The following is a 461,373-nucleotide window of genomic DNA, read 5'->3' on the forward strand; positions in this document are numbered from 1 at the left end:
TCGTCGTCCACCGGCCCCCCAAGACCAGTGCCGAAGACGACGCGACCACCGCTCACCGCGTCCAGCGTCGCGACCTGCCGGGCCAACTGTTCCGGTCGCCGCCGCGCCACCGGGGTGACCAGGGGGCCGAGTCGGATCCGCGAGGTCGCCAGTGCCGCCGCGGTCAGCAGCATCCACGGGTCGCCGAACGGGGTGCCGCGGCGTTCCGCCTTGTAGTGCACGACGTGGTCCCAGATGAACAGGCCGTCCCAGCCCGCTTCCTCGGCGGCGCTCGCTACCCGCGCCACCGCCCTGGCATCCGCGAAATCGCCGAAGTTGGGGATGTTGATCGAGAAGCGCATCCCGGCATGCTGCGCCCGCCCGGCCGGCCGGGCAACCCGGTTACCGCCGCCAGGCCGCCGAGTACCGCTCCTCGCGCAGCCGGTCCCGGTCCGCCGTCCGCGCGCGCCGGGCCTGGGCGGCGGATCCGTGCGGGTGCCCGTAGCGGGTCATCCGGTACTCGGTGCTCTCGATGGCGTACGACAGCATGAAGTACACGCCCACCACCAGGCCGAGCCCGCCGCACGCCAGCGCCAGCCCGACCGGCGCGTCCATGCCGAGCAGCAGCCCCAGGGTGATCAGCGTCGTCAGCGGCACCATCCGCAGCAGGGTGCGCACGCCGAACCACGCCAGCCACGACGGGCGCGCCGCGTCGACGAGCACCCAGTCGCGGTAGCGCGCCGGCAGTCGCCCGCCCAGCAGGTACCAGGCTCGTCTGGCCAGGTTCGGTGTGGTCACGGTTGCTCTCCCGCCGCCTCGATCACGCGTGTCAGCGAACTGTGCAGCTGGACCAGGGCGTCGACCTCGATGCCGAGCCGGGCCACGACCGCGGCCGGGATCGCCAGCGCCTGCTCGCGCAGCGCCTGACCGGTCGGGGTGAGCCGGACCGCCAGTTGGCGCTCGTCGGTCACCGCCCGGTCGCGGCGCAGGTAGCCGATCGCCTCCAGCCGCTTGAGCAGCGGCGACAGGGTGCCCGGGTCCAGCGCGAGCATCCCGCTGAGCTCCTTGACCGACAACGGGGTGCGGCCCCACAGCGCCAGCATCACCAGGTACTGCGGGTGCGTCAGGCCCATCGGCTCGAGCAGCGGCCGGTACAGGCCGATGACGCTGCGCGAGGCGATGGCCAGCGCGAAGCAGACCTGCCGCTCCAGGGCCAGCGGGTCCGCGTCGTCGTTGCTTGGTGTACTAATCATTAGGGCACCATGTTAACCGACCGGCCCCACCCCTGGCTACTGAGAGGCCGCGCACACGACGAACGGGGCGGTCCACAGTGGACCGCCCCGTTCGGTGGAGCTACTGGGTCAGAGCTTGCCGAGCACGGCGTCGACCTGGTCGAGCACGCGCAGCGCGTCGCCGTAGTCGAGGATGTTGTACTCGCCGTCGAACACCTTGCCCGCCTTGACCGCGGTGATGGAGGTGAACAGCGGGTCGGCCTTGAGCTTGGCGCCCGCGCCCGGCGCGGTGACCGGCGGACCGAGGTCGTCGAAGAGCAGCACGGTGGCGCCGTTGAGCTGGTTGAGCTGCTCGATGGAGTACTGCGCCACGTTGCCGTCGGCGACCTTGGTGGTGGCCTCGTCGAAGGCGATGCCCAGGTCGGCCAGCGCGGTGGACGGGCCGCCGACCTTGTCGTAGAGGTACCAGCCGGAGCCGTCGTAGGTGCCCAGCGTGGCCCACTTGCCCGCGGCGATCTTGTCCTTGTGCTTGTCCTTGATCTCGGTGACCCGCGCCTGGTACTTCTTCTCCAGCTCGTCCACCGCGCCGGACTTGCCCACGGCCTCGGCGACCGCCTTGACCTGCGGCTTCCAGCCCGGGGTGTCACCGGCGGCCGGGATCAGCACGGTCGGGTAGCGGTCCTTGAGCTTCTCGTACTCGGGCTCCTGGTAGTCCGCGGCCAGGATCAGGTCCGGGTCGAGCTCGGCGATCTTGTCGAAGTTCAGCTCGCCGGTGTCGGTGCCGATGATGGTCAGCTGCTTGAACGGCTCGCCGTCCTTGGCCGCGGTCAGGTCGATCGCGCCAGCCAGGTTCGCCTTGAGGTCGAGCAGGATGTACGGGATCTGGAAGTCGATCGCGACGATCTTCTTCGGGTCGCCGGGCACCTCGACCGGGCCCTTGGGGGTCTGCACGGTGCGCTTGGCGGGCGCCGCGGCGGCGGAGCTGGACTGCCCCCCCGAACCTGTCGTCTGCTCGGTGGTCCCGCCGCACGCGGACAGTGCGAGCAGGACCGCCGCACCCAGGGCGATCAGGCGCGAATGGGCTTTCGCTCTCATGTGACTACTCCAAGTGAACTGTTTCCTCGCCCGAACGGGCGGCCATGACGCGGAGATTAGGTGAGGCTATCCTATGTTGACAACGCGTCTGCTGTCACAAGAGGGAGTTCGGCCAGATGACCGCTTACCGCGCGACGGTGCGGAACACCGCGGCGATCACCCCGCTCATGCGCCGGGTGACCCTCGGCGGCGAGGCGCTGCGCGACTACGAGGGCAGTGGCCTGCCCGACGAGTCGTGCCGGATCGCCTTCGGTGCCGACCTCACCCGAAATTACACGATTCGACGGCGAGATCCGCTCCGTTGTGAGATCGACATCGACTTCGTCCTGCACGAAGGCGGCGTCGCGGCGACCTGGGCGGCCACTGTCGAGCCGGGCGCCGAGATCACCATCAGCGGCGCGCCCGCGGGCAAGTACGCCCCGGCCGACGACGTCCCGTGGCGGCTGCTCGTCGGTGACGCCACCGCGCTGCCCGCCATCGGCCGAGCGGTCGAGGAGCTACCGGCAGGCGCCGTCGCCCGCGTGATCGCCATCGTCGACAACCCGGACGAGCGGCAGACCTTCGACACCAGCGGTGACGTGACTATCGAATGGGTGTACGCCCATTCGGATGAGGCTGGCGACGCGCTGCGCTCCGCCGTCCGCGACCGCGACCTGCCCGACGGACCGGGCTACACCTGGGTCGCGGGCGAGGCCGCTGCCACCCGCGACGTCCGCCGCCACCTGCGCCACACCCTCGGCTTGCCCGCGTCCCGCTACGACACCATCGGCTACTGGCGCTTCGACGCCGAGGCGTGGGAACAGCGCTACCGCCAGGTCTCCGCCGTCATCGACCCGAGATTGGCCGCCGCCGACGAGATCGCCGACGACGAGCAGTATTTCGACGCCGTGGATGAAATCTACATCGAGGTGGGACTTTGAGCCGCTTGCACGCCGAGGAGTTGACCCTCGCCTACGACAACCGGGTGGTCGCGAGCGAGTTGGGCGTCTCCATTCCGGATGATTCCTTCACCGTCATCGTTGGCCCTAACGCGTGCGGTAAGTCGACCCTCCTGAAAGCGTTCGCGCGCGTTCTGAAGCCGAGCAAAGGCGCGGTCTATCTCGACGGTGAGGTCATCGCCTCCTACCGGTCCAAGGAGGTAGCCCGCAGGCTGGGACTCTTGCCCCAGACCTCCATAGCGCCAAGCGGGATCACCGTGGGGGACTTGGTCGCCCGCGGCCGGTACCCCCACCAAGGCCTCTTGCGCCAGTGGTCGGTCGACGACGAGGCGGTGGTCACCGAGGTCATGGAGCGCACGGGCGTCGCCGACCTCTCCGGCCGCATGGTCGACGAGCTCTCCGGTGGGCAGCGCCAACGCGTCTGGCTCGCCATGGTGCTCGCGCAGCGCACGTCGCTGCTGCTGCTCGACGAGCCGACCACGTTCCTGGACATCGCCCACCAGGTCGAGGTGCTCGACCTGTGCGCTGAGCTGCACGAGCGCGACGGCTACACCCTGGTCGCGGTGCTGCACGACCTGAACCAGGCCTGCCGCTACGCCACCCACATGATCGCGCTGAGCCCCGGTGGCGTCGTCGCCGCGCAGGGCCACCCCACCGAGATCGTCACCGCCGAGTTGGTCGGCGAGGTGTTCGGGCTGCGCTGCCGCGTGGTCGACGACCCGGAGACCGGCACCCCCATGGTCGTCCCGCTGGCCAGGGCCAGGCAGCGGGTGTCCACCTAGGACCGGGTGGCGCGGTTCGGCGCGCGACGGTGGCCACACCGGCTTGACCGACCACTGCCGGAAAAAGGTAAGTTAGGCTAACCTAAATGACGCGGGTGATCACATCACCTGATGATCGTCCGCGTGGTCCGCGTCATCGCCGCCGCAAGGGGTCCGCCATGGCACACCGCGCCTCCGCCGTCCCGGCACCGTTACCCCGGGGGGCTTCCTGATGTCCGACAACGCAGCGCGGCGCGACGCGGTGGCGGGTGACGGGAAGACCCCGGCACGGTTCGCGGGCAAGATCGCCCTGGTCACCGGCGCGGGCCAGGGCATCGGGGCCGCCGTGGCCGCCGCGCTGGCCGCCGAGGGCGCCGCCGTCGCCGCCGTCGACCTGGACCGGGTCCGCGTCGAGGCCGTGGCCGCCGAACACCGCACGCGGGGCGCCGAGGTCCGGGCCTACCCCGCCGACGTCTCCCACGGCGACGCCGTCGACCGGGTGGTCGAGCGGGTCGAGAACGACCTCGGACCGATCGACGTCCTGGTCAACGTGGCGGGCGTGCTGCGGGCGGGCACCGTCCTCAAGTCCACCGACGACGACTGGCTCAGCACCTTCGCGGTCAACTCCGACGGGGTGTTCTTCGTCTCCCGCGCGGTCGCCCGCCGGATGGTCCCCCGCGCCGCGGGCGTGATCGTCACCGTCGGCTCCAACGCCGCGGGCGTGCCCAGGATGGAGATGGCCGCCTACGCCGCCTCCAAGGCCGCCGCCACCATGTTCACCCGCTGCCTCGGCCTGGAACTGGCCGCGCACGGCATCCGCTGCAACGTGGTCTCGCCCGGCTCCACCGACACCGCCATGCAGCGCGCGCTGTGGACCGGCGACGGCGCCCGCCGGGTGATCGAGGGTTCCCCGGAGAGCTTCCGGGTCGGCATCCCGCTCGGCCGGATAGCCGAGTCGGCCGACGTCGCCGACGCGGTGCTCTTCCTCGCCTCGGACCAGGCCAGGCACATCACCATGCAGAACCTCTACGTCGATGGCGGCGCGACCCTGGTCGGCTGACAAGTCCACTCCGGACACCGGAGCTGGCGATGAACGAGTGGACACCGATCAGAACGGAGCAGTCTGTGCCTGTCCTGGGAACCCTCCCCGTCGAGGCCCGACCCGAGGACCTGCCCGCCGCCTACCGGCCGGGCGCGTTCCTGTTCACCTCACCGGCGGGCGTCCTGCTCGCCGAGGGCGAGCGCGCCGTGCTGGGCTCCCCGGTCGAGGCGCTCGGCGCGCTCGGCGCCGACGAGACCGTCGTCGGCGCGATCCCGTTCGACCCGGCCACACCGAGCAGGCTGGTGATCCCCGAGGTGGTGCGCCGGTCCGGCCCGCTGCCCGCGACCCCGCGCCCCGCGCCCCGGGTCGCCGCGCGCTGGCTGGCCCAGCACACCGACGCCGACGCCTACCGCACCGGCGTGCGGCGCGCCCTCGAGCTGATGGCGTCCGGCGCGCTGAGCAAGGTGGTGCTCGCCCGCAGGCTCGACCTGGTGGCCGCCGAACCGGTCGACGTGCTCGACCTGGTCCGCGCGCTGGCCGCCCGCGACCCGCGCGGGCACACCTTCGCCGCCGACCTCGGCGACCGCACGCTGCTGGGCACCAGCCCGGAACTGCTGGTGCGCCGCAAGGGCAGGCTCGTCGCGTCCAACCCGCTCGCCGGGTCGCGGCCGCGCTCGGAGGACCCGGTGCTCGACGGCCGCAACGCCACCGAGCTGCTCGCCTCGGCCAAGGACCGCCGCGAGCACGCGGTCGTCGTCACCGCCGTCGCCGACGCCCTCGCCCCGTACTGCAAGCAGCTGACCGTCCCCAGCGAGCCGGAACTGCTGCCCACCCGGTCCATGTGGCACCTGTCCACCCAGGTCGCGGGCGTGCTGGCCGACCCGGACACCCCCGTGCTCGAGCTGGCGACCGCGCTGCACCCGACGCCCGCCGTCTGCGGCACCCCCACCGCGGCCGCCCGCCGGGTGATCGGCGAGCTCGAACCGTTCGACCGGGGCTTCTACACCGGCGTCGTCGGCTGGTCGGACGCGCGCGGCGACGGCGAGTGGATCGTCACCATCCGCTGCGGCGAGGTGCGCGGCGCGACCCTGCGGCTGTTCGCGGGCGCGGGCCTGGTGCCCGGGTCCGACCCGGAGGCCGAGCTGGCCGAGACCGGCGCGAAGCTGCGCACCCTGCTCGGCGCGCTCGGCGTGGAGGAGTCGGCGTGAGCGACTGGGTCCGCTACCCGGAGGAACTGGCCGCGAGGTACCGCGAACGCGGGTACTGGACGGGGGAGACCTTCGGCGCATTCCTGGCCGACCGCGCCGAGAGGTTCGCCGACCAGGTCGCGGTCATCGACGACCGGCAGCGCTGGACGTATCGGGAACTCGACGAGCGCGCGACCCGCATGGCGCACGGGTTCGTGGCGCGCGGGATCGAGCCGGGTGACCGGGTCGTGGTGCAGCTGCCGAACGTGGTCGAGTTCTTCTCCGTCGTGTTCGGACTGTTCCGAGCGGGTGCCGTGCCGGTGTTCGCGTTGCCACCGCACCGGTTCGCCGAGGTCTCGTACTTCTGCTCGCACACCGACGCTGTGGCCTACGTCATCGCCGACCGGTTCGGCGGGTTCGACTACCGGACGTTGGCCGACCAGGTCGGTGTGCGCCAGGTGTTCGTGCTCGGCGACCCGGGACAGCACACCGCACTCGCCGACGTCCCAGTCGACCCGGCGGGCGAACTGCCCATTGTGGACGCTGGGGAACTGGCTTTCCTGCAGCTGTCCGGCGGCAGCACCGGAGTCCCGAAGCTGATCCCGCGCACGCACGACGACTACCTCTACAGCGTCAGGGAAAGCGCCGACATCTGCGGCCTCGGACCGTCGTCGGTCTACCTGGTCGCGCTGCCGGTCGCGCACAACTTCCCGATGAGCTCGCCGGGCGTGCTCGGGGCGCTGCACGCCGGATCGCGGATCGTGCTGGCGTCGGCGCCGAGCCCGGACGTGGCGTTCGGCCTGATCGAGCGGGAACGGGTGACGATCACCGGGGTGGTGCCGCCGGTCGCGCTGCTGTGGCTGACCGCCGCCGCGACCCGGCCCGAGGACCTGTCCAGCCTGCAGGTCCTGCAGGTCGGCGGCGCGAAGTTCGCCGAGGAGGCCGCGCGCCGGGTCCGCCCGGAGCTGGGTTGCGGCCTGCAGCAGGTGTTCGGCATGGCCGAGGGCCTGGTCAACTACACCCGCTTCGACGACCCGGCCGACCTGGTGGCGATCTCCCAGGGGCGGCCGATCTCCCCGGACGACGAGCTGCTCGTGGTCGACGAGGACGACGTGCCGGTCGAGCCGGGCCAGGTGGGCCAGCTGCTCACCCGCGGGCCGTACACGATCCGCGGCTACTACCGGGCCGAGGCGCACAACCGGGTCGCGTTCACCGACGGCTACTACCGCACCGGCGACCTGGTGCGCGTGCTGCCCTCCGGGCACGTGGTCGTCGAGGGCCGGGCGAAGGACCAGATCAACCGCGGTGGCGAGAAGGTCGCCGCGGAGGAGGTGGAGAACCACTTGATCGCGCACCCCGCCGTGCACGACGCGGCCGTCGTCGCCGTGCCCGACTCGTTCCTCGGTGAGCGGACCTGCGCGTTCGTGGTGACCACCGCCGAGGTGACCGGCCCGCAGCTGCGCGCGTTCCTGCGCGAGCGCGGCCTGGCCGGGTACAAGATCCCCGACCGGGTCGAGTTCGTCGCGGAGTTCCCGCACACCGGCGTCGGCAAGACCAGCCGCCGCGACCTGCGGGCCCTGCTCGCCGCGCGGGGGGTGTGAGCCGTGGGACTGCCCGCCATCGCGCCGTACCCGATGCCGACCGAGCCGGAGCTGCCGAAGAACCGGGTCGAGTGGACCCCGGACCCCGACCGCGCCGTGCTGCTCGTGCACGACATGCAGAACCACTTCCTGCGCGCGTTCCCCAGCGGGTCGCAGCCGATGCTCGACCTGGTGGCGAACCTGCGCGAGCTGCGCGAGGTGTGCAGGCGGCTGGGGGTGCCGGTCGTGTTCTCCGCGCAGCCGGGCGGCCAGACCGCCGAGCAGCGCGGCCTGCAGCTCGACATGTGGGGCCGCGGCATCGGCCAGGACCCCGCCGACGCCCAGATCGTCACCGACCTGCGCCCCGGCGGCAGCGACCGGCTGATGACCAAGTGGCGCTACAACGCCTTCCACCGCACCGAGCTGGAAACCCTCATGGGCGACCGCGACCAGCTCATCATCACCGGCGTCTACGCCCACATCGGCTGCCTGATGACCGCGACCGACGCCTTCATGCGCGACATCCAGCCCTTCCTGGTCGCCGACGCCGTCGCCGACTTCTCCGCCGAGGACCACGCGATGGCCCTGCGCTACGCCGCCACCCGCTGCGCCACCACCCTCACCACCGCCCGGCTGATCACCCACCTCACCCAGGACAGGCCATGACCCCCGACGACATCCGCACCCAGGTGGCCGCCCTCCTGGAAGTCCCCCCCACCACCCTCGCCGACCACGACAACCTCCTCGACCACGGCCTCGACTCCATCCGCGTCATGTCCCTCATCGAGACCTGGCGCGCCACCGGCACCGACCTCACCTTCGCCGACTTGGCCGAAACCCCCACCATCGCCGCCTGGTCCACCCTGACCTGCTAACACCGGAAGGGTGTCGGCTGCAGGCGTGCGGGCTCCGGTGCGGTGCCGATCACGTGCCGTTGGCGCGGCGGTCGCGCACCGCCGCCTCCACCCGATCCGCGGCCAAAGCCGAGTCCTCGTGCTCCCACACCCGGATGACGGTCCAACCCTGACTGGTCAGCCGCTCGTCGGTGTCAGCGTCCCTGGCTCTGTTGCCCGCGATCTTGGTCGACCAGAACTCGCTGTTCTTCGACGCGGGACGGTGGTGATCAGGGCACCCGTGCCAATAGCAGCCATCGAGAAAGACCGCGATGCGCTGCGCTGTGAACACGATGTCCGCGGTTCGCCGAACCTCGGGCAGCGGGCGGAAGTTGACGCGGTAGCGCAAGCCGCGGGCGTGGATCGCGGACCTCAACGCCAGTTCCGGACCTGTGTCCCGACCTCGATTCGCGCGCATGACTTTCCGCACAGCCTCCGAGCTCGCCCACGATCCCTCGGGTAACTCCGAGCCGTCGCCTTCGTGCCGCTCTGGATCCACGCCGCCCCGTTCTGTGAGCACTCGCCACGGTGAAGCCAGACCGTCCGCGCTCGACCCATCGTCCGACGCGTCTACGTCGCTGAACTTGGACTTCTCAGGGTAAGAGAAGAGATCCGCTCGGCAGGTCAGGCGGTCCGCAGTCCAGGTACCCGCGCGGCGTTGAGCGCTCCGCCGACCGAGTCGGCGATCGCCCGGCCCAACCGAACCGGTACGGCGTTGCCCAGCTGACGCATTTGCTCACCTCGGGGGCCCGCCAGCGTCCACTGGTCGGGGAAGGTCATCACCCGGGCCACCTCGCGCACCGTCATGTACCGGATCGAGCCGTCGTCCCGGCGCAGCACGGTCTCGCCGCCAGGAACACCGTGGACACCCGCCTTGACTGTCTTCGCGGGGCGGTCGAGGTCGTTGGGGGTGTGCCCCGGGTACTCGCGCGCGCCCGGCCATCCGAAGTGGTGCAACCACTCGGGGTGTTCGATCTTGTCGCCCAAGGGGGCGGGGAGAGCGGGGACGCCGGATTCCGCGTCGCCCAAGAGGGCGTCACGCAGCGTTCGCCAAGGCTTCCGACCGTCCGACATCGGCATCGTGGCCGGAACGAGATCCGCTCGCGGTGACCGTCCCGCCCGATCCCAATAGCTCCCGTCCGCTTGCGAGTGCCAGAGCGCGACCTCGGAATGGGTCGGGTCCGGGAAAGTCCAATCGGCCAAGCCGAGGTCCTTGCGGAAGGCGACGACGACCACTCGCCATCTCGTCTGCGGGACGCCGTAGTCCGCCGCGTTCAGCAGCGCCATTCGCACGTCGTACCGCTCAGTCGGATCCGAGCCCTCAGAACCCAGTGCCTTGATCAAGCGCCGGTCGTGGTCGGACCACTCCTCGCCCTCGACGCGGCGCTCGAACGGCGTCTCGAGTTCTCGCAGGATGTAGTCGTAATAAGGCCGGAAGGACGGGCGGAGCAGGCCTTTGACGTTCTCGGCGATGATCGCTCTCGGTCGCGTCTCGCGCACGACCCGGAACAACTCAGGCCACAGATTGCGGTGGTCGTCGTAGCCCTTGTGAGCGCCCCCGAGGCTCCACGGCTGGCAGGGGACCCCGCCCGCGATGACGTCGACCGCGCCTTCCCACCGGGTGAAGTCGACGTTTCGGACATCGCCCTGGACCAGGGGCCACCTTGAGCGAACGTCCTTCGGGTCTGGCGCGCCCTCCACGTAGTCGACCGCGTGGTTGGCGCGTAGCGTCTCGCAGGCCCTGCGGTCCAGTTCGACGGCCAGGAGGTGCCGGAAGCCCGCGTCGTGCATGGCACAGGCGAGGCCGCCTCCACCAGTGAACAACTCGATGCTCGTTCCCACCTCGACCTGGGTCTTCCGTCGACCGGTCGCCGTTCGCTTCGCCACGCGTGGACAGTACCGCGGCGGTTCTCGAACGTCCGTTCGCCCAGCTGCTCTTGGCGTGTCGATAGACTGTGATCTCCACCGGGGAGACGGAGGTCTACGGAGATGTCAGCGAGTGGCGAGTTCCGCCTCAGCATCACCCAGGCTCTCGCCGACCAGCTCGCGTCGGGGCTGGCGGACTTGAGCCCGGACCCGTTGGATCCCACGCACATCGCCAATGTCGCCGCGAAACCAGGCGTCTACCAGCTCTACGAGAACGACGTCCTCGTCTACGTGGGTAAGGCCGAGGCCGCCGAGTCGCTGCCCAAGCGGCTCCGACAACACCACGACAAGCTTTCGGGCAGGCGCAACGTCGGATCAATGACGTTCACCTGCCTGTACGTCCACGAGGACATGCACGCTGTCTCGCCCGAGCGCCTTCTGATCAAGAAGTACGGGGCCGCCGGGTTCGCCTCGTGGAACTACGCGGGCTTCGGCAGCAAGGATCCCGGCAAGGAACGCGACACCACGAAGATCGATGACGGCCACTTCGACGCGACCCACCCGATCAATCTCGATTTCGTCTGCGCGGGGATTCGAGCGCGTTCATACCTGCTCAGTGATCTGCTGGTCACGGTCAAGGCAGCGCTTCCGTTCCTCTTCAGGTACCAGAAGGCGCCTTTTCACGACGACGTGATCGTGGCGGTTCCGAACGACGCGCCGAAGGCGGACGACCTCCTCGCCATCATGGGGGCCTGTGTCGCCGAGGCGGACGCGCGGTGGCGGATCATCGCGCTCCCCGGCTACGTGATCATGTATCCGAGGGAGGCGCCGTCACACGCCCTGAAGACATACCCCGAGTCGGCGGCGGTGACACCCGCTGCCCCGCCTAGCGCCGGTGACTTGTTCAGCGAGGATGACTACACGCTGTGATGTCTTTGGCCGAGAGAGGCACCATGTGGCCGTCAAAGCCGACTCGCGCTGAACCGCTACTCGATCGGGTGGCATGTCAAGCGGTAGCGGGTGGGTGCGGCCGGGGGCGGCAGTGTCCTGAGTGGACCACTGGTCGTTCGCTCAGGAGGTAGAGATGCGTGCGTTGTTGCTGGCTGTCGGGATGCTGGTGCTGACCCCCGTGGTGGCCGCGGCTGATGTCGTCGAGGGGGAGGTGGCGGTGCGGTCGGTGTCGACCGGGCAGTGCCTGACCCGGCCGCTGGAGGAGGGGGTGGTGTACGGGGACGCGTGTGCGCCGCTGGACCGGCAGGCGTGGCAGTTGACGGTGCACGACGACTCGAGTGTGGCGATCACCGCGGCGGGGACCGACCTGTGCCTGGCGCACGTCGACCTGGACGTCATCTCCACGCCGTGCGACGACCTCGCCGAGCTCCAGGTGTGGCGGCTGATCGAGCAGGACGGCTCGTTCCACATCCAGGCCACCAAGGACGACGCGGGGCTCGACTGGTGCCTCTGGCACGCCGACGACAGCCAGTACGTCGGCCTGCAGCCCTGCGCGGGCACGGTCGAGGGCGAGCGCTGGCAGTTCCCGCCCTTCCAGAACTGATCAAGGGGCCGATGCCCGGCTCCGCCAGTGGAGCCGGGCCGCGGAACCCTAGGGGGCGAACGGTTTCCGGACCAGCAGGTGCGCCTGCTGGAAACGCTCGTCGGCGTACGGCTCGCGCACCAACCGGGCTACCTCAGTGAAACCCGCCTGCCGCAACAGGTTCGCGAGCCCGTCGGGTGACCAGCGGTACGCGGGCGTCACCTTGTGGTCGAACACCTGCGGCGCCGGGTCGTCCCCGGCGAAGAAACCGAGCAGCAGGTGCCCGCCTGGCGTCAAGACCCGCTCGAACTCGCTGAGAACAGCGGGCAACCGAGCAGGCGGGACATGGATGACCGAGTAGAGCGCGAGAATGCCGCCGAGTGATCCGTCGGCGAGATCCAGCGCGGTCATGGAGCCTTCGTCGAACCGCAGATCCGGGTGGGCCTGTCGAGCCAGGGCGATCATCGCGGGGGACAGGTCGACGCCGAAGGTGGTCGGGCCGAGCGCGTGCAGGTGTGCCGTGACGTGGCCGGGACCGCACCCGAGATCGGCGACCGGCCCGTCCTGCACCAGCTCGGCGAACGCGGCCAGCAGCGCGCGCTCCAGCGGCCTTGTCTTGAGCGCGTCGCTGAAGAGTTCGGCGTAGAGCGGCGCGACGGCGTCGTAGGCGGCCCCGACTGGTTCGATCACGCCGAAACCCTAGCCCGTGCCGCGAGGAGTAGCCACTGCCCTTGAGTCCACAACGGACTCAAGGGCAGTGGTTCCCGATCACACGGCCGAGAAGTGGGAGGCGTCACCCGTGCGGACGACGCTCGAGGTGCCGTCGATGCTCACCGGGACGTCGCCCGCGAGGGTGATGCGGTGCAGGCGGCGGGGGGCGTCGTCGTAGTCGGCGATGGCGTAGTGCTGGGTGGCGCGGTTGTCCCAGATGGCGACGTCGCCGTCCTGCCAGTGCCAGCGGACGGTGTTCTCCAGGCGGGTGACGCGGGCCTGCAGCAGCTGCAACAGCGCCTGCGACTCGACCGAGGTGACCCCGATGAGGCGCTTGACGAAGTGGCCGAGCAGCAGCGAGCGCTCACCCGTCTCCGGGTGTAGGCGGACAACCGGGTGCTCGGTCTCGTACAGGTCCGACTGGAACTCCGAGCGGTACTGCTCGGTCTTGACGTCCACGCCGCCGATGCGCAGCTCGTCGATGTTGGCCGCGTAGTCGTAGGCGTTGGTGTGCACCGCCCACAGGCCGTCGACGAGTGCCTTGAGCGAGAGCGGGAGCGACTCGTACGCCGCGACCGTGTTGGCCCACACCGTGTTCCCGCCGTACGGCGGCAGGTGCACCGCGCGCAGGATGCTCACCGACGGGATCCGGTCGACGAACGTCACGTCGGTGTGCCAGCTGTTGGCCTTGCCGTACTCCGAGTCGATCGGCAGCACGTTCGGGTTCACCACTCCGCGCACGGTGGGGTGCGCCAGCGTCACCTCGCCGAGCAGCGAGCCGAACGCCAGCTGCCCGTCGTCGTCGAGGTGGTCCTGGCCGCGGAAGAAGATGACCTTGTTGGCCAGCAGCGCGGCGCGGATGGCGGCGACCGAGGCCTCGGACAGGTCACCGCCCAACCGCACGCCGTCGATGCGCGCGCCGATGTTCGAACCGAGCTTGACGACCGACACCTCGGTCTCCACGGACTGGCTCACGGTGGGGTTCCTTTCGCTGGCGGGTGCCGCGACCGCGGCGAGAGGCGGGGTGGGCCCGCGACTCGAACCTACGAACGCGACCGGCGGGCCAACAAGCTTCCGCGAAGCACTGAAATTAAGTGGCGCCCCCGGTTCCATATCCCGGACGCCGTTGACATCCCCTGTGGACGAACGGATTCTTCCCCTGTGCGCCGCTGTTGTCGTTGACCCCGCCCGCCGATCGCCCGGCACCGCCGACCGGGCTGTTCGTCTCCACGTGAGTTCTTTACCCGCTCGAACAAAAGCGGGTCACCCACCGTGCGCTCCCGTTCACGATCCCCGTCCGGAGGAACCCGCCCGTGCCCGACATCCCGCGCCGACCGAGCGTGCGCGCGACCAACGCCGCCGCGGTGCTGGCCGTGATCCGCCGCGAGGGCCCGCTCTCCCGCGCCGCCATCGGCGAGCACACCGGGTTGAGCATGCCCACGGTCAGCAGGCAGGTCGGGTGCTCATCGAACTCGGTCTGCTGCGCGAGTTCCCCGAACTGGTCCCGGTCGGTGCGATCGGCCGCCCCCGGGTGCCGATCCACCTCGACGACACCACCTTCGCCGCCTGCGGGGTGCACATCGGGGTGAGCACCACCACTTACGGCCTGGCCGACCTGCGCGGCACCCTGCTCGACTCCGAGGAGATCCCCACCCCGCAGGGCAGCGCCGAGGACGCGCTCGCGCACATCGCGGGCAAGGTCCGCGCGTTCCTGCGCCGTTGGCCGCGCCGCCGCGTGGTCGGCATCGGCCTCGCCAGCGGCGGCCTGGTCGACGTCGAACGCGGTCACCTCGACCACGACCGCCTCGGCTGGCACCGGGTGCCCGCCGCCGACCTGCTGCGCCGCGCCACCGGCTACCCCGTGCACCTCGACGGCCACGTCGCCGCGATGGCCAACGCCGAACTGCTCTTCGGCTGGGGACCGCGGGTGTCGAGCCTGCTGTACTTCTACGCCCGCGAGGTCGTCGGCATCGCGCTGTCGGTGGACGGCGTGCTGCACCGCGGCCCCGGTGGTGGCGGCAGCATCGCGCACCTGCCCATCGGCGGCGACACCCGATGTCCGTGCGGCGCCACCGGCTGCCTGGAGGCCACCGTGGCCGACCGCACCGTGGCCGACCGCGCGGTCGCCGCCGGGATCGCCGCCGAACCCGACATCCGGCTGGTGCGGGCCGCCGCGACCGCCGGTGACGCCACCGCCAACGCCCTGCTCGCCGACCGCGCCACCGCCCTCGGCCGGGCCGTCGGCCTGCTGCGCGACGCGCTCAACCCCGACCGGGTGGTGCTCGGCGGCCAGGCCATCACCGACCCGGCGGAGCGGCTGCCCGACCTGCTGCGCGCCTTCGCCACCACCACGACCCTGCCGGGGACCGACATCGTCTCGGTCACCCGGTTCGGCCCCACCCTGCAGGCCACCGCCGCGTGCACCGGCCTGCTCAACCGCCTGTTCGACCACCCGCTCGACCTGCTCGACCAGGCACCCAGGACCGACCACCCGGCCAAGCGCAGCACCGACCCCGTCGGCGCCTGACCGGGACCGCCCCCGCGACCACCACAGCGTCACAGCCACAGCGCGACCACCACAGCGCGACCACCCACCACAAGGCAACCCCCAGAGAGGCCCCCGCTCCGATGAACGCTCCGTCCAGACGCCAGACGCTCAAGGCCATCGCGGCCGCCGCGCTGTTGCTCGCCGCGACCGCCTGCCAGTCGGCGGTGGACGCGCAGACCAGCTCGGCCGGTGCCTCCGCCGCGCCCAAGCCCGGCGGCGTCGCCGAGGTCGGCGTCGCGCTCGACCTCGTGCCCGCCAACCTGTTCACCAACAGCAACGTGTCCATCACCACCGTCGTCGGGTTGGTCTACGACACGCTCGTCCGCTACGACCTCAAGTCGCTGGAGCCCCAGCCCCGGGTCGCCACCGAGTGGAAGCAGTCCGACGGCGGCAAGACCGTCACCTTCAAGCTGCGCAAGGACGTCAAGTACCACACCGGCCGCACGCTCACCTCGGCCGACGTGAAGTTCTCGCTGGCCAACTACGCCGACCCCAAGTGGAACGGCCAGCTGCTCAGCACCGCCAAGACCATCACCGCCGTGGAGACCCCGGCCGCCGACGAGGTCGTGCTGCGCCTGGAGCACCCGGTCAGCAACCTGTTCGACCTGCTCGACACCGTGCCGCTGGTCGACTCCGAGACCGCCGCCGACATCGCCACCGGCAAGAAGCTCGTCGGCACCGGCGCCTTCAAGTTCGACTCGTGGCGCCCCAACACCGACATCACCTTCAGCAAGAACCCCGACTACTGGGGCGGCGCGCCCTACCTCGACGGCGTGCACGTGCGGGTCATCCCGGACGCCCAGTCGCTGGCCGCCGCCGTCAAGTCCGGTCAGGTCCACCTCGCCCGCGGCGTCGGCTACCGCGACGCCGAGTCCCTCGCCTCGACCCCGGGCGTGCAGGTCACCTCGCTGGAGGGCGCCGAACTCCAGGCCTACGTCGGGCTGAACGTCACCGCGCCCGGGCTCGACGACCCGAAGGTCCGCCAGGCCATCGCCTACGCGTTGGACAAGGAGCGGATCATCAAGGAGGTCTTCCGGGACAAGGGCTACCCGACGTCGCTGCCGTGGCCGCGCACCAGCCCGGCGTACGACAAGGAGCTCGACGGCCGCTACCAGCGCGACCTCGCCAAGGCCAAGCAGCTGATCGCCGAGTCGGGCAAGCAGGTGCCGGAGATCCCGCTGTCCTACGTCGGCAACGACGGCGTCTACACCGCCATCGCGCAGATCATCCAGAACAACCTCGCCGAGATCGGCGTGAAGGTCGCGCTGACCCCGGTCGACTCGACGCAGTTCATTAAGCAGCTCATCGGCGCCCAGTTCCCCGGCCTGTGGACCACCAGCCACTCGTGGGCGCAGTTCTCGCCCGCGACGCTGACCGTCAGCGCCTACCCGTTCAACGCCCGCCGCAACGCCTCCAAGTTCAGCTCCCCGAGCTACACCGCGGCCGCCGAGAACGCCTGGAAGCTGCCGTCGGCCACCGGCGCCGAGGCCACCGCGGCCTACAAGGAGCTGTCCACCCAGCTGCTCGACGGCGCGTTCCTGGCCGAGATCGGCGTGGTGTTCGAGCTCGCCGCCACCCGCGACACCCTGCACGGCCTGGACTGGTCGCGGCGCCGTGAGCTGGACTTCAGCGCGGTGTTCCTGGCATGACCCGGTACCTGCTGCGCCGCGCGCCGTCGGCGCTGATCGTGCTCTGGCTCGCCTCGGTGCTGATCTTCCTGGTCATCCGGGCGATCCCCGGCGACGCGGCCGCGGCGATGGCAGGGCCGGACGCCTCCGAGGAGGCCATCGCGGCCATCCGGCACGACCTCGGGCTCGACCTGCCGGTGTTCACCCAGTACCTGCACTGGCTCGGTGGCCTGCTCAGCGGTGACCTTGGCCGGTCGTACCTGATCGGCGGCGACATCGCGGGCCTGGTCGGCGAGGGTTTCGCGAACACACTGACCCTCACCCTGGCGGCGCTGGTGATCGCGGTCCTGGTGGCGCTGCTGCTCGGCCCGATCTGGGCGGCGACCACCAACCGCTGGGTCGACCGGGTGCTCACCGGCTTCCACACCGCCGCGGTAGCGCTACCGCCGTTCGTCACCGGCGTAGTGCTCATCATCGTCTTCGGTGTGTTCTTCCGGTTGCTGCCTACAGGCGGCGTTCCACCTAAGGGCATGTTCGACCGGCTCGACATCACGGCGCAGTACCTCGTGCTGCCTGCCGTGTGTCTAGCGCTACCGGTGGCAGGTGTGCTTACCGGGTTCCTCGCCGAGACACTGCGGGGGGAGTTGCGTCAGGACTACGTGACCACGGTCCGCGCGGCGGGGGTGAAGCGGCGCGAGATCGTCGTCCGGCACGCGATGCGCGGGGCGCTGCCGGTGGCCATCACCACGCTCGGGCTCCAGACGGGCGCGCTGCTCGGCGGTGCGGTCCTGGTGGAGTCGATCTTCTCCTGGCCCGGCCTCGGGCTGCTCGTGGAGCAGGGCATCACCCGCCGCGACTACCCGGTCGTGCAGGTGCTGCTGATGCTCTCGGTCACCGTGTTCGTGCTGGTCCAGCTGCTGACCGACGTCATACACGCCTACCTGGACCCGCGCGTCCGGTTGGGAGCGCAGACATGACCGCCACCCTGGAGGCACCGGAGCCGGTGGAGGTCGCCGTGCCGGACCGACCGCGCCATTTCCTGCGCGGCAAGGGCCTGGTCGGGCTGGTGCTGGTCGGCCTGGTGATCGTCACCGGGCTGCTCGGGCCGCTGCTGGTGTCGTGGGACCCGTACGAGCAGATCCCCGGCGCGAACCTGCTCGGCCCGTCCGGCACGCACCTGCTGGGCACCGACGACCTCAACCGCGACATCCTGGCCCGGCTGGTCACCGGCATCCGGGTCGACCTGCTGATCGCGTTCACCGCCGTGCCCGTCGGCGCACTGGTCGGCTGCGCGGTCGGGGCGCTGGCCACGGTGAACTCCGTGCTGGACGTGGCCGTGCAGCGGCTGTTCGACGTGCTGCTGGCGTTCCCGCAGCTGATCCTGGCGATCGGCCTGGCCGCGGTGATCGGGCCCGGCACCACCTCGGTGGTGATCGTGATCGTCTGCGTGGAGATCCCGGTGTTCGGCCGGTTGCTGCGGGCGGCGGTGCTGCGGGTGCGCGAGGCGCAGTTCGTCACCGCGTCCGAGGTGATCGGCGCGGGCAAGGCCCACGTCCTGCGCCACCACGTGCTGCCGAACTCGCTGGAGCCGATCCTGGTCCAGCTGGCGCTGTCGCTCTCGGTGGCGGTGTTCATCGAGGGCGCGATGAGCGTGCTCGGCATCGGCGTCAGCCCGCCGCACCCGTCCATCGGGTCCGTGCTGACCACTTCCCTGCGCTACCTCGACCTCAACCCGCTGTTCGCCATCGGCCCCCTGGCGGTGACAGCGGTGCTCGTGCTGGGCTTCCAGCTGATCGCCCAGGCCGCGAACGCCGCGCGCGGCGCCTGACCCGGAGGACTCGACCATGACCGATCCGACCGCGACCGACCCGACCCCGCCCGCTCTCCCACCGCACGCCCGCGGGTACGACGGATTCACCGGCCAGGTCGGCCGGGTCTTTGCCGAGTCGCGCCCCGGGTGGCCCGCGGAGAAGCGCGCCATGGGCCCCAACATCGTCGTCGTGCTCGTCGACGACCTGGGGTACGCCGACATCGGCCCGTTCGGGGGCGAGATCGCGACTCCGGCGCTGGACGCACTCGCCGCCGGTGGCCTGCGGTTGACCAATTACCACACGACACCGCTGTGCTCGCCCTCGCGCGCGGCGCTGCTGACCGGGCTCAACCCGCACCGCGCGGGCTTCGCGTTCCCGGCCAACTCCGACCCCGGCTACCCGGCGTACTCCTTCCAGCTGCCCGACAACGCGCCGTCGCTGGCCGAGTCGCTGCGCGGCGCCGGGTACGCGACCTTCGCCGTCGGCAAGTGGCACCTGACCCGCGACGCGGCCAGCCACGACGCCGCCGACCGGTCGTCGTGGCCGCTGCAGCGCGGGTTCGACCGGTACTTCGGCAGCCTGGAGGGCCTGACCAACCTGCACCACCCGCACCGGCTGGTCTGGGACAACAGCCCGTATGACGGTGATTTCCCCGAGGGCTACTACCTCACCGACGACCTGACCGACCGCGCCACCCGCATGATCGACACGCTGCGGGCCAGCGACCCGGACAAGCCGTTCTTCCTCTACTTCGCCCACCACGCGATGCACGGACCGCTGGGCGCCAAGGACTCCGACCTCCAGCGCTACCGGGGCCGCTACGCCGAGGGCTGGGACGCCATCCGGGAGAAGCGGTTCGCCAAGCAGCTCGCCGAGGGTCTGTTCCCGGCGGGCACCGCGCTCCCGCCGCGCAACAGCGAGCCGGGCAAGGACGTGCCGCCGTGGGACGAGCTGACGGTCGAGCAGCAGGAGCTGTTCGCCCGGTACATGGAGGTCTACGCGGCGTCGCTGGACAACGTGGACCAGAGCGTCGGGCGGATCGTGGAAACCCTGCGCAAGCACGGGGAACTGGACAACACGATCATCGTCTTCACCTCCGACAACGGCGCGACCGCCGAGGGCGGGCCCGCCGGGACGCGCAGCTACTTCAGCCAGTTCGTGCACGTGCCCGGCGTGCCGTCCACTTGGGAGCGTGACGTCGAGCGCGAGCTCGACCTGCTCGGCGGTCCGCAGACCACGATCCACTACCCGCGCGGCTGGGCGCAGGCGTCGAACACCCCGTTCCGGCTCTACAAGTTCGACACCTACGCCGGTGGGGTGCGCACGCCGTTCATCGTGCACTGGCCCGCCGGGCTGGAAGCAGGCCTGCGGCACCAGTACGTGTACGTGACCGACGTGACGCCGACGCTGCTGGAGCTGGCCGGGGTGCCCCGGTTGGCGGATCGGCACGGCGTGGCGTCGGCCGAGGAGGACGGCGTCAGCGCGGTCCCGGTCCTGCGCGACCCGGCGGTGGAGAGTCCACACACGACCCAGTACACCGAGACCGGCGGCAACCGCGGGTACTACGCGGATGGGTGGAAGATCGTCACCCGGCACATCCCGGGCAAGCCGTTCGACGACAGCGAGTGGGAGCTCTACCACGTCGCCACGGACCCGACCGAGACGACGAACGTCGCGGCCGAGCACCCGGAGAAGCTGGCTGAGTTGGCGGCGGCGTGGGAGCACGCGGCGTGGAACAACGCTGTGTTCCCGCTCAACGACTACACCCCGGCCAACGACCTGCGCCGCCCGGCCGATGAGCGCTTGGAGCGGCCCGTCACGCTGTACCCGGGTACGCCGTTGCTGGAGCGGTACCGGTCGGCGCAGCTGGTGCAGTTCCGGGACTTCGTCGTCGAGGCCACTGTGGACGGTGTACCGGGCGAGGGGGTGCTGTTCTCCCACGGTGACCAGGGCGGCGGGTACGTCGTCTACCTCGAGGGCGGCGCGGCGCACCTGACCTACAACGCCTACGGCGCCGTGCACCGCTCGGGCCCCGTGCCGCTCGACGGTGGACCGATCCGGTTGTCGGCCACCGCGTTGCCGGACTTCCAGTGGTCGTTCGTGCTGGCCACCGACTCGGGTTCCGCCGAGGTGGGCCCGGTCGCGCAGCTGATCGGTCTCGCGCCGTTCACCGGCATCAGTGTCGGCGCGGACCGGGGCGGCCCCGTCGACTGGGACCTGCACACCCGCGCGGGCACGTTCCCGTACACCGGGACCCTGCGCCACGTCCGGTACGAACCGGGCGCGCAGGCCGACTACGACCCCAAGCTGATCGCGCGACTCTGGGCGGAGGCCGAGCGTGTCTACGACTGAGGTGTTGGCAGTGGCGGGGTTGCGGGTCTCCTTCGGCGCTGTGGAGGCCGTTCGCGGGGTCGACCTCACCATCGCCGAAGGGGAGATCCTCGCGCTGGTGGGGGAGTCCGGCTCGGGCAAGTCGGTAACGGCGCGGGCGGTGCTCGGTTTGCTGCCGGGCACCGCGTCGGTGAGCGGCAGCGCGCGGCTGGGGGAGCAGGAGCTGGTCGGCGCGTCCGACGAGACCTTGCGGCAGGTGCGCGGGCAGCGGATCGCCATGGTGTTCCAGGAACCCGCGACCGCGCTGAACCCGGTGCACACCGTCGGCTGGCAGATCGCGGCGGTGCTGCGCGCGCACCAACCGCTGTCGAAGGCACAGGCGCTGGGGGAGGCCGTCCGACTGCTGGACCTGGTCGGCATCCCCGACCCGGGCGAGCGGGTGCGCCACTACCCGCACCAGCTCTCCGGCGGCCAGAAGCAACGCGTGGTCATCGCGCTCGCGCTGGCCAACAACCCGCGGCTGATCATCGCCGACGAACCGACGACCGCGCTCGACGTCACGGTCCAGGCGGAGATCCTGGACCTGCTGCGCGACCTGCGGGACCGGCTCGGGACCGCGATCCTGCTCATCACGCACAACATGGGCGTGGTCGCCGACCTCGCCGACCGGGTGGCGGTCATGCACCGGGGTGAGCTCGTCGAACAGGCCCCGGTGGAAGACCTGTTCGCTCGCCCGTCCCGCGCGTACACCCGTGAACTCCTCGCCGCCGTGCCGCGCTTGGGCCACCGGGAGCCCGCGGCGGTGGCGGTGGACGACGTGGCGCTGAGCCTGGACCAGGTCGTGGTGCGGTACAAGGACTTCCTGGCGGTGGACCACGTCGACCTGCGGGTCGGCCAGGGTGAGGTCGTCGGGCTGGTGGGGGAGTCGGGGTCGGGCAAGTCGACCATCGGCAAGGTCGCCGCCGGTCTGCTGCGCCCCGAGTCCGGCACCGTCTCGGTCCTCGGTGGTGCCCCTGCCGCGGCGCGCCGCCAGATCGGCTTCGTCTTCCAGGACCCGGGGGGCTCACTCAACCCGCGTATGTCCATTGAGGACTGTGTCGGCGAACCCCTGCGCGTTCACAAGGTGGCCCGCGGCGCCGACTACCGAGCCCGCGTCGCCGCCCTCCTGGACTCGGTCCGCCTCCCTGCGTCCTACGCCCGCCGCCGCCCCCGCGAACTCTCCGGCGGCCAACGCCAACGCGTCGGCATCGCCCGCGCCCTGGCCCTGCGCCCTACCCTCCTGATCGCCGACGAACCCACCAGCGCCCTGGACGTCTCCGTCCAAGCCGCCATCCTGGACCTGGTCACCGACCTCCAACAGACCCACGGCTTCGCCTGTCTCTTCATCAGCCACGACCTGGCCGTCGTCGACTCCTTGGCCCACCGCGTCACCGTCCTCCACCGCGGCAAAGTCATCGAGGAAGGCCCTCACCACCAAGTCCTCCGCACCCCCACGGCCGACTACACCCGCCGCCTCGTCAACGCCGTCCCCATCCCAGACCCAGTCGAACAACGCACCCGCCGCACCAGAGAAGCCACCCCCGTCGGCTGAGCCTCAGGTCTAGTGGTCGGTGCGGCGTGCGCGCAGGTTGGCGATGGTCTCGCGGGTGACGATGGACTCCGGGTGGTCGGGGCCGAGGACGCGGAGTTGGTCGTCGGCCAGGTCGGTGAGTGCTTCAATCGCGCCTGCCACGTCCCCGGCGTCTCCGCGCGATCGGGCGAGTTCGTGGCGGGTGGTGAGGGTGTCGGGGTGATCGGGGCCCAGCGCGCGGAGTTGGTCGGTGAGCAGCTCGGTGAACGCCAGGATCGCCGCTGCGGTGTCGCCCGCGATGCCGACGTACTTCGCGAGGTTGTTGCGGGTGATGAGGGTGTGGGGGTGGTCGGCGCCGATGACGCGGGTTTGGTCGCGGACGAGGTCGGTGAGCGCTCGGATCGCTCCGGCCGCATCACCGGACTTTCCCCGCCACGCGGCGACGTTGTTGCGGGCGATCAGGGTGTCCGGGTGGTCAGGGCCCAGCACCCGCAGCCGGTCGGCGAGCAGGTCGGTGGACAGCTCAGCCGCCCCCTCGGCGTCGCCTGCCCGGCCCGTCGCGCGGCCGAGGTTGTCGCGGGTGGTCAAGGTGTTCGGGTGGTCGGCGCCGAACACCCGGGTGACGCTGGTCAGCAGTGCGGTGAGGATCCGCGCCGCAGCCTCGTGCTGCCCCGCCTCGACGTGCCAGTGCGCTGCGTTGTTGATCAGCGCCATGGTGTCGGGGTGGTCGGCACCGAGGTGGTGGGCCGCCGCGGCGTGTAGTTCCTCGTGCCGGGTGATCGCCGCGTGGACCTGCCCGGATTCGCCCAGGCTGCCTGCCGCCACGAACAGCACATTGTGGCACCCGTCCCGCCACAGGAGCGGTCCGCCGCGCTCGGAGACGGCCGCGGCGTTGGCCCGCAACACCGCCCCGAGCCGGACATCCCGCTCCACCGATGGCCAACTCGCCACCAGCGCGTCGGCCGCCACGGTGACGAGCACCTCGAGCCACTCGGCGGGGAGCTGTTCCCGAGTCGCCTGCTGCACCAAGGCGTGCGCCCGCACCACCGGACCCGAATCGCCTGCACGAGTGGACACCAGGCTCAACCGCCGCAGGCACCCTAGGGCCCGCGCCGCGGTGTTCTCGTCCACCGAGTGGTTGCTGCCCTTCGACAAGAACTCGCACACGGGTCCGCTTGTCAGCACGGACAAGGGAATCCCGTTGGGGTCCAGCAGCGAGACGATCCCCAGCAACGGCCGCGCCATGCCCACGGGGTCGAGCCGGTCCGCGGCCTCGATGGAGATCGACCACGTCGTCGCCACGGTGTCGACGTACCCGTCGGCGCCCGTCCACCCGTGCGGGAACAGCTCCGCGAGGACCGTGCGCTGGTCGTGCCACTTCGCCAGGTAGTCGTGGCAGGTCATGCCGGGGACCATCGTGATGTGCGCGGCGGCCTGGCCCAACGCCAGCGGCAGGTGGCCGAGCACCGCCGCGAGTTCGCCCGCGCCGTCGACGTCATCGAGCGCGCCGCGCAGGTACGCCAGTGACTCGTCCTCGGTGAACACGTCGACCGGCACCACCACGCGTGTCGCCGACCGCAGTACCCAGGGCTCGTCGCGGCGGGTGGTCACGACCAGCCGCCCGGCCCCGCTGGTGCTCGGCCAGAGCCCGGCCAGCTCCGCCGGGTCGTCCACGTCGTCGAACACCACCAGCCACCGGGTGCCGGTCGTCGCGCACCAGTCCAGGAAGTGCTGTGCGCCCTGGTCCGCGTCGTCGACCACGGCGCCGGTGACGACCGCACCCAATTCCGCCAACGCGCCGATCACGGTCGCGCGGTTCGTGGCCGTCACCCAGCCGACCAGCGCCAGTTCGCCGGACTCCCAAGCCCAGGTGGCGTGGTCCGCCGCGGCCTGGGTCTTGCCGACCCCGCCCATGCCCGACAGCACGACCCCGCCGGGGGCCAGCGAGTCCAGCTCCGGGATCGATCGCCGCTGGAAGCCCGCGACCAGTTCGGGCACCGCGGCCGACCGGTGCGGCAGGTGTCTGGACCTCACCCGCCCATCTTGGCCTAGGCGCCGAGGTTGTAGTGCTGGGTGACCTGGGTGGAGGTGAAGGCGTAGGGGTAGAAGGAGACGAAGGCCATGTAGTCCCAGAAGTGGGCCAGGTCCTGGTCGGAGCCGAAGCCGTTGGTGAAGCCGTTGGTGTTCTCGTAGCCGATGCGGAAGTACGCGGTCAGCGCGGACGGGTGGCCGCTGGCGTTGGAGGCCCGGAGGGCGCCGTCGACGTAGAGGAACAGGCCGGTGGAGGCGTTGTGGACGCCGACGACGTGGTGCCAGGCGCCGTCGTTGAGGGAGTACGAGGTGGTCAGCTCGTAGTTGGACGAGCCCTTCACCAGGAACGCGACCCGGCCGGTGCTGGTGATGGTGAGCAGGTTGGTCTTGTTGGTCGACGCGCCGGTCTGGGTGCCGCCGAAGCCGCAGATGACGCCCTGGCTGTTGACGGTGCGGAACCAGGCCTCCTGGGTGGTGCTCGACCCGGGGGCGATGGCGATGGTGCCGGGGGTGGACACCCAGTGCGTCTGGTCCAGGCGCGCGTACCAGTCCACCGGGCGCGCGCACGGGTACGGGTTGGCGGCGTTGGAGTTGCGGCCGCCCTGGTAGGTGCCGTCCGCGCCGGTGGAGGACGCGTCGTAGGCGATGACGCCGCCGCTGCCCTCGTTGAGCGGGTAGTGGCGGGTGGCGCCGTCGGCGAGCGGCACCTGAGTGCAGTCCAGGACCGCCGAGGTGACCCGGTTGGTGGTGTTGACCACGCGGGCCAGGAAGGCGCTGACGGTGGAGCTGGTGCCGAGCCAGGTGACCAGGACGAGCACCCCGGCCAACGCCGCCAGCCGCCGCTTGGTCATCGCTCCGTCCTTCTGCCCAGCACCACCGATACCGCCAACGGGACGCAACACAGCGCCAGGCACACTGTCCACCACAAAACGGACATGTGCGCGTCGACGGTGAACGGCACCTGCCCGTCGGCGTTGGCCGCGGCGCTCACCAGCTCGCCGACCTGACCGGCGTGCAGGTCGGCGAACACCCCGTCCGGGTCCTGCACGCGGATCGGCAGCAACCCGGTGGCCACGACCGTCGCCGTGGTCAGCCCCGCCTCGCCGATCGTGGTCAGCACCGCGGCGTTGACCAGCGGGCGCAGCACGAGGATCGCCGCGCACACCACCACGGAGTAGCCGACCAGCCGGGTCGACATCCGCCAGCGCGGGGTCGACCAGCGGGTCAGCAGCCACACCAGCCCGGCGCCGGGCAGCAGGACCGGCAGCGACTTGACCAGGTACGCCACGCCCCACAGCCGGGCCACCACCTTGCCGACCAGGTGGTCGGCGGCCACCGGGCGCGGGTCCTCGGCGCCGTTGATGTCGCCCTTGGTGAACACCACCCCGTCGGTGATCCGCGAGACCCGGTGGGTGTGGGTGACCCCGCCCTCGACCGGGTCGAACGAGATGATGTCGCCGACCCGGACCTCGTCGAGCGTGGTCGGCCGGGTGAGCACGAGCGTGCCGACCGGGGCCGCCTGCCCCATCGACGGCGAGTCGACCGACAGCCACCGCCCACCGGTGGCCCGCCAGCTCAGCACGAGCACCAGACCCAGGACCAGCACCGCGCCCACCGCCGCGAGCAGCCGCACCACGGCGCGCGACGGAGCGGCCCGGTGCTTGGCACCGCGCCGCTCTCGTCGCCGCTGCTGGTCGGTCATCGCATTACGAGCTGAACGTCCAGGTCAGCTGCTGAGAGGCGGTGAGGCCCATGTAGCTGTTGCCCAGGCCCGAGGGCAAGCTGACGACGAAGGTGTACGCCTGCGAGCCCGCGGGTGCGAGCGCGGTCAGCGACAGCGGCGTGGTGAACGCGGCGAGGGTGCCGTTGTAGGAGGTGGGGCCGGTCGCGGTGGCGGCGGCGTAGATCTTCAGCGTCACCTGCGCGCAGAAGTCCGACGCCGGCGTGATGCCGCTGACCGAGCCGGACTGGCTGCACGTGGCCGGGGTGAGGGTGAAGGTCGCGGGGGTGATGCTGCCCTGGTTGGACAGGGTCACCGTCTTGGTCGCGGAGCCACCGGGCATCAGCGTGTTGCCGGTGTACTTGTTGATGGTCGCGCAGTTCACCGAGTTGGTCGCCGAGCTGCTGCTGGTGCAGGTGTTGGTGCCGTCGGTCTCCTGCATGACCAGCGAGCCGGTGGACACGGTGTCGGTGGTGTTGGTGATCGCGGCGGTGAACGCGGACAGCGTCCCGGTCAGCGACAGCGCCAGCAGCACGGTGCCGATGAGGCCACCCAGGATCACGATGAGAGCGGACCTGCGGTCACGCGTGCGCGACCGCTGACGCGCGGCGGGCACGTTCTCCGGGGACGTGGTCATGGCCAACCTCTTCTCGGTCCGGCATGGGTGGTGCCGGTAGGGCGGGGACGCGGTTCCTGCTCGTGTGCACCACACAGTCCATCGCGGACTATGGGCTGGTTCTTAGGAGTGACACGAACGAGTGTGCCCAGCGTGACGCAGCGGGTGGATCGACCGGGTGACTGTGGACAGTCCAACTCGGACGCTGCGTGTCATTGAGGGGCACCGCGACCCCGCCGCCGGACCGATACGGGCCGAGAACAACGGGCGAACTACACGCTCTGTGGCAAAAATGCCGACCTGAGCGGCTTTAGTAGCTAGAAAGGGTGAATCTGAGGGAGTGGATCGCGGAACACCGGTCCGAGTGGTCCAAGCCACACGTTCCGGGCGCCTTTTCGTGACGTGGTGTCAGCTAATCAGGCGGATCCGAGCGGCTCGGTTGCCCCGGGGGAGCGGACCGGGTGCGCAGACTACCGCTTCGCGGCAGGCAGCGGGTCCCCGGTTTCCAGCAGGGTCTTGAGGCTGGAGACGATCTCCGGCCAGCCCTGGCTGACCCCGGCCACCAGGTCGCTGCCCGGCTCGAACCCGTCGTGGGTGACCCGCAGCCGCACCCGGCCCTCGAGCGGCTCGATGTCGAAGGTGACCTTGGACCGGCGCTGCCCGGCCAGCACCGCGATCTCCGCCGGGTCGAACCCGTGCGAGTCGCGCCACTCGTCGCTGAGCGTGTGCCAGGTGTAGGACAGCCGCCGCGGCGGGTCGGCCAGCAGCACGACCTGCTCCGGGTCGGTGATGCTGACCCCGTTCTCCTTCCAGGTCATCGGCGCGCCGGTCACCCACTCGGTGGTGAACTCCACGCCCCAGTACCTGCTGGTGAACGCGGGCTCGGTCAGCGCCTGCCAGAGCCGCTCCGGCGTGGTGTCGATGTAGGTGGTGTAGACGAACTCGGTGGGTCCCTCGGGGGCGGTCATCGGGTGCTCCAGTGCTTGTCTCAGGTCGGCGAGCGCGCGCACGCGCCCCCGGTCGTACTGCCTTATCCAGCGGTCGGCGATGGCGTTGACCGGCTCGGCGTTGAGGTGGTGCAGCTTCTCCCGGCCGCGCCACGCGGTGCTGACCAGGTTGGCCGCCTCCAGCACGGCCAGGTGCTTGCTCACCGCCTGCCTGCTCATCGCCAGCCCCGCGCAGAGTTCGCGCAGGGTCAGCCCGTCGTGCTCGTTGAGCCGGTCGAGCAGGTCGCGGCGGCTGGGGTCGGCCAGCGCGCGGAAGACCTGGTCGCTGTGGTCCACGCCCACCCCTCCAGACAGGCAACCCTGTGGTTGCCCGTTCAGCATAGGCAGCCGCGCGGTTGCCTGTAAACCCCGCCCGGGTGGCCGCCGGACCCGGCCGGGTGGTCTCGCCCGCGCGCCGTTCACGCCGGTCGGCGGCTGCGGTAGGCCGGGTGGGGGGCGCGGCAGCCCGATGGCGCCCACGTCGACGGAAAGGACCGACATGACGCAGGTCGACAGCCGCCCGTCCGCTGTGCGCGGCGACGTGTTCAGCGAGGACCTCGTGCTCCCGGACCCGGAGGCGTGGAACTCGCTGCCGCCGGGGCCACCCACCGCCGAGCAGCTCAAGCTCCGGCGCACGGGCCTGACCGACACCGAGCGGGCCGCGGTGCTCGACCAGTTGGCCGCGCACCTGGAGTACAAGCGCGACCACCTGCTCGGCTATCAGGTCAACGCGGACATGGGCGGCTACGCCGAGGACCTCGGCCGGTTCCTGCGCACCCACATCAACAACATCGGCGACCCGTTCGCCGACGGTGGCCTCAAGGTCAACTCCAAGGTCGTCGAGCAGGCCGTGCTCGCCTACTTCGCCGAGCTGTGGCACGGCAAGCCGTACGCGCCCACCGACCGCGAGTCCTGCTGGGGTTACGTGCTGAGCATGGGCTCCACCGAAGGCAATATGTACGCGCTGTGGAACGCCCGCGACTACCTCGCCGGTCGCAGGCTGCTGGGGGAGGAGGGGCCCGAGAGCACCTCCCTCACCTACGCCGACCCGCACGACGCGACGCCGGACAACCCGGCGTACCAGCCGGTGGTGTTCTACTCCGAGGACACCCACTACTCGTTCAGCAAGGCCGTGCGGGTGCTGAACCTGCCGACCTTCGGGGAGATGGGCCGCGGGCGGTACCCGACGGAGTGCCCGATCAACGGCGGCGTCTGGCCGGACGACGTGCCCTCCGCGCTACCGAGCGGCACCGACCGCGACGAGCGGTACTCGACCTTCGGCCCCGGGTCGATCGACGTCGACGCGCTGGTCGCGGTGGTCGACTTCTTCGCGGGCAAGGGCCATCCGATCATCGTCAACCTCAACTTCGGCAGCACCTTCAAGGGCGCCCACGACCCGGTCCGCGAGGTCGCCGACCGCCTGCTCCCGGTGTTCCACCGGCACGGGCTGATCGATCGTGAGATCCACTATGGACAGGGCCGCAGAAGCGACCGCAGGCGCGGGTTCTGGATCCACATCGACGGCGCACTCGGCGCCGGGTACGTGCCGTTCCTGGCCAGGGCGGAGAAGGAACCCAAGTACGGCTACACCCCGCAGGTCCCGGTGCCGGAGTTCGACTTCGGGGTCCGGTCCCGGTTCGCGCCGCACGACGCGGAGCCGGTCGAGCTGGACATGGTGGCCTCCATCGTGGTCAGCGGGCACAAGTGGCTCGGCGCGCCGTGGCCGTGCGGCATCCTGATGACCAAGGTCAAGTACCAGATGCAGCCACCGAGCACACCCGACTACATCGGCTCGCTGGACACGACGTTCGCCGGGTCGCGCAACGGGTTCTCGCCGATCGTGCTGTGGGACCACCTCGCGCGGACCTCCGAGGGCAAGCAGGTCTCGCTGGCGGTGCACTCCCAGCGGATGGCCGCCTACCTCGTCGAGCAGCTGCACAAGGTGGAGGCCTACCGGCGGCTGAAGTTCGCCGAGGACAGCCTGTTCGTCGACCGCACGCCACTGGCGATCACCGTGCGGTTCCGGCGGCCCAGCGCTCGGCTGGTGGCCAAGTGGTCGCTGTCGACGGTGAGCCAGCGGATGCGACCGGGCGACGACAGCGGTATCCGGCACCTGGCGCACGTCTTCCTGATGGCGTCGACCACCCAGGAGAAGGTGGACGCGTTCGTGGCCGACCTCTACGCCTACGACGCCTTCGACGCGATCGACACCGACACCGAGCTGCACCGCGCCACAGCCGCGCTGGCCGACACACCCTTCGCGGACCGGGGTTTCGCGTAACCGGTCCACAGTGGCCCGGCCTGGAGTCCAGACCGGGCCACTGTCCTGTGTGGTCGGTGGTTGGGGCCGTTGGGCCACCGACCGTCGTTCAGCAGGCTGTGCTCAGCCGACCTTCACTCAGCCGACTTTGACGACGACGTCGTCGATGTAGTAGGTGCGGGTCGACGGCCACGCCGCCGAGATGCCCACGGCGACGTTCAACTCGGGCTGCGACACCGTGTTCACCGTCGTGGTGAAGGTGTACTTCGCCCACGTGTTAGCGGTGTGGGTGATGCCCTGGTACTGCCACCCCGCGCTCGGCGAACCGGAGTCGCTGTGCGGGTTGACGGTGCTCGCGTACGCCGACGCGTTCCACGCGTTCGCCGCTCCACCCGAGGAGGAGCGCACGTAGAAGCTGATCTCGACCGGCAGCGCCGCCGACTGCTGCGGGTTCAGGTAGGTCCACTGGATCCACGGCTTGCCCGCGGAGTTGAACGACCGGATCCGGTACCGCGCCGACTTGGTCCCGCTGCGCGCCACGGTGGAGTTGCGGTCCACCCAGTAGCCGGAGGTTCCGCCGTCGTCGTGCTGCACGTCGCCGTCGGTGCCGTCGAAGTTGTAGGTGTAGGTGACCGCGGTGGTGCGGCTCGGGCTGGCGGCGGCATCGCCCGCGAACAGCGCCGCGCCCGCGGTGACGACCGCCGCCGCGATGGCGGTGAGTTTCCTGGACAACATCGTTTCCCCCAGGTCAGCCGATGGTGACGGACACGTCGTCGAAGTGCAGGTAGTCCCTTGTGGTCTCGAAGTTCGCGTGCAGCGCGATGGCCACGTTCACCTTGTTGCCCGAGGCCACGGTGTTGACCGTCGTCGACTTCGTGTACTGGTGCCAGCCGCCGTAGTAGTGCTCCGGCGTGATGTCCCAGGTGCCCAGGTTGTCCCACGGCGGGTTCGACGCGGTGGCACCGAGGTCGTGGTCGACGCCCTTGATCGACGCCGTCGTCAGCCAGTAGCCCGAACCAGGGCCACCCGCGGCGGGCGACCACGCCCAGTAGGTCACCGCCACCGGCACGGCGGTGCCCGTCGGCGCGGTGAACTCCTTCTCGATCCAGATGGTCCCGTTGTCCCAGGTGCCGTCCAGTTGGTAGTTCAGCGACTGGCTACCGCCGTGCGCCTGCGCGGTGGTGTGGTCGATCCACCAGCCCCTGGTGTTGCCACCGTCTTCCGGTGACCAGCCTTCCCAGTCGCCGCCTTCGAAGCCTGCGGTGTAGGTCGTCGAGGTGACCCCGGCCGGTGCTGCGGCGGGGGCGGTCGGCGTGGCGAGCGCGGGCGCGGCGATGCCGACCCCGGCCACGAGGCCGACACCGACGACGAGCGCGGCGAGCCTGCCTTTCGGAGACACAGCTGTCCTCCTGGTGGTGTGGGCTTGCGATTCGTGCGAAGAGTCCGCGCGAAGACCACCGGCATTCGCGGGAATAGCCGCGAGTGCCGGTGGTGCGCGGGTTTCGGTGGTCGATCTCCCCAGAGTCCTTCCGAAACCCAAGCTAGCAGCCCACGTGAACGCCAGTCAGCGCCGATTGGGTGTATCCCAATAAATGGTAAAGGCCATGCGACCCCTTGCCGTCACCCGCGACACCGGCGCCCGAGTATTCCTCAATGGACTGTTTGCCGGTCGACGCCGCCGCTGGGAACGATTCCGGATCAGGTGCGGACCGCGGTCCTGCTGGACTGGTCGGTGCCCCACTCGACCGGGCCGCGGCGGGTGGTGACCAGCACCCTGGCGAGCAGCGTCACAGCGACGAACACCGCCACGTCCACCACGTAGGCCTGGCGGGTGCGCACCAGCGCGACCATCGTCGCCATCCCGGTGCCCGCCGCGCTGCTCTGCTGGATGTGGGTGTTGCCGCGGTGCACCCGCTGGCGCCTGCGCACCAGGCTGCGCAGGTCCTTGGGCGCCCGCACGGTCACCACCGCGCCCGCCACCACGGTCCGGTTGCGCACCGAGTTCGACACGTGGCCGTCGTCGCTGATCAGGTCCGGCGGCAGCGGGAACAGCCGCTCGTGCGCGTCGCGGTCGAGCACGTAGACACCGCGCCCGGCGGCCGAGCGGTGCACCGACGGGAGCCGCTGCCAGACCGCGTAGTAGCGGCGCACCGCCCACGACGCGCCGGTCAGGTCCAGCCGCGCCGACGGCATCGCGGCCGCGACCCCCGGCTCGCGGGCGGCCGCGGCGAGTGCGTCCAGGTCAGCGCCGCGCAATTCGATATCGGCGTCCAGATAGGCTCGCGGGAAATCGACACAGAGCGCGTCGCCCGCATTGAGCGCGGCCGCTTTCCCGGGTTCCGGGACCTCGAGGACCAGCGGTGCGCTGGGATGGGCACGGGCCAGTTCGGCGGTTCGATCGGCACAGCCGTTCGCGACCACGACGACGCGGTTCACCTCGACCGACTCGGCGAGCCGGTCCAGGCACGCGGTGATGCCGAACTCCTCGTTGTGCGCGGGCACAACGACATCCATGAGAAATCCCCCTACGCCATCCCCCGATGATCACCAAGACACCTACGGAGTCGCGGCGAACAGGTTGCCGTTACTGGGTTCGCTCGCTCGTCGAGGCGATCGCCGACCACCTCCGGCGGAAGGCGTTGGGCCGTTCGGGGAAAAGGGCCACCAGACATTTCGGTCATCGAAGTACGAACGGCGCCGCGCCGTTCACCGAATGTGCAGGCAGCGGTGGTCGCACTACTCTCGTCGTGGTGGCGCGCGTCAGACGCGGCTACCCAGGGTTCGCCGCTCGTTCGCTTTCCCGGGCCGGAACTGTTCTAGTGTGACGTTGCCGACTTCCGCGCCAACCGGTCTATTCCGGACAGTAGGAACCGGGTTCGGACGCGGTACGGTCAGTCGGTTTCCTCGCGCGCGGACAACCGCCTGCGGGCGAACAGCGCGACCCCGGCGGCCAAGAGCAGCCCGCAGGCGACGTACCAGCGGTTGCGGGTCACCCAGGAGTCCGCCGCGGCGGCCACCACCCGCGCCGAGTGCGACGCGCACACCAGCGGCGGGCCGTCCTGCACCGTGCTCGCGCACGCGATGGTCGCCACCCTGGCCTTGTCGTCGCCGACCACCGTCATGGTCGAGCGGAACACCGCCTCGCCGCCGCCCGCGAGGTCGACCGACCACTGCACGGCCGTGGCGCCCGCGGTGCCGCTCGGGTCGGCGGTGTCGAAGCGCAGCCCGGTCGGCACGCTCTGGGTGAGGGCGAGGCCGTCGACCGCCGCGCCGCCCAGGTTGCGCAGCACGACGGTGTAGGTGAGCCGCTCGCCGGTGATCGCCGCCGCGGTGTTGTCCACCGAGATGCTCAGCCGCGGTTGCCCCTCGGCGGGGGCGGGGAGCGCGGCCAGCAGGACGGCGGACAGTACTGCGGTCGCGATCACGGCGGCTCCTCGGCTGGGATTCCCCACGCGGGCCTGCGGCATTGCCGCGGCAATTCCCACGCGGTGCGGACCCACCCTACGGAGCAGCGGGGAAATCGCCCTTTCCTGCCACCCGATCGTGTGGCGAACTGCCGGTGGGAATGCGTTCCTTGACGGCTACCCCTTGCTGGGGTTATACATGGGGGTATGCCCAAGGTGAATGTCTACCTGTCGGATGACCTAGCCGAGGCGGTCCGCGACTCCGGCGTGCCGCTCTCGGCGATCTGCCAGCGCGCCCTGGAGGAATCGGTCCGCCGGGTCACCGCCATCCGCGCCACGGTCCTCGGCGACGTCGACACCGACCCCACCGCCTCGCTCACCCACTTCACCGACCGCGCCAAGGCCGTCGTCCGCCTCGCCGTCGACCGCGCCCGCACCGACGGCGTCCCCGAGGTCGGCGCCGAACACCTCCTGCACGGCCTGCTGGCCGAGGGCGCCAACCTCGCCGTCCACGTCCTGCGCGCCACCGGCGTCGACCCCGCGGCCATCCACCCCCCACTGTCCACAGGCGACACCCCAGCCACCCGCTTCGCCCCCTCCGCCGCCGCGGCCCTCGAACTGGCCGTCACCGAAGCCCTGACCCACGGCCACAACTACGTCGGCTGCGAACACCTGCTCCTCGGCATCCTCGCCGACCAGGAAACCCCCGCCGCCCACTCCCTCACCACCCACGGCGCCACCCTCAAGCAAACCCGCACCGCAGTCCTCGCAGCCCTCGCCGGCTACGTCCACCTCCGCGCCAACACCCCAGACCCCACCCCAGCCCTGACAACAGCATTGCGCGCCGAACTGGCCCCCCTCCTGGACCGCCTATCCCGCCTCGAACACCACGCAGGCCTGGCCTGACCCCTCGCCTCGGTGCCCTTCTTTGCCCCAGCCCCCGTCCCTGAGGCCCCGCGCTGCGGCCAGGCTCCGCCTCATCCCCAACAACAGTGGCCTCGGCTTCTCGTCAGTCCCCACCCCGCCAGCCAGGCCTCCGGTACTCCCCACCACGCGGAACCCTGCCACCCGCGGCGCCTCACTCTTTTTCGCGCCTACACCGCCACCAGCGCCCCGCCGTGAGTCCCCACCACCGCAAGCCGCCGCCGCGCCATCCGACCGCCTCGGTGACGCCGCCCCCAGCGCGCCGCCGCGCGCCCCCCAGCGCGCCACCGTGCACCCCCATCGTCACACCTTCGAGCGAACCCCCTTGACGCCCCCGGGGGCCCACCCCAAGCCTGGCCCGGCCCCCACCCACTCCGGGGGGGGGGGCGTCCCTGGGCCAGTCTACCGGGACCCCCTGACAGTGGATCTTGAACCGACCCACGCAGAGATCGACATGTGGATAACTTCTGTCACCCAGAAGAGGGATTTTCGGGCGGCCCCGGCGGCGAACTGCCAGGTCAGAGCTCCGCAGCGGGCCCGCAAGACCCCCATCGCCTCGAGCGCGGGCACGGCCAGGGGGCGCAGGCGATGAGGCCCCAGGTCACCCCGACAGCGGGGCGATCACCGTCAAGTCCAAGCCTGTCGCCCGGGCCAAGAAGCCGCCAGCGCGAGGCGGCCCCAGCGGTGCCCCCGACCACGGCATCCGATCCCCGGAAGTCAACAGCCGAACCGTTCCCACCTGGGCCAGGTCCGGTGTCAGAGCGCGCACCGCCGCCAAAGCCGCCGCCAAGTGCACCCCGTCGTAGCAAGCCTCCGCGTAGGCGTCCAGCACCGGCGCCGTTCCCCCGAACAACGCCCGGTGTCGCTCAGCCAGCGACATCCGCCGGTCGTCGCCCTGTCCCGCGAACGACCGCATCGCCGCGTACAGCTCGCCCGTGTCGTCACCCCCGGCCGCGAGCAGGCCGTTTTCCTCCAGCGAGCCCGACAGTCGCACCACGCGGGAAGCCAGTGGCGACGCGGCGAACACCCGGTTGAACTGCGCCAGGTCCCGCCCCACCAGGCTCAGCAAGATCGCGTCCGCGCGCAGCCGACCCAGGCCCGTGACGATGGCCTCCGCGTCGATGCCGGTCCCGGGGAAGGGCACCAGGCGCTCGGCCACGACCTCCGCCCCCAGGGCGCGCACGATCCGACCCGCTGCCTGGTGGACCGCCCGTGGCCAGATGTAGTCACTCCCCACCAGGGCCCAGCGGCGCGCACCGCGCCGGGTGACCAGCCAGCGGACAGCCGGGGCCAATTGCTGTGTCGGACTGTCACCCAGCAGCACGACCCCAGCGCGACGACGGCCGCCCTCGTGCGGGGGCGTGAAGATGTACGGCACCCGCCCGCCCAGTGCGATCTCCAGCGCCCGGTGCACGTCGCTCGTGTGGAATCCGACATAAGCGTCGACAAGCCCGGCCAGCGCGATCGCGTCGGCGGCGACCACCGCCGGCGCCTGCCCCGCGTCGAGCAGCACCAACTGCACCGGCCGCCCCACGACCCCGCCCGCGGTGTTCAGCTCGGTGGCCGCCAGCGTCGAGGCCATCAGGCCCGACGGACCGGTCAGCCCGAGCGCCCCGGAGAGCGGCAGCAGCAGGCCCAGGCGCAGCACCGCGGGGTCCGGTCCGGTCAGCGCGACCTCCACCCGGTCCCGCACGACCGCGCGCACGACCGAGGTGGAGTCCATGACCGGACAGTATGCTCGCCGGGAGGTCTCCCGGCGAAGGGCACGTCATGGCTGGTCAGCGCGGCACGCAGGTGCCCGACCTGGTCGATCTGCTGACCAGGGCGCAGCGGGCGCTCGCCCGTGACCTGGGCACCGCCCTGGAGGAGGAGTCGACGACCGTCGACCAGTGGCGGGTGCTGCGCGCGCTCGCCGCCGATCCGGACGGGCGGTCGATGGGGGAGTTGGCGGTCACCGTCGAGATCCCGCACCCGACGCTCACCCGCCTGGTCGACGCCCTGGTCGACTCGGCTTTCCTCTACCGCACCCAGTCTCCGGAAGATCGTCGCCGGGTGTCGGTGCACATCTCTGAACTGGGTCGTACGAAGCTCGACCGGCTGGAGGCGCTGGCCGCGGCCCATGAGCGCGGGCTCGTCGAGCGGCTCAGCGCGGACACCGTGGCGGGACTCTCGGCGCTGCTCCGGGACCTCAAACTCTAGGCGTCCACAAAGGACGCATCGGGTCAGATGTCGGTGCGCTGCAACGGGTCGTCACTGGTGGCCGGGGCGAGCGCGGTCGGCTCCAGCCGCTGCATACCCACGGCGCCGAGCATCAGCACGAACGGCATGGCGAGCGCGATCCACATCGGATGGTCCCCTCGATTGGCGGTCGTTGTCGTTCCCCGGTCAAATACCCCCGGGGTGCGCGGCCTACACCGGACGGGTGGCGATGTGGCCCCGCTCACCCGGTTGGCCGACCCGCTGATCGACCGCGCGCCGGGCCGCCGCGCCGTGTCCCACCAGCTCGGAGCGGGAAACGCCACCCCGTCGGAAACCAGTCCCGGCTGAACTATTTTCAAATGGAAGCAACGGCTCTACGCTTCGCCCACCGCGGCCGGTTGGCCGGGGCGTGCTCGGGCTAGGAGGAGCGATGGGCGAGGACGGTGGGCTCGGCCAGTACGGCTACACCCAGGAGCTGCGGCGGACGCTGGGCTTCAAGGACCTGCTGGTCTACGGCTTGATCTTCATGGTGCCGATCGCGCCGTTCGGCATCTTCGGCAGCGTGTTCGCAGGCTCCGGCGGCATGATCGCGCTGGCCTACGCCATCGGCATGCTGGCGATGCTGTTCACCGCCAACTCCTACGCCCAGATGGCCAAGGCGTTCCCGATGGCGGGCTCGGTCTACACCTACGCCGGGCGCGGCATCGCCTCCCCGGTCGGGTTCCTCTCCGGCTGGATGATCCTGCTCGACTACGTGCTGGTGCCCAGCCTGCTCTACCTGATCGCGGGCATCGCGATGAACTCGCTGCTGCCCGCCATCCCGGTGTGGCTGTGGCTGGTGGCGTTCGTCCTGCTCAACACCGCGGTCAACTTCCTGGGCATCGAGATGACCGCCAAGGTCAACCGGGTCATGCTGGTCGCCCAGTTGCTCATCCTGGCCGTCTTCATCGTCATCGGGGTCGTCGCGCTGACGCAGGGCAAGGGCCGCGGCTTCAGCTTCGCGCCGTTGTTCGACAGCGCCACCTTCTCCTGGACGCTGGTGTTCGGCGCGGTCTCCATCGCGGTGCTCAGCTTCCTGGGCTTCGACGGCATCTCCACCCTCGCCGAGGAGAACCGCGACTCGGCCAGGGCGATCGGCCGGTCGATGATCGCCGCGCTGCTGGTCACCGGCGTGCTGTTCATCGTCCAGACCTGGGTCGCCGCGCTGCTGGTGCCCGACCCCGCCGGGCTGATCGCCAACGGCGACGCCGCCGGGACCTCGTTCTACGACGCCGCCCGGGTCGCCGGTGGGGGGTGGCTGGCGGTGCTCACCGCGGCCGCGACCGCCGTGTCCTGGGGCTTCGCGAACTCGCTGGTCGCCCAGGCCGCCACGTCCCGCCTGCTCTACGCCATGGCCCGCGACCGGCAGCTGCCGAAGTTCCTGGCCAAGGTCCACCCGACCCGCAAGGTCCCGGTCAACGCGACCCTGCTCGTCGCGGGTGTCTCGCTGGCGCTCGGCCTCTACATGCAGACCCGCGACGACGGCATCACCCTGCTCAGCTCCCTGGTGAACTTCGGCGCGATGACCGCGTTCCTGGTGCTGCACGTGTCCGTCGTCGTGCACTACGTCATCCGCTCGGGCAGCCGCGACTGGTGGAAGCACCTCATCGCGCCGCTCATCGGGTTCGGCATCCTGGCCTACGTCGTGATCAACGCCAAGGTCGCCGCCCAGGCGCTCGGCTTCGTCTGGCTGGGCATCGGCGCGGTGATCCTGGTCGGGCTGCTGGCCACCGGGCGGCGCCCCGCGCTGGCGGGCATCGGCGGGGAGGACAAGTGAGGGTCCAGCGACTGGAGTCCGAACCCGCGTACGCCTTCGGCAACCGGGAACCGGCGCTGACCGTGCCGCCCGGGACGGTCGTCGAATTGTCCACTGAGGACTGTTTCGGCGGCGCGGTGCGCGGGGTGGACGACCTGCCCAGCCAGGTGTGCCAGTTCCCGTACCTCAACCCGGTCACCGGTCCGATCGCGGTCGAGGGCGCCGAACCTGGGGACACCGTCGCGGTGCACTTCGTCGACATCCGGCCCCGCCGCGACTGGGCGGTCTCCACGACGTTCCCGCACTTCGGCGCGCTGACCGCCACGCACACGACCGCGATGCTGCACGACGCGCTGCCGGAACGGGTGTGGCGCTACGACGTGGACGTGGACAAGTGGGTGTGCCGCTTCCACGCCAGGAACAGCGATTTCAGCATCGAACTGCCGCTGGACCCCATGCACGGCACCGTCGGCGTCGCCCCCGCCGCGCACGAGGTGATCATGAGCATCACCCCCGGCGCGCACGGCGGGAACATGGACACCCCGGAGATGCGCGCGGGCACCACGGCGTACTTCGGCGTCAACGTCCCCGGCGCGCTGATCTCCCTCGGCGACGGCCACTGCCGCCAGGGCGAGGGCGAGGTCTGCGGCACGGCGGTGGAGGCGGCGATGTCGACGGTGGTCGTCGTCGACCTGATCAAGGGCGCGGCGTGCCCGTGGCCCCGGCTCGAGGACGACCGCTACCTGATGTCGACCGGGACGGCGCGCCCGCTGGAGGACGCGTTCCGGATCAGCCAGCACGACCTGGTCGGCTGGACCGGGCAGCTGCTCGGGCTCGACCCGCTCGACTCCTACCAGCTGATCAGCCAGACCGGCCTGGCCCCGGCGGGCAACGTCGTGGACACGAACTACACGATGCTGGCCAAGGTCGGCAAGGACGTCGTCGGCGTCCCGGCCTACGACGGTGTGCACGACCGGCTCCGCGCGACCGCGACGCGGTACCTCGCCGAGCGCTAGTGCCACCTGGCGGGCGGGTGTGCGTGGTGTCCGACGCAGGGTGGCACCACGCACACCCGCCGTTCAGTCCACAGGTCGTCCGGTTCGCGGCTGGTTGATCCACAGCCGTTCAATCCAAGATCCTTTCGTCCACAATCGACTGTCCACACCCGTCTAGTCCACAGCGGAGCAGTCCACCGCGGAGACATTGGCGCGCACCCGGCCAAGCAAGGTCACCAGGGTCGCGGCCTCGGCGCTGGACAACCCGAGCCGCCCCTCGAACCCGCTGACCACGTCGCTGAGCCGCACGAACAGGTCTTCCCCGCGCTGGGTGAGCGCCACCTCGTGCACCCGCCGGTTGCCCGGTGCCCGCCGCCGGGTCAGCAGCCCGCCGTCCTCCATGCTGTTGAGGTGGTGGGTGAGCGTCGCGCTCTGGATCCCCACGGCCGCCGCCAACTCCCGCTGGTTGCCCACCGATCGGGTCTTCACGGTCAGCAGCACCTGCCACACCGGGACGCTGCCGCCCTCCGCCGCCATGGCGTCCTCCATCGCGCGCCCCACCACCTTCGCGGTCTGCGACAAGAACAACCCCAGCGGCCCCTGGACGACCTCGCGCATTGCCAGAGGCTACACCCGCGTCCCAGCCCTGACCTGCGACAACGACGAGGTCAACACGAAAGCGGGTACCCGCGACCGTCCACTTGGCACCGGTCAGGGCTGGGTCAGCGGCAACCACACCCGGAACCGCGTGTCGCCCGGCTCGGACTCCACCCGGATGTCACCGTGGTGCTTGGCCACCACGATCCGCCAGGAGATGTCCAACCCGAGCCCGGTGCCCTCGCCGACCGGTTTGGTGGTGAAGAACGGCTCGAACACCCGGCTGACGACCTCCGGTGGAATCCCGGACCCGGTATCCGCTATCTCCACCAGCAACCGGCCCTCGCTGTGCGAGGTGCGCAGCGTCAACACCCCCGACCCGTTCATCGCGGCCAGGGCGTTGTCGATCAGGTTCGTCCACACCTGGTTCAGCTCGGCCGCATAACCGGGCAACAAGGGCACCGAGCGGTCGTACTCCTTGTGGACCTGGACGCCGGTTCCGAACTTGCCACCCAGCATCACCAGGGTGGCGTCCAACAGGTCGTGGACGTCGACGACCTGGAACGGCGCGCGGTCGAGTTGGGAGTACTGCTTGGCGGCGCCGACGAGGGTGGAGACCCGGGTGGTGGAGTCCTCGATCTCGTTGATCAGGGCCTCGGTCTCGACCGTGTAGGCGAGCCAGCGGACGGCGGCCTCGGTGGCGGTGACCGGGCAGGTGCCCACGGCGGTGGCCAGCCAGGTGACGTCGAGACCGCCCGCGACCAGCACCGGGGCCAGGTCCCAGCCGCCCGCGATGCCGTGGTCGGTGAGCCAATCGGCCAGTTCGTCCTCGCGGTCGCTGGCCTCCATGGGCGAGAGCCGGGGCGCCTTGGCGACCCGCTCTACGGCCTCCTCCTGCAACCGGACCAGGGCGGGCAGCGTGGCGGGGTCGAGGGTGCCGGAGGCGAGGAGGGACAGCTTGTGGCGCATGCCCGCGACCCGCTCGCGCAGCGCGGCGGTGGCCCGGACGGCGGCGGCCGCGGGGTTGTTCAGCTCGTGGGTCAGGCCCGCGGTCAGCGAGCCGAGCGCCAGCAGCCGCTCCCGCTGGCTGACCACCGCCTGGGTCGCCTGCATCCCCCAGAACAGGCCCTCCAGCAGGTGCACGCCCATCGGGAACCAGGACCGCACCGCCGGGCCGAACTCGGCGGCGGGCAGCTGCAGCATCCGCACGTCGGTGACCGCCACGACCGTCATCAGGTAGACGCGCCGCGAGGTCACGTCGTCCTGCAGGTACGCCTGCGTCGCGCCGAAGTACGAGCCCCGGTGGTCGGTGCGGCTGATCTCCGCGCGCTCGCCGCCGATGGTCCGCAGCAGCGACACCGTCCCGTCCAGCAGCACGAAGAAGCAGGTCGCGGGGTCGCCCTCGGCCAGCACCTCGGTGCCCGCGGCGCTGGTCTCGACGACGCCGTGCTCGGCCAGCCACGCCAGCTGCTCGTCGTCGAGGCTCTCGAACAGGAACAGGCCGCGGATCTCGTCGGGGGTCATGCCTTCTCCAGGTACCGGTGCACCAGCGAGACCGCCATCGCGCCCTCGCCGACCGCCGAGGCGACCCGCTTCACCGACTCCGCCCGCACGTCACCGGCCACGAACACCCCCGGCAGGCTCGTCTCCAGGTGGTACGGGTCGCGCGCGAGGTCCCAGCCGGGCGGTCGGGCGCCGTCGGTCACCAGGTCCGGGCCCGCCAGCACGAACCCGTTGCGGTCGCGGGACAGGGTGCCCTCCAGCCAGTCCGTGCGCGGCGCCGCGCCGATGAACGCGAACAGCCACGACGCGGCCACCGTCGTCGACTCGCCGGTGCGGTTGTCGCGCAGCGTCAGCGTCTCCAGGTGGTCGCCACCGGTCCCGGCGACGACCTCGGTGCAGGTCAGCACCTCGATGCACGGTACCTCGGCGATCTGGTCGATGAGGTAGCGCGACATCGACCGGTCCAGCGACTCGCCGCGCACCACCAGCACCACGCGCTTGGCGTGCCGCGCGAAGTACATCGCCGCCTGGCCCGCGGAGTTCGCGCCGCCGACGATGTAGACGTCCGCGCCGGAGCACGCCGGTCCCTCGGTGGTCGCCGCGCCGTAGAACACGCCCCGACCGGACAGGTCGTCGAGGCCGGGCGCGGTCAGCATCCGGTACGACACGCCGGTCGCGAGGATCACCGTGTGCGCGGCCAGCTCCGTGCCGTCGTCGAACCGCACCACCCTGGCCGCGCCGCGCGGTTCCAGCGCCACGACCTGCCGCGTGGTCAGCACCTCCACCGCGAACTTCGCCGCCTGCCTGCGCGCCCGCTCCGTCAGCTGCTCCCCGGACACCCCGTCGGGGAAACCCAGGTAGTTCTCGATCCGGCTGCTCGTCCCGGCCTGCCCGCCGGTGGCCATCCGCTCCACCAGCACCGTGCGCAGCCCCTCGGACCCGCCGTAGACCGCCGCGCCGAGCCCGGCCGGGCCGCCGCCGACCACGATCAGGTCGTAGAAGTCGGTCGTCGGCACCGTGCTCAGGCCGACCGTGGCGGCCAACTCCGCGTCGGTCGGTTCGACCAGCGCCGTGCCGTCCTCGGTCACCACCACCGGCAACCGGGTCCCGTCCTGCCCGGCCGCGCTGAGCAGCCGCTCGCTCTCCGCGTCGTCGCCGAGCGCGTACCAGCTGAACGGCACCGAGTTGCGGGCGAGGAAGTCGCGCACCTCGTACGAACGGCTCGACCAGCGGTGCCCCACCACCCGCACCTGCCGCGCGGGCTGGCGACCCGCCACCGACCAGGCCGCGAGCAGGTCGTCGAGCACCGGGAACAGCTTCTCCCGCGGCGGGTCCCACGGCTTGAGCAGGTAGTGGTCCAGGTCGACCACGTTGATCGCCCGGATCGCGGCGTCGGTGTCGGCGTACGCGGTCAGCAGCACCCGCCTGGCCAGCGGGAACACCACCATGGCCTGCTCGAGGAACTCGATACCGGACATCCCGGGCATCCGGTAGTCGGCGACCAGCGCCGCGACCTCCTCGCCGCGCAGCTTGATCTCCCGGACCGCCTCCAGCGCCTGCTCCCCGGACTCCGCCCGCACGATCCGGTACGCCGCGCCGTACTGGGCGCGCAGGTCGCGCGCGATCGCCCGGGACACCCCCGGGTCGTCGTCGACGGTGATGATCGAGGCGCGCGCTGCCCGCCCGGCCGCATCAGCAGTGGTCATGGCGCCAGTCAAGCACCCGGTCCGAGCCGCGCGGTAGCCACGACCCGTGCGGCATTCACGTTCGGCGGGGTGGGGAAATCACCCCGCCGAACATCGGTTGACGCCCACTGAGCACCGGGTAAAGAATTCCGGGCCGTCGGGGAAATACTCATGTCTCACTACGTCGAATCGCGCGGAACGAGCCATGTGCGGTAACGCACGTCGGACAATGGGCGATGCGACGCGGGGAGACCGCGAGTTGTGGGGGGTGGCGTGAGCGACCGCCGCGAACGGGTGTTGTCGAATCCACGGTTGTTGCGTGCGATCGGGCACGAGTTGCGCACCGCGCGCGAGGACCGCGGGTGGACGAGGGCGCAGTTGGTCGCTCGGCTCGACCTCGAGGTCCACTCGCAAACGATTGCCACGTACGAGTTGGGCATCCGACAGTGCACAGTGGCCAGATTCATCTCGATCTGCGAGGCATTGGGCATTCCGGCGCCCGAGGTCTTGGCCACCGCGCTGCGCCAGGCCGAGGTCCAACCGCACCTGCTGGTCTGCTCGGTCGACCTGCGCGCGCTGGCCGCCGACCGGACACCGGAGCTGCAACCGGTGCGCCGCTGGGCCCGGCACCGGCTCGCCACCGACGCGGGTGATGACGGCGTGGTCCACCTGGAACCGAAGGCGGTCGCCGAACTGGCCGTCTTCTGTGGACTGACCCATGTGGAGCTGTTCGACCGGCTGACCGGGTTGGCGGCCGGGGAAACCGACTAGTGGTAGTCCCACCACGCGAGCGCTGGTGGGGCGAAGACGACGGTGAGGGTGAACGCGACGAACACGGTCGCGACGAGCTTCTTGACCACGGGGTGTTGTTCCTCAGGAGACAGCGGTATGCGGCGGCGGTGAGCCGCGCGACGCGCTAGTTCAAGATCATTGCAAGCACCATGGTGGGGCACTCGATGCGGTGAAGTCAACCCCCACGGGCCGCGAAAAACCCTGCGTTGTGCCGATGGCCAGCCGGTTGCCCTGCCCGCACCGGGGGTGATCAGGTGCGGGGGAGCTTGGCCAGGACCTCGTGCTGGTGGGTCGAGTCGCCCATCAGGGCGTAGAGCGCGGCGGCGTCACGCCAGGCCGCGTGCGCCTGCGGTGACCTGCCCTGGCCCGCCAGCACGTCGCCGAGCAGGTCGAGGGCCTTGGCGTGTTCGGGCAGGTGGTGCACCCGGTCGGCGAGCGCCACGGCGCGCCTGGTCAGCGCCTCGGCGGTGGCGAGCGCGCCCCTGGCGTGCTCCACCTCGGCCAGCGCGGCGAGCGTCGTCACGACGATCACCGCGTCCCGCGCCGCCTCCGCCGTGCGCAGCGCCGCCTCCCCGTACGCCGCCGCCTCCGGGAACCGGCCGCGGGCGCGCCAGACCGCGCAGATCCCGGCCAGCACGCTCGCCCTGGCCGACTCGTCGCCGCCCGCCACCGCGAGCCGCTCGGCCTCGCGCAACGCCGTCAACGCCTCGTTGTGCCTGCCCGCCGACAGCAGCGCGTCGCCCAGCGCGTGCAGGGTCCACCGCTTGCCCTGCTCGTCCTGCCCGCGCTCGGCGAAGACCAGGCTCTCCTCCAGCAGCCGCACGGCCCGCTCGGTGTCACCGAGTTGCGCGGCCAGTTTGCCCAGCTGGTACCGGATCACACCCTGCCCGCGCGCGGTTCCCGTCGCGTCGGCGAACGCCAGCGCTCCGAGCAGGCTGCGTTCCGCGTCGGCGAACCGGCCGAGCGTGAGGTAGGTGAGCCCGAGGTCGGCCAGCGAGGAGGCCTCCGCCTCGGGCTCGCCGTCCGCCCGCGCCGAGTCGACCGCGATCTCCCTGGCGATCCGGCAGTCCTCGTGGTGGCCGCTGCGCCGCAGGTACCGGCTCACGGCGTGCGGCAACCGCCAGGCGTAGGCGTGGTGGCCCGCTCGCGCGGCGAACACCGTGGTGGCCATGAGGTTCACGTGCTCGGCCGCGAACCAGCCGCGCGCGGACTCGGCGTCGGGGAACCGGTGCGGCACCACCAGCGGCTCCGGCGGGAGGGGCGGGCCGCTTGAGTGACCGGGGTAGAGGACGTCATGGGCGGCGATCGCGGAACCCAGGTAGTAGGCCAGGATCCGCCTCTCAGTGGCATCGCGGTGGTCGCGAGTGTCCTCGTTGTGCGTGAGGTGGTGGGCGCACTCGCGGATGAGGTCGTGGAACCGGAAGCGGCCGGGCGCGGTGCCCCGGTCCACCAGGTTCGCATCGACCAAAGTGGACAGTGCGCCGGTGGTCTCCGCCTCGGTCCTGCCCCAGCAGGCCCGCGCGGCGGCGGCGGTGAACTCGCTGCCGGGGTGCAGGCCCAAGGCCCGGAACAGGCCGCGCGCCTGGGGCGGTAGTGCGCGGTAGGACCAGGTGAACAGCGTCTGCGGCGAGGTGTCGCTGTCAGCGTCGATGCCCAGTTCCAGCAGCAGGCGGCGGGGCGACAGCCCGCTCTGGCGGCGGCGCAGCCGGTACTCGGCGATGTTGCGGCCGACCACCGCGATCGCCAGCGGCAGGCCCCCGCACAGTCGGATCACCTCGGCGCGCAGGTCGGGGTGGGCCTCGGCGCCACCGAGGCGGACGTCGAGCAGGGCGCCGGACTCCGCGGGCGCGAGCGGTCCGATGTGGACGAATCGGGTGGTCGGCCCCGCGCCCAGCTCCGCGAGCGAGTGCCTGCTGGTCACCACCACGAGGCATTCGGTCAGCAGCGGTAGCACGGCGTTCACCTGTGCGGCGCTGTGCGCGTTGTCCAGCAGGACTAGGGGGTGCCGGGTCGCGAGCACGCGGCTCAGTGCCGCCGCGCGGACCACGGGTGTCGCGGAGCTGTTGGGCTCCTCGCCCAGTCCGGCCAGTAGTTCGTCGACGATGGCGGCGGGGGAGGCGGCCGGGTGGGCGTGGTGGCCCGCGAGGTCGACGAACAGGTGACCGCCCGGGAACAGGCCGCGGACCCGCCGTCCCCAGTGGACCGCCAGCGCCGTCTTCCCCACGCCCGGCATGCCCTCCAGCACGACCACCCCGCGCGGCGGGGTCCCGTCGTCGGCCAAGGCCGCCGCGTCCAGCAGCGCCAGTTCCCCGCCGCGACCGACGAACTCGGTCGTGTCGCGGCGCGACCGCTTCGGCGGGTGGGGGAGCGCGTGCACCAGCGACTCGTGGTGGCGCAGCAGGTGATCAGCGGTTTCGAGGTCGCCGTCGGCGTCCAGGGATCGGCGCACGGCCAAGTAGTACTCGTTCGCCTCTTCGGGCCGGTGCAACGCGTGCAGGACCGTCAGCCGCAGTTTGTGCAGCGCGAGGCTGTCGTGGTACTCGACCTGCACGACCTCCAGCAGCGCCAACGCCTCGTCGGCTCGACCGAGTTCGACCAGGGCGGTGAGGTGGGTGCTGTGCGCCGGGATCAGTTCGGCGCGCTCGAACCGCGCCCGCCAGGCCAGCGCGTCCGGCGACCGCAGGTCGGCCAGCGGCTTGCCCCGGCTCAGCCGCAACGCCGACTCGGCGTGCCGGGCGGCGCGCGCGGGGTCGCCGCGCCCGCTGTGCAGGCGCGCGGCGGCGGACAGTTCGCGGAACTGCACGAGGTCGATGGCGGACGGCTCGGTGTCGAGGTGGTAGCTGCCCCGGTCGCCGCGCAGGCTCGCCCGCACCGGCAACCGCTTGAGCAGCCCGCGGATCCGGGTCGCGTAGACGTCGAGGGTGGCGGTGGTGTTGCCCGGCTTGCGCTCGTCGTCGCCCCACACCCAGCGCACCAGGGCCGCCGTCGACACCGTCGCGCCGGGCGCCACCAGCAACGCGGCGAGCATCGCCCGGGGTTTCGCCGGTGCCCACCGCGCGGCGAGCGCGCCGTCGATCCGCAGTGCCGTGGAACCGAGGACCCCGAACGCCGCCTCCACCAGCCCACCCCCCGCCCTGGATTTCCCCGGATCCGGCAGCCGCCCGCGCGGGGCGATTGTGCGTTGGCTCGGGAATCGAGTGTAGTGAGCGGTGAACCTGTTCCGCAGCACCATTCCGGGCAGCGTCAGCCGCATGGTGCAACGATTCTGCGAAAAGCGCGCCGCGCTGCCGACATTCGGTCTACCCCGTTGGTTCGGTGCTGTCCGGCTTTTGGCATCCAGCTGTCGGGAAAACGTGAGAAATCGCGCTTGGGCCGGTCAACGCTCGGTTTGCCGGAACCGCTCTCGGTTGTGGCGCCCGGCGAACCGGTCATTCCGGCGCGCCGGACCCCGGCCTGCCGTGAACGGCGCCGGTCGCGGGCGGGGGTGGGTGGCGGGTGTGATCGGCGGATCATTGCCGTGGAGCAAGGATTTTGCTTAGCATAGCTAAGTGACACGGACACCGGACGCGGCGCGGGTGGGGCGGGGGTTCGCCCCCGGACCGCGCTACAAGTGGATCGCGCTGTCGAACACGACGCTGGGCATGCTGATCGCCACGATCAACTCCTCGATCGTGCTGATCGCGCTGCCGGAGGTGTTCGCCGGGATCGGCATCGACCCGCTCGACCCGGCCAACACCGGCTACCTGCTGTGGATGATCATGGGGTTCCTGGTGGTCACCGCGGTGCTGGTGGTCGGCTTCGGCCGACTCGGCGACATGTTCGGCCGGGCCAGGATGTACACCCTGGGCTTCGCGATCTTCACCGTCTCGTCGGTGCTGCTCGCCCTCACCTGGTTCACCGGCGACGCCGCCGCGCTGTGGCTGATCGGCTGGCGGGTCGTGCAGGGCGTCGGCGGGGCGTTCCTGATGGCCAACTCCCCGGCGATCCTCACCGACGCGTTCCCCGCCCACCAGCGCGGCATGGCCCTGGGCATCAACGGGGTGGCCGCCATCTCGGGGTCGTTCCTCGGGCTGGTGGTCGGCGGGGTGCTCGCGCCGGTCGACTGGAACCTGGTGTTCCTGGTGTCGGTGCCGTTCGGGCTGGTCGGGACCGCGTGGGCTTACCTCAAGCTGCACGACACGGGGGTGCGCGGGCACGCGCCGATGGACTGGTGGGCAACCTGACCTTCGCCGTCGGCCTGGTCGCGGTGCTGGTCGGCATCACCTACGGCATCCAGCCCTACGGCGACTCGCAGACCGGGTGGGGGAGCCCGTTCGTGCTCGTCTGCCTGCTCGGCGGGGTGGCGGTGCTGATCGTGTTCGTGCTGGTCGAGCGCCGGGTCGCCAGCCCGCTGTTCGACCTGTCGCTGTTCGGGTCGCGGTCGTTCACCTGGGGCAACGTCGCCAACTTCGCGGCCTCGCTCGGGCGCGGCGGGCTGCAGTTCGTCCTGATCGTGTGGTTGCAGGGCATCTGGCTGCCGCAGCACGGCTACAGCTACGAGCAGACGCCGCTGTGGGCCGGGATCTACATGGTCCCGATGACCGTGGGGTTCCTGCTCTCGGCGCCCGCGTCCGGGATCCTGTCCGACCGGGTGGGCAGCCGGTTGCTCGCGACCGTCGGGATGCTGCTCACGGCGTTGTCGTTCGCGCTGCTGATAGCGCTACCGGTCGACTTCCCGTACCCGGCGTTCGCGGCGGTCCTGGTGCTCAACGGCATCGGGATGGGCATGTTCTCCTCGCCCAACCGGGCCGAGGTCATGAACAGCCTGCCCGCGCGCACCAGGGGCTCCGGCTCGGGGATGATGACCACGTTCCAGAACACCGCGATGGTCCTGTCCATCGGCTTCTTCTTCAGCCTGATCATCATCGGCTTCGCGGGCAGCCTCCCCGACGCGCTGCGCACCGGCCTGCAGGCCCACGGCGTCCCGGCCGCCGCCGCGAACCAGATCGCCGGACTCCCGGCCGTCGCCGTCCTCTTCGCGGCCTTCCTCGGCTACAACCCCATCCGCGAGCTCCTCGGCGACCAGCTCGTCACCCTCCCGCCGGACCAGGCCGCCTACCTGACCGGCCGCGGTTTCTTCCCCAGCCTGATCTCCGGGCCCTTCGCCACCGGCCTCACCATCGCCTTCACCAGCGCCATCGTGTTGTGCCTGGTCGGCGCGTTCGCGTCGTGGATGTGCGGGCCGGTGACCCGCACCGAACTGGTCGGCGCGGAACTCGCCGCGGTCGCGGGGTCCCGGGTCTCCTAGTCCACTGTGGAGCATGTGGGTGTCGCGTGGACCGATGCGCCTGGGCCGCCTCGCTCGCGGGGTCGTTGGTGTGACGGTCGAGCGGTTGACAGGGGGTTGGTCAAGGTTCGACGCCTATCGGGTGGTGTTCGGGGGCGCGTATACCGAGAGCGATATGTCTCGCTGATCACGGTTAGCGCAACCACTGATAGGAGGAGAACGTGGCCCGAACCCCGATCGTTGTGCTCGCCCTTGCCCTCGCGGCAGGCGGTGCGATGTTCGGCCCTGCGTGGGTCTCGTCCGAACCCCAGGCGACAGCGGCGCAGTTAGCGCCGGCGTCAGGTGCGATGAAGGTAGGTGAAGAGACAGTTCTCGGTGCCACCGTCGCTTACGCGGGTACCGAGCGGCAGGAGATCAAGCAGCCGGGGGCGACCTACATCAAGGTCCACTTCGGTTCGCTGCGGCTCGCGGGTGGTGACTTCGTGACCGTCGCCGACCCGACCGGTCGCGAGGTCCACACCTACCACGGTGACCCCACCGCGGGCGCCGCGCGCGCGGGTGACAGCGACTTCACCCGGCACGGCCGCAAGGGCTTCGCCGCGATGTCGATCGACGGTGACACCGCGGTCGTGACCCTGCACAAGGCTTCGGTGCGCTCCGCCCAGGCGACCGCTGGCCTTGGCTTCACCGTTGACCGCTACTGGCGCGGTTACTCACCTGCGGAAGTCAGGTCTAACAACCCCACCTTCTTCAGCGTCTGCGGCACCGATGCCAGGCGTGACACCGTTTGCTACAAGAGCAGCCACCCCACCGAGTACGCGAAGTCGAACGCAGTGGCCAGGTTGCTCATCAGCGGTGGTGGGCTCTGCACCGCGTGGCGCGTAGGTAGCACTAACCGCGTGCTGACCAACAACCACTGCATCTCGACCCAGTCCGCGGTGTCGTCCTCGGAGGTCCAGTTCGCTTACGACTGCGCCACCTGCGGGGGCAACAACCCCGGCGCGGGCACCAAGGTCAGCGGCGCGACCTTCTACAAGACCAGCCCCGGTGGGTCCAGCAGGCTCGACTACACGCTGTTCTCGGTGAACAACTTCGCCGCGATCCAGCAGTACGGCACGCTCTACCTGGACGTGCGCAACCCGGTCGCGGGTGAGCGGATCTACATCCCCGGTCACGGCGACGGCAAGCCCAAGCGGCTCTCTATCTACGACAACACCCAGGGCGGTCCGCTGTGCACCGTCCGCAGCGCCGCGTCCGACTCGTACAACATGAGCTACAGCTGCGACACCTCCGGCGGTAACTCCGGTTCCCCGGTGCTGGCCGCCAACCACAAGGTCATCGCGCTGCACCACCTCGGTGGCTGCCCCGGCAACCAGGGTGCCCGGATCAACCTGATCTACAACGAGATCAAGGACCTGATCGTCAACACCCCCTAACGCCAACCGCCGCCCCTGAAGACCTGACCGGTGTCGACGCCACGGCACCGGTCAGGTCTGTCTTGCGGGTTAGTCAGGCAGGTTTGTGCGCACCAGATCGGTCAGCTCCCGCACAGCGCCAACTGTCGGCCAGTGCTCGGTAAGCCTCGTGTGCACTAGCCGCATCTCCGCCCGCACTCGTGCCGAGCCGTGAGGACCTGCCGGTGGGTCTAAGAGCGTGGTGAGCACCGATGCTGCCTCGTCTGGATGGCCCGCGTGTGTGTGTGAACTCGCCAACCGGGTCGCGACCACCGCGCGGTCGTGTTCGTTCGTGGTCGGTACTTCTGCCAACGACCGCGTTGTGTGGTCGACCGCCGTGCTCGCCAACCCGGAGTGGTCGCCGCGCGCGGCCAGGTCGCGGTAGCAGGTGCCCATGGCCAAGGCCAGCACCGACGGCGCCGCCCACGGTTCGGTGACCGGGTCGGCCGCTGCCATCAACGCGGCGGCCTCGTCGAGCCGCTCCTCGCAGCACCGCCGGTCACCGGCCAACGCGTGCCCGCGCGCCTCCGCCAGGCACGCCCACGCCCGCACACCGGGGCTGGTCCCGTCGACCCGCCGCGCCCGCTCGGCCAGCGCGATCGCGCCCGCCGCGTTGCCCACCGACCAGTGCACGGAACTCTGCCTGGCCAGCAGCCTGCTCATCAGGTCGCGGTCGTCGGCCTGCGTCGCCCAGGTCAGGCCGCAGGTGTACCAGAACTGGGCGGTCGGGTAGTCCGCACCGTCGAACCGCGCCCAGCCCGCCAGTTGCGCGAACCTGGCCGCCAGCCTGGTTAAACCGGGCGCCGATGACACTGCCTGCCACTGCACGACCGTGCGTGTGTAGTGCTCTAACGGCACAACGAGGTCGCGGCCGCCGAGCTGCGAACCGGTCACGTGATAGGCCGCTAAGAGCGCCTCCATGGCCTCTGGCGCTGTCGGGCTCGACGGCGTCGATGGGGCTACCGCCTCCGGCTGACGCGCGCCGGGCGCCTCTTGTCGTTCCCGCTCCACCAGCGGCCAGAGCGCCGCCAGCTCACCGCCGGTGTCGAGCACCCGGTCGGCGCGGTCCGGCAGGTCCGGTGGTGGCCACCGGTCACCGCTCTCGACCTTGCTCAGGTGGGAGTCCCCGTAACCGAGCCGAGCCCCGAGCTCGCTCTGGGACAACCCGCGCGCGCGTCTCCAGTGGCGCAACCGCCACCCGAAATAGGCACGCAAAGACCCGGCGGGCTGCAGTCGCCGCGACATGCCCCGTCCTCCTCGCTCCGTACGCCCGCCCGGGGGTCCGCCCAGCATGGTCGGTGCCCCCGGCGCCGGACAAGGTCCGCCCACCGCGGCGCGGACACTGCCAATTACCGGATTTGTCGGGAACCGCGCGCCCGCCCGCGCCGTTGGGACGGCATGGGCTGGTTGTGGGCGATGAGCCTGCCCGGGGTCGTCGTGCTGCTCGTGGTGCTGGCCACGCTGGAGCGCTTCGGGCTCTGGGCGCACGAACGGAGCTGGCTGCCGTGGCGCCGCGAGCGCACGGGCACGCCCGTGTCCGCCGCCGGGTTCGACGAACTCGGCGCCGCGTTCTCCGGTTCCAAGCGCGACGAGGTCGAGTACCGCAAGACCGAGCTCATGCTGCGCGAGGACTCGGAGGACGGCGCGCCACCCCACACGACCGTCGACCTTGACGGCTTCGGCGTGCGGGTAGTGCTACCTCCGAAGGGTTAGCCGGTCGCGGGCTTCTCGAAGTGCTGGTAGTCGATCGGTGTGGTCCAGTACCCACCCCAGTCCCAGCCCCGCCGCTCGAAGGCGCGCAAGGTGGCGTCACCGGCGTGGATCAGGCCGGGGTCGGTGCGGGTCCGGTCGACGTAAGGGGCGCCGTTGGGCGGGTACACGGCCCCGGACCCGGAGATGTAGGGGTTGAGAACCGGGTTGATGTCGATCGCCCTGCCGTAAGAGTGATTCGACCACTCCGTACCCCCGGTGATGGGACGACAGTTGAACGCCGACGTGTTGTTCGCAGCCATGGACAGGTCATCATCGGCGTCGTATTTCTCTACCGTCACCATCCGCTCTATGGGATACCGAGCACGGTAAAGCTCCCCAAACACCCACACAACCTCCCCCGCCACCTCTTTAGCGACGACCAACTCCCCCCGATGCACCCGCCCATCGAGCCCGACGACGGTAAGAGTGACCAACCGCAACCCTTCCGGCCCAACCGGACACCCCGGCCGCCAGCTCTTACCCAACCGCTTCTCACTCACCGGTCTAACCACCGCAACAAACGGCGGCAAATGCCCCCCACTCGCGGTAACCCCACCCGCCTGAGCCGCACCAGCCTGCCCACCCCCACCAGCAACAGCCGTAGCGACCAGTACCGCCGTCAGCAGAACGCGCATCGCTTCCCACCTCCGGCATCGAGTCTAGACGGCAGCACAATGTCCTTAGTGGACGTATCCGGGTACGATGGCCTCTTGTCGCGCACCGAAGGTCCTGGTCACGGGGGGGACCTCGGACGGCGGTGGCGTGTTGCTGCCTGCCGTAGCGTGGGTGGTGTCGTCAGCATTTGTGCTGTCGTCCACCGTGACAGGAGAAGCCGATCATGAGCTCCCCCCTTCCCGTACTGGTCGCGGTCGATGGATCCCAATCCGCCCTGGCCGCGGCGCGCTGGGCAGCCGCGGAAGCCGCCCGGCGCGGCACCTGGCTGACCGTCGTCTCCGTCTACCCGTGGCCGTTGACCGGTTACCCCGAAGCTCTCGTCACCCAGCACGACCTGCGCGATGGTCTGCGCGCCCAGACACTCGCGAACCTGGATGAGGCCACCGTTGCCGCTACCGAGACCGTGCCGGGACTAGAGGTGCGGGTGAACGCGCTAGAAGGTGACGTCGTCGGGTCCCTGCGCTCCGCCAGTGAAGACGCGGCGCTCTTGGTCTTGGGCTCGCGCGGTCTAGGAGGCTTCTCTGGCTTCTTGCTCGGGTCGACGGCGGTAGCGCTAGTGGCTCACGGTCATTGCCCCACGGTCGTAGTGCGAGGCGAGGACACCGGGCCGCACGGCCAGATCCTGGTAGGTATCGACGGTGGAGACACCGACGACGCGTCACTGGGATTCGCCTTCGAACGCGCGAGCACTACGGGCGAAACCGTTATCGTAGTGCACGCGTGGGGGAGTGGCATCACGGACGCGGTCGGGTTCGCGGCACTCGACTGGACGCTGGTGGCCGAGGCTGCTGACGCCTTGGTCGCCGAGCGGGTGGCGCCGTGGCGGGCCAAGTTCCCGGATGTGGCGGTGACCGAGGTCGTCGTGCGGGAGCGGCCCGCCCGGGCCCTGCTCGACCGAGCCGTCGATGCCGATCTGGTCGTGGTCGGGTCGCGGGGTCGAGGCGGGTTCGCGGGCTTGGTGCTCGGGTCGACCAGCCAGGTGCTCGTGCGGCACTCGCCCAGCCCGGTGGTCGTCGTCCGCGCTTGATGCTTGACGGGTGGTGCGGTGTGCCCGGCCGGGATGACCTGGCCGGGCACACCTGTGTCTACCAGTCGATGACGTCGGAGAGGGGTCTGCGGGGGGTTCTGGGGACGGGGGTGTTGCCTGGGGCGGGTTCGCCGATGCGGAGGACTAGTTGGGGGGCTAGTTCGCCGCCTAGGATTTGGCGTTGGAGGAGGCCTCGCGTGCGGCGGACTTCGATCGGTTGGCTTATGGGGCAGGACGCGAGTCGTAGCGAGGTAGCGGTAAGAGTCACCGCTGAAGTTGCCTCGCCGGTTCGCAGCCAGGACAACCGGTCATCTGACGTGGTTCCCAGCACTAGAAGCGTTCCAGCGCCACCGTCGGGCGAAGCCTGGGCCAGTCGGGGGACGGTGAAGCGCCGCGTGATGAGGTCGCCGTACCGTGTCTCGGTAGGACTGTTAGCGGCTGGAACGCCGTCAGGAGAAGCGAACCTGCCCGTCCACAGCGCCAACTCACGCAGGTAGGCGCTATCGGCCTGTTGTGTCGCATTGGCTTCTGCGACGTAAGCGGCAAGATCCGACGACCGCAGTGCCTTAACCCTGACTTCCTCACCGCTAGCGGCAGCCAACTGCGCAAGGTAGGCCTCACTGACCTCCTGCGGCGCATACGCTCGACGGTCACTTCGACGCTGAGTGATCGCGGCCGCGAGGACGAGGTCAGCCTGACCCGGCACAGTTGGCTCTACCTCAACGGCCGCTAAGTACTCGGGCGTGGCCGAGTCGGGAAGCCGGTGAACACGCGCGGCCCACCCGAACCCGGCCAGCGCGACGACCAGGTGGTGCAACGCGGCGCCGCAGCTGATGACCAGGTCACGGCCGTCGGGGTCGGTCGCGGGCAGCCTGCGGTCCGGGTCGGCGAACAGGTGGACCGACGAGCGGCCGACCCGCCACCGCCACGGCTGCGTGTTGTGCACCGACGGCGCGCAGCACGCCATCCGCACCGCCGTCAGCACGGTGTCCCGGTCGGGTGAGCCCGCCCGCACCACTGTCATCGCGTCCCGTCCTCATCCTCGGCAGGACCCCAGCGTCGAACACGGCGGGGTGCGCGCCACAGAGCGGGAGGTCCTGACCCGGGAGGGACCTACGGATGGGCTGGCCAGGTCAGAGCGGGTTCCCGTTCCACTTCCACTCGGTGAGCCGCGGCCTGCCCGGCAGGTCGATCCGGCCGGTGCACCACTGCAGCGCCCGCCACCCGTGCACGTCCTCGGGCGCGTAGCGGAACAGCCGCGCCAGCACCCGGTCGCACAGGTCGTCCGGCGGGGTCCAGTCCAGCCCGAGGCCCTCGGCGATGTCGGAGCCGTGCACGATGGTCTCCACGACGCCCATCCCGGCGAACCCCTCGGGGTCCGACTCGCCGTACGTGTGGTGCGCCAACGCCGTCGGGTTCGCGGTCGTCACGATCGAGGACAAGAAGGTCCCGCACGCCTCCAGGACCTGCATCAGCCCGGCCGTGCCCGCCGCCCGTTCAGCGAAGATGATGTTGGCGGGCCCACCTTCGCGCCTGGGCGCCCAGTCGAAGGCGACCGCGGTGGTCGGTGGGACCCGCGTGGCCAGTTGACCGGCGTAATAGAAGAGGCAGTCCGCGATGTGCTCGGCGGTCTCCCAGCAGGTCCACTCCAAGGAGCCTGCCTGGCTGTCCCACCGCTCCGCGGGCACGTCACCGAAGACCGAGATGGCGAACTGGACAGCGTCATCGACGTCGCTCGGGGTAAGCGGGCCAGGGTGTGTGTTGGGCATCGCCGCAGACTAACCACGGTCACGCTCAGGAGTCGTCTGATTTTGCCCCGCCGGCAACTGGGATGGTGAATCAGCGCGATCCGGACAACCCGGGTCGCCGCGCGTTCCGTCCTGTGGACATGCGCACTCGACTGCTGACACCGACGCTGGTGGCCCTGCTCGCCCTCGCGGGATGCGCCCAGGGCGGGACTACCCCGGCCAACCAGGCCCCGCCCGCCCCCAACGGGCCCACCCCGGCGGGCAAGACGTTCACCGCGACGTCCGCGACGGACAAGGGCACCCCGCACGCGCTGGTCACCGGCTCCACCGTCACCCTCGGTTTCCCCGAGGCCGACCGGCTGACCGCGAACGCGGGCTGCAACACCATCGGCGGCACGGTCTCCTTCTCCGGCGGCACCCTGCAGCCCGGCGAGCTCAGCCTCACCGAGATGGCCTGCGACGCGCCGCTGCACGACCAGGACAAGTGGCTGGCCGGGTTCCTGGAGGCCAAACCCACCTGGCGCCTCGACGGCGACAAGCTGACCCTGACCTCGGCCGAGACGGAACTGGTGCTGACCGTGCCCAAGAACGCCGACCTCGCGGGCCCCAAGTGGACCGTCGACTCCCTGCTCACCGGCGAGTCCGCCGCCTCGACCCCGGCCACCGCCACGGCCTCCCTCACCTTCACCGCCGACACCGTCGCCATCGAAACCGGCTGCAACTCCGGCAGCGCCCCGTACACCGTCGAAGGCACCACCCTCAAGTTCGAACCCCCCATCCTCACCAAGATGGCCTGCACCCCCGAAACCACCGAACTCGAGTCCGCCATCGTCGCCGCCCTCACCCAATCCACCACCTTCACCATCGAAGCCCAATCCCTCACCCTGACCGCCGGTGAGAAGGGCCTCCGCCTCCACGCCACCCAGTAGCCACCCCCGAACGCGCGCCAGATGCCCACCCGCGTCTGGCGCGCGTTCGCGTGTTCCGCCACCGACAGGCCCGCCGTACGGTCGAAGGGGCACTGATCATCGGCTGACAGGTGCGAACGCGATGGCACAGCGGTGGGAAGCGGACCGCACGGCGGGGTTCGGCAGGCGGCTGGGCAAGTCGGCGGCCGAGCTCGGCCTCTCGGACAACAACCCGTCCTGCCCGGACGTGTGGGAGCTGGACAACGGTGACGTCGTGGTGATCGGGCGCGACCTCACCGACGACTACGCGACGCGGCTGCCCGAGGGGGTCAGCGTCGGCGCGGACGAGCGGTTGGTCGTCATCCCGCGCGCCACCATCCTGGCCGCGAAGGACGACTTGGTCTGATCTGTCCCCGCCGCCGTGGCCCACGCGGTCCCGGCGGCACCCCCGCCCGGTGCGGGATCTCACAGGTGCCGTTCCGGCTGGTGGTCGGGGTGGTGGTCGATGGACCGGTGGGATTGGGTGGGGTGGCGATGGGGGAGACATGACGGTGGCGGTGGGGGTTCGGCCGGTGGCGGCGGGGTGGTTGCCGTTGTTGTCGGCGCCCGTGGCCATGGCGAACAACGCGCCGGGGTTGGTGTTGGGGGAGATGGGGGGTGCGCTGGGGACGGCGCCCGCGACGACGGCGTGGGTGGTGACGGCGTTCGGGCTGGGGTTGGCGGTGGGGACGCCGGTGGCCGGGCACCTGATCCGGGGGCGTGGGGCCAGGGCCGCGTTGCTGGTCAGCGCCGGGTTCATGCTGGTGGGGACGTTGCTGCTGGTGGCGGCGCCGTCGTTCGGGCTGGTGGTGGCCGGACGGGTGGTCCAGGCCGTCGGGGGCAGCGGGATGATGGTGGTCGCGATCAACGCGGCGGGGACGGCGGCTCGGGCCGGGCTGGTGACGGCGGGCGCGGGGGTCGGGGGCGCGCTAGGCCCGATCGTCGGACTGGCGGTGACCTCGGCGACGTCCTGGCACGTGGCACTGGCGCTGGGCGCGGTCACGCTGGGGACGGTCCCGTTCCTGGTGTCACGGCTGCCTGACGCCGCACCGGGGGCCACGCGGTTCGACTTCGTCGGGGCCGGGCTGTTCCTCGGGCTGGTTCTCGCGCTGGTCCTGAGTACCCGGTTCGACGCCGCTGTGGTGGTCGCCGTGGCCACGGTCGTGCCGCTGGTGCTGTGGGTCCGCGCCCGACCCGAGGGGTTCGTCCCGGTCGCCCTCGTGCGGTCAAGGCCCTACCTGGTGGCCTGCGGGCTCATCCTTGCCCTGGCCACGGGCTACTTCTTCCTGCTCTACCGGGTGCCCGCCCTGCTGCGCGCCGCCGGGTGGGACGCGGGGCACATCGGGCTCGCCCAGTTGGTGCTTCTGCTCGCCGGATCCGCGCTGTCGCTGGTGTTCGCGTCCAACTTCGACCGCTTCGGCCGCCGCGTCGTCGTCGTGGGCATGGTCGCGCTCGGCGCCGTCGCCCAACTCCTCGGACTCCTGGTCGGCGTCAACCCGCTGCTCCCCGTCCTCGGCCTCGGCATCGCGGTCCTCGCCATGGTGTCCGCCCAAGCCGTCCTCATGATCACCGGCACCGAACACCTCACCCACGCCCACCGCCCCGTGGCCGTAGGCCTCTACTCCCTCTTCTTCCAACTCGGCGGCGCCTTCGGCCCGATGTTCGCCGCCCTGCTGACCTAGCCGCTCGGTCAACCCGACGGGGCGGTGAGGTCAGCAGGGCGCGAATGGCTGATCGAGTCAGTCGGATGGGTGAGGTGGGCGGGGTGGCTAGCTGGGCTGGATCGGGATCGGGCTCATCACCGATCGGAGGAGGAGGGCTTCGGCGAGGGTCATGTGTTCGAGTTCGGACTGGCTGACGCTCTCGTCGGCGCCGTGGGCGTGGGTGGTGGGTTCCTCGCAGCCCCACAGGACGATGTCCGACTCCGGGTTGGCGGCCTGGAGCGCGTTGACCAGGGGGATCGACCCGCCCTGACCGGCCCTGGCCACCGACGTCGCGTGGTACGCCTCCAGCAGCGCGCGCTCGATGTCGTCGCTGTGCTCGCCGGGGACCGAGACGAACCCCGAGCCCGACGCGATCCGCTTGACCACCGGCTTCAGGCCCCACGGCGCCGCCCCCATGATGTGCGCCTCCAGGGCCGCGTACGCCTCCCCGGCGTCCTGGTTCGGGGCCAGGCGCAGGCTCACCCTGGCCTTGGCCTTCGGGCACAGCACGTTCGTCGAGCCGCTGACCAGGGGCAGCCCGCTCAGCCCGACGACGTTGACCGACGGTTTGCCGTAGAGCAGCTTGGCGATGGTGCCGGACCCGATCAGGCTGGTCGTGGGCAGTACCCCGGCGTCGCGGCGGTAGGTCGCCTCGGTGACCGTCGGCCAGGCGTGGTCGAACTGGGTGAGGCCCGCGATGGCCACGTCGCCGGTCTTGCGGTCCTGCAGCGTGGCCAGGATCTGCACCAGCGCCATGAACGCGTCCGGCACCGGGCCGCCGAACATGCCGCTGTGCGCCTTGCCCGCCAGCGTCTCGACGGTGACCTCGGCGGCCACGATCCCGCGCAGCGTCTCGGTCAGCGTCGGCGCGCCGCGTTCGACGTTGCCCGCGTCCGCGACGATGACCAGGTCGGCGTGGAACCGGGGGTCGTCGGGGTGCTCGGCGAGGTAGGACTCCAGCACGCTGCTGCCCGCCTCCTCCTCGCCCTCGATGACCAGCTTGATGTTGAGCGGCAGCTGGCCCCGGTCACCGAGCAGCGCCTTGATCGCGCCGAGGTGCATCATCACGCCGGACTTGTCGTCGGCCGCGCCGCGCCCGTAGAGGCGCATGTCGTGGTTCTCGTCCATCTTCTCGGTCGGCTCGAACGGCTTGGTCGTCCACTTGGACGCGTCGGCGGGCTGCACGTCGTAGTGCGCGTAGAGCAGCACCGTGGCGACCGCGGTGTGCGCGACCTCGTCGGCGACCACCATCGGCGCGGACGTCTTCCCGCCGTGGGTGATCGTCTCCACCTTGGCCGTGCGCAGGCCCGCGGCGCGGAACAGCTCGGCGACCACCTCGGCGGTGTCGGCCAGCGGCGGGGCGGGGGTGGTCGCGACCGAGCGGTGCCGCACCAGGTCGCCGAGCGTGCTCCACAGCTCGGGCACCAGCTGGTGCACCCGGTCCCGGACCTGCTGCTCGGGCAGCACCATCGTCATGGGGGAGTTGGGGCGCATCGTCAGGCTCCTCTCGCCGTGGCGGCGTCGGCGGGCCCGGGTGTCCGCGGTGTCCGCGGGTGGTCCGCACTCCTCACCACAACACGCCCGCGCGCGGTGGGATACCGGTGTGACCTGATCAGGCGACACGCGAACCTCTCACTCGAACGAGTGGTCCGATTTGGTCAGTTGACCTCGGTGGGGGTCGATGAGGTGTCCGTTGCAGCTGGACCCAACGCGGGGTTGGCCGGGGTCGGTGCGCTGGTGCGCGCCCGCTCGACGGCCGCCGCGGCAGGACTCGACGAAGGGCGCCAAGGACATGACCGAGACCACCACCGCTGATCCCGCTGTCGCGGGCCGAGGAGGCGTGCGAGGGGTGTTCGCCAACCGCTCGCTCAGCACCAAGATCCTCTCTGTGGTCGTCTTCTCGACGCTGGTCACCATCGCCGTCGGGCTCGTCGGCGTCTTCGCGCTGAACTCCGCCGCGGACGCCACCAAGCGCATCGACAACAACGTCGCCGCGCTCAACGACCTGAACACGCTCAACGCGGCCGGGTCGGGCGGCACCCTGTACATGCTGCTGGCCACCGCGGTCGGCGACCCGGCCGAGGCGCAGAAGATCCTCGCCGAGGCCAACGCCAAGATCGACGTGTCGTTCGCCGCGTACAAGAGCTACCAGGAGCGCGGCACCTTCGACCAGGGGCTCATCGACGAGTGGAACGCCGCCAGCGCCGCGTTCGGCAAGGTCCTCGGCGAGAAGGTCATGCCCGCCGCGATGAGCGGTGACGCCAAGACCGGCGTCGACGCGTTCAACACCGAGGCCCTGCCGCTGCTGGTCAAGTTCAACGAGGTCTCCGCCCGGATGCTCGAGTCCGAGCGCAAGCGCACCCTGACCGAGATCGAGTCGGTCAGCGCCGAGCGCGACACCAGCATCACCCTCGCGGTCGTGCTGCTCAGCGCGGGCCTGGTCATCTCCTTCGGCGTCGGCGTGCTGATCACCCGCTCGATCACCAAGCCGATGCGCGGCCTGTCCGCCGCCCTCGAGGCCGTCGCCGACGGCGACCTCACCCAGCGCGTCGAGGTCCGCTCCAAGGACGAGGTCGGCCGGATGGCCGCCGCGCTCAACAAGGCCACCGACGGCACCCGCGCCATCGTCGGCACCATCTCCCGCGGTGTCGGCTCGCTCAAGGCCTCCACCCAGCAGATGGCCGACATGTCCAGCCAGGTCACCGCGTCCGCCGAGGAGACCTCCGCGCAGGCCGGTGTCGTCACCGCCGCCGCGGACCAGGTCGCGCTGAACGTGCAGACCGTGGCCACCGGCGCGGACGAGATGTCGGCGTCGATCAAGGAGATCGCGCAGTCGGCCAACGAGGCCGCCGGTGTCGCCGGTCAGGCCGTGTCCGTCGCCGCCGCCACCAACGGGACCGTCGCGAAGCTCGGCGAGTCGTCGATGGAGATCGGCAACGTCGTCAAGGTCATCACCTCGATCGCCGAGCAGACCAACCTGCTCGCGCTCAACGCCACCATCGAGGCCGCCCGGGCCGGTGACGCGGGCAAGGGCTTCGCCGTCGTCGCCAACGAGGTCAAGGACCTGGCCCAGGAGACCGCCAAGGCCACTGAGGACATCTCGCGCCGAGTCGAGATGATCCAGGCCGACACGGCGAACGCGGTGAACGCCATCGACGAGATCTCCGAGATCATCGGCCGGATCAACGACTTCCAGCTGACCATCGCCTCGGCGGTGGAGGAGCAGACCGCCACCACCACCGAGATGAACCGCAACGTCGGCGAGGCGTCCGCCGGTGTCTCCGAGATCGCCGCCAACATCGGCGGCGTCGCCGAGAGCGCCGGGAACACCACCGGCACGGTCACCAAGACCACCGAGGTCCTCGACGACCTCTCCCGCCTCTCAGCCGAACTCCAGAGCCAGGTCAGCCGTTTCCACCTCTAACCCGCGCCACTCTTGTTGCCCCGCGCGGCCGGACTCCCTCATCGGGAGCTCCGGCCGCGCGGTCGTTTCTGTCCACAGTGGAGCTATTGCCCAACGGCCTTGCCGCGCCTGCCTAGCGCTCGCGTCGTGAAGCCGCTCTGCGCTCACGGGCTTGCTTGAGCCCAGCCCCACTCCCCTCGCGTGCCCGAGGAGTCCCTCGCCCAACTGACCCCGCTTCGCGCCCCCACGCCCCCGATTCCGCTCTACCAAGCCCACTTCGCGCCACCGGCCAGCCGGTTCCCCTTCGCCCCCCGCATCCCTCGCCTTGCTGCGCGGCCTCGCCTTCACACGACCTAGATCGCCTCGCCCCCCGGGCTGCCGCGTTCGCTTCATCCCTTGCGCGACCGAGACCGCTTTGCCTCTCAGCGCTGCCGCGCTCGCTTACTCCCGCACCGCCGCGCCTGCTTCGCGCCCGCGCCAACGAGATCGCTTCGCGCCCCCCGCTCCACCGAGCCGCCTCGCGCCCGCGCGCGCAGGCAACCCCCTGCCCGGCCCCCACCCTCTCCGGGGGGCGTCCCTGGGCCAGTCTACCGGGACCCCCCGACAGTGGATCTTGAACAAGCCCCCGCAGAGATCCACATGTGGATAACTTCTGTCACCCATAAGACGGAAAATTGAGCCACCCCCAACCAAAGATCCCCAGCTCAACGCACAACCCCACCCCAAGAACAGCCGGCCGCCAGCAACTCGCCCCGCAGGTGATCAGGAAGGTTGACCAGGCAGCGGCATGGGTTGGCGGGCGGCGCCGGGGGAGGTGCCGAAGGTGCGTTTGAAGGCTCGGCAGAAGGCGGCTTCGGAGGTGTAGCCGTAGCGGCGGGCTATGGCGTGGAGGGGGGCTGGAGAGGTGGCCAGGTGGAGGCGGGCTAGGCCTAGGCGCCAGGTGGCGAGGTAGTGCATGGGGGGTTCGCCGACGAGGGTGGTGAAGCGGGCGGAGAAGGTGGAGCGGGACATGCCTGCGGTGGTGGCGAGGGTGGCTACGGTCCAGGGGTGTTCGGGGGCGCGGTGGATGGCGAGCAGGGCGCGGCCGATGTGGGGGTCGCGGAGGGCGGCGAGCCAGCCGAGGCGGGCCTCGGGGGCGGTGTCGAGCCAGGCGCGGATGGACTGGATGACCAGGACGTCGGCCAGGCGGGTCAGCACGGTCTCGCCGCCGGGGCGCGGGGTGGCGGCCTCGCGGGTGATGAGGTTGAGCGTGCTGTGCACCCAGTCGTCGTCGAGTGAGCGCAGGTACAGCACCGTGGGGAGTTGCGCGAGCAGCCGCTGGGCCGCGACGTGGTCGAAGCGCATCACCGCGTACGTGACCTGGCTCGGCGCGCCACCCCCGCCGTAGGTCATCGTCTCGAGCAGGTCGCTGACCCTGGTCACCTCCAGGTCGAACAGCGGCTCGACCGCCGCGTCCGGCGCGCTGCGCAACCGGTGCGCCGACCCGTGCGGCAGCAGCGTCAGGCTGCCCTGCGGGAGCCGCACCTGCTCGCCGTCGGCCACCTCCAGCCACGCCTCGCCGGACGTCACGACCTGCAAGATCATGTACTCCGGCAGGTCCGGCACGTCGACCCCCCACGGCGCGGTCAGCTCGGCGCGGCAGTAGAGCGTGCCGGTGAGGCGCAGCAGGTGCAGCACCTCGCCGAGCAGGTCGGTGCTCTCGGGGAGGTCGCGGGTCGGGCTGCTCGGCATGTGACCAGTATGCCGGTCGTCCACCCGTTCTGGACGATCGGCACAGAAGCGCGGACGCATCGTCATTGAACGTCCAGCGAGACGCCCCAAGACTGGACGCTACCTACAACAGCGAGGAGCGTTCGATGTCCATTCTCGTCATCGGGTCCACCGGCAAGACCGGGGTCCGCGTGCTGCGCGGCCTGGAGCGCCGGGGCGTCGCGGCCACCGGTGTCGCCCGCGGCACCACCCCGCGGTTCGACTGGACCGAGCCCGACACCTGGGCCCCAGCGCTCGCGGGTGCCAGCGCCGTCTACATCACCTACGCCCCCGACCTGGCCGCCAAGAGCGCCCCCGCCGCGATCGAGCGGTTGACCGAACTCGCGACCGCCGCGGGCGTCGAGCGGCTGGTGCTGCTGTCCGGCCGGGGCGAGCACAACGCGGGCGTGTGCGAGGAGATCGTCCGGGCATCCACAGTGGACACGACGATCGTGCGGGCCAGTTGGTTCGCGCAGAACTTCAGCGAGGGCGCGCTGCGCGACTCCGTGCTCGACGGCGTGTTCGCGCTCCCCGCCGGTGACCTCGCCGAGCCGCTGGTCGACGTCGACGACATCGCCGACGTCGTGGTCGCCGCGCTCACCGAGGACGGGCACGCGGGCAAGGTCTACGAGGTCACCGGCCCCCGCCTGCTGACCTTCGCCGAGGCCGCCGCCGAGATCAGCGCCGCCTCCGGCCGCGAGGTCCGGTACCTGCCGGTGACCCTGGAGCAGTTCAACACCGCGCTCGTCGAGGCGGTCGGACCGGAGTACGCGGAGATCGTCACCGCCCTGTGCGCCGAGGTGTTCGACGGCCGCAACGCCTCGGTCACCCACGGCGTCCGCGAGGCCCTCGGCCGCGAGCCGCGCGACTTCAGCGAGTTCTGCGCCGCCGCCTTCAGGAGCCAGCCGTGACCAAGGAGCCAGTCGTGACCAAGCGGCCAGCCGCGTCCAACGGGCCTGCCGTGACCAAGCCGGTCGTGAACAAGGTCATCCTCGCCATCGCCGGTCTCGTCGCCGTCGTCATCGGTGGTGCCCTGCTGTTCGTCCCCGTCGGGTTCCACGAGCTCAGCGGCCTTGCCGCCGCCACCGATCCCGGCAACGTCAGCGAGGTCAGGGCAGGCGGTGCCGCCGTCCTGATCGCGGGCGCGGTCATCATGCGCGGCGCTTTCAAGCCCACCCTGACCAGGTTCGCTGCCCTAGTGGGGACCGGCTTCTTCCTCGCCTACGGGGTGGGGCGGTTGATCGGCATCGTCGCGGACGGCCTGCCGCCAAGCGGGATCGTGACGGCCATGGTCAGCGAGCTCGTCCTCGGCATCGCCTGCGCCTCGGTGGTGGCGCGCACCCGTGACCGGGCCCCGGTGTGACCGGGGGTCAGTCCAGCGGTTGGTCCACAAAGGACCGGTGGGCGGCCGCGGCGATGGGCCGGGCGGTGAGGCCCAGCTTGGTGTAGAGCGTGCGGGCCGCGTCGTTCCACGAGTCGACCATGAGCGCGGCCCGGCCGGTCCTGGCGACCAGCGTGTCCACCACCAGCCCGCACACCGCCGCGGCGTGCCCGCGACCGCGCGCGGCCGGGGCGGTGACCACCCCGGCGAGGAACCCGACCTCCGGCGCGGACCAGGCGTCGGCGGCGGCCGCGACGAGGGCGCCGTGCTCGTCGCGCACCCCGGCCCAGCGCCGGATCCCGGTGCCGCCCGGTCGCGCGTACGACCCGGGGTACTCGGTGTCGAGCAGCGCCCGCACCTCGGGGACGGCGTCGGCGCCGAGCCAGCTCGCGCCGCCGCGGAACCCGGTGCGGTCGCTGGTGTCCATCCACCAGAACCGGTCGAGCAGCTCGATCTCCGGGAACGCCGCCACCACCTCGGTGACCGCGTCCGCGTCGCCGAGCGGCCGGTACTCCGGGCCGACCTCGGCCAGCGCGTGCCGCACCAGCCCGAGCAGCCGCCCGCCGGTGCCGTGCACCGCGAGCCGGTGCCGCCGGGACAGGTCCGGGCAGGCCACGACCACCGCGTCGCCGTCGCGCCAGGCGCGTACCCCCGGCCGCATCCCCTGGGCGCTCCACAGCACCAGGGGATCGGCGGGCAGGTCGGAGACAGCGGTCAGCCGCGTGGGTGGCACAGGTACATCATGGCCGCATCAGGGGTCCAGGTAGCGCGAGGCGGGGATGGGCTTGCGGCCGGGCACGGTGCCGAACCACTTCTCGTAGGCCGCGGCGAGGCTGCCGTCCGCGCGCATCCGGTCCAGGACGCCGTTGACGAACCGCACCAGGTCTTGGTCCTCGTCGCTGAAGGCGATGCCCGCCTCACCCGTGCTGGGGGCGCGGTAGTCGAGCAGGACGGTCGTGGGGTCCTGCAGCCGGAAGCCCTCCAGGATCAGCACGTCGGTGTAGATCGCGTCGACGAGCCCGCGCTGCAGCAGCATCAGGCACTCGCTGGTGTCGTTCACCGACACCGGGACGACCTCGGACTTGCCAGCCGCGCGCTGCCGGTCCCGGAACTCGATCATCTCGTCGCTGTTGGTGGTCGCGGTGCCGGAGCAGATCTTGCGGCCGCCGAGGTCGTCGGGCGAGTTGACGCCGTGGTGGTCCCCGGTGCGCACCATGAGACCGGTGGTGGTGGTCAGGTACGGCGCGGAGTAGCGCAACCCGTAGGTGTCGACCCGCCCGCACGTGATGCTGACATCGGCGATGACCATGTCGAGGTTGGGGAGTTCCCCGAGTTCCGGGCGCTGCTTGCGCGCCTCCCGGTTCTTGGCCGTGTCCACGGCGAACAGGCGGCTCCCGGTCGGCATCGTCACCAGGCGCAGGCGGGAGTCGTCCGGCTGGAGGGGTTCGCCGAAGAGCTCCCGGGCGATCCGGCGGACGATGTCGACCTCGAAGCCGACGAGTTCACCGGTGGCGAGGTCGCGGCGGCTGAACAGCGGGGCGGTCTGGCTCACCCCCACCACGAAGCGCTTGTCCTCGTTGCGGATCCGGTTCAGCGTCGGGGTCCGCACCTGCTCGAGACCGGCCGGGCTCAGGCTGCGCCCGGGATCGGGGCAGGCCCGCACCGGCGGCGAGTGCACCGCGGGCTCGGTGTAGCCCTCCGGCCAGATCACCGGCGCGGACCGGTTCGGTCGCGGCGCGGGCTCCACGGCTCCACACCCCGCGGCGACCAGCACCGCGGTCAGGGCCAGCAGGACAGCGCGAACGGGGGCGGGGGTGCGCATCAGTAGTACTCCCGGATCCGCGGCCACAGCCCCCAGCCGAGCGAGAGCAGGGCCAGGGTGGCGCACACCACGAACACCGCGTCGATGTTCGTCAGCGCGCCCCTCGCCGTGGCCGTGCTGGTGGCCGCGTGGGTGCTGTGCCAGGTGATGGCGTCGGTGAGGACCTCGTCGAACTGCTGGGCGTGCGCGGCCTGGTCGGTGCCGATGACCAGACCGGACATCTGCTGGTAGGTCAGCGGCGCGCCGCCCGGCTCGATCAGCGGCCGCACCGCCGCCCGCCAGGACAGCAGCGCGGTGGCCGCCCGGTCGATCCGCTGCCGGTCACCGCCGCCGCTGCCCGCCGCGCTGACCTGCTCGTCGAGCGCGGCGAGGCCGTCGCGCAGGCTGGCGACGTCGCCGACCTTCGGGAACACCAGGATCCGCACCTCGTCCCCGTCGGCCTCCCTGGCCAGGTTGCGGGCCTTGGCCAACGGCGCGACGACGGTGTCGAACTCGCGCACGCTGGCGCCGGCGTGCCCGGCGGCCACGGTGACCGAGATCCCCACGGTGACCAGCGAGGCGAGCACCAGCGCGGTCGAGAGCACCAGCCCCCGGTTGAACCTGCGCCGCGTCCGGCGGGCCAGGTACCGCTGTGCCAGCACGAAGAGGACCAGGGTCGCCGCGCCGACCGCGAACACCTCCCACGGTGGTCGCCCGGCCGCTGACTGCGCCTCGGTCAACGCGGCCGCTTGCTCGCGGTGCAGCTCACCGGCCAGCCGCAGCAGGTCGCCGCGCACGAGGTGCGAGGCCTGCGCGAGGTAGGACGTGCCGACGGGCTGGCTGACGGCGCTGTGCCGCCACCCGGACTCGACCAGCCGCGAGTACTCCGGCAGCCGGTCCGCCAGGTCGCGCACCCGGTCGGCCGACGGGCCCGCGGGGGTGAGGGAGGCCGCCACCCGCAGCGCGTCCGCCGCGTCGAACAGGTCCTCCCGGAAGCGCTTGCGCTCGGCGCTGACCCGGTGCGGCTCGACCACCACGGCGTTGAGCGAGGTCGCGTCCGCGTCGGCCAGCGCCCGGTAGACGTCGAGCGCCGCGCCGGTGAGCGTGTTGCCCCGGTGCACCGCGTCGTCGAGCAGCGCCTCGCGGTCGCGCACCGCCGACTGCCCGAGGAACCCCAGCAGCACGAGCGCGGCCGCGAGCACGGCGGTCACCGCGACCAGGCGCTGCTCGGTCCGCTCGAACCGCCCGGCGACCCCTGCCAGCACCGACGTCCAACCCCGGGCGGACACCCGGGATCGCGCACTGTCGATCATCACTAGCTGTCGTCGGGCGGGCTCGGGGCGTTACGCCTCAGCGGATCGGGTCCGGTGCGACCGCACCGGGGATGGCCGCGAGCAACTCCTTGGTGTACTGCGCCGTCGGGGCGGTGAGCACCGCGTCCGCCGGGCCGTACTCGACGACCGAACCACCGCGCATGACCGCGATGTGGTCGGCGATCTCCCGCACCACGGCCAAGTCGTGCGTGATGAACAGGTACGTCAGCCCCAACTCCTCCTGCAGCCGCACGAGCAGGCGCAGGATCTGGGCCTGCACCGAGACGTCGAGCGCGGAGACCGGTTCGTCGCACACCAGCAGGTCCGGGTGCAGCGCCAGCGCCCTGGCGATCGCCGCGCGCTGCCGTTGCCCGCCGGAGAGCTCCGCGGGCTTGCGGGCCAGCATCCCCGACGGGAGGGCGACCTGGTCGAGCAGTTCGGCGGCCCGGGCGCGGCGGTCGGCGGGGGAGCCGACCCCGAAGGCGCGCAACGGCTCGGTGACGATCTCCTCGATGGTGAACCGGGGGTTGAGCGAGGCGTACGGGTTCTGGTAGACGAGCTGGAAGCGCCGCCGCAACAGCCGTAGATCTTCCCGGCCGAGCGCGGTGATGTCGTTGCCGTCGAAGGTCACCGTGCCCTCGGTCGGCGCCTCCAGGCCGACCACTACCCGGGCCGTCGTCGTCTTGCCGGAGCCGGACTCGCCCACCAGGGCCAGGGTGCGGCCGCGGGTGAGGGTGAACGACACGTCGTCGACAACCTTGGTCTTGCCGTCGAACGACTTCGCGACACCGGTCACCGCCAGCAGCACGTCCGAGCCTGCATCCCGTCGGGGCCGCAGGGGTTCCCTGGCCAGGCTCGGCGCGGCCGCCAGCAGTTCACGGGTGTACGGGTGGCTCGCCGCGGTGAGGATCTCCCTGGTCGACCCGGTCTCCACGACCTCGCCCTGGGACATCACCACGACACGCGCCGCGCGGTCGGCCGCCACCCCGAGGTCGTGGGTGATCAGCAGCACCGCGGTGCCGGACTCGACGGCCAACCCCTCCAGGTGGTCCAGGATCTCGCGCTGCACCGTGACGTCCAGCGCGCTGGTCGGCTCGTCGGCGATGATCAGCCGCGGCCTGCCCGCCAGCGCGATCGCGATCAGCACCCGTTGCCGCAGCCCGCCGGACAGCTCGTGCGGGTACTGCCGCGCCCGGCGCTCCGGTTCCGGGATGCCCGCCGACCGCAGCAACCGGATCGCCTCGGCCGCCGCCGCTCGCCTGGGCGCCAACCGGTGCACCAGCAGGACCTCGGCGACCTGCTCCCCGACCCGCCGCACCGGGTCCAGCGACACCGTCGGGTCCTGCGGCACCAGCGCGATGTCGGTGCCGCGCAGCCCCTGCCACTGCTTGTCCGAGAGCCCGGTCAGCTCCCGCCCGGCGAAGGTGATCGACCCAGACTCGACCCGCCCGCCGCGCGGCAGCAACCCGATCGCGGCGTGCGCGGTGGTGGACTTGCCCGACCCGGACTCGCCGACGACGGCCACGATCTCGCCCGGCGCGACCGTCAGGTCCGCCTTGCGCACGGCGGGCACCACCCCGGACCGGGTGTGGTAGGACACCACCAGGTCGCGGATCTCCAGCAGCGCGCTCACACCAGCCTCCGTTCACCGTCGAGCGCCCGGGACACCCGGTTCGTGGCCAGCACCACGGCCGCGACCGTCAACCCCGGGAACGTCGTCATCCACCACGCGGTGGCCAGGAACCCGCGCCCACCGGCCACCAGCGACCCCCACTCCGGCGTCGGCGGCGTCGCGCCGTAGCCCAGGAAGCTCAACGCGGACACCTCCAGCACCGCGGTGCCGAAGGTCAGCGTCGCCAGCACCAGCACCGGTCCGAGCGAGTTGGGCAGGATGTGCCTGGCCAGCACCCCGGTCCAGCGCACCCCCGCCGCCCGCGCGGCCTCCACGAAAACGCCTGTGCGCACCCGCAGCACCTCGGCGCGCATGAGCCGCGCGAACGTCGCCAGGTTCGCCACCCCGACGGCGATCGCGACGTTGGTGGTGCCGAAGCCCAGCGCGGTCACCAGCGCCAGCGACAGCAGGATCGACGGCACCGACTGCAGCACGTCGACCACCCGCATCACCAGCGAGTCGACCCACCCGCCGCGACTGCCCGCCAGCAGGCCCAGCGCGGCGCCCGCGATCAGCGACACCAGCACCGACAGGACCGTTGCCCGCAGGGACAAGGCGGCGCCGTGCACGACCCGGGCGAACACGTCCCGCCCGGTCTCGTCGGTGCCGAAGAGGTGTGCCGCCGAGGGGCCCTGCAACCGCTCGGCGGGCACACCGGCAATGGGGTCGTGCGCGGTGAACAACTCCGGGACCACCGCCCACAACAGCACGAGCAGGATCACCGCTACCGACAGCACAAGTCCGGGTCGGCGCAGGTAGAACCCGGCCTCCCGCCTGGCCGCGCTCGGGGTGGCGACACTAGACACCGGACACCGCCTTGCCTCTGGACTGGGCCTTCGCCGTGACCCGACCGGCGAGCCGGGGGTCGAGCACCGGGTAGAGCAGGTCGACGGCGAGGTTGAGCACCACGAAGAACAGCGCGGCCAGCACGATCACCGCCTGCACCACCGGGATGTCCTGCGCGCTGACCGCCGACGCGGTGACCCGCCCGATGCCGTCGCGGGAGAACACCGACTCGGTGATCACCGAACCCGCCAGCAGGTTCCCCGCGAGCACCCCGACCAGGGTCAGCGCGGGCAGCGCGGCGTTGCGCAGCACGTGTCCGAAGTGGACCCGCGCTCGGCTCGCGCCCTTGGCCAGCACCACCTCGACGTACGGTTCGTCGAGCTGGGTGCGCAGGCTCTTGGCCAGCACCTGGCCGATGATGGCCCCCGTCGGCAGCGCCAGCGTCACCGCGGGCAGCACCAGCGCGGAGAACCCGTCCGACCCCAGCGCGGGTACCCAGCCGAGGTTGAACGAGAAGATCTGGATCAGCACCAGCCCCACCCAGAACGTCGGCAGCGAGTTGCCCAGCGGCGGCAACGACGCCAGGAACTGGCTGAGCCACCGCGACCGCGTGTACGTGCCCAGGATCGCGATCGCACCGCCGAAGACGACCGCGAACAGCAGACCGAGCCCGGTGATCGACAGCGTGGAGGGCAACGCGTTGAGCACCAGCGTGGTCGCGTCCTCGCCGCTCGCGATGGACCGGCCGAAGTCGCCCTGGACGGCGGCGAGCAGGCGCTTGCCGTACTGCACCACGACCGGGTCGTCCAGACCGAGGGCGGCGTGCTCGCGGGCCACGTCCGCCGCGGTCAGCGTCGAGCCGCCGTCACCCCCGCCGAGCTTGGCGAGCACCGCGTCGCCCGGCAGCAGGTAGAGGATCACGAAGGACAGCGTGAACGCCGCCCACAGCACGACCACCGCCTGCGCCAGGCGGCGCGGTATCCCGTTCGTCATCCGGCGAGCCAGGCGTCGAACAGCCGCATCCGCGAGGACGCCTCGAACGCCACGTCGTGCGTCTTCGGGCCGAGACCCCACACCTGGGTCAGCTCGAACACCGGCACCGCGTACGCCTGCTCGATGATCACCCGCTGCGCCTGCTCCACGGCGGGCTTGCGGGTGGCGTCGTCCACTGTGGCCGCTTGCGCGTCCAGCGTGGCGTCGAGCGGGTTGCCCGCGGCGAGCTTGCTGCGGTTGCCCGCCTTGGTGGAGAACAACTGCCGCAGGATGTCCGCGTCGGCCCGGGTCGTGTTGTACCAGATGAAGTCGTAGTCCCCGGCCAGCGTCAGCTGCGTGGTCTCCGCAGTGGTCCGCTGCTCGATCCGCAGGTCGAACCCGATCTTGCGCAACTGCTGCTGCACCAGCTCCAGCACGCTCTGGTTCTGGTTGAACACCAGCGAGAACACGATCTTCGCGGTCAGCCGCTGCCCGTCCTTGACCCGGATGCCGTCCGGACCGGGCGCCCAGCCCTGCTCGTCGAGCAGCTTCTTGGCGCCGTCGGGGTCGTAGGCGAGTTCCTTGGACAGGTCCAGGTGCAGCGGGGTGGCCGAGCCGAGGATGCTCGACGCGGGCTTGTAGTTCTTGGTCAGCACGGTGTCGGTGACCTCCTGGCGGTTGACGCCCTTGAGCACCGCCTGGCGCACCTTCACGTCGCTGAGCACGCCGCGGGTGACGTTCGCGTGCAGGTTGAACACGATGCCCGGGTTGGCCCGCACCGGCTCGGTGAACCCGTTGCCCGCGAACTGCGGCTCGTCGACCGGTTGCACGTCGGTGATCGCGTCGAGCTGACCGGAGGCGAGGCTGCCGGTGCGCACGCCGGGTTCCGGCACGATCCGGAACTCCACCTTGTCCAGGTACGCCTCACCGGTGTGCTTCCACAGCGGCGAGCCCCAGGCGTAGCCCTTGCGCTTGCTGATCACGATCTGCTGGTTGGACTTGAAGCTCTCGAACACGAACGGCCCGGACCCGACCAGACCGTCGCCCTGGCACCGCTGCTCCGGGGTCTTCTGGTAGGCCGACGGCGCCAGCACGCCGAGCGACATCGTCGAGCTGGCCTGCAGGAACTGCGCGCTCGGGGCTGAGAAGTCGAGCCGCACCGTGCTCGGATCGACGACCGTGGCGCTCTTGTACGCCGCGAGGTACCCGTTGCCCAGCTGCGCCTTCGGCCCGATCGCCTTGATGCCGTCGAAACTGGCCTTGACCGCGGCCGCGTCGACGGGGGTGCCGTCGGAGAACGTCGCCCCCTTGCGCAGGGAGAACGTGAAGCTGGTGGAGTCCGCGTTGACCTCCCACTTCTCCGCCAGCCAGGGGGTGATCTTGCCGTTGCCCGGGTCCTGGTCGGTCAGCGAGTCGACCAGCTGGCGGCCCACGTTCAGCGCGGCGTTGGTGCCGACCTGTTGCGGGTCAAGGCAGTCCGGGTTGGACGAGATCCCCAACCGCAGCGTGCCGCCCGCGCGTGGCGGTCCCGCGTCACCACCACCGCTCGCGGCGGGGGCCGTGCCGCAGGCGGCGGCCAGTCCGAGAACCAGGACGAGTCCGGTGGCGGATAAGAGACGTACGGGGTTCCCGAACACGAGTGTGCCTCCAGCGGGGGAAAAGCGGATCAGCACAGCCACGCTAACCGCGATCCCACGCCCGGTCCCACGCACTGAATGGCACTCCCACATCGCGGGCGGCGATGGGAGCCCCTTGACCGCGCACCCGCATGTGTACTCGGCGAAACCGGTTGCCGGAAACAGGTTCGCGGTGGCTCAACCAGTGGTACCCGCGTTCCCACGATGTGATCGACAGGGCCGCTACCTGCGCGTCACCGCGTCCCAGGCGGCCATCGCGGCGTCAACCACCGCCACCAGCTGCGTGGTGGAGGCGTTGTCCCGCGCCCGCACGGACATTCCATAAAGGACTGAAAGGTAGAAGTCGGCCACCGCCTCCGGTGCCGTGGTGAACTCGCCGCGGGCGTGCGCCTCGCTCAACCTGGCCACCAGGTCGGCCCGGTCCCGCGCCCGGATGTCCGTCACCAGCGTGCGCACGGGGTCGTTCGCCGCGCTGATGTTGGTCGCCGCGAGCACCACCATGCAGCCGGGTGGGGTGTCGGGCTCGGCGTAGGCGGCCGCCCGTGCGCGCAGCATCCGCTCCACCGCCTGGCACGCGGTGGGCGCGGCGTAGAAGCCGTCCGCGGTGCCCGTGCCGTTGTAGAGGTCGATGGCCTCCCGGAACAGCCGCTCCTTGCTGCCGAACGCGGTGTAGAGGCTGCGCGTGCCGATGCCCATCGCGGCCGTCAGGTCGGCGATCGACACCGCCTCGTAGCCGCGCTCCCAGAACAGGCGCATGGCTGTGCGCAGGGCCGCGTCGCGGTCGAACTCGCGCGGCCGACCGGGTCCCGGCATCACGCCTCCTCGCGGTTGACAGCGCCGATGCTACTGCGGCAGGCTGATTAAGCAACGTTCGATGCACAATTAGGGAGCACGGCGATGGGGATGGATGACCGGGGACAGCCGCGGGGACAGCTGGCTGGCGCGGTCGCGCTGGTGACCGGTGGCAGCCGGGGGATCGGCGCGGCCATCGCGCGCCACCTCGGCCGGGCGGGCGCCGACGTCGCGATCACCTACAACACCTCGGCAGAACAAGCCGCCAAGGTCGTCGCCGAGGTGTCCGCGCTGGGGGTGCGCTCGGTCGCGGTGCACGCCCCCGCGACCGAGCGCGGCGCGGTCGACGCCGCCGTGCTCGCGGCCGCCGCCGACCTGGGCGGGCTCGACATCCTGGTCAACAACGCGGGCATCGCCCGCTACGGCCCGGTCGCCGAGACCAGCGACGAGGACATCGACGACATCATCGACGTCAACATCCGCGCGGTGTTCACCGGAACGCGCGCCGCGCTCGGGGTGCTGCGCGACGGCGGCCGGGTCATCACCATCGGCAGCAACCTGGCCGACAGGGTCACCAGCCCCGGCCTCGCGCTGTACTCGATGAGCAAGTCGGCGCTGGTCGGGTTCACCAAGGGCCTCGCGCACGACCTCGGGCCCCGGCGGATCACCGCCAACCTGGTGCAGCCCGGGTCGACCGACACCGACATGAACCCGGCCAGCAGCCCGGACGCGGCCGAGCAGTTGGCCACCAGCGTGGTCGGGCACTACGGCACCGCCGACGACATCGCCGCCACCGTGGTCCACCTCGCAGGTCCCGGTGGCGCACACATCACCGGAACCGTGCTGACCATCGACGGCGGTCAGAACACCTGAGCAGCGGCGTTGGGCGCCGTGAGCGCGGCGTCCACGCGGCGTTCACCTGGACTGCATAGCTTTCTGCCCGGATCGGGGACTCGGGAGAAGGAGGGGCTATGCGCAGAACAGTGGCGTACGCGGCCATCGGGGCCACCGTGCTCGCCGCGGGGGTGTTGGCGGGCATGCCCAGCTCGGCGACACCGGACCACGGCCGGGGCTTCGGCCAGGCGACGCTCACCGCGTTCGCCGCCCTACCGGCGGAGACCTTCGTCTCCGCCAGCGACCCGTCCGGCGCCGCGCTGGGCACCACCCCGGTCAACGGCGTCGTCCCGCCGTTCGCCGACCAGCCGGTGCAGGGCTTCAGCGGCATCGTGCGCAACGGTGACGGCACGTTCGAGGTGTTGTCCGACAACGGTTACGGCACCAAGGCCAACAGTGGCGACTTCGTGCTGCGGATCCACCGGATCGCCCCGGACTTCGGCCAGGGCGCGGTCGACGTGCTCGGCGGCGTCAACCTGACCGACCCGAACCGGAAGGTGCCGTTCGCGCTCACCCGGCCCGACCGCGTGCTCACCGGGTCCGACTTCGACGTCGAGTCCATCGTGCGGGCCGCGGACGGCAGCTACTGGATCGGCGACGAGTTCGGCCCGTACCTGCTGCACTTCGACCGCGCGGGCAGGCTGCTCGCCCCGCCGGTCCCGCTGCCCGGTGTGTTCGCCCCCGAGAACCCCGCGGGCACGCCGAACCTGGGCGGCAGCAAGGGGTACGAGGGTCTGGCGATCTCCCCGGACCGCCGCACGCTCTACGCGCTGCTGGAGGGCACCGTCGCCGGTGACGCCGCCGGGACGTTGCGGCTCAACGAGTTCGACCTCGGCTCGGGCGCGTACACCGGCAAGCGGTGGACCTACCAGCTCGACCAGCCCAACCACGCCATCGGCGACCTCACCGCGGTCGACAAGGACCGGTTCCTGGTCATCGAGCGCGACGGCGGCCAGGGCGTGGACGCCAAGGTCAAGAAGGTCTACCTGCTCGACAAGCGCGACCGCGACCGGGACGGCAAGCTCGACAAGGTGCTGGTCGCGGACCTGGTGAACCTGGCCAACCCGCGCCGCGTCGGTGGGTTCGCCGACCCGTTCACCTTCCCGTTCCAGACCATCGAGGACGTCGTGGTCCTGGACGACCGCACGCTGGGTGTGCTGAACGACAACAACTTCCCGTTCTCCTCCGGCCGCACCCCCGGCAAGCCCGACAACAACGAGTTCATCACCATCCGGCTCACCGACCGGCTGCACGCGGACCCGCGCGTCCTGCGCTGACCCGTCACACGAAACGCACGGCCCCCGGCCAGGTACTGCCGGGGGCCGTGCGCCTCGGCCTAGGGCTTCGGGGCCTGGACGACCCGATAGCCCAAAGCGGTGAACATGCCGGTCAGCATCGCGAGCGTGTTCTTCTCCGCCCGCTGCGTCAGACCGGACTTCTGCGCGGCCTCGCTGATGCGCTGCTCCGCCGCGACGTAGAACTCGCGTTGGTCCTGCGGGGCGCTCACCAGCGCGCTGAGCTGGTCGAACAACCCCTTGTCCTGCCGGAACAGGTAGCTGCGCTGGTTGTCCAGGTTCGGCTTGCCCAACTGCGCCTTCGGCAGCCGCACCTGCACCGTCTTGGCCTGCTGGTCGACGGTGAGCGCGTTGTCGGCCAGGTTCCGGAAGTCGACGAACGCGTCGACGCTGCCCGCCGCGACGAACAGCGTGCGCGACCCGGCGATCTCCGCGGGGACGTAGCGGACGTCCTTCTCGATGTCCACCACGACCTGGTAGTCACCGGCCGCGGCGTGGTACTCGCTGAGGTCGCGCACGGCCTGCAGCACGGCGGGTTGGCTGCGGTCGACGGTGTCGGTGCCCGGCGAGAACCAGCCGGACGCCCCGACGCCCACGGCGCCCGCCGCCACCACCAGCACGATAACGGCGACGATCCCGATCCACTTCTTGCGCACCTGCCATCACCCCACTCGGTATCACCCACCAAGTGCCACCGGTGGCCGCCGCTGAACCACCGACCCCGATATTGCTCCGTTCGGGTGATTTGCCGATCCGGTATTTGCCCGATGCCACTCGGCGACCCGCGCGTACCGGGTAAACCGGGGCGGAGCACCGTGCGCGGGCAGTGATCAGTTCCGGTGGGCAACGCCCGTTCGGGGGTTTTGCGGCGATGTTCGCCACCTGGTCGACGGTGCGGCCCTTTCGGCCGAATTGGCACTGTTGTCGCAGGTCAGGGCGGTGGGAATTGCGGCAAATGGTGATATCCGCTGACTTCTCGCCGTTGTTCGGAAGTCGTTGACCCCCGGTGCGCGGCCGTGCCACGATGTGTTTCGGGGGGTGTTCGCACGACCACGCGCGCATCCGTTTCACGCTGTTCCGGCACGGGTCTTCAACTGGGGGATTGATGACTAGTGGGATGTTGGCGCGCGGCTTACCGGCCCTGCGGCGGGCCGAGGACGTCGTCCGCGCCGCCCGCGTGCACGTCGCCGTCCTGTGGCGCGACGGGGTGCTCCCGCTGACGCCCCGCGCCACCGTCGCCCTGCTGGCCGAGGTCGCCGACCGAGGGGTGTCGGTGCAGGTGCTGTGCGCGCGGGACAACGCCTACGCCGCGGCCGAACTCGCCGTCGTCGACCCGGGCAAGCGCGCCATCGAGGTCCAGTACGCGGCCAGGGGCCTGCCGGACGCCATCGTCGTCGACCACCGCATCGCGGTCTTCCCGCCGACCCTCGCCGACGACGCCCCCGCCGCCGTCCTGCGCCACAGCGGCGTCGTCTCCGCCGCCCGCGAACTGTTCACCACCGGCTGGCGCGCGGCGGCCCTGGCCCACCACCGAACCCCACTCGACCCGCTCGCGGGCGCCGAACTCCACCAGGAGATCCTCGCCCTGCTCGGCCAGGGCCACACCGACGACACCGCCGCCCGCAAACTCGGCGTCTCCGTCCGCACCTACCGCCGCCACGTAGCCACCATCATGCGCACCCTTGGCGCCGATTCCCGCTTCCAAGCAGGCGTCCTGGCCCGTGAGCGCGGCCTGGTGTGACCCGGCTCGCCTGACCGGCCACTCTCGACCTGTCCACACGCTGACTTGGTGGAAACTCGGCCCACCCGACCAGCCGCTTCCGAGTTGTCCACAACCCCCGCGACCATCCACAGCCCACCCGCGGCCCTCTTGACAAGCCCCCGATTTCGCTATGCTCGAACGTGGGACCTCAGACCCCGGGAGGGTGGGCCCCACCACGCGAGTTGATCATGGTCGGGAGCGGTCGTGGCGGGCGTGGGTGGGCTGTGGTCGCGGGTGATTTCTCGCTCGGCGCAACCACGGCAGCTGCTCGGATGGGGAGCCTTCGGGGCCTCGGTCGGCGATCCGGGTGGCGCTGTCGCTTGTCGCGTCTGGCCTGAGGCGGCCGCTGCGTGTCCCAGTGAGTCGCCGCGTCTGGTCCGGACAGTCGCCGCGTGCGCCCTTGATCGAGTTCTCGCCCGGTGAGCCGCCACCGGAGGCGTCTCGGTCCGGGCGTCACCGCAGTCGACAGACTCTCCCGGTCACGGCGTCCGCGACCAGGCGTCGCTACTGTCCTCTGTGGAGGGTCAGCGGCGGGGTTGGGGCTTGTACTGCCCGGCCGCCTTGCGTTGGGTGATGCCGGTGCGGTTCCAGGCGTTGATGAGGGTGGCGGTCATGATGACCTTGGCCAGCGTGGGCTCGTCGAAGACGCGGGCGGCCTCGGCGTAGACGTCGTCGGGGACGTGGGTGCCGATGAGGTCGGTGATGGACTCGGTCAGGGCGAGGGCGGCGCGCTCCTGTTCGGTGTAGAGGTCGGTTTCCCGCCAGGCGTCCAAGAGCAGGAGGCGCTGGGGGGTCTCGCCCGCGGCTTGGGCGTCGAGGGTGTGCATGTCGAGGCAGAACGCGCAGCCGTTGAGCTGGGAGGCGCGGGTGAAGATCAGCTGGATGAGCACGGGGTCGAGCCCGGACTCGACAATGGTGCTGTGGAAGGCGTACAGGGCGCGGAAACCGTCGGGCCACGCCTCCGCCAGGTTGACTCGGGTCATGGCCGGAACCTACACCGGCGGCACCGCGAGCGCGGCCCCGTGCGCCGAACGCGGCCCGATCAGGTGGTGATCAGCGTCCGCACAGCGAACACGGTGAACACGACCGCGACGATCCCGTCGGTGATCCGCAGCGCCAGCGGGGTGTGCAGCAGGGTGGACAGCTTGCGCACCAACGTGATCCACACCAGCAGCCACCCCATCACCAAGCCGAGGTACACGACCGCCAACGGCGTCAGCCCCGCGACCGGGTCGGTGCCGCGCGGGATGAACTGCGGTAAGAAGGCCATCATGAACAGGCCGACCTTCGGGTTCGTGCCGGTGCACAGGAACCCTTGCAGGAACGCCCGTCCCGGTGGCGGCGCCGTGAGGTCGCGTTGTGGCGCGGCGGGGGACAGCGCCGAGCGCAGCGCGAACCCGGCCATCACGAGCAGCACGCCCGCCCCCGCCACGCAGAACGCCGTGTACAGCCCGGGTCGGGTGGCCACCAGCGCGGCGAGGCCGAGCGCGCCGACGACCAGGTGCGCCGCGCCCGCCACGACCATGCCGAGCGCGGCGGCCACCGCGGGGCGCTGCCGCCGGTGGGTGAGCAGCAACCGGGTCAGCAGCGCCAGGTCCGGTCCCGGGGTCATGATCACCAGCAGTGCGCTGACCACGAACGTCGTGCTGACCACGGCCCCGCTCAGCCGATCGGCGCGGGCTGGTCGCTGGTGATCACCAGTTCCCGCTCGAGGCCGCGGATAACCTGGTAGTCCGCCGCGACCTGCTCGGCGTCCGGGTGCGACAGGATCGCGAAGCCGAACTCCAGGCTGTCCACCAGGTTCCGCGTCGCCTGCACCGGGCCGCCCTCGGTCAGGTTCTGGATGGAGAAGTGGTGGCTCGGTAGGTCCCGCACCTTGTCCAGCGCCGACACCCCGTGCACCGTGCCGGACGCGGGCGCGATGTGGAAGACGCAGGTCTGGTGCCGCGCCAACCGGTAGGTCTCGGACACCGGCTCACCGACCAGGCTGCGCACCGTGCGGTCGATCTGGCTGTCACCGGTGGCGATCCGGTTGAACCGGGGCTGACCACCGCCGTGCGGGCGCGCGCCGAGCTCGATCAGCAGCGGACCGCCCTCGGTGAGCATGATCTCCACGTGCGCGGCGCCGTAGCGGACCCCGACCGCGTCGAGCACCCGCCGCGCGTAGTCGAGCAGCCCGGGGATCTCCGGGTCGGTCTCCGGCAGCCAGCGCATGGTGTCGTAGACCGCCATGTACGGCCCGTTGTCCACCTTCTGGTAGCGGCACACGTCGACCAGCGCGTGCACCCCGTCCTGGCTGAACGTGTCGATGACGTACTCGGTCCCGGTGACGTACTGCTGCACCAGCAACCGGTCGTCCACCTCGCCGAACTGGTTGACCCGGCCCAGGTTCGCGGTGAACACGTCGGCCCACCCGACGCCGCCCGCCACCTTGACCACGCCGTCGGTCGACGCGCTCTTCGGCGGCTTGACCACCAGGTCCGCCCCGACCAGCCCGGTGTCGACCAGCCACGCGCGGACCTCGTCCACGTCGTCGGTGCAGATCTGCGGGATGGTCGGGATCCCGGCGGCGGCGACAGCGGAGGCCATCGCCCACTTGTCCCGCCGAGCGTCGGCCAACCCCGCCACGTTCGCCCGCGCCGGGGTCACCAGCGGCGCCAACCGCTCCGCCAGCTCCACCCCGGACTCGCACCCGGCGAGCACGCACCGCGGGTCGAGCGCCCGCAGCCGGTCGACGACCTCGCTGAGGTCGCCCCGGTAGACGATCGGGTCTCGGTAGTCCCGCGGCTGGTAGGACGACGCGTAGGCCTCCGGCGGCCGCTCCGCGCTGAGCACCGCGACGACGTCGATCCCGCGCTCGGCCAGCGCCGAGGCGAACAGGGCGCCGGAGGAGTACGGGTCGACGATGACCGCCGGTCCACTCGGCTCAGACACCGGCGGCCTCCGCGTCCGCGACGGTGCTGCCCGCGTCTGTGCTGGTTGCGACGGTGCTGCCTGCGACCGTGCTGTCTGTGATGGTGATGTCCTTGCCCTCGGCCAGGGTCACCACGGCGGCGCAGAACCGGCGGACCATGTCGGCGGCGGGCTCGCTGACCCCCCTGGCCCGGACCGGCGCGTGCACCATGCCCGCCTCCAGCACGTACCGCACCGGCGTGTCGTTCTGCTCCAAGAGTTCCACGTACTTCTCGGCGTCCACCCGCAACGAGTCCTTCTCGCACCCGACCACGTAGGCGGGCGGCAGCGCGTGGAACTTCCCGCCCAGCAACGGCGAGACGTACTGGTCGGCGGCTTGGTCCACCTCGGGGCAGTAGCAGGCCACGAAGTACTCCATCTCGCCGCCGGAGAGCAGCGGCGCGTCCTCGCCGCCGTGCCGCCAGCGGGTGAAGTCGAGCACCGGGCTGATCAGCGCCTGGCCGCGCAGCACGGGGCCGCCGCGGTCGCGGGCCAGCATGGACAGCACCACGGCCATGTTCGCCCCGGAGCTCTCACCCGCCACGACGGCCGCCGCCGGGTCGATGTCCAGCCCGAACGCGGCCGGGTCGGCCAGCACGGCGCTGACCCCGGCGTAGCAGTCCTCCACCGGGCCGGGCGCGGGGTTCTCCGGCGCCATGCCGAAGTCGATCGCGATGGTCACCAGGCCGGTCCGGTCGGCGATCTCGGCGACCAGGCTGTGGTGGCTGTGCAGCGAGCCGATGACGAAACCGCCGCCGCGGACGTAGAACACGACCCCAGGGCCGGAGGTCGTGGCGGGCTCGTAGATGCGCAACCGGACACTGCGACCTTCGTGCTCGGCGGTGACATCGCGCCAGGTCACGGCGTCGCGGACCGGGATCGGCAGCGCCTCGGTCAGCGAGTCGTAGAGCTCGCGCTGCCGCTCGACCGGGTAGGTGTAGTAGTCGGGGGGCAGCGCGGCGTTCACCGTGTCCACGAACTCCTTGATGCCCACTGCGTACGACATGTCCGCGCCTCTCGTGCTGTACCTGGGGTGGAACGGGTGCCTCGGTGGAGCTGTACTGCCTGGTGGGCCGGGTCGGACCGGTGCTCCCACGGTGGAGAACACCGGACCGCCCCGCGGTGTTGCAGTCAGCCGGTCAGCCCGCGCGGCGCGCGCTGCACAGGTCGGGCGAGAGCGGTCGGTGGCTGGTGACCACCTCGGTGTCGGCGGCCACCGCGAACACGGCGGTCACCCGGTTGCCGCTGCGCACGGCCGGGATCCCCTTGCGCAGCAGCCTGGTCATCGAGGTCGGTTGGTCGTGCCACGGGCACAGCAGCCGGTTGCCGCTGGCGTCGATGGTGGCCAAGTGCAGCGGGCCACCCCGGTGCGAGCACCGCGCGGGCGCCACGAACGCGCCCCGGCCGGTGCGCGCGTACACGTAGGGCACGCCGCCGACCTCGGCGCAGTTGCCCACCCCGGAGGCGGCGAAGGTCAGGACAAGCATGCGCGGTAGTCACCCACCGAGTGGATCTCGTACACGCACTCGTCGGACTCGATGATCGCGCCGTGCAGCCGGTTGCGCCAGATCACCGTGCCCTGGCCCGCCTCCAGGATCTGGTGCGAGTCGTAGCCGCTGACGAACTTCATCGTGCCGGACACGATGTGGCACAGCTCGTCGCCGTCGTGCTGGTGGGTGTTGGACAGCTCGCCGTGCGGCTCCACGATGTGCGCGACCGGCGCGGTCACCTCGCCCGCCTCGACCTTGCCCCACACCGGCTCGTGCAGCCGCTTGTTCTCCGGCCCGGCGTCCATCCAGGCCACCTGCGCGGCGAAGTCCTCGTCGGCGATCCGGTTGACCACCTGGAACTCCTCGAAACCGCGCACGATCTCGGGGATCACCGACTCGCCGCAGTGGTCGACGATGGGCAGGATCAGCTTCTCCAGCGCCATCCGGCCGTGGTGGGTGTCGATGTGCACGTGCTCGGTGAAGTAGCGGACGTCGGCCTCGCCGTCGAACACCTCGGTCAGCAGGTCCGCGGCGCGCCGGCACCAGGGCACCAGGGTGGTCTCGGTGTAGTACAGCGCGCCGAGGTAGCGGAAGAAGTGCTCGTGGTTCTTGCCGAGGTAGTGGAAGTAGTTGCTCAGCGCCAGGCTGCTGGTGAGGTAGTACTGCCAGTAGCGGTGCAGGTCCGCGCCGAGCCCGACGGAGGTCAGCGTGTCCTCGAACAGGGTGCTGTGCTTGGTCTCGTGCACGCCGTAGCCGTACTCGTCGATGATGACCTTGAACCACTCCGACTGCACCGGGCCGTAGTAGCCGAGCACGTTGCGGATCATCGGCGAGGCCTCGGACAGGAAGTCCGGCGCCATCTGGATCAGCCAGTTGCGGGCCGCGCGCTTCGGGTCGCTCGACCCGCGGACCGCCTTCTCGCTCGCCGACGGCGAGTCCGGCTGCTCGGCCAGCTTGCCCAGGTACGCGGCCAGGCTCTCCTTGGTCCACGAGCCGCTGACCTCGACCTCGTCGTCGAGGAAGCCGAAGACGTGCCGCTCGAGCGAGGGGCGGATCATCTCGCCGCGGGCCCGGTTGGTGGCGCTGTAGAAGGTGCGGAAGTCCGCGTAGGACTCCTCGGTGAAGCCCTTCTTGGGCAGGAACACCAGGTCGGTCTCGTAGATCGCGGCCAGCAGCCGGTTCGCGGCCAGCGCCGAGTACTCCAGCACCTGGTCGGCGGCGAGCGGCTCGCTGAAGTCCAGGTGCTTGATGATCTGCGGCCGCAGCTGCCGCCGGTACGGGTTGTCGGAATTCTCCCATTCCTCGTTGTCGAGGTAGATCGGGCTGCTCGCGTAGTCCAGCGCCAACTCGCGGAGCCGCTCAGCGGATAACTCGAAGGGGGTGTGGTTCGGGACGAAGTTCACGATATTCCTTCCGCCGCGCGCACGAAGTCGAGTTGCCTGGCGGATAGTCGACCGCCGGTCCAGGAGAAAACAATCCGGAGCCGCGCACCGGCGGCGTGGCCGACCGGTTCGGCGAAAGGCACGAACGCCTGCATCCAGTGCGAGGCGAGGTTGTCCGGGGCGTTGCGCAGCGCGATGCCGCCGCCGAGGCGCAGTTCGAACCACACCGCGAGACCGTGCGCGGTGCCGGGCTCGGTGACCTCGAAGTCGACCACGACCTTCTCGTCGGTCAGCGCGCCGGTGGCGAAGTCGAACCCGGCGATCTCGGTCGAGGCCGAGAGCAGCCGGTGCGGCCAGGTGGGCAGCCGGACCGGGAAGTGGCCGCGGGTGGCCAGCGCGTTGAGCAGCCGCACGTCGAGCCCGGCCGCGGACTGCACGCGGTTGAGGCCGTCGACGGCCTGGCTGTCGAGCAGCGCCCCGTAGAGCACGGCGGACTCGGGCAGCAGGACCCCGCCCGGCTCGAGGAGGTGTTCGCGGGCGTGCCGCACGGTGGGCAGGACACCCTCGCCGACCAGGCCGCAGTCGACGATCTCGGAGACGACCACGTCCGCCCGCCTGGGCAGGTCGACGCCGACGACCAGGTCGGTGGACAGCTTCGGCACCACGGTGATCCGGTCGGACAGGCCGTGCGCGGCGATGATCTGCTCGGCGACGGCGGCCAGCACCGGGTTCACCTCGCAGGTGGTGACCGCGCCCGCGCCCGCCTTGACCGCCATCATCGCCAGCAGACCGGTGCCGGAACCGATGTCGAGCACGTGCGCGCCGCGCGGCACCACCCGCTCCAGCGCGACGGCGAACGCGTCGTTGCGCTCGAGGTCGTTGAGCATCGCGAAGTGCCAGCGCGGCACCGAGCGGATCGCGGCGCCGAGCAGCGCGTCGGTGACCTCGGCGCGGGCGCGCGCCCCGGGGAGCAGGGTGCGCGCGGTGGCGACCGACTCGCCCGCCTGGTCCAGGGCCACCTGGATCGCCGCGGTGGCCAGCGCCTCGTTCACGTCCTGTTCGGACACCGGTCGGCCGGGGGCCCGCTCGGCATTGTCCGGTCTTTTCCCGAGGTCTTCTTCCGCTAATCGGTCAACTGGAGGCGAATTCATCAGACATCCCCCCAATAATTGATTTTACTGCCGGTCTTCCCGGGCAGGTCGGGGGTAGTGAAACAGGTTTCTTGGGGGTCGTCAACGAGGTCCGAACCGAGCAATTGTATTGAATTCACGGATAGGGGTTGTCGGTATTGGGCCGTTCGAGTGGCCCCGGTGTCGCCCACACGGCGCAGCCCGCTCGCCGTGCGTGCCACCCGGTTCGACCATCCGGCGCACCTGCCTGCGACCGGGGACCGCCCCGGGTCCGGCTGATCGACGCGGCGTACGGGGATCGGGTGAATGTGGCCCGCTCGTCGCCGGGTGGTTCCTGGCTGGGGTGACCCCGGTGCGGGTAGGCTGGGTGCCGCACCCCCATTCGAGCGAGGCGCCCTCCCCATGAGCAGTTCGCAGTACGGCCAGTTGGCGATGCCCGGCCTGTCCGAGGAACCCGCGCGCACTCCCGCCCCGCCGGGCACCGAGGTGGTCGCGGCGGCCGGGTTGGACTGGACCGCGCTCGCCGCGGAACTCGACCGCAACGGCTTCGCGCTCACCCCGCCGTTGCTCTCGCCGCAGGAGTGCGCCGAGGTGCGCGACCTGTTCGACGAGCGGGACCGCTTCCGCAGCACCGTTGTCATGGCCCGCCACCAGTTCGGCGAGGGCGTGTACCGCTACTTCGAGCACCCGCTGCCCGACCCGGTCACCCGGCTGCGCGGCGAGTTCTACGGCCCGCTCGCCGAGATCGCCAACACCTGGGCGCGCAGGCTCGGCACCGAGGAGTTCCCGCCGGAGTTGGCCGGGCTGCACGAACTGTGCGCGCGGGCCGGACAACACCGTCCGACTCCGCTGCTGCTGCGCTACGAGGCCGGTGGCTACAACTGCCTGCACCAGGACCTCTACGGCGACGTGGTGTTCCCGCTGCAGCTGGCCGTCATGCTCAGCGAACCGGACGAGGACTTCACCGGCGGCGAGAACGTGTTCGTCGAGCAGCGCCCGCGCGCGCAGTCACGGCCGCTGGTGGCCCGCCCGCGCATCGGCCAGGGCATGATCTTCACCGTCCGCGACCGCCCGGTGCCCTCGGCGACCAGGGGCTGGCGCCGGGTGGTGCTCCGGCACGGGGTCAGCGAGATCCACAGTGGACTCCGCTACACCCTGGGCATCATCTTCCACGACGCCACCTGAGGGCTCAGAACAACCGCAGGTCCCCGCTGTCCGGTGTGGACTCCAGGTCGAGCAACCCGCGCTTGACCTCGAGTCCACCCGCGTAGCCGGTGAGCGCGCCGGAGGACCCGACGACCCGGTGGCAGGGCACGATCACCAGCACCGGATTCCCCGCCAACGCCTTGCCCACCGCCCGCGACGCGGTGATCGGCAACTCGAGCTCGCGCGCCAACCACCCGTAGCTCACCGTCGTGCCGTACCCGACCCGCTCGGTGAGCGCGGTCAGCACCCGGTTGTCGAACTCGGAGACACCAAGCCTGAACGGCACGCTGAACTCCCGCACCTCACCCGCCAAGAACCCCACAACCTCCGCGATGGCCGTGTCAGCGAGGACAACCTCGCTGGCCTCGTCCCGCCCACCCCCGAACCGCTCCCCAAGCCGCTCCGCGGGCATGAACTGACACCCCACCACAGCCCCACCCCGAACCGCGACGGACACCTCCCCGAACTCCGTCACCGCCGACCGCACAGTCACACCCACAGCACGACCACCGGCTTCCGACTCGTCCCAAGATCGAACCGCACCAAGCAGCCCCCGATATACAGCGTACCGGTCATCGGCCACACCCTCGCCGCGCACATTTGGCCCTGTGGACAGGATCCAGCCTTGTGGACAGCTCCTCCCCAGCCCCGCACAGGGTTGTCCACAGCCCGAGCACAAACCTTCCACCCCCACCCCGCCCACCGATAGACTGGTCTCGGGGGCTGCTCCGCCCGATTCGATCTTGAACCGGGCCCGAGCCCGCTCGCCAGCCCGCCTTGACCGCGCTCGCCCCGGTTCCGCATCAGCCGCGCCCGACCTCGCCCAGCCCCCACGCCGGAGTTGTCCCCGGCCACGCCGGAGTTGTCCCCGGCGCGCAAAGGGTTGTCCACAGCCCGAACGCGAATCTTCCAGCCCCACCCCGCCTCTCAGTAGACTGGATTCGGGGGCTGCTCAGCGACGTTCGATCTTGGTCCCCGCCCCGAAAGTAGGGTGCGGTGGTGGGCCGGGGGACGGCCCACCACCGCTGGGGGAGAGGTCAGGACGAGTCGCGGGGACCGGCGTGGGCCTCATCCAGGGGAACATCCGCCCCGGGCGAAGGCGCAACCACAGTGTCCTCTGAGGACACCGGCTGCCGCATGCCGACCACAGCGGCAAGAACGGCGACCACCGTGATGATCGACGAGCCCCACCACACACCAGAAGGCCACACCGTCCACAGCGCCACACCGAGCGCCGGGCCGATCGCGTAGCCGATCTGCATCGGGAATGCCGCCGCGGCGATGTAGCGGCCGCGAAGTCCCGGGGGAGCGACCTGCCCGGGGTAGGCCGAAGCCGTCGGGGTGCCGATGATCTCGCCGAGGGTCCAGACCAGGGTGGCGACCACGAACATCGCGATGGCGGGCCCCGCGATGTACAGGTTCATCCCAACGCCGACCAGGCCCACCCCGAGGGCGACCGCGACCTTGGCGGGCAACCGCTGCACGAACTTGGTGAACGGCAACTCCAGCGCGATCACGACGATGGCGTTGAGCGACAGCAGCGCCGCGTACACCCCCGGCCCGTGCCCGTCCGCGGTGATCTGCAGCGGCAGCACGGCGATGTGCTGGATGTAGACGACCGCGTTGAGGAACAGCGCCAGCATGAACAGCGTGAACCCGCGGTCCGACAGCACGGCCAGGTACGACTTGCGCTGCCCCTCCTCGCCCTCGTCCTTGGCCGACGCCACCGCGTGCGGCAGCCGCAGTGCGAACAGCGCGAACACCACCGAGGTGACAGCGTCCACATAGAACATCAGGTCGTACGAGTACGCGATCAGCAGCGCGCCCAGCAGCGGACCCGCCGTCGTGCCCAGGTTGAACGCCAGTCGGTACACGGCGAACACCATGACGTGTTGCTTCTCCGGCGTCAGTTCCACCAGCATCGCCGACGATGCGGGGCGGTACGCCTGCGCGAGCAAACCGGTGGCTGCCGCGACAACGAGCACCAGCCAGAACGCGGACAGGTGCACCAACACGGCCGTCAACGCACCGGCGCCCGCCATGGACACCACGATCGTCCACCGGTAGCCGAACCGGTCGGCGATCGTGCCGCCGAGCAACACGCCGACGACCGACCCGATGCCGTAGGCGCCGAGCGCGACGCCCGCCTCCGTCTCGCTGAAGCCCTTCTGCGTCAGGTAGAGCACCAGGAAGATCTGCAGGAAGTTGCCCAGCCGGTTGACCAGCATGCCGACCAGCAGCAGCCACACCGGCCGGGAGATCTGCCGGAGGGTCTGCACCACCGAGGGGTGGTCGCTCTGGTTCACGCGCCCACCTCGACGGGGGTCCCGGTCAGCTCCACCAGGTCGCTCGGGTTCGCCAGCGCGGCGGTGACCTCGTCGACGGTGTCGGCCACCGCGATGATCCGGCCGTAGCGCGCGATGTACCCGCGCGGCGGCAGCCGCAGCACGGCGCCGGGGTCGGTCATCGCGATCGCCTCGTGGATGTGCGGGCCGAGGTTGTCCTGGTGCACGGAGATCTCGTCGACCCGGGTGTCGCGCTCGGGGTAGAGGAACGACACCGCGGCGACCTTGCGGTGCTTGACCGCGGTGTCCGGGACCTGGCCCGCGGCGACGTCGGCGGCGGCGAGCGCGATGTCCACACCGGTCGCCAGGTAGCCGAGGTAGGGGATCGAGTCACCGCCGAGCCGGGCGTTGACCTCCAGCAGCCGGGGCCCGCGCGAGCCGAGGCGGAACTCGGTGTGCGTGACGCCGGTGTGGAAGCCGAGCGCCTTGTGCGCGCGCTCCAGCGCCTCCAGCAGCTCGGGGTCCGACAGCAGCGGGTCGGCCGCGTCGACGACGTGCCCGGTCTCCTCGAAGAACGGGTCGAAGCCGACCTGCTTGCGGGCCAGCGCCAGCGGCACGAACCGGCCGTCGTGGAACACCGCGTCCACGCTGATCTCCGGCCCGTCGACGTACTCCTCGACCAGCACGGACATGTCGAACACCGGCACACCCGGGTAGGTGATCGCGGTGGCGGCGGCGTACGCGTCGGCGACCTCGCTGGCGTCACGGGCCAGCTTCACGCCCATGCTCCCGGCCAACCCGCGCGGCTTGACCACGACCGGGTACCCGATCTCCCCGGCGGCGGCCAGCGCCCCGTCCAGGTCGTACACGCCGATCGACACCGGCTGCGGCACGCCCGCGTCGGCCAGCGCCACCCGCGTCGCGTTCTTGTCCCGGCACGCCGCGATCGCCTCGGGCGCGTTGCCGGGCAACCCCAGCGCCGCGCTCACCGACGCGGTGGGCCACACCAGGCCCTCGTCGTAGCAGAACACCCCCGCGACCTCGTTCACGGCGGCGACCTCGCGCGCCGCCGCCACGAGCTTGTCGTGGTCGGTGTTGTCCACCACGGTGTTCCCGACGATGTAGGGCGCCTCCCAGCTCACCTCGGCGGGCTGCAGCAGCCACAGCCGGTACTTGGGGGCGACCGCCCGCAGGATGAACTCCCGGCCGCGGCGCGCGCTGCTGCCGATGAGCAGCAGCAGCGGTCTGCGCACCGCCTCGTTGTCCGACACCATCTCGGGCACTCCTCACCCACAACTCGACAGACCCCAGCTCTCACCCGCAGAACACCGCCGCCCCACCACGCGTTGCAGTCGTCCGCATCCCGGGCGTGTCGATCATGCTCGAACCGCTTCGGCGGCGCCGTTGGCCGAATTCCCACGGCGCTATTCCCGGAACCGCGCAGGTCTATACCACAAATGCCGCGCGCGCATTGTGTGGCGCGATTCACGTGCCGGGTGAAAAGTGTTGTCGCTGGTAGTCGCCTCGTGGTTGATGTCAAGTGGGTCCGGCGACAACGGCGCGCGACGGAGGACTATCGGTCGCGCGGGAAAGGGCACTGGTAGGTTCTGCCGGGGAAAGAACCAACCATCCGATCAGCGGGGACAGCGATGCTGAGCCTGTACCACGAGGCGCGCTCTCCCGTGCACCGCTCGCCCGCCGGGGCGAAGCTCGCGGTGCTGCTGGCCGTGGGGACCGGCCTGTTCTTCGTCCGGTCGATCGCCGCCCTCGGCGCCGTGCTGCTGGTGGTCGCGCTCTGCTACGCGGTGGCCAAGGTGCCCGCCCGGGTGGGGCTGCGCCAGCTCCGGCCGGTGCTACCGGTACTCATCGCGATCGTCATCGCCCAACTGGTACTCACCGGGTGGGTGACGGCGGTGCTGGTGGGTCAGCGGGTGCTGGTCTTGGTGGCGCTGGCGAACCTGGTCACGCTGACCACCAGGACCTCGGCGATGATCGACACCGTCGAGGCCGTGCTGCGCCCGCTGCGGCCGCTGGGCGTGCGGCCGGAGCGGGTCGGGCTGCTGGTCGCGCTGACCATCCGGTTCGTGCCGGTGCTCAAGGAGCAGGCCGACCAGGTGCGGGCCGCGCACCGGGCCAGGGGGCTGCGCGGCACCCGGTTCCTCACCCCGCTGTTGATCAAGACGCTGCGCCTCGCCGACGGCCTCGGCTCGGCCATCGAGGCGCGCGGCGGCCCGGACTGAGGAGGAACCCCTTGCGCAGCAAGGACATCGCGCTGGTGGCGCTGTTCGCCGCGATCATGGTCGTGCTCGGCCTGGTGCCGCTGATCGAACTGCCGCTGGTGCCCGCGCCGTTCACCGCGCAGACCCTGGGCGTCATGCTGGCCGGGTCGATCCTCGGCGCGCGCCGGGGTGGGCTGGCCATCCTGCTGTTCGTGGTGCTGGTGGTCATCGGCCTGCCGGTGCTGCCGGGCGGCCGCGGCGGCATCGGGGTCATCCTGGGCCCGACCGGCGGGTTCGTCCTCGCCTACCCGGTCGGCGCGTTCGTCACCGGGCTGATCACCGAGTGGCTGTGGCGGCGGTACAACCTGGCGGCGGCGCTGCTGGCCAACGCGGTCGGCGGGGCGCTGGTGCTCTACGTGATCGGCGTCCCCTGGATGTCGGTCTCCGCAGGGCTACCGCTGGGCAAGGCCATCACCGGATCGGTGGTCTTCCTCCCGGGTGACCTGGCCAAGGTCATCATCGCCTCGCTCACGGCCGTCACGGTCCGCCGCGCCTACCCCTTGGTCAAGCCCGCGTGATCGAACTGGAGAACGTCCACCACGACTACGGCGACCACAAGGTCCTCGGCGGCATCAGCCTCACCCTCGCCGAACCACGTATCGCCATCGTTGGCGCTAACGGCTCCGGTAAGAGCACGCTCGCGCGGTTGCTCAATGGACTGTTGCTGCCGACCAGCGGCCGCGTGCGCGTCGACGGGCTGGACACGAAGAAGGACGGCAAGGCCATCCGCCGCAAGGTGGGGTTCGTGTTCCAGGACCCGGACATCCAGATCATCATGCCCACGGTCGCCGAGGACCTGGACTTCGGCCTCAAGCGCCACGGCCTGACCCGCGAGCGGCGCGCGGCCAAGGTGACCGCCGCGCTGCTCGAACACGGCCTCGACCAGCACCGCGACCACCCCGCGCACCTGCTCAGCGGCGGTCAGAAGCAGCTGCTGGCGATCGCCGCCGTGCTCATCACCGACCCGACCCACCTGGTGTTCGACGAGCCGACGACCCTGCTCGACCTGCCCAACCGGCACCGCGTCACCCGGCTCATCACCGGCCTGACCCAGCAGGTCGTCCTGGTCACCCACGACCTCGACCTGGCCGCCACCGCCGACCGCGTCATCGTGCTCGACCACGGCACCGTGTTCGCCGACGGCCCGCCCGCCCGCAGCATCGACGCCTACGTCGCGCTGCACACCGCCTAGACGGTCACCGGCTCGGCCTCGCGGGCGCGCGCCAGCTGCGTCACGCCCAGGGCCGCGACGATGCCGCACAGGACCGCGAGGGTCAGCTCGACGGGGGAGGCACCCAGCTCCTCGCCGAGGAACACGATGCCGATGAGGGTGGCGCTGACCGGGTTCACCAGGTTGGTGACCGCCAGCGGCGCGCCGAGACCGTCGCGGTAGGAGCGTTGGGTCAGCACCGTGGCGCTGATGGCGAACGCGGCGATGGCCAGGATGGTGAAGATCGTGACGGGCCACAACAGGAAGCCCGGTCCGCTCGCGCCGAAGTTGACGACCACCGTCTGGCACAGCGCCGAGCACACCGCGAAGGCCAGGCCACCGGCCGCCGCCTCCCACACCGTCGACGCGCCCGCACGACGACCGCGCAGCCCCAGCACCACGACCACGCCGCACGCGACGGCCAGCAGCACGGCCAACTGGCCCGCCGTCAGCGCCGCCGACCGGCCGGAACCCGCGATGATCATGGTGAGACCGGCGAGACCGACCACCGTGCAGGCCATCCCGCTCAGCTCGAGCCCGGTCACCCGCCGCTTCGCCGCCCCGGCCGCGAACGGCACCGCGATGACCAGGGTCAGCACGCCGAGCGGCTGGATCAACGACAGCGGGCCGAACCCGAGGGACACCACGTGCAGCGCCGCGCCCGCCACGTTGAGCGCCTGCGCGACCCACCACACAGGAACCTTCGTCAGCTCGCGCACCGACAGGTGGCCCAGCCGCGCCTGGATCAGCGCGGCGATCGCGTAGATGATCGACACCGCCACGCACAGCAGGACCGTGATCGCCAAGTCACTCACCGCGTGATTCCCCCTCGGTCTCCAACCGAGCGGGCCGAACCCGGCGTCGGCGCGCGCACCCCCAAGAATAGTCCGGGGTCACGGCGACCTGAGTAGTTTTGACCGAAGTCACACGGTGGTGACCGGGGTCACCGCGCTCGGCTGTCGAGCACCCCCGGGCGGCTCCGTCACCAGGTCAGACCACCGAGGAGGACACCATGAGCAAGGTCTTCTGCGATATCTCCACATCACTCGACGGGTACGTCACCGGCCTCAACCAGCGGCTGGACGCCCCGTTCGGGGACGGCCCGGCCAGGGCCGAGCTGCACCGCTGGGCGCTGGAGGCCGCCGAGGAGAACGCGGTCGAGCGCGAGCGGGTCATCGACGCGGGCGCGTTCATCATGGGCCGCAACATGTTCGACCCGCACCGCGGCGCCTGGGATCCGGAGTGGACCGGCTGGTGGGGCGCCGAGCCGCCGTACCACGGTCCGGTCTTCGTGCTCACCCACCACGAGCGCGACGACCTGGTGATGGACGGGGGCACCACGTTCCACTTCGTCACCGGCGGTATCACCGAGGCGCTCGACCGGGCGAAGGCCGCCGCGGGGGACCGCTGGGTGTCCATCGCGGGCGGCGCCTCCACCGCCAACCAGTACCTCGGCGCGGGCCTGGTCGACGAGCTCCGCCTGCACATCGCCCCGTACGTGCTCGGCGCGGGCGAACGCCTGTTCACCGGTGTCCGCCCGTTCGGCCTCACGCCGGTGGAGGTGCGCCACACCGCCGCGACCACCCACGTGCGCTACGTCATCGGCTCCTGATCGGGTCACCGCACGGTCGGGTTGCCCCACGCCAGCTCCGGGGGCTTGCGCGAGAGCCCGGTCCCACCGCCGCCGAACGGGGTGGCGGTGGGGGCGGGCCGGTACATCTCCAGGCGCAGCCTGCGGGTGTCGACCAGGTCGAGCCGGATCGTCACCGGCCTGCCCCACGCGACGGTCTCGATCATCCGGGGCTTGCCGTCGAGGGAGACCTCGATGCGGCCGGTCTGGAACCGCTCGACGGCGTCGTCCACGATCCCCGCGGTGGCGGTCAACTCGCGGTAGGTACCCACGCCGAGGTCGACCTCGATGTAGCTGCGGACCACCGGGGTGCTCACGGGCCGCAGCAGCAGGCTGTTCTCGTAGGGAACGCCCTCGATGCTCGCGGTGCCGATGTTGAAGTCGTCGCTGCTGTCGAGCCAGCGGCTGGCGTCGCTGAGCAGCAACCTGGGCTGCTCGCGCGCCTTGCTCTCCAGCCCGCCCCGCCACGGCGCCCGCTGCGGGGTCGGGTGGTCGGCGGTGCCGGTGATGGCCGATGCCAGGTAGGCGACGCCGCTCTCCGTGATCTCGTCGATTACATAGTGGGTCGTGGAGTACGGGGTCAGGAATGCCGGAATCTCGTCCACGGACCTGCCCGGTAGCACTACTGGCAGCACTCGCGCGTTGCCCGCCCTCAGGTCCTTCGTGAGGTGGTCACGGATGATGGCCGCCTCGAACTGGGCGCCGCGCCCCTCATGCGGCGCGGCGCGGCCCTCGGCCCTGCGCTGGTACTCGGGCGAGGCGATCACCAGGATGAAGTCCGCGTCCCGCAGGTGCTCCATCGCCCACAGCGACCAGTCCTGCCGTGCCCCGTCTGCCCACTGGTCCAAGTGGACGTCCAACCCGATCCTGGACCGCAGGTACGTCGCGAACTCCCGCACCGAGCGCTTGTGCCGCTCGGTGTCGTGTGAATAGGTCACGAACACGCGCGGCGGCGAACTCTCCGACATCGACACTCCTTTGTGACTTTCCCCCGGGCCATTACGACTATCGGCGCGAGACGCATTGTCCGTGACCACGCGGCACCGGTCGACAGTTGTCACCCACTTGTCGTCCGGTTGTCGCGAACCCGGCCGGTGTCCATGTTCTGTCGTCTTTTTGTCAGGTTTTCGCCCCTGTCTCCACCGCGCCGAACGCCTTTACGATCAACCGGCCCGATCGCCTTCCCGAAGGAGCGATGTGTACGAGTACGACGTGTACATCAGCTACGACCGGGAGAGTGAGACAGTCAGCCCCTGGGTGCGCCACCACTTCTACCCGCGGCTCAAGGAACTCCTCAACGACAACCTGCCCAAGAAGGTTCAGGTCTTCTTCGACCAAGAGGTCGGCATCGGGGCGAAGTGGCCGGACGCGTTGTACGAAGCGTTGCGGTGCACCAGGGTCCTGGTCGCGGTGCTCTCCCCGATGTACTTCGAGAGCGAGTGGTGCGTCGCGGAGTGGGACTCCATGGTCCAGCGTGAAGAGGACATGGGTATGCACACCTACGGTCTGATCTACCCGGTGACCTACAGCGACTCGCGGCACTTCCCGGACTGGGCGACCCGACGGCGCCCGCTGGACCTGCGCCCGTGGAACCAACCGCCGATCAACTACCAGGACACCCACGCCTACTTCGATTTCCGCAAGGCGGTTGAGAGGCTCGCGGAGAGCATGGTGGACGCGGTGCTCAAACCACCTGACTGGCAGCCGGACTGGCCCATCCTGCAACCGGTTCCCAGTGCTGTCGCAGGCATGCGGTTGCCGAGGTTGCAGCCATGACCGAGAAGATCGGGAAGGTTTTCACCTTCTACTCCTTCAAGGGAGGCGTGGGCCGCAGCTTCGCGATGTCCAACATCGCTGTCCTGCTGGCCCGGTGGGGGTTTCGCGTGCTAGCCGTCGACTGGGATCTGGAGGCACCCGGTCTGCGGCACTACTTCGACTCGAAGATCCATCATCCGCTGGAGTCTGGAGTCGTCGACCTGGTGGACGACTTCCGCGCTGGATTGCTCGTGGACCGGGCCATCCGGCTGGATGACGGGCTGGACTTCATACCAGCGGGCCGTGACGGTGATGAGTACTACAGCCAGGTCCAAGCCATCGACTGGGCGCGCCTGTACGACGACGGCTTTGGCGAGTACCTCGAGCAATGCCGTCGGCAGTGGACCTCGCAGTACCACTTCGTCCTGCTCGACAGTCGTACCGGCATATCCGATGTCGGCGGCATCTGCACCGCGCACCTTCCGGACCGGTTGGTCCTCCTCTACACCGCCAACGTGCAGAGCATCCGAGGCGCGGTCAACGTCGCCAAGCTGGCCAACGCCGCGCGGGACCGCCTGCCGCTTGACAGGCCAAGGCTCTCGGTCGTCCCCGTGCTGTCCAGGTTCGACACCCGGGACGAGTACGCGCAGGCCGAGCAGTGGCGGGAAACCTGCCTGCGCGAGACCAGGGAGCTGTTCGACAACTGGGTCGACGCCCGGGTGTCCGCCGATGTCATGTCCCGGCACCTGACCATCCCGTACGTCTCCTACTGGGCGCTCGGCGAACAGTTGGCCGTGAACCGGGAGGAAACCCCGACTCCGGACCAGATCAGCTACGCACTGGAGACCATCGCCGCGGTCCTCGCGCACGACCTCGACCGCACGGTGCTGCTCGCGGACAACCGGGACGCCTTCGTCACCGCGATCCGCACCCGCAACCGCGCCTTCGCCCATGCGGTCCGCGTCAGTTCTCCTCGGCAGAGCAAGGATCTCGCCGACGAGTTGGTCGACGCGCTGCGGGCAACGGGGCTATCGGCTGAACGCGCGCTCTCCGGCGACCGCGAGATGCTGGCCAATGCCGCGGACGCCGCTGAACACCTGTGCCTGCTCATCGACGGCGAACCCACGCGGTGGCAGGAAGCGGAGGCCGAGCTGTTCCTGTACCGCACCGCAGGCCAGGACCGGCGGGTGTTCGTCGTGCTCACCGCGAGCACGGACCTAGCGCAGCTCCCCGGGTTCCTGGCCAACCTGCGCTATCAGCGGCTCGGCTCCGCCCATCGCGCCGAGCACGTCGCCAAGGACGTCGTCGACCAGCTGAACAAGGTGTTCCGGGAAGTGGCAGGTGAGGTCGACCTGATCGGCCTGCTCCGCCGGGCAGGTCGGGCCACCATGCGACCGGCGTTGTGGGGTGTGGCCGCGGAACTCGTGCGGGACATCAGCACCGCCGTCAAGGCCGGGGACGACGTGCGAGCCCGTGAACTCGGTGCCGACCTCGCCGTGCTGACCAGGCCCAGGACCCATGGGTACCGCGTTCCCGCGCCCGCCGACACTCGCGACGCGATCGAGTTCGCCGTGCGCGTCTTGCAGACCCGATCCACGAGCACCACCTAGGACGAGAGGACTTCCCATGGCAGATCGTTTGGGGCACAACCAGACCGCGGTGATGTTCACGATGTTGGTGCTGGGGAAGGCGGTCACCAACACCGACCTGAAGGCCTACGGCCTGACCCTCGACGGCGCCGACCGCCGCGCGCTCAACGACCGGGAGCTGGTCGAGACCGACACCCAGCGCAGGCCCTACGTGCACTCGCTCACCAAGGCGGGCCTGGACTGGTGCCGCGAGGAGTTCGCCGCCGGTGAGCCGCCCCGGCCCGCGCCGCGCAGCACGTTCGCCCCGGCCCTGTACGTCATCCTCTCCGGACTCGACCAGTACCTCCGGCGGCAGCGGCTGTCGATCACCGACGTGTTCGGCGTCGAGGTGGACATCACCCCGGAGGAGATCGAGCGCCGCGTCCGCTCGGCCTACGCCAAGCTGGTCGACGCGGGGGACTGGGCCGGGTTGGCCGAGCTGCGGCCGATGCTGGGCGGGGTCGACCGGGCCGCGGTGGACGAGGTGCTCAAGGACCTGAGCAGGCGCCGCGTGATCGACCTGGCCCCGGAGTCCAACCGCAAGGCGCTCACCGCCGCCGACCACGAGGCCGCCGTCAAGGTCGGCGGCGAGGACAACCACCTGATCTCCATCGGGGCGTCATGAACGATCAGGAGGCCGCCCTCGCCACGCTGCGCTTCGACTGGGCGGACACCCCGGACCACGTGTGGGTCGACTCACCGTTCCACGTGGACGGACTGCACCCGGATGTCCAGGTGGCGACCGACACCTGTGCCCGCGACGCGGTGGCCAGCGCGGGACCCAGCCCGGTCGGGCTGGTGCTGCAGGGCATCAAGGGGGTCGGCAAGACCCACCTGCTCGGCATGGCCCGCCGCCAGTTCCACGCCGTGGGCGGGTACTTCTTCCTCAACAACATCTCCACCGGCGACGCCTTCTGGGCGACCGCCGTCCAGGCGCTGCGGCACGGCCTGGAGCGCGTGGACGACTCGGGCGAGACCCAGCTGCGGAGCTTCCTGCGCCGCGTCTGCGCGCACGGCATCATCCCTGACGACACGGCGGCGGTGGTCCTCGCCGGGCGCGGGCTGACCAAGGCGCACTTGGACGCGTTCATCGCGGGGTTGCGTTCGCTCGACCGCGTGGTGGGCAAGGAGTGCGCCGACACCGCGCGGATACTGGTCCTCTACGCCACGGAGTCCGATGCCACCAATGACATCGCCGAGGACTACCTGGAGCTGATCGACCACCGGGACCGGCAGCGGTGGGGCGTGCGGCGGTTGCCCAAGTCGCCGATGGACCTGGTCCGCGACATCACCTGGCTGCTCGCGCTGACCGGGCCGGTGGTCATGTGCGTCGACCAGCTCGACAGCCTCGTCGCCAGGTCGGAGCACAGCACCTACGCCTCGGGCCACGCCGAGGGCCAGCTCGCCGAGGTCGCCGACGGGTTGATGCGGCTGCGGGAGATCACCCGCCGGACGGTGACCGTGTTGGCCTGCCTGCCCAACACGTGGGCGCAGGTCAAGAAGCGGGCGGCGGACACCGTGCCGGACCGCTTCCGGGAACTCCGCACCCTGGGGCGGATCCCGGACGGTGCCACCGGCCACGCGTTGGTGGAGAAGCGACTTGGTGCCGCCTACGCGGCGATGGGTTTCACCCCGCCGTACCCGACCTGGCCGGTGGCGCCGTCGGCGTTCGACCAGGGCTGGGACGACATGACGCCGCGCGAGCTGCTCAAGCGCATCGGCGCGCACATCGACGGCTGCTTGCGCACCGGGCAGATCCGCGAGATGACCTCGTTCAGGAACTACGAGCTCGCCGAGCAGCAGGCCGCGCCCCCCGTGACCCCGGTCGAACGCGTCGAGCGTGTCGAACAGGGTGCGGAACTGGACCAGCTGTTCGAGAAGGCCAGGGCGGAGGCCGACCTGGACGCGTTGTTCGGGCAGGACACCGGGGACAAGCTCATGCCGGACGTGCTCTCCGCCGCGCTGCGGTCGTGGATGGTCGAGGTGGGCAACGACAATCTGGCCTGGGAGTCACCCGGGTTCGCCAAGGAGCTGCACGCCTGGATCAAGTGCACGGTGGACGAAGAGGCCGACCTCGTGGTCCAGTGGGCGTTCCGGGCCATCCCGCACGCGCACTACCTCGCCGCGTTGAGCCGGTTCCGCAAGGCGCGCAAGGCCGTCGTCGGGCTCAGCGACAGCGCCGACCAGAAGCTCATCATCATCCGCAACCGGAAGTGGTCCGCCGGTGTGAAGACCCAGGCCGAGCTTGAGGCGTTCAAGGCGGCTGGCGGGGTGTGGATGGAATTGTCCAATGAGGACGCTCGAACCTACTGGGCGTTGGACAGGCTCATGGCGGACAAGGTCCCGGGGCTGCACCAGTGGTTGGTCGAGCGCCGACCGGCCACCGGGTCGGCGTTCCTGAGCGCGGTGCTGGCCGAGTCGGGGCACCGCAGTGGTGATACGCACCCGCCGCCCGCGGAGCTCGACGGTGTCGGCTTGGGGGTGACCAGTGGCGCGGGGGAGCCGCTGCGGATCGAGTTGGCGGCGTTGCGCAAGCACGCTGTCGTGTTCGCGGGATCGGGATCCGGCAAGACGGTCCTCTTGCGACGGATCATCGAAGAGTGCGCCTTGCAAGGGGTGTCGGCGATCGTGCTGGACCCCAACAACGACCTCGCGCGGCTCGGGGACGCGTGGCCGCAGGCGCCCGAGGCGTGGGGTGAGCACGACGCGGCGCTGGCCGAGCGCTACCTCGCGGGCACCGACGTCGTGGTGTGGACGCCGGGGCGGTCCAACGGCAGGCCGTTGGCGTTCCAGCCGCTGCCGGACTTCGCGGGTGTGCTCGACGACGAGGACGAGTTCACCGCGGCGGTCGAGGTGGCGGTGGCCAGCCTGGCCCCGCAACTGCGGCTGACCGGCACCACGGTCCGGGTCAACAAGGGGCTGGCCGTGCTGCGCCAGGCCGTCATCCACCACGCGCGGTCCGGGTCGCGGAGCCTGCCCGGGTTGATCGCCGTGCTCGGTGACCTGCCGGAGGGGGTCAGCACCCTCAACAGCGGCCGCAAGATCGCGGGCGAGCTGGCCGAGGCGCTCAAGGCGGCGATGGTCAACGACCCGCTGTTCGCCGGGCGCGGCACGGCGGTCGACCCGGGGGACCTGCTCACCCCCCGCCCCGGCAAGCGCGCCAGGGTGTCGGTGATCAGCTTCATCGGGCTGCCCGCCGACGCCCAGCGGCAGAACTTCGTCAACCAACTGCAGATGGAGCTGTTCGCCTGGGCCAAGCGCAACCCGGCCGGTGACCGCCCACTCGGGGCGCTGTTCGTGATGGACGAGGCGCAAACCCTTGCGGCGTCGGGGACGGTGACCGCCAGCACGCGCAGCACCATCGTGCTGGCCTCGCAGGCCCGCAAGTACGGGCTGGGACTGCTCTTCGCCACGCAGGCGCCCAAGGGCCTGCACAACCAGATCGTCGGGAACGCGACCACGCAGTTCTTCGGCAGGCTCAACAGCCCGGCGCAGATCGCGGCGGCCAACGAGATGGCCAGGGCGAAGGGCAGCCAGGTCGCCGACATCTCGCGGCTGGAACGGGCCCAGTTCTACGTCTCCAGCGAGGCGTTCGGGTTCCGCCAGGTCACCACGCCGCTGTGCCTGTCGCACCACCCGGCGAGCCCGCTGCGCCCCGAGGAGGTCATCGAGCGGGCGGCCAGGTCGGCGGAGGAGGACGCCATCGCGTGGCCGCCCGACTCAGCCGAGTTCGAGGGTGGTGATCCCGAAGAGGCCGTTTAGGTCGATGTCGGGGGCGGGTCCGGTGTACATGCGGGCGGCTTCGAAGGTCGGGGTGAACCCGGCTTCTTCCACCAACCGCACCGCGGCCGGGTTCGCGTCCGGGACGTCCACCACCACGGGGTTCCCGGCTGAGAGCGCGCCGAGCAGGGCTGTGGCTGTCCGGGGTGAGTCGGCGTACAGGGGGCCGATTCGCCCCGGACCGCGTGCGTCTCGGCGGACGCCGAACCCGGTGATGATGTTGTCCTGCAAGGCAACCAGTGCGGTTCGGTCGGGCAGCCCGATCCAGGTGGACAGGAACGTGTCCCTCGGCTCGGGGAAGAACCTACGGTCGTAGGCGGCGATCTGTTCAAAGGGGATGGTTCGGGCGTCGACCAATCGCGTGTCGTCCACAGGGGACAGTGAGCCTTCGTAGCGGACGTTGTTCCAGGCGCGGACAAACCCGGACCTGCGGTAGTTGTCCTGCTGGTCGACCACCCCGTCCAGGCCGACCAGTCTGTCGGACAGCCGCCGCATGCCCGCGTGCCACAGCTGGATCCCGTAGCCCTGGCCGCGAACCTCGGGACGCGCGATGTAGAAGCCGATGAACCCGAACCCCGCCCCGTAGCGGATAGCCGACACGCAGGCGACCGGGGTCGAGTCGAGCCTGCCGACCAGGCACCCGCCCGGGTCGACGGGCCCGAACGCGAGCGCGTCGGACCGGCCGGGGTTCCAGCCCTCCTCGTGCGCCCACTCGCCGATCAACCCGACCTCGCCGACACTCGCGGCCCCGATGTCGAACCCCACCCTCGAACCTCCCGCCAGCCCCTCGGCGGCCACCCTGGCACACCCACTCGCCGATGATCCATCCAGATGACCCGACTCCACCCGGCGGTGTCGCGTTTCTGCGTTCCGTGACCGCAGCGGGCACGTTGGGTAGTCGGTGGGGTTGCAGTCGCGTGTGGACGGTCGTGCTTCACCGGCGCCCCCGTGCTGGGCTAGGGTGTTCGGACGGTGAGGAGGGAGTCCGCGTGTGAGCGAGACCGCGCGTGACCAGGCCACGACCGCGGCCGGTGAGGTCACTGGGTCGCTCCAGGGCGAGCCCAGCGTGACCTCGGGTGACACCCCGTCGGACGCGGTGCACGCCTCGGCCCCGGGTGCCGTGGTGCTGGAGCCGCCTGGCGCGACCGGGCCGGTCCTGCGCATCGAGGTCACCGCCCGCCCCGAGGACGTCCAGGTCGTGCGCGCCGCCCTGCGCTCCTGGCTGACCGCCCGCGGCGTCCCCCGCCCCCTGCTCGGCGAGATCGTCCTGGCCGTCGACGAGGCCGTCACCAACTCCGTCGAACACGCCTACCGCGGCCGCCCACCCGGCCCGGTGACCCTGACCGCCACCCCCGAGGCCGCCACCACCCGCATCACCATCACCGACCACGGCACCTGGCGCGAACCCACCACCCCCACCGACCCCCGCCTCCCCATCCGCGGCCGAGGCCTCACCATCCTCCGCGCCATCGCCACCCGGGTCACCATCACCCCAGCGGACCCCGGCACCACCACCACCGCCCACTTCCCGACCACCTGACCCGCCCCTGCACCGCTCTCGCCGAGCAGATCGCCGTCTTGTCGTGCGGGACCCGTGACCAGGGCTATCCAGGTGGAATGGCGCTGCGGGTTCCGCGATCACCCCGCGTGGGCGCCTGTTCACCGAGCGAGAACCCGCCGCCGTGCGGCCCCGTCAACGCCCTCCGACGCCCGCCAGTTCCATGATCAACTCGCGTGGTGGGGCCCGCCCTCCCGGGGTCTGAGGTCCCACGTTCGACGCTACCGAAATCGGCGGGTTGTCAAGAGAGGCGGCGTGGGCCTGTGGATGGCCTGCGGGGTTGGGGATAACCCCGCGAAGCGGGGCGGGGGTCAGGTGTCGGTGGGGGTGTCGAGGGCGGGGAGGGTGAAGCGGACGCGGGTGCCCGCGGAGTGGGTGGTGTCGATCCAGATGGTGCCGCCGTGGAATTCGATGATCTTGCGGCACATGGCGAGGCCGATGCCGGTGCCGGGGTAGCTGTCCTTGGCGTGCAGGCGCTGGAAGATGACGAAGACGCGGTCGGCGAACTGGGGTTCGATGCCGATGCCGTTGTCGGTGACCGAGAAGGTCCAGTTCGGGCCGTCGCGGTCGGCGGTGATGGTGACGGTCGGGGGTTCGGTGCCGCGGAACTTGATGCCGTTGCCGATGAGGTTCTGGAAGACCGAGGTCAGCAGCGGGGCCTCGCCGTGCACCGCGGGCAGGGGGTCGATGGTGACGGTGGCGTCCGCGGCGGTGATGGCCTCGGTGAGGTTGCGGGTGGCCTGCTCGGCCAGGGCGGTGGCGTCGTGGTCGGCGTGCTTGCCGGTGTGCCGCCCCACCCGGCTGAACGCGAGCAGGTCGTTGATCAGCACCTGCATCCGCAGCGCGCCGTCGACCGCGAAGCCGATGTACTGGCCCGCCTTCTCGTCGAGCTGGCCCTTGTACCTGCGCTCCAGCAGCTGGCAGAAGCTGGCGACCTTGCGCAGCGGTTCCTGCAGGTCGTGCGAGGCGACGTAGGCGAACTGCTCCAGCTCCGCGTTCGACCTGGCCAGGTCCCGCCCGGCCGCCTGCGCGCGCTCCAGCTCGGCGACGACCCGGTCGCGCATGGACTCGACGTCGTGGCCGAGGGAGACGACCTCGCGCGGTCCGCTGACCACCACCGGGTGGTCGAAGTCCCCGGCGGCGACCTGCCGGACGTGGTTGGCCAGCCTGCTCAGCGGCCGCACCACCGAGGTCGTCATCAGCCCGACCCCGATCAGCACGACCAGCAGCAGCGCGCCCAGGGTGATCACGCAGGTGGTGGCCAGCCGGGAGGCCGCGGTGTTGAGCGCGGCCCGGCCCGCGGTGCGCTCGTCCTCCAGCTTGGACTGCAGCGTGCTCAGCGCCGAGCGGACCGCGTCGAACTCGGCCTTGCCCGCCTCCACCGCCAGCGGTGGCGCGCCAGCGCGGGTCGCGGCGATCACCGGCTCGGCGTAGACGGTGCGCCAGGCGTCGATGGCCCGGTCCAGCTGCTCGAGGTCCGCGCCCACCCACGGCAGCTCGGCGCTCGAGGCGGCCACGGTGCCGCGGGCCTTGGCCGCGTCCGCCACCCCCGTCTGGTACGGGGTGAGGAACTCCGCACGGCCGCTGAGGGTGTAGCCGCGCACCCCGGTCTCCTGGTTGACCAGCGCGGTGCCCAGCTGCTGCACGCTGACCACGGCCGGGCCGATGGTGTCCAGCAGCCGGGTCCGCGCCCTGGTCAGGTCTGCGATCGCCCACCCGACGCTGATCATGGACCCGAGCAGCAGGAGCACCAGCAGCAGCGACGCGCCCAGCCACCACCGGCGCAACGACCAGCGCGACGCGGACGGACGGGGGACCTGGCCTTGGCTCATCGCGGCGCGCTTTCGCTCCGGTGGGCCGGGCGGACCCCGACGGCGGCCACCTGCCGTCGACACCCCCGCCGTTCCCACGAGGTGGTGGCGGCTGTTCGCTCAACCGTCCGTGTTGGGCGCAGATCCTAACGGGCGGCCGACAGCACAGGACCCCGGCCATCGAGACGGCCGGGGTCCTGGGTGCGGGTCCTAGAGGCCCAGCTGCTGGCGCACCTGCGCGCGCTGCGCGGGCGGCATCTCGGCCAGCCAGTCGTCGCGGCTGCCGACCAGCAGGTCGTACCGGTTGTCGGCGCTCAGCAGCGCGCCGACCCAGTTGCCGCGCTCGGAGTTCCAGAACTTGGTCTCGGTGACCGCCAGCTCCTTGAGGTTCGCGTTCGTCGGCGGCTTGGCCAGCACGTGCGCGACGTCCTTCTGGTAGTGGTCGCCGATGCTGGCCGAGGCGATCTCGCCCACCCACCACTTCAGCGACTTGACCGGCGGCAACGCGACCGTGGCGACGCTGACCGGGTGCTGCGCGGAGATCCGCTCCAGCACCTCGATGGCCTTGCGCCGCTGCCGGTGCGAGTAGGGCTGCTCCTGGACCGGGACCACGGTCGCCGCCGGGCCGGTGCCGTCCCCGCCGCCGAACACCCGCGCGTGCGCGTCGTCGATCTCCTGGTAGTCGGCGACCACCGCGCGCAGCCCGTCCTGCACGTCCGCGTACGCCTTCGCCGTCTTGGTGATCGCCTGGCGCACGTCGTCGCTGGCCAGCGCGATCGCGCTGGCGAAGAACGCCCCGATCGCCCCGTAGGCGTCCCCGCCCACGGTGGCCTGCGCGATCCTCAGAGCCGCGTTCACCTCGCTCGAGATCGTCGCCACCGTGTCGGCGTGCGCGCGCACCTCGCCCAGGTTGATGTCGAACCCGCTCATCCCCGCCCCTGTCGTCGCCGTCCCGCCGATTGTTGCCCACCGCGCCTCGCTGGTTCGTCGAACCCGGAAATCGTGTGCGGAAGCGATCGAGTGCTACTGTCAGGGCAGTCATACAGGGCGATCGCCCTAGTTGGAGGTTCGGGATGACGGCGGCGCGGGGGCACGAGGTCAGGCGGCGGCTGTTGGCGGCGGCGGTCGAGTTGGTGCCCGAGCGGGGGTGGACGGCGGTCAGCACGCGGGTGCTGGCGGACCGCGCCGGGGTCACGCCGAGCGTCGTGCACTACCACTTCAGCTCCATGCAGGCGTTGCTCGCCGAGGCCGTCCTGGGCGCGATGCGTGCTGTCGCGTCCGTTGTGGACGACGTGCTGGCCGCCGCTGAGTCACCTGGGGACGCCGTCGACTCGATGATCGCGGGCTTTTCCGGCACCGACTCGACCTCGGTCCTGTTCGTCGAGGCATACCTGGCCGCGATGCGCGACGAAGGGCTCCGGAAGGACATCAGCGCGATCGTCGACGGGGTCCGGCAGCGGTTCGGTGACTGGCTGGCGGAGCGAGGGGTAGCGGCGCCACACGACACAGCCGCCGCGGTACTGGCCGCACTCGACGGCGTGGTCCTGCACCGCGGACTCGGCGCGGGTCCTTCCGCCACCGCGTTGCGCCGGATGGTGTCGTGATGCGAGTCGTGATCTGCGGCGCGGGCATCGCCGGTCTCGCGCTCGCCAACCGGTTGGCCGCGAACGGAATCACGGTCGTGCTGCTGGAGCGCGCGCCTGGTCCCCGGCCGCAGGGCTACCTGATCGACTTCTTCGGCCCCGGCTACGACGCCATCGCGCAGATGGGCCTCTTGCCCGCCGTTGAACGGGTCGGCTACCGCATCGACGAAGCGTCCCTTGTGGACGAGACAGGCAAGCGGCGCGCCAGGATCAGCTACTCGCGCTTCGCCGAGGCGGTCGACGGCAAGCTGATCAGCGTCCTGCGGCCAGACCTCGAACGCGTGCTCCGCGAGAGCCTGCCCACCTCGGTGGACCTGAGGTTCGCGACGACGGTCACCACCATCGCCAACGAGAGCAACGGAGTCCGGGTCACCCTCGACGACGGCACCGAGTTGGCAGCGGACCTCTTGGTCGGCGCGGACGGCGTCCACTCGGCGGTGCGCGGGCACACCTTCGGCGCCGACGACCGGTTCGTGCGCCACCTCGGCCTGCACACCGCCGCGTTCCAGTACCCCGACCCGCGACCAGGCGCGGACAACCACATCACCCTCACGGACACGGTTGACCGCCAGATCGGGCACTACGCGCTGCGCGACGGCCGCGTGGCGGTCTTCGCCGTTCACCGCGCACCGGACCCCGGCCTTCCCGCCGACCCGCGCGCCAAGATCCTCGGCACCTATGGATCCCTTGCGCCAGAAGTGATCCGCCACTGCCCCGACGACTTCTACTACGACCAAGTCGCCCAGGTCATCATGCCCGCGTGGAGCCGGGGCCGGGTCGTGCTGATCGGCGACGCGGCGCACGCGGTGTCCCTGCTGGCCGGGCAGGGCGCCTCACTGGGCATCGGCGGGGCCTTCGTGCTCGCCGACCGCTTGAGCCGACTGCCGATCGATGCCGCGCTCACCGACTACGAACGCCTGTGGCGGCCGGTGGTGCTGGGCCGCCAACGCGCGGGCCGGGCAGGCGCGCGGTGGTTCCTGCCGAGGTCCCGCTGGGAACTGGTCGTCCGCAGGCAGGCGTTGCGCCTCGCGGACCTCCCCGTGCTCAGCCGGGTCGCGGCCGCCCGGATCACCGGCAAGCCCACCACGCTCATCGCGGACCTGGCTGGCGCGTAAGGGGAAATGCGGCCGGGCCGGCCGAGCGCGGGGGTGTGCGCTCGACCGGCCCGGGGGGACAACGGTGGGTCAGCTCGTGGTGACCGACACCGTGTCGACGAGGAAGTCCGTCTGCAGGTTGCTGTCCTCGGTGCTGTAGAACCGCAACGTGATCGTCTTCCCCTTGTAGGCGGAGAGGTCGACCGTCTGCAACGCGTAGCCGCTGTTGGCGTTGGCGTTGCTGTAGGTCTTGAGGTTGGTCGTGGTGGAGCCGCTGATGGCCTGCACCCGCAGGACGTCGTAGGCGGTGGTGCCCGACTCCGCCGTGGCGATCCGCAGGTAGAACTTCAGCGTCGCGGAGGTCGCCGTGGCCGGGATGGTGATGTTCTGGCTGGCGGTGTCGGTGTTGACCTGGCCGTTGCCGCCGAACCACGCGTAGTAGCTACCCGCCTGGGCCGCGTAGTAGGTCCAGTTGCCGACCGAGCCGCCGGTGACGGTCCAGCCGGTGGTGCCGCTCTCGAAGCCGCCGTTGGTGACGAGGTTGGTGCCCGGGTTCGGGTTGGTCGTCGTCGTGGGCGGGGTCGTCGTGGTCGGCGGGGTCGTGGTGGTGGGCGGCGTGGTCGTGGTCGGCGGCCGGGTGGTCGTCGTGCCACTGCTGCGGTAGTCGATGGTGTGGGTGTAGATCCGGTTCATCGTCGCGGTGGAGATGTCCAGGTTCTTCGTCGGCCGGTCGGTGACCACGTACTCCCGGAAGCTGCTGGAGGTGTTGCCCACCATCAGCCCGAAGGTCCCACCGGGGCCGCTGTCCACATTGCGCCACAGGTCGATCAGCGCGCCCGCGACGCGCAGCTCCACGGTGTCGCCGTCGTTGGGGTTGGTGCGACCCGCGGCCTGGCCCGAGTTGAACCAGTTGGTCTGCATGAGGTCGATCCAGCTGCCGTCGGCCCAGTAGTAGCGGCCGTCACCCATCACGTAGCCCGCGACGGCGTTGGCGAAGCCCTCGGTCCACGCGCAGTTGGTGCCGGTGCGCAGGTGCAGGTAGTGCGGCGACGGGCAGTCGCTGGTGGCCCACCAGCCGCCGTAGAGCATGTCCATCAGCGCGTGGCCGGACTCGTGCAGCACGGTGTGCGCGGAGTCGGGGTCGGCGTCCATGAGCGCGATGTAGCGGTTGGCGACGGCGACCTGGTTCTGGAAGTACGTGCCGTCGGTGCTGCCCGGCTGCCAGTGGATGGTGATCTTGCGGCAGTTGCTGGTCTCGCGGGTGGTCCAGCAGGCGCTGGTGCCGTGGATCGCCCACAGGTCGTTGACCTTGTCGAAGGCGTGCCAGGCGCGCATGTACGTCGAGGTCGGCGTGGTGGTGCCGAACGCGGCGTCGGAGCCGCTGGCGACCGAGCTCTTGGCCGCGGTGGTCACCGAGTAGGTGGAGGTGCCCGCGTTGTTGGTCACCCGCCACAGGTTCGAGTCCGCCCCGAACTCCACCCACACCTGGTACATGGTGGTGACCGGCGCGGTGAAGCAGAGCGAGTAGGTGCCGGTGCCGCTGGTGAACCCGGAGGCGTAGTACGCGCTCGCGGCCGAGGAGGTGGTCTTGCCCGCCACCTGGACCTTGACCGTGCGACCGGCCTTCCAGTTCCCGGACGGGTCGCTGTACTGGAACGCGCCGGTGGCGCAGATCTGCCCGGGCGGGGCCAGGGCGGCCAGGCCCGCGCTCGGCGCGACCCGGGTGATGCCGGTCGTCGTGGTGGCGGCGATGCCCGCCTTCGACGCGCCCTTGGCGTCGGCGACGGTCAGCGTGGTGGAGCCGTGCGCGGCGCGGTCCGCCGCCGGGCTGTCCACACTGGTCACGTCGGCCTGGATGTTGACCGGGCCCGCGGCGAGCGCGGTGACGCCGAAGGTGACCGTGCGGCCCTGCGGCGAGAGCGCGAACTGCTGGTCGGCCACCTGGTCGAGGCCGACCGCGCGCGGCTGGGACAGCCCGCTGGCGCGGGCGTCGAGCCGCAGGGTGTCGGGCAGCTTGACCGCGAGCTTGGCCTTGGCCACGTCCACCTGGGACCCGACCTTGACCGTCACCGTCGCCGACTCGCCGACCGCGGGCAGTCGGTCGACCGACACCTCGGCGGAGACGCAGCTGGCGGGCTTCTCGGAGTGCTCGCCCGCGGTGGACAGCGAACAGGCGGGGCCGGTGGCGGCGGCGGTGGCCGAGTCGGCGGCACCGGCGGAACCGGATACAGCGAATACGGTTCCCGCGACGACGGCGGCGGAAACGGCGACGGAAACAGACAGGGGGATTGTCCCGAGTTTGCGGTGCATACGGGGTGCCTTTCGGACGACTGGAACTGTCGTCACTTCGCAGGGTGACGCCCGATAGGATGACCGCAGTTACGGTAAGGAAGCAATCACGATGATGTAAAACGTGGGATGATCCGGAAATCTGTGAAAACGCCCGGGTGACGACCGGGGTCCAACAGTTAAACTGTGAAGAACCCGTTCACCAGGTCCAGCGGGTGCCGACGATGCCGGGGGAGAGGTTGAACCCCACCTGGCAGCTGGCCCCGGACGGCCCGACGGTCAGCGGCTCGGCGATTTGCTCCGGCCCGTGCAGCGAGGTCCGGCGGAAGCCGTGGCAGCGCGACGGCAGGGTCCCCTCGAACTGCACCTGCTGGCTGTACTCGGCCACCGAGGTGAGGAACTGCCGGTAGTAGAACTCCACGCGGGGGCCGGGTTCCGAGGCCATCTCGTACTCCACGACGGCGTGGTCGCCCGCGCGCAGCGGCTTGTCGAGCAGCAGTTCGGCGACCATCAGCCCGGTCGCTGCGTCCATCCGCGTCTCGCCCCGGCGGCAGAACCGGACGGCGGTCAGCGCGGGGGGCAGGTCGGGGGAGTCCGCCTGGTACTTCACCAGGCACCGCGTCACCCGTCCGCGCTCACCCCTGAGCACCAAGCGTGACCGGACGCCGCGTTCCTCGCCGTCCGCGCCGACGGTGAACACGTCGTGCGCGGAGACCATCGTGTGCTCGCCCTCGTCGGGGTTCTCGAACTCGGCCATCAGCGGCAACTCGGTCTCCCGGCGCAGCCACCTGCCCCGCGGCCGGGGCGGGCCGAGCAGCGTGAGCAGCGAGGTCGCGGGCAGCCCGAGCAGCGCCTCCAGCGCCCGCACGGCGCGCAGCGACTCCTCGCGCTCCGGGCGCCTGCGGTCGCGCCGCCAGTAGCTCAGCGTGGCGACGCTGACGTCGATGCCCTTCTCCGCGAGGTGGTAGCGGACGCGGTCGAGCGTCAGCCCGCGCGCGGTGATGGCCGCGTCGAGCGCTTGCCCGAACGTGCCGGATCGCGACACCCGGCTCAGGTCCCGACCGAACTCCGGTGACCGGATCGATCGCACCACGACTGCCTCCTCGTCCGGCGACCGGCGGGCGACGAGCAGGGGGCGTCGCGGTGCCAGTCGCGCGGGCTACCACTATCTGTCGCCGCGCCCGCCGTGTCCAGCACCGGATACCCACGATTACCACGGTTGTTCGGCCGGTGACCGGACCCGATAGTCCTCTTGGCCGCCGCGGACGTCCCCGCCGGTGGTCCGGTCACCGGGGCCCCGACCGTTCGATTCCCTGCGACAGAAGGACATCGAAGTGAGAGAGCGCAAGTTGTTGCTCGCCGCCGTGCTGGCACTCGCCGCGGTCGCCGTCCCGGTGACCGGCGCGGCGGTCGCCGCCCCCGGCCCGGCCACCGCGGCCACCCCGACCGACCAGCTCGTCGTGGACGGTGGCAGCGCCCAGGTCGTCAACGGCCAGCGGACCACCGTGCGGGAGCACCCGTTCGTCATCGCGGGCATGCGCGCCGGGGGCGGTGGGCCGCAGGGCCAGTCCTGCACCGCCTCCGTCGTGGGCAAGCGCAAGATCATCACCGCCGCGCACTGCATGATCGACGCCGCCGGGGCCAAGCACTACCTCTACGGCGACGACGACCTGAACACCGCCGGTGACGAGAGCTTCCGCACCAAGCTCGCCTCGTACAAGACGCACCCCAAGTACACCGGCAGCGGCGGGTGGCAGACCGGCTACGACGTCGCCGTCGTGACCACCGAGGACGACCTCCCGGTGCCGGAGAGCCAGTGGGTCAAGGTGGCCGGGTCCGGTGACACCGCGCTGACCCAGCCCGGCAAGAGCGGCACCGCCGTCGGCTACGGCAGGACCTCGGCCAACGGCGGCTCCGGCGTGCTCTACAAGACGACGCTGCCGGTCAACGACGCCACCAACTGCCAGGTGTTCAACATCAGGGTCAACCCGGACCTGATGCTGTGCATCGGTTACGACGACGGCCGGACCGGCACCTGCACCGGCGACAGCGGCGGTCCGTTCACCGTGGACGGCGTCATCGTCGGGGTCGTGTCCTGGGGGTCGAGCGGGTGCGACCGGTACAGCGTCATGGCGCGGCTGACCAACGAGATGGGCGACTGGGCCAGGTCCGAGATCGGCGGCGGAACGCCCCCCGGTGACGGCAAGTTCACCGTCGCGGTCAACCCGACCTCGGGCAAGGCCGACCCCGGCAAGTACATCTCGGCGACCGTCGCGACCACGGCCGGTGACCAGCCGGAGCGGGTGGAGTTGTCGGCCGGCGGCCAGCCTTCCGGTGTCTCGGTGAGGTTCCAGCCTGCGGCGATCAACTCCGGCGAGTCGGCCAAGGTCACCTTCGACGTCGCGGCGTCGACCGCGAAGGGCAGCTACCCGATCACGGTGAGTGCCAAGGGAACCTCCGGCACCAAGACCGCGACCTACACGCTGACCGTGGGTGACGGCGGCTCCACCGACGGTCCCAAGCCGACCGCGTCGCCGTCGTCGGCGACGGTGGGCCGGGGCACCAGCGCCAGGGCCACCATCACCGTGGCGGGCGGCACCGGCGCCAGCAGGCTCAGCGCGACCGGCCTGTCCTTCGCCCCGATGTTCTTCCCCACCAGCGTGTCCCCGGGTGGCAGCAGCCAGATGTCGCTGTTCGCCCCGTTCCAACCCGGCACCTACAAGGTCGTCATCACCGCGACCGACACCGCGGGCAGGACCGGCTCGACCGAGTTCGTGCTCACGGTGACCTGAGCCCCGGCAGGGTAACGGGAGGAAAAGGCGGTGCGGCCGGGCGACCCCTGGCCGCACCGCCCATTCCGCATCCGGTTCCGTGGTGGAAAACAACCGTGGAAACAGTAGGTACCAGTGGAATGGGTACGTACCGGGGAAATGGGATTCGATGGCGCCTGGGAATGGGTACCGGAGCCCATTCGGGCTCGGTAAGCTCCGGCGCATGGGCTACCTGGCCGACCGGGGACCGGATTGTGGCTCGGCGGGCGCGCGGGTCTGGGTGCGCCCGGGCGGCACGGCGCTTGTGGCCCGTGACCGCGAACTCGCCGAGGTCACCGAGGCGGCGAAGTGGCCGCCGTCGCTGGTGCTGGTCGAGGGCACCGCCGGGGTCGGCAAGAGCAGGCTGGTCGCCGAACTCGCGCGCCGCCAGGGCGTCGAGCACTGGGTCGGCGCCCGCCGCTGCGACCCGTCGCGCCACCCCGCGCCGTTCGGCGTGCTGGTCGACCTGCTCAGCACCTACCCCCGAACCCTCGGCGCGCTCGGCCCGTCGGCGGGTGCCGTGCGGCCGCACGTGCCGGAATTGGCAGACCGGTTGCCACCGCCCGTACCCGAGCAGGCGCGCCGCGTGGTCGTCGCCGGGTTCCGCGAGGTGATCGGCGCGCTCGGCCGGGTCACGCTGGTGGTCGAGGACGCGCAGTGGGTCGACAAGTGGAGCAGGCGGGTGCTGCGCGCGGTCGTCGACCACCCGCCTGCCGGGCTGACCCTGGTGCTCACCTACCGGCCGGAGCAGGTCGGCCCCGGCGGTCCACTCGGGACGCGACCGGGGCGGATGACCAGGACCAGGGTCGTGGTCGAGCCGCTGGAGCGCGATGGGGTCGGTCGGGTCGCGGCGGAGGTCGTCGGGCCGGTGTCGGACGCGGTGGCGGCTGCGCTGTGGCGGCGGACCGCCGGGTTGCCGTTCGCGGTCGCCGAACTCGTCGGAGCGGTGCGCGACCCGAGGGCGTTGACCCGGGCTGACGACGCCGCCGCGGAACGCGTGCTCGGCGGGCTGCCGGTGCCGTGGTCGGTGCGCGACGAGATGGCCGACCAGGTGCGCGGGCTCTGGGGCGCGGCGGCGGCGTTGATGCGGGCGGCGGCGGTCGTGGCTCCCGCGTCCGCTGCGGTGCTGTCCGCGGTGGCCGGAGTGGACAGTGCGGAGGTCGAGCGGCTCGTCCGGCGCGCGGTGCTGGTCGAGACCGACGCCGGGATCGGGTTCCGGTACCCGTTGGCGCGACAGGCTGTGTACGAGTCGTTACCGGCGAGTGAGCGGCGGCGGCTGCACGAGCGCGCGCTGGCGGTGCTCGGCGAACACCTGCCCGCTGACCAAGTGGCCACGCATGCGCGCGGAGCGGGTGCGCTGCGTGAGTGGGCGCGCCACGGTGTGCGCGCGGCGGAGGAGGCGATGCTGGCCGGGCGCGATGACGTCGCCGTCGGCTGGCTGACCGAGTTGGTCACCGAACCCGCGCTGCCCGCCGCCGACCTGGCGCGCCTGGTGACCATCCTGTGCGGGCACGGGCTGAGCGGGGCCCGGCACCGCGAGCTGATCCCCGTGCTGGAGCGGCTGATCACCGACCAGCGGCTCTCCGACGGCGCCCGCGCCGAGGTCGCGATCGGTCTCGGCCTGCTGCTGATGCGGGCACCGGGTGACCTGCCCCGGGCCGACTTCAAGATCAGGAGCGCCGTGCGCACGCCGGGGGTCGCCGAGGCGTGGAGCCTGCGCGGGGTCGCCATCTTCGGCATGCCCTACCTCGGCAACCGGTCGGTCCAGGAGTGCCGCCGCTGGCAGGGGCTGGTGTTCTCCCGCATCGGGGCCATGGCGCCCGGCCCGGCGCGCACCGCGCTGCTGGCCAGCATGCTCCAGTCCCGGCTGACCCTCGGCGACGCGGACATCGCCGACCTGGAGGACCTGCTCCCCACCCGGGTCGACCCCGACGACCACGAACACCTGCGCCAGCTGGGGCGCGCGCGGTGCAACCTCGCCGACGTGTGCGCCTGGCTCGGCCACTACGACCACGCCAGGGCGCTGCTGGCCAACGGCCTGCGCGGGGTCGAGTCCGCGCCGTACGTGCGCAGCACCGGGCTGGGCACCGAGGTCCGGCTCGACTGGCTGGCGGGCCGGTGGTCCGGTCTCGCCGACCGCGCCGAGGCGATCATCACGGCCAACCCGGGCGCGCTGCCCGTCACGGGGGAGATGCGCCTGGTCCAGGGGTGGCTCGCCATCGCCAAGGGCGACGTCGTCCGGGCGGCGGCGTGCCTGCGCGAGACGGGGGTGGCCGACCCCGAGTCCGCCGTCGCGCCGGTGGTGCTCGCCGCCATGGCCGCGCTGTCCACTGTGGCCATGGACCGCGGTGACGTCCGCGCCGCCTGCACCCAGGTCGACGCCGGTGTCGCGCTCCTGCGCCACCAGCGCGTGTGGGCCTGGTCCGGTGACCTGGTCCCCGCCGCCGTGATCGCCTACACCGCGGCGGACCGGGTCGACGACGCCCGGAGGCTGTTGGACCAGACCGCCGCCGGGATCGCGCCGCTGGACGGCCCGTACCTGCGCGCCGCACTCGCTGCCGGGTACGCGCACCTCGCGGCCGCCACGGCGTCGCCGGAAGCTGTTGCGCCCCTTTACACCTCCGTCGCCGCCCAACACCGCGCCCTGGGACTCCCCTACGCCGCGGCGACCCTCACCGAACGCGCCGCCCTCCTCGGGGCGCCGCACTCCTTCTCGGACCTCGCCCTGGAGTACGAGGACCTCGGCGCCGTCATCGCCGCCGCCCGCTGCCGCCACCACGCCCGACGCGCGGGAACCCCCGTCCCCTCAACCCGAGGCCGCCGCGGCTACGGGCGCGCCCTGTCCCCCCGCGAAACCGAGATCGCCCGCCTCCTCGCCGACGGCCGAACCAACCGCGAGATCGCCGACACCCTCTTCCTCTCCCGCCGCACAGTCGAGGACCACGTCGCCAACATCCTCCGCAAACACGGCGCCCTCACCCGCTCCGCCTACGTCACCCGACACGGCACCTGACCGCGTTCCCAGTCAGCGGGCGCGGGTTCCGGTCCGGTCGGCCTCCCGCCGCACCCGCCGCTCGTGCGGCCCGCTGACCATCCCGAGTGGGGTGTGCTCGCCCGGCACGCCACCGGGTCCGAGCCCTTGGCTGCCCGGGATCGGCGCGGCCGCGTTCCCAGTCGGCGGGCGCGGGTTCCCATCAAGTGGTCTGAAGTCGGACGTTCACAGTTAAAGCGGACGGGCAATCACTGTTATGCGCGGGTGCCGGTCGGCGGATTGACTGGAGGGGCTGGGTGGGGCTGGCTGGTGGTCCCTGCAAGAAGTGAAGGAGCGCCCATGCGGCCCCTGCCCCGCGCCGTGCTGGTTTCCGCGCTTGTCGTCGCTGGTGGTGTCCCCTTGGTCACCAGCGCGGCCTACGCGCGAGAGAACACAGCGGCCAGTGCCCGAGACAGCACTGCGGCGATGCTCGAGGAACGGGTCTACGTCGAGACGACGGTGGACACCGACGGCAACGGGCGGCTCGACCGAGTCGCCATCGACATCTCGCGGCCGACCGGGAGCACCCGGGTCCCGGTCGTGTTCGAACACAGCCCGTACGTCAAGGGCCTGAACACCTCACCGAACTACAACCCCAATGTGGACCGGTTGCCGCAGGAGGGTGTCACCGCCGGGTCCGCCGCCGCGCTCGCCGAGTCCCTGCGGCCCGCGCCGGACCTGCCCGACTGGTACGACGACTACTTCGTGCCGCGCGGTTACGCCGTCGTCATGGGGCACAGCATCGGCACCGGCGACTCCGACGGCTGCCCGACCACCGGCGACCGCAACGAGACCCTCGGCGCCACCGCCGTCATCGACTGGCTCAACGGCCGCACCAAGGGCTACAACGCCTCCGGCACCGAGGTGAAGGCCACCTGGAGCACCGGCAACGTCGGCATGATCGGCATCTCCTACAACGGCACGCTGCCCAACGCCGCCGCCGCGTCCGGGGTGCCGGGGCTCAAGGCCATCGTGCCGATCGCGGCCATCTCGCGCTGGTACGACTACTACCGGGCCAACGGCCTGGTCGTCGCGCCCGGCGGGTACCAGGGCGAGGACGCCGACGTGCTCGCCAAGGCCGTGGTGGGCAACGCCTCGCGCTGCTCGGGCCAGATCGCGGGCATCACGCGCGACCAGGACCGGGTCACCGGCGACTTCACCAACTTCTGGCAGCAGCGCGACTACCTGCGCGACGCCAACAAGGTCACCGCGGGCGTGTTCGTCATGCACGGCCAGACCGACTGGAACGTCAAGGGCTCGCAGTACGCCCAGTGGTGGGACGCGTTGAAGGCCAACAACGTCCCGCGCAAGATCTGGCTGCACCGGGGCGGCCACGGCGCACCGTCGCGTTCGGACTACCAGGCCGCGGTGCTCAAGTGGTTCGACTACCACCTCAAGGGCATCGACAACGGCGTCATGAACGAGCCCAAGGCCGACGTGCAGTTCGCCGACGGCACCTGGCAGCAGTTCGCCGACTGGCCGGACCCCGCCGCCCGCAACGCCGTGTTCCGCCTCGGCGCCACCTCGGCGACCGCGCCCGGCACCCTGTCGCTGACCGGCTCCGGCGGTGACGTCAAGCAAGCGTTTGTCGACAATGGACGGACGAGCACCGCGACCACCCTCGTCGCGAGCCCGGACAGCGCGAACGGCAGCAGGCTCGTCTACCGCAGCGACGCCCTCACCGCCCAGGCCAAGCTCTCCGGCACGCCCAGGGTGACGCTGCGCGCGTCGGTCGAGAACCGCAAGGCCGCGAACCTGACCGCGCTGCTGGTCGACTACGGCGGCTCGTCGCCGGTGATCGTCACCCGCGGCTGGATCGACCCGCAGAACCGCGACGGCATCAGCACCAGCCAGCCGATCACCCAGGGGCAGGAGTACGACCTCACGTTCTCCTTGCAGCCCAAGGACCACGTGTTCGCCTCCGGGCACCGCATCGGCCTGGTCGTGATCTCCACCGACTACGACTACACGCTCCGCCCCACCGCGGGGACCCAGCTCAAGCTGGCCCCGGGGGCGAGCACGCTGACCGTGCCGTTGACCGGGATCTCCCAGCCGGGCAACGACTTCTCCGTCGCCGTGGCGCCCGCGACCGGCACCACCGCGCCCGGCGGGTCGACCACCGCGACCGTCTCCACCGCGACCACCAGCGGCAGCGCGCAATCGCTTGCCCTGTCGGCCACCGGGCTTCCCGCCGGTGCCACGGCCACCTTCGCGCCGACGTCGGTGACCTCCGGTTCGTCGTCGACGCTGACGATCGCGACCTCGGCGAGCACGCCGCCCGGCACGTACCCGGTGACGGTGCAGGCCAAGGGCGCCACCACCAAGACCGCTACCTACTCGCTCGTGGTCAGCGGCCCCGGCGGCGGTTGCAAGGCCAGCACGACGACGGCGGTGGCGATTCCCGACAACACCACGGTGGAGAGCCCGGTCACCATCTCGGGCTGCACGGCGACGCCGTCGGCGACCAGCAAGGTCGACGTCGACATCCAGCACACCTACCAGGGCGACCTCGTCGTCTCGCTGATCGCGCCGGACGGCAGCGCCTATGTGCTGCACAACCGGACCGGTGGGTCAGCCGACAACATCGTGCGCTCGTACACGGTGAACCTCGCCGGTGAGGCGCCGAACGGCACCTGGAAGCTGCAGGTCCGCGACGCGGCCACCAACGACACCGGCACGGTGCGGGGCTGGGGGATCACGCTCGGCTGAGCGGCGGTGGCGCCGGGTCACCCCGGCGCCACCGACCCCGCCCGAAAGCGCACGACGAGGGTTTTCCCTTTCCCAGTAAGGCAATCGCCGCGCCGGTGGTAAAGAGCTGTTCTTGTCGGGGTAACCGTGCATTTGGTACCGTCGAGAACCCGAAATGGCGCGGCATCGCCACCCCTGAACTCCCGCTCCCGCTCACACCGGGGTTGTCGGGCACCCGTTTTCTCCCAAGGAGGAGAGCAGTGAAGTCACCAAGAGCGGCCCTCACCGCCGTCGTGTCGGCGGTGCTGGCGCTGGGCGTCACCGCGGGGATCGCGAACTCCGCGCCCGCGCCCGCCGCGCAGGCCCCCGCGCTCGTGTCGGCCGCGCCGGAGATCCCGGCCGAGAACGTCATGGCGCACCTGAACCAGCTGCAGACCATCGCCACCAACAACGGCGGCAACCGCGCGCACGGCAGGCCCGGGTTCCGCGCGTCGGCCGACTACGTGAAGGGCAAGCTCGACGCGGCCGGGTACACCACCACGCTGCAGCCCTTCACCCACAACGGCGCCACGGGCTGGAACGTCATCGCCGAGTGGCCGTACGGGGACGCGACCAAGGTCGTCATGGCAGGCGCGCACCTCGACAGCGTCACCGCCGGACCTGGCATCAACGACAACGGCTCCGGTACGGCGGCGGTGCTCGAGGTCGCTTTGGCTGTGTCGCGGGAGAATCTCCGGCCGGAGAAGCGGCTGCGCTTCGGTTGGTGGGGCGCGGAGGAGCTCGGCCTGATCGGGTCGAAGTACTACGCGGACAACCTCGCCGCCACCGAGCGCGCCAAGATCACCGCGTACCTGAACTTCGACATGGTCGGCCAGAAGGACGTCACCACCTGGGGCGTCTACAACCACAACGCCACCATCGCCAACCACTTCAAGGAGTACTTCCAGGCCAAGGGCATCCCGACCACGCCCATCAGCTGGAACGGCAGCTCCGACCACTCGTCGTTCACCAAGCACAACATCACCGTCGGCGGCATCGGCTCCGGCACCGACCCGTGCTACCACGCGGCCTGCGACACGATCAGCAACGTCGGCGCCCGCACCATCGGACACAGCACCAACGCGATCGCGCACACCGTGTGGAAGCTCGCGGGCGTCTCGGACACCCCCGCCAACGACTTCGCGGTGTCCCTGTCGCCGACCGCCGGTGAGGCCATGCCGGGCAACACCCTGACGGTCGCGGTCGCCACCAGGACCACCGCGGGTCAGAGCCAGTCGGTCTCGTTGTCCGCCACCGGGTTGCCCACCGGCAGCACCGCCACGTTCACCCCGCAGACGGTCACCTCGGGCCAGTCGTCGTCGCTGTCACTCGCGCTGCCCACCGCCGCCCCGGGCACGTACTCGGTCGTGGTCACCGGCACCGCCCCCAGCGGCACCCGCACCGCCACCTACACCCTCACCGTCCGCAACGACGCCCCCACCGGCTGCCGCTTCATCAACGGCACCGACGTCGCCATCCCGGACAACGCGACGGTCGAAAGCAAGATCACCCTCACCGGCTGCAACACCGGCGCCTCCGCCAACAGCAAGATCGACGTCAACATCCAGCACACCTACCAGGGCGACCTGGTAGTCACCCTCCTAGCCCCCGACGGCACCCCCTACGTCCTCCACAACCGCACCGGCGGCAGCGCCGACAACATCGTCAAGTCCTACCTCCTCGACCTCCGCACCAAATCCCCCAACGGCACCTGGACCCTCCGAGTCCGCGACGCCGCCACCAACGACGTGGGCAAGATCGACACCTGGACCCTCGACCTCCAGAACCCGGTCCGCTAGAGCTCGACCCGTGGGGGCGACCACTGTCGTCGCCCCCACGGGTTGTCCACATGGGGCGGAGTTGTCCACAGGGGGCAGGTTCAACCTCTCTCGTCTTGCGTCCCCCTGGGTAGGCTGTGTATTCGGGGGTCTTTGGGGCGGGTTGATCTTGGCGGCCGTGGTTGGTGGGGTGTTGAGCTGGGAATCTCCGGCTTTCGGTGCCTTCGCTGCGCTGCGGTAGACGTCTCGGCTGCGCCATCGACTTGAGCGCGATTTTCGAGACAAGCTCGATGGGGCGAACTTGTTTTGCGCGGGGCCCCTACGACACCCGTGGCAGGACCGCAAAGCAGGGGCCGAAAAGCATGGCCCTGTCCGCTACCGACGCTACGGGTACCGTCCCCCCACACAAAACGAGTCCACCCCATCGAGCCGACCTGGCACCAGCGACTTGAGGGAGCGATGGCGGGCAACGTCGTCGGCTGGCGTGTGGGGGCCAACGTCGTCGGGCGGGTGCTTAGGGCCAACGTTGTTGGCGGGCGTTGTTGGGGCCAAGCCTTCAAGCCCAGGTTCCGCCCACCGGCCAACGGCTAGATACCCACTCGACGGCCTTGGGCCCTGTTGGTGGGGCGGAGGTCAGCCAGCGGGGTGGCTACAGGGTGTGGGTGAAGCGGACCTTCTCGACGGCGGTGGCGCCTAGGCGGCGGTAGAAGCGGATGGCGCCTTCGTTCCAGGTGGGGGTTTGCCATTGGACTTGGACCATGCCTAGTTGGCGGGCGTGGTGCAGGACGGCGTCCATGAGGAGTTGGCCGATGCCGTGGCCTCGGGCTTGGGGGCGCAGGTAGAGGCAGTCCATGTGCAGGTACTCCCAGCCGTCCCAGGTTGAGATCTCGGGGGAGCAGGTGGCGTAGCCGACGGCGGTGCCGTCGATCTCGGCCAGCAGGCAGCGCAGGCGTGATGACGGGCCGAACAGCAGGGCGTCGAGGCGTTGGGGGAGGCCCGGGCCGGGGGACGGGGCGCGTTCGTACTCGGCGTGTTCGACGATCAGTTGCAGGACGACCGGCAGGTCGGCGCGCTCGGCCGTGCGCACGACGGTCACCGGGGCACCCCAGCCGCCGCCCGGTGCCGCACCGCCCGCTCGTCCACCGCACCACCCCGTTCGCCCGAGAACCGTTCACCCGAGAACCGGTCACCGCTCATGGTCCTCGCCCGTGCGCGCGGGCGCGCGGTCCACTTCCCTGAGAAAGTCCGCAGTCCACTTACCGGCGGTTTCAGCTGTCCCGCATGATCCGGTAGCCCAGCCCGGGGGCGACCCGCATGATCCCGGCCAGCAGCGATGTCGCGCCGACGTGCACCACCGCCCGGTCCCGGCGCACCCCCGCCAGCACCGCCGCGGCCGCCTCAGCGGCACTGATCTTCTTGATCCCGGCCTTGCCGCGCCCCCGGGTCATGTCGGTGTCCACGAGCGGGAACACCGCGTCGACCACCCGCACGTGCGGCGCCCCGGTGCGGCACTGGTAGCCCAGCGCGCGGGTGAACGTGCGGACCGCGGACTTGGTCGCGCAGTACACCGGCGCGGTCGCCTTGGGGGCCAGCGCGAGCCCGGTGGTGACGTTGACGATCGCGGCCGACTCCTGCCCGCGCAGGTGGGGGAGCAGCGCCCCGCACAGGGTGACGACCGCGTCGAGGTTGACCGCGATCTCGGCGCGCACCGTCGCGCGGGTGGCGACCGGGTCGCCGTCGAGGAAGTCGGTGAGCGACTGGATACCGGCGTTGTTGATGACCACCGACAACTCCGGGTGCCACTCGACGAGCCGGTCGGCGAACTCGGCCGTGGCCACCGGGTCGGCGAGGTCGACGACGTGCGGGCGGACCCGGGCGCCGTGCTCGGCGACGAGCGCGTCGAGCCGGGCCTGGTCGCGGCCGACAGCGACGACCGTGGCGCCGAGGTCGACCAACTGCCTGGTCAGCTCCCGGCCGACGCCGCGCGCCCCGCCGGTGACGAGAACCGTTCTGCCAGCGATTTCCATTGTTTTGTGCTCCATTTCGCGTGCGGGAACTGGTCAGGGGGAGAAGGACTGCCGATAGGTGGCCGGGGACATCGCGGTCCGCCGGGTGAAATCGCGGGTGAAATGCGGCTGGTCGGCGTAGCCGCACGCGAACCCGACGGTGCTGAGCGGGTGCCCGCCCGCCAGCAGCAGCGCGGCGGCCGCCTCGGTCCTGGCCGCGCCGACCAACTCCTGGAAGCCGCCCGCCTCGCGCAGCCCGCGCTGCAGGGTCCGCCTGGATGTGCCCACGACCGCCGCGACCTCGTCGAGCGACCACCGCTTGCCCAGGTCGGCCGCTACCAACCGGCGCACCTCGGTGACGGCGTCGGACTGATCAGCCGCCACCACCACCGGCTCGCGCGGCGTGGTGCTCGACCACGTGAACAACCACAGCTCGGAACCGACCACGGGCGGCGCCGCGACGAACTCGTCACCGGTGAACACCACCACCTCGTCCGGTCCAACCGCGACGGTCAGATCGCGGACGCCGATCACCCCGAGCAACGCCACCAGGACGCCCAGTACCACCGCGTCCTCCGCGGGCTCCGGCGGCGTTCCCGGTGGCCCAGCGTGCTTTAAAGCGAGTTGACCGGAGTCGCTGTGCTGCACCACTACGTGGTGACGCGAGTGTGTGAACCGCTCCAGCCTGCGCCAGCGCTCCAGCAGCCCGGCCGGTGTGGACGCCAGCGACAACGCCGCGACGGCTGGATCCGCGGCCATCTCGCGCAGTACGCTGCCCGCCCGCGCCAACGGCAGCAGCCCGTGCGCCGCGGCCACCTCCGACAGGTACCGGCGTTTGGCGGCGAGCGGCAGCAGCGCGCCGGTGGCCCTGGGGGCGGCCGTGGCGATCCCCGCCTCGGCGAGCCCCCGCCGCACCGCACCCACCAACCGCGCGCTGGCGAACTCGTCCACCCGACCTCCCCGGCCCTGCCGCTGTCCACTGCGGTCAGGCTAGGGCCGTGGTCGCCCCGGGGTCTTGAACGATCGCGCCACGTCCCGGTGACCCGATTCTGGCGAACCGCTCACCGCACTCCGTTGAGCCGCACCCGGAGTGAATAGGGTGTTGTTGTTCAAAACTGTCAAACTACGTACCGGTTCTACAATTTATAAGTACCGGGTACGGATTGATCACGCTCCGCCATCGCCCGCACGATTGCCCGGTGTCCCCCCTGCGTGACCCGGAGTCCCACCGGGTCACTGGACTATCCGCGCACCGCTGTCCCAGCGCGGAGAAAGCGATGGTCATGAAGATCCTCAAGTCTGTTCTCGCAGTTGTCGCCACCGCGGCCGCCGTCGCCGCTGTCGCCCCCGCCGCCTCGGCCAAGCCCGCGCCGCCGGTCGACCCGGGCGCCACCGTGCAGATCATCGGTGGCAGCTACTACAACGGCAGCGCGACCTGGGCCGCCCGGCTGTTCTCCAACGGCCAGCAGAGCTGCACCGCGACCCTGATCGCATCCCGCTACATTCTCACCGCCAAGCACTGCGCCAGCGGCACCCTGTCGTTCCGCATCGGCAGCCTCGACCAGAACTCCGGCGGCACGGTCGCCAAGGGCGTGCAGACCACCACGCACTCCGCGGCCGACCTGGCCATCGTCCGGCTCGACCGCTCCGTCGCGGGGCCCTACTCCCCACTGGGCACCACCTCCGACGTCGCGGTCAACCAGTACGTCACGGTCATGGGCTGGGGTGCGACCTGCACCAACCAGGCCGAGATCAACTGCCAGTCCCGCTACCTCAAGCAGGCCACCGTCCGGGTCAACACCGTCAACGGGCGCGACTACGTCGGCGGCGTCGGCATCGGTGCCTACTGGTACAACGGCCTCACCGCGGGCGGCGACTCCGGTGGCCCGATGTGGGGCAACGGCCGCCAGGTCGGCGTCGCGTCGACCAGCAACCGCTCCGACTACACCACCTACACCAACATCACCCGCTACCGCTCGTGGATCCAGTCCATCGCGGGTGTCTGAGGTGGGTTGACCACTGGTCCGAACCGCGGGGCGGGGGCAACGGCGCCCCCGCCCCGCGGTGATGGGAGAGACACATGCCGAGCCACGAACCGCACTCCGTCCTGATCGGCCGCGAGCACGAACTGGGCCTGCTCCAACTGCTGGTGCGCCGCAAGCCCGCGCTCGTCCAGGTCGAGGGGGAGGCGGGCGTCGGCAAGAGCAGGCTGGTCCGCGAACTGGTCGACACCCTCGGGGGCGACGTCCCGTCCGTGCTGATCGGCTACTGCCAGCAGTTGCGCGAACCGTTCGTCCTCGGCGCGGTGCTGGAGGCGTTGCGGCGCGCCAGCGGCAGGCTCGCGCAGTGCGCGGACCTGAACCCGGTGACCTCGGCGCTGCGCACGGCGGTCCCGGAGCTGGCCGACGTGCTGCCCGCCCCGGCGACCGGCACCGCCGACCCGGAGTTCGACCGGCACCTGCTGTTCCGGGCCATCCGCGAGGTGCTCGCCGCGCTCGGGCCGGTGCTGCTGGTCATCGAGGACCTGCACTGGGCGGATGATGGAACCCTCCAGCTGCTCCGGTTCCTGATGGCCGACCCGCCCCCGGAGCTGGCCGTGGTGGTCACCTACCGGCGCGAGGACGTCGCGGGCGGCATGCCGCTGGGCACCGCGTACCGGCCGGGCGCGGGCGTGACCGCGGAACTGGTGCAGCTGCAACCCCTTGGCGTGGCACAGGTCCGGAGGCTGGCCGCCGCGATACTGCGCACTGACAACGTAAGCGCCGCGTTCGCCGCGGAACTGCACGAGCACACCGCTGGGCTGCCGTTCGTGGTCGAAGAGGTGCTGCGCTCGATGAGCGACAAGATGGTCGCCGAGAGCGGCGACAGCACCGTAACCCGCCGGTTGACCGAACAGGGCGAGGTCCCGGTTCTGCTGCGCGAGTCCGTCGCCGAGCGGTTGGCCGCGCTGTCACCGGAAGCGGGCAGGCTTGTGCGCGCGGCCGCTGTGTTCACCATCCCGGCGCCTGTGGAGCTGCTGGGCGAGGTCGCGCGGCTCTCTGGTGACACCCTCAGCGCTGCCGTCGACGAGGCGTTGGCATGCTCGATCCTGCACGACCCTGGCGACGGCACGTGCGCGTTCCGGCACACCCTGGCGCGCCAAGCCGTCTACAGCACCGTCAGCGCGATGGAGCGCCGTGAACTGCACCAGCGGGCTGTGCGGCTGCTCTCCGCGCTCGACCCGCTGCCGCTGGTGCAACTCGCTGAGCACAGCAGGCTGGCCAACCGCAGGGCGGATTGGCTCAACTACGGCGAAGCAGCCGCTGATCAGGCGCTCGCGGTGTCCGACGCGACGACTGCTACGCCGCTGCTGCAACGACTTCTCGCTGAGCCGACACTCACCGGTGCTGACGTCGACCGGCTCGGTGTGAAGCTCGGTGAGGCTTCGCTGCTCGGGCTCTACACGCGTGGATCCGCTGTGCTGCTCAAGCGCTTGCTGGTCGACCCCCGGCTCTCGTCGTCGGCGCGCGGTGAGGTCCGCATGCAGCTCGGTCTGTTGCTGTCACGGCAAAGTGACGCGCTCGCCGAGGGCCGGGCGCAGCTGGAACTGGCTGCCGACGAGCTGGCCGGACGTGCCGAGATGTCCGCCAAGTGCATGAGCGCGCTGGCCCAGCCGTTCACCGGTGACACGCCGCTATCCCTTGTCGCGCCGTGGATGCGCAAGGCGGACGCGTTCATCGACGAGTGCCAGGACCCGGAACTGCGGATATTCCTGATGGCCAACGTGGTCGGCTCCATGGTGGCCATCGGCGATCCCGACATGCACGACCGGCTCGCCACCATGCCGACGCTGGCCAGGACCCTGGGGGAGCAGCGCCAGGTCGCCCGCGCGCACAGCAACCTCGCCGACTCGCTGACCATCATCGGCCGCTTCGACACCGCCCGCGAGTTCCTCCGCTTCGGCACCCGCGCGGCGGAGGAGAGCGGCGCGCTGTACGTGTTGAGCACGGCGCGCAGCACGGCGATCCGGCTCGACTGGTTCACCGGCGCTTGGGACGGGCTCGCCGCTCGGGCCGAGTCGCTGCTGGTCGAGTACCGCGAGTTGATGGCGGTCGCCACGGAGCTGAACCTGGTGCTGGGGCTGCTCGCCTTGGCGCGGGGGGAGTGGGCGGCCGCGGGCGGGTACCTGGCGGACACCGGGGTCCGGACGCCGCAGAACGCGATCGCGCCGATCGCGCTGGGCGGGAGCGCCGGGTTGGTGCGGTTGGCGTTGCGCAACGACGACGCGGTGCTCGCTGTCGTCGAGGCGGACGCGGGGATGGCTCTGCTGCGGCGCAAGGAGGTCTGGGCGTGGGCGGGCGAGTTCGCACCTGCCGCCGTCGACGCTTACCTTGCGGCAGGACGGGTTCACGACGCCCAGGACGTGTTGCACTCGCTCACCCAGGGCATCACCGGGGTCGTGGCACCGATGGCCACCGCGGCCCTGCACACCTGCCGCGGCGCTATTGCCGAGTATCTAGGCAAACCTGCCGCCGAGCACCACGCGGCCGCCGCCCGTGCCTACGACGACCTCGGCGCCCCTTACCTCGCGGCGACCGCCTGGGAACGCACCGAGGCCCACCGCCTGGCCAAGGGCGACACCAACGCCAGCGACGCCCTCAGCCGCTGCGCCGAACGCTACGAGGACCTGGGCGCCACCCACGACGCCGCGCGGTGCCGCCATCTCTTGCGCACCCTCGGCATCGTCACACCTTCCCGCCAGGGCCGCCGCGGCTACGGCAACACGTTGTCCCCCAGAGAACGCGAGGTCGCCCGCCTCTTGGCCGCGGGCCACACCAACAACCAGATCGCCGAGATCCTCTTCCTCTCCCCGCGCACAGTCGAACAACACACGTCGCGAGTCCTCCGAAAGCTGAAGGTCGTCTCCCGCCGCGACATCCGCGCCTCCGACCTGCCCTGACCGGCTTACCGGGCAGGAAGCCCGGTCGCGGCAGGAAGCTCGCCCGGTGCGTACCTCCGGTGCGCACCGGGCAGCCGTGCCCTCAGTTAGCTCGCAAGCACCTGCTCCCGCAGGATGTCCGCGTGTCCACAGTGGTGCGCCAACTCCCGCAGCACCTGCAGGTACACCCAGTGCACCGTCCGAGGCCCACTCCGGTGCCCGGTGACCACCACATCCAACCCAAGCCCGGCAACCTTCGCCCGGGCCGTCACACAAGCCTCCCGAAACCCCGCCACAACACTGGCAACGGTGTCCCCGTCATCCAGCCGAAACGACTCCTCCGGACTCCCCACCAACCCGAGCTCCACCCGGGAAGTCCCACCCACACACTCCTCGAACCACACCCGCTGCATCCACGTCACATGCTTCACCAAGCCCAGCAACGTAGTAGCCGACGACACCAACCTCCGACGAACCTGCTCCTCACTCAACCCCTCAAGCACCCCCACCACCGCATGGCGATACTCCTCAACAAACGCGTCTAGCTGAGCCCGCGCATCACCCAGCGGCACATCAAACGCCCCCATCGCCATCCTCCCCTCCCTTCGTTCCCGTATCCAGTGCAGGCGATCTTAGAACTTGCTGTCTGTCCCAGAGGTTCGTGCTGTTCACAGGGATGACTGTCAATCCCTCGTTCGTCATGGTGCCTGGCGCGGGCTCTCGGTGGGCGCCTGCGCTGTGATCGGTGGACAGGTGCCGCAGTCATGGCCCCGTCCGACAGTTCGAGCGCGGGTCATGGCACGTGGCAGCGCTTCTCGCTGCGGTGTTCCAGACCCATCGGGGATTTGTAACACGTGGTCGTGTCGTGGCGAAGCATGACTGTGATCACTCCACGCCACGTCGCGCGAATCGCACTCGCGTTGGTCGGACTGTTCGTGTTCTGGCGCGTACAGAATGGCGACGACAAGCTCTACGTGTTCTTGTTCTACATAGTGGGACTGTTTGTTGAGGAATTCGCGATGAGCGCATTCCGTGAACCGAAGCAGAAGCCCGGCGCCCAGGCGGGCTCGAACTCCTACCCGTTCGCCGTGGCGGGCGAAGCGTACGCGCCGACCCGTGGAGGTCGACCAGAGCCAAGCGCGAGCGCGTTCGCGGACACCGTGTCCATCTTCGTCGTCATGCTCGTGCTGGCGATCATGGGCGACTGCGCCTTCTTTACCGACTGGCTGGTGCTCGCCGACCCGGGTGACCCCGGAGAAAGCGGGTGGATCACCCTGGTGAAGATCATCCTCAATCTCGCCGGGTTCGGGGTGGCGTTCCTCGGTCCGCTTGTTGCGGCGACCGTCTTCTGGTCCGCGCTGTCGGACGCCTCCTACAAAACCAATCGTGGCCCGCTGCAAACGGATGCTCTTGGATGCCTGGCGGTTCTGCCTTCTCTCGTTGTAGGTGCGCTCGGATACGGCCACTTCTTCCTTGCGTACTGGTTCTACAACTCGATTGGCGCACTGGCTCATACGTGAGGAACGGTCGCTCAAGGCGGTCTTCGGCCTAGCTGGCGCGCGTGGACTAACCGAGACGGCATCCGCTGGGTCCGTTGGTGACCTGGCGCCCTCAATGTCGGAAACCCTTTCCAACGATCTGCGCCCCCATTCCGGAGGCCGTCCCCGCGAATCCCAGCCCCCACCCTGTCCCGGGGGGCGTCCCCAGGCCCAGTCTACAAGGACCCCCTCGCCCGAAGGGGTGACGGCGAAAACCTGTGGACAACTCGGGCCCTTGTGGACAAACCCGAGCTGGGAGAACGGTTTCAAGCGGGGGAAGTTCGCTCGATCGGGAAGCGTTGGAGGGTCGCGAAGAAGCAGCAGTGAGGCCGGAGGAAGGTCGCAAAGGGGCGCGAGGGGAGGCTCCGCGCAGGGGGACGCAGAGGGCGGCGGGCAGGTGGCAAGGGAGAGCGCGCGGGGGCGCAGGGGTGGCTGCGGGAGGAGGGAGGTAGTGCTGGCGCTACCCCCGATCGGCCAGTGAGCGGGATCGTGGTGGGGGGTGTGCGTCGCCAGACTTGTGCCTGGTCAGAGCGATTGGGTGGAGGGCACAGGGATGCAGGCGTTGGCGTTGGAGGGTGTGCGGAAGGTGTACGGCAAGGGGGATGGGGCGGTCGCGGCGCTCGATGGGGTGACGGTCGGCGTCGGGCGCGGGAGTTTCACGGCGGTCATGGGGCCGTCCGGGTCGGGCAAGAGCACGTTCCTGCACTGCGCGGCCGGGTTGGATCGGCCGACGGCGGGCCGGGTGTTGTTGGGGGACACGGATCTGGCGTCGTTGGGGGAGACCGCGCTGACCCGACTGCGGCGGGATCGGATCGGGTTCGTGTTCCAGGCCTACAATCTGCTCCCGTCTCTGACCGTCGGCCAGAACATCACGCTGCCGTCGCGGTTGGCGGGCGTGCGGCCGGACGCCGGGTGGGTGCGGGAGATCGTCGGCCGCGTCGGCATCGCCGATCGCCTGGGGCACCGGCCCGCGCAGTTGTCCGGCGGGCAGCAGCAGCGAGTAGCGATCGCCCGGGCGCTGGTGGGCAAGCCCGAGGTCGTGCTGGCCGACGAGCCGACCGGCGCGCTGGACTCCCGGACCGGCAAGCAGGTGCTCAGCCTGCTCCGCGAACTGGTCGACACCCTCGGCCAGACAGTGCTGATGGTGACCCACGACCCCGTCGCCGCCTCTTACGCCCATCGCGTGGTGTTCCTCGCCGACGGTAAGCACGCCGGATCGCTTGAGCAGCCGACGCCCGCCGCCGTCGCCGAGCGCATGACGCACCTCGGGGAGTGGTGACCATGCTTTCTCTGTCGTGGAACACAATGCGCACCAGGCTCAGCGGGTTCGTCGGAGCCTTCCTCGCGGTCCTCTGCGGTACGGCCATCGTCGCGGCCTGCGGCGTGTTGATCGAGTCGGGCCTGCGCGCCGGGGTCCCACCCCAGCGCTACGCGGCCGCCGCGGTCGTGGTCGGCGGACCCCAGTCCGTGCGACCCGAGGGCGTCGACATCCTGGGCGGCCTCCCCGCCGCCGAGCAACCGACCATCGACGCCGGACTGGCCACCCGGGTCGCGGCCGTACCCGGCGTGCGCGCGGCGATCAACGAGGTCGACTTCCCCGCCACCCTGATCACGGAAAGCGGTCCCACCAAGCCCCAAGCGCGAGCACACAATTGGTCTGCCGCCGCCCTCGCGCCCTTCACGTTGACGGCAGGCGAGGCGCCCAACGGTCCAGACCAGGTAGTCCTAGACGCCGACCTAGCAGCGAAGGCGGGTGCTGCGCCCGGCCACCAGATCCAGATCGAGACCCCGTCCAGCACACGCGAGTACCGGGTCGTCGGCGTGGTGTCGGCCCCCGGCGTGACCAGGCAATCAGCGCTGTACTTCACCGACGACCAGGCGACCGCGCTCTACGGCCGACCCGGCCAGGTACACGCCATCGGCGTCCTGGCCGACGACAGCACCCAGGCCGACGACCTGGCTGAACGGGTCGAGCAGGCCCTCAAGGACGACCACGTCGAGGTGACCACCGGCACCGACCGCAGCACCGTGGAGTTCAGCGACGTCAGCCAGGCCCGCGCCGTGCTCATGGCGATCGCCGGGTCGTTCGGTGGCGTTGCCTTGCTGGTGATGGTCTTCGTCGTGAGCAGCACGTTAGCGCTATCGGTGACCCAACGACGCCGAGAGTTCGCGCTCCTACGAGCCATCGCGGCCACACCAAGACAGATCCGCGCGCTAATCGGCGCCGAGACCCTGTTGGTGTCGGGTGTCGCGGCAGCACTAGGCGGCCTCGGTGGGTTTCTCGTCGCAGGTTGGCTAAGAGACGCGTTCGCCGAGATCGGGATCGTGCCGTCGGACTTCGAGCTGGCTCTAGGACCGATTCCCGTCGTGGCGGCGTTGTTGCTAGGTGTCGGTGCGGCCAGGTTCGCCGCTTACGTTGCCGGGCGCGGACCGTCGAAGATCTCGCCTGTTGAGGCGCTCAGCGAGGCCGTCATCGAACGGCGTGGCCTCGGTCGGGTCCGCACGACGGCCGGGTTCGTGGTCACCGCGGCGGGATTCGGCGTGGCGACCCTCCCGCTGTTCCTGGACACGCCACTCGTCGCCGCGTTCAGCGCGATGGCCGCGCTGGTGATCGTCATCGGCGTCGGCCTGCTCGGCCCGACCCTCGTCGGCGCGGCGATCCGGCTCGTGACCGGTCCGCTCAGCCGGATCGCCCCGGTCGGTGGCTACCTCGCGGCGGCCAACAGCCGGGCCAACACCCGCAGGCTGGCGGCGGCGATCACCCCGGTCATGCTCGCGGTCGGCTTCGCGGTCGCGCAGGTCTTCAGCCAGACCACCCACGCCGACGCGGTGCGGCAGCAGACGTCGGCGGGCACGCTGGCCGACCACGTGATCGTCAGCCAGAGCGGCGGCCTGCCCCCGGCCGTGGCGGACGCGGCGCGCCAGGTCCCCGGTGTCGCGTCGGCGTCGTCGGTGGTGCGCACGCAGGTGTTCACCACGACGACAATGGGTGACAAGGTGGACCTGGAACAGGGCTCCGCGCTCGGGCTGGACGGCGACCAGGTGCGCGGCAACCTCGACCTGGGGACGGTCACCGGCGATCTCGCCGCGTTGACCGGGGACACGGTCGCGTTGAGCGAGAACCAGGCGGACTGGATGGACAAGCAGATCGGCGACCCCGTCCCGCTGCACTTCGGCGACGGCCGGGTCGGGTCACCCCGCCTGGTGGCGACTTACACCCACAACCTGGCGTTCGGTGACTTCGTGTTCCCCGCCGCCCTCGCCCGCGCGCACACCACGGACGCCGTCGACAGTTCGGTGCTGGTGCGGCTGGAGCCGGACGCGGACCCGACCGTGGTGACGGTCGCCCTGCGCGCGCTGAGCCCCACCGTGACCGTCGGTGACCGTGGTGCGCTGAAGGCCGCGGACACGACTGCCCAGGAGCAGGGGTTCTGGGTCAACCTCGTCGCTTTCGGCGTCATCCTCGGCTACATCGTGATCGCGGTCGGCAACACGCTCGTGATGACCACCGCCCAGCGCGGCCGCGAGTTCGCCATGATGCGGATGGTCGGCACCACGCGCAGGCAGGTCCGCCGGATGATGTGGCTCGAGGCAGGCCTGACCGGCGGCATCGCGGCCGTCATCGGCACGCTCATCCCGGCGGTGCCGCTCGTGCTGCTCGGCATCGGCCTCGCGGGCGACCCGATCCCGTCCGGCCCGTTCCCCGCGTACCTGGCCATCGTCGCGGGCGCCGTGCTGCTGGCCCTGGTGGCGACCGTGATCCCCACCCGGCTGGCGCTGCGCGTCGGCCCGGTGACCGCGATCAACCTGCGGGACTGACCCGCGCGCCCCCGTCCGGGTGTCGCCGGACGGGGGCGACCGGGCATGATGGCGGGGTGGAGTCCGTCCGAGTGGACTGCTGGCTGTGGGCGGTCCGGCTGATGAAGACCCGCCCCGACGCCGCAGCGGCGTGCCGGGGTGGTCACGTGCGCGTCAACGACCGCCCCGCCAAAGCCTCCACGGTCCTCGTCCCCGGCGACGAGGTCCGCATCCGCACCGGCGGCACCACCCGCGTCGTCGAGGTCACCAACACGATCCGCAAACGCGTCGGCGCGGCCGTGGCCGCCACCTGCCTCATCGACCGAACCCCCAAACCACCCCCCGAAACCCTCATCCCCGTCGCCCGCCGCGACCGAGGCACCGGCCGCCCCACCAAACGCGAACGCCGAGTCCTGGACCGCTTCCAACAGCAGTAACCCCTTGGCCCGCGCTCCCCGCCAAGATCAACCGAGCTGAGCAGCCCCCGATATACAGCCTATCGACCCGCCAGGTCACGGCTCGACGCTCAACTATGGCCCTGTGGACAACCAGATCCCTTGTGGACAGAGAGCCACGCCCCACCCTGCACGCCCACGCGGGGAAGGACTTTGGCGGGTCCAGAACACAAGCGCCGCCCATTCTGGGAGAGCAGAGCGTCCGGGCCCGCCCGCCCCGCGCCCGCCCAGCCCGCTCACCCGCAAAGGCGCCCCGGCCACCACCAAGCCCGACCGCCTTGCCACCCCACGCTCCACCAACCCCAGCGGCATGGCTATCCCACGCCCCACCAAGCCCCCGCGCCCCAGTCCAGCCCACCACCTGCGACTGGCAAAGACCCAACGACGTTGGCCCTAAAGCACCCGCCAACGTCGTCGGCCACGACACACCCGCCGACGACGTTGCCCGCCATCGCTCCCTCAAGTCGCTGGTGCCAGGCTGGCTCGATGGGGTGGACTTGTTTTGTGTGGGGGAGGACCACCCGTAAGACCCCCGAATACACAGCCTACCGAGGGGGCGCGCCGAGCAGGGAGGCTGAACGTCGAGCCTGTGGACAACTGAGGCCCATGTGGACAACCCCACCCTGCGAAGCCGCTCACGCCTCCCGCTCCCATCACCCCACCACCGACGCGTGTGCCGCTACCACCTTCCACCCCGACTCCCCCCGGATCCACGTCCGCGTATACCTCATCCGAACCGCCAACGCCTGCCCCCCAACGGTTCCCTCCAGCACCCCCAAGAACCACGTCACCCCCGCATCCCCCACAGCAAGCACCTGCAGGTCTTCCTCCTCCACCCGAGTCAACGCAAGATGCCCACCAGCGTGCGCAGCAAGGTCGTCCTGTTTCGTCAGGACCACACCGTCAGGCCCAGTGAAGCGGAGACCGTCGTCGAGGAGAACTTCGAGGGCGGCGGTGTCGGAGGTGAGTTGAGCGGCTTGGAGGCGGCGTTCAGCTGCGCGCAGGCTGTCGGTCATAACACCACTATGGCGGCGGGGGCGGCGGGCGTGGGCCGTGTCCGCTGAGGGCGGATCAGTCCCAGCCGGTTCCGTGGACGGCGTGGGGGTCGATGGCCGCGAGTTCGGCGTCGGTGAGCGGGGCGGTTTGGGCGGCGAGGACGTTCTGCTCCAGTTGGCCCACCGAGCTCGCGCCGATGATGACTGAGCTGACGCGGGTGTCGCGCAGGACCCAGGACAGGGCCAGTTGCGCCAGGGTCTGACCGCGTTCGGCGGCGATGTCCCGCAGTGCCTGGGCGCGCTGGAGGTAGACCGGGGTGATGTTGTCGGCGGAGAGGAAGACGCTGGTGGCGGCGCGGGCGTCGGGTGGGATGGTGCCGTCCAGGTAGCGGTCGGTCAGGAGTCCTTGCGCCAGCGGGGAGAACGCGACCATGCCGGTGCCGGACTCGGTCAGGACGTCGAGCAGGCCCTCCTCGGCCTCGCGCTCGAACATCGAGTACTCCTGTTGGTGGACAAGGAGTGGCACGCCGTGGGGGGCGAGTGCGGCCGCGGCGGCGCGGGTCTGTTCGGGGCTGTAGTTGGAGATCCCCGCGTACAGCGCCTTGCCCTGCTTGACCGCGCTGGCCAGCGCCCCCATCGTCTCGGCGATCGGGGTGTCGGGGTCGGGCCGGTGCGAGTAGAAGACGTCGACGTAGTCGGTGTTCAGCCTGCGCAGGCTGCGGTCCAATGAGGACAGCAGGTACTTGCGCGACCCCAGGTTCCCGTACGGCCCCGGCCAGCTCTCGTAGCCCGCCTTCGTGGAGATGACCAACTCGTCGCGGTACGGGCGGAAGCTGGTGTCCAACACCCGGCCGAACGTCGTCTCCGCCGAACCGAACTCGGGGCGGCCGTAGTTGTTGGCCAGGTCGAAGTGCGTCACACCGAGGTCGAACGCCCGGTGCAGGATCGCCCGCTGCGTGTCGAACGCCCCACCGACCCCGAAGTTGTGCCACAACCCCAACGAGACGGCGGGCAGCAGCAGTCCACTGTGCCCACACCGCCGATAGGTCATCGAGCCATACCTGTCATCCGCGGCCTGGAACACCACGTGGAACTCCCTCCGCCCACGCCTCGGTGACGCGGGCACCCCGGCCCCGCGTCGACCGCCGGATGGCAGCGACCCCGACCAGGCGCGCGAGCATAGCGACGCCCCGCCCCACCCGCGCCCCATTTTCCGATCACCGACGGTAGCGCCGCGGTCGAGCAGGGCCAGGTGGAACGCGGACCGGCCGATGATCGACAGTGGTGGTGTGAGCGAGTCACGGACAGCACCGGTGATCGACAACCTGAGTGAGTGGGAACAGGAGGTGGTCGACGCATCCCTGCGCGGCACGTGGGCCCAACCCGACATCACGATGGGGATCGAAGGCCTCGCGATCACCCAGGACCCCGGCGTGCTGGTCCGCGCGGACCTGATCCGCGAACTGCTCCTCGGCCGCCGTGGGGACGTCGACCCGCGGGGACTGCGCATCCATGGGGTGCGGGTTGTGGGGCGACTGGATCTGGACCACATCTCCGCTGAGGTCGGACTTGCCCTCGTCGACTGCGTCCTCTCGGACGGACTCAGCTGCAACGCCGCACAGTTCGGCTGGCTGAGCCTCGCAGGTAGCAGAGTCGCGGGTCTCCGCGCCCCGGGCTTGCGAACGAAGGGCAATCTCGTACTCGATGGCGCCACCGTGCGCGGCGAGCAGCGCGATGGCGCAGTGTCGCTGCGGGGTGCGGAGATCGGTGGCCAACTCGTGTTGGACCTCGCCACCGTCATCAACCGCACCGGCCCGGCCATCTCCGCTGACGACGTTCGCCTCAGTGGCGGCTTCCTCTTTCGAGACGCCACCGTGCGCGGGGCGGGGAACCTGGGGTCTGTGCGGCTGCACTCCGCGCAGATCGACGCCCCGATCGAGATGCACCGCACCACGATCACCAACGACACGGGACCTGCCCTCTTGGCGGACAACCTGCGCGCGGGTAGCTACGTGCTCCTCGAACGCGCTTTCCTCCGTGGTGGGGGAGCAGCGGGCGCGATACACCTGGTCGGCGCCTCGGTAGGCGGTCGGTTCTCGCTCGACGAGGCAGTTCTGATCAACCGCACCGGCCCATCCCTGGAGGCCGCCGGTATGCGCGTCGACGGGAATCTACTCGCTCGTGCCGCGAGCTTCCTGGGATCGATCGAGCTGTTCGGCGCACACATCACCGGACAGCTCGGACTCGACCGGGCGACGGTCACGAGCAGGTCGAGCATCAGGCCTGCCGTAGAAGCCGAGGGTCTGCGCACAGGCGGCCACGTGCTCCTTCGGGACGCCGAAGTGCACGGTGCGAATCGGAAAGGGACGATTCGACTGCACGGCGCTCACGTCGGTCGTCAGCTCGAACTCGAACGCAGCACAGTCACGTACCGCACCGGCCCTGGGTTGTCGGCGGAAGGGCTGCGCGTGGACGGGCACCTCTTGTTCCGGGATGCCCTGCTGATAGGTGCGGATAGTGAGGCCGTTCGCCTCAACAGCGCCCACGTCGGTGGTCAGGCCACATTCGAGCGAACGGAGGTCGTCAGCACCTCAGGCATCCTCCTCTCGCTCACCGAGATGCAGGTCGCCGGTGCCTTGTTCCTCCCAGCGCGGCTCGTGTGCACGAAGGCCGCGGTGCACCCGGCCAGGAGAGGGTGCCCGGACCAGGATCGCGCACTGCGGCTGAGCGGGCTGACGTCCTCCGTCCTGAGCGCGGTGACCTGGCGGGAGTGGCTGCATCTGGTGCGGTACCACACAAAGAACTACCGGCCGCAGCCGTATCAGCAGCTCGCCGCGGTGGAGCGGAGTGCGGGCCATGACGGCAATGCCCGTCGCGTGCTCATCGCTCAGCAGGACGACCTGCGTCGGCGGACTCCCGAGTCCCTGGGCGGTGTGTTCGCGCGGTGGCGGCACGTGCTGTGGGGGTGGGTTGGGCGCTACGGCTACCGGGCCCACCGGATCGTGACCATCCTGATGGTCGTCCTAGCCCTCGCCGGAACGCTGGGCTACGTAGCCGGGCAGATCTCGACCCGCCCCGACCACCGCGCCGCCGAGCGTGTTGTGCCAGCGACTACTCCGGCTACGACACCCGGGATCCCCTGTTCGACGGCCGAACTCATCGGTCTCGGCATCGACCGCGGGCTTCCGCTCGGCGCGACCGGACTGCGCGCCCGATGCGACCTCGACACCGGCACTCGGTGGGGCCAGGCCTTCACCTACGCGATCTGGGTGCTGCAAGCGTTGCTCTGGGCCCTCGCCACGCTCGCCATCGCCGCGTACACCGGTCTGGTTCGCAAGCTCAGCTAGAAGACTCAGCGGCGTCTGCGTAAGCGTCTGCGGGCAAGGGGTTCGCGGAGGACGGCTCTTCAAGTGGTGCGGGTGGTGATCCCGTCGAGCAGTTCGTCCAAGCCGGACTTGATGCGGGTGGGGCTCATGCCGCGTTGGCGCTGGTAGGTGATCGTGCTGGCGGCCAGCGGGGCCAGGAGTGCGTCGGCGAGGTAGTGCGCGTCGCAGCCGGGTTTGGCTTGGTTCAGCAGGGTTACCAGGTGCGTGTGGTGCACGGCGTAGGCGCCGCCGGTGTAGCGGGCGTGGGTGGAGTTCATCTCGGCGACCACCAGGAGGTCGGGCTGGGCCTCCACGCGGTCGTGCAGGGCGTGCAGGAACGCCTTGATGCGGGCGACCGGGTCCGCGCCGGGGCCCAGCGGGGGCGGGCCGCTGAGGAACGCGGTCTGGAGTTCGCGTTCCCGTTCGTCGAGCAGCGCGTACGCCAGGCCCGCGCGGTCGCCGAAGCGGCGGTACACGGTGCCGATGCCGACACCGGCGCGCTGGGCGACCTCCTCCATCGACAGGCCGTCCACGCCCGCCGTCGCCACGATGTGCGCCGCGGCGTCGAGGATCTTCCTGCGGTTGCGCGCCGCGTCGGCCCGCTCGGTCGGGGGCAGGCCGACCACGGGCAGCCCGACCAGGCCGTTCACCGGCAGTTCTACAGGCTCGCTCGCCACCTCAGGTCCCCTCCCGCACTCGCCTACGACAGCCTTCGACACCGCAGGTTACGCGGCCGGGACCGGGCCTGTGCACCTCCGGCTCGAGATTAACGGAACTTCCTCCACTTACTGTTGCGGATCGACCGCGCCGCGTATAGCCTCGGACTAAGAGGAGGCGGTTCCGCTTACCGGATCCCAGCCCAGTCCCGCGCCCGCACCACCGCGCGCGGCCCCGACCGCCAAGGAGTCACCACCGTGCCCAACATCGGAATCGTCGGCAGTGGCATAGCAGGCCTGCACCTCGGCCTCTACCTGCGCAAGCACGACATCCCGGTCACCATCTACAGCGACAAGACCGCCGCGCAGCTCGCCGAGGGCCGCCTGCTCAACACCGTCGCCCACCACCGCACCACGCTCGACCGCGAGACCGAGCTGGGCGTCGACCACTGGGACCTCGACGAGTACGGCTACTTCTGCAACCACCACTACATCGGCGGCCCGTCGCCCATGTACTTCCGCGGCGACTTCCCGACCCCGTCGCGCGCGCTGGACTACCGGGTCTACCTGCCCCGCCTGGCGCAGGACTTCGAGGAGCGCGGCGGCACGCTCGCGGTGCGGCCGGTGACGCCGAACAACATCGTCGAGCTCTCCGACCAGCACGACCTGATGGTCATCTCCACCGGTCGCGCGGGCCTGGGCGCGATGTTCGGCCGCCGCGCCGACAAGTCGCCCTACGACGCCCCGCAGCGCAACCTCGCCGTCGGGCTCTACCACGGTGTCACCTACAACGACCCCAAGGGCCTGTCGCTGAGCGTGTCCCCCGGGCACGGTGAGCTGCTGGAGATCCCGATGTACTCGCACGAGGGCCACGTCACCGGCCTGCTGTTCGAGGCCATCCCGGGCGCCAGCGACCTCAACGAGCTGCGCGACACCCGCTACGACGAGGACCCCGCCGCGTTCGAGAAGCTGGTGCTGGCCAAGCTGCAGGCGCACTTCCCCGGCGTGTTCGAGCGCGTCGACCCGACCCGGTTCGGCGTCACCAGGCCGCAGGACGTGCTGCAGGGCGGCGTCACCCCGGTCGTGCGCGAGGACTACACCCGGCTGCCCAACGGCAAGTACGCCATCGCCCTCGGCGACGCGCACATGACCGTGGACCCGATGATCGGCCAGGGCGCCAACACCGCGTCGTTCTCCGCGTTCACCGTCGGCGAGGCCATCGTCGAGGACCTCGGCTTCGACGAGCGGTTGTGCCTGCGCATCGCCAACCGCCGCGCCGGGCACCTGATGTCGGCCGCCGACTGGGCGAACTTCATGGTCCGCCGCGAGCCCGCGCCGCACCTGCTGGAGCTGTTCGCGCGGATGAACGAGGACGACCGCGTCTGCCGCGACGTCGTGGACAACTTCAACTTCCCCGAGCGGCAGTGGGACATCATGTCCACCCCCGAGCGCACCCGCGCCTACCTGGCCTCCTTCGCGGCCTGAGGAAAGAGGACGGCGATGACAGCGCGGACGCCCGAGCGCGACCACGACCGGACCGGGTTCGACCCCGGCACGTTCCGCCGCGCCATGGGCCGGTTCACCACCGGCATCACGGTGATCACCACCGAGGTCGACGGCCAGGTGCACGGCATGACCGCCAACGGGTTCCTGTCGGTCTCGCTCGACCCGCCGCTCGTGCTGGTGTCGCTCGACCGCAAGACCAGGATGCAGCCGCTGCTCGCCGAGTCCGGCCGCTACGGCGTGAGCATCCTGGCCGACCACCAGGAGATCCACTCCCGGCACTTCGCCGGGCGGCCGGTCACCGCGCTCGACCCCGAGTTCGAGACGGTGGCGGGTGTCCCGCTGCTGGTCGGGTCGCTGGCGCGGATCGCCTGCCGGGTCGTCGACGTGCACGAGGCCGGTGACCACGTGCTGCACATCGGCGAGGTGGAGCACCTGGACTACCAGGACGGGGACCCGCTGGTGTTCTACACCGGCGGGTACCGGGTCCTGCACACCACCATCACCGAGGACTTCTTCAGCTACTGAGTCGCGCGGACCCCCGGTGCGACGGGGGTCCAGCCGACCGCACCGAGGCGCCGGTCCCCACCGGAGACACCCCCGCCCGAGAAAGGACCAGTAGTGAACACCTCGTCCGTGGCAGGCACACCGGCGCTGCGAGAGGCCGTGGCCGACCTCGACTCCCGGCTCGGCGGCAGCGCCCTGCTGCCCGAGCACCCCGGGTACGCCGAGGCGATCGCCGCGCACAACCAGACCGCCCCGCACCGGGTCGCGGTCGCCGTGCTGGCCGCCGACGCCGATGACGTCCGGGAAGCAGTCGCGTTCGCCGCGGCGCACTCCCTGCCGGTCGCCGTGCAGGCCACCGGGCACGGCCCGTCGACAACCGCCGACGACGGGCTGCTCATCGTCACCCGCGCGCTCGACGGCGTCACCATCGACGCCGCCACGCGCACCGCCCGGGTCGGGGCGGGGGCCCGGTGGGGCAAGGTCGTCGCCGCGGCGGCGAAAGAGGGCCTGGCACCGCCGAACGGGTCGTCGCCGCTCGTCGGTGCCATCGGCTACGCCATCGGCGGAGGCGTCGGACCGTTGGGCAGGGCCAACGGGTACGCCGCCGACCACGTCCGCTCGTTCGACGTGGTCACCGCCGATGGCGTGGCGCTCACCGCGTCCGCCACGTCCGAACCGGACCTGTTCTGGGCGCTGCGCGGCGGCAAGGGCAACTTCGGTGTCATCACCGCGATGGAGATCGGCCTGCTCCAGGTCACCCGCCTCTACGGCGGCGGCCTGTTCTTCGAGGGTGACAACGCCGCCGAGATCCTGCGCACCTACCGGGACTGGACGACCACCACCCCGGAGGAGCTGGCCTCGTCCATCGCCTTCATCCGCTTCCCGGACCTGGACGTCTTCCCGGAACCGCTGCGCGGCAAGTACATCGCGCACATCCGGGTGTTCTACTTCGGATCCGCGGACGACGGTGAGCGGCTGGTCACCCCGCTGCGCGCCATCGGCCCCCGCCTGATCGACACCCTGGCCGACATGCCGTACACCGAGATCGGGACGATCAACAACGACCCGACCGAGCCCGGCCCGTACTACGAGCGCTCGACCTTGCTGCGCTCCCTGGACGACGACGCGCTCGACACGGTGATCGGCCTGATCGGCCCGGAGGCCAACAGCCCCCTGCTGGCCGTCGAGATCCGCCAACTCGGCGGCGCGCTGTCCCGAGAACCAGCCGTCCCCAACGCCGTCAGCTTCCGCGACGCGGCGTTCAGCCTGTTCCTGGCCAGCGTTCCGGCACCGAACGCGGTGGACGAGGCGGTGGACTACCAGACGAAGGTGCTGTCCACAATGGCCCCGTGGTCGACCGGTGGGCCGTACCTGTGCTTCATCGGCAGCCATGAGGCCGATGAAGAGACCGTCCGCGCGGCCTACGAACCGGCTGTGTACCAACGACTCCGTGAGGTCAAGCGGCAGTACGACCCCACGAACCTCTTCCGGGTCAACCACAACATCCCTCCCGCCTAGAGGAGATGTTCACATAGAGGCCCGTGGGCCCCGGCGGGAAGCGACCCCCGCCAGGCCCACGGGCCTTTCCCGACCTCTAGCCCTGTCGCGCTGAGGTAGCCCTACCGCTGGCTGCCCCGCTGCCCCAGCGATGGCGCCGCTACCGCTGGCTGTCACGCAGGCCAGCGACGGTGCTGCTACCGCTGGCCGCTGTGCCTGCCGTGCAGAGGTTCCGCTACCACCGGCCGTTACCCCTGCCTGGCCGCGGCGGCTTCAACCGCTCACGGTCCCCACCGACCACAGATGGCCCCACCACTCACAGTTGGCCCAGTCGCCCACAGTTGGCCTCACCACGCGCGGTAGCCCCCGTCGCTCACAGTTGGCACCACCGCCCGCAGTTAGCACCACCGCAACCGCCCCGCGCGCGCGGTCCCACCCCTGCCCGGCCCCCACCCTCTCCGGGGGGCGTCCCTGGGCCAGTCTACCGGGGCCCACCGACAATGGATCTTGAAAGCGCCCCCGCGGAGATCCACATGTGGACAACTTCTGTCACCCGCAAGCATGAAAATTGGCACCAGGTCTGGAAAGGATCACCTGGTCGCGAGCGTCAGACAGGGTGACGGAACGCCGCTGCCGGGAAAGTAGGGATTGACCCAGCCAACAGACGCGAGGGGCCGTGGGCCCGACGAAGGGGCCCACGGCCTTCCTCACACCCTCGCGCGGACCAAGCCCAGGCGGGAGACGACTTCGCGGGTCGCCTTGGAGCGGTTCAGTGTGTAGAAGTGGAGGCTGGGGACGGACTCGGCGAGCAGGTCCGCGCACAGTTCCGTCGCCAGGTCGATCCCCGCCGCCCGGAAAGATGAGGGGTCGTCCTCCCAGCGCATCAGCCGCGACACCACCCGCGCCGGCGCCGGAACCCCGGCCAGCTCCACCGCCTTGGTGAACGTCCGCACGGTGGTCAGCGGCATCACCCCCGGCACCAGCACGGCATCGCACCCCCGCTCGGCCACCCGGTCGCGCAGCCGGAGGAAGTCCGAAGCGTCGAAGAACAGTTGGGCGATGGCGAAGTCGGCGCCCGCGCGCAGTTTGCGGACCAGGTGCTCGGTGTCGGTCGCCAGGTCGGGGGAGCGGGGGTGGCCGTAAGGGGATGCCGCCACCCCCACGCAGAAGTCGCCCAGTTCGCGGACCAGGCGGACGAGGTCTTCCGCGTACGTGAGCCCGTCCGGGTGGGGGACCCACTCGCCGTTGATGTCACCGGGTGGGTCGCCCCGGATGGCGAGGATGTTGCGCACCCCGACCGAGGCGTACCACCCGATGACGTTGCGCAGCTCCGCCACCGAGTGGTCCACCGCGGTCAGGTGCGCCACGGGGAGCAGGGTGGTCTCGGTGGCCACCCTGCCCGTGGTGCGGATCGTGCGGTCGCGCCGGGTGCCGCCCGCGCCGTAGGTCACCGAGACGTACGCGGGGTCGAGCGGCTCCAGCTCCCGGATCGTGCGCCACAGCAACCGCTCCTCGTCGTCGCTGCGGGGTGGGAAGAACTCGACCGAGAACACCGGGTCGGGTCCGCGCAGCCGCTCCAGCACCGTGGCCACGCCGATCAGGTCCCGACGACCTGGCGCAGCGCGTCGGCGCGGTCGGTGCGCTCCCACGGCAGGTCGACGTCCGTGCGGCCGAAGTGCCCGTAGGCGGCGGTCGCGGCGTAGATCGGCCGCAGCAGGTCCAGGTCCCGGATGATGGCCGCGGGCCGCAGGTCGAACACCTCGCGGATGGCCTGCTGGATCTTCACCGGGTCCAGCGTCTCGGTGCCGAAGGTCTCCAGGAACAACCCGACCGGCGCGGCCTTGCCGATGGCGTAGGCCACCTGCACCTCCGCGCGCGTCGCCAGCCCGGCCGCCACCACGTTCTTGGCCACCCAGCGCAACGCGTACGCCGCCGACCGGTCCACTTTGGACGGGTCCTTGCCGGAGAACGCGCCACCGCCGTGGCGGGCCATGCCGCCGTAGGTGTCGACGATGATCTTGCGGCCGGTCAGGCCCGCGTCACCCATCGGGCCGCCGATGACGAACCGACCGGTCGGGTTGACCAGCAGCCGGGTGTCCGACGCGTCGAGCCCGAGCGCGGCCACCTCCGGCGCCACCACGTGCTCGCGGATGTCCTTGGCCAGCATCCGCTCCAGGTCGACGCCGTCGGCGTGCTGGCTGGAGACGACCACGGTGTCCAACCGCACCGGCTGGTCACCGGCGTACTCCACGGTCACCTGGGTCTTGCCGTCCGGGCGCAGGTACGGCAGCGTGCCGTCCTTACGGACCCCGGTCAGCCGCCGCGAGAGCCGGTGCGCCAACGCGATCGGCAGCGGCATCAGCTCGGGGGTGTCGGTGCACGCGTAGCCGAACATCAGGCCCTGGTCGCCCGCGCCCTGGCGGTCGATCTCGTCCTCAGTGGACTCGACCCTGGATTCGTAAGCGGTGTCGACGCCCTGGGCGATGTCGGGCGACTGCGCGCCGATCGCCACGTTGACCCCGCACGAGTTCCCGTCGAACCCCTTGGCCGAGGAGTCGTAGCCGACGTCGAGCACGACCTTGCGCACGATGGCCGGGATGTCGGCGTAGGCCTGCGTCGTCACCTCCCCGACCACGTGCACCTGCCCGGTGGTCACCAGGGTCTCCACGGCCACCCGCGAGGCCGGGTCCACGCGCAGCAGCGCGTCGAGCACCGAGTCGCTGATCGCGTCGCAGAGCTTGTCCGGGTGCCCCTCGGTCACCGACTCGCTGGAAAACAGCCTCGACGACATGTCGCTCCCTTGCAGAGTTCGAAGGTGTGCCGCCCCCGCTAGCGCTTGTGCGCGATGACGACCCCGTTGGCGCCCACCGCGTCGAAGGCGATGACCTCGGGGTCGGCGAACCCGGCGTCGGTCAGCCAGGTCGCGTACTCGGCGACGGTGTAGTTGCGCCCCTCGGTCTCGATCAGCTTGTTGAGGCTCATCATCGCCGCGGGCAGTGGTCCGGTCTTCTCGTCGTTGACGAGCAGTTCGCACAGCACGACCGCGCCACCGGGCTCCAGCGCCTCGAACGACTTGCGCAGCAGCACCCGGTTGCGGGTCTCGTCCCAGTCGTGCATCACCATGGAGAACAGGTGCAGGTCGTGCCCGCCGGGGAAGGCGGGGTCGGTGAAGAAGTCGCCGTTGATCGTGCCGACCCGGTCGGAGGCGCCCGCGGCCTTGATGTTCTGCTCGGCGATCTCGGCGACGAACGCGAGCTCGTAGACGTTGGCCCGCAGGTTCGGGTACACCTGGGTCAGCACGATGTCGAACGCCGCCGAGCCGCCGCCCACGTCGAGCAGCGCCCGGTACCCGCTCAGGTCGACGTGCTCGCCGAGGGTCCGCGCGGTCTGGGTGGACATGGCGTGCATGGCCTCCCAGAACACCTCCAGCATGCGCGGGTCGGCGCTCTCGAACAGCGACCGCTCCTTGTCGGGGTCCCAGGTGGTCGGCCGGTTGGTGCGCACCGCGGTGGTCAGCTTGTCCCAGCCCGCGTAGAGCCGCTGGTCGAACATGGTGATCAGGCCGCCGAGGTGCCCGGCCTTGCCCGGCACCAGGTACTCCTCGCTCAGCGGGCTGTTGCGGTAGCGGCCCTCGTGCTTCTCCAGCAGGTCGAGCGCCGCGCAGCCGGTCAGCAGGATCTCCGCGGGGCGCTCCTGGATGCCGAACTCCTCGGCCAGCTCCACCGCGGTGACCCCCTTGCCGCCCGAGAGCAGGGTGAACAGGCCGAGCTCGTAGGCTGCGGCGAGGGTCTTGAACTGCCAGAAGCTGGTCGCCAGCGCCATCAGCGGCAGCGGCGAGGGGGATCCGGTCGTGGCCATCGGTGGTCCTTTCCTTGCGGGGCGGGGGTTCAGGCCGGGACGGCGACGATCACGCTGGTCGGCGACGAGGTCGCCCGGATCTCGGTGATCCGCAGGTCGGCCGCCTCGAACAGCGGCAGCAGCTCGGCCTCGGTGCGGATGTGCCCGGTCAGCAGCGCCAGCATCACGATGTCCTCGAACTTGCCGAAGTGCGGCGCGTCGCCCGGCGGCGGGACCTCGTCGATGACGATCAGCGTGCCGTCGGCGGGCAGCACCGCGCGGATGTTGCGCAGCAGCGCCACGGAGTCCTCGTCGTCCCAGTCGTGCAGCGTCCACGACACGATGTAGAGGTCGCCGCCCTCGGGCACCCACTTGAGGAAGTCGCCGCCGACGCAGCTCGCCCGGCCCGCGACACCGGCCTCGCGCAGCACCTCCTCGGCCGCGGGCACGACCCGGGGCAGGTCGTAGACGACCGCCGTCATCTCGGGGTAGCGCTTGAGGATCGACGCGACCAGGTGGCCCTTGCCGCCGCCGACGTCGACCAGGTGCCGCGCGCCGCTGAGGTCGTAGCTGTCCAGTGTGGCGCCGTTGACCAGCTGGGCCATGTTGCCCATGGCCGCGTTGAACACCGACGCCAGCTCACCGTGCGCGGTCAGGTACTCCCACCAGCTGGTGCCGTGCACGTGGTTGAACGCCGGGGTCCCGGTGCGCACGCTGTGCAGCAGCGCGCCGAAGGCCTGCTGGCGCGGCGCCAACCCGACGTAGCGGGCCAGGTCGCGCATCGAGCCGTCGGCGTCGCCGCGCAGCGTGGCCGCCAGCGGGGTGAGGCCGAAGACGTGGTCCTCCACCTCGGTGAACACCTCGACGCTGGCCAGCGCCCGCAGCGCCCGGTACAGGCTGCGCGGGTGGCTGTCGGTCAGCTTCGCCAGCTCGTCGACGTGCTTGGGCTCGCCCTCGCGCAGGTGGTCGGCCACCCCCAGCTCGGCGACGACCACCAGCAGGTGGCTGGTCAGCGAGCCGTAGAGCATCTCGTACATCCGCACGGCAGGGGGCACGTCCTTGGCCATCTCGTCTCCAGGGGTCGGGAGGTCTGGGGCGGTGCGCGGGCTGCCAGGTCAGGGCGGTGGGCGGGCTCGTCGTCGAGCCGGGCGCCACCGCGTCCCGCAGGCGCCTGGCGCTCGGCGCTCGGGCACCTGCTCAGCCATCCTCCCGCCGGTCGCGCCCGGCGCGCATCACGCGATCACGCGACCGGCGCGGCCATCAGGTGGCGACCTCGTCGGGCTCGCGGTCGCGCACGACGACCTTGCGGGTCAGCTCGACCCGGCTGTTGACGCCCAGCTTGCTGAAGCTGTGCCGCAGGTGGCTGTCCACTGTGTGCGGTGAGAGGAACAGCCTGCTGGCCACCTCCCGGTTGGTCAGCCCCTCGGCGACCAACCGCACCACCCGCAGCTCCGACTGGGTCAGGCTCGCCCAACCACCCGCCCGCCCGGCGGGGGTCTCCCGGCGGAACTTGCGCCGGACCCCCATCCGCCGCAACGCCTTCTTGGCCTTGGCGGCGTCCCGGGTGGCCCCGCAGTCGAGCCAGGTGCCCAGCGCCTCCTCCATCAGGTCGACGGCGTCACCCGCTCGGCCCGCCGCGTCCTCGGCGAGCGCGGTGTCGGCCATCGCCGCGGCGCGGGCCAACGGGCGCGGGCTCGACCGGTAGGTGCGGACCGCGGACCGCAACAGCCCGATGTCGTTGTGCAGCACCCCTTTGGCGTGCAGCGCCGCGGCGACCAGCGAGGGCACGTCGCTGTTGCGCTCGGCCAGCAGGCGGGTCGCGGCGACCGCCACCTCCGCGAGGTCCTGCGCACCGGCGCGCCGCGCGATGTGCACCAGCTGCGCGCCGACGCCGGTGTCGTGGGTGAACAGGTGCAGCCGGTCCGGCACCGTCGCCAGCACACCGGTGAGGCCCGCCACCGCCTCGGTCGGGTTGCCCGCCGCGTCCCGCACCAGCGCGCCGGTCCAGACCACTTCTTCCACTGCGGTGCCGATCCCGTCGGCCACGAGCGCCTCGGCCCGGTCCACGTGGGCGCGGGCGGCGTCCAGGTCGTCGCGCAGCAACGCGATCCTGGCCAGCAGCGCCCGCAACGGCACGCCGCGCGCGGGCGTGCTCAGCCGCTCGGTCTGGGCCAGCCCGGCCTCCGCGTGCGTCAGCGCCTCGGTCAACCGGCCCCACGCCAGCATCAGCTCCGCCTGGTGCAGGTGCCACAGCGGCTGCGACCACGCGGTGCCGAGCTGGTCGGCCTCGCGCTGGCCCATGGTGAACGCGGCGTCCGCGTCGGCGAAGCGGTCGACGGCGGTCAGCGTGCGGCCCAACCACAGCTGGGGGTGCTGGTGGCGCACGACCCCGCCGATGCTGTCGGCCAGCGCCACCGCCCGCTCGCCGTGCGCGACGGCCTCGCTGAGCCTGCCCTGGATGCGGGTCGCGACCCCGCGCGCGGCGTTGCCGCACACCCAGGCGGCGTTGACCCCGATCGTCTCCGCGAGCGCGGCGGCGTCCCGGCCGGTCCGCTCGGCCTCGGCCACGTCCGGCGCGTCGAGCAGCGCGTACGCCCGGATCGCCATCAGCTGCGCGCGCACCGGACCGGCCAACTCGGTGCGGGCCAACGCCCGCGCGGTGTAGTCGACCACCGGCGCGGTGTGGCCCGCGACGTACATCGCCTCCGCCAGACCCAGCAGCAGCGTCGCCTCGTCGTCCACGCCGAGGCCTGCGTGCAACGACTTCTCGCCCAGTTCCCTGGCGTGCTCGAAGCGCCCGGCCGACGCGAGCAGCCGCACCGCGTTGGCCACCAACCTGGGCCGGGGCTCGTCGTGCTCGCCCATCAGGTCGAGCATCCGCAGGATCAGGTCCGCCGCGGTGTGCGGCGCGGTCGGCGACAGCTGGCGGACCGCGTTGCCCAGCACGCCGAGGGCCTGCGCGTCGCCGCAACGGCCGCTGCGCACCAGGTGCTCGGCGACCTCGACGCTGGAGCGGCCCTCGCCGTGCACGACCTTGGCGGCCTCCCGGTGCAGCGCGAGCCGGACCGGGCCGGGCAGCGCGGTGTAGAGCGCCTCGCGCACCAGGTCCTGGCGGAAGGCCAACCCGGTCCCGTCGGTGACCAGCACGCCGTCGTCGACCAGTTCGCTGATCAGCGGCATGATGTCGACCGCGGCCTGGCCGAGCAGCCCGGCGACCTCGTGCACGGTGAACGCCCTGCCGAACACGGCACCGGCGTCGAGCAGCCAGCGGGTGCGCTCGGAGAGCCCGCCGAGGCGCCGCTCGACGGCGCTGAGGAACCCGGCGGGCACCTCGTCGCTCTCGACGGTGGCCACCCCGTCGGCGACCCGGGCGGCGCCGGTCTGGTGCAGGGTGCTGAGCAGTTCCCTGAGCAGGAACGGGTTCCCGCCGGTGCGCTCGACCATCGCCAGCACCCGCCGGTCGGGGGTGCCGCCGAGCACGTGCGCGCACAGCCCGGCGACCGCGTCGTGGTCGAGCGGGCCGAGCCGGACCCGGCGAGCGCCGTCGTCGATGAGCCGGTCGATGGTGTCCTGGGTGCGGCCGCGGCTGGGGGAGGGGCGGCGGGCCAGCACCCACAGCACCGGGGCGTCGGCGAGGGCGGGGACCAGGGCGCGCAGGATGTGCGCGGTCACCTCGTCGGCCCAGTGCGCGTCGTCGAGCACGACCAGCAGCGGGCGGGCGTGGGCGCACCGGGTGATCCGCTCGCCGAGCTTGTCGACCAACCGGGCGGGGTTGGCGAGCGGGTCGTCGGTGTCGGCCTCCTCGAGCACGGGCATGCCGTTGGCGCGCAGCAGGGTCCGCAGGGTGCGCAGCGGGGCCGCTCGGTCCAGGTGCGCGGCGCGGCCGAACGCGGTGCTCAGCCGCCCGGCCGCCGCGTCGGCGACGCACCCCACCAGGCGGCTCTTGCCGGTCCCCGCCTGCCCCTCGACCACGTAGCAGCCGCCGGTCCCACCGAGCACCGCCCGCGCTGCCCCGGTCAGCTCGGCAAGCGCCGAATCCCGGCCGACCAGCGGAATTTGGACCATCTCCAGCCCACCCCTCCCCATGACGGATTCCTCGGATGCCCACGCAGCATCTTTCTGGACCGCCGTCGGGACACCGACCACCATTAGGGTGAAAGGGCAACAAACTACCGGTCTGTCTAGTTGATCTTGTACGAGATGTACCCACCTTTCCCGCGGGACAACGGCGGCGGGTGTGGTGGAAAAGGAAGAGCGGGACCGGCTGGGCGCACTGGCCCCACTCTTTCCCATACTGCCACGGATCGGTCTCCGGGGCCGCTCAGCGCAGTGCGCTGGGGTGGGTGGTCCGGTCCACTCAGCCGCGACCGGCGACGAACTGCGCCGCCTTCTCCGCCACCCGCCTGCCCTGGAAGTTGGCCGCCGCCAACTCCTGCTTGGTGGGGTTCTTGTCGACGTGGATGCTGCTGACGCCGTAGGGGTTGCCGCCACCGGCGGAGACCACGTCGTCGGCGTAGCCGGGGGTCACGATGATCGAGCCCCAGTGCATGAACACGTTGTACAGGCTCAGGATCGTCGACTCCTGGCCGCCGTGCACCTCGTCGGAGCTGGTGAAACCGCTGACGATCTTGTCGACGAGCTTGCGCTCGAACCAGATCCCGCCGGTGGTGTCGATGAACTGCTTGAGCTGCGCGGCCACGTTGCCGTAGCGGGTCGGCGAGCCGAACAGGTACGCGTCGGCCCAGAGCAGGTCCTCCAGCGTCGCCTCCGGCACGTCCTCAGTCGCCTTGGCGTGCTCGGCCCAGTCCGGGTTGCTCGCCACCGCCGACGGCGGTGCCAGCTCGGCGACCTTGCGCACGCGCACCTCCGCACCCGCGTCGATCGCCCCCTCCTCGATCGCCTTCGCCAGCTGGTACACGTGCCCGGTGGAGCTGTAGTAGATCACCGCGACCTTGACGCCCATTGTTGCTTCCTTCGTGTGTTGTTGTTTACCGATGTGCCGGGCGCGCCATTGCGCCGAGCGTCGTCGCGTCCGTTATCCGCGAATCTGTCGAAACGAGTCGCATTAACCGGCCTTTGTGGACCGGAAACGCGCTATAGAACTCTGCTACCTGGTCAGTTGGCCGCTCGGTTGAGCAGGTCCACGTACACCTCGGGATCGTCGTGGTCGATCACCGGGAATCCGATTCCCCATTCGCCCTCCCAGTGCAGGCGGACGCCGGGGTTGTGGTGCGCGGTGCCGTCGGGCAGGAACAGCGTCGGGCTGCCCTGCACGGTGTCCCCGGCGCACAGCGGCACCTGGCGCTCGATCTCGGCCCTGGCCCAGCCCTCGACCAGGCCCGCCTTGACGGCCTCGACGTCGACGCCGGTCTCGCCCGCGATCTGCAGCACCACGTGCCGCATGGAGATGTTGCGGCTCTGCCCGAACAGCGCCAGCCGCAGCCCCCGGTCCAACCGCTCGCTGGCCGCCAGCCCCTGCTTCTTGGCGACCTCGACGGCCTCCATCGCCAGCAGGGTGGTCACCGGGTACTCGTGGGTGGCGGCCTGCCACACCTGCCACCCGGCCTCCGGCGCCAGTCCGCCCGCGACCGGGATCTCCGCGTCGAGGATCAGCTTCGGCGTCGCCATGTCGTTGATCAGTTCCAGCGGGAACGCGCGGATGTCGAAGCGCACCCGCTCGGTGAGCCCGAGCCGCTCGCGGGTCGTGTGCAGCCGGTGCGCGGCGATGTGCGCCCACGGGCAGCCGATGTCGGCGTAGAACACGATCGTGCCTGGTGCGACATCGATCCCCTGGTTGCTTCCCACGCCGTTGCTCCTCACCGAGTGCCCCTGGAGGCGCCCTAACCGGAACTGCCTCCACATCCTGTGATCAGGCTATCCGGAGGAGCCTCCAGATGCAACAACCGGAGTTGGTTCCGATTATGGCAGAGCGCTGGCTGCCCACGCGCGAAACCGCCGCCTCCCCGGCTGGTGCGGGGAGACGGCGGCGGTGTAGCTGGGAGAGGGGTGGGCGGTGTCGCCCTTGTGAGCGCGGCTAGTGCGCGGCGGAGTACACGGGGGTCGGGGCGCTGGTGGGCAACCAGGCCAGCGGCACGTGCGAGGTCGTGTACAGGCGCGGCAGGCGCGCGAGGCAGGCCCGGGCGATGGCGTCCGCGTCACCCAGGATCACCGAGTCGACGCCCGGTCGGATCCCGGCGGCGGTCACCCAGTGCACCGTCTCGGTCGGGATGCCGAACGCGAACCGGCTCGGGTGCGCGGCGCCGTCGGCGTCCACCACGTGGTACGGCCGCCGGGTCACCGCCAGTCCACCGGTCTCGTAGGAGTCGATCCGGTAGGGCGCGCACCCGCCTTCGTCGCGCAGCCGGTCGATCAACGGGTCGCGGGTGTGCCGGATGTCGACCTCCGGCAGTCGCGCCTCGATGAGCGTCCGCACGACCTCCGCCGACCCGGGCACCGCGTCGGCCCGCAGCAGGAACCCGTCCGGCCGCGGTTCGACCGCCATGCCGGGACCGAGCACCCGCAGCACGCCCGCCTCGATGAGCGCGATCATCTCCTCCACGCGGCTGGTCGGCGGCCCGATGGACAGGTACGCGTTGAGCGGGGTGTACCAGCGCTGCAGTTCCGTGCGGTACGACTCGCCGGTGATGCCGCTGTGGTCGACGATCAGCCGGATCTCGTTGCGCATGTCCCGCAGCACGTCCAGCGCGGCCTTGACCGGGTCGGTGACGTTGCCGCGCCGGGCGGCCACCACGTCCGCGCGCAGGTGCTCCAGCAGCCACCGCTGGAACCGCGCGGGGTCGCCGAACTCCAGGTCCGCGTACGGCCGGGCGACCAGGTCCCAGTCCCAGCGCGCGCCCGGTTCGATGCCGAAGCGGTCCAGCGCGCTCTCGTCCCCGGCGACGTAGGCGCGCTCGAACTCGTCGACCGCCTGCCCGCGTTGGGCGAGCAACGCCCGGTAGTACGCCAGAGTGACCTCTTTGGACACCAGCGGCCACACGTCCGCGGTGAACTCCACCTCGCGCGCTCGCAGGTCCGCGATCACGGCCGGGGTCACGAACACCGGCTCGTGCCTGCCCGACACGCCCTTCTCGTTCTCGCCGCGCGCGTGGTAGGGCACCCCGCGCCGCGAGCCCGCGACCAGCACCGGCTCCATGCCCGACGGCGTGTACACCAAGCCGTTCTCGCCCCTGGTGAACGTCCCGCCGCGCCCGGAGGTCAGCAGCGCCATGTAGTCGAAGAAGTTCAGCCCCATGCCGCGCAGACCGACCGGCTCACCCGGTGCGATGCCGTCCAGGTCCGTGTCCGCCGGGTTCGACGGCGGCAGGTAGCCCAGCCCGTACTCGGCCGCCAGCGCCGCGAACCGTTCCTCCTGCTCGCCGACGGGCATCTCGACGTGTCCCTGGGCCAACACGACCGCCGACAAATCAGCGAGCACCGTCCCGTCGGCCAGCGTCACGACCTGGGTGCCGTCGGCCGCGTCGGTCACCGACACCGCCGTCGTGGCGTGCGGCACCACCGCGACCCCCGGCGGCGCGGTGACCACCAGCCGCCGCAGCACCCACGCCAGGTAGTGGCCGTAGAACGCGCGCGAGGGGTAGGAATCCGGGCCCAGCGCGGCCGCCTCGCGCCGCACGTGCGCGGGGTAGTCGTCGAAGTCGGCCATCGTGGTGAGGAACCGCGCCCACTCGTGCAGGCTCGGCCCGGGGACCACCGGTCCCGCGCAGCCCACGCTGTCGTCGGTGAACATGGTGACCTGCGAGGCGATCGTGTTCATCAGCAGCAGCGGCGACTGGTCGACCCGCCACACCCGGCCACCCGCGAGCACGTGCGGGTCCACCACGTGCACCTCGACCGGGCGCGCCGCGTTGGCGCACAGCCGCTCCACCACCGAGATCCCGCGCGGCCCCGCGCCGACCACACACACCCGCGGCGCGCCGTGTTCGCCGTTGCTCATGCAGGCCTCCCCGTTCAGGGCGCGACGCGATCCACACAGGACAGTGGGCGCCGCGGCACCGCCTGCGCCCCACTCTAGTGCGATCCCGTGATCGCGCATCCCGTCTTGACTTGATGTTCGCGCACCGGATCCGGCCCCCACCAGCAACATCACGCGTTCCCGGGATTACCCGCCGCCGCGGGCTCGGTAGAAAGGGAGGAGTCCGCTGACGGATAACCCGGTGAGGGTGCGATGACCACGACCGTGCTGAAGTTCGGTGGCACCTCATTGGCGACCACCGAGAAGATCCGCCGGGTGGCGGCGATCGCGCACGGCTCGCACGCGGGCGGCACGGCCACCGTGGTCGTCGTCTCCGCGCGCGGCAAGACGACCGACCAGCTGCTCGCGGCGGCGACCGCGCTCAACACCGCGCCGTCGGCCCGCGAGACCGACCAGCTGCTGGCGACCGGGGAGAACGCCTCCGCGGCCCTGGTGGCGCTCGCCCTGCAGGACCGCGGCGTGCCCGCGGTGTCGCTGACCGGACCGCAGGCGGGCATCCTCGCCACCGGCCCGCACGGCGCCGGGATGATCGCCGCGATCGACCCGCAGCGGATCACCGGGCACCTGGCCAAGGGGCGGGTCGTGGTGATCGCCGGGTTCCAGGGCGAGGGCGAGGACGGCGACATCGTCACCCTCGGCCGGGGCGGGTCGGACACCACCGCGGTCGCGCTCGCCGTCGAACTGGGCGCGCGGGCCTGCGAGATCTACACCGACGTCGACGGTGTCTTCACCGCCGACCCCCGGCTTGTCCCCACCGCGCGCGTGCTGAGCAGCGTCGACCCGCTGGTGATGGCCGAGATGGCCTTCTCCGGCGCGCAGGTCATGCACTCGCGCGCGGTGGAGCTGGCCTCGGTGCACGGGCTGGATGTGCTGGTGCGCAACACCATGACCGGTGCGGGTGGCACGACGATCCTGGGACGGAGCAGCGACATGATCGAGACGAGGGGCTTCATAGCCGCGGTCACCCACGACCGGGCGGTGGCACGGGTGGTGCTGCGCCGCGGGCGGCGGGGGGTGGACCTGGTCACCACCGCGCTCGGCGCCTTCGCCCGCGCCGCGGTCCCGGTCGACATGCTCGCCTGGCACACCGACCGCGGCGAGGTCGACCAGGTCGGCTTCGCGGTGCACCAGAGCCACCTGGTGGCCACCAGGGGCCTGCTGCGGCAGCTGGCCGCCGCGCACGCGTTGGGCACCGGGCTCGACGAGGGCGTCGGCAAGCTGTCGGTGGTGGGCACCGGGCTGCTCAACCGGCCCGAGTTCCTGGCCAGGATGCTGGCCGCGCTGGCCACTATCGACGTGGCGCCGGACTGGTTCGCCACCGCGCAGTCGCGGATCTCGGTGCTGGTGCCCGCGCCCCGGCTCACCGAGGCGGTCATCGCGGTGCACCGCGAGTTCGAGCTCGAAGGCGATCAGCTGCCCGCCGGGTCGATGACCCTGGCCTGATCCCCCCACCCGTCCTGGCCCGTCCGACCCGAGAAAGGGGACCCCGGGTGTCCGCCAACAGATCTTTCGGTTCGCAGGTGCGGTTGCAGCGCCTGTTCCGGCACGCCGTGAACCGGTTGCTCGTCGTGCCGCTCGACCACTCGGTCGCCGACGGCCCGATCGTGGCCAACGGCGACCTGCCCGGCCTGGTCGGCTCGCTGGCCGCCAACGGCGTCGACGCGGTGGTGCTGCACAAGGGCAGCCTGCGCGGTCTCGACCCGAGGGTCTTCACCGGCACCTCGCTCATCGTGCACCTCAGCGCCAGCACCTCGCACGCCCCCGACCCGGACGCCAAGTACCTGGTGTCCACTGTGGAGCAGGCGCTGCGCCTGGGCGCGGACGCGGTGAGCGTGCACGTCAACGTCGGCTCGGCCGACGAGCGCAGGCAGATCGCCGACCTCGGCGCGGTCGCCGACGCGTGCGACCGGTGGAACATCCCGCTGCTGGCGATGATGTACCCGAGGGGACCGCGCATCGGCACCCCGACACCGGAACTGGTGGCGCACGTGGCCACCCTGGCCGCCGACCTGGGCGCCGACGTGGTCAAGTCGGTCTACGCCGGTTCGGTGGCCGCGATGGCCGACGTGGTGCGCGCCTGCCCGATCCCGGTGATCGTCGCCGGTGGTCCGCGCAAGGCGGGCACCGAGGCCGTGAAGTCCTACGTGGACGAGGTGTTGCGGGCCGGGGCGGCCGGGGTCGCCATGGGCCGCAACATCTTCCAGGCCCCCGACCCCGGTGCGCGGGCGGGCGAGATCGCCGCGCTCGTGCACTCGGGCGGCACCGGGCCGTCGCTGGAGTTGGAGCTGGCAGCGAGCCTGCCGAGACGATGACAAGGAGCGAGACCCCCATGAAGCTCTGCTGGCTTGATGTCCGCACCACCGGCCCGTCGCGCGCGGCGATCCTCGAAGAGGCGCTGCACCAGCGGGTCGACGGCGTCGTCGCCGACGACCCCGCGGTGCTCGCCGACCTCCCGCCCACCGTCACCAAGGTCCTGCTGCCCCGCGGCAAGCCGCTGCCCGAGACCCTCGACGGCGTCGACGTGCTCGTCGTCGACCCCGACCGCGACGCCAACGCCGCCGACCTGGCCGCCAGGTACCCGTCGGTCGAGATCGGCCGGTTCGTCGAGATCATCGACGCCGACACCCTGGAGCTGGCCTGCCAGGCCGCGCGCACCGAGCGCTGGTCGGTGCTGCTGTTCCGCGACCCGACCAAGATCCCGCTGGAGATCGTGATCGCCGCGGCCGCCCGCGCCACCGGCAGCATCGTCACCATCGCCGCCGACGTGGAGGAGGCCGAGATCATCTACGGCGTCCTCGAGCTCGGCTCCGACGGCGTGCTGATGGCCCCGGCCAAGGTGGGCGACGCGACCGCGCTCAAGGCCGCCGCCATCGCCACCACCCCCGAGCTGGACCTGGTCGAGCTACGGGTCACCAAGACCACGCACATCGGCATGGGCGAGCGGGCCTGCGTGGACACCTGCACGTACTTCCGCGAGGACGAGGGCATCCTGGTCGGCTCGCACTCCAAGGGCATGATCCTGTGCGTCAGCGAGACCCACCCGCTGCCCTACATGCCCACCCGCCCGTTCCGGGTCAACGCGGGCGCCATCCACTCCTACACGCTCTCGCAGGACGAGCGCACCAACTACCTCAGCGAGCTCAAGGCGGGCAGCAAGGTGCTCGCGGTGGACGTCAAGGGCCAGACCAGGCTGGTCACCGTCGGCCGGGTGAAGATCGAGACCCGCCCGCTGATCTCCATCGACGCCGTCGCCCCCAACGGCACCGAGGTCAACCTCATCCTCCAGGACGACTGGCACGTCCGCGTCCTGGGCCCCGGCGCCGCCGTCCTCAACAGCACCGAACTCCGCCCCGACGACGTCGTCCTCGGCTACCTCCCCTCAGCCGACCGCCACGTCGGCTACCCGATCAACGAGTTCTGCCTGGAGAAGTAGCCCGAGCCACCTGCGCCCGGTCGCCACAGCACCCCTGCGGCGACCGGGCGCAGGTGCTTTCCATCCATCCAACCGGGCCGCTGCCTCCACAGTGGACAGACCCTCCGCGCACGCGGGCACCGCCCGGCACCGCGAAGTCAGCGTCTGCGCACTCGTCGCCCGACGCGCCCACCGCTGCGGCGTCTCCCGCTCGTCAGCGGTCAACACCAACTCGACCTCCGGTCGCCTGCGATCAGGTCAGCGGGCCCAGGTCTTGGCCGATCCTGCCGAGCAGAGCGGCGATGCGCTCCTCGTCCCGGCGGTAGTGGGTCCACTTGCCGACGCGGGTCGAGCGGACCAGTCCCGCGCGCTCGAGGATGGCCATGTAGGCGGAGACGGTGGACTGGGCGAGGCCCGCCCGGGCCTGGATGTGGCTCACGCACACGCCGACCGTGCGGGGGTCGGTGATCTCGGGCTGGACGGGGAAGTGCTTCTCCGGTTCGCGCAGCCATTGCAGAACCTGCCAGCGGACCGGGTTGGTCGCGGCTTTGAGCGCCTCCATGACCTCGGTGTCCGGGTCCGGTTCCGGGCTATTCGCAGCCACGCTCATCGGACGTCGCCGCCTCCTCCCTGGTGCGCATGACCGCGCAGCGCCGCGACAGTCGACACATCGAGGATATACGATCCTCGGGCTCGACAGCCACCCGGAGCCCGGATGCGCCCGACCGGGGGGTCGGTCTTGACATCTCGCTTCGTCATACTGCGATACTACGATGCGTTCTGGTCGGCGGTGTCGCCGTGGCGCACCGCTCGCCCCCTCCTCCACGCAACGGAAGGTAGTCACCATGCCTATCGGGCTCATCGCGTTGGCGCTGGGCGGTTTCGGCATCGGGCTGACGGAGTTCGGGATTGTCGGCCTGCTGCCGGAGATCGCCCGCGAGTTCGCGGTCTCCGAGTCCGCGGCCGGGTACCTCGTCTCTGGCTACGCGCTCAGCGTCGCCCTTGGCGCCCTGCTCCTGACCGCGGCGCTCGCGCGCTTCGAGCGCAAGACCGTCCTGGTCGGACTGATGGTGCTGTTCATCGCGGGCAACCTCGTTTCCGCCCTCGCCCCCACCTACGGGATCCTGCTGGGCGGGCGGATCATCGCCGCGCTCTGCCACGGCGCGTTCTTCAGCGTGGGCGCCGTGGTGGCCTCGGAGATGGTCGCGGCGAACAAGAGGGGCAGCGCGGTCGCGCTCATGTTCGGCGGCCTGACCGCGGCCAACGTGCTCGGCGTCCCGCTTGGCACGTTCCTCGGCCAGCAGCTCGGGTGGCGGTCGACGTTCTGGGCGATCACGGTCATCGGCGTCGTCGCCCTGCTCGGCATCCAGGCGCTCGTCCCCCGGACCGCCGCGGCCGCGGGCGGGAGCCTGCGCGCCGAGCTGGCGGTGTTCCGGCGCGGGCAGGTCTGGTACTCGATCGTGCTCGGCGTGCTGGCGTTCGGCTCCGTCGTCGGCGCCTACACCTACATCGCCTTCACCCTCACCGAGGTGACCGGGTTCGCCGCGACCGCCGTGCCGTGGCTGTTGGTGCTGTTCGGCGTCGGCACGTTCGTCGGGAACTACTTCGGCGGCAAGGCGGCCGACAAGTCCCTTGACCGCTCGCTCATGCTCTTCCTGGCGGTGTTGACCGTCGTGCTGGCGGTCTTCGCGCTCACCGCGCAGAGCAAGGTCGCCACCGTCGTCGCGCTGCTGCTGATGGGCACGATCGGCCTGGCGGCGGCGCCGGGGTTGCAGGTGCGCGGCATGAAGTACGCGCAGGACGCGCCGAGCATGGCCTCCGGCGCGACCATCGCGGCCTTCAACATCGGCAACGCCCTCGGCGCCTGGATCGGCGGACTGACCCTGGCCGCCGGGCTCGGGTTCGTCTCGCCGCTGTGGGTCGGCGCGGCCCTGGCGCTGGTGGGTTTGGCGGTGGCGGCCGCTGCGGGCGCGTCGGCGCGGCGCGCCGAACCCACGGCGGCGGCGCAGGCACCCGTCGGGGTGGCGGCGTCCGAGATCCGCTGAACCAAAAACCGGCAGAAGAGTCCCGCAAGGCTTTCGCCTTGCGGGACTCTTCTGCTGTCCGGGACCGCCTTCTTCGACACGAAGAAGGCGTAAGTGCATTTTGTCACCTTGGCGAGCGCACTTGAAAAAACTTTGCACAACAGCTCGCGAAGATCCATGGGAACGGTTGAAAAACCGTGCCGGGCTGGCCAAGATGGAAGAGCGCGGCCACCGTGACCCCAGGTCCACCGCCCGCGAACCTTATCCCACATCCGTCGTGGACCAATTGCGTGTTCCACGCAACTGCGCTCAGGGAAGTTGCCGAAGATGATGCTATCCAACTTCGACCACGCTGACGCCGCGCTCTATCCCGGCAGATCTCTTCTACCGTTATCTAGAACACAGGAAATCCGCCTCGCTGGATTCTTCCCCGGCCTCGGCAGTCGAGTGGCCTATCGCGGCATCGGCGACAGCCTCCTGCGGGCAGGGGTGCCCGGAGTGACCTCCGTCTACGAGACCGCCGCCGCCACGCTCGGCCTCGCGGGCGGGCCCGCCGCGGTCGCCGCCCTCGCCGAGGACCCGTCGACCGGGAGGCTCGACCGCCAAGCCGCGGTCGGCGTGTCCGTGCTCGTGCACAGCCTGGCCGTGCACGAGCTGCTGCGGGCGGAGGCGGGCAGCGGCTTCGGTTTCGTCGCCTACACCGGCGAGAGCTTCGGGATCCTGACCGCGGCCGTCGCGGCGGGCGCGCTCTCGATCGCCGACGGCGTCCGCGTCGCGCAGGCGTTCACCCCGCTCGCGTTGCTCTGCGCGGGGGACCGCGATGGCGGCCGGGCGCAGGCCGGGTTGCTGCGGCACCTGCCCGCCGGAGTGCTCGAGCGCCCGGTCGTCTCCGAGCCGCACCACGTCCTCGGCCTGCGCAGTCCCACCCGCACGGGGCTCGCCGCGGCGCTGGAGGGGCTGCGCGCACGCTTCTCGACGCTGGACGTGGAGCTGCACAAGCGTTACTCGCCCCGCCAGGCCAACGTCTACGTGCGCGCGGGTGCGCACGCGGACTTCCTCGACTTCGTGCGGGAGGCGGGCTCCGGGGTCGAGGTGGTCGAGCTCAAGGAGCCGACCACGTTCGTCGCGCACTCCGCCCGGATGCTCCCGGCCAGGATCGCGCTGCGGGCGTTCCTGGCGGCCAACGGCATCACCTTCAACGACCCGCTGGTCCCCGTGCTGTCCAACAGCGGCGCGGGCGCCCTGCGCTCGGCCGCGGGGATCAAGGACGCGGTGCTCGCGATGATGGACGTGGTGATGGACTCGCGGGGCACCGCCGAGCTGCTCGCCGCCGTGCGGCCGGACGCGGTCCTGGAGCTGGGGCCCGGCGGCAGGTCCCTCGACCTGCTGCTCGACAACGACAGCGAGGCCGTCGTGGGGCCCGCGCCGATGTCCGCCCCCGACGCCGCCCGGCTCGCCCGCTCGCTCGAGGCCGTCAGCGACGCGCTGCGCCACGGCGAGGACCTGCGCCGCGCCGCGGACCGGGCCGACCTCGTCGAGGCCGACCTCGCCGCCATCCGGCGGGCGGTGCGGGCGACGGCGGACGGCGGGCTCGGCCGCGCGGTGCTGGCCCGCCGCACCACGAGCGCGCACCCGGTCGGGGGGCACTCCACCGCGTTCGCCCGGTACACCGAGGTCCTGCGGCTCACGCTGCGCCACGCGGCCGAGACGAGCGCGGGAGACGGCGAGGTGGTGCTGCGGGCGCGGCTGCGCAAGCGACTGAGCACCACGCTGCCCGCCGAGCCCGCCCGGACGCGGCTCGAGCTCACCACCGCCGCGGCGGACGGACGGCGCAGCACCCGCCACCTCGACACGGCGCTCCCCCAGGTCCAGGTGGTCCATTTCGGCTACACGCCCGGGATCGACGCGCGAACCCGCCGCCGGGAGCTGCGTCAGCTCCTGGAGGCCAAGTCCGGGCAGCACGACCACTACGCGGCGTTGACCACGGCGGAGGCTTCGAGTTCCCAGCTCGCGATAGTCGTCCTGTACCTGATGTTCCGGGACCTGTCCGACCGCATGCCCGAGCTGCTCGCGCACGCCCCGGTCTGCCTGCACGCGGTGGAGCGGGTCGGCGGGCTCGCATCGCTCGCGGCCTCCGGGGCGCTGACGCTGGCGGAGGTGCTGGCCCTGCACCGCGGCGACCTCTCCGCCGACACGGCCGAGCAGCTCGTCGTCGACTCCGCGGTCCCGGTCGTCTCGGCGGGCGGCGTCCCGGTGCGGGCTCGCCGCGACCTCGTGGCGGTGCTGCGGACCCTCCTCGCGGGCGCGGTGCCCGCGCTGCTCAGGCTGAACGGCGACTGCCACGTCCTGGCGCTGGGCGGGGCGCTGCCGCGCGGCCAGGTCGACGCCGACGGGCACGCGGTGGACACGCTCGACGTGCCCGATCACGACGCCCTGCGTGCCCGGCCGGGCACCGCACTGGCCCGGTACCGGCGCGACTGCCTGCTGCGCGTGACGCCGGAGAACACCCTGACGGTGGCGACCGCCCAGGCCAGGCGCATCACGATCGGCACGGTGAACGCCTACGTCGAGGCGGGCGAGGAGATCACCGGCTTCGGCCAGGGCGGCAGCGAGTCGATGACGATCTTCGTGCGGAAGGAGGGGGACGACGAGGTCACCGTGCGCAAGATCCTCAGCGAGTCGCTCACCACCGCGCCGTGGAACCCCGCGGGCACGGGGGTGATGCTGCCGCCGTTCACCAAGGCGTGGAAGCAGGCCGAGTTCCTCACCAGCCTGCCGGACGCGCTGCGCGACTGCTTCCCCCGGGTCCTGCGCGCGCTGCGGCGCACGGTCCACGTGCCGGTCGACGGCGGCGGCCACCGGTCCGACAGGGAGGTCATCTACGAGATGAGCTACGTGGCGGGTGAGGAGGTCAGCGGTTTCGTGCGCCGCCACTCGCCCCCGCCCGCGGTCGTGGCGCGGCTCTACGAGCAGGTCTTCCGGGTCCTGCGCTCGCGCGTGCACCGCACCGGCCGGACGGCGCCGTCGGGGGACACGCTCGAGACCTCCTACTTCCGCAAGATCGAGGACCGGCTGCGGCTGTGCCGCCGCACAGCGCCGCGGACGTTCGGCCCCGCGCTGCTCGACAGCGACCACCTGGTCGTCGACGGTGCGCCCTACCTGAACGCGGGCGAGGTGCTGCGCCGGTTCCGGGAGAACCCCGCGTTCCGGCGGGCGCTGGAACCGCGCTTCCACTCGCTGGTCGTGGGCGACACCAACACGGAGAACATCAAGATCGGCAACACCGCGACGCTGCTGGCCGCCCAGCGGGCCGTCGAGGGCGGCGGATCGGCCGCCGAGGTGGCCGCGGCGCTGCGGGCCGTCACGCCCGAGGCGCTGGACCTGCGCTTCCTCGACCCGCGGGCGATCGGGTTCCGCAGCGAGGGGCGCGATACCCGCGACGACCCGATGTACGACAACAAGCCGTGGCACAACTCGATCGGCCACTACGACGAGATCCACTTCGAGCACTTCACCCTCGCCGCCGACTTCGACGGCCCGCGACCGGAGGTCTCGATCCGGTTCACCCCCGGGAACCCGTACCAGCGCTCCTACCGGGTGCGGGACGTGACCGCGGGGGACGGGGCGGTCGACCCCGCGCGGCCGCGGGGCGTCGAGGACCACTTCGCCGCGGTCATGACCGCCGCGTTCGACCTGGAGGACCCCGAACGCTCCCACGAGCTCGAGGACCCGTACTGGCTGGTGCGGTTCGTGTTCATGATGGGGCAGCACTTCACCGCCATGCCGCCGTTCCACTTCCAGCGCGAGCTCGACGGCACCCTGTGCGACGACCCGCAGAACCAGCGGCGCCCCATCGCGATCTACTGCGAGGGGATCAAGTGGCTCAACTGGAGCCTGCAGATGCTGGAGGGCAGGCGGACGGAGTTCCTTGGCCTGCCGGTGGCGCTGCCCGACGAGCTGCGCCTCAGCGCCGCCCGGCGACTCGCCGCAGAGCGGACGGTGGCATGAGCGGCACGGTGGGCATCACACCGCCGGTGGGCGGACTGGCCGCGCTGGGCACCGAGAGCCGCGTCCTGGCCACCCCGTGGAGCCGCATGGTCCGCGGGATCGGTCTCGGCCAGCACCCGGTGGGCCACGACGCCGCCGCCGCGGACCGGATCAGGCACACCTTCGCCGCGCTGGCCGGGCGCGGCGTCGAGGAGGGCGACCCCTACGGGCGGTTCGCCCGGCTCCTCGTCGAGCTGGCGCTCGACCACGCCCGGGACGGCGCCGTCGAGCCCGCGCGGATGTCCGCCGTGCTGGCCGCGGCGCGCGAGCACCCGAACCCGTACTTCCGGGTGATGGCCGGGTGCGTCGCGGCGGACGCGTTCGGCAAGCTCGGCCTCGGCGGGCAGCTCGCCCGCCTGCCCGGCGCCGACCCCGCCGCGGAGCTGCTGGCCGCCGTCGAGGGCATCGAGGCGGACCGCATCCGCGACGAGAACGCGGGCAGGCACGGCCACTACGAGCGGCTCTCGGCGTCCTCGGCGGTGCTCTTGGCGCTCGGGCAGCTCGGCGCCACCGTCGAGCCCGGCCGCCTGCTCGGGGCGCTGGACCTGCTCGACGGTGTCCCCTCTCCCTTCTTCCGCGGCCGCGGCGGGTCGGTCCTGCTGGCGGCGGCGATGCTGCTGGGGCGGGAGGACCTGCTCACCGAGGGCGGCCGGGACCGGATCGCCGAGACGCTGCGCTACCTCGGCCACACCGGGCCGGGGGTGACCGCACCGGTCTTCCCGCAACCGATGTCGCCCGCGTTCGTCGAGGTGTACCCGCTGCTGACCATGCTCAACGCCGTCTCGATGAGCAGGCGGTCGGGCGACTACCTCCGGCTCGGCGAAGACCGCCTTGCTCAGGCCAGGGCCTTGATGGGGGCGCTGCGCCCGGTCGAGCGCACGCACATGGGCCTGTACTACGTGGTGGCGTTGCACAACCTCGGCGTGCTCGACGAGCAGGTGCCCGACCTCGACCGGTTCGCCGAGGACCTGGTCGGCCAGTGGCGGACCACCCCGCCGGGCGAGAACTACTTCCTCAACGGGATCTCCTACGCCTACCTCATCCAGACCGCCGTGTTCACCGGGCGGCCCGACCTGGTGACCGAGGAGTTCCTGGACCGGTACGTCGACAGCTTCCCCGACCTCGACCGCACCGACGACGACCGGGTCAACCGGCCCTACCCGTTCGCCTACGCCTTCAACGCCCTCGCCGAGATCGGGTGCGACGACCTGCTCTTCCAACCTCGGCGGGCCTACGGCGGCGCCGCGCCGGTCGACTGGGTGGTCTCGCGGCTCTCGCCGGGGGCGCGTGCGGAGCCGCGCCTGTACATGCTGCACCACGCGTTGATCAGCTACGCCCTGCGGATGCGCGAGCCCGCCCCGGAGGCCCCGGTGTTCCGGGACTTCGTCTTCCCGGCGAGCCACTAGCTCCGCCGAGGCACCAACGCACAGAGTCACCATGGGGGATTGACTGTGAAGCGAGTATTGGTCATCGATGACGACGGCCCCGCGGCTGGGGTGGTCGAGTTCCTGCGGGGTTGCGGCTGCGCGGTGGAGTTCGCGGACAGGGGGCCGCAGGCGGCGGAGCGGTCGTCCGACGCCGACGTGGTGCTGCTCGGCGCGGACTCCGCGGCCACCGGGGAACTCGAGGTCTGCCGCGCCATCCGCGCGGTGAGCGGCGTCCCGGTCATCGTCCTGCTCGGCGTCGACGACGAGCGGGACAGGATCACCGCCCTGCGGGCGGGCGCGGACGACTGCGTGCCGCGCACCTGCGGGCCCCGGGAGGTGCTGGCCCGGATCGACGCCGTGCTCCGCCGGTGCCTGCCGTGGGCGCCACCCGGCTCCACGGGCGACGTCCTCGACCTGGGAGCCCTGCACATCCACCTGACCGCCCGCGAGATCTGGCTGTACGACAGGCGGGTGGCGACCACGGCCAAGGAGTTCGACCTGCTCCACGCGCTCGCGTCGCGCCCGGCCCAGGTCCACTCGCGCAAGGAGCTGATGCTGGGCGTCTGGCACTGCGACACCCGGGTCCCCAGCCGGACCCTGGACACGCACGTCAGCAACCTGCGCGTGAAGCTGGGCTCGAGGAACTGGATCGTCAACGTCCGCGGCATCGGGTACCGGCTCGGCGCCGCGCCCGACAGGCAGGTGGTCGCGGACCGGTGAGGTAGACGCCGCTGAGACGGCACTGACCCGGCCCGCCCCCGAGGGCGGTGTCGCTCGCGACCTGGATGCGGGCCGGGTCAGTGCCGTCTATCAGCGCGTGGTTCGGTGGACCATGCGCGGGTGGGGCCTGCCGTCGACCTCGGAGGCCCAGATGGCAAGCCCTGGTAGAACTTCTGGTCTGCGGGCAGCGTCGTCGGCGGGCGGTTGGGGGCCAACGTTGTTGGGATACCCGGGTTTGGCTACTCGGGGTGGGCGATGAGCAGGCTGGTCGGGGCTGAGGTGGGGCGGGTCTCGATGTGCCGGAAACCCGCCGCCGCCAGTAGTTTGGCGAATTCGGCCTCGGTGCGGGAGCGGCCGGTGAGCAGCGTGAGGATCACGATGTCCTCGAACTTGCCGAAGTGCGGCGCGTCGCCCTCCGGTAGCACGTCGTCGATGAGGATGAGTTCGCGGCCGGTGTCGCCCATGGCGGTGCGGACGTTGCGCAGGATGCGGATCGAGTCGTCGTCGTCCCAGTCGTGGATGGTCCAGGACAGCAGGTAGGTGTCGCCGCCCTCGGGGACCGACTTGAAGAAGTCGCCCGAGACGCACTCGGCGCGGTCGAGCACGCCCGCGGCGCCGAGCACCGCCACCGCCTCGGGGATGACCCTGGGCAGGTCGAACACCACCGCGGTCAGGTCCGGGTAGCGGGTGAGCAGGGTGGCGACCAGGTGCCCGTGGCCGCCGCCGACGTCGACCAGCCGCCGCGCGCCGGACAGGTCGTGGGCGGCCAGCGTCGACGAGTTCACCATCCGGGCCATGTTCCCCATGGCCCGGTCGAACAGCGTGCCCAGGTCGCTGCGGTCGCCGAGCAGCGACCACAGGTCGGTCCCGTTGACGTGGTCGAACGCGGGCCGCCCGGTGCGCAGCGTGTGCGCCATCGCCCCGAACGAGAGCTGCCGCTCCGGCCTGCCCAGGTAGCGGGCCAGGTCGCGCATCGAGTCCGGCCCGTCGCCGCGCAGGGTCCTGGCCAGCGGGGTCAGCGCGAACGTGCGCGGCTCGACCTCGCTGAACACCCCGACGCTGGCCAGCGCCCGCAGCGCCCGGTACAGCGACTCGGCGTGGCAGTCCAGCCGGGCGGCGAGGTCGTCGACGTGCGCGGGGGCGGCACCGATGGCGTCGGCCACCCCGATCTCGGCGACCGCGATGAGCACCTGGCTGACCAGCGAGCTGTAGAGCATCTCGTACATGCGCACCGACGGCGGGACGTCGGCCGGGTGGGTGTCGGTCATCTCGTACCTCCGCGTGGGGGTCTCACGGCCGCTCGGACACCGCTGCCCGGTGCGCGCCCGCTCGGTCCTCGGTGGCCCGCTGGTCGGTCAGCGCGGTCGCGAACCGCTCGCGGAGCCTGCGCTTGAGCACCTTGCCGGTCGCGCCGGTGGGGAAGTCCGCGTCGTCGGCGGCCACCACGGCGCCGCGCAGCTGGGGCAGCCCCTGGGCGGCCAGCGCCGCGTTGAGCGTGGCCAGCACGTCCGCGGGCGGCTCGTGGCCGGGGCCCAGCTTGACGGTCGCGAACGGCGCCGAACCGCCCTCGGGAGCGTCGACGGCGACCACGGCGCAGTCGGCCACCTCGGCGCAGCCGACGAGGATCGCCTCCTCCAGCGGCAGGCTGTACACCGGGCCGGTGCGGGTGTGGATCACGTCCGGCACCCGGTCGACGTGGAAGAACCGGCCACGCTCGTCGCGGTAGACCACGTCCCCGGTGAGCCAGAACCCCGACAGCGACGACTGCGCGGTCAGCTCCGAGGCGTTCCAGTACCCGGGGGTCCGGGTCGGGGTCCGCACCCCGAGCCTGCCCACCGCGCCCGGTCCGAGCTTGCGGCCGTCGTCGTCGAGCACCGCGGCCTCGGTGACCACCTTGACCGGCACCCCGACGCAGCGGCCGTAGTCGGTGCTGGACGGGTCGCTCACCTTGCGGAACAGCGCCATGCCCATCTCCGAGGAGCCGAGCCCGTCGACGAACTCCGAGCCCGCCTTGCCGGAGCGGCCGCGCTTGCCCGGCCGGTACCCGTGGCGCACCAGCGCCTTGATGTGCGCCTCGTGCGCGGAGTCGCCGGTGTTGATCCAGGTGTGCACCTGGTCGGCGGCGCCCTTGAGGTCCAGCTGGGCCAGCTCGGCCCAGGTCTGCGGGAAGGCGACCACGAGGGTGGGCCGGACCCGCAGCATCATCTCGCGCACGGCCTCGCCGGAGGTGTCGGCCATGACCACGATCGGCAGGCCCAGCAGCGTCGCGGTCATCAGGTAGCTGATCCCGGCCGAGTGCGACTGCGGCAGCGCCGAGAGCGCCCGGTTGCGGCGCGCGGCGGGGAAGCTCCACAGCCGGTGCCGCTTGCCGAGGAAGAACTGGCGGTGCGCGAACACCGCGGACTTGGGCGGCCCGGTCGTCCCCGAGGTGTGGCACAGCATCACCGGGTCGTCGTCGCCGGGCGGGTAGGGGAACAGCGACGGCAGCGCGCCGCGGTCGGGGGCGTCGGTGGGCAGGTCGTCGGACACGGCGAGGAACCGCGCTGTGTCCGGCAGCGCGCCGGAGGCGGTGAGGGCGTCGAGCCGCTCGCGGTCGGCGACCACCCCGACGGCGCCGATCCGACCGGTGTAGGCGGCGGCGATCGCCGGGTCCATCCGGCCGTTGACCAACGCGGCGATGGCGCCGAGCGAGCTGAGCGCGAGGAAGTGCAGGAACGGGTCGACACCCTCGCCCAGGTACACCGCGACCGGGTTGCCCTTGCGCACGCCGTTGGCGTGGTACCAGGCGGCGTAGGCGTCGCGGATCTCGGTGATCCGGTTGAGGCTCAGCGGTTCCACCGACCGGCCCGCACCGGTGACCCGCTGGGCGAACAGGAACGGCGCGGCCGGGTCCGGGCTCAGCGCCCTGGCCTTGTCGAGGAAGTTGCCCACCCCCAGGTCGCCGTCGGCGAGCAGCCGCAGGCGGGCGGGCAGCGGCAGGGCGGCCGCCGTGGTGATGCCGAGTGCGTCAGTCATCATGGGCTCCCGTCGGGAATGCGCTGGGGTGTTCGGTGTGCGGGCGCGCTCGGGGCGGAACAGATGTGGGAAAGGGAACTGCTGGGGGAAGGGAACTGGGCGCCGCGGTGTGCGCGGCGCCCAGTCCCGGCCTGCTCAGCCCTCGTAGACGGTCAGCTCGTAGCCGTCGGGGTCCTTGAACTGGAACTCGCGGCCGCAGAAGCCGTCGCACGGCGGCTTGGTGATGGTGACCCCCGCCGCCGAGACGACCTCGGCGAGCTTGTCCGGGTCCTCCGCCTTCACCCAGATCACCACGCCCCAGCCCAGCTCGGGCACCGAGTCCAGGTCGATGACCGCCTTGCGCAGCGCCAGCTTGATGGGCGCGGTGTCGAGCACCACGGCGTTGGGTGCGGCGGTCTCGGTGGTGGTGAACCCCACGACGTTGGTGTAGAAGTCGCGGGCGCGGTCGAGGTCGCGGACCTGCAGGGTCAGGAAGTTCGGTCCGATCGCGTTGTTGGGCATTGGTTCTCCCTATCGACAGGCGGCACTGTGCGGCACTGGCCGTTCCAGCATCGCCCGGCCGTCCCGGGCGATCATCACGCGTTCGCGTGATACCACTGGGTCTTTCTGTCTAAAGAGGACTTTCGCTGTCCGGCAGCACCCCGGTTTTGGGCTGCCAGTCCAGGAGTTCCCGCGCCGCGGCACTCGACACCCGGTGCGACACCTCACGCACCGCCTCGGTCGAGGTCCCTGGCGCGGGGGCGCCGTCGTGTTCGGCCAGGCGCCCCAGGTAGTCGGCGACCAGCAGTGGCTCATCGGCGATGTTGAGCACGACGCCACTCACGCGCCGTTCGACGGCCGCAACCACGGCGGTCGCGAAGTCCGCGACGTGCACGAGCGAGGTGTACCGGTCGTCTGGGTGGGCGTGCAGCGTGCCTTCCTTCAGCCGCGCGCGGATCGCGTCCTGCGCCGTACCCGCGCCGACGAACCGCGCGCCTCGCAGAATCGACCACGCGACCCGGTCCCCGCCGATCTCCACCACGGCCTTCTCCATCGCGGCAACCGGTTCCACGATGGAACCCCGCGCCGGATCGGGGTCGAACGGGGCCTGCTCGGTCAACCAGGCATCACCCCCGTCGGCGTAGGCCATGGTGACGCTCATCTGCACCACGGCTGGGACCCCCGCCGCCAGCACGGCATTGAGGACCCGCACCGTGCCATCGCGGCGCAGTTGGGTGTTGCGCTCCCACGCCCCAGGCGCACCGAAGTCCCGAGGAATCGCGGTCGCCGCGTTGACGACCACGTCCACCCCGGCCAGTTCCCCGGTCAACACGTCGGTGACCCCCGGGTCAAGCAGATCGGCATCAACCGCCCGAACCCCACCCGGCAACCGCTCCAACCGATCACCGGGCGCCATCGCCACCACGTCGTGTCCACGCCCCACCAGCAACGGCACCAGCCGCTGCCCCAACACACCCGTCGCACCGATCGCGAAGACCCGCATCCCACTCACCCATCCCACAGCGCAACGACGAGATCCTCCGCCACATCGACAAAACCGTCCGACTGCCCGCCCGCCACCCGATTCGCCAAGGCCCGCATCTCTCTCACCCGTCTCGTAGTGCTGCGGCGAGGTCTGGTGCCACCTCGGCGAAGTCGCGGGGTTGTCGGCCGGTCCAGTCGGCGACCGTTGTGGTCACCTTGGCGGCACCGAGTGTGGGGATCCGCATTCGGCTCATCTGCTCAGCGCCACGGCGGGCGGGATCCGATACTGGCTCGGTGAGGTCGCGTGATCGCCGGTCGGCCCGGTTCGCCGGCGTGGTCGTCCGTGCTGTGTCATCTGCGCGTGCATTGCCTGCGCCATAAGGCAACCGCTCCAACCGATCACCCGGCGCCATCACTACCACGTCGTGCCCACGCCCCACCAACAACGGCACCAGCCGCTGCCCCAACACGCCCGTCGCACCGATCGCGAAGACCCGCATCCCGCTCATCCGTCCCTAAGCGCGGCGGCGAGGTCCGGGGCGACCTCGGCGAAGTCGCGGGGTTGTCGGCCGGTCCAGTCGGCGACGGTGGTGGTCACGTGTTCTGCCTCGCCCGCGCGCAAAGTCTCGTAGAGGCCCAACCGGGCGGCGATGGCCCATTCCGGTACGCCGTTGGCCGCCATGACTCGGCCTGCTTCGTCCGGGGCGATGTCGACGTGGGTGATGTGGCGGCCGACCACTGTGGACACGATGGCGGCGGCGGTGGCGTAGCTGATCGCCCGTGGGCCGGTCAGGTCGAGGGAGCGGTAGTCGGTGCCGTTCTCGGTCAAGGCTACCGCCGCTACTTCCGCGATGTCGCCCGCGTCGATCATGCTGACCTTGGCCGGGCCGACCGGGAGGACGATGGTGTCCCGTGCCTTGATGGTGTGCGCCCACTGCACCGCGTTCTGCATGAAGGCGTTGGGGCGCAACAAGGTGTACCGCAGTCCGGACTCGATGACGGCCTGGTCGCCCTCGCCGTGCTGGCGGTGGATCAGCACCGGGGAAGCAGGATCCGCACCGAACGCCGAGAGGCGCACCACGTGCTCGACCCCAGCCCGCTTTGCCACGTCCACCAAACCCCGGTGCAACGACCCCTGGTCCGGGTGCAACGGTGTCAGCAGGAACAGGTCGGTGATCCCCGTAAGCGCCTCACGCAAGGTCTCCGGGCGCTCCAGGTCAGCCGGGACCGCCTCGACCAGGTCCCCGGCCGGGCGCCTGCCACCCGGCCGGACCAGGGCGCGCACCCGGTGCCCACGACCGGTCAGCCGCGCCACCAGCCGCACTCCGACCGTCCCCGTCGCCCCGGTGACCGCGATGGTCATCTACGCCGCCTCGAGTGCGTCGGCGCCCGCCCGCTCCAGGGTCTCCGGCAGCTGGTCCTTGAGCGCGGTCTCCGCCAGCAGGTCCCCGAGCGCGGGCGCCATCTTGAACAGGTTGTGGCCCGCGATCGCGCTCACCCCCGGCCGGTGCCACGCCCGCAGCGCGTCGCTCCCCTTGGGCAGCTTGGTCATCACGCACACCCGGGCGCCGACCGGTTCCGGGTCCAGGCCGGGCATGGCCTTGGCGACGTACGCGCTCACCCGCCGCACGTGGTCCTCCATCCCGGTCCCGGCGGGCAGCGCGCCACCCGGTCCGAAGGGGACGTCCACGTCGGCGCCGATCAGCCCGACCACGTAGGTCCCGGTCTCGCCGATGGGGGAGCCGTAGACCTTGGCGCCGAACTCCTCGGAGACGTCCACCCAGCACGGCAGCGGCGTGCCGAGCAGGTGCGGCCGGACCCGGAAGTGCGGCCGGGCGTGCAGCGCGCTGACCAGCGGGATGTCCAGACCGGCGCTGGAGGCCAGCCACGGCACCGCCGTGCCCGCGCAGATCACCACGTGCCGGGCCCGGTAGATGGCCTCGGTGGTCTGCACCTCCGCGCCCGCACCGTCCGAGGGCACCGTCACGCTGTGCACGTCGAACGGGATGATCCGGTCCCCGACCCAGCTGACCAGGGCGTCGATGGTCCGCTTCGCCCTGATCGCGCCCGCGCCCGGGTCCACCAGCAGCGGCCGGTCCACCGGGGCCAGCGCGGGGAACACCTCGGCACCGTCACCGCCGGGGACGAACGAGTGCTCGACCCGCTGCGCCACCATGCCGGTGACCCACGAGTCGTCCATGCCGTGGTAGACCGCGCCCTCCGGGCCGATCAGCTCGCGCCCGAGCCGCTCCTCCCAGCGCGCGAAGCCGCGCCTGCCCTCCACGGCCATCGCCACCAGCGCCTCGCTGTCGTGGCGGTGGCGGAAGGTCCTGGTCAGCCCGCCGGACAGGCCCGCACCCGGCGGTCGGCCGTCGAACACGGCCACGTCGGCACCCCGGCGGACCAGGGCCTCCGCCGTGGCCAACCCCAGGATCCCCGCCCCGATCACAGCGATGTCGAGTTCCCGCCGGTGAGTCATTGCCGTCTCCCGCGCCGAAGTTCCCCATGGACGCCTTCGAGCGTCGCGGCACCGGGCACCCTGGATCATCCCGTGTTCGCGTGATCTGCCACGCCATCCCGCGCCCGCCCGGCCACCGGACACTCCACTGTGGATTACCCCGCGCGCTGCGGGACGGGCCACAAGAACCCCTACCGGCCACCCCCGCGCCCCCAGGCGCGCCCACCCGAACCCCGAGGCCCGGCACCCGCGTGAGCCGACGATGTCACCGGGTGGATCTCCGCCGTCAACCAGGTGGTCACCGCGTTGTCCGCGCCGTCGCGGCGCCGTCGTCACGCGGGCCGTGGGGTCGGTCGCGCTTTGTAGCAGAGGTGGTGCCCGGAGCGGGCCGGTTGGGCCAGTCCCGCTCGCGTTTTGTGGAGACCCTACAAAATGACAGGGCCGGCACGCGTGGCTGGGGCAGTGGTGGACCCGCCGGTAACGCAGCAGGGTAGTGCGGAGTGCAGGCGACGCTCCGGAACCCGGACGTCGCCTGCTTCGCGCGGGAACTGGGGAGGACTCAGCCGGTGTTCAGTCGTGTCGCCATCGTCAACCGCGGAGAGGCCGCGATGCGGCTCATCCACGCCGTCCGGGACCTCTCGGCGCAGACCGGGGCGCGGATCGAGACGGTCGCGCTCTACACCGACGCCGACCGCGACGCGACGTTCGTCCGCGCCGCCGACGTCACCTACTCCCTGGGCCCCGCCTCGGCCCGCCCCTACCTCGACCACGCCGTGCTCGAGCGCGCGCTGGTCGAGACCGGCGCCGACGCCGCCTGGGTCGGCTGGGGGTTCGTCGCCGAGGACCCGGCGTTCGCGGAGCTGTGCGAGCGGGTCGGCGTGACCTTCGTCGGCCCCAGCGCCGACGCGATGCGCAAGCTCGGCGACAAGATCGGCGCGAAGCTGATCGCCGAGGAGGTCGGTGTCCCGGTCGCGCCGTGGAGCCGCGGCGAGGTCGCGACCCTGGAGGACGCGCTGGCCGCGGGTGACCGCATCGGCTACCCGCTCATGCTCAAGGCCACGGCGGGCGGCGGTGGGCGCGGTATCCGGATGGTCGCCTCCGCCGACGACCTGACCGACGCCTACGAGCGCACCAGCCAGGAGGCGCTGCGCGCGTTCGGCTCCGGCGTCGTGTTCCTCGAGCGCCTGGTCACCGGCGCGCGGCACGTCGAGGTGCAGGTCATCGCCGACGGCCAGGGCACCGCGTGGGCACTGGGCGTGCGCGACTGCTCGGTGCAGCGGCGCAACCAGAAGATCATCGAGGAGTCCGCCTCGCCAGTGCTCGCCCCCGAGCAGACCGCCGAGCTCAAGGCCTCCGCCGAGCGGCTCGCCGTCGCCGTGGGCTACCGCGGCGCGTGCACCGTCGAGTTCCTCTACCACCCGGGCGACAAGCTGTTCGCCTTCCTCGAGGTCAACACCCGGCTGCAGGTCGAGCACCCGATCACCGAGATCACCACCGGCACCGACCTGGTCAAGCTGCAGCTGCACGTGGCGGGTGGCGGCACGCTGGATGGCCCGCAGCCCGCCGAGAGCGGCCACGCCGTGGAGGCCCGGCTCAACGCCGAGGACCCCGACCGCGACTTCGCCCCCTCCCCGGGGCGCATCGCCCGGCTGGTGCTGCCCGCAGGCCCCGGCATCCGGGTCGACACCGGCGTCAGCGAGGGCGACACCATCCCCGCCGACTTCGACTCGATGATCGCCAAGGTCATCGCGCACGGCCGCGACCGCGCCGAGGCGCTGGCCAGGCTGCGCCGCGCGATGGCCGAGACCACCGTGATCATCGAGGGCGGCGCCACCAACAAGAGCTTCGTGCTCGACCTGCTCGACCAGCCCGAGGTCGTCGACGCGACCTGCGACACCGGCTGGATCGACCGGGTCCGCGCCGAGGGCCGCCTGGTCACCCACCGGCACTCCGCGATCGCCCTGGCCGCCGCCGCCATCGAGGCCTACCAGGACGAGGAGGAGGTCAGCCGCCAGCAGCTGCTCTCCACCGCGCACGGCGGCCGCCCCCAGGTCCGGCACGAGAGCTGCCGCCCGCTCGGCCTCAAGCTGCGCGGCGCCGCCTACCAGGTCGGTGTCGCCCGCGTCGGGCAGAAGCGGTTCCAGGTCACCATCACCCAGGGCACCCAGGAGCACCGCGCCGAGGTCGACGTCGACCGGTTCGACGCGCACAGCGGCCAGGTCGTGGTCAACGGCCGCCGGTTCCGGCTCGTCTCCGCCACCCACGGCCCGACCCACCTGGTCGAGGTGGACGGCGTCACGCACCGCATCAGCCGCGACGAGGGCGGCGTCGTCCGCTCCCCGGCGCCCGCGCTGGTCGTGGCCACGCCGCTCGCGGTCGGCGACGAGGTCGAGGCGGGCGCGCCGATCGTGGTGCTCGAGAGCATGAAGATGGAGACGGTGCTGCGCGCGCCGTTCCGCGCCAGGGTCCGCGAGTGCCCGGTCTCGGTCGGCAGCCAGGTGGAGACCGGCGCGCCGCTCATGCGCCTGGAACCCCTGGTCGACGAGGACACCGACGCCGCAGCCGCCGACACGAGCGCCGACGACGCCGTTGAGCTCGACCTGCCCACCGGCCCCGCCGACCTCTCCGCCGCCGAGCGGGTGGAGCGCGGCCTGCGGGACCTGCGCGCCCTGCTGCTCGGCTTCGACGTCGACCCCGACGAGCGCGGCCGGGTCCTCGGCGACTACCTCGCCGCCCGCGCCGAGCTCGGCAACCGGCCCTCCGCCGGTGAGCTCGACCTGCTGACCGTGTTCGCAGACCTCTCCGAGCTCAGCCGCAACCGGCCGGGCGACGAGCTGGAGGTCGAGCCGGGCAGCCCCGTGCACAGCCCCCGCGAGTACTTCCACAGCTACCTGCAGAGCCTCGACGTGGAGCGCGCGGGCCTGCCCGACGGCTTCCAGGCCAAGCTCAAGCGGGTCCTGGCCCACCACGGCGTCACCGACCTCGACCGCACCCCCCAGCTGGAGGCGGCGGTCTTCCGGATCTTCCTCGCCCAGCAGCGGATGGCCACCGACGTCGCCGTCGTCTCCGAGCTGCTGCGCCGCTGGCTGGCCGGGTCCGCCCCGGTCGAGTCGCTGCGCGAACCGCTCGGCCTCACCCTCGAGCGCCTGGTGGAGGCCACCCAGGTGCGCTTCCCGTCGGTGTCGGACCTGGCCCGCGGCGTGGTGTTCCGCTGGTTCGCCCAGCCGCTGCTGCGCCGCAACCGGGCCAGGGTCTACGCCGCGGTGCGCGCCCAGCTGCGCCACCTCGACGAGTTCCCCGACGCCGCCGACCGCGCCGAGCGGATCCAGGCCATGGTGGTCAGCGCCGAACCGCTGGTCCGGCTCATCGGCCAGCGCATCGGGCACCCCGGCAACGACCACGCGCCGCTGCTGGAGGTGCTGACCCGCCGCTACTACGGCAACGGCGGGCTCTCGGACGTGACCACCCGGGAGTGCTCCGACTGCCGCTTCGTCACCGCCGACCACACCGACGCCGTGGGCGTCACCAGGGTCGTCACCACCGCCGTCGACATCGACGCGCTGCCCGCCGCGATCGCCGCGGTCGGGGTGCTCGCCGCCGACGTCGCCGAGCGCGGCCTGGTCGCCGACCTCTACGTCACCTGGGAGGACCAGCCGGACGCGGACGCGATGGCGGTCCGGCTCGGCGAACTGGTGGCCGAGCGGTCGCTGCCCGCCGGGGTCCGCCGGGTCACCACGACCGTCGCGGGCACCAGCGGCGCGGTGATGCACCACCACTTCACCTTCCGCCCGGACGGCCCCAGCGGGACGGTGCTCACCGAGGACCGGCTCATCCGCGGCCTGCACCCGCAGATCGCGCAGCGGCTGCAGCTGCGCCGCTTCAGCGAGTTCCAGCTGACCAGGTCGCCCTCGGTCGACGAGGAGATCTACCTGTTCAACGCCGTCGCGCACGGCAACCCGGCCGACGAGCGCCTGGTGGCCATGGCCCAGGTCCGCGACCTGACCGCGCTGCGCGAGACCGACGGCAGGCTGGTGGCGCTGCCCGCGGTGGAGGACACCTTCATCGCCTGCCTCGACGCCATCCGCGGCATCCAGGCGCGCCGACCGCAGAACCAGCGGTTCGACACCAACCGGATCGTCATGTACGTGTGGCCGCCGACCGACCTGGTCGCCGAGGAGGTCAACACCCTGGTCCAGCGGATCCTGCCGACCACGGTGGGCGCCGGGCTCGAAGAGGTGCTGTTCCTGGCCCGCAGGCGCAACTCGGCCGGTGAGCTGCACGAGGTCGCGGTGCGGATCACCCTGTCGCCGGGGCAGGAGGCGCGGTTCGAGGTCGGGGAGCCCACGACCGAGCCGGTGCGGCCGCTCGACGACTACGACCAGAAGGTGCTGCGCGCGGCGCGGCGCGGCAACGTCTACCCGTACGAGCTGACCGGCCTGCTGGCAGGCCCGCGCGGCGAGTTCGTCGAGCACGACCTCGACGAGCGCGGCGACCTCGTGCCGGTCGACCGGCCCAGGGGCCGCAACAGCGCGGCGATCGTCGCCGGTGTGGTGAGCACGCCGACCGAGCGCCACCCCGAGGGCATCACCCGCGTCGTGCTGCTCGGCGACCCGACCAAGGCGCTCGGCGCGCTCTCGGAGCCGGAGTGCACCCGGGTGATCGCGGCGCTCGACCTCGCCGAGCGGCTGCGGGTCCCGCTGGAGTGGTTCGCGCTCTCGGCCGGTGCCCGGATCTCGATGGCCTCGGGCACCGAGAACATGGACTGGGTGGCCGCCGCGCTCAAGCGGATCGTCACCTTCACCCAGGACGGCGGCGAGATCAACATCGTGGTCGCGGGCATCACCGTCGGCGCCCAGCCGTACTGGAACGCCGAGGCCACCATGCTGATGCACACCAAGGGCATCCTGGTGATGACCCCGGACTCGGCGATGGTGCTCACCGGCAAGCAGTCGCTGGACTTCTCCGGCGGTGTGTCCGCCGAGGACAACTTCGGCATCGGCGGCTACGACCGGGTGATGGGCCCCAACGGCCAGGCGCAGTACTGGGCGCCGAACCTCTCCGGCGCCCGCGACGTGCTGATGGCGCACTACGACCACACCTACGTCGTGCCGGGTGAGGTCGCGCCGCGCCGCGCGGAGACCAGCGACCCGGTGACCCGCGACGTGTCGGACTTCCCGCACGCGGTCGTCGGCAGCGACTTCGCCACCGTCGGCCAGGTCTTCTCCGCCGAGCACAACCCCGACCGCAAGAAGCCCTTCGACATCCGCACCGTCATGCGCGCGCTGTCCGACCAGGACCACCGGGTGCTGGAGCGCTGGGCGGGCATGGCCGACGCGGACACCTCGGTGGTGCAGGACGTGCACATCGGCGGCTGGCCGGTCTGCCTGGTCGGCATCGAGTCCCGTTCGGTGCCGCGGCGCGGGTTCCCGCCCACCGACGGCCCCGACACCTACACCGCGGGCACGCTGTTCCCGAGGTCGTCGAAGAAGACCGCGCGGGCCATCAACTCCGCGTCCGGCAACCGGCCGCTGGTGGTGCTGGCGAACCTGTCCGGGTTCGACGGTTCCCCGGAGTCGATGCGCAAGCTGCAGTTGGAGTACGGGGCGGAGATCGGCAGGGCCATCGTCAACTTCCAGGGCCCGATCGTGTTCTGCGTGATCTCCCGCTACCACGGCGGCGCGTTCGTCGTGTTCTCCAAGGCGCTCAACCCGAACATGACCGTGCTGGCGCTGGAGGGCTCGTTCGCCTCCGTCCTCGGTGGCGCCCCCGCCGCGGCGGTGGTGTTCTCCGGTGATGTCAACAACCGCACCGCGACCGACCCGAGGGTGACCGACCTGCAGGCCAGGGTCGCGGCGGCCGAGGGCGCCGAGCGGGCCGCGCTCAACATCAGCCTGGCCGAGGTCCGGGCGTCGGTGCGCGCGGAGAAGCTCAGCGAGGTCGCCGCCGAGTTCGACCGGGTGCACAGCATCCAGCGCGCGGTCGAGGTCGGCTCGGTCGACGCCATCATCAGCGTCGCCCAGCTGCGGCCGCGGATCATCGAGGCGATCGAGCACGGCATGAAGCTCTGAGCCCCCGCGTCCCATGTGGCCGGTGAGGTCTGCCCGAAGGGGCGGACCCCGGGCCCTGGGTTCCCGGCCCGCGACGTGGTGTCGTGGAGCGGAGTCCGGGAGGGGCAGTGCGACGACGAAGCGCGGTGTCCACCGCTGGTCCGACCCCGTTACCCGGGGCAGGCCAGCGGGGACCCGGCTTGCTCGCGTTGCAGCGGTCGGCGGGCAACAGCGCGGTGTCGTCCTTGCTCGGGTCACCGCAACCGCATCGGGTCGAGCCGCCGTTGGACGTGCCGGTCGCGATCCCGGACGTGGGCCTGCCCGGGGAGATCGTCGGTGAGGCCGAGCGGCAACGGGTCGTCGTGCACGAGGCGGCCGAGCGCGCGGGGGAGCAGGTGGACCAGTCGGTCCGCGCTCATCAGGACCGGTTGGCCGCTACGGCCGCAGCGCAGGAGGCGACCGCTCAGGGTGCGCTGAGTGCGTTGCGCGCCAACGTGAGCACGCAGGCCGCCGGTCAAGCTGCCGCGATCCAGGCCACGTCGACGGGGACACGTGCCGCTCTCCGCGCTCAGGCTCAAGGGTCGCGTGTGGACTCAATGGCGCGGATCGACGCGATGGGCGAGGAGTCCCGCGCGGCCGGGCAACGTGAAGCCGACCGTGCTTCGCGGGAGACACCGACCGCCGATGCCGCGCGCCCTGCCGCTGTCGCAGGGGATCCGGACATCGCGGCTGGACAAGATCGCATCGGGCAAGCGGTGGCCGGTAAGGCGAGTACCGAACTGGCGCGTTCGAGCGGGGAGGCGGCCGGGCAGGTCCGGGCTGGCGTCACGGCTGCCCAGTCGAGCCTGTACGACCCCGCGAAGGCCAGTGCCGCCGAACAGGTGACCGCCGCGGCGGACCAGACTGACCGGGCGTTGGCTGAGGGAACGGCGACGGCGACCGGTGCGATGCGGGCGACCGGCACCCGCACTGTCGAGTCGGCGACGCTCGGCCATCAGCGGTTCGTCACCGCCCTACGGGCAGGTCGCCAGACTGCTGAAGGTGACCTCACGGCGTGGGCGGCGGAGAGCCGGACCCGGTTGCGTGACACGGCTGTCCAGCTCGGCGCCGGGTTGGTCGACCACGCGCGTTCGCTGGCGGCGATGGTGGCGGCCCGGTCGAAGCCGGTGGGCGACCCGCTCGGCGCGGTCCGGGCGGCAGGCGACCAAGTGGTGGGTGGTATCGAGGACGCGGCGGGCGGGCTGGACGAGGGCGCGGGGCAATTGGCCTCCGGGCACCAGCAAGCCGTTGGGGGAGTGGGGGAGCAGGCGGCCGGGGCGTTTGGCCGGGTCGAGGAGGCGGCTGGGACGGCGTTGCGGCAGGGTGCTGCCGTGTTCGCCGGGCAAGCCGGGCAGACCCGCGACGCAGTGGGTGCTGAACTTGATCGCGTCCCAGCCGTGGCGGCCGATGCCCTTGCGGCGCAGCACCGTTCGAGCGTCGATGGTCTCACTGGGACAGTCGACCGGAGCGTCGCTGCGCAGCAGGGGTGGGTTTCCGACGCGCGATCCCGTGGTGCCTCAGGGGCGACCAGGTTCGCGAGCGAGGCCGACCGGTTGTCCGCGCAGGCCCGCGACGAGCAACCGGTCCAGCGCTGGCTCGCCGAGATCGTCGGCCGGATGCGCAACTGGCTGCGCGAGAAGTGCGGCGATGTCCTGGGCGGCATCCTTTCCGGGCTGATCCTGTCGATCCCCACGATCATCATCGGGGTCGGTCTGCTGCTGGCGGGACCGGTCGGCTGGACTGTCCTAGCCGGACTCCTCGTGGTCGGTGTTGGGCTGGGGATCTACGGGCGTTGGCAGGAGTACAAGGCGGACCACGGTGGCGAGGGGCCGGGGTTCCTGGAGGGGCTTGGCCTGGTGGGACTGGGAATCGCGGACCTCACTGGCATCCCGTACATCGTCGAGGCCTGCGTCGGTCAACGCGCGTTCGCGCCCACCGGCATGAGCGAGTTCGAGCGCTGGGAACGCGGCACCCAGGGCGTGGTCAACCTGGCCCTGCTCATCGCCGGTGGCGCCAAGAAGCTGTTCGCCGAACGTGCCCCGGTCGACCCCGTCCGCGCCCCCGTCGACCCGCACACCGTGCCCATCCCCGGCGAGGGCAACAACGCCCGCTTCGAGGCCGCCCGCCAGGTCATCCTGGACACCCCGCCCGCCGACCGCGCCGCCGCGACCCGCGTCCTGTTCGCCCGCCTCACCGAGATGAGCGGCAACACCTGGAACTTCCGCGCCAACCCCACCCGCGGCGGCGGCGTGCACTTCACCGGCGAGGGCGCGCCCTTCATCTTCGCCGTCGACGCCGCGGGCAACGTCTACCAGGGCAAGATCGGCCCCGGCACCCTCACCATCCACCCCGACGGCACCACCACCGTCGACTACGGCACCCTGCGCCCGCTCAACCCGACCCCGCCACCAACCCCACCGCCCGCTCCCGCGACCAACCCGATACCACCGGTCGCCCCGCACCTGCCACCGCCGTCCCACGAGCCGGAACCGGTGCCGTGACGGCTGCGCGGGGTGCTCGGCCGTGGTCGTGAACACTGCTCCGGACGAGCGACACGCCCACTAGATGTGGGGTGCGCGGCCCGGGTCGGGGCCCATGTATGGTGCCCGTAGCTGGTTCGGCCGATCATCCAGATCGGTCGTCGCAAGAGGGAACCCGGTGCGATTCCGGGACTGCCCCGCAGCGGTGAGTGGGAACGAAAGCCGTCACGAAGCACTGGGCCCGCGGGGCCTGGGAAGCGACGACCGGTAGGTGCTGACAAGCGCGCCCACGAGTCCGAAGACCTGCCAGCACCCCGTGCGCGTCCGCGTGCGGGTGTCCGCGGCCCCGAGGGAGGGCGGGAGGACGTGGCGGTCGCGCGCGCCCGTTCACTCCCCGCTGCCCACGGAGCCGCCCCGTTCGCGAGGAGAGACCTGTGACGGCCACGACCACCATGCGCGTGCGCAAGCGCGATGGGACGTTGGAACCGGTCGACGTCAACGAGATCGTCGGGGCCGTCCGCGCCCAGGCGATCGGGCTGTCGGATGTGGACCCGTTGCGGGTGGCCACCAAGACCATCAGCGGTCTCTACGACGGCGCGACCACCGAGGAGCTGGACAAGCTCTCCATCCAGACCGCCGCCGCGCTGGTGGCCGAGGAGCCGGAGTACTCCAAGCTCGCCGCCGGTCTGCTCGCCGCGTTCATCGGCAAGGAGGTGCGCAGGCAGGGCATCGGCTCGTTCAGCGAGAGCGTCGCCCTCGGCCACGACCAGGGCCTCATCGGTGACAGCACCGCCGCCTTCGTCGCCGCCAACGCCGCCGAGCTCGACGGCGCGATCGACCCCGCCGCGGACCGCCGGTTCGAGTACTTCGGCCTGCGCACCGTCTACGACCGCTACCTGCTGCGCCACCCCGCCCAGCGCACGGTGGTCGAGATGCCCCAGTACTGGCTGCTGCGCGTGGCCTGCGGCCTGTCGACCACCGCCGCCGAGGCCATCGGGTTCTACCGGCTGATGTCGTCGCTGGCCTACCTGCCCAGCTCGCCGACGCTGTTCAACTCCGGCACCCAGCACACCCAGATGTCCTCGTGCTACCTGCTCGACTCCCCGCGCGACGAACTGGAGTCGATCTACGACCGGTACGCCCAGATCGCCAGGCTCTCGAAGTTCGCCGGTGGCATCGGCGTGCAGTGGTCGCGGGTCCGCTCGCGCGGCGCGCTGATCCGCGGCACCAACGGCCACTCCAACGGCATCGTGCCGTGGCTGCGCACCCTGGACGCGTCGGTGTCGGCGGTCAACCAGGGCGGCAGGCGCAAGGGCGCGGCCTGCGTCTACCTCGAGACCTGGCACCCGGACGTCGAGGAGTTCCTTGAGCTGCGCGACAACACCGGCGAGGACGCCAGGCGCACGCACAACCTCAACCTGGCCAACTGGATCCCCGACGAGTTCATGCGCCGGGTCGAGGCCGACGCGGACTGGTCGCTGTTCGACCCCGACGAGCTGCCCGAGCTGGTCGACCTGTGGGGCCCGGCGTTCGACGAGGCCTACCGCGCCGCCGAGCAGGCGGGCCGCGCCGTGCGGACCGTCAACGCCCGCGAGCTCTACGGCAAGATGATCCGGACCCTCGCGCAGACCGGCAACGGCTGGATGACGTTCAAGGACACGGCCAACCGCACCTGCAACCAGACCGCCGAGCCGGGCAACGTGGTGCACCTGTCGAACCTGTGCACCGAGATCCTCGAGGTGACCAGCGACGAGGAGACCGCCGTCTGCAACCTGGGCTCGGTCAACCTGGGCGCGCACGTGGACCCGGTCGACGGGGTGGACTGGGACCGGCTGCGCGCGACCGTGCGCACCGCCGTGGTGTTCCTGGACCGGGTGATCGACATCAACTACTACCCGACCGAGCAGGCGGCGCGCAGCAACCCGCGCTGGCGACCGGTCGGCCTGGGCGTCATGGGCCTGCAGGACGTGTTCTTCAAGCTGCGGCTGCCCTTCGACTCCGCGGCGGCCAAGGAGCTCTCGACCCGCATCGCCGAGGAGATCTACCTGACCGCGCTGGAGTCGTCGGCGTCGCTGGCCGAGGAGTCCGGTGCCCACCCGTCGTTCGCGCAGACCCGCGCCGCCCGCGGTGACCTGCAGCCGGACCTGTGGGGCGTCACCCCGACGCAGACCGAGCGGTGGACTGCGGTGCGCGCCCGGATCGCCGAGCACGGCCTGCGCAACTCGCTGCTGATCGCCGTCGCGCCGACCGCCACCATCGCCTCCATCGCGGGCTGCTTCGAGTGCATCGAGCCGCAGGTGTCGAACACCTTCAAGCGCGAGACCCTCTCCGGCGAGTTCCTGCAGATCAACTCGTACCTGGTGCGCGAGCTCAAGGCCCGCGGCCTGTGGACCGACGAGACCCGGTCGCGGCTCAAGCGTGACGAGGGGTCCGTGCAGGGGCTGGTCGAGCTGCCGCTGGAAGTGCGCGAGCTGTTCCGCACGGCGTGGGAGCTGCCGCAGAAGGCGCTGATCGAACTGGCCGCCGCGCGCGGGCCCTACATCGACCAGAGCCAGTCGCTGAACCTGTTCGTCGCGTCGCCGACCATCGGCAAGCTGTCGTCGATGTACCTCTACGCCTGGAAGTCCGGGCTGAAGACCACGTACTACCTGCGCTCCCGCCCGGCGACGCGCATCCAGCAGGCGACCGTCTCCGCCCCGGTCGAGCCGGTCGAGGCCATCGCCTGCTCCTTGGAGAACCCCGAATCCTGCGAGGCCTGCCAGTGACCACCCTCGAGAACACCGGCCTGTCGAGCACCGCGCGCGGCCACGCCCTGCTCGACCCCGGGATGGACCTCACCCTGCGGCCGATGCGCTACCCGCAGTTCTACGACCGCTTCCGCGACGCCATCAAGAACACCTGGACCGTCGAGGAGGTCGACCTGCACACCGACCTCGCCGACCTGGCCAAGCTCTCGCCCGCCGAGCGGCACCTGGTCAACCGGCTGGTGGCGTTCTTCGCGACCGGCGACACCATCGTGGCCAACAACCTGGTGCTCAACCTCTACGAGCACGTCAACGCCCCGGAGGCCCGGCTCTACCTGTCGCGGCAGCTGTTCGAGGAGGCCGTGCACGTCCAGTTCTACCTGACGCTGCTCGACACCTACCTGCCCGACGAGGACGAGCGCGTCGCCGCCTTCGCCGCCGTGGACAACATCCCGTCGATCCGCGCCAAGGCCGAGTTCTGCTACAAGTGGATCGACTCGATCTCCGGCCTCACCCGCCTGGAGACCAAGTCCGACCGCCGTGGCTTCCTGCTCAACCTCATCTGCTTCGCCGCCTGCATCGAGGGCCTCTTCTTCTACGGCGCCTTCGCCTACGTGTACTTCCTGCGCTCCCGCGGCCTGCTCAACGGCCTGGCGTCGGGCACCAACTGGGTCTTCCGCGACGAGTCCATGCACATGGCCTTCGCCTTCGACGTGGTCGACACGGTGCGCCGCGAGGAACCCGACCTGTTCGACGAAACCCTCTTCACCCAGGTCCGCGAAATGCTCCGCGAGGCCGTCGACGCCGAAACCGCCTTCGCCGAAGACCTCCTCGTCCAGGGCGTCGCGGGCATGTCCATCACCGACATGCGCACCTACCTCGAACACGTCGCCGATCGCCGCCTCCAGGTCCTAGGCCTACCCCCCATCTACGGCTCCGCCAACCCCTTCCCCTTCATGGACCTCCAAGACGTCCAAGAACTCTCCAACTTCTTCGAACGCCGCGTCTCCGCCTACCAGGTAGCCGTCACCGGCACCGTCTCCTTCGACGAGGACTTCTAGCCCTCTTCTCGCTGGACCCCGGCCTACTTTCCCCGGGGTCCAGCCTTCCCTCTTTCGCGTGAACCCCAGTCTCACCCCGATCACGTTCCCCAAGTCGCGTTGTCCACAACCCTTCCGGTTGTCCACAGCCCAACCGCACCCCTGGGTCGCGCCCCCCACCCCCGGTAGACTGGCACTGGGGACGCCCCCCGGAGAGGGTGGGGGCTGGGCTCCGCCGAAGGCGGCCCGCCGCGGCGCAGCCGAGGTCGAGCGGTCGCCGCAGAGCGAAATCGTCTGCCCGTGAACTCAGACCTGCGCAGGCGGTATCGGTCTCGCGCTGGTGGCAGGCTCCACTCTCAGTGGTGGTCTTACTCGAGTTGAAGCAACTCCTGCTGGACGCGATCGGCATCGGCGATGCGGTACAGCGCCTGGTAGAGCGCGAGAGCCAGTTGCCACAATCTCCGCGCGTCGTGATGTCGACCGAGCGTTCGCGAGATCTGAGCCGATCGATCGAGAATGTCGGCTTCGTAGTACTTGAATCCCAGCTCGCGGCAGATGCTGAGCGATTCGCGGTAGTAGTCCAACGCGTCCTCGTGGTGGCCCGCGAGGTGGGAGATGTGCCCCAGGTTGTCCAGCACCCCCGCCGCCACGTGCTCGTTGCCGTGGGATCGCGCCAAGGTGAGGGCGGCTTCGCAGTAGCCGCGCCCTCGGTCGTAGTCGCCCAACCTCGCGTGCTGCTCGCCGACCGCGTTGAGGACGTCGGCTTGCCGCGCGGGCAAGTCCAGGCCCTCGAACAGGTGCATGGCGTTGATGGCGTGGTCGAGGGACCGCCGGTGATCACCCTGCTGCTTCCACGCGAACCCGAGCATGTGATGGGTGTAGGCCTGTTCTTCGCGGTTGTCGGCACGCTCGACCAAGGCGAGTGCCTGTTCCAGGTGGTGTACGCCCTCCCGGTGCTCTCCCAGGTTGGCGTGGGCGCAGCCGAGGCGTCGGTGCGCCACGGCGCGCACGACGTGGTCTGCTGACCTGCCCGCCGAGGCCAGGCCCGCTCGCCACATCCGGACGGAGTCGGGGAAGTGTCCCTGGCGCACCAGGAAGACGTCGAGCGCCCAGGCCAACTGCCACACCACGTCGTGCAGGTCCGTGGTGATCGCGAGTCGTTGGATCGCGATCAGGTTGGCGTGCTCCGCGGTGAACCAGGCCAACGCTGCGGTGGGGTCCGCGGGTGGTGGAGTCGGACCGGTCGTGCCTGCGACCTCGACGTGCGGTCGATCCGGCTCCAGCACGTGGTCGGCAGCCAGCGCCGCGTGCAGGTAGAAATCGATCAGTCGCCGCTTGGCGTCGGCACGGGCGCGTTCTGACAGCACGCCGTGGTTGGCGCGTTCGGTGCAGTAGAGCCGGATCAAGTCGTGCATGCGGAAGCGGTCTGGTGCGTGCTGCCGCACCAGGTGGGCGTTTTCCAACTCCCTCAGCACAGACCTGGTGTTGGAGTTCGACAGCGCGGTGAGGCTGGCGGCGGCTCGCAGGCTGAGATCAGGACCAACTGCGAGCCCCAACAGCGCGAGCACCGCGGCCGCCCCGGGAGAGAGGGCGTGTTCGGAGTACGACAGAACAGATCTGATGTCGGCGGTCAGATCCCCCGAGCCAAGAGCGTCGAGTCGGCTGGTCTGGTCACGCAGTTCGCCTGCCAGGACGGACAACGGGAAACTCGGGTGGGTGCGGACGCGCGCGGCGACGACACTGAGCGCCAGTGGCAATCCCGCGCAGCAGTGCAGCAACTCGGCGGTGGCATCGGGTTCGGCGGTGAGCCGCCCACCGCCGATGTGGTGGGTGAGCAACTCGTGCGCTTCGTGTGCTGGCAACACGTCCAAGTCCAGCGCGGTTCCCCCGTGCGCGGTCAGCACGCCCGTCAGGCGGCGCCTGCTGGTGATCAGCACCGCGCACGAGGGGCTGCCGGGGATCAAGGAGACGAGTTGGGCGGTGTCGGCGGCGTTGTCCAAGACGATCAGCATCCGCCTGCCGACGAGGAGACTGCGGTACAGGCCGACGCGGGCGGCTGGATCAGGCGGGATGTGCGCGGGCTCGACGCCGAGCGCGTCGAGGAACCCGCGCATCGCCACCGCGGTGGGCATCGGCTCACCGCTTGGGTCGAATCCGCGCAGGTCGACGTAGAGCTGCCCGTCGGGGAAGTGGTCGACTCGCCGGTGCGCCCAGTGCACGGCGAGCCAGGACTTCCCCATCCCACCCGCGCCGCCGATCACGGAGATTCTCCCACCGCCATCGAGGACGTGATCGAGCCGAGCGAGTTCCGCTTCGCGACCGACAAAACCACTTGGCGCCGCGGGCAAGTGCCGTGGCACAGGGCGCCCGGCGCGGAGCGGAGCATGTACGTGCAGTTCGCGGGTGATGAAACCGGCCTGCACCACTGTTCCGATTGCCGCAGCGGTGACCTCGTTGTGCACTGGCTGGGAACCGGCTTCGGATTCCGAACTCACTTCGGACATCGCCACCCCCGTGAGAGCAGGAGATCCGAGGGTAGCGACGGTACCGGCTGGCTCATCAGGGAGTCGCCAACCCGTGCCCGATCGGGCACAGAGACACTGACGATCGGGCAGGAACACCCGGTCGGTGCGCGGTGGGTTGTACGGTGTCCGGCCCGACGGCAGGCGCCTCATTCGACTGAGTGGCTCCGGGGCGGAACAAGCACGTGACGAGCTTGTCGCCGGACTTGCCGGGCCGGAGTGCGGACACCGCTGACGTCCTCTGGGCAGGCAGGCCTTGAGGGTCGCCTTCGGCTAGCAGGTGATTCCGGCGGAGGTGAGGGCTGAGCAGGTCGCCGTGGCGGTGTCGTTGGTGGGGCGGGGGTCGGTGGGGGTTCCTGTTGTTCGGGTGGCTGTGGCGGTGAACTGGCCGATGGTGAGCAGGCCGATGGTGGCGCGGATCGTGCGTTGGGTGGCGGTGGCGACCTGGAGTGGGCCGATGGTGCAGGTGATGGTGCGGGCGTTGCTGGTGCAGCCTGGTGGGGGTGCGGCCAGTGCTGTCACGGTGTTGGGCAGCGTCAGGACTACCGTGGCTGAGGTCAGGGGGCTGGGGCCGTTGTTGGTGACACCGATGGTGTAGTCCACGTAGCCGACTGGGGCTGTGGTGGCGGTGAGGGTCACGGCGGCGTCGGCCTTGGGGGCGTCCGTGGCCCAGTCTGTGATGAACATGGACACGCCGGGGCCGCCGGGGGACGCGGCCAGCGGGGTCCGGTTCCGGCCGTCGGAGTCCACTGTGGAGAAAGTGCGGTTCGCGCCGTCGACGAAGGCGATCTTGGTGCCGTCGGGGGACCACTGTGGACTGTAGTCGTTGGGGCCGGTGGTCAGCGCCGTCACCGCGCTGCCGGTTGCCGTGGCGACGCCGATGTTCTGCCGGTTGACCAGCGGGGCCATCTGGGAGAACGCGATCCGGGCGCCGTCCGGGGACCACTCCGGGTTGACCGAGACGGTGAACGCCGGGTTGGTGGTCACCCGGACCGCGTTGCCGCCGTCCACATCGGACACCCACAGGTCCACGCTGCCGATGGTCGCCGATGGCCTGCTGTGCGCGATCCGCCGACCGCTCGGGGACACCGCCAGGTCGAACCCGGTGACGCCGGTCAGCGCGCGCCCGCTGCCGTCGGGGTTCACCGAGACGATCACCTGGTCGTGGTTCGAGTAGTAGATCCGCCCGTCCGGCGACCAGGAGAACACCCGCGAGATGAAGCCGCGCTCGTCCACGCCGTCCGTGCTGACCTGGGTGACCCCGCCGCCGCCCCGGTCCATCGTCCACACCTGCTCCACGCCGGTGCGGTCGCTGGTGAACGCGATCCTCGTGCCGTCCGGCGAGGCCACGGCGGACACGTCGAACGCCGGGTCGGTGGTCAGCCGCGCGCGGTTCGAGCCGTCCGGGTTCACCGAGTAGACGTCGAAGTTCCCGTTGACGAGGTCGTAGTAGTACAGCTTCCCGTTCGTCCCGGGGAACGACGCCGAGGCCGCCGGCGCGAACACCACCGAGCTCACCACCGCCACGACCGCCAGTGCCAAGCGGGAAACCGGACGCGACTGCACAGCGAGCACGCGGGGCATGAGGTTGTCCGTTCCCTAGCCGGTCGACGCGGTCCGTCCACTATGAACGTAGACGCCGCGGCGCCGCGTGCACATCGCCCGATACGGTCCGCCGGAGGGGTGACAGACCCGGGCGGGCTCACGGAGACGGAGCCCGCCCGGGTGGACGCTCGGGGCGGTGGGTGGTGGAGCACGGACCGCCCGGGCGTGGTCAGGCGGCGTGTTTCGCCGTCGGCCGCAGGTGGCGGGGCTTGGGCCCGGACTCGCCCTGGGGCGGTTCGGAGACATCGGTACTGGTCTCGCCCTGTCCATAGAGGACTGGTGTGCCAGGCGTAGGCTGCTTGCGGAAAGCGCGCGCGACGACGAACAGCAACGCGAGACCGACGACGACTGGCAGGTGAGACACGACGCGCTCCGCGGACGCGCTGCCGGTGATCAGGTCGCGCACGGAGAACCCCACCAGGACGGCGACGAACCCGGTCAGCGTCGGCAGCAACCCGGCGGCGCGGTGGGCCTGCCCGGCGGCCACGAGCAGCCCGACGCCGAGGGCGAGGTTCCACGCGGCGCCCTCGTTGAACAGGTGACCGGTCATGCCGTGGTCGCTGTGCCCGCCGCTGGCCCCCGTGAGCAGCTGCGACAGCGCGAGCCCCAGCTGCAGCAGCGCGACGACGGCCAGCGCCGCCCGGGGCCCGATGGCGACCGCGCGCGGGGTGGGGGTGGCCGCCAGCACCGCGTCGACCAGGTCGGGCACCGCCTCGGCTGGTCGCACCCGGATCGACCTGGTCAGGACCTCGGCCCTGGCCCGCCACTCGGCGCAGGCAGGGCACTGCTCGAGGTGCGCGTCGGTCTTGGCGGCAGGCGCGGGCTCGGCCTCACCGTCGAGGCGGGCCGAGAGCGCGGCGCGGCAGGTATCGCAGTCCACGTGGTGAATAGTCGCTCCATATGGCGCACGAGTTCCCGGCGGGGTGTGGTTACCATCCGGGATCATGACCCCCGATGACGAGGTGACCCGCTGGGCGCTGCGCGCGCGCTCGGGCGACCGGGACGCACTGGAGCGGTTCGTGCGGGCCACCCAGCGCGACGTGTGGCGCTTCGTCGCCCACCTCGCCGACGTGGGGGTGGCCGACGACCTCGCCCAGGAGACCTTCGCCAGGGCGTTGACCAGCCTGCGCGGGTTCGCCGGGCGGTCGTCGGCCAAGACCTGGCTGCTGGTCATCGCCCGCCGCGTGGTGGTCGACCAGGTGCGGATGGCCAAGGCCCGACCCCGGCTCGCCGCGGGCGTGGTCTGGGAGCAGGAGGCCGACCGCTTGCGCCCCACGTCCGGCTTCGAGGGCGTCGTCGAGCTGAACCTGCTGCTCGACGCGCTCGACCCGGACCGCAGGGAGGCCCTGGTCCTGACCCAGGTCCTCGGGCTCAGCTACGCCGAGTCCGCCGAGATCGCGGGCTGCCCGGTCGGCACCATCCGCTCCCGCGTCGCCCGAGCCCGCGACGACCTGATCCGCGCCGTCGGCGACGACACCGCCACCGAGGTCGGCTAGAAACTCCCTGGTGACCGGCGGTGCCGGCTGGGTACCGTCCGCGCCCGTGAGGTCCAACGACGCCACCGCCCAAGCCCTGGCCGACGGCACGCGCCCCCTGTCCCACACCTGGCCCGCGACGAAGTCCGACGGCTGGGTGGGCATGGCGATCTCCCGCACCCCGGACCACGTCACGGTCGCCGTCGCCCGCATGACCGGCATCGGCACCCTCTGCGACCTCCACAGCTTCTACCGCGCCGACGACAACTGGTTCCCCGCCGCGGCCTCCGGCGGCACCCTCGTCGACCCAACGATCCCCATCGCCCCTGGCACCGTGGCCTGGTTCTACGGTCACCAGATCTCCATCGGTGAGGACGAGGACCTCCTGGAAGCCCAAGTGGGAATCGCCTCTCCCACCGTCACGGCCGTGGAAATGCGCCACCCCAATGGCGCCACGGAACTCTTCCACCCCAGTCCCACAACCGGCGTCATCGTCGTAGCAGCCTTGGTCCCCGACTTCGGCCCCCTGACGATCCACTCCACCTGACCCCAACTCCAGCCAGCCCCATCGCGCGCGATGACGGTTCGCCCAAGCCATCCCCGACGCCCGACATCGACTCGGAAACCACCTCCGGCACCGTTCCGCAGCTCCTGGGGGCTACCCCCGGCCTTGTCGCGCGACTCCCTGGGGCTACCCCCGGCCTTGTCGTGCAACTTCCAGGGGCCGCCCCCGTCGATCGCAACCGGGCCGCGGCGGCCCGCCTCCGGCGGACCCCAGCCCCCACCCTCTCCGGGGGGCGTCCCCGATGCCAGTCTACCGGGGGTGGGGGGTGCGACCTAGGGGTGTGGTTGGGCTGTGGACAACTTGGGGGGTTGTGGATGAGGCGACCTGGGTGGCGTGACCTGGGTGAGACTTGGGTTCACGCGATTGGGGGACGGAAAAGGTGTCGGGGGCGCGGGTGATGGGTGCCGCAGCCGGAGAAGGGTGAGGCCGAAGATAGCCGGCGGGCGCTGGCGAGCGGCGGCTGGTTTGGATGGATGCGTTGCTGTGGCGGCCGCGCGATGACGTAGAGGTCCGCACTGGAAGCGGCTACTTAGGACTACCGCCGCGAGGCACGCCTTTGCGAGGCTTGAAGGCGCGCGTGGGAGGCGCCGAGGATGACTCGGCGGGCGGTAGGCGCGGGAAAGCGTCTCGGATGGACGTCCGTGGGTGGTGCGGGGAGTCGTCTCCAGGGCAGGCGAGGCGCGGGAGCGTTGCGGTGGCCCTTCTTGGCGGCGAGGGCCGTCGGGAGAGGCATCTCGGCGACCACGGCAACGGGGACCACCCCCGGTCGACCACGAACGCGTCGTGGTGACCACCCCCGGCGTCCGACCCGCGACGTCGCGGGGACCGCCTCCGGCACCCCAGCCCCCACCCTCTCCGGGGGGCGTCCCCAGTGCCAGTCTACCGGGGGTGGGGGGCGCGACCCAGGGGTGCGGTTGGGCTGTGGACAGCTGGAAGGGTTGTGGACAACGCGACCAGGGGAACGTGACCGGCCCGAGACTGGGGTTCACGCAATAGAGGGACGCGGCGTCCAGCGCGGAAGGCAGGTGGGGGCTCTCGCGGGACGCCGTCGAGGCGGGAGGCGTCCTGCGAGAGGGGCAGCGGAAAGCAGCCCGCGAGCGGGTCAGCGGGTGAGTTTTCGGGCGGCTATGCGGGCTGCGCCTGCGAGGACGCCTACGGGGCCGTGGGTTCGGTATTGGGCTACGAGGCGGTCGGCGATTCGGGGGCGGGGGGTCGCGGCGGCGAGTTTGGGGCCGATGGTGGGGGTGGACTGGGGGAGCATGGCGAAGCCGATGGTGACCACGCCGGAGGAGATGGGGGCGCCCGCGCGGGCGGCGAGGGGGAGCCACACGGCTGAGTAGTTCAGGTCGAACTCGACCAGGTTGCCGCCGAGCCAGGTGCATTCGGCGAAGGTCAGCTCCGCGAAGTCGGCGGGGTCGTCCCAGCGCAGGATCTTCGGGACGGGGTCGTGGCCCGCGATGACCCTGGCCTCCATCCAGTCGACGCGCACGAGGGCGGGTTTGCCGGGCAGGGCGAGGGAGATGTGGGTGATGTCGTCGCCGACGAAGCCGAGGCGGGCGAAGGACAGGCCGTTGTGGTTGATCCGGACGCGCCTGCTCGGGCCGTCGTGCCAGGTCCCCTTCTCGTCCAGGAACCGCAGCCGGGTCGCGAACGGCTCGCCCGAGGCCTCGAACACCTCCGGGTCCACCGCGCCCGCCGCCAGCGCCCGCGCCGCCGCGCCCAGCTTCGGGTCCGACGCCGCGAGCAGCGCAGGCCAGAACGAGTCGCGCATGTGCAGGTCGTCGAGGTCGTTGGGGGACAGGTACGGGATGGCGGAGGCCAGGTCGTCGGGGATCAGCCGGGTGACCACCGCGGAGCCGAAGTTGTCGTCGTGCTGCCAGTTGCCCAGCACCGACGCCTCCCGCGCGGTCGGCGTGCGCAGCACCGCGGTGAGGATCGCGGCCAGCCGGGGCGCCGCGCCCGCCGAGAGCAGCGGCCAGTTCTTGTCGGTGGCCACGTAGCGGTACCAGTTGTCCTGGAACGCGTGGATGCCGTCCTGCACGGCGCGGCGCTCGGTGTTCTGCGACGCGGTCCCCGCGACCGGACCCAGCACCGGCTCGCCGTCCTCGGTGAAGTCGATCAGCGACCCGCACAGCGCGTTGATCGACTGCTCCAGGATCTCCGGGCTCCGGCTCACCGCCGCGGTCAGGTCCCTCGGGTGCCCGGCCTGCCCGAGGTAGCCCTCGACCCGCAGCCCCGCCAGCAGCACCGGCGTGCACCGCTCGTTGGTCGCCAGGTACAGCCCCGACGGCTTGATGTCGATGCCCGCCCGGTGCAGCAACTCGGCCAGCCGCAACTGGATCGTGCCGCCCCAGCCGATGTCCACAATGGTCAGCTGGTCGCTGTCGAGCGCGCCGGCCTCGCGCAGCGACCGCAGCAGCCGCTCGCGGGTGGCGGTGACCATGACCGACAACCGGTTGCGCAGGTGCGGGGTCTCGGTGAGCGCCGTGCAGACCGCGGTGATGGTGCCGTCGTTGTCGAACATCGCGTCGAGCGAGTCGACCAGCGCGGGCACGTCGCCGGGGTGCAGGTGCAACGTCTCCAGCAGTTGACGCACGGTGAGCTCGTGGCGCGGCCGTAAGAACTCGCGCACCGCCTCGGGTTCCGTCGCGTCCAATGTGGCCACCGTGACCACGTGCCGCGACAGCCACACCGGCCGCGCCCGCACCGCCCAGCCGCGCGCCTCGGCGGCCTTGTTGATCATGGCGGCGAACAGCTCGCCCTCGCGCATCGGGCACCACACCACCGGCGTGCCCGCCTCGTGCGCCTGGTGCGCCACCCACTCGGCGAACCCGGTCAGCACCGGCCCGATCACCGACGCGCCGTAGCGCCACGCGGTCTCCACTGCGGCGCTCGACTCCGGGACGTGCGACAGCAGCGTGCGCGCCCGCAGCGTGGTCAGGCCGAAGTCGCCGTGCGCGGGGTCGACCAGGTCGCCGAACGGGCCGAACGAGTCCAGCGTCTCGCTCTCGCGCTCGATGACCCGCTCGAACTCGCGGTCCACCCGCTGGTAGTGCAACGTGCGCAGGCCCAGCTCACCGGGCACCTCGTGGTCGGCGACCAGGTTGTCGCCGATGTGCAGCACCTGGCTGGCGGTGCGGCCCAGCTCGGCGAGCACGACGTCCCACAGCCCGCGCGCCTTGTCGGCGCCGTGCTGGTGCGACCGGAAGACCCGCGCGTCCTCGAGCGGCCCGAGCTCCGGGCGGTCGAGCAGCAGCGCCAGGTGCTCCGCGGTGAAGTAGGTGTCTGACACCAGCACCAGGGGGATGTCGTTGGCCTTGGCCGCGTTGATCAGCTCGGCGATGTCCAGGTCCACAACGGTGAACTCGCGCTCGACGCGCACCTCGGCGGCCACCAGCTCCTCGAGGCCGACCGGGTCGACGACCGCGGCGGGCATCGCGGCCCAGATGTCGAAGAGCGAGACCTCCCAGCCCATCGACTCCCGGCGCGCCCTGGCCAGCTGCTCGGCGGCGATGCGCATCCGGCGGAAGGCGGCGTCGCCGATCCAGCCGGGCAGCTGCCCGGTGGCGCGCAGCCGCGCGGCGAGCACGGTGAACAGGTCGGTCGGCCGGGGGACCCGGCGCCACAGCACGGTGTCGAAGATGTCGAGCGAGAGCACCGAGCACGATCGGTCCGCGATCATGCGCACGACGGTGCCGAGTTGCGCGTGCCGCGCGATTCCCGACTCTGCTGAGGTCTTCGCCATGTGCATTCCCCTGGTGAGTCGTCCTTGTGGACGACGCGGGAGCCTAGACCATCGCCGGGCCCGATCGGGGATCCGCCCGGACGGATTTCCACGCGCAACGCTTTGCTTGACGCGAACTGCCGCATATTCGCTACCGTGATCACGGTGGGTAGTCGCGACCCCGGTGTGAGCTACCGAACGTAGTGGCTGCTGACCTGTGCGTGCGTCGTGTCACACAGTGACGACCACACGCCGCGTGACCCGCGATCGCCCCTCCGTCGCGCCCCCATTCCAGACGCGGAAATGGCCCGTTCCAGACCGGGATAACAGGTCTTTTCGCGCGAATGTAATTGTCCGGCATTCGCGCTATCGCGCTGCGCCGAATGAATGCCGGGACGGTCAGGAAGTGGACCGCATGACCAGCAGCGCGATGTCGTCCTGGGTGGCGTCCTGGTCGACCAGCGCCTCCATCACCTGCGCGCACACCGCGTCCGGCTCGTCCGGCTCGACCGCGGCCACCAACCGCGCCAGGTACGGGTCGATCGGCTCCCGGCGGCGCTCGACGAGGCCGTCGGTGTAGAAGGCCAGGACCGCGCCGTCGGGCAGGTCGAGCACGGTGTTGCGCCTGCCCCGCGCCGCCCCGAGACCGAGGCCGACGGGGGTGTCCGGCGGCACGTCGACCAGCGCCGACCCGACACCCGGCACCGCGATGACCGGCGGCGGGTGACCGGCCGAGGACAGCGTGACCCGCCGGGTCACCGGGTCGACCACGGCGTAGGCGACGGTGGCCATGCTCCGCTTCTCGAAGTGCGACACCTTGCGGTGCAGCTTGGTGAGCACCTCGGCCGGGTCGTCGTTCTCCAGCGCGTAGGCCCGCAGCGCGCTGCGCAACCGGCCCATCACGACCGCTGCCGCCAGCCCGTGGCCCGAGACGTCCCCGATCGCCACGCCGACCAGGCCGGTGGGCAGTTCGAACACGTCGTACCAGTCGCCGCCGACGCCGGTGACCGTGCCGGGCACGTAGCGGGCGGCGAAGCGCAGGTCGTCGCGGTCCGGGAACCGGGTGGGCAGCAGGCTGCGCTGCAGCGCCGTCGTCGCCGCCCGCTCCGCGCTGGTCAGCTCCGCCTTGATGGCCAGCGCGACCCGGTCGGCGACCAGCCGCAGCAGGTCGGTGTCGCCCTCGGTGAACGCCCGGTCGCCGGTCGACCCGACGTGCAGCACCCCGACCAGGTCGTCGCGGGCCAGGATCGGCACGCCGAGCAGCGACCGCAGCCCGCGCCGCCACAGCAGCGGGTTGGCCACGGTCGTGCGGTCCACCCGGTCGAGGAGCAGCGGCGCGCGGGTGGCCGCGACCCGACCCGCGAAGCCCGCCCCCAGTTCTATGGTGACCCCGTGCCGGATCTCCTCCTCCAGCCCGACGGTGGCGTGCACGGTCAACCGCTCCGCGGCGCTGTCGTAGAGCAGGATCGTGGCGGTGTCCACGCCGAACGCGTCGCGGACCCTGGCCAGCAGCGCCCGCAGCGACTCCTCCAGCTCCAGCTGCCGCAACCCGACGTCGGTGATCGCTTCGAGCACGCTCACGCGGTCCGTGGAGCCGGGGATCTCTGGCACGACGCGCAGCCTAGCCGGCCGTCCCCGCGCGCACCCGCCCGCGCGACCCGATCACCGGTGATCGGGATCGGCGGGCCGCCGCGGGCCTTCTGCGCCTCGGGCACCCCCCGATCGCCGGTGATCGGGAACGAGCCCGGTGATCCCGCGGGGTGGCGGAGAGCGCGCGCACGATCACATCAGCACTGGTCGCGGCCGGACGCCGGTGGACGCGCCCCCGTAGAGTGGGGTTCGGTCCGGCCACCAGGTGGCACTCTTCGACTGCGTCGCCCGCGGCGCGACGGTTCGACAGTGAGGTGAGGGTGGGCAGCGACTCGGGGCAGGGCTATGAGCACTCGGCGCTGTGCCACTCCAGCGACCGGGAACTGCTCGCCAGCGCCCTCCCGTTCCTCAACGGCGGCGTCGACGCCGGGGACATGGTGGTGGTCGCGCTCAGCCGCGCCCGGATCGACCTCGTGCTCGCCGAGCTGGACCGGCCCGACGCGGTCACCGTGATGTCCATCGAGAGCCACTACTCCCGCCCGGCGTCGGCGATCAAGTCCTACCGCGACCTGTTCGCCGCCTCCCTCGACGGCGCGGGCTCGGTCCGGGTGCTCGGCGAGCTGCCGATCGCCGCGATGGCCGAGGAGTGGGACGCCTGGGCGCGGTACGAGGCGGCGGTCAACCGCGCCTTCGCCGAGTTCCCCGTGCGCACCATGTGCACCTACGACACCCGCGTCCTGTCCCGGGCCGATGTCGACGACGTGCTGAGCACCCACCCGCTGATCGCCAGCCCGACCGGCGCCCACCCCCGCAACCCGGGGTACGTGGACCCGTCGTCGTTCCTCGCCCGCCCGCAACGCGCCGAGCCGGACCCGCTCCAGCACACCCCACCCGCCGTCGAGCTGACCAACCCCTCCCCGTCGGTCGCCCGCCGCGCCGTCGCCGCTGTGAGCACCCTGGCCCCTGGCGAGCTCGAGGACCTCGTCGTGTCCGTCAGCGAGGTCGTCACCAACGCCCACGCCCACGGCATCGCGCCAGTCGAGGTCCGGGTCTGGGCCCAACCCGGCCACACCGTGGTGACCGTCCGCGACTCCGGACCCGGCCCCACCAACCCCTTCGCGGGCCTCATCCCCGAACCCGGCGACTACGGCGGCGGCTACGGCCTCTGGATAGCCCACCAGGTCTGCACCAGCGTCCTGCACACCCGCGACGCCACGGGCTTCACCATCCGCCTCACCATGGGCACCCCAGTCTGATCACCAGGTGACGGGCGGTGCCTCGGTCGCGAGTAGGCGAAGCGCGTTGAGCGGGGTCTTGAGGTTCGGGCTATCTGGCATTGCCGTGGGGTGGGCCGCGCATGGGCTGATCACCAGGTGACCAGGAGGCGGTCGAGGCCGCGGACCATTCGGCCTTGGCGCCAGGGGAGGGTGGTGGGGTCTTCGGCGGCGCGGAGGGTGGGGAAGCGGTGGAGCAGGGCGGTGAGGGCGATGCGGAGTTCGGCTTTGGCGAGTTGGGCCGCGACGCAGTAGTGGGGGCCGTGGCCGAAGGCCAGGTGTGGGTTGGGGCGGCGGGTGAGGTCCAGGTCGTCGGGGCGCTCGAACACCCGCTCGTCGCGGTTGGCGGCGTCGAGGTGGACCATCACCGCGTCACCGGCTCGTACCAGGACGCCGCCCAGTTCCACGTCCTCGGTGGCGATGCGGGTGAACCCGGCCGACGTGACCGTGGGTGTGAGTCGCAGCAGTTCGTCCACCGCCCGGTCGAGCAAGCCCGGGTCGGCGCGCAGGGCCGCGAGTTGGTCGGGGTGGGCCAGCAGGGTGTGCACGAAGTTGCCGATGTGGTTGGACGTCGTCTCCAGGCCCGCGTACAGCAGCGTCACGCCGAGCACGACCAGTTCGTCCTCGCTGAGCCCGCCGTCCTGGTCGCGCGCCACGACCAGGGTGCCGAGCAGGTCGTCGGCCGGTTCCGCGCGGCGCAGCGCGACCAGGTCGGCCAGGTACCGCTTGAGCGCGGCGAACGCCTCGTGGATCGCCGCGGGCGGGAACGCGGTGGTGGCCAGCGCGACGTCGATCCACTCGGCGAACCGGTCGCGGTCGACCAGGGGGACGCCGAGCAGGTGGCAGGTCACCGCCACCGGTAGCGGGATCGCCAACCCCGCCACCAGGTCCGCGGGCGGCCCCTCCGCCTCCACCAGGTCCAGCAGCTCCTCGGTGACGCGGGTCGCGTGGTCGGCCAACCGGTCGAGCTGGCGCGGGCTGAACGCGGCGGACACCAAGCGGCGCAACCGGTTGTGCTCCGGCGGGTCCATGGTGTGCAGCGTCGGGTCCGTCAACCGGCGCGGTGACGTGCGGGGAACGTCGCGGTCCAGCAACGCCGCCCGGCTGAACCGCGGATCGCTCAACACCACGCGCACGTCTTCGTGCCGCACCGCGAGCCAAGCCTCACCGCCGTAGGGCAAGGAGATCCGGCTCAACGGCTCGTCCGCGCGCAGTCGGGCGTACTCGGGTTCCAGTTCCAGCGCGGTCGGCTCGCGGAACGGGTACGGGCGGGCGGGTCGCATGGTGAGTCCCCCAATCTGCCGTCGCTCCAGTAGTCGGCGCGGCGGCGGTCGCGGTTCCGGATGGTCGACACCGGGAACCGCCGACCGCGCGCCGACGACATGTAGTGCTGGGAGGACGGCACGAGGGCGGGAGCGACATGGGTTGGTACGAGGACGACGACGTCTGGGTGGGGTTCGCCGACGTGATGTTCCCGCCGCGGCGCGCGGCGGAGGCGCAACGGCTGGTGGCGACCTCGCCGCTGCTCAAGGTCGCGGGCGGTGACCGGGTGCTCGACCTCGCCTGCGGACCGGCCACGCACGTGGTGCCGTTGGCCGCGCAGGGCGCCGTGGTCACCGGGGTGGACCTGAGCATGTCGATGCTGGCCATGGCGCAAGCGGCGTGCGAACGGGCCGGGGTGACGGCGCGCTTGGTGCGCGCGGACATGCGCGAGTTCGTCGAGCCGGGCGGCTACGACCTGGTGATCAACATGTACACGTCGTTCGGCTACTTCACCGACCCCGGCGACAACCTCGCGGTGCTGCGCAACGCCCACGCCAGCCTGGCCCCCGGTGGGCGGCTGCTGGTCGACGTGCTGGGCAAGGAGGTGCTGGCCGGGTGGGTCGGCCGCCCGCAGGCCGTGGACGTCGACGGGGGCGGCACGGTCTTCATGCGGGACACCATCCTGGCCGACTGGACCAGGTTGCGCACCGACTGGACCTACGTGCGCGGCGACGAGGTGCGGCGCACGTCGATCCACTGCGTGCTCTACAGCGCGGCCGAGTTGCGGGCGCTGTTCGAGGCGGCCGGGTTCACCGACGTCGAGTGCTACGGCGACTTCGACGGGGCGCCCTACGACAACCACGCCCGTCGGCTGATCGTGCGGGGGACCCGTGCCTGAGACACCGGTCCACGAGCACATCACCGACGCGGTCAAGACCCCCGCGCTGGTGCGACTGGCGCCCAACGTGGTGCTGGTCCGGTTCGAGACGCTCAAGGTGTACGCCGCGCTCGGTGCGTTGCGGCACCTGCTCGACACCGGGGTGATCCGGCCCGGTCAGACCGTTGTGGACAGTTCGAGCGGCATCTACGCGCTCGCGTTGGCGATGGCCTGCCACCGGTACGACCTGCGGTGCCGCATCGTCGCGTCTACGACTGTCGACGCCGCTACCCGCGCGCAGCTCGAGATCCTGGGCGCGATCGTCGACCAGATGCCGCCGTCGGACGACCTGCGGCTCGACCAGAACCGCCGCGTCGCCCGCGTCCGGGAGCTGCTGGCCGGGGACCCGGACCTACACTGGATGCGGCAGTACCACGACCCGGTGCACCACCTCGGGTACGCCGAACTCGCGGAACTGTTGCGCCAAGCGCTACCCGGTGCCCGGATGACCGTGGTCGGTAGTGTCGGAACCGGGGCCTCCACCGGCGGCCTGATCCGCTCCCTGCGCAGGCACGACTCCCGCGTGCGGCTGGTCGGCGTCCAGCCCTTCGGCAGCGTGACGTTCGGCAGTGAGCGCTTCACCGACCCGGACGCGATCATCGCCGGGATCGGCAGCGCCATCCCGTTCGACAACGTCCACCACGACCTCTACGACCAGGTCCACTGGCTGGACTTCCAACACGCCATGGCCGCCACCGTCGCCCTGATGCGCGATCATGCCGTGTTCGCGGGCTTGTCCACCGGCGCCGCGCACTTGGTCGCGGCGTGGGAAGCCGCGCGTGCACCTGGGGACACGCACGTGGTCATCGGCGCGGACACGGGCCACCGCTACACGGAACGGGTCTTCACCCGGCACCGCGAGGCCCTCGATCCCGCCGACCTGGCGCCGCTGGTCATCGACGGTCTCGATGACCTGGCACCACCGTGGTCGACGATGGCCTGGGCGCGACGTGGTGCTTGGGTTCCGGTTCAGGGGCGTCGACGGAAGGACGCGGTGCTGTGACGGTCGTGCTGTTGGAGGCGTTGACGTTCGGGTTGGGGCGGTTGGCTGAGGCGGCGCACGAGGCTGGGCACGGGCTCGTGCTGCTGACGGGGGACCGGTCGATCTATCGACATGAACTGTCCGGGGTGGACTCTTCGCGGGGGTGGGTGGTGGATGTCGACACCACGGACGTGCGGGCGTGCGAGGCGGCGTTGCTCAAGGTCCCGGACCTGGCGGGGTTGATCAGCTCGACGGACACCTGGGCGATCCCCGGCGCGGAACTTGCGGCGCTGCTGGGTCTTCCTGGGCCGTCGGTCGATGCCGTGCGGGTGTTGCGGGACAAGGGGTTGGTTCGCGAGCGGCTGCATGAGCGTGGGCTCAGCAGGGGTGGGCTTGTCGCGCATGACGAGTTTCCTCTGGTGCTCAAGGATTCCGCTGGGACCTCGTCGCGCGGGGTGTGGTTGGTCCGGGGGCCGGAGGAGTTGGCCGCTGCCTTGGCGGAGGCGGCGGTGACGCCGTTGAGGGGGCGGCTGGTGGCGGAACCGTACTTCGAGGGGCCGCTCTACAGCGCGGAAACCATCACCTGGGAGGGGCGGACCCGGCTGTTGGGGGTGCTCAGCAGGCAGCTCTCTCCGGAACCGGTGCGCCGTGAGGAGGCCGCCGCGTTTCCGGTTGCCTTCCCTGAAGCCGAACTCGCCGAACTCGCCGACTGGATCGGGCGTGTCCTGGAAGCCGCGGGGCATGACCGGGGTTTCGCCCACACCGAGTTCATCCTCACCGCGGACGGTCCCGAGGTGGTCGAGATCAACCCGCGCATCGGTGGTGCTCTCGTTGGTGAGTCTCTGTGTCGGGCGCTTGGTGTCAACGTATACCGCGACATGGTCGCGATGGCGCTGGGTGAGGAACCCGCTCTTCTCTCCAGCGCACGGCGAGAGGTCCACCGCGCAACCGCTTTCGTCCTGCTCTATCCGTCCACTCCGGGCACTCTCACGGGGTGGTCAGGCTTGGAGCGGTTGCCCGCGCTTCCTGGCTCACCCGAGTGGTATCCCACCGCTGTTCCCGGGCAGGCCGTCGACCACCTCGCCGACCAGCGCTCGTGCACCGGGATCGTCCTCGCCGAGGCGCCCACCGCGGAACTGGCTCTGCACCGCGCCCTCTCCGCGGCGGGCGGCATCACTCCGTTGATCGCTACGAAGACCGGGTGAAGCACGTGCCTCGCTGGTCGGGGAAGAGGTCCGGGGCGAGGCCTGTGGCGAAGTCGCGGATCAGGACGTCGACATCCAAGTAGGTCTTGGCGCGGCACTCCTCGAAGTTCTTGTCCACGCCCGCGATGTACGACTTCTCCTGGAAGGGGCGGAACTGGAGCATCCTGGGTTCGGTGCGCAGCGTGTCCTGCACCATCTTCATCGGGTCGTAGACGACGAAGAAGTCCGCGTCGACCGCGGCCCCGATGGCGGCCTCGTAGTCGTACGGCTTCCCGTTGGGGGCGCCGTTGTCGGCCGCGAACACGTTGTCCACGCCGAGTTGGGTGAACAGGCGGCCGACGAGCGTCTCGGTGCCGTGGCCGTAGACGAACTCGCACCCGCGCTCCGGCGTCACGCACAGGTAGCCGACCCGGTGGTTGTCGATCTTGCCGGAGACCGTGCGCACCACCTCGTCGTACCGGGTCTTGATGGTGGCGAACTCGGAGTTGGCGGCCGCTTCCGCGTTGTAGAAGGCGCCGACCATCTTGATCCACTCGGCGGAGGCGAGCGCGTGCCGCTCCATCCGGTTGGACACGCTGATCCCGGGCAGCCCGGCCGCGCGCGCGGTGGAGATGTCGTCGAAGCCCTGCCCGAACCCGGACATGAAGATCGCCTGGGTCTTGGCGCCGAGCAGCGCCTCCAGATCGAGGTCGGTGTACTCGCCCACCGCCACCGGTTGCCTGGCCGACTTCACCACGCCGTCGTACCAGGGGTCCTTCTTCGCGTTGCCCAGCAGTTGCCCGCTGAGCCCGGTGATCGTGGAGTTCTTGCCGAGCCGGTCCACCATCGCCAGGGCGTTGAACGACGTGACCGCCACGGTCGTCACCGGCACCTGGACGAACAGTGCGCCCTCCAGCTCGCCAGTCGCTCGCGGCTGCGGCGTCCCGCACTGGTACAGCACGTACTTCAGCTTGGTGCCGCTGGTGTTCTCGGTGTCGGACAACGTGATCGTCTTGTACGAGTTGTGGTAGCTGATGTCCCACAGCTCCGACTCGTCCACGGTGCTCTTGTCGGGGAAGTAGTCCCGCCCTTCCGCGTAGTCGGTGACGCAACCCTCCGCGCCTACCGCCGTGCCGGGACCAGTCGCGCCGCACCCGGTGAGGGCTAACGCCAGCGTGGCAACGAGGACGAGTGGCTTCACAGCTCTCCCACGTGGTTCATCGAAGGAACGGCTTGAGATTCGCGCAAGTGGGCGACCAACGCCCCGAAGCCGACGCCCGCGACCCCGTCCACCCACCACCGGCACGGATTGCCCGGCTCGACCCGCACCACCGTCGCGGAGTCCTCGCTCGGCGCCCATCCCGCCCGCCGGACCGCGTGCTCGGCCCACTGCCGCACCCGCCCGGCTGCCTCCACCCGGGCGGTCGCACCGGGCGTCGCGGTGTCGGCGACCACCACCGTGGCCGCCGCGTCGTCGAACGCCATGTTCTCACCGGCGAAGCAGTCGGCGATGGCGCCACCGTAGGCGAGGTCCTCTGGCGCGCTGGCCGTCACCGCGGACCCACCCCCGACGAGCCACACCTGGTCCGCCCGGCGCAGGGCGAAGCCGAGGTCGTGGGTGGACAGGATGATCGCGGCCCCGGTTGTCGCCGTGAGCCGGGCCAGCACCGCCGCCAACTCGATCCGCCTGGCCACGTCCAGGAACGCCGTCGGCTCGTCGAGCACCAGCACCGCGGGCTCCTGCGCCAGCGCCCTGGCCAGCATCACCCGCTGCCGCTCACCGTCGGACAGGTCGCTGAGCATCCGACCCCGCAACCGCCCGACCCCGGCGTCCGCCAGCGCCCGGTCCACAGCGGACTGGTCATCCCCGGTCTTGGTGCCGAGCCACGACCGGTACGGCAACCGCCCCAACGCCACCACGGACTCCACGGTCATCAACCCGACGTCCACCGGCTCGGTCAACATCACCGCCAACCGCCGCGCCCGCTGCCGCGGCGACAACGACGCCAGATCCGCCCCGTCGAGCAGCACCCGCCCGGACAACGGTGCCTGCGCGCCGACCAACGTCCGCAACAGCGTCGACTTGCCCGCACCGTTGGGCCCGACGACGGCGACGAGCTCGCCCGGCCTCGCCACCAGGTCGACGTCGCGGAGCACGGTGGTCGCCGGGTGTCGACGCCGCCGCTGGTAGCCGGCATCGACCCCTCGCGCCTCCAGCACCGGCCGTTCGCTCATCGCCCCCGCCTCCGCGCCCGCCCCGACAGCAGCACCCACAAGATGACCGGCGCGCCGACGAACGCGGTGACCGAGTTGAGCGGCAACGACGTCCTGGTCAGCCCGTTGCCGCCCGCCACGTACTCGGCGACCAGCACGACCACCGCGCCGATCAGCGCGCTCGCGGGCAGCACCAGCCGGTGGTCCGCGCTGCGCAACAACCCCCTGGCCAGGTGCGGCGCGGCGAGCCCGACGAACGCGATCGCGCCGCAGTAGGCCGTGGTGATGCCGGAGAGCACCGCGACGCCGGTCAGCGACAGCAGGTGCACCCGCCGCACGTTGACGCCCAGGCTGGTCGCGTACCGCTCACCGAGCAGCAGCGCGTTCAGCGGCTGCGCGAGGTACACCGAGAGCCCCAGCACCACGGCGCAGGCGATGGCGATGATCTCCAGTTCGTCCCAGGTCACGTTGCGCACCGAGCCGCGCCGGAAGGTGGTGAGCGCCTGCAACCGGTCGGGGTCGGTGTAGTAGATGAGCAGGTCGACGAGCGCGGTCGCCAGGTAGTCGAGCATCACGCCGACCACCAGCACCACGACGGGATCGCCGACCTTCCTGGCGATCCCCAGTGCGATGAGCAGCACCGCCCCCGCCCCCGCGACCGCCGCCCCGGTCACGCCGATCCGGCTGATCACGCCGATCCCCGCCAGCCACCCCGCCCCACCCGCACCCAGGATGACGATCGCCGCCCCCAGCACCGCGCCGGAGCTGACGCCCAGCACGAACGGCTCGGCCAGCGGGTTGCGGAACAGCGTCTGCATCTGGACCCCGCTGACCGCGAGCGCCGCGCCCGCCAACAACCCGGCGAGGACCTTGGGCAACCGGGCGTCCACCACGATCGTCCTGGTGATCTCCGACTCGACGTGCTGCCCGGTCAGCACCCTGATCACCTCGCCGACCGGGATGGCGACCGACCCCTGGGTGATCAGCACGACCACCACGGCCACCACCAGGACGACGAGCAGCACGAACAGCCCCGCCACGTACCCCACGCGCCGCCGCGTCCCCTGTTCCGCGCTGACCGACACGCCGCACCGTCCCCCTCCTGCTCGCGTCCACCCACGAGGAAGTCGGCCGGGCGCGGCGGTTGGTTCCCGGGAGAATCCCTCGCCCGAAGGGAACTCCGGTGACCGGCGGGCCGACTTGTGCCGTGGTTGCCGACGTTCGGGGAGGCATTTCGTGGAGCACTACGGGCCGGAGACCTACGGCGAGCTCAACGCCGACGTGTACGACGAGTGGCACGCCGGGCTCGACCCCACCGACGCCGTGCGGTGCCTGGCCGAGCTGATCGAGCAAGGGCCCGCGGGACCGGTCCTGGAGCTCGCGGTCGGTACGGGCCGGGTCACCATCCCGCTCGCCGCGCACGGTGTCGACCTGCGCGGCATCGATGCGTCGGCGGCCATGGTGGATCGCATGCGTGCGAAGCCGGGCGGCGACCGGATCCCGGTGGCGCTCGGCGACATGGCCGATGTCGACCCGGGCACGGACGACCGGTTCGCCATGGTGTTCGTCGTGTTCAGCACGTTCTTCTTCCTGATGACCCAGGACGACCAAGTCCGCTGCTTCGCCAACGTCGCGGAGCGGCTGCTGCCCGGCGGCCGGTTCGTGCTGGAGTGCCCGGTGCCGGATGTCGCGCGCTACCAGCGCAACCAGAGCGTGGACGTGCACGACGTCGGTCTGGACCACGTCCGGCTCGTCACGGTGCGGCACGACCCGGTCGGGCAGCGGTTCGACGGCCACCACGTGCTGATCGGCACCGGCGGGATCAGGCTGGCACCGGTGTCGATGCGCTACGCCTGGCCTACCGAGCTGGACCTGATGGCCCGGCTGGCCGGTCTGGAACTCCGGCACCGCTGGGGAGGCTGGCACCGCGAACCGTTCCGCGGCGAGGGGATGTACGTCACGGTCTACGAGAAGCCAGCCTGAGCACCAGGAGCGGCAGCACGGCGCACTGGACCGCGACGACCAGCCAGAACGCCGGCTCGACCCCGGCCGCCGCCAACCAGCCGTACACGGCGCCGCCGAGGACGCCGCTGAGGAACGCGCCCAAACCCGCCGCCAACCGCTGCTGCCCGAAGGTGACCGTGGCCGACCGCGTGGATTGGGCCAGCGCCTCCAAGTCGTTCTTGAGGAACAGGACCGCGGTGCCTGCGCTGATCGCGGCGACGCCGACGGCGATGGTCACCACCGTCCCGCCCGCGAAGGCGAGCATTCCGAGCGCCAGGCAGGAGAAGCCGACCGCGAGCGCCACCGGGTAGCCGAGGCGCCCGACCCTGGTGGCGACCAGTGGTTGGACCACCGCAAGTCCGAGCGAGTAGCCCATCATGATCACGCCGTAGCCGGTGGTGGGCAGCCGACCGTCCACGAACACCGACAGGTATTGGTAGAACTGCATGTAGATGTAGTGGGTCACGACTGTCACCGCGAACGGCGTCCTGGCCAGGCCGCGCAACACCCTCCGCACCGGCTCCGAACGCTCGGTGGGCGCTTCGGCGCGCAGGAACGCGTGCCCGACGAGCAACGTTGCGTACAGCACCGAGGTCATGCTGAACAGGCGCGTCGGGTCGTGCAAGAACACGGCACCGACCACCGGACCGACCGCGATCCCGAGGTTGCTCGCCGCGTTGCCCGCGGACACCAGCCTGGGACGTTGCTCAGGGGTCGCCGAATGCGCGAGGTAGCCGCGATATGCGGGGGAGTAGAGCGCGCCAGCACCGCAGCTCAGGAACAAGCCAAGCACTACCGGACCGGTCAGATATGCGACGGCGCCCAACGCGTACAGCACCGTTGCGCCTGTCAGTGCCCGTTTGAGCCCGATCCGCTCCGCCACCGCCGCCGTCACCGGCGCGCTGGCAAATTGCACCAACATGGCCGCGCCGAGCACCACCCCGACCTCGGCCATCCCGACGCCCAGCCGATCCCGCAGCACGACCGCCAGGTACGGGTACACGGCGAACGTGCCCACGTTGACCAGGAACCCGCCGACCAGCAACGACGCTGAGGACCCACTGAACACGCGCATCGACCACACCGGTCGGGCAACGGTGCCACTTAGTTCCCGGGCCGATCGGTTCCCGGGTCAGATCAGACGAACGCCTCGGCCAGGATCATCAGCACCGAGTCGTCGACCGGTCCGCTGACCGCGTAGGTGTAGCCCTTGGCCACCCAGGTGAGCCGGGACCCCTTGCAGTCGATCGCGCCGCCGAACCCCCGGTTAGGGGTGTCGCCCTGGTAGCGCAGTTCGTAGGCCTCGTCGCTGCGGTACCAGAGCCCGGGGTACTGGCCGACGGTCGTCGGCGTCGTGGCGACGCGGCTGTTGGCGGTCGACACCGTGACCTCGGGGCCGTAGCGCTCAACGGTCACCAGGGCGCCCGTCACCCGGTAGGGCGCGCTGAGCATCACCGAGTCGTCGAACATCCGGTAGATCCCGACCGGCGTCCCGAAAGCGGTCGCTGGCAGCACCCACTCGGTGACTTCCGTGGCCCGCGCCATGGGCACGAACTCCGCGCCCGGCATCGCCACGCACCCCTCGGGCTGCACCGCGACCGACAGGCTGCCCGCGGGCATCTGCTTCATTCCGCTCGTGGCGGGACCGGCGGCGAGCGCGGCGGCCGCGACCGTCCCCGCGAGCACCGCCGCCGTCGCCGCCAGGGGCGCCCGCCACGACCGCCGCGGTCGCCGCTCGCTCAACCGGCTCATGATCGCGGTGACCACCGCGTCGCTCGGCGGTCCGCACAGGTCGCGTCCGGCCGCGGTCAGCCGCGTGGCCAGGTCGCCGTTCTCACGCACGCCGCAGCCCCCCGTCGAGGACCGCCAGCGCCGGGGGCGCGCGGTGCGGTGTCTCGCGGTCCTCGGGTTCGTTGAGGGAGTGCGGGACGATCTCCCGCAGCCGCGCCAACGCCCGGGACGTGCGGGACTTGACCGAGCCGCGCGGCCACCCCAGCACCTGGGCGGTCTCGGCCTCAGTCAGGCCGAGCAGGTAGCGGCAGCCCAGCACCTGCCGGTCCTTCTCCGGTAGCCGCAGCAGCGCCGACCACAGTTCCCGGCTGCGCTCGGAGGTCACCGCGACGCCGTGCGGGTCGTGCGCGACGGTGACCTCGTCGACCGACTCCCGCAGCACCGCGACCCTGCTGGTCACCTTGGCGCGCCGGGTCCGCGTCCGGTGCAGGTTGCGGGCCAGGTTCACCACGATCCGCAGGAACCACGGCTTGAACGGGGACCCTGCCCGGAACCCCGCCAACCCGTCGTAGGCCCGCACGAACGCCTCTTGCGCGACGTCCTCGCAGTCCGTCCCGGCCCCGGCCAGCGCCGCCACCCGGCAGGCCACCCCGTGGTAGCGGCGGACCAGCACCTCGAACGCCCCGAGCTCACCGGCGAGCGACCGAGCCACCAGGCTCTCGTCGTCATCCACGGTCCTCGCCCCCCTGGTGATCCCACCCCTACCCGTGGGATACACCGCTGAGCGGGGAACGGTTTCAGACCTCCAGGAACGCGAACACGGCCGCGCGGAACTCGTCGCTGTTCAGGGCGCCGACGTGGTCACCGGGCACGTGCCGCAGCTCGGCACCGGGCACCTGGGCGACGAGGTGGTCGACCCCCTGGGACATGGGGTCCTCCTGGCCCGCGAGGAACAGCGTGGGCACCCGGGGCGCGCGCGCGGCCGGGTCGAACGGCTCCCTGGCCAACCCCTCGACCACGTTGAGCAGCGACGCGGTGTCCTGGCCGGGGCCGGTCACCATGTGCGTGATGATCCCGGTCAGCATGTCCTCCGGCTGCGGGCCCCCGTCGGCGGCCGCCCGCGCCTTGGCCAGGTCGACGGCCGCGAACGGCTCCATCGGGCTGAGACCCCCGAGCACCAACCTCCGCACCGGCACAGCCCCCGTCGCGGCGAGGTCCCAGGCCAGCCTCGCCCCCAGCGAGTACCCGACGAGGTCGACCTCCTCCTGCCCGACCGCCTCAGCGATCCGCGCCAACAGGTGCGTCGTGACCACCTCGTCAGGCGACCCGACGGCAGGCCCACCCGCGTGCCCGGGCAGGTGCACCACCACGGTCTCCCGCCCGGCCGCCGCGAACGCCTCGGCCCACCGCCCCACCGGCCAATCGACATCCCCACTGGTGGCGAACCCGTGCACGAGCACCACAGGCGGCCCAGAAACCTCGACATCGACCCCGGTACGGGTGGTCGGCAACGCCACAACACTGGTCATTCTACGAGCGTAGATAAAAACTTCCCCCACCTCAAGCCGCTCCCCGCCGCCTTGTGGTCAAGCCCGTGCTCGGACCTCTTTTCCGGATCTTCGCTTCCGGACGGTCTAGGTCCACCTTCGCGCACTGCCATATGCGCCCCGACCAGCGAATGTTCTCGTTGCTCCTGCTCCGAGATTCCCTCCGCTGGGCGACAAAAGTTATCCACATGTGGATCTCCGCAGGGCCTGTTTCAAGATCGCGCGTGGGTGGGTCCCGGTAGACTGGCCCAGGGACGCCCCCCGGAGAGGGTGGGGGCCGGGCCAGGCTTGGGGTGGGGCCCCGGGGGTGTCAAGGGGGTTCGCTCGAAGGTGTGACGGGCGGGCTGGCGCGGCGGGAGCGGAGCGGTCGGGAAGGTGATGTCCCGGTGGGTGTTGCGCCGCAGGCGGAAGCGGGGGGCCGCAGGGTGGCATGGCGGTTCTGGATGTCGCTGGTCGGAGCGGGCGAGAGGGCGGCTCCCGGCGGGAGCGCCGCAGGCCGGCGTGGCGGCTGGGTGCCGTAGGTCGGAGCGGGAGAGGCAACTTTTCGGCGGGAGCGCCGCAAGGCGGCATCTCGGCGTGAGTGGAACACGTGAACGCCATCGGGGCGGCCGAAAGTTGTGGGAGCCCGCGGGGAGGCCGCAAGCCGTCAGCAGGCGTGCCTCGGAGTGCGGCCCCATTCCGCCGGAGCGGCCCCGATTGGTCGTCCGATGGGGGCGAGCAGGAGCGGCACGGCTGAGGGGCGCAGGAGGCGATTCAGGCGAGTTGCCGCAGGTGGTGTCTCAACGAGTCACCCGGCGATGCGGTGGACTATGCCGTCGACGTAGGAGCTGTAGCGGGGGACCAGGTCTCCCACGGGGTGCATCAGGCTGGCCACGTTGGCGCCGATGGTGACCGAGATGACCTCGTCCGCCAGTACCTCCACCGCTGCCGCTGGTAGGGCCGAGCCGCACGCGGCGGAGATGCGTCGGATCAGTTCCAGGCGCCAGGCGGTCAGCAGTTCTCGGTACTGGCGGGCGAGTTCCGGGTTGGCCACCGAGTGCTCCCACAGCACCAGCAGGACCCTGGCCGAGGTGATCCGGTGCTCGTCGAGGGGCATCGCCGCCTCGACGAAGCCCCGCAGCGCCTCGACCGGGCCGACCGACGGGTCCAGGGTCGACACCCGTTGCTCGGTCTCCTGCAGCACGCTCTCGAACGTCGCCGCGATGATGCAGTCCTTGCTCGCGAAGTAGTGCTTGAGGGCGCCATTGGCGAAACCGGCCGCGGTGACGATGCTGCGCATCGTGGCTGCCTCGAAGCCGCCTGCGGCGATCAGCCGCTTGGCGACCTCGACGATCTCCCGGCGCCGCTGATCATGGTCGATGACCTTCGGCATGGTGGTGGCCTCTTGTGGGGTGTCACGCGGAGTCGCGCAGGCCGAGCCAGGCGGCGCGGCGTTCGGCTTGGCGTGCCGGGTCGGCGACGGGTGCCGCCAGCAGCAGCCGCCGCGTGTACGGGTGGGACGGTTCGTGGGTGACCTGGTGCGTCGGCCCCGACTCGACGATCTCGCCGTGGTACATCACCGACACCCGGTGGCAGACCCGCCGGACGACGCCGAGGTCGTGCGAGACGAACAGGTACGACACGCCGGTCTCGCGCTGCAGGTCGATGAACAGGTCCAGGATGGTCGCCTGCGTCGTCAGGTCCAGCGCGCTCACCGGCTCGTCGCACACGATCAACCGGGGACGGCGCACCAGCGCCCGCGCGATGGCGATGCGCTGCCGCTGACCGCCGGAGAACTCGCTCGGGTACCGGTGCACCGAGTCCCCGGGCAGCCGCACCCGGTCGAGCATCTCGGCGACGACAGCCCGCGCCTGCGCCCGGGAGGTCCCCGCGACCTCCAACGGCTCGGCCAGCACCTCGCCCACGGTCATCGTCGGGTCCAGGGAGCCGTACGGGTCCTGGAACACGACCTGGATGTCGTTGGCCAGCCTGCGCCGCGCGGCACCACGGGCGTGCGTGATGTCCTCGCCGTCGAAGGTGATCCGGCCGGACTCCACCGGGGTCAGCCCCAGCAGTGCCCTGCCCAGGGTGGACTTCCCGGACCCGCTCTCGCCGACCAGCCCCACGCACTCCCCGGCCCCGACCGAGATCGAGACCCCCTTGAGCGCGCGGAACCGGACCTTGCGGGCCAGCCGGTAGTCGACCACCAGGTCCTGCACATCCAGCAGTGGTGCCGTCATCGCGCGTCGTCCTCTCCACCGGCGACCGCGTGCGCGGGTGCCCAGCCCTGGTCCAGTTCGTCGCGCCCCGCGACGTCGTCGAGCGAGGCGCTGATCAGCTCGGCGGTGTACGGGTGCGCCGGGGCCCGGAAGATCTGCTCCACCAAGCCCGTCTCCACGATCCGGCCGTCCTTCATCACCACGACCCGGTCGCAGATGTCGGCGACCACGCCGAAGTTGTGCGTCACGATCACCAGCGCCATGCCGTACTCCTGCTGCAGCTCCCGCAGCAGCTCGAGCACCTCGGCCTGCACCGTGACGTCCAGCGCGGTCGTCGGCTCGTCGGCGACCAGCACCGACGGCCTGCCCGACACGGCGCCCGCGATCAGCACGCGCTGCGCCATACCGCCGGAGATCTGGTGCGGGTAGGAGCCGAGCACCCGCTCCGGGTCGGTGATGCCCACCCGGACCAGCACTTCCCGCGCCCGGGCCCGTGCGTCTGCCTTGGACAGACCATGAACGTGCCGCAGCGGCTCGACCAGCTGGTGCTCGATGGTGTAGCAGGGGTCCAAGTTGGACAGCGGCTCCTGCGGCACGTACCCGATGGAGCGCCCAAGCAGCGCCGCGCGGTCGGCGGAAGAGAGCTTGCTGACCTCCCGGCCGCTGATCCAGATCCCGTCCGCGACCGCGGTTCCGCCCGAGGGCAGCAGGTCCAGGACGGCGAAGCTGGTCTGCGTCTTGCCCGACCCGGACTCGCCGACGATCCCGAGGACCTCGCCCGGCGCCGCGTCCAGCGACACCCCGGACACCACTTCCTTGATCCCGTTGTTCGTGGCGTACCCGACCCGGAGGTTCTCCACGCGTAGCGCGCAGTCCTCGATCGCGTGCACGTGCGACCCGCTCGTCTCGCGGTCGGGCAGATCGGCGGCCGCGGGAGCCGCCAGTGCCTGGCGAACCCTGGCCCTGGCCCGCCGGTTGGGCTGCTCGGCGCGGATGCTGATCAGGTCGGCCAGCGTCGACCCGATGAACGCCAGCGCCGCGATGGTGACGCCGAGGGCGATCGAGGGCCAGAGCAGGATCTTCGGGTAGGTGAGCATGGTGTTGAAGCCGTCGTTCATCATCTGGCCCCAGCTCGGCGTGGACGCCGAGCCGATGCCGAGGAACTGCAGGCCCGCCTGCATGCCGATCGCGATACCGGCGGTCAGCGCCGTCTGCACCACGATCGGCGCGTACACCGCGCGCATCATGTGCGTGCGCAGGACCCGCGGGTTGGTCACCCCGGCGACGCGGGCGGCGTCGATGTAGGGCTCCTTGCGCACCGCCATCGCCCGCGCCCGGCTGATCCGGTAGTAGCCGGGCGCCATGAACACGCCGAGGGCGACCATCAGGACCGGGAACGACTGGCCGGTGCCCGCCGCGACCACCAGCAGCACGATCATGCCGGGGATCGACTGCAGCGCGTCGCTGATCCACGAGCAGATCCGGTCGGTCGCCCCGCCGAAGTAGCCCGCGCTCACGCCCGCGGGGACACCGAGCAGCAGCCCGGCGACGCAGGTGATCACCGCGCCGTAGAGCGTGGTCCGCGCGCCGTAGAGCAGCCTGCTGAGGATGTCGCGGCCCGCGGAGTCGCCGCCGAGCAGGTGCCCGTTGCCCGGGTCGGCGTGCACGATCTTGAAGGTGACGAAGTTCGGGTCGAACGGCGCCAACCACGGCGCCAGGACCGCCGCGGCGACCACGAGCAGCAGCACGACCAGCGCGACCACGCCGAGCGGGCGGCGCAGGTAGCGGCGCAGCAGCGAGATCCGCCGCACGGGCGCCAGGGTGGTGGGGAACGGGGCTGTGGTCATCGCTCGCGCACCTTCGGGTTGACCCACCCGAGCACGAGGTCGAGCAGGAAGTTGACGAGGACGACGAACACCACGGTCACGGCGGTCAACCCCATCAGCACCGGGATGTCCCCGATCTGCGAGGAGGACTGGGTGAGGCTGCCGATGCCGGGCAGGTTGAACACGATCTCCACGACGATGGCGCCACCGAGCAGGCCGACGAACATCAGTGCCAGCACGGTGAGCGCTGACGGGGACGCGTTGCGCAGCACGTGCGTGGTGACCCGCCGCTTGGAGAGCCCGCGCGCCCGCAGGGTCCGCACGAAGTCCTGGTTGTTGACCTGCAGGAAGCCGTTGCGCAGCTGCTCGCCGACCATGACGATCGCGCCGAGCGCCAGCGACACCGACGGCAGCGTGATCGAGCTGAGCCAGCCGCTGACCGACACCTCGGGGGAGACGTAGCCGATCGCGGGGAACCAGCGCAGCTCGATGGCGAACCAGGTGACCAGCACGAGGCTGACCCAGAAGCCGGGCAGCGCGAAGAGCACCACCGAGGCCAGCTTGAGGCCGCGGTCGAGCAGGCCGCCGGGGCGCAGGCCGCAGGCGATGCCCACCGCGACACCGATGACGGCCGCGAGCAGGGTCGCGAAGACGACGACCGACAGCGTCACCGGCACCCGCAGCGCGAGCTGGTCGCCCACGGGCTGGAAGCTGCGCCACGAGGTGCCGAAGTCACCGGTGGCGGCGTGCGAGATCCAGTCCCAGAACTGGGTCAGCACCGGCCGGTCGTAGCCGATCTTGGCGCGCAGCGCGTCGCGCTGGGCCGCGGTGGCGCTGTTGCCGAGCAGCCCGGGGGTGGGGTCCCCGATGGCCACGAACGCGAGGAAGAAGGTGCCGCTGCACACGACGATGAGCAGCAGGATGCCCGAGAGCAGGCGTTTGGCGATGAAGGAAAGCATAATCTCGGCTCCTCACCGGCAGGTCCGTCCACTCGGGACGGACCTGCCGGAGCACGGGCGCGTCAGCCGCGCTGGATGAACCGCAGGGTCGGGAACATCATGCCGGTGACCGGCTGCACCTTGATGCCCTTGACGCTGAAGTAGGTGTTGTCGGCCTGGTACCACACGCTCCACCAGGCCAGGTCGACCAGCTTGGTGTTGAGCTTCTTGAGCAGCTCGGTCTGCGCGGCACCCTCGTCGGCCTTCTCCACCTCGTCGACCAGGGCCTTGACCTCGGGGAACTTGTCCACCGACGGGTTCGGGTTGTACCACTGCGCGGTGGTGACCTGGTCGCTCAGCGTCGCCATGTCGTTGCCGCTCATGGCGATCACGGCGAGGAACATCGGGTAGGTCGGGGCGTTCTTCTGGTAGTCCGGCATCGCCATGTCGACCCACTCGACCTTGATGCCCAGCTCGCCGAAGGTCTGGTTCGCCGCGGGCTGCCAGGCCTGGAAGATCGGCGACATCGGCATCTTGACGCTGAAGCCGTCGGCGTAGCCCGCCTCGGCCAGCAGCGACTTGGCCTTGGCCATGTCGGTCTTGTACTTGGTGTCCATCGACTTGTCGTAGACGCCGCCGTCGACCGGCCACAGCTGGTTGGTCGCGGTGCCCGCGCCGTTGCCGACCGCCTGCAGGATGCCCGCGGAGTCGAACGCGTAGCTGATGGCCTGGCGCACCTTCTGCTCACCGAGCGCCTTGACCTGCGCGCCGGTGCGGTCGGCGAACTGCACGCCGACCCACGAGGACGGCTTGGAGGCGACGTTCCAGCCGTTCTCCTTGGCCTTGGCCAGGTTCGCCGCGTTGGCGAACTGCATGTTGAGCTGGCCCGACAGCATCGCGTTGAAGCTCGCGGTCTGGTCGGTGATCGGGAACAGCTTCACCGACGGGAACGGGTAGGTCGCGGTGTCCCAGTGGTCCGCCTTCTTGGTGAAGACGTACTGCGACTGCGGCGCGGAGTTGGCCTTGTCGAAGGTGTACGGGCCGGACCCGACCGGGCCGTTGGCCAGCGAGCCCGCCGAGATCGCCGCGGGGGAGGCCATCCAGCTGCGGCCGAGGCCCATGAAGTACAGCAGCGAGTCGTCGCGCTTGGTCAGCTTGATCTCGATGGTGTCCTCGTCCTTGGCGGTGGCGCCGGAGACGTTGAGGTAGGCCTGGCCGGAGCGCACGCCCTTCTTCAGGTGCTCGATGTTGGCCACCGCGGCGGCCGCGTCGAACTTCTGGCCGTCCTCGAAGGTGACGCCCGTGCGCAGGTCGGCGGTGAGGGTCAGCCGGTCGGCCGACCACTCCCACTTGGTGGCCAGCGCGGGCACCGGTTTGCCGCTGTTGTCCAGTGCGACCAGCGGGTCGTAGACGGCGGACATGTACGGGCCGTCGAAGCCGATGTCGGCGACCGCCGGGTCCCAGGACGTGACGTCGAGGAACACACCGGCCTTGAGCTCGGTGATCTCCTGGCCGCCGCCGCTGGTGCCGCCGGTCGACCCTCCTGCGGTGCCACCCGCGTTGCCGGTACAACCGGCGAGCGCGGTCGCCGCCGCGACAGCAATAGCGACCAGTGCCGCTGTCCGTGTCCTCGTCATGGAGCCTTCTCTCGGGTGGGGGGACTAGCTCACGGGGGTCCCGCGCCGCTGCCGCGAAGCCGTCCTCGCCTTGCGAAACATGCGGATCAAGAAGTGAGACCTGGCTCACTGTGGTGCGGGATAGTCTACGGTTGTCGGCAAATAAATCAATGGTCTACCGGCGTTGAAATTCTGTGTCTTCCCTGGCGCCCGCCGGTGGACGACTACCCGGCGGGCGCGATAACTCCTGGTCAGACCGCGTCGGCGACCAGTACCCGGGGGCTGCCGGGCAGCGCGATGACCTCGCGCGCGCGCCAGCCGGTCGCCTCGAGCCAGCCGCGCACGACGGCCTCGGGGTAGACCACTGTTCCGTCGATGACGAAGTACTCGCCCGCGTGCAGCGCGTCGATGGGGCGCTGGCGCGCGTCGTCGTCGAGGAAGAAGTCGAGCAGCAGCAGGGTGGCGCCGTCGCTCGCGGCCGCCCGGGCGTTGGCCAGGATCGTCTGGTTCTGCTCGGCGGTGAACCGGTGGATGACGTGGTTGACCATGACGATGTCGTGGTCACCGCCGGGGGTGGCGGTCTCGGTCGGGGCGGGCTCGACGGTCGCGCGCTCGGCGAAGCCCGCCGCGGCCACCGCGTCGGTCACGGCCTGCTCGAAGTCCGGCGCGAAGACGAACTTGACCGACAGCTCGGCGTTGGCGCGCAGCGCGCCGAGGGCGAACTCGGGGGAGAGGCCACCCAGGTCGAGCATCGAGCGGTACGGGGTGAAGTCGAAGCCGCGGGCCAGCATCGCCGCGTGCAGCGCGTTGTAGCGCATGACGCCCGCCATGAAGGTTCCCCAACGGGCCTCGTCCATCTGCAGCTCGCCGGGCTTGCCGGTGTCGACGGTGGTGTCGAACTGCAGCCAGTGCCCGTAGCTGATGTCGTTGAGGAAGGTCAGGAACGGCGCCAGGTCGGTGTCACCGGCGCCCGCGAGGTAGGCGGCGGAGTCCTCGGCAAGGGAGTAGGCGCCGTCGGTGCGGTCGAGCAGGCCCTTGGCGTTCATGGCGTCGGCCAGGATGCGGACCAGCTGCTCGCTCACGCCGGTGCTCGCGGCGAGGTCGGCCACCGAGCGGGGGCCGTCGGCCAGGGCGGTGAACAGTCCGATCCGCGAGGCGGCGAACAACTGCTTGGCGCCCATGTAGCCGATCGCGATGTCGACGATGCGGTCAGGGGTGGGTCCGGTCATGGACGTCTCCTCGGTGGGGTGGTTGCGACCTCGGTGCGCCGACGGCGAGAGGCGGTTAGTCTATGTACGTAGACTAAAAAGGTAGCCCCGGCAGTCAAGCCCCGGGCGGGGCTGGTGCGGTAACGAGATGTCAAGCTTGGGTAACGTCCGGGTCACGGGCGGAATATCTCCAGGTGGCGACCGACACCCAGTAGTCGGGCCAGCACGCGAACGCCGGGTGTCTTGCCTGGCGAATTTCTGCGCTCGTACATTCACAGCTCGACTTCGAGAGGATTTGATGATGACTTCTGCGCGCACCGTCCTGGTCACCGGGGGAGCGGGCGGCATCGGCCGCGCGATCGCCTCCGCATTCGCCGCGCTCGGCGACGACGTCGTCATCGCCGACGTCGCCGGTGTCGACGAGGCCGCCGCCGACCTCGGCGTGCGCGGCGTCGCCGTCGACATCACCGACGAGGACTCCATCACCGCGGCGCTCGACCAGGTCGGACCGGTGGACGTGCTGGTCAACAACGCGGGTGTGCTCACCGTGCACGGCGCGCTGCTGGAGCTGCCCGCCGCCGACATGCTCAAGATCCTGCAGGTGAACGTGCACGGCACCTTCCTGGTCACCCAGCACGTCGGCCGCCGCATGGTCGCCCGCGGCACCGGCGGCACCGTGGTCAACCTGTCCTCCATCGGCGGCCGCCAGCCCACCCCCGGCATGGGCGGCTATGAGAGCAGCAAGGCCGCCGTCGACGCCCTGACCAGGTGGGCCGCCATCGAACTGGCCCCGCACGGCATCCGCGTCAACGCCGTCGCCCCCGGCCCGGTCCTCACCCCCATGCTCGCCATGGGCCTGCCCGAGGGCTCCCCGGCCCGCGAGGCCTGGACCAACCGCATCCCCCTGCGCCAACTGGCCCCCGTGGACCAGGTAGCCGCCGCCGTCGTCTTCCTCGCCGGCGACTCGGCCACCCACATCACCGGCACCAGTCTCCCCGTGGACGGCGGCCAACTCCTCGTCTAACCCTCCCCGGGGCCGGACCACCCCCGGTCCGGCCCCCGCCCACCTCCCCGCCCCACGCCGACCTCGGGCTTCTCGCACATATCCACATCCCCCTCACCCACCCACAGGCGGCGATCTCACCCGCTCGCCGCCCCCACGCCCCTCGGTAGGCTGTGTATCGGGGGCTGCTCAGCGCGCTTTGATCTTGCGGCCGATATCCCACCCCCGCGACCTGCGCTTCTTCAGCACCCCCAGCCTCGCGACCTGCGCGTCTCCGCGCCCTGTGGCCCCGCAGCCCGCACCCCTCGGGCCGCCAACTCGCCCAGTCGCACGCCTCGCGAGCCACGCGCCTCCCCAAGCTCCAAGCCCCCAGGCCGCGAGCCCCCGAGCCACGCCCGTCCCCGGTCTCACCACCCCACCTGCCCGCCCCGTCACCCGCGCCACCCACCCCCCGCCAAAACCCGCTGTGGCACGGGTCTCGACTTTTTTATCGACAGACGTAGACTAACGCCACCCGGGCGGTCGGTTCGCGGCGTTCGGTACTGGAAGGAGTGCGATGAGCGTCCCCACCTCGACCCGCGCGGCGGTGTTGATCGAGCACGGCAAGCCGCTGCACCTCACCGAGCTGCCGCTGCCAGCCGAGGTGGCCCCCGGGGCGGCGCTGGTGCGCGTCTCGTGCGCCACGCTCTGCGGCACCGACGTGGAGATCTGGTCCGGGAAGATGAGCTTCCCCGGCATGCTGCCCATGGTGCTCGGCCACGAGATGGTCGGCGAGGTCGTCGCCGTCGGGCCCGACACCCGCGACGCGCTCGGCCGCGAGATCGCCGTCGGCGCGCGGATCGGCTGGTCGGAGTCCACCTGCGGCGAGTGTCACGGCTGCGTGGTGCTGCGCGAGCCGGTCGCCTGCTCGAAGCGCGGCTACGGCTTCCTGCAGCGCTCCGACGTCCCCCCGTACGCCACCGCGGGCCTGAGCGAGTACGCCTACGTCGTCCCGCGCGCGGCGAAGCTGCTGCTGCCCGACGCGGTGCCCAGCACCTGGGCCGCGATGGCCGGGTGCGCGGCCAAGACCGTGCTGCGGGCGTTCAGCTACGTCGGTGGACTCACCGGCAAGCGGGTTGTCGTCCAGGGCTCCGGCGCGCTGGGCATCTTCGCCACCGCCGTCGCGCACATCTCCGGCGCGGCCAAGGTCATCACCGTCGGCGCGCCCGAGTCCCGGCTCAGCCTCGCGGGCGAGTTCGGCGCGGACGCGGTCGTCGACATCGCGCTGGGCTCCGACGGCATCGTCGAGCGGGTCCGCGAGCTCACCGGCGGCCACGGCGCCGACTTGGTGCTCGACTTCGCGGGCGCCCCGACCGTGGGCGCCGAGGCGGTGGCGATGGCCGCGCAGCGCGGCCAGGTCGTCATCGTCGGCACCACCGGTCCGGTCTCCGCGCCGCTGCCGCTGGGCACCGTGATGGGCAAGGAGCTCACCATCTCCGGTTCGCTCAACGGCGACATCGCCGACTACCACCGGGCCATCGAGTTCTTCGGCGCCTTCGCCGACCGGTTCCCCTGGGACCGGCTCTTCGGCACCCCGGTCGGCCTCTCGGCCGCGTCCGACCGGATCGCCGCGATGCACCGGCTCGACGAGGTCAAGGCCGTCATCGACCCCCGTCTCCCCTGACCAGTAGGAGTCCCACCGTGTCCTCCCTCCCCCGCCGCCGCGTCGGATCGTCCGATGTGGAGGTTTCCGCGCTCTCGGTCGGTTCCTGGCACACCTACGACCGGATGGACTTCGCCGACGCCGTCGCGATGATCCGCACCGCCGTCGCCGCCGGGGTCAACCTGTTCGACGTCGGCGTGTACGGCTTCCCCGGCATGCCGCCGGTGTTCACCGACGTCATCTGGAGCGCGATCATGCGCGCCTCCGGCATCCCGCGCGAGGAGTACCTCGTCTCGGCCAAGCTGTGGCTCGAAGGTTTCGGCGACGAGGGTTTCCGCCCCCAGCTGGAGAACGCCTTCCTGCGCGGCGGTTTCGACGTCGCGGACCTGGTCATCCTCGGCGACATCCGGCGTGACGACATCGCGCTGGAGGACCTCGTCGAGGACCTCGCCGCGCTCACCAAGGCCGGGCTGATCCGCGCCTGGGGCGTGAACAACTGGTCGGCGACCAACATCCGCCGCCTGCAGGAGATCGCCGCCGAGCGCGGGGTCGCCGGGCCGCAGATCGCCCAGCTGAAGTACAGCATCGGCCGCCGGTCCATTCCGGACGGTGAGCCGTTCGCCGCGCTGTTCGCCGAGGGCTTCAGCATGCAGGCCTCCGACGTGCTGGAGGGCGGTCTGCTCGCCGGTTCGACCACCGGCCGCGAGATCGGCCGCGATCCCGGTGGTGTGCAGGGGAAGATCCGCGAGAACGCCGCCGCGGTGGCCGAGGTCGCCGCCAAGCTGGGCACCAGCGCCGCCCGCCTCGCCGTCGCCTTCACCCTCACCCACCCGGCCAACGTCACCACGCTCTTCGGTGCCACCAAGCAGTCCCAGCTGGCGGACAACCTCGCCGCCGTCGACCTGGTCGAGCAGGTCGGCGCCGAGGAGCTGCGCGCCCTGGTCGAGCCGTTCTGGGTCGACCGCGGCGTCGTCGACCCCGAGGGTCCGTGACCACCCCCACCGCCAGCGAGGAGCCTGTCGTGACCACCACCCCCGTCCCGTTCGACCCCGACATCGAGCCCGCGCTCGCCCAGATCGTGCTCCCGGACGCCCCGCCGTTCACCCCGGAGACCATCCCGGCCATGCGCGCGGGCATGGCGGCCATGTTCCCGCCCGCCGCGGAAGCGGTCGGGGACGCGCCGGTCGACGTCGTCGAGCGGCTCATCCCCGGCCCGGACGGCGCGCCGGACCTGGAGATCACGATCATCTCCCCGCGCGGGCTGACCGCGCCGGTCCCCGGTCTGTACAACATCCACGGCGGCGGCATGATGGTCGGCCACCGCAACATGGACGTCGGCAGGCTCCTCGCGCTCGTGCTGGAACTGGGCGTCGTCGCCGTCAACGTCGAGTACCGGCTCGCGCCGGAGCACCCGCACCCAGCTCCGGTCGAGGACTGCTACGCCGGTCTGGTGTGGATGGTCGACAACGCGGCCGAGCTCAACGTCGACCCCGCCCGGATCGTCGTCATGGGCGGTAGCGCGGGTGGTGGCCTGTCGGCCGGTGTCGCGCTGCTGGCCCGCGACCGGGGCGGCCCCGCGCTCGCCGGTCAGCTGCTGCTGTGCCCGATGATCGACGACACCAACACCACCGTCGCCAGCCAGCAGTACAGCGGTATCGGCACGTGGACCCGTGAGTCCAATTTGGCCGGTTGGCGATCGCTGCTCGGCGACGCTGTCGGCACGGACGACGTTTCCCCCTACGCCGCACCGACTCGCGCCACGGACCTGTCCAACCTGCCGCCCGCGTTCATCGAGGTCGGCAGTGCGGAGCCGTTCCGCGACGAGGACACCCAGTACGCGCTGCGCATCTGGGAGACCGGGGGACAGGCCGAGCTGCACGTGTGGAGCGGCGCGTTCCACGGGTTCGACATGTACGTGCCGGACTGGCCGGTCAGCAAGGTCGCCCTGGAAACCCGGAACTCCTGGTTCCGCCGGGTCCTGGGGCTGGGCGCGTGACCGCCGAGCAGTACCAGCCGGTCCCGTACGACCCCGAGCTGGAGCCGGGTCTCGCGGCGTTCCTGGAGCTGGTCGAGCAGATCCCGCTGCGCGCGGACACGATCCTGGTCAACCGCGACCACTTCGCCACCATCCTGCCGCCGGTCGAGATCATGGTCGGCGACCAGCCGGTGGAGCTGGAGGAGCGCACGGTGCCCGGTCCGGCTGGTGCGCCGGACATCCAGCTGACCATCGTCCGCCCCCGCGGCGGGGTCTCCAACGCGCCCGCGATCTACAGCATCCACGGCGGCGGCATGGTCCTGGGCAACCGGACCTTCGGCATCGACGGCCTGATCGCGGACGTGCTGCTCTTCGGCGCGGTCGGGGTGTCGGTGGAGTACCGCCTGGCACCGGAACACCCGGCCCCGGCAGCGGTTGAGGACTGCTATGCCGGTCTGGTGTGGTTGGCGGAGAACGCGGACGAGCTTGGTGTCGATCCACAGAGGATCGTTGTGACCGGCGCGAGCGCGGGCGGTGGTTTGTCGGCTGGTGTCGCGTTGCTGGCCCGCGACCGGGGCGGTCCGCACATCGCCGGGCAGGGTCTGCTGTGCCCTATGCTGGATGACCGCAACACCAACGTTTCCACCCGCCAGTACGACGGGCGCGGGGCGTGGGACCGCAACAACAACGACACCGCGTGGGACGCCATCCTCGGCGACAAGCGGTTCACCGACGAGGCGTCCCCGTACCAGGTCCCGACCCGGATGAAGGACCTGTCCAACCTGCCCCCCGCGTTCATCGACGTCGGCGCCGCGGAGATCTTCCGCGACGAGGCGACCGACTACGCGCTGCGGATCTGGGCCACCGGGGGACAGGCCGAGCTGCACGTGTGGGCGGGCGGGTACCACGGCTTCTCCGGGTTCTCCCCGGACGCCGAGGTCTCCCGCGCCGCGGTCGCCGCCAGGTTGTCCTGGCTGCGGCGGATCCTGCGGGCGCCGTGAGCCTGCGCCGCGTCGCCGTCGTGCTGGGGCTGCTCGAGATGTTCGGTCCGATCTCCATGGACCTGTACATGCCCGCGCTGCCCCAGCTCGCGACGGAACTCAACACCAGCGAGAGCCTCGCGCAGGCCACCATGTCCGCGTGCATGCTCGGGCTGGCCCTCGGCCAACTCGTGGTCGGCCCGCTCAGCGACCGGTTCGGCAGGCGCCGCCCGCTGCTGGTCGGCGTCGGGCTGTTCGCGCTGCTGTCGCTGGTGTGCGCGGTGACCCCGTCGATCGAACTGCTGCTGGCCGCCCGGTTCTTCCAGGGGCTGTGCGGTTCGGCGGGCATCGTCATCGCGCTCGCCGTCGCCCGCGACCTGACCGAGGGCGTCGACCTGGTGCGATTGCTGGTGATGCTGACCACGGTCGGCGCGCTGGCACCGATCGTCGCCCCTGTCGTGGGCGGGCAGTTGGCGCCGATCATGGGCTGGCGCGGCATCTTCGCCGTGCTGGCCGCGATCGGCGTGGCGCTGTTCGTGCTGGCGTTGACCGCTTTACCGGAGAGTCTCCCGCCGTCGGCACGTCACGCCCGCGGTGGGGGAGAGGGCTTCGGCGTCCTGCTGAAGAACCGACTGTTCCTCAGCTTCCTCGTCGTCGGCGCGTTCGGCGGCACCGCGTTCTTCACCTACCTGGCGTCGATCAGCTTCGTGCTCCAGGACAGCTACTCGCTGTCCCCGCAGCTGTTCAGCCTGTGCTTCGCCGCCAACGCCGTCATGTCCGTCATCGGCGCCCAGATCAACCGCGTCGTGGTCCGCAAGGCAGGCCCAGCCCGGATGTACGCGATCTGCACGATCGCCACCGCCGTCGCCGCCCTCGCCATGCTCCTGACCGTGCTCTTCGACGCGGGCATGATCGCCCTCCTCATCCCCCTGGCCCTCATGATGCTCGTCGGCGGCGGCACCCAGTCCAACGGCACGGCCTTGGCCCTGGCCGACCACCGAGACCGCGCGGGTACCGCAGCGGCCCTCCTCGGCACCGCGGGCTTCGCCATCGGCCCCCTCGTAGCCCCACTGGCGTCCCTCGGCGGAACCACCCCCCTGACCATGAGCCTCACCATGACCATCGCCTACACCGGCGCCGCCCTCCTGGTCTGCCTCACCGTCCTCCCCCGCCTCCGCCGAACCCCCGTCGGAGTCACCATCCCCGAACCCGTCCCCCCAGGCCTCTGACGAAACCTCGGCTGGCCACCACGACCCTCTGCTGGCCGTCACCTCCACAGGTGGCGGCCACTGGGCCTCGCCGAGGTGAAGGTCCCCGCCTTCGGCGTCCCCGCCTTCGGCGCCGCCGCGATCCCGGCCGTCTCCCCACCCCGCTTCGGCACCCGTTTCGGAGGCCGCCCCCGGCGACCCCAACCCCCACCCTCTCCGGGGGGCGTCCCCAGTGCCAGTCTACCGGGGTTGGGTGGGTGACCGGCCGGTAGCGGTTGGCCTGTGGATAACTCCGGCCCTTGTGGATGAGCCGACCTGGGCGGATGGGCGGGCGAGTCCGGAACTTCACCTGGTCGGGCGATGGATCGTGATGTGCGGCGATAGCGCGCGGAGGAAGTCGGGGGCGTCGAAGAGGGCGCCTGCTGAGGCGACGCCGGTGCGACGGAGCCGTCCAGTCAAGATCCGCTCCACCGCCTCGGCAGCGAGGGGAGCCGTGACCGCGTAGATGTCCCGACCGGAAGCGGCAAGCCGACGCGACTCGCCGCCGGAACGCACGATCACGTCGACGAGGAAAGTCTCCGGAGTCCGCGTGGTCGACCCCGCCGCGAGGTCCGCCGCCGCGTCAGTAGTCATGTACGTGCGCACCTCACCCACCTCCACATGGCTGGGAATCGTCACGACGTCCGCCATGGTGAACTCGCCGAGAACAGCGCGTCGACCCAGCGGCTGTGGAAAGTCCCACTCCTCCACAGGCAGCGGCCCCGAGCAATACTCCAAGCGCCCCCCGACGAACCGGACCCGCTTCCCGCCGCGCCGATCCCGGGAGACCGCCCCCGCCGCCAAGGTGCCCGGTGTCGGGTGCCACCCGCTCAAGCCGTATGCGACGTGCACAGAATCCGCGCGCACCCAGTCGCCCATCGCCGCCGTGGCCAACAAGTCGCCGAGGCCTCCGAAGAACGCCATCCCCGGAACCGCAACACCTTCCATCCCTGCGAACCGCGCAAGCGTGTCCACATTGGCCTCGATCTCCGCCGCGATGTCCACATAGGGCACGCTCGCCCGCAATGCTGCCTCCACCACAGGCCCCGCTGTCACCGCGAACGGCCCAGCGCAGTTGATCACCGCGGCCGCCCCCGCCAGCACCCGGTCAAGCCCGGCCGCGTCATCAACCGCCGCTACCCGCACGTCCAGCCCCGGGAAGTCCGACGCCCGACGCCCGGCAGGAATCGGCTCGAACCCCCGCCGCGACAACTCCGCGACCACGAAGCGCCCGGTATGCCCGGAAGCCCCATAAACCACCACCGCGTCGCCCACAGCTTCCCCCTCCTAGATCCACTGTGGACATCCTCCGCTCTCCCCCTCGACCCCACCAGTGTCCGGAACGCCACGATCCGCACAGTTTCGGACACCGCCGACGTACACTCCCGGACATGCCCACTGTCGCGTTGGCCGCCACCGACGGCATGCTCCACTTCGAGTTGGCCCTGGCGCACGAGGTCTTCGGGGCCGACGGCGTGGTCAGCCCCTGGTACGACCTCGCCATCTGCGGCTCCGCCCCGGTCACCCTCGGCCGCTTCCACCTGGTGCCCGACCACGGCCTCGACCACCTCGCGCGCGCCGACACCGTGATCGTCCCCGGGTGGACCGACGTCGACGTGAACCCGCCGGAAGACCTGGTCGACGCCGTGCGCGCGGCCCACGAGGCGGGCGCGAGGGTCGCCTCCCTGTGCACCGGCGCGTTCGTCCTGGCCGCCGCCGGGCTGCTCGACGGGCGCCGCGCGACCACCCACTGGGCGCACACCGAGGAGCTGGCCGCCCGCTACCCCCGCGTCGAGGTCGACCCCGACGTGCTCTACGTCGACAACGGCAGCGTCCTCACCTCCGCGGGCAAGGCCGCCGCGATGGACCTGTGCCTGCACCTCGTCCGCCTCGACCACGGTTCCGCCGTCGCCAACACCCTCGCCCGCCGCCTCGTCGTGCCGCCGCACCGCGCGGGTGGCCAGGCCCAGTTCGTCAGCACGCCCGTGCCCACCACCGACGACCACCCGCTCACCGCGCTGCTCCCGTGGATCACCCGCCGCCTCGACCGCCCGCTGACCGTCGTCGACCTCGCCCGGCAGGCCAACATGAGCACCCGCACCCTCGGTCGCCACTTCCACGCCAGCACTGGCACCACCCCGCTGCAATGGTTGCTCACCCAGCGGATCCGCCGGGCACAGGAAATGCTCGAGACCACCGACGACAGCGTCGACGCGATCGCCGTGGCCACCGGCATGGGCACCGCCGCGACCCTGCGCCGCCACTTCAACCGGACCGTCGGCGTGCCACCGGACACCTACCGCCGCACATTCCGCGCTTGAGCAAGGAAGACCACTGCGCCAGGGCTTCGTCAGTTCCTCTGTGCCATAACGGTTTCTGTTCTACGGAGGATTCGCCCGATCGGACCTGACGCCGATTCTCGGCCAGGTGGCAAGGTTGGCGGCGCTGGGGGGGAGCGCGGGGGAGGGGATTGTTGTGCGACGTCCGAACATCTTGATCGCTGCGGTAGCGCTGGTCCTGGGATTGGTGGCATCGCCGGTGACGGCCCAGGCCCTACCGGCGTGCTCGATCTCCGGGACCCAGGCTGTCCCCGGCGGTTACGCGGTGCACCTGGATTGCCAGAGTGGAGGCTATTTCCGCGGGGTCGGCACAACGCTCAACGACGCGAACTCGGCCGTCTACGCGTTGCAGCAGTACGCCGCGAACACCGGCGTCGTCTGCCGTGCCGACGACCCCGTCGCTGCCACCGGCGGCTACGAGGCCCGGCTCGACTGCCGCAGTTCCGGGTACTACCGGGCCGTGGGCACGTCGGTGACCAGCGCCGCCACCCAGGCCTTCGACTTCCGGACCCTGGCCGCCACCACCGGAATAGTCTGTTCCAGCACCGCACCCACGACCGCTACCGGCGGCTACCTGGCCTACCTCGACTGCGCGAAATCAGGCTTCTACCGCGCCGTCGGGACTTACCTGACCGACGCCGAGACCGAGGTCGTCGCCCTGCTCACCCTGACCCGCCAGACCGGCAAGGTGTGCCGACACTCCTCAACGGACACCGTGACCGGCGGCTACCAGGTCACCCTCGACTGCGCCAAGGCAGGGTTCTTCCGCGGCGTCGGTTCCACGGTCACCGACGCCTCTCGGCAGGCACGCGCCCTGGCTGGTTGACCTGGCCGGTGCGGGAAGACCGCACCGGCCAGGCGGGTCAGCTGAGCGAGCCGCTGCCCGCGTACCGGGCCTGCGAGCCGAGCTCCTCCTCGATGCGGATGAGCTGGTTGTACTTGGCGGTGCGGTCCGAACGCGACAGTGAGCCGGTCTTGATCTGGCCGCAGCCGGTGGCCACGGCCAGGTCGGCGATGGTGGTGTCCTCGGTCTCGCCGGAGCGGTGCGACATCACCACCGAGTAGCCCGCCTTGAACGCGGTGTTCGCGGTCAGCAGCATCTCGGTGAGGGTACCGATTTGGTTGACCTTCACCAGGATCGAGTTCGCGATGCCCGCGTCGATGCCCTCGGACAACAGCGCCGCGTTGGTGCAGAACACATCGTCGCCGACCAGTTGGCAGCGGTCGCCGAGGGCCTGCGTGACCAGCTTCCAGCCCGCGATGTCGTCCTGCGCCATGGGGTCCTCAATGGACACGATGGGGAACCGGCGGACCAGCTCGGCCAGGTACTCCACGTGCTCCTCGACCGAGCGCTTGCGCCCTTCGCCCCGGTAGTCGTACACGCCGTCGACGTAGAACTCCGAGGCGGCCGGGTCCAGCAGCACCGCGACGTCCTCGCCGGGGGTGTAGCCGGACTTCTCGATGGCGGCTACCACGAACTCCAGTGCCTCGTCCGCGGAGTTCAGGTTCGGCGCGAACCCGCCCTCGTCGCCGACGTTGGTGTTGTGCCCGGCCGCGCGCAGCGTCGCGCGCAGCGTGTGGAACACCTCGGAGCCGATCCGCACCGCGTCGGCGAAGCTCTCCGCGCCGACCGGGGCGATCATGAACTCCTGGAAGTCGATCGCGTTGTCGGCGTGCGCACCACCGTTGATGATGTTCATCATCGGCATTGGCAGCAGGTGCGCGTACACCCCGCCGACGTAGCGGTAGAGCGGCTGCCGGTGCGCCGCAGCGGCGGCCTTGGCCACCGCGAGCGAGACCCCCAGGGTCGCGTTGGCGCCCAGCCGCGCCTTGTTCGGCGTGCCGTCCAGCTCGACCATGGTGCTGTCGACCTCCGACTGGGCCCGCGCGTCCGCCCCGAGCAGCGCCTCGGCGATCTCCCCGTTGACCGCCGCGACGGCCTTGCGCACGCCCTTGCCGTGGTAGCGCGCCGGGTCGCCGTCGCGCAGCTCGACCGCCTCGTTCGTGCCGGTCGACGCGCCGGAGGGCACCGCCGCCCGCCCCGACGAACCGTCCGCCAGCTCGACGTCCACCTCGACGGTCGGGTTCCCCCGGCTGTCCAGGACCTGCCGCCCGTGGACGCGCGTGATCGCGGTCATGTCACTCCTCAACGCTGAGACGTGTCTGGTCGGCCCCATCCTGGCAGCCCGCCTCCGGATCGTGGTCGCGCATGTGCTCAGCGCTACACCTGCCGGTACACGCCCTCGGCTCGGGCGTTCTCGTCCCCGTGCCGCAGGTCAATCACGCGGGGTTTCTTGATGGGCGAGAAGTTTCCTTGCGCTGCCTCAATTTTGTCGCGGCTATCATCCTTTTGGGACTATCGCGCTGCGCGATGTGCAACGCAGGGCGGGAAAATCCGGCAGAGTGGGCCATTGGGTCGATTGTGCCCGGAAACGGACTCCTGAACACTTCCCTTGCCCGAGTGGGCACCAGCAATCAGGAGGAAGTCTGTGGGATCGACATCCCGGGCGCTCGGCGGCTTCGTCGCCGTGGTCGCGCTCGTCGTGGGGATGACCTCGGTGGCCTCGGCCGCGCAAGAGCACGAAGCGCGGCCCGGTGCGGTGGACTGGCGGCCGTGCCCCGAGTTGGCCGAGGTCGAGTGCGGCACGGTGCGGGTCCCGGTGGACTGGACCAACCCGCGCGGCGCCAAGGTCGACATCGCGCTCGCGCGGCGCAAGGCGCTCGACCCGGCCAAGCGGGTCGGCAGCCTGGTGATCCACCCCGGTGGGCCAGGTCCCTCGGGCGTCGAGTTCGCCTTCGCCGCGCCGTACTGGTTCAGCCAGGACATCCAGGACCGGTTCGACATCATCGGGTTCGACCCGCGCGGGATCGGCCGCAGCCAGCCGATCGTGTGCTCGTCGGCCCTGCTCGCGGCGCGGCCGTCGACCACACCGACCACCCGGGCCGGTTTCGAGGCGCTCGGGCGCTACAACCGGGAACTGGCGGCGGATTGCCGTGCGCGCAGCGGCCCGGTCTTCGACCACGCCGACTCGCTCGCGGTGGTCGAGGACATCGACGCGATCCGCCGGGCGCTGGGCGAGCGGAAGATCAGCTACTACGGCGTCTCGTACGGCACGCTCGTCGGGCAACAATACGCCGAGCGCTACGGCCGCAACCTGCGCGCCATGGTCAACGACTCCAACCTGGACCACAGCCTGGACGCGCGGACGTTCCTCGAGGGCACCGCGAACGCCAGCGCCGACTCGTTCCGCGAGTTCGAGAAGTGGTGCGCCGCATCGGAGACGTGCGCCCTGCGCGGCCGCGATGTCGGTGCGTTCTACGACGACCTGATCGCCCGCGCGGGCCGCGGCGAGATCACCGAACCGGGTGATCCCACGCGGAAGGTGTCAGCCAGCCAGATTCTGGACTACACGCTGTGGTCCTTCTACGACCCGAGTTGGACCCAGCTCTCCGAGTGGCTGCTCACCCGCGCGCGGACCGCGCCTCAGCGGCTCGTGGCCGACGAGGTCGAACCGAACGCGTTCCTCCCGGCCTTCTGCCAGGACTGGCAGATCCGCCCGCGGTCGCTGCAGGAGTACACGAGCCTGCTGCGCCGAGCCGACGAGCTGTCCCCGCACATGTCCCGCGCGTTCCTCGGCCACCAGGTCCTGCACGGCTGCGTCGGACTGCCTGACGCCGCCAATCCGCAACGACTGCCGCAGTTGGACGACGCCCCGAAGATCCTGATGCTCAACAACCTGCACGACCCGTCCACCGGCTACGACTGGGCGCGGTCGTTGCACCGCAAGACCCGGGGCAAGACCGTCCTGCTGACCTACGAGGGCTGGGGGCACGTCTCCTACATCCGCACCGACTGCGTGCGCCAGGCGGCGGACCGGTACTTGATCACGCTCCGTGCCCCGGCTGACGGAACCCGTTGTGCCGCGGCGGAATCGCCCGAACTCCCGATCCAGCCGACGGCATTGGTGGCCGGTCCGCGTTCGGCTCGCTCAGGCTGGTGATCTGACAGGTGCCCTCTCGGTTCGCGGGAGGGCACCTGCCGGTCAGAAGGCGTACGGGCCGAACCGTCCCCATGCGACGAACGCCGACAGTACGAAGAGGACGGCGGGCACGACGATCCTCGCGGTCTCGTTTCTACGGGCGTGGACGATGATCGCGCCCAGCATCGCCGCCGCCAGTCCGGTCGCCGCGATCGGGACCAGGATCGGCGCGATGTCGAGGAGCGCGGGCAGGATGAGCCCGATCGCGCCGAGCACCTCCAGGGCGCCGATGGTCTTGATCGCGCTACCGCTGAAGTCCGCCGTCCAGCCCATCCTCGGCTCGGCGGCCAACTTCTCCTTCGGCTGAGCGGCCTTCATCCCCCCGGCACCGAGGAACGCGGCGGCGAGCACCCCGGCGACGATCCACAGCACTACGTTCACGGCAGGCTCCTCTTGTCCACATGACTTGCACCGTGAAGTGAACGCTAGCCCCGTTGACTTCACGGTGCAAGTAACACTCGGCTAGGGTGACCGCATGGTCGACCGCCCATCCCCAGAGCCCCGCTGGCTCGACGACGACGAACACCAGACCTGGATGGCCCTGGCCACCCTCATGGTCCGGCTCCCCGCCGCCCTCGACCGCCAACTCCAGCGCGACTCCGGCCTGACCCACTTCGAGTACCAGGTCATGGCAGGCCTGTCCGAGGCCCCGGACCGCACCATGCGCATGAGCGTCCTCGCCTGCTTCGCCGAAGGCCAACTCCCCCGCCTCTCCCAAGTAGCCACCCGCCTGGAAAAACGCGGCTGGCTCACCCGTCGCCCCGACCCCACCGACGGCCGCTACACCCTCGCCACCCTCACCGACGAGGGCATGAAGGCCATCACCACCATTGCCCCAGCCCACGTCAACACCGTCCGCACCCTCGTCTTCGACGCCCTCACCAAGGCCCAAGTCCGCCACCTCCGAGACATCGGCCACCGCATCAACCACGCCATCACCAACACCACCCCCCGCTAACCCACCCCCGGTGGGCCGGGACCAAGCGCGTGCGCGCACCTGACCATCGACGCTGGCCCCACGAGCCCGTCACACCGCCCCGGTCGAGCGCGGACGACCGATAGGGCCTCGCTCCCCCAAGTCCCCACGCCCGGCCAGCCCACCACCTACGACTGGCGAAGACCCAACAACGTTGGCCCAAAAGCACCCGCCATCAACGTTGGCCCCGACACGCCCGCCAGACGACGTTGGCCGCCCCGCGCTCCACCCGAGTCGCTGGTGCCAGGCTGGCTCGATGGGGTGGACTTGTTTTGTGTGGGGGAGGACCACCCGTAGCGTCGTTGCGCGGACAGGGCCATGCTTTTCGGCCCCTGCTTTGCGGTCCTGCCACGGGTGGTCTCGGGGCCCCGCGCAAAACAAGTTCGCCCCATCGAGCTTCGCTCGAAAATCGCGCCTGTTCGATGCCGCAGCCGAGGCGTCTACCGCAGCGCAGCGGAGGCCCCGAAAGCCGGAGATCCCCAGCTCACAGCACCCCCACAAGATCAACCCGCACCAAAGAGCCCCGAATACATAGCCTACCCAGGCGAACGCAAGGCCAGAGAGGCTGAACCCAGACCCTGTGGACAACCCAGCCCCATGTGGACAACCATCCGGCCACCAAGCCCCGGTCTGTGGTTCGTTCGCCCACCGTTAGGGGGATTGCTGCGGTGGGGTTCACGGGGTTGGTGCGGTTGGGGTGCTTAGGTGGGTCCGTGGGTGAGACGGTGGATTCTGGGCGGGCTCGGGGTGCGTTGCGGTCGGCGGCGCGGGTTGGGCTTGATGGGTTGTTGGTGTTGGGGTTCGCCGCGGCGGTGCTGTGGCTGTTGGGGTGGATGTGGTCGGTGATCTGGCCGGTGGTGATCGCGTTGTTGATCACGACGTTGACCTGGCCGGTGGTGCGGTTCCTGCGGTCGCGCGGGTGGTCGGGGGCGGTGGCGGCGTCGGTGGTGACGGTGCTGTTCCTGCTCGTCGCGGCGGGGACGGTGACGTTGATCGTGGTGCCGGTGGCGTCGCAGTCCGGGGAGCTGGTCGACGGGGTGGTGGACGGGATCCAGCAGATGCGGCAGTGGGCGTCCGGGCCGCCGCTCAACATCCGCGACGACCAGGTGACGACCGCGCTCGACGCGGCCGTGGCCAAGCTGCAGGGCAGTGTGGGCAGCATCGTCAACGCCACCGTGACCGGGGTGGGGACCGTGGCCAGCGGGCTGGTGACGGCCGTGCTCGCGGTGTTCCTGATGTTCTACTTCCTCAAGGACGGGCCCCGCTTCCTGCCGTGGCTCTCCGCGCAGCTGCCTGGTCGGCTCGCCACCGACGTCCCCGTGGTCGCGGGCCGCTGCTGGGACACCCTCGGCGCGTTCGTCCGCTCCCAGGCCTTCGTCGGCCTGCTGGACGCGGTGTTCATCGGCCTCGGGCTGTGGATCATGGGGGTGCCGCTCGTGCTCCCGCTGGCGGTGCTGACCTTCGTCGCCGCGTTCGTCCCGATCGTCGGCGCTCTGTTCGCCGGCTTCGTCGCGGTGCTGATCGCCCTGGTGTCCAACGGCCCGACCGACGCGCTGATCGTCCTCGGCATCATCATCGCCGTGCAGCAACTGGAGGGCAACGTCTTCCAACCCATGCTGCAGAGCAAGGGCCTGGGCCTGCACGCCGCCGTCGTCCTCCTCGCCGTCACCCTCGGCGGCAGCCTGGCAGGCGTCGTCGGCAGCCTCCTCGCCGTCCCCGTGGTCGCCATCCTCGCCGTCATAGCCCGCCACATCCGCGACCGCCTTACCATCCAGACCCCAGTCGCCACTGAGGAGTAACTCGCTGGTGTCAGGCGAGGAGCAGTTCGGCGGCTGTGGTCGCGCCGGTGGGGGTGATCATGGTGGCTACCTCGGAGGCGCGGGGGTGGAGGGATGTGGCTTGCGCTAGGGCGGTGGACAGGGAGTCGACCGTGGGTGTGGGGCCGTTGTGGGCTACGCCGATGCCCAAGGTGGTTACGCGGCCTGCCCAGTACGGCTGGTCCGTCTGTTGGGGCACCACCACCTGCGGCACCCCCGCCCTGGTCGCGGTGGTCGTCGTGCCCGCGCCGCCGTGGTGGATGACGGTCGCGACCTGGGGGAACAGGGCCTGCTGGTTGACCTCCCCAACGGCCAGGCAGTCGGGGGCGGTGTCGGTCAGGCGCAGGTCAGCCCAGCCTCGGCCGAGGAGGACGCGGCGTCCCTGGGCGCGGATCGCGTCGATGGCGATGCGGGCCATGTCGCTGGCCAGGGGCATGCTGCCGAAGCCGACGTACACCGGTGGGTCGCCCGCGTCCAGGAACGCCTGCACCTCGGGCGGTAGCGGGCGGTCGTCCGGCGGGATCCACGCGCCGGTCTGGGTGACGGCGAGGTCAGGGATCTCCTGCCACGGGTCCAGCAGCGGGTCCGTCGCCAGCAGCGGATCGCCCGCCAGGGCGTAGTCGCGGACGTTGGCCACCGGCGGCAGGCAGGCGGACGCGCGGTGATTGTTGAGGGCCGCGCCGAACAGGGTGGTCACGGTCTGGGCGTCCTGGTCCCACAGCGCCCGGTTGTCGGTCACCTCCGGCGGCAGCGGCCGACCCCGGTACGCCAGCGGCGGGTGGTGCGGCGACGGCAGCGTGATCGACTGGAACGCGGCGCACCGGTAGCGGATGCCCAGCTTCTCCGCCGCCGATCGCGCGGCCGCCGTGGCCGGGACCGGGCCCGTCGCCACCACCACGTCCCACCCGTCCGCCAAGGCCACGACCGCCTCGTACTGCGCCGCGACCACCTCGCCCGCGCGCCGGGGTAGCTCCTCGGGCGACGGCCGCACCCCGATCGTCAACTCGCGCACCGACCCGCCCACCGGCACCACCGGCACACCGACCCCCGCCAGCCGGTCGACGAACTCCCCGTCCGGCGGCGCGCACACCCGCACCTGGGCGCCCAGCGACCGCAACGCGACCGCGAGCCCCACCATCGGCTCGACGTCCCCACGCGATCCCCACGTCGACAACAGAACACGCACCACGCGACTCCCCGTTTCCCCGGCATCCGGCCTCGGCGGGAGATTCTGCGGTACCGACCGGGTCTTGCCACAAGCCCCCACGTGCGCTATACGTTGGCAGTGGCGGAAAGCGACCTCCGCGCTCAAGGCAGCACGTAGGACTCGTCGGCCAGGTGGATCACGGCCAAGTCGTCCTCGGTGATGCCACGGCCGATGAACCTGGCCAGTGCCGCCAACCCCTTCGCCGTGCGGTGCCGGTAGTCGGCGAAGTCCATGCCCTCGGTGTACGGCGCTGGCTGCACCCTCGGGTCGCCCGCGAACGCCACCGTGCCGCGGGTGGCGACGGTGAACTGGAAGTTGCCGTTGACGTTCCAGTACACACTCCCCGCCACCCCCTTGCGGGACAACGCTTTCACCGTCTCCAGGTCCGCGCCCCGGAACCCGTTCTCCTCCACGGCGATCACCACGTCGTCCACCGCCAGCACCGCCACCTTCTGCGGCAGGTGGTAGTCCATCCGAAAGAAGGACGATGCGTCCGGGGCGAGCGGCACGGGCGCGGCCGGGTCGCCACCGAAGGCGCGGATCACCTCGTCGGCGGAGAGGCCACGGACCAAGGTGACCGTGGCCGCCTCGGACAGCGAACTACGGGTGACCCACCGGTACTCGGCTTCCGGCGCGACCACCTGCGGCGGTTCGGACTCCCCGCGCAGCCGGTGCCCGAGCCGGTCAGTCGCCTTGTGCACCAACGCTTCCGTCGTGGGCGCCTGCCACACCACCAGCTGGTACGACTCGTCCGCACCATCCCGATCAGCACTGTCGTCCCGCGCGGTGGCGTGCACGCGGATGCGGTAATCCCCTGGCCACGGCGGCGTTTCGCAGCGCGGCCGGTGGCGGTCCGACGTGGCGCCGGACAGGACTGCCCCGCCCCGAGGTGCGATCCAGCTGATCTCGACGACCTCGTCCCAGTGGTTCAGCTCGACGGCGTCGGGCGGCTCCGCGAGGACGTTCACCGTCAGCCGCACCTGCCCGTCCGCCATGCCAGTGCGGATCACCACCCCGTCCGGCGCGGCGGTGACGAGTCCGTTGGCGGAGAAGTCGGCCGCTGCGGGGATCGAGCCCTCGGTGAGCCAGAACTGGTTGCCCGTCACGCGTGCCGAGGCACTCGACCACTGCGGGAACAGGTACTCGGCCTGGCGCTTGGCCAACACCGCCGCCGCGTACCCGGGTGGTTTGGGCACACCCGGCAGCACCGTGACCACCGCGCCCAACGCCACCCCGATGATCGCGGACGCCTCGCCCGCCACGGCCGTCCCCAACCCGCGCAACACCGCCGTCGACACGACGATGGCCAACGCGAGGTGCGCGGCCCCGTGCTGCGCCGCGATCTCCTGCTCGCTCCCCGCGGCATCCGGCACCGAAGCCTTGTCCAGCAACGCCTCCATCAGCTCGACGACGAGGTCGGACGCGCCGGGGTGCACCTGCTCGACGAGCGACGCGCCCGTCCGCGCCGCACTCGTCCCACCACCGATCGTCGCGATCCCGAACAACGCCCTACCCGCGTTCACGACATCCGGCAACGCGCTGTCGGACACCCCGGGATCAGGAACCGCGACCAGGGCGGGCACCGCGTTCATCGGGATCCCGGCCAAGGTGCTGATCTCGACCGTGTTGTCTGCCGGAGTGCTGTCTGCTGGGGTGTTACCTGTCGGCGCGGTGTCGACCGCTGTGCTGCCCGTCGACCCGATGCCGTAGGAGGTGGCGGTGATCGGGGGCAGTCCGGCGAGCAGGTCGGCCGGGGTCCCGACCACCAGCCGGTCGACGGTCAACTCCAGTGCCCCCAGCACGCGTTCGGCGAGCAGGTCGCCGACCTCGTCCAACGCCGCCTGCGCTCTCGGTCTCCGCCGCCCGCGCTCCCGAGACGCGCGCCGCTCGTTCTCCCTCCAGGCGAACCTGCCGAGCTGGGCGGCCGGTTCCCCCGGTATCGCCGCGAGCACCCCGGGCAACGCGGCGACGACAAGTGGTTCGAACTCCTTGATCCCCATCACGCCATGCTGCCGGCCCGGGGAATCGCCGGGGAACCGGCCCCCTGGAACAACATCGGGTCCACAAGAGACTCCCTTGTGGACGGTCAGGTGTCGTCGGCCGTGGCGAGCGGGTTGCCCGCGACCTGCCACTCCAGGATGCCGTCCGCGAGCCGGACCGCGCGGCGGCCCGCCGAGTTGAGCAGCCGCACCGCGTCGTGGGAGAAGGCGCAGTAGATGCCCCGGCAGTAGGCGACGACCTCCAGCCCGGCGGGCAGCTCGTCGAGGCGCTCGACCAGTTCGTCCAGCGGGATCGACAGCGCGCCGGGGATGTGACCGGCGGAGAACTCCGTGGCGGGCCGCACGTCCACCACGATGGCCTCGCCCGCGCCGACCCGGCGCAGCAGCTCGTCGCGGCCGATCGCCTCGGTGTCCTCGGGGCCGAGGTAGCGGCGCGCGGCGATGTCCACATCGGCCAGTTGGGCGGCGGCCACCTCCAGCAACCTGCTGTAGAGGGCGGTCACCCCGGCGCTGGCCAGCCGGTAGCGGATCGTGGTGCCGTCCCGGTTCGACGCGACCAGGCCCGCGTGCTTGAGCGTCTGCAGGTGCGCCGAGGTCGTGGTGACGGTCAGCCCGGCCGTGGTGGCCAGGTCGACGACACCGCGCTCGCCCTGGGCCAGCAGGTCGATGAGCTCCAGCCGCTTGCCGTTGCCCAGCGCCTTGCCCACGCGCGCCAGTTCCTCGAACAGGTCCGGCCTCGATTGGTTGTCCCGCAAGGCTTCACTCCAGTTCCCGTGTTCCTTGGAATACTGTAGTCTCCGAGGGTGAGGCCGGCCAAGCACGAGGGGAAATCATGGGATCGGGTGACCGCGAGGTCCGCGATGTGGTACCGCGCGACGCCGCGGTGTCCGATGTGACGATGCGCGATGTGGCGGCACGCGAGGTGACCGTGCGCGACGTGATCGTGCTGGGTGGGGGAGCTGCGGGCCTCAGCGGCGCGCTGCTGCTGGCGCGGGCGGGCTTGGACGTGGCCGTGCTGGACGCTGGTTCACCGCGCAACGCCCCCGCCGCCCACATGCACGGATTCCTGACCAGGGACGGCATGCCGCCCGCGGAACTCGTCGAGCGCGGCCGGGCCGAGGTCGCCGCGTACGGCGGTGCGCTGGTCGACACCGAGGTGGCGGAGGTGCTGCCCGGTTTCGTGGTCCGGTTGGCGGACGGCACGAGCCAGAGCGCGCCGCGGCTGTTGGTGACCACCGGCATGCGCGACGAACTGCCGGAGGTCGCCGGTGTCGCGCAGCGGTGGGGGCGCGATGTCCTGCAATGCCCGTACTGCCACGGCCACGAGGTGCGCGACCAACCGCTGGGCGTGCTGGCGACGGGCCCGGTCTCGACGCACCAGGCGCTGATGGTCCGCCAGTGGTCCGACGACGTCGTCCTGTTCGAGCACACCCACGCGCTCTCCCACGACGAACGCGAACAGTTGGCGGCCGTCGGGGTGCGGGTCATGCCGGGGACGGTGACCGAGCTGGTCGTGCGGGACGACGTGCTGCGCGGTGTCGAGACCGAGGGCGGCAGCACACCGAGGTCGGCGGTGTTCGTCGCACCCCGCTTCGTGCCGAACACCGCGGTGCTGGCCGGGCTCGACTGCCGCGCCACCGAGCAGGGATTCCTCATCGTCGACGAGTCGGGCGCCACCAGTGCGCCCGGTGTCTGGGCGGCGGGCAACGTGGTGAACCCGCGAGCGCAGGTCATCACCGCCGCTGGCGCGGGCGCGGCGGCGGCCATGGCACTGCACCAAGACGTCGTGCTAGCCAGGACCAATGCCGCTGTGTCAGCGAAACGGTTGCACGCCAACGGGTTCACCGCCGAACTGGAGCGGGAAGTCGCCGAGATCGTGCTGGGGGACCGCCGGTACGGCCTGTGAGGCCCGGTCGCGCGGCGGTGCCGGAGTAGGTGGTGGACCGACCATCCTGGGGGTAGCTCAAGTGGGGCACGGTGGCGAGTACGACCAGCCGGGGACTTCCCCCGAGCACTGGGTGGCGCGGTCCCCGTCGGTGACTGTCCCGATCAGTGTATTGCGGCCCTCGGACTCACCGCGGTTAGCGGGCGAGGACAGCGAACACGTGCGTGCGCTCGCCGAGTCCACCGCGGTATTACCCCCGGTCCTGGTGCACCGCGCGACTATGCGGGTGATCGACGGCATGCACCGGCTGCGGGCGGCCGTGCTCTGCGGCGAGGACACCGTCCGGGTGCTGTTCTTCGACGGCGACGAGGCGGAGGCGTTCGTGCTCGGCGTCCGGGCCAACATCGCGCACGGCCTGCCGCTCTCGCTCGCCGACCGCCGGGTCGCCGCCATGCGGATCATCGCCTCGCACCCGCGCTGGTCGGACCGCGCCATCGCGTCGGCGACCGGCCTCGCGGCCAGGACCGTCGCGGTCATCCGCCGGTGCGCGACTGGCGATGCCCCGCAGTCGCGCACCCGGATCGGCCGCGACGGCCGGGTCCGCCCGCTCAACAGCGCCGACGGCCGCCGCCTCGCCTGCCTGATGCTGCGCGAGGACCCGTCCACCTCCCTGCGCCAGGTCGCCACCGCGTCCGGCATCTCCCTGAGCACCGTCCGCGACGTCCGCGACCGCTTGGCGCGGGGTGAGGACCCGGTCCCGCCGCGGCAACGCCAGCAGGAACGGCCCGACACCACCCCCACGGCCCCGGACCGCGACGTCGAGGACCTGCTGTCGCGCCTGCGCCAAGACCCCTCCCTCCGCCTGAGCGAGATGGGCCGCGCCCTCATCCGCCTCCTCAGCCTCCACGCCCTCACCGACCAAGACCGCAAAGCCCTCCTCGACGCCGTCCCACCCCACTGCCGCACCACCGTCGCCGAACTCGCCCACGCCTGCGCCGAGACCTGGCAGGACCTAGCCCTCTGGTTCGCCCAAGACCCCACCGACACACCCCGCCGAACCGACCAACTCGTCCCCTGACGCCAGCCGCCGAGCCCCCTGCGCGTGCCGCTGCGGCCGCGCTGGTGTGGAAGGCCTCGCGAGCCGTAGAAGGGCCCTGGAACGGCGACAGGCCGGTCGGAATGCCTTCTCCGACCGGCCTTGACGCAGCTCGCACAACGCCCTGCTTGACCCCACGCGCTGAATCCCAGCTTCGCGGCTGCGTGCCCTTGGCTGCGTCCAGCACCCCGCCCGCGTCGATCCCGCATGCCCCTTGGGCCTACCGACCCCGGATCGCGCCCGCGCGCGGTCCCTCCCCCGCCCAGCCCCCATCCTCTCCGGGGGGCGTCCCTGGGCCAGTCTACCAGGACCCACCGACAGTTGATCTTGGGAAGGCCCCAGTGAAGATCCAGATGTGGATAACTTCTGTCACCCAGAAGACGGAAAATCTGAGCTGGGCGAAAAGGGCTGAGGGACTCCGGAGAGACTCGTTAGGCCAAGAGGCTGCGATTAGGCCAAGAGGCACCGCGACCGAGAAGGTGGGGGTAGGCCAAGAGGTGCCGCGAGCGGCGAAGCGCGGTTAGGCCAAGAGGTGCCGTAATCGAGCGAGCTGGATTGGCCAAGGGATTGCGTTACTTGAGGTGTCTAGTCCAGGAGGTCGCTGATGGTTTTCGTGACTGTGGCGGGGGACGGGATGGTCGGGTGGTGGGAGAGGGCGCCGGTGTGGATGTCGGTGGTGGTGTGCCATTCGGGGGGTGGGAGGTGGTGGCCGTCGGCTTGGAGTTGGGTGATGTTGCGCTGGACGGCGGGTTTTTCCCACATGGCGGCGCCCATGGAGGGGAAGAAGAGGGTGCCGCGGCGGGCGGAGAGGATGACCGTGGCGAGGCGGTTCGGGGCGGAGCCGGTGGCGGCCGCGGCGAGGATGTGGGCCGTGGCGGGCAGGACGACGCACAGGTCGTGTTCGGCGGCCAGGCGTGAGGGTTTGTCGGTGGGCCAGTCGGTGGGGGACTCGCCGCTGATGACGCGGTCGGCGTGCATGGCGACGGTGTGCGGCGGCAGGAACAGGGTCGCGGTGTGCGTCATCAGGACGGTGATGGTGGCGCCGAGGGTGGCGCGCAGCTCGGTCAGGTACAGCGGCAGGGCGGTCACCGCGATCGAGCCGGTGGCGCCGATCAGGATCCGGGGGGTCATGCCCGGCATCGTGCCCGGAATTCGGAATGCGCTCAACGAGGGCGATTAACGCGCTCACTCGTCTGGCCCAGTTCGAAACGCACGAAATAGCGCGCGCGAACCCGCACGTTGCCCGAGTGCCCGCCGGAGAACCGGAAATTGACCCGATACCCGCGTGCTTGACAGCGATCGCGAACCGCTGGTCTTATGCGGAGCAGGAAATGACGGCCCGTTCAGGGCTGCCGATCGGACCGAGCCATTCCAGTCCGGTCGAGCCGCGATCCACCCCCCGCCCGCTGTGTCCGTTCCGCGCGTTGGTCCCGCGATGCGCGAAGGAGAGGTGCGCCCACGATGGATGACCTGACGACCCCCGACCTGCCCCGCGCCGAGCCCCACCCGCACCAGCGCCACGACCCGTTCCCGCTCACCGACATCCAGTACGCCTACCTGATCGGTCGGCACCGGGGCTTGGAACTCGGTGGTGTGGCGAGCCACTTCTACTTCGAGTTCGACAGCCGGGGCTTGGACCTGCCCCGGCTCACCGACGCGCTCAACGAGGTCGTCGCCCGCCACGACATGCTCCGCGCGGTCGCCGACGCCGACGGGGAACAGCGGGTCCTGGACCAGGTCCCGCCGTACCGCATCGCGAGCACCGACCTGCGCGCCGAGCCGCCCGCCGCCCGGAACGCCGCTGTGGCAGCGATCCGCGCCGAACTCGCCGACCAGGTGCTGCCCGTGGACACGTGGCCGCTGTTCGACATCCGCGCCACCCGCCTCACCGACGGCCAGACGCGTCTGCACGTGAGCATGGACCTCGTGTTCGTCGACGCCCGTGGGTTCTTCCAGCTGATGCGCGAGTGGCGGGAGCACTACGACAACCCCGCCCACGAGCCCGCCCCGCTCGACCTCACCTTCCGCGACTACGTCCTCGCGGAGCAGCAGTTGGCGACCTCGACCGCGGGCCGCTGGGCCGAGAAGTACTGGCTCACCCGCCTCGACGACCTGCCCGCCGCACCGGAACTCCCGCTGGCCACCGCCCCGGAACGCATTGGCAGGCCTACCTTTTCCCGCCGCGAGACCCTGATCACGCGGGAGCGCTGGGCCGCCCTCACCGAGGTCGCCGCGAGCCGTGACCTGACCCCCGCGGCGGTGTTGCTGACCGCCTACTGCGAGGTGCTGCGGACCTGGTCGAAACGCCAGGAGTTCACCGTCGCGCTGAGCAAGCTCGACCGGCACCCGCTGCACCCGGACGTCGACGCGATCATCGGCGACTTCCTCTCGCCCAGCCTGTTCGTCGCCCAACCGGGCCCGACCTTCCACGACCGCGCGGCGGCCACCCAGCGCAGGCTGCGCGACGACGAGGCCAACTCGGCCTTCGGCGGCATCCGCGTGCTGCGGGAACTGACCCGCAAGCAGGGGGACGGCCGGGCCGCGTCGATGCCGGTCGTGTTCTCCGACATGCTCGGCTGCGGCGCCGAGGCGCTGACCGGGTTCGGCGACGTCGTGCACAGCGCGAGCCAGACACCTCAGGTGTGGCTGGAGAACCAGGTCACCGACCAGGACGGCGGCGTCGCCGTCAGCTGGAACTCGGTCGTGGGCCTGTTCGCCAGCGGTGTGCTGGACGCGATGTTCCACGCCTACCGCACCCTGCTCGACCGGCTCGTCGACGACGTCACCGCGTGGGGCGACACCGCCGCGATCATCCCGCTGCCCGCCGCCCAAGCCGACGAACGCGCCCGCGCCAACGCCACCGACGCCGACATCCTCCCGGCCCGGCTGCACGACCTGGTCGCCGCCGCCGCGACCCGCACCCCCGACGCCGTCGCGGTCATCGCGGGCGACGCCGAGGTCACCTACCGCCAGCTCACCGAACCCGCGCACCGCCTCGCCCGCAGGCTGCGCGAGTGCTGCGGCGCCGAGCCCAACACCGTCATCGCCGTGTCCATGCGCCCCGGCCCCGACCTGGTCACCGCCCTGCTCGGGGTGCTGCACTCCGGCGCCGCCTACGTCTCGATCGACCCGGAACTGCCGGAGCAGCGCAGGATCAAGCTGCTCGACCGCTGCCGCGTGCGCGCGGTGGTCACCGAGCCCGATCTGCGCGACGCGCTGACCTGGCCACCGGAGGTCGACCTCGTCACGATCGACGACGACGCCACCCGGCGCTGCTCGGCGGACCCGGTGGACAGCAGGCAGCGGGTCGACGACCTGGCGTACGTCATCTTCACCTCCGGCTCCACCGGCGAGCCCAAGGGGGTGATGATCTCCCACCGCAGCGCGGCGAACACCGTGCAGGACATCAACCGGCGCTTCGGCGTCGGCCGCGACGACCGGGTGCTCGCCCTGGCGCCCACCGGGTTCGACCTCTCGGTCTACGACATCTTCGGCGTCCTCGGCGCAGGCGGTGCCGTCGTCGTCCCCGCCCCGGAGCGGGCCAGCGACCTGACTCACTGGTCCGAGCTGATCGACCGGCACGGGGTGTCCATCTGGAACAGTGTGCCCGCCCCGATGCGGATCTGGGTCGAGTCCCTCGGCGACACCACTCCGCTGGGCAGCAGACTGCGGCTGGCCCTGCTCAGCGGCGACTGGATCCCGACCACGCTGCCCGAGCAGGTCCACCGGCATTTCCCGGAGCTGAACCTGATCAGCCTGGGTGGCGCCACGGAGGGCTCGATCTGGTCGGTGTTCAACCCGATCGGCGTGGTGCCGCCGGAGTGGCCGAGCATCCCGTACGGCAAGCCGCTGGCCAACCAGACGCTGCACGTGCTCGACAAGCGGTTCGAGCCGTGCCCGACCTGGGTGGCCGGAGAGATCCACATCGGCGGCGTCGGCGTCGCGGACGGCTACTGGGCCGACCCGGAGCGCACCGCCGAGCGGTTCGTCGTGCACCCGGTCACCGGCGAGCGGCTCTACCGCACCGGCGACCTCGGCCGGTACCTGCCCGGTGGCGACATCGAGATCCTCGGCCGGGACGACTTCCAGGTCAAGATCAACGGCTACCGGGTCGAGCTCGGCGAGATCGAGGCGGTGCTGAGCAGGCAGCCCGGTGTCCGGCAGGCCCTGGTCGCCGCGCCGACGCACCCGCACAGCAAGCAGCGCCAACTCGCCGCGTACCTGGTGGTCGACGGCTCGGAGAGCACCGACCCGGCCGTGCTGCGGGCCGCGCTCGCCGAGCAGCTGCCCAGCTACATGGTGCCCAACCACTTCGTCAGCATCGCCGCGCTGCCCCTCACGGCGAACGGCAAGATCGATCACGGCGCCCTCCCCGCGCCATGGCAGGACGGCGCCGAACCCGGTGAGCGCGTCGCACCGCGCGACGACGTCGAACGCGACCTGCTGGCGATCTGGTCGCGGCAGCTCGGGCACGACGACTTCGGCGCGCAGGACGGCTTCTTCGACGTCGGCGGCGACTCCCTGCACGCGGTCGGCATCATCGGGCACCTGCGCACCGCGTTCAACATCAGCTCCGCCGCCGAGCAGGAGGTCATCGAGGCGCTGTTCACCAACGCCACCATCGCCGACTTCGCCGCCGTCATCGGGTCGCTGCGGGACTCCGGGTCATGACCGCGCCGCACTGGGAACACGTCATCGTCGGCGCCGGGTCGGCCGGGTCCGTGGTCGCGGCCCGGCTCGCCGCGCGCGGGCACCGGGTCCTGCTCCTGGAGGCGGGTGCCGACCAGCCGCTCGACCTGGACGCGCCGAACCCGTTGCGGGACGGCACGAGGCTCATCCTGGAGGGCTTCAACTGGGACTACCAGGCCAACCTGCGCGGCCGGGCGCGTGCGCTCGCGACCGTGGGTGGGTCGGCCACGGCGAGGTCGAAGGCGCTGTGGGGCCGTTTCCCCTACCGCTTGGGCAAAGTGGTCGGTGGATCGTCCTCTGTGAACGGTGCGGTGGCCATGCGCGCCCTGCCGGGGGACTTCGCCGACTGGGTCGCGATGGGCAACACGGAGTGGTCCTGGGACCGGGTGCTGCCCTTCTACAAGCTCGTCGAGCGCGACACCGACTTCCCCGGCGGCGACCACGGCACGCGCGGCCCGATCCCGATCCGCCGCCCGCGCCGCGACCAGCTGCACGAACTCGACCTCGCGTTCTGGGACGAGTGCCGCCGGATGGGGGTGCCCGACCTGACCGACCTCAACGCCGGGGTGGACGTCGGCGTCGGCGCGGTCCCGGCCAACACCGTCGGCACCGAGCGGGTCGACGCCGCGGCCGGGTACCTCCGGCCGGTGCGGGGCCTGCCGAACCTGGAGATCCGCACCGGTTGCCAGGTCACCAAGCTGCTGCTCGACGGCCAGCGGGTGACCGGCGTCGAGGTGCTGCGCGACGGCGAGCTGAGCACCATCACCGCCAGGAACGTGGTGCTCAGCGCCGGTGCCATCGGTTCGCCCGCGATCCTGCTGCGCTCCGGCATCGGCCCCGCCGACATCTGCGTCGACCTGGGCGTCACCCCGGTCGCGGACCTGCGCGGCGTCGGCGAGAACCTGGTCGACCACCCGTCGGTCGTCATCTGGGCCAGGCCGCGCGACGGCCTGTGCACACCGGGCATCCCGTGGCGGCAGGTCGCGGCCAGGGTGGCCAGCGGGGTCGGCGGCGACGCGGCCGACCTGCAGGTGTGGCTGCTCAACAACGTCGAGACCTCGACCATCCCCGGGTTCGCCAACCGGCTCGGGTGGCCGATGGTGGTCGGCATCTCGGTGATGCTGCTGCGGCCCGAGTCCCGGGGCCGGGTCTGCCTGCCCGACGCGGACCCGCGCACCCAGCCGGTGATCGAACTGGGCTTCGGGTCGGTCGACGACGATGTCGACCGACTCGCCCTCGGGGTCCGGCAAGCCTGGCGGATCCTGCGGTCGAGGCCGTTCGCCGAGCGGCTGACCGAGGTCCAGCTGTGGAACGACGCCATGGTCGCCGACGACACCGTGCTGCGCAGCGCCGTCCGCAACGTGATGAGCCCCGGCTGGCACGCGATCGGCTCGGCCCGGATGGGCCCGGCCGCCGACCCGATGTCGGTGGTCGACCAGCGGTGCCGGGTGCACGGGGTCCGGAACCTGCGGGTGGTCGACGCCTCGGTGTTCCCCACCATGCCCAGCGCCCCGACGAACCTGACCACGATCATGCTGGCGGAGAAGATCGCCAGCGGACTGGGGGAGTGACCGTGCCCAGGCCCCAGCCCGTGCGGCTGTACTGCGTCCCGTACGCGGGAGCGACCTCGTCCATCTACCGGCCCTGGCAGACCGCGCACGGCGCCGCGGTGCGGGTCATCGGCATCGACCCGCCCGGCCGGGGCACCCGCAGCCGCGAGCCCCGGGTCCTGGACTACCGCGAGCTGGTCGACTCGATGGCCAACCACGTCGCCGTCGACCTGGCGCAGTCCTGGGACCAGGTCAGCGACCTGCGCTACGCCACCTTCGGGCACAGCTTCGGCGCGATGCTCAGCCTCGCCGTCGCCGACGCGGTCGCCCGGGCGGTGGGACGGCCACCGGAGCGCGCGATCGTGTCGGCTGCCCTGCCACCCGCGTTGCAACCGCCCGGGGACGAGACGGCCGCGCTCACCGACGACGAACTGCTCGACAAGATCCGCGCCGACGGCGGCACCGCGCCGGAACTGCTGGCGCACAAGGCGATGGCGGGCTACCTGGTGCGGCTGATGCGGGAGGACTACGCGATCCGGCGGCAGTTCCACCGCGACGACGCGCTGCTGGTCGGGTTCCCGATCACCACCCTCGCAGCCCGACAGGACCGCTACGTGACACCGGAGCAGATGCGGCGGTGGGCCGCGCACAGCACTGCCCAGAGCCGCCAGGTCGAGATCGCGGGTGGGCACTTCGCCGCGTTCGCCGACCCGGCCAACACCCTGCTGATCGCCCACCACCAGCTGAACGAGCACCTCGTCCGGCGTTGAGGAGGAACCGCGGTGGAGCACGACGCATACGAGCGGGAGCACGGGGAGTTCCGCGACCTGTGCCGCGCCTTCCTGGCCAGGGAGGCGGTCCCGTACCACGACGAGTGGGAGCGCGACGGCATCGTCAGCCGCGAGGTCTGGCGCAAGGCGGGCAAGGCCGGGCTGCTCGGCCTCGGCGTCCCGGTCGAGCACGGCGGCGCGGGGGAGACCGACTTCCGCTACGTCGCGGTGTTCATCGAGGAGCTGGTCCGGTCCCGGGTCACCGCGCCCGGTTTCGTGGCGCACAACGACATCATCGCGGCCTACCTGTCCACCCGGACCACCCCGGAGCAACGGGACCGGTGGCTGCCGGGGTTGTGCGCGGGCGAGCTGGTCGCCGCGATCGCGATGACCGAGCCGGACGCGGGATCCGACCTCATGGGCATCCGGACCACGGCCGTGCGCGAGGGCGACCACTACGTCCTCAACGGCCAGAAGACCTTCATCACCAACGGCGAGAACGCCGACCTGGTCGTGGTGGCGGCCAAGACGGCGACCGCGCGCGGCGGCCAGGGCATCACCCTGCTGGTCGTCGAGCGGGACACGCCGGGGTTCACCAGGGGCAGGCGGCTGGAGAAGCTGGGCTGGCAGGCCAGCGACACCAGCGAGCTGTACTTCGACGACTGCCGCGTCCCGGCGGCGAACCTGATCGGCAAGGAGAACGCCGGGCAGGGCTACCTGATGGCGGGCATGCCCCGCGAGCGGCTGTGCATCGCCACGGTCGCGGTCGCCACCGCCGAGAAGATGTTCGCCGAGGCGCTGGCCTACGCCAAGACCCGCACCGCGTTCGGCCAGCCCATCGGCAGCTTCCAGCACAACCGGTTCCTGCTCGCCACGCTCGACACCGAGATCACCCTCGCCAGGGTGTTCCTCAACCACTGCGTGACCGAGCTGAACGCGCGGCGGCTGACCGTCACCGACGCGGCCAAGGTGAAGTGGTGGACCACCGAGTTGCAGGTGAAGGTGGCCGACCGCTGTTTGCAGCTCTACGGCGGCAGCGGCTATCTGAAGGAGAGCCCGATCGCCAAGGAATGGGCCAACAGCCGCGTGCAGACCATTTACGGCGGCACCACCGAGATCATGAAGGAAATGATCGGCGTCTCGCTCGGTCTCTGACCGGGCACCGCACCGGAGAGAAAAGGGGAACACCACCATGGCGGACGCGGTTCCGACCCTTTATGAATGGGCCGGTGGCGCCGAGGCGCTGGAACGGCTCACCGAGGCGTTCTACAAGAAGGTCCTCGCCGACGACCTGCTCGCGCCGATGTTCCGGCACATGACCGCCGAGCACCCCAAAGACGTCGCCATCATGCTCGGCGAGGTCTTCGGGGGGCCCAAGCGCTACAGCGACGAGCACGGCGGGTTCCCCCGGCTGCTGTCCAAGCACCGGGGCCGCAACATCCAGCCGGAGCAGCGGGAACGCTGGGTCCAGCTGATCCTGGAGGCCGCCGACGAGGTGGGGCTGCCCTCGGACCGGGGGTTCCGCTCGGCGTTCGTCGCCTACATGGAGTGGGGCTCGCGCGGCGCCATGGCCAACTCGCAGCGCGGCACCAAGCCCCCCGAGCGCGAGTCCCTCAAGATCTGGGGCTGGGGCGAGGCGTCCCCCGGCAACGACTGAGCCCCAGGTCAGCCCGCGTGCGCGCGAGCGGTGACGGCGTCGGCGATGTCGCGCTGCACCAGGTCGATGTTGATCGCGAAGCCCGCCGCTGACCCCATCCCGGCGGCGGTCACGACCTGGGCCCTCGGGTCGATCACGTTGCCCGCGGCGAAGACCCCGGGGACGCTGGTCTGCCCTGCCTTGTCCACGCTCACCCAGCCGTCGGCGCCGACCGCGCACCCGAGGCCGGTCAGCACCGAGTCGTTGGGCACCATCCGCGGCACGACGAACACCGCCGACCGCGCGACCACCGTCCCGTCCGCCAACTCGACCCCGCGCACCGCGTCGTCGACGACCGCCACCGAGGAGATGGCGCCCGCCACCACCTCGATCCCCCTGGCGTGCAGCTGGTCCTGCTCCTGCGGGGACAGCGCAAGCGTGTGCGCGAACAGCACGACGTCCGCCGACCACTGCCGCAGCATCTGCGCGTGGAACACGGCGCCGGGGCTGGTGCCCAGCACGCCGATCGGGCGGTCGCGGACCTCGTAGCCGTGGCAGTACGGGCAGTGCACCACGTCGCGGCCCCACCGCTCCCGCACGCCGGGGACCTCCGGCAGCTCGTCGCGCAGACCGGTCGCCACCACGACGCTCCTGGTGCGCAGCGCGACGCCGGTGTCGAGCACCGCGGTGAACCCGCCGCCGTCGTTCGCGACCACGGTGTCCACCACCGCCGCCACGACCGACGCGCCGTAGCCGAGCACCTCGGTGCGGCCCACCTCCAGGAACGCCGACGGCGCGATGCCGTCCCGGGACAGGAAACCGTGCATGTGCGCGGCCGGGGCGTTGCGCGGCCGACCGCTGTCCACCACGGCGACCCGCCGCCGCGCCCGCGCCAGCAGCAGGGCCGCGTTCAGCCCGGCCGCCCCGGCCCCGATCACCACGGTGTCGTACTCGTGCTCGCTGGTGTTCGTTGTCATCCCAGTGATCACCTCCGGCGCCATGGTGACCCCGATCGTGCGAGATGAGCAACGAAGGTTGCCGTTTCCGGGACATGCTGCTCTCATGGCGGCATGGCCCCGTTCGACGACCCGGCCCCACCCAGCACCGCAGCGCCGAACACAGCAGCGCCGAACACAGCAGCGCTGTCGGCCGCCGCGGCGCACCGGGGCGCGGCGGCGCACACCGACGACATCGCCTTCGCGCTCGCCGGTGTCGGTCCCCGGCTCAAGCGGTTGCGGTCGCAGCGCGGGCTGAGCCTGGCGGCGCTCTCCGAGCTGACCGGGATCTCCAAGAGCACGCTGTCGCGGCTGGAGGTCGGGCAGCGGCGGCCGAGCCTGGAGTTGTTGCTGCCCATCGTGCGGGCCTACCGGATCCCGCTCGACGAGCTGATCGGCGGCCCCGAGGTGGCCGACCCGCGCATCCGGCCGACGCCGCGCCGGGTGGACGGCAGCGTGGTGCTCGCGTTGACCCGCCAGCCGAGCCCGCTGCACACCTTCAAGACCATCATCCCGCCCGAGCGCAACACCCCGGACCTGTGCTCGCACGACGGGTACGAGTGGCTCTACGTCGTCTCCGGGCGGTTGCGGCTGGTGCTCGCCGACCAGGACATCGTGCTGGAGGCGGGCGAGGCGGCCGAGTTCGACACCCGGCTGCCGCACTGGTTCGGCAGCACCGGCGCGGGCGCGGTCGAGGTGCTCAACATCCTCGGGCCCCAGGGCGAGCGCATCCACATGCGGGTGAAACCGGAGAATAGCGCCACCGGCGAATAGCGGAAAGCCGCGCGAGTTCGCGTTGCTGTTTCCGGGACATTCATTGTCCTGCCGGGGGCGGGCTGCCAGTATCTGGGGTACCGCACGGAATGCGCGACAACCCGCTGGGCGCCATTCGCCGCTCGCCATTGCACCGCTTGCCATTCCGCAACCGCACTGTGCGGTTTCCTTCGAACAGGATGGGAACCCCCATGAGTTCCACCGGTGTGCCCAAGAACAGCTATGACGTGATCGTCGTCGGCAACGGGGTGCTCGGCCTCTCGCTCGGGCTGGAACTGGCCAGGCGCGGCCAGGACGTCGCCGTGCTCGGCGAACCGCACCGCCCGTACGCGGGCACCTCGGCGGCCGGGGCCATGCTCGGCTGCTTCGGCGAGGTCACCACCACGCTGGTGGCCAGCGCCGCGGGCCGGACCAAGCTCGAACTCGGCATCCGGGCCACCGAGATGTGGCCGGAGTGGCTCGGCGGCCTCGGCCCCGGTGCCGCCGAGGAGGTCGTGTCCGCCGACGGCACCACGGTCATCCTCAACGCCATCGGGATGGCCGAGATCGACGACACCAACTTCCGCGCCATCCGCGAGGAGCTGACCCGCTACGAGCAGCCCTTCGAGGACGTCGACCCGCTGGACCTCGAGTGGGTCGACGCCGAACCGCTGTCGCGGCCGCTGCGCGCCTTCCACATCCCCGGCGAGCACGCGGTCAACACCGTCGCGCTCGTGCTGCGGTTGCAGGACAACTTCCTCGCCGCGGGCGGCACGCTCATCGCCGCGGAAGCAAGCCGGGTCGACCACACCGGCGAGTCGGTGACCGGCGTGACGCTGACCAACGGCGAGCGGCTCACGGCCGGTGCGGTCACCCTCGCCGCCGGGTCCCGCACCCAGGCGCTGCTCGACGACCTGCCCGTCGGCGAGCGGATGCCGCCGCTGGTCAGCGGCTACGGCGTGTCCGTGCTGATGCGCACCTTCGACGGCACCACCCCGCGCGGGGTCATCCGCACCCCGAACCGGTCCTTCGCCTGCGGCCTGCACCTGGTGCCGCGCGGCGACGGCGAGGTCTACGTCGGTGCCACCAACGTCGTCTCGGTGCGCCCGCGTGAGGTCGCCGACATGCGGGACCTGGTGTTCCTGCTGCAGTGCGCGCACCGGCAGATCCGGATGGGCCTGTGGGAGAGCCCGATCCAGAAGGTCCAGGTCGGCAACCGGCCGATCTCGGTCGACGGGTTCCCGATGCTCGGCGCGGGCGGGATGGCCGGGCTGTGGATCATGACGGGAACCTACCGCGACGGCCTGCACCTCTCGCCGCTGGTGGCAACCGAGATGGCGGCCAGGATCCTGGGCGGGACCACCGCGCACGACTTCGACCTGTTCACCCCGATCCGCAAGCCCATCCAGTCGATGACCCGCGAGCAGATCGTCAGCAACACCTTCGTCGAGCAGTTCGCCATCGGCCCCGAGCAGGACTGGACGCTGCCGGTGGACTGGCACCACTGGATCGGCATGGACCTGCGCCCGGCCATCGAGCGCTGGGTCGCCGAGATCGACCCGGAGATCACCCCGCCCGCGGAGCTGGTCTTCACCTCCCGGTTCGACCCGGACCTGCTCAAGCTGCTGCGCGAGTACTACGCCAGGACCCGCCAGCTCTGGTGACCGACGCGACGGTGCCCTCGTCCAGTTCCCGGGGCGAGGGCACCGTCGCGTGTGGATGGTCAGGGCAGGATCGCGGTCGCCTCGACCTCGATGAGGAACTCGGGCTCGGCGAGGGTGGCCACGCCGATCAGCGTGGTCGGCTTGACCAGGTCGACGCCGAGCCGGTCGGCGGCGCGCTTGACGCCCTCGGTCACCGCGTCCCACTTGGACAGCGACCAGTCCACCGCGTAGACGTTGAGCCGCATCACGTTGTCGAAGGTGCCGCCGACCGAGGCCAGTGCCCTGCCGACGTTGAGGTACGCCTGCTCGGTCTGCGCGGCCAGGTCGCCCGGGCCGACCAGGTCGCCGCTCGGGGTGCGCGCGGTCTGTCCACTGAGGAACGCCAGCCTGCTGCCGGTGCCGACCGACAGCTGGCGCCAGCCGTAGGGCTCGGGCAGGTCCGGCGGGTCGAAGAGTTCGACGGTCACGTGTTTGACCTTTCTCGGCGTGAGGAGGGTGGGAGGGTGGGAGGTTGGGGAGAGGGTGGGAAAGGGTTGGGGTGGCTCAGTTCCGCTCGAACTCGAAGAGGGTGAAGTCCATGCCCATCATCCCGTGTTCGTTGGTGTTGGCCCTGACCGCCGCGGACTGGTCGAAGTCGGCAGCGGGCAGATCGACCGACGCAGTGCGGTACACACCGCCCTGGAAACCGGCGTCGGTGGCCGCGCGCAACATCTTCTCCGGATTGCCCATCACCTCGCTGAAGCCCAGGTAGACCTTGCCGCCGTCGACCAGGTGCGCGCCAGCGTCGCGGAAGAACCGCTGCTGCAGGCCGTAACCGGGGTCCATGACGGCCCGTTCGATGTCCTTGCCGTACTGCCGGTCCTCGGGCGCCTCGATGAACGGGCTGTTCCAGAAGACCACGTCGAAGGTGTCGGTGTCGTTGAGCGCGTCGAACAGGTCGCTGGTCATGGCCGTCACCCGGTCGCTCACCCCGTGCCGCCGCGCGTTGCGCTCGGCGTTGCGCGCCGCGGCCGGGTTGATGTCCACCGCCACGACCCGCGTGGCACCGGCCTGGGCGGCCAGCACGGCGGAAACGCCCGCACCGCACCCCATCTCCAAGAACCGCTGCCCCGCCGCGTAGGGCACCCACGACGCGAACAGCCCCGGGCCGGGGTCGGTGTAGGGTGGGAACACCTCAGGCAGCAGGTCCCACTCCATGCCCAGCAGGGAGAACGTGCTCTGCAGCGGGCTGTCCGGGTCCTCGATCCGCGACAGCGTCCAACTTCCTAGTTCGTAACCGAGCTCGTTGAACATTGCTCGTTCCTCCCTTGTGGGGACCGGTGAGCGGCGGGGGTGGGTGGGGGGAGATAGAGGGCAAGGGGAGTTCGCTTGCGGTAACAGGCAAGAGGTGGCATCAAGAGGGTGAATGCCTTGGTGTGAAACGATTCCTGGCCGCTGGGCGAACTCCGGACTGGATCGTCACACGGGTGCGGTGCGGTGTCAACGATCGTCCCGGGAACGGCAATGCGCACCGCCGGACCCGGCTCGGAGTGGGGTTCCGGGCCGGGTCCGGGTACTGCCGACCGCGCTACGCCTGGCGACGGGTGAGGGTCTGGTCCACGAGGATCGCCGGGATGGTCAGCACCGCGATCCCGGCACCGATCCACGGGATCGCGGTCAGGCTCGCGCCCGCGCTGAGCGCGATGCCCGCCAACACCGGCACCAGGCTGATCCCGAGCTGGAACATCGACACGGCGGTCGACCCGGCGAGGGTGGGCGCGGCGTGGGCGAGGGTGAACACCCGCCCGTAGATCGCCGGGTTCAGCACGAACCCGGCGACGCCCATCAGCGCGACGATGACGATGACGGCCAGGTCGTGCTCGGCCAGCACCGCCAGTGCGACCGAGCACACCGCGATGCCCACCGCGCCGATCAGCAACGCGTGAAACGGCCGCACGTCGGAGATCCGGCCACCGATGGAGATGCCGACGAACGCGCCGATGCCGAACAGCGTCAGCATCGCGGGCACCCACACCGAGTCCAGCTTGGTGACGTCGGTCAGCAGCGGCGCCAGGTAGTTGTAGGAGATCATGTAGGAGGCGGTGCTCAGCAGGGTCGCGACGTACACCGCGACCAGCCGGGTCTGCTTCATCGCCCGCAGTTCCTGGCGCACGCTGGGTTCCGCGGCGGGCTTGGTCGCGGGCACGGCCGCGACGGTCAGCACGGCGCCGATCACGGTCAGCGCGAACACCGCCCAGAACCCGCCGCGCCAGCCGGTGAAGTGCGAGAGCATCGCGCTGGCCGGACCACCGGCGATCATCGCGACGCTGAGCCCGCTGACGACGACACCGGACGCGCGCGCGGTGCGCTCCGGCGGCACCAGGCTGATCGCGGTGACCGCCGCGACCGCCCAGAACCCGGCGTAGGCGATGCCGCAGACGAACCGGGCGACCAGGATCAGCGCGTAGTTGTCGGTCACCAGGCTGACCGCGACCGCGAGCGCGAACACCAGCTGCGTCACCACCAGCGTGGTCCGGCGCGGCCAGCGCAGCGTCAGCACCGCCATCGGCGGCCCGCCGATGACCACCGCGATGGCGAACGCGGTGATCAGCGCGCCCGCCGCGGACAGCGAGATGCCCAGGTCGACGGCGATCGCGGGCAGCACGCCCGCCACCAGGAACTCGGCGCTGCCCATCGCCAGCAGGCTGAACGCGAGCAGGTAGACCCCGAGCGGCAGCCGCTTGCCCGCCACCTCGACGGGGGTCGTCGTGTCAGCGCTCATCGGTGGGCACCTCGGATCGGGGCGGCGGGGACCTCGGCCGGGACCGGGCGCCTGGCGGGGGTGGGGGACTCGTCGGGTGTCCGCGCGGCCACTTCGCTGGCTCGTCTGCGCATTGGCGTTTCCTTGGATCGTCTGCGGTGGTGTGCTCGGGTACCGGTCGACTTCCCCAGCGGGGCAACGGATCCATCGCCCGCGGGGGAGTGGGTCGCGGTGCTCGACCAGCCCGTTGTGCCGGTCGGCCCAGTGTGGGTACGGCGTGTCCGCGGCGACAAGTCTTGTTGCCAAAAGCGGGACGCGACCGGCTATCGCGGTTCGACGGTGCCCGTCGCGGTGCCCGCGTCCACTTCGACCCGTCGCGGGCGCTCACCCGATGGCAGCATGGACCACCAGTGCAGCACCGCTGTTGTCACCGACAGCGTGGTGGTTGTCGTGGCGCACACGGTCGACCCGTCCCGCAGCGCGGCGACGACTGTGCCGCCCGGCGCGGTGGCCGTCGCCAGTCTGGCTCCCGGGAGCCGTTCGAGCAAGGATCGGATGTGCGACTCGGCGCTTTCCCGGTCGGCGAAGGGGAAATCCGCCCAGACCGCCGACGCGCTCTCCACCAACGCGATCTCCGGCGCGGTGTCCGCCACGCTCAGCGAGCCGCCGATCTCGGCGTGGGTGGTGCGCCGCAGGGCGAGGCGCGTGGCTCCGCGCTCGGCCCGCACGGCGGTCACCGTGGTGCGGTAGTGGGTGGGGGCGGAGAGTTCCACGTCACCAACGGGAATCGGCTCGGTGGCCGGTGCCGGGTGCGGGACGGGCAGGTCCACGATCCGGTAGAACAGGCGGTTCATCGCGGCCGCCGCCGTCCCCGGCTGGTGGAAGATCGCGTCGACCACCGAGGCGTCGACCGGATCTGGCGCGGTCTCGGGGAATCCGCTGTCGGGCAGGCGGGGCAGCGCGGCCAACAGCCGGGCGAGCGGCGTGCCCGGCACCACCTCCGGACCGCCGTCGGACGCCAGCAGCACCGGTTTCCCGGCGGCAGCGGCATAGCTGGTCAACGAACCGTGGTCGGAGACCACGAGGTCCGCCGCCACCAACGCCTGGCGCCAGTCCCGGCCGGGCGGGACCAACGCGAGCCCCGCGCCCAGCGCCGCCCGCAACCAGGCGCGGACCTGGAGCCTGCCGTGCCGCTGCCAGATGTTGGGGTGCAGGGTCATGGCGACGCGGTACTCGTCGGCGGGCAGCGTGGTGACCAACCGCCGCGCCAGCCCCGGGTCCGCGCCGAACAGCGAGTGCCTGCCCCAGGTCGAGCACAGCAGCACCATGCGCCTGCCGTCGGCGGCGAAGGCCCGCCGGTACCGGTGGCGGTGCGCCGCGCTCGCGGTGATCCGGTCCAGGCACGGGTCGGCGGCAACCAGGGTGTGGCCTGCCAGGCGCGGGTCGACCGAAGTGAGCGCCGCCGCTTGCCGCTCGTGCGCGACGACCACGGTGTGCGGCACGACGCGCCCGTCCGCGAGCAGACCCGACCCGCTCAGCCCCGAGATCGACTCGGGATCGGTCGCGGACCGCCGGTGGTAGCCCGCGCCGTGCGGCATGAGCACTAGAGGGGCGTCGAGCAGGTGTAGGTCACTGTTGTCGCTTGCCGCTAGAGCCAGGTCGAACCGCTCTTGGCACGCCTGGGACCAGGGGACGATCAGTGCGCCTGAGGCTCGTAGGTGGTCGAGCAGGCCGCCGGAGAAGGCAGAACCACCGTCGACGGTGAAAACCACTTCGACGCGGAGGTCACCTAAGAGCGTGGGGAGCACGTCGTTGAGCCTGCGCAGCGCGGCAGGGGTGCGCACGACTACTAACGCCCGACGCAGTGGCGTGAAAGTGTCCCACGGGCTTGCGCTCGCGGCGGATCTCCGGTCGGCCAGGGTCACGGCGCCCCGGTTGGATCGTCGGCGTTGAGGCTCAGCGGACGCGTTGCCTCGTCCCCGGGTTCCCGCCTGAGCGGCTCGGTGCGTCGACTCGCGGCATGGTGGCCTCCCCAGGTCGGCTGTTCCGGCTGCACGGTAGCAACCCGCCGATCGGGACCAGCCGCGCCGCCGGATCACGTGCAGTACCGTGGCCTTCTCGCCATCGCCACGGGGGGCCGCCGCAATGGGAACAGAGGCAGTGGGAACAGAGGCAGTGGGAACTGAGCAAGTGCGCAACGTGCAGGCCGGGGTGGCCACGCAGGTGGTGCAGGCGCGCGACATCGGCACGGTGACCTTCCTCCCGGCGCAGGCGCCCGCCGCGATCCCCGCTCTCGTGCCCCCTGGCCCGGCCGCGTTCGTCGACCGGGTCGAGCACCTGGCCGCTGTCCGGTCGCTGCTGGGTGCCGAGCCGCGGCCCGGCAGGCCGGTGGTCGTCGCGGTGCGCGGGATGCCGGGCGTGGGCAAGACCGCACTGGTGCGCCAGGTCGCTTCCGTGCTGGCGGGCGAGTTCCCCGATGGCGCGCTGCACGCGTCGTTCGGAGCGGAGGGCGAGTCACCCGCCGAGGCCCTCGGTCGGTTGCTGAAAGCGCTCGGCGTGCCTGACTCGCTCGTGCCCGCCGACTTCCGGCGCCGCCGCGACATGTTCCGGTCCCTGACGGCCAAGGCCCGGCTGATCACCGTGCTCGACGACGTCACCGACGCGGGGCAGGTCGAGGCGCTGCTGCCCAACTCCAGCGCCGGTCTGGTCCTGGTCGCGAGCAACACCACGCTCGAAGACCTGTACGCCGACGGCGCGGTGCCGGTCGTCCTGGAGCCGCTGGCGGTCGCGGACGCGCTCGACCTGTTGCGCGGGGTGTGCGCCGACGGCCGAGTGGACCGTGAGGTCGAGGCGTCGGTGGAGTTGGTGACGCTGTGCGGGTTGCTGCCGCTGGCGGTGCGGGTGGTCGGTGCCCGGCTCGCCGCCCGTCCGCGGTGGACCGTCGAGCGGCTGGTCGACGAGTTGCGCGGCGCCGCGGCCGATCGGGTGTTCGACCGGGTCAACGCCGTGTTCGACGCGGTGCACGCCGACCTGCCGGACGAGGTCCGGTCGGTGTACCGGGCGCTGGGCCTGCTGGTGAGCCAGGACTTCGGGGTCGAGGAGCTGGCCGCCATGGTCGAGTCACCCGTCGCCCAGGTCGCTGATGTGCTGGACCGGTTGCACGCTGCGGCGTTGGTGGAGGAGCGCGCCGATGGCCGCTACGCCATGCACCGGCTGGTCCGGGCGCACGCGCTGCGGGTCGCCGCCGCCGAGACGTCCGATGTGGACCGGGACGGGCTGCTGAGGCGGGCGGTGCAGTGGTGGCTGCTCGGCGCGACCGCCGCCGATGTCGCCGCGACCGGGCGCCAACGCTTGCGCGTGTCCGATCCGGACCGGTTGCTGCACGGCGCGGACCTGGCGATGACTCCCCGGTCCGCGTTGGCGTGGTTCGACCGCGAGCACGGCAACATCGCCGCCGCCATGCGTGTCTGCGCGGACAAGGGTTGGCACGGCTACGTGTGGGAGTTGTTCGAGGCGACCTTCGCCTACTACGACTCCCGTCGGCCGCTGGCGTCCTGGGTGGAGACCGGTCGACTCGCCGTCGTGGCGGCCGAGCTGGACGGGAACACCGCCGCCGAGTCGCGCTGCCGGTGCCTGCTGGCCAAGGCGTACCAAGAACTTGAGCGCTACGACGACGCGGCGGCGGAACTGGCCCGCGCCCGCGACCTCGCCGCCGACGACCGCCTCCGAGCGTCCACTTTCGACTTCACCGGGAACCTGGCCTTGCGCACCGGCCGGTTCGACGACGCGCTGCACTGGTTCAGCACGGCCCGCGACATCAACATCGCGTTGGGCCGCAAGCGGGGGACAGCGATGCAGACGTTGTTCGTCGGCCGCGCGCTTGTCGGTCTTGGGCGCGGGGCGGAGGCGTTGGACACCTTCGCCGAGGCGGCCCGACTCGCGACCGAGGCTGACGCGCCGAGCGTGCTGGCCAAGTGCCTGCTGGCCACCGCCGCGCTCGACCCTGCCTCGGTCCTGGCCATCGCCGAGGCGGAGGAGATCGCCACCCGGCTCGACAACAGCGCGCTCCAAGCGGAGATCCACCTGTTGCGCGCCAACGCCACCAGCGACCCGGCGACCGCCAAGTCCCACCGCCGCGCCGCCGCGGCCGCCTACGAGCGCATGGGCAGCCCCAAGGCCGCGCGCTTGCTGGCCGACCTCGACGGCTGAGGGGAGGTCCCCGCGACGGATCGCGGGGACCTCCGTTCGCTCAGCTGCTGACGAGCAGGTCCCAGCCCGCGACACCGGACCGGCAGGTGAAGCTCTTCCACGCCTTGGGGCTGGCGTTCTTGCCGTTGTTGCCCGCCGCCTGGCACTGCGCCAGCGTCGGGAAGGTGGCGATGTAGGTGCCGGAGAACGTGGCACCGGTGGGCTCACCGATCAGGTCGTACCCGGTGAACCCGGACTGGCACACGTACCCGCCGGAGGTGAAGACACCACCGGACACGGCCTGCGCCCCGGCGCTCGTGCAGTCGCTGAGCGTCGGGAACGTGTAGATGTACGCCGTCGGGGTGTAGGTGGTCGCCGCCGCGGGCGCTGCCAACGCCACCGCCGCCGCGAAACCCGCCACCGCTACGGCCGCGATCCGAGAACCTGCGGACATGTAAGCCCTCCAGTCGTCTGTGTTGCCTCACTGCGACACCGACGTTAACGCTCGTTCATAGACCCAAGTGGACTGTTTGCCGGTCGAGCCCACCACGGACAGTGATTCCGGACCGAGGTGCCTCGAGGTGCGCTGTTCGTTGTCCAGCAACGATCACCACTGGGCGCCGCCCAAACAGTCGACACGCCCCCGTCACACTCCGTGCCCGACTGTGCTTCCCGCCACCGTCGCACCCCCACCACCCGCCTGCACCGTTCGGCGGCACCATCTCGCCCAGCAGCCCACACCGACCGTCCGGTGCACCCGTCGTCCCGACCGGACCGAATCGGACATCCCACACTGGACACATCCCGCCCAGCGCCCAGAAAGCATTGTGCGAACCGGAGAGCCAACCGCCATGCGTGTCCGAAGTGTCCGGGTCCACCCCTGTGGACGCGCCGCACGACGGCACCAGATGTGGACTGTCAGCGCGGTGACAGGTTCCTGTCAGTCCGACTTGCCCATGGCCTTGCGAATCTCGGCCAGGCGTGCACGGCCTGCTTCCTCGCGTTCGGCGAGTTGTTCGTCCAGGGACTTCACACTGGGGCCGGTGCCGCCGAGGCCTGCCAGGTCGGTGGAGCCGGTGGCGGTGGCGGAGCGGGACTCGATGCGGTCGCGGACGTAGTCGAAGGTGGGAACGCCCGCGTCGGTGTAGTCCGGTTCGAGTGGCGGGGTCGGGATGACGGGGAGGGCGGGCTGGACGGCGCGGCCGGGGTCGGGGGTGTCGACGACCTCGGCGTCCACCACGGTCGGGTCGTCCTGCTCTGGCGTGTTCATGGCTGCTCTCTCCGCTCGGCGGGGGATGTCCCCAGCATAGGCGCGAACGCCGACGTGCCCGGGTCCAGTGCGGACCCGGGCACGTCAGGAGCGCTGCCTACACGTCGAAGCGGTCCAGGTCGGTGACCTTGGTCCAGGCGGCGACGAAGTCGGTGACGAACTTGTCACCGGCGTCGGCGCTGGCGTAGACCTCGGCGACCGCGCGCAGCTCGGAGTTCGACCCGAAGAGCAGGTCGACGCGGCTGCCGGTCCACTTCACCTCGCCGGTCGCCCGGTCGCGGCCCTCGAAGGCCTCCGCGTCGCCGGTGGTCGGCTTCCACTCGGTGGCCATGTCGAGCAGGTTGACGAAGAAGTCGTTGGTCAACGTCTCCGGCCGGTCGGTGAGCACACCGGCGGTGGAGCCGCGGTGGTTGGCGCCGAGCACCCGCAGGCCGCCCACCAGCACGGTCAGCTCGGGGGCGCTCAGGGTGAGCAGGTTCGCCCGGTCGACCAGCAGGTACTCGGCGGGCAGCCGGTGGCCCTTGCCCAGGTAGTTGCGGAACCCGTCGGCGGTCGGCTCCAGCGGCGCGAACGACTCGGCGTCGGTCTGCTCCGCCGTGGCGTCGGTGCGGCCCGGGGTGAACGGCACGGTCACGTCGCGACCGGCCGCCTTGGCCGCCTGCTCCACCGCGGCGTTGCCGCCGAGGACGATCAGGTCGGCCAGCGAGACCTTCTTGCCGCCGGTCTGCGCGCCGTTGAAGCGCTCCTGGATGCCCTCCAGGGTGCCCAGCACGCCCGCGAGCGCCTCGGGCTCGTTGACCTCCCAGCCGCGCTGCGGCTCGAGGCGGATCCGGGCACCGTTGGCGCCACCGCGCTTGTCGCTGCCGCGGAAGGTCGACGCCGACGCCCACGCGGTGCGCACGAGCTGGCCGACGGTCAGCCCCGAGTCGAGGATCTCGCGCTTGAGGGCCGCGATGTCCTCGGCGGAGACGACCTCGTGGTCGAGCACCGGCACGCGGTCCTGCCAGATCAGCTCCTCCTGCGGCACCTGCGGGCCGAGGTAGCGCTGGATCGGGCCCATGTCGCGGTGGGTCAGCTTGAACCACGCGCGGGCGAACGCGTCGGCGAACTGGTCCGGGTTCTCCAGGAAGCGCCGCGAGATCGGCTCGTAGATCGGGTCGAACCGCAGCGACAGGTCCGTGGTCAGCATTGTCGGCGGGCGGGTCAGCTCACCGGACTCCGGGTCGGGCACGGTGTTGGCGCCCGCGCCGTCCTTGGGCTGCCACTGGTGCGCGCCGGCGGGGCTCTTGGTGAGCTCCCACTCGTAGCCGAACAGGTTCTCGAAGAAGCTGTTGCTCCACCGGGTCGGCGTCGCGGTCCAGGTGACCTCGAGGCCGCTGGTGATGGCGTCGCGGCCCTTGCCGGAGCCGAAGCTGTTGCGCCAGCCGAAGCCCTGCTCCTCCAGCGCCGCGCCCTCGGGCTCCGCGCCGACGTGCTGGTCGGGGTCGGCCGCGCCGTGCGCCTTGCCGAAGGTGTGCCCACCGGCGATGAGCGCGACGGTCTCCTCGTCGTTCATCGCCATCCGGCCGAAGGTGTCGCGGATGTCGCGCGCGGCGGCCAGCGGGTCCGGGTTGCCGTTGGGGCCCTCCGGGTTGACGTAGATGAGGCCCATCTGCACCGCGGCCAGCGGGTTCTCCAGGTCGCGGTCACCGGAGTAGCGCTCGTCGCCGAGCCAGGTGCGCTCGGGACCCCAGTAGACGTCCTGGTCGGGCTCCCACACGTCGGCGCGGCCACCGGCGAAGCCGAAGGTGGTGAAGCCCATGGTCTCCAGCGCGCGGTTGCCGGTGAAGATCATCAGGTCGGCCCAGGAGACCGTGCGGCCCCACTTCTGCTTGACCGGCCACAGCAGGCGGCGGGCCTTGTCCAGGTTGCCGTTGTCCGGCCAGCTGTTGAGCGGGGCGAAGCGCTGCATGCCCGCGCCCGCGCCGCCGCGGCCGTCCTGGATCCGGTAGGTGCCCGCGCTGTGCCAGGCCATCCGGATCACGAACGGGCCGTAGTGGCCGAAGTCGGCGGGCCACCAGTCCTGGGAGGTGGTGAGGACGGCGTCGACATCGGCCGCGAGCTCGTCGAGGTCGACGGTCTGGAAGGCGGCGGAGTAGTCGAACTCGCCGCCGAACGGGTCGGCCACCGCGGAGTGCTTGCGCAGGATGGCCAGGTTCAGCTGGTTGGGCCACCAGGTGTGGTTGGTGCCGCCCTCGGTCGGGTGGTTGAACCGCCCCGCGGACACCGGGCAGCCACCGGCGCCTTCCTCGTTCATGTCACCAACGCGGGCGTTCGGGCTTTCGGACACGCGATTCCTCTCAGGACGGGAAAGGGTTGATCAACTGCGGTGCGGCGGACGTGCCCGCTGTGGACGTGCCTGTGGTGGCACAGCTGGGGCACAACCCCCGGTAGACGACCTCGGCCTCGTCGATGGTGAAGCCGTGGGCGTCCGAAGCGGTGAGGCAGGGCGCGAACCCGACGGCGCAGTCCACGTCGGCGATGGCGCCGCAGGACCGGCAGACGACGTGGTGGTGGTTGTCCCCGACCCGCGCCTCGTACCGGGCCACCGACCCCGGCGGCTCGATCCGGCGTAACAGCCCGGCCGAGGTCAGCGCCCGCAGCACGTCGTACACGGCCTGGTGCGAGACCCCGCCCAGCTGCCCGCGCACGACCCCGATGATCGAGTCCGTGTCCGCGTGCGGACACCCGTGCACCGCCGCCAGCACCGCCACCCGCGGACTGGTCACCCGCAGCGACGCCGCACGCAGCAACTGCCGGAGCTCGGAGTCCGTGGGCACACCGGCGAGTCTTCCGGGTTTTCTGGAATTAATCAAGTTAACACTGTCCGTCATCGCGGTGCCGCCACCCGTGAGCCGCGCTCAGCTGGGTGGCCGCGTCAGAGGAGACACTCGTGATCCTCGCCTGGGAGCGAGTCAAGACGCGGCGGCACCCGGTGGTGATCGCGGTGCGAACCGTGCTCGATCGCCCGCATGTCGGTGTCGGTGAGCGGCCCGGAGAACGGGTGGACGAAGACCTCTCCGAGGTACCGGCCTTCCCGGCGGGATACGGCTTTCGTTGTGAAACTGGAGAAGTGCGGTTCCGCCATGCGCGCAGGCGCGGACCGACCAGCCGCGATCGCGCCCGAGGCGATGGCCGCCGTGCTGGGGACTGGTCCTGCAACGCCGTGAGCCCCCGGCGAGGGACGTCGCCGGGGGCTCACGGGTCTGGTCAGACCGCGGTCATCACGTTGTCAGGGTCCAGCTGTCGATCTTGCCGGTGTCGTTGACGTAGGCGTCCGCGACACGGAGCTTCCAGGTGCCGTTGCGGGCCTCGCCCGACAGGTTGACCGTGTAGGTCTTGTTGATGTTGTCGGCCGAGCCGCCCGCGCGGTTGTGCAGGACGTAGGTGCTGCCGTCCGGCGCGACCAGGGTGACGACCAGGTCGCCGATGTAGGTGTGGGCGATGTTCACCGCGACGGTCGCGGTGGCCGAGGCGTTGCCCGCGCAGCCGGAGACGGTCACGGAGCTCTCGACGGTGGCGTTGTCGCGGATCGCGACGTCGGTGTCGTTGGTGACGGCCGAGCAGCCGCCGCCGGTCGGGGACACCGTGATGGTGAAGGTGGCCGAGCCCGACTTGGTGGCCGCGTCGGTCGCGGTCACGGTGACGTTCGCGGTGGCCGCGGCGGTCGGGGTGCCGGAGATGCGACCGGTCGAGGACGCGATGGTCAGACCGGCGGGCAGGCCGGTGGCCGACCAGGTGTACGGGGAGGTGCCGCCGGACGCGCTGTTGTCCAGGGTGAACGCCTGGCCGACGGTCGCGGTCTTGTTGCCCGGGTTGGCGACGGTGACGCCGGTCGGGGTGTCGGTGTTGAGGAAGCCGGTGTAGAGCAGCACGTTCGGCGAACCGGTGTTGATGCCGGTCAGCTTGCCGGTGGAGCCGTTGTTCACCAGGGCGTCGCGCACCTGCGCCGAGGTGGCCGAGGTGTTCTTCGCCAGGTACACCGCGGCGGCGCCCGCGACGTGCGGGGAGGCCATCGAGGTGCCGGACATGGTGGCGCTACCGGTGTTGCTGCTGTACGAGGCCGAGACGATGTTGTCGCCCGGCGCCCAGATGTCGAGGCAGGTGCCGTAGTTGCTGTCGCTGCGGCGGGTGTCGGTCTTGGTGCTGTTGCCGACGGTGATCGCCGCGGGCAGTCGCTGCGGGCTGTAGTAGCAGGCGTCGTCGTTGGAGTTGCCCGCCGCCTGGACCCACTGCACACCACTGTCCACAACGGCCTTGACGGCGTTGTCGATGGTCTGGTTGGTGCAGCGCGAGCGGCAGCCGATGCTGTAGTTGACGACAGCGGGCTTGACCGCGTTGGTCTTGACCCAGTTCATCGCCGCGATCAGGTCGTCGTCGGTGGCGCTGCCGGAGCAGTCCAGCACGCGCAGCGCGACGATGGTGGCCTTCTTGGCGACGCCGTAGGAGGTGCCCGCGGCGGTCCCGGCGACGTGCGTGCCGTGGCCGTGGCAGTCCTGCGGGGTGCTGTCGCCGTCGACGAAGTCGTAGCCCTGGGCGATGCGGCCGGTGAAGTCGGTGTGGCTGGCGTTGATGCCGGAGTCCATCACGTACACCCGAGCGCCCTGACCGGGGTTGGTCGGGTAGGTGTAGGCGCTGTTGAGCGGCAGGTCCCGCTGGTCGACGCGGTCATCGCCCCAGTTCGGCGGGTTGGTCTGGGTGTCAACGGCGGCGTACTTGGTGACCTGCTGCACGTAGGACACGTTCGGGTCCTTGGCGACCTTGGCCGCCTCGTCCGCCGACATCGACGCGGCGTACCCGTTGAGCACGGCGTCGTAGGTGTGCCGGACCTGGCCGCCGTACTGGCGGGTCATCGACGCGGCCGACGCGCTGACCGCCTGCGCGCCCTGGCCCTGGTTCTTGAACACCACGATGTAGCGCCCGGCCACCGCGTCCGCCGAGCTCGCGTTCACGATCGACACCTGCTGGGCCTCGGACGCCGACGCACCTGGGGACAGGAAGTACGCGGCGATCCCCGAAGCGGCGGCCGCGACGGCGACCACCTTCAGTGTTGTTTTTCTCATGAGTAGCCGAATTCCTCACTTCGCAGGGTGGTGGGGTCGGCAACGTAGGGAACGGCCGGACCCCGCGCAAACCCTACGAGCACATTCCCGCTGTGAACAAGAACTGGCCTTCCACAGTTAAAACAGTTGGTAAAGCCCCAGGTCAACCGTCGGTTCCGATTCACCTACGGATCTTCCTACCTAGGATTTCGGCGGCCGGTACCTATCGCTACGCAATGGCCCACCCAGTCAATCGTCGGCCGCCTTTCTTGAGTTTCACCCAAAGCCAGCCGATTTGCGACAACTCCCGCCGGGCGTCGTCCCGTTTCCCTGGAGGCGGTGTTCCGGTCGCCCGGGTCGAGAAATCGTCCGCGCCGGAATGGGACCGCGCAGTGGAACCCGGGCGTCTCGAACGGTGTACCGGGTGTGCGGGAACCGGTGGACGCGCGTCACCGCTTCGGTGGAATGACCGGGGGTGGGGGAGTGCGCCACGATGCTGTCTTCTCGGAGGGGGAGTCGAGTGGGGCGCAACGCGGGGTTCGACGAGTTCGTGCTGGTGACGGCGCGGGCGGTGGTGGCCGATCTGGCGCCTGACGAGGCGGTCGTGGTCGATGTCGTGGGGCAGGAGTTCCTGCGCGACCCCGAGCGGCTGCTCTCCCGCGACGGCTCGCGGCCGCCGGTGCTCGGGTCCGGGATCGGCACGGTCGTGACCATGGTGACGCCGGTGGCCCTCGCCGTGGGTGCCTCGGTGTACCAGCACCTGCTGGGCAAGGCGGGGGAGTCCCTGGCCAACGGCACCGTCAAGCTGGTCCGCAAGGTCTTCCGCCGCGACGAGGGCGCCGCCGACGAGGTCCGCCGGGTCGTCGTCGAGCGCGCCAGGGAACTGGGCCGCTCCGCGGACGAGGCCAACCGGATCGCCGACACCGTGATCGCCGAGCTCACCCGTGACGACGACGCCGCCTGAGGCGCGGGTGGCCGGGGCGGGTGTCCCGGCGGGGACGACGTTCCGGTTCCTGACGCTGGTCGGGATCGCGGTGGCGATCACCGCTTACGTGGCCGACCACTTCGCGTCGCTCACGGGCGCGGACCGAGGTCTGGCCAGACTGCGGTGCCAGGTGGTCAGCGGCGTGTACCCGGACGCCTCGGTGCGCATCGAGCCCGACGAGGGCAAGTGGAACTCCTACTACGACTGCCTCTACGCCCTGCGCGGCACCCAGTTGCTCTGGCTCGGCGGCGCCTTGGCGTTGCTCGCGCTGGTGACCTGGCTGTTCTACGTCGCCCAGCCCGCCTGGCGGATCAGGCGCGGACGCCTCGTGCTGCTGCGCGACGTCCCCGCGCTGTGGGCTCGCCTGGAACCGACCCTCACCGAGCTCACCCGCAAGGCCGGGCTGGCCGCGCTGCCCGAGTTCCGGCTCGACCCGGGCAGCACCCGCGCGGGCGGGGTCGCGTTCGGCACGCACCGCCGGTCCGTGGTCTGCCTCGACGTGGGACTGGTGCTGCTGCACGACCGCGACCGGCCCGCGTTCGACGCCGTCGTGCTGCACGAACTCGCCCACCTGCGCCACCGCGACGTGCCGATCACCTACGCCACCATCGCGGTCTGGCGGGCCGTGCTGCTGGTGGCGGTCCTGCCGTTCACCGTCAGCCTGGTGCGCTCGCAAGTCGTGACGCCGGACGTGGACCTGTTGGCGCTGCTGGTGTGGTCCCCGCTGCTGGTCCTGCTCGCCTACGCGGCGCGGGCCTCGGTGCTGCGGGTCCGCGAGCACCACGCCGACGTGCTGGTGGTCGCGTGGACCGGCGCCGACGACCCGTTCCGGACCCTGCCGGACGTGCGGTCGCCCCGCTTCACCACGCACCCGAGTCGCGCGGCCCGGCTCGCCGTCACCCAGGACCCGCGCCTGCTCCTGCGGCCCGGGTTCTGGGCGTTCTTCCTCGGCGGGCTCACGTGGCAGGTGGTCGCCAACACCGCGGGCATGGCGCTGGGCACCCTGTGGCTGCGCTCGGACTCGGCCGGACCGGCCGTGCTGCGGCTGGCGTGGTCGGCCGGGGCGGCGGCGCTGGTGGGCGTCGCGGCGTGGCGGGGCGCGGAGTACGTGCGCCTGGGCGGTGACCGGCGTCGGGTGTTCCTCGCGCCCGGGCTGGGGATCGGCCTCGGGTTGGGGCTGGGCGGGCTGGTCGTGCCGATGGTCGTCCTCGACCCGCTGGGGGTGCAGTTCGCGCCGCTGACCCTCTGGTTGCGCGCCGTCGCCGTGGTCGTGGCGGTGCTGGTGTGTGCGTGGGCCGGGTGGTGCGTGTCGCTGGCCAGGTCGAGGTTCCAGCGGGTCGCGGTGGCCGTCGCCGTGGTGGTCGTCTGCTGGAGCGTGCTGGGGTGGCTGCCCACCGCGTACGGGTATTCCGGGCTGTGGGACTCGATGCTCGCCCCGGCGCTCGAACGGCTCGGCGACATCGCGGGCGGTGGTGTGGACGCGGTGCTGCTCGGGGCCGCGGCACTCCCGCTCTTCGCGGACGTCGACCGGGTGCTGACGACGGTCGCGCTTGGACTGGTGTGGCTCGTGCCCGCGCTCTTGGGCCGTCCACCCCGGGCAGCGTTCACCGTTGGTGCGGCGGGGATGGCGGTGGCGGCCATCGCCGTTCTGGTGATCGGCGGCGCGGATCCGCTGGTGGCGACCGCGTGGCAGTTGGCCGCTGTGGCCGTGGTTCAGCTGGCGGTCGCGTGGGTGGCGCGTCGGTCCGGGGTCGTCGCGGCGGTGGTGGCGGCGTGGCTGACCGGGATAGCGGGCTGCTTGGCGATCTGGGCCGCGCACTGGTCGGCGGGCGAGGTCGACGCCGTCCTGGCGCGGCAGCCGATGCGGGTCCTGCCGTTCACCGCCTTGGTCGCGGCTGCCCTGGTGGCGGTGGTGGGGCGGCGGCGGGTGGCCGCCCGCCCGGTGCGACGGGTGGCGTTGATCCCCGTCGTCGCGCTGACCGCGGCCGTGCTGGTGCCGTTCCCGGTGGCCACCTCTTCGGCGGTGGCTTTGTTGCCGCGACAGCCCACCACCGGGATCGTCGACCCGCGGCGGGCGTTGTTCATCTGGGCGCACGGTGGGGGAATGGCGCTGCTCAGCGACGTCGGACAGGCGCAGTCGCGGGCGCTGTTGGGGATGGCCGAGGACGACCGGGCCGCGCAGGTGGCGCGGTGCGAGGAGCTGCTGGACCGGATCCGGGTGGCCCGCGAGTACCCGGATCCGCCGGAGCCGGTCGCGCGTGGGCACTGGAACTCCGGGATGGACGCGTCGCGGCTCGGTGCCCAGGAGTGCGTGCGGATCTTCTCCGGGCCCGACGGCGACCCCAATCCCGTCTCCACCGCCTTCACCGCCGCCGCCGATGACTTCCTGCCCCTGCTGCGGGCGATCTCGGATGTGGCGACAAGCGTCCCACCCGAGCCGCCCGCGCCGACCACCAGCACGCCGCCACCGCCGCCCCCACCCCCGCCCGCGCCCCCGGTCGACCTGGCGACGATGCTGCTCACCGCCGCGGACTTACCGCGTGGTGCCAAGGAAAAGCCGCCGTCGACCGGTGGGTCCTCTTCGGACATCCGCACCGAACCGTCGGACTGCGGGGTGGACGTCGGCCCGCCTGAACTGACCAAGGCCTCGCGCACGTTCGACATGCCCGACGGGTCGTGGATCTCCACCTCGGTCTACCGCTACACCGACGATGGCGGGGAGGCGATGCGCAGGATCGCCGAGAACTACGCGCACTGCCACCAGTACCGCGTGTTCTCCGGGAACATCAAGCAGAAGGTCACCATCGACATCGTCGGTGGCACACCGTGGGTCGCGGACATCACCTACGACGGCGGTTTCGTGGTGTTCCGCTCGCGCCAGGTGTGGATCGTCAAGGGCGAGTTGCTCGCTTATGTTGGTGTCTCGGGTAAGCGCAAGCCCGATCCGTCGCTTGTGGACTCCTTGGCGGCGACGCTGGCCAGCCGGTTGGTCACCCGCTGAGCACCCCGCGCGACACCCGCTCGGCGATGGCGGCGACCATCTTGCGCGGGCGGCGCGGGGTGAGGTGCGCGTTGGCGGAGTTGAGGAGTCCGGGCACGAGGTAACCCCGGTCGCGGTCCAGCGCGCGCAGGGTCGCGGCCACGACTGCTCGCGCGGTCATGAACTTGCCGCCGATCGCGGCCTTGCGCCCAACCTCGACGGTGTCGAAGAACTGGGTCTCGGTGGGGCCGGGGCATACACAAAGGACAGTGGCGCGGCCTTTGAGCTCGGCGCGCAGGGCGAGGCTGAAGGTGAGCACGAACGCTTTGCCCGCGCCGTAGGTGGCGAAGTACGGGGTCGGCTGCAGGCCCGCGGTGGAGGCGACGTTGATGACCGCGCCCTTGCCGTCGAGGACCTGCGGGATCAGGGCGCGGGTCAGCCCGACGAGGCTGACGACGTTGACCATCAGCTGCTCGCGGTCCCGGCCGTCGGCGATCTCCTCGAAGCGGCCCGCCGAGCCGAAGCCCGCGTTGTTGACCAGGGTGTGCACGGTGACGCCCCTGGCCGCCAGCTCGCGGGTGATCGCCGGGGCGGCGTCGACCGCGCTCAGGTCTTGGGCGATGACCTCGGCCCGCACGCCGTAGGTGCTGTTCAGGCGCTTGGCGAGCTCCTGGAGCCGGTGCTCGCTGCGCGCCACCAGCACGACGTCGTACCCCCGCGCGGCGAACTGCTCGGCGAACTCGACCCCCAGGCCCGCGGACGCTCCAGTGACCAGTGCGGTGCTCATGCTGCTCTCCCTCTGCTCGGCTAACTGCATCACAGTTGTAGCAGATAATGGGCTAACTGCAACAGTGGTGTCGCAGATGTTAGGCTGGCTCGGTGGTCACCCAGGGACGCCCGCTGCGCGCCGACGCCGAACGCAGCGTCCGCGCGATCCTGGAAGCGGCCGAGAAGGTGCTGGCGGCGAACCCGGCCGCGTCCCTGGAGCAGGTCGCGGAGGCCGCGGGCGTCGCCAGGACCACCGTCCACCGGCGCTTCGCCAACCGCCAGGCCCTCGTCGACACCCTGGTCACGACCGTCATGGACCAGCTCGACGCGGTGATCGACGCCGCCAACCCCGACACCGCGCCCCCGCTGGTCGCCCTGCACCAGGTCACCGCCAGCGTCCTGCGCCTGAAACTCGGCTGGCCCTTCGCCATGACCGAGTCCTTCGCCCCCGACTCCCGCTGGTCCGAACGCCAACACCACACCGCCACCCGCTGCGTGACCCTCCTGGCCCGCGCCCAGACCACCGGCCACATCGCCCCCGACGCCGACCTCGACTGGACCTGCAAGGTCTACTACGCCCTCATCGGCGAAGCCGCCCACAACACCACCGAACCCGACCCCGACCTCCTCGCCACCAAGGTCATCACCACCCTCCTGCACGGCGCGGGCCCGAGGTCTTGATCTTCAGCCGGTACGCTGCGCGGCATCGACCTGGGGGGTGCGGTGGCGGAGTCCGCGCGGGAGAAGCACTACAAGGTGGCGTTCGACCTGCCTGACGACGTGGCGGCCTACGCGCTCGCGTCCGTGGAGCGCCTGTGGGTCAGCCGCACGGCCACGCGCTTCCACGTCGAGGTCCACAACACGCCGTTCTTGGCGTGAGAACGGCCGTCCGGTTGGTTCCTCATCGCGTCAACGGCTTGTGCAATGGGAACTCGGCTGGACGGTTCGGGTGAGCGGTGGTCTTGCGGGCCGGGGCCAAGAATGGTTCAACCACGGCGGCCAGAACTGGATGCGGTGTGCCGGTGGCGAACTGGGGAATGGAAGTCGCCGTCGTGTGTAGTGGCTGGTCGTGGACTTGTGCGATCGGCTCACCGGTGGTGCGGCTAGCACGCTGCCGGAACTGGGCAGGAGTGTTTCGCTCAGATTTCCGGCACATGAGCGAAATCGACCGGGAAAGCCCTGGACCGGACTTCCGCGATGTGTTCGGCGACGAACGCGCCCGGGCAGGGGCGGGCCCTGCCCGGGCGTGCTCAGGCGGTGGCGCGGCCCGCGACGGCGGTGACCTCGGGGTGGTGGGGTTCGGCGGCGAGGAGGGTGGCGAGTTTGGCCCTGGTGTCGGACATGCGGTGCGGGACGTGCAGGAACATGCGTATCCGGTCCGGGCCGTCGAGCAGCCAGGACTGGGTGTCGAAGCTCAGCCTGCCCACCTCGGGGTGGTCGACCTCCTTGCTGCTGAGCCGGGCGTCGAGCACCTCGTGGGTGTGCCAGAGCTGGGTGAACTTCTCGCTCTGCGCGCACAGGGTGCGGATGAGGTTGTTGAAGATCGGGTCGTCGTAGTGGCCCGCGGCGCTGACCCGGAACTGGGCGACGGCCATCCTGGCCATCCGGTCGGGGTTGGTGTAGCGCGACCAGATCTCCTCGCGGCAGAAGAAACTGGTCAGCAGGTTGCGGTCCCGGTCGGTCAGGCCGAACACCAACCGCGCGGAGCGGTTGCTGGCCACCAGGTTCCACAGGCTGTCGACCACCAGCGCCGGGCTCGGCAGGCACTCGTCGACGACCTGGCGCAGGTCGAGGTTCGGGCACTCGCCGACGGTCGCCTTCGCCGGGGGCGGGCTGATCCCCAGCAGCTGGTAGAGGTAGCACAACTCGGACCGGTTGAGCCGCAGCGCGTGCCCCACCGCACGCGCGACCGGCTCGGAGACGTTGATGTCGCGACCCTGCTCGAGCCACGTGTACCAGGAGGTGCCGATGCCCGCGAGCACCGCCACCTCCTCGCGGCGCAAACCAGGCGTTCGGCGTCTACCGGAGGATACGGACAAACCGAAATCGGCCGGGGATAATCGAGCCCTGCGCGTCGTCAGGAAATGACCCAACTCCTCGCGCCGCCTACTGGTCCCCCCACTCTTTCCCATGTTCGGAGTTTTGCCACTTTCCCACTCGGGTGTCAAGCGGTACCGCACGAGGTGATCATGCGATTACCGGCCGTGCAACTCACGCGCTGCCACCGGCGGATCGTTGAGCGGCCAACGATTTCGAAAAGCAAAGAAACTCGTCGGTAGCTCTGATTCTGGCGAGAAAACGAAAGCGTGCGCGTGGCGTGGCGAGTTGCCCCAGGCGGCGATGTGCGCAATTGCTGGGGAACGAACGCCGAAACCGGTTCGTGATCGGCGGGTGCGCCGGTCAACCGGGCGGCGGCCGGACGGCGGCGCCGCGCACCGCCCACAGCAGCAGGCAGGCCGCCGCGAGCAGGGCGCCGACCCCGCACACCGCGAGCCAGCCCGCCGCGGCGTAGGCGGCACCGGAGGCGGCCGCGCCGACCGCGCCACCGAGGAAGTAGGTGCCGGTGTAGGCCATGGTGATCCGGCTGCGCGCCTCGGGCCGCAGCTGGTAGACCGCCGACAGGTTCGCCACCTGCACGCCCTGCACCCCGAGGTCGAGCGCGACCACGCCGAGCACCAGCGGCACGATCCAGCGCCCGCCGCCCAGCGCCATCAACCCCCACGAGAGCAGCACCAAGCCCAGCAGCGACCCGGTCACCAGCTCCCCGCGACCGCGGTCGACGAACCGCCCGGTGGCCCGCGCCGCGTACGCGCCCACCGCTCCCAGGAGCCCGAACGCGCCGATGACGCCCGCGCCGTAGTGGTAGGGCTCCCCGGCGAGCAGGAACGCGGTGGTCGCCCAGAACGCGCTGAACCCGGCGAAGGACAGGAACCCGTAGGCGCAGCGCAGCCGCAGCACCGGTTCCTCGCGCACGATCGCCACCACCGAGCGCAGCAGCGCCCCGTAGCCGAGCCGATCGGCGACCCGCACGTCCGGCAGCACCCGCCACAGCACCGCCGCGAGCAGCGCCATCAGCACCGCGGCGGCCGCGTAGACCGCCCGCCACGTCCCGGCCCACTCGGCCACCAGGCCACCGCCGGTGCGGGCGAGCAGCACCCCGACCAGCACCCCGCTCATGACCGTCCCGGTGACCTGGCCGCGCCGCTGGGGTGCCGCGAGCGTCGCGGCGAAGGCGACCATGATGGGTGCGACCACCGCGCACGGCGCCAGCACGGCCGAGACCAGCATCAGCACGGTGATCGACGGCGCTGCCGACGCGGCGGCCTGGATGAGCGCCACCGCCGAGAGCATCGCCACCACCAAGCGCCTGCGGTCGAGGATGTCCGCGAGCGGCACGACCAGGCCGAGGCCGACCGCGTAGCCCGCCGTCGTGACCGTGACCAGCGCCGACGCCGTCGCGCTGCCGACCCCGAACTCGGCGGCGATGGCGGTCAGCAGCGGCTGGGCGTAGTAGACGTTGGCCACCGCGAGCCCCGCCGCGACGGCGAAGAGCCGGACCAGGCCCGCGGACATCCCACCGCCGGGCGTCAACCGCGCCCGACCGGCCACCGGCACTCGACCGGCGGGCACTTCTCCAGGCACATCGCTCCAGCAGGTAGGTCCCCGAACGCCGCGGGCGGCGGCGTGGTCACCCTCGATCGTCGCGCACCGGCCCGGTCGCGGCCAGGCTGTGCCGGACCCTCCCCCCGGTGGTACTGGTACTGGCAGGGCCACCCAGCGCTGAGTCCACTGTGGATGAGCAGCTCATGGGATGATCATGTTGTGCGCCTGCGCTTCCCGATGGCGCAGGTGAGCCGCGCGGTGCACGTGCGCCTGCCGGACTCGTCGACGATCACGATCTCGTAGGTGGCCGTCGCCCTGCCCTCGTGCAGGGCGGTCGCGGTGCCGGTGACCAGGCCGGACGAGACCCAGCGGTGGTGCGTGCAGGACAGGTCGAGCCCGACGGCGCGACCCCCTGGGCCCGCGTGCGCCCAGGCGGCGAGGGAGCCGAGCGTCTCGGCGAAGGCAGCGTTGGCGCCGCCGTGCATGATGCCGACCGGCTGCCGGTTGCCGGTCACCGGCATCGTGCCCACCACCCGCCCCGGCCCGCACTCCACGAGCCGGATGCCCAGCTTGGCGATCAGCTGCTCCGCTTGGTAGCCGGGGTGCGCGGGCACCCCGAACACGGTGTCGACCTCCAGCGCCGCGGAGTCCTCGGACGCGGCGGAGCCCGCGGGTCGGGTGGGCGGGGTGGAGTTGATGTGCGGGGTGGGCGGGGCGGAGTCGATGTGTGGAACGGAGCCATCGGACACAGTGGTCACCGGGGACCTCCAGGGCGTGCGGACCGAACAGGACGAAAGGGGCGACCGGGCCACGGTGGACGGACACACGCGACACACCGCGCACACAACACGGGGCGCCGCAACCGGTTCCGGCGGTTTCGCCGCCGAACTGTTGCCCGTGGACACCCGGACCACCAGGCTGGGTCGACCGGCCGCCGCGCTGCCATCGGTTGTGGCACAGGTCATCCTGGTGCCCGTGGTACCCGGATGGCGGTACCCGTACAAAGCGACGCAGGTTCCGCGCCCGGCGCCGGTGTAGCGTCGATCTCGACAGCGGCCGTGGGTGTTCCGGTTCTGTCCGCAGCACTTCGCTCGCCTGCCAAGTTCCCCCAGCCACGCGGACCACCTCGGTGGCCGCGGACGGGAGTGCCCAGAGATGACCAACCCAGCGCCGCCGCGCCCGACGGTCGACGACTACCTCGGCGACGGCGCCAAGCGCTTCTTCTCGGCGGGCTACCGCCGAGTCGGCTACCACTTCGGACCGGTCGCCACCGACGTCGCCAGCACAAGCGACGCCACGGTGCGCACGCACGTGGGACTGTCCTACCCGACCGACTGGTCGAAGAAGTCCGCGGGCGTCGACCTGCGCCCGCACCTGAGCACCATCGACGCCATCCTCTTCGGCGCCACCCTCGCCGAACTGGCCGTGGTCAGCGCTTTCGGCCTGGACGAGCAAGCGCGCCGCGCCGCGTGGGTGCGCCGGGTGCGCATCCGGGCCGGGCAGAGCCCCGAGGAGGACCTGCGCCGGTTGCCGCTCTCCGCCCAGCTGACCGACACGACCACCGAACCGGGCGGCTTGTCCACGGTATCTACTGTGGACAGTCAGGTCGGATCCATGCGGGTCCGGTGCGAGGTGGTGCACACCGGTGGTGCGGTCACCCCGGGCGCCACTGAGCACGACAGCCCGGACGCACTGCTCGGACCCGCCGCCGACCGCTACTACGGCACCGGTTTCGCCCGTGTCCACCACCACCTGGACGACCTCGCGCTGGACGTCCCCAACACCTCGGCCGAGGCCGTCGTCCGCCTGGAGCCGTCCGACGCCACCGCCGGGATCGAGGGCGCCTACCAGCCCGCGCCGACCATGGTGGAGGCCTTCGCCGCGGGTTTGCAGCTCGCGCAGGTCCTGCTGTACGAAATGGACGGTATGCGCCGCAGCGGCAGCAACACGCTGTGGATGCGCTCCACCACGCTCACCGCCACGCGCCCGGTCGCGGGCACCGGTCCGTTCGCCCTGCGCACCAGCCTGGCCACCACGAACCTCGTCGAGATGAACGGCGGCGTCTGGCGCACCGCGGACATCCACACCGAACTGGCCGGTGTCCGCTTCACCTGCGCCGTCGCCCACGCGCTGCCGCGCGGCATCTGAACCACACCACCGAGAACCCAGGGGAACCCATGAAGCTCGCCATCTCCGGCACCTACTCCTCCGGCAAGACCCTCACCTCCTACGCGCTCTCGCACCTGGTCGACATGCCGCGCACCCGGGCCCGCACCATGCGCGAGCTGCTGCCCTTCGCCGTGCCCGGCAAGACCCTGGAGCAGTGCGACGGCGCCGAGCTGATCCAGCTGATCGTCCGCCGCCACGTCGAGCGCGTCGTGCACGAGAGCCACCTGAGCACTGGTTTCGTCTCCGACGGCTCGTCGCTGCAGGAGTGGCTCTACGGCTCGGTCCGGGTGATCGTCGGCATCAACCCCAACGACTCCGTGCACCTGTCGGACGTGCAGACCGTCGAGCGCACTCCCGAGATGCTGTTCTTCGAACACGTGATGGACCAGCTCGGGGTGGCCATCAAGGAGCACGTCAAGAACACCTACGACGTGTTCGTGCACCTGCCCAACGAGCTGGAGCTGGCCAAGGACGGGCACCGCCCGGTCAACGAGCGCTTCCGCAGGCTCGCCGACGAGGGCATCGCCGCGGCCATCGACGAGCTGGGCATCCCCCGGCACGTCATCGGCGGCACCCTGGTGCAGCGGCTGGAGGGCATCGTCGAGGTGCTCGGCCTGACCCCGGTGACCGACGTGCACACCGCGATCGCCCGCGCCCAGGACGAGTACCGAAAGGTCGACATGACGATCGAGTCCGACCGCGCCTGGGCCGTGGCGTCGGCCTGAGCGGGACGAGCGGGCGGGGGAGGGGCGCAGCGATGGGACGCGCCGCGGTGTTGGCGGGTGTGGGGTCGGCGGTGCCGGACCGGGTCGTCACCAACGACATGTACGCCGCCAGGATGGACACCACCGACGAGTGGATCAGGACGCGGACCGGCATCCGCGAGCGCAGGCACCTCGAGCGCGGCTCGGCGACCAGCGACCTGGCCGCCGAGGCGGGCAGGCGGGCGCTGAAGTCGGCGGGCGTCGGCGCGGTCGACGCGGTCGTGCTGGCCACCACGACCCCGGACCACCCGTGCCCGGCGACCGCGCCGACCGTGGCCGCGGCGCTGGGCCTGGGCACCGTCCCGGCCTACGACGTCGGCGCGGTGTGCTCCGGGTTCCTCTACGCCCTGGCCAGCGGGGCGGGCCTGATCGCGCTGGGCACGGCCGAGCGGGTGCTGGTGATCGGCGCCGAGGCGTTCACCACGATCATCGACCAGTCCGACCGGGGCACCGCGCCGATCTTCGGTGACGGGGCGGGCGCGGTGGTGCTCAGCGCGGGCGACCAGTCGCAACCCGGCGCGCTGCTGGCCTTCGACCTGGGCAGCGACGGCGACCTGGCCGACCTGATCATCATCCCCGGCGGCGGGTCCCGGCAGCGCGCCTCCGGGCTGCCCGCCGCGCCGGGCGACGAGTACATGGCGATGCACGGCCGGGAGGTGTTCCGGCACGCGGTGCTGCGGATGACCGAGTCCTCCCGCACCGTGCTGGCCCGCACCGGCTGGGACGTCGGCTCGCTCGACTGGCTGGTCGGGCACCAGGCCAACGTGCGCATCCTGCGCGCGGTGGCCGACCACCTGGGGCTGGCCCAGGAGCGGGCGTTCGTCAACGTCGACCGCTACGGCAACACCGCCGCCGCGTCGATCCCGCTCGCCCTCGACGACGCGGCGACCACCGGGTTGATCACGCCGGGCGACCGGATCGTGCTCACCGCCTTCGGTGGCGGCGCCACCTGGGGCGCGATCGCCCTGGAGTGGCCGAACCTCGCGGTGGCCTGAGCCCGGCGCGGTCCACATCAGACAACACGAAGCAGGGAGATATCTCGTGAACACCACGATCAACGAGCGCGTCCTGGCACTGGTCGCGGACAAGGCCGAGGTGCCGCCCGCGCGGCTGAGCCTGGACAGCACCCTGGAGGACATCGGGCTGGACTCGCTGCACCTCATGGAGATCGCGCTGTGGGCGCAGAAGGAGTACGGGGTGGTCATCGCCGAGGGCGAGCTGCACCACGAGCAGACCCTGGCCGAGGCCCTCGCGCTGCTCGACGCCCGCACCGGCGCCACCGCGTGACCCACCGGCGGGCCGCGTTCTTCGACGTCGACGGGACGCTGATCACGATCACCAGCATCTTCCGGTTCCTCGCCTTCGACACCGCCGAGCGCGGCCTGCCGGACTCCGTCCACACCGGACACCTGGCCGAGCTGGCGCGGGTCAAGGCGGCGGGGGCGAACCGGGAGACGGCCAACCGGGCGTTCTACCGGGCCTTCGCCGGTCGTCCCGCCGCCGACCTGGCCGCCGCCGGAGAGCGGTGGTTCACCGCCGAGTACGCCAAGGGCGGGCTGTTCGACCCGCGGGTGCTGACCATGCTTCGCGCGCACCGGGCCGCAGGCGACCACGTCGTGCTGCTGTCCGGGTCGTTCCCGCCGTGCCTGACCCCGATCGCCCGGTTCGCCTGCGCGGACGTCGTGCTGTGCACCGAGCCGGAGGTCGTGGCGGGCGAGCTCACCGGCGCGGTCGGGACCCCGATGGTCGGCGCGAACAAGGCCATGGCCGTGCGCGAGTTCGCCGCCGCGCGGGGGATCGACCTGACCGACTGCTTCGCCTACGGCGACGACCACTCCGACCTGCCGGTGCTCGAACTGGCCGGGTGCCCGGTGGCGGTCGGCGACGAGCCGGTGCTGCGCGCGCACGCCGAGCGGGCCGGGTGGCGCCGCATCCCTCCCCTCGCCGGGGAGGACTCCGAGCAACGAGAGGAAGTCCCATGTCCGAGCAGATGACCGTCATGCAGACGGTGGCCGCCGGTGGTCCGGAGGTGCTGGTGCCCGCCACCGTGCCGCGCCCGGTGCCGCTGCCCACCGAGGTGCTGGTGCGGGTGCACGCGGCCGGGGTGAACCCGGTCGACTGGAAGATCCGCGCCGGGGTCTTCCCGCCCGGCGGGTTGGGCGCGCACCCGTTCACCCAGGGCTGGGACGTGGCGGGCGTGGTCGAGTCCGGCCCGCGCGTCACCCGCTTCCAGCCCGGCGACGAGGTGTTCGGCCTGCTGTGGTTCCCCCGCCAGGCGGGCGGCTACGGCGAGTACGTGACCGCACCCGCCCGGCAGTTCGCCCGCAAACCCGCGTCGCTGTCCTTCGCCGAGGCCGCCGCGCTGCCGATGGCCGGGCTGACCGCCTGGCAGACCCTGGTGGATGTCGCGGGGGTCGGGGCGGGCACCCGCGTCCTGGTCACCGCCGCCGCCGGTGGGGTCGGGCACCTGGCCTGCCAGATCGCCAAGCACCGGGGCGCGGTCGTCACCGGAACCGCCAGTGCGCCCAAGCACGAGTTCCTCGCGGGCCTCGGGGTCGACAACGCCGTCGACTACACCAAGGTCGACGTCAGCACCACCGTCCGCGACCAAGACGTCGTCCTCGACCTCCTCGGCGGCGACCACACCCTCGGCCTGCTCGACACCCTCCGCCCGGGCGGTCTCCTGGTGCTCACCATCGGCCAGGTCAGCCCGGAGGTCACCCGCGCCGCCGAGGCGCGCGGCGTCCGGGTGACCCCGTTCCTGGTCGAACCGGACTCCACCGGCCTGGCCGCGGTGGCCGACCTCGTGGACCGGGAAGCCGTGCGGGTGCACGTGGAACACATCCTGCCCCTGGCGGAAGCGGGCAAGGCCCACGAGATCGGCGCGGCCAACCGCACCACCGGCAAGATCGTCCTCGCCGTCACCGGCACCTGACCCGGTGTGAGTCCACTGTGGTCACCGTGGGCGCCGCCCACTCCATGAGTCGGGTGCGATAGGCCCATCGAGCGGGTGTCGTGGGTGTGCGCGGGCACCGCGTCGCCTCGTTGATCGTGTTCGCCGTGATCCCCTCTGTCGCAAGGAGTTCTGCTGTCGTGTCCGCCACCCTCCCCCCGGTCGAGCGCCGTGCCACGGCGACGATCACCCTGATCGCGGTCTGCGTCGCGTGCGGGTTGCTGCCCGCGTCGCTGACCGGGACGTCGATCGCGTTGCCCGACATCGGGTCCGACCTCGGTGCTGACCTGGTCAGCGTGCAGTGGGTCGTCAACGCCTACAACCTCGCGTTCGCGTCGGTGATGCTCGCCGCCGGGGCGTTGGCCGACCTGCTGGGCCGCAAGCGGATGTTCACCATCGGGCTGCTGGCCTTCCTGCTGTGCACCGCGGGCGTCGGCGCGGTGTCCGACATCGTGCTGGTCGACCTGTTGCGCGCCTTGGCCGGTGTCGGCGCGGCCATGGTGCTGACGTCGGCGTCGGCGTTGCTGGCGCAGGCTTTCGACGGTCCGGCCCGGCTCAAGGCGTTCGGGTTGCTCGGGTCGTCGTTCGGCCTGGGGCTGGCGCTCGGGCCGTCGACGTCCGGGATGCTGGTGTCGCTGTGGGGGTGGCGCGCGGTGTTCTTCGCGCACGCCCTCATCGCCGCGGCCGTCCTGTTGGCACTGCCCGCGTTGCGCGAGTCGCGTGACCCGGACGCCACCGGTGTCGACTGGCCGGGCACCACGACCTTCAGCGGCGCCTTGGTCGCGTTGACCCTGGCCCTTGTCGAAGGCCCGCAGCGCGGCTGGGGCGACGCGCTGGTCCTCGCGCTGTTCGCCGGGTTCGTCGTGCTGATCGTCGCGTTCGTGGCGGTCGAGCGCAGGCAGGCTCGGCCGATGTTCGATCTGGGGCTGTTCCGGCAGCCCAGGTTCGTCGCGGTGTGCCTGATGCCGGTGCTGCTGGCCTTCGGGTTCGTCTGCCTGCTGGTGTTCCTGCCGTCGTTCTTCATCGGCATCACCGGCATGGGTGCCAAGCAGGCGGGCCTGACCATGCTCCTGCTGACCGTGCCGGTGCTGGTGTTCCCGGTCGTCGCGGGCACGCTCGCCAAGACCATCCCGGCCAGGGTGCTGCTGGGGGTGAGCCTGCTGCTGGTGGCCGTGGGCGCCGCCTGGCTGACCGTGATCGACCGGGCCGCGGGCGCGGGCACGCTGATCGGGCCGCTGCTGGTGATCGGCACCGGCGTCGGCATCTCCTTCGGCCTGCTCGACGGCGCCGCGATCGGCAGCGTCGACCCGGCGCGCGCGGGCATGGCGGCGGGCATGTTCAACACCATGCGGCTCACCGGTGAGGCCGTTGCCATCGCGGGCATGGGCTCGCTGCTGGTGAGCCTCACCCGGGGCGGTCTCGGCGGCCTGACCGACTACCCCGACGCGGGCGCGGTCGGCGAGGTGGCCAACAAGGTCGCCCAGGGCGAGATCGCGGCGGTCGCAGCCCGGGTGGGGGAGACCCACCGCGCCGCGTTCGTCGACTTCGTCTCCGGCTCCTACACCAGCGCGTTCCACACCGTGCTGTGGATCCTCGCCGCGGTCTGCGCACTGGGCGCGCCGGTGATCGCGGTGATGTTGCGCGACCGCCCCGCTGTGCCCGTCCACGCCTGATCCCCTTCACTGGAGGCGAAACCCATGTCAGAGACATCCCCGGTCCTGGTGGTCGGCGCGGGCCCGGTCGGGCTCACCGCCGCCGCCGAACTCGCCCGCCGCGGCGTGCCGGTGCGGCTGGTCGACCGGGCCGCCGAACCGAGCCCGTTGACCAAGGCGCTGATGGTCTGGCCACGCACCCTGGAGGTGTTCCGGCTGCTCGGCGGGTCCGGGCACCTGGACACCTACGGGCTGCCGGTCCAGGCCTTCCGCTACTACTCCGAGAGCCGCGAGGTCTGCGCGCTCGCCTTCGACGCCGAGACCAAGCCCTCGGTGGTGACCCAGCCGGACGTGGAGGCGTTGCTGCGCAAGGCACTCGCCGACGCGGGCGGGGTGATCGAGTGGGAGACCGCGGTGACCGCCGTGCGCCACGACGGCACCGGGGTCGAGGCCGCCATCGCCGCTCCGGACGGCACCGAGACCGTCGAGCGGTTCTCCTACCTCATCGGCGCGGACGGCGCGAGCAGCCTGGTGCGCAAGCAGATCGGGCTGGAGTTCCACGGCGCCACGTACCCCAACGTGTTCATCCTCGCCGACGTCAGCCTGGACGGCGACCTGCAGCGCGACGCGGTGCACTACTACTGCTCCAGCAAGGGCATCATGGTGCTCATCCCGCTCTACAACGGGCGGTTCCGGGTGTTCACCGCCGGACCGCCGGGGATGAAGCCGGAGGAGCTGACCGAGCAGGTCCTCCAGGACTACGTCGACCTGCGCGGCCCCGGTGGTCTGCGCACCCACGACGTGTCCTGGAAGACGACCTTCAGCATCCACGCCAGGCACACCGAGCGGCTGCGCGTCGGCCGGGTGTTCCTCGCGGGCGACTCCGCGCACGTCCACAGCCCGGCGGGCGGTCAGGGCCTCAACACCGGGGTCACCGACGCGCACAACCTGGCGTGGAAGCTCGCCCTGGTCCACCAGGGCAAGGCCGACCCGGTGCTGCTCGACACCTACGAGGTCGAACGCCGGTCGGTGGCCGCCGCCGTGGTGCGCCAGGCCGACGTGCAGACCAAGGCGTGGATGTTGAAGAAGAAGTGGCAGATCCGGTCCCGGGACGTGGCCGCCGGGCTGGCCGAGAAGCTGGGCCTGTTCGACCGGTACTACTCGCCGTGGCTGGCCGGGTTGACCAACCACTACCCGGAGAACCCGGCGGTGACCGGACCGGTGGCCAAGCGGGCGGGCACCAAGCGCGACCGGCTGCTCAGCGGGTACCTGGCACCGGAGCCGCTGCGGGCCGTGCTGCCGATCGACCGCTACACCCTGGTGGTGCACGGTTCCACGAACACCGCCGACCAGCTCGCCGCCCGCCATCCCGACCTGGTCACCGTGCGCGAGATCAGCGAGGCGGGCGTGGTCGACGACGCCGAGGGCACGCCGGTGACCATCGGTTGGCGCCCACGTCGTCCGATGGCCGCCCTCGTGCGCCCGGACGGGTATGTCGCCGCCGTGGACAAGACACCGGACCTGCCCGCCCTGCGCGCGCACCTCGCTGCGCTCCACGGCTGAGTTTACCGTTACCCGTTAAGGAGAATCGCATTGTCCACTCGCGACACCGAAGCCACGATCACCGAGTTCTTCACCCGCTTCGGCGCCGGTGACCGGCCCGGCATGTTGGAACTGTTCGCCGACGGCGCCGAACTCGCCGTCGCGGGCGCCGACACCGTGCCGTGGACCGGCAGCCGCGTCGAGGCCGCCGCCATCGACGAGTTCCTCCGCATCGCCCTGGAGGACGTCAACACCGAGGTCTTCGACATCGACCGGATCGTGGTGGACGGCGCCGACGGGGTCGTGCTCGGCTCGTTGGCGCACCGGATCACCGCGACCGACAAGGTGTTCGCCAGCGCGTTCGCCCTGCACGTGCGGGTGGTCGACGGGCTTATCACCAGTTACCGGATGTTCGAGGACAGCCACGCCGCGGCGGTCTCCTGGGCCGGGTGAAATCGGCGATAACGGTCACCCGCTGCCCTTTGTGGGCGCGGGTGACCGTTTCGCTGTGGGCGGTCGGCGGTTAGCCGTCGTGGCCGGGTTCGCCACGGTGATCTCGTGGTCCTCCGGCGGCGCGCACGCCGAGGTGATCTACGGCTACGACGCGACCAACGGCACCATCAGCGTCGGCGACCCGTGGGCCAGCTACAACCGGTACTGGACCTCGTCGTACAACAACTACCTGTACAACAACCAGTTCGCCTGGACCGACTCGGTCTCCGGGATCCGGAGGGCCTGACCGCCGATGCCCCGGCCCACCCGGTTCCGACTGTCCACTGTGGCCCTCGTCGTCGCCGCGCTCGCCCTGTCGGCTCCGCAGGCCCACGCGGACCCGGTGCGCCGCGCCGAAGTGGTCCCGCTACCGCGCACGGCCCTCGCCGCCGCGGTAGCCGCGGCCACCACGCCGCAGGCGATCAGCATCGCCAGGACCAACTTCAAGCAGGGCGGTCAGCCGGAGCCCGCGACGATCACCGTCGCGGGCTCCGGCCTCCCGGTCTACACCCTCGCCCCCGACTTCGTCCGCGGCGACCCAGCCGCCGCCCCCGGCCGCTTCGCCTACGTCGCCGTGGTCGCCACCGCCGACGACGGCCGCCAAGCCACCATGGCCGCAGTCGCCCTCACTGCCGTAACCGTGGCCTGGCGCCGCACCCGCTCATCGGTCAGCACAGTGCGGCGCCGTGCCCAGGGCGCCGATGCCGATGGCGAACAGGGCTAGGCGGTTGGTTCCTCTACGGCGTCGTGGAGGGGTGGGGTGCTCCACATGGCCAGGAGGGAGAGGGCCTGCTCGGCGGGACTGGCGGGTTCGGGGGAGAAGGTCACCAGCCGTTGGTCGGATTCGCCGGGGAGGTCGAAGTTCTCGAAGCGGAGGGTGAGTTCGCCGACGACCGGGTGGCGGAAGCGCTTGGTGCCGTGGGTGCGCTGCTTGACGTCCCGGCCCGCCCACAGGGTGCGGAACAGGTCGCTCTTCATGGTCAGTTCGCCGAGCAGGGTGGCCAGGGCCTCGTCGTGGGTGTGGCGGCCCGCGGCCAAGCGGAGGGTGCCCGCGGTGGCCCGGCAGACGTCCTGCCAGTCGACGAAGCGCTCCTGGCTGTTCGGGTCGAGGAAGCCGAAGCGGGCCAGGTTGCGCTGGCGGGGGGACGCGGCGGCGAAGTCGAAGAACAGCTGCCCGGCGAGGTGGTTCCAGGCGAGCACGTCCAGCCGGTGGTTGATCACCAGGGCGGGCACCCGGTCCAGGAACGACAGCAGCTGCGCCAGCTCCGGCCGGGCCCGCTCGGTCCGCGGACCCCGGGTCGCCGCCGGGCGGGGCCGGACCAGCTCGTCGAGGTAGCGGCGCTCCACGTCGTCGAGGGTCAGCGCGCGGGCCAGCGCCTCCAGCACCGACTCCGACGGCCTGCTGGCGCGCCCCTGCTCCAGCCGCACGTAGTACTCGACGCTGATCCCCGCCAGGGACGCGACCTCCTCGCGCCGCAGCCCCGCGACCCGGCGCCTGGCGTGCACGGCGATGCCGACGTCGGCCGGGTCCACTCGGGCGCGCCGGGACTTGAGGAACCGGCCGAGCTCGTTGCGATCGTCCACGCCCCGAGTGTGCCCGAGACCGCCGGTGCGCAGCGTGGTCCTGTCGGTACCAGTAACACCAGGGGCCTGGTTGCCACCCTCAGCGGCGGTCACTGTGGGCCCGGTCAGCTCCTGACCACCTGAAAGGTTCGCGCGATGTGCCACAGCACCGACAGCAGGCCCCCCGCTCTCGACAACCCCGGTGAGGTCGCCGAGGAGGGTCTGCTCGAGCTGACCTCCGCGGACGGCACCGCGTTCTCGGCGTTCCGGTCGATCCCGGCCGAGCCCAACGGGGTCAACATCGTGATCCTGCCCGACATCCGCGGCACCCACCCGTACTACCAGGCGCTGGCCAACCGGTTCGCGCAGGCGGGCTACACCACCGCGGCGATCGACTACTACGGCCGCACCGCGGGCCCGGGCGTGCGCGACGACAAGTTCGAGTGGCAGCCGCTGCTCCCGCAGGTCAAGCCCGAGGAGGTCGCCGCCGACGTGCGCGCCGCGGCCACCTACCTCGAGCAGCACAACACCGGTCCGGTCTTCACCGTCGGGTTCTGCTTCGGCGGCGGCCAGTCGTGGCGCCTGTCCGCCGGTGCCCTCGGCGTCACCGGCGTGATCGGCTTCTACGGCCTGCCCAGGCTGGTCAACGACGTCGTCGACGACATCTCCGCGCCGCTGCTGCTCCTGCTCGCGGGCGAGGACGTGGCGACCTCGCAGGAGGAGTTCCAGGAGTTCGCGGGCAAGCTCGACGCCGCGGGCAAGGACTACGACCTGCACGTCTACGAGGGCGCGCCGCACTCCTTCTTCGACGCCAGCTACGCGGAGTGGCAGGAGGCCTGCGACGACGCGTGGGAGCGCGTGGTCGGGTTCATCCAGAAGCACACCGCGCCCGTCGCGGTCTGATGCCGACCGAGCGCTTCCGCCGCGGCGCCGCCCGGCTGGCCGAGATGGGCGGCGACATCGACGCCATCGTCGCCCCGCTCGCCGACGTCGCCCCGGACCTGGCCCGGTTGGTCGGCGAGTTCGCCTTCGGCGACCTCTACACCCGGCCCGGCCTCGACCTGCCGCACCGGCAGCTGGTGACGATCGCGTCGCTGGTCACCCTGGGCGACACCGAGCGGCAGCTGCGCTTCCACATCACCGCCGCGCTCGCGGTCGGCGTGACCCCGCAGCAGGTGGTGGAGACGATCATCCACCTGCTCGCGTTCGCCGGGAACCCGCGGGTGTTCAACGCGGTGCTGGTGGCCAAGGCCGTCTTCGCCGAGCACGGCCTGCTGCCGCTGCCCGCCGCCGACCAGCCCGGCTGAGGGACCTCCCCCCGACGCCGGTACCGGCGTCCGGTGGGCGAGGTGGGCCGCCCCGAACCCCCACCTCGCCCACCGTCGGGTCGCCGTGCCTAGCGGCGGGTCCGCACGAACACCACCGCGGTGACCTTCGCGATGTCCCGGCCCTTGCGGGGCGGCAGCACCAGCGCGGACTTCCCGGTGCAGTCGGTCGAGTTGTAGAGGACGGCTTGGCGGTCGGTGCGGTTCTCCACCCGGCGGACGGTGGAGCCCAGCGGGTAGCAGGTGTTGTCACGCGGGTCCACGACGCCCGCGCCGCCGTCGTCGTCGTAGAAGGTGAACGTTCCCCGGGCGGCCGCCGCCGGGGTCACGAGCTGGCAGGCCAGCACGCAGGCCATCGCCATGCCGAGCGCGATTCGGGTCGCTGATCTCATGGGTTCCTCTCGTCGGTGCGGATATCAGGGCGGCCTTGGACCCCGGCGGTCTCGACCTCGGTGACAAGCAGGGGCGCGATCAGGGACGGCGCCGACCCGACCGGCTCAGACCCACGGTGTGCGCACGGCGTAGGCGACGGTGGGGTAGATCTCCACAAGCTCCCAGACCGGTGTCTTGCTGAGCCCGCGCAGTGCCGCCACCTGCCTGGCCACCACCCGCAGGCACGTCGACGGCCGCCCCCGGTGGTAGGCCGACAGCAGCGCGTCCGCGATGCCCTTGCCCGCGGTGCGCAGACCGAACAGGTCCGCAACGAGCAGCGGGGGCCGCGTGTCCACCGCCGCGGTCAGCGCCGCGCCGAACTCCTGCGCCGCGTTGTGGTCGGGCAAACCGGTCACCCGCACGACGACCGCACCGGTGTCGAGCGTGGTCGAGCTGATCCGGTAGGCGTTGGGGCTCGGTCGGGGGATGCGGCCACCCGGCTTGGCGCGCTCGTGCACGAGCGGGTCGACGTGGCTGGGCCCGGTGCTGGTGAACTCGGGTCTGGCGACCTCGTCCGCGGTCCGCTCCATGCTCACCTCAGGTCCTGGTCCGGCGCGGGTGGGCGGTGGTCTCCGCCTTGTCGGCCGGAGGCGTGCGGGTCATGGTCATGAGGATGCGGTCGTCGATCGAATTCCTCAGCACGATCGCCGGGGTTTGCCCGCGAATCGCCCTCTTCGGGTGATGTTGGTCGAGACCCCTTGCGCGCGGCCGCGATCATCGAATTCGCCTAGAGCCGAAAGGGAATCGCGTTCCGCGCCGCCCGGGCCAGATCGTCCACTGTGGACAAACAAGCGCCCGTCCTGGTGCCGGGTCGGATCGCGCCAGGTCAGCGGGCGCGCGCGCCGGTCCGACCCCCTTCTGTCGACCCGGCTCACCGGGATCCGAGAAATTTCTTGGAACCCGACCAATCCGCCGCCCACCCCGGCCGCGAATCGCCTATCGAGACCGAAGCCAGTCCCACCGGGACCCGCTCCCACAGTCCTCTAGCGATTCGACCGCTGTCGACATCGCCATGGAGCGACTTCGACATCCCCCACACTGGAGTGCACGCGCCATGCAGAACAAGCTTCGTACCGCCGTCGTCATCACCGGGATCAGCGCCCTCGCGCTGGTGGCCTCCGCCTGCGGGAACAGCGACACCGCGGCAACTGGCTCGAACTCGTCGGCGACGACCACCACCACCGCGGCCCCGATGACCACCACCAAGCCCGCCATGGCCGACCCCGCCGCGGGCCTGGTCGGCGCCGGGTGCGCCGACTACGCCAAGGCCGTGCCCAGCGGCGCGGGCTCCGTCTCGGGCATGGCCGCCGACCCGGTCGCCGTCGCCGCGAGCAACAACCCGCTGCTGACCACCCTGGTCGCCGCCGTCTCCGGCAAGCTCAACCCCAAGGTGAACCTGGTCGACACGCTCAACGGCAGCGAGTTCACCGTCTTCGCCCCGGTCGACGACGCGTTCAAGAAGATCGACGCCGCCACCATCGAGAAGCTCAAGACCGATGACGCGCTGCTGACCAAGATCCTGACCTACCACGTGGTCGCGGGCCAGAAGTCGCCCGACGCCATCGTCGGCTCCCAGACCACCGTGGAGAAGGGCGCCGTCGAGGTCACCGGCTCCGGCAACAACCTCAAGGTCAACGACGCCAACGTCATCTGCGGCGGCGTGAAGACCGCGAACGCCACCGTCTACCTCATCGACTCCGTGCTGATGCCCAAGAGTTGATCCCGACCGGGCTGACGCGCTGTCCCGGCCCCTGGACCGGCTGCGGGACAACGTGAACGCTCTGGGCCGTGCCTGCTGGCTTCCCCGTCGCAGCAGGCACGGCCCGTTTGGCGTTTCGCTGCCCTGGCGCGTGATCGTGGGCGCGGCGGCCCGGCGCGCGCGTCGGGTTCGGCCGCTCCCAGCCGGAGTCGAACACCGTCCACACGTGATCGTCGACCTGGTCCGGTCATGATCGGATCGCGCGGGTCGCCGGTGCGTGGTGGAGTGGGGTGGCCGGGGATCACGCGGGGATCACGCCAGTGGTCCCCAGTGGTACCGGGGCAGGGGAGTTCGGGGTGGGGAGGCGCCGTGGCCCGCGTGCTGGTCGTGGAGGACGACACCGACGTCCGTGATCTCATCGCGCAGTGGTTGCGCGAGGACGGCCACGAGGTGCTGGCCGTCGAGAGCGGGGTGCTGGCGCTGGCCGCCGTCGAGCGCGACGGCCTGCCGCACGCGGTGGTGCTGGACGTGGCCATGCCGGGGATGGACGGGGTCGACCTGCTGCACCGGCTCAGGGAGCTCGACGAGCGGCTGCCCGCCATCTTCCTCAGCGTGCTGTGGTCGGGCGCCGACGTCGAGCGGATGCGCGCGGCGCGGGCGGTCTACGTGGGCAAGCCCTCCAGCGGTGAGCGGCTGCGGGCCGCGGTGCGGGAGCTGCTCGCGGACGGGAACGCGGAGGGGTTGGTCTAGTGCGCATCACCAGGGCTGTGCCGCGGCCGAGGAGACCGGAGCCCGACGAGCCACCGGGCTCGGTGTTGTCCTACCCGCTGGCGCGCACGGCGGCGTTCACCGCGCTCTACGTCGTGGCGACGCTGGCGGGCAGGCTGACCGTGCTCGACCAGATGAGCCTGAGCCTGGTGTGGCCCGCGGCGGGGGTCGCGGTCATGTGGTTCTGCGCGCAGCGCGGCGTCGCCGACCTGCGGGTCGACGTGGTGGCCTTCTCGGCGACCACGGTCGTGGTCAACATGCTCACCAACGCCAGTGCGGGGCAGGCGGTGGTGTTCGTCGTCTCGAACCTGGCCCAGGTGTCGGTGTTCGTCGTGCTGATCTCGCGCTGGCGGCCGCTGCTGTGGTCGCTGCGGCCCGAGGGCGGTCTGCAGGGCCCGCGCGACCTGTGGCGGGTGCTCGCCGCCGCCTACCTGGCCGCGTCCACCGGGGCCGTCGTGGGCACCTCCGGGCTGTGGCTGGCCACGGGGCACTTCTCGCTGATCACCGTCGCGGTGTGGATGGCCCGCAACTTCGCGGGCGTGCTGGTGGTGGGCATGACCGGGTTGTGCGTGGCCCGCACCGTGGCGACCCGCTGGGCGGCCAGGCGCGACCCGGCGACACCCTGCGGCGGCGCCGCGGTCCCGGCCGAGTGCGCCCTGGTGATCCTCTGCTCGGTCGGCGCGTACGCGGTGGGCTTCGGTACCACCCACGGGCTGCCGGTGGCCTCGACGCTGATCGCGCTGACGGTGTGGGCGGCGGTCCGGCTGCCCACCACGTTCGTGGCACTGCACACCCTGTCCGTGGCCGTCGTCGCGGTGGTGTTCACACTGAACGGTGACGGGCCGTTCGCGGCCGTGGAGTCCACCGCGGTGCGTGCGCTCGTCGTGCAGCTGTTCGTGACCGTCGTGGCGGTCATCGGGTTCGCGCTGGCGCTGAGCCGCGACGAGCGCGACACCCTGGTCCACCAGCTCGCCCAGGAGAAGGACGCCGCGGGCCGCCGGGCCGCGCTCAAGCGGGCCATCATCGACTCCATGGCCGACGGCCTGTCCGTGGTGGACGCCGAGGGCCGGATCACGTTGCGCAACCCGGCCGCGCTGCGGCTGCTCGGCGGCCGGATAAGCCCGGACGACACGGTGGTCGACAGCGGCCACTACGGCTTCTTCCACCTCGACGGCACCCCGCTGACCGCCGCCGAGATGCCGCACGTGCGCTTGGCCTCGGGGGAGCAGATCGAGCCGGTCGACGTGCTGGTCCGCAACCCCGGCGTGCCGGACGGGCGGATCATCAACGTCCGCACCACCGCGCTGCCCGACGACCACGGCGGGCACAACGCCGTCGTGCTGTTCCACGACGTCACCGCCGAGCGCCGCCACCGCGACGAGCTCGCCGCGTTCGCCGGGGTGGTCGCGCACGACCTGCTCAACCCGCTGACCGCCGCCGAGGGCTGGACCGACGACGCGGACGAGGCGCTGCAGGACGCGCCGAACAGCCCGATGGTCGACCGCGCCCGCCAGGGCCTGGTCCGGGTCAAGCGCTCCACCGGCCGGATGCGCGGGCTCATCAACGACCTGCTCGCCTACACCACCGCCCGCGACGCGGCCATCGCCCCGACCAGGGTGGAGCTGGCCGACCTGGTCACCGACATCGCCGCCGCCCGCTCCGACAGCGCGGCCGCCGCGGGCCTGCCGGTGCCGGTGTTCACCATCGGCGCGCTGCCCGTGGTGACCGCCGACGCGGTGCTCGTGCGGCAGCTGGTGGACAACATCGTCGGCAACGCGGTCAAGTACACCGCGCCCGGCACCACCGCCCACGTGGCCATCAGCGGCGACCAGCGCGGCGACCTGGTGCAGGTGACGGTGACCGACAACGGCATCGGCATCCCGGCGGGCCAACACGAGATCATCTTCGACAACTTCCACCGCGCGCACCGGCACACCACGCACCAGGGCACCGGCCTCGGCCTGGCCATCTGCAAGCGCATCGTCGAACGGCACGGCGGCACCATCACCGCCACCGACAACCCCGACGGCGGCTCCCGCTTCACCTTCACCCTCCCCGCCGCCTGGTCCCCCGCCGACGCCCGCGACGGCCTGAACCACCCGGTGGCGCACCGCTAGTCCGGTGTGGATGCCCGCTGTGGATGCCCGCTGTGGATGCCCGCTGTGGTAACGCTTGGTGTGGATTTCGTGGGGCAACTGGCAGTGAAGGGCGATCTCGGATCCCCGTGTGGGTGGCGGTGACCCACGCAGTGTCATGAGAGCTCGGTCGTCCCTATCGGACTGATTACCCCGATCCGTTGGTGGGCAAGGATCTCTGCGGGGCTGAACGGTTGCGGGCCGGGTGCGGACCGAGAGCTGTCCGGGTAGTTCCCATGCGGCCGCCGCCGTCGCCGGGCAAGGATGAGTCCATGACCCCGAGCACCGAGGAGCGCACCATGAACACCACCACCGCCACCATGGACACCGCCACCATGACCGCCACCGCCGCGCCGGTCTGGATCGAGGCCCGGGTCGACATGACCGAGGACGACGTGATGGCCACCCTGTTCGACGTCTCCGAGGGCGCCGTCCTGTTCCACACCGGTGACTCCGACAGCCTGACCGGCTTCGGCTGGGCGCACTACGACGGCACCCCGGCGGGCTCGCTCCCGCTGTGGCAGTCCGACATCCTCGCCGCCCTGCTGCGCCGCCACCTCATCGCCATCGCCCCCAGCGACACCACCATCCGCGCCATCCACCTCACCGACAAGGGCGCCGAGCTCTTCTACGGCGTCACGGACATGCCCATCGCCGCCTGACCACCGCTATCCACTGTGGACTCGGCAGCCGGATAGCACGGGTTGGTCGAGTGCCGCTCCCGCCAAGGGAGCACCAGATCGCCGACCCGCGCGCAGCGGGTCCACGTCCCAGCTCCCGCTGACGAGGCCGCGCCCCCAGTGCCGGGGAGCGCCACCCCGCACCCCGCGCCACGTGACTCTCCGTGGCCGCGCGGACCGGTCGGGGAGTTGGCAGGGAGAGTCAAGAATCCGACCCCGCTCCGGCCTAGCGTCCTTCGCACCCGGCTGGAGGGGGAGGATGGTGCTGGACACACCGCACACACTGGAAGTGGTGCGCCGCAGGGGGTTCGCGGCGCGGTGGGGCGTCGGGGCGGTGCTCGTGGCCGCGGTCGGGTGGTTGGCGGTCACGGTCGCGACCAGCCCGAACCTGGACTGGGTGGTCATCGGCGACTACTTCCTGTCGACCCCGATCATGGCCGGTGTCGGCACCACGCTCGTGCTCACCTTCGCCACGCTCGGCATCGGGCTGGTGCTCGGCGCGGTGCTGGCGATGATGAGCCAGTCGCGCAACCCGGTCGCCGGGGTGGCCGCGTCCGGCTACATCTGGTTCTTCCGCGGTGTGCCCCTCGTGGTGCAGATCGTGTTCTGGTTCAACCTGTCCCTGCTGTTCCCCAGCCTCGGGTTCGCCGAGACGAACGCGGTGATCACCCCGTTCCTCGCCGCCATGCTGGGCCTCGGCCTGCACGAGGCCGCCTACCTCGCCGAGATCATCCGCGGCGGTTTCCTCGCGGTGCCCCGGGGTCAGGTCGACGCCGCGCTCACCATCGGCATGACCAGGGCGCGGGCCACCAGGCTGATCGTGCTGCCCCAGTCGATCCGGGTCATCCTGCCCGCCCTGGGCAACCAGTTCGTGCTGATCCTCAAGGGGACCTCGCTGGTCTCGGTGATCGGCGGCGGCGACCTGATGACCAGGGCGCAGCAGGTCTACGGGCAGAACTACCAGGTCATCGCGCTGCTGCTGGTGGCGACCGGGTGGTACCTGGTCCTGGTCACCCTCGCGGGCATCGGCCAGCGCTTCCTCGAGCGATGGGCGGCGGCGTGATGAGCAGCGCGGTATCCGGTGATGGCTCGACCACCAGGGGCGGACTGCGGCTGCGCGGGCTGCGCAAGTCCTTCGGCGGGCTGGAGGTGCTGCGCGGCGTCGACCTGGACGTGGCACCGGGCGAGGTCGTGTGCGTGATCGGCCCGTCCGGCAGCGGCAAGAGCACCCTGCTGCGCTGCGCCAACCACCTCGAGCCGCTCGACGCCGGGTTCGTCCAGGTCGACGACGTGCTCGTGGGCTACGAGCAGCGCGACGGGCGGCTCTACGAGAGCAGCGAGAAGGACATCGCCCGCGCCCGGCTGCGGATGGGCATGGTGTTCCAGCAGTTCAACCTGTTCAGCCACCTGACCGCGCTGCGCAACATCACCCTCGGCCCGGTCCGGGTGCTGCGCCGCGACCCGGCGGAGGTCGAGCGGGAGGCGCGCGACCTGCTGGCCAGGGTCGGACTCGCCGACCACGCCGACAAGCTGCCCGGCCAGCTCTCCGGCGGTCAGCAGCAGCGGGTGGCGATCGCCCGCGCGCTGGCCATGAATCCGTCGGTGCTGCTGTTCGACGAGCCGACCAGCGCGCTGGACCCCGAACTGGTCGGCGAGGTCCTGGCCGTCATGCGCGGGCTGGCCGCGGGCGGCATGACCATGGTGGTGGTCACCCACGAGATCGGCTTCGCCGCCGACGTGGCCGACACCGTGGTGTTCATGGACGACGGCGTGGTGGTCGAGTCCGGCCCCGCCGACCGGGTGCTGCGCTTCCCCGACTCCCCGCGGACGGCGGCCTTCCTCGCCCACGTCCACCGACACCCCGACAAGGAGACCGATCATGCGTAGACGTATGGCCGTCCTAGCCGCCGCCCTGCTCCTCGCCGGGTGCGGTGACCCCGGCGCGGCGAAGCAGCCCGCTGCCCCCGCCGAGTCCGGCTTACCGGGCAAGGACCAGAAGCTGCACGACATGCTCCCGCAGCGGATCAAGGACGCGGGCAAGCTGCACGTCGGTACCACCTTGCCGAACCTGCCTTACCTGCTCACCGACGCGAGCAACAACATCACCGGCGGTATCACCCCGGACGTCGGCAAGGCGGTCGCGGCCAAGCTGGGGCTGGGCTACGAGATCGAGAACATCGCCTGGGAGGCCCTGCTGCCCGGGGTGGCCGCGGGCCGCTTCGACATGGCCGACGACGGCCTGTCCGACACCGAGGAGCGCCAGCGCGTGGGTGTGTTCGTCGACTACATGCAGTCGGCGAGCGTGCTGGTCACCGCGAAGGCGAACGAGGGCAAGTACACCTCCGTCGACGACGCGTGCGGCAAGCGGATCGCCACCATCCGCGGCACCACCGACGTCCAGCACGCCGAGGAGATCTCCCAGGCGTGCGCGGGCAAGGGCAAGCCGGGCGCGGAGGTCCGCCAGTTCCCGACCGCCCAGGACGCCGACCTGGCGCTGCGCTCCGGGCAGGCCGACTTCCAGGTCGCGGTGACCGAGCAGGCCAAGTACGCCATCAGCACCCAGGGCGCGCCGATCGTGATCGTCTCGCAGGACTTCGCGCCCACCTACGTCGGCATGTACCTGCGCAAGGACGACACCCAGCTGGCCGAGGCGCTGCTCGCGGCGCTCAAGGCGCTCAAGTCCGACGGGACGCTGGACCGGATCATCGGCCACTATGGACTGACCGCGCTGCCCGAGCCGGGCATCAACCTGGCGACCAAGGGCGGCTGAGCCCAGGAGGCGCGATGGCCAGGTCGAGCACCCCGCCACTGCCGCTGCACGAGATCGAGGTCCCGGTGCCCAGCGGCCTGTCGCCGTTCGCCATCGGGACCTTCGACGAGATCGGGTCCTTCACCAGGGCGCGGTTCCCGCACCGGCACGACTTCTACGAGGTCCTGTACCTGACCGGCGGCGGCGGTGTGCACGTCGTCGACTTCGAGCCCTACGACATCGAGCCGAACTCGGTGTACGTGCTCGCCCCCGGCCAGGTGCACTTCTGGCAGGACACCGAGCAGATCCGCGGCCGGGTGCTGGTCTTCGCCGAGGAGTTCCTGCTCGCGCACCCCGGCGGGCTGCTGCCCGCGCCGGGCGGCAGCCCGCTGGTGCGGCTGCGCGGCGACCAGGTCGGCCTGGTCGACGGGATACTCGACGACATCGACCGCGAGTACCGGGCCAGGGAACCCGGCTACGCCACCATGCTCCAGGCGCACCTGCACATCCTGCTCGTGCACATCCAGCGGCTGCGGCGCGCGCACCCGAGCGTGCCGGTGTCGTCGTCGCTGGTCTGGCGGTTCACCCGGCTCGTGGCCAAGCACGTGCTCACCGAGCGGTCCGTTGGCGCCTACGCCGAGCGGATCGGGGTCACCGCCGGTCACCTCACCGACCTCGTGCGCGCCGCCCTGGGCACGACCCCGGGTGCGGTGATCCGGGCCGCGCTGGCCCTGGAGGCCAAGCGGCTGCTGGCCCAGACCGACCTGACCGTGGTCCAGATCGCCCACCGGCTCGCCTTCGACGACCCGTCGTACTTCGGGCGGTTCTTCAAGCGCGAGACCGGCGCGAGCCCGGGGGACTTCCGCCGGGACATCCGCGAAAAGTACCAGATCGCCCGAGAGCGCTGACTGTCAGCGCGAGCGCCCGGTTCGTACCTTCGATAGGACAGCGAAGCGAAGGGAACCGTTGACATGGCAGGGAAATTCGAGAAGTACATCGTTCGGAACATGGTCCGCGAGGAGCTGCCGAACGAGGGCGTGCTTGCCTACGGCGAGGTCGAGGGCGGTACCAGCGGCGCGCACGCCCTCATCAGCGGCTGGCAGGTGCCGGGCTGCCAGGTGCACATCGCCTACAGCTGGATCTACGAGGTCCCCACCCCGAACCCGTACGTGCTCGAGCACACCCACGAGTACGACGAGGTCCTGCTGTGGATGGGCTCGAACCCCAAGGACATCAACGACCTCGGCGCCGTCGCGGAGCTCACCATCGAGGGCGAGGTCTACGAGATCTCCACCAGCGCGTCGGTCTACATCCCGGCGGGCGTGCGGCACTGCCCGCTCGGCTACAAGAGCGTCGACCGCCCGTTCCAGTTCATCGCGCTGTCGCTGCACCCGGAGTACAAGTCGTGACGCCCGCGACCCTGCTGCACGACATCCGCGAGTTCATCGACGCCCGGCTCTCCGACCCGGACCTGACCCCGGCCGAGGTCGCCGCCGCCAACCACGTCTCGACCCGGCAGCTCTACCGCCTGTTCGAGAGCGAGGGCACCACGGTCGCCAAGTGGATCCGCGACCGCCGCCTGGAACGCTGCCGCGCCGACCTCCTCGCCCACGACCGGGTCAGCACCATCAGCGCCCGCTGGGGCCTCCCCGACTCCTCCTACTTCAGCCGAGCCTTCCGCGAGCGCTACGGCTGCGCCCCCCGCGACTACCGCCGAACCGGCGTGGCCTGACCCGGCCACGCCACCACCGCAGGCCGCCGAGCACCTGTCATGCAGGGACAGCCCTCGGCGGCCTGCGGCCGTGCCCGCCCGGATTGCCCTGCCTGCGTTGCGCCATCAGGGTGATCGCGGGTGGTGGCCGGAAACGAAGCCTTTGTGGACGGACGGTCACCGTCGGCGACGAGGCGTGGCGGACGGTGCTCCGGGCGAGGGAGGTGCCGTACAGTCCTTGGCGTGAGCCATGCGGCTGGGCGGAGTGACGGGACCACGGCGAGTGGCCCCGGTCACCTCTGTTGGGCGTTCGCCGAAGCGGGGGAGTTCGTCACCGGGGCGAAGCGGTTCCTCGTCGAAGGCGTGGCGCAGGGCAAGCGCGTCTGCGTGACGGCGCCCGGGGACGTGGCGGACCTCGCCCGCCGCTTCGCCGACCTGCCGGACTTCGACAACCTGCGCGACCGGGGCGCGGTGCGGTTCAAGTCGCTCGACGGGCTCTACGGCACCGACGCGGTGGTCGACGCGGCCGAGCAGGTCCGCACCTACGCCGCCGAGACCGAGGAGGCCGTCGCGGCGGGGTTCGCGGGCTTCCGGGTGGCCGCCGAGGTGACCAACCTCGTGCGCACCCCCGCCCAGCTCGACGCCTTCGCCGGGTACGAGCACGCCGTCGACCGCTACATGGCCGCGTACCCCTTCGAGGCCCTGTGCGCCTACAACGTCCCGGTCCTGGGCACCGCAGCCGTCGACAAGCTCGCCAGCATGCACCCGCGCGGCAACGTCGAGGGTGTCCCGTTCCACCTGCACGGCTGGGGCCAGGCGGGCGCGGTGGCGCTGGAGGGCGAACTGGACCTGCGCGCGCACGACCTGTTCCCCTGGGCACTCGACCGCGCCGCGCCGCAGTGGGGACCGGGCGAGGTGGTGCTCGACGCGCGCGAGCTGACCTTCATCGACCACCGGGGGCTGCTGCGGCTGGCCGAGCAGGCCGACCGCCGGGGGATCACCATCGTGCTGCGCACCCGCCGGTTCAGCGCGGCCAGGATGGTCGACATCCTGGGCATCGCGGGGGTGCGGGTGGAGCAGGTGGCATGAGCGGCACCCCCGACCACGTCGCGCTGTGCTACGCCGACGACACCGAACTCCTCGGCTGCGGCGTCCCCTTCCTCACCGACGGCCTCGACCGCGGCGACGCCGTACTGCTCGCCCTCGACCCACCGCGCGCCGAACTCGTGCTGGCCGCCGTCAACCGCCCGGACAAGGTCACCGTCGTCTCGACCAACCTCCAGTACGTCCGCCCCGCGGTCGCCATCAAGTCCTACAGCGAGATGTTCGCCCAACTGATCGATGGCGGCGCCAGCGCGGTCCGCCTCTTGGGCGAGATCCCGGAGTTGGCGCTATCGACGGCGTGGGACGTATGGGCGCGGTACGAGGCGGCTGTCACTTACGCGTACGACCGGTTCCCGCTGTTGAGCATGTGCGCCTACGACACCCGGACGACGCCTGCGTGGGTCTTGGAGGACGTCGCTAAGACCCACTCGCTGGTCGCGCACCCCGGGCAGGGCAACCTGGACAACCCCGGATACGTGCAGCCGCTGTCGTTCCTGGCCACCACCCGCCCGGTCGTGCCGTACCCCATCCAGGCCGGTCCACCAGCCATCGAACTGGTCGACCCGACCCCCGCCGAGGCCCGCACCGCCGTCACCACCCTGGCCGCCGCGTCCCTGCGCCCCGACGACCTGGACGACCTGGTCGTGTCGGTGAGCGAGGTCGTCTCCAACGCCATCAAGTACGGCAAGCCCCCCGTCACCCTGACCCTGTGGCCCGGCCCCCACCACGCCGTCGTCACGATCCACGACAACGGCCCAGGCCCCACCGACCCCTTCGCAGGCCTCATCCCCACCCCCACCCCCACCGGCGGCGGCTACGGCCTCTGGATCGCCCACCAACTCTGCCACCACGTAGCCCTAACCCGAACCCCCACCAGCTACACCACCCGCCTAACCATGGGCGACCCCCACCACCCCTAACCCCCACCCCCGCTCGGCTACCACCCGCGCGACCCCCCACGCCCAGCCCCACCCATCACCTACGACTGGCGAGAACCCAACAACGTCGGTCTCTAACCGCCCGCCGACAACGTTGGCCCCCAAGCACCCGCCGACAACGCTGGCCCCACTCACCCGCCGACGACGTTGCCCACCACCGCTCCACGAAGGCGCTGGTGCCAGGCCGGCTCACGGCCGACAAGATCAACCCGCCCAAAAGTCCCCTGAATACACAGCCTACCCAAGGGAACACAAGCCCAGAGAGGCTGAAGTTCGACCCTGTGGACAACTAGAACCCATGTGGACAACCCACCTCACAGTCCTCAATGGACACCCAACTGCCAACCCCAAACGCGCCGAGGCCGTCCAGCCCCGGCGCGCTCAGGCTCACACCCTCAACCAGACACCGTCAAGAACAGCATCGACCGAAACGCCGCCCCCTGATACGTCCCCTTCGGGAACACCACCGACGCCAGCCCCCGACAAGCGGTGTTCGGGTACAGCAACGCGACCCGAGCCGTGTCGTTCACCGCCGACGTAGCCGTGACCCCATCCCGCGTCGTCACACACAGCCGGTCAGGAATGGCCCCAACCACATACGTCCCACCCGCCGTCGTGTACCGGAACGTAGGCACATCAGCCCGCGCGACGCAGTCAGAGCCGCCTTCCAGAACCCCCAAGGCTCTGTCGTTGCGAACCCACCCTTCACGACCGCATGCCGCCGCGCCGTCGTCGGCAGGTCGGACGTTGGTGACAACGCCGGACTGGGGGTCGTCCTCGGCCGCGGCGGTTCCCGTGCCGCCGATCGCCGCTGTCGTGACCATCGCCGTGATCGTGAGGACGCGCGTGAGATAACCCATGATCTTCCTCCTACGGCTCCATTACCTGTTCGGACCTGAATGGGGTTTCACGACACGCCCAACATCCACCACGGAGAACCCGATCGTGTGGCCAATTCACCAACCTCGTCGCCCTGCGTAGGTCACCGGGTGCGGCGAAACCGCTGAGCCCGGTGATCATCGGGCGATAGCGTGCGGGTTCCGGCACCGAACGGGTTGGAGACGTCGTGGCGCACCGCTACACCGGTGAACACCGGGCCCTGCTGGCCGAGTTGCGGGAGGGCGTCAACCTCGACGTCGCCGCGGACCTGCGGAAGTACCACCTGCTGAACGTCAGCGTCTTCACCGCCAGGGCCAAGGCCCACGGGACGCACGGCTCGTTCAGCCACCTGGCGAAGGCGCACAGCCGGTTGGGCCACTTCGACTTCGACACCGCGGACTACGAGGCGGCGTTCGACAACCTGGACTACGCGGAGGACCTGTACCGCCGGTGCCGGAAGACGGATCGCTTGTCCTGGTACGGGGACTGGAAGTCGCGCACCGCCGAGGCGCGGACCGAGCAGGCCCGGCCCGCGTCGTTCCTGCGCAGGCCGCTGACCGCGATCGCCGACGCGGCGCACGGCGTCGACCACGTGCGCGCGACCCGGCAGGCGGCGGCCCGGCTGGCGCACGCGACCTGGGTGTGGTCGCTGGTCAGGTGGGACGCCGAACTGGTCGCGGAGGCGTTTGGGCGGAGTCGCTTGTGCTGGGCCGTGCCTACGCGGACGCGGGGGAGTGGGCGCAGTTTGAGGACACGGTGCTGTGGCTGACGAGGATGCGCAGACGCGTGCCGTCGAAGCTGCGCGGGGAGGTGGCCCGGTTCGCGAAGCTGCTCGACGACGTCCCGGACGCGGATTCCCTATGATTGTGGGGTGTCCTCTCTGGTGAGACCTCCGTTGTTCGACAGGTTGGCGTCCGCTTCGAGCGTGCTGGTGGCAGGCGCCGGTGGCGGGTTCGACGTGTACGCGGGCCTGCCGCTGGCGTTCGCGTTGCGGGACATGGGCAAGCGGGTGCACCTGGCGAACCTGTCGTTCAGCGCGCTCGACCAGCTCGACCTGGACGACTGGCTGGCACCGGACGTGGCGGCGGTCCGGCCGGGCAGCGCGGGACCCGAGGAGTACTTCCCCGAACGCACCCTGGCCCGGTGGCTGGAAAGCCGCGCCCTCCCGTCCACTGTGTACGCGTTTCCACGCACCGGCGTCCGCCCGCTCCGCGACGCCTACCGGATCCTGGTCGACCACCTCGCCGTCGACGCGATCGTCCTGGTCGACGGCGGCACCGACATCCTGATGCGCGGGGACGAATCCGGTATCGGCACCCCGGAGGAGGACATGACCAGCCTGGCCGCCGTCGCCGCACTGGACACTGTGGACAGACTGGTCACCTGCCTGGGCTTCGGCATCGACTCCTACCACGGCGTCTGCCACGCCCACGTCCTGGAGAACCTGGCCGCCCTGGACCGCGCAGGCGGCTACCTGGGCGCCCTCTCCATCCCTTCCGCCTCCCCAGAAGCCCAGGCCTACGTGGACGCCGTGGCCCACGCCCACTCCCAAACCCCACTACGCCCCAGCATCGTCAACGGCCAAATAGCCGCCGCCCTCCGCGGCACCTTCGGCAACACCCACTTCACCACCCGCACCGCCACCAGCGAACTCTTCATCAACCCCCTAATGACCCTCTACTTCACCGTCGACCTCGTTGCCCTCGCCACCACCGTCACCTACCTGCCTTCCCTCCAGGACACCGAGTCCATGACAGAGATATCCCTAGCCATCGAAGCCCACCGAGCCCAAACCCCCACCCGCCCCCACCGCACATACCCCCACTGAGCGGCGGAACCGGAGCGCTATTCGCAGGCGGTGCCGTCGTTGTTGCGGTCCAGGGCGGGGCGGTAGCCGGGTTCGCCTCGGTGGATGGGGGCGGCGCCTGCTGCTCGTGCTGCGGCGCAGTTGGCGTAGTAGGCGTCGGCTGGGGGTTCGGGGAGTTCTGGTTCGGTTGTGGGTGGTTCGGGGGCGGGCGGGGGAGCGGGGGCCGGTGGTACGACGGTGCGGGTCGCGGGGGCTGGCTTGTCCACCCGGATCACGGCTTGGCCGGGGGTGAGTTGCTCGATGGCGACGACCGTCCAGTTCTCCGGGACCATCACCTGGCGGCCGTCGACCGACTCGTAGACAGCGGTAGTGAAACCGGCCTCCGTCAAGGCTTTCTGCGCTTCCACCGCGTTCTTGCCGACGAGATCAGGCGGCACCGCAACAGGAGCAACCGAGGTGGTCGGCGAAGTAGCGGGAGAAGTGGTCGGGGCGGTTGCCGCGGCTTGGTTGGGGGGACGGGGATTGCCCGCGATCCCCGCCACGACGAACAGGCCCAGCAGGAACGCCCCCACTATCCACAGCCACTTGCGCTTGCGGCTCCGCCACCACGCCAGCATCGCGGCGCCCCCCTCCGAGAAAGATCGACCTACGTCCCGGTGGATCGCGCGGTCACCAGACCCCGTTACCCGACCCGGCCACCAGGGCCACGGGGTTCACACTGGCGGGTGACAAGCACGAACGGCCCGCTGCGCAGGTCAGCGGGCCGTTCGTGGCGCGAGGAGATCTCCCCGCGCGGGGGCGACTACTCAGGAGCGGTAGTCGATGGTGTGGGTGTAGACGAGGTTGCGGGTGGACGTCGTGACGCTGAGGCCGACGGCGGGGCGGACGGTCTTGAACCAGTGGCTGAAGGTGCTGGACTGGTACCGGATCATGCTGGCGAAGGTGGCGGACGGGCCGCCGTCGACCTTGCGCCACAGGTCGATGAGGGAGCCCGCGACGCGGCACTCGACCTGGTCGCCGTTCTCGACGTTGGTGCGGCCCGCGGCGTAGGCGGGGTTGAACCAGGTGGTGGTCATCAGGTCGATGGTGCCGCCGTCGGCCCAGTAGAAGCGGCCGTCGCCCTTGACGTAGCCGGCGATGGCGTTGGCGAAGCCCTCGGTCCAGGCGCAGGAGACGCCGGTGCGGGCGTGCAGGTAGTGCGGGCTGGGGCAGTCGGAGGCGGGCCACCAGCCGTCGTAGAGCTGGTCCATGAAGGCGTGGCCGCTCTCGTGCAGGACCAGGTGCTCGGAGTCCGGGTCGGCGTCGCCGAGCAGGACGTAGCGCTGGGTCTTGGCGACGGAGTTGTTGAACCGGGCGCCCTCAGTGCTGCCCGGCTGCCAGCGCAGCGAGATCTTGGTGCAGTTGCTGCTCTGCCGCGACGTCCAGCAGCCGGTGCTCGACGCGCGGGCGAACCACAGCAGGTTCAGCGTGTCGAACGCGTGCCAGCCGCGCATGTGCTGGGTGGGCGGGGCGATCGAGCCGAACGCGACGGTGGTGCCGTTGGCGACGTTGCTCTTGGCCGCGGTGTAGGTGGTGTACGCCGAGGTGCCCGCCAGGTCGGTGACCTGCCACAGCGTGCCCGCAGTGGAGAAGCTCACCCACAACGACGACACGGTCGTCACCGTCGGGGTGAAGCAGAGCGAGTACTTGCCGTCCTGGTAGCCGGTCAGGCCCGAGGTGAAGGTCTGGGTGGCGCCGTTGGCGGTCGTCTTGCCCTGCAGGTACACGGGGATGTTGCGGCCCGCGAGCCAGGTGCCCGCCTTGTCGGTGAGCGCGAACGACCCGGTGGCGCAGATCTGGGCCGCGGCGGCGGCGGAACTGGCGGCCGGGGTGGCGGCGACCGGGGCCGCCTTGCCGTTGGTCGGGGCCTTCGTCTGACCGCTGCTCACGGCCGGGGCGGACGGGCCGCCGACGCCGGGGCGCGACGCGCCAGCGGTCGCGCCGACGGTGAACTCGGTCGAGGCGTGCGCGGCGTGCTTCTCGTCGGTGCCCGCGACGTCGGCCTGGATCTGCGCGGGTCCGGCGCTGAGCGCGGTGACCCGCAGCGAGACCGAGCGGCCCTTGGTGGTCAGCGCGAGGGTCTGCTCCGCCACCTGCTCCTGGCCGACCGTGCGCGGCGCGGACAGGCCGGTGCCGCCGGTCTCCAGCCGCAGGGTCTTCGGTAACCGGACGGTGAACCGGGCACCGTCGACCTGGGTGTTGGCGTTGAGGGTGACGTTGACCGTCGCCGACTCGCCGACTGCGGGGAGCCGGTCGAGCGACACCGCGGCGGAGACGCAGGCAGGGAGTCGGGTGACCGTCGACTCGCCCGCCGCGGCGCACTGCACGGGCTGGCGTTCGGCGGCGAGGGGCGCGGCGGAGATGGACGGGCTGAGCGTGACGACGAACGTCCCGACCGTCACGGCCGCGACGGCGTAGCGCAGGGTTTTCGATGACATGGGCGCAGAACCTTTCCCGGAGCAGGCACTCCCGGATGCAAGGGGAACCGCACGCGAAGCGCACGGGGGAGATATCCGTCGACCTGGACAACGGGGGACATCCGGTGCGCTCGGCCCTTGTGGGGGAGTGCACCGGGCAACGTCGGTCGGTACGTGCGAGCGGCCGATGCCCAGGTCGAACGGACTTTCCACGTCCTGGTGGAGAATGCGTTCCCAGAACGGATCGAAGGTTATCCAGTGAAAAACTGGCCCGTCAAGGTTCGGTTCACCTGAAGTCGGAATCGTATTAACCGGGGGTCGGAGAACTGATTTCCACTTCGGTTCCAGTGCATTAACCAGGTAGTCCGGCCTTTTTTCCAGGTAGTGCCCCCGCCCGGGTGGGCGCACCCCGCCGACCAGGTGCCGTTGCCCCGACCGGCCGGGTGAGCCACAGTGTTTGCCTACGCAGCTGCGCTGGAGGAGGGGCATGGCACACGCGGTGACCCCCCTGATCGGGCGCGCGGACGAGGTCGCCGCGCTGCTGGAGCTGGTCTCCGCCCGGCCCGCGGTGGTGCGGGTCGAGGGCGACGCGGGGGTCGGCAAGACCCGGCTGGTCGAGGAGGTCCTGGCGCACCCGGCGCTGCGCGGCACCCGGGCCCTGGTCGGCACCTGCCAGTCGCTGCGCGAGCCGCTGCCGCTGGCCCCGCTGGTCGACGCGCTGCTCTCCGACGCCGCCATCCCGTGGACCGACCGGCCGGACCCGCTGCTCGGCGCCGTCGCCCAGCTGCTGCCCGAGCTGGGCACCCGCCTGCCCAACCCCGCCGAGGCGCTCGACGACCCGCGGATGGAGCGCCACCGCCGCTACCGCGCGCTGCGGCACCTGCTGGCCCTGGCCGGACCGGCTGTGCTGGTGCTCGACGACTTCCACTGGACCGACGAGGCCACCGTCGAGTTCCTCCGGTTCCTGGTCGGCCACCTGCCGCCCGACCTGGCCATCGTGCTCAGCCACCGGCCGGGCCCGCGGTCCTGGGGGATCACCCCGCCGCGCTCCGGGGTGAGCACCGGCCTGGTCCGCCTCGAGCCGCTGTCGCTCGACGACACCGCCGCCATGGCGCACGCGGTGGCCCACTCGACCGGACCTGCGCCCGCCGCCGCGCTGCTGAGGCTGACCGGTGGCCTGCCGTTCGCCATCGAGGAGGTCGTCCGGGCCGCGATCGAGCGGGCCGCCCCCGGCGCCGCCCCGTGGGAGAGCCTGACCGGCGACTTCGTGCCCGACGGGTACCTGGAGCTGATCGGCGGCAGGCTCGCCCCACTCGACGCCACCGCCAGGGGCCTGGTCACCGCCGCCGCCGTGCTTGGGGCGCCGACCTCGGCCGCCGAGCTGTGCGCGGTCGCCGAGGTGGACCTCGACGAGGGCGAGGACGCGCTCGACCGGCTGGTCACGGCCAGGTTGCTGCAGCACGCGGACGAGCGCTACCGCTGCACGCACGACCTCGCCGGCCACGCCGTCATCCGCACGGTGACCCCCAGCGCCCTGCGCGCCCTGCACCGCCGGGCCGCCGCCGTCCTGCGCGACGCCCCCGGCGAGCCCCGGCACATGCGCGTCGGCCACCACCTCAGGGCCGCGGGTGACCACGTCGGCTGGCGGGAGAGCGTGGCGGCCGGGGTCGACCGGGCCATCGAGCTGGGCGACACCGGCGCCGCCCTCGCCGCGCTCCAAGACCTGCTCGACGCCACCGACGACCTGGACGAACGCCGCACACTGGCGGTCAAGCTCGGCCGCGTCGCGCTCTACGGCCTGGACTTCGCCGAGACCGAGCAGGTGCTGCGCGGGCTGCTGGCCACCGGCGGGCTGCCCGTCGAGGTGCGCGGCGAGCTGCGCAAGGACCTCGGCCTGCTGCTGCTCAACCAGGCGGGCGACGCGGCGGCCGGGTACCGCGAGCTGGTCGCGGCGGTCGACGAGCTGCGGGGACCGCGCCCCGACCTGGCCGCCCGGGTGATGTCCTGCCTGGCCAGCACCAACGCCTGCCACCAGCACATCGACGTCGGCATGCGCTGGCTCAGCGAGGCCGACGCGCTCGCCGACACGCTGACCGACCCGGTGGCCCGGTTCGCGTTCCTGGTCAACAAGGCCTCCGCGCTGCTGGAGTGCGGCAACCGGGCGGGGTGGCCGCTGGCCAGGCAGATCCTGGCCACACCCGCCGACTTCGAACGCGGCCAGCACCTGGTGCGGGCCTGCTTCAACTTCGCCGAGGCCACCTGCTGGCTCGGGCACTACCGGCGCGCCGAGGACGACATGGCCAGGGGACGCGGCCTGGCCAGGGAGTTCGCCGCCCCGTTCACCGAGGAACACCTCGGTGCCAACGACGTCCTGCTCGACTGGCAGCGCGGCGACTGGCGCGGCCTGCGGGAGCGCGCGGCGGCGGCCGACCACGTCGAGCTGCCTCGCATCACCGCCGGGTACCGGCTCGTGGCCGGGGCGCTGGCGGCTGAGGCCGGGGACAACACCGGCGCGTTGCGGTTGCTGCGGGGACTGGTCACCGGGCCGCCGCCTGCGCCGCCGGTGGCCGCTGCCGCGCACGCCATCATCGCCGAGGTCCGCCACCGTGCGCCGACGCGTGTGGACGCGGCCCAGGACCTGGAGGCCGCGCTGGAGGTCATCCGGGGCACGGGCATGTGGGTGTGGGCCGCGGACGTCACGCCGATCGCCGTCGACCTGCTGTGCCGGATGGACCGTTCCGGGGACGCGGAGGTGTTGCTCAAGCAGCACCGGGAAGGCGTGCGCGACCTGGACTGCCCCGCGGCGGACGCCGCCCTCACCCTCGGCCGCGCCGTGTTGTGGCACCGGCGGGGAGACGTGGACGCCGCGCTTGCCGGGTACGCCGAAGCGGAGACCGCTTTCGCCGCCATGCCCCGCCGCTTCTGGTGGGCCCGCGCCCGCCTGGGACACGGCGAGTGCGCGCTGGCGACCGGCCAGGACGGCGTGCCGCTCATCCGCGAGGCCGAGGCCGTGTTCACCGAACTCGGCGCGACTGTCCGAGTGCGACAGTGCCAAGAGGTCCTCCGCGCCCACCGCGCCTTGCCCAGCCCCAAGCGCGGCCGTCCCGCCTACGGGGACCGGCTCTCGCCGCGGGAACGCGAGGTCGCGGCCCTGGCCGCGGAGGGCCGGAGCAACCGTGAGATCGCCACGACCCTGGCCCTGTCGGTGCGGACGGTGGAGCTGCACGTGGCTGCTGTCCTGCAGAAACTCCGCGTCAGCTCCCGCGTCGAGATCGCCTCCGCGCTGGCCGAGAGCTGACCCGTGTTGGTGGGGCTCAGGTCGAGATGACCACCTTGCCGGGGAAGTCGCGGGTGGACGTCGCTATGTCGGTGATGAGCTGGGGGAGGTCGTCGAGGGTGATGTAGTGGGAAACGAGGCGTTCCAGGGGGAAGGCCTCGGGGTGGGTGGTGTGGAGGCGGAAAGCTTCCTCGTAGTCCGACTTGGCGCAGCCGTAGGCGCCGGAGACGGCGAGGGGTTTGGCCTGGTGGGTCAGGGGTTTGATGAGTTCCTGGCGGCGGATGGTGTCGATGTCGAGGGTGCTGTCGGGGAAGCGGTCCGTGGACCGTGTGCCGCCGTAGAGGTGGAGGGTGCCGTGGGCGGCGGCGATGGCGGCGGCGGTGTGCAGGACGTCCTGGGTGACGATGGTGGGGACCACGATCACGACGTCGAACGTGTCGCGGAAGGACTCGGCGTCCGCTAAGGGGTGGATCTCCTGGGCGGTCAGGATCTCCCGCTGCTGGGCGAAGTCCCGGCGTGGCTCGCCCCGGTTGAACACCACGATGGAGGCGCCGAGGTGACGGGCGTGCAGGGCGAACATCAGCCCCGAGCACCCCGCGCCGATGATCCCGACCCGCTTGCCCGCCAACGAGTCCAGGCCGGTGAGCTCAAGTAGCTTGGCGTTCGCGTGCACGATGCAGGCGAACGGCTCCGGCATCCACGCCGGGTCCGACTCGGGCACCCGGATCACCGCCTGGTCTAACTCTGCCGCCGTGCCGTGCACGAAGACGTACTCGGCGAACCCGGTGGTGCGGTTCGGGGTCACGTTGGGGTTGAAGGTGACCAGCTCACCCTCGCGGAAGCCGGTGTCGGCCCCCGCGAAGGCGACCGGCCCGAGGAACTCGTGGCCGAACAGCGGTCCCCGGTCGGTCGGGATGTCGCGGGATCCGACGACCTCCTTGGCGTCCGCGCGGCAGATCCCCATGAGGTCGGGCTTGATCACGACGGTGCCCGCGCCGAGCGACTCGTGCGGGAACGGCAGGGCCGCGACGGTCACCTCGCCGTTCACCAGGGCGGTCGTCCGGTACGTCGACGGGAACACGACAACTCCTCCTCGCGGCGGGGGTTCAGTCCTCGGTGGAGATCAGTCCTCTGTGGAGCCGACTTTGACTTCCTCGGCCGGGGCGGTCGAGCGGTCCATCCGCCACGACAGCAACGTGAGCAGCAGGCTCACCGCGGCGAGACCGGCGGCGGCGGGCAACACTGAACGCACGCCGAATCCGCGGTCGATCACCGCGCCACCGAGCCACGCGCCGAGGCCGTTGCCCAGGTTGAACGCCGACACGTTGACCGACAAGGCCAACGTCGGGGCGGCGTCGGCGACCGACTGGATGCGGGCCTGCAGCGACGGGATGATGGAGAAACCGACCGCGCCGAACAGGAACAGACCCACGGCGGAGAGCACCGGCACCGTGCTCGTCGCCCAGAACAGCAGCAGCACCACCACGTTCGCGACCAGCACCGTGGTGACCCCGCGCATCACGTGGCCGTCGGCGAGCTTGCCGCCCGCGAAGTTGCCGAGCACCGCGCCGACGCCGAAGACCACCAGCAGCGCCGCGACCGTGCCCGCGCTGAACCCGCTCACGTCCATCAGCAGCGGCACCACGTAGGTCGACGCGGTGAACACGGCGCCCTGCGCGAGCACGGTGATCACCACCGCCAGCTGCAGGTTGCGTTGGGTCAACACCTTCACCTCGCTGCGCAGCGCGCCCTTCTCGGGCCGCTCGGGCCGGGGCAGGGTGGAGGGCACGAACAGCGCGATCAACGCGACGGTCAACCCGGCGATGACCACGATGGCCAGGAACGTCGCGCGCCACCCCAGGTGCTGGCCGACGAAGGTGCCCAGCGGCGCGCCGAGCGCGTTGGCCAGGTTGAAGCCCAGGGCGATCTTCGCCATCGCCGAGCCCTGCTTGTCCGCGGGGGAGAGCATCGCGGCCAGGTTGAACGCGACCGCGACGAACGTGCCGTGGCTGAGCGAGGTGAGGATCCGCGCGGCCATCAGCGTGTCGTAGTCGGGGGCGAACACCGCGGCGACGTTGCCGAGCGCGAACACGCCCATCAGCAGCAGCACCAACGTCTTGCGCGGAAGCCGGGTGGTCAGCAGCGTGACGAACGGCCCGACGATGGTGACCCCGAGGGCGTACCCGGTGACCAGCAGGCCCGCGTCGGGCACGGTCACCGCGAGGTCGGTGGCCACGACCGGCAGCAGGCCGGAGATCACGATCTCCGCCGTGCCGACGCAGAACACGCCGAGCATCAAGGCGAACAGGACTATCGGCATGGGACGCTCCCAGGGGTCGACGAGGTGGTCTTCACGCGGCAGCGCCGCTGGGTGAACGGGTGGCGACGTGCGCCCTGAGCCAGTCGAGGTCGGCCGCGACGCGGGCGAGATCGCCGTCGCGGTGGTCATTCTCCAACACCAGCGCGGTGATGGTGACACCGGCCCGGTCGAGTTCGGCGAGCGCGTCTACGACCGGCGATTCCTCCAGTGCCAGGGGTTTCACGGCATCGGCGTTCTTCACGTGCACCTGGTTGGCGACCAGCGGCCCGGCGGCGTCGATGACCTCAGCGGACGTGAGCCCGAACACCGCGATGTTGCCGGTGTCCACCACAACCCGAAACGACGGCGAGTCGACCCGCCGGACCAGCTCCCGCAGGTCCCCAGGTGTCAGTACATTCTCATTGGCCAGCAACAACTCCCGCCGCCCAGCCTCATCACACGCCCACCGCAACACCTCAACCGTCCGCGCCAACGCTTGCGCCCCATCAATCGCGCTGCGCCGAAAACTGGGCAGGAACACCAACCCCGCCCCGACACTCCCCGCCAGATCCAACGCCCGACTGATCACCCCCCGCACCCGCCGCGCCCCCTCCGTCCCCTCCGGCGCCGTCAACCCGATGTCATTGAGCACATTGACCGACACCGCCAACGGCGCCACCCCCGTATCCCCGAACGCGCTCCGCATCCCCCGCAACCGTCCCGGTTCATCCAACTCCGGCGCCCGCCCCGGTCCTCCAAAGTCCACCTGCAGCCCATCCGCCCCCAACTCGGCGGCGAGCACGACTGCTTCCGGCCCATTCACCGGCAGCCGCCAGTCGACGAGGCCGATCTGTGTGGTGGTCACACTCGGCTCCGGTGGGATTGGGAGATCGGGGTGTGGTCGTGGATGGGGGTCCAGGTGCCGTCCGGGTGGACGACCAGGTTGTCGCCGTTGTGGTCGGCGCCCGCGGTGGTGGCGAGGGTGAGGGCGATCGGGGCGAAGCTCTCCGGGCGCATGTAGTCGGAGTAGTCGAAGTCGGCGGGGCGGCGGCGGCGGATGCCGGGGGAGTCGACCATTCCCGCTGGTAGGACCGACACGATCCGCACGAGGTCCGGGTCTTCCTCCTGGTACACGGAGTCCACAAGGGACGCACCGGCGGCCTTGGTGGCGGCGTAGCCTGAGCGCCCGGGGCCGCCGTTGAAGACCACCTCGGAGGAGACGTTGATGAACAGGCCCGGCTGGGCCGCGCGCAGCGAGGGGAGGGTCGCGGCGAGGGTCAGCCACAGCCCGTGCAGGTTTACCTCGACCTGCGTGCGCCACTGGTCCAGCGGCGTGTCGGAGAAGGTGGCCCGCTTGTCGCCGTAGCTGACCGCCGAGAACGCCACCGCGTCGAGGGGTTCCCGGCCCGCAGCCTCCAGCACCGTCCTCGCCGCCTCGGGGTCCGTCAGGTCGACCGGCGACCACCGCAGCGCACCCGGCTGCGACCGACTCAGGACGTGCACGTCCATCCCCGCCCCCGACCAGGCCCGCGCGATCGCGCCGCCGATGCCGGTGGACCCGCCCACCACCAGACCCCGGCGTCCTGCCAACGCGGTCATCCCACGCCTCCCCGTGTGTCGTCCCCCGGCGCGAAGCGCACGGCGAGTTTGATCAGTCGTCGACCGGACACCACTCGTTCGCGAGAACGCGCGAGGTGCCGCATCGCTTCCGCCGCACCGTCAACATCAACCAGATGGGTGATGAGTTCCCGGTACCGGCCCGGGTGTTCCACGAGTTCGGCCGCCGCCGCGACCAGGTGGTCGTTGCCCACACCCCGATGTCCGTGCAGGGTGACGGCGGCACCGACACTGGTCCGGACCACGAACCGCAGCGCGGGATCCGGTACCCCAGCGCAGTTCGCGGCCCGGATCGCCGTGAGGTTCGCGCCGGGCAGCAGCGGACTCGTGGCCCCAGGCGGCAATCCGCCGAGCAGGTCGACAGCCACATGCCCCCGAAGCGCGCCCAACGCGATGTCCAGACATTTGAGCGTCGCGTCCCGAGGCGTCGCAAGCAACACCGCGACCCGCTCGTCGGCCGGGAGTTCAGCCAGCAGCCGGGCCCCCGCCGCGTCGTTGAGCACGCTGTGAACCCGCGGTACCGGATGGTCCTTACTCCACTCCAGCCCCGGCGCGGTGTGGTGCAGGTGGACGATCCGAGTGCTGGCACCCACCAACGTCGGTATCGCCCGCACCGCCAGATGCCCGACGACACCGTCCCCGAACACCACCACCGTGTGCGGCTGGTGCTCCGCCAACAAACCAAGCGCGTACCGCACCACCGCGAGCGGCTCCAGCAGCGCGGCATCCACCGTGCCGTTGGCCGCGGGCAGCGGCAACACCAACCCATCCCGCACCGCCGCCGCCGCGATCAGGACGCGCCCCTGTAACAGTCCGTCCACATTGTGCCCAAGCAAAAACGAAGAATCCCCAGGATGCGTCGGGTTGACACACACGAGCGTCCCCGGCTTCAAGTGCCCCGGCACCCCGCTCCCCACCGCGACAACCCGCGCAACCCCCTCATGCCCGATGACAGGACTGGGATCGGACCGCAGCCCGCGCAACATCTGGATGTCCGTCCCACACAACCCGGCAAACACAGGAGCCAACAGAACCTCCTGCCCCCCAGGCTCCACTGTCGCCCGCTCCTGCACCACAACCGTCCCGCCTGTCCGAACCACCGCCCGGTGCGACCCACTCACGCGCCCACCCCCGCCAACGCTGCTATGCCTGCGCCCACCAGACAGTCGGCTTCTCCGGCGAGGCTGACGACGATGCGGTCCGCGATCCAGTCGGGGGTGTACTTACTGGTCAAGTACAAGCCCTCGTCGGCCAGCCTGGTGAGTAGGGCGGTGCGGTAGTGCTCGCCGAGGGCGTGGGCTACTCCGCCGGTGAGGATGATGCGGTCGAGGTCGGGGTCTAGGCACAGCGCGGTCCGTAGGACGTCGGCGACGGGGGCGGCCACGGTAGCGAGTAGTTCCACCGCCAGGCTGTCCCCGGAGTGCACGGCAGCCGCGAATGTCTCCTCCCACGGTCTCACCGAGCGACCAAGCGCGGACGCAGCCCAAGAGGCCGGACGTCGTTCGCGCATGACCCGGGCCACGCGGGCGATCCCCGGCCCGGACGAGTACGCCGACACGTGGCCCAACTGACCGCAGTCGCACGGCAAGGAGACAGCCTCGCCCGCGACCGAAGCCGTGGCGGGGAGGTGGCCGATCTCACCTTGCAACCCGCTGCCGTCCAACGGGATCCGCCGAGAGCGCCGGTCGATCGTGCGGGCCGCGATCCCGGTGCTGATGGTCGCGAGCAACACCTTGCGGTCCCGCGCGCACAGCGGAGACGACGCCACGTGCAGCAGCGCCGCCGTCACGTCGTTCACCACGTGCCAGTCCACATCGGACCGGACGGCGCGCAGCGAACCCAGCAGGTCGAACGGGTCCTCGTGCGGCCCCCACAACGGTGCGGACGCGTACACCGTGCCGTCGCGCTGGTCCATCGCCGCGCCGAAGGACACGCCCGCGACACCAGTCGCGGGCACGGCGTCGCAGATGACCTCGACCAGCCGCCGGCGCAGTTGCGGCACGGTGAGGTCCGGGTGGGTGCGGAAGGTGGGGGAGGTCAGGCCGCGCCGGTCGCGCAGCCCGCCCTCCGGGGTCCAGCTCGCCCACCGCACGTGGGTCCCGCCCACGTCGATCACGGTGGCCTGGGCGGTCATGACACGGGAGCCCGCTCGCCCTGGGTCTCGGCGACGAACTCCAGCGCCGCCGCCAGATCGTCGGGGGTGAGGTCGTTGACGAACACCGCGGCGCCGATGCCGTTGGTCAGCGGGACCCGCTGCAGGCCGTCGCGGTGCTTGATCGCGTCCCCGAGGGCGCCGTCGAGCAGGTCGGCGGTGAACACCGGGTGCGACGTGGGCAGACCGGCGTCGCGCATCAACCTGATCGCCCGCTCGGCGTCCTTTGTGGACAGCAGGCCCCGGTTGCGGGCCAACGCGACGCAGATGGCCATGTCGACGGCCACCGCCTCGCCGTGCAGCAGCGGCGGGTCGGCGCGCAGCTCAAGCGACGGGCTGAACGTGTGGCCGTAGTCGACGGCCCGCTCCAGGTCGTCCTCCCACAGGTTGGGCTCCAGCTCGTCGAGCATCCCGGAGATGGCCCGGAACAGCACCTCGCCGGTCGCCGAACCGTGCCGCGCCAACACCTCCGCGGTGATGTCCGCGACGGTGGACTCCAGCAGCTCGAACAGGGCGACGTCCTTGATCAGCGCCATCTTGATGATCTCGGCGAGCCCGTTGACCACGTGCCGGTGCGGCAGTGTGCGCAGGAACTCCGGGTCGATCAGCGCCGACTCCGGCGCGCAGTAGGTGCCGAGCCGGTTCTTGTGGTGGCCGTGGTTGACCCCGGTCTTCACCCCGATCCCGGCGTCGATCTGACCGACCAGCGTGGTCGGCACCCGGACGTAGGGCACGCCCCGGCGGTAGATGCTCGCGGCGAGACCGGCCACGTCGAGCACCACGCCACCGCCGATGGCGACGACCTTCTCGGTGCGGCGCAGGATCCCCATCCGGTTCATCGCCCCGGTCACCGCGACCGCTGCTTCGAGCGACTTGGCGGCCTCGTCGCCCGGTACCGGCTCCCAGTGCGCCTCGACCCGCCACGCGTCGAAGTACTCGCGCAGCCGCTCGCCGTAGAGGTCGTGCACCGTGGAGTCGATGACGACCAGGCAGCGGGTACGTCGACGACCGTCGGCGCCAACGGCCTTGGCGAGCGCGGAGTTGTTGAGGGACAACAGGTTCCTGGTGACGCTGACCTCGTAGTCGACCAGCCGGGTGGCCTGCACCCGCCAGTGCATCCCCGGCGGCTTCGGCAGGTCTAAGACGGTGCTGAGGCGAACGGGAACCATGGTCACTGAGGTGGTGCTGGACATGCGACATCCCCCCGTGGAAGTTGTGGTGACCGGGTCGCGGGGGCGAACCGCACACCCGTCCTGGGCGACCCATTGCCAGGATGGCTTCGCCCGCGCTCCCCGTGCTACCGCCATTTCGGTGACGCGACCGGAAGAAAGCTACACCACGTGCCTTCCGGGCCTCGCAGCGAATGCGATTCGTGCTCGTTGCGCGCTGATTATCATGGCGAGGTCAACTATATACGATCCGAATTGTGACCTGGTTAACTCCCGCCAAGTGGACGCCCCGGCGACGATGCCTGCCGTGTGGGCCCACTCACGCGGGGGAAACTGTGCCGTACTGGCTGGATCTCCGCAGGATCGTCCGCGTGACTCGGTGGACCATGTCTCGATCCCCGAGGGAAGTAGTTGGTGGTCGGCGCAGGAACAATCGCCGGTGGCTGGGTATTCCGGGATGCCCCTTGTGTGCGAAGAATCGACGAGATGGGCTGGCGGCGAATGCCGTGCGCCCCGCACTATCAATGGTGTGGCCATCCTGGCGAATCATTCCACAGCGTGAGATCCCGCAATCGCGTGACGCCCGGGACCGCTGTCACCAGAGGCGGAACCGCGGACCTTTGATGGCGGAGTCGCCGGGGTTCGGGATCGCGGGCGGCTTCGGTTCCGGCACCGCTGGCGAAGCCACGGCCTGACTGGCGAGAGCCCTCTCCAGCGCCTCGTCGAGCCGGTGCGCCAGCGCTGGCTCCGCCAGGTCCTTGGTGACGAGGTCGCGCGCGCACTGGCAGTGGCTCAGCTGGTCGTCCGCAACACAGGCCAGCACCCCGACGACCCGCAACGTCTGGGCGATGGCCCGCAAGGGGATCGGCTCGACGAGCGCGCGGGTCATCGCCTCGGCGATCGTCTCGGCCACCAAGCGAGGTGCGCCGACGACAGTCGCGACCCACCGGATGCCCTTCTTGACGGCGGTCGGGATCGGCGCGAGCCCGTTGGCGATCGCGCTCAACGTGGCGCACCGGTCAGCGGGCCACAGAGTGCTCCGCGCCAGCTCTCCGGCTTCCCGCACGACACCCTTGGCCACCGCGGTCGCCATGTCGTCAGCCAGCAGGTCGACCACGAACTTGGCCGCGATGCCCCGCCGGTCGTCGCGGTCCTCCGGCAGGTCCCGGTCAGCGGTCACCGGATCGGCGGCGGCACTGGTCATGGCCGCAGCAGCGGGATCGGTCGCGCTGTCGGGATCGGCAGTGCCGCTGGGAACGGCAGTGCCGCTGGAGACAGCTGTGCTGTTGGGAGCGGTGGCCGCACAGGGAGCGGCCGCGGTGGTCGCACTCGCCTTGGCCGCCCAGAGCGTGCCGAACGAGAGGTCCAGACAATCACCGCACCCGGTCCCGCCCAGCCGCCGCGCGTCACAGGTGTTGTCCGGCCTGGTGTTCAGCTGCACCACCGACGAACAACCGGCGCACGCGAACAGATCCACCTCGGTCCGCTCGTCCGCCGCCGCCTCGGCTTGCGCCCGCGCCCGCCGCTCGTCCTCGACGGCCTGGAGTTCCCCGTGCAGCGCGAGAACCGCCCGCTGCCGCCGCTCGCTTTCGTCCCGCAGCTCCTCAAGCTGTCGCCGCAGCTCAGCGACCTCCCACCGCGCCGCCGCCAGCCCCTCATCCCGCCGCGCGAGCTCCTTGCGCTGCCGCTCCCTCAGCTCGTCGATCACCCGCTGAGCGGTAGCCGACTCCTGCCGCACCGCCTCGTCGACGGCGGCCGTCACCCGACGTCGGAACGGTGCCAGGTCGAGCAGCAGTGCCCACAACATCCCCACACGGTAGCGACCCCACCTCCCGCGCATGGCGGAATCGCGAAGCCGCACCTCAACGGTGCCGCCAGTCGCCCGACTGACGGCACCGTTGAGGGCCGGACGGCCGTATCCCTCCACCCGAGTGCGATGGGTGGGTGTGACCGTCACACCTGCGAACTCGTGTCGCCCGGAAGCCCGATGACCGTCTACTTCGGAGTGGAGATCACGCTCACGCTGTCCACCCGCAGCCGTGCGCCCTGGCCCCACAGCCGGTTCGACGGGAGGCTCTGGTTGTCGCGGAAGGTCTGCGGGGTCGGCTGGCCCTTGAGCGTGTCGAAGTACTTGCCCGGCGCGTCGGAGATCCGGACCAGGCCCGGGCTGCCCTGCGCCGATCCGGCGAGGAAGGTGAACATGCCGAGCCCGCACGCCATCTGCCTGGGGTAAACGCGTTCCTCGCGGCCGCCGAGGTCCATCAGCAGGTGCTTGCGGTCGAGCACCCGGTGCCCGATCTTGTCGACCCGCAGCGCCGTGCGGCCGTCCACCCGCCACTGGACCGCGCCCGCGGCGTTGTCCAGGACGGTCTCCAGGACGTGCACCTGGTCCGGGCGCCGCGACGCCACCGGTACGGCGTAGGTGAACGCCGCGTGGTCCTTGCCCGCGACCGGCAGCCGCTCGTAGATGGCGAAGATCGTGGTGTTGGTGATCACGAAGTCGGTGACGACCTGGGTCTCGGTGTCGATGGTCGCGGTGGAGGTCGCGGCCAGCCGCAGGTCGCCCTCGGGGTTGGTCACGGCCGCGCCGAAGGGGTGCTCGCGGGTGCCGAAGGTGCGCCCGGAGATCTTGTGGCGGCAGGTCAACTGCTGCCCGGGTTTCGCGTCGAACCCGGGGAACCCGCTGCTCGCGGTGTGGTTGACGGTCGCGATCCACTTCAGCTGGTCGAGGTCACCGCCGCCGCCCTGGCTCTCGGGCGCGGTGGTGAAGCGGAACGCGGGATCACCCGTCCTCGGGTTGGTCCCGGTCGGCACGACGGTGAGGACCCCGTTCGCGGTGGTCGGCTTCGCGTCCCCCTGCGGGAACCCCTCGGACGACCAGGAAGTCCACTTCTCGCTGCTGAACCCGTTGTCGAAGTCGTCCCACACGATGTGGAAGCCCCCACTCGCGCTCGCGGGGGACGGCACGGACACCGCCACCGCCGCGACGAGCACCGCCGAGGCCAGCCGCGCGGCCGATCGGGTCTTCACCAGGTAACCACCTCTCGGGAGCTTACCGGAACCGATTCCGGTAAGCCCACCATAGCGCGGCGACCCCGGCCGGGGGCAAGGCTTTCGCCGGGGGAGGCCGGTCAGTCGCCGGTGAACAGGTGGTCGAGCCCGCCTCGGCGGCGACCGCGCGCAAGGTCACCGCCTGCAACCCCTGCCCGGCGGCGATGGTGCAGATGCACTACACAAATCTGGGACGACCGATGATCGGCACATTCGGCACCGAGAAGGCGCGGGAGGGCTTCCTCGCCGCGTACGCGGACATCCAGCCCCGGCCGAGGAGGTGGACGTCGAGACGCGCTACGGCACGACCCGGGTCCGGCGCAGCGGGGTCGGTCGCGGCACGCCGGTGGTGCTGCTCCCCGGCTTCATGGGCACGTCGCTGACCTGGTACCCGCACGTCGCGGACCTCTCCGAGCGGCACGAGGTCTACGCCGTCGACACCCTCGGTGAACCCGGGCTCTCGGTCCAGACCCGCTGGCTGCTTCCCCCGGCTTTGCTCCGCCTGACCACCACCGGCGACCCGACCATCCGCCCACTCCTGTTCGGCGGCCTCAAGTTCAAGGCCCACCTGGCACCCCAACACACGCGGAGGTTGTGCCCGGCGCGAACCACGTGCTGAACCTGCAGAATCCCGGGCTCATCACCACCCGGATGCTGGAACTGTCCACACCGGACTAGAGCGCGTCAGGTGGGTCGCCGCTCGGGGCAGTCGGAGTCGGTCCAGGTCGCGGTGAGGTCCTGGCTGGTGATGATGAGTCTGCCGGAGAGGAAGGAGAACTCGTGGGTGCAGCCGTGGGGGTGGGGGAGGATCTCGTCGAGCATCAGGGAGTTGAGGGCCGCGAGATCAGGATCGGCGGGAGTGATGTCGACGACGCCGGTGTACTGGACGGTGAGGTCGTCCTCGTGCTTCCAGCAGTTGTGCCGGAAGTCGAGCCGAACCCAGGAATCGCCACGCTCCACGGCCCGCAGCGTGAGGTCCTTGACGCAACGACCCCCGTGAAAGTCATAGCGATCCGGGTCCATGGCGAACGCGCGAGCCCCGGGCGGCAGGGCGTCAGCGAAGGTGGGCAGCAGCCTGGCGTACTCGGTTGGATCGAGGTACCTACCGCCGTCCACCGCCTCCACCTTGACGTACCGCACCCTGTCTCTCCTTCTCTCGCCTACCGCATCGTCGCACGTCAGCGTTGTGCGGGGCCACCCGATTCGGCCCGAGGTTCGTCCGCCTGAGTGGCTGCGCGATTACCACTATGAGTTCGGCCTGCCGCAAGCACGCTAGCCCCGCGGTCCGGTAGGTCTTGCTCGACCTGCCGGACCACGATCGGCCGCTGCTGTTACCCCGTCCAGCAGCAGCCGCAGCCCGTACTCGAACATGACGTCCAAGTCCTGTTCGAACTCCTGGGTCACCACGTGCGCCATCGTCGGGTACCGCCCGTCGCTGACGATGCCCAGGAACGCCGCCTCTTGCGTGTCCATCCACTCATCACTGGTAAGTCCGGTGTCTTGACGTTCCCGTGCTTCTGCTTGGACGGACAGTGCCAGACCACGGATGTGGCTGAACAGGTTCAAGTGGACATACATCATGTCGTCCATACCCAGACCCAGATCGCGCAACGCGGTCAGCACCCACTCCGAGTAGAACAGCAAGTGCGGCGCGGCTCTCGGTCGGGTCATGGACATCACCTCCGCAACCCAGGGCCGCCGTCGGCAGATGGTCCACAGCAGACGGCACGAGAACTCCAAGCGGCTGCGCCAGTGGGCGGGCGGCTGGGCGCGTAGCACTACCTCGGCGGCTGCCGCGTCGGCCATGAGCAGCGTCAGGTCCTCCTTGCTGCCCACGTGGCGGTACAACGACATCGTGGCCACACCGAGGTCAGTCGCCACCCGGCGCATCGACACCGCGGACATCCCCTCGGCGTCCGCGATCGCCATCGCCGCACGCACGACCCGGTCACGGTCAAGCTCCCGGCGACGGGGAGTGGACGGCTGTCGGGTGGCCCGCACGATCGTCCCGCTGCCCGGCTTGGTGTCGACCAGCCCCGCATCCCGCAGCGTCGCGATCACCTTGGTCGCGGTCGCCATCGCGACGCCCCACCTGGCGCAGATCTGCCGGGTCGACGGGATCCGGTCGCCTTGGCGCAACCGGCCGCTCAAGATCCATCCCCGGATCTCCGCGGCGATCGTCCGGTAGGGCGCTTCAGTGTCCACGGGCTGAACTGTACTAGTGCGCTCGATGGCAAGTGCTGCTTATGTCAAACCGTACTAGGACATGCGTACGCTGTACTCAAAGGTTGGCTACGGTCCCTGGCATGCGCACTGTTCTCATCTCCGGCGCTGGTATCGCCGGGCTGTCCCTGGCCTACTGGCTGCGCCACCACGGCTTCCACCCCGTCCTGGTCGAACGTGCCCCCGCGCCGCGCTCCGGCGGCCAGGCGATCGACGTCCGCGGCGCCGCCCGTGACGTCGTGGCGCGGATGGGCATCCTGGACGCCGTCAAGGCCCACCACACCGGCACGCACGGAATCGCTTGGCTCAACGAGAAAGGGAAGCGCGTCGGGACCATGACGCCGGACGACTTCGGCGACTCAGGCGGGATCATCGCCGAGATCGAGGTCCTGCGCGGCGACCTCCTGCTGATCCTGGCCGATGCCGTCGGAGACGTGGAAGTCCTCTACGGCACCGTGATCACTGATATCGCCGAGGGATCGGATGGCGTCAAGGTCACCTTCGACAACGCGCCTCCACGCACCGTTGACATCGTGGTCGGCGCCGATGGCCTGCGATCCGGTGTGCGTTCCTTGATGTTCGGACAGGACAAGGACTTCGTCCGGGACCTCGGCTACTACCTGTCGTACTTCCCAGCCCGCACCGATCTCGACCTCAATGGCTGGGAGTTGATGTACAACCTGCCTGCGGGCAATGGCGTCGGTGGGCGTGTCGCACTGTTGTACCCGGTGGGGAGCGCGGGGGAGTTGCGGGCGTTGCTGGGATTCGTCTCGCCAGATCTTGGCCATGACCGGCGGGGTGTGCAGGCTCAGAAGGACCTGCTGGCAAACGTTTTCGCTGGCGCTGGGTGGCAGCTGCCCGAGCTTATCGACCAGATGCGACGCGCCGACGACCTCTACTTCGCGAGGGTCGGCCAGGTCCGCCTCGACGAGTGGTACCGCGGTCGCACGGTCCTGCTCGGTGACTCCGCGTTCGGCGGCTCGCTCGGGATGGGCACCAGCATGGCCATCGTCGGCGCCTACGTCCTCGCAGGCGAGTTGGCTGCGGCCTGCGGTGATCATCAGGCCGCGTTTCCCCGTTACCACCAGGAGATGCGTGACTACGTGGCGGTGAACTCCAAGCGCCCGCCAGGTGCTTTCGCCCCGCGCACCCGCCGTGGGATCTGGATGCGCAACCAGTTCATGCGCGCGCTCCCTCATCTCCCCGGCGGCGGCAAGATGATGGGCGGCATCCAGAAGGCGGCGAACTCGATCACGCTGAAGGAGTACCCACCCGCTACCTAGGCGTCAGCACGCAGAACTCGTTGCCGTCCGGATCGGCCATGGCTACCCGGTCACCGGTGGTGTCGAGTCGTTTCGCCCCAAGGAAAACGAGGCGGTCAATCTCCGCCTCTAGATCACCGTCGGCGGGTGGGGCGAGATCGAAGTGCAGCCGGTTCTTCCCGGTCTTGGCCAGCACGGGCGGGCCACCCCAGGTGAGCTTGGGGCCGCCGTGCGGGGAGCGGATCGCGGTCTCTTCTTCCTGGTCCCACACCAGCGGCCAGTCCAATGCCTTGGCCCAGAAGTAGCCGACCGCCTGCGTGCCATCGCCCGCGAGGGCACCGATGAGGCCGCACTCGGCGAGGAACCGGTTGCCCGGCTCGATGACGCAGAACTCATTGCCCTCGGGATCCGCGAGCACGACGTGCCCCTCTTCCGGCCGCTGCCCGATGTCAATGTGCTGGGCCCCGAGCTCAACGGCCCGCTCCACCCGCGACCGCTGATCCTCGAGCGAGGTGCTGGTCAGATCGAAATGCACCTGGTTCGGCCCCACCTTCGGCGCCTCCGCGGGGATGAACCGAATCTGGAAACCCGTGTCATCATGGGGAATCAGCGTGACATCATCCGCCTGCTCCCAACCGAGGAAGTCCGCCCAGAAGCGAGCGAGCCGCACCGGATCGTTGGCGCCAAAACACAGCGCAAGCAGCCGTACGGTCCTGGCCGTCCGAGTATCCACCACGGTCACAGTAGGAACCCGACGCCCTTGGCGCAACCGATTAACGCACCTGCCTGGCGGCAGCGCAGACCTCAGACCACCGCGACAACGCCGAATCGACAAGCGCCACTTCCATCGTGCCGCATCGGACGAGGTCGCCGGTTCGCGTGTATTGATGGGAGTGGTGCTTTGACGCCGGACAGTCGCCTTGGGGGTAAAGGGATGGTCATGGAGTTGAGGAAGACCGACGTCATCGTGGTGGGCAGCGGGCCGACCGGACTGATGTTGGCGAACGAACTCGCGCTGGCCGGGGTCGGCGTGGTGGTGCTGGACCGGTTGGCTGAACGCAGCGGGCAGTCGAAGGCCCTGAACCTGCAGCCCCGCACGGCCGAGGTGTTCGACCTGCGCGGACTGCTGGAACCCGTGCGGCGGTACGCGCTGGGGAACTGGGGGAGCGGGCACTTCGGTGGACGGCCGTTGACCTACGAGGGTTGGGAGACCCGCCACCCCTACCAGGTGCACATCCCGCAGGCCGGGGTCGAGCGAGCGCTTGAGGAACGGCTTGCGGAGCAAGGAGTCCAGGTGTCGCGCGGCCACGAACTGGTCGGGTTCACGCAGGACGACGCAGGTGTTCGGGCCACTGTGCGAACCGCTGCGGGGGAGTTGCAGATCGAGGCGGAGTACCTGGTCGGCTGCGACGGCGGCCGCAGCACCGTCCGCAAGCAGCTCGGCGTCGCCTTTCCCGGTACGGACGCCAGCCTGTTCGCTTTCGTGGCCGACGTATTCCTCGCGAACAGACCGGCGACCATCCCGACGCGTCTACGGTCGGTGCATGACGCCATCGGCAGGCGCAGCGACAAGGGGTCGGGCGGCCTGATCCCCATGGGTGAGCCAGACCTCTTCCGCTTGATCTACACATCTGCGGCGCGCCCGGATCGGGCGGTGCCGGTGTCGGTTGACGAGATCACCTCGGCGCTGCACGCGTTGTACGGCAACGAGGTCGAGGTCGGCGAGGTCCGCTGGGCCTCTCGTTTCACCAACGCCACCCGTCAAGCCGCCCAGTACCGCGTCGACCGCGTCCTCCTGGCGGGCGACGCCGCACACATCCACTTCCCGGCGGGCGGCCAAGGCCTCAACCTCGGCGTTCAGGACGCGATGAACCTCGGCTGGAAACTCGCCGCCCAAGTCCAGGGCCGCGCCCCCGAGGGCCTTCTCGACACCTACCACACCGAACGCCACCCCGTAGGCGCCCGAGTCCTGGACAACACCCGAGCGCAAACTCTCCCACCTCAACCATCCCCGGAAACCGTCGCCATGCACCGCCTGATCACCGAACTGGCGAAACTCCCCGAAGCCAACCGCTACCTAGCCGGAATGGTGTCCGGTCTGGACATCCACTACCCATTCCCCGGCCCACCCCACCCCCTCCTCGGCCGCCGCCTCCCCGATATCGAACTGACCCCGGGCAAGTGGTCCAGCACCCTGTTCCACCCCGCCAAAGCCGTCCTCCTCACCACCAGTCCCGACCACCTGAAAACCGCCGCCCCCTGGTCCCCCCAGGTCAACGCGACCCTCGTCCCCACCCTCCCAACCCCCGCCACCCTCACCCGCCCCGACGGCCACATCTGCTGGACACCCCCACCCAACGACCCCACCCCAGACTCCCTCCTAACCGCCCTGCACACCTGGTTCGGCACCCCGCCCTCCCGCCCCTGACCAGCACCAACCCCGCTCATCCACCCCCCTGAGAACCCCACAACCCCCCATGCGCTAGTCTTCCCCAGCACCCGCCAAGAGCGGATGCGGCCGGGCTGTGGCGCAGTTTGGTAGCGCACTTGACTGGGGGTCAAGGGGTCGCAGGTTCGAATCCTGTCAGCCCGACGGTCGAGGCTACGTTGACCCAGGTCAGCGCCAGTCTCAGAGAGACAGAGCGATCAAACGCCCTGTGCCATGCAGAGTATGTGCAGCATGGCACAGGGCGTTTGACGTTCCTCATGCCGCCAGGGCGAGCGCGGACCGACGCCGCTCATCGAGCACGTCGGCGACCTCGTCCAGGCGGTCCGGCCACAGGTGCCCGTAGATGTTGACCGTCATGGCAGCGTCCCTGTGACCCAGCATGAGCTGGACCACCTTGACGTCCGCCCCAGCTGCGATCGCCAGTGACGCGGCGGTGTGACGGAGCTTGTGCGGTGTCAGCCCCTTGACCGCCAGATCTGCCGCCGTGACGGCGGCGTTGAACTCCCGCACCCGCCAGTTGTTCGCCCGGAGCGACTGGCCGCGCTTGGTGAGGAATAGCAGCTCGTCGCCGGGCCGCTCGCCGATGAGTTCCGCCAGGATCGGAACGAGAAAGGCAGGGAATCCGACTGTTCGCGACTTGCCGGTTTTCGTCGGCCCTTCCTTCTGCACGCCACCAACCTCGTAGAACGTGCACACGACCCTGATGCGCCGTCGCGCGAGGTCGATCCTGCTGATGCGCAGAGAGGCTGCCTCGCCCCACCGCAAGCCGGTGTACGCCAGCAGCAGTATCAACGCCCGGTTCACCGCCGCCGAGGCCGTTGGCTGGTTGTACTTGGTCCGCAGGTTGCCCGCTGAGTCCGCCAGCTTCTCCACCTGTGCGTACGAGAGGTAGATGTGCTCCGCGTCCGGTAGCACAGGGGCCTTCACACCGCGTGCCGGGTTGCTCGGGAGGCGCTTGGGAACGCACCACTTGAGAACCATGCTCAACACCCGCAGTGCATGCCGAGCCTGTGATGGTCCCAGCCCACTCCCTCCCTCGCTGGAACTCTTCAACAGCTTGGCGACCCACACCGAGATGTCCTCTGTATCGATCGCGTTGACCGGCAGGTCGCCCCACCGGGGGATCACGTGGTTGTCGAGGAGTCCTCGGTATTTCCACCACGTGGACTCCCTCAGATCGTGGCGGGATTCGAGCCACTTTTCAGCTATCTCAGCGAATTTGACCTTTCCTGCGGCAGGGTCCACATAGGTGTTGGCCTCGATCGAGGCCAACAGTGCCATGTAGTAGGTCTCGGCCGACGTCTTGGTGGCGAACGTGCGGGACCGCTGCTTGCTGGCCTTGTCCAGGTGCAGCACCATCCAACGGCCCGGCGGCTTGCGCTTGGCCGCCTTGGCCCTGGCTACCTGCTCCTGGTACCCGATGGACTCACTCCGGTCGTAGATCCAAGCCCGGGCCATCAGTGCGACCCGTTCGGCTGTGCCTTGACCCAGGTGTAAACGTCCTCAGGCAGGAACCGCACGTGCTTGCCGACTCGGTGCCCTGGTGGCCCGTACTCCTTCGTGCGCCACTGATAGACAGTCGTCACCGGGATGCCCAGGTACTCAGCCAGCTGCTTCGGTCCCCATAGCTTGGTCATTGCGGTCCCTCCTGTCGGTACTTGCTGGCTCGTTGCAGGGCGAGGCGGTCGGCGATGGCTGCCGCCAGTTCGCGTTCGGCGTCGTTGGCGTGTCCGGCGCCGAGGAAGTCCCAGGTGCCGATGAGCAGGGTGGTGGTGGGGTCGAGGTCGGCGGCGGTGAGGGATTCGTGCAGGCGGAACGCGCGCCGGTCGCCTCGGATGGTTTTGAAGGTGGTCGAGTAGCGGCGGGATTTGGTGAGGAAGTGGCCTCGGAAGGCGAGCATGTGCGCCCAGCGCCGCAGCTTGAGGTCCGAGTATTTGTCGAGTTCGCCGAGGTCCCAGGCGGTCTGGATGATGCGGCGGTGGTGGTCGCTGACGCGGAGGTAGGCGATGTCCTCCTGGCAGCGGATGGGGCGGTCGGCCGCTTCGGATTTGCCGGTGCCTTTGGTGGCGTATTTGGCGACGTATCCGGCGAGTTTGGATTCACTGATGGCGCCGTGGTCGTCTTCGACGTCGGTCGCGGCGATGGTGCGGACGTCGAGTTGGGTGCCCCAGCGCAGCGGCAGCGCGGTCCCGTCGGGGCGCTCGGTGTCGACCTGGCAGGCGGCGGTGGCCAGGCGCACGGCGTCGGCGAGCAGGTCGGGTGTGGCCCAGGCGGGGGGTGGCAGGTCGGGGCCTTCGGGGCCGTCGAGGCGGATCACGGCGTGGAAGTGGATGAGGCCGCGCCGCTGGTATTCGGCGACCTTGCCGTAGGACAGGCGGGCGTGTTCCTTGAACGCGGTGATGGTGATGCCGAGCAGGCGGGCGCAGGTGCGCAGGACGCGGCGGGTGAACTCCGCCCACAGCTTGCCGGTGTTGGCCTGCCACAGCACGGCCCCGACGTAGTCGTAGCCCTCGGGGTCCAGGGGTGCGCCGATGCGGGGGTCGTACTGGTGGTGGCAGTCCCCGCAGGCACAGCGCCGCACCTTGCCGTGGGTGGTGATGGAGCGGTTGTGGACCGGCCCGAACGAGGGAGCGGTGAGGGTGACGAACAGGCGGGGGTGGGTGGTGACCGCCTCGGGGACGCCTTTGGAGCCGCCGGAGAGGCCCGCGCGCATCAGGTGGAACGCGTCGGCGGCGTAGCGCGCCGAGCAGGACGGGCAGACGCTGTCACGGCGGTTGTTGCAGGGGACCACCACGTCCCCCTCATGGCTGTGGATCACCCGGCCGGTGGGGGCGTCGACCAGGTCGTAGCCGCCGGTGAGACGAATCGGCTTGGCGCACCCGCCGATGGCCTCCATCTTGGCGCGCCAGTCCTGGTAGTCGGCGGCTCGGATGCGTTCGGTGATGCGGTCGTCGACGGTGTGCACTGCCACCTCCTGATCGGGTTGGAACACAGGGAGTGGCACCGTCGTTGGTGGACGGTGCCACTCCCTGTGGGTGTGATGTGGCCGGAGCCGGGTGGGCGGAGGCCGGGGGTCTACTGGGGGATGTGGGAGGCCATGTCCGTCATCACCTGGCGGCCAACGGCGGTGAGAGATAGCAGCCGGGCCTGCACGTCGTCGGTGTCCTCGTGCGGGCGCACGGTGAGGTGGTTGTCGGGGACGAGGGCGCCCCGGTCGACGAGGTCGTGGACCCTGTCGGCGTAGGCGGCGCCGAGCCACATCCAGCCTCGGTCCGCGTCCCGTTCCAGTACCCGCGTGTCCGCCTGGGTGACCGCGAGGGAGCCCTGTTGTGCTGCGAGCAGGGACATGTAGTAGTCCAGCGGTTCACGGGACCAGAACGGCTGTGTCGGGTTCGATGGCATCGTGCTTCTCCTTCGGGTTGTCGTCGGTCGACTACGGCTGAGTGACCGACACGTGGTGAGCGGCGACGGTTACGCCGCCCGAGCGTGATGGGATCGCCGCTACTGGAACGGGTTGGCGTTGATGTCGTCGAGCAGCGCCCGCCCTTGGGGTGTGAGGGTGAGGCGGGTCGCGGTGAGTGCTTCGGTGTCGCCGTCGGGGGTGAGAGTGACGGTGGTGTCGGTGGTGACGTGTCCGGAGTGGACAAGGTTGTGGATCATGGTGTCGTTGAGGGTGCCCATCCATTCCCAGGTGCCGGTGTCGTAGTCGGCCAGGTGGCGGTGGTTGACTGCGGCCACCTGGTTGCGGTGGGTGTAGGTGAGCACCACGTGCGCGCTGAGCCGGTCCATGCCGCTCAGGTCGTGATGGGGGGTCATGCCGCCTCCCGGGCGGTGTCGGTGGTCGCGGTCGGCGACGGGTCAGGACAGGAGCGCGCGGCCCTGCAGGGTGAGCAGGACGGTCCGGATGGTCATGGGGGTGTCCTGCCCCTTGACGGGTGCGGTGATGGTGGGGCCGCCCTCGCAGATGCCGAGGTCGAGGAAGTCTTGGGTGATGACGGCCAGGCGTGCGCCGAGCGGTTGCCAGGGGCCTTCCACGTTCTCCACGAAGGACTCGGGGGTGGCGCCGAGGTGGCCGTCGTGTGCCCACACGAGCAGGCTTGCGGCCATCGCGGACTCGATGGCGGTGCTGCGGGGGTCGACGCTGATCCGGTCGCGGAAGGCGGTCCCCGAGGGGGTCCGGCCGAGCAGGGTGACGCTGACGGGTTCGTTGTCCTCGTGCAAGGTGGCGTTGACGCGGCCTTCCCAGGCCAGGTACCCGGCGTTGGTGAGGCGGTTGATCAGGTGGTCCGCTGCCGCCCCTTCCCAGGTCCACACGCCGTCGCCGGTGGTGGTCACGGCGCGGCCCGAGGCCAGGCCGAGGGACTGGTCGGCTGCCTTGTCGAGCAGGTCCACGCTCACGGTGGCCTCGTGGCTGGAGAACGGGTGTCTCATCGGTGGTGTCCCCTTCAGTGGGTGTCAAGGTCCGCCAACACGAGTGCGGCGGTGTCCGGGGGGAGCGCGACCACGCGGGTCACGTCCTCGACGGTGGGTGCGCGGCCGGATCGGCGCGCGGTGGTGATCTCGGTGCGGATCGCGGCCAGGATCGGCGGGGGAAGCCGCGGTGCCCTGGGCGTGGCCGGGGGGATCTCAGGGGTGGTGTCCGGGCCGGTGGTGATGGCCGCTACCGGGTCCTGGGTCGGGTGGTCGGGGCGGGAAGCGGCGACCACTGTCGGCCTGGGTGCCTGCGGCGGCGGTGTGACCGTGGTGGCGGTGCGACGCATGAGGAGCTTGCAGACCACGAGGAACCCGAGGGCGGGCATCGCGGCGAGCAGCCATCCGGCGAGGGTGTCGCGGGCGCCGGAGACCTGGGCGGCCATCTGCACGCCGAACGCGACGACCAGGACGACGGTGGGCAGGGTGACCCGCTTGTGGTGTCCGCGTTGGTGATCGCGCATCACCTCGAACCCCGCGACCACCGCCAGGCCCTCCACGACCACCGCCACAGCCCAGGCGAGCCAGCCGGTTTGGCCGTTGTCGATGGCCCAGTCGTGGGTGTGTTTGAAGCCCGCCGCGCCGCCGATCCCGCCGAGGACGACCGCGACGACGTTGCCGGTCACGTCCACCAGGGAGATCCGCCGTCGGTCACTGTCCTGGGTGGACATGGATGAGGTCCTTTCTAGAGTGGGTGCAGCACGCTCCATCGCTTGAGGAGCGCGTGGCCGGTCTTGGTCAGCCGTAGGGGGGTGACGGGTTTGCGGATCACGCCGTGCAGGCAGGAGACGCGGTCGCGGGCTGGGCCGCGTTCGATGTAGTGCTGTGCGAGCAGGTGCAGGGCGGTGTCCTCGTCCAGGGACACCCGGACGCGGTCGTCGTCCTCGAACACCACGATCCGGTCGGAGTCGTCGAGCGCGCCGAGCTTGCCGTGGTGGATCTCGGCGAGCACGTCGGCGGCGACCTGCGGGCGCATCGGGCGCTGCTTGCGCGAGCGGGTGCCCGGCACGGCCGGGGCGGGTGCTGGTGTCGGGATCGGGGGTGTGTCGGGTGTGGCGAACATGTCGAGTTGCTGGTTCATGTGTCCTCCCGGGTTCCCTTGTGGTGCAGCCGGTCCAGCAGCGCCGCACCGGTCGCGGTCAGCGCGGGCAGGTGCACGTTGTGGTCCTCGCGCCCCCACCAGGTCGAGAAGAAGCCGTCCGGGGTGAAGCACCCCGCCGCGTCCAGGCGGGCGAACACCTCCTGCTCGTCGGACCACAGCGGCGAGGAGCAGGTGTCGTCCACGTCGACCGCCGAGTTCACGACCCGCCCCAACCGACCCGTGCGGGCACCGGTGAGCAGCCGCAGCACCAGCGACCGGGGTCCGAGGTCGGCCGGATCGAGCGAGGGAACAGGGCGGGGGCTCATCGCCTGCGCTCCCGGCCCTCGGTGACGCCCTCGCGGCGGGCCAGGTCCGTCAGCACCACCCGGGCACCGAGCACCACCAGCACGGTGCCCCCTGCCAGCAGCCAGAACAGCAACGTCGGGCCCTGGGCGAACAAGGCCAGCACGGCCAGCGCCCCGCCAGGCACAGCGAGGCGGGTGTACTGCCAGGCCCGCCAGAGCCGATAGCCGATACCCCACACGGTCGTCTCTCCTGTCGTCTGGTTCATGTCAGGCCACCTGTCCGGCGCCATCGCAGGTGTCGCAGCACCAGGTGTCGGTGATGTGGCCGTGGCCGTCGCAGTCCGGGCACAGCCGGGCCAGCCCGGTCCCCCGGCACACCCCGCAGCTCTCGCCGCCGCCGGGGGCGGCGCAGAAGCCCTGTCCCTCGCACAGGCCGCAGGTGTCGACGTGGACCACCAGGTCCGTTGCCGCCCCGAGGATCGGGCGGATCAGCAGGGTGGGGATGGTGGCGGTCATCGGTGGCCCCCGGTGCGGTCGAGGCGGGTGCGGAACAGGCTGGTGTGGAACAGGAGCGTGATCACGAGCGCGACGTAGAGGGCGAACCCGGGCAGGGCCGCCGTGGTGATGGAGTCGGCCGGGGCGACGATCAGGGCCCCGGCGAGGGCAACGCGGACAAGGGTGTTCATCAGGCCACCGCTTTCAGGTGTGGTTCGGGAGAATCGGTGTGCAGTGCCGCGCGTCCGGCCAGGACGAACGCGAGCAGCTCGTCCAGCTCGGCGTCAGTGACGTAGGCGGCGCGGACGCGTTGCGGGACACGGGAACGCGGCTGGATCACGTAGCCGATACCTGCGGTCTCGGGCACGTTCGGGATCTCATCGGCCAACGCCCCGCGTAGTCGGGCGTTCTCGCCCAACACCATGTCGACCTGTGCCGCCGTGGTGACCCGCAGGCACACGCGCAGGGTGAACAGGTCGCGGACCGGGACGGTGTCCTTGGTGGGTTCCTGCACCAGGCCGATCACCCGGTTGAGCGTTGCCCGGCCCTGGGTGAGGATCACCGCGAGATCCTTCGACACCATGCGTGCCTCGCGTGGGTCTGCGGCGTAGGCGAGCACCGCGCCGATCTCGTCGACGATCAGCAGGTCCAACGGTGTCTCCGGCGACACCCGCAACGTCCGGTCACCGTCGGCGGCCATCCGTGCCTGTTTGGCGGCCATGGTGGCCTTGAACTGCCCGATCAACGCCGCGATCGTCAGCGGCTCCCCGCCCTCGTGCCCATCGTCGTCGAGGTCCTCGTCGTCGGGGGCCTCGCTGAGACTGGAGTAGCGGTAGGCGATCGGTTCGAGCTTGGAGAACTCCAACTGCTTGGGGTCGGCGATCCACAGCCGCACCAAGCCATCGCGGATCAGCGGCGCCAGGGCCCGCAGGATCGACGCCGGTATCGAGTTCTTCCCGGCCCCGGTCGCCCCCGCCACGAACACGTGGTTGCCGGTGATCGAGACCCGGAAATCGGTGTCGTACTCGGTGTCCCCCACGTACACACTGGACAGATCCACCGCGTCGACGTCGCCGGGCATCTCCGGGGCCGCGATCACCTCCGTGAACGGCTCACGCCGCTCGATCACCAGAACCACATAGCCGGGCTTGGTGCGCTCGACCGCCACCCGCCGCACCCGCAACGTGTCCGCGAGCTCTTCCAACTTGGCCTCGTACTGCTTGGCCGACTGGCCACGCACCATCCGCACGACCACCGTGTCCACCGACGGCGAGTACGCCCGCACCCGCACCACCCGGGGGAACTCGTCGACCCCGCTGCGCCGGTCCGTGCGGTACAGCTCGCACGCCTCCATCACCCGACGCCACCGCACCCCCACATAGGTGCCCCACCGGCGCCGCCACGCCCGCAACACCGGCGCCGCGTAGTAGTCGAACGACCCGGGCGCGCCCCGCCGCCACGCCACCCCCGCCGCCACCGACACACCAGCGGCCCACCCCGCGCCCACCGCCGCCGTCCCCGGCCCCCACTCGATCACCGCCCCCGCGCCCACCGTGGGCAAGGCCATCACCCCCGGGTGCCTCACCGCCCACCTCACCGCGCGGAACTCCGCCCCCTGCCGCCGCGTGCTCCCCCTCGTCCCCTTCTCGTCTCGCTTGCGCATCCCCGTGTTCCCCTTCCCTTGACACGACAACGGCCCCGCACCCCCTTCATCCGGGGCACGGGGCCGAACTCGCGAACCTGGTCGGCGTTACCGCCGTCGATCAGTCATCCGACAACGAGGAGGCGTTGTCGGCGACCTCCACCGTCAACCGCGCCACCGCCGTGGTCAGCGCCTTGTGCGTCGAGCGGAAGAACTCCCGGCGGATCTTGATCCCGTCCACCGCGTCCTTCAGCTCGGTCATCGCCTGGTCCATCTCGTCGAGCGCGTTGTTGATCCGTGCAGCCATGGTCAGGGCCTCCACTCGCGAGCGATCATGTCCGCCTCGTACCTCTTCGCCGTGTCGCGCAGGTCGTCCAACGTCGCCTGGGCGTTGCGCCGCAACCCCTGCAACTCCTTCGTCGTGCGAGTCCGCCAGTTCACCGACACCGGCCGCATCCTCTTCACGACCTTGTCCAGCTCGTCGAGCCCCTCCTGCACCGCGTCCATCGCGGACACCAGCGCCAAGTACTTCTCCTGCGCCTCGTTGTCAGTCTTCACACGACACCCCTCGTCTGATCGTCACCCGTGCGAGCCGAAGCCCTTCCCTGTAGCCCTCCTGGAACTCCGGCGACATCACCGCCACCGCTTCCGGCAACGGCGACCCGATCCGCCGATCCAACAAGGCCACCCACCGACGCATCACCCGCGCCGGATTCACCCGGTAACCCACAACCCACCTCCCTTCCACAGCCATGAACACCCCCGGCACCGCAACCGACCCGGGGGCGAACATCACCGTCCGACGCACTCAACGCGCCGGAAAAAGGCATGGGTGTATCCACTATGGAATTCTCAAACAACGATGCTTATCGAGGAATCACACCGGGACTCACATCAACCGGCGACCCCAAGGCAGGCAGAACACCAGGCGCACAGCACCCGGAACGATCTACGCGGCCGACGCGACCTGTGCGGCGCCGACGGGCTTGATCCCGGTCGCCTTCCACGACAGACCCGACGTCGTGCGCCCCTTGCTGGTCCGCTCCCAGTGCGACACACGCGGGTTGATCAGCTCCACCACGTCACCCACGCTGAACTCGTCCCCCGGGTCGGTCTCCAAGGTCACCTTGATCTCAGCGCCCTTCCCGGTCCGGCCATCCGGCCCCGGCAACGGCTTCAGGAACACACTCACCACGTACAACGGCGCACCGTGGAAGTCCTTCGCCACCGTCTGCACCTTCGTGTCCTCGTCCTCGTACATCTTCATCGTCGGCGCCTCCTCCACCCGCACCCTGTGCCCGCTCAGCTCCACCGGGATGTTCTTCAGCACTTCTGGCCTCCCCTGTCTAGTCAGCAGCTCAACCTGTCTAAGACAACAGTAGATCTGAGTACTCAAGATGTCAAGCGTGTCGAGCAAGGTGCCCACCTGTCTAAGCAGGTATGCTCGGCGGCATGCAGCCAATCGACCCGGCCGACCCTCGAAGCCCATACATCAAGATCGCTGCGAGCATCCGGGCGGCGATTCTCTCCGGCGAACTAGACCCAGAGGCTCAACTGCCCACTGGCGACGAACTGGCCAAGTTCTATGGAGTAACCAGAGCGACCATCGGCTCTGCGATACGGATGTTGCGAGACGAAGGGTTCGTCCAAAGTCGACCCGGTGGCGGGGTGTACGTCACCGGACAGGCCAGTTTGCCCGTCGCAGAAGGGCACACGCACCCGCTTGCCGGGGTGGGGGCGTTCCTGCACGAGGCAGGCCACCTGAAGAACCTTCCTCGTTCCGGGTGGCTGCTCCTTGGTATCCGCCAGCCCGAAAGCGTCGCAGAACACTCATTTCGTGTCGGCCTAGTCGGGATGGTGCTAGCGACGATGGAGGGTGCCGACCCCGGGCGCACGGCCGCACTTTGTCTGATGCATGACGTCCATGAGGCGCGTATCGGGGATGTCCCTTCGGTCGGCAGAGCGTATGTCACGACCGCCGTGCCACAGGCCGTTACCGCCCATCAGACCGCTGGAATGCCGGACGAGATGGCAGCCGCATTCCAAGGTATGACAGCGGAGTACGAGGACACCGAGACCCTAGAGTCGAAGGTCGCCCACGACGCCGACAAGATCGAGACGCTGCTGCAAGCGACTGAGTACGCGACACAGGGTTACGCGAGCGAACCGTGGCAAGACACGTCCATCCAGGCTCTGCGCACCGAGTCCGCCAAGCAGCTCGCACAAGCCATCATTAGCACCGACGCACGCGGTTGGTGGATGAGCTTCGCGTCCAGCTACCACGAGCTTAGGGCAGGCACTCGCGCCAGGCAGGGCCTGAAGCCGTAGCAGCCGCCACGACCGGCGTGTTCAAAGTTTCTTCTCTTCATCAAGGCGGGCGCCCTTCGGGCGCCCGCTGGCACGCTGTGTTCTCTGCGTTCGGCGCAACTCCGCCCGGGGCGTGCGGCCTTCGGCCGGTCCCCGGGCGGGCACCGACCGCCGAGGCGTGCCTAAGCGGTACAGGGCTAGCCATGCCCCAGGATCACTAATAGCTTCCACCCCCGGTCGCAGAGGGACAGGGCGAGGAAACCGGCGGTGAGGTCCAGGCGGCTCCGCGCCGGTCTAGGACATGCGCTCGCCGCGCGGCAGGTCTCCAGGATGGTCGGCGGAGCTTGTGCGCGGCGGTTCGTCGGGGGACAACCCGCCATCCCGTCGACCTCCCAGAGGGCTACCACGGTGGCCCCAGGGGCGCAGAGCACGGGCTGCACGGCCGCCGGTGTCCATCGAGGGCTGCGCCCCTGGGGCCACCGTGGTAGAGCGAAGCCAGGTCGACGGGATGGCGGGAAGCCCCCTCCTTGTAGAGTGTCTCAAAGTCGAGGGTCGTTCGAGGAGGGTCAATTATGCAATCTTCCGGCAACCCGATCCCATACAGCGCGAACGTGGTGTCCGAATGGCTTGATGGCCTCTTTGACGGTACGCCAGTTCGTCAACTCTGGCCCCTTTTTTCGCCGTCCTTGCGCACCATTTACGCACAGCAATGGCTTTATTTGCAGGGTCGAGATCGCAACGATGGCGTGGTAAAGGCTCTATCGTTAGAGGATGCCAACGGAACTCTGGCCCAGCAGATGTTTTCCGACTATTCGGCGCACTGGAAGTCTGTCTACTCTGACCTTTCCTCCGGTCACGCATTCTGGGACAAGGCCGACCTCGTCGGGCCCGACATGGAAATTGTGGTCGCATTTGCGCGTATTCATCAGGGGTTCTATTCTGCCGGGAAATCGCTACCTGCGCATTCCTTTATCGTGATCTTTGATGAAGGAATCTGGCGGATTGCAGCACTCGCGCGGCGGATCCCTGTGCCCGGCTGGCCACCGACAGAGCAAATCATACCGGGCCTGCTAGGCGACGGACCTAGCGTTCACGAGTAGCCACGCGACATGAAACTCCTACCGGTGCCCCCATGGCGAGCGGTACAGCAGTCGAGTGCAGCAGCACAGCAGCCATGGAACGACCGCGAGCGGTTCTGGGCACCGCCGTACTGACCTCTACGACCTGCGGGAACGAGGTTGTCAGTAGTTCATACCGGAGGGGTCGTGCACAGCTCGTGGCATGCAGAGTCTGCGCAGAACGCCTCCGGCAGACACCTGCAAAGGACGAGATACGTCCGCAGAGAAATCGCAGGCCGGGACGACTCTGCGGGTAGGACCGCGTGGTCACGGCGGGGCCGAATAAGGGCAAGGGGTCGCAGGTTCGAATCCTGTCAGCCCGACGGTCGAAGCAACGCCCCTCGCTTGCGAGTTTTCGCAGGTGAGGGGCGTTCTTTGTGTAGGGCATCATGATCATGGCTTGATCCACTTCGGACGGTCTTGGGGACCGTTTGGGGACCGTGGAGCACTGCATGGAGTCGACATGGTCCTAGACCACCCGCAGCTGGGGTGTCCGGGGTGCGTGCAGGTGGGCGGAGAGCAGATCGCCCGCGTCCGTGATCGACTGCTTGTCGGGGTGGATGTAGCGCTGGGTCGTGGTGAGGGACCCGTGCCCGGCGATCACCCGCAGGACGTGCACCGGAACACCGGCATCGGCCAGCCAGGTGATCCCGGTGTGGCGCAGGTCGTGCCTGCGCAGGTGCTCGTAGCCGAGGTCGGTCACCACCTCGTCCCAGTGCGTGGCATCCCGTAGAACAGCGGTCGTGATACGCCCGCCTCTCGGACCGGTGAACAGCCGCGCTTCCGGATCGCGATCGACCTCCGCCATCCGCCGCTCGATCATGTCCCGGATCTCGACGATGATCGGCACATCCCGCGCCCGCTTGCTCTTGGTGCCCTTGTCCGCCAAACCGCCTGGCCCCGGAGTTGTCTGTCGCCGAACGTTCCAGATCCACGACGTGGTGTCGATGTCCTTCACCCGACACCCCGATGCCTCACCGATACGTGCGGCTGTGCACCCCATGAACTCGATGACGTCGCCCCAACCATCGAACTTGCCGGTCGACTTGGCGACCAACGCGTCCGCGAGTCGCTTCAACGCGTCCCAGCTCGGCAACGCCAACGAACGCGGATCATCAAGCTCATCCTCCGCTTGGCGGTAAACCTGCTGCCATCCTCGCACCTGCGCCGGATTCCGATCGACGATCCCGTCCCGCTTGGCTTGCTCCATTACACGAACCAGAACCGCGAGCGAGTTCTTCACTGTCGATCGACTGCACTCATCCGCGATCCATCCCATCACCGCGCGATCCGCCGCCCCATTGGTCACCATGGCGACCGGGATGTGCCCCAGTGTCGGAACAACCCGCTTCCGCCACCCCGCCATATACGGATCACGCGTCTTGAGTTCCAACCCCCTCAACGCAAGGTCCATATTCGCGTCGCCATACTCCGACAACGACACCACCGCTTGCTGTGGTGACAACCCCCGTGCAGCAGCGTTGTCCATCGCGCTAATCCACGCCGTGGCCTCATCCTCCGTGGCGAAGGACTCGGAGATCGAATCCCGCTTTTTCGTCGCCGGATCGGTCCACCGCACCCGCGCCTTGAACGGACTGGCCCGGTCTGGCCGGTGCTCGACGTTTGACCTGATCTTCACCCCGATCGGCAGGTTCACCCGGTCCGCCATCAGGCCGCCACCTCCCCGGGATCCACTCGCCTAACGCGCAACCACGACTCGACGTCATGCACCGAGTACATGACTACCCGATCCGAGACCCGCACGAACGCAGGCCCCTGGAACGGTCTCAGCGTCCGCCACCGCCGGACGGTCGACGCATCCACGTGCAGCAACTCCGCCAACTGTTCCGTGGTGTACCAGCCGCCGTCTACCAGCCGAAGTATCGCACTCACGCCGCCACCCCCGCATTTGCTGAAAGTTCTGACCCTGGTGGCCCCTGCGCGGCCAAGAGCGCCCGGTCATACTCAGCCCGCCATGTCACCCGTTCTGCGATGGCGCGCATGACGAGGTGATCTCGGGGTGGTGCATTGCGGTCTCCGGGGGCGAGCTTGCGCCAGACCAGCGCCGAGGTATCTCGTGCCTGTTTGACGATGCCGACCGCTGCCAGCGTGTCTGCCACGAACGCTGATCGGTCGGCCCGATGGTCGGCGAGGGTCTTGCCCGACCACTTCCGCGACACCAGCACCCGCCGACCAGGCAGGCCGAGGGTGGTGCGGCGATGGGCGCGGCCCTTGCAGTGCCCCGGGGTGGTCCTAGAGGTGGCTCCGAGGGGTTGGACGCCGTAGAGGAGCCAGACCGCGCAGCGTGGCGAGCAGGGAGTCACTGTCAGTTCCGCGTGGAGTCGGTCGTGGTGGTCGCGTTGAGTGTGGGTGTCGGCCTGGACCACCTCGCCTGTTGATTTGGTGAGGTACTTGGTCAGGTAGCCGACATGTCGTCCGGCTTCCTCGGTGCCGCCCAGGATGCCCTTGGAGTGCACCTGCGGACCGAAGGTGGCCACGTGTGCCGGGGCCTGTACCTGGTCGAGTGCGTCGGCCCAGGTGGTGAGCGGCTGTCGCGTGTCCGGGTCGACGAATCCGGTCGTGTCCGGGGACCACACCGGTAGGTGGCCGCCGCTGTAGATGGGCTGGTCGTGGGCGGGCCACCAGACTTGGAGGTAGGTGGCTGCGGTGACCTGTCGCAGCACTTCGTGTGACACGGTCCCCCGGAACGCTGCGTGCAGATGTGGTGCCGCGCGTCGCTGGGGTTCGACGGTGGCGAAGTACTGCACGTCCCAGCCGACGACGCGGCGGAGGTTCTGCCACCACCGATCGATCAGAGAGGCGAAGTGGACCGCGTCTCGGGCTGCCCGCCGGTAGTCATACCGGTTCGGGTTGACGGGGGAGCCGTCGGAGCGGACGGGCCCGTAGGTGTCGCAGGTGAGGGTGACGAACATCGAGGGCCGGAACCCACCCGCGTACTCACGACCTACCGTGCGCTTCTCCACCCGCCGCCGAGGCAGGTTCGGCGCCTCCTGACGCCTCTTGGTCGACCGCACCGGGGCGCGCTTGCCCGCGCCATCGGGGTTGGGCAGTCGACCACGGACACCGAGCTGGTGGAGTTCGGCATCTACCGAGCGGATCTCCTCCCGCAGGTCATCCGCGTCGGCACCATCCGATGACTGATAAGCGGCCACCAGGTCAGCCCGCAGTTCCGTGAGCGCCTGGTGATCACTGGTCGGTGTGCTCGTGGCGGTGGTGGGTTCCTCGGTGAGGTGCCAGCCTTCCCGGCACTGGGTCATCCGCAGGGACCGAGCCTTGCGAGCGCACGGCAGGCACACTGACTCCACAGTGGAGCCACAAGGCACCCCGATGTACCGCACGGCACCGGTGTCGGAGTCGGTGACCTCCATGGTGAACGGGCGGGTACACACGCCGTGTTGTTCGGCGGTAGCACGGATGACATCACGCGACAGTGGGCCTCTGGTTGGAAGATCGACCACATTGGTCATGCCGCCGCACCTTCTTCCGGCTCCCGGCTGGGAAGGTGCACGATGGTGGCCGACGTGCCGACGATGTAGTGCCGCAGCTCCACCAGGTGCCCGTCGGTCACCTCGAACGCCCGCGCCCGCACCGGGTCCCGCTGTCCGTCGACCTTCACCCACGCGACACCAGGCGTGGACTCCGGGATCTCGTGCGCGGTGGCGCCCCGTGCGCGCACGCCGTCGCCCAGGACCATGTCCACCTGGGTGTGTTCGTCCAGGCGCATCGCGACACGGGTCGGGAACAGGTTCCGGAACGGCACGACCTCCTTGCGTGGGTCCTGCACGAACGCCAACACCCCGAAGCCCGGTGCCCGCCCCTGGGACGTGATCGTCTGCAACGCCGCCTGTGCCCGTTCCTTGAGCCGCTTGTCGGTCTGGTAGGCGATCAAGTCCGCCAACTCGTCGATCACCAGCAACGTGAACGGCTCCCCAGTCTCCCGAGCCCACAACCGCCGCAACCCTCGATACGACGCGGCTCGTTCCCGCACCTCAACGGCCACGCTTTCGAGCAGAGTCACCGCGGCTTCACCGTTGTCATAGGCGACCCGGTCGAACAGCTCCGGAACCTGTCCCAACTCCATACCGCCCTTGGGATCCACGCCCACCAAGCGCACAGCGCCTGCCTTCACCATGGGCGCGAGCTGCCAGAGCATCGACCACAACAGCGAGCCCTTACCCGCTCCGGTGACCCCCACGGTCAGGATGTGGCTGCCCAAGAGCCGCAACCGCCACGGCTTGCCCATCTCGGTGCGACCGATGATCACCCGTCGCAGGTCCGTCTCAGTGGCGCCCAACGCAGGTAGCGGAACTGAGGCCGCCAACGGGTCGGAGTGAACAAGGTCCAGTTCCAGCACTCCAGGGCGCACGACCCGCACCCGACACGATCGAGACCCAAACGAGTGCGCCAAGCCCGACGCCCGCGCTTCCCACTGCTCCGGCGCCTGCCCCCTGACCATCCGCACCCGAACCCGGTCACGCCACCCCTCCGACCGGACCCGCTTCAACCTAGGCAGATGTTCACGCCGCCCCGCAGTCCCGGTCAGGTTCGACAGCCGCACCACCGTCCGCCACTGCGACGCGTACACCACCGCCCGCCGGTACTCCGTCCGCGCCCACCGCAACCACCGCGCATGTGTCTCGTGATCCCGCCACCACCACACGGATTGCGCAAGTACCAGAACCACCACCAGGCCGCCGAGAACCCACGGCCCCAACCACACCCGCGCTGTCTGGCCCAGCAAGAACGCGGTCGCTGTGACCGGGTAGTACCAGGCGAACCGCACCAGCTTCGCCGTCAACCAGACCGCGAACCACGCCAACCCGAACGGCAACAGCACCAGCTTGGCCCTACCCGGCAACAAGGTCCACCACGGCAACCGGGGCCGAGCCACCTCCAACGGAGCTGGGTCAACCCACCTCCCCCCGCTATTCATCACCAACCACCCCGCACCGAGGTGTGCACCGGAGTCCCGATAGTGCTGAACTCCAACGCCAGCACGCCCAGGCACGCCGCACACTCCGTGTCACCGGGCAGCATCCGAGCGAACCGCTTGCACTTCCCGCATCGCGTCCGAGGGAGTCCCCTTGCGGAAACACCCCGATCATCACCTACGATTGCCATTGTCTGCTCCTGCGAGTGGACAACACAGAAGCGGAGCGGGCCGCCAAACCTAGATCCGCTTCTGTGTCTACTTCCCCTGTGCCGCCGTGAAGGCATGCGGCATCGCCACGCGTGCTTGCGCATGGCGTGTCCCTTGTGGACTTATGGCTTGTAGTAGCTACTTGGGTCGATCCGTGTTCCCGAGTCGGTCAACCTCCCTTCCCAGTCGCGGGCGATGTAGACCTCCGCCAGTGCCTCGTTCATGTGCCGGGTGTCGGTCTGTGCGATCGCCTGGAACACCTCTTGGCACCAGCGGTAGAACTCGATCCACTCCGCCCGGGGTGCGTTTCGTCGTGGTCCGGGCGATACGTAGGCCCGTCCGGCGGTCAGTGTCTCCGGGATCGGAGCCCGTGACCGCCACGAAGGGCGCTGGGAGATCACCGGGCGTTCTTCGCCGGGAACGATCTGGTCGCTCACGGGGTCTCCCGGGGGCTGGCTGCTTCGAGCTCGGCCCGGCCGGTCGCGATCGCTTCCGCGAGCATGTCCAGTGCGGCCCGATCGACGATGAGGACCACGGGGAAGGCTTTGCCAAAACGGATCTCGACCCGGTCCGCGAAGGGCAACGCCTTCGCTCTGATGGGTAGGTCATCCGTGACGTTGACGTGGACCATGTCGCGCATGTCTGTCTCTAGTCGCTCACGCCGCCGTCTTCTGTTCGCCAGCCGGTTTGCGGCCGGTAGTGGGCGCACGCATCCCGGTGGCGCGGAAACTGTGGGCGATCCGCCCCTTAGCGTTGGCATAGGGGGTCACCGTCAGCCCCTCGAACTCGACTGCCGCGAACGGGAAGCCGTTGGCCTTCTCCGGCGGTACCGGCTGGTGGTCGGCGGTCACCTTGACCTTGAACTCGGCACCGAACCGTGCTGCGTCCTCGTTCGCGTCCAGTGCCCGCACGATCCACACGAGCTGGCCGGTTTCCTTGTCCCGTTCCTGCTGCTTGGGCGCGGCCGGGTTGTCCGAGAACGCCATGGACGGCTCGACACCGAGCACGAACGCGCCCACAGGGAACACCTCCCCGAACTGGACCTGAAACCGCGTGGGGATGACTGGCATGATGCTGTTCCTCCTGGTCAGGTGCCCGGGCCTGTTCCCGGCATACCTAACTTTCGTCCACAATGGAGGACGGGAGCACCGCATGGCGGGACATCTACGGACGTCTCGTGCTAGCTTAAGACGTCCCTAAACGTCACCGGAAGGGGTGACCATGGCCAACGAACGACTCAGAGACGCGCTGCTCAGGAGCGGTCTTGACATCAACCAGGTCGCCAAGGCCACCAACGTCGACCCGAAGACGGTCGAACGTTGGATCACCCAAGGACGGACGCCGTACCCGCGTCACCGGCATACGATCGCGTCCATGGTCCGCGAGACCGAGAACTATCTTTGGCCCGACGCCGTGGCTCCCGAGCGCAAGACCGAGATCGGCACGTCAGAGGTGGTCAAGCTCTACCCGCACCGCCACTCGGTGCCTTCGGAGACCTTTGACCGGCTGTTGGACGGTGCCACCCGGCACATCGAGATCCTGATCTACGCAGGCATGTTCCTCGCCGACAACCCCCGCTTCATCCGCAGCTTGCAGGCCAAGGCCGCAGATGGCGTGAAGGTCCGCATCCTGGTCGGTGATCCCGCAGCACGAGCCCTGGCCCAGCGCGGCGACGAGGAGGGTATCGGTCGCGAGGCCATCCCGGCCAAGGCCCGCAACTCGCTGGCGTTCTTTCGGCCGCTCGCCGACGCCCCGGGCGCTGAGATCCGGGTTCACGGCACCACGCTCTACAACAGCATCTACCGCTACGACGATGACATGTTGGTCAACATGCACGTCTACGGGTTCGTGGCTGGGCACGCTCCGCTGCTGCACCTGCGCAGGCTCTCCGGCGGGGACCTGTTCGAGACTTACTCGGAGAGCTTCGACAGCGTCTGGGGCTTGGCCAAGCCCCCTAAGTGGTAGGAGACCTGTATGGCCCGCACCGACTTCTACCACGACCCGAATGCGCCGACGCCGAACAGCATCGTCGTTGCCGTCACGGCATACATCACCAACGCCGACGGGCAACTCCTGCTGATCCGGCGTACCGACAACGACCTGTACTCGATCCCCGGCGGAGCGTTGGACGTGGGGGAGACACTGACACAGACGGTGGTTCGTGAGGTCAAGGAGGAGACCGGCATCGATGTCGAGGTGACGGGGTTGGTTGGGATCTACAGCGACCCGGGCCACGTCATCGCCTACGCCGATGGTGAAGTCCGGCAGGAGTTCTCGATCTGCTTCCGCGCGCAAGAGACCGGTGGGGCGCTGCGCACCAGCGATGAGAGCAAGGAAGTCTTGTGGCGGCCGCTCGATTCCCTTGACGGGCTGAACATCCACCCGTCTATCCGGCTCCGGATCAGTCACGGCAGCCAGCAACAACCGCCGTACTTCACCTAGCCGGTGCTACACCGGGCGACGACTCTCCCGGCGTAGCACCGGCGTGACTAGGCGGTGTGCTTCTGGAGCCAGTCCAGGACCACGTCACCGAGTTGGACGCCGCTCATGCCCTCTAGGTCGTCTGTGGACAGTGGTGCCGTCACGGTCACTGCGGTTTTGTCGTGGAAACGGCCGTACACGCTGACTCTCGGCTCGCCCGGTTCGTCGGTTGCGTCGAGGTGCAGTGAGGTGTCTAGCAGGCTGTCACGCCACGCGAGGAGCTGACCGCACGATTCCGCGCGATCACCGGACACGAAGATCTCCACCCGACTGGACGGGCTCTTGGTGCTGAACAGGTTCACGCTGGCGACAGCCAACTCGTCGTGCCAGTAGAGGTGGTTGCGCACGACGTGGTTCAGGCGTGTCAGTTCGTTCCACACCAAGTTCGGGACGGTGATGACTGTGACGTCTGCCCGGTGGTACTGGAGCCAGCGGCACGCCTCCACGATGCGCGACGATACGGCGTCGAACTCGTCGATTTCAGCGCCCGTGCCGAGGGTGCCGTCCTCCACGCTGCTGCGGACCATGGCCGCGAACTTGACCAGGTCGTCGAGTTCCTCGACCAAGGACGGCACCCCTGGTGGCCATGGTGGCGGATTCTCCGAGGGCGTGGTGTTCCTCCTCCACCTACGAGGTAGGTCCTCCTGCGCTGAGTTCACGTGTGCTCCAAATGGTTGACGGTTGGGCAACCAAGGGTGGAGACGGGTGGCGGACCGATGCGAGACCACCGTGTGTCCCGCTGGTGGCCATCTCGCCAGGTCGCGGGGCTGAATCCTGACCGGGATGTGTGCCGAGGGTTCTCACCGGGTGATATGACGGTCATATAGGGCCGGTGTATCGGTCTGGTTGTGGCGTGACCGGCGACCCCAGCCGTTGTTACCGTGGGTACCTGGCTGGCTACCAAGGGCGTGACCAGCGCTGATGCGGAAGCAGGCAAGCATGAGCACCTGGGGTAACCCCAACGACAGACCCGATCCGGCGATCTGGGACCACCCCGTCATGCGGTCCGCCTTGGCCGAGCGCGACATCGTCACCGTCTATCGCACCTTGAAGCGGCACGGTGTCTCCCAACGTCGCATCGCGCACCTGACCGGTCAGGCCCAGCCCGAGGTCTCTGCCATCGCGCGTGGCCGCCAGGTCCTGACCTATGACGTCCTGGCCCGCATCGCCGACGGCCTGGGCATCCCCCGTGGCCTCATGGGCCTCGCTCACACCCCGACTGTGGAACCTTCCACCAGAGAGGCGGTGCCGACAGTGCCCGACCGTCGAGAGTTCATGGGCCTCTTGGCCAAGATCGCCATGGGCGCCACCCTCACCACCGCGGACTTGGCTCTCCTCAGCAGTCCCGCTGTCGCCACCCCTGCGCCGTCCCGTGTTGGAGCCACCGAGGTCGACCAGCTCCGCGAACTCACTCGCGTGCTGTGGACCCAGGAACAACAGTTGGGCGGAGGCGCTGTCCGAGACGCCGTCATCGCCCAACTCGGCTGGGCGCGGTCGTTGCTCAACGCCGCCCACACGGACCAGGTCGACCACCAGCTCCGCGCCGTTCTCTCCGACCTCTTGGCGCTCGCTGGCTGGGCCTCACAGGGAGTCGGCCTCTCTGGCGCCGCCCTCCGCTACACCGGCCAGGCCCTGGCCACTGCCCGCCAGGCCGACGACCCCATGCGCGAGGCTCTTGCCCTCAACCAGATCGGCCGCATCTACACCCATTCACGCCACTACACCGAAGCCAACAATGCTTTCACTCTCGCAACCTTGTCCGCCGACCAATCCAACTCCGGCGAAACCCAAGCCCTCGTCCTTGCCTCTCACGCCCGCGCACACGCGGACTCCGGCCACCCTTTCCGCGCTGTGGACACACTTATCCGCGCAGAATCAGCCCTCACTAACACCGACGACAACCTACTCCCGCAACCCCGCACATACACCTCAACACTCCTCACGGGCGAAACCGGCCTTATTTACACCACCCTTGCCACCAGGCAACCCGCCTACGCCACCCAGGCCATCGACACCCTCACCGCAGCCACCAACCAGTCCCACACGCTCCGTGCCAAGCGCCTGGCCTTCCTGCTCACGGACCTGGCCACCGCCCACCTCACCGGCGGAGACCCGGACACCGGAGCCCAGCTCGGTCACCAGGTCGCCGACATGGCATCCCACATCCGCTCCAACCGCCTCGCCGAACGACTCGACATCCTGCGCGCCGCCACCGACCTGCACCCGACGAACCCGCAGGTGATCGAACTCGGCCACCGCCTACCTTGACCGTGAATCCGACTAGCGCCCCCGACGACTGGGTAGCTGTCGCGCAGACAATCAACGAGCGCATGACCTTCCTCGGCCTGCGACAACGCGAACTAGCTGACCGCTCGCACGTATCCCAGGCTGTTGTCCGAGAAATACAACACCGCACCATCGAGCGCCGGCGCAGCACCCGCACCCTCGAAGCAATCTCCACAGCACTCGGCCTACACCCCGACCACCTCGACGACGTCCGCCAAGGAAATACCCCACGCCCGGCGGATGCGATCGAGGCAGATCCTGTGCCATCTCAACTGCGCTCGATCGAGCAGCAACTCGCCCTCATCGTGGACATGTTGGGCGACCTCCAGACGTGCAAGTGCAGATCAACCCACTAGCCAGCGCCTTCCCCGGCCAGAGCTTGTCCCCAACCCTGCTGAACTTGCCTCTATAGGATCAAGGGCCGCGCCGCCTACGCGGCGCGGCGCTGTCGTGCCCGCCCGGTCCCAGCGCGGTCCGGATCCATCGCGCCAAGGCGCGGGCTCCCGCTCCGCTCCGCCCGCGCTGGCGCGCGGCCCAGCCGGCGTAGTGGTCCGGCCCCGCGCCACCCCACGCAGACGGCGCGGCCGAGCCGTCAGGAACGCCGCATCTCATCAGCGATCTTTCGCCAGTAGGCGATGTTGCTGCGGATGGTCAGGGTGTCGGGGTGGCCAGCACCCAGAATCCGAGTGCGGTCGGTGAGCAGGGCCTCGAACTCGTTCAACGCTTTCTGCGCATCTCCGGTTCGTCCCCGCCAGGAGGCGATGTTGCTGCGGGTCGTCAGGGTGTCGGGGTGGCCAGCACCCAGAACCCGAGTGCGGTCGGTGAGCAGGGCCTCGAACTCGCTCAACGCCTTCTGGGCATCTCCGCTTCGTCCCCGCCAATAGGCGATGTTGCTGCGGGTGGTCAGGGTGCTTGGGTGATCGGCACTCAGAATCCGGGTGCGGTCGGTGAGCAGGGCCTCGAACTCGCTCAACGCGCCCAGTACATCCCCGGAATCAGCCTGCCAAGCGGCGATGTTGCTGCGGGTGATCAGGGTGTCGGGGTGATCGGCACCTAGAACCCGGGTCTGGTCGGCGAGCAGGGCCTCGAACTCGCCCAACGCCCCCGGTACATCCCTGGTTCGTCCCCGCCAGGAGGCGATGTTGCTGCGGGTGGCCAGGGTGTCGGGGTGATCAGCACCCAGAACCCGGGTCTGATCGGCGAGCAGGGCATCAAACTCACCCAACGCCCCCAGCGCATCCCCCGACTCACCCCGCCAAGACGCGACGTTGTGGCGGGTGAGGAGGGTGCTGGGGTGATCAGCACCCAGAACCCGGGTCTGATCGGCGAGCAGGGCATCAAACTCACCCAACGCCCCCAGCGCATCCCCCGACTCACCCCGCCAAGAGGCGATGTTGTGGCGGGTGGCAAGGGTGTAAGGGTGATCAGCACCCAGAACCCGAGTCTGGTCGGTGAGCAGGACTTCGCACTCGCCCAATGCCTCCAGCACAATCCCGGTTCGTCCCCGCCAGGAGGCGATGTTGTGGCGGGTGAGCAGGGTGCTGGGGTGATCGGCACCCAGAACCCGGGTGCGGTCGGGGAGCAGGGCCTCGAACTCGGCCAGCGCCCCCAGCACATCCCCGGAATCACCTCGCCAGGAGGCGATGTTGTGGCGTGTGAGCAGGGTGTCGGGGTGATCGGGTCCGAGGTGGGTGAGGGTAGTGGCGTACAGGGTGGTGAAGTGGCCGAGCGCGGCGGTGACCTGACCCGCCTCACCCAGACTTTGCCCCACACGGAACACAACTGCGTGCGCGTCCGGGGAGAACAACAGCGGGCCCGCGATCGCGGTCAGGGTAGTGGTGTTGGCGCGTAAGGCCATCGCGAGGCCGGTGTCTATCTCGATTTCCGGCCACACCTCCCACAGCGCGTCCGCGGCGACCCGGGCATGGTCGGTGAACTGGCCGCTGGGAGTGGCCTCGCGGGTGGCGCGTTGGGCCAACGAGTGGACACGGATCGAGCCCGGACCGGTACCGGTGGGGGTGTCGAGGGTGATCAGGCTGAGCCGTTCCAGCCGCCCAAGAGCATCCCGCGCGTCGTCCTCGGACACGAGGGTGCCCCGTGTTGAGGACAGGTGTTCCAGGACCGGGGGTGCGGTCAGGACCGGTAGTGGAATGCCGTTGGGGTCCAGGACCGAGGCGATGTGCATCAACGGCCCCGCCACCCCCACCGGGTCCAGGGTGTCGGCAAGTTCGATCGACAGTGACCAGGTCACTGCCACCGTCCGGTCACGGCCCTCGGGCAACTCCCGCTCCGGCGGGAACAGCGACGACAGCCGCCGGTCCCGGTCACGCCACCGCCGCAGATACTCACCACAGGTCAGGTTCCGGTCGGCCATGTAGGCCCCGGCCTGCCCCACCGCCAGCGGCAGATGCCCCAACTCCTGAACCACCTCGTCCACGCCGTCGAGCAAGTGCGGGCGGTCCGCCAGCACCCCGGTCAGGCACGCCCGCGACTGCTCCGGGGTGAACATCCCCACCGCGACCGTGCGCCGCCCGTGGCCTTTCAGGGCCGCGTCCTGTCTGCGTGTGGTCACCACCACCCGCCCATTGGTCGACGGCGCAGGCCACAGGCCGTGGACGTCCTGGGGGTCCCACACATCATCGAGGACCAGCAGCCACGACACCGGGGTCTCGGCCAGCCACCCCAGCACCCAGCGCACCGCGTCCGGCGGGTCACGATCGACCCCGCTCAACCTTCCCGCCAATGCGGTGTAGGCCGAGACCACCTCATCGCGCGAGGCCGCAGGCACCCACGCCACCACCTCGGCCTCGCCACCGGCCCACACCCGCTCGACGAAGTCCGCCGCGAGCTGTGTCTTACCCGCACCACCCGGGCCGGTCACCACCACACACTCACCAGCAGCCGGCAACAGGCCCGCCTGATCCCGCTGTTGGAACCCCGCCGCCCGAGGCGGCACCTGCCCGAACCGGCACGGAAACCGCACCTCAGCCGCCGCTGGGCCATGCAGGTGGACACCGCCGTGGATGTCGCGAGCCTGCACGAGCTTGCCGGCGTTGTTGGCCACCGTGTTGCCGTGCACCGGCCGCTCCGGGGTGTCCTGGCTCATGTACCCATGATCGCCCACCAGCCCGTACGCGATACCCCCGCCACACCCAAACCCGCCCGGACCGGGGCTTCCTCTCGCCGCAATCATCTAACGCCGGGAGGGAGCCATCAAGGGCGCCTACGGCGTCGCTACGCGATGGAGCAAGCTCCACCCTTGACACCACCCTCCCAGCGCTAGAGCGGCCAGTGCGAGAAAGCGGGGACAACCAACCCCCACCAACTCCACCCACACCCTCGACTCACCCACAGGAACCACCAGGTGCGTAACACCCGTCGCGACCCGAGCAGAACCAAACCGCCCTCTGGGACACGCTTGGGACCACACGTCACACGCGACCATGCACAAGCAGCTCGCAAGCAGTGTCCTAACACGACAGGCAACGCGCCTGACGTGCACAGATATCAACTCTGATGAGCTGGGGGTCAAGGGGTCGCAGGTTCGAATCCTGTCAGCCCGACGGTCGCGACAACGCCCGTTGATCTGGATACTTGACCAGGTCAACGGGCGTTTTTGCATTCCCGTGACGATCACCCGACACTGTCCACTGTGGTCTCAACGAAGATCGACAACCCCATCCTGGGGGAATCCTGGAGCGGGCGGTCTCCGGTGTGATCAAAACACTGTTACAGAACCTTGTTGATCTACACCCTATGGGGTGTTGTGGCGAACTGACTTCATCCGCTCACGGTGAAGCTTCATCGCCCGGAACCGACCAGTTCTGCGGCGTCGGACATGCGGCAGAGGCGGGGTCGGGTCGGCGCGGAGTCGCGGGCGTCGAGCGGCTGGCTGGGGAGCGCTTTCGGAGTTGCGAGGACTCTAACGCTAGTACCGTAACCCTGCGGCGAAGGCGCAAGAGCACAAGCCGTCGCCCCGACATCTTGACCGCCTACTTGGGCAGTTGAACTGGTAGCACTTGCGGTCTCGGTCAGAGCGGGCGCCGGCAGCCAGGAAGTTCGAGATGACGCGCACAGCGCGATGGCGTTGGGCGCGATCGGAGCAGCAGGACGATTCGTGAAGGGAATCAAGGACTTCTTCTGATGAACGACAGCCACCCCGGTCGCTGCAAGGCACGGTTCTGGGCCATCGCGGCCGTGATCTATGTCAGCCTGGCCGTACTCGCGATCGTGTTCCTCCGCGACGTGTTTCCCGGTGTCGGTGGAGCGGTCGGAGCCCTCGGTGCCGCTCTTGTTCTCGCCGCCTGGACGAATGCCCGAGGCGACCGCGGCGCAACACCCTGACGCAGCGGGTGGCGCGAACGCAGACTGTGTTCGTGCCACCCGACGCGTGAATCTGTGCGTGCCGAACCTACGTCCGTGATTGCTAAGGCGCACGGTCTCGAACCCCACTTCGATGATCCTGGCGTAGGCGAGCGGGCCGCGACCGGTTATCGTGCACCGTCATGGCTGACTCAGCCGCGGTCAACGAGATCTCCGGCACCGTCATCGGCAACCCCGTCATGGCAGGGCGCGTGGATCATGTCCACCTGTACGCGGGTCGACCAGGCGCTTCGGACGAGGCGGGTTTGCGCCTGCGTGACGCGCTGCGGCGGGTCACGGTCACCGTAGGGCAGACGGCTGGGTTCCTCGTCGCACCGGGCACCGTGCTAGCCCCCGCGCGCTCGAGGGCACCCGGCACCGAGGTGTCGGTGCGTGGAGTCGGTGGGTCGCACGTGGTCGCTACAGTTCACCTCGAAGTCGCGGGCTGGGCCCTGCTGCACTTGTCAGCCGGGGATGGGTTCCACGGCGAGATCGGGGCATCGCCCGCTTCGGGCGACCTGCTGGAGGCTTGGGCACCGACACCGGACGGCGCCGAACTGCTGACGCTGGACCGCGGCGCGGAGGGGGCGGACGGTGTTCGACTACGCGGGCACGTCCCGGACTCGGCGATCGGCGCCCCGGTGCTCGACCAGCGCACCGGGGTAATCTGCGGCCTGCTCGATCGGGGCCCGCACCTTGTCCCGGTGACCCAGGTCGTGCGCCGGTTCCCCGCGCTCCTGCTCCCCGATGTCAACCCGGCGTGGCTCAGCTTGCTCGATGACGCCCGCCTGCGTGCGGGCGCGCACCGGTACCCCGGCGACGCCGTGCGCCGGTATCTGACCTCCGTGCTGCGCGCGGGCCACCGGCACCCCTACAGCCACCTCGTCGACAATGCGCCCTCCTTGTCGACTGTGTACGTGAGCGGGCGCGAGACCACGGCCACCACGTGGGAGCCGTCGCCGAACCGGGACCCGCGCCTGCACACCGTGGTGCGCGGTATGCCCGCCGAGGACATCCTGCGGCATCACCCTGGCGGCGCGCAGGTGGAGGGCGCACCGGGAACCGGGAAATCCAGCCTCGTGCGGCACTTGGCGGCCGACCAGGCGCGGCGGTGGCTCGACGGGGGAGCGGGCGAGTTCGTCCCGGTGCCGGTGTCAGCGGCGGCGTTCGCCCGCGGGCACGGCCTGCCCGACGCGCTGGCGCACGGGGTCGCCAACGAGATCAGCGTCGGTCTCGACCATGCCGAGCTTGTGCGGCTTTTCCGGGACGAGCCGATCCCTGGCGTGCCGTGGCTGGTGCTGGTGGATGGGATGGACGAGGTTTTCGACCCCGGCCGCAGCCGGGCGCTGAGGGCGATCGCCGACCACCGATTGGACTCGCGTTACCGATTCCTGGTCACCAGCAGGCCGCTCGGTATCGACCTCGCACAGGCGCTGACCAGTCCAGTGGGTAGCCGGTGCCCGACCTACACCATTGAACCGTTCAGTACGAAGAACCTGGTGAGCCTGGCCGTAGCCTGGTTCGAGGCACTGGGCAGGCCCGATCCGGCGGCGATGGCCGACCGGCTGGTCCGCGGCCTCGACGACCACCGGACTCACGAACTCGGCCGAATCCCGCTGTTCGCCACCATGCTGTGCATCCTGCTCGACCACGATCCGCAAGCCCGGCTGCCGCGCGGGCAGGACGAGCTGTTCGGGCGCTTCATCGACTGGGCCACCGGAAAGCTCGCGCACCCCGAGCACCGCCATAAGATCACGCGTGGTCTGGGCCGGGGCAGCGGGGTGGACGACGTGGTCGCGCGGCTGTGCGACCAGGTTCTGCCCCTGTTGCGGGAGATCGCCTACCAACGGCAGGGACTCGACGATCGCGTGCGCTCCGCGCCGGTGCTGGAACTGGCCGAACAGTGGCAGGGGATCACCTGGCCGGACGCGGTGGCGGAGCCGGAGCGACGCGCCATCCTGGCCGAGGTGCTGCGCTCGTGCGGGTTGGTCACCGAGCGGCGGGGCGGATTCCAGTTCCTGCACTACACCATCGAGGAGTACCTCGCTGCCGACCACCTCGCCGCGCGCTACCCGGCTGGTCCGACCTGGTCCAGTCCCGCGAGCCGCCGGTGGTTGGCGCCGAGGTCCGAGCTGCCGTGGCCACACCTGGAAGTGCGTATGTTCCTCACCGCGCGCTGGGCACGCTCCGGTGCGCGGGTCGACCCCGCGCTGCGGCGGATGTGGCGGCGCAACGGCCCGGCGAACGTAGAGTTCCTCGTGGAACTGGTGCGGCGCGGCATGGACTTGCCCGACGACGTGCATCGCGCCTGCGTCGAACACCTGCTGGCGCGGATCAGGCTTGCGGAGGGCAACGAGGACTGGCGGGTCACCATCCGCCAGTTGTGGATGATCGATCCTGCGGGAGCGGCGGCGGAGATCCGGACCATCGCCCGACGAACGGAGCGCGGGGACAGTGCGCGGTGGTGGGCGGCGGTGACCGAGGTGCACGCCCAGGACCCGGCGGGCGGTGTCGAGCTGATGCTCACCCTGGCCGCCGACCAAGCGACGCTGCCTACCAGACGACTGCAGAGCGCGGACCTGCTCGACAAACACACCTCCTGCGGCCCCCGTCTCCTGCGGCAACTCGCGCGCGACCCGGCGATGGGCGTACACCGGGTGCGGGCGGCCGAGTTGGCGAATGCACCAGAGGAGCTGGTGCGCCTGGCATACGCGACCTGGTCAGGCGCTCAGAACGCCCGGCAGGCGCTGCGGGCATTCCTGACCCGGCACGAGAACGACCCTCGGATCCATCTGACCGTCGCGGAACGTCTACGCGGGGTCGACCCCAGGTGGGCAGTCGAACTCGCCTACGCCCAGGTGAACCCCAGATATCGGGAGCCACCGATCGACCTGAGGCTGCGCGCGTTGGCCTTGCTCGATCGACTCGACGCCGAACGTGCCGGGTACGCGCGCGATCTGATGATCCGAGACCACACCGTGCCCGATGAGGTCCGGCTCGACCTCGCTCTCCGGGTCGAGCCCGCGGCCCGCCGGACCGCGCTGCTGACCCGGATAGGGCTGCGTCGGGGCCTCGCGGCGGATCTCAAGACGCGGGTGGGGCACGCGGTGGCGGAGTTCGACCGCGCGGCGGGCGCCCGGGTACTTGGCGACGTCCTCGACAGCTGTGTGCTCGACGACGACCGGTACCTGGAGGTCGTCCTGGCACTGCGGGACAGCGACCCAGAGCAGGCCACTCATCGGGTCGCCGACCTATCGGTCTCGCCCACTCGATCAGCCGCGTGCCGACTGCGGGCGGCGGCGTACGTGGCAGAAGCGTTAGGGCAGGGAGAGATCTGTGCGCTCTATGCTGCCATCGCGGAGGCCGCAGATGGTCCATTGGCGCTCGGGGCGGCACGCGAACTGGTGGCACGGCTGCCCGAACCCGGCCGCGCACTCGCGGCCTGGGTCGCGAGAAAAGAACGGTTCTCCTCCGCAGTACGCCAGGACGCCGAAAGGCTCGCCTCCGGAGGCGAGCGTAGGATCGACCACATTCCGCCCGCAGGGTGAGAATGGTTGCGACTCTCCCAGATCAATCCAGTACGAATCGAAAGCCAGACCACTGGCGCGTACGATTTCCAGCCTTGGTACAACTGCCATGGCAACTCTGGTCGAGCGCACCAGCAGGTTCCTGATCCTCGTCCCACTCGCCACCAGAGACTCGCTCACGGTCACTTAGGCGGTCATCGCCGCCATCGGCGACCTCTCCGTGCCGACGTAGCTGGTTGCGTTGGACAGGGGCCGGAGAACGGCTGTTGATCACGGCGTGTCTTCGGGACGAACCCGCGCGGTCTCCCTGGAATCGTTCAATCGGCGGTCCTGTACGGGAGTCCGATGCCAACCTTATCAACCGTGATGCTGTCGGGAGCGTCATGCATGAACGGAGACCTCCGCACTCGTGCACCTGAAAGCTTCTCTGTGAACGGCTTCCGTTCGCTTGTCCAGGTCAAGGACGTTCCCATCAGTTCTCCGACCATCGTCGCAGGACACAACGACGGCGGCAAGACCGCGTTCGACCTCGACGAGTGGGAGCAGACCGAGTATGATCTCCCCGCCGAAACCCGCATCAGGCGGGTCGCTGGCAGTGAAGGCACAGTGCTGCAGTCCTGGACCTCAGTCCCCGCCGACACTCGGCTGATCGATCTGCCACAGTATAAGACTACGGATCTCAAGTCATTAGTACGGGAGTTCGGCCTGCAACCTGCGGGCGCGCGAATGGTGAACAATGTCGCTGCCTTCCGCGAGTACGCGAAGGCCAACACCTCTGGTGAAGCTTGGACTCCTGCGCCCAAGTGGCTTGACACCCGTATGCCCCGGCTTCTCCAGTTCGACGGCAACGCCGAGAACCCGGATGCCGCCGTTAAGCGGCACTCACTTCGCGATTTCACTCATGGTTCTCTACGGGCGGTGGTGGCTTGTTGCGCTCCGACGATCCACGTAGCTGCGGCGCCGCTGAGGGTGTTGTCTCAGTGTCGGCGTGCCCGACCGGCTGGCTTGATCAGCCGCGTGGGCGCTCGTGCGGGTCAAATCGTTTGGCTGAGGGCATCCTGTGACAGGGCAGGCTGATCGGCTAGTGGGGGTGGGTGTGTTGCGCCAAATGGGTCCGCTTCCGCAGGCGCGCGCACGACAGCGGTGGGCACGGGGTCGGGTTGGCGCTGGCCCGCAGGCTCGCGGAAGCCGAGGGCGGACGGCTGCGGTTGATGCGGACCGACCCGACGCGGTTCACCCTGGTGTTGTCGACCCGCTGATTCGCCCCGGCCAACGCCGCCCTGGCCGGGCGAGTCACTTGCCGCCGCGTCATCGCCCTGGTACTGGTGTGCCCGACAGCGGAGAACCATCACCACGGCGCGGACCGAGTGGCAGGGATGACGTTGAGGTCGCCGGTGGGTGCTCGTAGTGCCCACTCGCCGGGGCGCACCGCCTCCACATTTCGCAACCCGCAGCGCAGTGTGCGTCCTGTTGTTCTTGGTCCCAGGACGGTGTTGCCGCCGGTGGTTCAGGTGCTCGCGAGGTGGGCGAGTTCCACGATCCTGTCGTAGATGTCCAGCCCGGCGTAGGTCTTCCCTGCCCAGGTGGCGGCGGTGAACAGGACGTGCCGCTGCCCGTTGCGCAGTTTGAACAACAGTGATTCCAGGAACGACACAACCTGGACCTTGGCACGGGACTCCGGCCACGCCTCGGCGAGAGCGATCATTCTCGGGACGACAACATCGCCGTCCTCCACCAAGAAGGCGCCGGAAGTGGGCAACTTCTGGTCGAGTAGGTCGATGCCGCCGCGGAAGCCGACCCACACCAAGGTGGCGTCGCTGAAGTCGTTGCCCTCGAAACGATTGACCGTACGGCCGACAAGCCGAGCGTTCATCGGTGATATGGCTCCGGCGAAATTGGTCTCGCTGATCCGCCCGGTGAACACGCAGTCGATGAACTCGACCGTATCGCATAGCCACTTGACCAGGCGGCTATCACGGAAAGTGCACCGCTCGAACCGGGCCACTCCGGGAGAGAGCGCGCCGATGTGCGCCCCGTCGAACGTGCAGTCCACGTACTCGGTGTCATCGACGCCCGCCCCGAAGCAGGCCTGGCGAATTCTGATCTTGTCGAACGAACATCGGTCGAACCGCGCCGCCAGCCCGTTGAAGTAGTCCAGATCGAGACCCGCGAAGGACTCCTCCACATGGGACCCGCTCAGACTCAGACTCTTCGCTGACGACACGATCCGACTCCTGTTCATCGCTGCGAGGCCATCGCACCCAGATTGTACGCGACGTAAGCCGTGTCCTTGTATGCGCCGCCTCGATTGTAGTGAGCGGTGACCTGTCCACGAGTGGTCAGCTCGACATGGGAGTTGGTCTGCTTGTCGAAGAAGTCAGGACCACGAGATGCGCTGTAGGTGAACCGATTGGGGAACATTCTGTCCAGCATCTTGCTGGTTGCTCTGTGCACCGCGGTTCCTGCGAACGCCCGGGTCAACCACGGCTTCGACCGCAAGGCCTGGGCCTCTTTGGGCGACAGGTTCTCGTCGATCAGGGACTCCATGGTGTTCTCGGTGAGGACCTTCTCGGTCGCCGAGCGAACGATGTCAGCGGACTCGAACTTCTTCTCGGACACGCCGATCGGCGCCGCGACGAAGACCGTGGTCGAGGCGATCTCGACTCCGATGTCGACGCAATTCGCCTGGTAGGACTTGCAGAGCTCCGCGTGCAGTTCCTCCCGCATGGCCTCCTGGATGTGCGACGGCGCGCCGTTGTCGTAGTCCAGGAGTTCGTCGTAGGTCTTGCCGTCGGCCACCCGCTTGGCCACGTCGGCCTTGACCCGCTCCATGTCCTTCGCCCACGGGCGCGGCTTGGGCTTCGGGATCAGGGACCGCTGGGTCCACCGGTCGACCGCCGCCTGCCAACGACCCCGCTGCGCGGGTTTCAACGCCGCCGCTGCCCCGGCGCTGATCGGGCGGGTGCCATCGGCCTGGTAGAGCACGTTGTCGTAGCCGTAGCGGTCGGACGCGCACCCGCAGTCGGAGAACTCGCCGCCCGGGTCGCTCAGGGTGACGGGGTTGCCGTTGGCGTAGGCGTACCCGTTCATCTGCTGCGGGTCGGTGACGTCCAGGACCGGGTCGACCGAGATGAAGCGGCCGGTCGCCGCGTCGTACTCGCGCGCGCCGAGGTGGACCAGGCCCGTGCTGGCGTCTGTCGTGCCGTTGACGAACGAGCGCTCGCCCGGCCACGCGGTCGGCGCGGTCCCGCGGCTGCCGCCGAACGGGAGGTACCGCTTGCGCTGGACGTCCAGGGTGACGGCGTCGACCGCGAAGTGGCTCGTGCCGTGGTGGTCGGCGGAGAACCACGTGACACCGGCGGCGGTCCTGGCGCCGATGACGCGGTCGGCGAAGGTGTAGTAGCGGGTTCCCGTGACCGTGCCCGCGGCCCGGTTGCACCGCAGCTCGGTGTCGCCCAGGTACAGCGTCGTGTGGGTGGGGTCTCGCCGGAGCAGCCGCTCGCCCTCGGCGGTGTAGAGGAACGTCGTGGTCTGCCCACCGGCGGTGTCCGACGCGAGCGAGCCCTCGGCGTCCCAGGTCAGCGTGTGGCCCGGCTGGCCCGCCACGTTCCTCGTGAGGGTGTCACCGGTGTTGTTGTAGGTGAAGGTGTCGGTCGTGGTCGGCTGGCCGGTTTTGGCCGTGCTGACCTGGCTGAGGCTGGTCGTCCTCGGCTGGCCCGCGGCCGGGTAGGTGTAGGTCCTGGTCGTGTCACCACCGGAGGCGTGCTGCGTCTCGCCGGTCCGCTTGCCGATCGCGTCGTAGCTGTACGACTGCCAGTACGGGGCCGGACCACCGAGCGCGGCCACGGTCGGGTTCGTCGCGCAGTTGTCCGCCGCGGGGGTCCAGGCCTCGGTGACCCGCTGCTGGCTGTCCTGCCGGAAGCACTGGATGTCCGACGGGAGCCCGATCGGCAGGTCGGCGATCCGCGTGACGTTGCCCGCCTCGTCGTAGGAGAAGTAGAGGTTCCCCTGGTTCAGCCCGGTGGCCTGGCGGTCGAGCCGCAGCTGCGACAACCGCCGCGTGCCGCGCTCGTAGTAGAAGGTCTGGGTGACCTTCTTGCCGGTCGCCGCCGTCGAGGTGATCAGCTGGCCGAGTTCCCCGACGTCGGTGTAGGTGGTCTGCTTGACGTAGCTGCTCGCGCCGGTGAGCGTGTCGGGGAGCCCCAGGGCGTTGTACCCGATCGCCACGGTCTCGCTCGGAAGTCCTCCGGCCGCGGGGTGGGCGAGGCTCTCGAGGCTCCCGTTGGGGCGGTAGGCGGCCGTGGTCGAGTAGGAGCCCGCGAGGGCGCCTTCCGCGGCGGGGATGGTGATGGTGGTACCGGTTGACCGGCCACCCGCGTCGTAGCCGTTGACCGTGGTCGTGTAGGCGTTCTGGTTGTCGTAGCGCGTGCTCGACGCGGCCATGCCGATGCCGTTGACCGCGGTGTCGTACGTCCACGCCGCCCGCTTGGTACCGGTCAACGAGCCTTCGTAGACGCCCGTCTTCCTCGAGAGCTTGTCGTACTCGTAGGCCAGGGTGACGTTGCGCGCGTCCGTCGAGGTGCTCAGCCGAGCGGCGTCGTCGAAGGCGTAGTTGGTCGTCCCCTTCGCGGGGTCTTCCTCCTTGGTCCTGAGGCCCCGCAGGTCGTAGGTGTTGCGCCACAGGTTGCCCGCCGGATCGGTGACCGTGGCCAGTTCCGAGGCGTGCGTGTAGGTGTAGCTCGTGCTCTGGTAGGTCCCGGTCGGGCCTGCGCCGAGGTAGTGCCGCAGCTCCGTCGTCTTGCCCCTGGCGTCGGTGATCGTCGTGGTCGGGGTGGCGCCCACCGGCGGGTCGACGTGGACGCGGTCACCGCCGTAGGTCGTGGTGGTCCGCCACTTCTCGGTGCCCATCTCCCGCAGGATCTCGGCCGTCTTGCGGCCGACCCCGTCGAACTCGGTCACCGTCTGGTTGGGGACGTCGTTGTCGTTGACCGGCGTGGCCAGCGTGATGTCGGCGGGGCCGCTGTTGAAGAACGGCCCGTTGGTCTTGAACGCCGATCCCCTGGCGTCGTAGTAGACCTCGCTGATGACTCGACCACCAGCGATGCCGGGCGACGGGGCCTGGGACTGGCGCGGCCGCAGGAGGCCGTCGTAGAAGGCGTAGGAGTAGGTGTAGCTGGTGCCGTCGGGCCGGAGGGACTTGGTGGTGACGTAGTTGGCCGCCCCGGTCTGCAGGACGTACTCGTACTCGGTGCTGGCACTCGAGGTGGTGGGCCTGCCCGGCAACCACACCTTGGACAGCCTGCCGAGGGCGTCGTACCGCACGTCGGTCCGCCGCGAGTTGGCGTCGTTGATCGACACTGGCGTGCCCCAGGCCGGTTCGACACCGGTCGTGATGGCGTGGCCGAGCGGGTTGGTGACCACCGTCTGGGTCACCGGTCCGCCCGTGGCCGGGGTGAACGCCATGGTGCTGCGCTCGCCCGCGGCGTCCCAGGACTCGACCGCACGACCGTACTGGTCGTGGGTCGCGCGGTCGCTGACGACGTAGGCGGGCGCGGACCCACCCCAGGACTTCGCGATCTCCGTCTTGGTGATGTTGCCCTTGGTCGGGGGCGTGCCGTGCGCCGTCGCGCCGTCGTAGTAGGTGCGCTTGTCGGAAACCAGATCCGCGGGGTAGGCGGCGGTCGCGGTGCAAGCGACGCCTAGGACCTCCTCGCGGCTCGGGTACGCGAGCAGCCCCGCGGTGGTGTTGGCCGCGTACGTCGTCTTCGTGCACAGGTCATCGGTCGTGGTCGCGGTGTCACCGAGGTCGGACACCGTCAACGGCTGACCGGTGGCGGCGTCGACGGTGGTGTCGACGCGGGTATTGCGCCACCCGCCCGCGGCGAGGGCGGTTCTGGTGCGGACGCTGGTGTTCGCGACAAGGTTTGCCGTGGTGGTGCCCCAGGGGCGGACGCTCGTGGCCTTGGCCGGGGAGATCCAGGGGTCGACCACGGTGGCCGATACGACCGTGTTGTCCGTGGCCGACTTGTAGGTCACCGTCTCGCGGACCGAACCCGCGAGCAGGTCCTTGTCCTCGATGGTGCCGCCACTGCCGTCGGCGACCCAGATGTCGCGGCGGGTGCCGTTGGCGAGTTTGTCGTCGTCCATGCCGCGCAGGTAGGTGGTGACCGAGCGGGTCTTGGTGACTGTGGAGTCGCCCACGATCGCGCCGACCTGGCCGTAGCCGCGCCACTGGGACCACGTCTTGCGGGAGGCGGGGACGAGGCCGTCCTCGTCGTCGTAGTGCCAGGCGGGGGTGCCGGGGTAGTCGTAGGTGGTGAGGACCGGGCGACCGCCGGAGGTGTTGTCGGACTCGGTGACGCTGGTGACCACGTACTTGTGGAACCAGTCCAGCAGTTGCGGCTGGCCGTCCGGGGTCCAGTAGACCGGGAAGCAGCGCTTGGTGTTGGAGTCCGGCGAGGCGGGCATCACGCCGTTGCGGCTGCACTCGGTGGCGGAGTACTGCACCGCGACCTGGCCGCCGGTCTCGTTGGCGATGGAGGAGATCCGGTAGCGCACCAGCGGCGGCAGCGTGTCGATGCCGTCGACGCGGTTGCTGAGCGGGATCTCGTTGAAGTTGACCTCCGGCACGGTCGCGGTGCCGCCGACCAGGCCGGTGTGCTTGATGGACTCCAGCCACAGCGCGGAGCTGGTGGTGTCGCCGGGGTCGAGGTAGCGGTGGTCGAGGGTCCAGGAGTCGACGTCGCGGTAGGCCGCGCCGCCCCACACCTGGGTGGTGATCTTGCTGAGCCGCTTCTGGGTCCAGAAGGTCGGCGAGACCTTGCCCGCGCAGGTGCCGCTCGCGCAGTTCTGGTCCCACGGCACGTCCGGCCAGTTCGACGGCGTCGCCGAGGTGCAGGTGGCGCCCGCGGTCACGCAGCGGTCGGCGGCGGTGAACTGCACGCGCATCGGGGCCTGCGCTGTGGTGACGGCGGTGTTGGTGCCGTAGTCGATGCGGTCGAGCCAACCGCCGCGGTGGTAGGTCGCGCCCGCCGAGGCGAGGTTGCGACCGTACAGGTTGGACTCGGTCTGGTAGGTGTAGACCGTGGTGTTGCCGTTGGGGTCGACGGTGTAGTCGAGGTTCCAGCGGTAGGCCTGCTGGCACCACGAGGTCGCGAACGACCCGGCGGCGTAGCAGTCCTCACCGGGGTTGTTGCCGAAGACCGGGACGGTCCACACCGAGTTCGACGTCGCGCGGGTGCCGAAGTGGTACTGCGTCCCGTCGACGGTGGTGATGCGCCACGACTCGCCGTTGTTGTCGCCGTTGCCCGCGGTGGTTGTCTTCTCCACGCGCGAACCGTCGTCGTTCTTGAGCTTCCACACGCCGTCGGCGTCGTTGCGGATCAGCTCGCTGGCCTTGCCGCCCAACGTGACGAACGCGTTCTCGGCACCCCAGCACAGGTCACCGGTCTTGGTCTGGCCGTTGTTGCCGCCGAGGTCGTCGGAACAAGCTTTGTAGCGGCGTTCCACGTGCCCACCGACGGGGAGGTCGAAGCCCTCACCGACCCAGGACGGCTGGTTGTTGGTCGACGACGTGCGTCCGTCCACACTGCCCGAGGAGTACGCCAACGCGAGGTCCGGCGCGGCGCCGCCCAGCGTCGGCGGGACACGCATCGGGTAAGACCAGGTGAACTCGCCCGATGACCCGCCAGCCTTCCAGGTGGACGACGGTGCCAGCGCGCTGGCACCGAAGTCGCCACCACCGCCGGAGGGCCCGGCCAGCAACGCGTACATGCGGCCATCGGCGACACCGTCCGCGGCCACCGTCCCCGCCTTGGCGTCGTTCTTCGACGCCACCTCAGTCGGCGCGCACTCCGGTTTGTCCGGTGTGGACAGGGCGCACTCCGGCAGTCGGGCCAACCGCAGTCGCGATGCCCAGTCACCACCGAACGCCGAGCGGAACTGGCCGTAGTCGACTGAAACCCGCACGCCCGGCTTGGCCTGTCCACCATCCACTCGGAACGCGAGCGTCCCTGGCGACCTGGTCTCCACGGTGCGCACCCGGACCTTGCCCGGCGCGGCCAGGCCCGCCGTGGCCGCCCCCGGCCTGCTCACCGAAAGCGGCGACTGCGCCGCCTTGACCAGTCCAGTCGCCGCGCCGAGGTCCACCTCGGCGTCGACCCCGGTGGGCCACGCCACCGACGGGGCGGCGACCAAGGCGCGCTTGGGTGCGGAGTCGGTCTTGCGCGAGGCGTCGGCGGGACGCACCGGCACCGACTTCTCCCGCTGCGGGGCTGGGAGGGCGACCTCGCGGTCGCGCTCCGGCGCGGCGGTGGCGACCGACGCGGGCAACACCCCTGTCACCAGGGCGGCGATCGCCACCATCGTCGTCAGGCGTAACGAGGTCTTCCGCTGGGCTGCGGGCATGACTGATCTCCCCGAGTGCCGGAGTTGGCTGTGTGGAAGGAAAGAGCGGTGGGTCAGAAGAACCGGGCGCGGGTGGCGTCGAGTCCGTTGTCGCCGCTGTTCCACTTCTCCAGGGGCGCGCCGAAAGCAGACCCGGAGGAGTAGTGCAACCACAGCGCGGTGCGCCGGTTCGCGTACTGGTAGGCGAAGCCGATGTCGCCGTCACCATCGCCGTCGAAGTCACCCGCGAAGGGCTGCATCCACGCCCATTCGGCGTTACCAGGCGGGTTGTTCCACCAGATGGTGGGCGCCAGCGTTCCGGTGGCGGTCGACTTGAAGGTGAAGACGCTGTACGTGGCGTTGTAGTAGTTGTAGAACGCCACCAGGTCCTCCTTGCCGTCGCCGTTGGCGTCGGTCACGAGGTACTTGGCCCGCCCCATGTCCCAGCCGTTGACGCCGCTGTCCCAGACGAGGGTGCCGCCGCCGAGCGCGGTACCGGTCGAGTAGTGGAACCAGAGCTTGGTCCGCGCGCTGCCGTAGTCGTAGGTGTAGCCGACGTCGTCCTTGCCGTCGCCGTTGAAGTCGCCGGAGAAGACGTTCAGGTAAGCCCAGTCCGCGTAGCCCGCGGGGTTGTTCCACCAGATCGTGGGCGCCTGCGCACCGGTCGCGGTGCTGAGGAACGTCCAGATCGAGTAGGTGGAGTTGAAGTAGTTGTAGACCGCGATGACGTCGTCCTTGCCGTCGCCGTTGACGTCGCCGATCGTGGCCTTGACCCGGTTGAGGTCCCACTGGCCGGGACCGCTGTCCCAGGCCGGACCGGACGGCGAGGAGTACCCGAGGCCGTTGCCGTAGAACACCCACAGCGTCACCCGGTAGCCGCCGTCGTCTCGCAACACCAGCAGGTCGCTGCGGCCGTCGCCGTTCGCGTCGCCTTCCAGGACCCTGGTGCGGTCGGGCAGGAACGCCGTGTTCGGGCCGCTGTACCAGCTCTGCGTCACGGGGTAGAGGCCCGCGCCGGAGGAGGCGAAGGTCAGGAAGTCGGACTCGTCGCTGTCGAGCTGGCGCATGGCGGCCACGTCGGCCAGGCCGTCCCCGTTGACGTCGTGCTTGACGTGCGGGGTCGGCATCGGCTCATCGGGGTAGAACGGGTACGCCCGGTAGGTGTCGGACCTGTTGCCCGCCTTGTCGACGCTGTAGACGTACATCGTCAGCAAGGTGCTCGACGGCGCCACCACCGGCACCGTGGCCGGACGCCCGGTACCCGCACCCGCGGCCACGAAGTACGTCGTGTTCTCCGTCAACCCGTACCGGTAGCCCCACACGTCCGGATCCGCTGAGGTGAAGGTGAACTCGCCCCGCAGCCCCGCCGAGATACCCAGGTCGTTCTCCGGGAACGACGAGGAACTCACGCCCGGGACAGCGGTGGGCTTCGAGGTGTCGTACCCGAACTCGCAGAACCCGCTCCACGGACCGAACACCCGGCCGTCGGCACCACGGACCCGCCACTTGTAGACAGTCCCGTTCACCAGCCCCGAGGTCGGTACCACCGCGGAGAACCTGGTCCCGGAGGCCAGGAACGGCGTCACGTAGCCACCCACCGCGGTGCCGTCGAGCTTGACCCACTCGTACTGCAGCTGCACGTTCGCGCTGTCCGGATCGGTCCCCGTGGCGAACAGCGTCGGCGAGGTGTTCGTCACCGGTCGGTCGACGCCCGAGGCACACGGCAGGTTGATGTCGCCGTAGAGGTTGGCCGGGGTGTCGGGCGGCGAGTTGTACTCGATCACCAGCTTCGGGTCCGAGCTGAACTTCTTCCACGACTGCGTGTTCAGCGCGTCTTCCACGGCCACGGGGGCCTGCAACGACAACACGGTGTTCGGGTAGTTGTTCGCCGCGGCCTCCACCACGGCCGACTTCGCGTCGAACTCCACGATCCCCGGCGCGCAGTCGCCCGTCCCGCCGGACTTCTTGGCCGCGGTCACCGACGTGATGAGCCGCCGCCACGGCTGGTTGTTCCACGTCGTCGCGGGTCCGATGTCACCACCGGCCCACAACTGCGTCTCCGTCTTCGTGCAGGTCCAGCTGTGGTACATGTTCGTGCGGAACGTCGCGCTGATGATGTCCTTGCCGTTGACCGCGCTCGTGCCCATCCGGAAGTACGCCCGCTGTGTCGTGCCGTCGGTGGACTCGTAACCCGAGTTGGTCCCCACCTCGCGCGCGTAGGACCAGTACGACTGGGTGGGGAACTTCTTGTTCACGTACGTCCACGCCCACGTGTCCGCGGTGAACCACGGGTCGATCGACACCGGGTACACCGTGTCCGGGGCGGTGAGCACCGCCGCGTCCGGGACGACCGCGAGTTCGGCGCCGTCGAGCCGCACCGGCATCGCCGCCTCCTTGCGCGAGGGGGTTCCCTCCGCGGAGATCGCGGCCCCGCGTGCGGCGGGACGGGTGTCGGACGAGTCCCACATCACCGGAGTGCCCGCCGCGAACACGACCGCGCCCGAACCGTCCACAGCGGATACCGCACCCGAACCGCCCTCCTGGCGCAACCGCAGGCCGGAAGTGCTGTACCGGTAACGAAGCGCCGCCAGCTCGGGGTTCGCCGCCGCGGCGCGGTCCTTCACCACGACCAGCAACCGCGCGCCGCCCGCCTCCGCCCGCAGCTGCAGGTCCACGCCCTTCAACACCTCGGGATAGGTCGCCGTGTCACCGGAGAGCACCGGCGCAGGCAGCACACCCGGCCACGACAAGGCCATCCGCTTGCCGTTGCGGGTGAACGCCATCAACGGCGTCGTGCCACCGGGCGAGAAGCTCACGTCGACCGCGGTGGCACCCGCGACGACCCGACCACCCTCGAGCCGCAGGGACGTGTCGATGTCGACCCACGCCCCGTTCTTCTTGGTCCGCACCGGCTTCCCGGTCTGTTCCAAGGTCAACGACCCCGACGGATTCACGAACACCTGCGCCGACTCCGACCGCTGGTCGAGAACCTCGACCCGCTTGCCCGAAGTCCGCGCGGCCGCTCGAGCGGCCGATTCCGTAGCCGCCTCAGTGACCGCTACCGCCGGTTGCGAGGGTCGCTGCGCGGCGGCGGGAACCACCGGGAGCACGACCATCGCGGTGCTGAGCGCGCACGCGAGCACGCCAAGTCTTCCAAGCACGGATACCCCATCCATTCACCACGCGCTCCCCAGAAGCGCGACCCCAGTTGACGCACACGGGACTATGCAGCCTGGGTAGATCGACAACAAGGGGCTGTTCAGCCCAACAGGCTCGGTAAACTCCTGATCATGGCGCCGGATGGCGAGAAAACGACCAACAGGGAATGTGTCCTGCGGGTGAGGCGCACACCGGCGCATCATCAACAAGGAACCGGACCTGGGGATCCTCCGGTGGCGCGCTCCGACGAGCGAGGGGGTGTCTCCCGCCGGTGGACGGCGGTCAGCATCTCGCCAACCGATCCGCTATGAGGGGCAGAACACAGCGGTGACCCGCGCCACCCACGATCCGTGACTACCTCCGCGCCCCGGAAGTCGGCTTGCGGAACCGCTGTTCGGTCCTGTCCCAGTCCCGCTGGCGAGTCCCTTCGGACGGTCTTGGGGCCGTGGCGCTCTGGATGGAACGGTCCCAGCGTCCGCCTTCGCCGGATGACCGACCCATTCACGTGCGGCAACTCCGCCAACTTTTTCGCGGTGTACCGACCGCCAGCTATGAGGTTTGCCTTTTGATCGCGATCTTGCCGATTTCCGATAATGGTGCGGCTTGAGTCGCAAGGGGTTTGTTCACGCATCGCCGCAGATTGTGGTTTGCGAGCCGAGAAATCGCCGGCCTTGGCGGGTGTGAGGTTCTCGCTGGGAAGTTGGTACCGCGAGCCACTTACTTTCGGACGGAGAGTTCGATGTCGACAGATGCTCATCTTCGTGCCGCTGTGTGGTCACTCTTTTGTCGGTGCGGGATCACTCCTTTGTCTGGCCGGGTGCACCTTGACCCTCGTGTGGATCCCGTCCATGATGAACGGCGCGGTCGAAGGAACTCTGCGCTCAAGCAGGGTAAAGGTTGCAAAGTGCTGGCACGTTAGCGCTTGTCATTGTGCGCGTGACGAGAGAGATTATTCAACGAGGTGGGTGCGGGACCCGCTCAGGTCGTGCTGCTCCATGTCGCCTCTGCTTTGTCGTGCCGATTTGCCACGTATCCGCGATTGTGCCCGCCACCTCGCCGCTCAGTGCGGGCGGCCCAGGGCGGGCTTGGACCCGTTGAAGGGATACCAACTCATGGATGTCGCGTTCTCGCAGGCACCGCGCCGTCGATCCGGGTGGCGGCGGAGGGTGGCTTTGGCGGTGGGTGTGTCAGTGGTATCGGCCGGGGTGGTCGCCGTCACCGCGCAGCCTGCCGCCGCGGTGCCTGTTGTCACCCACCAGTTCGCCTACGTAGCCAACAGCGGTGGCAACACGGTGACCGTGTACGACACCGTGACCGCGTCCACGGTCTCGAACATCGTCGTCGGCGCCGCGCCTCTGGAACTGGTCGCCACGCCGGACGGCTCGCGCGTGTACGTCACCCAGTTCGCGGGTGGTGTCTCGGTGATCGATACCGTCACGGCGAGCGCGGTGGCGACCATCCCGCTGAGTTCCACGTCCTCGGGCCTGGCGATCACGCCGGACGGCACGCGGATCGTGGTCGCCAACAGCGGCGGCAACTCGGTCTCGACGATCGACACGAGCACGAACACGGTGATCGCGACCGCCGCGGTCGGGTCGTCCCCCTCGACGGTGGCCATCAGCCCCGATGGCGCCACCGCGTACGTCACCAACAACCTGTCCTCCTCCGTGTCGGTGCTCGACGTCGCCACCACCACGGTCACCGCGACGATCGGCACCGGGCAGGCGCGGCCGACGGGCCAGGCCGTCACCCCGGACGGCACCCGGCTCTAGGTCGCGCACCGCGGCGGCGTCGTGGTCGTGATCGACACCGCGACCAACACGGTCACCGGCACCCTGGCCCTCGGCGCCAGCGCCATTTCGGCGGGCGTGGTCGCCTCGCCCGACGGCAGCCACGTCTACGTCGCGAACATCGGCCCCGACACGGTCTCGGTGATCTCCACGGCCACCAACACCCTGACCGCGACCGTCTCGGTCGGCAGCAACCCCAGCCGCGTCACCATCACCGCCGACGGCGCGACCGTGTTCGCCACCAACAACGGCGCCTCCTCCGTGGCCACCATCGACACCGCCACGAACACGGTGACCTCGACCATCCCGGTCGGTTCCGGTCCGTTCGGCGTGGTCACCACGCAGGTGATCCAGCCGCAGGTCACCGCGGTCAGCCCGGGCAGCGGCCCGACCGCAGGCGGCACGGCCGCCACCGTGACCGGCGCCGACCTCGCCAACGCCACCGCGGTCCGCTTCGGCGCGACCCCCGCGACCTCGTTCACCGTCGTGAACGACACCACCATCACCGCTGTGGCGCCCGCGGGCGCGGCCGGGGCGGTCGATGTCACCGTCACCACGCCGACCGGGACCAGCGCCACCTCGGCCGCGGACCGGTTCACCTACGTCGACGCCGATCTGTCGGTCTCGGTGACCGACTCCGCCGACCCCGTGGCACTGGGCGGCGATCCGTACACCTACACCGTCACCGCGGCCAACGCCGGACCGTCCAACGCCACCGCGGTGACCACCTCCACCACCCTGACCGGTCCGGTGACGATCAACTCGGTCACCTCCTCCCAGGGCTCCTGCACGGTCAGCTCCCTGACGGTGTCCTGCGCGTTGGGTGCGATCTCGGCCTCCGGCTCGGCCATCGCGACCATCACGGTGACCCCGTCGGCCACCGGCACGGCCACCGCCACTTCCACCGTCTCCGCAGCCGAGCCCGACTCCCTGGCGGGCAACAACTCCGCCAACCAGTCCACCACCATCACCAACTCGCTCGGCTGCACCATCACCGGCACACCCGGCGACGACACGCTGATCGGCACCAACGCCGCCGACGTGATCTGCGGCCTCGGCGGCGACGACTCGATCAACGGCGGCAACGGCGACGACACCATCCACGCGGGCGCGGGCGATGACGTCGTGAGCGGCGGCAACGGGAACGACACCATCCACGCGGGAACCGGGAACGACTCGACCTACGGCGAGACCCTCCTCGACCTCCTCCTGCACCTGTTCGACAACGGCGCAGACACCATCTACGGCGGCCCGGGCAACGACACCCTCATCGACCACGACGGCACCGACTCGATGAGCGGCAGCCTCGGCAACGACACCATCGACGTCCAGGACGGCGTCGGCGGCGACACCGCCAACGGCGGCCTCGGCACCGACACCTGCGCCACCGACCACGGCGACACCCGGATCGGCTGCTGAGGTTGCTCGTGTTCCTCCACAGAGGACGGAGATCGCACTCCAGTCCTGCGCTATGGATGTGTGTCCTCGCCTCCACGGACCTGACCCAGCTCGCCGGCATCGTCGACCACGACTCCATGAGTGGCGCCAACGGCAACGACGCCGTCTCCAGCTACTGACCACAAAGGACAGGTGCGCCCGTGTCCCGCGGGCGCACCTGCTCCTCTTGCCCACGAGAGGTGGCCTGACGCCTTCGGCCACCGACCAGCCACACGAACGGAGACCTCGATGAGCACCCACCCCGGCAGGCGATTTCCTAGACGGTGACAGTCTGCGGGGCGAGCGTGAGGCCAGTGCTGCGCGAGTGCCTGTGGTCGACCAGTGCGCGGGTCGGCGCCGAGGTGGGGTTGGTGCTCGACGCGCCCGCCACCGGGGTCATCTGGCGGCGGTGGTCAGCCTGGCAGCCGGATCGACTGGGCGTGCCGGAATACCTCACGCGGGTCGAATCTGGCCTTGGCCCGCTGCAGCCTGGGGTAGCTGTCCTTGAAGTACAGCTGGTGCCAGGCCACTCCCGAGGTGTTCCACCTCGGGTCGCCGAGGTCGATGTCGGCGTAGTTGATGAAGCAGCCGTCGGTGTCGGCGTTGGTGACGGGCACGCCGCCGGTGTCGGCGTAGACGGCGCGGTAGAAGGTCTGGTGCCACGGCAGGTGCGAGGCGTCCTCAGCGGCCTCCGACCAGGTCGTGCCCCACAGGAGCTTGAGCACCGAGTCGCGGTGCGGGTCGGCCGTGGCGTCGCTCGCGACGGTGTTGACCCGACCGCCGTAGGAGGCGATGGACACCGCGAAGCCCAGGTGCGCGTACCGGGTCTCGGCGAGCTGCTCCCAGAACGCCTCGATCTGGCTGGTAGTGAAGCCGCGCCGGTGGTAGCTGCTCTTGTACTTGTAGCGGTCGGTCGGACTCGACACCCACAGGCCCTGCCAGCCCGTGGAGTGCAACCACGGCAGCTTGCGGTCGTCGGTGACCGTCGTCGCGACGTCGACCCCGGCGCGGACCTCGGCGAGGAAGGAGTCCAGCAGGGCGCGCGCGTCCGGGCGGGTCGCGTCCACCTGCACCACCATGTGGATCGGCGCGCTCACCCGGGTGCTGAGTTCCAGGCGGGCGAACAGCCCGGTGTAGGGGGAATCGGCGCCGCTGTTGCGGGTGTGCCAGGTGCCGTAGTTGCGCAGGAGACGGGTGAACCTGGCCTTCGTCAGCCCCTCCCAGGACCACTCCACCCGGTGGATCCACACCTCGGCGGGCGGCGCGGGCAGCAGCGCGGACGGGTCGGTGCCGGTGGCGCCGGGGCTGCGGAACCAGAACCGGGTGGCGATGCCGAAACTGCCGCCGCCGCCACCGGTGTGCGCCCACCACAGCTCGCGGTTGGGGTCGCCCGCCTCGCGGGTGGCGACCACGGCGCGGGCGGTGCCGGTGCTGTCCACCACGACCACCTCGACGGCGTACAGGTGGTCGACGATCACGCCGAACGCCCGGCTCAGCTGCCCGTACCCCGCGCCGGGCACGTGCCCGCCCGCGCCGACGGTGTGGCAGGAGCCGCCGGGCAGGGTCACGCCCCAGCGCTTGAACAGCGTCGAGTACACGTCGCCGAGCCGCGCGCCCGCCTCGACCTGGAACGCGGTGCGGCCCGCGTCGAAGGTGACCCCGCTCATCCCGGACATGTCCACGATGACCTCGGTGTCCGGCGCGTCGACGAAGTCCTCGTAGCAGTGCCCACCCGAGCGCACGGTGACCTTGCGCCCGGCGTGGACGGCCCGCTGCACGGCGGTGACCACCTGCGCGGTCGTCGTCGGCAGGTACACGCACTCCGGGTCGCTCGCGAACCGCTGGTTCTGCCCCCGCGACAACCCGGGGTGCCGGGGGTCCTCGCGCAGCACGGTCACCAGCGGCTCGACGGGGGACTGCGCCGCCACCGCCGACCCACCCAGCGCGGGCACCGCCGCGCCGCCGACCACCGCCCCTCCGGCCGCGACTCCGCCCGCGATCACCGCGCGTCGGGACACCGTGCCCATGGAATCCTCCAAGCGTGCCTGTGGCGACCCACCTGCCGGGCCGCGTTCCGCGCGAACCTCCGTCAGGACGGGCACCAAGAAACCACGCCGGGAGCCAAGAGGGACATCACGTGATCACGTGGTTGTGGGGCCGGGACGGCCTGTGCGCCGCCGTGGGCGTCCAGCCCGCCGCGGGCAGCGGAAGAGAACAGCCGGGGCATCGAGGTCCTCGGGCCGAGGCGGTGACCCCGGGCCCCCTGTTCCCGCGTTTCAGCGGTACGTTCGGCTCGCCTCGGGTGCGGACCGCGCCCTCGGTCGAGGTGGACCGCCAGGACGAAGGTCCCGTTCCACGGGTGTCGCCGGTCGGTGTTCGCGAGCGCGGGCCCGGGGGAGTCTGGGGTGGACCGAGACCCCAACCCTGGGAGGGAACCACGATGACCAGCATCCTGCCGAGGTCCGCCTTCGTCCCCGACCTCGCCCGCCTGTTCGAGGCGTTCCCGTTCTACGACCGGCACCTGCTGCGCGTCGAGGACCACATCGCCGACGGCGTGTACGTGCTGCGCGCCGAGGTGCCCGGCGTCGACCCGGAGGAGGGCGTCAAGGTGACCGTCCAGGGCGACGTGCTCACGGTGGCGACCGAGCGCTCCGAGGCCAAGCACCAGCGCGGCCGCAGCGAGTTCCACTACGGGCTCGCGGCCCGCTCGGTCACCCTCCCGCGCGGAGCCGACGTCGACGCGATCAAGGCGACCTGCCGCGACGGGGTGCTCGAGTTGCGGGTGCCGCTGCGCGAGTCGCCCGAGGGCAAGCAGATCCCGGTCACCGCGACCGGTCACTGACCCGCTCCCGGCCCGGTCCACACAGGACCGGGCCCCTCCGCCCGCGCTGTGCTGCACGGCGGCACGTGCCGGGTCGCCGCGGTGCGCGCAGGGAGGTGACGACCATGGACCCGACCGAGCGCTGGAGCGAGGACGACACCGCGGTGCTGGCGGCCGCGTTCACCCGCGCGCCCTCGGTGCACAACAGCCAACCCTGGACGCTGCGCCTGAGCGGTCGCCGCGCCGTGGTGCACGAGCGGGTGGACGTGGTGCTGCCCAGGCACGACCCCCTCGGCCGGGACCGGCTGATCTCCTGCGGCGCCGCGGTCACCAACCTGCGGCTGGCGGTGCGCAGGCTGGGCTGGGCCGCGCCGTGGCGGCAGTTCCCCGACCCCGCCGCACCCGGCGCCCTCGCCGAGGTCGACGCCCCGGCGCCCGCGCCGATCACCGACACCGAACTCGCCGCCTACCGGGCCATCGCCCGCAGGCACAGCCACCGTGGCCCCTTCGCCGACCGACCGGTCGCCCCCGCGCTGGTCGACGCGCTGCGGGTGGCCGCCGCGCCGCCTCGGTGCTGACCCAGCCGCTGCACGTACCCGAGGCGCGGGCCGGGCTCGTCGAGCGGCTCGAGCGCCCCGGCTACCCGCAGGGATTGCTGCGCGTGGGCTACCCGGCGCGGGAGTTCGGGCCCACCCCGCGCAGGCCGTTCGCCGACGTGGTGCGGGTGGCGGACGCGTGATGCCGGGCGGCCGTGCGCACGCTGGCCGACCCGCCCCCTCCGCGTCCCGGACCGGGTCGGTGTCCGCGGAGCCAAGGTCCCTGCTCACGCGGGACTTCGGACAGCGGCGCGCCCGCGGACTCGTCCCCTAGCGTCGGTGCGGACGACCCCGTTGGGAGGAGACCCGATGCGAGCGCGTGATGTGATGTCGGCACCGGTGCTGACGGTCGGACCGGACACGCCGGTCACCAGGGCCGCGGAGCTGCTGGTGGACAAGGGGTACACGGCGCTCCCGGTGGTGGACGACGACGACCGCCTGATCGGGATCGTCACCGAGGCAGACCTCCTGCGGGGCCGATTCGCCACCGACTCGCGGTCGCGCACCGGCCGCCGGGCCGACCCGCACCTGCCGACCTCGGTCGCCGAGGTCATGACCACACCCGCCGTCGCGATGAGCGCGGGCACCGACACGGGTGTGCTCGCCAGGGTCATGGTCGACGACCGCCGCCGCTGCGTGCCGATCGTGGACGGCTCGCGCCTGGTGGGGGTGGTGACCCGGCGCGACCTGGTGCGGGTGCTGGCGCGGTCCGACGAGGAGGTCGCCGCCGACCTGCGCGGGCGGCTGGCCGTCCTCGGCGGACCCAGCCGGTGGACCGTCCGGGTCGCCCTCGGCTCCGCCGAGATCACCGACCGGTACGACGAGCCTGCCGACCGCCAGGTCGCGCGGGTGCTGGCCGAGGCCGTTCCCGGCGTCGTGCGCGTCAACGTCCACAGTGAACCGGAGAGCGCGGTGTGAACACGGGCCCCGGCCGGGCGCGGTGCGCAGCACGGCGGCGGGACGCCGGTCGCGTCCCGGAAGCGGTCCTCCGTCCACCTTCGCCGTGATCGGCCGGAACCGGGTGGCCGGTCAGCCGAGCGCGACCTCGGGCAGTTCCGTGTAGCACTCCGACCAGGGCCTGCGCGGTGTCCTCGGCGGTGCGGGCGCAGGTAGCCCGTAGCCGATCCGCAGGAACAGGTGCGGTGTGCGGTACCGGCGCAGCAGGCGGTCGCTGACCTCGGCGCGGTAGCGGGGGTCGGCGAGGGGCTGCGACAACGCGCAGGACGCGAGCCCCATGGCGGTGGCGGTGAGCAGGACGGCGCTGGTCGCCTGACCCGCCCCCACCCGGTCCGCGGTGCCGTCCCCCTTGGTGGACAGCAGGAGCAGCGCCCCCGCGGACAGCTCGTCCGCCGCGGCCCACGAGCCGAGGGGCGGGTTCGCGGCCGCGTGGTCCACCGCCACCGCGAACCGGTGCCGCTCGACGTCACCGGTGACGGGGGTGAGCAGGACGCCGTACCGCTCGGCGCGCAGGCGCAGGGTGGTGAGCAGGTCGGCGGGCACGGGGTCGGGGGAGAACGGACGCCGTTCGGTGCGCCGGGCGCTGATCGCCCCGGCCATGGTGAGCTCCGCCGCCGACGGGGAGTGCGGCCCGACCACCTCGACCACGGCCAGGTGGTCGGGCTCGGTCGGCGACGGTGCCGTGCTGATCGCCGTGCGCACGCCCAGCGCGGCGAGCGCGGTGCCCAGGTGGTGCAGGGCCGCCCCGCAGCTGATCTCCACGTCGTGTCCGTCCGGACCCGACGCACCGTCCTGCCAGGTCCGGTCGGCGACGAGGTGCAGCGCCCCCGCGGCCGACACCCACCGCCACGGCTGGGTGTTGTTGGCGGAGGGCGCCCGGGTGGACACCGCGAGCGCGAGCCGCAGCGTCCGCTGGTCGGGTCGGGTGCTCACCGGTGGCCTCCGTCGCGTTGTGCCCCAAGCCATCGTCGGCACCCCGGGCCGCCCGCGACAGGGACCAACGGCCGCGCTCGCCGGGTCTTGCGCCTGCCACCGCCGCCCTGGTCGACCTGGGACCAAGGTCCCCGAACCCGGTGGCCTCCGGTGCTGCCCCGGGGTGCCTGCGCGGCGCGAGAGTGGACGGGACAAACACCGCCTGGTTTGAGGAGTGCGCCGTGAGCACCACCAGCCGATCCCCTGTCATCGCCGCGGTCGACGGGTCGCCGTCGAGCGCGGCCGCCGTCGCCTGGGCCGCGGACGAGGCCGGGGCACGGGGACTGCCGCTGCACCTCGTCCACGTGTACGTCCCGCCGTCGGTGCGCTACCCGCTCGACGGCGCCGCGAGCGACGAGCTCACCGACGCGCTGCGCGAGCAGGGCGGGCAGTGGCTGGCGGAGGCGGCCAAGGAGGTCGAGCGGCTGCGGCCGGACGTGGCGGTCCGCACCGAACTGCTCCCCGGGTGGCCGGTGGAACGGCTGCTCGCGGTTTCCGACGGGGCCGCGGTCGTGGTGACCGGGCACCGCGGGCTCAACGGGTTCGAGGGCCTGCTGCTCGGCTCGGTGTCGGACTCGGTCAGCGCGCACGCCGGGTGCCCGGTGGTGGTGGTCCGCGGTACCGAGAGCGACAGCGGGCCGGTGGTGGTCGGTGTGGACGGCTCGGAGTCGAGCACCGCCACCCTGGAGTTCGCCTTCGCCGAGGCGTCCCGGCGAGGGGCCGGGCTGGTGGTCGTGCACGCGTGGAACGACACCGCGTACGCGGGCGCGTGGGTACCGGTGCCGATCGTGGTGGACTGGGACGCGATCGCCGAGGACGCGCGGCTGGCACTCGCGGAGGTGACCGCCGGGTTCGCCGAGCGGTACCCGGACGTCGCCGTCGACCGCGTCGTCGTGCGCGGTCGAGCCGCCCAGGCCCTGGTCGAGCGCAGTGCCGGAGCCCGCCTGGTGGTGGTCGGCCGCCGCGGCAGGCGGTTGCTGACCGGACTGGGCATGGGTTCCACCAGCCGCGCCGTGCTGCACCACAGCGCCTGCCCCGTCGCCGTCGTCCACCCGTGATCGGAGGCACCGTGAGCACCGCGCGACACCTGCCCGACCCGACCGAGGCGGCCAGCGCCTCGTCCCCGCGGTGGACCGGGGACGAGGTGGCCGTGCTCGCCGCCGTGCTCGCCGCCGCGCCATCGGTGCACAACAGCCAGCCGTGGTCGCTGCGGCTGGCGGGCCGCACGGCGACGGTGTTCGAGCGGGCCGAGGTCAGCCTCCCCCAGCACGACCCGACGGGCCGAGACCGGCTGATCTCCTGCGGCGCCGCGGTCGCGAACCTGCGGTTGGCCGTGCGCGAGCTGGGCTGGACGGCGCCGTGGCGGCAGTTCCCCGACGCGGCCGCGCCCGGTGCCGTGGCCAGGGTCGAGGCGGGTGAGCGCTCGGCGCCCACCGAGACCGAGACCGCCGAGTACCGCGCGATCGCGCGCAGGCGCAGCCACCGCGGCCCGTTCGCCGACAAGCCGGTCGCACCCGCTCTGCTCCGGACCCTGCTGGACACCGCCGCCGATGTGCGGGTGCCCGGCGTGGTGGCGCACACGCTGGGCGGCGACGACCACACCCACCTGGCCAGGGTGCTCTCCCACAGCGCGCTCGTCCTCCGCGACGACCGCGCCTACCAGCGCGAACTCGCCGCGTGGCGGGGAGCAGCGGGGATCGCGACGGGCGACGCGTCGTGGTCGCTGCCCTGGGCGGGGCTCGTCGACCGGGCGACGCCGGTGCCCGACGACGCCGTGCTGGCCGAGCGCCTGGCCGGGGAGTCCTACCTGCTGGTCGGCACCACCGGCGACGGGCGCGGCGACCACCTGCGCGCGGGGATGCTCACGCAGCGGCTCTGGCTCGCCGCGGTCGCCGCCGGGCTCGCCTGCTCGATCATGACGCAGCCGCTGCACGTGCCCGAGGCCCGCGCGGGTCTTATCGAGCGGCTGCGGCTGGCCGGCTACCCGCAGGTCCTGCTCCGGCTCGGCTACGCGGCGCGGCCGCCCCGCCCACCTCGCGCAGGCCGCTGACCAGGGTCGTGCCCGCCGACGACTGATCCCGTGGCCGCGACGGGCCCGGTGCGGTGGACCACCGCACCGGGCCCGAGGCGTCATCGGCGGGCGTCGTCGGTCAGCGGGGTTCGTGGGTGATGTCGACGACCATCGCCTCGGGGATCGTCACGCCGGTGTCGTCCCACTGGTAGGTCAGCTGGTTGCGCAGGTCGACCACACCGTCGACGGACCGCGTGAGCGAGTCGATGACGGCCACCCAGCTGCGCCGCTCGACCTGGCCGTCGAGGTGGACCAACCCGGCGTCCACCCGGATCGCCACGCCCGCGGGGGACAGGCCCATCGCGCGCAGGAACACCTCCGCCGCGATCTCCTCGGCGATGGCGTCGTCGGGCCGCAGGAACACCCGCAGCAGGTCGCCCTGGTCCACGACGCCCACGAGCACCCCGTCGGCGTCGACCACGGGCAGCCGCCGGACGCGGTGGTCGGCCATCAGCCGCGCGGCGTGCGGGACCGTCGCGTCCCTGGGCACGGTGACCGCGGGCGAGGTCATCAGCTCGCCCGCGGTGGTGCCCCTGGACTTGACCCGCTCGGCGTGCCGGTGCAGCAGGGCCAGGGCGGCCCGGGGCCGTTCCCGCACGCTCTCCTTGGCGATCAGGTCGCTCTCGGACACCACGCCGAGCACATGGCCGTCCGCGTCGACGACCGGCAGCGCGCCGACCCCGCGCTCGGTCATCAGCCGGACCAGGTCGACGAACCCGGTCTCGGGTGTCGCCGCGGCCGGGTCGGTGACCATCACGTTCTCGATCTGCCTGGTGCGCATGGGTTCCTCCACCTCACGTCCCCCGGGGCACCGAGTGAACGCCGGGGCCGGGGGCGCGGGGAACCGGCGGAGGGCACCGGGTCGACAGCGAAAGTCCCGGCTCTGGCGGGACCTCGGCCATCGGCGGCCACCCGGCGGGGGCCCTAGCGTTGTCCCCGACCGCGTCTTGGTGCTCGCGAAGGAGACCCTGGTGACCGACTTGGCCGTTGTCGACGCCTACTGGCGGGCCGCGAACTACCTGTCGGTCGGGCAGATCTACTTGCTCGACAACCCCCTGCTGGCGGAGCCGCTCGCCGTCGGGCACGTCAAGCCCCGCCTGCTCGGGCACTGGGGCACCACGCCCGGCCTGAACTTCCTGCAGGCACACCTCAACCGGGTGATCCGAGACCGGTCCACCCCGGTGCTGTTCGTCACCGGTCCCGGGCACGGTGGCCCGGCGCTGCTGGCAAACACCTGGTTGGAGGGCAGCTACAGCGAGGTCGACCCCGCGGTCGCCCAGAACCTGGACGGCATGCGCGCGCTGTTCCGGCAGTTCTCCTTCCCCGGCGGCGTGCCGAGCCATGCGGCGCCGCAGGTGCCCGGCTCGATCCACGAGGGCGGTGAGCTGGGCTACTCGCTCGCGCACGCCTACGGAGCCGCGTTCGACAACCCGGACCTGGTGGTGGCGTGCGTGATCGGCGACGGCGAGGCCGAGACGGGCCCGCTGGCGGCGAGTTGGCACGCCAACAAGTTCCTCGACCCGGTGCACGACGGCGCCGTGCTGCCCATCCTGCACCTCAACGGCTACAAGATCGCCAACCCCACGCTGCTCGCCCGGATCCCGCACGACGAGCTCGACGCCCTGCTGCGCGGCTACGGTCACGCACCGCACTACGTCGAGGGCGACGACCCGGCCGCCATGCACGCCAGGATGGCCGAGGTGCTCGACGAGGTGTTCGACGAGATCGCCCGGATCCAGCAGGCCGCCCGCCGAGGCGCCCGCGCGGGCAGGCCGCGCTGGCCCGTGCTCGTGCTGCGCAGCCCCAAGGGCTGGACCGGACCGTCCGAAGTGGACGGCAAGCCGGTCGTGGGCACCTGGCGTGCCCACCAGGTACCCCTCGCGGGTGTGCGGGAGAACCCGCGACACCTGGGCCTGCTGGAGTCGTGGTTGCGGTCCTACCGGCCGGACGAGCTGTTCGACGGTGCGGGCAGGCCACGTCCCGAGGTGGTTTCCCTGGTTCCTGACGGACCGCTGCGCATGGGCGCCACCCCGTACGCCAACGGTGGCCTGCTGCTGCGCGACCTGCGCCTGCCCGGTGTCCGCCCGCACGCCGTCGAGGTGGCGGCACCGGGCGCCTCGACCGCCGAGCCGACCCGGGTGTTCGGTCGGATGCTGCGCGAGGTGATGGTGCTCAACGCGAGCGCCCGGGACTTCCGGCTGTTCGGCCCGGACGAGGTCGCCTCGAACCGGCTGGACGCGGTGTACGAGGTCACCGGCAAGCAGTGGCAAGCCGAGGTGCTGCCGGTGGACGAACACCTCGTGCCCGACGGGCGCGTGGTCGAGGTCCTGTCCGAGCACCTCTGCCAGGGGCTGCTGGAGGGCTACCTGCTGACCGGGCGACACGGTGTGTTCACCTGCTACGAGGCGTTCACCCACATCGTGGACTCGATGGTCAACCAGCACGTGAAGTGGCTCAAGACCCACCGCGCGCTGCCCTGGCGCAGGCCGGTGGCGTCCTTGACCTACCTGCTCAGCTCGCACGTGTGGCGCCAGGACCACAACGGGTTCTCCCACCAGGACCCCGGGTTCATCGACCACGTCATGAACAAGGATCCCGAGGTGGTGCGGGTTTACCTGCCACCGGACGCCAACACGCTGCTCGTGGTGGGCGACGAGTGCTTGCGCGGCCGCGACAAGGTCAACGTGATCGTCGCGGGCAAGAACGAGAGCCCCGACTGGCTGTCCGTCGAGGACGCCGTCGTGCACTGCGCGCGGGGTGCGGGGATCTGGGAGTGGGCGGGCACCGAGGACGGGGTCGCCGAGCCGGACGTGGTGCTCGCCTGCGCCGGGGACGCCCCGACCCTGGAGGTGCTCGCCGCGGCGTCCCTGCTGCGCGAGCACCTGCCCGAACTGCGGGTCCGGGTCGTCAACGTGGTCGACTTGATGCGCCTGCTGCCCGACACCGAACACCCGCACGGCATGGCCGACGCCGAGTTCGACTCGTTGTTCACCCGGGACCGGCCAGTGGTCTTCGCCTACCACGGCTACCCGTGGCTGATCCACCGGCTGACCTACCGGCGGGCCAACCACCACAACCTGCACGTGCGCGGGTACAAGGAGCGCGGCACCACGACGACGCCGTTCGACATGCTGGTGCTCAACGACCTCGACCGCTACCGGCTGGTCATCGACGTCATCGACCGCGTGCCGGGTCTCGGGTCCCGGGCGGCCCGGGTGCGCCAGGCCATGGTCGACCAACGCCACCGGCACCACGACTGGATCCGCGCCACCGGTGAGGACCTGCCCGAGGTGCGCGAGTGGACATGGGCCTGATGCGGGTCCTGGTAGTCAACGCGGGGTCCTCCAGCCTGAAGCTGCGCGTGCTCGACGACGACGACACGGTGGTCGCCGAGCACGACGAGCAGCGGTGGGACGGTGGCACCGGTGTGCTCACCGAGTTCCTCGGCACCGCGCCCGCCGTCGACGCGGTCGGCCACCGGGTCGTGCACGGCGGCTCGGTCTACACCGGACCGGTGGTGGTCGACGACGGCGTCCGCGCGGGCATCGAGGCGCTCGGCGACCTCGCGCCGCTGCACCAACCCCGGGCCGTCGCCGGGATCGACGCGGTGTCGGCGCTGCTGCCCGGCGTCGCCCAGGTCGCCTGCTTCGACACCGCCTTCCACGCGGACCTGCCCGACGCGGCGTCGACCTACGCCCTGCCCGAGGCGTGGCGCGAGCGCTGGGGCCTGCGCCGGTACGGCTTCCACGGCCTGTCGCACGCCTACGCCGCCCGCCGGGCGACCGCGCTGGCCGGGCTCGCTCCCGACCTGGCCAGGGTCGTGACCTGCCACCTCGGGGCCGGGGCGTCGCTCGCGGCGATCCTCGGCGGTCGGTCGGTGGACACCACGATGGGGTTCACCCCGCTGGCGGGGCTGGTGATGGCCACCCGCAGCGGCGATGTCGACCCCGGCCTGCTGCTGTGGTTGCTGCGCGAACTCCCCCCGGACCACCTCGCCGACGGCCTGGAGCACCACTCCGGGCTCGCCGGGCTCAGCGGCCACGCCGACCTCCGCGACGTCCGCACCGCCGCCGACGACCGGTCCGCGCTCGCGCTGCGCGTCTACCTGCACCGGCTACGCCAGTCCATCGCGGGCATGGCGGCCGCCATGGGGGGCACCGACCTGCTCGTGTTCACCGGTGGCATCGGCGAACACGACTGCGCGCTGCGCGCGGACACCGCCGAGGGACTGGCTTTCCTCGGCATCGCGGTCGACCCGCGCCGCAACAGCGCGACCACCGCCGACGCCCGCGTCAGCCCCGACGGTGCCCCCGTCGGCGTGTGGGTGGTCACGGCGCGGGAGGACAAGGAGATCGCGGCCCAGACCCGCGCCGTGCTCGGCTGACCCGCCCACCCCGCGGTGCCCCCATCGCGCTGGGACCCAGCCCGGCGGCGCCCACCACCGGGCTGGTGGGCCGGACCCGCCCGCGGTCCGGCCGTGCCGGGAGCCCCGGGGCCCGCCACGGCCCCGGGTGCCGATGGACCCGGCCGAGTCGGTTCCTAGGGCCGTGGGCGGGGGTGCGCGCGGCGGGCAGGCTCGGGGCAGGCGGATGGAGGAGGGGCGATGGCCGGATCGGCGACCACGCGGCGCGCGGTGGAGCGGGACGTGCCGCGGCGACGCGGGACCACGCGGATGACCGTGCTCGCGGCGATGGCGGGTGTGATGGCGCTGGTGGCGTTCGGGGGCGCTCTCGGGCTCCTGCTCGGCGCGATCGACTTCGGGGAGGTCGTCGACCAGCGGCTGCCGTTGGGCAGCAAGCCGTTGGCGGGTGTGGCGCTCGCGGTGGTCGTCGGGGTGCCGATGGTGGTGGCGGCGGTCTCGGTGCGGCGGGGGTCGGCGCTCTCGCGGCTCATCGCCCCGGCGGCCGCGTTGGCGCTGTACGGCTGGGTCGTGATCGAGGTGGCGGTCACCCGCGACGCCCAGTGGCGGCAGTTGGTGTGCGCGGTGTACGCGGCGGTGCTGCTCTGGCTCGCCCTGCGCCGGGACAGCGACGACGGGGAGCGGCGACGTGGGCAGCGTTGAGAGCGGGCGGATCGTGGTCGGGGTGGACGGGTCGGCGCACGCCGCCGCGGCGCTGGCGTGGGCCGTGTCGACGGCGAGCCGCGGCGGTGCCGTCGTCGAGCCGGTCGCGGTGTGGCGCAGCGGCCCGCCGTGGCCCTGGCGCCGCACCACCGAGGCCCAGGTCGAGGCCGCCGCCGCGGTCGACCCCGCGGTGGTCGTGCGCTACAGCGAACGCACCGGCTCGGCCGGTCCCGCCCTGGTGCGCGCCGCCGAGCACGCCGACCTGCTGGTGCTCGGCCGCCACACCGGGGACCCGGGCTCCGCGGGCGCCGTGGTGCACCACTGCGCCCGGTACGCGACCTGCCCGGTAGTGGTGGTGGGGGAGGTCGTGCCACCACCGGTCGGACCACTGGTCGTCGGCGTCGACGGCTCACCGCTGAGCCTGGCCGCGCTCGACTGGGCGCTCGCGGAGGCCGACCGCCGCGGCACCGAGCTGCACGTCGTCACCACCCGCCCGGCGGGGCAGGACACCGCCGACCTGACCGACGCCGTCGCCGAGCGGTGCGCCGAGCACCCCGAGGTACCGGTGCGCCGTGAACGGCACACCGGTAGCCCCGGGGTCGACCTCGTGTCCGCCGCGCGGACCGCCGACCTCCTCGTGGTCGGCAGCCACGGGGCGGGCGGACTCCTGTCCGCGCTGCTGGGCTCGGTGAGCGACCACTGCCTGCGCAACGCCTCCTGCCCGGTAGCGGTCATCCCGGCCGCCATGGCCGACGGGGGCGCACCGCGGCGGCTGCCGACGCTCTAGCGCCGGACCGCAAGCAGTCGATCAGGTCGTGGGGATGCCCTGCCGGACGCGGTGTCCACGGTGTTGCCGCGGCCGTCCGCGTAGATCGTTCGGGCCTCGCGGGATCGGAGGAGGCATGGCAACCTGGTTGCCGCACGACCCGTCGGAGGTGCACCGTGGAGTCAGATGTTCCCGATCCCGTACCGGTGGTCGACTTGATCGCGCGGCCTGGTCGACCTTCTCGGGCTCGTGAGAGCCACCTCCTCCGTGCCGAGGTCGCGGAGGCGTGGCCGGTTGTCTGGAACCACGAGGCGGTCGCCTGGGCCAACGGCGTGCGGAGCGGGGAACAGCCTTCGTACGGCACCTGGGGAGCTCCGCCCGGGCCAACCGAGTACGAGGCCGAAGATGTGCAGCGGGTCGCCGACGCGATCGCCGGTGGCACTGCCGTCCTCGAACCGCGGTGGCGCAGGGACACCGAAGAAGGCCGCGAGGCGCAGCGCCGGCACCACGAGCATTGGCGGCGCAAGGCGGTGCGCGCACGCTGGATGGTGGGCGCGTTCGTGCTGCTCATGCTGGGCGGCATCGGGGTGCTGTGGTACGTGTCGGCCCGTTCCTAGCCCGCGGCCGACCACGCCGGTTGACCCACACGCCGGTTGACCCAGCGGATGTTCTGGGGCAGGCGCCTGCCCCGCCCTCAGCCCGCCGCGGGATGCCCGCCGTCGCGCGTGTCGGCGGCGCTGTGCCAGTCGCGAGCCCGATCAGGGCGCGTGCGACCCCACCGCCAGTAGGCGATCGGCCCGGCGAAGTTGACCGCGATCGCCGCCGCCCAGCACGACTTGCGGCCGCGCACCCGGTCCGGCGGCAGGCGGGCGAGGTCGGTCCACGCCCACGCGGCGAGCGCGAGCTGGACGGCCCCCGCGGCGACGACGGCCGTGCGCCTGCCGCGGCTGAGGTCTGACCACGTGCGACTCATGGTGTCTCCTTCCCCCGGTGTCACCGGGATCTCGTGAAGGCGCGGACGGCGGTGGGCAGGGTGGTGAACACGTGGTCCTCGCCGATCCGCTCGAGGAACCCGGCCCGGGTGAGGTCCGCGCGCAGCTCCTGCTTCACCCGCGCGAGCGCCAGGACCACGCCGCGGTCGGCCAGTTCGGCGCGCAGGTCCTCCAGCGCGTCCACCGCCGTCAGGTCGACGTCGACGATGGCCTCGGCGTTGAGCAGCAGCCAGCGGGCACGGGTCGGCGCGGTCGCCACGGCGGCCAGCGCGCGGTGGCGGAAGTCCTCGGCGTTGGCGAAGAACAGCGGCGCGTCGTACCGGTAGACGACCAGGCCGGGCACCTGCGCGGCGCCGGGGTAGTCGTCGACGTCGTGCATGCCCGCGACGCCGTCGACGTAGCCCAGCACGCCGTCGTGCGGGCGGGCGACTCGGCGCAGCAACTCCACCAGGGACATCGCCACGGCCGCCAACACCCCGTCGAGCACGCCGAGGACGAGGACGGCGACCACGGTCGTCGCCGCGATGAGCGCCTCGCTGCGCCGGAACCGGGCCAGCCTGGCGAACCCGGGCACGTCCACCAACCTGGCGGCGGCGTAGATGACGAGTGCGCCCAGTGCCGCCACCGGGAACGACGCGAGCAGGGGACGACCGACCAGCAGGATCGCCACCACCGCCGCCACGGCGACCAGCGAGTGCGCCTGGGTGCGGCTGCCCACGGCGGCACCGAGCGCGGTCCGGCTCGCGCTGCTGCTGACCGGGAAACCGTGCAGCAGGCCCGCCGCGGCGTTGGCGGCGCCCAGCGCCAGCAGTTCGGCGTTGGCGTCGACGCGGTGCCCCGCCCGGGAGGCGAACGACCGCGCGGTCAGGACGTTGTCGGCGTACCCGACCACGGCCACACCGACCGCGGGCAGCAGCAACGCGCCGAGGTCGGTCGCCGACACCGCGGGCACACCGGGCAGCACGACACCCGCCGGGAGCGAGCCGACGACGCGGACCCCGGTGTCCGACAGGGAGAACAGGGCGGTCGCCGCGGTGGCCAGCAGGACACCCACGAGCGGCACGGGCAGCCGCGGCCACCGCCGCCCCGCCAGCACCAGGACGGCCAAGACCGCGGCGGAGAGCACCACCGTCGGCGGGTGGGCGTGCGGCAGCGCCCGCGCGAAGGAGACCAGCTGGGTCAGTGCGGAGGTGTTGTCGAGGTCGGCACCGATGACCTTCCCCAGCTGCCCGAGCACCATCAGCGCCGCGATCCCGGCCATGTACCCGACCAGCACCGGCCGCGACAGCAGGTCCGCGAGGAAGCCGAGCCCGGCAACCCGGCCCGCCAGGCACAGACCCGCGACCAGCAGCGCGAGTGCCGAGGCGAGCGCTCCGCAGCGCAGCGGGTCACCCCCGGCGAGCGGGGCCACCGCGACCGCGGTCATCAACGCCGTCGAGGATTCCGGACCCACCGAGAGCTGCCGCGAGGTGCCGAGGACCGCGTACACGGCCAGCGCGCCCACCGCCGCCCACAGACCGGCGACCGGCGCGACACCCGCGATCGCGGCGTAGGCCATCACCTGGGGGACCAGGTAGGCGGCGACCGTCACACCCGCGACCGCGTCCCCGCGCAACCAGGACCGGCGGTACTCCCGCACCCAGGCGAGCGGCACCGGGGCTCGGCGACTCACCCCAGGTCCCGCCCGCGCAGCGCCAGCAGGCCGCCGAACGCCGCGACCGCGGCCACCGCGGCCAGGGCGGCGACCGGCCAGGCGCTGAACTCGCCGCCGGGTAGGCGCGGCACGTGCGCGTACGGCGACAGGTCGCTCAACCACCCCGGGAGCCCCAGCAGCGGTCCGAGCTCGCCGAGCAGCACGAAGACCACCACCGCGCCCCACCCCGCCGCGGCCAGGCGCGGCGCCGCGCCGTAGACCGCCAGGACGATCCCGGCAAGCACCCACCCCGCCGGTGCCTGGACGACCGCGCCGAGCACCACCCGGCCCACTTGGCCCGCGTCGCCGGTGCGCACCGCGTGCACCGCGCCCGCCGCCAGGCCCGCCGACACCAGGACGACCACCACACCCGCGCACGCGGCCGCGAGGTGACCGGCGGCCCACCGCACCCGGCCCACCGGAGCCGACAGCAGCAACGCCGCCCGGCCCGTGTTCTCCTCCGCCGACGCGCGCAGGGTCGCTTGCACCCCGTAGACCGACGCCACCACGCCGAGGATGCCCAGCATGGCCGCCAGCACGGTGTCGGTCAGCTCCCCCTGACCGCCCAGCTCGGCGAACAGCTGCCGCGCCTGGTCGCTGGTGAGCATCCCGCCGACATCGGCCGCGACGCCGCCCACCACCAGCCCGTACGCGGCGAACCCGGCTGCCCAGGCCAGCAGCGGGCCGCGGTGCAGCCGCCAGGCCAGCCCGGTGGTGGACCGCAGGTCGCGCCCGGCGCGGGCAGGACCTGCTCGATCCGGGAGCAGACCCCCGCCGAGGTCGCGGTGGGCCACCAGCGCGTACGCGGCGGTGCTCACCACGGCCGCGGTGAGCACCGCGAGCCCCCCGACCCACCACCGGTCACCCGCGTAGGGCCGGACCTGCTGGGCCCACGCCAGCGGTGAGGCCCACGAGAGCCACGGCGCGGCGGTGTCACCCACCGCGCGCACCCCGAACGCCGCGCCGAGCAGCGCGACGGCGAGGCCGGTGGCCGCCCGCGCCCCGGTGACCAGTTGGGCGGTCACCCCGGCGACGGCCGCGAACACCAGTGCCACCGCGAACCAGGCCAGTGCCACCGCGACCGAGCCCGCCACCGGCAGCCCGACCGCGCCGAGCCCGACAGCCGTCACCGCGCCGAGCACCGCGTTCGCCCCGACGACCACGACGAGGGCGGCGGTCAGCGGCGCGAACCGGCCCACCGCACCCGCCTGGACGAGTTCGAGCCTGCCCGCTTCCTCCTCCGCCCGCGTGTGCCGCACCACCAGCACGATCGCCAGCACCGCGACCGCCAGCGCCCCAGTGGCGAGCGGCTTGAGCATCGCCAGCGCGCCCAGCGAGCCCACGTCGGGGACGCGGCCGTAGAGGGCGACCATCGCCGGGGTGTCGTTGACGGCACCGACCGCTCGCACGACCGACGCGGCGGTGGGGTAGAGGTCACCGGTGGCGGCGGCGGAGCTGATCGCCACCAGGGCGAGCACCGCGATCCAGGTGGGCAGCAGCACGCGGTCGCGGCGCAGCGCCAACCGGACCAGCGCCCCGACGCCTGCCAGACCCGTCACGACCGGCTCCCGTAGTGGCTCAGGAACAGCTCCTCCAGAGTCGGGGGTTGGCAGACCAGGTCGCGGACGCCGCGTTCGCCCAACGCGGGCAGCACCCGACCGAGGGCGTCGGCGTCGACCCGGAACCGCACCTGGTCGCCGTCGGTGCTCAGGTCGTGCACGCCAGGCAGCGCGGCGAGCCCGTCGGCGGGTGCGGCCAGCCTCGCCCGCACCGAGGTCGTCGTGAGGTGGCGCAGCTCGGTGAGCGAACCGCTGTCGACCACCCGACCCGAGCGCACGATGCTCACCCGGTCGCACAGCCTCTCCACCTCGGCCAGCACGTGGCTGGCCAGCAGCACCGTCCGGCCCGCCGCCCGCGCCTCGCGCACGCACTGCTCGAACACCGCCTGCATCAACGGGTCGAGCCCCGCCGTCGGCTCGTCGAGCACCAGCAGCTCGGCGTCGGACGCCAGCGCGGCGACCAGCGCGACCTTGCGCCTGTTGCCGGAGGAGTAGGCGCGGCACCGCTTGGTCGGGTCCAGCTCGAAGCGCTCCACCATCGCGGCCACCCGGTCGTGGGCGACCCCGCCGCGGAGCCCGCCCAACAGGTCGATCACCTCGCCCCCGGTCAACGACGGCCACAGGGTGACCTCGCCCGGCACGTAGGCCAGCCTCCGGTGCAGAGCGGTGGCGTCGCGCCAGGGGTCGGCGCCCAGGACGTCCACGGCACCCGAGTCCGCCCGGACGAGTCCCAGCAACACCCGCAGCGCGGTCGACTTGCCCGCGCCGTTGGGCCCGAGCAACCCGTGCACCTCACCGGTGCGCACGGACAGGTCCAGGCCGTCGAGGGCGCGCGTGCGGCCGAACGCCTTGCACAGCCCGGATGCGGTGATCGCCATGGTGGCTCCATTTCGGATCGGCTCGTCGACCACTCTGCTGCCCGCACCGCCACCGGGGTGAGCGACCAAGGTCCCGCGTCGCCGGGCTTTGGGCCCGGTCCGCGCGGTCCAGCCGCCACCCGCGTCCCGGCCGGTGACTACCCGGGCCGGTGCCCGGCGGCGCGGGGCCGGGCCGGGGCCATGCCGGGCAGGTAGGCGAACACGTCGGCCAACGGCCTGCGCGGGCTCTGCGGCACCGCTGGCGCCGAGGTCGGCGCGTAGCCCACCCGGACCACCAGTTGGGCGTGGCCCACACCGTCGAGGAAGCGGTCCCGGATCCGCTCGCGGTGCCGGGGCACCTCCAGCGGCTGCGACATCGGGCAGGTGGCCAGGCCGAGTTCGGTGGCCGTCAGCAGGACCGCGCTCGCGGCCTGCCCGGCGCGCAGCCGCGCGGTCTCGTCGTCATCGGTGGTGCCGAGCACGAGCAGGACCGACGCGTCCTGCTCGTGCTCGCCGGTGGGCGATGGCGCCAGGGAGCCCGCGGGGAACGCCCGCATCGGCACGCCCTCGACGTCGACGGTGCGCGCCGGGATCGCCCCCGCGGGCACGCCCTCCTCGGTGCTGCGGCCGCGACCGGCCCAGAAGGCCAGCTCGGAGGTGTAGGCGGGGTCCGCCTCCTGCTCGCGCGCGGCCGACGCGGCGGCGCGGGCGAACTGGTGCCGCTCGACGGGGTCGGTGACCGGTACCGCGACGACGCCGAAGTCCGCGGCGCGGCGCGCCATCAGGTCCAGGTGCCCGGTGGGCACGGCCCACGAGGAGTACGCCCGCCGGTCCGTGCGCCGGTCGTCCAGCGCCGTGACCAGCGCGATGTCCTCGGCGTCGGTGTGGTGCGGGTACGCCTGCACCGCGGCCAGGTGCTCGGGCTCGGCGGGGTTGGGCAGCAGGTGGGTCACCGCGCGCCAACCGAAGGCGGCCAGGGCTACCTCCAGGTGGTGCAGCGCGCCGCCGCAGCTGATCAGCAGGTCGCGGCCGTCCGGGTCGGTGGCGGGCACCCGGCGTTGCGGGTCCGCCATCAGGTGCACCGATCGATCCCCCACCAGCCAGCGCCACGGCTGGGTGTTGTGCACCGACGGCGCCCGGCACGCCAACGCGAGCGCGTCGAGCACCGTCTCGTGGTCGGGTCGGGTTCGCGTCATGTCCGATCGTCCTCTCGCCAGTGGGCCTTCCCCAACGGTCGCGGGCGCGCCGGGTCCCGGCCAGGGACCAACGGGCCGTTCCGGCAGAGACCGAAGGCGCTCACCCCGTGCGCGGCTGGACCTGTGTGGACAGACCTGGAGGTCCCGCTGGGGGCTGCTCGGTGGCGGGCGCGGTCGCCACCGCGCGGGCGATGCCAGCCGCCCAGGCGCGGATCTCGTCCCAGTCGCGGTAGTCGCCTGTGGACTTCCGGGCGATGGCGCGGTCGACGGCGCCGCGGGCGAGCGCCGGGTCGAGCCTGCCGCCGAACACGGTCGGAGCCGAGGCGCCCACGCGGGCGGCTCGGCGGCGGCCGCCCCGGGTGGCGACGGGGGTGCCCGGACGGGTGCCCACCCAACCGCTCTCGAAGAGCCAGACCCGGCGCCTGGCCAGTTCCTCGCGGTGGCGGCGGAAGAAGCGGGCGGCACCGCGGCGCCACCGCGCGACGTAGACAGCGCTGCCGAGGACGACCGTGTCGTAGCCGTCCAGTGCGCGGACCTCCAGCACGTCGTGGACCTTCACCCGCAGGCCGTGCGCCGCCAGCTCCGCGCCCACCGCTTCGGCGATCTCCTTCGTCGACCCCATCTTGCTCGCGTACAGCACCAGTGCTCGTTGCATGCGAACAGACTTCGCGCGCGACCGCCGTGCCTGCCAGAGCCGCAACGCCCGGTCCGGCACGTCCCTAGGACCCGTGGTGCGGTGCCCGGGTGCCGGGGACCAAGGACCCGGCACCCAGCCCTGGCGCTTCGCCGTCACCCGGCCGAGGCCGCGTCGAGGTGTGGTTCGACCGGGACCGCGTGGTGCTGACCACCGACCCGGACGTCACCGGGGCGCGCGTCGGCACCCGGTGGATCAGCGCCGCTCGTGGCGCAGATCGGCGGCCAGCACCGCGGCCTGGGTGCGGCGTTGCATGTTCAGCTTGGCCAGCAGGTGCGAGACGTAGTTCTTCACGGTCTTCTCGGCCAGGAACATCCGCTCGCCGATCTCCCGGTTGGTCAACCCCGCGCCGATGAGGTCGAAGACGGTGCGCTCCTGCTCGGTCAGGTCCGCGAGCGGGTCGCTGCGCGTGCGCTCCCGCCGGATGCGCTCCAGCAGGGCCGAGGTGGTCCTCGGGTCCAGCAACGACCCGCCCGCGCCCACGGTGCGCACGGCGGCGACGAGGTCGGTGCCCAGGACCTGCTTGAGCACGAAGCCCGACGCCCCCGCCAGGATGGCGTCGAGCAGCGCCTCGTCGTCGGGGAACGAGGTCAGCATCAGGCAGTGCAGTCCGGGTACCGCGGAGCGCAGGTCCCGGCAGAGTTCGACCCCGCTGCCGTCGGGCAGCCGGATGTCGAGCACCGCCACGTCCGGCCCCGCGGCGGGGACCCGCACCAGCGCCTCGGCGACCGAGGCGGCCTCGCCCACGATCTCGATGTCCGGCTCGTCGAGCAGGTCAGCCACCCCGCGCCGCACGATCTCGTGGTCGTCGACCAAGAACACCCGCAGGCCCATCGCCCCCCCGTTCGTCCACCGCCGTCCGCGACCCACTGTAGGTCGCCGCCGCGGACCTCTCCAGTGCGAGCGGGGGGGTTGCCCGCCACCCGGCGGTGCGCGGTGGTGATCGGCAGCCTCACCACCGCGACCGGTGCCCAGGTGCCTGCCGTCGCCCGCGGTTCACGAAGGGGGCCCGGCGGCGCCCGCGCGCCGCGCGGCACCGACGACCAGCGCCGCACCGCAGGCGAGGGCGGCCGCTCCGGTGGCGAACAGGGCGACCGCGATCCAGGGCAGGGCGGGGGCGGTGGCGCCGACCGAGGCGCGCACCCGGACCCCGGCCGAGGCGTCGGCGTTCATCACCACCACGGTCCACTCGCCGGGGGCGGGCGCCCAGTCGAGCGCGACCGTTCCGGTCCCGGTGGCCGAGGCGGTCCAGAACCCCGCCGCGGCAGGCCGGGCGGGGGACTGCCACCCGGCGACCTCCTCGGTCGTCGGGCCGTTCTCCCCGTCCGCCCGCAGGACCGCGTGCGCGACACCGCCCAGGTACCGGTCGACGTCGTCGGCCGGGGCGACACCGACGAACACCGCGCGGTCACCGGCCCGCACGCGCACCGAGACCTCGCCCACTGCGGCGGCGGCCCAGGACCACCCCGGGTCCGCGTCCAGGTCCACCCGGGGCGCCGTCACGGCGTGGCCGCCGCTGGCCAGTACCCGCTGCGGTGTGCTGAGGTAGCCGTCTGCGTCGCGCTGGGTCCGGTCGGCCACCAGCACGGCGATGCCGCCGGTGAGCACGCCGACCGCGGCCATCGCCACCACCGAACCGGTGATCAGCGCGAGCACCCGGCCCACCGTCCACCCTTCGCGGTGCGGCGCGGGCCCGCCGATCGCCGGGAGGTCCGAAGTGGACTCGGCAGCGGCGGGAGGGGCCGGGGTGGCGGTCGACGGGCCGGGCGCGCCGCCGTCGGGCTCGGTCGGCCCGGTGTCGAGCCGGAACGGCGGGTACTCGTCGGTGAGCAGCGCGGCGTACGCCGCCACCCGCAACACCCACCGGTCGAGGCCGACGAGCAGGTCGTGCAGGGGCCGCGGGTAGGTCCCCCTGACCAGCAGCACGACCCCCGCCACCAGGGTGAGCACGCCGATCAGCCCGCCCGCGCCCCAGTGGAACCCGTCGCCGCTGGTGCCCGCCACCCAGAGACCACCACCGGCGAGCAGGCCCACGACGACGTAGTGCGGCAGCGCCAACAGCCACCACTTCACCAGGACGAGCCCGCGGGAGAGCCTCGGCGGGTAGTCGACCGCCAACCGCGCCGGGTAGTCGGGGACGTCGGCGAGGGTGAACGGCGGGTACCGGTCGGTGCCCAGCGCCGCGTAGCCGTAGTAGTGCACCCGCCAGCTCCAGCGCAGGACGCCGACGCTGAAGTCGAACAGCGGGCGCGGGTAGCGGCCGGTGGCCAGGATCGCGAAGAAGGCCAGCACGCCGACGACGGCGAACGCGAGCCACAACGCGCTCAGCACCAGCAGGTGCGGCAGCAGCAGCACCCACTTGACCAACCACAACCACCGCGACGGCGCACCCAACTCGCCGGTCACCCTGACCGCGCCCACCCGTTCGTCCATGGCCTCCCACCCCCGTGTCCGGTTGTCCCCAGCCTCCTGGGCAGGCCACCGGTGGGGACAGCGACGGAAGTCCCGGTCCGACCGGGCAGTCCGCACCGTCCACACCGGATGGGGTGGGTGCGGCGGGGACAAAGTCCCACCTCGCCCGGGTCCCCGGGCGGTGTCGCGCGGTCGACGGCCGGAGCAGCGTGGGTGGCGTGCCCGTGGTGGCGAGGTAAACCGGTGGGAGGTAGCGGGTGGGAGACGACGAGATCGTGGTCGCCGTCGACGGGTCGATCCCGTCGCTGGCAGCCGCGCGGTGGGCCGCGGTCGAAGCGGGCCAGCGGGGCCTGCCGCTGCGGCTGGTGCACGCGTGCGTGCGGGCGCCGACGCCCTACCCGCGCACGCGCGACGAGCAGGTCGCTGTCTTCCACGCCCTGTCCGACCACGGCCGGACCTGGTTGCGCGAGGCGCAGGGACTGGTCGAGCGGACCTGCCCCGGGCTCGACGTGCGGCAGGACCTGCGCGTCGGGCAGGCGGTGGCGGTCGTGCTCGCCGCGGCGCGGCGGGCGGTCCTGGTGGTCACCGGTGCGCGCGGTCTCGGCGGGTTCGACGGCCTCGCCGTGGGGTCGGTGGCGTCCGGACTGGCGCACCACGCCCCGTGCCCGGTCGTCATCGTGCGCGACGACCGCTTCCCCGTCGCCGACGAACCGGTCGTCGTCGGGGTCGACGGCTCCGCGGCGGGTGCCGCCGCGCTCGCCTTCGCCGTGGGAGAGGCGGTGCTGCACGGGGTGGACCTGGAGGTGGTGCACACCTGGAGCCCGGTCGCGTTCCCGGACATGTGGGCGGTCCAGCCGCTGGACGCCGACCTCGCGGCGCTCGCCGCGCGGGAGGAAGGCCTCCTGCGGCGGTTGGTCGAACCGCACCGGGCAGCGCACCCCGGGCTGACCGTGCGCACCGTCGTCGTCCGGGACCGCCCGGTGCGCGCGCTGCTCGACCGCGCGGCCGGTGCCCGGTTGCTGGTGGTCGGCGGCCGGGGGCGGCACGCACACCCCGGTGTCGGCCTCGGGTCGACCAGCGCCTCCTTGACGCACGTGAGCCCCGGGCCGCTCGCGGTGGTGCGCGCGGCACCCGTACCGGACAACGAGAACCCCATCGGGAGGGAACATGAAGGCGATGGTCTACAGCGGACTGAAGAATCCTGAGTGGACCGAGGTGCCCGCGCCGGGGGTCCGCGACCCCGGCGACGCGGTCGTGCGGGTCACGGCCGTGACCATCTGCGGCACCGACCTGCACATCCTCGGCGGTGACGTGCCGGAGGTCGAGGTGGGCCGGGTGCTGGGCCACGAGGCCGTGGGGGTGGTCGAGCGGGTCGGTCCCGGTGTGGTGGCGCTGCGCGAGGGCGACCGGGTCCTGGTCTCCTGCATCAGCGCGTGCGGTCGCTGCCGGTTCTGCCGGGCCGGGGTGTTCGGCCAGTGCCGGGGCGGCGGTGGCTGGGTCCTCGGCCACACCGAGGACGGCACCCAGGCCGAGTACGTGCGGGTGCCCTTCGCCGACACCTCGACCCACGTCCTGCCGGACGCGGTGACCGACGCCGCGGCCGTCATGCTCGCCGACGTCTTCCCGACCGCGTACGAGGTCGGGGTGCGCAACGGCCGGGTGCGGCCCGGCGACAGCGTGGTGGTCGTCGGTGCGGGACCGATCGGGTTGGCCGCGGTGCGCACCGCGAACCTCTACAGCCCCGGGCACGTCCTGGTCGTCGACCCGGTGCCCGCCCGCCGCGCCGCCGCGCAGCGCCTCGGCGCTGACGCCGCGGTGGCCACCGCGGAGCAGGCCGCGGCGGTCGTGGCCGAGGTGACCGGGGGGCTCGGCGCCGACGTCACCATCGAGGCCGTCGGCGTGCCGGAGACCTTCGAGCTGTGCGCGTCCCTGGTCCGCCCCGGTGGCCGGGTGGCCAACGTCGGGGTGCACGGTCGGCCCGCCGCGCTGCACCTGGAACAGCTGTGGATCAAGGACGTGACCATCACGACCGGGCTGGTCGACACGATCACCACCCCCGAGTTGCTGCGCATGGTCGCCGCGGGCCGCCTGGACGTCGAGCAGTTGATCACACACCGGTTCGAGCTGGGGGAGATGGCGCGGGCGTACCAGACCTTCGCCGACGCCGCCGACACCGGGGCGCTGAAGGTGGTGCTCTCGCGGTGAACGCCGAGCACCTGCGCGGATCCGGATCACAAGTTGCCCCGGCCACGGAGCCGGGCCCGCCAGAAGGAGTCACGATGAGCACCACTTCACACACCGGTTCCCCGACCCGGACCAGCCCCACCACGGCAGAGGTGGGGCACACCCGCCCGCGGGGCACCGCGGCCGCCCATCCGGCGTTGGCGGTGACGCGCCTGGTCATGGCCGGGATCTTCCTCTGGGCGTTCCTGGACAAGGCGTTCGGCTGGGGCTACGCGACCCCCGCGGGCAAGGGGTGGTTCGACGGCGGGTCACCGACCCGGGGGTTCCTCAGTGGACTCGACCACGGCCCCTTCGCGGGCGCGTTGCGCTCGTGGGCGGGCAACCCGGTCGCCGACTGGCTGTTCATGCTCGGGTTGCTCGGAGTCGGTCTCGCCCTGCTGCTGGGGATCGGGCTGCGGGTCGCCGCGGTGAGCGGGGTGGTGATGATGGGTCTCATGTGGGTCGCGGAGTGGCCGCTCGCGCGGCACACCGACCACGGTGGGCTGACCCGGTCCACCAACCCGCTGCTGGACTACCACGTCGTCTACGCGGTGGTGCTCGTGCTGCTCGCCGCCCTCGCCGCGGGCGACGTGTGGGGCCTGGGTCGCCGTTGGTCGGCCATGAGCTTCGTGCGGAGCAACCCGTGGCTGCGCTGACCACCACCGACACCCGCGGTGTGCCCGCCGGGGCGGGTGCGGCGACCGGGGAGTTCGTGGTCGACCTCGCCCAGGTGCGCGCCCCCGACGCGGCACTGGTCGGGGGCAAGGGCGCCAACCTCGGCGAGCTCATCGCCGCTGGGTTCCCGGTGCCGGAGGGTTTCGTCGTCACCGCGCACGCCTACCTGCACTCGATGGGCCTCGCCGGTGTGCGCGCCGCTCTGCTCGCTGCCGGGCCGCAGGACGCCCGCCAGTCGCAGGAGCGGGTGCGTGAGGCCGGGATCGCCGCCGAGGTCGCCGTGGCGGTGCGGGCCGCCTACCGCGCGCTCGGTCCGGGCGCGGTGGTGGCGGTGCGCTCGTCGGCCACCGCGGAGGACTCGGCCGACCTCTCGTTCGCCGGGATGAACGACACCTTCACCAACGTCGAGGGGGAGGAGGACCTGCTGGCGGCGGTGACCGCGTGCTGGGCGTCGCTGTTCGGCGAGCGGTCGCTGGCCTACCGCCGGGAGCGGGCCGTCCCCGGCGAACCGGCGATCGCGGTGGTCGTGCAGCGGATGGTCCCCGCCCAGCGCTCGGGGGTGATGTTCACCGCCGACCCGGTCACCGGGGACACCGACCGGATCGTGGTCGAGGCGGCCTTCGGTCTCGGCGAGGTCGTCGTCGGCGGGGTGGTGGAACCCGACACCTACGTGCTGGCCAAGCGGGACCTGCGGGTGCTGAGCAGTCGGGTCGGGCACCAGCGCGAGATGGTGGTGCGCGGCCCGGCAGGTGGGGACGCGCGGGTGGCGCTCACCCCGGCCGAGGGAGGCCGCCGGGTGCTCACCGACGTCGAGGCGATCGCCCTGGCCAGGATGGGCACCCGGGTGCGCGAGCACTACGGCGCCGAGCAGGACATCGAGTGGGCGATCTCGGGTGAGAGGACGTGGCTGGTGCAATCCCGCCCGATCACGACGCTCACCACCGACCGCGGCGCGGATGGGGAGCTCAGCGGGCTGGCCGCGTCCCCCGGGGAGGCGACCGGGACCGTGCGGGTCCTGCTCGACGCCACCGATCCCGCCGGGTTCGCCGACGGTGACGTGCTGGTGGCCCCGATGACCGACCCCGACTGGATGCCGCTGCTGCGCCGGGCCGCGGCCGTGGTCACCGACGAGGGCGGCTTGACCTGCCACGCCGCCATCGTCGCCCGCGAACTCGGGGTGCCGTGCGTGGTGGGCACCCGGGAGGCGACCGCGCGGCTGCGCGACGGCGAGCGGGTGACCGTGGACGGCACGGCGGGTCTGGTGGTCCTCGGCGGGTCCCGGCGCACGCGGTCGACCACACCGGCGCGGGTGCGCGAGCCGGTGCCGGTGGTCGGGGCGGCCGAATCCCTGGGAACCCGGGTGTACGTGAACCTGGCGGTCCCGGAGCACGCCGCGCACGCCGCGGCGCTGCCGGTGGACGGGGTCGGTCTGCTGCGCGCCGAGCTGATGCTCACCGACGCGCTGCGGGCCACGCACCCACGCCGGTTCCTCGCCGAGCACGGGCCCGAGGAGTTCGTCACCGCGATGGTCGAGCCGCTCACCGCGATCGCCTCGGCGTTCGGCACCCGACCGGTCGTCTACCGCGCGACGGACCTGCGCACCAACGAGTTCCGCGGCCTCACCGGCGGTGCGGAGTTCGAGCCGGTGGAGCGCAACCCGATGATCGGCTTCCGCAGCTGCCACCGGTACGTGCGCGACCCCGAGCTGTTCGCCCTCGAGCTGCGCGCGGTGGCGCGGGTGCGCGAGCGGAGCCCGAACCTGCACCTGATGCTGCCCTTCGTCCGCACCAAGTGGGAGCTGGAGGCCTGCCTGCACCTGGTCGACGCGAGCCCGCTCGGCCGACAGCGCGGGCTGCTGCGCTGGGTGATGGCCGAGGTGCCCTCCTCGGCGTACTGGATCGGCGAGTACGCGGGACTCGGCGTCGACGGCGTGTCCATCGGCAGCAACGACCTCACCCAGCTCGTGCTCGGCGTCGACCGCGACTCGGCGCTGTGCGCGGAGGTCTTCGACGAGGCCGACCCCGCGGTGCTGGACGTGATCGGCCGCATCGTCGGCGCCTGCCGGGCCGCGGGGATCACCTCCTCGCTGTGCGGCCAGGCACCCACCGGACGACCGGAGTACGCCGAGCACCTGGTGCGCCTGGGCATCACCTCGGTGTCGGTCGACCCCGGCTCGGTCACCGCGGTCCGCGCCGCCATCGGGTCCGCCGAGCGGAGGCTGCTGCTGGCCTCGGTTCGGTGAGCACGTCCGGTGCCTCCCGGTGGCGGCCGGGAGGCACCGGCGCGTGCCCGCACGCCCGGCGCGGGCGCCGGGCCGTTGGCCGTGGTGGCTGGCCCGGGGGGGTGCGGCCTGGTCGGCCAGTTCACCCACCCCGCTCGCGTCGCTGCTCTGGCTCGCCGCGGCGCGCGGTCGCCGCGCTCACCGCCTACCTGCCGATGCGGGCGACCGTCGTGCGCGACGGGCGGCGCACCCGGGTGGCGGTGACCGAGGTGGTCCCGGGGGACGTGGTGATCGTGGCCGAGGGCAACCGGGTCCCCGCGGACGCGCGGCTGCTCGAGGGGCGGTGGAGGTCGACATGTCCGCCCTCACCGGGGCAATCGGCCCTGGTGCCGCGCTCAGCCGACCGAACAGGGTGACCACCGCGGCACCTCATCCGGGTGGTGCGGACCACCCGGCGGTTGACGCCGTGCCATTGTCCTGTTGTCGGGCGAGAGCGGAGACCAAGGTGGAGCAGATGGGCAGGGCGACCGGGTTGATCTCCGGTCTGCGGTTGGACGAGCTGTTGCGCGAGCTCCACGAGCGCATCGGCGACCTGATGCGCACGCGCGACAGCCTGCAGGGCCTGCTCGACGCGGTGATGGCGGTCGCCGCCGGGCTGGAGTTGGACTCGACGCTGCAGCGGATCGTGCAGGCGGCGGTCGACCTGGTCGACGCCCGCTACGGTGCGTTGGGCGTGCTGGGCCACCGCGGGTTGTCCCGCTTCCTCTACGAGGGCATTGATGCCGAGACCCGCTCCGGGATGGGGCACCTGCCCGAGGGGCGCGGTCTGCTGGGTCTGCTGATCGAGCACCCGGAGCCGATCCGGCTGCTCGACCTGGCCAAGCACCCCGCGTCGGTGGGGTTCCCGCCGAACCACCCGCCGATGGGGAGTTTCCTCGGCGTCCCGGTGCGCATCCGGGGTGAGGTGTTCGGCAACCTGTACCTCACCGAGAAGCGGGGTGGGCCGTTCACCGCCGAGGACGAGGCGGTGGTCCAGGCGTTGGCCGCCGCCGCCGGTGTGGCGATCGAGAACGCGCGGCTGTTCGAGCGCTCGCGCGATCGCGAGCGGTGGTTGACGGCGGCCGCCGAGGTGAACACCCAGTTGCTCGCTGGCGCGTCCCAGGGCGAGACGCTCGACCTGATCTCCCGCCGGGTGCTGGAGCTGACCAGGGCGGACTGCGCGCTGATCCTGCTGGTCGACAAGACGACCCGGGACCTGCTGCGGGTCGGCGCCGCCACTGGGACGGTCGGCGAGCTGCTCTCCGACGCCGAGGTCGCCGCGTTCGCGCCGCTGATCGAGGAAGTCCTGGCGACCGGGGAGGCCAGGGAGGTCGCCGACCTGGCCGTCGAGCTGGGCTGCGGCTCGCTCGGGCCCGCCGTCGTGGTTCCGCTGCGCACCGCGGGCGGTGTGCTGCTGGCCGCTCGGGAGACCGCCGGGCGGTCCTTCGGCCCGGACAAGGCCCCCATGCTCGCCTCCTTCGCGAGCCAGGCCGCCGTGGCGCTGGAACTGGCGGAGAAGCAGCGCTCGCAGCGGCGGCTCGACGTGCTCGCCGACCGCGACCGGATCGCCCAGGACCTGCACGACCACGTGATCCAACGCCTCTACGCCACCGGGATGAGCCTGCAGGGCACCTCGCGCCGCATCGAGAGCGGCGACATCCGCGATCGGGTCCAGCTCGCCGTGGCGCAGCTCGACCAGACCGTGCGCGAGATCCGCACCTCGATCTTCGACCTGCAGGCCGCCGACGAGTCGAGCAGCCTGCGCCGCCGCCTGCTCGACGTGGTCGCCGAGATCGGTGCGGGCGCCCCGGTGTCCCCCGCGGTCGCGATGTCCGGCGCGATCGACACCGTGGTTCCCGCCGAGGTCGGCGAGCACGCCGTCGCGGTGCTGCGCGAGGCGCTGAGCAACGCCGTCCGCCACGCGGGTGCCACGGAGATCGCGGTGGCGGTGACGGCGGGTGACGAGCTGCTCGTCGAGGTGCACGACGACGGCGTCGGCCTCGGTGAACCGGGCCGACGCAGCGGCCTGGACAACATGGTCCGCCGGGCCGCCCAGTGCCGCGGCCGGTGCGAGATGGACCCGGCCGAAGGCGGCGGAACCGTGGTGCGCTGGGTGGTCCCGCTCGGCTGATCGTCGAGCGGGCGCGGCACCGCGGTCTCGAGGTGGGTTGGGCCCGCCGCCGGGACCGGCCACGGGCAAGCGGCGCGCCCGGTCCCGGCGACCGGGACCCGCACCCCGTCCGCCCGCGCTGACCGCCGGACGAGCGGCACCCGCGCCGACTCCGCCCCGCGCGGTGAGATCAGCCGGGCGCTCCACCGCGCCGCATGTCGGCCCCGATCCGCCTCGCCCAGGCGTCGATCGCCCGCCAGTCCCGGTGATCGCCGAAACGGCCGCCCATCGCCCGGAACAGCCGCGCACCCAGCTTGCCGAGCCCCTCGGCGGTGACCACGCCGGTGAACAACCTGTGCCCCCTGGCGCGCGCGGCGTCGGGCAGGCGTGCGAGGACACCCGCTTCCTCCCGGTGCGCCCACCGCCGCATCGGACCGCGGAACGCACCCGGCAGGCCGACGCTGAACAACCACACCGGTCTGCTGGACAGGACCTGGCTCTCCCGCGACAGGAAGGCGGTCGCACGGGGCAACCACGCGCCGCCGTGCACCGCGCTGCCGAGGACGACCGCGTCGAAGCCGCGGGCGTCCGGCGCCTCGGCGATGTCCGACACCGCCACGTCGTACCCCTGCTCCCGCAAGGTCTCCGCGATCCGGCGGGCCACACCCCCGGTCGACCCGGCGGCGGTCGCGTACCCGACCAGCACCCTCATCCGGCGCCTCCCCTCGTCCGATCTGGTTCCCCGCTCAGCCGGGTTCGTTGCCCACCCGGATCCCGCCGAAGGCCGCGGTGGCGCGCACGACGAGCACGGGCGCGTCCGGCGGCAGCGCCGAGTCGGTGGTCTTGTCCTCGCAGCCGCCCATCACCGGGATTCCGGTGATGCGCACGCGCCACCCGTGCGGCACCAGGATGTCCACCCCGCCGAACAGCGCCAGGGCGTCCACGGTCGCCTCGCGGTCCACGTGCGCCCCGCGCAGGTCCAGGGTGGCGCCACCGAACACGGCGGAGACCTCGGCGTGGGTCAGGTGCGCGGAGCGGTCGACGGCCCTGCTGCCGCCGAAGACCGCGACCGGCGTGGCGAACCGGTCGTGCGTGGCGACTCGGTGCGTGCTCAACCGGGCCAGCACCGAGGCGCCCAGGACCACGAACACCGCGGGCCACAGCACACCACCGTGCGCCCAGCCCGCCTGGTCGGCCAGCAGCACGAACCCGAGGACCACGACCACGACCGGGCCGACCGACACCCGCCGCTGCACGAGCACGACCACGCCGCCCAAGCCGATGACCGCCACCGGCCACCAGTGGTCGACAACGCCCCCCGCGTCGAACCAGGCGAACGCGTCGGCCAGCCCCAGCACGCCGACCACCAGCAACACCAGGCCGATCCACAGGCGAACCGCTTTCACGCGCGACCTCCTCGTGCGGCAAGGGCACCCGGCGGGGATCCGCCGCCGTCGCCGGGCAGTGCGAGCACACCCGACGCTAGGGCGGCACTCGAGCCGGGCAACGCCCGCGGAGGTCCCGCACCCGCAGGGCCTTCCGCCTCCGACCACCCGTGGCTCCGCGCCCCGGTCACCTGTTCGGACCAGCGCGGCGCGACGGCGGGGACCTTGGTCACCGGACGCGGGATCGTCCGGTCCCTTGGCGGCCCGGCCGCGCGGCGCCACTGTCGACGGGCACAGGTGATCTTGGGAGTGCGGCGGTGGGAGGCTGGCGATGAGCAGGGGTGGGAAGACCAGCGGCGCGGTGGGAGTGGCGTTGGCGGTCGTGGCGTTGCTCGCGGTGGGCGCCGCGCGGTCGGCGGGGGAGGAGGTGGCGACCCCGGCGGCGGGGAACCCGACGGCACCGGGCGGTGCCGCGGCGGTGGTCACGGCCGCGGCGACCGCGCCGAGCGGCCCGACCCGCCCGCCGGTGACCACGACAGCGGTACCTGCGAGCGCCGCGCCGCCCACCTCGGACACCGCGCCACCGGTCCCGGTGGACGCCCCGACACCCACGTCGGTCGCCGGGCCACCGGTTCCGGCCGACACCGCACCGGCGTCGCCGGTCACCACCACCGAGCGGCCCGCGCCTGAGCGGGTGCGCCAGGTCGAGGTGCCGGACTTGCGCGTGACGCTGTCGTTCGCCAAGACCTCCTACGACATCCACGAGTCGGCCGTGATCCGCCTGTCGGTCGTCAACGCGGGCACCGGCACCGCTACCCGCGTCGCGCTGAGCACGTCCGGGCCGCTCTCCCCGTCCTGGGCGGGCAACCTGTTCCCCGGCGCCGCGCTGGCCCCCGGGCAAGTGGTGACCGACACCGGGACCGTGCCGCTGATCCAGCTCACCGACGACGGCCCCCTCACGCTGACCGCCACCGTGTCCGCCGACGAGGCCGACGCCGACGAAGCCGACAACACCGCGAGCGCGACAACGCTGGTCACCCTGGTCCGCGCGCCGCTGAGCGGGGTCGTCTACGGCGACGCCGACCGCGACTCGACCTTCGAGCCCGGGGAGGAGCTGGTCGGCGTGGCGGTGCGAGCTGCGGGCGGGACCCCGAACCGGACCTACGAGACCACGTCGGGCGCGGGCGGGGGGTTCACCTTCGACGAGCTGGCCGTCGGGTCCTACTGGGTGAGCGCGCGGACCTCCACGGGGTGGCGGTTCGCGGGCGTGCCCGCGCGGGTCGCGCCGGGCGGCGACCTGATCATCTCGCTGCCCGGGGTGCGGCCCTTGGCCGAGGACCTGTCCGCGACGATGGCCTTCCAGCCCGGGGAGGCCCCCGCCGGGCTGGCCACGCCGCTGGTGGTGACCCTCACCAACCGCGGCCCGGCGCTGACCGGGCTGGTCGCGCACTGCGACGACTCGGGGACATCCGGAACCCGTTGGGACGCCCTCGGACGCAACGGCGGCGGTGTGACCGTCCCGGAACGGTCCGAGGTGCGGGTCGAGGTCCTGGTGGGCATCCCGGTCACCGCCCCGGTGGGCGGCGTGTTCACCGTGAGCTGCACCTTCGACAACTTCTACAGCCGTCCCGACGCGGTCCCGGCGACCGCGTCGGTGCGGGTGCTGCCCGGTGTGGCCGAGCTGTCCGGTTCGGTCTACGCGACGTCGCCGGGGGACCTGTGCCGGATGAGTTCGCAGTGCATTTACCTGCGGGGAGGCAGCCCGGGCGTGCGGGTGCTCCTGCGCGAGAGGTCGACCGGGCGCGTGGTCGCCCGAACCACCAGCACCACGTGGGGGACTTACACCTTCCCACCGCTCCCACCAGGGGACTACCTGATCGATGCCGAGGGCGGGTGGCGCGTCCAGGTGTTCGAGCAGGCCATCCGGCTCGTGGTGGGGTACAACAGCCTCCGGTTGTGGGTCGTCAGCGCCTCGTACCTGATCACCCCGAGCAGTCCGACCGGCGCGACCGCCGTGTCCTCCACAACGGCGCCCGCTCCCGCCGCGGCCCGCGCGCCACTGCCGAGCGGTTCGACCGCAGGCCTGGCCCGAACCGGCGCGAGCACCGCGCCCGCCTTGCTGGGCGCGGTGATGGTCCTGACAGGCGCCTGCCTGATCCGCCTATCGCGCCGCTGCCGCCCACCAACCGGGGGTTGCCCCGCGCGGGAAGGGGTTACCACTCGATGTTGGCGAAGGGGGTGAACCAGCCGACTCGTTTGCCCTCGATGACGGCGAAGCCGCCGTGGAGGCCGTAGCAGAGGGCGCCGTCCTGGAGGGCGGAGAGGACGGGGGCGCCGCTGTCGCCGACGGTGGTCGGGTGGGTGTAGTCCACTACGACGACGTTGTGGGCGAGTTCGCCGGTGGTGCCGTCGCGGACGTCGGCCTTCTTGTGCAGGACCGTTCCGGTGACCGCGCCGCTGTTCGCGCCTTGGAGCACGACGCTCGCGCCGATGTCGGGGAGTCCGGGTTTGTCGAACTTCACCGTGATGGTGGTGTTGTCGTCGACCCACACCCCGCCCACCTTGGCGGGGATCCCGACCGATCCGCTGACCACCGCCAGGTCCGCGCCGTCAGTGAGCAGGTTGGTCTCCACGACGCCCGCGGTGACCGCCAACCCCGGCTGCCCGACGAGGTCTCCCGCGTTGCCGACCGCGTGCCCGGCGGTCACGAACGTGAACAGCGGTCCGTCCGCGCTGATGACCAACCCCAGCGTCGCCGTCGCGAGCTGGTCGGTTCCCCGCCTGCCCTCGACGCGGATACCGCCGACCAACGGCCGGACCTGCTTGTTCCCCGCTGCGGGCATCTGTTGCCTCCCAAAGACCACGACCTCGACGACCCCGGAGAGTTATCATCCGCGGGCCGGGGAGCACCAGGCGAAAGGGCAAGACGCGCGCCGACTCGACGAGTTCGCCCCGGCCCTGTAATGCGCGCCCCCGTGAGCGCGACAACGCTCAGAACAGCGTCGCGGGCTCGATGGGGTCAGGCTCGGGCAACGCGTCCAGGCCGGGCACGAGCGCTCGCACCTCGTCGTGGAATCGGCGGGCGAGCGCAGGGGCGTCGTCGTTGTCGGGGGTGTGCAGGAAGACCGTCGGTGACCGGCCCTCGCGCAGCCACCCGGCGACCACCTCGGTCCACGGCTGCCACCCCTCGACCGTCTCCGCGACCGAGTCCCGGCCCAGGTACCGGACGACCGGCCGGTCGGTCAGCGCCCGCGTCCGCCGCGGCAGCCGGGGTTTCTTGGCCCAGGCGTCCTGTTCGGCCTCGCTGGTCGGCGGGCGCTGGAAGAAGACTGTGGTGTCGAACGGGACCCACTCGGCTTCCGCCCCGGCGAGGACTTCCTCCAGCGCCGACGTCAACGCCGCGTCGGTGAAGAAACTGGGGTGGCGCACCTCGACGGCGCGCCTGCGGTCGGCGGGGAGTCTGCGCAGGAAGCGCCCGAGGGCGTCGACCTCTGCGGGGCCGAACGAGCCGGGCAACTGGGTCCACAGGACGGCCCGTTCACCGAGGGGTTCGATCGCGTCCAGGAACGCCCGCATCTCGGTCTCGACACCGACCAACCGGCGCTCGTGCGTGACGACCTTGGGCAGCTTGACCACGAACCGGAAACCGGGATCGGTCTGCTGCGCCCAGGTCTCGACCGTCTTGCGGGCGGGGGTCGCGTAGAAGGTGGTGTTGCCCTCGACCGCGTTGCACCAGCCCGCATAGGCCCGCAGCCGCTCCTTCGCGGGTAGCGATGACGGCAGGAACCGCCCGGGCCACGTCTTGTGGGTCCACATCGCACACCCAACATGGAGGCGCACCATTCCGCCGTCAGCTCCCCTCGATCATGGGTGAAGGTATCAGGTACGGCCGAATGCTTCGCTTGCACCGGACCCGCGGACTATCATCGGGACGAGGCCGCCGGTCAACGTATTCCAATGAGGACAGTGAGTGCTCGTGAGCGATATCCCTGATCTCGGCCCGGTGCCCCAGCGGATCACCGTTGGTGTGGAGCAGGTCGAGCGGCTCTTGGCCGACCAGTTCCCGCAGTGGGCTCCTCTGCCGGTCTTGCCGGTGGCGAAGGGCGGCTGGGACAACGTGACCTTCCGCCTCGGCGACGCGATGCTGCTCCGGCTGCCCAGCGCAGGGGAATACGCGTTGGCTGTCGACAAGGAGCACGAGTGGTTGCCGGTGCTGGCCCCGTCGCTTCCTCGTCCGATCCCGGTGCCGCTCGCCAAGGGAGAGCCGGGGGAGGGGTATCCGTTCTCCTGGTCGGTCTACGAGTGGATCGAGGGCCAGCCTGCGAGCTTCGAGGCGGTGGCCGACCAGATGGGGCTCGCGCGGGACTTGGCCGACTTCATCCTGGCGTTGCGGGGCATCGACGCCTCCGCGGGGCCACAACCAGGGATCCACAACTGGTTCCGGGGTGCGACTCTGCTCACTTTCGACGGCTACGCCCGTCGTGCGCTGGCTGACCTGCGCGGTCGCATCGATGACGAGCTGGCTGTGGAGATCTGGGAGCACGCGGTCGAATCGCGCTGGGACGGCGTCGACACCTGGTTCCACGGCGACCTCGCGGAGGGCAACCTGCTGCTGGACAACGGCACCCTCCACGCCATCATCGACTTCGGCACCTGCGGGGTCGGAGACCCCGCGTGCGACCTGGCGATCGCCTGGACCCTGCTGACCCCCGAGAGCCGCGCGGCCTTCCGAGATCACCTGGCCACCGACGACACCCAGTGGTCCCGCGGCCGCGGCTGGGCACTGTGGAAAACACTGGTGTCCTACGCCAACACCACGGACGACACGACAGCCGCGAACTCCCGCCGAGTACTCAACGAGATCCTGACCGACTACACCGCCCGCTGACCGGCCGCCAGACTTGAGTACCGCTCAGGAACGGTGTTGGCCGGGCACCGGTGCGGGCTCCCGCAGTCGCCTTGCGAGCGGAACCGCAGTGTGGATGATCACCGTTCGCGCAGGGCGACTGCCGCAGGGGCGTTGATCGTTCAGCCGACCCTGGCCCCGCCACTCCGCGACCTGAGCCCGTCGATCACGCGGCCACATAGACGGGACCGTCCCGCGGGTGTCGCGGGACGGTCTCGGGGCGGGGGCGGGGGCGGGGGCGGGGGTGGCGGTCAGAGTCGTGGGCGGTCGCGGAATGCTCGGATGTAGGCGGTGCTGACCAGCAGGAGTAGGAGGGTGTAGCCGGTGCCCATGGCGTAGACCAGGGGGCCGGTGCGGACGTAGGTCACCACCAGGTGTGTCGTGTACAGGCCCACCAAGAGCCAGGGGACCACGTAGACCAAGGCGATGATGATCCGGTAGGGCCATGGCGCCAGTGTGGGGTTCACGATGTACTCGCCTGCCTTCGAGCCGACCCGGTTCCGCTTCCTCGGGTCCAGGCCGGTGTGGCTGAACAGGGCCTCCTCGACGATGAGGGCCGAGGATCCGCGCCTGCCGGTGAGGGCGACGAGCACGGTGCTGTAGAGCATGCCGACCCACAGCGGGATGGGGACGAGGCCTGCCGCCGCGCGGGGCAGTTGTGGCACCTTGTCGAGGAAGGCGACGGAGGCGGCCGCGTAGGCCAGGACGGCGCCGAGCAGGGCGATGTTGGTGTTGAGGAGCGAGACGTTCTCCGACCGCTCCGCCTGGTACATCGAGCCGAGGGCGGCGACCTCGATGGTGGCGCCCGCCTGGCCGCTGGGCACGGAGGTGTTGTGATGTCTCTTCATGGCTCTCCTTCAGGCGGATGGGTTGGCAGGCAAGAGGATCTCGACGACCGTGCCTCGGCCGGGGCCGCTGTCGATGGTCAACGCCGCCCCGACCTCGGCCAGCCGGGTGGTCATGGAGCGGCGCGGCCCGGTGTCGTCCGCGACAGTGGCCGGGTCGAAGCCGGACCCGTGGTCGGTGATGGTCACGGTCACCTCGCCGTCCGGTTCGCCGGTGGCCACGACCCAGGCGCGTGTGGTGCCCGCGTGCTTGGCCACGTTGTTCAGTGCCTCGGTGACCGCCGCCGCGATGGCATTGACCACAGTGGACGCCATCGTGCTAGGCAGTCCATCGGAGCTGTAGTGCACCTCCAGGCCATGTGCGCCTTGGAGGTAGGTGACCTCGGTCAGTCTTGAGTCCAATGTGGTCCCCTCGACACCGGGGCCGCCGTCGACCAGCACGCGCAGGAACCTGGCCTCGCGCGCACACTTGGCGCGGACCGCCTCCGGTAGGGCCGGGTGGCTGGCCAACAGCGCCAGCGTGTTGAGGACGTTGTCGTGCAGCACCTCGTACTGGCGGACCCGTTCCTCGGCCCGGGCCGTGGCCTCACGGGCCCGTAGCGCGCCCTCCGCTTCGGTGTCCGCCTGCCGGGCGGTGCCGAGCAGCTTGGCCGCGACCAGTCCGCCCGCGAAGGTGAACACCACCAACTGGCCGGTGACGCCGAGCAGCGTGCCCGCCTGGGCGACGCCGTCGCCGCGCAGTCCGGTCGCCAGGTACATCCCGCCCAGCGCCACCGCGGCACCCGCGCCCCACCGGTATCCGCCGTAGACGTGGGCCAGGACGGCCACGCCGGTCGCGGGGGCTGGTGTCCAGTTCTGCCAGGTCGCCACGGCCTCGGCCGGGAGGACGAAACCGACGAAGGCCTCCGCGGCCGTCATCACCGCGATCGCGGCGGCGATCGGGACCCAACCGACCTCCGGGCGCCGCATGACCCAGCGCAGGAGTCCCGCCGCCCAAACCAAGTACATCAGGTAGGACACGACCACGGGCATCGGTGCCAGCGACGACTCCGAACCCGACCACAGCAGCAACACGCCCCACGGCACGGCCTGCGCGATCCACAGCAGTGCGAGCGCCCGCGTGAGCCAGGTCCGGACTTGTTCTTCCACTCCACCCTTGCGCATGCGGGAAACGATGCCCGATCGAGCGCTGTCGCCGTGACGGGTGTTTCACCCCCACCTACAGGTCGGCGCCGTCCTCACGCAGGCGGTCGCGCAGCTGCGCGGCGGTGCTGTAGGGCCGGTCCGCGTCCTGGTACTTGCGCTTGACCCGCTCCAGGTAACCCTCGACGGTCTTGGTCGTCACGGTCATCCGCTCCGCGATCTCCTTCACGCGCAGGCCCCGACCACGCAGCAGCGCCGCCTCCACCTGGCGCTCGGACAGCAGCGGGCTGCCGGGACCGCGATCGCGGCTGATCGCGAACGCCAGTTCCTGGCCGAGCACGTAGCGGTTCGCGGCGATGTCGGCGACCGCCCGGACCAGGCTGTCCAGGTCGCCCTTGGCGTGGTAGTCGATCGCCCCCGCGCGGATGGCGTCGAGCTTGACGTCGCGACTGGTGTGCGCGGAGAGCAGCAACACCGCCGTCCCGTGCTGGACGAGGCGGGAGATGTTGTCGACGAACCTGGTGCCGTCGTCGAGCCGCAGGTCGAGCAGCACGAGGTCGTCGGCGGGATCGAGCGCCAGGTACTCGGTCACCGTGGCGGCCCTGTGCTCGACGCGCATCCCCGGTGCGTTGGCCGCGAACCAGCCCGCGGTGGTCTCCAGCAGCATCCGGTCGTTGTCGATGAGCCCGAGGCGGATGATCCCGTCGCTCGCCTGCTCGGGTTCCGTGATCATCCCGTACTTATACCGCGCGCAGCCCTGGGACGCGGTTGTTATGTCGCGGCACAGCCGAAGCCCACCGTGGTCGTGATCCACCCACCTCGCAGCCGCGCTTGCGGGTCGTGCTCCGAGTCTCGCCGCTCGATCATGTCGGCCGTGGCGTGGAGTTCTCAGTGCCCGTGGTGGCGAGCAGGGCCGCTGTGTGGTCGTTGGCCGGCAGGAAGGCTTCCAGGCGGAGTTCGGCGACTGTGACGTCCTGGGCGGTGGCGAAGTGGGTGAGGGTGGTGAGGAGGTGGAGTTCGCCGGTGGTGGTTCGCAGGCGTAGGGGGGCGGCGAAACCTAGGTGGGTTGGGGGGATGTGCCGGGTGGGGGCGTAGGTCGACAGCTCGGTGATCAGGGAGTCGAGTTGGGGGTCTGGGGTGCGGGCGGCCTGGGTGCGCAGCGCGTCGAGCACGTGGTGTGCCCACTCGTCGAGGTTCGTGATTCGGGGTGCCAGGCCTGAGGGGTGGAGCAGCAGGCGGGGGATGTTGACGGGGTGCGTCCGGAGTTCGGGGGCGACGTCGGCGGTCAGGGTGTGGAAGGCCGCGTTGGCCGAGACCAGGGTGCCGTGCCGGTCGACGACGATCGCCGGGTACGGGTTGTGGGCGCCGAGTACCTGTTCCACGGCGGCGCGGATCGGCGTCAGGTGGGTGTCGTCCCAGGGCGTTTCGGGGTAGGCGGGAGCGTAACCGGCGGCGAGCAGCAGGGCGTTGCGCTCGCGGAGCGGGATCTCCAGGGACTCGGCGAGGCGGATGACCATGGCGCGACCCGGGGTGGAGCGGCCGCTCTCGATGAAGCTGACGTGCCGCTGGGTGGTTCCGGCGCGCAGTGCCAGGTCGATCTGGCTGACCTTGCGGCGCAGGCGCCAGGCGCGCAGGTCGTCGGGGAGTGCGGGCACGGGTCCTGTGTAGTCGATTCGGTGCGGCTCGGCTATTCCCTGCGGGGAATTGCCGGGCGACCCTCCACACCGGCACCGTGGCGGCACGAACCCGAGGAGGAGTCATGCCCCACCCGATCGAGTTGGCCGACCGCTACGTGGCGGTGTGGAACGAACCGGACGCGGCCGCGCGCCGGGTCGCCATCGGTGAATTGTGGGCGGAGGACGGCAGGCACATCCTGCAGCCGCCCGGAGAGGTGGTGAAGGCCGCCGACGACCTGGGGCTGACCACGACCTTCGAGGCCCGCGGACACGAGGAGTTGGAGCGGCGGGTGCGGCTCGCCTACGAGGAGTTCGTGGCACCGGGCGAGTTCGCGTTCCGCCGCCGGGGCGACGTCGCGAGGCTGCGGGACGTGGTCAAGTTCTCCTGGGAGATGGTCGCCACGAACGGCGACATCGCGGGCGTCGGCACGGAGTTCCTGGTCTTGGACGGCCAGGACCGGATCGTCGCCGACTACCAGTTCATCGAGGGCTGAACCGGTGTCCCTCGGCTACCTGCTGCCCACCTCCGCCGCCGAACCGGGGTCCCTGGTGGAGCTGGGCGGGCAGGCGGAGGAGGCGGGTTTCGACACCGTCTGGGTGCCGGACAGCCCGCTGGTCTACGGCCTGCCCGACCCGCTGGCGCTCTTGTCCGCACTGGCCGCGACCACCCACCGCGTCACCCTCGCCACCGGCGTCCTGCTCGGAGCCCTGCGGCACCCGGTGCTCTTGGCGCACAGCCTCGCGACCCTGGACCGCCTGTCGTCCGGACGCCTCGTCGTGGGCCTGGGCTCCGGCTTCACCGCACCGGAAACCGAACGCCAGTTCACCGCCGCAGGAGTCCCGTTCCACGACCGCGGCATCCGCCTCACCGAGACGATCACCGTCCTGCGCACCCTGTGGTCCGGCGGCACCACCCACGAGGGCCACCACTTCACCTTTCAGGACGTCACCCTCTCCCCGAAACCCCACACCCCCACCGGCCCACCGATCTGGCTGGCAGGCGCGGGCCTCCGGGCCGAACGCCGGATCGCCGAACTGGCCGACGGCTGGCTGCCCTATCTGCCCACAGTGGACAGCTACCGCGCCGCCCTGCACCGAATCCAGGACGCCGCCGAGAAAGCGAACCGAACACCGCCGCTCCCAGCCCTCTACGCCACGGTCGCCGTCGACCGGTCCGAGGACACCGCCCACCGTCGATTGAGGACAGTCGTCGAACAGTGGTACGGCTACCCGTTCGACACGGTCTCCACCCTCCAGGCCATGTACGCGGGCACCCCGTCCGGCCTCCGGACCTGGCTGGACACCTACCGGCAAGCAGGTGCCCGACACATCTCCCTCCGCGTCGCCGACGACCACCCACAACGCGGCCTCGAAACCCTCGCTGCCGCAACCCTCTAGCCACCGGTCGTTCGCTTGTGGACATCTGGCAGGCGTCCAGTTGTCATCGCGGGGCAGTACTCTGGGTTTCGTGGACGAGGTGGAAGAGCGGCTCACCGAGGTGATGACCGCCTCGTTGGAGTCGGTAGTGGACGTTGAGCACCAGGTGCTGCCGCCTGCTCGGGTGGTTCGGGAGTGGCGGTTGCCCGAGGGTGATCTCAGCGCCTTGGCCAAGTGGGGACTTCCGCCTGTCGCGCTCGGCGTGCTCGACTTCCAGGTCGAGTCCGAGCCGGTGCTCGTACCCAACGTGGCGGGCCCTGTGGAGAGCCGCCTGATCACGCCGGAGGATCGGTTGTACCGCGTGGGTAGGTTGGGCAGTGATGACTCCAGCGCGTTCGTCGGCGCGGTCGACAACGACGGCAGGATCATGGCGATCCACGACAAACCGCTGACCGCGCAGGACATGCACCCCGACCTGCGTGAACACTACCGTGATCTGTACCGCCCCTCGGTGTACCTCATCAACTCGTCGATGGCGCACCTGGTCGAGATCAGCTGGCGCTGGCTCGCGACTCTGGACATCTTCTCATCGCTGGAATTCGCCGCTCGAGCGTCGCTTGAGGACGCTGACGAATACCTCGGGAGCGTTGACGAGTACTACGCCCGTATGGCGTCATATCAGCGGCTCGTCCTCGAGCACATCGAGAGGATCGACGACCAAGTGCGCGCTGACGACCCGGAATCGTACTGGGGTCAGACCGTGACCGACCCGGGCTGTTGATCAAGAGTCGCCTGCGAGCTCCGGTCACGCGCGGGCGTAGCGCTCGGCCAGGGCGCGCAGGAGCGGGCGTAGTTCGGGTGGGGACTCGACGGTGAAGTCCAGGCCGAGCATGCCGGAGAAGACCGCGACGGTCTCCAGGGTGTCGGCGCCGGTGACCAGGACGGAGGTCGCGGCGTCGACGGCTTCCACGACGCCGACGGCGGGGTTGATGCGGGCCAGGACGGTCTCGGCGGGGGCGTCGACGCGGAGGCGGGCGTGCACGGCCCAGCCGCTGCTGGCGACCTGGCGCATCGCGAAGGCTGTGTAGTCGCCGTCCTCGATGGGGGTCGGGGTGAAGCGGCGGTGGGTGCGCATGCGCGGGGCGAGGCGGTCGGCGCGGTAGACGTCCCAGTCGCCGGTGGTGGGGTCGCGGGCGACGAGGTACCAGCGGCGTTGCCAGGACAGCAGTCGGTAGGGCTCGACCAGGCGCGGGGTGTCGTCGTAGTCGAAGCGGAGCAGTTCGGTGCCGTGGATGGCGGTCGCGACGGCGCGCAGGACGGTCGGGTCGACCTCCGGATCGGGTGCGTCGGTGGCGGTGTTCTCTGGCGCGTGCTCGACGGCCGAGGACAGGGCCTCGACGGCGGGGCGCAGGCGCGGGGGCAGGACCTGCTCGAGCTTGGCGAGGGCCCGGGCGCTGGCCGCCTCGATACCGGCGATGCCGCGACCGGCGCGCAGCCCGATGGCCACCGCGACCGCTTCCTCGTCGTCGAGCAGCAGCGGGGGCAGCTTCCCGCCCGCGCCGAGCCGGTACCCGCCGGTGGCGCCCCGGGTGGCGTGGACGGGGTAGTCCAGGCCGCGCAGCCGTTCGATGTCGGTGCGGACGGTCCGGGTGGTGACGCCGAGGCGCTCGGCCAGCTCGGTCCCGTTCCACACCGGCCGCGACTGCAGCAGTGACAGCAGGGCGAGCAGCCGCGCCGGGGTGTCGGTCATGAAGTCCGCCTCAATTAGGAAGTAAACGTTCCTATAGGCACTCTAGCGTTGCTGTCATGACGAACACGAGCATCCGCCCCTTCCGCGTCGAGATCGCCCAGGCCGAGCTGGACGACCTGGCCGACCGCCTCGCCCGCACCCGCCTGCCGCAGCCCGCGCCCGGCGACGACTGGGCGACCGGCACCCCGAACCACTACCTGCGTGAGGCCGTCGCGGCGTGGCGGGAGTTCGACTGGCGGGCCGCGGAGGAGCGGATCAACGCGCACCCGCACTTCCGCACCGACATCGAGGGCCAGCCGATCCATTTCATCCACGTCGAGTCGCCCCGCCCGGACGCGATCCCGCTGCTGCTCCTGCACACCTACCCGGGCTCGTCGGTCGACTTCCTGGGCATGATCGACCGGCTGGTCAACCCCGCCGCGGCGGACCAGGCGTTCCACGTGGTGATCCCGGACGCGCCCGGCTTCGGCTTCTCCACCCCGGTCGCGGAATCCGGCTGGACCTCACCCCGCATCGCCCGCGCCTACGACGCCCTGATGCGCCGCCTCGGCTACGACACCTACGGCGCGCACGGCTCCGACCAGGGCGCGGTGATCGCCCGCGAGCTGGGCCTGCTCGCCCCCGAGGGCTTCCTCGGCCTGCACGTGCTGCAGCTGTTCTCCTTCCCATCCGGCGACCCGGGCGAGTTCGAGCGCCTGGAGCCGCAGGACTACGCGGGCCTAGAGCACATGCAGTGGTTCCAGAAAGTCGGCGGCTACAACACGATGAACGCGAGCCGACCCCAGACGATCGCGGCAGGCCTGAGCGACTCGCCGCTCGGGCTCCTCGCCTACAGCGAGCTGTTCAACTCCTTCGGCAACGGCACATCGCTGGTACCGCTGGAAACCGTGCTGCTGGAAGTCTCCGTCGCCTGGTTCACCAACGCCGCCGCGGGAATGACCCGCTCCTACTACGAGAACGCCGAAGCCCCCGAACCCGCGACGGTCAACACCACCCCCACCGGCGTCGCCGTCTTCGCCAACGACTTCCAGACGATCCGGACTTTCGCCGAACGCGACAACAGCGCCATCGTCCACTGGAGCCGCTTCGACCACGGCGGCCACTTTGCCGCGCTGGAAGTGCCGGAGTTGGTGGCAAGCGACATCCGCACGTTCTTCGCCGGTCTTCGCTGAGCCCTCGGGTGGTGCCAGGGCTAGCGACCTCTGGCACCACCCGAGGTTGACCCGCCAGGCAGGACGGGTGTGTCCGGGGCGATGGGGTGCCCTGATGTGACTCGGACGGCCACGCGAGGCGATCGCACCGTTGCGCCGAGCCGTGGCTGTCTGGCTCGAACTCGGTGACCGCCATTTCGAAGTGTTCGCCGGGGTGAACCTGGGCAACTGCCTGGAAGATCTCGAGGGTGCCGCGACCGCTCGTCGACGCACCGGCGACGGGGAATCGCCTGGTTGATCACGGCCGGTGGAGAGTGGGAGTGGGACCCCTTCGTTGTAGGGTTGTTGGTGTGCTTGGGAGTCGGCTTCGGTTGGATGCGGTTTCGGTGGGGCACGTCGACGCGTTGCTCGAGGCCGCGAGTGGGGATCGGGCGTCGTTCGCGTTCACGATCGTGCCTGGGGATCGGGCGGCGATGGTCGCGTATGTCGAGCAAGCGCTTGCCGAGCAGGCGGCGGGGCGCGGGCAGGCCTATGTGGCGGTCGATCTCGCGGACGGGCGGGTGATCGGGTCGAGTCGGTTCATGAACCAGCAGCGGTGGGTGGAGCCGGACGTGCTGGTCGCGGAGATCGGGTACACCTGGCTCACCGCCGAGGCCCAGGGGAGTGGCGCCAACGCCGAGATGAAGTCGCTGATGTTGACGCACGCCTTCGAGGACCTGGGGATGGCGAGGGTGTCGTTCATGACCGACGCGCGCAATGCCCGCAGCCGGGCCGCCCTGCACAAGCTCGGCGCGCGGTTCGAAGGCGTCCGCCGCGCGCACATGCCCGCTTTCGACGGCGGGATCCGCGACTCGGCCTTCTTCTCGATCCTCGCCGATGAATGGCCGCAGGTGCGGGCCGGTCTGCGGGAACGCTTGGCGCGGTAGCGCGCTATTCGACCTCGCGCAGGACGTGTTCCACTGACGTGAGGCGGGATTGCAGGTCGGTGAGCTGGGAGCGGGCCTCGACCAAGTCCCTCTCCAGCTTCTCCTGGGTGCTGACGGCGCGGTGGGCCAACTGCTGGTAGGCCGCCTCGCGGGCGATGTCGGCCTTGGCGCGGACGGACGCGGCGACCTGCCAGATGGTCACCGTCATCACGCACGTGAGCAGGACGAAGATGCCGACGACACCGGCGACCTCCTGCCAGGCGCGGATTCCCATGTCAGTCGTCCTCTCCGGCCGCCCGTGCGGCGGTCAGCGTCGCGGCGGCCTCGGCGATGCTGCCGGGGGTGAGGGTGAAGGCGAGCGGGGTGACCTCGTAGAACTTCATGGCCTTGCCGTCCGCCGAGAGTTCCAGCCGCGACTCGACCAGGCCCGCTGCCTCGAGCTTGCGCAGGTGGACCTGGAGCAGTGCCCGGCTGATGCCCAGGTCCCGCGCCAACTCGCTGACGTAGGCGCGCTTGTCGAGCAGGGTCGCGATCACCCGCATCCGGTGCGGGTTGGCCAGCGTCGCCAGCACCCGCACCAGGTCATCCCCCGATGGCGCCGCCAGGTGGCCGAGCGGATGGCGAGCTGGTCGGCCCGGTACCGCGCGTCGGCGATCCTCGGGCGGTTGGGGTTCGTCGTGTTGGCGCTGGTGGCGGGCCGCTGGAGCGGTTCGAGCAGCACGTGAAGACCGCGACGGAGGTGGTGGACGCCGTGGCGGCCGAACACCCGGGGATCCGGGTCGCGCAGGCCGGTGACCGCACCCTGACCTCCGCCGTGGACGCCGCGGTGAAGGCCGACTTGCACCGCTCACACCTGCTGTCGCTGCCGTTCGTGCTGACCATCCTGCTTGTCGTGTTCGGATCCCTGGTGGCCGCGGGCATCCCGGTTCTGCTGACGATCACCGGCATCGCGGGCGCGCTGAGCCTGGTGGCAGTGGTCGGCAAGGTCATCTCGATCAACAGCGCGGTGTCGGCGCTGATCCTCTTGGTGGGCGTAGCGGTCGGCATCGACTACTCACTGTTCTACCCGCGCCGCTACCGCGAGGAACGGCACGGCGGCAGCGATGTCGCGACTGCGCTACGCGCTACTGCCCGTACTTCTGGCCACGTGGTGCTGTTCTCCGGCGCGACAGTGATCCTGTGCTTGTCCGGCTTGCTGTTCACCGGGCTCGGCGTGTTCATCGGCGCCACGATCGGCCTGGCGCTCGTCGTCGGCATGGCGATGATCGCCTCGGTCACGGTGCTCCCGGCCGTGCTCGCCTCGGTGCGCGACCGCGTGGACAAGGGCCGGATCCCTTGGCTGGGAAGGAGTCGAACGGCGGCGCGAGAGTCGCGGTTCTGGACGGCCGTCGCGCTAAAGGTGGCCAAGCGACCTGCGGTGTGGGGTGGTCTCGGGGTGCTCGTGCTGCTGTTGATCGCGGCGCCCGCGCTGGGCATGCGGTTGCAGGACGCGGCATCGGTCGACAGCCTGCCGCGCGATGTGCCCACTGTGGACTCGGCGATCCGGATGGGTGAGGCGTTCCCCGGTGTTCCGGTGCCCGCCCAGGTCGTCGTGTGGCGGCCGGATGGCACGCCTGTAGACACAACCGAGGTGCGCACCGCGATCAACGGGCTGCACGGTCGGATCGCGGCGAGCGACGGGTTGCTCGCCGAGCCGTTCACCGTCGACCGGTCGGCGACGCTCTCGTCATCCGGTTGCCGATAGCCGGGTCGAGCACGGACCGGGACTCCATCCGCGCGCTGGAACTGCTGCGCACCAAGGTGATCCCGGAGACCATCGGACGGCTTGACGGCGTCGACGCGGCCGTGACCGGCAAGACGGCGATGGCGGCCGACTTCGCTGAGAAGCTGCGCGACAACACCTGGGTGGTGTTCGCCTTCGTCCTCGTGGTGTCGTTGCTGTTGCTGCTGATCGTGTTCCGCTCCCCGGCGATCCCGGTGCTGTCGATCCTGCTCAACCTGCTGTCCATCGGCTCGGCCTACGGGGTGGTCACCTGGGTGTTCCAGGCGGGCAACCTCAGCGGCGCGCTCGGGTTCACCTCCTACGGCGGGTGATGACCTGGCTGCCGCTGTTCATGTTCGTCGTCCTGTTCGGACTGAGCACGGACTACCACATCTTCGTCCTCAGCCGGATCCGCGAGCGGTGGCTGGCGGGCACGAGCGCGCGGGACGCGGTGGTGAGCGGTATCGGTCACAGCGCGGGCGTGGTGTCCAGCGCCGCGGTGATCATGGTGGTGGTCTTCTCCGTGTTCGTCACGCTGACCTCGGTCGAGAACAAGATGCTCGGAGTCGGCCTCGCGGTCGCCGTGGCCATCGACGCCACGGTCGTGCGCGGCGTCCTGCTCCCGGCGGCGCTGACCCTGCTCGGTGAACGGGCGTGGGGCAGGCGCGCCGGTGCGGGAATCACGAGAAGGACCCCGCGCCCGTGAGGTGACCACGGCGGCGGTGCACGGTTGGCGGAACCAGGGTTCACGCTGCTGAGGGACGTAGTCTGTGGTACCAGCGGGTTGGACTCACGCTCCGTATGCGTATAGTCCTGGCGTAATGCTGGGGGGCGCGCACTATGGGGTGAGTTGCGTCCCGAGCCACTACGCAAAGGACCGGTGTGGTGACCGACGACCCGAGAGCCGACGGCAGGCGGACGATCACGTACGTGTTCCCGATCTACAACGAGGCCGGGAACATCGATCTGTTGCACCGCACGGTGACTGAGGTCACCAACGCGCTCACCGACCGTTACGACGTCACGTTCATCTACGTCGACGACGGCAGCAAGGACGACTCGCTGGCGCACCTGCACGCGGTGGCCGACGCCGACCCGCGGGTGACGGTGATCGAGCTGGCGCGCAACTTCGGCCACCAGATGGCGGTCACCGCCGGGCTGGACGCCGCGGACGCCGACGCCGTGATCATCATGGACAGCGACATGCAGGACCCGCCCCGGGTCAGCCTGGAGCTGGTGGAGAAGTGGGAGCAGGGCTACGAGGTCGTCTACGCCCAGCGCCGCTCCCGGCAGGACTCGCCGTTCAAGAAGTTCACCGCGAGCGCGTTCTACTGGTTCCTGCGCAAGGTCGCCTCGATCGACATCCCGCCCAACACCGGTGACTTCCGGCTGGTCGACCGCAAGGTGGTCGACGAGCTGCGCCGCTTCCGCGAGCGCGACCGCTTCCTGCGCGGCCTGGTCAGCTCGATCGGCTTCCGCCAGACCGGCGTGCTCTTCGACCGCGACGAGCGGCACGCGGGCGTCACCGGCTACCCGCTGAGCAAGATGCTGCGCTTCGCCGCCGACGGCATCCTCGGCTTCTCCGTCGCCCCGCTGCGGCTGATCAGCCGGATGGGCTACCTGATCTCGTTCCTGAGCTTCCTCGGCATCCTCTACGTCGCGGGCGTGAAGCTGTTCGCGCCGGAGACCGCGGTGCCGGGCTGGGCGTTCATCACCGTCGGCATGTTCTTCCTCGGCGGCATCCAGATCAGCATGCTCGGCGTGCTGGGCAGCTACATCGGCCGCACGTACGCGCAGTCGCAGGGCCGCCCGCTCTACACGGTCAACTCGGTGCGCACCGGCCTGCGCGGACCGGTGCGCACCCGGCTGCCGGAGAACCTGGTCCACGGAAGCTACGTGCCGTGAGAGCGGGGCTCGCCACCAAGCTGCGGTTCGGCCTGGTCGGCATCGTGAACACGCTCATCGACCTGGTCGGCTACACCCTGCTGACGCTCGCAGGCGCGCCGCTGCTGGTGGCGAACACGGTGTCCACCTCGGCCGGGATGCTGTGCAGCTTCACCCTGAACCGCTCGTTCACCTTCCGCGCCACCTCGGGGGACGCCCGCGCCCAGGCGCTGCTGTTCTTCCTGGTCACCGCGTTCGGCCTGTGGGTCGTGCAGCCCATCGTCATCACCCTGGTCTCCGGCCCGTTCGACGGCGCCCCCGCGCTCGTCGCCACCGCCGGGCCCAAGCTCGTGGCCCTGGTGTTCGGCCTGGCCTGGAACTACGTCCTGTACAGCAGGGTCGTCTTCAGATCGAAGGAAGCAACTCCATGACCGACGTGACGACCGCCCCGTCGCAGGCCGCCGCGCCGACCACCGAACCCGAGCGGGCCCCGTCGCGGCTGCGCGCGTTCGCCGCCTCGGACTGGGCCCGCACACTGGTCATCGTGCTCGCCTGGCACGCCGTGCTCACCGCCGTGGCGATCCTGTTCCAGGGCACGATCCCGCTCAGCGAGGGGTACCCGACCAGGCTGCTGGGCCCCGAGCCCAGCCTGCTGTCGCACACCACCCGGTGGGACGGCGAGGCGTACTACATGATCCTGCACGGCGCCTACAGCGACCCGGCGACGGCGTGGTCACCGGCGTTCTACCCGTTCTTCCCGTTCTGCGTGTGGCTGGTCCAGACCATCACGTTCGGCAAGGTCGGCTTCCTGGCCGCGGGCATGCTGGTCAACCTGGTCGCCTCCTGGCTCGCGGTCACCGCGCTGCTCAAGATCGCCCGGCACTTCCTGGCAGGCGAGCGCGGCGCGTGGCTGGTGGTCGCCGCGTACCTCACCGCCCCCACCGCGTTCTTCCTGCACGTCTTCTACACCGAGGCGGTCTTCTGCGCCCTGGGCTTCTGGGCGTTCCTGTTCGCCCTGCGCAGGCAGTGGGTGTGGATGGGCCTGGTCCTGATGCCGCTCACCGCCACCCGCATCACCGCCGTCCTCTTCGTCGGCCTGTGCTTCCTGGAGTTCTGGCGCTCCCGCGACTGGCGGCTGCGCGGACTGCTCTCGTGGCACCTGCTGTGGTTCCCGGCGTCCCTGGCGGGCTTCGCCGCGTACACGGTGCTGCTGAAGATCATGACCGGCGACCCGCTGGCGATGTTCCACGCCTACGAGCACGCGAAGTCCTGGGCGTACCACGTCACGAACCCGAACTTCATCGGCACGTTCCTCGACGAGGTGGGCATCTCCTGGGACGCCCTGGCGACCCGGATGCCGACCAACTGGCAGCTGCTGTCCCACGTCCTGCCGGTCGTGGGCCTCGTCGTGCTCGCGGCCTGCTCGGTGTACCTGTTCGTCGCCCTGCGCAAGGACGGCCTGCCCCTGGCCCTGTTCGGCCTGGCCAGCTTCGCGATGTTCACCTTCAACAGCAACGTGGTGTCCGTCCACCGCTACCTGCTGCCGTGCGTGGTCATCTACATCGCACTCGTCCTCGCCGCCCAACGCCACCGCGTACTCAGGCCCGCCCTGCACATCTACCTCTACGCCACCACAGTCGTCCAGGCGATGATCTACCTCCTGTTCGTAGCGGGCTACTGGGCAGGCTGACCCCTGCGACCCCACGCCCGGAAGCCGCGCCGGTCGCAGGCGTCAGCTGGACTCCTGCCTTTCGCGCCTCGGCCACCGCTCGCCCGAGCTGCGCCACCCCCGCCCGGCCACCGCTCGCCCGACCACCGGTCCGCCCGAGCTGCCGTGACCGCGCCCGGCCACCGGTCTGCCCGGGCTGCGGCGACCGCGCCCGACCACCGTTCGACCTGAGTTGTCCACAACCCCTCTGTCCATCCACAGGCCAGCCGCGCCCCTCTTGACAAACCGCCGTTTTCGCTAGGCTCGAACGTGGGACCTCAGACCCCGGGAGGGTGGGCCCCACCACGCGAGTTGATCATGGCCGGGCGGGCCGTCGGCGGGGCTGGGTGGGGCTGGGCGGAGGTCACGATCCGCTCACGGGCCTCGGCGCGACACCCGGCGGCCTCGGTGCGGCACCCAGTGGTTGGCGGCCACGGTGGGCCCGTCGTGCCCAAGCACGGCCGCTGTGGTCCGTGCTGAAGCGGTTTGCCGCCGCTGCTCAGGCCGGAGCTCAGCCCTGCCGCTGCCCGAGGCGTGGCTTGACCACGTCGCCCAAGGCGGGGCGCTTGGTCCCGATGCTGCCTGAGTCGGAACGCACGACCCCGCCGCGCCACGGGATGACGTAGGCCTCAGCTTCCAGCAGGCCAAGCCCGGCGGTGTAGGCCGAAGGGCGACCCGCGCCCGAGTGGGCGCGGGTCGCCGGGGGGCTAGCGGGCGCAGCGCCAGGAGTAGGCGTTGCGCGCGTCGAGCAGGACGGAGAACGCGTTGGCGCTGTACTGCCTGCGGCAGGCGTCGTTCATGTCCACGCCGTAGTCGATGCCGGTGTAGGGCGAGTGGCAGCGCCAGGAGTACGCGTTGCCCGGGTCGAGCAGGCGGGCCTGCAGCGGGCGCCACTCCTGCACCGCGCACTGGCGGCTCACGTCGATGCCGCCGATGATGGTGGCCGCCGAGGCCGGGGCGGCGGTGGCGACCGCGATGCCGCCCAAGCCGACCGTGGCCGCCGCGACGAGCGCGGCGCGGGCCGTTCGCTTCCCGAGTCCCATGTCTTCTCCCTGCGTTGGCGGGCAACGGTTTCGCCCGGTGCCACCAGCAGACCGCCGGGTGGCCGGTCGCGGAACCCCGCCGGGGGACTCCCGGACAAGCCCGGACGGCCCAGCCGGTCGCGGACCCGGTGACACGCTCCGTGTGCTCGTACCCGATCCGCGCCGGTCATTCAGGTTGTCCGGACGGTTCCGGACGCACAGCGCCCCCGCGCCCCGCATCATCTGGACAGCCGAGGGAAAGGGGCGCGGTGACCGATCCCGACGACATCGAGGACGCGGCGAGCTTCGGGGCCGCACTGACCGAATTGCGCGACCGCGCGGGTTTGACGGTGCGGCAGGTGGCGGCGAAGGCAGGTCTGCCCCGCACCACAGCGGGCGACTACTTCTCCGGGAAAGCCGTGCCCAGCAACGCTTCCGCCGCCGCGCTGCCCGCGATCCTGCGGTGCTGCGGAATCTCCGACGCCGGACTGCTCGACGCGTGGGAGCGGGCGCGCGTCCGGGTCCGCCGGGTTCCCGGACCGGCCCCGCTCGACGTCCCCGCCCCGTACCGGGGGCTCGCGCCGTTCCGCATGGAGGACGCCGAGTGGTACCACGGCCGGGCCGACCTGGTCGCGGCGACGGTCGACGCGGTGCGCGGCGCGCTGGGCTCGGGGAGTCCGCTGGTGGTGGTCGGGCCGTCCGGCGCGGGCAAGTCGTCCCTGGTCCGAGCGGGGGTCATGCCCGCGCTGGCCGACTGGGACCAGCGGCTGACCACACCCGGTGGGCACCCCCTGCCCCGCCCCGGGACCGGTCCGATGCTCGTCGTGGTCGACCAGGCCGAGGAGCTGTTCACCGTCGCGGAGCAGGCGGACTACCTCGACGCCGTCGCCGAGTTGGCCGCCGCGGACTCGGTGGTCGTCGTGCTGGTGCTGCGGTCGGACTTCTACGAGACCGCGCTGCGCCACCCCGTGCTCGCCGAGGCGTTGGGCCGCCGGACCGTCGTGGTCGGACCGCTGTCGGACGAGGGGCTGCGGGAGGCGATCCTGCTGCCTGCGCGCACCGCCCGGCTCACCGTGGAGGACGGCCTGGTCGAGGTGCTGCTGCGCGACTTCCGGCCCGCGGAGACCGGGTCGCTGCCGCTGCTGTCGCACGCGCTGCTGGCCACCTGGCACAGCGGCAACCGGCGCGCCCTCACCATCGCCGCCTACCAGGCGACCGGCGGGGTCGCGCACGCTGTCGAACAGTCCGCCGAGGCTGTCTACGCCGCGTTGGACGACGAGCGGCGGCACGCGGCGCGGACCCTGTTCCTGCGCCTGGTGCACCACGCGGACGCCGGACCCGCGACCCGGCGCACCGTCGCGCGCGCCGAACTGCCCGACCGCGCGGCGGAGGTGCTCGACGACTTCGTCGGGCAGCGCCTGATCACCGTCGACGGCGACCGGGTGCACATCAGCCACGAGGTCCTGGTGCTCGCCTGGTCCCGGTTGCAAGGCTGGCTCGACGCCGACCGCGAGTCCCTGCGCCTGCAGCGTGGCTTGCGCGCGGCGGCGGCCGGATGGGTCGACAGCGGCCGGGATCCGGGAGGTCTCCACCGGGGCGCGGTGCTGGCGGCGGCGCGAGAGGCCGTGGACGTGACCGAGCTCAACGCCGTCGAGCGGGAGTTCCTCGCCGCGAGCACTGCCGAGCAGGACTCGATCCGGCTGGCCGAGCGCCGACGGGTGCGGGTGCTGCGCCGGTGGGTCGCCTGCCTGGTGGTGATGAGCCTGGTCGCCCTGGGTCTGGTGGTGCTGGTGCTCCGGCAGCGCGCGGACGCCCTCGCCGAACGTGACCTGGCCATCTCCCGGCAGATGGCGCTGCGAGCCGCGGACCTGCGAGCGACCGACCCCGCTCCGGCCGCCCGGCTGGCGTTGGCCGCGTACCGGATCGCGCCGACGGCGGAGGCCCGGTCCGCCTTGCTGACCGCGGCGGCGGGACCGGTGGTCGGGCGGGTCCGCGCATCGCCGGGCACCTTGGCGGCCGCGACCAACGGCACTGGAGAAGTGTTAGTCACCGGCGACATCGCCGGGTTCGTGCGGGTGTGGCGGGTCGGCGACGGCGGGCACCTCCGGCTCGTGGGCGAGCCCGTGGCGGTGTCCGCGGTGGGCATCTTCGCGGTGGCGGTCGACCCGGGCGGGCGGTTCGCCGCGATCACCGGAGCCGACCGGCGGGTGCACCTGCTCGACCTCGCCGACCCGGCACGACCGGTGCCCGACGCGTTCGCTGACCTGGGCGGAACCGGCTTCGCGCTCGAGTTCTCCGCCGATGGCGGCTCGCTCGCGGTGGCGGGCAAGAGCGGCGTCAGGGTGTGGCGACGGGACGCCGCGCCGGTGGTTCTGACGGAGGACGCGGACTTCAAGGCGGTCGCGTTCCACCCCGACGGTCGGACAGTGGTCGCGGGAAGCGCCGATCGCACGGTGCGCGGGTGGCGGGACGGGGTCGAGTTCGGCGCGGAGTTCCCCCGGCTGGGTGCCGCGGTCAACGGTCTGACCTTCAGCCGGGACGGCGCGCGACTCGCGGTGGCGACCGGTGACCGGATCCCGACGCTGTGGGACACCACCGATCTGACCCGTCCGGTCCGCCTGCCGGACCCGGTCACCGGGTTCACCGGCCCGGTTTACGCGGTCCGCATCTCCGCCGACGGCTGTGGTCTGGCCGCGAGCGGCAGCGACGGCACGGTCCGGCTGGCCGACCTGTGCGCGGGCAGGCCAGCCGTCGTGCTGCCGCACCCGTCACCGGTGACCGAGGCGCTCTACCTGCCGGACGGTCGGGTGGTCAGCGCGGCGGCGGACGGGCACGTCCGGCTGTGGTCACCGCCCGGGGCCGTGATCACCGGGACGCCGGGCCCGGTGGCGGCGCTCGCGTTCGACCAGGCGGGCGCGCTCATGGTCTCGGCGGGTGACGTGGGTGTGTCCGACGGCGGCGTCCGGTGGTGGGACGTCCGTGACCTGGCGCGACCGGTGGCAGGCGGTCCGATCGTGGGCGAACCGGGCCCCACCATGCCGACAGGGGTTTCCGCGCTCAGCCCGGATGGCCGGTTGCTCGCCGTGGCCCGGGCGGATGGCGTGAGCGAGGTGTGGGCGGGGGACACCCCGATCGGGCCGCCGCTGCGCGGCACCGAGGGAACCGTGGAGTCGATGGCCTTCACGCCGGACTCGCGCACGTTGGCCATCGCGGGGGAGGACCACAAGATCCACCTGTGGGACCTGCGCACCCCGTCGCGGCCCCGGCTGTCCGCGGTGCTGACGGGGCCTGCGAACATCGTGCTCGCCGTGGCGGTGAGTCCCGACGGCACCCGGCTCGCGGCGGGCAGCGTGGACAACCAGGTCTACCTGTGGGACATCGCCGATCCGGAGAAACCTGTTCTCCGCCAACGGATCTCGGGGCACACCGACTACGTGTACGGGGTCGCGTTCGGTCTGGGCGGGCGGGTTCTCGCGACCGGAGGCGCGGACAAGACCGTCCGCCTGTGGGACGTCAGCGGTGACCAGGTCGCGCCGATCGGTGACCCGCTGACCGGGCCGGACAACCGGGTGTACTCGCTCGCCTTCGTCGGGTCCGTGCTGGCCGCGGCGAGCACGGACAAGACCGTGCGGATCTGGACCGTGGCCGATCCGGCGAAACCGGTGCCGTTCGCCACGTTGCCCACGTCGGCGGCGGTCTACGCGGTCGCCATCAGCGCAGACGGGCGGACGGTCGCGGCGGGCGGGGCGGGCAAGGAGGTCCGGTTGTGGGAGTTGGACTCCGATGCCGCGGGTCGCCGGGTCTGCGCCAGCGCCGACGTCGGGATGACCGAGGCGGAGTGGGCCCGGCTGATCCCTGATCTTGGCTACCGGGACCCGTGTGACGGCCGGTGAGGTCCATTGCGGACTGTTAGGGTGCTGGGCAGTCGGGGGTTGATGGAGGGTCATGGGTTTCGCGGTGCTCGCGGTGGTGGCGTTGGGGGTTTTCGGGTATCGCGTGTGGCGGGAGCCTCGGCGGCTGGGGAACGCGGTGTGGCTCGGGGTGGCGGGGGTGCTCGCCGGGTTGTGGTTGGTGGTGGGGCTTTCCGATGACGTGGTGATCGTCGGGTTCGTGGTGGTGGGTGGGGTTGTCGCGCTGGTGTTGCCCGCGGCGCTGATCGCCAATGGTGTGCTGATGGTGCGGCGGGAAGGTCGCACCCTGGGGAACCTGTTGTCGCTGCTGGCGGGTCTGGCGATGGTGGGGCTCGGCGGGGTGACGGCGGCCGTGCTCGGGTTCGACAGCTCGCGGTGGTTGGTCGCGGCGGTGGGGTCGCTGGTGTTCGTGGCGGGGTACCTGGCGTTCCTGTTCGGCGCGCTGCTCGTGTACTCCGTGCTGTACGGCCGGATCGGGCGGGACAGGCGGGCGGACGCGATCATCGTGCTCGGCGCCGGCCTCAACGGGTCCAGCGTGCCGCCGCTGCTCGCGCACCGCCTCGACCGCGCGGTGCAATGCCTCCAGGAGGACGCGGTCCTGGTGGTCTCCGGCGGCCAGGGCACCGACGAGGACCTCTCCGAGGCCGAGGCGATGGCCCGCTACCTGCGCGACCAAGGCGTGCCCGACGAGCGGATCCTGGTGGAGGACAAGGCGACCACCACCGAGGAGAACCTGCGCAACAGCATGGCCCTGCTCGCCGACACCCCGGGCACCGTTCTCGCGGTCACCAACAACTACCACGTCTTCCGGACCGCGGTCCTGGCCCGCCGCCTCCGCCTGCCCCTCGACGTCGTCGGCGCCCACACCGCGCCCTACTTCGTCCCCAGCGCCTTCCTCCGCGAGTTCGTCGCCCTGCTCGCCCAGTACCGCCGCACCAACGCCGCCCTCATCGTCCTGCTGGCCGCGCTTCCCTTTGTTCTCACGGCTCTGGCAGGCTGACCTCCGCTACTCGGGCTTGGTCTCCGCCACCGGATCCACGGTGTCGCAGCGCTTGTCATCGCGCTGAGTCCTGAAGTACGCACACGCGTGCGGGGCGCCGACCGGGGTGCGGAGTTGGACGTGGGTGAACAGCGAGCCCGGGACACCCGGGTCGAACCGCCGCTCGACCAGCTCCGTGGCGCCCGCCTCGGCTGGGAGGTGCTGGAGCCGGACCGGGATCTCGACGGCCACCCGACCGTCGAGATCCGTCCGGCAGGCCCCACCACCTGCCGCTCGTCGATGGTGAAGTGCCGGTCGATCAGATCCACTGGACGCTGTCCGCGGTGATGACGTGGGCGACGTCCTGGATGGACAGGGCTGTCTGTGGTGCCGCCGGGATGGATGGCGTTGACCGAACTTCTGGCAGGGAGTACCGCGACGAGGGTGGTTCCGTTTGCTCGACAAAGGCGGGCCGCGTGCCGGGAACGGCTATTCCGGTCGCCACCAGCGCGGGAACGGCGGCGTAAGCGGGGATGTGGCCTGTTCTTGGACATTCCCGGGCGTGCGGTGTCGAAGGTGCTGTGTGGACTGGACCACACGGGGCCTGCTCCCGCGAGGCCGGGGGCGATCATGGTGCCGTGCTGAGGGTGATTCGGGTTCTGCTGGTGGGGTTGGTGCTGCCCTTGGGCGCCCTGGCGGCTGTCGGGGGCGGGGCGTTGTTGATGGGGGAGGGGCGCTGGGGTTGGGGGATCGCGGCGTTTGTGGGGGCTGTGGTGGTCGGGGTGGTGGCGTTGTGGGGGATCTTCACGATGTTCGTCCCCGGGGCCGGGGAGGAAGCCGCGGGGATCGGGTGGGTCTCGGGGTTCGTGCTCGTGTTCGCCGCGGTGTTCGTGGGCGGTATCGGGGTGCCGGGGTGGATGACCCTGGCGGGGGCCGAGGCGGTGCGGTGCGAGGTCGTGAGCGTGGACGACGGGGTGTGGGAGGACGGGGTGGACGGCAAGTACGTCACCTACAGCCACGTCCTCGCCTGCCCCGGCGGCTACCCGGCGACCTACCACGTCAACGAGCAGTACGTGGGCACGGTGGACCTGCTCGTCGACCCTGACCGCGAGGTCGCGCCCGAGGACCTCAGAGCGGCCGAGTTCATGGCCGCACTGGGAAGCTGGGGTGGCCTACCCCTTGCTGGGCTTCTAGTGCTGCTCAGCACGGGTAGGGCCATCTACTGGTTCAGGACTTCCGGGCCTTCTTCTCGCGTACCCGCACCGAGATCCTGACAGGGCTACCGGTGAAGCCGAACTGCTCGCGCAGCTTGCGCTCGATGAAGCGGCGGTAGCCCGCCTCGAGGAAGCCGCTGGTGAACAGCACGAAGGTCGGCGGGCGGGTCTGGGCCTGGGTGGCGAACAGGACCTTGGGCTGCTTGCCGCCGCGGACCGGGGGCGGGGTGGCGGCGATGAGGTCCGAGAGCCAGGAGTTGAGCTGGCCGGTGGACACGCGCTGGTCCCACGACTCCAGGGCGGTGCGCAGCGCCGGGGCCAGCTTGCGCACCGAGCGGCCGGTCAGCGCGGAGACGTTGATCTTCTCCGCCCACGGCACCCGGACCAGGCCCCGGTCGAGCTCGCGCTCGAGCTGGTGGCGGCGGTCCTCGTCGACCAGGTCCCACTTGTTGAACGCCAGCACGCACGCCCGGCCGGTCTCGACCACCATCGACAGCACCCGCAGGTCCTGCTCGGCGATGGGCTCGGCCGCGTCGAGCAGCACGATCGCCACCTCGGCCGACTCGATGGCCGCCTTGGTGCGTAGCGACGCGTAGTACTCGGTGCCGCTGGCGAAGTTGACCCGCTTGCGCAGGCCCGCGGTGTCCACGAAGCGCCAGATCTGGTCGTCGAGCTCCACCAGGGAGTCGACCGGGTCGACGGTGGTGCCCGCGACGGAGTCGACGACCGCGCGGTTCTCCCCGGTCAGCCGGTTGAGCAGGCTCGACTTGCCCACGTTCGGCTTGCCGACCAGCGCGACCCGGCGCGGGCCGCCGCGGATGCCGAAGGTCTCCTTCGGGGTCTCCGGCAGCGCCCGCAGGATCGCGTCCAGCAGGTCGCCGGAGTTGCGGCCGTGCAGCGCGCTCACCGGGAACGGCTCGCCGAGGCCCAGCGACCACAGGGCGGCGGTGTCGGCCATGAGGCGCTCGTCGTCCACCTTGTTCGCGACCAGGATCACCGGCTGCTTGGACCTACGCAGCACCTTCGCGACAGCCTCATCGGTGGAGGTAGCGCCAACGGTGGCGTCGACCACGACCAGCACGGCGTCCGCGTTCGCCATCGCGTACTCGGCCTGCGCGGCGATAGCCCTGGGCAGACCGTCTAGACCGGGCTCCCAGCCGCCTGTGTCGAGCACCGTGAACCGGCGCCCGTTCCACAGCGCGTCGTAGGCGACCCGGTCCCGGGTCACACCCGGGATGTCCTGCACCACGGCCTCGCGGCGACCCAGGATGCGGTTCACCAGTGTCGACTTGCCCACGTTGGGCCTACCGACCACGGCGAGTACCGGTTGCGCTACCGCGCCGCCTGCGTCGTCCTCGTCGAAGGAGTCGACCTCGGCCCATTCGGACTCGTCGGACCAGGTCCCGTCCAGGGCGTCCTCGTAGGTCCCATCAAGCTCTGTCATGACCCCGTCTTCCGTACGACATCGAGTTCTCGGACCAGACCCGCCAAGCGGGCCCGGATCTCTTCGGTGGCCGAGACCAGCCCGGCGCGACCCTTGCCGACGGTGAGCTCGAACGGCTCGCCCACAAGGACGTCCACCGGTGGGCGAAACCGCCGCCCACCGCCCTCCGGCCTGCGGGTACCCCGCGTGGCGACCGGTAGCACTACCGCACCCGAGGAGCGCACCAGCCACGCGGCGCCCTGCTCGGCCGCGTTGACGTCACCCGCGCCGCGGGAGCCCTCGGGGAAGATCCCGACGACCCCACCGGCCCGCAGGACCCCCACCGCCGTGGTCAGCGGTGTCCGGTCCGGTGCGCCGCGGCGCACCGGGATCTGCCCGATCGCGCGCAGCCCGCGGCCGACGAGACCGCGGAACAACTCGCCCTTGACCAGGAACACCGACCGCCTCGGCAGCATTCCGAAGATCAGCTGCGGTTCGAGCATGGAGCTGTGGTTGGCCACCACCACGACCGGTCCGGTGCGCGGCACGCGCTCGCGCCCGGTGATCCGCAGGCGCAGCCCCGGCCGGAACACGTAGCGGCCGATCAGCCTGCACAGGTCGTGCAGCCAGGGTACCGACCCGTCGGGGAGCTGGGACGTCACCGGGGCGCCGCCGTGCTCAGGTCGCGGTCGTCGACCAGGTCGAGCAGGTGCGCCAGCACGCCGTCGACGTCGAGGTCGGTGGTGTCCACCTCGACGGCGTCGACCGCGGGGCGCAGCGGGGAGGCGGCCCTGGTGGAGTCCAGCCGGTCCCGGCGTTCGACGTCGGCCAGCGTGGCGTCCACAGTGGAGTCGCGACCGGCGGCGGCGTCCTGCGCGGTGCGCCGGGCGGCGCGGGCGTCGGCCGAGGCGGTCAGGTACACCTTGAGCGCGGCGTCGGGCACCACGACGGTGCCGATGTCGCGGCCCTCGACGACGATACCGCCGAGCCTGCCGCGCGCCTCGCTGATGATCCGGCGCTGGGCGGCCACCAGCAGCTCGCGCACCTTCGGCACGGCCGACACCGCCGACACCGCGCCGGTGACCTCGGGGCCGCGGATCTCGGCCGCGACGTCCTCGTCGCCGAGCCGCACGTCGGCGGCTGTCGGGTCGGTGCCGATGCGCAGGTCGGCCCCCTCCGCGCAGCGCAGCACCGCGGCGCCGTCCTCCTGGTCGACCCCCGCGCGCAGCACCGCCAGCGTCACCGCCCGGTACATGGCGCCCGTGTCCAGGTAGGCGGCGCCCAGCGCGACCGCGAGCCTGCGCGCGACGGTGGACTTGCCGGTGCCAGACGGGCCGTCCAACGCGACGACGCCCCGCAGCTCACCCTGTCCCACCACGTGCTCCTCTGCTCACCCAGCCCGACCCGTTGGCGCACCATTCTGCCTGGCCGTCCCCCCGCGACCCGGACGCGGGGTTTCGATCCGGCCCGACGGGGGAAGGCGCCGCGCCGTTTCCCACGACCGGTGGGCGGCGGCATCGGGCTGGTTGTGCGGTTTCTGGGGGTGACTTCGCGGCCGCTCGGGACAGAATGGGGGGAGTTCCCCCGACTGTGAGGACGTGGCCGTGACCGATCCCACCTGGCTCGCGGCTCAGCGGCGCGCCCTTGTCCGTTTCGCCGCGAAGTCCGTCGACCCCGCTGGGGGGTTCGGGTGGCTGGACGCGGCGGGGGAGCGGGTCCCGGACAAGCCCGTGGCCACGTGGATCACGGCCCGGATGACGCACGTCTTCGCGCTAGAGGACGGTCTGGGCGACCCTGACGCCGCCGCGCTCGTCGACCACGGTGTCGCCGCGCTGCGCGGGCGTCTGCACGACGACGAGCACGGGGGCTGGTTCTCGTCGGTAGCGGACACGACGAAGGCGGCCTACGAGCACTCGTTCGTCCTCTTGGCCGCTTGCAGCGCCCACGCCGCCGGTCGGCCCTACGCGCCGGAGCTGCTCGCGGAGGCTCTTGAGGTCATCGAGACGAGGTTCTGGGACGCCGAGATAGGCCTACCGTTCGAGAGCTGGGACAAGGCCTGGACCACCACAGAGGCCTACCGGGGCGCGAACAGCACGATGCACTTCGTCGAGGCGTTCCTGGCGGCGGGCGACGTCACCGGCGACAAGATCTGGCACGAGCGGGCGCTGGGCCTGTCCGAGCGCATCATCCACGTCACCGCCGCCGCGCACGGCTGGCGCGTTCCGGAGCACTTCTCCGAGGACTGGCGCACCGACCTGAACTACAACCGCGACGACCAGCGGCACCCGTTCCGCCCATTCGGCGCGACCATCGGGCATTGGCTGGAATGGGCGCGACTGCTGCTGCACGTCGAAGCCGCGCTCGGCGACAAAGCGCCGTCCTGGTTGCTTTCCGACGCGCGCGCGTTGTTCGACTCCTCGGTGCGCCGCGGGTGGGGCGTCGACGGCCACCTCGGTTTCATCTACACGGTCGACTGGGACGACCTGCCGGTCGTGCGGGAGCGAATGCACTGGGTCATGGCCGAGGCGATCATGGCGGCCTCCGCGCTGCACCGCCGTACGGATGAGGACCCCTACGCGGACTGGTACGCGACGTTCTGGGAGTACGCACGCAAGAACCACATCGACCCGATTGGCGGCTGGCGGCACGAACTCGCGCCCAACGGCTCGCCGAGCGCCGGGGTGTGGGCGGGCAAACCGGACACCTACCACGCCTACCAGGCGACGCTGTTCCCGCTGCTCCCACTGGCCCCGGCGGCCGCGCTGACCAGCCGCCAGCCCTTCCAAAGTCGGTAACAAGACATAACGGATATCGCGGTCCATTTACGGTCATAGGTGGTCGCGATAAGACTGGTGCTATGTCTGGCTAACTGGGAAAAATCGTCCCACCCAGTGGTTGTTGCGGGGTTGCGGCCAGATCACGAACAGGTGCATATTCGGTTGGCGAAATCGAGTCCACGATTTCGCTGTCAGAACTGCCATATGCACTCACCAACCCCTGCATTGGAAGACACTTATGCGCAGAATCCTCGCCGCCCTCGTTGGCGCGGGCCTGGTGCTGCTCTCGGTCATCGCGATGACCGGCACCTCGAACGCCGCCGAGCAGCAGCCCGCCATCATCGGTGGCCACGGCGCCACCGAGACCTACTCGTGGATGGTCTCCCTGAGCAACGGCTGCGGTGGCAGCCTCGTCGCCCCGCAGTGGATCGTCACCGCCAACCACTGCGGCAGCGCCTCCCAGGGCCGCGTCGGCTCGACCAACAAGAACTCCGGCGGTGAGCTGCTGCGCATCGACCGGCGGATCACCAAGTCCGGCACCGACCTGACGCTGATGCACACCAGCACCGCCTCCACCAAGGCCCCGGTCAAGCTCGCCACCGCCAACCCGGCCGCGGGCACCGGCGTCCGCCTGCTCGGCTGGGGCTGCCTGAGCTGGCCGTCCTGCTCGACCCCGAGCACCCTGCAGGAGATCGACCTCACCATCCTGGCCAGCAGCCGCTGCTACGCCGGTGGCGGCGCCTCCACCGACGTCTGCGTCTCCGGCGACCGCACCCACTCCGCCTGCCACGGCGACTCCGGCGGCCCGGCCGTCGTGGGCACCCGCGGCAACTGGACCCTGGTCGGCGAGACCCACGGCCCCGGCGACAACAACGGCGAGTGCGCCACCACCACCCTCTACACCGGCATCGCGGCCAACCTGAGCTGGATCAAGCAGCAAACCGGCCTCTAGAACCACCGAGCCACCGCCACCCCAAGCACGCGACAGGCGGTGACCCGGTAGACCGGCGCACGCAGGCAGGACGGTGCCTGCGCGCGCCGGTCTTTGCCATTCCCGGTTCCCCGGCGGCTCGTCGATGCCCGCGCGGCCGCCCCTTGCGGACGGCCCGCGATTCGCTGGTCCCTCGCCTGCTCCGCGCAGACGGTCCCCGGTGTCTCGGCTCCCGCCGAGTCCATGCGGACCACCACGTCCCCGGCTCCCACGGTTGCTCACGCCCACTCGACCGCGATCGCCCAAGACCCCTCGGTCTCGGCCACCACACCCCGCTCGGTCGCTGCTGCCACACCCCCCCAGCGGCAGTTGTCCACAACCCCTTCGCCCATCCACAGGCTCGCGGCGCCCCTCTTGACAAACCCCCGTTTTCGCTAGGCTCGAACGTGGGACCTCAGACCCCGGGAGGGTGGGCCCCACCACGCGAGTCGATCATGGACTTCGGCGGCCGTGAGCGGGTCGCGGCGGTGGATCGGGCGGGGAGTCCGCCGTTGGCGAACGCCGGTACCGGCAAGGCCGGATCACTTGAGGACCTGCGGACCGGCTCTCCGCGCGTGGTCAGCGGGTGGGGCGGCGGAGGGCTTGGGCGGCGAGGGTGAGGGTGGCGAAGCCCAGGATGACCCAGATGCCCGGGTACAGGTCCCCGAGGGTGCTGGCGGGGGTGATGGTGGCGGTGACGACGGCCAGGCCGAAGGCGCCGCCGATCTGCAGGGAGCTGTTGAGCAGGCCCGCGGCGAGGCCCTGTTCGGTGTCGGGGACGCCGGTGGTGCCGGTGACCATGAGGGCCGCGAGGCTCAGCGCGAAGCCGAGGCCCCAGATCACCGACACCGGGACCAGCACCATCCACAGCGCGGGTTCTGGGCCGAGACGCAGGAGCAGCAGGTAGCACGGGAGGAACGACAGCAGCCCGGTCATCAGCACCCTGTTCACCCCGTAGCGCCCGATCAGCCAGCCGATGCGCGGTCCGACGAGCACCACCACCAGGCCCGCGGGCAGCAGGACGAACGACATGTGCCACGGCTCCCACCCGTTGAGGTTCTGCAGGTAGAGCGCCAGCACGAACTGGAAACCCATCGCGCCGCCGTAGAGGAGGAAGGAGCTGGCGTTGGCGGCGAGGATCTCCCGGTCGCGGAAGATCGCCAGGCGGATCAGCGGGGCGGCGACGCGGCGTTCGATGAGGGCGAACGCGACCAGCAGCGCGGCCGACAACGCGAACCCGCCGAGCGAGAGCCACAGCCCCAGGTCCGACACCACCGTGAACACCAGCAGCAGCGTGCCCAGCAGCAGGGTCACCGCGCCTCCGACGTCCAGGCGGGGGCGGTCGGCACGAGGTGGGTCCGGGGGCAGGTACTTGAGCGCGCCGAGCATCAGCGCCACCGCGACCACGGCGGGCAGGACGAACGTGGTCCGCCAGTCGATGGCCGCGAGCAGGCCGCCGACGAGCAGGCCCGAGGAGTAGCCCGACGCCTCGAACACGTTGAACACGCCGAACGCCCGGTTGCGCTCGGGGCCCTCGGCGAACGTCGTGGCCAGCAGGGACATGGCCGCCGGTGCGGTGAAGCCCGCCGCGACGCCCTTGACGAAACGGGTCGCGATGATCAGCAGCACGTCGTCGGCCAGCGCGCCGAGCACGGAGACCAGCGCGAACACCGCCATCCCGACGACGAACACCCGCTTGCGGCCGAACAGGTCGGCGCACCGGCCGCCGAGCAGCAGGAACGCGCCGAAGGCCAGGATGTAGGCGCCGGGGACCCACTGCGCGGTCGCCGCGCCCACCCCGAACGCGGCCTGGATCCGCGGGATCGCCACGGCGATCATCGAGTTCTCCAAGCCGTCGAGCATGATCGCGCCGCTGAAGAGGAACAGCAGGATCCACTGCCGGGTCCTCCAGCGCACCGGGGTCACGCCGGTCGACATCTCTGGGTACCACCCTCCCGGGCCACCGCCCGCCAGAACCAGGTGGGCCACTCCCGGTCACGGCGACCGCGCGCCGCCCAGGTCCGGGTAACCTGAGGGGCGCGCGTGTTACCGGCGTCCGAGATATTTGCACACGCCTGATGTTGCACGCGACCGATAATGCCGCATGCAAGTAATCGACGGCAAGGAGGGACTGGCAGTGGAGATCTCCGACGAGCTCGCCGAGACCAGGGCCCAGGGCTGGCGGACCCTGGCCGCGCTGCACGCGCGCATCGAGGACGTGCTCGAACGCGACCTGCAGCGCGGACACGACCTGTCGGTCAGCGAGTACAGCCTGCTCGACGTGCTCTCCCGCCAGGAGCAGCTCAGCGGCTGCTACCTGCGGATGACCCAGCTCTCCCGCGCGGTTGTGCTCAGCCAGTCCGCCACCACCCGGCTGGTGACCCGCCTCGAGCGGCGCGGGCTGCTGCAGCGCTACCTGTGCCCCGACGACCGCAGGGGCATCTACACCGAGGTCACCGCCGAGGGTCGCGCGCTGCTCGAGCAGGCCCGCTCGACGCACGACGACACGCTGGCCGAGGCGCTGCGCGACGCGGCGGAACTACCGGAGCTGGCCCCGCTGGTCGACGCGCTCGCCACCCTGCAGGCCGTGCCCGCGCCCAAGGCCTGAGGACCCGCCGCCACCGCGCGGGTCCTCAGTGGACCGGCCTCAGTGCTTGTGGTCGCTCAGGATCGCCTCGCCCTTGGTCAGCCAGGAGACGCCGAACGCGACGATCGCGATCGCCTCCAGCCACAGCGCGGGCCGCATGCTCGCGGTCGCGGCGTCGAAGAGCCAGACGCTGCTCGCCAGCAAACCCAGGCACACCAGCATGATCACGCCGCAGACCAGGTACACCCGGTTGCGGGCTGTCTTGGCCGGGGTCGGCGTCGGGTCGTCGCTGCGCCGGAACAGCACCAGGCTGAAGTAGGACAGCGACAGGAAGAACACCACCGAGCTGATCAGGTGCAGGGTGCTCACCAGGCCGTCGCCGCCCATCGGGTGCGCGGGCGCGGTGGGGAAGATCGCGACACCGACCGCGGCGAGCGCGGCGATGTTGGACACGATGTCGTCGACCGGCTCGTAACCCCGGTAGGACAACAGGAACACCCCGACCGCGCACATCGCGCCGACCAGCAGGTCGCGCACCCCGCTGTAGTAGTAGCCGCTGATCGACGCGCGCATCCCGTCGCCGAGGACGAGGTTCAGCACGATCAGCACCACGGGCAGCGAGAGCCCGACGACGCCGATCGCGCGGCGCAGGAACAGGTACGAGTGCACCAGGGTGTCGTGCGGGGCAGTGGGTGTCGCGACCATGGCCGCCTCCGGGGGGATCTCGCGCGCTGGTGAGAAAAAGATAACCCCCCGGTCCGCTTCTACCCCGACAGCGCGCGCAGAACCGCCCTTTCGGCCCTATTGGGCCGGGTCCCGAGCAGTTCGGGGTGCCCGGGCAGCGGCGGGCGGGGGCGCGGGGGCGGCGGCGGGCACAGGAAGTCCGGGTGTGGGTAGAGGACGGTGCCCAGCGTCGTGACCGCCCGGCCGATCGCGGCCCGCCATCCCAGGTTCGGCATCCGGGGATTCTGGCGCGCCCGGCGGCGGCGCGGGGCCGTTCTCGAATCGTGGACGGTTGACCGCGCCGGGTAACGGGTACTTCCCGGGAGCACCCCCGATCCCCAGAGGAGAACACCAAACACGAGCCCGCCACCCGCGGGCGGATGGGAGGTCGATCATGGGATCTCTGCGCAAGAGCATCGGTGTGGCCGCGATCGCGGCGGCCATGGGCACGGCGGGTCTGGTGGCGACCGCCCCGCAGGCGGCCGCGAGCCCGGCCCCGTGCAGTGCCGCGGCCCGCGCGTGTGTCGCGTTGGGCGCCAAGTCCGCCTGGCTGATGAACGGTGGCGTGGTCACCTACGGGGCTGTGCCGATCACCAGCGGCAAGCCCGGCTACCGCACGCCGAAGGGCAGCTTCAAGGTCACCTACAAGGACATCGACCACTGGAGCAGCGCCTTCAACGGTCCGATGCCGTTCTCGGTCTTCTTCACCACGACCGGGGTGGCCTTCCACGAGGGCAGCCTCTCGCAGCTCTCGCACGGCTGCATCCACCTGTCGCGGGACGCGGCGCGGACGTTCTTCGACAACCTCGCCCCGGGCGACGTGGTCGAGGTCGTCGCGTAACCACCGAGTGGGCACCAGAGGCGGGTCCGGGCATCCCGGGCCCGCCTTCGTCCGTTGTTGCGGTCCCCGACAGCGTCGGTTCACCGAGGTCTGCGACGGTGCGTCGATCGGTGGCGCCAGTGGGGGAGAACATGGCTCGTGTGGTGGCGCTCGTCGTGCTGCTGGTGTTCGGGCAGGCCGGTACGGCGTGGGCCGACCACACCGCGGACCAGACCGTCACCGTGCGGGTGGTCGACGGTGACCTGCTGCTCTCGGTCGAGCGCGGCCCGATGGCGCTGCCCACCCCGGCGTTCTCGGGCGCCTGGTACACCACGACCGGCACGCTGCCCAGGCTGACCGTGGTCGACACCAGGGCTGCCGACCCGGGGTGGAGCCTGTCGGGCCAGTTCGCCGACGAGTCGGGCGGGACACCGCTGTCGTGGACGCCGACCCTCGTCGACCAGTCCGCCGTGCAGGTGTTGACGATGGGCAAGGCGATCATCGGGATGCGGGGCAGCGGTCTGCTGGCCGTGGCCGACCCGGCCGCCGGGCGGGGTACCGCGCACCTGACGGCGGGGTACCGGCTGCTGCTGCCCAAGGCGGACGGCTACACGGCCACGTTGACCCTCACGGTCATCTAGGCCGTTCGTCGTTCACCCACCGGGACGCCACCGTTCACACGCGTGTGCGAGGTTGCCGCGTCAGCAGGAAACCTGGGGAGTGGCCTGGCCGAGTTCGCCGCCGGTCACGTGGACTTCGCCCTGTCCGAGTCCACCTTCGCCCAGGCCGGTATCCCCTCGGGCAGGCCGTCGACCTACGTCCCGATCGCCGCGCAGAGCATCTCCGTCGCCTACAACGTGCGGCTCGACGGGGTGCCGGTCCAGGGCCTGCGGCTGTCCAACGCCACCACCGCGAAGATCTTCACCGGCGTGGTGACCAGGTGGGACGACCCGGCGATCGTGGCCGACAACCGCGACATCGCGTTGCCCTCGCTGCCCATCCGGCCGGTGGTGCGCGCCGAGAGCTCCGCGACGACGCGGCGGTTCACCGACTGGCTCAACACCGTCGAACCCGAGCTGTGGCAGGCTTTCTGCCCCGGGTGCGGTGCGACGAACACCTATCCGAGTCCACCTGGGATGTTCGCGATCCCCGGTGCCACCGCCGTCAACTGCGGTCCGAGCCACGCGACGCAGTCGCTGCGGACGGAGGTGGTGGCGGGGGAGTTGGCCACCACCCGGGTGCTGGCCGTGGCCACCCGGGGCGCGGGCACCGCCCGGCTCACCGCGCGCCTCGACCTGTGGGTCCCCACCGCCACCACCGCGGGCGACTACCGGGCGCTGCTCACCCTCACCGCGATCTGACCCGGCCGTCCACGAGGTCGACGACCTGGTCGACGCCCGCGAGGTGGGCGCGGTCGTGGGTCACCAGGACGGTCGCGACGCCGTGCGCGCGGGTCGTGGAGGTGATCAGGTCGACGATGGCCGCGCCGCGCGCGTGGTCCAGTGCGCTGGTGGGTTCGTCGACCAGCAGGACCCGGGGGCGGTTCACCAGCGCCCTGGCGATGTTCACCCGCTGCCGCTGACCGCCGGAGAGCTGGTGCGGACGGCGGTGCGCCAACTCCGCCATGCCGACCTCGGCCAGCAGGTCCGCCGTGCCGCGCCTGCCGTCGAGGTGGGCCATGACGCGCAGCTGCTCGGCGGCGGTGAGCGCGGGCAGCAGGTTGGGCTGCTGGAAGACGATCCCGATCGAGCGCCTGCGCAGGGCGGCCAGGGCGCGGCGGTCCATGCCGTGCACGGGGGTCTCGCCGACCAGGACCTCGCCGGAGTCCGGGCGGACCAGGGTGGCGGCGACGGCGAGCAGGCTGGACTTGCCCGAGCCGGACGGGCCGACGACGGCCGTCACGGTGCCCGCGGGCACGTGCAGGTCCACGGCGTCGAGCGCGGTCAACCGCCGGTCGCCGTCGGGGTAGGTGAGGGTCACCGAACGCAGGATGAGGCTCATCGGGCACTTCCCAACGCGGTCAACGGGTCCACGGCGGTGACCCGGCGGATGGCCAGCGCCGCGCCGACGAGCCCGAGGCCGACGAGCACGGCGGCGGGCACGAGGAGCGTGGCGAGGTCGAGCACGAACGGCACCGCGTCGCCGAGCGCGGCTCCGATGGTCGCTGCCAAGCCGGTGCCGAGGGCTGTTCCGATGAGCAGCAGCACCGCGGCTTGGCCCAGGGCGTCGCGCAGCAGGTAGCCGGTGGACGCCCCGAGCGCTTTGAGGACGGCGATGTCACCTGAGCGCTGGATGGTCCAGACGGTGAAGAACGCGCCGACGACCAACGCCGAGATCGCGAACAGGAACCCCCGCATCAGCACCAGCGAACCGTTCTCCGCCGCGAACGACCCGATCCGGTCGACGGCGTCGGACGTGCTCTCGGTCGACGTCCCGATCGCCGCATCCGCCTTCGCGATGTCGCAGTCCGATGTGGACAGAATTAGGACGGAGAATCTCGCATCGGCTGGGAGATGTGTCCAGACGACTGGGGCGTGACTGAAGTATTCGTCGCTTGTGGACAGTCTTGCGGTGGACTCGACGTCCCCGATGGTGACCCGCTGCCCATCCTTGACTCCCAGCTCGTCCGCCGCCCCTGCCGACACCACGACCTGCCCCGGCTCGACCCCCCGCAGCGCCGACCCCGACGGTACCGCGAACACCGCCACGCCCGCGCTCCTTCCCCCCGCCTCAGCCCGCCCCAGCGACACCCCTAACCGCTCAGCCCGCTCAACTCCCGCAGTCCCCGCCCAGGCCCGCGCCACCCCCTCGTCCAACCCCGTCCCGCCGAACACCCCATCCACCCCGGAAAACACCACGTGATCCCCACCCAACCCGACCACCGCGGACGTATTCCGCCCCGCCAACCCCGCCGTCAACCCCGACAACAACCCCACCAACACGGTGATCAGCAAAACCACCCCCACCAACAACCCGAACCGCCCCCGCGCGAACCACAATTCCCGCCACGCCACGAACACCAGCCATCTCCTCCTCCAACTCCACGTGACACCCCACCCTCCCGCCCTGCAGTGACACCCCCACCCTCCCGCCCTGCAGCGACACCCCCCACCCTCCCGCCCACTCCGCCCCCTGCCATCACCCCCAAGACCACACCTCCCCACCATCCGACCGGTTCCCGGCTCAACCTTTCGATTGACCCCGCCGGTGCTGACGGGGAGTGGCACGCGTCCGCCCCACCTCTGCTGGAGCCCCGGTCGGTCTCACCCCCTCGGTGGCCTCCACGGGCGCGCTCAACCTTTCGATTGATGCGGTGTGGGGGAGTGCGCGTTTACGCTGGGGCATCGTGACCTCAGTGGACTCCCCAGCCCTGCCCCGGCTGCTTGTCGCGGGGCCGGATCTGCTGGGTTTGGGGTTGATCGGGCTGGCGGCGACGAGGGATCCGCGGCCCGCTGTTCTCGTGCTCGCGGCCGCGATGGTGGGGTGCCAGTTCGTGGCGCTCCGGCGGCGGTGGGTGTTGGGGTTGTTGGGGATCCTGTGGGTGACGCTCCTCGTGGTCACGCCCAGTGCGGTGTGGTTCGCCTTCCCGCTCTACTTCCTCCTCCTGCGCGCACTCCCGATCCGCCTGGCGACGGGGGCTGTGGCGTTGACGGCGGCCACCGCTGTGGCTGGGTTCGGGTGGCATCAGCACGTGCTCTCCATAGGTACTGTCATCGGCCCTCCGATCGGCGCGGTTGTCGCGGTGGCTGTCGTGGTCCTCCACCGGGAGGGGGAGCGGCGGCGGGTGTTGACCGAGGGGTTGGCGGCTGCGGAGCGCGCGGCTGGGGTGCTGGCTGAGCGGGAGCGGTTGGCCAGGGAGGTGCACGACACGCTGGCGCAGAGCCTGTCGAGCATCCACCTGCTGCTCAGCGCCGCCCAGAAGGGCGATACCGCCACCCACGTCGCCGCCGCCAAGGCCGCGGCGGGCCAGGCGTTGGCCGAGGCGCGGCGGTTCGTCCGGGATCAGAACCCGCCCGCGCTCGACGGCGGGTCGTTGCCGGACGCGCTGCGTGCGGCCTGTGCCGCGACCGCCGCCGCGTCCGGCCTGGCCGTGCGCTGCGACACCACCGGGCACGAGGTCGACCTGCCCGACACCCACCAGCTCGCCCTGCTGCGCGTCGCCCAGTCCGCGCTGGGCAACGTCGTCAACCACGCCGGGGCCACCGAGGTCCGGGTCACCCTCAGCTACCAGGACACCGAGGTCACCCTGGACGTCGTCGACAACGGCGTCGGCATCACCACCGGGCCCGGATTCGGCCTCGCCACGATGCGGGCCAGGGCGCGGGCGCTCGCCGGGGACCTGGTCGTCGAGTCCGACCCCGGCCGGGGCACCGCGATCGCCGTGACGCTGCCGGTGGTGATCGCGTGATCCGGCTCCTCATCGCCGACGACCACCCCATCGTGCGGTCCGGGCTGCGGGCGGTCCTGCACGGCGAACCCGACTTCACCATCGTCGCCGAGGCCGCCACCGCCCAGGACGCCGTGCGCAAGGCCGGGCTGGCCGACGTCGTGCTGATGGACCTGCGCTTCGGCGACGGCATGTCCGGCGCGCGGGCCACCGCCGCCATCACCGCCGCCGCGCACGGCCCCCGGGTGCTCGTGCTGACCACCTACGACTCCGACGCCGACATCCTCGCCGCCATCGAGGCGGGTGCCACCGGCTACCTGCTCAAGGACGCCCCGCCCGAGGACCTCGCCGCCGCCATCCGCGCCGCGGCCAGGGGGCAGTCCGCGCTGGCCCCCGCCGTCGCCGCCCGCCTGGTCGACCGCACGCGCGACCCGGCCGCCGCGTTGTCCGCCCGAGAAGCAGAGGTCCTGGGTCTGGTGGCCGAAGGACTGTCCAACCTGGCCATCAGCAGGCGGCTGCACCTGAGCCAGGCCACCGTGAAGAGCCACCTGGTGCACGTCTACGCCAAGCTCGGCGTCGACTCCCGCACCGCCGCCGTGGCGGCCGCCACCGCGCGGGGCCTCATCAGCGGCCACCCGGTCGTGCACCGAAATGTGTAACGCAAAGCCTCAGCCGCCGAGCGCGCCCGCCGATGAAGGCGTCGACACCGGACCTGGAAGCGTGGTGGAGCGTGGAAGACTTCGATGATGTGGTCCAGGAATTCCTGGTCGAGTCCTACGAGAACCTCGACCAGTTGGACCAAGACCTCGTCGCGCTCGAGCGCGACCCAACGGCCCGCGACCGACTCGCCAGCGTTTTCCGCACCATTCACACCATCAAGGGCACCAGCGGGTTCCTCGCCTTCGCGAAGCTGGAGCAGGTCACCCACGCGGGTGAGTCGCTGCTGGCCCGGCTGCGTGATGGCGCGCAGACGCTCGACCGCCGCGGCGCCGACGTGCTGCTGCGCGTCGTCGACGTCGTCCGCGCCCTGCTGGCGCAGATCGAGCGCGACGGCCAAGAGGGCGACACGGAGATCCTGGACGTGATCGCGGAGGTCGAGGCGTGCATCGCTGGCGGCCCCGCGCCCACCCCGGTCGAGCCGGTCGCCGAGCAGGCGCCCGCCGCCGAGACCGCTGAGCCGACCCCGGTCGCCGAGGTCGCCGAGCCGACCCCGGTCGCCGAGGTCGCCGAGCCGACCCCGGTCGCCGAGGCCGCGCCCGCGCAGCCGGAGACCCCCGAGGCCGCCACCCCGGCGCCCGCCGAGGAGGCCGCCGCCAGCCGCCGGGGTGTCGCCGACACCTCCGTGCGGGTGGACGTCGACCTGCTCGACAAGCTCATGCGCCTGGTCGGCGAGCTCGTGCTGACCCGCAACCAGATGGTGCGGGCCACCGAGCACGCCGGTGACCACACGATGAGCCGGGCCGCCCAGCGGCTCAACCTCATCACCAGCGAGCTGCAGGAAGGGGTCATGAAGACCCGCATGCAGCCCATCAGCCACCTGTGGTCGAAGCTGCCCCGCGTCGTCCGCGACCTGAGCAACTCCGTGGGCCGCCAGGTCCGCCTTGAGCTCGAGGGCGCCGAGACCGAGCTCGACCGCAGCCTGCTGGAGGCGGTCAAGGACCCGCTGACCCACCTCGTGCGCAACGCCGTCGACCACGGCCTTGAGTCCCCCGAGGACCGGGTCAAGGCGGGCAAGAGCCCCGAGGGCACGCTGACCCTGCGCGCCTACCACGAGCACGGCCACGTCGTGGTCGAGGTCGCCGACGACGGCAAGGGCGTCGACCCGAAGCTCATCGGCGCCACCGCGGTCAAGCGCGGGCTGCTCACCGCCGAGCAGGTCGCGGCCATGGACAACGACGAGGTGCTGCGCCTGGTGTTCCGGGCGGGCTTCTCCACCGCGGCCAAGGTCAGCAACGTCTCCGGCCGCGGCGTCGGCATGGACGTCGTGCGCACCAACCTCGAGGCCATCGGCGGCGCGGTCGACCTGCGCTCGGTGGTCGGCAAGGGCACCACCTGGCGCCTGACCATCCCGCTCACGCTGGCCATCGTGCAGGCGCTGATCGTGGAGAGCGACAACGAGCGCTACGTGCTGCCGCAGATGTCGGTCCGCGAGCTCGTCTCGGTCGAGGGCCAGACCTCCGCGCGCATCGAGTACGTCTCCGGCGCCCCGGTCTGCCGCCTGCGCGGCAAGCTGCTGCCGCTGGTCCGGCTCACCGAGGCGCTCGGCGGCAAGGCCGTGCGCCCCGAGGAGAACGGCGAGGCCATCTACATCGCGGTGCTCAACGGCGAGGGCCACGAGTTCGGCCTGGTCGTCGACCGCGTGCTGACCACCGAGGAGGTCGTGGTCAAGCCGCTGGCCAGCCACCTCAAGGACGTCGGCTGCTACGCCGGTGCCACCATCCTCGGTGACGGCAGGGTCTCGCTGATCCTCGACGTGCTGGCCCTGGCCCGCAACGCCCACCTGGGCAACGCCGAGCGGGCCGCCGCGGCCGCCGCGGCGATGGCCGAGGTCAAGACCGAGACCCGCGACCGCCTGCTGGTCACCCGGGTCAGCGACCGCCGCGTCGCCATCCCGCTGAGCATGGTCACCCGGCTTGAGGAGTTCCCGGTGCAGGCCGTGGAGCGCGTCGGCAGCCGCGAGGTCGTGCAGTACCGGGGCCAGATCCTGCCGGTGCTGCGGCTCTCGGGCCTGCTCGGCTCCTGGTCGGAGGACGTCTCCGACACGGTGCCCGCGGTCGTGTACTCCTCGGGTGGCCACTCCGTGGCCCTCGCGGTGGACGGCATCCTCGACATCGTCGACGACACCGCCCCGCACGGCCCGTCCGACGGTGACGGCCTCTCCGGCTCCACCGTGATCGACGACAAGGTCACCGAGCTGCTGGACATGCGCCGGGCCATCATGGCCGCCGACCCGGACTTCGAGCTGCCCGAGTTCGTGACCCGTGACTACGTGGAGGCGTCGTGAGTTCCGTCCGGTACGCCACCTTCGAGGTGGCAGGCCAGCTCTTCGGCCTCGAGGTCAGCGAGGTCCAGGAGGTGCTCGCGTTCTCCGAGTACACCCCGGTCCCGCTCGCGCCCGGCCACGTCGGTGGGCTGTTCAACCTGCGCGGCCAGGTCATCGCGGCACTGGACCTGCGGGTCCGCCTCGGTGAGCCCGCCCAGGAGCGCACCGGCCCGGCGATGAACGTCATCGTCCGCACCGACGACGAGTCGGTCAGCCTGCTGGTCGACCGCATCGGTGACGTGGTCGAGCTGGAGCCCACCGCGGCCGAGCCGATCCCGGACACCCTGTCCGGACCGGCCCGCGAGCTGATCACCGCGGCCTTCCCGCTCGCCGACCGGCTGATGCTGGCGCTCGACGCCCGCGCCGCGGTCCGCGGCAGCGAGGCCTGACGAACACCACCGGAGGCTCCGGGACCCACGGGTCCCGGAGCCTCTGCTCAGGCGGGACGACCCGCCTCCCCTTCTTCTCCCGCACCCAGCTCAGCCGCCCAGCCCGGCGGCGCCATGGAAGGGCCCACGCAGATGGCTGACTCGACCCCCACGGCAGACCCCGGTTCGCGCCGCGGTGGTGTCGGCAGGTTCCTCGCCGACCGCTCGCTCGCCACCAAGATCTTCGCCGCCATCGCGCTGCCCGCCGTGGTCGCCATCGGCGTCGGCGTCCAGGGCATCGTCGCCACCGACAGCGGCGCGCACACCTCGCAGCGGCTGGGCAAGAACGCCGCCGCGGTCGGCTCGATCAGCAACTTCAACGGGGTCGCGATCACCGCCATCCAGCACCTGCTGAGCTCGTTCATCAGCACCGACATCGCGCGGGTGCAGAAGGAGGTCAGCGACACCACGGCCGCTGTCGGCGCGCTGCGCGAGGCGCTGGCCAAGTTCCAGCAGGGCATCGAGGCCGACCCGGAGTACAGCGCGGTGCCGCTGGCCACCGTCAAGCGCGCCATCGTCGGCCTGGACCGGGTCGCCTCGGTCGTGCAGGAGCAGGTCTTCCCGGCGGCGCTCGCGGGCCAGTCCCAGGTCGCCCTCGCCCGCTACAACAACCAGGCCGGGCCCGCGCTCGACGACCTGAGCGCCGCGCTGGTCGAGATGCAGCAGGTCGAGCTCGCGGCGGTCAGCGCCGAGGTCGCTGATGCCGCCGCCGCCAGCGACACCGCCCGCTACACCACGCTGGTGCTGCTCGGCTCGGGCCTGCTGCTCGCGCTGCTGGTCGGCTGGCTGATCATCCGCGGCATCACCCGCTCGGTGCGCGGGGTCTCCAGCGTGCTGGAGTCGGTCGCGCACGGCGACCTCACCCGCAAGGTCGACGTCCGCTCCAGCGACGAGGTCGGCGTCATGGCCGCCGCGCTCAACACCGCGACCGCGAGCATGCACGACACCGTCACCGCCATCACCGACGGCATCCAGTCCCTCGAGGGCGCCACCCAGGACATGGCCACCATCGCGGGCCGGGTCAGCGACAGCACCGACGAGACCTCGGCCCAGGCCGGTGTCGTCTCCGCCGCCGCCGAGCAGGTCGCGCTCAACGTGCAGACCGTGGCCACCGGCGCGGACGAGATGTCGGCGTCGATCAGGGAGATCGCGCAGTCGGCGAACGAGGCCGCCGGTGTCGCCGGTCAGGCCGTGTCGGTCGCCGCGGCCACCAACAGCACGGTCGCGAAGCTGGGCGAGTCGTCGATGGAGATCGGCAACGTCGTCAAGGTCATCACCTCGATCGCCGAGCAGACCAACCTGCTCGCGCTCAACGCCACCATCGAGGCCGCCCGGGCCGGTGACGCGGGCAAGGGCTTCGCCGTCGTCGCCAACGAGGTCAAGGAGCTCGCGCAGGAGACCGCCAAGGCGACCGAGGACATCTCGCGCCGGGTGGAGATGATCCAGGCGGACACCTCGAACGCGGTGAACGCCATCGACGAGATCTCCGAGATCATCGGTCGGATCAACGACTTCCAGCTGACCATCGCCTCGGCGGTGGAGGAGCAGACCGCCACCACGACCGAGATGAACCGCAACGTCGGCGAGGCCGCCGCGGGTGTCTCGGAGATCGCCGCCAACATCGCCGGTGTCGCAGACGGCGCCACCACCGCCACCAACAGCATCGGCGAGTCCAACCTGGCGGTGGAGACCCTGACCAGGCTCTCCGCGCAGCTGCAGGACCAGGTCAACCGCTTCACGACCTGACCGCAGCCCGGTCGCCCCGGCGATCACCCCCCGCGAGACCAGGCGGCGCCGTCCCTCACCCCCCAGGGACGGCGCCGTCGCTGTGCGTAATGGTTCACCCGATTTAGTACTGTTTCCGTAATCGAGGGTGCATACTCTCTGGGGTGTACAGCCTTGTCAGCGCCCCCGTGTTGGGCTTCGACCTCACCCGGATGGCGGGCGGACCTGCGACGGCGGAGATACTGCTGACGCTGCTGGGCCGCACCACCGCCGACATCGAGGTCCTCGCCGAGCGCGCCGCGCCCCCGTCCCCCGCCCTGAACCTGGCCAGGTCGCACGCGCTCGCCGCCGCCAGCGAGCTGCCCAGCGTGCGCGACCTGTCCGGTCCCGCCGCGGTCACCCTGCTGCAGCACGCCCCGATCGGGTCACTGGCCGGTCTGCTGCACTGCGTGCGCACCGACGTGCTGGTGCCCGACCGCGACACCTTCCCACCCGGCACCGCGCCCGAACCGCCCGACGGCGCGGTCGCCCTGGTCACCGACGCGGTGTGCGCGACGTACCTGCGCCAACACCTCACCGACACCGACCGCCGGGTGCTCGGCTCCGCCTGGGTCACCGCCCGGCGCGACCTGCCGGACACCACCCCGCACCTCGGACCGACCAATGACCTCGTGCACCGGTTGCTCGACCGGGTCCGCGCCGCGCACCCCGCCGAGGTCAGGGCACTCGCGGTGTCCGCCGAGCGGATGCGCGCCGAGCAGCAGGACTGGTCGGCCGCCATGCACTCCTCCGCGTGGGCCGTGCACGTCGCGGGCCGCATCCGGGAAGCCGCCGCCGCCCAACTGCTCTTAGTCCGGGCGGTCGACCTCGCCGGTGTCACGCTCGACGACCGCGCCAGCGGCGTGTGGAACGTGCTCAGCGGCGCGGTCCAGGCGTTGATGGTCCGCGACCTCGTCGACTCGGCCTCCGCCCAGGAACTCCTCGTCCCCTGCTTAGCCGCCTTCGGCCCCGACTGGTTAGTGCAGTAACGCGGTATCACTCCCTCCCGCCACCCACCACGTATCACTATCTCCCGCCACCCACCCCCTCATCCCCGCCCGGCATCGTTCCCGGCTTGGCACCGTCGCCGACCCGCGGTGGTGCTGTTCATCCGGATGTGCCGCTAGCCCCCATGTCCCGCCCGGCATCGTTTCCGGCTTGGCGGGTGACGGTCTCTCCTTACGTTCCCGGCTTGGCGGCGGTGCCGACCGGGTGGTGGTGTCGTTCGTTCGGACAGGTCTCCTGTCCTCTCTTACCCGCCCGGCGGCGTTTCCGCGCGTCACCCGCTTGGTGACTCGATCGGCTGGTCACCTGTGCGGATCAGCCGGTCGGGTTATCCACATCGGACGGAGCGGACAACTCAACAGCGCGGATTTACTGTGATTGGCGTGAGAAGTCGGCCGGGGTGAGCGCTCAGGACCGGCCGGGTCCGGCCGATGCCACGGTTGTCGCGGAGGCGGGTGCCTCCGCCGCCGACCCTGGAGGCCCACGTGATCTCAGTGCTGGTGGTGGACGATTCGGTGGTCATCCGCCGCCTCGTCACTGATGTGCTGTCCGCGGACCCGAAGGTTCGGGTGGTCGGCACCGCGCCCAACGGGCAGATCGCGCTGGCCAAGATCGCCCAGCTGAAGCCGGACGTGGTCACCCTCGACGTCGAGATGCCCGTGCTCAACGGCGTCGAGACGGTCCGCGAGCTGCGCAAGACCAACCCCACCCTCCCGGTCATCATGTTCTCCACGATGACCAGCGACGGAGCCGAGGCGACCGTGGCCGCGCTGGCCGCCGGTGCCACCGACTACGTCACCAAGCCCGCCAACGCCGGTAGCGTCAACAAGGCCGTCACCGAGGTCCGCGAGCAGTTGCTGCCGCGCATCCACGCGCTGTGCGGCAAGCCGGTCTACGCCGCGCAGCCGCTGCGCCCGGCGACCCCGGTCAAGCGACCGCCGACGAGCACCGGACCGCGCAAGCCGGTCCAGGCCGTGCTCATCGGCTCGTCGACCGGTGGCCCCGAGGCGCTGCGCACGGTGCTGACCCGGCTGCCCGCCACGCTGCCGGTGCCGGTGCTGGTCGCCCAGCACATGCCCCCCGTCTTCACCACCATGCTCGCCCGTCGCATCGACCAGGAGGCCGCGCTGCGCGTGGTCGAGGCGCGCGACGGTGAGCCGCTGCTGCCCGGGACCGTCTACATCGCACCCGGCGGCAGGCACATGGAGGCCGCCAAGACCCCCGGTGGGGCCAAGGTGCGGTTGCACGACGGCCCCATGGAGAACCACTGCAGACCTGCCGTCGACGTGCTGTTCCGCTCCTGCGCGCGCGTCTACGGCTCGGCGTCACTGGCCGTCATGCTCACCGGCATGGGCCAGGACGGAAAGCGCGGCACCGAGGACCTCGTGGCCCTCGGCGCTGGAGTACTGGCCCAGGACCAGGCCACCTCGGTGGTCTGGGGCATGCCTGGTGCCGTTGTCAGCGCGGGCTTGGCCGACGCGGTACTGCCGCTCGGTCTCATCGCGGAGAACATCGTCGCCCGCTTGCCCGCATCGGCGGCGGCTACAGGAAGGGAGGTGGCGCGGTGGAAATGACCCCGGCGCTGTTCGGCTTCGTGGCCGATCTCGTCTACCGAGAGGCCGGCATGGTCCTGCGCCCCGGTAAGGAATACCTGGTCGAGTCCAGGCTCAAGCCGGTGGCGAAGGCCACCGGGCACGACACGGTCGGTTCGCTGGCCAACGCGCTGCGGACCGCAACCGCCGCGCTGCGCACCCAGGTGGTCGAGGCGCTCACCATCAACGAGACCTCCTGGTTCCGCGATCGTGAGCCGTTCTCGGCGTTGACCGACACGATCCTGCCCGACGTGCTCGCCGCCTCCACCCGCCCCGTGCGGATCTGGTCGGCCGCGTGCTCGAGCGGCCAGGAGCCCTACAGCATCGCCATCACCCTGGAGAAGGCCCTCCCGGCCGGTCGCGGCTACCAGATCATGGGCAGCGACCTGTCCGAGGAGATGCTGCGCCGCTCGCGCGCGGGCCGGTTCAACCAGCTGGAGGTCAACCGCGGCTTGCCCGCGACCGACCTGGTGACCTACTTCCAACGCGCTGGCGCGGAGTGGGAGGCGATCCCGCGGATCCGGCAGAACCTGTCGTTCCAGCGGATCAACCTGTGCGCGACGTTGCCACCCATGCCGAAGTTCGACGTGGTGTTCCTGCGCAACGTGCTCATCTACTTCGAACCGGAGACCAAGCGCGCGGTGCTCGACCGCGTGCGGCAGGTGCTCAACCCCGGTGGCTGGCTCCTGCTCGGGGCCGCCGAGTCCACTGTGGGCATCGACTCCGTGTTCGAGCGGGTACCCGTTGGACGGACAGCCATCTACCGGGCACCTGCCCGAGATCGCCAAATGGTGAAAGAGGTGACGCAGTGCTAGGGATTGTGATCGACGATTCCCGGGCCATGCGCAAGATTCTCCGAGGCCTGTTGGCCGACCTCGGCTTCGAGGTTCTGGAGGCTGGCAACGGCCGGGAGGCACTGGATCTGCTCCAGAGCACTGGTCGGGTGCCGGACCTGGCGCTGGTCGACTGGAACATGCCGGTGATGACCGGGCTCGAGTTCGTCATCGATGTCCGCAAGATCGCCGAGATGCGTCAGATGACGCTGATGATGGTGACCACCGAGAGCGAGCACGGGCAGATCGTCCGCGCGCTGGCCGCCGGTGCGCACGAGTACGTGATCAAGCCGTTCACCCGTGACGGCATCATCGACAAGCTGGCCCTGCTCGGGCTCGTCCCGGTGGGGGTGTCCTCATGACCAACGATGTGTCTACCGCAGTCGAGGTCGATCTCGACATGATCGCCGAACAGGTGTGGTCCGCGTTCCTCAACGGCGGTGAGGAGGAGACGCTGTTCGCCGACACCGACTCCGGCGCCGGTGTCGAGCTCGCCGCCTCGGTCGCCATGGTCGGCGCGTACGAGGGTCACCTGGTCGTGTCCTGCTCGCACAAGGCTTCCCGCGACGTCGCGTCCGTGCTGTTCGCGATGGAGCCCGACGAGGTCACCCCCGACGACGTCGGTGACGCGCTCGGCGAGCTTGCCAACGTGCTCGGCGGTAACGTCAAGTCCGTGTTGCCCTCCCCGTCCCAGCTCTCCCTCCCGAGGGTCTCGGCGACCGCGCACGAGCGCTGGCCGGGGACCGTCGAGGTGTGCCGGACGGTCGTCCGGTGGCGCGACGAGCCGTACGTGGTGACCTTGCTCAGCGGTGGTCCCGGTGGTTCCCACAACGCACAGGAGGCGTGAGCTATGAAAATCCTGGTCGCTGACGACAGCAGGGTCATGCGCCAGATCGTGATCCGGACCCTGCGCCAAGCCGGGTTCGACGACCACGAGATCGTCGAGGCCCCCGACGGTGCCGCGGCGAAGGACAGCGTCGCGAGCGAGAACCCCGATCTGGTGCTGTCGGACTGGAACATGCCGAACATGTCGGGCATCGAGCTGCTGCACGCGTTGCGCGCCAGCGGGAACACGGTACCCTTCGCCTTCGTCACCTCCGAGTGCTCGGACGAGATGATCGCCAAGGCCGAGGCGGGCGGTGCCCTGTTCCTGATCAGCAAGCCGTTCACCGCGGAGACCTTCCGCGACCGGCTCTCCGACATCCTGGGGTGAGTCCATGCCAGAGACGCTGCCGGTTCCCAAGCAGGTCCGCGACGTCCTGTCCGACCTGCTTGGCCGGGAGGTCACGGTCAACCTGACCGACCCGGCCGGCGACGCCCCGGTGGTCGCGGTGTACCAGCGCAACGACCAGCAGTTGGCCGGTGTCATCGGGTTCACGCTGCCGCTGGCGGCCAACACCGCGGCGGCGATGGGCCTCGTCCCGCCGGGCGGGGCCGAGGCCTGCGTGGAGGACAACGAGCTCTCCCCGCTGCTCTCGGACATCCTCGGCGAGGTCAGCAACATCCTCACCAGCCTGTTCAACCACGCCGGTGGGCCGCACGTGAAGTTCCACGCGCTGCACACCGACGCGGGCTCCGTGCCCGCCGACGCCCGCTCGCACTTGGCGTCGTTGGGCAGCAGGCTCGACCTCACCGTCGACATCGCGGGCTACAAGGGCGGCACGCTGTCCATTGTGGTCCCGACGAACTAGTCCATTCTGGAGGGATTCACGCGAACGTGGGCGTGTCGCCACTCGGTTGGGCGAATCCCACGGTCAGGTAGTTGCTCCAGGTGCTGTTCAGGGAAGTCCGTGGTGGCAGGTCGCCGGTTCGGGGCCTGCCACACCCGGGCGCACTACCCGCTGGGTAGCTGTGACAGGTGTGCACCAAGGCTGTTTTCCCGGTTCGGACCCCACCGCGGGGCCCGCACCCACTAGCGGTTCGGCGTCGGCTCGGCGATGCTCTTCGGAGTAATGCTCAACAGGGCTCCGGCTCGGCCGATGAACCGTCCGACGTGGAGCCAGGAAGGCAGTACCAGGCCAGGACGGCCGCACACCGGACTTCCGGGATGGACGATGAACTCACGGCGGTTGAGCCAGTTCGCGGTACCCGCGGGCGTCATCATGATCATCGTGTTGATGGTCGTGCCGATGCCGACGTTCCTGCTGGACATGTTCATCGTGCTCAACATCGCCCTGGCGCTGCTCATCGTGCTGATCAGCATGCAGGTCCGCAAGCCGCTGGAGTTCTCGGTCTTCCCGTCGATCCTGCTGCTGGCCACCCTCTTCCGGCTCGCGCTCAACATCAGCGCCACCCGGCTCGTGCTGCTCGACGGCGACGCGGGCGCGGTCATCGGCGCCTTCGGCCACGCGGTTGTCGGCGGCTCGCTGGTGGTCGGCCTCGTCGTGTTCTTCATCCTCATCGTCATCCAGTTCGCCGTCATCACCAACGGCGCGGGCCGCGTCGCCGAGGTCGGTGCCCGGTTCACCCTCGACGCGATGCCCGGCAAGCAGATGGCCATCGACGCCGACCTCAACGCCGGGCTCATCGACGAGCCCGAGGCGCGCAAGCGCCGCCAGGAGGTCACCGCCGAGGCCGACTTCTACGGCGCGATGGACGGTGCGTCGAAGTTCGTCAAGGGCGACGCCATCGCCGCGGTCGTCATCACCCTGATCAACCTCATCGGCGGCTTCTCGGTCGGCCTCATCCAGAAGGGCATGGCCCCCGCCGACGCCATCAACACCTACAGCCTGCTGACCGTCGGCGACGGCCTGGTCTCCCAGATCCCCGCGCTGCTGCTGTCGGTGGCCACCGGCCTCATCGTGACCCGCGCCGCGGGCGACCAGAACATGGGTTCCCTGGTCTCGAGCCAGTTCGGCGCCAACAAGATGGCGATGCGGATCGGCGGCATCTCGCTGCTGGGCCTGTCGCTGATGCCCGCCATGCCGATGCTGCCGTTCCTGCTCGTCGGCGGCGGCCTGATCATCGCCTCCACCCGCGGTCCCAAGCCGGGCGAGGAGGTCGTCGAGACCAGCGACTCCACCGAGGTCGCCGAGACCGCGCCGGACGCCACCGAGGCGCTCATCGCCGAGATGCGGGTCGACCCGCTGGAACTGGCGCTGGCCACCGACCTGGTCGACCTGGTCGACGCCGCGGGCGGCGACCTGCTCGACCGGGTCCGCGCGCTGCGCCGCAAGATCGCGCTGGAGCTGGGCGTGGTGATGCCGCCGGTGCGCACCCGCGACGACCTGGACCTCCCGCTGTCCTCCTACGTCATCCGGATCAACGGCGCCGACGTGGCCCGCGGCTTCGCCCCGCCGGGCACCGTCCTGGCCATCGGCGACGACCTCGACGCGCTGCCCGGCCGCGCGGGTGTCGAGCCGGTGTTCGGCCTCGCGGGCAAGTGGGTGCCCGCCGAGCTGCGCCACCAGGCCGAGGCGCTGGGCGCCACCGTCGTCGACCGCGCCTCGGTGCTGGTCACCCACCTGGCCGAGGTCACCCGCACGCACGCCGGTCGCCTGCTGGGCCGGGAGAACGTCCGCGCGCTCACCGACGTGGTGCGCCGCACCCACCCGGTTGTGGTGGAGGAGTTGACGCCCGCGCTGATGAGCCTGGGCGAGATCCAGCGCGTGCTGCACCGCCTGCTCGACGAGGGCGTCCCGATCCGCGACCTGGTCGGCATCTACGAGGCGCTCTCGCCCGCGGCCAAGGCCGGTGCCGACATCGACCGCCTGGTGGAGTCCGCGCGCGCCGCGCTCGGCCCGGCCATCGCCGCGCGGCTCGCCGTGGACGGGGTGCTCTCGGTCATCACCCTCGACCCGCGGGTCGAGCAGACCCTGCTGGAGAGCCTGCGGGTCACCGAGATGGGGGACCGGCTCGCAGTGGACACGGGCACGCTCGAGGCGCTCGTCGGCGACGTCGCCGGGCTCTCGAGCCGGGCGGAGAGCCAGGGCCAGGCCGCTGTGCTCGCCTGCGCGCCCCGGCTGCGCACCCCCCTCTACCGCCTGGTGCACGCCGCCGTGCCGCGGTTGGCCGTGCTGTCGTATTCCGAGCTGTCCGGTGGCACCCACCGGATAGAGACAGTCGGGGTGGTGAACAGTGGCTACACGCTTGCTGCTTGAGGGTCCTGATCTGGAAGCGCTGCTCGACCGCGTGCGCACCGAGCACGGCGCCGACGCGCGCATCGTGTCCGCGGACCGCCTGCGCAAGGGCGGTGTGGCGGGGTTCTTCTCCAAGCAGTGGTTCGAGATCGGCGTCGAGGTGCCCGAACCGGGCGACCCGGCGGTGCCCCGCGAGCAGGTGCTGTCCGTCGCCGACCTGATGGAGCTGGCCGACAAGGAAGACGTGGCCGCCGTCGGCGCGCCCGCCGACGAGCTCGTCGACCGGGTGCCCGAGCAGCGGGTGGGGGTCGCCGAGGAGGAACCGACCAGGTCCGCCGGTGACCCGTTCGCCCGGTTCTTCGCCGAGGCCGGTGGCCCACCGGTTCGCGCCAACGGCGCTGAGGCGGGGATCTCCGCCGCCCAGGCGCGTGCCGCCGGTCCGGCGCCGCGCGGGCAGAGCGCGGGGGAGTGGGCCAAGGCCGTGCGCCCGCGCGTGGGGGAGGCGCCGTCGCGCCCACTGGAGACCGCCGCGAAGCGCCCGGCCGAGCGCACCGCCGCACAGAAGGAGGCCGACGCCATGTTGCGTGCCGCCGTGCTCGGCGAGCAGCTCGCCGACAGGTCCGAAGTGGACGAGATGACCGACGAGCAGCTGCGCGCGGTGCTGCTCGGCGCGCAGACCGCCCCGCCGCGCCCGAGCGGCGTCCGGCCCGCCGAGTTCCCCTCCGTGCAGCGCCCGACCGGTCGGGTCTTCGCGGCCCAGCCGGTGATCGACGACGAGCCGGAGGTCGAGCCGGTCAAGCCCGTCGCCGCCGCCGTGGCCGCCGTGACCGTGGACGAGACCGAGACGGAGACCGCCGACGTGCCCTACGCCGACCTGAGCGCCGCTGTCACCGAGGAGCAGGCCGTCACCGAGGAGCGGGCGGACTTCCACGACCTGCTGGTGCCTCCGAGGATGCCGTCGTCCACCGCCAGGCACGCGCTGCCCGACGAGGACGAGGACTACCTGGACACCTCGTCGGCGGAACCGATCTCCGCCGAGCCGTTCGCGGCCGACCCGGCCTGGCCGACCGCCGACGAGCCGCGCCTGGTCACCGACCCGTCGCCGCGCCCGCGCCGCCGCTGGGACACCCCGGTGCCCACCGACCTGCTGGTCGCGCTGCCCGGCAAGGTGATCGTCGTGGCCGGTGCGCTGCAGGAGGCCACCGCGGCCGCCGAGTGGATCTGCCAGAAGATGCGCCTGGGCCCGGGTGCGGTGCAGGTCGCCGGACCGGACCAGATCGGCCGCGGCCGGGTGCTCGGCCCGGAGCACGCCGCGGAACTGGCCTACGACCTCAAGCGCAACCCGGTCCCGTCCGTGGTCGCCATCGCCGCCGCGGTGGAGGACCCCGACGGCGGTCGCTGGGCGGGCGCCGTCGCGAAGGCCCTCGGTGCCCGGCACATCGTGGCCGCTGTCGACGCGACCCGCAAAACCGCTGATCTGCGGCGGCACCTGGCCGATCTGGGTGGTGTCGACGCCCTTGCCGTGCACGGTGCGGCGGCCAGCGCGGACCCGGACTCGGTCCGCGAGCTGGGCCTGCCCATCCTGACCATCGATGGTGTCGCCCCGACCGCCCCCGGCCACCGGAGGACCTGATGTTCCGCTACTCCACCCTGGCGGCCGCCGTGCTGATGGCGTCCCCCTCGCTGTGGGCCGCCTTCGTCATGTCCACACTGGACCCGACCGACGCGATCATCCGGCTGCTCATCGCGGTCCCGATCGCCGCCATCCTGCTGTCCATCCCGCGCGCCGCGTTCGACCGCTACGCCCGCACCCTCCCGGCCAGGGAGATGCCCGCCTCGCCGACGATGCTCCAGGCCACCACCACCCGAGCCGACCGCGAGGGCTGAGGACGCTGGTCAGCCCACTCCCAGGACCTCGGGGAGGTCTTCGGTGTGCAGGATGGTCAGCCGGGAGACGGCTCGGGTCAGGGCGATGTAGAGGAGTCGGCCGCCGTCCGGGCCGGAGTCGATGATGGCGGCGGGTTCCAGGACGTAGACGTGGTCGAACTCCAGGCCCTTCGCCAGGGTCACGGGGATCAGGGTGATGTCGTGCGCCGTGCCGTCCTCGATGGCGTGGGCGACGCTGAGACCGTGGTCGGTGAGCACCTTGAGGACGGCTGAGCGCTGGTCGTCGTGGACGACGACGCCGGTGCTCTCAGGCGTCGGGTCGGCTGCGATCGCGGCCGCGAGGGCGGTGGCGACATCGGGGACCCGCGTAGTGGTGAGGGATCCGGGGGCGTGCCGGACCGACAGGGTCGGGGGCAGTTCGGGGGCGATGAGTGGCAGCAGGCGGTTGGCCACGGCCAGCACCTCGACGGGGACCCGGTAGCTCTTGCTCAGCGTCAGCACCCGGCTCGGCAGGCCCAGGTGTTCGCGCACGGCGTCCCAACTGCCCGCCGCCCACGGAGTGGTCCGCTGGGCCATGTCACCCAGCACGGTCGCCGAGTCGACGCAGCGGCGGCCGACGGCGCGCAGTTGCAGCGCCGAGAGGTCCTGGGCCTCGTCGACGACCACGTGCCCGTAGCGGTCCGGTTCGCGCAGGCGCGCGCTGATCTCGTCCAGCAGGTACAGGTCTGCCGCCGACCACTTGGCTGACCCGCGCGCCAGCAGGTCCCGCTCGGCCTCGTCGAGGATCCCCTCCGACGCCGCCGCCAAGACGTCCGGGTCGGACAGCAGGTCGCGCAGGACCTGCTCGGGGCGCACCGGCGGCCAGATGGTCGCGACGAGCGCGCGCACGCCCTTCGTCCTGGCGACCCGGCGCATCTCCGTGTCCGACGGGGCTCGTCCGCGCAGTTCCAGGCGGCGGCGGATGTGGTCGACGAGCCGGTCGGTCAGGTGGGTGCGCGCGCGGTCCCACGGCACGCCGGTCCCGATCAGGTCGGCGGCGAGACCCGCTACGGTCTCGGGGGACACCCGGACGAACGGGCTGGTCTCCCGGACGACGAGGTCCTCGGTCGGCGCGCCGACCTTGGCGGCCATCGCCCGGCTGATGACCGCCACCATCCTGGCGTCGCCCTTGAGCCTGGCGACCTCCGGCGCCTCCGGGACCGGCGCCCGCTTGGGCTCGGTGAGCCGCTCCAGCACCACGTGCCGCACGTCCTTCTCGCCGAGCGCGGGCAGCACCCGGCCGATGTAGCGGACGAACACGTCGTTCGGGCCGACCACCAGCACGCCCCGGCGGTGCAGGGTCGAGTGCTCGAAGAGCAGGTACGCGGCGCGGTGCAGGCCGACGGCGGTCTTCCCGGTGCCGGGACCGCCCTGGATGAGCAGCGTCTGCGCCAGGTCGCCGCGCACGATCTCGTCCTGGTCGGGCTGGATGGTCGCCACGATGTCGCGCATCGGCCCGAACCGGGGTCGCTCGATCTCCCCGCGCACGAGCGCGCTCAATCCCCGTCCGCCTCGCGCACCGGCTCGTCGTCGAAGCTGGTGAGCGTGCTGTCCTCGGCGAACCCGAACCGCCGCTTGCGCAGCACGCCCATCGGGTCCGCCCGGCTCGCCCGGTAGAAGCTCGCCGCGAGCGGTGTTCGCCAGTCGGTGACCACGATCTCGCCGTCGCGCGCGGGATCGCCGACGTGGCGTCTCCCGATGTAGACGATCCCGACGGCCGGGTCGTCGAGCTCCACCCGGCCGAAGAACAGCGGCAGCCCGTCGTCCTCCGCGATCTGCTGGGCCCGCCGCAGCAACCAGATGACCATCTCGTCGTCACTGGTCCTCATGGCCCGTTCGGCCATCTCCAGCAACTCGGTCCTGCTGCGCCGCAAGCAGTCCACGGCGTAGGCGAGGTGCTCGCGCTCGGCTTCCAGTTCGGCCCGGCCCGCGGGCGCGCGATCACCGCTCATCACAAGGTGTCCAGGGGGTTCGTCCGCGACGCCGATCAGGCGCCGGAAAACCCTACTACCGGGTGCGCGCGCCCCGCCTCCCCATTAGCCGCGCGGCGCGTCGACGAGTTCGCCGATCGCCGTCGTCCGGTCGTCGAGCCCGGACCGGGGGAGCACGGCGACCACCAGCCCGTCGTGGGTGATCACGACGGCGTCCTGGGCCGGGGTGAGCCGGTCGCGCACGCTCGCCACCGACTCGTGCACGCCCGCGATGGGCAGCGCCGGTCCCAGGTGGTCGGCCACGAGGTCCTCCGCGGCGGCGTCCCGCAGGTCCGCGGGCGACGCCGAGCCGATGACCTGGGCGACGGTCACCGGTTCCACCTGCTCGTCGGGCCGCACCACGACCGGGAGCGAGTGCCCGCGCCGCAGCGCCGCCCTGGCCTGCTCCACGGTCGCCGAGTGCGCGATCGTCTCGCTGACCAGCGCCGCCGCCGGGACCTGCCCGGTCTCGGGCCCGAACCCGCGGCTGCTCACCCAGTCGTCGTCGAAGTACTTGCTGAGGTAGGACCGGCCCGAGTCGGGCGCGATGGCCACGACCACGTCGTCCGGGCCGAGCGTGTGCGCCAGCGCGACCGCGGCCGCCACGGCCAACCCGCCGGAGGCGCCGAGCAGCAGGCCCTCCTCCCTGGCGAGGGCGCGGGTCATCGTGATCGACGCCCGGTCGGGCACCTGCCGGACGGTCGTGGCGACCGACGGGTCGTAGGACCGGGGCCAGACGTCGGTGCCGGTGTCCGGGTGCACGAAGCGGCCGGTCGCCTCGACCAGGTGCGGACGACCCGAGCCGCCGCCGTACACCGAGCTCTCCGGGTCCGCGCCGACCACCTGGACCCGGTCGCCGGACACCTCCCGCAGGTAGCGGCCCGCGCCGGTCAGCGTGCCGCCGGTGCCGATCCCGGCGACCAGGTGCGTCACCCGGCCGCCGGTCTGCGCCCAGATCTCCGGGCCGGTCGTCGAGTAGTGGGCGTCGATGTTGGCGGGGTTGTCGTACTGGCCCGCGTACCACCCGCCGGGGGTCTGGGCGGCCAGCCGGGCGGCGAGCGCGCGCACCTGGTCGGGGTGGTCGGCGGGCAGCAGCGCGGGCGTGATCACGACCCGCGCGCCGTAGGCCCGCAACAACCCCAACTTCTCCTGGCTGCTGCGGTCCGGCACCACCACGACCACCTGGTAGCCCAGCGCCGCACCGATCATCGCCAGCGCGATCCCGGTGTTGCCCGAGCTCCCCTCGAAGATCACCCCACCCGGCTTGAGATCACCGGAGGCCTCCGCGGCCCGAACCATCGACAGCGCCGCCCGATCCTTCGAACTCCCCGCCGGGTTGGCCGCCTCCACCTTCACCAACACCGCCGCGGGCGCCCCCCGGGTGACCCGCTTCAGCCGCACCAGCGGCGTCCGCCCGACCAACCCGGTCACATCATCGACCACCGCGACCAGGTCGGAGAACTCGTCCGGCATCCAGCGCACCCTTCGTCGAACCCCCCACCACGAGGCCTCGAGGGCGGGCCACCGCCAACATACCCGTCACCCACACCGCCACCAGGCCTTCCGCAGGCTGAGACCCCCGCGCTTCGACAACGGGATCTCCACGCCAGACGTGGTAGCCAGGTGTCTCCGCCACCCGCTCGCCCCCGCTGCCTGCCGAACGCTCTCGCGGCGGACGAGGGACCGGCCGGGGTGGGCACAAGCCGACCGACCGGGTTAAACCAGCCGGGGAGTGCGTCAAGTCGGTGCAGCGCTGGGTCGCCGCCGCGGGGTGGACCGTCCGGGTGTGGCGGTTCGGGACGGTTCGGGAAGGCGCGTCCCCCGGGTCGTCCGTCGGGAATCTCGACGTCGTCAGCCAGGACGCGACGGGTGTCCGGTTCCGCGGGTGGGCGCGTGACCCGGACACCTCGGCGCCGATCGCCGTGCACGCGTACGTGACACCCGAGCACGGCGTCGCGACGACCGCCAACCTGGACCGGCCGGACGTGGGCGTCGTGCACACCGCGAGTGGATCGACCAACGGGTTCGAGGTGACCTGCGGCGGCATCGTCCCGGGTCGGCGTGCGCCTACGGGATCAACGCTCCCGGCAGCGCGGGTGGGAACCGGTTGCTCGGCTGCAAGTCCGTCACCATCTCCTGACGGCGCACCGGCAAAGCCGTGTGGCCCCGGGAAGACCGGGGCCACACGGCTGAGCGAGGGGGATCAGGCCGCTGCTTCCGCGGGCATGTTGTGGGTGCCTGCGGCGGAGCCGCGGGAGCGGAGGCGGTGCAGGAAGGCCAGTACGTGGGCCACGGGGCCGAAGAGGTCGACCGGGATCTCCTGGCCCACCTCGCAGGCCTTGTACAGGGCGCGGGCCAGGGGGATGTCGCGGACGATCGGGACGCGGTGTTCGGTGGCGAGTTCGCGGATCTTGGCGGCGATCTCGCCGGCGCCCTTGGCCACGACGCGGGGGGCGCCCTTGTCGGGGTCGTAGCGCAACGCCACCGCGACGTGGGTGGGGTTGGCCATGATGACGTCGGCGGTGGCGATGTCGGACATCATCCGGTTGCGGCTCATGGCCAGCTGCCGGGAGCGGATCTGGCCCTTGATCTCCGGGTTGCCGTCGGTGTTCTTGTGCTCGTCCTTGATCTGCTGCTTGGTCATCCGCAGCTCCTTGCCGACCCGGCGCTTGGCGACCAGGTAGTCGGCGATGCCCATGGCGAGACCGGCGACGGCGGCGAGGCGGATGAGCGAGAGCACCGTGTCGCCCAGGGTGGCGACCAGCGACTGCAGCGGCAGCGAGCCGGAGCCCATGATGGTGGGGATCAGGTCCTTGACCGCGGTGTAGAGCACCACCCCGAGGATGCCGCACTTGAGCAGGGTCTTGACCAGCTCCCACGCCGACTGCGGGCCGAACATCCGCTTGATGCCCGAGAGCGGGTTGAGCCGCTTGAAGTTCGGCTTGAGCAGCTTGATCGCGGGCCGCAGTCCACCTTGGACACCGGCGCCCGCGAGCACCGCCAGCAGGGTCGCGCCCAGCAGCGGGGCGATCGCGGCGGCGCCGTTGCCGAAGGCCTCGCCGAGGATGGCGAACGCCTCGGCCTGGTCGGGGTTGGCGATGAACTTGCCGACCCGGTGCAGCAGCTGCGCGCTGCTGTCGAACAGGTCACCGAAGACACCCGGGATGACCCAGGTCGCGACCAGCACCGCCGCCCACGCGCCGAGGTCCTGGGTGCGGGCGGTCTGCCCCTGGGACCTGGCCTCCTTGAGCTTCTTCGGTGTCGGCTTCTCGGTGGCGTCCTTGTTCGCGCTCATCGCCCGATCGCTTTCAGTACGGCGTTGGTCGCTTCCTCGGCGATGGCGTGCACCGCCTGCGGGAGCAGGGTGATGGCCAGCCCGACCATCACCAGCGTGAGACCCACCTTGGCAGGGAAACCCACGGAAAACGGGTTCAGCGCGGGTGCGACTCGGTTGAGCAGGCCGAGGCCGATGTCGGCGCAGAACAGCACCACGATCATCGGCCCGGCGATGAGCACCGCGGCCAGGAACAACCGCCCCAGCCCGCTGGTGAGCAGGTTCGACAACCGTTCGAGGGAGAACCCACCGCTGAGTGGAACCGCTTCATACGAAAGCGTGAAGCCGCGCATCACCAACTGGTGCGCGTCGGTGGCGAACATCAACGCGGTGGCGGTCAGGCCGTAGAACCGGCCGAGCACACCCGCGTTGCCGGAGAACGAGAGCGGGTCGTAGGCGAAGGCCAACGAGAACCCGCCGAACACGTCGAGCAGGTCACCGGCGGCCTGCACCCCCGCGAAGATCACGGCGGTCAGGAAGCCCAACCCCGCGCCGATCAGCACCTGCTCCACCGCGCTGATGGCCAGCGCCCAGGTCTCCGCGCTCGGCACGTCACCGGCCAGCTTCGGCACCACCGGCAGCACGATCGCCACGCCGAGCATGGCCTTGATGGCGCCCGGGATCGCCCGCCCGTTGAACGGGGGGCAGGTGATCAGCCACGCCACGGCCCGGATCACGGCCAGCAGCAGGGCCGGGAGCGTGCCTGGGGCGAGCTGGGCCTCCACCGGATCAACCGACCAGCGACGGGATCCGCTCGTAGAGGCCACCGGTGAAGCTGACGATCTCGTGCACCATCCAGCTGCCGGTGAGCAGCAGCGCGGCGGCGACCCCGATCGCCTTGGGCACGAACGACAGCGTCACCTCCTGGATCTGGGTGACCGACTGGAACAGCGAGATGCCGAAGCCGACGACGAGCGCGGTGAGCAGGATCGGCGCGGCGAGCTTGCCGGTGACCAGCATGGCCTGCACGCCCAGCTCGATGATGGTGGTGTCGTTCACGGCGTTCCCTTACGAGTAGGTGCCGACCAGGGCGGTGATGAGCAGGCCCCAGCCATTGGCGAGCACGAACAACAGGAGTTTGAACGGCAGCGCGACGGTCACCGGGGGCAGCATCATCATGCCCAGCGACATCAGCGACGCCGAGACGACCATGTCGATGACCAGGAACGGGATGAACAGCACGAAGCCGATGAGCATCGCCGCGCGCAGCTCCGAGAGCACGAAGGCCGGGATCAGGGTGGTGGTCGGGACATCGGCGGCGGTCGCGGGCTTCTCGTCGCCCGCGACCTTGGTGAACAGCGCGATCTCCTCGGGGCGGGTCTGCTTGAGCATGAACTCCCGCAGCGGCTTCATCCCGTCGGTGAACGCGACGGACTGGGACTTCTCGCCGTTGAGATAGGGCTGCACTCCTTGCGCGTTCACCTCGCTGACCACCGGTCCCATGATGAAGAGGCTCAAGAAGAGCGCCAACCCAGCCAACACCTGGTTCGGCGGGACGTTGGTCAATCCAAGGGCATTGCGTGTGATGCTGAGCACAACGAAGACCTTGGTGAAGCTGGTGCACAGCAGCAGCAGCGACGGCGCGACCGACAGCGTCGTCAGCAGCAGCAGGATGACGATGGACTCCGACGGCTTCTCCGGGGTCCCCACGGTCACCGTGACGGCGTCGTTGGGCTCGGTGGGGCCGGTCGGACCCGAGGGCTGGGCCACCGCGACCGGCGCCGCGGCGGACCCCGGCTGCGCGGAGGCGGACCCGGTCGCGCCGAGCAGTCCGATGAGGACCACCAGCAGCGCGAGCACGCTGGAGCGGCGGAACCGGCCCGGGCGCGCCGACCTCATTTGCGCACCGACCGCTCGCGCAACGCGTCCAACGCCTGTTTCCACGTGCTCGGCGACAACGCCGACCCGGTCAGCACACCCGGCTTGTCCGAGGTGGACGACCCGCCGGGGCTGTCCACGGCGGTGCCCGTCTTGTCCGGGGCCTGGCGCGGCTCCGGCGGCGCGAAGGACGCCACGTCGGCGATGTGCAGCAGGTTCACCTGGTGGTCGGTCACCCCGAGCACCAGCGCGGTCTGGTCCACCTGCACGACGGTGACGCTGGCGCCGCGGGAGAGCTGGGTGCGCGCGAGCACGTCCATCGTGCCGCCGCGGCGCCGGTTGCGCATCGGCCGCCTGGCCAGCCGGGCGGCCACCCAGAGCGCGGCGAGCACCAGCAGCAGGGCGATGAACACCCGCAGCAGCTCGGCCATCAGATGGCGTCCGCCGCCGCGCCCGCCAGGATCTCGGTGATCCGGATCCCGAAGTTCTCGTCGATGACCACGATCTCGCCGCGCGCGATGAGCCTGCCGTTGACCAGCACGTCGGCGGGCGCCCCGGCCGCCCGGTCCAGCTCGATGACCGAGCCGGAGCCGAGCGAGAGCAGTTCGCGCACGGTCATCCTGGTGCGGCCGAGCTCGACGGTCACCTCCATCTCGACGCCGCTGAGCAGGTCCATCGCCGAGGCGGCCGAGCGGCTCGGCGCACCGGCCTGGCGCGGCGCGGGGGTGCTCGGCTGCGGGGTGGACAGCGCGATGACGGCCTGCATGGCGGCACCGGCGGTCAGCGGGACGCCGACCAGCGCGCCGCTCTCGGCCATCGAGGCCAGCGCGGCCTCCGGGGTGGTCTGCCTGCCGGGGCCCGCGACCGAGCCGAGCACCTTGGCGGCGGCCTCCAGCGCGGGCGCCACCGCCGCGCCCAGGTCCAGCTCGCCCAGCGGGCTCGACTTGAGCGCCTCGACCAGCTCCTGGTTGACCAGCACGGCCAGGGTGCCCTGCGTCTGCCCGCTGAGGTCCGCGCAGACGGCCGCGCCGGGCAGGGCGAGGGTCGAGGCGTCGGAGACGGGGGTTCCCACGGTGAGCGCCTCGCTGGCGGGCAACACGGTCAACGCGGCCTCGGCGGCGGCGCGCACGGCGGCGGCGGAGTCGGTGTGCGTGCTGGTGCTCATCCGGGGAAGTCCTCCTTGTTCGCGGACACGACCTGGCAGGCGAGGCGGTTGCCCTGTTTCGTGGCGACGGCGTGGCCGAACACCCGACCGGCGGTGGTGATGTCGAGCGGGCGGCTCACCGGGTGCCCGAGCGAGAGCAGGTCACCGGGGCGCAGGTCGAACAGGTCGTTGGAGCGCAGCTTGGCCGGGGCGAAGCGGACCGCCACGTCCACCGGCACCTCGCGCAGGCCCTGGGTGAGCAGGTCGCGGGCGGCCTGCTGGGCGGCGCGCTCACCGGCGGTGGTCTCGGCGCTCTCGCTGTGGCGCTGCAAGGAGGGCAGCACGGACTGCAGCGGGACGGTCAGCGTCAGCGTGCTCTCGGCCTCGCCGACGGTCAGCTCGAAGTTCGCGGTGACCATGACGTCGGCCGGTCCGCCGACCTGCACCAGCTGCGGGTTGTACTCCAGGGCGCCCAGGATCGGGTCCACCCGGACGAACTCGGCCAGGCCGATCTTGAGCTCGGTCAGCACGTCGGCGAGCAGGTCCCGGATGAGCGGGGTCTCCAGGTCGGTCAGCGGCCGCACGTGCTGCTTGCCGCCGGGACCGCCGAGCAGGTGGTCGATCAGGGTCAGCGCGGTGACCTGCGGGAGCTCCAGGATGGCGGTGCCCGGCAGCGGGTCGAACCGCAGCGGCGCCACGACGACCGGCTCGGTCTCGCGCGCGAGGAACTCGTCGGTGGAGATCTGGTCCACCGCGGCCACGCCGACGCGGCAGACCACCCGCAGCTGCGAGGTCAGCAGGATGGCCAACCGGTGCGAGAAGGTCTCGTAGGCGAGCTGGAGCGTGCGCAGGTGCTCGCGCGGCAGCTTCGCCGGGCGCAGGAAGTCGTAGCTGGCCAGCGCGCGGCCATCGGTGACGAGCCCGCCGGTCTTCGCGCCGCCAGCCCGACGGCCCGGTGATGACGAAGGAGTCTGCACGTGGCCTCTATCGGCCGGGTCGCGGTGGATCTGAGCGCACAACCACCCGATGTCGTCCTATCGGGTGACATCGGGCTCGCGAGTGGACGGTCATCCGATCGGGGGGCTGGTGTCCCGGAAGGATCTTCGTCGTGGCGGGGCCCGGTGTCCTGATCGGACCGGGGACCCGGGCTGGGTGGGTCCCCGGTCCGATCAGGGGGTGGTCCGACCGGCCGGGCTGGTGGCCGGTCGGACCCGCGCGTCGTACTCCGTGCTGGGCGACTCCGTGAGGTGACTCCTGTGTGCGTCGACTACCGCGTGGCAGCGTGACGACCTACTGCATGACGAACTCGGTGAGGTAGATGTCCATCACCTCGTCCTCGTAGGCCTCGGCGATCTTCTCCTTGAGCTCCTTCTTCTGCTCCTCGCGCGCGGCGTTGCTCGACAGCTCCGCCACGGACTTGTTGCTGAACTGGGCCACGGCCAGGTCGAGCGCCTTGCTGCCGTCGAGCTTCTCGGTCACGTCGACGGTGGCCTGCAGCGCCAGCTTGAGCTTGAGGTAGTGCCCGTCGGTGAGGTTCATCGTCACCGAGTCGAGCACCAGGACCTCGCCGGGCTCCGGGGGAGCGGGCTCGCTGGGGGTGCGGAAGAACATGAAGTACGCCCCACCACCCCCGCCGAGCAGTACCACGAGCACCAGGATCAGCAGCAGCTTCTTGTTGCCCTTCTTCTCCGGCGCGTCGGTCTCGGCGGTCTTCTTGTCATCGGTCTTGCCCATGGTTCCTCCCTCCGGATCACTTCTCGGTCGCCGCGGTCGGCAGCAGTGCCTTGACCTCGGCTGACTGGTCTGACATCACGACCACCTCGACCCGCCGGTTGCGGGTCACCGAGAGGGGGTCGCTCGGGTCGTAGAGCGGTTTGGTGTCGGCGTAGCCCGCC

The 461,373-nt window shown here is 71.1% G+C and carries 406 protein-coding genes, 1 tRNA gene, 4 pseudogenes and 1 riboswitch (2 of these 412 cut by a window edge); of the genes and pseudogenes, 201 read left to right on the forward strand and 210 right to left on the reverse strand.

The window, feature by feature from the left end; translation table 11 throughout:
* The 4 genes from LV79_RS28115 to LV79_RS28130 form a co-directional block, all read right to left on the reverse strand.
* Positions 1-341 carry the 5' end (the start) of an LLM class flavin-dependent oxidoreductase gene (locus LV79_RS28115; RefSeq protein ID WP_253841302.1) on the reverse strand. The gene continues 511 nt to the left of window position 1, outside the view, so the window shows 341 of its 852 coding nt (coding positions 1-341); its start codon is at positions 339-341; its stop codon lies off the left edge, out of view.
* Between the two features lie 40 nt (positions 342-381).
* Entirely contained in the window at positions 382-777 is a 396-nt protein-coding gene (locus LV79_RS28120; protein ID WP_253841303.1) for a DUF5313 family protein, read from the reverse strand.
* Positions 774-1,232: a MarR family winged helix-turn-helix transcriptional regulator gene (locus LV79_RS28125; protein WP_253841304.1), complete on the reverse strand. Its 459-nt coding sequence runs from the start codon at positions 1,230-1,232 to the stop codon at positions 774-776. Before LV79_RS28125 ends, LV79_RS28120 begins: the two co-directional genes overlap by 4 nt.
* A 108-nt stretch (positions 1,233-1,340) precedes the next feature.
* Positions 1,341-2,306, reverse strand: coding sequence for an ABC transporter substrate-binding protein (locus LV79_RS28130; protein WP_253841305.1), 966 nt, complete (start codon positions 2,304-2,306; stop codon positions 1,341-1,343).
* A 116-nt stretch (positions 2,307-2,422) separates the two neighbouring features.
* On the opposite strand from LV79_RS28130, the gene LV79_RS28135 reads away from it, so the two are divergent.
* The 7 genes from LV79_RS28135 (at position 2,423) to LV79_RS28165 (ending at position 8,689) form a co-directional block, all read left to right on the forward strand.
* Positions 2,423-3,226 (forward strand): siderophore-interacting protein, encoded by an 804-nt coding sequence (locus LV79_RS28135; RefSeq protein WP_253841306.1) that lies wholly within the window; start codon positions 2,423-2,425, stop codon positions 3,224-3,226.
* Entirely contained in the window at positions 3,223-4,026 is an 804-nt protein-coding gene (locus tag LV79_RS28140; protein WP_253841307.1) for an ABC transporter ATP-binding protein, read from the forward strand. The genes LV79_RS28135 and LV79_RS28140 overlap by 4 nt, the downstream gene beginning before the upstream one ends.
* Before the next feature lie 211 nt (positions 4,027-4,237).
* Complete coding sequence (locus tag LV79_RS28145) at positions 4,238-5,065, forward strand: 2,3-dihydro-2,3-dihydroxybenzoate dehydrogenase (protein WP_253841308.1); 828 nt, start codon at positions 4,238-4,240, stop codon at positions 5,063-5,065.
* Between the two features lie 65 nt (positions 5,066-5,130).
* Positions 5,131-6,255, forward strand: coding sequence for an isochorismate synthase (locus LV79_RS28150; RefSeq protein ID WP_253841309.1), 1,125 nt, complete (start codon positions 5,131-5,133; stop codon positions 6,253-6,255).
* Positions 6,252-7,835 carry a (2,3-dihydroxybenzoyl)adenylate synthase gene (locus tag LV79_RS28155; protein ID WP_253841310.1) on the forward strand — a complete coding sequence of 528 codons (1,584 nt, stop codon included), beginning with the start codon at positions 6,252-6,254 and terminating at the stop codon, positions 7,833-7,835. The genes LV79_RS28150 and LV79_RS28155 overlap by 4 nt, the downstream gene beginning before the upstream one ends.
* Positions 7,836-7,838: 3 nt before the next feature.
* Positions 7,839-8,480: an isochorismatase family protein gene (locus LV79_RS28160; protein WP_285470370.1), complete on the forward strand. Its 642-nt coding sequence runs from the start codon at positions 7,839-7,841 to the stop codon at positions 8,478-8,480.
* Positions 8,477-8,689, forward strand: coding sequence for a phosphopantetheine-binding protein (locus LV79_RS28165; protein ID WP_253841311.1), 213 nt, complete (start codon positions 8,477-8,479; stop codon positions 8,687-8,689). Before LV79_RS28160 ends, LV79_RS28165 begins: the two co-directional genes overlap by 4 nt.
* A gap of 49 nt (positions 8,690-8,738) precedes the next feature.
* Here LV79_RS28165 and LV79_RS28170 read toward each other — a convergent pair whose 3' ends face one another.
* Both LV79_RS28170 and LV79_RS28175 read right to left on the reverse strand, forming a co-directional pair.
* Positions 8,739-9,206, reverse strand: a complete 468-nt coding sequence (locus tag LV79_RS28170; RefSeq protein WP_308208969.1) for a very short patch repair endonuclease — start codon at positions 9,204-9,206, stop codon at positions 8,739-8,741.
* A 125-nt stretch (positions 9,207-9,331) separates the two neighbouring features.
* Positions 9,332-10,594, reverse strand: a complete 1,263-nt coding sequence (locus tag LV79_RS28175; protein WP_253841313.1) for a DNA cytosine methyltransferase — start codon at positions 10,592-10,594, stop codon at positions 9,332-9,334.
* A 102-nt stretch (positions 10,595-10,696) separates the two neighbouring features.
* Here LV79_RS28175 and LV79_RS28180 point away from each other — a divergent pair, with 102 nt between their 5' ends.
* Both LV79_RS28180 and LV79_RS28185 read left to right on the forward strand, forming a co-directional pair.
* Positions 10,697-11,503 carry a GIY-YIG nuclease family protein gene (locus LV79_RS28180; protein ID WP_253841314.1) on the forward strand — a complete coding sequence of 269 codons (807 nt, stop codon included), beginning with the start codon at positions 10,697-10,699 and terminating at the stop codon, positions 11,501-11,503.
* A gap of 154 nt (positions 11,504-11,657) precedes the next feature.
* Positions 11,658-12,128 carry a ricin-type beta-trefoil lectin domain protein gene (locus tag LV79_RS28185; protein ID WP_253841315.1) on the forward strand — a complete coding sequence of 157 codons (471 nt, stop codon included), beginning with the start codon at positions 11,658-11,660 and terminating at the stop codon, positions 12,126-12,128.
* Positions 12,129-12,176: 48 nt separating this feature from the next.
* Here the strand turns inward: LV79_RS28185 and LV79_RS28190 are convergent, their stop codons facing one another.
* Both LV79_RS28190 and LV79_RS28195 read right to left on the reverse strand, forming a co-directional pair.
* A complete protein-coding gene (locus tag LV79_RS28190; RefSeq protein WP_253841316.1) occupies positions 12,177-12,797 on the reverse strand; it encodes a class I SAM-dependent methyltransferase in 621 nt (206 codons plus the stop codon).
* A 78-nt stretch (positions 12,798-12,875) separates the two neighbouring features.
* Positions 12,876-13,793: a TauD/TfdA dioxygenase family protein gene (locus LV79_RS28195; protein ID WP_285470364.1), complete on the reverse strand. Its 918-nt coding sequence runs from the start codon at positions 13,791-13,793 to the stop codon at positions 12,876-12,878.
* A gap of 338 nt (positions 13,794-14,131) precedes the next feature.
* Between LV79_RS28195 and LV79_RS28200 the strand changes: the two are divergent.
* From LV79_RS28200 to LV79_RS28225, 6 genes and pseudogenes are all read left to right on the forward strand, one after another.
* Positions 14,132-15,345 (forward strand): annotated as a pseudogene (locus LV79_RS28200) (ROK family protein).
* A 101-nt stretch (positions 15,346-15,446) separates the two neighbouring features.
* Positions 15,447-17,015: an ABC transporter substrate-binding protein gene (locus LV79_RS28205; protein WP_253841317.1), complete on the forward strand. Its 1,569-nt coding sequence runs from the start codon at positions 15,447-15,449 to the stop codon at positions 17,013-17,015.
* On the forward strand, positions 17,012-17,971 hold the full coding sequence (locus LV79_RS28210) for an ABC transporter permease (RefSeq protein ID WP_253841318.1): 960 nt from the start codon (positions 17,012-17,014) through the stop codon (positions 17,969-17,971). The genes LV79_RS28205 and LV79_RS28210 overlap by 4 nt, the downstream gene beginning before the upstream one ends.
* Entirely contained in the window at positions 17,968-18,822 is an 855-nt protein-coding gene (locus tag LV79_RS28215) for an ABC transporter permease (protein ID WP_253841319.1), read from the forward strand. Before LV79_RS28210 ends, LV79_RS28215 begins: the two co-directional genes overlap by 4 nt.
* Before the next feature lie 16 nt (positions 18,823-18,838).
* Positions 18,839-21,157 (forward strand): arylsulfatase, encoded by a 2,319-nt coding sequence (locus LV79_RS28220; protein WP_253841320.1) that lies wholly within the window; start codon positions 18,839-18,841, stop codon positions 21,155-21,157.
* The gene (locus LV79_RS28225; RefSeq protein ID WP_253841321.1) at positions 21,144-22,727 is read left to right on the forward strand and encodes a dipeptide ABC transporter ATP-binding protein; all 1,584 of its coding nucleotides are present in this window, start codon (positions 21,144-21,146) and stop codon (positions 22,725-22,727) included. Before LV79_RS28220 ends, LV79_RS28225 begins: the two co-directional genes overlap by 14 nt.
* Before the next feature lie 9 nt (positions 22,728-22,736).
* Here the strand turns inward: LV79_RS28225 and LV79_RS34670 are convergent, their stop codons facing one another.
* The 5 genes from LV79_RS34670 to LV79_RS28250 all read right to left on the reverse strand — a co-directional run bounded on the left by LV79_RS34670 (position 22,737) and on the right by LV79_RS28250 (position 28,356).
* On the reverse strand, positions 22,737-24,740 hold the full coding sequence (locus tag LV79_RS34670) for a tetratricopeptide repeat protein (protein ID WP_253841322.1): 2,004 nt from the start codon (positions 24,738-24,740) through the stop codon (positions 22,737-22,739).
* A gap of 14 nt (positions 24,741-24,754) precedes the next feature.
* A complete protein-coding gene (locus tag LV79_RS34155; RefSeq protein WP_285470350.1) occupies positions 24,755-25,588 on the reverse strand; it encodes a LamG-like jellyroll fold domain-containing protein in 834 nt (277 codons plus the stop codon).
* Entirely contained in the window at positions 25,585-26,439 is an 855-nt protein-coding gene (locus tag LV79_RS28240) for a signal peptidase I (RefSeq protein WP_253841323.1), read from the reverse strand. The genes LV79_RS34155 and LV79_RS28240 overlap by 4 nt, the downstream gene beginning before the upstream one ends.
* Before the next feature lie 4 nt (positions 26,440-26,443).
* A complete protein-coding gene (locus tag LV79_RS28245) occupies positions 26,444-27,094 on the reverse strand; it encodes a hypothetical protein (protein ID WP_253841324.1) in 651 nt (216 codons plus the stop codon).
* 449 nt (positions 27,095-27,543) lie between these two features.
* Positions 27,544-28,356: an ArsR/SmtB family transcription factor gene (locus LV79_RS28250; protein WP_253841325.1), complete on the reverse strand. Its 813-nt coding sequence runs from the start codon at positions 28,354-28,356 to the stop codon at positions 27,544-27,546.
* 202 nt (positions 28,357-28,558) lie between these two features.
* Here LV79_RS28250 and LV79_RS28255 point away from each other — a divergent pair, with 202 nt between their 5' ends.
* Positions 28,559-30,340, forward strand: a complete 1,782-nt coding sequence (locus tag LV79_RS28255) for a PLP-dependent aminotransferase family protein (protein WP_253841326.1) — start codon at positions 28,559-28,561, stop codon at positions 30,338-30,340.
* A gap of 117 nt (positions 30,341-30,457) precedes the next feature.
* On the opposite strand, the gene LV79_RS28260 is transcribed toward LV79_RS28255, so the two are convergent.
* The 4 genes from LV79_RS28260 to LV79_RS28275 form a co-directional block, all read right to left on the reverse strand.
* Positions 30,458-31,054 (reverse strand): DUF4859 domain-containing protein, encoded by a 597-nt coding sequence (locus tag LV79_RS28260; protein ID WP_253841327.1) that lies wholly within the window; start codon positions 31,052-31,054, stop codon positions 30,458-30,460.
* 13 nt (positions 31,055-31,067) lie between these two features.
* Positions 31,068-31,718, reverse strand: coding sequence for a hypothetical protein (locus LV79_RS28265; protein ID WP_253841328.1), 651 nt, complete (start codon positions 31,716-31,718; stop codon positions 31,068-31,070).
* A 299-nt stretch (positions 31,719-32,017) separates the two neighbouring features.
* Complete coding sequence (locus tag LV79_RS28270; protein WP_253841329.1) at positions 32,018-32,833, reverse strand: glycosyltransferase family 2 protein; 816 nt, start codon at positions 32,831-32,833, stop codon at positions 32,018-32,020.
* Positions 32,834-33,210: 377 nt separating this feature from the next.
* Positions 33,211-33,744 carry a DUF11 domain-containing protein gene (locus LV79_RS28275; RefSeq protein ID WP_253841330.1) on the reverse strand — a complete coding sequence of 178 codons (534 nt, stop codon included), beginning with the start codon at positions 33,742-33,744 and terminating at the stop codon, positions 33,211-33,213.
* Positions 33,745-33,930: 186 nt separating this feature from the next.
* Here LV79_RS28275 and LV79_RS28280 point away from each other — a divergent pair, with 186 nt between their 5' ends.
* Positions 33,931-34,629, forward strand: a complete 699-nt coding sequence (locus LV79_RS28280) for a type II toxin-antitoxin system CcdA family antitoxin (protein ID WP_253841331.1) — start codon at positions 33,931-33,933, stop codon at positions 34,627-34,629.
* 619 nt (positions 34,630-35,248) lie between these two features.
* Here the strand turns inward: LV79_RS28280 and LV79_RS28285 are convergent.
* Entirely contained in the window at positions 35,249-36,370 is a 1,122-nt protein-coding gene (locus tag LV79_RS28285; RefSeq protein WP_253841332.1) for an ABC transporter substrate-binding protein, read from the reverse strand.
* A 47-nt stretch (positions 36,371-36,417) separates the two neighbouring features.
* On the opposite strand from LV79_RS28285, the gene LV79_RS28290 reads away from it, so the two are divergent.
* Positions 36,418-36,846: a MarR family winged helix-turn-helix transcriptional regulator gene (locus LV79_RS28290; protein WP_253841333.1), complete on the forward strand. Its 429-nt coding sequence runs from the start codon at positions 36,418-36,420 to the stop codon at positions 36,844-36,846.
* Between the two features lie 23 nt (positions 36,847-36,869).
* Here the strand turns inward: LV79_RS28290 and LV79_RS34160 are convergent, their stop codons facing one another.
* Entirely contained in the window at positions 36,870-36,992 is a 123-nt protein-coding gene (locus LV79_RS34160; protein ID WP_285470348.1) for a hypothetical protein, read from the reverse strand.
* A 284-nt stretch (positions 36,993-37,276) separates the two neighbouring features.
* On the opposite strand from LV79_RS34160, the gene LV79_RS28295 reads away from it, so the two are divergent.
* Together LV79_RS28295 and LV79_RS28300 are read left to right on the forward strand one after the other, a co-directional pair.
* A complete protein-coding gene (locus tag LV79_RS28295) occupies positions 37,277-38,662 on the forward strand; it encodes an APC family permease (protein ID WP_253841334.1) in 1,386 nt (461 codons plus the stop codon).
* A complete protein-coding gene (locus tag LV79_RS28300) occupies positions 38,659-39,657 on the forward strand; it encodes an acetamidase/formamidase family protein (RefSeq protein WP_253841335.1) in 999 nt (332 codons plus the stop codon). Before LV79_RS28295 ends, LV79_RS28300 begins: the two co-directional genes overlap by 4 nt.
* 153 nt (positions 39,658-39,810) lie before the next feature.
* Here the strand turns inward: LV79_RS28300 and LV79_RS28305 are convergent, their stop codons facing one another.
* The 3 genes from LV79_RS28305 to LV79_RS28315 form a co-directional block, all read right to left on the reverse strand.
* Positions 39,811-40,254, reverse strand: coding sequence for a MarR family winged helix-turn-helix transcriptional regulator (locus tag LV79_RS28305; RefSeq protein WP_253841336.1), 444 nt, complete (start codon positions 40,252-40,254; stop codon positions 39,811-39,813).
* A 93-nt stretch (positions 40,255-40,347) separates the two neighbouring features.
* Complete coding sequence (locus tag LV79_RS28310; protein WP_253841337.1) at positions 40,348-41,757, reverse strand: ATP-binding protein; 1,410 nt, start codon at positions 41,755-41,757, stop codon at positions 40,348-40,350.
* A complete protein-coding gene (locus tag LV79_RS28315) occupies positions 41,754-43,442 on the reverse strand; it encodes an NAD(P)/FAD-dependent oxidoreductase (RefSeq protein WP_253841338.1) in 1,689 nt (562 codons plus the stop codon). The genes LV79_RS28310 and LV79_RS28315 overlap by 4 nt, the downstream gene beginning before the upstream one ends.
* 252 nt (positions 43,443-43,694) lie before the next feature.
* Between LV79_RS28315 and LV79_RS28320 the strand changes: the two genes are divergently transcribed.
* Complete coding sequence (locus tag LV79_RS28320; protein ID WP_253841339.1) at positions 43,695-44,192, forward strand: helix-turn-helix domain-containing protein; 498 nt, start codon at positions 43,695-43,697, stop codon at positions 44,190-44,192.
* Between the two features lie 271 nt (positions 44,193-44,463).
* On the opposite strand, the gene LV79_RS28325 is transcribed toward LV79_RS28320, so the two are convergent.
* Positions 44,464-47,331, reverse strand: coding sequence for an ATP-binding protein (locus LV79_RS28325; RefSeq protein ID WP_253841340.1), 2,868 nt, complete (start codon positions 47,329-47,331; stop codon positions 44,464-44,466).
* Positions 47,332-47,854: 523 nt separating this feature from the next.
* On the opposite strand from LV79_RS28325, the pseudogene LV79_RS28330 reads away from it, so the two are divergent.
* Both LV79_RS28330 and LV79_RS28335 read left to right on the forward strand, forming a co-directional pair.
* Positions 47,855-49,500 (forward strand): annotated as a pseudogene (locus LV79_RS28330) (MFS transporter).
* 326 nt (positions 49,501-49,826) lie between these two features.
* Complete coding sequence (locus LV79_RS28335) at positions 49,827-50,915, forward strand: trypsin-like serine peptidase (RefSeq protein WP_253841341.1); 1,089 nt, start codon at positions 49,827-49,829, stop codon at positions 50,913-50,915.
* A gap of 69 nt (positions 50,916-50,984) precedes the next feature.
* Here LV79_RS28335 and LV79_RS28340 read toward each other — a convergent pair whose 3' ends face one another.
* Positions 50,985-52,178, reverse strand: coding sequence for a helix-turn-helix domain-containing protein (locus tag LV79_RS28340; RefSeq protein ID WP_253841342.1), 1,194 nt, complete (start codon positions 52,176-52,178; stop codon positions 50,985-50,987).
* A 171-nt stretch (positions 52,179-52,349) separates the two neighbouring features.
* Here LV79_RS28340 and LV79_RS28345 point away from each other — a divergent pair, with 171 nt between their 5' ends.
* The gene (locus LV79_RS28345; RefSeq protein ID WP_253841343.1) at positions 52,350-52,646 is read left to right on the forward strand and encodes a DUF6191 domain-containing protein; all 297 of its coding nucleotides are present in this window, start codon (positions 52,350-52,352) and stop codon (positions 52,644-52,646) included.
* Here LV79_RS28345 and LV79_RS28350 read toward each other — a convergent pair.
* Positions 52,643-52,984 (reverse strand): M15 family metallopeptidase, encoded by a 342-nt coding sequence (locus LV79_RS28350; protein ID WP_253841344.1) that lies wholly within the window; start codon positions 52,982-52,984, stop codon positions 52,643-52,645. The two genes, LV79_RS28345 and LV79_RS28350, sit on opposite strands and share 4 nt — an antisense overlap.
* A gap of 539 nt (positions 52,985-53,523) precedes the next feature.
* Here LV79_RS28350 and LV79_RS28355 point away from each other — a divergent pair.
* The gene (locus LV79_RS28355; protein ID WP_253841345.1) at positions 53,524-54,387 is read left to right on the forward strand and encodes a universal stress protein; all 864 of its coding nucleotides are present in this window, start codon (positions 53,524-53,526) and stop codon (positions 54,385-54,387) included.
* A 58-nt stretch (positions 54,388-54,445) separates the two neighbouring features.
* Here the strand turns inward: LV79_RS28355 and LV79_RS28360 are convergent, their stop codons facing one another.
* The gene (locus LV79_RS28360; RefSeq protein ID WP_301321888.1) at positions 54,446-55,411 is read right to left on the reverse strand and encodes an Acg family FMN-binding oxidoreductase; all 966 of its coding nucleotides are present in this window, start codon (positions 55,409-55,411) and stop codon (positions 54,446-54,448) included.
* Between the two features lie 109 nt (positions 55,412-55,520).
* Positions 55,521-56,156 carry a DinB family protein gene (locus LV79_RS28365; protein ID WP_253841346.1) on the reverse strand — a complete coding sequence of 212 codons (636 nt, stop codon included), beginning with the start codon at positions 56,154-56,156 and terminating at the stop codon, positions 55,521-55,523.
* A 119-nt stretch (positions 56,157-56,275) separates the two neighbouring features.
* Between LV79_RS28365 and LV79_RS28370 the strand changes: the two genes are divergently transcribed.
* The 3 genes from LV79_RS28370 (at position 56,276) to LV79_RS28380 (ending at position 58,764) form a co-directional block, all read left to right on the forward strand.
* Positions 56,276-57,064, forward strand: coding sequence for an META domain-containing protein (locus LV79_RS28370; protein ID WP_253841347.1), 789 nt, complete (start codon positions 56,276-56,278; stop codon positions 57,062-57,064).
* A 121-nt stretch (positions 57,065-57,185) separates the two neighbouring features.
* On the forward strand, positions 57,186-57,449 hold the full coding sequence (locus LV79_RS28375) for a hypothetical protein (protein ID WP_253841348.1): 264 nt from the start codon (positions 57,186-57,188) through the stop codon (positions 57,447-57,449).
* A gap of 139 nt (positions 57,450-57,588) precedes the next feature.
* Positions 57,589-58,764 carry an MFS transporter gene (locus tag LV79_RS28380; RefSeq protein WP_253841349.1) on the forward strand — a complete coding sequence of 392 codons (1,176 nt, stop codon included), beginning with the start codon at positions 57,589-57,591 and terminating at the stop codon, positions 58,762-58,764.
* An 87-nt stretch (positions 58,765-58,851) separates the two neighbouring features.
* On the opposite strand, the gene LV79_RS28385 is transcribed toward LV79_RS28380, so the two are convergent.
* On the reverse strand, positions 58,852-60,279 hold the full coding sequence (locus LV79_RS28385) for a M20/M25/M40 family metallo-hydrolase (protein WP_253841350.1): 1,428 nt from the start codon (positions 60,277-60,279) through the stop codon (positions 58,852-58,854).
* 298 nt (positions 60,280-60,577) lie between these two features.
* Here LV79_RS28385 and LV79_RS28390 point away from each other — a divergent pair, with 298 nt between their 5' ends.
* Positions 60,578-62,209, forward strand: a complete 1,632-nt coding sequence (locus LV79_RS28390; RefSeq protein ID WP_253841351.1) for a methyl-accepting chemotaxis protein — start codon at positions 60,578-60,580, stop codon at positions 62,207-62,209.
* Positions 62,210-62,950: 741 nt separating this feature from the next.
* Here the strand turns inward: LV79_RS28390 and LV79_RS34165 are convergent.
* Complete coding sequence (locus LV79_RS34165) at positions 62,951-63,919, reverse strand: AraC family transcriptional regulator (RefSeq protein WP_285470345.1); 969 nt, start codon at positions 63,917-63,919, stop codon at positions 62,951-62,953.
* 125 nt (positions 63,920-64,044) lie between these two features.
* Here LV79_RS34165 and LV79_RS28405 point away from each other — a divergent pair, with 125 nt between their 5' ends.
* Positions 64,045-64,848 carry an NmrA family NAD(P)-binding protein gene (locus LV79_RS28405; protein WP_253841352.1) on the forward strand — a complete coding sequence of 268 codons (804 nt, stop codon included), beginning with the start codon at positions 64,045-64,047 and terminating at the stop codon, positions 64,846-64,848.
* Complete coding sequence (locus tag LV79_RS28410) at positions 64,845-65,300, forward strand: DUF4345 domain-containing protein (protein WP_253841353.1); 456 nt, start codon at positions 64,845-64,847, stop codon at positions 65,298-65,300. Before LV79_RS28405 ends, LV79_RS28410 begins: the two co-directional genes overlap by 4 nt.
* Positions 65,301-65,307: 7 nt before the next feature.
* Here LV79_RS28410 and LV79_RS34675 read toward each other — a convergent pair whose 3' ends face one another.
* The 8 genes from LV79_RS34675 to LV79_RS28450 all read right to left on the reverse strand — a co-directional run bounded on the left by LV79_RS34675 (position 65,308) and on the right by LV79_RS28450 (position 74,312).
* A complete protein-coding gene (locus LV79_RS34675; RefSeq protein WP_253841354.1) occupies positions 65,308-66,051 on the reverse strand; it encodes a GNAT family N-acetyltransferase in 744 nt (247 codons plus the stop codon).
* A gap of 18 nt (positions 66,052-66,069) precedes the next feature.
* Entirely contained in the window at positions 66,070-67,140 is a 1,071-nt protein-coding gene (locus tag LV79_RS28420) for a transporter substrate-binding domain-containing protein (RefSeq protein ID WP_253841355.1), read from the reverse strand.
* Positions 67,140-68,408 carry a GlnX family signal transduction membrane protein gene (locus LV79_RS28425; protein ID WP_253841356.1) on the reverse strand — a complete coding sequence of 423 codons (1,269 nt, stop codon included), beginning with the start codon at positions 68,406-68,408 and terminating at the stop codon, positions 67,140-67,142. The genes LV79_RS28420 and LV79_RS28425 overlap by 1 nt, the downstream gene beginning before the upstream one ends.
* A gap of 61 nt (positions 68,409-68,469) precedes the next feature.
* Entirely contained in the window at positions 68,470-70,065 is a 1,596-nt protein-coding gene (locus tag LV79_RS28430; protein WP_253841357.1) for a dipeptide ABC transporter ATP-binding protein, read from the reverse strand.
* The gene (locus LV79_RS28435) at positions 70,062-70,910 is read right to left on the reverse strand and encodes an ABC transporter permease (protein ID WP_253841358.1); all 849 of its coding nucleotides are present in this window, start codon (positions 70,908-70,910) and stop codon (positions 70,062-70,064) included. Before LV79_RS28435 ends, LV79_RS28430 begins: the two co-directional genes overlap by 4 nt.
* Entirely contained in the window at positions 70,903-71,883 is a 981-nt protein-coding gene (locus LV79_RS28440; RefSeq protein ID WP_253841359.1) for an ABC transporter permease, read from the reverse strand. Before LV79_RS28440 ends, LV79_RS28435 begins: the two co-directional genes overlap by 8 nt.
* Complete coding sequence (locus LV79_RS28445; protein ID WP_253841360.1) at positions 71,880-73,499, reverse strand: ABC transporter substrate-binding protein; 1,620 nt, start codon at positions 73,497-73,499, stop codon at positions 71,880-71,882. The genes LV79_RS28440 and LV79_RS28445 overlap by 4 nt, the downstream gene beginning before the upstream one ends.
* Before the next feature lie 222 nt (positions 73,500-73,721).
* Positions 73,722-74,312 carry a TetR/AcrR family transcriptional regulator gene (locus tag LV79_RS28450; RefSeq protein ID WP_253841361.1) on the reverse strand — a complete coding sequence of 197 codons (591 nt, stop codon included), beginning with the start codon at positions 74,310-74,312 and terminating at the stop codon, positions 73,722-73,724.
* A gap of 84 nt (positions 74,313-74,396) precedes the next feature.
* On the opposite strand from LV79_RS28450, the gene LV79_RS28455 reads away from it, so the two are divergent.
* A complete protein-coding gene (locus LV79_RS28455; protein WP_253841362.1) occupies positions 74,397-75,164 on the forward strand; it encodes an SDR family oxidoreductase in 768 nt (255 codons plus the stop codon).
* 98 nt (positions 75,165-75,262) lie between these two features.
* Positions 75,263-76,462, forward strand: a complete 1,200-nt coding sequence (locus LV79_RS28460) for an esterase-like activity of phytase family protein (protein WP_253841363.1) — start codon at positions 75,263-75,265, stop codon at positions 76,460-76,462.
* 59 nt (positions 76,463-76,521) lie between these two features.
* Here the strand turns inward: LV79_RS28460 and LV79_RS28465 are convergent, their stop codons facing one another.
* Complete coding sequence (locus LV79_RS28465; RefSeq protein WP_253841364.1) at positions 76,522-77,136, reverse strand: DUF4230 domain-containing protein; 615 nt, start codon at positions 77,134-77,136, stop codon at positions 76,522-76,524.
* A gap of 449 nt (positions 77,137-77,585) precedes the next feature.
* Between LV79_RS28465 and LV79_RS28470 the strand changes: the two genes are divergently transcribed.
* A complete protein-coding gene (locus LV79_RS28470; RefSeq protein WP_253841365.1) occupies positions 77,586-78,221 on the forward strand; it encodes a helix-turn-helix transcriptional regulator in 636 nt (211 codons plus the stop codon).
* A gap of 545 nt (positions 78,222-78,766) precedes the next feature.
* On the opposite strand, the gene LV79_RS28475 is transcribed toward LV79_RS28470, so the two are convergent.
* The 7 genes from LV79_RS28475 to LV79_RS28505 form a co-directional block, all read right to left on the reverse strand.
* The gene (locus tag LV79_RS28475) at positions 78,767-79,225 is read right to left on the reverse strand and encodes a carboxymuconolactone decarboxylase family protein (protein ID WP_253841366.1); all 459 of its coding nucleotides are present in this window, start codon (positions 79,223-79,225) and stop codon (positions 78,767-78,769) included.
* Positions 79,226-79,284: 59 nt separating this feature from the next.
* Positions 79,285-79,896 (reverse strand): LysE family translocator, encoded by a 612-nt coding sequence (locus LV79_RS28480; RefSeq protein WP_253841367.1) that lies wholly within the window; start codon positions 79,894-79,896, stop codon positions 79,285-79,287.
* An 8-nt stretch (positions 79,897-79,904) separates the two neighbouring features.
* Positions 79,905-81,176, reverse strand: a complete 1,272-nt coding sequence (locus LV79_RS28485; RefSeq protein ID WP_253841368.1) for an ATP-grasp domain-containing protein — start codon at positions 81,174-81,176, stop codon at positions 79,905-79,907.
* Positions 81,169-82,200 (reverse strand): alpha/beta hydrolase, encoded by a 1,032-nt coding sequence (locus tag LV79_RS28490; protein ID WP_253841369.1) that lies wholly within the window; start codon positions 82,198-82,200, stop codon positions 81,169-81,171. The genes LV79_RS28485 and LV79_RS28490 overlap by 8 nt, the downstream gene beginning before the upstream one ends.
* Before the next feature lie 133 nt (positions 82,201-82,333).
* Complete coding sequence (locus LV79_RS28495; RefSeq protein WP_253841370.1) at positions 82,334-82,681, reverse strand: Rieske (2Fe-2S) protein; 348 nt, start codon at positions 82,679-82,681, stop codon at positions 82,334-82,336.
* Entirely contained in the window at positions 82,669-84,087 is a 1,419-nt protein-coding gene (locus LV79_RS28500; protein ID WP_253841371.1) for an iron-containing redox enzyme family protein, read from the reverse strand. Before LV79_RS28500 ends, LV79_RS28495 begins: the two co-directional genes overlap by 13 nt.
* Positions 84,084-85,217, reverse strand: coding sequence for a class I SAM-dependent methyltransferase (locus LV79_RS28505; RefSeq protein WP_253841372.1), 1,134 nt, complete (start codon positions 85,215-85,217; stop codon positions 84,084-84,086). The genes LV79_RS28500 and LV79_RS28505 overlap by 4 nt, the downstream gene beginning before the upstream one ends.
* Positions 85,218-85,598: 381 nt before the next feature.
* Here LV79_RS28505 and LV79_RS28510 point away from each other — a divergent pair, with 381 nt between their 5' ends.
* The gene (locus tag LV79_RS28510) at positions 85,599-86,381 is read left to right on the forward strand and encodes a 2OG-Fe(II) oxygenase (protein WP_253841373.1); all 783 of its coding nucleotides are present in this window, start codon (positions 85,599-85,601) and stop codon (positions 86,379-86,381) included.
* A 4-nt stretch (positions 86,382-86,385) separates the two neighbouring features.
* Here the strand turns inward: LV79_RS28510 and LV79_RS28515 are convergent, their stop codons facing one another.
* The 3 genes from LV79_RS28515 to LV79_RS28525 all read right to left on the reverse strand — a co-directional run bounded on the left by LV79_RS28515 (position 86,386) and on the right by LV79_RS28525 (position 89,961).
* Positions 86,386-86,814 carry a methylated-DNA--[protein]-cysteine S-methyltransferase gene (locus LV79_RS28515; RefSeq protein ID WP_253841374.1) on the reverse strand — a complete coding sequence of 143 codons (429 nt, stop codon included), beginning with the start codon at positions 86,812-86,814 and terminating at the stop codon, positions 86,386-86,388.
* Positions 86,815-87,439: 625 nt separating this feature from the next.
* Entirely contained in the window at positions 87,440-88,708 is a 1,269-nt protein-coding gene (locus tag LV79_RS28520) for an MDR family MFS transporter (RefSeq protein ID WP_253841375.1), read from the reverse strand.
* Positions 88,705-89,961, reverse strand: a complete 1,257-nt coding sequence (locus tag LV79_RS28525) for an ATP-grasp domain-containing protein (protein WP_253841376.1) — start codon at positions 89,959-89,961, stop codon at positions 88,705-88,707. Before LV79_RS28525 ends, LV79_RS28520 begins: the two co-directional genes overlap by 4 nt.
* 375 nt (positions 89,962-90,336) lie before the next feature.
* Between LV79_RS28525 and LV79_RS28530 the strand changes: the two genes are divergently transcribed.
* From LV79_RS28530 to LV79_RS28540, 3 genes are read left to right on the forward strand one after another with little or no spacing between them, the layout of a single operon-like run.
* Positions 90,337-90,927, forward strand: coding sequence for an energy-coupling factor transporter transmembrane component T family protein (locus LV79_RS28530; protein ID WP_253841377.1), 591 nt, complete (start codon positions 90,337-90,339; stop codon positions 90,925-90,927).
* An 11-nt stretch (positions 90,928-90,938) separates the two neighbouring features.
* A complete protein-coding gene (locus tag LV79_RS28535) occupies positions 90,939-91,484 on the forward strand; it encodes a biotin transporter BioY (RefSeq protein WP_253841378.1) in 546 nt (181 codons plus the stop codon).
* Positions 91,481-92,158: an energy-coupling factor ABC transporter ATP-binding protein gene (locus LV79_RS28540; protein WP_253841379.1), complete on the forward strand. Its 678-nt coding sequence runs from the start codon at positions 91,481-91,483 to the stop codon at positions 92,156-92,158. The genes LV79_RS28535 and LV79_RS28540 overlap by 4 nt, the downstream gene beginning before the upstream one ends.
* On the opposite strand, the gene LV79_RS28545 is transcribed toward LV79_RS28540, so the two are convergent.
* The gene (locus tag LV79_RS28545; RefSeq protein WP_253841380.1) at positions 92,155-92,991 is read right to left on the reverse strand and encodes a DMT family protein; all 837 of its coding nucleotides are present in this window, start codon (positions 92,989-92,991) and stop codon (positions 92,155-92,157) included. The two genes, LV79_RS28540 and LV79_RS28545, sit on opposite strands and share 4 nt — an antisense overlap.
* A gap of 197 nt (positions 92,992-93,188) precedes the next feature.
* On the opposite strand from LV79_RS28545, the gene LV79_RS28550 reads away from it, so the two are divergent.
* Complete coding sequence (locus LV79_RS28550; protein ID WP_253841381.1) at positions 93,189-93,788, forward strand: dihydrofolate reductase family protein; 600 nt, start codon at positions 93,189-93,191, stop codon at positions 93,786-93,788.
* A gap of 5 nt (positions 93,789-93,793) precedes the next feature.
* Here LV79_RS28550 and LV79_RS28555 read toward each other — a convergent pair whose 3' ends face one another.
* Positions 93,794-94,774, reverse strand: a complete 981-nt coding sequence (locus LV79_RS28555) for an SEFIR domain-containing protein (RefSeq protein WP_253841382.1) — start codon at positions 94,772-94,774, stop codon at positions 93,794-93,796.
* Positions 94,775-95,003: 229 nt separating this feature from the next.
* On the opposite strand from LV79_RS28555, the gene LV79_RS28560 reads away from it, so the two are divergent.
* From LV79_RS28560 to LV79_RS28575, 4 genes are read left to right on the forward strand one after another with little or no spacing between them, the layout of a single operon-like run.
* Entirely contained in the window at positions 95,004-95,582 is a 579-nt protein-coding gene (locus LV79_RS28560) for a TIR domain-containing protein (protein ID WP_253841383.1), read from the forward strand.
* The gene (locus tag LV79_RS28565; RefSeq protein WP_253841384.1) at positions 95,579-97,171 is read left to right on the forward strand and encodes a KGGVGR-motif variant AAA ATPase; all 1,593 of its coding nucleotides are present in this window, start codon (positions 95,579-95,581) and stop codon (positions 97,169-97,171) included. The genes LV79_RS28560 and LV79_RS28565 overlap by 4 nt, the downstream gene beginning before the upstream one ends.
* Before the next feature lie 16 nt (positions 97,172-97,187).
* On the forward strand, positions 97,188-97,814 hold the full coding sequence (locus tag LV79_RS28570; RefSeq protein ID WP_253841385.1) for a hypothetical protein: 627 nt from the start codon (positions 97,188-97,190) through the stop codon (positions 97,812-97,814).
* A complete protein-coding gene (locus LV79_RS28575) occupies positions 97,811-100,951 on the forward strand; it encodes an ATP-binding protein (protein WP_253841386.1) in 3,141 nt (1,046 codons plus the stop codon). Before LV79_RS28570 ends, LV79_RS28575 begins: the two co-directional genes overlap by 4 nt.
* Here the strand turns inward: LV79_RS28575 and LV79_RS28580 are convergent.
* Positions 100,910-101,734, reverse strand: coding sequence for a GNAT family N-acetyltransferase (locus LV79_RS28580; protein ID WP_253841387.1), 825 nt, complete (start codon positions 101,732-101,734; stop codon positions 100,910-100,912). The genes LV79_RS28575 and LV79_RS28580 overlap by 42 nt on opposite strands.
* Positions 101,735-101,960: 226 nt before the next feature.
* On the opposite strand from LV79_RS28580, the gene LV79_RS28585 reads away from it, so the two are divergent.
* Complete coding sequence (locus LV79_RS28585; protein WP_253841388.1) at positions 101,961-102,509, forward strand: ATP-binding protein; 549 nt, start codon at positions 101,961-101,963, stop codon at positions 102,507-102,509.
* A gap of 329 nt (positions 102,510-102,838) precedes the next feature.
* Here LV79_RS28585 and LV79_RS28590 read toward each other — a convergent pair whose 3' ends face one another.
* Complete coding sequence (locus LV79_RS28590) at positions 102,839-104,359, reverse strand: sensor histidine kinase (protein WP_253841389.1); 1,521 nt, start codon at positions 104,357-104,359, stop codon at positions 102,839-102,841.
* Between the two features lie 189 nt (positions 104,360-104,548).
* On the reverse strand, positions 104,549-105,268 hold the full coding sequence (locus LV79_RS28595; protein ID WP_253841390.1) for a type VII secretion target: 720 nt from the start codon (positions 105,266-105,268) through the stop codon (positions 104,549-104,551).
* 143 nt (positions 105,269-105,411) lie between these two features.
* Here LV79_RS28595 and LV79_RS28600 point away from each other — a divergent pair, with 143 nt between their 5' ends.
* Positions 105,412-105,942, forward strand: a complete 531-nt coding sequence (locus tag LV79_RS28600) for a TetR/AcrR family transcriptional regulator (RefSeq protein ID WP_253841391.1) — start codon at positions 105,412-105,414, stop codon at positions 105,940-105,942.
* Positions 105,942-107,096 carry an FAD-dependent monooxygenase gene (locus LV79_RS28605; RefSeq protein WP_253841392.1) on the forward strand — a complete coding sequence of 385 codons (1,155 nt, stop codon included), beginning with the start codon at positions 105,942-105,944 and terminating at the stop codon, positions 107,094-107,096. The genes LV79_RS28600 and LV79_RS28605 overlap by 1 nt, the downstream gene beginning before the upstream one ends.
* Before the next feature lie 69 nt (positions 107,097-107,165).
* Here the strand turns inward: LV79_RS28605 and LV79_RS28610 are convergent, their stop codons facing one another.
* Positions 107,166-109,385: a M6 family metallopeptidase gene (locus LV79_RS28610; protein ID WP_253841393.1), complete on the reverse strand. Its 2,220-nt coding sequence runs from the start codon at positions 109,383-109,385 to the stop codon at positions 107,166-107,168.
* Between the two features lie 178 nt (positions 109,386-109,563).
* Positions 109,564-110,457: an XRE family transcriptional regulator gene (locus LV79_RS28615; RefSeq protein ID WP_253841394.1), complete on the reverse strand. Its 894-nt coding sequence runs from the start codon at positions 110,455-110,457 to the stop codon at positions 109,564-109,566.
* 241 nt (positions 110,458-110,698) lie between these two features.
* Between LV79_RS28615 and LV79_RS28620 the strand changes: the two genes are divergently transcribed.
* From LV79_RS28620 to LV79_RS34175, 4 genes are all read left to right on the forward strand, one after another.
* On the forward strand, positions 110,699-112,156 hold the full coding sequence (locus tag LV79_RS28620; RefSeq protein WP_253841395.1) for a S1 family serine peptidase: 1,458 nt from the start codon (positions 110,699-110,701) through the stop codon (positions 112,154-112,156).
* Positions 112,157-112,358: 202 nt separating this feature from the next.
* Positions 112,359-115,187 (forward strand): AAA family ATPase, encoded by a 2,829-nt coding sequence (locus LV79_RS28625; RefSeq protein WP_253841396.1) that lies wholly within the window; start codon positions 112,359-112,361, stop codon positions 115,185-115,187.
* 318 nt (positions 115,188-115,505) lie between these two features.
* Positions 115,506-117,914: a Xaa-Pro dipeptidyl-peptidase gene (locus LV79_RS28630; RefSeq protein WP_253841397.1), complete on the forward strand. Its 2,409-nt coding sequence runs from the start codon at positions 115,506-115,508 to the stop codon at positions 117,912-117,914.
* Between the two features lie 239 nt (positions 117,915-118,153).
* Complete coding sequence (locus tag LV79_RS34175) at positions 118,154-119,731, forward strand: M20/M25/M40 family metallo-hydrolase (protein ID WP_285470331.1); 1,578 nt, start codon at positions 118,154-118,156, stop codon at positions 119,729-119,731.
* Between the two features lie 628 nt (positions 119,732-120,359).
* Here LV79_RS34175 and LV79_RS28650 read toward each other — a convergent pair.
* The 3 genes from LV79_RS28650 to LV79_RS28660 form a co-directional block, all read right to left on the reverse strand.
* Positions 120,360-120,806, reverse strand: a complete 447-nt coding sequence (locus LV79_RS28650; protein WP_253841398.1) for a GNAT family N-acetyltransferase — start codon at positions 120,804-120,806, stop codon at positions 120,360-120,362.
* 172 nt (positions 120,807-120,978) lie between these two features.
* The gene (locus LV79_RS28655; protein ID WP_253841399.1) at positions 120,979-121,737 is read right to left on the reverse strand and encodes an SDR family oxidoreductase; all 759 of its coding nucleotides are present in this window, start codon (positions 121,735-121,737) and stop codon (positions 120,979-120,981) included.
* A gap of 33 nt (positions 121,738-121,770) precedes the next feature.
* Complete coding sequence (locus LV79_RS28660) at positions 121,771-122,667, reverse strand: helix-turn-helix transcriptional regulator (RefSeq protein ID WP_253841400.1); 897 nt, start codon at positions 122,665-122,667, stop codon at positions 121,771-121,773.
* A gap of 332 nt (positions 122,668-122,999) precedes the next feature.
* On the opposite strand from LV79_RS28660, the gene LV79_RS28665 reads away from it, so the two are divergent.
* A complete protein-coding gene (locus LV79_RS28665; protein ID WP_253841874.1) occupies positions 123,000-123,722 on the forward strand; it encodes a S1 family peptidase in 723 nt (240 codons plus the stop codon).
* Positions 123,723-123,796: 74 nt separating this feature from the next.
* The gene (locus LV79_RS28670) at positions 123,797-126,655 is read left to right on the forward strand and encodes a helix-turn-helix transcriptional regulator (RefSeq protein WP_253841401.1); all 2,859 of its coding nucleotides are present in this window, start codon (positions 123,797-123,799) and stop codon (positions 126,653-126,655) included.
* Between the two features lie 86 nt (positions 126,656-126,741).
* On the opposite strand, the gene LV79_RS28675 is transcribed toward LV79_RS28670, so the two are convergent.
* On the reverse strand, positions 126,742-127,221 hold the full coding sequence (locus LV79_RS28675; protein ID WP_253841875.1) for a DinB family protein: 480 nt from the start codon (positions 127,219-127,221) through the stop codon (positions 126,742-126,744).
* 288 nt (positions 127,222-127,509) lie between these two features.
* Between LV79_RS28675 and LV79_RS28680 the strand changes: the two genes are divergently transcribed.
* The 4 genes from LV79_RS28680 (at position 127,510) to LV79_RS28695 (ending at position 132,407) form a co-directional block, all read left to right on the forward strand.
* Positions 127,510-128,154 (forward strand): hypothetical protein, encoded by a 645-nt coding sequence (locus LV79_RS28680; protein ID WP_253841402.1) that lies wholly within the window; start codon positions 127,510-127,512, stop codon positions 128,152-128,154.
* A 571-nt stretch (positions 128,155-128,725) separates the two neighbouring features.
* Positions 128,726-129,451 (forward strand): ABC transporter ATP-binding protein, encoded by a 726-nt coding sequence (locus tag LV79_RS28685; protein ID WP_253841876.1) that lies wholly within the window; start codon positions 128,726-128,728, stop codon positions 129,449-129,451.
* Between the two features lie 2 nt (positions 129,452-129,453).
* Entirely contained in the window at positions 129,454-131,991 is a 2,538-nt protein-coding gene (locus tag LV79_RS28690) for an FtsX-like permease family protein (RefSeq protein WP_253841877.1), read from the forward strand.
* A gap of 56 nt (positions 131,992-132,047) precedes the next feature.
* A complete protein-coding gene (locus LV79_RS28695) occupies positions 132,048-132,407 on the forward strand; it encodes an RNA-binding S4 domain-containing protein (protein ID WP_253841403.1) in 360 nt (119 codons plus the stop codon).
* 671 nt (positions 132,408-133,078) lie between these two features.
* On the opposite strand, the gene LV79_RS28700 is transcribed toward LV79_RS28695, so the two are convergent.
* Together LV79_RS28700 and LV79_RS28705 are read right to left on the reverse strand one after the other, a co-directional pair.
* Positions 133,079-133,441, reverse strand: coding sequence for a nuclear transport factor 2 family protein (locus LV79_RS28700; RefSeq protein WP_253841404.1), 363 nt, complete (start codon positions 133,439-133,441; stop codon positions 133,079-133,081).
* Between the two features lie 55 nt (positions 133,442-133,496).
* Positions 133,497-134,471: an aldo/keto reductase gene (locus tag LV79_RS28705; RefSeq protein WP_253841405.1), complete on the reverse strand. Its 975-nt coding sequence runs from the start codon at positions 134,469-134,471 to the stop codon at positions 133,497-133,499.
* 238 nt (positions 134,472-134,709) lie between these two features.
* Here LV79_RS28705 and LV79_RS28710 point away from each other — a divergent pair, with 238 nt between their 5' ends.
* Positions 134,710-136,767: a hypothetical protein gene (locus LV79_RS28710; RefSeq protein WP_253841406.1), complete on the forward strand. Its 2,058-nt coding sequence runs from the start codon at positions 134,710-134,712 to the stop codon at positions 136,765-136,767.
* Positions 136,768-136,826: 59 nt separating this feature from the next.
* Here LV79_RS28710 and LV79_RS28715 read toward each other — a convergent pair whose 3' ends face one another.
* Entirely contained in the window at positions 136,827-137,462 is a 636-nt protein-coding gene (locus tag LV79_RS28715; RefSeq protein ID WP_253841407.1) for a TetR/AcrR family transcriptional regulator, read from the reverse strand.
* Positions 137,463-137,699: 237 nt separating this feature from the next.
* Here LV79_RS28715 and LV79_RS28720 point away from each other — a divergent pair, with 237 nt between their 5' ends.
* From LV79_RS28720 to LV79_RS28730, 3 genes are all read left to right on the forward strand, one after another.
* Positions 137,700-138,926 carry a styrene monooxygenase/indole monooxygenase family protein gene (locus LV79_RS28720; RefSeq protein WP_253841408.1) on the forward strand — a complete coding sequence of 409 codons (1,227 nt, stop codon included), beginning with the start codon at positions 137,700-137,702 and terminating at the stop codon, positions 138,924-138,926.
* A 15-nt stretch (positions 138,927-138,941) separates the two neighbouring features.
* Complete coding sequence (locus tag LV79_RS28725; protein WP_253841409.1) at positions 138,942-139,472, forward strand: flavin reductase family protein; 531 nt, start codon at positions 138,942-138,944, stop codon at positions 139,470-139,472.
* A 93-nt stretch (positions 139,473-139,565) separates the two neighbouring features.
* Entirely contained in the window at positions 139,566-140,969 is a 1,404-nt protein-coding gene (locus LV79_RS28730; RefSeq protein WP_253841410.1) for an FAD-binding oxidoreductase, read from the forward strand.
* 686 nt (positions 140,970-141,655) lie between these two features.
* On the opposite strand, the gene LV79_RS28735 is transcribed toward LV79_RS28730, so the two are convergent.
* From LV79_RS28735 to LV79_RS28770, 8 genes are all read right to left on the reverse strand, one after another.
* Complete coding sequence (locus tag LV79_RS28735) at positions 141,656-142,540, reverse strand: methylenetetrahydrofolate reductase (RefSeq protein WP_253841411.1); 885 nt, start codon at positions 142,538-142,540, stop codon at positions 141,656-141,658.
* Positions 142,541-142,545: 5 nt separating this feature from the next.
* Positions 142,546-143,739, reverse strand: coding sequence for a methionine adenosyltransferase (gene metK, locus LV79_RS28740; RefSeq protein ID WP_253841412.1), 1,194 nt, complete (start codon positions 143,737-143,739; stop codon positions 142,546-142,548).
* 38 nt (positions 143,740-143,777) lie between these two features.
* A complete protein-coding gene (locus LV79_RS28745) occupies positions 143,778-144,806 on the reverse strand; it encodes a methyltransferase (protein ID WP_253841413.1) in 1,029 nt (342 codons plus the stop codon).
* A 29-nt stretch (positions 144,807-144,835) separates the two neighbouring features.
* Complete coding sequence (locus LV79_RS28750) at positions 144,836-145,852, reverse strand: methyltransferase (RefSeq protein ID WP_253841414.1); 1,017 nt, start codon at positions 145,850-145,852, stop codon at positions 144,836-144,838.
* 193 nt (positions 145,853-146,045) lie between these two features.
* Positions 146,046-148,871: a helix-turn-helix transcriptional regulator gene (locus LV79_RS28755; RefSeq protein ID WP_253841415.1), complete on the reverse strand. Its 2,826-nt coding sequence runs from the start codon at positions 148,869-148,871 to the stop codon at positions 146,046-146,048.
* A gap of 271 nt (positions 148,872-149,142) precedes the next feature.
* Positions 149,143-149,748, reverse strand: coding sequence for an NAD(P)H:quinone oxidoreductase (gene wrbA / locus LV79_RS28760; RefSeq protein WP_253841416.1), 606 nt, complete (start codon positions 149,746-149,748; stop codon positions 149,143-149,145).
* Between the two features lie 152 nt (positions 149,749-149,900).
* Positions 149,901-150,590, reverse strand: a complete 690-nt coding sequence (locus LV79_RS28765) for a DsbA family oxidoreductase (RefSeq protein ID WP_253841417.1) — start codon at positions 150,588-150,590, stop codon at positions 149,901-149,903.
* 229 nt (positions 150,591-150,819) lie between these two features.
* Positions 150,820-152,739, reverse strand: a complete 1,920-nt coding sequence (locus LV79_RS28770; protein WP_253841418.1) for an FAD/NAD(P)-binding protein — start codon at positions 152,737-152,739, stop codon at positions 150,820-150,822.
* 231 nt (positions 152,740-152,970) lie between these two features.
* On the opposite strand from LV79_RS28770, the gene LV79_RS28775 reads away from it, so the two are divergent.
* The 3 genes from LV79_RS28775 to LV79_RS28785 are packed head-to-tail and all read left to right on the forward strand — an operon-like array spanning position 152,971 to position 156,211.
* Entirely contained in the window at positions 152,971-154,221 is a 1,251-nt protein-coding gene (locus tag LV79_RS28775) for an aspartate kinase (RefSeq protein ID WP_253841419.1), read from the forward strand.
* Between the two features lie 47 nt (positions 154,222-154,268).
* Positions 154,269-155,090 carry a 2-amino-3,7-dideoxy-D-threo-hept-6-ulosonate synthase gene (locus LV79_RS28780; protein ID WP_253841420.1) on the forward strand — a complete coding sequence of 274 codons (822 nt, stop codon included), beginning with the start codon at positions 154,269-154,271 and terminating at the stop codon, positions 155,088-155,090.
* Positions 155,091-155,107: 17 nt separating this feature from the next.
* The gene (locus LV79_RS28785) at positions 155,108-156,211 is read left to right on the forward strand and encodes a 3-dehydroquinate synthase II (RefSeq protein ID WP_253841421.1); all 1,104 of its coding nucleotides are present in this window, start codon (positions 155,108-155,110) and stop codon (positions 156,209-156,211) included.
* A 232-nt stretch (positions 156,212-156,443) separates the two neighbouring features.
* On the opposite strand, the gene LV79_RS28790 is transcribed toward LV79_RS28785, so the two are convergent.
* Positions 156,444-156,800: an ArsR/SmtB family transcription factor gene (locus LV79_RS28790; protein WP_253841422.1), complete on the reverse strand. Its 357-nt coding sequence runs from the start codon at positions 156,798-156,800 to the stop codon at positions 156,444-156,446.
* A 235-nt stretch (positions 156,801-157,035) separates the two neighbouring features.
* On the opposite strand from LV79_RS28790, the gene LV79_RS28795 reads away from it, so the two are divergent.
* The 4 genes from LV79_RS28795 (at position 157,036) to LV79_RS28810 (ending at position 164,408) form a co-directional block, all read left to right on the forward strand.
* Positions 157,036-158,235 carry an MFS transporter gene (locus tag LV79_RS28795; RefSeq protein WP_253841423.1) on the forward strand — a complete coding sequence of 400 codons (1,200 nt, stop codon included), beginning with the start codon at positions 157,036-157,038 and terminating at the stop codon, positions 158,233-158,235.
* Positions 158,236-158,712: 477 nt separating this feature from the next.
* Positions 158,713-162,222: an ACP S-malonyltransferase gene (locus LV79_RS28800; RefSeq protein ID WP_253841424.1), complete on the forward strand. Its 3,510-nt coding sequence runs from the start codon at positions 158,713-158,715 to the stop codon at positions 162,220-162,222.
* Entirely contained in the window at positions 162,219-163,667 is a 1,449-nt protein-coding gene (locus LV79_RS28805; RefSeq protein ID WP_253841425.1) for a hypothetical protein, read from the forward strand. The genes LV79_RS28800 and LV79_RS28805 overlap by 4 nt, the downstream gene beginning before the upstream one ends.
* Positions 163,668-163,712: 45 nt before the next feature.
* Positions 163,713-164,408 carry a response regulator transcription factor gene (locus LV79_RS28810; protein WP_253841426.1) on the forward strand — a complete coding sequence of 232 codons (696 nt, stop codon included), beginning with the start codon at positions 163,713-163,715 and terminating at the stop codon, positions 164,406-164,408.
* 239 nt (positions 164,409-164,647) lie between these two features.
* Here LV79_RS28810 and LV79_RS28815 read toward each other — a convergent pair whose 3' ends face one another.
* The 7 genes from LV79_RS28815 to LV79_RS28840 form a co-directional block, all read right to left on the reverse strand.
* Entirely contained in the window at positions 164,648-165,676 is a 1,029-nt protein-coding gene (locus LV79_RS28815; RefSeq protein ID WP_253841427.1) for a methyltransferase, read from the reverse strand.
* 22 nt (positions 165,677-165,698) lie between these two features.
* Positions 165,699-167,423 (reverse strand): class I adenylate-forming enzyme family protein, encoded by a 1,725-nt coding sequence (locus LV79_RS28820; protein WP_253841428.1) that lies wholly within the window; start codon positions 167,421-167,423, stop codon positions 165,699-165,701.
* A 135-nt stretch (positions 167,424-167,558) separates the two neighbouring features.
* Positions 167,559-167,924 (reverse strand): VOC family protein, encoded by a 366-nt coding sequence (locus tag LV79_RS28825; protein ID WP_253841429.1) that lies wholly within the window; start codon positions 167,922-167,924, stop codon positions 167,559-167,561.
* Positions 167,925-168,033: 109 nt separating this feature from the next.
* A complete protein-coding gene (locus LV79_RS28830) occupies positions 168,034-168,906 on the reverse strand; it encodes an NAD-dependent epimerase/dehydratase family protein (RefSeq protein WP_253841430.1) in 873 nt (290 codons plus the stop codon).
* A 103-nt stretch (positions 168,907-169,009) separates the two neighbouring features.
* Positions 169,010-169,132 carry a hypothetical protein gene (locus tag LV79_RS34180; protein WP_285605714.1) on the reverse strand — a complete coding sequence of 41 codons (123 nt, stop codon included), beginning with the start codon at positions 169,130-169,132 and terminating at the stop codon, positions 169,010-169,012.
* A gap of 260 nt (positions 169,133-169,392) precedes the next feature.
* Positions 169,393-170,250, reverse strand: coding sequence for an SDR family oxidoreductase (locus LV79_RS28835; protein ID WP_253841431.1), 858 nt, complete (start codon positions 170,248-170,250; stop codon positions 169,393-169,395).
* Positions 170,251-171,366, reverse strand: a complete 1,116-nt coding sequence (locus tag LV79_RS28840) for an NAD(P)/FAD-dependent oxidoreductase (protein ID WP_253841432.1) — start codon at positions 171,364-171,366, stop codon at positions 170,251-170,253.
* Positions 171,367-171,911: 545 nt separating this feature from the next.
* On the opposite strand from LV79_RS28840, the gene LV79_RS28845 reads away from it, so the two are divergent.
* From LV79_RS28845 to LV79_RS28860, 4 genes are all read left to right on the forward strand, one after another.
* On the forward strand, positions 171,912-177,413 hold the full coding sequence (locus LV79_RS28845; protein WP_253841433.1) for an ATP-binding protein: 5,502 nt from the start codon (positions 171,912-171,914) through the stop codon (positions 177,411-177,413).
* A gap of 179 nt (positions 177,414-177,592) precedes the next feature.
* On the forward strand, positions 177,593-179,932 hold the full coding sequence (locus LV79_RS28850) for a hypothetical protein (RefSeq protein ID WP_253841434.1): 2,340 nt from the start codon (positions 177,593-177,595) through the stop codon (positions 179,930-179,932).
* Positions 179,933-180,027: 95 nt separating this feature from the next.
* A riboswitch (cobalamin riboswitch) is annotated at positions 180,028-180,236 on the forward strand.
* A 109-nt stretch (positions 180,237-180,345) separates the two neighbouring features.
* A complete protein-coding gene (locus LV79_RS28855) occupies positions 180,346-182,676 on the forward strand; it encodes a ribonucleoside-diphosphate reductase subunit alpha (RefSeq protein WP_253841435.1) in 2,331 nt (776 codons plus the stop codon).
* The gene (locus tag LV79_RS28860) at positions 182,673-183,716 is read left to right on the forward strand and encodes a ribonucleotide-diphosphate reductase subunit beta (RefSeq protein ID WP_253841436.1); all 1,044 of its coding nucleotides are present in this window, start codon (positions 182,673-182,675) and stop codon (positions 183,714-183,716) included. Before LV79_RS28855 ends, LV79_RS28860 begins: the two co-directional genes overlap by 4 nt.
* A 347-nt stretch (positions 183,717-184,063) precedes the next feature.
* Here the strand turns inward: LV79_RS28860 and LV79_RS28865 are convergent, their stop codons facing one another.
* From LV79_RS28865 to LV79_RS28875, 3 genes are all read right to left on the reverse strand, one after another.
* Positions 184,064-185,956 (reverse strand): tetratricopeptide repeat protein, encoded by a 1,893-nt coding sequence (locus LV79_RS28865; protein ID WP_253841437.1) that lies wholly within the window; start codon positions 185,954-185,956, stop codon positions 184,064-184,066.
* Positions 185,957-186,490: 534 nt separating this feature from the next.
* On the reverse strand, positions 186,491-187,726 hold the full coding sequence (locus LV79_RS34680) for a hypothetical protein (protein WP_253841438.1): 1,236 nt from the start codon (positions 187,724-187,726) through the stop codon (positions 186,491-186,493).
* Between the two features lie 265 nt (positions 187,727-187,991).
* Entirely contained in the window at positions 187,992-188,702 is a 711-nt protein-coding gene (locus LV79_RS28875; RefSeq protein ID WP_253841439.1) for a zf-HC2 domain-containing protein, read from the reverse strand.
* Between the two features lie 64 nt (positions 188,703-188,766).
* On the opposite strand from LV79_RS28875, the gene LV79_RS28880 reads away from it, so the two are divergent.
* A complete protein-coding gene (locus LV79_RS28880; RefSeq protein ID WP_253841440.1) occupies positions 188,767-189,318 on the forward strand; it encodes a sigma-70 family RNA polymerase sigma factor in 552 nt (183 codons plus the stop codon).
* A 46-nt stretch (positions 189,319-189,364) separates the two neighbouring features.
* Positions 189,365-189,844, forward strand: a complete 480-nt coding sequence (locus tag LV79_RS28885) for a hypothetical protein (RefSeq protein WP_253841441.1) — start codon at positions 189,365-189,367, stop codon at positions 189,842-189,844.
* A gap of 1,120 nt (positions 189,845-190,964) precedes the next feature.
* Here the strand turns inward: LV79_RS28885 and LV79_RS28890 are convergent.
* Complete coding sequence (locus tag LV79_RS28890) at positions 190,965-193,607, reverse strand: HAD family hydrolase (protein WP_253841442.1); 2,643 nt, start codon at positions 193,605-193,607, stop codon at positions 190,965-190,967.
* 378 nt (positions 193,608-193,985) lie between these two features.
* Positions 193,986-195,197: a PP2C family protein-serine/threonine phosphatase gene (locus LV79_RS28895; RefSeq protein WP_253841443.1), complete on the reverse strand. Its 1,212-nt coding sequence runs from the start codon at positions 195,195-195,197 to the stop codon at positions 193,986-193,988.
* Positions 195,198-195,496: 299 nt separating this feature from the next.
* Here LV79_RS28895 and LV79_RS28900 point away from each other — a divergent pair, with 299 nt between their 5' ends.
* Positions 195,497-196,432, forward strand: a complete 936-nt coding sequence (locus LV79_RS28900) for an anti-sigma factor RsbA family regulatory protein (RefSeq protein WP_253841444.1) — start codon at positions 195,497-195,499, stop codon at positions 196,430-196,432.
* A 110-nt stretch (positions 196,433-196,542) separates the two neighbouring features.
* On the opposite strand, the gene LV79_RS28905 is transcribed toward LV79_RS28900, so the two are convergent.
* Positions 196,543-197,733 (reverse strand): cytochrome P450, encoded by a 1,191-nt coding sequence (locus LV79_RS28905; RefSeq protein ID WP_253841445.1) that lies wholly within the window; start codon positions 197,731-197,733, stop codon positions 196,543-196,545.
* 137 nt (positions 197,734-197,870) lie between these two features.
* On the opposite strand from LV79_RS28905, the gene LV79_RS28910 reads away from it, so the two are divergent.
* Genes LV79_RS28910 through LV79_RS28920 form a run of 3 tightly spaced genes read left to right on the forward strand, consistent with a single transcriptional unit; the run spans position 197,871 to position 200,837 of the window.
* Positions 197,871-198,611, forward strand: coding sequence for an SAM-dependent methyltransferase (locus tag LV79_RS28910; protein ID WP_253841446.1), 741 nt, complete (start codon positions 197,871-197,873; stop codon positions 198,609-198,611).
* Positions 198,604-199,653: a pyridoxal-phosphate dependent enzyme gene (locus LV79_RS28915; RefSeq protein ID WP_253841447.1), complete on the forward strand. Its 1,050-nt coding sequence runs from the start codon at positions 198,604-198,606 to the stop codon at positions 199,651-199,653. The genes LV79_RS28910 and LV79_RS28915 overlap by 8 nt, the downstream gene beginning before the upstream one ends.
* Positions 199,650-200,837, forward strand: coding sequence for an ATP-grasp domain-containing protein (locus LV79_RS28920; RefSeq protein WP_253841448.1), 1,188 nt, complete (start codon positions 199,650-199,652; stop codon positions 200,835-200,837). The genes LV79_RS28915 and LV79_RS28920 overlap by 4 nt, the downstream gene beginning before the upstream one ends.
* Here LV79_RS28920 and LV79_RS28925 read toward each other — a convergent pair.
* From LV79_RS28925 to LV79_RS28935, 3 genes are read right to left on the reverse strand one after another with little or no spacing between them, the layout of a single operon-like run.
* Positions 200,821-202,017 (reverse strand): ABC transporter substrate-binding protein, encoded by a 1,197-nt coding sequence (locus LV79_RS28925; protein ID WP_253841449.1) that lies wholly within the window; start codon positions 202,015-202,017, stop codon positions 200,821-200,823. The genes LV79_RS28920 and LV79_RS28925 overlap by 17 nt on opposite strands.
* Positions 202,014-203,051, reverse strand: a complete 1,038-nt coding sequence (locus LV79_RS28930; RefSeq protein WP_253841450.1) for an ABC transporter ATP-binding protein — start codon at positions 203,049-203,051, stop codon at positions 202,014-202,016. The genes LV79_RS28925 and LV79_RS28930 overlap by 4 nt, the downstream gene beginning before the upstream one ends.
* Positions 203,048-204,079: a FecCD family ABC transporter permease gene (locus LV79_RS28935; RefSeq protein WP_253841451.1), complete on the reverse strand. Its 1,032-nt coding sequence runs from the start codon at positions 204,077-204,079 to the stop codon at positions 203,048-203,050. The genes LV79_RS28930 and LV79_RS28935 overlap by 4 nt, the downstream gene beginning before the upstream one ends.
* Before the next feature lie 187 nt (positions 204,080-204,266).
* Between LV79_RS28935 and LV79_RS28940 the strand changes: the two genes are divergently transcribed.
* Positions 204,267-205,013, forward strand: coding sequence for a class I SAM-dependent DNA methyltransferase (locus LV79_RS28940; protein WP_253841452.1), 747 nt, complete (start codon positions 204,267-204,269; stop codon positions 205,011-205,013).
* Here LV79_RS28940 and LV79_RS28945 read toward each other — a convergent pair.
* From LV79_RS28945 to LV79_RS28990, 10 genes are all read right to left on the reverse strand, one after another.
* Positions 204,988-206,109, reverse strand: coding sequence for an MFS transporter (locus LV79_RS28945; protein WP_253841453.1), 1,122 nt, complete (start codon positions 206,107-206,109; stop codon positions 204,988-204,990). The genes LV79_RS28940 and LV79_RS28945 overlap by 26 nt on opposite strands.
* 62 nt (positions 206,110-206,171) lie before the next feature.
* Positions 206,172-206,876, reverse strand: a complete 705-nt coding sequence (locus LV79_RS28950) for a hypothetical protein (RefSeq protein WP_253841454.1) — start codon at positions 206,874-206,876, stop codon at positions 206,172-206,174.
* The gene (locus LV79_RS28955) at positions 206,869-207,498 is read right to left on the reverse strand and encodes an RNA polymerase sigma factor (protein WP_253841455.1); all 630 of its coding nucleotides are present in this window, start codon (positions 207,496-207,498) and stop codon (positions 206,869-206,871) included. The genes LV79_RS28950 and LV79_RS28955 overlap by 8 nt, the downstream gene beginning before the upstream one ends.
* Before the next feature lie 64 nt (positions 207,499-207,562).
* Entirely contained in the window at positions 207,563-208,294 is a 732-nt protein-coding gene (locus LV79_RS28960) for an alpha/beta fold hydrolase (protein ID WP_253841456.1), read from the reverse strand.
* 805 nt (positions 208,295-209,099) lie between these two features.
* On the reverse strand, positions 209,100-209,684 hold the full coding sequence (locus LV79_RS28965) for a TetR/AcrR family transcriptional regulator (protein ID WP_253841457.1): 585 nt from the start codon (positions 209,682-209,684) through the stop codon (positions 209,100-209,102).
* A gap of 22 nt (positions 209,685-209,706) precedes the next feature.
* On the reverse strand, positions 209,707-210,531 hold the full coding sequence (locus LV79_RS28970) for an ABC transporter ATP-binding protein (RefSeq protein WP_253841458.1): 825 nt from the start codon (positions 210,529-210,531) through the stop codon (positions 209,707-209,709).
* Positions 210,528-212,357, reverse strand: coding sequence for a dipeptide/oligopeptide/nickel ABC transporter permease/ATP-binding protein (locus LV79_RS28975; RefSeq protein WP_253841459.1), 1,830 nt, complete (start codon positions 212,355-212,357; stop codon positions 210,528-210,530). The genes LV79_RS28970 and LV79_RS28975 overlap by 4 nt, the downstream gene beginning before the upstream one ends.
* Positions 212,354-213,295, reverse strand: coding sequence for an ABC transporter permease (locus LV79_RS28980; protein WP_253841460.1), 942 nt, complete (start codon positions 213,293-213,295; stop codon positions 212,354-212,356). Before LV79_RS28980 ends, LV79_RS28975 begins: the two co-directional genes overlap by 4 nt.
* A gap of 62 nt (positions 213,296-213,357) precedes the next feature.
* Positions 213,358-214,911: an ABC transporter substrate-binding protein gene (locus LV79_RS28985; protein ID WP_253841461.1), complete on the reverse strand. Its 1,554-nt coding sequence runs from the start codon at positions 214,909-214,911 to the stop codon at positions 213,358-213,360.
* Between the two features lie 230 nt (positions 214,912-215,141).
* A complete protein-coding gene (locus LV79_RS28990) occupies positions 215,142-216,119 on the reverse strand; it encodes a methyltransferase family protein (protein WP_253841462.1) in 978 nt (325 codons plus the stop codon).
* A 280-nt stretch (positions 216,120-216,399) separates the two neighbouring features.
* Between LV79_RS28990 and LV79_RS28995 the strand changes: the two genes are divergently transcribed.
* From LV79_RS28995 to LV79_RS29020, 6 genes are all read left to right on the forward strand, one after another.
* Positions 216,400-217,122, forward strand: a complete 723-nt coding sequence (locus tag LV79_RS28995; RefSeq protein ID WP_253841463.1) for an SDR family NAD(P)-dependent oxidoreductase — start codon at positions 216,400-216,402, stop codon at positions 217,120-217,122.
* 535 nt (positions 217,123-217,657) lie between these two features.
* Positions 217,658-218,764, forward strand: coding sequence for a zinc-binding dehydrogenase (locus tag LV79_RS29000; protein WP_253841464.1), 1,107 nt, complete (start codon positions 217,658-217,660; stop codon positions 218,762-218,764).
* Between the two features lie 17 nt (positions 218,765-218,781).
* Positions 218,782-219,735 carry an aldo/keto reductase gene (locus tag LV79_RS29005; protein WP_253841465.1) on the forward strand — a complete coding sequence of 318 codons (954 nt, stop codon included), beginning with the start codon at positions 218,782-218,784 and terminating at the stop codon, positions 219,733-219,735.
* Between the two features lie 29 nt (positions 219,736-219,764).
* The gene (locus tag LV79_RS29010; RefSeq protein ID WP_253841466.1) at positions 219,765-220,739 is read left to right on the forward strand and encodes an alpha/beta hydrolase; all 975 of its coding nucleotides are present in this window, start codon (positions 219,765-219,767) and stop codon (positions 220,737-220,739) included.
* Positions 220,736-221,719 (forward strand): alpha/beta hydrolase, encoded by a 984-nt coding sequence (locus tag LV79_RS29015; protein ID WP_253841467.1) that lies wholly within the window; start codon positions 220,736-220,738, stop codon positions 221,717-221,719. The genes LV79_RS29010 and LV79_RS29015 overlap by 4 nt, the downstream gene beginning before the upstream one ends.
* A complete protein-coding gene (locus LV79_RS29020; protein ID WP_253841468.1) occupies positions 221,716-222,927 on the forward strand; it encodes a multidrug effflux MFS transporter in 1,212 nt (403 codons plus the stop codon). Before LV79_RS29015 ends, LV79_RS29020 begins: the two co-directional genes overlap by 4 nt.
* A gap of 324 nt (positions 222,928-223,251) precedes the next feature.
* Here the strand turns inward: LV79_RS29020 and LV79_RS29025 are convergent, their stop codons facing one another.
* Positions 223,252-224,220 (reverse strand): saccharopine dehydrogenase NADP-binding domain-containing protein, encoded by a 969-nt coding sequence (locus LV79_RS29025; protein ID WP_253841469.1) that lies wholly within the window; start codon positions 224,218-224,220, stop codon positions 223,252-223,254.
* Positions 224,221-224,336: 116 nt separating this feature from the next.
* Here LV79_RS29025 and LV79_RS29030 point away from each other — a divergent pair, with 116 nt between their 5' ends.
* Positions 224,337-225,266 (forward strand): helix-turn-helix domain-containing protein, encoded by a 930-nt coding sequence (locus LV79_RS29030; RefSeq protein ID WP_253841470.1) that lies wholly within the window; start codon positions 224,337-224,339, stop codon positions 225,264-225,266.
* 154 nt (positions 225,267-225,420) lie between these two features.
* Positions 225,421-226,110, forward strand: coding sequence for a hypothetical protein (locus LV79_RS29035; protein WP_253841471.1), 690 nt, complete (start codon positions 225,421-225,423; stop codon positions 226,108-226,110).
* Positions 226,111-226,147: 37 nt separating this feature from the next.
* On the opposite strand, the gene eno is transcribed toward LV79_RS29035, so the two are convergent.
* Positions 226,148-227,422 carry a phosphopyruvate hydratase gene (gene eno / locus LV79_RS29040; RefSeq protein ID WP_253841472.1) on the reverse strand — a complete coding sequence of 425 codons (1,275 nt, stop codon included), beginning with the start codon at positions 227,420-227,422 and terminating at the stop codon, positions 226,148-226,150.
* A gap of 351 nt (positions 227,423-227,773) precedes the next feature.
* Here eno and LV79_RS29045 point away from each other — a divergent pair, with 351 nt between their 5' ends.
* Positions 227,774-229,285: an alpha/beta hydrolase gene (locus tag LV79_RS29045; protein ID WP_253841473.1), complete on the forward strand. Its 1,512-nt coding sequence runs from the start codon at positions 227,774-227,776 to the stop codon at positions 229,283-229,285.
* Positions 229,286-229,327: 42 nt separating this feature from the next.
* Here the strand turns inward: LV79_RS29045 and LV79_RS29050 are convergent, their stop codons facing one another.
* Positions 229,328-229,705 carry a DoxX family protein gene (locus LV79_RS29050; protein ID WP_253841474.1) on the reverse strand — a complete coding sequence of 126 codons (378 nt, stop codon included), beginning with the start codon at positions 229,703-229,705 and terminating at the stop codon, positions 229,328-229,330.
* A gap of 94 nt (positions 229,706-229,799) precedes the next feature.
* Here LV79_RS29050 and LV79_RS34190 point away from each other — a divergent pair, with 94 nt between their 5' ends.
* Together LV79_RS34190 and LV79_RS29065 are read left to right on the forward strand one after the other, a co-directional pair.
* A complete protein-coding gene (locus LV79_RS34190; RefSeq protein ID WP_285470296.1) occupies positions 229,800-230,282 on the forward strand; it encodes a MarR family winged helix-turn-helix transcriptional regulator in 483 nt (160 codons plus the stop codon).
* Positions 230,283-231,013: 731 nt separating this feature from the next.
* Positions 231,014-232,099 carry an AI-2E family transporter gene (locus tag LV79_RS29065; RefSeq protein ID WP_253841475.1) on the forward strand — a complete coding sequence of 362 codons (1,086 nt, stop codon included), beginning with the start codon at positions 231,014-231,016 and terminating at the stop codon, positions 232,097-232,099.
* Between the two features lie 10 nt (positions 232,100-232,109).
* On the opposite strand, the gene LV79_RS29070 is transcribed toward LV79_RS29065, so the two are convergent.
* The 3 genes from LV79_RS29070 to LV79_RS29080 all read right to left on the reverse strand — a co-directional run bounded on the left by LV79_RS29070 (position 232,110) and on the right by LV79_RS29080 (position 236,079).
* Positions 232,110-233,303 carry a glycosyltransferase gene (locus tag LV79_RS29070; RefSeq protein ID WP_253841476.1) on the reverse strand — a complete coding sequence of 398 codons (1,194 nt, stop codon included), beginning with the start codon at positions 233,301-233,303 and terminating at the stop codon, positions 232,110-232,112.
* A 122-nt stretch (positions 233,304-233,425) separates the two neighbouring features.
* A complete protein-coding gene (locus tag LV79_RS29075) occupies positions 233,426-235,324 on the reverse strand; it encodes a DUF6461 domain-containing protein (RefSeq protein WP_253841477.1) in 1,899 nt (632 codons plus the stop codon).
* An 86-nt stretch (positions 235,325-235,410) separates the two neighbouring features.
* Positions 235,411-236,079 (reverse strand): ArsR/SmtB family transcription factor, encoded by a 669-nt coding sequence (locus LV79_RS29080; RefSeq protein WP_253841478.1) that lies wholly within the window; start codon positions 236,077-236,079, stop codon positions 235,411-235,413.
* A gap of 143 nt (positions 236,080-236,222) precedes the next feature.
* Between LV79_RS29080 and LV79_RS29085 the strand changes: the two genes are divergently transcribed.
* A complete protein-coding gene (locus LV79_RS29085; RefSeq protein ID WP_253841878.1) occupies positions 236,223-237,230 on the forward strand; it encodes an NAD(P)/FAD-dependent oxidoreductase in 1,008 nt (335 codons plus the stop codon).
* Between the two features lie 244 nt (positions 237,231-237,474).
* A complete protein-coding gene (locus LV79_RS29090; RefSeq protein ID WP_443612883.1) occupies positions 237,475-238,287 on the forward strand; it encodes a ParB/RepB/Spo0J family partition protein in 813 nt (270 codons plus the stop codon).
* A 603-nt stretch (positions 238,288-238,890) separates the two neighbouring features.
* On the opposite strand, the gene LV79_RS29095 is transcribed toward LV79_RS29090, so the two are convergent.
* Positions 238,891-239,436: a flavoprotein gene (locus LV79_RS29095; protein ID WP_253841480.1), complete on the reverse strand. Its 546-nt coding sequence runs from the start codon at positions 239,434-239,436 to the stop codon at positions 238,891-238,893.
* A gap of 330 nt (positions 239,437-239,766) precedes the next feature.
* Between LV79_RS29095 and LV79_RS29100 the strand changes: the two genes are divergently transcribed.
* Genes LV79_RS29100 through LV79_RS29120 form a run of 5 tightly spaced genes read left to right on the forward strand, consistent with a single transcriptional unit; the run spans position 239,767 to position 246,971 of the window.
* Entirely contained in the window at positions 239,767-242,976 is a 3,210-nt protein-coding gene (locus LV79_RS29100) for a non-ribosomal peptide synthetase (protein ID WP_253841481.1), read from the forward strand.
* Positions 242,973-244,565, forward strand: a complete 1,593-nt coding sequence (locus tag LV79_RS29105; protein WP_253841482.1) for a GMC family oxidoreductase — start codon at positions 242,973-242,975, stop codon at positions 244,563-244,565. Before LV79_RS29100 ends, LV79_RS29105 begins: the two co-directional genes overlap by 4 nt.
* Positions 244,566-244,567: 2 nt before the next feature.
* Positions 244,568-245,314: a thioesterase II family protein gene (locus LV79_RS29110; protein ID WP_253841483.1), complete on the forward strand. Its 747-nt coding sequence runs from the start codon at positions 244,568-244,570 to the stop codon at positions 245,312-245,314.
* 12 nt (positions 245,315-245,326) lie between these two features.
* On the forward strand, positions 245,327-246,469 hold the full coding sequence (locus LV79_RS29115; RefSeq protein WP_253841484.1) for an acyl-CoA dehydrogenase family protein: 1,143 nt from the start codon (positions 245,327-245,329) through the stop codon (positions 246,467-246,469).
* Positions 246,470-246,506: 37 nt separating this feature from the next.
* Positions 246,507-246,971: a group II truncated hemoglobin gene (locus LV79_RS29120; protein ID WP_253841485.1), complete on the forward strand. Its 465-nt coding sequence runs from the start codon at positions 246,507-246,509 to the stop codon at positions 246,969-246,971.
* A gap of 8 nt (positions 246,972-246,979) precedes the next feature.
* On the opposite strand, the gene LV79_RS29125 is transcribed toward LV79_RS29120, so the two are convergent.
* The gene (locus LV79_RS29125; RefSeq protein WP_253841486.1) at positions 246,980-247,927 is read right to left on the reverse strand and encodes an NAD(P)/FAD-dependent oxidoreductase; all 948 of its coding nucleotides are present in this window, start codon (positions 247,925-247,927) and stop codon (positions 246,980-246,982) included.
* Positions 247,928-248,140: 213 nt separating this feature from the next.
* Here LV79_RS29125 and LV79_RS29130 point away from each other — a divergent pair, with 213 nt between their 5' ends.
* Both LV79_RS29130 and LV79_RS29135 read left to right on the forward strand, forming a co-directional pair.
* Complete coding sequence (locus LV79_RS29130) at positions 248,141-248,719, forward strand: helix-turn-helix domain-containing protein (RefSeq protein ID WP_285611918.1); 579 nt, start codon at positions 248,141-248,143, stop codon at positions 248,717-248,719.
* A gap of 191 nt (positions 248,720-248,910) precedes the next feature.
* Positions 248,911-250,362, forward strand: a complete 1,452-nt coding sequence (locus LV79_RS29135; RefSeq protein ID WP_253841488.1) for an NAD(P)/FAD-dependent oxidoreductase — start codon at positions 248,911-248,913, stop codon at positions 250,360-250,362.
* 59 nt (positions 250,363-250,421) lie between these two features.
* Here the strand turns inward: LV79_RS29135 and LV79_RS29140 are convergent, their stop codons facing one another.
* The 4 genes from LV79_RS29140 to LV79_RS29155 all read right to left on the reverse strand — a co-directional run bounded on the left by LV79_RS29140 (position 250,422) and on the right by LV79_RS29155 (position 254,946).
* Positions 250,422-250,829 (reverse strand): RidA family protein, encoded by a 408-nt coding sequence (locus LV79_RS29140; RefSeq protein ID WP_253841489.1) that lies wholly within the window; start codon positions 250,827-250,829, stop codon positions 250,422-250,424.
* A gap of 76 nt (positions 250,830-250,905) precedes the next feature.
* Complete coding sequence (locus LV79_RS29145; protein ID WP_253841490.1) at positions 250,906-251,655, reverse strand: methyltransferase; 750 nt, start codon at positions 251,653-251,655, stop codon at positions 250,906-250,908.
* Positions 251,656-251,929: 274 nt separating this feature from the next.
* Positions 251,930-253,123 carry an MFS transporter gene (locus LV79_RS29150; protein WP_253841491.1) on the reverse strand — a complete coding sequence of 398 codons (1,194 nt, stop codon included), beginning with the start codon at positions 253,121-253,123 and terminating at the stop codon, positions 251,930-251,932.
* Positions 253,124-253,425: 302 nt separating this feature from the next.
* Positions 253,426-254,946 carry a hypothetical protein gene (locus tag LV79_RS29155; RefSeq protein WP_253841492.1) on the reverse strand — a complete coding sequence of 507 codons (1,521 nt, stop codon included), beginning with the start codon at positions 254,944-254,946 and terminating at the stop codon, positions 253,426-253,428.
* 331 nt (positions 254,947-255,277) lie between these two features.
* On the opposite strand from LV79_RS29155, the gene LV79_RS29160 reads away from it, so the two are divergent.
* Positions 255,278-257,311, forward strand: coding sequence for an NB-ARC domain-containing protein (locus LV79_RS29160; RefSeq protein ID WP_253841493.1), 2,034 nt, complete (start codon positions 255,278-255,280; stop codon positions 257,309-257,311).
* Positions 257,312-257,351: 40 nt separating this feature from the next.
* On the opposite strand, the gene LV79_RS29165 is transcribed toward LV79_RS29160, so the two are convergent.
* The 5 genes from LV79_RS29165 to LV79_RS29185 form a co-directional block, all read right to left on the reverse strand.
* Entirely contained in the window at positions 257,352-257,744 is a 393-nt protein-coding gene (locus tag LV79_RS29165; protein WP_253841494.1) for a hypothetical protein, read from the reverse strand.
* 486 nt (positions 257,745-258,230) lie between these two features.
* Positions 258,231-258,560, reverse strand: a complete 330-nt coding sequence (locus LV79_RS29170; RefSeq protein WP_253841495.1) for a PspA/IM30 family protein — start codon at positions 258,558-258,560, stop codon at positions 258,231-258,233.
* A gap of 97 nt (positions 258,561-258,657) precedes the next feature.
* Complete coding sequence (gene katG, locus LV79_RS29175; RefSeq protein WP_253841496.1) at positions 258,658-260,889, reverse strand: catalase/peroxidase HPI; 2,232 nt, start codon at positions 260,887-260,889, stop codon at positions 258,658-258,660.
* Positions 260,890-260,899: 10 nt separating this feature from the next.
* Positions 260,900-261,379, reverse strand: a complete 480-nt coding sequence (locus LV79_RS29180; RefSeq protein WP_253841497.1) for a Fur family transcriptional regulator — start codon at positions 261,377-261,379, stop codon at positions 260,900-260,902.
* 444 nt (positions 261,380-261,823) lie between these two features.
* The gene (locus LV79_RS29185) at positions 261,824-263,662 is read right to left on the reverse strand and encodes a S8 family peptidase (protein WP_253841498.1); all 1,839 of its coding nucleotides are present in this window, start codon (positions 263,660-263,662) and stop codon (positions 261,824-261,826) included.
* 499 nt (positions 263,663-264,161) lie between these two features.
* Here LV79_RS29185 and LV79_RS29190 point away from each other — a divergent pair, with 499 nt between their 5' ends.
* Entirely contained in the window at positions 264,162-264,605 is a 444-nt protein-coding gene (locus tag LV79_RS29190) for a hypothetical protein (RefSeq protein WP_253841499.1), read from the forward strand.
* Positions 264,586-267,627, forward strand: coding sequence for a M48 family metalloprotease (locus LV79_RS29195; RefSeq protein ID WP_253841500.1), 3,042 nt, complete (start codon positions 264,586-264,588; stop codon positions 267,625-267,627). The genes LV79_RS29190 and LV79_RS29195 overlap by 20 nt, the downstream gene beginning before the upstream one ends.
* Here LV79_RS29195 and LV79_RS29200 read toward each other — a convergent pair.
* Positions 267,617-268,393, reverse strand: a complete 777-nt coding sequence (locus tag LV79_RS29200; protein ID WP_253841501.1) for an SDR family NAD(P)-dependent oxidoreductase — start codon at positions 268,391-268,393, stop codon at positions 267,617-267,619. The two genes, LV79_RS29195 and LV79_RS29200, sit on opposite strands and share 11 nt — an antisense overlap.
* A gap of 92 nt (positions 268,394-268,485) precedes the next feature.
* On the opposite strand from LV79_RS29200, the gene LV79_RS34195 reads away from it, so the two are divergent.
* Entirely contained in the window at positions 268,486-269,055 is a 570-nt protein-coding gene (locus LV79_RS34195; protein WP_285470291.1) for a TetR/AcrR family transcriptional regulator, read from the forward strand.
* 42 nt (positions 269,056-269,097) lie between these two features.
* A complete protein-coding gene (locus LV79_RS29210; protein ID WP_253841502.1) occupies positions 269,098-269,253 on the forward strand; it encodes a hypothetical protein in 156 nt (51 codons plus the stop codon).
* A 371-nt stretch (positions 269,254-269,624) separates the two neighbouring features.
* Here LV79_RS29210 and LV79_RS29215 read toward each other — a convergent pair whose 3' ends face one another.
* The 3 genes from LV79_RS29215 to LV79_RS29225 all read right to left on the reverse strand — a co-directional run bounded on the left by LV79_RS29215 (position 269,625) and on the right by LV79_RS29225 (position 272,615).
* Complete coding sequence (locus LV79_RS29215; RefSeq protein ID WP_253841503.1) at positions 269,625-270,506, reverse strand: helix-turn-helix transcriptional regulator; 882 nt, start codon at positions 270,504-270,506, stop codon at positions 269,625-269,627.
* Positions 270,507-270,774: 268 nt separating this feature from the next.
* The gene (locus tag LV79_RS29220; protein ID WP_253841504.1) at positions 270,775-272,016 is read right to left on the reverse strand and encodes an MFS transporter; all 1,242 of its coding nucleotides are present in this window, start codon (positions 272,014-272,016) and stop codon (positions 270,775-270,777) included.
* Between the two features lie 173 nt (positions 272,017-272,189).
* Positions 272,190-272,615 (reverse strand): PaaI family thioesterase, encoded by a 426-nt coding sequence (locus LV79_RS29225; protein WP_253841879.1) that lies wholly within the window; start codon positions 272,613-272,615, stop codon positions 272,190-272,192.
* Between the two features lie 517 nt (positions 272,616-273,132).
* On the opposite strand from LV79_RS29225, the gene LV79_RS29230 reads away from it, so the two are divergent.
* The 11 genes from LV79_RS29230 (at position 273,133) to LV79_RS29280 (ending at position 282,273) form a co-directional block, all read left to right on the forward strand.
* The gene (locus tag LV79_RS29230; RefSeq protein ID WP_253841505.1) at positions 273,133-274,125 is read left to right on the forward strand and encodes an AvrD family protein; all 993 of its coding nucleotides are present in this window, start codon (positions 273,133-273,135) and stop codon (positions 274,123-274,125) included.
* Between the two features lie 29 nt (positions 274,126-274,154).
* The gene (locus LV79_RS29235; RefSeq protein WP_253841506.1) at positions 274,155-274,871 is read left to right on the forward strand and encodes an AAA family ATPase; all 717 of its coding nucleotides are present in this window, start codon (positions 274,155-274,157) and stop codon (positions 274,869-274,871) included.
* 32 nt (positions 274,872-274,903) lie between these two features.
* Positions 274,904-275,905 carry a beta-ketoacyl-ACP synthase III gene (locus tag LV79_RS29240; protein ID WP_253841507.1) on the forward strand — a complete coding sequence of 334 codons (1,002 nt, stop codon included), beginning with the start codon at positions 274,904-274,906 and terminating at the stop codon, positions 275,903-275,905.
* Positions 275,906-275,951: 46 nt separating this feature from the next.
* Complete coding sequence (locus tag LV79_RS29245; protein ID WP_253841508.1) at positions 275,952-276,197, forward strand: acyl carrier protein; 246 nt, start codon at positions 275,952-275,954, stop codon at positions 276,195-276,197.
* Complete coding sequence (locus LV79_RS29250; protein ID WP_253841509.1) at positions 276,194-276,904, forward strand: HAD family hydrolase; 711 nt, start codon at positions 276,194-276,196, stop codon at positions 276,902-276,904. The genes LV79_RS29245 and LV79_RS29250 overlap by 4 nt, the downstream gene beginning before the upstream one ends.
* Positions 276,889-277,845 carry an NADP-dependent oxidoreductase gene (locus LV79_RS29255; RefSeq protein ID WP_253841510.1) on the forward strand — a complete coding sequence of 319 codons (957 nt, stop codon included), beginning with the start codon at positions 276,889-276,891 and terminating at the stop codon, positions 277,843-277,845. Before LV79_RS29250 ends, LV79_RS29255 begins: the two co-directional genes overlap by 16 nt.
* 158 nt (positions 277,846-278,003) lie before the next feature.
* Positions 278,004-279,536 carry an MFS transporter gene (locus tag LV79_RS29260; protein ID WP_253841511.1) on the forward strand — a complete coding sequence of 511 codons (1,533 nt, stop codon included), beginning with the start codon at positions 278,004-278,006 and terminating at the stop codon, positions 279,534-279,536.
* 24 nt (positions 279,537-279,560) lie between these two features.
* Positions 279,561-281,078: an FAD-dependent monooxygenase gene (locus tag LV79_RS29265; protein WP_253841512.1), complete on the forward strand. Its 1,518-nt coding sequence runs from the start codon at positions 279,561-279,563 to the stop codon at positions 281,076-281,078.
* 30 nt (positions 281,079-281,108) lie between these two features.
* A complete protein-coding gene (locus tag LV79_RS29270) occupies positions 281,109-281,510 on the forward strand; it encodes a nuclear transport factor 2 family protein (protein WP_253841513.1) in 402 nt (133 codons plus the stop codon).
* Between the two features lie 55 nt (positions 281,511-281,565).
* Positions 281,566-281,796, forward strand: coding sequence for a papain-like cysteine protease family protein (locus LV79_RS29275; RefSeq protein ID WP_253841514.1), 231 nt, complete (start codon positions 281,566-281,568; stop codon positions 281,794-281,796).
* 6 nt (positions 281,797-281,802) lie between these two features.
* Positions 281,803-282,273 carry a hypothetical protein gene (locus tag LV79_RS29280; RefSeq protein ID WP_253841515.1) on the forward strand — a complete coding sequence of 157 codons (471 nt, stop codon included), beginning with the start codon at positions 281,803-281,805 and terminating at the stop codon, positions 282,271-282,273.
* On the opposite strand, the gene LV79_RS29285 is transcribed toward LV79_RS29280, so the two are convergent.
* Positions 282,270-283,133, reverse strand: coding sequence for a helix-turn-helix transcriptional regulator (locus LV79_RS29285; RefSeq protein ID WP_253841516.1), 864 nt, complete (start codon positions 283,131-283,133; stop codon positions 282,270-282,272). The two genes, LV79_RS29280 and LV79_RS29285, sit on opposite strands and share 4 nt — an antisense overlap.
* 135 nt (positions 283,134-283,268) lie before the next feature.
* Here LV79_RS29285 and LV79_RS29290 point away from each other — a divergent pair, with 135 nt between their 5' ends.
* Complete coding sequence (locus LV79_RS29290; RefSeq protein WP_253841517.1) at positions 283,269-284,015, forward strand: dienelactone hydrolase family protein; 747 nt, start codon at positions 283,269-283,271, stop codon at positions 284,013-284,015.
* A complete protein-coding gene (locus LV79_RS29295) occupies positions 284,015-284,419 on the forward strand; it encodes a carboxymuconolactone decarboxylase family protein (protein ID WP_253841518.1) in 405 nt (134 codons plus the stop codon). The genes LV79_RS29290 and LV79_RS29295 overlap by 1 nt, the downstream gene beginning before the upstream one ends.
* Positions 284,420-284,508: 89 nt before the next feature.
* Here LV79_RS29295 and LV79_RS29300 read toward each other — a convergent pair whose 3' ends face one another.
* Together LV79_RS29300 and LV79_RS29305 are read right to left on the reverse strand one after the other, a co-directional pair.
* Positions 284,509-284,829, reverse strand: a complete 321-nt coding sequence (locus tag LV79_RS29300) for a hypothetical protein (RefSeq protein ID WP_253841519.1) — start codon at positions 284,827-284,829, stop codon at positions 284,509-284,511.
* Between the two features lie 105 nt (positions 284,830-284,934).
* Positions 284,935-285,405 (reverse strand): hypothetical protein, encoded by a 471-nt coding sequence (locus LV79_RS29305; RefSeq protein WP_253841520.1) that lies wholly within the window; start codon positions 285,403-285,405, stop codon positions 284,935-284,937.
* Positions 285,406-285,923: 518 nt separating this feature from the next.
* On the opposite strand from LV79_RS29305, the gene LV79_RS29310 reads away from it, so the two are divergent.
* From LV79_RS29310 to LV79_RS29365, 12 genes are all read left to right on the forward strand, one after another.
* A complete protein-coding gene (locus LV79_RS29310) occupies positions 285,924-286,589 on the forward strand; it encodes a fasciclin domain-containing protein (protein ID WP_253841521.1) in 666 nt (221 codons plus the stop codon).
* Positions 286,590-286,937: 348 nt separating this feature from the next.
* Positions 286,938-287,318, forward strand: a complete 381-nt coding sequence (locus LV79_RS29315; RefSeq protein ID WP_253841522.1) for a response regulator transcription factor — start codon at positions 286,938-286,940, stop codon at positions 287,316-287,318.
* On the forward strand, positions 287,318-289,453 hold the full coding sequence (locus LV79_RS29320) for a sensor histidine kinase (protein ID WP_253841523.1): 2,136 nt from the start codon (positions 287,318-287,320) through the stop codon (positions 289,451-289,453). Before LV79_RS29315 ends, LV79_RS29320 begins: the two co-directional genes overlap by 1 nt.
* Before the next feature lie 290 nt (positions 289,454-289,743).
* Positions 289,744-290,133 carry a hypothetical protein gene (locus tag LV79_RS29325; RefSeq protein WP_253841524.1) on the forward strand — a complete coding sequence of 130 codons (390 nt, stop codon included), beginning with the start codon at positions 289,744-289,746 and terminating at the stop codon, positions 290,131-290,133.
* Positions 290,134-290,443: 310 nt separating this feature from the next.
* Entirely contained in the window at positions 290,444-291,214 is a 771-nt protein-coding gene (locus tag LV79_RS29330; protein ID WP_253841525.1) for an amino acid ABC transporter permease, read from the forward strand.
* The gene (locus tag LV79_RS29335) at positions 291,214-292,038 is read left to right on the forward strand and encodes an amino acid ABC transporter ATP-binding protein (protein WP_253841526.1); all 825 of its coding nucleotides are present in this window, start codon (positions 291,214-291,216) and stop codon (positions 292,036-292,038) included. The genes LV79_RS29330 and LV79_RS29335 overlap by 1 nt, the downstream gene beginning before the upstream one ends.
* Positions 292,031-292,921, forward strand: a complete 891-nt coding sequence (locus LV79_RS29340; RefSeq protein WP_253841527.1) for a transporter substrate-binding domain-containing protein — start codon at positions 292,031-292,033, stop codon at positions 292,919-292,921. Before LV79_RS29335 ends, LV79_RS29340 begins: the two co-directional genes overlap by 8 nt.
* Positions 292,922-292,935: 14 nt before the next feature.
* Complete coding sequence (locus LV79_RS29345) at positions 292,936-293,808, forward strand: helix-turn-helix domain-containing protein (protein WP_253841528.1); 873 nt, start codon at positions 292,936-292,938, stop codon at positions 293,806-293,808.
* A gap of 63 nt (positions 293,809-293,871) precedes the next feature.
* Positions 293,872-294,309: a cupin domain-containing protein gene (locus tag LV79_RS29350; RefSeq protein WP_253841529.1), complete on the forward strand. Its 438-nt coding sequence runs from the start codon at positions 293,872-293,874 to the stop codon at positions 294,307-294,309.
* Positions 294,306-294,632, forward strand: coding sequence for a helix-turn-helix domain-containing protein (locus LV79_RS29355; RefSeq protein WP_253841530.1), 327 nt, complete (start codon positions 294,306-294,308; stop codon positions 294,630-294,632). The genes LV79_RS29350 and LV79_RS29355 overlap by 4 nt, the downstream gene beginning before the upstream one ends.
* 222 nt (positions 294,633-294,854) lie before the next feature.
* Positions 294,855-295,700 (forward strand): MEDS and STAS domain-containing protein, encoded by an 846-nt coding sequence (locus LV79_RS34685; protein WP_253841531.1) that lies wholly within the window; start codon positions 294,855-294,857, stop codon positions 295,698-295,700.
* The gene (locus LV79_RS29365; RefSeq protein ID WP_253841532.1) at positions 295,697-296,635 is read left to right on the forward strand and encodes an anti-sigma factor RsbA family regulatory protein; all 939 of its coding nucleotides are present in this window, start codon (positions 295,697-295,699) and stop codon (positions 296,633-296,635) included. The genes LV79_RS34685 and LV79_RS29365 overlap by 4 nt, the downstream gene beginning before the upstream one ends.
* 413 nt (positions 296,636-297,048) lie before the next feature.
* Here the strand turns inward: LV79_RS29365 and LV79_RS29370 are convergent, their stop codons facing one another.
* Positions 297,049-297,513 (reverse strand): hypothetical protein, encoded by a 465-nt coding sequence (locus LV79_RS29370; protein ID WP_253841533.1) that lies wholly within the window; start codon positions 297,511-297,513, stop codon positions 297,049-297,051.
* Positions 297,514-297,719: 206 nt separating this feature from the next.
* Here LV79_RS29370 and LV79_RS29375 point away from each other — a divergent pair, with 206 nt between their 5' ends.
* Complete coding sequence (locus LV79_RS29375) at positions 297,720-298,301, forward strand: hypothetical protein (RefSeq protein ID WP_253841534.1); 582 nt, start codon at positions 297,720-297,722, stop codon at positions 298,299-298,301.
* A 102-nt stretch (positions 298,302-298,403) separates the two neighbouring features.
* Positions 298,404-299,360, forward strand: coding sequence for a DUF1152 domain-containing protein (locus tag LV79_RS29380; RefSeq protein WP_253841535.1), 957 nt, complete (start codon positions 298,404-298,406; stop codon positions 299,358-299,360).
* A gap of 17 nt (positions 299,361-299,377) precedes the next feature.
* On the opposite strand, the gene LV79_RS29385 is transcribed toward LV79_RS29380, so the two are convergent.
* Entirely contained in the window at positions 299,378-299,956 is a 579-nt protein-coding gene (locus tag LV79_RS29385; protein WP_253841536.1) for an excalibur calcium-binding domain-containing protein, read from the reverse strand.
* A 189-nt stretch (positions 299,957-300,145) separates the two neighbouring features.
* The gene (locus LV79_RS29390; protein ID WP_253841537.1) at positions 300,146-301,816 is read right to left on the reverse strand and encodes a hypothetical protein; all 1,671 of its coding nucleotides are present in this window, start codon (positions 301,814-301,816) and stop codon (positions 300,146-300,148) included.
* 466 nt (positions 301,817-302,282) lie between these two features.
* On the opposite strand from LV79_RS29390, the gene LV79_RS29395 reads away from it, so the two are divergent.
* The gene (locus tag LV79_RS29395; RefSeq protein ID WP_253841538.1) at positions 302,283-305,093 is read left to right on the forward strand and encodes an ATP-binding protein; all 2,811 of its coding nucleotides are present in this window, start codon (positions 302,283-302,285) and stop codon (positions 305,091-305,093) included.
* Positions 305,094-305,109: 16 nt separating this feature from the next.
* Here the strand turns inward: LV79_RS29395 and LV79_RS29400 are convergent, their stop codons facing one another.
* From LV79_RS29400 to LV79_RS29440, 10 genes and pseudogenes are all read right to left on the reverse strand, one after another.
* Complete coding sequence (locus LV79_RS29400; protein WP_253841539.1) at positions 305,110-306,153, reverse strand: alcohol dehydrogenase catalytic domain-containing protein; 1,044 nt, start codon at positions 306,151-306,153, stop codon at positions 305,110-305,112.
* A gap of 42 nt (positions 306,154-306,195) precedes the next feature.
* The gene (locus LV79_RS29405) at positions 306,196-307,392 is read right to left on the reverse strand and encodes an MFS transporter (protein ID WP_253841540.1); all 1,197 of its coding nucleotides are present in this window, start codon (positions 307,390-307,392) and stop codon (positions 306,196-306,198) included.
* Positions 307,393-307,423: 31 nt separating this feature from the next.
* The gene (locus tag LV79_RS29410) at positions 307,424-308,236 is read right to left on the reverse strand and encodes a sugar phosphate isomerase/epimerase family protein (protein ID WP_253841541.1); all 813 of its coding nucleotides are present in this window, start codon (positions 308,234-308,236) and stop codon (positions 307,424-307,426) included.
* Positions 308,233-308,970, reverse strand: coding sequence for an SDR family NAD(P)-dependent oxidoreductase (locus LV79_RS29415; RefSeq protein WP_253841542.1), 738 nt, complete (start codon positions 308,968-308,970; stop codon positions 308,233-308,235). The genes LV79_RS29410 and LV79_RS29415 overlap by 4 nt, the downstream gene beginning before the upstream one ends.
* Complete coding sequence (locus tag LV79_RS29420) at positions 308,967-309,809, reverse strand: hypothetical protein (protein WP_253841543.1); 843 nt, start codon at positions 309,807-309,809, stop codon at positions 308,967-308,969. The genes LV79_RS29415 and LV79_RS29420 overlap by 4 nt, the downstream gene beginning before the upstream one ends.
* 33 nt (positions 309,810-309,842) lie before the next feature.
* Positions 309,843-310,109, reverse strand: a pseudogene (locus LV79_RS34855) (alcohol dehydrogenase catalytic domain-containing protein); the annotation flags it as partial.
* The gene (locus tag LV79_RS29425; RefSeq protein WP_253841544.1) at positions 310,106-311,122 is read right to left on the reverse strand and encodes an ROK family protein; all 1,017 of its coding nucleotides are present in this window, start codon (positions 311,120-311,122) and stop codon (positions 310,106-310,108) included. The pseudogene LV79_RS34855 and the gene LV79_RS29425, both read right to left, overlap by 4 nt.
* Positions 311,119-312,333 (reverse strand): sedoheptulose 7-phosphate cyclase, encoded by a 1,215-nt coding sequence (locus tag LV79_RS29430; RefSeq protein ID WP_253841545.1) that lies wholly within the window; start codon positions 312,331-312,333, stop codon positions 311,119-311,121. Before LV79_RS29430 ends, LV79_RS29425 begins: the two co-directional genes overlap by 4 nt.
* 571 nt (positions 312,334-312,904) lie before the next feature.
* Positions 312,905-314,116 (reverse strand): hypothetical protein, encoded by a 1,212-nt coding sequence (locus tag LV79_RS29435; protein WP_253841546.1) that lies wholly within the window; start codon positions 314,114-314,116, stop codon positions 312,905-312,907.
* Between the two features lie 188 nt (positions 314,117-314,304).
* A complete protein-coding gene (locus LV79_RS29440; protein ID WP_253841547.1) occupies positions 314,305-315,339 on the reverse strand; it encodes a DUF6081 family protein in 1,035 nt (344 codons plus the stop codon).
* A 301-nt stretch (positions 315,340-315,640) separates the two neighbouring features.
* Between LV79_RS29440 and LV79_RS29445 the strand changes: the two genes are divergently transcribed.
* Positions 315,641-315,979, forward strand: coding sequence for an alpha/beta fold hydrolase (locus LV79_RS29445; RefSeq protein WP_253841548.1), 339 nt, complete (start codon positions 315,641-315,643; stop codon positions 315,977-315,979).
* A gap of 65 nt (positions 315,980-316,044) precedes the next feature.
* Here LV79_RS29445 and LV79_RS29450 read toward each other — a convergent pair whose 3' ends face one another.
* Entirely contained in the window at positions 316,045-316,500 is a 456-nt protein-coding gene (locus LV79_RS29450) for a hypothetical protein (RefSeq protein WP_253841549.1), read from the reverse strand.
* A 132-nt stretch (positions 316,501-316,632) separates the two neighbouring features.
* Positions 316,633-317,565, reverse strand: coding sequence for a TetR/AcrR family transcriptional regulator C-terminal domain-containing protein (locus LV79_RS29455; RefSeq protein WP_253841550.1), 933 nt, complete (start codon positions 317,563-317,565; stop codon positions 316,633-316,635).
* 101 nt (positions 317,566-317,666) lie between these two features.
* Between LV79_RS29455 and LV79_RS29460 the strand changes: the two genes are divergently transcribed.
* A complete protein-coding gene (locus tag LV79_RS29460) occupies positions 317,667-318,866 on the forward strand; it encodes an FAD-dependent monooxygenase (RefSeq protein ID WP_253841551.1) in 1,200 nt (399 codons plus the stop codon).
* On the opposite strand, the gene LV79_RS29465 is transcribed toward LV79_RS29460, so the two are convergent.
* Positions 318,859-319,587, reverse strand: a complete 729-nt coding sequence (locus tag LV79_RS29465; protein ID WP_253841552.1) for a VOC family protein — start codon at positions 319,585-319,587, stop codon at positions 318,859-318,861. The two genes, LV79_RS29460 and LV79_RS29465, sit on opposite strands and share 8 nt — an antisense overlap.
* 198 nt (positions 319,588-319,785) lie before the next feature.
* Here LV79_RS29465 and LV79_RS29470 point away from each other — a divergent pair, with 198 nt between their 5' ends.
* Positions 319,786-321,273, forward strand: a complete 1,488-nt coding sequence (locus LV79_RS29470; protein ID WP_253841553.1) for an FAD-dependent monooxygenase — start codon at positions 319,786-319,788, stop codon at positions 321,271-321,273.
* 91 nt (positions 321,274-321,364) lie between these two features.
* Positions 321,365-321,438, forward strand: a tRNA-Pro gene (locus LV79_RS29475).
* 111 nt (positions 321,439-321,549) lie between these two features.
* On the opposite strand, the gene LV79_RS29480 is transcribed toward LV79_RS29475, so the two are convergent.
* From LV79_RS29480 to LV79_RS29555, 16 genes are all read right to left on the reverse strand, one after another.
* Positions 321,550-322,752 (reverse strand): tyrosine-type recombinase/integrase, encoded by a 1,203-nt coding sequence (locus LV79_RS29480; RefSeq protein ID WP_253841554.1) that lies wholly within the window; start codon positions 322,750-322,752, stop codon positions 321,550-321,552.
* A complete protein-coding gene (locus LV79_RS29485; RefSeq protein ID WP_253841555.1) occupies positions 322,752-322,931 on the reverse strand; it encodes a helix-turn-helix transcriptional regulator in 180 nt (59 codons plus the stop codon). Before LV79_RS29485 ends, LV79_RS29480 begins: the two co-directional genes overlap by 1 nt.
* Entirely contained in the window at positions 322,928-324,259 is a 1,332-nt protein-coding gene (locus tag LV79_RS29490; protein ID WP_253841556.1) for a replication initiator, read from the reverse strand. The genes LV79_RS29485 and LV79_RS29490 overlap by 4 nt, the downstream gene beginning before the upstream one ends.
* Before the next feature lie 110 nt (positions 324,260-324,369).
* Positions 324,370-324,696: a hypothetical protein gene (locus LV79_RS29495; protein ID WP_253841557.1), complete on the reverse strand. Its 327-nt coding sequence runs from the start codon at positions 324,694-324,696 to the stop codon at positions 324,370-324,372.
* A gap of 99 nt (positions 324,697-324,795) precedes the next feature.
* Complete coding sequence (locus LV79_RS29500) at positions 324,796-325,110, reverse strand: hypothetical protein (protein ID WP_253841558.1); 315 nt, start codon at positions 325,108-325,110, stop codon at positions 324,796-324,798.
* Positions 325,111-325,152: 42 nt separating this feature from the next.
* On the reverse strand, positions 325,153-325,725 hold the full coding sequence (locus LV79_RS29505; RefSeq protein ID WP_253841559.1) for a TraB/GumN family protein: 573 nt from the start codon (positions 325,723-325,725) through the stop codon (positions 325,153-325,155).
* 14 nt (positions 325,726-325,739) lie between these two features.
* Positions 325,740-326,435: a DUF2637 domain-containing protein gene (locus LV79_RS29510; protein WP_253841560.1), complete on the reverse strand. Its 696-nt coding sequence runs from the start codon at positions 326,433-326,435 to the stop codon at positions 325,740-325,742.
* 14 nt (positions 326,436-326,449) lie between these two features.
* The gene (locus LV79_RS29515; RefSeq protein WP_253841561.1) at positions 326,450-326,845 is read right to left on the reverse strand and encodes a hypothetical protein; all 396 of its coding nucleotides are present in this window, start codon (positions 326,843-326,845) and stop codon (positions 326,450-326,452) included.
* On the reverse strand, positions 326,842-327,171 hold the full coding sequence (locus tag LV79_RS29520; RefSeq protein ID WP_253841562.1) for a hypothetical protein: 330 nt from the start codon (positions 327,169-327,171) through the stop codon (positions 326,842-326,844). Before LV79_RS29520 ends, LV79_RS29515 begins: the two co-directional genes overlap by 4 nt.
* Complete coding sequence (locus LV79_RS29525) at positions 327,168-327,416, reverse strand: hypothetical protein (RefSeq protein ID WP_253841563.1); 249 nt, start codon at positions 327,414-327,416, stop codon at positions 327,168-327,170. The genes LV79_RS29520 and LV79_RS29525 overlap by 4 nt, the downstream gene beginning before the upstream one ends.
* Before the next feature lies 1 nt (position 327,417).
* A complete protein-coding gene (locus tag LV79_RS29530) occupies positions 327,418-327,666 on the reverse strand; it encodes a hypothetical protein (RefSeq protein WP_253841564.1) in 249 nt (82 codons plus the stop codon).
* Complete coding sequence (locus LV79_RS29535; protein WP_253841565.1) at positions 327,663-327,836, reverse strand: hypothetical protein; 174 nt, start codon at positions 327,834-327,836, stop codon at positions 327,663-327,665. The genes LV79_RS29530 and LV79_RS29535 overlap by 4 nt, the downstream gene beginning before the upstream one ends.
* A complete protein-coding gene (locus LV79_RS29540; RefSeq protein WP_308208971.1) occupies positions 327,836-329,230 on the reverse strand; it encodes an FtsK/SpoIIIE domain-containing protein in 1,395 nt (464 codons plus the stop codon). The genes LV79_RS29535 and LV79_RS29540 overlap by 1 nt, the downstream gene beginning before the upstream one ends.
* Before the next feature lie 178 nt (positions 329,231-329,408).
* Complete coding sequence (locus LV79_RS29545; RefSeq protein WP_253841567.1) at positions 329,409-329,594, reverse strand: hypothetical protein; 186 nt, start codon at positions 329,592-329,594, stop codon at positions 329,409-329,411.
* 2 nt (positions 329,595-329,596) lie between these two features.
* Complete coding sequence (locus LV79_RS29550) at positions 329,597-329,845, reverse strand: hypothetical protein (RefSeq protein ID WP_253841568.1); 249 nt, start codon at positions 329,843-329,845, stop codon at positions 329,597-329,599.
* Positions 329,846-330,236: 391 nt separating this feature from the next.
* Positions 330,237-330,617, reverse strand: a complete 381-nt coding sequence (locus tag LV79_RS29555) for a YdcP family protein (RefSeq protein ID WP_253841569.1) — start codon at positions 330,615-330,617, stop codon at positions 330,237-330,239.
* Between the two features lie 122 nt (positions 330,618-330,739).
* Between LV79_RS29555 and LV79_RS29560 the strand changes: the two genes are divergently transcribed.
* Both LV79_RS29560 and LV79_RS29565 read left to right on the forward strand, forming a co-directional pair.
* On the forward strand, positions 330,740-331,615 hold the full coding sequence (locus tag LV79_RS29560) for an HD domain-containing protein (RefSeq protein WP_253841570.1): 876 nt from the start codon (positions 330,740-330,742) through the stop codon (positions 331,613-331,615).
* Positions 331,616-332,166: 551 nt separating this feature from the next.
* Positions 332,167-332,694 carry a hypothetical protein gene (locus LV79_RS29565; protein WP_253841571.1) on the forward strand — a complete coding sequence of 176 codons (528 nt, stop codon included), beginning with the start codon at positions 332,167-332,169 and terminating at the stop codon, positions 332,692-332,694.
* A gap of 487 nt (positions 332,695-333,181) precedes the next feature.
* Here the strand turns inward: LV79_RS29565 and LV79_RS29570 are convergent, their stop codons facing one another.
* From LV79_RS29570 to LV79_RS29600, 7 genes are all read right to left on the reverse strand, one after another.
* Positions 333,182-334,381, reverse strand: a complete 1,200-nt coding sequence (locus LV79_RS29570) for a site-specific integrase (RefSeq protein WP_253841572.1) — start codon at positions 334,379-334,381, stop codon at positions 333,182-333,184.
* Positions 334,381-334,605, reverse strand: a complete 225-nt coding sequence (locus LV79_RS29575) for a helix-turn-helix transcriptional regulator (protein ID WP_253841573.1) — start codon at positions 334,603-334,605, stop codon at positions 334,381-334,383. Before LV79_RS29575 ends, LV79_RS29570 begins: the two co-directional genes overlap by 1 nt.
* Complete coding sequence (locus LV79_RS29580) at positions 334,602-336,200, reverse strand: replication initiator (protein WP_253841574.1); 1,599 nt, start codon at positions 336,198-336,200, stop codon at positions 334,602-334,604. Before LV79_RS29580 ends, LV79_RS29575 begins: the two co-directional genes overlap by 4 nt.
* Positions 336,197-337,609 (reverse strand): FtsK/SpoIIIE domain-containing protein, encoded by a 1,413-nt coding sequence (locus LV79_RS29585; protein ID WP_308208972.1) that lies wholly within the window; start codon positions 337,607-337,609, stop codon positions 336,197-336,199. Before LV79_RS29585 ends, LV79_RS29580 begins: the two co-directional genes overlap by 4 nt.
* Positions 337,610-337,995: 386 nt before the next feature.
* The gene (locus LV79_RS29590) at positions 337,996-338,310 is read right to left on the reverse strand and encodes an AMED_5909 family protein (RefSeq protein ID WP_253841576.1); all 315 of its coding nucleotides are present in this window, start codon (positions 338,308-338,310) and stop codon (positions 337,996-337,998) included.
* A complete protein-coding gene (locus LV79_RS29595) occupies positions 338,307-338,513 on the reverse strand; it encodes a hypothetical protein (RefSeq protein ID WP_253841577.1) in 207 nt (68 codons plus the stop codon). Before LV79_RS29595 ends, LV79_RS29590 begins: the two co-directional genes overlap by 4 nt.
* A gap of 16 nt (positions 338,514-338,529) precedes the next feature.
* A complete protein-coding gene (locus tag LV79_RS29600) occupies positions 338,530-338,892 on the reverse strand; it encodes a plasmid replication, integration and excision activator (RefSeq protein WP_253841578.1) in 363 nt (120 codons plus the stop codon).
* A 202-nt stretch (positions 338,893-339,094) separates the two neighbouring features.
* Between LV79_RS29600 and LV79_RS29605 the strand changes: the two genes are divergently transcribed.
* Positions 339,095-339,838: a DUF5919 domain-containing protein gene (locus LV79_RS29605; RefSeq protein WP_253841579.1), complete on the forward strand. Its 744-nt coding sequence runs from the start codon at positions 339,095-339,097 to the stop codon at positions 339,836-339,838.
* A gap of 9 nt (positions 339,839-339,847) precedes the next feature.
* Entirely contained in the window at positions 339,848-340,315 is a 468-nt protein-coding gene (locus LV79_RS29610) for an NUDIX hydrolase (RefSeq protein WP_253841580.1), read from the forward strand.
* A 47-nt stretch (positions 340,316-340,362) separates the two neighbouring features.
* On the opposite strand, the gene LV79_RS29615 is transcribed toward LV79_RS29610, so the two are convergent.
* Positions 340,363-340,929: a hypothetical protein gene (locus LV79_RS29615; protein ID WP_253841581.1), complete on the reverse strand. Its 567-nt coding sequence runs from the start codon at positions 340,927-340,929 to the stop codon at positions 340,363-340,365.
* A gap of 364 nt (positions 340,930-341,293) precedes the next feature.
* Here LV79_RS29615 and LV79_RS29620 point away from each other — a divergent pair, with 364 nt between their 5' ends.
* Complete coding sequence (locus tag LV79_RS29620; RefSeq protein ID WP_253841582.1) at positions 341,294-342,622, forward strand: helix-turn-helix domain-containing protein; 1,329 nt, start codon at positions 341,294-341,296, stop codon at positions 342,620-342,622.
* A gap of 62 nt (positions 342,623-342,684) precedes the next feature.
* Positions 342,685-342,996: a helix-turn-helix domain-containing protein gene (locus LV79_RS29625; protein WP_253841583.1), complete on the forward strand. Its 312-nt coding sequence runs from the start codon at positions 342,685-342,687 to the stop codon at positions 342,994-342,996.
* A gap of 236 nt (positions 342,997-343,232) precedes the next feature.
* Here LV79_RS29625 and fxsT read toward each other — a convergent pair whose 3' ends face one another.
* Entirely contained in the window at positions 343,233-345,746 is a 2,514-nt protein-coding gene (gene fxsT / locus LV79_RS29630) for an FxSxx-COOH system tetratricopeptide repeat protein (RefSeq protein WP_253841584.1), read from the reverse strand.
* Between the two features lie 1,037 nt (positions 345,747-346,783).
* On the opposite strand from fxsT, the gene LV79_RS29635 reads away from it, so the two are divergent.
* The 4 genes and pseudogenes from LV79_RS29635 to LV79_RS29650 form a co-directional block, all read left to right on the forward strand.
* On the forward strand, positions 346,784-346,984 hold the full coding sequence (locus LV79_RS29635) for a hypothetical protein (protein WP_253841585.1): 201 nt from the start codon (positions 346,784-346,786) through the stop codon (positions 346,982-346,984).
* Positions 346,985-347,145: 161 nt separating this feature from the next.
* Positions 347,146-350,550, forward strand: a complete 3,405-nt coding sequence (locus LV79_RS29640) for an NACHT domain-containing protein (RefSeq protein ID WP_253841586.1) — start codon at positions 347,146-347,148, stop codon at positions 350,548-350,550.
* Positions 350,551-350,916: 366 nt separating this feature from the next.
* Positions 350,917-351,606, forward strand: coding sequence for a hypothetical protein (locus LV79_RS29645; protein ID WP_253841587.1), 690 nt, complete (start codon positions 350,917-350,919; stop codon positions 351,604-351,606).
* A gap of 62 nt (positions 351,607-351,668) precedes the next feature.
* Positions 351,669-351,788, forward strand: a pseudogene (locus tag LV79_RS29650) (ATP-binding protein); the annotation flags it as partial.
* A gap of 248 nt (positions 351,789-352,036) precedes the next feature.
* Here LV79_RS29650 and LV79_RS29655 read toward each other — a convergent pair.
* Genes LV79_RS29655 through LV79_RS34690 form a run of 3 tightly spaced genes read right to left on the reverse strand, consistent with a single transcriptional unit; the run spans position 352,037 to position 362,075 of the window.
* The gene (locus LV79_RS29655; RefSeq protein WP_253841588.1) at positions 352,037-352,753 is read right to left on the reverse strand and encodes a pentapeptide repeat-containing protein; all 717 of its coding nucleotides are present in this window, start codon (positions 352,751-352,753) and stop codon (positions 352,037-352,039) included.
* Between the two features lie 14 nt (positions 352,754-352,767).
* Positions 352,768-358,935, reverse strand: a complete 6,168-nt coding sequence (locus LV79_RS29660; protein ID WP_253841589.1) for an RHS repeat-associated core domain-containing protein — start codon at positions 358,933-358,935, stop codon at positions 352,768-352,770.
* Between the two features lie 53 nt (positions 358,936-358,988).
* Positions 358,989-362,075 (reverse strand): FG-GAP-like repeat-containing protein, encoded by a 3,087-nt coding sequence (locus LV79_RS34690; protein WP_253841590.1) that lies wholly within the window; start codon positions 362,073-362,075, stop codon positions 358,989-358,991.
* Between the two features lie 1,176 nt (positions 362,076-363,251).
* On the opposite strand from LV79_RS34690, the gene LV79_RS29670 reads away from it, so the two are divergent.
* Both LV79_RS29670 and LV79_RS29675 read left to right on the forward strand, forming a co-directional pair.
* Positions 363,252-363,845 (forward strand): YncE family protein, encoded by a 594-nt coding sequence (locus tag LV79_RS29670; protein ID WP_253841591.1) that lies wholly within the window; start codon positions 363,252-363,254, stop codon positions 363,843-363,845.
* Between the two features lie 21 nt (positions 363,846-363,866).
* Positions 363,867-365,282, forward strand: a complete 1,416-nt coding sequence (locus tag LV79_RS29675; RefSeq protein ID WP_253841592.1) for an IPT/TIG domain-containing protein — start codon at positions 363,867-363,869, stop codon at positions 365,280-365,282.
* 295 nt (positions 365,283-365,577) lie between these two features.
* Here LV79_RS29675 and LV79_RS34220 read toward each other — a convergent pair whose 3' ends face one another.
* Together LV79_RS34220 and LV79_RS29680 are read right to left on the reverse strand one after the other, a co-directional pair.
* Positions 365,578-365,700, reverse strand: a complete 123-nt coding sequence (locus LV79_RS34220; RefSeq protein ID WP_285470265.1) for a hypothetical protein — start codon at positions 365,698-365,700, stop codon at positions 365,578-365,580.
* Between the two features lie 13 nt (positions 365,701-365,713).
* Positions 365,714-367,327, reverse strand: coding sequence for an FAD-binding oxidoreductase (locus LV79_RS29680; protein ID WP_253841593.1), 1,614 nt, complete (start codon positions 367,325-367,327; stop codon positions 365,714-365,716).
* A 413-nt stretch (positions 367,328-367,740) separates the two neighbouring features.
* On the opposite strand from LV79_RS29680, the gene LV79_RS29685 reads away from it, so the two are divergent.
* The 4 genes from LV79_RS29685 (at position 367,741) to LV79_RS29700 (ending at position 369,635) form a co-directional block, all read left to right on the forward strand.
* Positions 367,741-368,142, forward strand: a complete 402-nt coding sequence (locus LV79_RS29685; RefSeq protein WP_253841594.1) for an Hsp20/alpha crystallin family protein — start codon at positions 367,741-367,743, stop codon at positions 368,140-368,142.
* Positions 368,143-368,246: 104 nt separating this feature from the next.
* Positions 368,247-368,699 carry a hypothetical protein gene (locus tag LV79_RS29690; RefSeq protein ID WP_253841595.1) on the forward strand — a complete coding sequence of 151 codons (453 nt, stop codon included), beginning with the start codon at positions 368,247-368,249 and terminating at the stop codon, positions 368,697-368,699.
* Positions 368,693-368,860 (forward strand): hypothetical protein, encoded by a 168-nt coding sequence (locus tag LV79_RS29695; RefSeq protein WP_253841596.1) that lies wholly within the window; start codon positions 368,693-368,695, stop codon positions 368,858-368,860. Before LV79_RS29690 ends, LV79_RS29695 begins: the two co-directional genes overlap by 7 nt.
* Positions 368,861-369,026: 166 nt before the next feature.
* Entirely contained in the window at positions 369,027-369,635 is a 609-nt protein-coding gene (locus LV79_RS29700) for a CBS domain-containing protein (RefSeq protein ID WP_253841597.1), read from the forward strand.
* 111 nt (positions 369,636-369,746) lie between these two features.
* Here the strand turns inward: LV79_RS29700 and LV79_RS29705 are convergent, their stop codons facing one another.
* Positions 369,747-370,607 (reverse strand): nitroreductase family protein, encoded by an 861-nt coding sequence (locus tag LV79_RS29705; protein ID WP_253841598.1) that lies wholly within the window; start codon positions 370,605-370,607, stop codon positions 369,747-369,749.
* 221 nt (positions 370,608-370,828) lie between these two features.
* On the opposite strand from LV79_RS29705, the gene LV79_RS29710 reads away from it, so the two are divergent.
* Both LV79_RS29710 and LV79_RS29715 read left to right on the forward strand, forming a co-directional pair.
* A complete protein-coding gene (locus tag LV79_RS29710) occupies positions 370,829-371,704 on the forward strand; it encodes a universal stress protein (protein WP_253841599.1) in 876 nt (291 codons plus the stop codon).
* Between the two features lie 11 nt (positions 371,705-371,715).
* Complete coding sequence (locus tag LV79_RS29715) at positions 371,716-372,696, forward strand: Acg family FMN-binding oxidoreductase (protein ID WP_253841600.1); 981 nt, start codon at positions 371,716-371,718, stop codon at positions 372,694-372,696.
* A 100-nt stretch (positions 372,697-372,796) separates the two neighbouring features.
* Here the strand turns inward: LV79_RS29715 and LV79_RS29720 are convergent, their stop codons facing one another.
* The gene (locus LV79_RS29720; protein WP_253841601.1) at positions 372,797-373,498 is read right to left on the reverse strand and encodes a CBS domain-containing protein; all 702 of its coding nucleotides are present in this window, start codon (positions 373,496-373,498) and stop codon (positions 372,797-372,799) included.
* A gap of 190 nt (positions 373,499-373,688) precedes the next feature.
* Between LV79_RS29720 and LV79_RS29725 the strand changes: the two genes are divergently transcribed.
* The 5 genes from LV79_RS29725 (at position 373,689) to LV79_RS29745 (ending at position 379,162) form a co-directional block, all read left to right on the forward strand.
* Entirely contained in the window at positions 373,689-376,031 is a 2,343-nt protein-coding gene (locus LV79_RS29725; RefSeq protein WP_253841602.1) for a phosphoketolase family protein, read from the forward strand.
* Positions 376,022-377,101, forward strand: a complete 1,080-nt coding sequence (locus LV79_RS29730; protein WP_253841880.1) for an acetate/propionate family kinase — start codon at positions 376,022-376,024, stop codon at positions 377,099-377,101. Before LV79_RS29725 ends, LV79_RS29730 begins: the two co-directional genes overlap by 10 nt.
* A gap of 219 nt (positions 377,102-377,320) precedes the next feature.
* Positions 377,321-377,779, forward strand: coding sequence for a hypothetical protein (locus LV79_RS29735; protein ID WP_253841603.1), 459 nt, complete (start codon positions 377,321-377,323; stop codon positions 377,777-377,779).
* Positions 377,766-378,566 (forward strand): universal stress protein, encoded by an 801-nt coding sequence (locus LV79_RS34695; protein WP_253841604.1) that lies wholly within the window; start codon positions 377,766-377,768, stop codon positions 378,564-378,566. Before LV79_RS29735 ends, LV79_RS34695 begins: the two co-directional genes overlap by 14 nt.
* A 155-nt stretch (positions 378,567-378,721) precedes the next feature.
* Entirely contained in the window at positions 378,722-379,162 is a 441-nt protein-coding gene (locus LV79_RS29745; RefSeq protein WP_253841605.1) for a hypothetical protein, read from the forward strand.
* A 77-nt stretch (positions 379,163-379,239) separates the two neighbouring features.
* Here LV79_RS29745 and LV79_RS29750 read toward each other — a convergent pair whose 3' ends face one another.
* The 8 genes from LV79_RS29750 to LV79_RS29785 form a co-directional block, all read right to left on the reverse strand.
* Positions 379,240-379,518 (reverse strand): PLDc N-terminal domain-containing protein, encoded by a 279-nt coding sequence (locus LV79_RS29750; protein ID WP_253841606.1) that lies wholly within the window; start codon positions 379,516-379,518, stop codon positions 379,240-379,242.
* A 20-nt stretch (positions 379,519-379,538) separates the two neighbouring features.
* The gene (sulP, locus tag LV79_RS29755; RefSeq protein WP_253841607.1) at positions 379,539-381,209 is read right to left on the reverse strand and encodes a sulfate permease; all 1,671 of its coding nucleotides are present in this window, start codon (positions 381,207-381,209) and stop codon (positions 379,539-379,541) included.
* Complete coding sequence (locus LV79_RS29760) at positions 381,206-382,789, reverse strand: ABC transporter permease (RefSeq protein ID WP_253841608.1); 1,584 nt, start codon at positions 382,787-382,789, stop codon at positions 381,206-381,208. The genes sulP and LV79_RS29760 overlap by 4 nt, the downstream gene beginning before the upstream one ends.
* A complete protein-coding gene (locus LV79_RS29765; protein WP_253841609.1) occupies positions 382,786-383,667 on the reverse strand; it encodes an ABC transporter ATP-binding protein in 882 nt (293 codons plus the stop codon). Before LV79_RS29765 ends, LV79_RS29760 begins: the two co-directional genes overlap by 4 nt.
* 137 nt (positions 383,668-383,804) lie before the next feature.
* Positions 383,805-384,842, reverse strand: a complete 1,038-nt coding sequence (locus tag LV79_RS29770) for an Acg family FMN-binding oxidoreductase (protein WP_253841610.1) — start codon at positions 384,840-384,842, stop codon at positions 383,805-383,807.
* Between the two features lie 100 nt (positions 384,843-384,942).
* Positions 384,943-385,497, reverse strand: a complete 555-nt coding sequence (locus LV79_RS29775) for a flavodoxin domain-containing protein (protein WP_253841611.1) — start codon at positions 385,495-385,497, stop codon at positions 384,943-384,945.
* 234 nt (positions 385,498-385,731) lie between these two features.
* Entirely contained in the window at positions 385,732-386,370 is a 639-nt protein-coding gene (locus tag LV79_RS29780; protein WP_253841612.1) for a response regulator, read from the reverse strand.
* A gap of 162 nt (positions 386,371-386,532) precedes the next feature.
* Entirely contained in the window at positions 386,533-387,969 is a 1,437-nt protein-coding gene (locus LV79_RS29785) for a DUF4389 domain-containing protein (RefSeq protein ID WP_253841613.1), read from the reverse strand.
* A gap of 236 nt (positions 387,970-388,205) precedes the next feature.
* On the opposite strand from LV79_RS29785, the gene LV79_RS34700 reads away from it, so the two are divergent.
* The 6 genes from LV79_RS34700 (at position 388,206) to LV79_RS29815 (ending at position 395,237) form a co-directional block, all read left to right on the forward strand.
* The gene (locus LV79_RS34700; RefSeq protein ID WP_253841614.1) at positions 388,206-389,153 is read left to right on the forward strand and encodes a universal stress protein; all 948 of its coding nucleotides are present in this window, start codon (positions 388,206-388,208) and stop codon (positions 389,151-389,153) included.
* Complete coding sequence (locus LV79_RS29795) at positions 389,116-390,153, forward strand: alcohol dehydrogenase catalytic domain-containing protein (RefSeq protein WP_253841615.1); 1,038 nt, start codon at positions 389,116-389,118, stop codon at positions 390,151-390,153. Before LV79_RS34700 ends, LV79_RS29795 begins: the two co-directional genes overlap by 38 nt.
* Positions 390,154-390,227: 74 nt before the next feature.
* On the forward strand, positions 390,228-390,827 hold the full coding sequence (locus LV79_RS29800; RefSeq protein WP_253841616.1) for a hypothetical protein: 600 nt from the start codon (positions 390,228-390,230) through the stop codon (positions 390,825-390,827).
* The gene (gene ppsA, locus LV79_RS29805) at positions 390,824-393,088 is read left to right on the forward strand and encodes a phosphoenolpyruvate synthase (protein WP_253841881.1); all 2,265 of its coding nucleotides are present in this window, start codon (positions 390,824-390,826) and stop codon (positions 393,086-393,088) included. The genes LV79_RS29800 and ppsA overlap by 4 nt, the downstream gene beginning before the upstream one ends.
* 194 nt (positions 393,089-393,282) lie before the next feature.
* A complete protein-coding gene (locus tag LV79_RS29810; RefSeq protein ID WP_372495500.1) occupies positions 393,283-393,483 on the forward strand; it encodes a P-type ATPase actuator domain-containing protein in 201 nt (66 codons plus the stop codon).
* A gap of 98 nt (positions 393,484-393,581) precedes the next feature.
* Complete coding sequence (locus LV79_RS29815) at positions 393,582-395,237, forward strand: sensor histidine kinase (protein ID WP_253841882.1); 1,656 nt, start codon at positions 393,582-393,584, stop codon at positions 395,235-395,237.
* A 169-nt stretch (positions 395,238-395,406) separates the two neighbouring features.
* On the opposite strand, the gene LV79_RS29820 is transcribed toward LV79_RS29815, so the two are convergent.
* Together LV79_RS29820 and LV79_RS29825 are read right to left on the reverse strand one after the other, a co-directional pair.
* On the reverse strand, positions 395,407-395,928 hold the full coding sequence (locus tag LV79_RS29820) for a flavodoxin domain-containing protein (protein ID WP_253841617.1): 522 nt from the start codon (positions 395,926-395,928) through the stop codon (positions 395,407-395,409).
* A 34-nt stretch (positions 395,929-395,962) separates the two neighbouring features.
* Entirely contained in the window at positions 395,963-396,622 is a 660-nt protein-coding gene (locus LV79_RS29825) for a LiaF transmembrane domain-containing protein (protein ID WP_253841618.1), read from the reverse strand.
* 310 nt (positions 396,623-396,932) lie between these two features.
* Between LV79_RS29825 and LV79_RS29830 the strand changes: the two genes are divergently transcribed.
* Positions 396,933-398,843 (forward strand): hypothetical protein, encoded by a 1,911-nt coding sequence (locus LV79_RS29830; RefSeq protein ID WP_253841619.1) that lies wholly within the window; start codon positions 396,933-396,935, stop codon positions 398,841-398,843.
* Here the strand turns inward: LV79_RS29830 and LV79_RS29835 are convergent.
* Together LV79_RS29835 and LV79_RS29840 are read right to left on the reverse strand one after the other, a co-directional pair.
* Complete coding sequence (locus LV79_RS29835) at positions 398,815-399,444, reverse strand: chymotrypsin family serine protease (protein WP_253841620.1); 630 nt, start codon at positions 399,442-399,444, stop codon at positions 398,815-398,817. The two genes, LV79_RS29830 and LV79_RS29835, sit on opposite strands and share 29 nt — an antisense overlap.
* Before the next feature lie 148 nt (positions 399,445-399,592).
* Positions 399,593-400,444 (reverse strand): DUF72 domain-containing protein, encoded by an 852-nt coding sequence (locus LV79_RS29840; protein WP_490240423.1) that lies wholly within the window; start codon positions 400,442-400,444, stop codon positions 399,593-399,595.
* 133 nt (positions 400,445-400,577) lie between these two features.
* Between LV79_RS29840 and LV79_RS29845 the strand changes: the two genes are divergently transcribed.
* Positions 400,578-401,489 (forward strand): aminoglycoside phosphotransferase family protein, encoded by a 912-nt coding sequence (locus tag LV79_RS29845; protein WP_253841622.1) that lies wholly within the window; start codon positions 400,578-400,580, stop codon positions 401,487-401,489.
* A gap of 269 nt (positions 401,490-401,758) precedes the next feature.
* Here LV79_RS29845 and LV79_RS29850 read toward each other — a convergent pair whose 3' ends face one another.
* The 4 genes from LV79_RS29850 to LV79_RS29865 form a co-directional block, all read right to left on the reverse strand.
* Positions 401,759-402,355 carry a hypothetical protein gene (locus tag LV79_RS29850; RefSeq protein ID WP_253841623.1) on the reverse strand — a complete coding sequence of 199 codons (597 nt, stop codon included), beginning with the start codon at positions 402,353-402,355 and terminating at the stop codon, positions 401,759-401,761.
* 9 nt (positions 402,356-402,364) lie between these two features.
* Complete coding sequence (locus tag LV79_RS29855) at positions 402,365-403,516, reverse strand: sensor histidine kinase (RefSeq protein ID WP_253841624.1); 1,152 nt, start codon at positions 403,514-403,516, stop codon at positions 402,365-402,367.
* 55 nt (positions 403,517-403,571) lie between these two features.
* On the reverse strand, positions 403,572-404,228 hold the full coding sequence (locus tag LV79_RS29860) for a response regulator (RefSeq protein WP_253841625.1): 657 nt from the start codon (positions 404,226-404,228) through the stop codon (positions 403,572-403,574).
* 130 nt (positions 404,229-404,358) lie between these two features.
* Positions 404,359-405,150, reverse strand: a complete 792-nt coding sequence (locus LV79_RS29865) for a helix-turn-helix domain-containing protein (protein WP_253841626.1) — start codon at positions 405,148-405,150, stop codon at positions 404,359-404,361.
* Positions 405,151-405,254: 104 nt separating this feature from the next.
* Here LV79_RS29865 and LV79_RS29870 point away from each other — a divergent pair, with 104 nt between their 5' ends.
* The 3 genes from LV79_RS29870 (at position 405,255) to LV79_RS29880 (ending at position 407,329) form a co-directional block, all read left to right on the forward strand.
* Positions 405,255-405,665 (forward strand): hypothetical protein, encoded by a 411-nt coding sequence (locus LV79_RS29870; RefSeq protein WP_253841627.1) that lies wholly within the window; start codon positions 405,255-405,257, stop codon positions 405,663-405,665.
* A 4-nt stretch (positions 405,666-405,669) separates the two neighbouring features.
* Positions 405,670-406,569, forward strand: a complete 900-nt coding sequence (locus LV79_RS29875; protein WP_253841628.1) for an LLM class flavin-dependent oxidoreductase — start codon at positions 405,670-405,672, stop codon at positions 406,567-406,569.
* A 70-nt stretch (positions 406,570-406,639) separates the two neighbouring features.
* The gene (locus LV79_RS29880; RefSeq protein WP_253841629.1) at positions 406,640-407,329 is read left to right on the forward strand and encodes an SUKH-4 family immunity protein; all 690 of its coding nucleotides are present in this window, start codon (positions 406,640-406,642) and stop codon (positions 407,327-407,329) included.
* Between the two features lie 24 nt (positions 407,330-407,353).
* Here the strand turns inward: LV79_RS29880 and LV79_RS29885 are convergent, their stop codons facing one another.
* Positions 407,354-408,298 carry a helix-turn-helix transcriptional regulator gene (locus LV79_RS29885; RefSeq protein WP_253841630.1) on the reverse strand — a complete coding sequence of 315 codons (945 nt, stop codon included), beginning with the start codon at positions 408,296-408,298 and terminating at the stop codon, positions 407,354-407,356.
* 56 nt (positions 408,299-408,354) lie between these two features.
* Between LV79_RS29885 and LV79_RS29890 the strand changes: the two genes are divergently transcribed.
* Both LV79_RS29890 and LV79_RS29895 read left to right on the forward strand, forming a co-directional pair.
* Positions 408,355-409,470: an epoxide hydrolase family protein gene (locus tag LV79_RS29890; protein WP_253841631.1), complete on the forward strand. Its 1,116-nt coding sequence runs from the start codon at positions 408,355-408,357 to the stop codon at positions 409,468-409,470.
* Positions 409,471-409,799: 329 nt separating this feature from the next.
* Entirely contained in the window at positions 409,800-410,375 is a 576-nt protein-coding gene (locus LV79_RS29895; RefSeq protein ID WP_285470253.1) for a GNAT family N-acetyltransferase, read from the forward strand.
* Between the two features lie 4 nt (positions 410,376-410,379).
* On the opposite strand, the gene LV79_RS29900 is transcribed toward LV79_RS29895, so the two are convergent.
* Together LV79_RS29900 and LV79_RS29905 are read right to left on the reverse strand one after the other, a co-directional pair.
* Positions 410,380-410,649: a hypothetical protein gene (locus LV79_RS29900; RefSeq protein ID WP_253841633.1), complete on the reverse strand. Its 270-nt coding sequence runs from the start codon at positions 410,647-410,649 to the stop codon at positions 410,380-410,382.
* A gap of 1 nt (position 410,650) precedes the next feature.
* Positions 410,651-410,953: an ArsR/SmtB family transcription factor gene (locus LV79_RS29905; protein ID WP_285470252.1), complete on the reverse strand. Its 303-nt coding sequence runs from the start codon at positions 410,951-410,953 to the stop codon at positions 410,651-410,653.
* 143 nt (positions 410,954-411,096) lie between these two features.
* Between LV79_RS29905 and LV79_RS29910 the strand changes: the two genes are divergently transcribed.
* The 6 genes from LV79_RS29910 (at position 411,097) to LV79_RS29935 (ending at position 415,711) form a co-directional block, all read left to right on the forward strand.
* A complete protein-coding gene (locus LV79_RS29910) occupies positions 411,097-412,119 on the forward strand; it encodes an MMPL family transporter (protein ID WP_253841634.1) in 1,023 nt (340 codons plus the stop codon).
* A complete protein-coding gene (locus LV79_RS29915; protein WP_253841635.1) occupies positions 412,110-412,469 on the forward strand; it encodes an MMPL family transporter in 360 nt (119 codons plus the stop codon). The genes LV79_RS29910 and LV79_RS29915 overlap by 10 nt, the downstream gene beginning before the upstream one ends.
* Positions 412,469-412,843 (forward strand): MMPL family transporter, encoded by a 375-nt coding sequence (locus tag LV79_RS29920; protein ID WP_253841636.1) that lies wholly within the window; start codon positions 412,469-412,471, stop codon positions 412,841-412,843. The genes LV79_RS29915 and LV79_RS29920 overlap by 1 nt, the downstream gene beginning before the upstream one ends.
* 179 nt (positions 412,844-413,022) lie before the next feature.
* Positions 413,023-414,042: a glycosyltransferase family 2 protein gene (locus tag LV79_RS29925; protein WP_253841637.1), complete on the forward strand. Its 1,020-nt coding sequence runs from the start codon at positions 413,023-413,025 to the stop codon at positions 414,040-414,042.
* A complete protein-coding gene (locus LV79_RS29930) occupies positions 414,039-414,452 on the forward strand; it encodes a GtrA family protein (RefSeq protein ID WP_253841638.1) in 414 nt (137 codons plus the stop codon). Before LV79_RS29925 ends, LV79_RS29930 begins: the two co-directional genes overlap by 4 nt.
* Positions 414,449-415,711, forward strand: a complete 1,263-nt coding sequence (locus LV79_RS29935; protein ID WP_253841639.1) for a glycosyltransferase family protein — start codon at positions 414,449-414,451, stop codon at positions 415,709-415,711. Before LV79_RS29930 ends, LV79_RS29935 begins: the two co-directional genes overlap by 4 nt.
* Positions 415,712-416,436: 725 nt before the next feature.
* On the opposite strand, the gene LV79_RS29940 is transcribed toward LV79_RS29935, so the two are convergent.
* Positions 416,437-416,772, reverse strand: a complete 336-nt coding sequence (locus LV79_RS29940) for a hypothetical protein (protein ID WP_253841640.1) — start codon at positions 416,770-416,772, stop codon at positions 416,437-416,439.
* 248 nt (positions 416,773-417,020) lie between these two features.
* Here LV79_RS29940 and LV79_RS29945 point away from each other — a divergent pair, with 248 nt between their 5' ends.
* Both LV79_RS29945 and LV79_RS29950 read left to right on the forward strand, forming a co-directional pair.
* Complete coding sequence (locus LV79_RS29945) at positions 417,021-420,644, forward strand: nSTAND1 domain-containing NTPase (RefSeq protein ID WP_253841641.1); 3,624 nt, start codon at positions 417,021-417,023, stop codon at positions 420,642-420,644.
* A 52-nt stretch (positions 420,645-420,696) separates the two neighbouring features.
* On the forward strand, positions 420,697-421,662 hold the full coding sequence (locus LV79_RS29950) for a YdcF family protein (protein ID WP_253841642.1): 966 nt from the start codon (positions 420,697-420,699) through the stop codon (positions 421,660-421,662).
* A 6-nt stretch (positions 421,663-421,668) separates the two neighbouring features.
* Here LV79_RS29950 and LV79_RS29955 read toward each other — a convergent pair whose 3' ends face one another.
* Complete coding sequence (locus LV79_RS29955; protein WP_253841643.1) at positions 421,669-421,893, reverse strand: hypothetical protein; 225 nt, start codon at positions 421,891-421,893, stop codon at positions 421,669-421,671.
* Between the two features lie 386 nt (positions 421,894-422,279).
* On the opposite strand from LV79_RS29955, the gene LV79_RS29960 reads away from it, so the two are divergent.
* Positions 422,280-422,915 (forward strand): hypothetical protein, encoded by a 636-nt coding sequence (locus LV79_RS29960; RefSeq protein WP_253841644.1) that lies wholly within the window; start codon positions 422,280-422,282, stop codon positions 422,913-422,915.
* Here the strand turns inward: LV79_RS29960 and der are convergent.
* The 3 genes from der to cmk are packed head-to-tail and all read right to left on the reverse strand — an operon-like array spanning position 422,869 to position 425,653.
* Complete coding sequence (gene der / locus LV79_RS29965; RefSeq protein WP_253841645.1) at positions 422,869-424,299, reverse strand: ribosome biogenesis GTPase Der; 1,431 nt, start codon at positions 424,297-424,299, stop codon at positions 422,869-422,871. The two genes, LV79_RS29960 and der, sit on opposite strands and share 47 nt — an antisense overlap.
* Positions 424,296-424,940, reverse strand: a complete 645-nt coding sequence (locus tag LV79_RS29970; RefSeq protein ID WP_253841646.1) for a lysophospholipid acyltransferase family protein — start codon at positions 424,938-424,940, stop codon at positions 424,296-424,298. Before LV79_RS29970 ends, der begins: the two co-directional genes overlap by 4 nt.
* Positions 424,937-425,653: a (d)CMP kinase gene (cmk, locus tag LV79_RS29975; protein ID WP_253841647.1), complete on the reverse strand. Its 717-nt coding sequence runs from the start codon at positions 425,651-425,653 to the stop codon at positions 424,937-424,939. Before cmk ends, LV79_RS29970 begins: the two co-directional genes overlap by 4 nt.
* 229 nt (positions 425,654-425,882) lie before the next feature.
* Between cmk and LV79_RS29980 the strand changes: the two genes are divergently transcribed.
* Together LV79_RS29980 and LV79_RS29985 are read left to right on the forward strand one after the other, a co-directional pair.
* Positions 425,883-427,073 (forward strand): AGE family epimerase/isomerase, encoded by a 1,191-nt coding sequence (locus tag LV79_RS29980; protein WP_253841648.1) that lies wholly within the window; start codon positions 425,883-425,885, stop codon positions 427,071-427,073.
* A gap of 220 nt (positions 427,074-427,293) precedes the next feature.
* Positions 427,294-428,007 carry a S1 family peptidase gene (locus LV79_RS29985; RefSeq protein ID WP_253841649.1) on the forward strand — a complete coding sequence of 238 codons (714 nt, stop codon included), beginning with the start codon at positions 427,294-427,296 and terminating at the stop codon, positions 428,005-428,007.
* A 597-nt stretch (positions 428,008-428,604) separates the two neighbouring features.
* On the opposite strand, the gene LV79_RS29990 is transcribed toward LV79_RS29985, so the two are convergent.
* Positions 428,605-429,963 (reverse strand): MFS transporter, encoded by a 1,359-nt coding sequence (locus tag LV79_RS29990; RefSeq protein ID WP_285470247.1) that lies wholly within the window; start codon positions 429,961-429,963, stop codon positions 428,605-428,607.
* Between the two features lie 166 nt (positions 429,964-430,129).
* Here LV79_RS29990 and LV79_RS29995 point away from each other — a divergent pair, with 166 nt between their 5' ends.
* Positions 430,130-430,633, forward strand: a complete 504-nt coding sequence (locus LV79_RS29995) for a MarR family winged helix-turn-helix transcriptional regulator (RefSeq protein ID WP_301321904.1) — start codon at positions 430,130-430,132, stop codon at positions 430,631-430,633.
* 39 nt (positions 430,634-430,672) lie between these two features.
* Here the strand turns inward: LV79_RS29995 and LV79_RS30000 are convergent, their stop codons facing one another.
* Positions 430,673-431,317, reverse strand: coding sequence for a DUF998 domain-containing protein (locus LV79_RS30000; protein ID WP_253841650.1), 645 nt, complete (start codon positions 431,315-431,317; stop codon positions 430,673-430,675).
* Between the two features lie 59 nt (positions 431,318-431,376).
* A complete protein-coding gene (locus tag LV79_RS30005) occupies positions 431,377-431,571 on the reverse strand; it encodes a hypothetical protein (RefSeq protein WP_253841651.1) in 195 nt (64 codons plus the stop codon).
* Positions 431,572-431,729: 158 nt separating this feature from the next.
* On the opposite strand from LV79_RS30005, the gene LV79_RS30010 reads away from it, so the two are divergent.
* The 3 genes from LV79_RS30010 (at position 431,730) to LV79_RS30020 (ending at position 433,516) form a co-directional block, all read left to right on the forward strand.
* Positions 431,730-432,176, forward strand: a complete 447-nt coding sequence (locus LV79_RS30010; protein WP_253841652.1) for a L,D-transpeptidase — start codon at positions 431,730-431,732, stop codon at positions 432,174-432,176.
* A gap of 131 nt (positions 432,177-432,307) precedes the next feature.
* On the forward strand, positions 432,308-432,796 hold the full coding sequence (locus LV79_RS30015; RefSeq protein ID WP_253841653.1) for a hypothetical protein: 489 nt from the start codon (positions 432,308-432,310) through the stop codon (positions 432,794-432,796).
* Between the two features lie 42 nt (positions 432,797-432,838).
* On the forward strand, positions 432,839-433,516 hold the full coding sequence (locus tag LV79_RS30020) for a substrate-binding domain-containing protein (protein WP_253841654.1): 678 nt from the start codon (positions 432,839-432,841) through the stop codon (positions 433,514-433,516).
* Here LV79_RS30020 and LV79_RS30025 read toward each other — a convergent pair.
* Entirely contained in the window at positions 433,503-434,156 is a 654-nt protein-coding gene (locus tag LV79_RS30025) for an ABC transporter ATP-binding protein (RefSeq protein ID WP_253841655.1), read from the reverse strand. The two genes, LV79_RS30020 and LV79_RS30025, sit on opposite strands and share 14 nt — an antisense overlap.
* Positions 434,153-434,863, reverse strand: coding sequence for an ABC transporter permease (locus LV79_RS30030; protein ID WP_308208973.1), 711 nt, complete (start codon positions 434,861-434,863; stop codon positions 434,153-434,155). The genes LV79_RS30025 and LV79_RS30030 overlap by 4 nt, the downstream gene beginning before the upstream one ends.
* Before the next feature lie 638 nt (positions 434,864-435,501).
* Here LV79_RS30030 and LV79_RS30035 point away from each other — a divergent pair.
* The 15 genes from LV79_RS30035 to LV79_RS30105 all read left to right on the forward strand — a co-directional run bounded on the left by LV79_RS30035 (position 435,502) and on the right by LV79_RS30105 (position 451,173).
* Positions 435,502-436,563, forward strand: a complete 1,062-nt coding sequence (locus tag LV79_RS30035; RefSeq protein ID WP_253841657.1) for a sensor histidine kinase — start codon at positions 435,502-435,504, stop codon at positions 436,561-436,563.
* Positions 436,560-437,201: a response regulator gene (locus LV79_RS30040; RefSeq protein ID WP_253841658.1), complete on the forward strand. Its 642-nt coding sequence runs from the start codon at positions 436,560-436,562 to the stop codon at positions 437,199-437,201. The genes LV79_RS30035 and LV79_RS30040 overlap by 4 nt, the downstream gene beginning before the upstream one ends.
* A 71-nt stretch (positions 437,202-437,272) precedes the next feature.
* Positions 437,273-439,546, forward strand: coding sequence for a chemotaxis protein CheW (locus tag LV79_RS30045; protein ID WP_253841659.1), 2,274 nt, complete (start codon positions 437,273-437,275; stop codon positions 439,544-439,546).
* Positions 439,543-439,974, forward strand: a complete 432-nt coding sequence (locus LV79_RS30050; protein ID WP_253841660.1) for a chemotaxis protein CheW — start codon at positions 439,543-439,545, stop codon at positions 439,972-439,974. Before LV79_RS30045 ends, LV79_RS30050 begins: the two co-directional genes overlap by 4 nt.
* A gap of 132 nt (positions 439,975-440,106) precedes the next feature.
* Positions 440,107-441,759, forward strand: coding sequence for a methyl-accepting chemotaxis protein (locus LV79_RS30055; protein WP_253841661.1), 1,653 nt, complete (start codon positions 440,107-440,109; stop codon positions 441,757-441,759).
* 143 nt (positions 441,760-441,902) lie between these two features.
* On the forward strand, positions 441,903-442,766 hold the full coding sequence (locus tag LV79_RS30060) for a hypothetical protein (RefSeq protein ID WP_253841662.1): 864 nt from the start codon (positions 441,903-441,905) through the stop codon (positions 442,764-442,766).
* Positions 442,767-443,267: 501 nt separating this feature from the next.
* Complete coding sequence (locus LV79_RS30065) at positions 443,268-444,356, forward strand: protein-glutamate methylesterase/protein-glutamine glutaminase (protein ID WP_253841663.1); 1,089 nt, start codon at positions 443,268-443,270, stop codon at positions 444,354-444,356.
* Positions 444,353-445,189 carry a CheR family methyltransferase gene (locus tag LV79_RS30070; protein ID WP_253841885.1) on the forward strand — a complete coding sequence of 279 codons (837 nt, stop codon included), beginning with the start codon at positions 444,353-444,355 and terminating at the stop codon, positions 445,187-445,189. Before LV79_RS30065 ends, LV79_RS30070 begins: the two co-directional genes overlap by 4 nt.
* A gap of 5 nt (positions 445,190-445,194) precedes the next feature.
* The gene (locus tag LV79_RS30075) at positions 445,195-445,569 is read left to right on the forward strand and encodes a response regulator (protein ID WP_308208976.1); all 375 of its coding nucleotides are present in this window, start codon (positions 445,195-445,197) and stop codon (positions 445,567-445,569) included.
* Positions 445,566-446,054, forward strand: coding sequence for a chemotaxis protein CheX (locus LV79_RS30080; protein ID WP_253841665.1), 489 nt, complete (start codon positions 445,566-445,568; stop codon positions 446,052-446,054). Before LV79_RS30075 ends, LV79_RS30080 begins: the two co-directional genes overlap by 4 nt.
* Positions 446,055-446,057: 3 nt before the next feature.
* On the forward strand, positions 446,058-446,420 hold the full coding sequence (locus LV79_RS30085) for a response regulator (protein ID WP_253841666.1): 363 nt from the start codon (positions 446,058-446,060) through the stop codon (positions 446,418-446,420).
* Between the two features lie 4 nt (positions 446,421-446,424).
* The gene (locus LV79_RS30090) at positions 446,425-446,898 is read left to right on the forward strand and encodes a hypothetical protein (RefSeq protein WP_253841667.1); all 474 of its coding nucleotides are present in this window, start codon (positions 446,425-446,427) and stop codon (positions 446,896-446,898) included.
* Positions 446,899-447,261: 363 nt separating this feature from the next.
* Positions 447,262-449,307, forward strand: coding sequence for a flagellar biosynthesis protein FlhA (locus LV79_RS30095; RefSeq protein WP_253841668.1), 2,046 nt, complete (start codon positions 447,262-447,264; stop codon positions 449,305-449,307).
* Positions 449,285-450,919: a hypothetical protein gene (locus tag LV79_RS30100; RefSeq protein ID WP_253841669.1), complete on the forward strand. Its 1,635-nt coding sequence runs from the start codon at positions 449,285-449,287 to the stop codon at positions 450,917-450,919. Before LV79_RS30095 ends, LV79_RS30100 begins: the two co-directional genes overlap by 23 nt.
* A complete protein-coding gene (locus tag LV79_RS30105; RefSeq protein ID WP_253841670.1) occupies positions 450,919-451,173 on the forward strand; it encodes a hypothetical protein in 255 nt (84 codons plus the stop codon). The genes LV79_RS30100 and LV79_RS30105 overlap by 1 nt, the downstream gene beginning before the upstream one ends.
* 9 nt (positions 451,174-451,182) lie before the next feature.
* Here the strand turns inward: LV79_RS30105 and LV79_RS30110 are convergent, their stop codons facing one another.
* The 12 genes from LV79_RS30110 to LV79_RS30165 form a co-directional block, all read right to left on the reverse strand.
* Positions 451,183-452,700 (reverse strand): HelD family protein, encoded by a 1,518-nt coding sequence (locus tag LV79_RS30110; protein WP_253841671.1) that lies wholly within the window; start codon positions 452,698-452,700, stop codon positions 451,183-451,185.
* Between the two features lie 8 nt (positions 452,701-452,708).
* Positions 452,709-453,164 (reverse strand): hypothetical protein, encoded by a 456-nt coding sequence (locus LV79_RS30115; RefSeq protein ID WP_253841672.1) that lies wholly within the window; start codon positions 453,162-453,164, stop codon positions 452,709-452,711.
* Between the two features lie 84 nt (positions 453,165-453,248).
* On the reverse strand, positions 453,249-454,655 hold the full coding sequence (locus LV79_RS30120; RefSeq protein WP_253841673.1) for a PLP-dependent cysteine synthase family protein: 1,407 nt from the start codon (positions 454,653-454,655) through the stop codon (positions 453,249-453,251).
* 730 nt (positions 454,656-455,385) lie between these two features.
* Positions 455,386-456,477 (reverse strand): EscU/YscU/HrcU family type III secretion system export apparatus switch protein, encoded by a 1,092-nt coding sequence (locus tag LV79_RS30125; RefSeq protein ID WP_253841674.1) that lies wholly within the window; start codon positions 456,475-456,477, stop codon positions 455,386-455,388.
* Complete coding sequence (locus LV79_RS30130) at positions 456,474-457,241, reverse strand: flagellar biosynthetic protein FliR (protein ID WP_253841675.1); 768 nt, start codon at positions 457,239-457,241, stop codon at positions 456,474-456,476. Before LV79_RS30130 ends, LV79_RS30125 begins: the two co-directional genes overlap by 4 nt.
* A gap of 4 nt (positions 457,242-457,245) precedes the next feature.
* A complete protein-coding gene (fliQ, locus tag LV79_RS30135; RefSeq protein ID WP_092784065.1) occupies positions 457,246-457,515 on the reverse strand; it encodes a flagellar biosynthesis protein FliQ in 270 nt (89 codons plus the stop codon).
* A 9-nt stretch (positions 457,516-457,524) separates the two neighbouring features.
* Positions 457,525-458,355 (reverse strand): flagellar type III secretion system pore protein FliP, encoded by an 831-nt coding sequence (gene fliP, locus LV79_RS30140; RefSeq protein WP_253841676.1) that lies wholly within the window; start codon positions 458,353-458,355, stop codon positions 457,525-457,527.
* Positions 458,352-458,765, reverse strand: a complete 414-nt coding sequence (gene fliO / locus LV79_RS30145) for a flagellar biosynthetic protein FliO (protein WP_253841677.1) — start codon at positions 458,763-458,765, stop codon at positions 458,352-458,354. The genes fliP and fliO overlap by 4 nt, the downstream gene beginning before the upstream one ends.
* Positions 458,765-459,499, reverse strand: a complete 735-nt coding sequence (fliN, locus tag LV79_RS30150; RefSeq protein WP_253841678.1) for a flagellar motor switch protein FliN — start codon at positions 459,497-459,499, stop codon at positions 458,765-458,767. The genes fliO and fliN overlap by 1 nt, the downstream gene beginning before the upstream one ends.
* Entirely contained in the window at positions 459,496-460,455 is a 960-nt protein-coding gene (locus LV79_RS30155) for a flagellar motor switch protein FliM (RefSeq protein ID WP_253841679.1), read from the reverse strand. Before LV79_RS30155 ends, fliN begins: the two co-directional genes overlap by 4 nt.
* A gap of 313 nt (positions 460,456-460,768) precedes the next feature.
* Positions 460,769-461,212, reverse strand: a complete 444-nt coding sequence (locus tag LV79_RS30160) for a flagellar basal body-associated FliL family protein (RefSeq protein ID WP_253841680.1) — start codon at positions 461,210-461,212, stop codon at positions 460,769-460,771.
* A gap of 16 nt (positions 461,213-461,228) precedes the next feature.
* Positions 461,229-461,373: the final stretch of a flagellar motor protein MotB gene (locus tag LV79_RS30165; RefSeq protein ID WP_253841681.1), read on the reverse strand. Its footprint extends 746 nt past the window's final position; only the last 145 of its 891 coding nucleotides appear in the window; its start codon lies beyond the right edge, outside the window — the gene reads right to left on this strand; the stop codon is at positions 461,229-461,231.

Source organism: Actinokineospora globicatena, assembly GCF_024171945.1.
GTDB lineage: Bacteria > Actinomycetota > Actinomycetes > Mycobacteriales > Pseudonocardiaceae > Actinokineospora > Actinokineospora globicatena.

Coding starts and splice junctions, on each gene's coding strand:
- LV79_RS30010 (WP_253841652.1), top strand. CDS start 431,730: ATGGGATCTCTGCGCAAGAGCATCGGTGTGGCCGCGATCGCGGCGGCC.
- LV79_RS30080 (WP_253841665.1), top strand. CDS start 445,566: ATGACCAACGATGTGTCTACCGCAGTCGAGGTCGATCTCGACATGATC.
- LV79_RS28975 (WP_253841459.1), bottom strand. CDS start 212,357: ATGACCACAGCCCCGTTCCCCACCACCCTGGCGCCCGTGCGGCGGATC.
- LV79_RS29515 (WP_253841561.1), bottom strand. CDS start 326,845: ATGAACCAGCAACTCGACATGTTCGCCACACCCGACACACCCCCGATC.
- LV79_RS29720 (WP_253841601.1), bottom strand. CDS start 373,498: ATGCGCACCAGGCAGATCGAGAACGTGATGGTCACCGACCCGGCCGCG.
- LV79_RS34220 (WP_285470265.1), bottom strand. CDS start 365,700: ATGACCCCGGTGGCGGGCGCGTCGAGCACCAACCCCACCTCGGCGCCG.
- LV79_RS30025 (WP_253841655.1), bottom strand. CDS start 434,156: ATGAGCCTCATCCTGCGTTCGGTGACCCTCACCTACCCCGACGGCGAC.
- LV79_RS28980 (WP_253841460.1), bottom strand. CDS start 213,295: ATGCTTTCCTTCATCGCCAAACGCCTGCTCTCGGGCATCCTGCTGCTC.
- LV79_RS29460 (WP_253841551.1), top strand. CDS start 317,667: ATGCGCACTGTTCTCATCTCCGGCGCTGGTATCGCCGGGCTGTCCCTG.
- LV79_RS28600 (WP_253841391.1), top strand. CDS start 105,412: ATGACGGCGGCGCGGGGGCACGAGGTCAGGCGGCGGCTGTTGGCGGCG.
- LV79_RS29095 (WP_253841480.1), bottom strand. CDS start 239,436: ATGACCCCCCGGATCCTGATCGGCGCCACCGGCTCGATCGCGGTGACC.
- LV79_RS29505 (WP_253841559.1), bottom strand. CDS start 325,725: ATGAGACACCCGTTCTCCAGCCACGAGGCCACCGTGAGCGTGGACCTG.
- LV79_RS30105 (WP_253841670.1), top strand. CDS start 450,919: ATGTTCCGCTACTCCACCCTGGCGGCCGCCGTGCTGATGGCGTCCCCC.
- LV79_RS28335 (WP_253841341.1), top strand. CDS start 49,827: ATGAAGGTAGGTGAAGAGACAGTTCTCGGTGCCACCGTCGCTTACGCG.
- LV79_RS28125 (WP_253841304.1), bottom strand. CDS start 1,232: ATGATTAGTACACCAAGCAACGACGACGCGGACCCGCTGGCCCTGGAG.
- LV79_RS28945 (WP_253841453.1), bottom strand. CDS start 206,109: ATGCGCGTGTTCAGTGGGTCCTCAGCGTCGTTGCTGGTCGGCGGGTTC.
- LV79_RS29365 (WP_253841532.1), top strand. CDS start 295,697: ATGAGCGGCACCCCCGACCACGTCGCGCTGTGCTACGCCGACGACACC.
- LV79_RS30125 (WP_253841674.1), bottom strand. CDS start 456,477: ATGAGCGCGAACAAGGACGCCACCGAGAAGCCGACACCGAAGAAGCTC.
- LV79_RS28680 (WP_253841402.1), top strand. CDS start 127,510: ATGACTGTGATCACTCCACGCCACGTCGCGCGAATCGCACTCGCGTTG.
- LV79_RS28795 (WP_253841423.1), top strand. CDS start 157,036: ATGCCTATCGGGCTCATCGCGTTGGCGCTGGGCGGTTTCGGCATCGGG.
- LV79_RS29775 (WP_253841611.1), bottom strand. CDS start 385,497: ATGCAACGAGCACTGGTGCTGTACGCGAGCAAGATGGGGTCGACGAAG.
- LV79_RS30055 (WP_253841661.1), top strand. CDS start 440,107: ATGGCTGACTCGACCCCCACGGCAGACCCCGGTTCGCGCCGCGGTGGT.
- LV79_RS28775 (WP_253841419.1), top strand. CDS start 152,971: ATGACCACGACCGTGCTGAAGTTCGGTGGCACCTCATTGGCGACCACC.
- LV79_RS29280 (WP_253841515.1), top strand. CDS start 281,803: ATGCCCCGGCCCACCCGGTTCCGACTGTCCACTGTGGCCCTCGTCGTC.
- LV79_RS29920 (WP_253841636.1), top strand. CDS start 412,469: ATGACCTGGCTGCCGCTGTTCATGTTCGTCGTCCTGTTCGGACTGAGC.
- LV79_RS28315 (WP_253841338.1), bottom strand. CDS start 43,442: ATGACCACTGCTGATGCGGCCGGGCGGGCAGCGCGCGCCTCGATCATC.
- fliP (WP_253841676.1), bottom strand. CDS start 458,355: ATGAGGTCGGCGCGCCCGGGCCGGTTCCGCCGCTCCAGCGTGCTCGCG.
- LV79_RS30095 (WP_253841668.1), top strand. CDS start 447,262: ATGAACTCACGGCGGTTGAGCCAGTTCGCGGTACCCGCGGGCGTCATC.
- LV79_RS28590 (WP_253841389.1), bottom strand. CDS start 104,359: ATGAGCCAAGGCCAGGTCCCCCGTCCGTCCGCGTCGCGCTGGTCGTTG.
- LV79_RS28905 (WP_253841445.1), bottom strand. CDS start 197,733: ATGCGACCCGCCCGCCCGTACCCGTTCCGCGAGCCGACCGCGCTGGAA.
- LV79_RS28355 (WP_253841345.1), top strand. CDS start 53,524: ATGAGCTCCCCCCTTCCCGTACTGGTCGCGGTCGATGGATCCCAATCC.
- LV79_RS28665 (WP_253841874.1), top strand. CDS start 123,000: ATGAAGATCCTCAAGTCTGTTCTCGCAGTTGTCGCCACCGCGGCCGCC.
- LV79_RS29795 (WP_253841615.1), top strand. CDS start 389,116: ATGAAGGCGATGGTCTACAGCGGACTGAAGAATCCTGAGTGGACCGAG.
- LV79_RS28750 (WP_253841414.1), bottom strand. CDS start 145,852: ATGGCCAAGGACGTGCCCCCTGCCGTGCGGATGTACGAGATGCTCTAC.
- fxsT (WP_253841584.1), bottom strand. CDS start 345,746: ATGAGCCAGGACACCCCGGAGCGGCCGGTGCACGGCAACACGGTGGCC.
- LV79_RS28180 (WP_253841314.1), top strand. CDS start 10,697: ATGTCAGCGAGTGGCGAGTTCCGCCTCAGCATCACCCAGGCTCTCGCC.
- LV79_RS29605 (WP_253841579.1), top strand. CDS start 339,095: ATGGCCAACGAACGACTCAGAGACGCGCTGCTCAGGAGCGGTCTTGAC.
- LV79_RS29660 (WP_253841589.1), bottom strand. CDS start 358,935: ATGCCCGCAGCCCAGCGGAAGACCTCGTTACGCCTGACGACGATGGTG.
- LV79_RS28970 (WP_253841458.1), bottom strand. CDS start 210,531: ATGACGGCACCACTGCTGGATGTGCAGGACCTGGTGGTCGACTACCGG.
- LV79_RS29860 (WP_253841625.1), bottom strand. CDS start 404,228: ATGATCACGGAACCCGAGCAGGCGAGCGACGGGATCATCCGCCTCGGG.
- LV79_RS29830 (WP_253841619.1), top strand. CDS start 396,933: ATGAGCAGGGGTGGGAAGACCAGCGGCGCGGTGGGAGTGGCGTTGGCG.
- LV79_RS34160 (WP_285470348.1), bottom strand. CDS start 36,992: ATGTGGATCGCGCTCGCCATGCCGTTCGTGCTGATGCTCGGCGCCGTG.
- LV79_RS29415 (WP_253841542.1), bottom strand. CDS start 308,970: ATGACCGCGTTGGCAGGACGCCGGGGTCTGGTGGTGGGCGGGTCCACC.
- LV79_RS28470 (WP_253841365.1), top strand. CDS start 77,586: ATGACTAGTGGGATGTTGGCGCGCGGCTTACCGGCCCTGCGGCGGGCC.
- LV79_RS29185 (WP_253841498.1), bottom strand. CDS start 263,662: ATGAGAAAAACAACACTGAAGGTGGTCGCCGTCGCGGCCGCCGCTTCG.
- LV79_RS28345 (WP_253841343.1), top strand. CDS start 52,350: ATGAGCCTGCCCGGGGTCGTCGTGCTGCTCGTGGTGCTGGCCACGCTG.
- LV79_RS28685 (WP_253841876.1), top strand. CDS start 128,726: ATGCAGGCGTTGGCGTTGGAGGGTGTGCGGAAGGTGTACGGCAAGGGG.
- LV79_RS29085 (WP_253841878.1), top strand. CDS start 236,223: ATGCGCGATGTGGCGGCACGCGAGGTGACCGTGCGCGACGTGATCGTG.
- LV79_RS28370 (WP_253841347.1), top strand. CDS start 56,276: ATGCGCACTCGACTGCTGACACCGACGCTGGTGGCCCTGCTCGCCCTC.
- LV79_RS29770 (WP_253841610.1), bottom strand. CDS start 384,842: ATGACGCGAACCCGACCCGACCACGAGACGGTGCTCGACGCGCTCGCG.
- LV79_RS29950 (WP_253841642.1), top strand. CDS start 420,697: ATGGGTTTCGCGGTGCTCGCGGTGGTGGCGTTGGGGGTTTTCGGGTAT.
- LV79_RS28960 (WP_253841456.1), bottom strand. CDS start 208,294: ATGACCAGTGTTGTGGCGTTGCCGACCACCCGTACCGGGGTCGATGTC.
- LV79_RS29385 (WP_253841536.1), bottom strand. CDS start 299,956: ATGCTGGCGTGGTGGCGGAGCCGCAAGCGCAAGTGGCTGTGGATAGTG.
- LV79_RS29800 (WP_253841616.1), top strand. CDS start 390,228: ATGAGCACCACTTCACACACCGGTTCCCCGACCCGGACCAGCCCCACC.
- LV79_RS29700 (WP_253841597.1), top strand. CDS start 369,027: ATGCGAGCGCGTGATGTGATGTCGGCACCGGTGCTGACGGTCGGACCG.
- LV79_RS29240 (WP_253841507.1), top strand. CDS start 274,904: ATGGGACGCGCCGCGGTGTTGGCGGGTGTGGGGTCGGCGGTGCCGGAC.
- LV79_RS29125 (WP_253841486.1), bottom strand. CDS start 247,927: ATGACAACGAACACCAGCGAGCACGAGTACGACACCGTGGTGATCGGG.
- LV79_RS29985 (WP_253841649.1), top strand. CDS start 427,294: ATGCGCAGAATCCTCGCCGCCCTCGTTGGCGCGGGCCTGGTGCTGCTC.
- LV79_RS29500 (WP_253841558.1), bottom strand. CDS start 325,110: ATGACCCCCCATCACGACCTGAGCGGCATGGACCGGCTCAGCGCGCAC.
- LV79_RS28450 (WP_253841361.1), bottom strand. CDS start 74,312: ATGCCGGGACCCGGTCGGCCGCGCGAGTTCGACCGCGACGCGGCCCTG.
- wrbA (WP_253841416.1), bottom strand. CDS start 149,748: ATGGGCGTCAAGGTCGCGGTGATCTACTACAGCTCCACCGGGCACGTG.
- LV79_RS30000 (WP_253841650.1), bottom strand. CDS start 431,317: ATGGTCGCGACACCCACTGCCCCGCACGACACCCTGGTGCACTCGTAC.
- LV79_RS28825 (WP_253841429.1), bottom strand. CDS start 167,924: ATGCCCAACAACGCGATCGGACCGAACTTCCTGACCCTGCAGGTCCGC.
- LV79_RS28655 (WP_253841399.1), bottom strand. CDS start 121,737: ATGGAAATCGCTGGCAGAACGGTTCTCGTCACCGGCGGGGCGCGCGGC.
- LV79_RS29990 (WP_285470247.1), bottom strand. CDS start 429,963: ATGTCGACCGGCGTGACCCCGGTGCGCTGGAGGACCCGGCAGTGGATC.
- LV79_RS28605 (WP_253841392.1), top strand. CDS start 105,942: ATGCGAGTCGTGATCTGCGGCGCGGGCATCGCCGGTCTCGCGCTCGCC.
- LV79_RS28440 (WP_253841359.1), bottom strand. CDS start 71,883: ATGACGAACGGGATACCGCGCCGCCTGGCGCAGGCGGTGGTCGTGCTG.
- LV79_RS29685 (WP_253841594.1), top strand. CDS start 367,741: ATGACCAGCATCCTGCCGAGGTCCGCCTTCGTCCCCGACCTCGCCCGC.
- LV79_RS28550 (WP_253841381.1), top strand. CDS start 93,189: ATGAGCAAGGTCTTCTGCGATATCTCCACATCACTCGACGGGTACGTC.
- LV79_RS28725 (WP_253841409.1), top strand. CDS start 138,942: ATGACAGCGCGGACGCCCGAGCGCGACCACGACCGGACCGGGTTCGAC.
- LV79_RS30070 (WP_253841885.1), top strand. CDS start 444,353: ATGACCCCGGCGCTGTTCGGCTTCGTGGCCGATCTCGTCTACCGAGAG.
- LV79_RS29120 (WP_253841485.1), top strand. CDS start 246,507: ATGGCGGACGCGGTTCCGACCCTTTATGAATGGGCCGGTGGCGCCGAG.
- LV79_RS30090 (WP_253841667.1), top strand. CDS start 446,425: ATGCCAGAGACGCTGCCGGTTCCCAAGCAGGTCCGCGACGTCCTGTCC.
- LV79_RS28985 (WP_253841461.1), bottom strand. CDS start 214,911: ATGACGAGGACACGGACAGCGGCACTGGTCGCTATTGCTGTCGCGGCG.
- LV79_RS28270 (WP_253841329.1), bottom strand. CDS start 32,833: ATGGATGTCGTTGTGCCCGCGCACAACGAGGAGTTCGGCATCACCGCG.
- LV79_RS29075 (WP_253841477.1), bottom strand. CDS start 235,324: ATGGGGATCAAGGAGTTCGAACCACTTGTCGTCGCCGCGTTGCCCGGG.
- LV79_RS28185 (WP_253841315.1), top strand. CDS start 11,658: ATGCGTGCGTTGTTGCTGGCTGTCGGGATGCTGGTGCTGACCCCCGTG.
- LV79_RS29570 (WP_253841572.1), bottom strand. CDS start 334,381: ATGGCGGACCGGGTGAACCTGCCGATCGGGGTGAAGATCAGGTCAAAC.
- fliN (WP_253841678.1), bottom strand. CDS start 459,499: ATGAGCACCAGCACGCACACCGACTCCGCCGCCGCCGTGCGCGCCGCC.
- LV79_RS28525 (WP_253841376.1), bottom strand. CDS start 89,961: ATGGTGTCGGACAACGAGGCGGTGCGCAGACCGCTGCTGCTGCTCATC.
- LV79_RS29610 (WP_253841580.1), top strand. CDS start 339,848: ATGGCCCGCACCGACTTCTACCACGACCCGAATGCGCCGACGCCGAAC.
- LV79_RS28215 (WP_253841319.1), top strand. CDS start 17,968: ATGACCGCCACCCTGGAGGCACCGGAGCCGGTGGAGGTCGCCGTGCCG.
- LV79_RS29750 (WP_253841606.1), bottom strand. CDS start 379,518: ATGAGTCGCACGTGGTCAGACCTCAGCCGCGGCAGGCGCACGGCCGTC.
- LV79_RS29620 (WP_253841582.1), top strand. CDS start 341,294: ATGAGCACCTGGGGTAACCCCAACGACAGACCCGATCCGGCGATCTGG.
- LV79_RS29525 (WP_253841563.1), bottom strand. CDS start 327,416: ATGAACCAGACGACAGGAGAGACGACCGTGTGGGGTATCGGCTATCGG.
- LV79_RS29300 (WP_253841519.1), bottom strand. CDS start 284,829: ATGAGATCAGCGACCCGAATCGCGCTCGGCATGGCGATGGCCTGCGTG.
- LV79_RS28625 (WP_253841396.1), top strand. CDS start 112,359: ATGGGCTACCTGGCCGACCGGGGACCGGATTGTGGCTCGGCGGGCGCG.
- LV79_RS29935 (WP_253841639.1), top strand. CDS start 414,449: ATGACCGACGTGACGACCGCCCCGTCGCAGGCCGCCGCGCCGACCACC.
- LV79_RS29170 (WP_253841495.1), bottom strand. CDS start 258,560: ATGAACACGCCAGAGCAGGACGACCCGACCGTGGTGGACGCCGAGGTC.
- LV79_RS30115 (WP_253841672.1), bottom strand. CDS start 453,164: ATGAGCGGTGATCGCGCGCCCGCGGGCCGGGCCGAACTGGAAGCCGAG.
- LV79_RS29635 (WP_253841585.1), top strand. CDS start 346,784: ATGAACGACAGCCACCCCGGTCGCTGCAAGGCACGGTTCTGGGCCATC.
- LV79_RS28670 (WP_253841401.1), top strand. CDS start 123,797: ATGCCGAGCCACGAACCGCACTCCGTCCTGATCGGCCGCGAGCACGAA.
- LV79_RS29640 (WP_253841586.1), top strand. CDS start 347,146: ATGGCTGACTCAGCCGCGGTCAACGAGATCTCCGGCACCGTCATCGGC.
- eno (WP_253841472.1), bottom strand. CDS start 227,422: ATGACCGCGATCACGCGCGTCCACGGGCGGCAGGTCCTGGACAGCCGG.
- LV79_RS28460 (WP_253841363.1), top strand. CDS start 75,263: ATGCGCAGAACAGTGGCGTACGCGGCCATCGGGGCCACCGTGCTCGCC.
- LV79_RS29780 (WP_253841612.1), bottom strand. CDS start 386,370: ATGGGCCTGCGGGTGTTCTTGGTCGACGACCACGAGATCGTGCGGCGC.
- LV79_RS29485 (WP_253841555.1), bottom strand. CDS start 322,931: ATGACCAAGCTATGGGGACCGAAGCAGCTGGCTGAGTACCTGGGCATC.
- LV79_RS28835 (WP_253841431.1), bottom strand. CDS start 170,250: ATGACCATCGCGGTCACCGGGGCGACGGGGACGGTCGGAGTGCGGCTG.
- LV79_RS29430 (WP_253841545.1), bottom strand. CDS start 312,333: ATGTCCAGCACCACCTCAGTGACCATGGTTCCCGTTCGCCTCAGCACC.
- LV79_RS29200 (WP_253841501.1), bottom strand. CDS start 268,393: ATGAGCACCGCACTGGTCACTGGAGCGTCCGCGGGCCTGGGGGTCGAG.
- LV79_RS29580 (WP_253841574.1), bottom strand. CDS start 336,200: ATGACCAATGTGGTCGATCTTCCAACCAGAGGCCCACTGTCGCGTGAT.
- LV79_RS29265 (WP_253841512.1), top strand. CDS start 279,561: ATGTCAGAGACATCCCCGGTCCTGGTGGTCGGCGCGGGCCCGGTCGGG.
- fliO (WP_253841677.1), bottom strand. CDS start 458,765: ATGGCCGAGCTGCTGCGGGTGTTCATCGCCCTGCTGCTGGTGCTCGCC.
- LV79_RS28700 (WP_253841404.1), bottom strand. CDS start 133,441: ATGACCGACAGCCTGCGCGCAGCTGAACGCCGCCTCCAAGCCGCTCAA.
- LV79_RS29840 (WP_490240423.1), bottom strand. CDS start 400,444: ATGGTGCGCCTCCATGTTGGGTGTGCGATGTGGACCCACAAGACGTGG.
- LV79_RS28880 (WP_253841440.1), top strand. CDS start 188,767: ATGACCCCCGATGACGAGGTGACCCGCTGGGCGCTGCGCGCGCGCTCG.
- LV79_RS30005 (WP_253841651.1), bottom strand. CDS start 431,571: ATGCCGAACCTGGGATGGCGGGCCGCGATCGGCCGGGCGGTCACGACG.
- LV79_RS30120 (WP_253841673.1), bottom strand. CDS start 454,655: ATGCCGGACGAGTTCTCCGACCTGGTCGCGGTGGTCGATGATGTGACC.
- LV79_RS34155 (WP_285470350.1), bottom strand. CDS start 25,588: ATGACCAAGCGGCGGCTGGCGGCGTTGGCCGGGGTGCTCGTCCTGGTC.
- LV79_RS29290 (WP_253841517.1), top strand. CDS start 283,269: ATGTGCCACAGCACCGACAGCAGGCCCCCCGCTCTCGACAACCCCGGT.
- LV79_RS29820 (WP_253841617.1), bottom strand. CDS start 395,928: ATGAGGGTGCTGGTCGGGTACGCGACCGCCGCCGGGTCGACCGGGGGT.
- LV79_RS28360 (WP_301321888.1), bottom strand. CDS start 55,411: ATGACAGTGGTGCGGGCGGGCTCACCCGACCGGGACACCGTGCTGACG.
- LV79_RS28405 (WP_253841352.1), top strand. CDS start 64,045: ATGTCCATTCTCGTCATCGGGTCCACCGGCAAGACCGGGGTCCGCGTG.
- LV79_RS28890 (WP_253841442.1), bottom strand. CDS start 193,607: ATGGCGAAGACCTCAGCAGAGTCGGGAATCGCGCGGCACGCGCAACTC.
- LV79_RS28495 (WP_253841370.1), bottom strand. CDS start 82,681: ATGCTTGTCCTGACCTTCGCCGCCTCCGGGGTGGGCAACTGCGCCGAG.
- LV79_RS28595 (WP_253841390.1), bottom strand. CDS start 105,268: ATGAGCGGGTTCGACATCAACCTGGGCGAGGTGCGCGCGCACGCCGAC.
- LV79_RS34180 (WP_285605714.1), bottom strand. CDS start 169,132: ATGCGGATCCCCACACTCGGTGCCGCCAAGGTGACCACAACGGTCGCC.
- LV79_RS28245 (WP_253841324.1), bottom strand. CDS start 27,094: ATGACCACGTCCCCGGAGAACGTGCCCGCCGCGCGTCAGCGGTCGCGC.
- LV79_RS29325 (WP_253841524.1), top strand. CDS start 289,744: ATGACCCCGAGCACCGAGGAGCGCACCATGAACACCACCACCGCCACC.
- LV79_RS28555 (WP_253841382.1), bottom strand. CDS start 94,774: ATGTCGGAGAGTTCGCCGCCGCGCGTGTTCGTGACCTATTCACACGAC.
- LV79_RS28490 (WP_253841369.1), bottom strand. CDS start 82,200: ATGTCGTACGCAGTGGGCATCAAGGAGTTCGTGGACACGGTGAACGCC.
- LV79_RS28745 (WP_253841413.1), bottom strand. CDS start 144,806: ATGGCCACGACCGGATCCCCCTCGCCGCTGCCGCTGATGGCGCTGGCG.
- LV79_RS28705 (WP_253841405.1), bottom strand. CDS start 134,471: ATGACCTATCGGCGGTGTGGGCACAGTGGACTGCTGCTGCCCGCCGTC.
- LV79_RS29395 (WP_253841538.1), top strand. CDS start 302,283: ATGGCACACGCGGTGACCCCCCTGATCGGGCGCGCGGACGAGGTCGCC.
- LV79_RS29425 (WP_253841544.1), bottom strand. CDS start 311,122: ATGACCGCCCAGGCCACCGTGATCGACGTGGGCGGGACCCACGTGCGG.
- LV79_RS29765 (WP_253841609.1), bottom strand. CDS start 383,667: ATGGCGATCACCGCATCCGGGCTGTGCAAGGCGTTCGGCCGCACGCGC.
- LV79_RS29105 (WP_253841482.1), top strand. CDS start 242,973: ATGACCGCGCCGCACTGGGAACACGTCATCGTCGGCGCCGGGTCGGCC.
- LV79_RS29235 (WP_253841506.1), top strand. CDS start 274,155: ATGAAGCTCGCCATCTCCGGCACCTACTCCTCCGGCAAGACCCTCACC.
- LV79_RS30015 (WP_253841653.1), top strand. CDS start 432,308: ATGGCTCGTGTGGTGGCGCTCGTCGTGCTGCTGGTGTTCGGGCAGGCC.
- LV79_RS29000 (WP_253841464.1), top strand. CDS start 217,658: ATGAGCGTCCCCACCTCGACCCGCGCGGCGGTGTTGATCGAGCACGGC.
- LV79_RS29565 (WP_253841571.1), top strand. CDS start 332,167: ATGCAATCTTCCGGCAACCCGATCCCATACAGCGCGAACGTGGTGTCC.
- LV79_RS28690 (WP_253841877.1), top strand. CDS start 129,454: ATGCTTTCTCTGTCGTGGAACACAATGCGCACCAGGCTCAGCGGGTTC.
- metK (WP_253841412.1), bottom strand. CDS start 143,739: ATGTCGTCGAGGCTGTTTTCCAGCGAGTCGGTGACCGAGGGGCACCCG.
- LV79_RS29995 (WP_301321904.1), top strand. CDS start 430,130: ATGCAAGTAATCGACGGCAAGGAGGGACTGGCAGTGGAGATCTCCGAC.
- LV79_RS28205 (WP_253841317.1), top strand. CDS start 15,447: ATGAACGCTCCGTCCAGACGCCAGACGCTCAAGGCCATCGCGGCCGCC.
- LV79_RS28340 (WP_253841342.1), bottom strand. CDS start 52,178: ATGTCGCGGCGACTGCAGCCCGCCGGGTCTTTGCGTGCCTATTTCGGG.
- LV79_RS28815 (WP_253841427.1), bottom strand. CDS start 165,676: ATGACCGACACCCACCCGGCCGACGTCCCGCCGTCGGTGCGCATGTAC.
- LV79_RS28790 (WP_253841422.1), bottom strand. CDS start 156,800: ATGAGCGTGGCTGCGAATAGCCCGGAACCGGACCCGGACACCGAGGTC.
- LV79_RS28930 (WP_253841450.1), bottom strand. CDS start 203,051: ATGAGCGAACGGCCGGTGCTGGAGGCGCGAGGGGTCGATGCCGGCTAC.
- LV79_RS28310 (WP_253841337.1), bottom strand. CDS start 41,757: ATGACCCCCGACGAGATCCGCGGCCTGTTCCTGTTCGAGAGCCTCGAC.
- LV79_RS28280 (WP_253841331.1), top strand. CDS start 33,931: ATGCCCAAGGTGAATGTCTACCTGTCGGATGACCTAGCCGAGGCGGTC.
- LV79_RS28610 (WP_253841393.1), bottom strand. CDS start 109,385: ATGCACCGCAAACTCGGGACAATCCCCCTGTCTGTTTCCGTCGCCGTT.
- LV79_RS29735 (WP_253841603.1), top strand. CDS start 377,321: ATGGCCGGATCGGCGACCACGCGGCGCGCGGTGGAGCGGGACGTGCCG.
- LV79_RS28840 (WP_253841432.1), bottom strand. CDS start 171,366: ATGACTCACCGGCGGGAACTCGACATCGCTGTGATCGGGGCGGGGATC.
- LV79_RS28420 (WP_253841355.1), bottom strand. CDS start 67,140: ATGCGCACCCCCGCCCCCGTTCGCGCTGTCCTGCTGGCCCTGACCGCG.
- LV79_RS28390 (WP_253841351.1), top strand. CDS start 60,578: ATGACCGAGACCACCACCGCTGATCCCGCTGTCGCGGGCCGAGGAGGC.
- LV79_RS28260 (WP_253841327.1), bottom strand. CDS start 31,054: ATGTTGTCCAGGAAACTCACCGCCATCGCGGCGGCGGTCGTCACCGCG.
- LV79_RS28305 (WP_253841336.1), bottom strand. CDS start 40,254: ATGCGCGAGGTCGTCCAGGGGCCGCTGGGGTTGTTCTTGTCGCAGACC.
- LV79_RS30160 (WP_253841680.1), bottom strand. CDS start 461,212: ATGGGCAAGACCGATGACAAGAAGACCGCCGAGACCGACGCGCCGGAG.
- LV79_RS28805 (WP_253841425.1), top strand. CDS start 162,219: ATGAGCGGCACGGTGGGCATCACACCGCCGGTGGGCGGACTGGCCGCG.
- LV79_RS29100 (WP_253841481.1), top strand. CDS start 239,767: ATGGATGACCTGACGACCCCCGACCTGCCCCGCGCCGAGCCCCACCCG.
- LV79_RS29370 (WP_253841533.1), bottom strand. CDS start 297,513: ATGGGTTATCTCACGCGCGTCCTCACGATCACGGCGATGGTCACGACA.
- LV79_RS28295 (WP_253841334.1), top strand. CDS start 37,277: ATGGGCGAGGACGGTGGGCTCGGCCAGTACGGCTACACCCAGGAGCTG.
- der (WP_253841645.1), bottom strand. CDS start 424,299: ATGACAGAGCTTGATGGGACCTACGAGGACGCCCTGGACGGGACCTGG.
- LV79_RS29785 (WP_253841613.1), bottom strand. CDS start 387,969: ATGGACGAACGGGTGGGCGCGGTCAGGGTGACCGGCGAGTTGGGTGCG.
- LV79_RS28570 (WP_253841385.1), top strand. CDS start 97,188: ATGGCAGATCGTTTGGGGCACAACCAGACCGCGGTGATGTTCACGATG.
- LV79_RS29890 (WP_253841631.1), top strand. CDS start 408,355: ATGACGAACACGAGCATCCGCCCCTTCCGCGTCGAGATCGCCCAGGCC.
- LV79_RS29545 (WP_253841567.1), bottom strand. CDS start 329,594: ATGGCTGCACGGATCAACAACGCGCTCGACGAGATGGACCAGGCGATG.
- LV79_RS29350 (WP_253841529.1), top strand. CDS start 293,872: ATGGCAGGGAAATTCGAGAAGTACATCGTTCGGAACATGGTCCGCGAG.
- LV79_RS29940 (WP_253841640.1), bottom strand. CDS start 416,772: ATGGGACTCGGGAAGCGAACGGCCCGCGCCGCGCTCGTCGCGGCGGCC.
- LV79_RS29885 (WP_253841630.1), bottom strand. CDS start 408,298: ATGACCGACACCCCGGCGCGGCTGCTCGCCCTGCTGTCACTGCTGCAG.
- LV79_RS28165 (WP_253841311.1), top strand. CDS start 8,477: ATGACCCCCGACGACATCCGCACCCAGGTGGCCGCCCTCCTGGAAGTC.
- LV79_RS28510 (WP_253841373.1), top strand. CDS start 85,599: ATGAGCAGTTCGCAGTACGGCCAGTTGGCGATGCCCGGCCTGTCCGAG.
- LV79_RS28505 (WP_253841372.1), bottom strand. CDS start 85,217: ATGAATTCGCCTCCAGTTGACCGATTAGCGGAAGAAGACCTCGGGAAA.
- LV79_RS29855 (WP_253841624.1), bottom strand. CDS start 403,516: ATGCGCAAGGGTGGAGTGGAAGAACAAGTCCGGACCTGGCTCACGCGG.
- LV79_RS28755 (WP_253841415.1), bottom strand. CDS start 148,871: ATGGGGAGGGGTGGGCTGGAGATGGTCCAAATTCCGCTGGTCGGCCGG.
- LV79_RS29255 (WP_253841510.1), top strand. CDS start 276,889: ATGTCCGAGCAGATGACCGTCATGCAGACGGTGGCCGCCGGTGGTCCG.
- LV79_RS28770 (WP_253841418.1), bottom strand. CDS start 152,739: ATGAGCAACGGCGAACACGGCGCGCCGCGGGTGTGTGTGGTCGGCGCG.
- LV79_RS28565 (WP_253841384.1), top strand. CDS start 95,579: ATGACCGAGAAGATCGGGAAGGTTTTCACCTTCTACTCCTTCAAGGGA.
- LV79_RS29645 (WP_253841587.1), top strand. CDS start 350,917: ATGAACGGAGACCTCCGCACTCGTGCACCTGAAAGCTTCTCTGTGAAC.
- LV79_RS29690 (WP_253841595.1), top strand. CDS start 368,247: ATGGACCCGACCGAGCGCTGGAGCGAGGACGACACCGCGGTGCTGGCG.
- LV79_RS28240 (WP_253841323.1), bottom strand. CDS start 26,439: ATGACCGACCAGCAGCGGCGACGAGAGCGGCGCGGTGCCAAGCACCGG.
- LV79_RS29900 (WP_253841633.1), bottom strand. CDS start 410,649: ATGGGAATCCGCGCCTGGCAGGAGGTCGCCGGTGTCGTCGGCATCTTC.
- LV79_RS28515 (WP_253841374.1), bottom strand. CDS start 86,814: ATGCCCGCGGAGCGGCTTGGGGAGCGGTTCGGGGGTGGGCGGGACGAG.
- LV79_RS28475 (WP_253841366.1), bottom strand. CDS start 79,225: ATGACCCGAGTCAACCTGGCGGAGGCGTGGCCCGACGGTTTCCGCGCC.
- LV79_RS28145 (WP_253841308.1), top strand. CDS start 4,238: ATGTCCGACAACGCAGCGCGGCGCGACGCGGTGGCGGGTGACGGGAAG.
- LV79_RS34165 (WP_285470345.1), bottom strand. CDS start 63,919: ATGCCGAGCAGCCCGACCCGCGACCTCCCCGAGAGCACCGACCTGCTC.
- LV79_RS29730 (WP_253841880.1), top strand. CDS start 376,022: ATGGGCCTGATGCGGGTCCTGGTAGTCAACGCGGGGTCCTCCAGCCTG.
- LV79_RS29030 (WP_253841470.1), top strand. CDS start 224,337: ATGCCCACTGTCGCGTTGGCCGCCACCGACGGCATGCTCCACTTCGAG.
- LV79_RS28135 (WP_253841306.1), top strand. CDS start 2,423: ATGACCGCTTACCGCGCGACGGTGCGGAACACCGCGGCGATCACCCCG.
- LV79_RS29850 (WP_253841623.1), bottom strand. CDS start 402,355: ATGAAGAGACATCACAACACCTCCGTGCCCAGCGGCCAGGCGGGCGCC.
- LV79_RS28220 (WP_253841320.1), top strand. CDS start 18,839: ATGACCGATCCGACCGCGACCGACCCGACCCCGCCCGCTCTCCCACCG.
- LV79_RS29390 (WP_253841537.1), bottom strand. CDS start 301,816: ATGTCATCGAAAACCCTGCGCTACGCCGTCGCGGCCGTGACGGTCGGG.
- LV79_RS29340 (WP_253841527.1), top strand. CDS start 292,031: ATGCGTAGACGTATGGCCGTCCTAGCCGCCGCCCTGCTCCTCGCCGGG.
- LV79_RS29145 (WP_253841490.1), bottom strand. CDS start 251,655: ATGTTCAACGAGCTCGGTTACGAACTAGGAAGTTGGACGCTGTCGCGG.
- LV79_RS28830 (WP_253841430.1), bottom strand. CDS start 168,906: ATGCGGGTCTTCGCGATCGGTGCGACGGGTGTGTTGGGGCAGCGGCTG.
- LV79_RS29560 (WP_253841570.1), top strand. CDS start 330,740: ATGCAGCCAATCGACCCGGCCGACCCTCGAAGCCCATACATCAAGATC.
- LV79_RS28285 (WP_253841332.1), bottom strand. CDS start 36,370: ATGGACTCCACCTCGGTCGTGCGCGCGGTCGTGCGGGACCGGGTGGAG.
- LV79_RS29870 (WP_253841627.1), top strand. CDS start 405,255: ATGCCCCACCCGATCGAGTTGGCCGACCGCTACGTGGCGGTGTGGAAC.
- LV79_RS29295 (WP_253841518.1), top strand. CDS start 284,015: ATGCCGACCGAGCGCTTCCGCCGCGGCGCCGCCCGGCTGGCCGAGATG.
- LV79_RS29815 (WP_253841882.1), top strand. CDS start 393,582: ATGGGCAGGGCGACCGGGTTGATCTCCGGTCTGCGGTTGGACGAGCTG.
- LV79_RS28995 (WP_253841463.1), top strand. CDS start 216,400: ATGACTTCTGCGCGCACCGTCCTGGTCACCGGGGGAGCGGGCGGCATC.
- LV79_RS28575 (WP_253841386.1), top strand. CDS start 97,811: ATGAACGATCAGGAGGCCGCCCTCGCCACGCTGCGCTTCGACTGGGCG.
- LV79_RS29495 (WP_253841557.1), bottom strand. CDS start 324,696: ATGCCATCGAACCCGACACAGCCGTTCTGGTCCCGTGAACCGCTGGAC.
- LV79_RS28385 (WP_253841350.1), bottom strand. CDS start 60,279: ATGCGCCCCAACTCCCCCATGACGATGGTGCTGCCCGAGCAGCAGGTC.
- LV79_RS29680 (WP_253841593.1), bottom strand. CDS start 367,327: ATGGGCACGGTGTCCCGACGCGCGGTGATCGCGGGCGGAGTCGCGGCC.
- LV79_RS29310 (WP_253841521.1), top strand. CDS start 285,924: ATGCAGAACAAGCTTCGTACCGCCGTCGTCATCACCGGGATCAGCGCC.
- LV79_RS29625 (WP_253841583.1), top strand. CDS start 342,685: ATGACCTTCCTCGGCCTGCGACAACGCGAACTAGCTGACCGCTCGCAC.
- LV79_RS28910 (WP_253841446.1), top strand. CDS start 197,871: ATGGGTTGGTACGAGGACGACGACGTCTGGGTGGGGTTCGCCGACGTG.
- LV79_RS29230 (WP_253841505.1), top strand. CDS start 273,133: ATGACCAACCCAGCGCCGCCGCGCCCGACGGTCGACGACTACCTCGGC.
- LV79_RS29165 (WP_253841494.1), bottom strand. CDS start 257,744: ATGTCCGCAGGTTCTCGGATCGCGGCCGTAGCGGTGGCGGGTTTCGCG.
- LV79_RS29135 (WP_253841488.1), top strand. CDS start 248,911: ATGAGTTCCACCGGTGTGCCCAAGAACAGCTATGACGTGATCGTCGTC.
- LV79_RS29345 (WP_253841528.1), top strand. CDS start 292,936: ATGGCCAGGTCGAGCACCCCGCCACTGCCGCTGCACGAGATCGAGGTC.
- LV79_RS28785 (WP_253841421.1), top strand. CDS start 155,108: ATGAAGCTCTGCTGGCTTGATGTCCGCACCACCGGCCCGTCGCGCGCG.
- LV79_RS34190 (WP_285470296.1), top strand. CDS start 229,800: ATGGTCGACCGCCCATCCCCAGAGCCCCGCTGGCTCGACGACGACGAA.
- LV79_RS29595 (WP_253841577.1), bottom strand. CDS start 338,513: ATGCGCGACATGGTCCACGTCAACGTCACGGATGACCTACCCATCAGA.
- LV79_RS28290 (WP_253841333.1), top strand. CDS start 36,418: ATGGCTGGTCAGCGCGGCACGCAGGTGCCCGACCTGGTCGATCTGCTG.
- LV79_RS29510 (WP_253841560.1), bottom strand. CDS start 326,435: ATGTCCACCCAGGACAGTGACCGACGGCGGATCTCCCTGGTGGACGTG.
- LV79_RS28255 (WP_253841326.1), top strand. CDS start 28,559: ATGACGCAGGTCGACAGCCGCCCGTCCGCTGTGCGCGGCGACGTGTTC.
- LV79_RS29480 (WP_253841554.1), bottom strand. CDS start 322,752: ATGGCCCGGGCTTGGATCTACGACCGGAGTGAGTCCATCGGGTACCAG.
- LV79_RS29215 (WP_253841503.1), bottom strand. CDS start 270,506: ATGGGAAAGAGTGGGGGGACCAGTAGGCGGCGCGAGGAGTTGGGTCAT.
- LV79_RS29810 (WP_372495500.1), top strand. CDS start 393,283: ATGCGGGCGACCGTCGTGCGCGACGGGCGGCGCACCCGGGTGGCGGTG.
- LV79_RS28455 (WP_253841362.1), top strand. CDS start 74,397: ATGGGGATGGATGACCGGGGACAGCCGCGGGGACAGCTGGCTGGCGCG.
- LV79_RS29435 (WP_253841546.1), bottom strand. CDS start 314,116: ATGTTGTGGGCACTGCTGCTCGACCTGGCACCGTTCCGACGTCGGGTG.
- LV79_RS30085 (WP_253841666.1), top strand. CDS start 446,058: ATGAAAATCCTGGTCGCTGACGACAGCAGGGTCATGCGCCAGATCGTG.
- LV79_RS28965 (WP_253841457.1), bottom strand. CDS start 209,684: ATGCCGAAGGTCATCGACCATGATCAGCGGCGCCGGGAGATCGTCGAG.
- LV79_RS29835 (WP_253841620.1), bottom strand. CDS start 399,444: ATGCCCGCAGCGGGGAACAAGCAGGTCCGGCCGTTGGTCGGCGGTATC.
- LV79_RS29150 (WP_253841491.1), bottom strand. CDS start 253,123: ATGAGCGCTGACACGACGACCCCCGTCGAGGTGGCGGGCAAGCGGCTG.
- LV79_RS29535 (WP_253841565.1), bottom strand. CDS start 327,836: ATGAACACCCTTGTCCGCGTTGCCCTCGCCGGGGCCCTGATCGTCGCC.
- LV79_RS29520 (WP_253841562.1), bottom strand. CDS start 327,171: ATGAGCCCCCGCCCTGTTCCCTCGCTCGATCCGGCCGACCTCGGACCC.
- LV79_RS28675 (WP_253841875.1), bottom strand. CDS start 127,221: ATGGGGGCGTTTGATGTGCCGCTGGGTGATGCGCGGGCTCAGCTAGAC.
- LV79_RS29470 (WP_253841553.1), top strand. CDS start 319,786: ATGGAGTTGAGGAAGACCGACGTCATCGTGGTGGGCAGCGGGCCGACC.
- LV79_RS28990 (WP_253841462.1), bottom strand. CDS start 216,119: ATGACCGGACCCACCCCTGACCGCATCGTCGACATCGCGATCGGCTAC.
- LV79_RS28365 (WP_253841346.1), bottom strand. CDS start 56,156: ATGCCCAACACACACCCTGGCCCGCTTACCCCGAGCGACGTCGATGAC.
- LV79_RS28530 (WP_253841377.1), top strand. CDS start 90,337: ATGCTGAGCCTGTACCACGAGGCGCGCTCTCCCGTGCACCGCTCGCCC.
- LV79_RS28210 (WP_253841318.1), top strand. CDS start 17,012: ATGACCCGGTACCTGCTGCGCCGCGCGCCGTCGGCGCTGATCGTGCTC.
- LV79_RS28130 (WP_253841305.1), bottom strand. CDS start 2,306: ATGAGAGCGAAAGCCCATTCGCGCCTGATCGCCCTGGGTGCGGCGGTC.
- LV79_RS29335 (WP_253841526.1), top strand. CDS start 291,214: ATGAGCAGCGCGGTATCCGGTGATGGCTCGACCACCAGGGGCGGACTG.
- LV79_RS28375 (WP_253841348.1), top strand. CDS start 57,186: ATGGCACAGCGGTGGGAAGCGGACCGCACGGCGGGGTTCGGCAGGCGG.
- LV79_RS28380 (WP_253841349.1), top strand. CDS start 57,589: ATGACGGTGGCGGTGGGGGTTCGGCCGGTGGCGGCGGGGTGGTTGCCG.
- LV79_RS29530 (WP_253841564.1), bottom strand. CDS start 327,666: ATGACCGCCACCATCCCCACCCTGCTGATCCGCCCGATCCTCGGGGCG.
- LV79_RS29405 (WP_253841540.1), bottom strand. CDS start 307,392: ATGCCGATAGTCCTGTTCGCCTTGATGCTCGGCGTGTTCTGCGTCGGC.
- LV79_RS28630 (WP_253841397.1), top strand. CDS start 115,506: ATGCGGCCCCTGCCCCGCGCCGTGCTGGTTTCCGCGCTTGTCGTCGCT.
- LV79_RS28820 (WP_253841428.1), bottom strand. CDS start 167,423: ATGACTGACGCACTCGGCATCACCACGGCGGCCGCCCTGCCGCTGCCC.